The sequence below is a fragment of the Cellulomonas xiejunii genome (genome assembly GCF_024508315.1).
GTDB lineage: Bacteria > Actinomycetota > Actinomycetes > Actinomycetales > Cellulomonadaceae > Cellulomonas > Cellulomonas xiejunii.
The window spans coordinates 3,713,117-4,172,005 of the sequence record NZ_CP101987.1 but is presented as its reverse complement, the minus strand read 5'-3'; the positions used below and the strand labels follow the sequence as shown (position 1 = coordinate 4,172,005).

General features: G+C 72.8%; 432 protein-coding genes, 1 pseudogene, 1 CRISPR repeat array and 2 riboswitches (2 of these 436 only partly in view). Of the genes and pseudogenes, 250 read left to right on the top strand and 183 right to left on the bottom strand.

Annotated features, from left to right (window positions below):
* Positions 1 to 460, bottom strand: the start of a protein-coding gene (locus NP048_RS19220) for a DUF6049 family protein (RefSeq protein ID WP_227576923.1). Its footprint begins 1,736 nt before the window's first position; 460 of the gene's 2,196 nt are visible here — the first part of the coding sequence; its start codon is at positions 458 to 460; its stop codon lies beyond the left edge, outside the window.
* The gene (locus NP048_RS19215) at positions 460 to 1,008 is read right to left on the bottom strand and encodes an NUDIX hydrolase (RefSeq protein ID WP_227576922.1); all 549 of its coding nucleotides are present in this window, start codon (positions 1,006 to 1,008) and stop codon (positions 460 to 462) included. Before NP048_RS19215 ends, NP048_RS19220 begins: the two co-directional genes overlap by 1 nt.
* A 142-nt stretch (positions 1,009 to 1,150) precedes the next feature.
* Here NP048_RS19215 and NP048_RS19210 point away from each other — a divergent pair, with 142 nt between their 5' ends.
* From NP048_RS19210 to NP048_RS19200, 3 genes are all read left to right on the top strand, one after another.
* Positions 1,151 to 2,692, top strand: coding sequence for a CCA tRNA nucleotidyltransferase (locus tag NP048_RS19210; RefSeq protein WP_227576921.1), 1,542 nt, complete (start codon positions 1,151 to 1,153; stop codon positions 2,690 to 2,692).
* 96 nt (positions 2,693 to 2,788) lie between these two features.
* Positions 2,789 to 3,346 (top strand): sigma-70 family RNA polymerase sigma factor, encoded by a 558-nt coding sequence (locus NP048_RS19205; protein ID WP_227576920.1) that lies wholly within the window; start codon positions 2,789 to 2,791, stop codon positions 3,344 to 3,346.
* Complete coding sequence (locus NP048_RS19200; protein ID WP_227576919.1) at positions 3,339 to 4,526, top strand: hypothetical protein; 1,188 nt, start codon at positions 3,339 to 3,341, stop codon at positions 4,524 to 4,526. The genes NP048_RS19205 and NP048_RS19200 overlap by 8 nt, the downstream gene beginning before the upstream one ends.
* A gap of 3 nt (positions 4,527 to 4,529) precedes the next feature.
* Here the strand turns inward: NP048_RS19200 and NP048_RS19195 are convergent, their stop codons facing one another.
* Together NP048_RS19195 and NP048_RS19190 are read right to left on the bottom strand one after the other, a co-directional pair.
* Positions 4,530 to 6,266: a SpoIIE family protein phosphatase gene (locus NP048_RS19195; protein WP_227576918.1), complete on the bottom strand. Its 1,737-nt coding sequence runs from the start codon at positions 6,264 to 6,266 to the stop codon at positions 4,530 to 4,532.
* Positions 6,263 to 7,570, bottom strand: a complete 1,308-nt coding sequence (locus tag NP048_RS19190) for an MFS transporter (protein ID WP_227576917.1) — start codon at positions 7,568 to 7,570, stop codon at positions 6,263 to 6,265. The genes NP048_RS19195 and NP048_RS19190 overlap by 4 nt, the downstream gene beginning before the upstream one ends.
* Before the next feature lie 104 nt (positions 7,571 to 7,674).
* On the opposite strand from NP048_RS19190, the gene NP048_RS19185 reads away from it, so the two are divergent.
* From NP048_RS19185 to NP048_RS19165, 5 genes are all read left to right on the top strand, one after another.
* Entirely contained in the window at positions 7,675 to 8,226 is a 552-nt protein-coding gene (locus NP048_RS19185) for a sigma-70 family RNA polymerase sigma factor (protein ID WP_227576916.1), read from the top strand.
* Positions 8,219 to 9,760, top strand: coding sequence for a hypothetical protein (locus tag NP048_RS19180; RefSeq protein ID WP_227576915.1), 1,542 nt, complete (start codon positions 8,219 to 8,221; stop codon positions 9,758 to 9,760). The genes NP048_RS19185 and NP048_RS19180 overlap by 8 nt, the downstream gene beginning before the upstream one ends.
* 105 nt (positions 9,761 to 9,865) lie before the next feature.
* A complete protein-coding gene (locus NP048_RS19175; protein ID WP_227576914.1) occupies positions 9,866 to 10,423 on the top strand; it encodes an RNA polymerase sigma factor in 558 nt (185 codons plus the stop codon).
* A complete protein-coding gene (locus tag NP048_RS19170; RefSeq protein WP_227576913.1) occupies positions 10,413 to 11,228 on the top strand; it encodes a hypothetical protein in 816 nt (271 codons plus the stop codon). The genes NP048_RS19175 and NP048_RS19170 overlap by 11 nt, the downstream gene beginning before the upstream one ends.
* Before the next feature lie 14 nt (positions 11,229 to 11,242).
* A complete protein-coding gene (locus tag NP048_RS19165; protein ID WP_256769386.1) occupies positions 11,243 to 11,767 on the top strand; it encodes a hypothetical protein in 525 nt (174 codons plus the stop codon).
* Positions 11,768 to 11,854: 87 nt separating this feature from the next.
* On the opposite strand, the gene NP048_RS19160 is transcribed toward NP048_RS19165, so the two are convergent.
* The 3 genes from NP048_RS19160 to NP048_RS19150 form a co-directional block, all read right to left on the bottom strand.
* Positions 11,855 to 12,817 (bottom strand): type IV toxin-antitoxin system AbiEi family antitoxin domain-containing protein, encoded by a 963-nt coding sequence (locus NP048_RS19160; RefSeq protein ID WP_227576912.1) that lies wholly within the window; start codon positions 12,815 to 12,817, stop codon positions 11,855 to 11,857.
* Between the two features lie 284 nt (positions 12,818 to 13,101).
* Entirely contained in the window at positions 13,102 to 14,196 is a 1,095-nt protein-coding gene (locus NP048_RS19155) for an inositol-3-phosphate synthase (protein ID WP_227576911.1), read from the bottom strand.
* A complete protein-coding gene (locus NP048_RS19150; protein WP_227576910.1) occupies positions 14,193 to 14,831 on the bottom strand; it encodes a PadR family transcriptional regulator in 639 nt (212 codons plus the stop codon). Before NP048_RS19150 ends, NP048_RS19155 begins: the two co-directional genes overlap by 4 nt.
* A gap of 351 nt (positions 14,832 to 15,182) precedes the next feature.
* Here NP048_RS19150 and NP048_RS19145 point away from each other — a divergent pair, with 351 nt between their 5' ends.
* The 12 genes from NP048_RS19145 (at position 15,183) to NP048_RS19090 (ending at position 22,126) form a co-directional block, all read left to right on the top strand.
* Positions 15,183 to 17,606: a penicillin-binding protein gene (locus NP048_RS19145; RefSeq protein ID WP_227576909.1), complete on the top strand. Its 2,424-nt coding sequence runs from the start codon at positions 15,183 to 15,185 to the stop codon at positions 17,604 to 17,606.
* Positions 17,607 to 17,777: 171 nt separating this feature from the next.
* Positions 17,778 to 18,071 carry a 30S ribosomal protein S6 gene (rpsF, locus tag NP048_RS19140; protein ID WP_227576908.1) on the top strand — a complete coding sequence of 98 codons (294 nt, stop codon included), beginning with the start codon at positions 17,778 to 17,780 and terminating at the stop codon, positions 18,069 to 18,071.
* Between the two features lie 94 nt (positions 18,072 to 18,165).
* Positions 18,166 to 18,708 carry a single-stranded DNA-binding protein gene (locus tag NP048_RS19135; RefSeq protein ID WP_227576907.1) on the top strand — a complete coding sequence of 181 codons (543 nt, stop codon included), beginning with the start codon at positions 18,166 to 18,168 and terminating at the stop codon, positions 18,706 to 18,708.
* Between the two features lie 77 nt (positions 18,709 to 18,785).
* On the top strand, positions 18,786 to 19,022 hold the full coding sequence (rpsR, locus tag NP048_RS19130) for a 30S ribosomal protein S18 (protein WP_227576906.1): 237 nt from the start codon (positions 18,786 to 18,788) through the stop codon (positions 19,020 to 19,022).
* 14 nt (positions 19,023 to 19,036) lie between these two features.
* Positions 19,037 to 19,486 (top strand): 50S ribosomal protein L9, encoded by a 450-nt coding sequence (rplI, locus tag NP048_RS19125; protein ID WP_227576905.1) that lies wholly within the window; start codon positions 19,037 to 19,039, stop codon positions 19,484 to 19,486.
* 186 nt (positions 19,487 to 19,672) lie between these two features.
* Positions 19,673 to 20,023 carry a hypothetical protein gene (locus NP048_RS19120; protein ID WP_227576904.1) on the top strand — a complete coding sequence of 117 codons (351 nt, stop codon included), beginning with the start codon at positions 19,673 to 19,675 and terminating at the stop codon, positions 20,021 to 20,023.
* Positions 20,013 to 20,261, top strand: coding sequence for a hypothetical protein (locus NP048_RS19115; protein WP_227576903.1), 249 nt, complete (start codon positions 20,013 to 20,015; stop codon positions 20,259 to 20,261). Before NP048_RS19120 ends, NP048_RS19115 begins: the two co-directional genes overlap by 11 nt.
* A gap of 115 nt (positions 20,262 to 20,376) precedes the next feature.
* The gene (locus NP048_RS19110; RefSeq protein ID WP_227576902.1) at positions 20,377 to 20,631 is read left to right on the top strand and encodes a hypothetical protein; all 255 of its coding nucleotides are present in this window, start codon (positions 20,377 to 20,379) and stop codon (positions 20,629 to 20,631) included.
* 80 nt (positions 20,632 to 20,711) lie between these two features.
* A complete protein-coding gene (locus tag NP048_RS19105; RefSeq protein ID WP_227576901.1) occupies positions 20,712 to 21,005 on the top strand; it encodes a hypothetical protein in 294 nt (97 codons plus the stop codon).
* A gap of 109 nt (positions 21,006 to 21,114) precedes the next feature.
* Positions 21,115 to 21,408 (top strand): hypothetical protein, encoded by a 294-nt coding sequence (locus NP048_RS19100; RefSeq protein WP_227576900.1) that lies wholly within the window; start codon positions 21,115 to 21,117, stop codon positions 21,406 to 21,408.
* A gap of 78 nt (positions 21,409 to 21,486) precedes the next feature.
* Positions 21,487 to 21,801, top strand: coding sequence for a hypothetical protein (locus tag NP048_RS19095; RefSeq protein ID WP_227576899.1), 315 nt, complete (start codon positions 21,487 to 21,489; stop codon positions 21,799 to 21,801).
* Positions 21,802 to 21,838: 37 nt separating this feature from the next.
* Positions 21,839 to 22,126, top strand: a complete 288-nt coding sequence (locus NP048_RS19090) for a hypothetical protein (RefSeq protein ID WP_227576898.1) — start codon at positions 21,839 to 21,841, stop codon at positions 22,124 to 22,126.
* 21 nt (positions 22,127 to 22,147) lie between these two features.
* On the opposite strand, the gene NP048_RS19085 is transcribed toward NP048_RS19090, so the two are convergent.
* Positions 22,148 to 23,509 carry an MATE family efflux transporter gene (locus NP048_RS19085; protein WP_227576897.1) on the bottom strand — a complete coding sequence of 454 codons (1,362 nt, stop codon included), beginning with the start codon at positions 23,507 to 23,509 and terminating at the stop codon, positions 22,148 to 22,150.
* A 377-nt stretch (positions 23,510 to 23,886) separates the two neighbouring features.
* Here NP048_RS19085 and dnaB point away from each other — a divergent pair, with 377 nt between their 5' ends.
* Both dnaB and NP048_RS19075 read left to right on the top strand, forming a co-directional pair.
* Positions 23,887 to 25,269: a replicative DNA helicase gene (dnaB, locus tag NP048_RS19080; protein ID WP_227576896.1), complete on the top strand. Its 1,383-nt coding sequence runs from the start codon at positions 23,887 to 23,889 to the stop codon at positions 25,267 to 25,269.
* A 403-nt stretch (positions 25,270 to 25,672) separates the two neighbouring features.
* Positions 25,673 to 25,861 carry a hypothetical protein gene (locus NP048_RS19075; protein ID WP_227576895.1) on the top strand — a complete coding sequence of 63 codons (189 nt, stop codon included), beginning with the start codon at positions 25,673 to 25,675 and terminating at the stop codon, positions 25,859 to 25,861.
* A gap of 198 nt (positions 25,862 to 26,059) precedes the next feature.
* Here the strand turns inward: NP048_RS19075 and NP048_RS19070 are convergent, their stop codons facing one another.
* Positions 26,060 to 26,872: an abortive infection family protein gene (locus NP048_RS19070; protein WP_227576894.1), complete on the bottom strand. Its 813-nt coding sequence runs from the start codon at positions 26,870 to 26,872 to the stop codon at positions 26,060 to 26,062.
* Positions 26,873 to 27,102: 230 nt separating this feature from the next.
* Positions 27,103 to 27,378, bottom strand: coding sequence for a hypothetical protein (locus tag NP048_RS19065; RefSeq protein WP_227576893.1), 276 nt, complete (start codon positions 27,376 to 27,378; stop codon positions 27,103 to 27,105).
* 405 nt (positions 27,379 to 27,783) lie between these two features.
* Here NP048_RS19065 and NP048_RS19060 point away from each other — a divergent pair, with 405 nt between their 5' ends.
* From NP048_RS19060 to NP048_RS19030, 7 genes are all read left to right on the top strand, one after another.
* The gene (locus NP048_RS19060) at positions 27,784 to 28,491 is read left to right on the top strand and encodes a TnsA-like heteromeric transposase endonuclease subunit (protein WP_227576892.1); all 708 of its coding nucleotides are present in this window, start codon (positions 27,784 to 27,786) and stop codon (positions 28,489 to 28,491) included.
* A complete protein-coding gene (locus NP048_RS19055) occupies positions 28,484 to 30,709 on the top strand; it encodes a hypothetical protein (protein ID WP_227576891.1) in 2,226 nt (741 codons plus the stop codon). The genes NP048_RS19060 and NP048_RS19055 overlap by 8 nt, the downstream gene beginning before the upstream one ends.
* A complete protein-coding gene (locus tag NP048_RS19050; protein ID WP_227576890.1) occupies positions 30,706 to 31,776 on the top strand; it encodes a TniB family NTP-binding protein in 1,071 nt (356 codons plus the stop codon). The genes NP048_RS19055 and NP048_RS19050 overlap by 4 nt, the downstream gene beginning before the upstream one ends.
* On the top strand, positions 31,773 to 33,290 hold the full coding sequence (locus NP048_RS19045; RefSeq protein ID WP_227576889.1) for a TniQ family protein: 1,518 nt from the start codon (positions 31,773 to 31,775) through the stop codon (positions 33,288 to 33,290). Before NP048_RS19050 ends, NP048_RS19045 begins: the two co-directional genes overlap by 4 nt.
* Complete coding sequence (locus tag NP048_RS19040; protein ID WP_227576888.1) at positions 33,287 to 34,915, top strand: TniQ family protein; 1,629 nt, start codon at positions 33,287 to 33,289, stop codon at positions 34,913 to 34,915. Before NP048_RS19045 ends, NP048_RS19040 begins: the two co-directional genes overlap by 4 nt.
* A 56-nt stretch (positions 34,916 to 34,971) precedes the next feature.
* Entirely contained in the window at positions 34,972 to 35,253 is a 282-nt protein-coding gene (locus NP048_RS19035) for a WhiB family transcriptional regulator (RefSeq protein WP_227576887.1), read from the top strand.
* Positions 35,254 to 35,324: 71 nt separating this feature from the next.
* Complete coding sequence (locus NP048_RS19030; protein WP_255619902.1) at positions 35,325 to 35,453, top strand: hypothetical protein; 129 nt, start codon at positions 35,325 to 35,327, stop codon at positions 35,451 to 35,453.
* A 236-nt stretch (positions 35,454 to 35,689) separates the two neighbouring features.
* Here NP048_RS19030 and NP048_RS19025 read toward each other — a convergent pair whose 3' ends face one another.
* Positions 35,690 to 36,718, bottom strand: a complete 1,029-nt coding sequence (locus tag NP048_RS19025; protein WP_227576886.1) for a hypothetical protein — start codon at positions 36,716 to 36,718, stop codon at positions 35,690 to 35,692.
* A gap of 495 nt (positions 36,719 to 37,213) precedes the next feature.
* On the opposite strand from NP048_RS19025, the gene NP048_RS19020 reads away from it, so the two are divergent.
* From NP048_RS19020 to NP048_RS18995, 6 genes are all read left to right on the top strand, one after another.
* Positions 37,214 to 38,698: a DUF3375 domain-containing protein gene (locus NP048_RS19020; protein WP_227576885.1), complete on the top strand. Its 1,485-nt coding sequence runs from the start codon at positions 37,214 to 37,216 to the stop codon at positions 38,696 to 38,698.
* Entirely contained in the window at positions 38,695 to 39,441 is a 747-nt protein-coding gene (locus tag NP048_RS19015) for a DUF4194 domain-containing protein (protein WP_227576884.1), read from the top strand. Before NP048_RS19020 ends, NP048_RS19015 begins: the two co-directional genes overlap by 4 nt.
* 8 nt (positions 39,442 to 39,449) lie before the next feature.
* Entirely contained in the window at positions 39,450 to 42,887 is a 3,438-nt protein-coding gene (locus NP048_RS19010; protein WP_256769382.1) for an ATP-binding protein, read from the top strand.
* Positions 42,884 to 44,077 carry a Wadjet anti-phage system protein JetD domain-containing protein gene (locus tag NP048_RS19005; RefSeq protein WP_227576882.1) on the top strand — a complete coding sequence of 398 codons (1,194 nt, stop codon included), beginning with the start codon at positions 42,884 to 42,886 and terminating at the stop codon, positions 44,075 to 44,077. The genes NP048_RS19010 and NP048_RS19005 overlap by 4 nt, the downstream gene beginning before the upstream one ends.
* A 257-nt stretch (positions 44,078 to 44,334) precedes the next feature.
* Positions 44,335 to 45,723 carry a Shedu immune nuclease family protein gene (locus NP048_RS19000; protein ID WP_227576881.1) on the top strand — a complete coding sequence of 463 codons (1,389 nt, stop codon included), beginning with the start codon at positions 44,335 to 44,337 and terminating at the stop codon, positions 45,721 to 45,723.
* A 498-nt stretch (positions 45,724 to 46,221) separates the two neighbouring features.
* Complete coding sequence (locus NP048_RS18995) at positions 46,222 to 47,025, top strand: hypothetical protein (RefSeq protein WP_227576880.1); 804 nt, start codon at positions 46,222 to 46,224, stop codon at positions 47,023 to 47,025.
* Positions 47,026 to 47,226: 201 nt separating this feature from the next.
* On the opposite strand, the gene NP048_RS18990 is transcribed toward NP048_RS18995, so the two are convergent.
* The gene (locus NP048_RS18990) at positions 47,227 to 48,291 is read right to left on the bottom strand and encodes a DUF3644 domain-containing protein (protein WP_227576879.1); all 1,065 of its coding nucleotides are present in this window, start codon (positions 48,289 to 48,291) and stop codon (positions 47,227 to 47,229) included.
* Between the two features lie 1,041 nt (positions 48,292 to 49,332).
* Between NP048_RS18990 and NP048_RS18985 the strand changes: the two genes are divergently transcribed.
* The 6 genes from NP048_RS18985 (at position 49,333) to NP048_RS18960 (ending at position 57,910) form a co-directional block, all read left to right on the top strand.
* Positions 49,333 to 49,911 (top strand): uridine kinase family protein, encoded by a 579-nt coding sequence (locus tag NP048_RS18985; protein WP_227576878.1) that lies wholly within the window; start codon positions 49,333 to 49,335, stop codon positions 49,909 to 49,911.
* Between the two features lie 429 nt (positions 49,912 to 50,340).
* Positions 50,341 to 51,060: a DinB family protein gene (locus NP048_RS18980; protein ID WP_227576877.1), complete on the top strand. Its 720-nt coding sequence runs from the start codon at positions 50,341 to 50,343 to the stop codon at positions 51,058 to 51,060.
* Between the two features lie 744 nt (positions 51,061 to 51,804).
* A complete protein-coding gene (locus tag NP048_RS18975) occupies positions 51,805 to 52,404 on the top strand; it encodes a hypothetical protein (RefSeq protein ID WP_227576876.1) in 600 nt (199 codons plus the stop codon).
* 446 nt (positions 52,405 to 52,850) lie between these two features.
* Positions 52,851 to 56,579, top strand: coding sequence for a hypothetical protein (locus NP048_RS18970; RefSeq protein WP_227576875.1), 3,729 nt, complete (start codon positions 52,851 to 52,853; stop codon positions 56,577 to 56,579).
* A 124-nt stretch (positions 56,580 to 56,703) separates the two neighbouring features.
* On the top strand, positions 56,704 to 57,054 hold the full coding sequence (locus tag NP048_RS18965; RefSeq protein WP_227576874.1) for a GIY-YIG nuclease family protein: 351 nt from the start codon (positions 56,704 to 56,706) through the stop codon (positions 57,052 to 57,054).
* A 31-nt stretch (positions 57,055 to 57,085) separates the two neighbouring features.
* The gene (locus tag NP048_RS18960; protein ID WP_227576873.1) at positions 57,086 to 57,910 is read left to right on the top strand and encodes an immunity 26/phosphotriesterase HocA family protein; all 825 of its coding nucleotides are present in this window, start codon (positions 57,086 to 57,088) and stop codon (positions 57,908 to 57,910) included.
* A 682-nt stretch (positions 57,911 to 58,592) separates the two neighbouring features.
* Here the strand turns inward: NP048_RS18960 and NP048_RS18955 are convergent.
* A complete protein-coding gene (locus tag NP048_RS18955; RefSeq protein ID WP_227576872.1) occupies positions 58,593 to 59,447 on the bottom strand; it encodes an aminoglycoside phosphotransferase family protein in 855 nt (284 codons plus the stop codon).
* A gap of 638 nt (positions 59,448 to 60,085) precedes the next feature.
* Between NP048_RS18955 and NP048_RS18950 the strand changes: the two genes are divergently transcribed.
* A complete protein-coding gene (locus NP048_RS18950) occupies positions 60,086 to 60,841 on the top strand; it encodes an SNIPE associated domain-containing protein (protein WP_227576871.1) in 756 nt (251 codons plus the stop codon).
* A complete protein-coding gene (locus NP048_RS18945; protein WP_227576870.1) occupies positions 60,842 to 61,531 on the top strand; it encodes a GIY-YIG nuclease family protein in 690 nt (229 codons plus the stop codon).
* Positions 61,532 to 61,641: 110 nt separating this feature from the next.
* Here NP048_RS18945 and NP048_RS18940 read toward each other — a convergent pair whose 3' ends face one another.
* A complete protein-coding gene (locus NP048_RS18940; RefSeq protein WP_227576869.1) occupies positions 61,642 to 62,205 on the bottom strand; it encodes a DUF6959 family protein in 564 nt (187 codons plus the stop codon).
* Positions 62,206 to 62,698: 493 nt separating this feature from the next.
* Here NP048_RS18940 and NP048_RS18935 point away from each other — a divergent pair, with 493 nt between their 5' ends.
* Positions 62,699 to 63,523 (top strand): hypothetical protein, encoded by an 825-nt coding sequence (locus NP048_RS18935; protein WP_227576868.1) that lies wholly within the window; start codon positions 62,699 to 62,701, stop codon positions 63,521 to 63,523.
* 362 nt (positions 63,524 to 63,885) lie between these two features.
* Here the strand turns inward: NP048_RS18935 and NP048_RS18930 are convergent, their stop codons facing one another.
* Positions 63,886 to 64,500, bottom strand: a complete 615-nt coding sequence (locus tag NP048_RS18930) for a hypothetical protein (RefSeq protein WP_227576867.1) — start codon at positions 64,498 to 64,500, stop codon at positions 63,886 to 63,888.
* Positions 64,501 to 64,733: 233 nt separating this feature from the next.
* Entirely contained in the window at positions 64,734 to 65,849 is a 1,116-nt protein-coding gene (locus NP048_RS18925; protein WP_227576866.1) for a glycosyltransferase family 2 protein, read from the bottom strand.
* A 319-nt stretch (positions 65,850 to 66,168) separates the two neighbouring features.
* Here NP048_RS18925 and NP048_RS18920 point away from each other — a divergent pair, with 319 nt between their 5' ends.
* From NP048_RS18920 to NP048_RS18875, 10 genes are all read left to right on the top strand, one after another.
* A complete protein-coding gene (locus tag NP048_RS18920; protein WP_227576865.1) occupies positions 66,169 to 66,450 on the top strand; it encodes a hypothetical protein in 282 nt (93 codons plus the stop codon).
* Between the two features lie 197 nt (positions 66,451 to 66,647).
* Entirely contained in the window at positions 66,648 to 66,929 is a 282-nt protein-coding gene (locus NP048_RS18915) for a phosphopantetheine-binding protein (RefSeq protein ID WP_227576864.1), read from the top strand.
* Positions 66,919 to 67,863, top strand: coding sequence for a hypothetical protein (locus tag NP048_RS18910; protein ID WP_227576863.1), 945 nt, complete (start codon positions 66,919 to 66,921; stop codon positions 67,861 to 67,863). The genes NP048_RS18915 and NP048_RS18910 overlap by 11 nt, the downstream gene beginning before the upstream one ends.
* Complete coding sequence (locus NP048_RS18905) at positions 67,860 to 68,867, top strand: LLM class flavin-dependent oxidoreductase (protein WP_227576862.1); 1,008 nt, start codon at positions 67,860 to 67,862, stop codon at positions 68,865 to 68,867. The genes NP048_RS18910 and NP048_RS18905 overlap by 4 nt, the downstream gene beginning before the upstream one ends.
* Positions 68,864 to 70,978, top strand: coding sequence for an aminodeoxychorismate synthase component I (gene pabB / locus NP048_RS18900; protein WP_227576861.1), 2,115 nt, complete (start codon positions 68,864 to 68,866; stop codon positions 70,976 to 70,978). Before NP048_RS18905 ends, pabB begins: the two co-directional genes overlap by 4 nt.
* The gene (locus NP048_RS18895; RefSeq protein ID WP_227576860.1) at positions 70,975 to 72,537 is read left to right on the top strand and encodes an amino acid adenylation domain-containing protein; all 1,563 of its coding nucleotides are present in this window, start codon (positions 70,975 to 70,977) and stop codon (positions 72,535 to 72,537) included. Before pabB ends, NP048_RS18895 begins: the two co-directional genes overlap by 4 nt.
* Before the next feature lie 94 nt (positions 72,538 to 72,631).
* The gene (locus NP048_RS18890; protein ID WP_227576859.1) at positions 72,632 to 73,528 is read left to right on the top strand and encodes an aminotransferase class IV; all 897 of its coding nucleotides are present in this window, start codon (positions 72,632 to 72,634) and stop codon (positions 73,526 to 73,528) included.
* A 24-nt stretch (positions 73,529 to 73,552) separates the two neighbouring features.
* On the top strand, positions 73,553 to 73,852 hold the full coding sequence (locus NP048_RS18885; protein ID WP_227576858.1) for a hypothetical protein: 300 nt from the start codon (positions 73,553 to 73,555) through the stop codon (positions 73,850 to 73,852).
* Positions 73,834 to 75,069 (top strand): NAD(P)/FAD-dependent oxidoreductase, encoded by a 1,236-nt coding sequence (locus NP048_RS18880; protein ID WP_227576857.1) that lies wholly within the window; start codon positions 73,834 to 73,836, stop codon positions 75,067 to 75,069. Before NP048_RS18885 ends, NP048_RS18880 begins: the two co-directional genes overlap by 19 nt.
* Positions 75,066 to 75,905, top strand: coding sequence for an HAD family hydrolase (locus NP048_RS18875; protein ID WP_227576856.1), 840 nt, complete (start codon positions 75,066 to 75,068; stop codon positions 75,903 to 75,905). Before NP048_RS18880 ends, NP048_RS18875 begins: the two co-directional genes overlap by 4 nt.
* A 20-nt stretch (positions 75,906 to 75,925) precedes the next feature.
* On the opposite strand, the gene NP048_RS18870 is transcribed toward NP048_RS18875, so the two are convergent.
* The 4 genes from NP048_RS18870 to NP048_RS18855 all read right to left on the bottom strand — a co-directional run bounded on the left by NP048_RS18870 (position 75,926) and on the right by NP048_RS18855 (position 81,605).
* Positions 75,926 to 77,779 carry a condensation domain-containing protein gene (locus NP048_RS18870; protein ID WP_227576855.1) on the bottom strand — a complete coding sequence of 618 codons (1,854 nt, stop codon included), beginning with the start codon at positions 77,777 to 77,779 and terminating at the stop codon, positions 75,926 to 75,928.
* Positions 77,780 to 77,863: 84 nt separating this feature from the next.
* Positions 77,864 to 79,636 (bottom strand): ATP-binding cassette domain-containing protein, encoded by a 1,773-nt coding sequence (locus tag NP048_RS18865; RefSeq protein ID WP_227576854.1) that lies wholly within the window; start codon positions 79,634 to 79,636, stop codon positions 77,864 to 77,866.
* Positions 79,633 to 81,465, bottom strand: a complete 1,833-nt coding sequence (locus NP048_RS18860) for an ABC transporter ATP-binding protein (RefSeq protein WP_227576853.1) — start codon at positions 81,463 to 81,465, stop codon at positions 79,633 to 79,635. Before NP048_RS18860 ends, NP048_RS18865 begins: the two co-directional genes overlap by 4 nt.
* The gene (locus NP048_RS18855; RefSeq protein ID WP_227576852.1) at positions 81,462 to 81,605 is read right to left on the bottom strand and encodes a hypothetical protein; all 144 of its coding nucleotides are present in this window, start codon (positions 81,603 to 81,605) and stop codon (positions 81,462 to 81,464) included. Before NP048_RS18855 ends, NP048_RS18860 begins: the two co-directional genes overlap by 4 nt.
* Positions 81,606 to 82,018: 413 nt before the next feature.
* Here NP048_RS18855 and NP048_RS18850 point away from each other — a divergent pair, with 413 nt between their 5' ends.
* From NP048_RS18850 to NP048_RS18825, 6 genes are read left to right on the top strand one after another with little or no spacing between them, the layout of a single operon-like run.
* Entirely contained in the window at positions 82,019 to 83,419 is a 1,401-nt protein-coding gene (locus tag NP048_RS18850; protein WP_227576851.1) for a class I adenylate-forming enzyme family protein, read from the top strand.
* On the top strand, positions 83,349 to 83,648 hold the full coding sequence (locus NP048_RS18845; protein ID WP_227576850.1) for a hypothetical protein: 300 nt from the start codon (positions 83,349 to 83,351) through the stop codon (positions 83,646 to 83,648). Before NP048_RS18850 ends, NP048_RS18845 begins: the two co-directional genes overlap by 71 nt.
* Positions 83,645 to 84,748: a beta-ketoacyl-[acyl-carrier-protein] synthase family protein gene (locus tag NP048_RS18840; protein WP_227576849.1), complete on the top strand. Its 1,104-nt coding sequence runs from the start codon at positions 83,645 to 83,647 to the stop codon at positions 84,746 to 84,748. Before NP048_RS18845 ends, NP048_RS18840 begins: the two co-directional genes overlap by 4 nt.
* The gene (locus NP048_RS18835) at positions 84,745 to 85,260 is read left to right on the top strand and encodes a beta-ketoacyl-[acyl-carrier-protein] synthase family protein (protein WP_227576848.1); all 516 of its coding nucleotides are present in this window, start codon (positions 84,745 to 84,747) and stop codon (positions 85,258 to 85,260) included. Before NP048_RS18840 ends, NP048_RS18835 begins: the two co-directional genes overlap by 4 nt.
* Before the next feature lie 59 nt (positions 85,261 to 85,319).
* Positions 85,320 to 85,991 carry a methyltransferase gene (locus NP048_RS18830; RefSeq protein ID WP_227576847.1) on the top strand — a complete coding sequence of 224 codons (672 nt, stop codon included), beginning with the start codon at positions 85,320 to 85,322 and terminating at the stop codon, positions 85,989 to 85,991.
* A 20-nt stretch (positions 85,992 to 86,011) separates the two neighbouring features.
* A complete protein-coding gene (locus tag NP048_RS18825; protein ID WP_227576846.1) occupies positions 86,012 to 87,661 on the top strand; it encodes a class I adenylate-forming enzyme family protein in 1,650 nt (549 codons plus the stop codon).
* Positions 87,662 to 87,700: 39 nt separating this feature from the next.
* Here NP048_RS18825 and NP048_RS18820 read toward each other — a convergent pair whose 3' ends face one another.
* Together NP048_RS18820 and NP048_RS18815 are read right to left on the bottom strand one after the other, a co-directional pair.
* On the bottom strand, positions 87,701 to 88,378 hold the full coding sequence (locus NP048_RS18820) for a 4'-phosphopantetheinyl transferase family protein (protein WP_227576845.1): 678 nt from the start codon (positions 88,376 to 88,378) through the stop codon (positions 87,701 to 87,703).
* The gene (locus NP048_RS18815; RefSeq protein WP_227576844.1) at positions 88,378 to 88,746 is read right to left on the bottom strand and encodes a hypothetical protein; all 369 of its coding nucleotides are present in this window, start codon (positions 88,744 to 88,746) and stop codon (positions 88,378 to 88,380) included. Before NP048_RS18815 ends, NP048_RS18820 begins: the two co-directional genes overlap by 1 nt.
* Before the next feature lie 725 nt (positions 88,747 to 89,471).
* Here NP048_RS18815 and NP048_RS18810 point away from each other — a divergent pair.
* Together NP048_RS18810 and NP048_RS18805 are read left to right on the top strand one after the other, a co-directional pair.
* The gene (locus NP048_RS18810; RefSeq protein ID WP_227576843.1) at positions 89,472 to 91,070 is read left to right on the top strand and encodes a TROVE domain-containing protein; all 1,599 of its coding nucleotides are present in this window, start codon (positions 89,472 to 89,474) and stop codon (positions 91,068 to 91,070) included.
* A 247-nt stretch (positions 91,071 to 91,317) separates the two neighbouring features.
* Positions 91,318 to 91,464, top strand: a complete 147-nt coding sequence (locus NP048_RS18805; protein WP_227576842.1) for a helix-turn-helix domain-containing protein — start codon at positions 91,318 to 91,320, stop codon at positions 91,462 to 91,464.
* A 65-nt stretch (positions 91,465 to 91,529) separates the two neighbouring features.
* On the opposite strand, the gene NP048_RS18800 is transcribed toward NP048_RS18805, so the two are convergent.
* The 3 genes from NP048_RS18800 to NP048_RS18795 all read right to left on the bottom strand — a co-directional run bounded on the left by NP048_RS18800 (position 91,530) and on the right by NP048_RS18795 (position 93,067).
* The gene (locus NP048_RS18800) at positions 91,530 to 92,471 is read right to left on the bottom strand and encodes a DNA glycosylase AlkZ-like family protein (protein WP_308054103.1); all 942 of its coding nucleotides are present in this window, start codon (positions 92,469 to 92,471) and stop codon (positions 91,530 to 91,532) included.
* A complete protein-coding gene (locus tag NP048_RS19370) occupies positions 92,422 to 92,634 on the bottom strand; it encodes a hypothetical protein (RefSeq protein WP_308054102.1) in 213 nt (70 codons plus the stop codon). The genes NP048_RS18800 and NP048_RS19370 overlap by 50 nt, the downstream gene beginning before the upstream one ends.
* 229 nt (positions 92,635 to 92,863) lie before the next feature.
* Positions 92,864 to 93,067 (bottom strand): hypothetical protein, encoded by a 204-nt coding sequence (locus tag NP048_RS18795; RefSeq protein ID WP_227576841.1) that lies wholly within the window; start codon positions 93,065 to 93,067, stop codon positions 92,864 to 92,866.
* Positions 93,068 to 93,348: 281 nt separating this feature from the next.
* On the opposite strand from NP048_RS18795, the gene NP048_RS18790 reads away from it, so the two are divergent.
* The 13 genes from NP048_RS18790 to NP048_RS18730 all read left to right on the top strand — a co-directional run bounded on the left by NP048_RS18790 (position 93,349) and on the right by NP048_RS18730 (position 106,158).
* The gene (locus NP048_RS18790; RefSeq protein WP_227576840.1) at positions 93,349 to 93,612 is read left to right on the top strand and encodes a type II toxin-antitoxin system Phd/YefM family antitoxin; all 264 of its coding nucleotides are present in this window, start codon (positions 93,349 to 93,351) and stop codon (positions 93,610 to 93,612) included.
* Positions 93,609 to 93,992 carry a PIN domain-containing protein gene (locus tag NP048_RS18785; RefSeq protein ID WP_227576839.1) on the top strand — a complete coding sequence of 128 codons (384 nt, stop codon included), beginning with the start codon at positions 93,609 to 93,611 and terminating at the stop codon, positions 93,990 to 93,992. Before NP048_RS18790 ends, NP048_RS18785 begins: the two co-directional genes overlap by 4 nt.
* Before the next feature lie 161 nt (positions 93,993 to 94,153).
* Entirely contained in the window at positions 94,154 to 94,918 is a 765-nt protein-coding gene (locus tag NP048_RS18780; RefSeq protein WP_227577210.1) for an SDR family oxidoreductase, read from the top strand.
* Positions 94,919 to 94,928: 10 nt separating this feature from the next.
* Positions 94,929 to 95,570 (top strand): TetR/AcrR family transcriptional regulator, encoded by a 642-nt coding sequence (locus NP048_RS18775; protein ID WP_227576838.1) that lies wholly within the window; start codon positions 94,929 to 94,931, stop codon positions 95,568 to 95,570.
* Between the two features lie 5 nt (positions 95,571 to 95,575).
* Positions 95,576 to 96,556, top strand: coding sequence for an NADPH:quinone oxidoreductase family protein (locus NP048_RS18770; protein ID WP_227576837.1), 981 nt, complete (start codon positions 95,576 to 95,578; stop codon positions 96,554 to 96,556).
* Between the two features lie 71 nt (positions 96,557 to 96,627).
* Positions 96,628 to 97,359 carry a glucose 1-dehydrogenase gene (locus NP048_RS18765; RefSeq protein WP_227576836.1) on the top strand — a complete coding sequence of 244 codons (732 nt, stop codon included), beginning with the start codon at positions 96,628 to 96,630 and terminating at the stop codon, positions 97,357 to 97,359.
* 102 nt (positions 97,360 to 97,461) lie between these two features.
* Positions 97,462 to 98,235 (top strand): ABC transporter ATP-binding protein, encoded by a 774-nt coding sequence (locus NP048_RS18760; RefSeq protein WP_256769376.1) that lies wholly within the window; start codon positions 97,462 to 97,464, stop codon positions 98,233 to 98,235.
* Positions 98,232 to 98,948: an ABC transporter ATP-binding protein gene (locus NP048_RS18755; protein WP_227576834.1), complete on the top strand. Its 717-nt coding sequence runs from the start codon at positions 98,232 to 98,234 to the stop codon at positions 98,946 to 98,948. Before NP048_RS18760 ends, NP048_RS18755 begins: the two co-directional genes overlap by 4 nt.
* Complete coding sequence (locus tag NP048_RS18750; RefSeq protein ID WP_227576833.1) at positions 98,948 to 99,826, top strand: branched-chain amino acid ABC transporter permease; 879 nt, start codon at positions 98,948 to 98,950, stop codon at positions 99,824 to 99,826. The genes NP048_RS18755 and NP048_RS18750 overlap by 1 nt, the downstream gene beginning before the upstream one ends.
* Positions 99,823 to 100,977: an ABC transporter permease subunit gene (locus NP048_RS18745; protein ID WP_227576832.1), complete on the top strand. Its 1,155-nt coding sequence runs from the start codon at positions 99,823 to 99,825 to the stop codon at positions 100,975 to 100,977. The genes NP048_RS18750 and NP048_RS18745 overlap by 4 nt, the downstream gene beginning before the upstream one ends.
* A gap of 5 nt (positions 100,978 to 100,982) precedes the next feature.
* Complete coding sequence (locus NP048_RS18740) at positions 100,983 to 102,263, top strand: ABC transporter substrate-binding protein (protein WP_227576831.1); 1,281 nt, start codon at positions 100,983 to 100,985, stop codon at positions 102,261 to 102,263.
* Between the two features lie 489 nt (positions 102,264 to 102,752).
* A complete protein-coding gene (locus tag NP048_RS18735; protein WP_227576830.1) occupies positions 102,753 to 104,735 on the top strand; it encodes a helicase HerA domain-containing protein in 1,983 nt (660 codons plus the stop codon).
* Between the two features lies 1 nt (position 104,736).
* Positions 104,737 to 106,158 (top strand): hypothetical protein, encoded by a 1,422-nt coding sequence (locus tag NP048_RS18730; RefSeq protein ID WP_227576829.1) that lies wholly within the window; start codon positions 104,737 to 104,739, stop codon positions 106,156 to 106,158.
* A gap of 7 nt (positions 106,159 to 106,165) precedes the next feature.
* On the opposite strand, the gene NP048_RS18725 is transcribed toward NP048_RS18730, so the two are convergent.
* The 6 genes from NP048_RS18725 to NP048_RS18700 form a co-directional block, all read right to left on the bottom strand.
* Entirely contained in the window at positions 106,166 to 107,050 is an 885-nt protein-coding gene (locus NP048_RS18725) for a DNA adenine methylase (RefSeq protein ID WP_227576828.1), read from the bottom strand.
* Between the two features lie 377 nt (positions 107,051 to 107,427).
* The gene (locus tag NP048_RS18720) at positions 107,428 to 109,026 is read right to left on the bottom strand and encodes a long-chain-fatty-acid--CoA ligase (RefSeq protein WP_227576827.1); all 1,599 of its coding nucleotides are present in this window, start codon (positions 109,024 to 109,026) and stop codon (positions 107,428 to 107,430) included.
* Positions 109,027 to 109,121: 95 nt separating this feature from the next.
* Positions 109,122 to 110,333 (bottom strand): acyl-CoA dehydrogenase family protein, encoded by a 1,212-nt coding sequence (locus tag NP048_RS18715; RefSeq protein ID WP_227577209.1) that lies wholly within the window; start codon positions 110,331 to 110,333, stop codon positions 109,122 to 109,124.
* 11 nt (positions 110,334 to 110,344) lie between these two features.
* Positions 110,345 to 111,439, bottom strand: a complete 1,095-nt coding sequence (locus NP048_RS18710; RefSeq protein WP_227576826.1) for a phosphotransferase family protein — start codon at positions 111,437 to 111,439, stop codon at positions 110,345 to 110,347.
* Positions 111,440 to 111,594: 155 nt separating this feature from the next.
* Positions 111,595 to 112,014: an acyl-CoA thioesterase gene (locus NP048_RS18705; RefSeq protein WP_227576825.1), complete on the bottom strand. Its 420-nt coding sequence runs from the start codon at positions 112,012 to 112,014 to the stop codon at positions 111,595 to 111,597.
* Positions 112,011 to 112,661, bottom strand: a complete 651-nt coding sequence (locus NP048_RS18700; RefSeq protein WP_227576824.1) for a QsdR family transcriptional regulator — start codon at positions 112,659 to 112,661, stop codon at positions 112,011 to 112,013. Before NP048_RS18700 ends, NP048_RS18705 begins: the two co-directional genes overlap by 4 nt.
* Before the next feature lie 123 nt (positions 112,662 to 112,784).
* On the opposite strand from NP048_RS18700, the gene NP048_RS18695 reads away from it, so the two are divergent.
* The 3 genes from NP048_RS18695 (at position 112,785) to NP048_RS18685 (ending at position 116,174) form a co-directional block, all read left to right on the top strand.
* Complete coding sequence (locus NP048_RS18695) at positions 112,785 to 114,065, top strand: acyl-CoA dehydrogenase family protein (RefSeq protein ID WP_227576823.1); 1,281 nt, start codon at positions 112,785 to 112,787, stop codon at positions 114,063 to 114,065.
* 72 nt (positions 114,066 to 114,137) lie between these two features.
* Positions 114,138 to 115,361, top strand: a complete 1,224-nt coding sequence (locus tag NP048_RS18690) for an acetyl-CoA C-acetyltransferase (protein ID WP_227576822.1) — start codon at positions 114,138 to 114,140, stop codon at positions 115,359 to 115,361.
* 372 nt (positions 115,362 to 115,733) lie between these two features.
* Positions 115,734 to 116,174, top strand: coding sequence for a fibronectin type III domain-containing protein (locus tag NP048_RS18685; RefSeq protein WP_227576821.1), 441 nt, complete (start codon positions 115,734 to 115,736; stop codon positions 116,172 to 116,174).
* Positions 116,175 to 116,302: 128 nt separating this feature from the next.
* Here NP048_RS18685 and NP048_RS18680 read toward each other — a convergent pair whose 3' ends face one another.
* From NP048_RS18680 to NP048_RS18670, 3 genes are read right to left on the bottom strand one after another with little or no spacing between them, the layout of a single operon-like run.
* Entirely contained in the window at positions 116,303 to 116,764 is a 462-nt protein-coding gene (locus tag NP048_RS18680) for a MaoC family dehydratase (RefSeq protein ID WP_227576820.1), read from the bottom strand.
* Complete coding sequence (gene fabG, locus NP048_RS18675) at positions 116,761 to 117,531, bottom strand: 3-oxoacyl-ACP reductase FabG (RefSeq protein ID WP_227576819.1); 771 nt, start codon at positions 117,529 to 117,531, stop codon at positions 116,761 to 116,763. The genes NP048_RS18680 and fabG overlap by 4 nt, the downstream gene beginning before the upstream one ends.
* Positions 117,528 to 118,646: an alcohol dehydrogenase catalytic domain-containing protein gene (locus NP048_RS18670; protein WP_227576818.1), complete on the bottom strand. Its 1,119-nt coding sequence runs from the start codon at positions 118,644 to 118,646 to the stop codon at positions 117,528 to 117,530. Before NP048_RS18670 ends, fabG begins: the two co-directional genes overlap by 4 nt.
* 201 nt (positions 118,647 to 118,847) lie before the next feature.
* Between NP048_RS18670 and NP048_RS18665 the strand changes: the two genes are divergently transcribed.
* Positions 118,848 to 120,164 (top strand): MFS transporter, encoded by a 1,317-nt coding sequence (locus NP048_RS18665; protein WP_227576817.1) that lies wholly within the window; start codon positions 118,848 to 118,850, stop codon positions 120,162 to 120,164.
* Between the two features lie 157 nt (positions 120,165 to 120,321).
* Here NP048_RS18665 and NP048_RS18660 read toward each other — a convergent pair whose 3' ends face one another.
* The 4 genes from NP048_RS18660 to NP048_RS18645 all read right to left on the bottom strand — a co-directional run bounded on the left by NP048_RS18660 (position 120,322) and on the right by NP048_RS18645 (position 122,959).
* Positions 120,322 to 120,996, bottom strand: a complete 675-nt coding sequence (locus NP048_RS18660) for a hypothetical protein (protein ID WP_227576816.1) — start codon at positions 120,994 to 120,996, stop codon at positions 120,322 to 120,324.
* Positions 120,993 to 121,619 carry a SigE family RNA polymerase sigma factor gene (locus NP048_RS18655; RefSeq protein ID WP_348519181.1) on the bottom strand — a complete coding sequence of 209 codons (627 nt, stop codon included), beginning with the start codon at positions 121,617 to 121,619 and terminating at the stop codon, positions 120,993 to 120,995. The genes NP048_RS18660 and NP048_RS18655 overlap by 4 nt, the downstream gene beginning before the upstream one ends.
* Before the next feature lie 110 nt (positions 121,620 to 121,729).
* Positions 121,730 to 122,344: an HAD family hydrolase gene (locus tag NP048_RS18650; RefSeq protein ID WP_227576815.1), complete on the bottom strand. Its 615-nt coding sequence runs from the start codon at positions 122,342 to 122,344 to the stop codon at positions 121,730 to 121,732.
* A 237-nt stretch (positions 122,345 to 122,581) separates the two neighbouring features.
* Positions 122,582 to 122,959, bottom strand: a complete 378-nt coding sequence (locus tag NP048_RS18645; RefSeq protein WP_227576814.1) for an ArsR/SmtB family transcription factor — start codon at positions 122,957 to 122,959, stop codon at positions 122,582 to 122,584.
* Positions 122,960 to 123,059: 100 nt separating this feature from the next.
* On the opposite strand from NP048_RS18645, the gene arsM reads away from it, so the two are divergent.
* Complete coding sequence (gene arsM / locus NP048_RS18640) at positions 123,060 to 123,818, top strand: arsenite methyltransferase (protein ID WP_227576813.1); 759 nt, start codon at positions 123,060 to 123,062, stop codon at positions 123,816 to 123,818.
* A 31-nt stretch (positions 123,819 to 123,849) separates the two neighbouring features.
* Here arsM and NP048_RS18635 read toward each other — a convergent pair whose 3' ends face one another.
* Positions 123,850 to 124,599 carry a phosphotransferase gene (locus NP048_RS18635; RefSeq protein WP_227576812.1) on the bottom strand — a complete coding sequence of 250 codons (750 nt, stop codon included), beginning with the start codon at positions 124,597 to 124,599 and terminating at the stop codon, positions 123,850 to 123,852.
* Between the two features lie 273 nt (positions 124,600 to 124,872).
* On the opposite strand from NP048_RS18635, the gene NP048_RS18630 reads away from it, so the two are divergent.
* The 3 genes from NP048_RS18630 (at position 124,873) to NP048_RS18620 (ending at position 127,203) form a co-directional block, all read left to right on the top strand.
* Positions 124,873 to 125,442, top strand: coding sequence for a hypothetical protein (locus NP048_RS18630; RefSeq protein ID WP_227576811.1), 570 nt, complete (start codon positions 124,873 to 124,875; stop codon positions 125,440 to 125,442).
* Positions 125,435 to 126,679, top strand: coding sequence for an MFS transporter (locus NP048_RS18625; RefSeq protein WP_227576810.1), 1,245 nt, complete (start codon positions 125,435 to 125,437; stop codon positions 126,677 to 126,679). The genes NP048_RS18630 and NP048_RS18625 overlap by 8 nt, the downstream gene beginning before the upstream one ends.
* A gap of 239 nt (positions 126,680 to 126,918) precedes the next feature.
* Positions 126,919 to 127,203: a hypothetical protein gene (locus NP048_RS18620; RefSeq protein WP_256769375.1), complete on the top strand. Its 285-nt coding sequence runs from the start codon at positions 126,919 to 126,921 to the stop codon at positions 127,201 to 127,203.
* 131 nt (positions 127,204 to 127,334) lie between these two features.
* On the opposite strand, the gene NP048_RS18615 is transcribed toward NP048_RS18620, so the two are convergent.
* From NP048_RS18615 to NP048_RS18580, 7 genes are all read right to left on the bottom strand, one after another.
* Complete coding sequence (locus tag NP048_RS18615; protein ID WP_227576808.1) at positions 127,335 to 127,937, bottom strand: AAA family ATPase; 603 nt, start codon at positions 127,935 to 127,937, stop codon at positions 127,335 to 127,337.
* Positions 127,938 to 128,105: 168 nt separating this feature from the next.
* Complete coding sequence (locus tag NP048_RS18610) at positions 128,106 to 128,582, bottom strand: nucleotidyltransferase domain-containing protein (RefSeq protein ID WP_227576807.1); 477 nt, start codon at positions 128,580 to 128,582, stop codon at positions 128,106 to 128,108.
* Positions 128,583 to 128,637: 55 nt separating this feature from the next.
* Positions 128,638 to 129,060, bottom strand: coding sequence for an alpha/beta-hydrolase N-terminal domain-containing protein (locus tag NP048_RS18605; RefSeq protein WP_227577207.1), 423 nt, complete (start codon positions 129,058 to 129,060; stop codon positions 128,638 to 128,640).
* 369 nt (positions 129,061 to 129,429) lie between these two features.
* Entirely contained in the window at positions 129,430 to 130,158 is a 729-nt protein-coding gene (locus NP048_RS18595; RefSeq protein WP_227576806.1) for a DUF2332 domain-containing protein, read from the bottom strand.
* Between the two features lie 216 nt (positions 130,159 to 130,374).
* A complete protein-coding gene (locus NP048_RS18590; protein WP_256769374.1) occupies positions 130,375 to 131,424 on the bottom strand; it encodes a hypothetical protein in 1,050 nt (349 codons plus the stop codon).
* 119 nt (positions 131,425 to 131,543) lie between these two features.
* A complete protein-coding gene (locus NP048_RS18585; RefSeq protein ID WP_227576804.1) occupies positions 131,544 to 131,873 on the bottom strand; it encodes a hypothetical protein in 330 nt (109 codons plus the stop codon).
* A gap of 67 nt (positions 131,874 to 131,940) precedes the next feature.
* On the bottom strand, positions 131,941 to 132,390 hold the full coding sequence (locus tag NP048_RS18580; protein ID WP_227576803.1) for a DUF1801 domain-containing protein: 450 nt from the start codon (positions 132,388 to 132,390) through the stop codon (positions 131,941 to 131,943).
* Between the two features lie 251 nt (positions 132,391 to 132,641).
* Here NP048_RS18580 and NP048_RS18575 point away from each other — a divergent pair, with 251 nt between their 5' ends.
* Entirely contained in the window at positions 132,642 to 133,343 is a 702-nt protein-coding gene (locus NP048_RS18575; RefSeq protein WP_227576802.1) for a ribonuclease FAU-1 family protein, read from the top strand.
* A 16-nt stretch (positions 133,344 to 133,359) separates the two neighbouring features.
* Here the strand turns inward: NP048_RS18575 and NP048_RS18570 are convergent, their stop codons facing one another.
* From NP048_RS18570 to NP048_RS18560, 3 genes are all read right to left on the bottom strand, one after another.
* Positions 133,360 to 133,788 (bottom strand): OsmC family protein, encoded by a 429-nt coding sequence (locus tag NP048_RS18570; protein ID WP_227576801.1) that lies wholly within the window; start codon positions 133,786 to 133,788, stop codon positions 133,360 to 133,362.
* A 110-nt stretch (positions 133,789 to 133,898) separates the two neighbouring features.
* On the bottom strand, positions 133,899 to 135,668 hold the full coding sequence (locus NP048_RS18565; RefSeq protein ID WP_227576800.1) for an alpha/beta hydrolase: 1,770 nt from the start codon (positions 135,666 to 135,668) through the stop codon (positions 133,899 to 133,901).
* Positions 135,669 to 135,851: 183 nt separating this feature from the next.
* On the bottom strand, positions 135,852 to 136,901 hold the full coding sequence (locus NP048_RS18560) for a magnesium and cobalt transport protein CorA (RefSeq protein WP_227576799.1): 1,050 nt from the start codon (positions 136,899 to 136,901) through the stop codon (positions 135,852 to 135,854).
* A 239-nt stretch (positions 136,902 to 137,140) separates the two neighbouring features.
* On the opposite strand from NP048_RS18560, the gene NP048_RS18555 reads away from it, so the two are divergent.
* Positions 137,141 to 137,773, top strand: a complete 633-nt coding sequence (locus NP048_RS18555) for a ribonuclease FAU-1 family protein (protein ID WP_227576798.1) — start codon at positions 137,141 to 137,143, stop codon at positions 137,771 to 137,773.
* Positions 137,774 to 137,804: 31 nt separating this feature from the next.
* On the opposite strand, the gene NP048_RS18550 is transcribed toward NP048_RS18555, so the two are convergent.
* Together NP048_RS18550 and NP048_RS18545 are read right to left on the bottom strand one after the other, a co-directional pair.
* Positions 137,805 to 138,473 carry a DUF4166 domain-containing protein gene (locus NP048_RS18550; RefSeq protein WP_227576797.1) on the bottom strand — a complete coding sequence of 223 codons (669 nt, stop codon included), beginning with the start codon at positions 138,471 to 138,473 and terminating at the stop codon, positions 137,805 to 137,807.
* Entirely contained in the window at positions 138,470 to 139,108 is a 639-nt protein-coding gene (locus NP048_RS18545; RefSeq protein WP_227576796.1) for an SRPBCC family protein, read from the bottom strand. The genes NP048_RS18550 and NP048_RS18545 overlap by 4 nt, the downstream gene beginning before the upstream one ends.
* A 135-nt stretch (positions 139,109 to 139,243) precedes the next feature.
* Between NP048_RS18545 and NP048_RS18540 the strand changes: the two genes are divergently transcribed.
* A complete protein-coding gene (locus NP048_RS18540; protein WP_227576795.1) occupies positions 139,244 to 139,408 on the top strand; it encodes a hypothetical protein in 165 nt (54 codons plus the stop codon).
* 29 nt (positions 139,409 to 139,437) lie between these two features.
* Complete coding sequence (locus tag NP048_RS18535) at positions 139,438 to 139,905, top strand: NUDIX hydrolase (protein WP_256769373.1); 468 nt, start codon at positions 139,438 to 139,440, stop codon at positions 139,903 to 139,905.
* Between the two features lie 79 nt (positions 139,906 to 139,984).
* Here the strand turns inward: NP048_RS18535 and NP048_RS18530 are convergent, their stop codons facing one another.
* The 3 genes from NP048_RS18530 to NP048_RS18520 form a co-directional block, all read right to left on the bottom strand.
* Positions 139,985 to 140,545: a hypothetical protein gene (locus NP048_RS18530; protein WP_227576793.1), complete on the bottom strand. Its 561-nt coding sequence runs from the start codon at positions 140,543 to 140,545 to the stop codon at positions 139,985 to 139,987.
* A 5-nt stretch (positions 140,546 to 140,550) separates the two neighbouring features.
* Positions 140,551 to 141,579: a hypothetical protein gene (locus tag NP048_RS18525; protein WP_227576792.1), complete on the bottom strand. Its 1,029-nt coding sequence runs from the start codon at positions 141,577 to 141,579 to the stop codon at positions 140,551 to 140,553.
* Positions 141,580 to 141,676: 97 nt separating this feature from the next.
* Positions 141,677 to 142,213, bottom strand: coding sequence for a putative immunity protein (locus NP048_RS18520; protein ID WP_227576791.1), 537 nt, complete (start codon positions 142,211 to 142,213; stop codon positions 141,677 to 141,679).
* A 97-nt stretch (positions 142,214 to 142,310) separates the two neighbouring features.
* Here NP048_RS18520 and NP048_RS18515 point away from each other — a divergent pair, with 97 nt between their 5' ends.
* Positions 142,311 to 143,288 (top strand): phosphatase PAP2 family protein, encoded by a 978-nt coding sequence (locus NP048_RS18515; protein WP_227576790.1) that lies wholly within the window; start codon positions 142,311 to 142,313, stop codon positions 143,286 to 143,288.
* Positions 143,289 to 143,344: 56 nt separating this feature from the next.
* On the top strand, positions 143,345 to 143,842 hold the full coding sequence (locus NP048_RS18510; RefSeq protein ID WP_227576789.1) for a P-loop nucleotide/nucleoside kinase family protein: 498 nt from the start codon (positions 143,345 to 143,347) through the stop codon (positions 143,840 to 143,842).
* 122 nt (positions 143,843 to 143,964) lie between these two features.
* On the opposite strand, the gene NP048_RS18505 is transcribed toward NP048_RS18510, so the two are convergent.
* Positions 143,965 to 146,262 (bottom strand): glycoside hydrolase family 9 protein, encoded by a 2,298-nt coding sequence (locus tag NP048_RS18505; protein ID WP_227576788.1) that lies wholly within the window; start codon positions 146,260 to 146,262, stop codon positions 143,965 to 143,967.
* A 144-nt stretch (positions 146,263 to 146,406) separates the two neighbouring features.
* Positions 146,407 to 147,654 carry an MFS transporter gene (locus tag NP048_RS18500; RefSeq protein ID WP_227576787.1) on the bottom strand — a complete coding sequence of 416 codons (1,248 nt, stop codon included), beginning with the start codon at positions 147,652 to 147,654 and terminating at the stop codon, positions 146,407 to 146,409.
* A 16-nt stretch (positions 147,655 to 147,670) separates the two neighbouring features.
* Here NP048_RS18500 and NP048_RS18495 point away from each other — a divergent pair, with 16 nt between their 5' ends.
* Complete coding sequence (locus tag NP048_RS18495; RefSeq protein ID WP_227576786.1) at positions 147,671 to 148,735, top strand: LacI family DNA-binding transcriptional regulator; 1,065 nt, start codon at positions 147,671 to 147,673, stop codon at positions 148,733 to 148,735.
* Between the two features lie 46 nt (positions 148,736 to 148,781).
* Positions 148,782 to 149,366 (top strand): DinB family protein, encoded by a 585-nt coding sequence (locus NP048_RS18490; RefSeq protein ID WP_227576785.1) that lies wholly within the window; start codon positions 148,782 to 148,784, stop codon positions 149,364 to 149,366.
* Between the two features lie 51 nt (positions 149,367 to 149,417).
* On the opposite strand, the gene NP048_RS18485 is transcribed toward NP048_RS18490, so the two are convergent.
* Entirely contained in the window at positions 149,418 to 150,056 is a 639-nt protein-coding gene (locus tag NP048_RS18485) for an HAD family hydrolase (RefSeq protein ID WP_227576784.1), read from the bottom strand.
* On the bottom strand, positions 150,053 to 150,772 hold the full coding sequence (locus NP048_RS18480) for a hypothetical protein (protein ID WP_227576783.1): 720 nt from the start codon (positions 150,770 to 150,772) through the stop codon (positions 150,053 to 150,055). The genes NP048_RS18485 and NP048_RS18480 overlap by 4 nt, the downstream gene beginning before the upstream one ends.
* A gap of 144 nt (positions 150,773 to 150,916) precedes the next feature.
* On the opposite strand from NP048_RS18480, the gene NP048_RS18475 reads away from it, so the two are divergent.
* Complete coding sequence (locus NP048_RS18475) at positions 150,917 to 151,492, top strand: NADPH-dependent F420 reductase (RefSeq protein ID WP_227576782.1); 576 nt, start codon at positions 150,917 to 150,919, stop codon at positions 151,490 to 151,492.
* 22 nt (positions 151,493 to 151,514) lie between these two features.
* On the opposite strand, the gene NP048_RS18470 is transcribed toward NP048_RS18475, so the two are convergent.
* The gene (locus tag NP048_RS18470; RefSeq protein ID WP_227576781.1) at positions 151,515 to 152,282 is read right to left on the bottom strand and encodes a DUF5984 family protein; all 768 of its coding nucleotides are present in this window, start codon (positions 152,280 to 152,282) and stop codon (positions 151,515 to 151,517) included.
* Positions 152,283 to 152,526: 244 nt separating this feature from the next.
* Between NP048_RS18470 and NP048_RS18465 the strand changes: the two genes are divergently transcribed.
* From NP048_RS18465 to NP048_RS18455, 3 genes are all read left to right on the top strand, one after another.
* On the top strand, positions 152,527 to 154,824 hold the full coding sequence (locus tag NP048_RS18465) for an endo-1,4-beta-xylanase (RefSeq protein ID WP_227576780.1): 2,298 nt from the start codon (positions 152,527 to 152,529) through the stop codon (positions 154,822 to 154,824).
* A gap of 172 nt (positions 154,825 to 154,996) precedes the next feature.
* Entirely contained in the window at positions 154,997 to 156,247 is a 1,251-nt protein-coding gene (locus NP048_RS18460; protein ID WP_227576779.1) for an MFS transporter, read from the top strand.
* Positions 156,248 to 156,349: 102 nt separating this feature from the next.
* Positions 156,350 to 157,633 (top strand): glycoside hydrolase family 3 N-terminal domain-containing protein, encoded by a 1,284-nt coding sequence (locus NP048_RS18455; protein ID WP_227576778.1) that lies wholly within the window; start codon positions 156,350 to 156,352, stop codon positions 157,631 to 157,633.
* A 21-nt stretch (positions 157,634 to 157,654) separates the two neighbouring features.
* Here the strand turns inward: NP048_RS18455 and NP048_RS18450 are convergent, their stop codons facing one another.
* Together NP048_RS18450 and NP048_RS18445 are read right to left on the bottom strand one after the other, a co-directional pair.
* The gene (locus NP048_RS18450; RefSeq protein WP_227576777.1) at positions 157,655 to 159,808 is read right to left on the bottom strand and encodes a cellulase family glycosylhydrolase; all 2,154 of its coding nucleotides are present in this window, start codon (positions 159,806 to 159,808) and stop codon (positions 157,655 to 157,657) included.
* A gap of 190 nt (positions 159,809 to 159,998) precedes the next feature.
* Positions 159,999 to 160,973, bottom strand: coding sequence for a pseudouridine synthase (locus tag NP048_RS18445; RefSeq protein WP_227576776.1), 975 nt, complete (start codon positions 160,971 to 160,973; stop codon positions 159,999 to 160,001).
* A 139-nt stretch (positions 160,974 to 161,112) separates the two neighbouring features.
* Here NP048_RS18445 and NP048_RS18440 point away from each other — a divergent pair, with 139 nt between their 5' ends.
* A complete protein-coding gene (locus NP048_RS18440; RefSeq protein WP_227576775.1) occupies positions 161,113 to 161,373 on the top strand; it encodes a hypothetical protein in 261 nt (86 codons plus the stop codon).
* Between the two features lie 80 nt (positions 161,374 to 161,453).
* Positions 161,454 to 162,221: a DUF1345 domain-containing protein gene (locus NP048_RS18435; protein ID WP_256769369.1), complete on the top strand. Its 768-nt coding sequence runs from the start codon at positions 161,454 to 161,456 to the stop codon at positions 162,219 to 162,221.
* Between the two features lie 80 nt (positions 162,222 to 162,301).
* Here NP048_RS18435 and NP048_RS18430 read toward each other — a convergent pair whose 3' ends face one another.
* The 7 genes from NP048_RS18430 to NP048_RS18400 all read right to left on the bottom strand — a co-directional run bounded on the left by NP048_RS18430 (position 162,302) and on the right by NP048_RS18400 (position 172,317).
* Positions 162,302 to 163,747 (bottom strand): glycoside hydrolase family 10 protein, encoded by a 1,446-nt coding sequence (locus NP048_RS18430; protein ID WP_227576773.1) that lies wholly within the window; start codon positions 163,745 to 163,747, stop codon positions 162,302 to 162,304.
* 145 nt (positions 163,748 to 163,892) lie between these two features.
* Entirely contained in the window at positions 163,893 to 165,968 is a 2,076-nt protein-coding gene (locus NP048_RS18425) for a phospholipase D-like domain-containing protein (protein ID WP_227576772.1), read from the bottom strand.
* The gene (locus NP048_RS18420) at positions 165,968 to 168,415 is read right to left on the bottom strand and encodes a hypothetical protein (RefSeq protein ID WP_227576771.1); all 2,448 of its coding nucleotides are present in this window, start codon (positions 168,413 to 168,415) and stop codon (positions 165,968 to 165,970) included. Before NP048_RS18420 ends, NP048_RS18425 begins: the two co-directional genes overlap by 1 nt.
* Positions 168,416 to 168,632: 217 nt before the next feature.
* The gene (locus NP048_RS18415) at positions 168,633 to 169,106 is read right to left on the bottom strand and encodes an ATP-binding protein (RefSeq protein ID WP_227576770.1); all 474 of its coding nucleotides are present in this window, start codon (positions 169,104 to 169,106) and stop codon (positions 168,633 to 168,635) included.
* Positions 169,107 to 169,191: 85 nt separating this feature from the next.
* The gene (locus NP048_RS18410) at positions 169,192 to 170,088 is read right to left on the bottom strand and encodes a carbohydrate ABC transporter permease (RefSeq protein ID WP_227576769.1); all 897 of its coding nucleotides are present in this window, start codon (positions 170,086 to 170,088) and stop codon (positions 169,192 to 169,194) included.
* Positions 170,085 to 171,011 (bottom strand): carbohydrate ABC transporter permease, encoded by a 927-nt coding sequence (locus NP048_RS18405; protein WP_227576768.1) that lies wholly within the window; start codon positions 171,009 to 171,011, stop codon positions 170,085 to 170,087. Before NP048_RS18405 ends, NP048_RS18410 begins: the two co-directional genes overlap by 4 nt.
* A gap of 28 nt (positions 171,012 to 171,039) precedes the next feature.
* Positions 171,040 to 172,317: an ABC transporter substrate-binding protein gene (locus NP048_RS18400; RefSeq protein WP_227576767.1), complete on the bottom strand. Its 1,278-nt coding sequence runs from the start codon at positions 172,315 to 172,317 to the stop codon at positions 171,040 to 171,042.
* A 157-nt stretch (positions 172,318 to 172,474) separates the two neighbouring features.
* On the opposite strand from NP048_RS18400, the gene NP048_RS18395 reads away from it, so the two are divergent.
* Positions 172,475 to 172,978: a GNAT family N-acetyltransferase gene (locus NP048_RS18395; protein ID WP_227576766.1), complete on the top strand. Its 504-nt coding sequence runs from the start codon at positions 172,475 to 172,477 to the stop codon at positions 172,976 to 172,978.
* 13 nt (positions 172,979 to 172,991) lie between these two features.
* Here NP048_RS18395 and NP048_RS18390 read toward each other — a convergent pair whose 3' ends face one another.
* The 3 genes from NP048_RS18390 to NP048_RS18380 are packed head-to-tail and all read right to left on the bottom strand — an operon-like array spanning position 172,992 to position 174,563.
* Positions 172,992 to 173,648, bottom strand: coding sequence for a Fic family protein (locus tag NP048_RS18390; protein WP_227576765.1), 657 nt, complete (start codon positions 173,646 to 173,648; stop codon positions 172,992 to 172,994).
* Entirely contained in the window at positions 173,641 to 173,787 is a 147-nt protein-coding gene (locus tag NP048_RS18385) for a hypothetical protein (protein ID WP_227576764.1), read from the bottom strand. The genes NP048_RS18390 and NP048_RS18385 overlap by 8 nt, the downstream gene beginning before the upstream one ends.
* 59 nt (positions 173,788 to 173,846) lie before the next feature.
* Entirely contained in the window at positions 173,847 to 174,563 is a 717-nt protein-coding gene (locus tag NP048_RS18380) for a hypothetical protein (RefSeq protein WP_227576763.1), read from the bottom strand.
* 127 nt (positions 174,564 to 174,690) lie between these two features.
* On the opposite strand from NP048_RS18380, the gene NP048_RS18375 reads away from it, so the two are divergent.
* Complete coding sequence (locus tag NP048_RS18375; RefSeq protein WP_227577206.1) at positions 174,691 to 175,233, top strand: DinB family protein; 543 nt, start codon at positions 174,691 to 174,693, stop codon at positions 175,231 to 175,233.
* A 119-nt stretch (positions 175,234 to 175,352) separates the two neighbouring features.
* Complete coding sequence (locus NP048_RS18370) at positions 175,353 to 175,763, top strand: hypothetical protein (protein ID WP_227576762.1); 411 nt, start codon at positions 175,353 to 175,355, stop codon at positions 175,761 to 175,763.
* 42 nt (positions 175,764 to 175,805) lie between these two features.
* On the opposite strand, the gene NP048_RS18365 is transcribed toward NP048_RS18370, so the two are convergent.
* The 3 genes from NP048_RS18365 to NP048_RS18355 form a co-directional block, all read right to left on the bottom strand.
* Positions 175,806 to 176,099: a GNAT family N-acetyltransferase gene (locus NP048_RS18365; protein WP_227576761.1), complete on the bottom strand. Its 294-nt coding sequence runs from the start codon at positions 176,097 to 176,099 to the stop codon at positions 175,806 to 175,808.
* A 114-nt stretch (positions 176,100 to 176,213) separates the two neighbouring features.
* Positions 176,214 to 177,347 (bottom strand): endo-1,4-beta-xylanase, encoded by a 1,134-nt coding sequence (locus tag NP048_RS18360; protein WP_227576760.1) that lies wholly within the window; start codon positions 177,345 to 177,347, stop codon positions 176,214 to 176,216.
* Complete coding sequence (locus tag NP048_RS18355) at positions 177,344 to 179,122, bottom strand: FAD-dependent oxidoreductase (RefSeq protein WP_284439711.1); 1,779 nt, start codon at positions 179,120 to 179,122, stop codon at positions 177,344 to 177,346. Before NP048_RS18355 ends, NP048_RS18360 begins: the two co-directional genes overlap by 4 nt.
* A 149-nt stretch (positions 179,123 to 179,271) precedes the next feature.
* Here NP048_RS18355 and NP048_RS18350 point away from each other — a divergent pair, with 149 nt between their 5' ends.
* Entirely contained in the window at positions 179,272 to 180,114 is an 843-nt protein-coding gene (locus tag NP048_RS18350) for an SMP-30/gluconolactonase/LRE family protein (RefSeq protein WP_227576759.1), read from the top strand.
* A 61-nt stretch (positions 180,115 to 180,175) separates the two neighbouring features.
* Here the strand turns inward: NP048_RS18350 and NP048_RS18345 are convergent, their stop codons facing one another.
* Positions 180,176 to 180,745: a GNAT family N-acetyltransferase gene (locus tag NP048_RS18345; protein WP_227576758.1), complete on the bottom strand. Its 570-nt coding sequence runs from the start codon at positions 180,743 to 180,745 to the stop codon at positions 180,176 to 180,178.
* Positions 180,746 to 181,016: 271 nt separating this feature from the next.
* Between NP048_RS18345 and NP048_RS18340 the strand changes: the two genes are divergently transcribed.
* Positions 181,017 to 182,459, top strand: coding sequence for a glycoside hydrolase family 10 protein (locus tag NP048_RS18340; RefSeq protein ID WP_227576757.1), 1,443 nt, complete (start codon positions 181,017 to 181,019; stop codon positions 182,457 to 182,459).
* Between the two features lie 134 nt (positions 182,460 to 182,593).
* Entirely contained in the window at positions 182,594 to 183,037 is a 444-nt protein-coding gene (locus tag NP048_RS18335) for a ScoMcrA-related endonuclease (RefSeq protein WP_227576756.1), read from the top strand.
* A gap of 28 nt (positions 183,038 to 183,065) precedes the next feature.
* On the opposite strand, the gene NP048_RS18330 is transcribed toward NP048_RS18335, so the two are convergent.
* Positions 183,066 to 184,067, bottom strand: a complete 1,002-nt coding sequence (locus NP048_RS18330; RefSeq protein WP_227576755.1) for a LacI family DNA-binding transcriptional regulator — start codon at positions 184,065 to 184,067, stop codon at positions 183,066 to 183,068.
* Between the two features lie 200 nt (positions 184,068 to 184,267).
* Between NP048_RS18330 and NP048_RS18325 the strand changes: the two genes are divergently transcribed.
* The 3 genes from NP048_RS18325 to NP048_RS18315 all read left to right on the top strand — a co-directional run bounded on the left by NP048_RS18325 (position 184,268) and on the right by NP048_RS18315 (position 187,336).
* Positions 184,268 to 185,794, top strand: coding sequence for an alpha-N-arabinofuranosidase (locus tag NP048_RS18325; RefSeq protein ID WP_227576754.1), 1,527 nt, complete (start codon positions 184,268 to 184,270; stop codon positions 185,792 to 185,794).
* Positions 185,791 to 186,609, top strand: a complete 819-nt coding sequence (locus NP048_RS18320; protein ID WP_227576753.1) for an alpha/beta fold hydrolase — start codon at positions 185,791 to 185,793, stop codon at positions 186,607 to 186,609. The genes NP048_RS18325 and NP048_RS18320 overlap by 4 nt, the downstream gene beginning before the upstream one ends.
* A gap of 76 nt (positions 186,610 to 186,685) precedes the next feature.
* A complete protein-coding gene (locus NP048_RS18315; RefSeq protein ID WP_227576752.1) occupies positions 186,686 to 187,336 on the top strand; it encodes a hypothetical protein in 651 nt (216 codons plus the stop codon).
* A gap of 10 nt (positions 187,337 to 187,346) precedes the next feature.
* On the opposite strand, the gene NP048_RS18310 is transcribed toward NP048_RS18315, so the two are convergent.
* A complete protein-coding gene (locus NP048_RS18310; RefSeq protein ID WP_227576751.1) occupies positions 187,347 to 187,850 on the bottom strand; it encodes a hypothetical protein in 504 nt (167 codons plus the stop codon).
* A gap of 73 nt (positions 187,851 to 187,923) precedes the next feature.
* Between NP048_RS18310 and NP048_RS18305 the strand changes: the two genes are divergently transcribed.
* The 5 genes from NP048_RS18305 (at position 187,924) to NP048_RS18285 (ending at position 190,957) form a co-directional block, all read left to right on the top strand.
* Entirely contained in the window at positions 187,924 to 188,421 is a 498-nt protein-coding gene (locus NP048_RS18305; protein ID WP_227576750.1) for a GNAT family N-acetyltransferase, read from the top strand.
* Positions 188,422 to 188,549: 128 nt separating this feature from the next.
* A complete protein-coding gene (locus NP048_RS18300; RefSeq protein WP_227576749.1) occupies positions 188,550 to 189,218 on the top strand; it encodes a YceI family protein in 669 nt (222 codons plus the stop codon).
* Positions 189,219 to 189,262: 44 nt separating this feature from the next.
* Positions 189,263 to 189,778, top strand: a complete 516-nt coding sequence (locus NP048_RS18295; RefSeq protein ID WP_227576748.1) for a sigma-70 family RNA polymerase sigma factor — start codon at positions 189,263 to 189,265, stop codon at positions 189,776 to 189,778.
* A complete protein-coding gene (locus NP048_RS18290) occupies positions 189,775 to 190,530 on the top strand; it encodes an anti-sigma factor family protein (protein ID WP_227576747.1) in 756 nt (251 codons plus the stop codon). Before NP048_RS18295 ends, NP048_RS18290 begins: the two co-directional genes overlap by 4 nt.
* 196 nt (positions 190,531 to 190,726) lie before the next feature.
* Positions 190,727 to 190,957: a hypothetical protein gene (locus NP048_RS18285; protein ID WP_227576746.1), complete on the top strand. Its 231-nt coding sequence runs from the start codon at positions 190,727 to 190,729 to the stop codon at positions 190,955 to 190,957.
* 12 nt (positions 190,958 to 190,969) lie between these two features.
* On the opposite strand, the gene NP048_RS18280 is transcribed toward NP048_RS18285, so the two are convergent.
* Positions 190,970 to 191,467, bottom strand: a complete 498-nt coding sequence (locus tag NP048_RS18280) for a MarR family winged helix-turn-helix transcriptional regulator (protein WP_227576745.1) — start codon at positions 191,465 to 191,467, stop codon at positions 190,970 to 190,972.
* 116 nt (positions 191,468 to 191,583) lie between these two features.
* Between NP048_RS18280 and NP048_RS18275 the strand changes: the two genes are divergently transcribed.
* Positions 191,584 to 192,147 (top strand): NADPH-dependent FMN reductase, encoded by a 564-nt coding sequence (locus NP048_RS18275; RefSeq protein WP_227576744.1) that lies wholly within the window; start codon positions 191,584 to 191,586, stop codon positions 192,145 to 192,147.
* Between the two features lie 160 nt (positions 192,148 to 192,307).
* On the top strand, positions 192,308 to 193,819 hold the full coding sequence (locus NP048_RS18270) for a LamG-like jellyroll fold domain-containing protein (RefSeq protein WP_227576743.1): 1,512 nt from the start codon (positions 192,308 to 192,310) through the stop codon (positions 193,817 to 193,819).
* A 13-nt stretch (positions 193,820 to 193,832) separates the two neighbouring features.
* On the opposite strand, the gene NP048_RS18265 is transcribed toward NP048_RS18270, so the two are convergent.
* On the bottom strand, positions 193,833 to 194,561 hold the full coding sequence (locus tag NP048_RS18265) for a Type 1 glutamine amidotransferase-like domain-containing protein (protein WP_227576742.1): 729 nt from the start codon (positions 194,559 to 194,561) through the stop codon (positions 193,833 to 193,835).
* A 191-nt stretch (positions 194,562 to 194,752) separates the two neighbouring features.
* Here NP048_RS18265 and NP048_RS18260 point away from each other — a divergent pair, with 191 nt between their 5' ends.
* The gene (locus NP048_RS18260) at positions 194,753 to 195,505 is read left to right on the top strand and encodes an HAD-IIB family hydrolase (protein WP_227576741.1); all 753 of its coding nucleotides are present in this window, start codon (positions 194,753 to 194,755) and stop codon (positions 195,503 to 195,505) included.
* A gap of 84 nt (positions 195,506 to 195,589) precedes the next feature.
* Here the strand turns inward: NP048_RS18260 and NP048_RS18255 are convergent, their stop codons facing one another.
* Together NP048_RS18255 and NP048_RS18250 are read right to left on the bottom strand one after the other, a co-directional pair.
* Complete coding sequence (locus NP048_RS18255) at positions 195,590 to 195,856, bottom strand: hypothetical protein (protein WP_227576740.1); 267 nt, start codon at positions 195,854 to 195,856, stop codon at positions 195,590 to 195,592.
* Between the two features lie 154 nt (positions 195,857 to 196,010).
* The gene (locus tag NP048_RS18250) at positions 196,011 to 197,534 is read right to left on the bottom strand and encodes a cellulose binding domain-containing protein (protein ID WP_227576739.1); all 1,524 of its coding nucleotides are present in this window, start codon (positions 197,532 to 197,534) and stop codon (positions 196,011 to 196,013) included.
* Between the two features lie 227 nt (positions 197,535 to 197,761).
* Here NP048_RS18250 and NP048_RS18245 point away from each other — a divergent pair, with 227 nt between their 5' ends.
* The 6 genes from NP048_RS18245 (at position 197,762) to NP048_RS18220 (ending at position 201,370) form a co-directional block, all read left to right on the top strand.
* Positions 197,762 to 198,787 carry a DUF6896 domain-containing protein gene (locus NP048_RS18245; protein ID WP_227576738.1) on the top strand — a complete coding sequence of 342 codons (1,026 nt, stop codon included), beginning with the start codon at positions 197,762 to 197,764 and terminating at the stop codon, positions 198,785 to 198,787.
* Positions 198,788 to 198,837: 50 nt separating this feature from the next.
* Positions 198,838 to 199,131, top strand: a complete 294-nt coding sequence (locus tag NP048_RS18240; protein ID WP_227576737.1) for a hypothetical protein — start codon at positions 198,838 to 198,840, stop codon at positions 199,129 to 199,131.
* A 260-nt stretch (positions 199,132 to 199,391) separates the two neighbouring features.
* Positions 199,392 to 200,033 (top strand): T6SS immunity protein Tdi1 domain-containing protein, encoded by a 642-nt coding sequence (locus NP048_RS18235; protein WP_227576736.1) that lies wholly within the window; start codon positions 199,392 to 199,394, stop codon positions 200,031 to 200,033.
* A gap of 50 nt (positions 200,034 to 200,083) precedes the next feature.
* Positions 200,084 to 200,320, top strand: a complete 237-nt coding sequence (locus tag NP048_RS18230; protein ID WP_227576735.1) for a DUF7660 family protein — start codon at positions 200,084 to 200,086, stop codon at positions 200,318 to 200,320.
* Between the two features lie 191 nt (positions 200,321 to 200,511).
* A complete protein-coding gene (locus tag NP048_RS18225) occupies positions 200,512 to 200,700 on the top strand; it encodes a hypothetical protein (protein ID WP_227576734.1) in 189 nt (62 codons plus the stop codon).
* 88 nt (positions 200,701 to 200,788) lie between these two features.
* Entirely contained in the window at positions 200,789 to 201,370 is a 582-nt protein-coding gene (locus NP048_RS18220) for a hypothetical protein (protein ID WP_227576733.1), read from the top strand.
* A 90-nt stretch (positions 201,371 to 201,460) separates the two neighbouring features.
* Here NP048_RS18220 and NP048_RS18215 read toward each other — a convergent pair whose 3' ends face one another.
* From NP048_RS18215 to NP048_RS18205, 3 genes are all read right to left on the bottom strand, one after another.
* Positions 201,461 to 202,828 (bottom strand): cytochrome P450, encoded by a 1,368-nt coding sequence (locus NP048_RS18215; protein WP_227576732.1) that lies wholly within the window; start codon positions 202,826 to 202,828, stop codon positions 201,461 to 201,463.
* A 41-nt stretch (positions 202,829 to 202,869) separates the two neighbouring features.
* Complete coding sequence (gene ggt, locus NP048_RS18210) at positions 202,870 to 204,753, bottom strand: gamma-glutamyltransferase (protein ID WP_227576731.1); 1,884 nt, start codon at positions 204,751 to 204,753, stop codon at positions 202,870 to 202,872.
* A gap of 73 nt (positions 204,754 to 204,826) precedes the next feature.
* Positions 204,827 to 206,017, bottom strand: a complete 1,191-nt coding sequence (locus NP048_RS18205; RefSeq protein WP_227576730.1) for an NAD(P)/FAD-dependent oxidoreductase — start codon at positions 206,015 to 206,017, stop codon at positions 204,827 to 204,829.
* 152 nt (positions 206,018 to 206,169) lie between these two features.
* On the opposite strand from NP048_RS18205, the gene NP048_RS18200 reads away from it, so the two are divergent.
* Complete coding sequence (locus NP048_RS18200; protein ID WP_227576729.1) at positions 206,170 to 206,907, top strand: glycerophosphodiester phosphodiesterase; 738 nt, start codon at positions 206,170 to 206,172, stop codon at positions 206,905 to 206,907.
* A 432-nt stretch (positions 206,908 to 207,339) separates the two neighbouring features.
* Here the strand turns inward: NP048_RS18200 and NP048_RS18195 are convergent, their stop codons facing one another.
* Entirely contained in the window at positions 207,340 to 209,028 is a 1,689-nt protein-coding gene (locus NP048_RS18195) for a glucuronyl esterase domain-containing protein (RefSeq protein WP_227576728.1), read from the bottom strand.
* Positions 209,029 to 209,245: 217 nt separating this feature from the next.
* Positions 209,246 to 210,112: an oxygenase MpaB family protein gene (locus NP048_RS18190; RefSeq protein WP_227576727.1), complete on the bottom strand. Its 867-nt coding sequence runs from the start codon at positions 210,110 to 210,112 to the stop codon at positions 209,246 to 209,248.
* Positions 210,113 to 210,322: 210 nt separating this feature from the next.
* Here NP048_RS18190 and NP048_RS18185 point away from each other — a divergent pair, with 210 nt between their 5' ends.
* Positions 210,323 to 210,793 carry a GyrI-like domain-containing protein gene (locus NP048_RS18185; RefSeq protein ID WP_227576726.1) on the top strand — a complete coding sequence of 157 codons (471 nt, stop codon included), beginning with the start codon at positions 210,323 to 210,325 and terminating at the stop codon, positions 210,791 to 210,793.
* 147 nt (positions 210,794 to 210,940) lie between these two features.
* Positions 210,941 to 211,129 carry a hypothetical protein gene (locus NP048_RS18180; RefSeq protein WP_256769368.1) on the top strand — a complete coding sequence of 63 codons (189 nt, stop codon included), beginning with the start codon at positions 210,941 to 210,943 and terminating at the stop codon, positions 211,127 to 211,129.
* Between the two features lie 11 nt (positions 211,130 to 211,140).
* On the opposite strand, the gene NP048_RS18175 is transcribed toward NP048_RS18180, so the two are convergent.
* On the bottom strand, positions 211,141 to 211,572 hold the full coding sequence (locus NP048_RS18175; protein ID WP_227576724.1) for a hypothetical protein: 432 nt from the start codon (positions 211,570 to 211,572) through the stop codon (positions 211,141 to 211,143).
* Between the two features lie 40 nt (positions 211,573 to 211,612).
* Positions 211,613 to 212,185 carry a mycothiol transferase gene (locus NP048_RS18170; protein WP_227576723.1) on the bottom strand — a complete coding sequence of 191 codons (573 nt, stop codon included), beginning with the start codon at positions 212,183 to 212,185 and terminating at the stop codon, positions 211,613 to 211,615.
* A gap of 80 nt (positions 212,186 to 212,265) precedes the next feature.
* On the opposite strand from NP048_RS18170, the gene NP048_RS18165 reads away from it, so the two are divergent.
* Complete coding sequence (locus NP048_RS18165) at positions 212,266 to 213,228, top strand: helix-turn-helix transcriptional regulator (RefSeq protein ID WP_227576722.1); 963 nt, start codon at positions 212,266 to 212,268, stop codon at positions 213,226 to 213,228.
* A gap of 131 nt (positions 213,229 to 213,359) precedes the next feature.
* Positions 213,360 to 214,124: an FAD-binding oxidoreductase gene (locus tag NP048_RS18160; RefSeq protein WP_227576721.1), complete on the top strand. Its 765-nt coding sequence runs from the start codon at positions 213,360 to 213,362 to the stop codon at positions 214,122 to 214,124.
* A gap of 21 nt (positions 214,125 to 214,145) precedes the next feature.
* Here NP048_RS18160 and NP048_RS18155 read toward each other — a convergent pair whose 3' ends face one another.
* Positions 214,146 to 215,087, bottom strand: coding sequence for a LysR family transcriptional regulator ArgP (locus NP048_RS18155; RefSeq protein WP_227576720.1), 942 nt, complete (start codon positions 215,085 to 215,087; stop codon positions 214,146 to 214,148).
* A gap of 70 nt (positions 215,088 to 215,157) precedes the next feature.
* On the opposite strand from NP048_RS18155, the gene NP048_RS18150 reads away from it, so the two are divergent.
* The 8 genes from NP048_RS18150 to NP048_RS18115 all read left to right on the top strand — a co-directional run bounded on the left by NP048_RS18150 (position 215,158) and on the right by NP048_RS18115 (position 220,724).
* Positions 215,158 to 215,796, top strand: coding sequence for a LysE/ArgO family amino acid transporter (locus tag NP048_RS18150; RefSeq protein WP_227576719.1), 639 nt, complete (start codon positions 215,158 to 215,160; stop codon positions 215,794 to 215,796).
* 91 nt (positions 215,797 to 215,887) lie between these two features.
* A complete protein-coding gene (locus NP048_RS18145; RefSeq protein WP_372456813.1) occupies positions 215,888 to 217,018 on the top strand; it encodes an FtsX-like permease family protein in 1,131 nt (376 codons plus the stop codon).
* A complete protein-coding gene (locus NP048_RS18140) occupies positions 217,015 to 217,701 on the top strand; it encodes an ABC transporter ATP-binding protein (RefSeq protein WP_227576717.1) in 687 nt (228 codons plus the stop codon). Before NP048_RS18145 ends, NP048_RS18140 begins: the two co-directional genes overlap by 4 nt.
* A gap of 17 nt (positions 217,702 to 217,718) precedes the next feature.
* Positions 217,719 to 218,282 carry a TetR/AcrR family transcriptional regulator gene (locus NP048_RS18135; RefSeq protein WP_227576716.1) on the top strand — a complete coding sequence of 188 codons (564 nt, stop codon included), beginning with the start codon at positions 217,719 to 217,721 and terminating at the stop codon, positions 218,280 to 218,282.
* A gap of 79 nt (positions 218,283 to 218,361) precedes the next feature.
* Positions 218,362 to 219,285, top strand: coding sequence for an NADP-dependent oxidoreductase (locus NP048_RS18130; protein WP_227576715.1), 924 nt, complete (start codon positions 218,362 to 218,364; stop codon positions 219,283 to 219,285).
* A gap of 106 nt (positions 219,286 to 219,391) precedes the next feature.
* Entirely contained in the window at positions 219,392 to 219,886 is a 495-nt protein-coding gene (locus NP048_RS18125; RefSeq protein ID WP_227576714.1) for a DUF2975 domain-containing protein, read from the top strand.
* A complete protein-coding gene (locus tag NP048_RS18120) occupies positions 219,886 to 220,119 on the top strand; it encodes a helix-turn-helix domain-containing protein (RefSeq protein ID WP_227576713.1) in 234 nt (77 codons plus the stop codon). Before NP048_RS18125 ends, NP048_RS18120 begins: the two co-directional genes overlap by 1 nt.
* A gap of 41 nt (positions 220,120 to 220,160) precedes the next feature.
* On the top strand, positions 220,161 to 220,724 hold the full coding sequence (locus tag NP048_RS18115) for a class I SAM-dependent methyltransferase (protein WP_227576712.1): 564 nt from the start codon (positions 220,161 to 220,163) through the stop codon (positions 220,722 to 220,724).
* Here the strand turns inward: NP048_RS18115 and NP048_RS18110 are convergent.
* From NP048_RS18110 to NP048_RS18055, 12 genes and pseudogenes are all read right to left on the bottom strand, one after another.
* Positions 220,714 to 221,955, bottom strand: coding sequence for an alpha-amylase family protein (locus tag NP048_RS18110; protein WP_227576711.1), 1,242 nt, complete (start codon positions 221,953 to 221,955; stop codon positions 220,714 to 220,716). The genes NP048_RS18115 and NP048_RS18110 overlap by 11 nt on opposite strands.
* Positions 221,956 to 222,022: 67 nt before the next feature.
* Positions 222,023 to 222,862 carry a class II glutamine amidotransferase gene (locus NP048_RS18105; RefSeq protein ID WP_227576710.1) on the bottom strand — a complete coding sequence of 280 codons (840 nt, stop codon included), beginning with the start codon at positions 222,860 to 222,862 and terminating at the stop codon, positions 222,023 to 222,025.
* Between the two features lie 86 nt (positions 222,863 to 222,948).
* A complete protein-coding gene (locus tag NP048_RS18100) occupies positions 222,949 to 224,085 on the bottom strand; it encodes a 6-phosphofructokinase (RefSeq protein ID WP_227576709.1) in 1,137 nt (378 codons plus the stop codon).
* A gap of 170 nt (positions 224,086 to 224,255) precedes the next feature.
* Positions 224,256 to 224,396: pseudogene (locus tag NP048_RS18095) on the bottom strand (YnfA family protein); the annotation flags it as partial.
* A gap of 123 nt (positions 224,397 to 224,519) precedes the next feature.
* A complete protein-coding gene (locus NP048_RS18090; RefSeq protein WP_227576708.1) occupies positions 224,520 to 225,251 on the bottom strand; it encodes a hypothetical protein in 732 nt (243 codons plus the stop codon).
* A 117-nt stretch (positions 225,252 to 225,368) separates the two neighbouring features.
* Complete coding sequence (locus tag NP048_RS18085; protein ID WP_227576707.1) at positions 225,369 to 226,109, bottom strand: hypothetical protein; 741 nt, start codon at positions 226,107 to 226,109, stop codon at positions 225,369 to 225,371.
* Between the two features lie 109 nt (positions 226,110 to 226,218).
* Positions 226,219 to 226,884 carry a response regulator transcription factor gene (locus NP048_RS18080; protein ID WP_227576706.1) on the bottom strand — a complete coding sequence of 222 codons (666 nt, stop codon included), beginning with the start codon at positions 226,882 to 226,884 and terminating at the stop codon, positions 226,219 to 226,221.
* Entirely contained in the window at positions 226,881 to 228,092 is a 1,212-nt protein-coding gene (locus NP048_RS18075) for a sensor histidine kinase (protein WP_227576705.1), read from the bottom strand. Before NP048_RS18075 ends, NP048_RS18080 begins: the two co-directional genes overlap by 4 nt.
* 58 nt (positions 228,093 to 228,150) lie before the next feature.
* Positions 228,151 to 228,792 carry a sortase family protein gene (locus NP048_RS18070; RefSeq protein ID WP_227576704.1) on the bottom strand — a complete coding sequence of 214 codons (642 nt, stop codon included), beginning with the start codon at positions 228,790 to 228,792 and terminating at the stop codon, positions 228,151 to 228,153.
* Positions 228,776 to 229,360, bottom strand: a complete 585-nt coding sequence (locus tag NP048_RS18065; protein ID WP_227576703.1) for a signal peptidase I — start codon at positions 229,358 to 229,360, stop codon at positions 228,776 to 228,778. Before NP048_RS18065 ends, NP048_RS18070 begins: the two co-directional genes overlap by 17 nt.
* Positions 229,357 to 230,259, bottom strand: a complete 903-nt coding sequence (locus tag NP048_RS18060) for a hypothetical protein (protein ID WP_227576702.1) — start codon at positions 230,257 to 230,259, stop codon at positions 229,357 to 229,359. The genes NP048_RS18065 and NP048_RS18060 overlap by 4 nt, the downstream gene beginning before the upstream one ends.
* A 119-nt stretch (positions 230,260 to 230,378) precedes the next feature.
* Positions 230,379 to 230,975 (bottom strand): alternate-type signal peptide domain-containing protein, encoded by a 597-nt coding sequence (locus tag NP048_RS18055; RefSeq protein WP_227576701.1) that lies wholly within the window; start codon positions 230,973 to 230,975, stop codon positions 230,379 to 230,381.
* 270 nt (positions 230,976 to 231,245) lie between these two features.
* On the opposite strand from NP048_RS18055, the gene NP048_RS18050 reads away from it, so the two are divergent.
* Together NP048_RS18050 and NP048_RS18045 are read left to right on the top strand one after the other, a co-directional pair.
* Positions 231,246 to 231,893: an SRPBCC family protein gene (locus NP048_RS18050; protein WP_227576700.1), complete on the top strand. Its 648-nt coding sequence runs from the start codon at positions 231,246 to 231,248 to the stop codon at positions 231,891 to 231,893.
* Positions 231,890 to 232,279: an ArsR/SmtB family transcription factor gene (locus NP048_RS18045; RefSeq protein WP_227576699.1), complete on the top strand. Its 390-nt coding sequence runs from the start codon at positions 231,890 to 231,892 to the stop codon at positions 232,277 to 232,279. The genes NP048_RS18050 and NP048_RS18045 overlap by 4 nt, the downstream gene beginning before the upstream one ends.
* 7 nt (positions 232,280 to 232,286) lie before the next feature.
* Here NP048_RS18045 and NP048_RS18040 read toward each other — a convergent pair whose 3' ends face one another.
* Both NP048_RS18040 and NP048_RS18035 read right to left on the bottom strand, forming a co-directional pair.
* Positions 232,287 to 232,787 (bottom strand): DUF3995 domain-containing protein, encoded by a 501-nt coding sequence (locus tag NP048_RS18040; protein ID WP_227576698.1) that lies wholly within the window; start codon positions 232,785 to 232,787, stop codon positions 232,287 to 232,289.
* A gap of 9 nt (positions 232,788 to 232,796) precedes the next feature.
* Positions 232,797 to 233,849: a serine hydrolase domain-containing protein gene (locus NP048_RS18035; protein WP_227576697.1), complete on the bottom strand. Its 1,053-nt coding sequence runs from the start codon at positions 233,847 to 233,849 to the stop codon at positions 232,797 to 232,799.
* Positions 233,850 to 233,950: 101 nt separating this feature from the next.
* Between NP048_RS18035 and NP048_RS18030 the strand changes: the two genes are divergently transcribed.
* The 9 genes from NP048_RS18030 (at position 233,951) to NP048_RS17990 (ending at position 245,540) form a co-directional block, all read left to right on the top strand.
* Positions 233,951 to 234,913 carry an EamA family transporter gene (locus NP048_RS18030; RefSeq protein WP_227576696.1) on the top strand — a complete coding sequence of 321 codons (963 nt, stop codon included), beginning with the start codon at positions 233,951 to 233,953 and terminating at the stop codon, positions 234,911 to 234,913.
* Positions 234,914 to 235,073: 160 nt separating this feature from the next.
* Positions 235,074 to 236,339, top strand: coding sequence for an MFS transporter (locus tag NP048_RS18025; RefSeq protein ID WP_284439710.1), 1,266 nt, complete (start codon positions 235,074 to 235,076; stop codon positions 236,337 to 236,339).
* A 52-nt stretch (positions 236,340 to 236,391) separates the two neighbouring features.
* A complete protein-coding gene (locus NP048_RS18020; protein ID WP_227576695.1) occupies positions 236,392 to 240,150 on the top strand; it encodes a nitrate reductase subunit alpha in 3,759 nt (1,252 codons plus the stop codon).
* Between the two features lie 55 nt (positions 240,151 to 240,205).
* Positions 240,206 to 241,906, top strand: coding sequence for a nitrate reductase subunit beta (gene narH / locus NP048_RS18015; protein WP_227576694.1), 1,701 nt, complete (start codon positions 240,206 to 240,208; stop codon positions 241,904 to 241,906).
* Positions 241,903 to 242,580, top strand: coding sequence for a nitrate reductase molybdenum cofactor assembly chaperone (gene narJ / locus NP048_RS18010; RefSeq protein ID WP_227576693.1), 678 nt, complete (start codon positions 241,903 to 241,905; stop codon positions 242,578 to 242,580). Before narH ends, narJ begins: the two co-directional genes overlap by 4 nt.
* On the top strand, positions 242,577 to 243,335 hold the full coding sequence (gene narI, locus NP048_RS18005) for a respiratory nitrate reductase subunit gamma (RefSeq protein WP_227576692.1): 759 nt from the start codon (positions 242,577 to 242,579) through the stop codon (positions 243,333 to 243,335). The genes narJ and narI overlap by 4 nt, the downstream gene beginning before the upstream one ends.
* 132 nt (positions 243,336 to 243,467) lie before the next feature.
* Positions 243,468 to 244,694 (top strand): AI-2E family transporter, encoded by a 1,227-nt coding sequence (locus NP048_RS18000; protein WP_227576691.1) that lies wholly within the window; start codon positions 243,468 to 243,470, stop codon positions 244,692 to 244,694.
* 95 nt (positions 244,695 to 244,789) lie between these two features.
* A complete protein-coding gene (locus tag NP048_RS17995; RefSeq protein WP_227576690.1) occupies positions 244,790 to 244,930 on the top strand; it encodes a hypothetical protein in 141 nt (46 codons plus the stop codon).
* Positions 244,931 to 244,949: 19 nt separating this feature from the next.
* The gene (locus NP048_RS17990; protein ID WP_227576689.1) at positions 244,950 to 245,540 is read left to right on the top strand and encodes an ArsR/SmtB family transcription factor; all 591 of its coding nucleotides are present in this window, start codon (positions 244,950 to 244,952) and stop codon (positions 245,538 to 245,540) included.
* A gap of 39 nt (positions 245,541 to 245,579) precedes the next feature.
* Here the strand turns inward: NP048_RS17990 and aroD are convergent, their stop codons facing one another.
* Positions 245,580 to 246,365 carry a type I 3-dehydroquinate dehydratase gene (aroD, locus tag NP048_RS17985; protein WP_227576688.1) on the bottom strand — a complete coding sequence of 262 codons (786 nt, stop codon included), beginning with the start codon at positions 246,363 to 246,365 and terminating at the stop codon, positions 245,580 to 245,582.
* Positions 246,366 to 246,436: 71 nt separating this feature from the next.
* Entirely contained in the window at positions 246,437 to 246,994 is a 558-nt protein-coding gene (locus NP048_RS17980; RefSeq protein WP_227576687.1) for an ATP-binding protein, read from the bottom strand.
* Between the two features lie 279 nt (positions 246,995 to 247,273).
* Here NP048_RS17980 and NP048_RS17975 point away from each other — a divergent pair, with 279 nt between their 5' ends.
* The gene (locus NP048_RS17975; protein ID WP_227576686.1) at positions 247,274 to 248,122 is read left to right on the top strand and encodes an LLM class flavin-dependent oxidoreductase; all 849 of its coding nucleotides are present in this window, start codon (positions 247,274 to 247,276) and stop codon (positions 248,120 to 248,122) included.
* Positions 248,123 to 248,165: 43 nt separating this feature from the next.
* On the opposite strand, the gene NP048_RS17970 is transcribed toward NP048_RS17975, so the two are convergent.
* Positions 248,166 to 248,828 (bottom strand): GNAT family N-acetyltransferase, encoded by a 663-nt coding sequence (locus NP048_RS17970; RefSeq protein WP_227576685.1) that lies wholly within the window; start codon positions 248,826 to 248,828, stop codon positions 248,166 to 248,168.
* A gap of 257 nt (positions 248,829 to 249,085) precedes the next feature.
* Between NP048_RS17970 and NP048_RS17965 the strand changes: the two genes are divergently transcribed.
* The 6 genes from NP048_RS17965 (at position 249,086) to NP048_RS17940 (ending at position 255,721) form a co-directional block, all read left to right on the top strand.
* A complete protein-coding gene (locus NP048_RS17965) occupies positions 249,086 to 251,065 on the top strand; it encodes a penicillin-binding transpeptidase domain-containing protein (protein WP_227576684.1) in 1,980 nt (659 codons plus the stop codon).
* Between the two features lie 41 nt (positions 251,066 to 251,106).
* The gene (locus NP048_RS17960; protein ID WP_227576683.1) at positions 251,107 to 252,084 is read left to right on the top strand and encodes an aldo/keto reductase; all 978 of its coding nucleotides are present in this window, start codon (positions 251,107 to 251,109) and stop codon (positions 252,082 to 252,084) included.
* A 99-nt stretch (positions 252,085 to 252,183) separates the two neighbouring features.
* Positions 252,184 to 254,451: a SpoIIE family protein phosphatase gene (locus tag NP048_RS17955; protein ID WP_227576682.1), complete on the top strand. Its 2,268-nt coding sequence runs from the start codon at positions 252,184 to 252,186 to the stop codon at positions 254,449 to 254,451.
* Entirely contained in the window at positions 254,448 to 255,047 is a 600-nt protein-coding gene (locus tag NP048_RS17950) for a 1-acyl-sn-glycerol-3-phosphate acyltransferase (protein ID WP_227576681.1), read from the top strand. The genes NP048_RS17955 and NP048_RS17950 overlap by 4 nt, the downstream gene beginning before the upstream one ends.
* 31 nt (positions 255,048 to 255,078) lie before the next feature.
* Positions 255,079 to 255,249 (top strand): CsbD family protein, encoded by a 171-nt coding sequence (locus tag NP048_RS17945; RefSeq protein WP_227576680.1) that lies wholly within the window; start codon positions 255,079 to 255,081, stop codon positions 255,247 to 255,249.
* Between the two features lie 245 nt (positions 255,250 to 255,494).
* Positions 255,495 to 255,569, top strand: a riboswitch (cyclic di-GMP riboswitch).
* Between the two features lie 14 nt (positions 255,570 to 255,583).
* A complete protein-coding gene (locus tag NP048_RS17940; RefSeq protein ID WP_227576679.1) occupies positions 255,584 to 255,721 on the top strand; it encodes a hypothetical protein in 138 nt (45 codons plus the stop codon).
* 89 nt (positions 255,722 to 255,810) lie between these two features.
* On the opposite strand, the gene NP048_RS17935 is transcribed toward NP048_RS17940, so the two are convergent.
* On the bottom strand, positions 255,811 to 258,396 hold the full coding sequence (locus NP048_RS17935; RefSeq protein WP_227576678.1) for a lysylphosphatidylglycerol synthase transmembrane domain-containing protein: 2,586 nt from the start codon (positions 258,394 to 258,396) through the stop codon (positions 255,811 to 255,813).
* Positions 258,397 to 258,574: 178 nt separating this feature from the next.
* Between NP048_RS17935 and NP048_RS17930 the strand changes: the two genes are divergently transcribed.
* Positions 258,575 to 258,808: a hypothetical protein gene (locus NP048_RS17930; protein WP_227576677.1), complete on the top strand. Its 234-nt coding sequence runs from the start codon at positions 258,575 to 258,577 to the stop codon at positions 258,806 to 258,808.
* 240 nt (positions 258,809 to 259,048) lie between these two features.
* Positions 259,049 to 259,633: an HdeD family acid-resistance protein gene (locus tag NP048_RS17925; protein WP_227576676.1), complete on the top strand. Its 585-nt coding sequence runs from the start codon at positions 259,049 to 259,051 to the stop codon at positions 259,631 to 259,633.
* 6 nt (positions 259,634 to 259,639) lie between these two features.
* Here the strand turns inward: NP048_RS17925 and NP048_RS17920 are convergent, their stop codons facing one another.
* Positions 259,640 to 260,440: a CPBP family intramembrane glutamic endopeptidase gene (locus NP048_RS17920; protein ID WP_227577203.1), complete on the bottom strand. Its 801-nt coding sequence runs from the start codon at positions 260,438 to 260,440 to the stop codon at positions 259,640 to 259,642.
* A 164-nt stretch (positions 260,441 to 260,604) separates the two neighbouring features.
* Here NP048_RS17920 and NP048_RS17915 point away from each other — a divergent pair, with 164 nt between their 5' ends.
* Genes NP048_RS17915 through NP048_RS17900 form a run of 4 tightly spaced genes read left to right on the top strand, consistent with a single transcriptional unit; the run spans position 260,605 to position 263,313 of the window.
* The gene (locus tag NP048_RS17915) at positions 260,605 to 261,273 is read left to right on the top strand and encodes a hypothetical protein (protein WP_227576675.1); all 669 of its coding nucleotides are present in this window, start codon (positions 260,605 to 260,607) and stop codon (positions 261,271 to 261,273) included.
* A complete protein-coding gene (locus NP048_RS17910) occupies positions 261,270 to 261,575 on the top strand; it encodes a transcriptional regulator (RefSeq protein WP_227576674.1) in 306 nt (101 codons plus the stop codon). The genes NP048_RS17915 and NP048_RS17910 overlap by 4 nt, the downstream gene beginning before the upstream one ends.
* Positions 261,572 to 262,531, top strand: coding sequence for an ABC transporter ATP-binding protein (locus NP048_RS17905; protein WP_227576673.1), 960 nt, complete (start codon positions 261,572 to 261,574; stop codon positions 262,529 to 262,531). Before NP048_RS17910 ends, NP048_RS17905 begins: the two co-directional genes overlap by 4 nt.
* The gene (locus NP048_RS17900) at positions 262,528 to 263,313 is read left to right on the top strand and encodes an ABC transporter permease (RefSeq protein WP_227576672.1); all 786 of its coding nucleotides are present in this window, start codon (positions 262,528 to 262,530) and stop codon (positions 263,311 to 263,313) included. The genes NP048_RS17905 and NP048_RS17900 overlap by 4 nt, the downstream gene beginning before the upstream one ends.
* Positions 263,314 to 263,435: 122 nt before the next feature.
* Here NP048_RS17900 and NP048_RS17895 read toward each other — a convergent pair whose 3' ends face one another.
* The 5 genes from NP048_RS17895 to NP048_RS17875 form a co-directional block, all read right to left on the bottom strand.
* Positions 263,436 to 263,645, bottom strand: a complete 210-nt coding sequence (locus NP048_RS17895; protein WP_227576671.1) for a type II toxin-antitoxin system antitoxin — start codon at positions 263,643 to 263,645, stop codon at positions 263,436 to 263,438.
* 242 nt (positions 263,646 to 263,887) lie between these two features.
* Positions 263,888 to 264,847, bottom strand: coding sequence for an SPFH domain-containing protein (locus tag NP048_RS17890; RefSeq protein WP_227576670.1), 960 nt, complete (start codon positions 264,845 to 264,847; stop codon positions 263,888 to 263,890).
* 206 nt (positions 264,848 to 265,053) lie between these two features.
* A complete protein-coding gene (locus NP048_RS17885) occupies positions 265,054 to 267,690 on the bottom strand; it encodes a heavy metal translocating P-type ATPase (protein WP_256769366.1) in 2,637 nt (878 codons plus the stop codon).
* Positions 267,687 to 267,917: a heavy-metal-associated domain-containing protein gene (locus NP048_RS17880; RefSeq protein ID WP_227576669.1), complete on the bottom strand. Its 231-nt coding sequence runs from the start codon at positions 267,915 to 267,917 to the stop codon at positions 267,687 to 267,689. Before NP048_RS17880 ends, NP048_RS17885 begins: the two co-directional genes overlap by 4 nt.
* Positions 267,918 to 268,042: 125 nt before the next feature.
* On the bottom strand, positions 268,043 to 268,399 hold the full coding sequence (locus NP048_RS17875) for a metal-sensitive transcriptional regulator (RefSeq protein ID WP_227580143.1): 357 nt from the start codon (positions 268,397 to 268,399) through the stop codon (positions 268,043 to 268,045).
* Between the two features lie 95 nt (positions 268,400 to 268,494).
* Between NP048_RS17875 and NP048_RS17870 the strand changes: the two genes are divergently transcribed.
* Together NP048_RS17870 and NP048_RS17865 are read left to right on the top strand one after the other, a co-directional pair.
* Entirely contained in the window at positions 268,495 to 268,953 is a 459-nt protein-coding gene (locus tag NP048_RS17870; protein ID WP_227576668.1) for an RrF2 family transcriptional regulator, read from the top strand.
* Positions 268,954 to 269,122: 169 nt separating this feature from the next.
* Positions 269,123 to 270,106, top strand: a complete 984-nt coding sequence (locus NP048_RS17865; RefSeq protein WP_227576667.1) for a sulfite exporter TauE/SafE family protein — start codon at positions 269,123 to 269,125, stop codon at positions 270,104 to 270,106.
* Positions 270,107 to 270,192: 86 nt separating this feature from the next.
* Here NP048_RS17865 and hemL read toward each other — a convergent pair whose 3' ends face one another.
* The 6 genes from hemL to hemE form a co-directional block, all read right to left on the bottom strand.
* The gene (hemL, locus tag NP048_RS17860; protein ID WP_227576666.1) at positions 270,193 to 271,563 is read right to left on the bottom strand and encodes a glutamate-1-semialdehyde 2,1-aminomutase; all 1,371 of its coding nucleotides are present in this window, start codon (positions 271,561 to 271,563) and stop codon (positions 270,193 to 270,195) included.
* Complete coding sequence (gene hemB, locus NP048_RS17855; protein ID WP_227576665.1) at positions 271,563 to 272,555, bottom strand: porphobilinogen synthase; 993 nt, start codon at positions 272,553 to 272,555, stop codon at positions 271,563 to 271,565. The genes hemL and hemB overlap by 1 nt, the downstream gene beginning before the upstream one ends.
* Positions 272,552 to 273,370, bottom strand: a complete 819-nt coding sequence (locus NP048_RS17850; RefSeq protein ID WP_227576664.1) for a uroporphyrinogen-III synthase — start codon at positions 273,368 to 273,370, stop codon at positions 272,552 to 272,554. The genes hemB and NP048_RS17850 overlap by 4 nt, the downstream gene beginning before the upstream one ends.
* A gap of 368 nt (positions 273,371 to 273,738) precedes the next feature.
* Positions 273,739 to 274,767 carry a hydroxymethylbilane synthase gene (hemC, locus tag NP048_RS17845; protein ID WP_227576663.1) on the bottom strand — a complete coding sequence of 343 codons (1,029 nt, stop codon included), beginning with the start codon at positions 274,765 to 274,767 and terminating at the stop codon, positions 273,739 to 273,741.
* A gap of 210 nt (positions 274,768 to 274,977) precedes the next feature.
* The gene (locus tag NP048_RS17840) at positions 274,978 to 276,456 is read right to left on the bottom strand and encodes a protoporphyrinogen/coproporphyrinogen oxidase (protein ID WP_227576662.1); all 1,479 of its coding nucleotides are present in this window, start codon (positions 276,454 to 276,456) and stop codon (positions 274,978 to 274,980) included.
* Complete coding sequence (hemE, locus tag NP048_RS17835) at positions 276,453 to 277,517, bottom strand: uroporphyrinogen decarboxylase (RefSeq protein WP_227576661.1); 1,065 nt, start codon at positions 277,515 to 277,517, stop codon at positions 276,453 to 276,455. Before hemE ends, NP048_RS17840 begins: the two co-directional genes overlap by 4 nt.
* A gap of 47 nt (positions 277,518 to 277,564) precedes the next feature.
* Here hemE and NP048_RS17830 point away from each other — a divergent pair, with 47 nt between their 5' ends.
* The 3 genes from NP048_RS17830 to NP048_RS17820 all read left to right on the top strand — a co-directional run bounded on the left by NP048_RS17830 (position 277,565) and on the right by NP048_RS17820 (position 280,101).
* A complete protein-coding gene (locus NP048_RS17830) occupies positions 277,565 to 278,842 on the top strand; it encodes a glutamyl-tRNA reductase (RefSeq protein WP_227576660.1) in 1,278 nt (425 codons plus the stop codon).
* A gap of 97 nt (positions 278,843 to 278,939) precedes the next feature.
* The gene (locus NP048_RS17825) at positions 278,940 to 279,407 is read left to right on the top strand and encodes an SRPBCC family protein (protein ID WP_227576659.1); all 468 of its coding nucleotides are present in this window, start codon (positions 278,940 to 278,942) and stop codon (positions 279,405 to 279,407) included.
* A 409-nt stretch (positions 279,408 to 279,816) separates the two neighbouring features.
* Positions 279,817 to 280,101, top strand: a complete 285-nt coding sequence (locus NP048_RS17820) for a hypothetical protein (RefSeq protein WP_227578785.1) — start codon at positions 279,817 to 279,819, stop codon at positions 280,099 to 280,101.
* Between the two features lie 39 nt (positions 280,102 to 280,140).
* Here the strand turns inward: NP048_RS17820 and NP048_RS17815 are convergent, their stop codons facing one another.
* Positions 280,141 to 282,186: a thioredoxin domain-containing protein gene (locus NP048_RS17815; RefSeq protein ID WP_227578786.1), complete on the bottom strand. Its 2,046-nt coding sequence runs from the start codon at positions 282,184 to 282,186 to the stop codon at positions 280,141 to 280,143.
* Positions 282,187 to 282,321: 135 nt separating this feature from the next.
* Here NP048_RS17815 and NP048_RS17810 point away from each other — a divergent pair, with 135 nt between their 5' ends.
* The 3 genes from NP048_RS17810 to NP048_RS17805 all read left to right on the top strand — a co-directional run bounded on the left by NP048_RS17810 (position 282,322) and on the right by NP048_RS17805 (position 284,592).
* Positions 282,322 to 284,055, top strand: a complete 1,734-nt coding sequence (locus tag NP048_RS17810) for an FAD-dependent oxidoreductase (protein WP_227578787.1) — start codon at positions 282,322 to 282,324, stop codon at positions 284,053 to 284,055.
* Positions 284,056 to 284,127: 72 nt separating this feature from the next.
* Positions 284,128 to 284,244, top strand: a complete 117-nt coding sequence (locus tag NP048_RS19445; protein WP_489146101.1) for a hypothetical protein — start codon at positions 284,128 to 284,130, stop codon at positions 284,242 to 284,244.
* Positions 284,245 to 284,319: 75 nt separating this feature from the next.
* On the top strand, positions 284,320 to 284,592 hold the full coding sequence (locus NP048_RS17805) for a metal-sensitive transcriptional regulator (RefSeq protein WP_227578788.1): 273 nt from the start codon (positions 284,320 to 284,322) through the stop codon (positions 284,590 to 284,592).
* A gap of 252 nt (positions 284,593 to 284,844) precedes the next feature.
* Here the strand turns inward: NP048_RS17805 and NP048_RS17800 are convergent, their stop codons facing one another.
* Both NP048_RS17800 and purB read right to left on the bottom strand, forming a co-directional pair.
* Positions 284,845 to 285,699, bottom strand: coding sequence for a hypothetical protein (locus NP048_RS17800; RefSeq protein ID WP_227578871.1), 855 nt, complete (start codon positions 285,697 to 285,699; stop codon positions 284,845 to 284,847).
* Between the two features lie 206 nt (positions 285,700 to 285,905).
* Complete coding sequence (gene purB / locus NP048_RS17795) at positions 285,906 to 287,354, bottom strand: adenylosuccinate lyase (protein WP_227578789.1); 1,449 nt, start codon at positions 287,352 to 287,354, stop codon at positions 285,906 to 285,908.
* 319 nt (positions 287,355 to 287,673) lie between these two features.
* Between purB and NP048_RS17790 the strand changes: the two genes are divergently transcribed.
* Positions 287,674 to 288,207 (top strand): hypothetical protein, encoded by a 534-nt coding sequence (locus NP048_RS17790; protein ID WP_227578790.1) that lies wholly within the window; start codon positions 287,674 to 287,676, stop codon positions 288,205 to 288,207.
* Positions 288,204 to 288,728: a hypothetical protein gene (locus NP048_RS17785; RefSeq protein ID WP_227578791.1), complete on the top strand. Its 525-nt coding sequence runs from the start codon at positions 288,204 to 288,206 to the stop codon at positions 288,726 to 288,728. The genes NP048_RS17790 and NP048_RS17785 overlap by 4 nt, the downstream gene beginning before the upstream one ends.
* 401 nt (positions 288,729 to 289,129) lie before the next feature.
* Here the strand turns inward: NP048_RS17785 and NP048_RS17780 are convergent, their stop codons facing one another.
* From NP048_RS17780 to NP048_RS17765, 4 genes are all read right to left on the bottom strand, one after another.
* Entirely contained in the window at positions 289,130 to 289,306 is a 177-nt protein-coding gene (locus NP048_RS17780) for a helix-turn-helix domain-containing protein (protein ID WP_227578792.1), read from the bottom strand.
* A 132-nt stretch (positions 289,307 to 289,438) separates the two neighbouring features.
* Positions 289,439 to 289,693: a hypothetical protein gene (locus tag NP048_RS17775; protein ID WP_227578793.1), complete on the bottom strand. Its 255-nt coding sequence runs from the start codon at positions 289,691 to 289,693 to the stop codon at positions 289,439 to 289,441.
* Between the two features lie 16 nt (positions 289,694 to 289,709).
* Complete coding sequence (locus tag NP048_RS17770; protein WP_227578794.1) at positions 289,710 to 289,919, bottom strand: hypothetical protein; 210 nt, start codon at positions 289,917 to 289,919, stop codon at positions 289,710 to 289,712.
* Positions 289,920 to 290,111: 192 nt separating this feature from the next.
* Entirely contained in the window at positions 290,112 to 291,233 is a 1,122-nt protein-coding gene (locus tag NP048_RS17765) for a class I SAM-dependent methyltransferase (protein ID WP_227578795.1), read from the bottom strand.
* Positions 291,234 to 291,380: 147 nt separating this feature from the next.
* Between NP048_RS17765 and NP048_RS17760 the strand changes: the two genes are divergently transcribed.
* Both NP048_RS17760 and NP048_RS17755 read left to right on the top strand, forming a co-directional pair.
* Complete coding sequence (locus NP048_RS17760) at positions 291,381 to 292,679, top strand: MFS transporter (RefSeq protein WP_227578796.1); 1,299 nt, start codon at positions 291,381 to 291,383, stop codon at positions 292,677 to 292,679.
* Positions 292,676 to 295,459: a DUF2804 family protein gene (locus NP048_RS17755; RefSeq protein WP_227578797.1), complete on the top strand. Its 2,784-nt coding sequence runs from the start codon at positions 292,676 to 292,678 to the stop codon at positions 295,457 to 295,459. Before NP048_RS17760 ends, NP048_RS17755 begins: the two co-directional genes overlap by 4 nt.
* 12 nt (positions 295,460 to 295,471) lie before the next feature.
* On the opposite strand, the gene NP048_RS17750 is transcribed toward NP048_RS17755, so the two are convergent.
* Entirely contained in the window at positions 295,472 to 296,251 is a 780-nt protein-coding gene (locus tag NP048_RS17750) for a M15 family metallopeptidase (protein ID WP_227578798.1), read from the bottom strand.
* Positions 296,252 to 296,504: 253 nt separating this feature from the next.
* Here NP048_RS17750 and NP048_RS17745 point away from each other — a divergent pair, with 253 nt between their 5' ends.
* The 7 genes from NP048_RS17745 (at position 296,505) to NP048_RS17715 (ending at position 302,753) form a co-directional block, all read left to right on the top strand.
* Positions 296,505 to 297,296, top strand: coding sequence for a DUF4129 domain-containing protein (locus tag NP048_RS17745; RefSeq protein WP_256769364.1), 792 nt, complete (start codon positions 296,505 to 296,507; stop codon positions 297,294 to 297,296).
* Entirely contained in the window at positions 297,293 to 297,835 is a 543-nt protein-coding gene (locus NP048_RS17740) for a hypothetical protein (RefSeq protein WP_227578800.1), read from the top strand. The genes NP048_RS17745 and NP048_RS17740 overlap by 4 nt, the downstream gene beginning before the upstream one ends.
* On the top strand, positions 297,832 to 298,812 hold the full coding sequence (locus NP048_RS17735; protein ID WP_227578801.1) for an AAA family ATPase: 981 nt from the start codon (positions 297,832 to 297,834) through the stop codon (positions 298,810 to 298,812). The genes NP048_RS17740 and NP048_RS17735 overlap by 4 nt, the downstream gene beginning before the upstream one ends.
* Positions 298,809 to 300,191: a DUF58 domain-containing protein gene (locus NP048_RS17730; RefSeq protein WP_227578802.1), complete on the top strand. Its 1,383-nt coding sequence runs from the start codon at positions 298,809 to 298,811 to the stop codon at positions 300,189 to 300,191. The genes NP048_RS17735 and NP048_RS17730 overlap by 4 nt, the downstream gene beginning before the upstream one ends.
* Positions 300,188 to 300,814 carry a hypothetical protein gene (locus NP048_RS17725; protein ID WP_227578803.1) on the top strand — a complete coding sequence of 209 codons (627 nt, stop codon included), beginning with the start codon at positions 300,188 to 300,190 and terminating at the stop codon, positions 300,812 to 300,814. The genes NP048_RS17730 and NP048_RS17725 overlap by 4 nt, the downstream gene beginning before the upstream one ends.
* 95 nt (positions 300,815 to 300,909) lie before the next feature.
* Positions 300,910 to 301,179, top strand: a complete 270-nt coding sequence (locus NP048_RS17720; RefSeq protein ID WP_227578804.1) for a hypothetical protein — start codon at positions 300,910 to 300,912, stop codon at positions 301,177 to 301,179.
* Positions 301,180 to 301,217: 38 nt separating this feature from the next.
* The gene (locus tag NP048_RS17715) at positions 301,218 to 302,753 is read left to right on the top strand and encodes a hypothetical protein (RefSeq protein ID WP_227578805.1); all 1,536 of its coding nucleotides are present in this window, start codon (positions 301,218 to 301,220) and stop codon (positions 302,751 to 302,753) included.
* A 9-nt stretch (positions 302,754 to 302,762) separates the two neighbouring features.
* Here NP048_RS17715 and NP048_RS17710 read toward each other — a convergent pair whose 3' ends face one another.
* A complete protein-coding gene (locus NP048_RS17710) occupies positions 302,763 to 303,137 on the bottom strand; it encodes a phage holin family protein (protein WP_227578806.1) in 375 nt (124 codons plus the stop codon).
* 244 nt (positions 303,138 to 303,381) lie between these two features.
* Here NP048_RS17710 and hisC point away from each other — a divergent pair, with 244 nt between their 5' ends.
* From hisC to NP048_RS17695, 3 genes are all read left to right on the top strand, one after another.
* Positions 303,382 to 304,461: a histidinol-phosphate transaminase gene (gene hisC / locus NP048_RS17705; protein WP_227578807.1), complete on the top strand. Its 1,080-nt coding sequence runs from the start codon at positions 303,382 to 303,384 to the stop codon at positions 304,459 to 304,461.
* 73 nt (positions 304,462 to 304,534) lie between these two features.
* Positions 304,535 to 304,831: a DUF805 domain-containing protein gene (locus NP048_RS17700; RefSeq protein ID WP_227578808.1), complete on the top strand. Its 297-nt coding sequence runs from the start codon at positions 304,535 to 304,537 to the stop codon at positions 304,829 to 304,831.
* 141 nt (positions 304,832 to 304,972) lie between these two features.
* Positions 304,973 to 307,867 carry an AfsR/SARP family transcriptional regulator gene (locus NP048_RS17695; RefSeq protein ID WP_227578809.1) on the top strand — a complete coding sequence of 965 codons (2,895 nt, stop codon included), beginning with the start codon at positions 304,973 to 304,975 and terminating at the stop codon, positions 307,865 to 307,867.
* Between the two features lie 2 nt (positions 307,868 to 307,869).
* On the opposite strand, the gene NP048_RS17690 is transcribed toward NP048_RS17695, so the two are convergent.
* Together NP048_RS17690 and NP048_RS17685 are read right to left on the bottom strand one after the other, a co-directional pair.
* Positions 307,870 to 308,463: a helix-turn-helix transcriptional regulator gene (locus tag NP048_RS17690; RefSeq protein WP_227578810.1), complete on the bottom strand. Its 594-nt coding sequence runs from the start codon at positions 308,461 to 308,463 to the stop codon at positions 307,870 to 307,872.
* 102 nt (positions 308,464 to 308,565) lie between these two features.
* Positions 308,566 to 309,966, bottom strand: coding sequence for a LysM peptidoglycan-binding domain-containing protein (locus NP048_RS17685; RefSeq protein WP_227578811.1), 1,401 nt, complete (start codon positions 309,964 to 309,966; stop codon positions 308,566 to 308,568).
* A 223-nt stretch (positions 309,967 to 310,189) separates the two neighbouring features.
* Between NP048_RS17685 and NP048_RS17680 the strand changes: the two genes are divergently transcribed.
* The 6 genes from NP048_RS17680 to NP048_RS17655 are packed head-to-tail and all read left to right on the top strand — an operon-like array spanning position 310,190 to position 317,988.
* Entirely contained in the window at positions 310,190 to 310,489 is a 300-nt protein-coding gene (locus NP048_RS17680; RefSeq protein WP_227578812.1) for a WXG100 family type VII secretion target, read from the top strand.
* 48 nt (positions 310,490 to 310,537) lie between these two features.
* Positions 310,538 to 314,932: an FtsK/SpoIIIE domain-containing protein gene (locus tag NP048_RS17675; protein WP_227578813.1), complete on the top strand. Its 4,395-nt coding sequence runs from the start codon at positions 310,538 to 310,540 to the stop codon at positions 314,930 to 314,932.
* A complete protein-coding gene (locus NP048_RS17670; protein WP_227578814.1) occupies positions 314,932 to 315,225 on the top strand; it encodes a hypothetical protein in 294 nt (97 codons plus the stop codon). Before NP048_RS17675 ends, NP048_RS17670 begins: the two co-directional genes overlap by 1 nt.
* Positions 315,222 to 316,637, top strand: a complete 1,416-nt coding sequence (locus tag NP048_RS17665; protein ID WP_227578815.1) for a hypothetical protein — start codon at positions 315,222 to 315,224, stop codon at positions 316,635 to 316,637. Before NP048_RS17670 ends, NP048_RS17665 begins: the two co-directional genes overlap by 4 nt.
* Entirely contained in the window at positions 316,634 to 317,335 is a 702-nt protein-coding gene (locus tag NP048_RS17660) for a hypothetical protein (RefSeq protein WP_227578816.1), read from the top strand. The genes NP048_RS17665 and NP048_RS17660 overlap by 4 nt, the downstream gene beginning before the upstream one ends.
* Complete coding sequence (locus NP048_RS17655) at positions 317,332 to 317,988, top strand: hypothetical protein (RefSeq protein WP_227578817.1); 657 nt, start codon at positions 317,332 to 317,334, stop codon at positions 317,986 to 317,988. The genes NP048_RS17660 and NP048_RS17655 overlap by 4 nt, the downstream gene beginning before the upstream one ends.
* A 16-nt stretch (positions 317,989 to 318,004) precedes the next feature.
* Here NP048_RS17655 and NP048_RS17650 read toward each other — a convergent pair whose 3' ends face one another.
* The gene (locus NP048_RS17650; protein ID WP_227578818.1) at positions 318,005 to 318,856 is read right to left on the bottom strand and encodes a cytochrome c oxidase assembly protein; all 852 of its coding nucleotides are present in this window, start codon (positions 318,854 to 318,856) and stop codon (positions 318,005 to 318,007) included.
* Positions 318,853 to 319,338: a DUF2243 domain-containing protein gene (locus NP048_RS17645; protein WP_227578819.1), complete on the bottom strand. Its 486-nt coding sequence runs from the start codon at positions 319,336 to 319,338 to the stop codon at positions 318,853 to 318,855. Before NP048_RS17645 ends, NP048_RS17650 begins: the two co-directional genes overlap by 4 nt.
* A gap of 222 nt (positions 319,339 to 319,560) precedes the next feature.
* Between NP048_RS17645 and pdhA the strand changes: the two genes are divergently transcribed.
* The 9 genes from pdhA to NP048_RS17600 all read left to right on the top strand — a co-directional run bounded on the left by pdhA (position 319,561) and on the right by NP048_RS17600 (position 331,154).
* Positions 319,561 to 320,724: a pyruvate dehydrogenase (acetyl-transferring) E1 component subunit alpha gene (gene pdhA, locus NP048_RS17640; protein WP_227578820.1), complete on the top strand. Its 1,164-nt coding sequence runs from the start codon at positions 319,561 to 319,563 to the stop codon at positions 320,722 to 320,724.
* Entirely contained in the window at positions 320,721 to 321,791 is a 1,071-nt protein-coding gene (locus NP048_RS17635) for an alpha-ketoacid dehydrogenase subunit beta (RefSeq protein ID WP_372456859.1), read from the top strand. The genes pdhA and NP048_RS17635 overlap by 4 nt, the downstream gene beginning before the upstream one ends.
* 40 nt (positions 321,792 to 321,831) lie before the next feature.
* A complete protein-coding gene (locus NP048_RS17630) occupies positions 321,832 to 323,277 on the top strand; it encodes a dihydrolipoamide acetyltransferase family protein (protein WP_227578821.1) in 1,446 nt (481 codons plus the stop codon).
* Positions 323,278 to 323,616: 339 nt separating this feature from the next.
* Positions 323,617 to 324,513, top strand: a complete 897-nt coding sequence (locus tag NP048_RS17625) for a hypothetical protein (RefSeq protein ID WP_227578822.1) — start codon at positions 323,617 to 323,619, stop codon at positions 324,511 to 324,513.
* A 141-nt stretch (positions 324,514 to 324,654) separates the two neighbouring features.
* The gene (locus NP048_RS17620; protein WP_227578823.1) at positions 324,655 to 325,374 is read left to right on the top strand and encodes a copper resistance CopC family protein; all 720 of its coding nucleotides are present in this window, start codon (positions 324,655 to 324,657) and stop codon (positions 325,372 to 325,374) included.
* 21 nt (positions 325,375 to 325,395) lie between these two features.
* Entirely contained in the window at positions 325,396 to 327,513 is a 2,118-nt protein-coding gene (locus tag NP048_RS17615) for a bifunctional copper resistance protein CopD/cytochrome c oxidase assembly protein (RefSeq protein ID WP_227578824.1), read from the top strand.
* On the top strand, positions 327,510 to 328,919 hold the full coding sequence (locus NP048_RS17610) for a hypothetical protein (RefSeq protein WP_227578825.1): 1,410 nt from the start codon (positions 327,510 to 327,512) through the stop codon (positions 328,917 to 328,919). The genes NP048_RS17615 and NP048_RS17610 overlap by 4 nt, the downstream gene beginning before the upstream one ends.
* A gap of 175 nt (positions 328,920 to 329,094) precedes the next feature.
* On the top strand, positions 329,095 to 329,355 hold the full coding sequence (locus NP048_RS17605; protein WP_227578826.1) for an isoamylase early set domain-containing protein: 261 nt from the start codon (positions 329,095 to 329,097) through the stop codon (positions 329,353 to 329,355).
* Between the two features lie 305 nt (positions 329,356 to 329,660).
* Positions 329,661 to 331,154 (top strand): MATE family efflux transporter, encoded by a 1,494-nt coding sequence (locus NP048_RS17600; protein WP_227578827.1) that lies wholly within the window; start codon positions 329,661 to 329,663, stop codon positions 331,152 to 331,154.
* A 54-nt stretch (positions 331,155 to 331,208) separates the two neighbouring features.
* Here NP048_RS17600 and NP048_RS17595 read toward each other — a convergent pair whose 3' ends face one another.
* Entirely contained in the window at positions 331,209 to 332,102 is an 894-nt protein-coding gene (locus NP048_RS17595) for a hypothetical protein (protein WP_227578828.1), read from the bottom strand.
* A 165-nt stretch (positions 332,103 to 332,267) separates the two neighbouring features.
* On the opposite strand from NP048_RS17595, the gene NP048_RS17590 reads away from it, so the two are divergent.
* From NP048_RS17590 to NP048_RS17580, 3 genes are all read left to right on the top strand, one after another.
* Positions 332,268 to 333,539: an MFS transporter gene (locus NP048_RS17590; protein ID WP_227578829.1), complete on the top strand. Its 1,272-nt coding sequence runs from the start codon at positions 332,268 to 332,270 to the stop codon at positions 333,537 to 333,539.
* 103 nt (positions 333,540 to 333,642) lie between these two features.
* Positions 333,643 to 335,715 (top strand): nuclease-related domain-containing DEAD/DEAH box helicase, encoded by a 2,073-nt coding sequence (locus NP048_RS17585; RefSeq protein WP_227578830.1) that lies wholly within the window; start codon positions 333,643 to 333,645, stop codon positions 335,713 to 335,715.
* Positions 335,716 to 335,761: 46 nt separating this feature from the next.
* Positions 335,762 to 336,427, top strand: coding sequence for a hypothetical protein (locus NP048_RS17580; protein ID WP_227578831.1), 666 nt, complete (start codon positions 335,762 to 335,764; stop codon positions 336,425 to 336,427).
* 30 nt (positions 336,428 to 336,457) lie between these two features.
* Here the strand turns inward: NP048_RS17580 and NP048_RS17575 are convergent, their stop codons facing one another.
* Complete coding sequence (locus NP048_RS17575) at positions 336,458 to 337,498, bottom strand: LacI family DNA-binding transcriptional regulator (protein ID WP_227578832.1); 1,041 nt, start codon at positions 337,496 to 337,498, stop codon at positions 336,458 to 336,460.
* Between the two features lie 232 nt (positions 337,499 to 337,730).
* Here NP048_RS17575 and NP048_RS17570 point away from each other — a divergent pair, with 232 nt between their 5' ends.
* From NP048_RS17570 to NP048_RS17525, 10 genes are all read left to right on the top strand, one after another.
* A complete protein-coding gene (locus tag NP048_RS17570; RefSeq protein ID WP_227578833.1) occupies positions 337,731 to 339,101 on the top strand; it encodes an ABC transporter substrate-binding protein in 1,371 nt (456 codons plus the stop codon).
* Positions 339,101 to 340,066: a carbohydrate ABC transporter permease gene (locus tag NP048_RS17565; protein ID WP_227578834.1), complete on the top strand. Its 966-nt coding sequence runs from the start codon at positions 339,101 to 339,103 to the stop codon at positions 340,064 to 340,066. Before NP048_RS17570 ends, NP048_RS17565 begins: the two co-directional genes overlap by 1 nt.
* The gene (locus NP048_RS17560; protein ID WP_227578835.1) at positions 340,066 to 340,890 is read left to right on the top strand and encodes a carbohydrate ABC transporter permease; all 825 of its coding nucleotides are present in this window, start codon (positions 340,066 to 340,068) and stop codon (positions 340,888 to 340,890) included. Before NP048_RS17565 ends, NP048_RS17560 begins: the two co-directional genes overlap by 1 nt.
* Positions 340,887 to 341,873: an alpha/beta hydrolase gene (locus tag NP048_RS17555; protein WP_227578836.1), complete on the top strand. Its 987-nt coding sequence runs from the start codon at positions 340,887 to 340,889 to the stop codon at positions 341,871 to 341,873. Before NP048_RS17560 ends, NP048_RS17555 begins: the two co-directional genes overlap by 4 nt.
* Before the next feature lie 104 nt (positions 341,874 to 341,977).
* On the top strand, positions 341,978 to 343,456 hold the full coding sequence (gene gtfA, locus NP048_RS17550) for a sucrose phosphorylase (protein ID WP_227578837.1): 1,479 nt from the start codon (positions 341,978 to 341,980) through the stop codon (positions 343,454 to 343,456).
* Positions 343,457 to 343,623: 167 nt separating this feature from the next.
* Positions 343,624 to 344,244 carry a polysaccharide deacetylase family protein gene (locus NP048_RS17545; protein WP_227578838.1) on the top strand — a complete coding sequence of 207 codons (621 nt, stop codon included), beginning with the start codon at positions 343,624 to 343,626 and terminating at the stop codon, positions 344,242 to 344,244.
* A gap of 77 nt (positions 344,245 to 344,321) precedes the next feature.
* Complete coding sequence (locus tag NP048_RS17540) at positions 344,322 to 345,329, top strand: Bug family tripartite tricarboxylate transporter substrate binding protein (protein WP_227578839.1); 1,008 nt, start codon at positions 344,322 to 344,324, stop codon at positions 345,327 to 345,329.
* The gene (locus tag NP048_RS17535; protein WP_227578840.1) at positions 345,326 to 345,868 is read left to right on the top strand and encodes a tripartite tricarboxylate transporter TctB family protein; all 543 of its coding nucleotides are present in this window, start codon (positions 345,326 to 345,328) and stop codon (positions 345,866 to 345,868) included. Before NP048_RS17540 ends, NP048_RS17535 begins: the two co-directional genes overlap by 4 nt.
* A 16-nt stretch (positions 345,869 to 345,884) precedes the next feature.
* A complete protein-coding gene (locus NP048_RS17530) occupies positions 345,885 to 347,411 on the top strand; it encodes a tripartite tricarboxylate transporter permease (RefSeq protein ID WP_227578841.1) in 1,527 nt (508 codons plus the stop codon).
* Positions 347,408 to 347,812: a universal stress protein gene (locus tag NP048_RS17525; RefSeq protein ID WP_227578842.1), complete on the top strand. Its 405-nt coding sequence runs from the start codon at positions 347,408 to 347,410 to the stop codon at positions 347,810 to 347,812. The genes NP048_RS17530 and NP048_RS17525 overlap by 4 nt, the downstream gene beginning before the upstream one ends.
* 195 nt (positions 347,813 to 348,007) lie before the next feature.
* Positions 348,008 to 353,110: a CRISPR direct-repeat array (repeat unit 28 nt; unit sequence GGCTCATCCCCGCACGCGGGGAGCGGAC).
* Positions 353,111 to 353,169: 59 nt separating this feature from the next.
* On the opposite strand, the gene cas2e is transcribed toward NP048_RS17525, so the two are convergent.
* The 9 genes from cas2e to NP048_RS17480 form a co-directional block, all read right to left on the bottom strand.
* A complete protein-coding gene (gene cas2e / locus NP048_RS17520; RefSeq protein ID WP_227578843.1) occupies positions 353,170 to 353,508 on the bottom strand; it encodes a type I-E CRISPR-associated endoribonuclease Cas2e in 339 nt (112 codons plus the stop codon).
* The gene (gene cas1e / locus NP048_RS17515) at positions 353,505 to 354,458 is read right to left on the bottom strand and encodes a type I-E CRISPR-associated endonuclease Cas1e (protein ID WP_227578844.1); all 954 of its coding nucleotides are present in this window, start codon (positions 354,456 to 354,458) and stop codon (positions 353,505 to 353,507) included. Before cas1e ends, cas2e begins: the two co-directional genes overlap by 4 nt.
* A 1-nt stretch (position 354,459) precedes the next feature.
* A complete protein-coding gene (gene cas6e / locus NP048_RS17510) occupies positions 354,460 to 355,152 on the bottom strand; it encodes a type I-E CRISPR-associated protein Cas6/Cse3/CasE (RefSeq protein WP_227578845.1) in 693 nt (230 codons plus the stop codon).
* A 1-nt stretch (position 355,153) separates the two neighbouring features.
* A complete protein-coding gene (gene cas5e, locus NP048_RS17505; RefSeq protein ID WP_227578846.1) occupies positions 355,154 to 355,873 on the bottom strand; it encodes a type I-E CRISPR-associated protein Cas5/CasD in 720 nt (239 codons plus the stop codon).
* The gene (gene cas7e, locus NP048_RS17500; protein WP_227578847.1) at positions 355,870 to 357,042 is read right to left on the bottom strand and encodes a type I-E CRISPR-associated protein Cas7/Cse4/CasC; all 1,173 of its coding nucleotides are present in this window, start codon (positions 357,040 to 357,042) and stop codon (positions 355,870 to 355,872) included. The genes cas5e and cas7e overlap by 4 nt, the downstream gene beginning before the upstream one ends.
* Positions 357,042 to 357,692 carry a type I-E CRISPR-associated protein Cse2/CasB gene (gene casB, locus NP048_RS17495; protein WP_227578848.1) on the bottom strand — a complete coding sequence of 217 codons (651 nt, stop codon included), beginning with the start codon at positions 357,690 to 357,692 and terminating at the stop codon, positions 357,042 to 357,044. Before casB ends, cas7e begins: the two co-directional genes overlap by 1 nt.
* Entirely contained in the window at positions 357,689 to 359,323 is a 1,635-nt protein-coding gene (gene casA, locus NP048_RS17490; RefSeq protein ID WP_227578849.1) for a type I-E CRISPR-associated protein Cse1/CasA, read from the bottom strand. The genes casB and casA overlap by 4 nt, the downstream gene beginning before the upstream one ends.
* A gap of 48 nt (positions 359,324 to 359,371) precedes the next feature.
* Positions 359,372 to 362,209: a CRISPR-associated helicase Cas3' gene (cas3, locus tag NP048_RS17485; protein WP_256769359.1), complete on the bottom strand. Its 2,838-nt coding sequence runs from the start codon at positions 362,207 to 362,209 to the stop codon at positions 359,372 to 359,374.
* 89 nt (positions 362,210 to 362,298) lie between these two features.
* A complete protein-coding gene (locus NP048_RS17480; RefSeq protein WP_348519187.1) occupies positions 362,299 to 362,508 on the bottom strand; it encodes a DNA-binding response regulator in 210 nt (69 codons plus the stop codon).
* A gap of 214 nt (positions 362,509 to 362,722) precedes the next feature.
* Between NP048_RS17480 and NP048_RS17475 the strand changes: the two genes are divergently transcribed.
* A complete protein-coding gene (locus NP048_RS17475; RefSeq protein WP_227578851.1) occupies positions 362,723 to 363,682 on the top strand; it encodes an LLM class flavin-dependent oxidoreductase in 960 nt (319 codons plus the stop codon).
* Between the two features lie 65 nt (positions 363,683 to 363,747).
* The gene (locus NP048_RS17470) at positions 363,748 to 363,954 is read left to right on the top strand and encodes an NAD-dependent epimerase/dehydratase family protein (protein WP_227578852.1); all 207 of its coding nucleotides are present in this window, start codon (positions 363,748 to 363,750) and stop codon (positions 363,952 to 363,954) included.
* A 172-nt stretch (positions 363,955 to 364,126) separates the two neighbouring features.
* On the opposite strand, the gene NP048_RS17465 is transcribed toward NP048_RS17470, so the two are convergent.
* The 5 genes from NP048_RS17465 to NP048_RS17445 all read right to left on the bottom strand — a co-directional run bounded on the left by NP048_RS17465 (position 364,127) and on the right by NP048_RS17445 (position 370,205).
* Complete coding sequence (locus tag NP048_RS17465) at positions 364,127 to 365,431, bottom strand: glycosyltransferase (protein WP_227578853.1); 1,305 nt, start codon at positions 365,429 to 365,431, stop codon at positions 364,127 to 364,129.
* A gap of 127 nt (positions 365,432 to 365,558) precedes the next feature.
* Entirely contained in the window at positions 365,559 to 367,793 is a 2,235-nt protein-coding gene (locus tag NP048_RS17460) for a glycoside hydrolase domain-containing protein (protein ID WP_227578854.1), read from the bottom strand.
* 164 nt (positions 367,794 to 367,957) lie between these two features.
* A complete protein-coding gene (locus tag NP048_RS17455) occupies positions 367,958 to 368,404 on the bottom strand; it encodes an HIT family protein (protein ID WP_256769358.1) in 447 nt (148 codons plus the stop codon).
* A gap of 305 nt (positions 368,405 to 368,709) precedes the next feature.
* Complete coding sequence (locus tag NP048_RS17450) at positions 368,710 to 369,615, bottom strand: aminoglycoside phosphotransferase family protein (protein WP_227578856.1); 906 nt, start codon at positions 369,613 to 369,615, stop codon at positions 368,710 to 368,712.
* 26 nt (positions 369,616 to 369,641) lie between these two features.
* Positions 369,642 to 370,205, bottom strand: coding sequence for a TIGR03086 family metal-binding protein (locus NP048_RS17445; RefSeq protein ID WP_227578857.1), 564 nt, complete (start codon positions 370,203 to 370,205; stop codon positions 369,642 to 369,644).
* Positions 370,206 to 370,329: 124 nt separating this feature from the next.
* Here NP048_RS17445 and NP048_RS17440 point away from each other — a divergent pair, with 124 nt between their 5' ends.
* Positions 370,330 to 370,965, top strand: a complete 636-nt coding sequence (locus NP048_RS17440; RefSeq protein ID WP_227578858.1) for a superoxide dismutase family protein — start codon at positions 370,330 to 370,332, stop codon at positions 370,963 to 370,965.
* A 90-nt stretch (positions 370,966 to 371,055) separates the two neighbouring features.
* A complete protein-coding gene (locus NP048_RS17435) occupies positions 371,056 to 371,232 on the top strand; it encodes a hypothetical protein (RefSeq protein ID WP_227578859.1) in 177 nt (58 codons plus the stop codon).
* A gap of 36 nt (positions 371,233 to 371,268) precedes the next feature.
* On the opposite strand, the gene NP048_RS17430 is transcribed toward NP048_RS17435, so the two are convergent.
* From NP048_RS17430 to NP048_RS17405, 6 genes are all read right to left on the bottom strand, one after another.
* The gene (locus NP048_RS17430; protein ID WP_227578860.1) at positions 371,269 to 371,667 is read right to left on the bottom strand and encodes a type II toxin-antitoxin system VapC family toxin; all 399 of its coding nucleotides are present in this window, start codon (positions 371,665 to 371,667) and stop codon (positions 371,269 to 371,271) included.
* Positions 371,664 to 371,897 carry a FitA-like ribbon-helix-helix domain-containing protein gene (locus NP048_RS17425; protein WP_227578861.1) on the bottom strand — a complete coding sequence of 78 codons (234 nt, stop codon included), beginning with the start codon at positions 371,895 to 371,897 and terminating at the stop codon, positions 371,664 to 371,666. Before NP048_RS17425 ends, NP048_RS17430 begins: the two co-directional genes overlap by 4 nt.
* A gap of 71 nt (positions 371,898 to 371,968) precedes the next feature.
* Entirely contained in the window at positions 371,969 to 373,222 is a 1,254-nt protein-coding gene (locus NP048_RS17420) for an arginine deiminase (RefSeq protein WP_227578862.1), read from the bottom strand.
* Positions 373,223 to 373,256: 34 nt separating this feature from the next.
* Positions 373,257 to 374,708: a basic amino acid/polyamine antiporter gene (locus NP048_RS17415; protein ID WP_227578863.1), complete on the bottom strand. Its 1,452-nt coding sequence runs from the start codon at positions 374,706 to 374,708 to the stop codon at positions 373,257 to 373,259.
* A 149-nt stretch (positions 374,709 to 374,857) separates the two neighbouring features.
* A complete protein-coding gene (locus tag NP048_RS17410; protein WP_227578864.1) occupies positions 374,858 to 375,949 on the bottom strand; it encodes a sensor histidine kinase in 1,092 nt (363 codons plus the stop codon).
* Positions 375,946 to 376,665 (bottom strand): response regulator transcription factor, encoded by a 720-nt coding sequence (locus tag NP048_RS17405; RefSeq protein WP_227578865.1) that lies wholly within the window; start codon positions 376,663 to 376,665, stop codon positions 375,946 to 375,948. The genes NP048_RS17410 and NP048_RS17405 overlap by 4 nt, the downstream gene beginning before the upstream one ends.
* 112 nt (positions 376,666 to 376,777) lie before the next feature.
* Here NP048_RS17405 and NP048_RS17400 point away from each other — a divergent pair, with 112 nt between their 5' ends.
* The 10 genes from NP048_RS17400 to NP048_RS17355 all read left to right on the top strand — a co-directional run bounded on the left by NP048_RS17400 (position 376,778) and on the right by NP048_RS17355 (position 389,097).
* On the top strand, positions 376,778 to 378,994 hold the full coding sequence (locus NP048_RS17400) for an MMPL family transporter (RefSeq protein ID WP_227578866.1): 2,217 nt from the start codon (positions 376,778 to 376,780) through the stop codon (positions 378,992 to 378,994).
* 265 nt (positions 378,995 to 379,259) lie between these two features.
* Positions 379,260 to 380,609, top strand: a complete 1,350-nt coding sequence (locus NP048_RS17395) for an amino acid permease (RefSeq protein ID WP_227578873.1) — start codon at positions 379,260 to 379,262, stop codon at positions 380,607 to 380,609.
* On the top strand, positions 380,606 to 381,952 hold the full coding sequence (locus tag NP048_RS17390) for an APC family permease (protein WP_227578867.1): 1,347 nt from the start codon (positions 380,606 to 380,608) through the stop codon (positions 381,950 to 381,952). The genes NP048_RS17395 and NP048_RS17390 overlap by 4 nt, the downstream gene beginning before the upstream one ends.
* A 36-nt stretch (positions 381,953 to 381,988) precedes the next feature.
* A complete protein-coding gene (locus NP048_RS17385) occupies positions 381,989 to 382,789 on the top strand; it encodes an EI24 domain-containing protein (protein ID WP_227578868.1) in 801 nt (266 codons plus the stop codon).
* Between the two features lie 184 nt (positions 382,790 to 382,973).
* Positions 382,974 to 383,207, top strand: coding sequence for a hypothetical protein (locus tag NP048_RS17380; RefSeq protein ID WP_227578869.1), 234 nt, complete (start codon positions 382,974 to 382,976; stop codon positions 383,205 to 383,207).
* Positions 383,208 to 383,524: 317 nt separating this feature from the next.
* Positions 383,525 to 385,192 (top strand): sensor histidine kinase, encoded by a 1,668-nt coding sequence (locus NP048_RS17375; protein ID WP_256769357.1) that lies wholly within the window; start codon positions 383,525 to 383,527, stop codon positions 385,190 to 385,192.
* Between the two features lie 367 nt (positions 385,193 to 385,559).
* Entirely contained in the window at positions 385,560 to 387,635 is a 2,076-nt protein-coding gene (locus NP048_RS17370) for a hypothetical protein (RefSeq protein ID WP_256769355.1), read from the top strand.
* 203 nt (positions 387,636 to 387,838) lie between these two features.
* On the top strand, positions 387,839 to 388,348 hold the full coding sequence (locus tag NP048_RS17365; RefSeq protein ID WP_256769354.1) for a hypothetical protein: 510 nt from the start codon (positions 387,839 to 387,841) through the stop codon (positions 388,346 to 388,348).
* A 78-nt stretch (positions 388,349 to 388,426) separates the two neighbouring features.
* Positions 388,427 to 388,696: an alpha-mannosidase gene (locus NP048_RS17360; protein ID WP_256769353.1), complete on the top strand. Its 270-nt coding sequence runs from the start codon at positions 388,427 to 388,429 to the stop codon at positions 388,694 to 388,696.
* A gap of 47 nt (positions 388,697 to 388,743) precedes the next feature.
* Entirely contained in the window at positions 388,744 to 389,097 is a 354-nt protein-coding gene (locus tag NP048_RS17355; RefSeq protein WP_256769352.1) for an ATP-binding protein, read from the top strand.
* A 9-nt stretch (positions 389,098 to 389,106) separates the two neighbouring features.
* Here the strand turns inward: NP048_RS17355 and NP048_RS17350 are convergent, their stop codons facing one another.
* A complete protein-coding gene (locus NP048_RS17350; RefSeq protein ID WP_256769351.1) occupies positions 389,107 to 389,961 on the bottom strand; it encodes a hypothetical protein in 855 nt (284 codons plus the stop codon).
* Positions 389,961 to 390,833 (bottom strand): type IV toxin-antitoxin system AbiEi family antitoxin, encoded by an 873-nt coding sequence (locus NP048_RS17345; RefSeq protein ID WP_256769350.1) that lies wholly within the window; start codon positions 390,831 to 390,833, stop codon positions 389,961 to 389,963. The genes NP048_RS17350 and NP048_RS17345 overlap by 1 nt, the downstream gene beginning before the upstream one ends.
* Positions 390,834 to 391,153: 320 nt before the next feature.
* Between NP048_RS17345 and NP048_RS17340 the strand changes: the two genes are divergently transcribed.
* From NP048_RS17340 to NP048_RS17330, 3 genes are all read left to right on the top strand, one after another.
* Positions 391,154 to 391,669 carry a hypothetical protein gene (locus tag NP048_RS17340; protein ID WP_256769349.1) on the top strand — a complete coding sequence of 172 codons (516 nt, stop codon included), beginning with the start codon at positions 391,154 to 391,156 and terminating at the stop codon, positions 391,667 to 391,669.
* Complete coding sequence (locus NP048_RS17335) at positions 391,669 to 392,379, top strand: hypothetical protein (RefSeq protein ID WP_256769348.1); 711 nt, start codon at positions 391,669 to 391,671, stop codon at positions 392,377 to 392,379. Before NP048_RS17340 ends, NP048_RS17335 begins: the two co-directional genes overlap by 1 nt.
* Positions 392,380 to 392,466: 87 nt before the next feature.
* Positions 392,467 to 392,736 (top strand): alpha-mannosidase, encoded by a 270-nt coding sequence (locus tag NP048_RS17330; protein WP_256769347.1) that lies wholly within the window; start codon positions 392,467 to 392,469, stop codon positions 392,734 to 392,736.
* 36 nt (positions 392,737 to 392,772) lie between these two features.
* Here the strand turns inward: NP048_RS17330 and NP048_RS17325 are convergent, their stop codons facing one another.
* From NP048_RS17325 to NP048_RS17315, 3 genes are all read right to left on the bottom strand, one after another.
* On the bottom strand, positions 392,773 to 393,345 hold the full coding sequence (locus tag NP048_RS17325; protein ID WP_256769475.1) for a thermonuclease family protein: 573 nt from the start codon (positions 393,343 to 393,345) through the stop codon (positions 392,773 to 392,775).
* A gap of 186 nt (positions 393,346 to 393,531) precedes the next feature.
* The gene (locus tag NP048_RS17320) at positions 393,532 to 394,407 is read right to left on the bottom strand and encodes a hypothetical protein (RefSeq protein ID WP_256769346.1); all 876 of its coding nucleotides are present in this window, start codon (positions 394,405 to 394,407) and stop codon (positions 393,532 to 393,534) included.
* Complete coding sequence (locus tag NP048_RS17315) at positions 394,404 to 394,940, bottom strand: DUF6318 family protein (RefSeq protein WP_227575964.1); 537 nt, start codon at positions 394,938 to 394,940, stop codon at positions 394,404 to 394,406. Before NP048_RS17315 ends, NP048_RS17320 begins: the two co-directional genes overlap by 4 nt.
* 335 nt (positions 394,941 to 395,275) lie before the next feature.
* On the opposite strand from NP048_RS17315, the gene NP048_RS17310 reads away from it, so the two are divergent.
* Positions 395,276 to 396,262, top strand: a complete 987-nt coding sequence (locus NP048_RS17310; RefSeq protein WP_284439709.1) for a Fic family protein — start codon at positions 395,276 to 395,278, stop codon at positions 396,260 to 396,262.
* 71 nt (positions 396,263 to 396,333) lie between these two features.
* Here the strand turns inward: NP048_RS17310 and NP048_RS17305 are convergent, their stop codons facing one another.
* On the bottom strand, positions 396,334 to 397,173 hold the full coding sequence (locus NP048_RS17305) for a hypothetical protein (RefSeq protein ID WP_227575190.1): 840 nt from the start codon (positions 397,171 to 397,173) through the stop codon (positions 396,334 to 396,336).
* A gap of 65 nt (positions 397,174 to 397,238) precedes the next feature.
* Complete coding sequence (locus NP048_RS17300) at positions 397,239 to 397,835, bottom strand: DUF6318 family protein (protein WP_227575191.1); 597 nt, start codon at positions 397,833 to 397,835, stop codon at positions 397,239 to 397,241.
* Between the two features lie 352 nt (positions 397,836 to 398,187).
* A riboswitch (SAM riboswitch) is annotated at positions 398,188 to 398,297 on the top strand.
* A gap of 18 nt (positions 398,298 to 398,315) precedes the next feature.
* Here NP048_RS17300 and NP048_RS17295 point away from each other — a divergent pair.
* Together NP048_RS17295 and NP048_RS17290 are read left to right on the top strand one after the other, a co-directional pair.
* Positions 398,316 to 398,987: a hypothetical protein gene (locus tag NP048_RS17295; RefSeq protein ID WP_227575192.1), complete on the top strand. Its 672-nt coding sequence runs from the start codon at positions 398,316 to 398,318 to the stop codon at positions 398,985 to 398,987.
* Positions 398,988 to 399,210: 223 nt separating this feature from the next.
* Positions 399,211 to 399,393 (top strand): Rv0909 family putative TA system antitoxin, encoded by a 183-nt coding sequence (locus NP048_RS17290; protein ID WP_208287366.1) that lies wholly within the window; start codon positions 399,211 to 399,213, stop codon positions 399,391 to 399,393.
* 536 nt (positions 399,394 to 399,929) lie between these two features.
* On the opposite strand, the gene NP048_RS17285 is transcribed toward NP048_RS17290, so the two are convergent.
* Entirely contained in the window at positions 399,930 to 400,778 is an 849-nt protein-coding gene (locus tag NP048_RS17285; protein ID WP_227575193.1) for an NYN domain-containing protein, read from the bottom strand.
* 163 nt (positions 400,779 to 400,941) lie between these two features.
* Between NP048_RS17285 and NP048_RS17280 the strand changes: the two genes are divergently transcribed.
* From NP048_RS17280 to NP048_RS17260, 5 genes are all read left to right on the top strand, one after another.
* Positions 400,942 to 405,042, top strand: coding sequence for a tetratricopeptide repeat protein (locus NP048_RS17280; protein ID WP_227575194.1), 4,101 nt, complete (start codon positions 400,942 to 400,944; stop codon positions 405,040 to 405,042).
* 128 nt (positions 405,043 to 405,170) lie between these two features.
* The gene (locus tag NP048_RS17275; protein WP_227575195.1) at positions 405,171 to 406,859 is read left to right on the top strand and encodes an NERD domain-containing protein; all 1,689 of its coding nucleotides are present in this window, start codon (positions 405,171 to 405,173) and stop codon (positions 406,857 to 406,859) included.
* A gap of 172 nt (positions 406,860 to 407,031) precedes the next feature.
* Entirely contained in the window at positions 407,032 to 407,679 is a 648-nt protein-coding gene (locus NP048_RS17270) for a DUF6308 family protein (protein ID WP_227575196.1), read from the top strand.
* A 107-nt stretch (positions 407,680 to 407,786) separates the two neighbouring features.
* Entirely contained in the window at positions 407,787 to 408,908 is a 1,122-nt protein-coding gene (locus tag NP048_RS17265) for a GTPase (RefSeq protein ID WP_227575197.1), read from the top strand.
* 548 nt (positions 408,909 to 409,456) lie between these two features.
* On the top strand, positions 409,457 to 409,978 hold the full coding sequence (locus NP048_RS17260; protein ID WP_227575198.1) for a hypothetical protein: 522 nt from the start codon (positions 409,457 to 409,459) through the stop codon (positions 409,976 to 409,978).
* Positions 409,979 to 410,100: 122 nt separating this feature from the next.
* Here the strand turns inward: NP048_RS17260 and NP048_RS17255 are convergent, their stop codons facing one another.
* Complete coding sequence (locus NP048_RS17255) at positions 410,101 to 412,626, bottom strand: DUF4268 domain-containing protein (protein WP_227575199.1); 2,526 nt, start codon at positions 412,624 to 412,626, stop codon at positions 410,101 to 410,103.
* 101 nt (positions 412,627 to 412,727) lie between these two features.
* On the opposite strand from NP048_RS17255, the gene NP048_RS17250 reads away from it, so the two are divergent.
* The 3 genes from NP048_RS17250 to NP048_RS17240 are packed head-to-tail and all read left to right on the top strand — an operon-like array spanning position 412,728 to position 418,569.
* Positions 412,728 to 414,302 (top strand): type I restriction-modification system subunit M, encoded by a 1,575-nt coding sequence (locus NP048_RS17250; protein ID WP_227575200.1) that lies wholly within the window; start codon positions 412,728 to 412,730, stop codon positions 414,300 to 414,302.
* On the top strand, positions 414,299 to 415,525 hold the full coding sequence (locus NP048_RS17245) for a restriction endonuclease subunit S (protein ID WP_227575201.1): 1,227 nt from the start codon (positions 414,299 to 414,301) through the stop codon (positions 415,523 to 415,525). The genes NP048_RS17250 and NP048_RS17245 overlap by 4 nt, the downstream gene beginning before the upstream one ends.
* The gene (locus tag NP048_RS17240; RefSeq protein ID WP_227575202.1) at positions 415,522 to 418,569 is read left to right on the top strand and encodes a type I restriction endonuclease subunit R; all 3,048 of its coding nucleotides are present in this window, start codon (positions 415,522 to 415,524) and stop codon (positions 418,567 to 418,569) included. The genes NP048_RS17245 and NP048_RS17240 overlap by 4 nt, the downstream gene beginning before the upstream one ends.
* A 176-nt stretch (positions 418,570 to 418,745) precedes the next feature.
* Here NP048_RS17240 and NP048_RS17235 read toward each other — a convergent pair whose 3' ends face one another.
* Positions 418,746 to 419,039: a hypothetical protein gene (locus tag NP048_RS17235; RefSeq protein ID WP_227575203.1), complete on the bottom strand. Its 294-nt coding sequence runs from the start codon at positions 419,037 to 419,039 to the stop codon at positions 418,746 to 418,748.
* A 303-nt stretch (positions 419,040 to 419,342) separates the two neighbouring features.
* On the opposite strand from NP048_RS17235, the gene zorA reads away from it, so the two are divergent.
* Genes zorA through NP048_RS17215 form a run of 4 tightly spaced genes read left to right on the top strand, consistent with a single transcriptional unit; the run spans position 419,343 to position 426,311 of the window.
* Positions 419,343 to 421,004, top strand: a complete 1,662-nt coding sequence (zorA, locus tag NP048_RS17230; RefSeq protein WP_227575204.1) for an anti-phage ZorAB system protein ZorA — start codon at positions 419,343 to 419,345, stop codon at positions 421,002 to 421,004.
* A complete protein-coding gene (locus tag NP048_RS17225; RefSeq protein WP_227575205.1) occupies positions 421,001 to 421,792 on the top strand; it encodes an OmpA/MotB family protein in 792 nt (263 codons plus the stop codon). The genes zorA and NP048_RS17225 overlap by 4 nt, the downstream gene beginning before the upstream one ends.
* A complete protein-coding gene (locus tag NP048_RS17220) occupies positions 421,789 to 423,291 on the top strand; it encodes an EH signature domain-containing protein (RefSeq protein ID WP_227575206.1) in 1,503 nt (500 codons plus the stop codon). The genes NP048_RS17225 and NP048_RS17220 overlap by 4 nt, the downstream gene beginning before the upstream one ends.
* Positions 423,282 to 426,311 carry a DEAD/DEAH box helicase gene (locus NP048_RS17215; protein ID WP_227575207.1) on the top strand — a complete coding sequence of 1,010 codons (3,030 nt, stop codon included), beginning with the start codon at positions 423,282 to 423,284 and terminating at the stop codon, positions 426,309 to 426,311. Before NP048_RS17220 ends, NP048_RS17215 begins: the two co-directional genes overlap by 10 nt.
* 133 nt (positions 426,312 to 426,444) lie before the next feature.
* Here the strand turns inward: NP048_RS17215 and NP048_RS17210 are convergent, their stop codons facing one another.
* The 3 genes from NP048_RS17210 to NP048_RS17200 all read right to left on the bottom strand — a co-directional run bounded on the left by NP048_RS17210 (position 426,445) and on the right by NP048_RS17200 (position 428,673).
* Entirely contained in the window at positions 426,445 to 426,609 is a 165-nt protein-coding gene (locus tag NP048_RS17210; RefSeq protein WP_227575208.1) for a hypothetical protein, read from the bottom strand.
* A 382-nt stretch (positions 426,610 to 426,991) separates the two neighbouring features.
* Positions 426,992 to 427,426, bottom strand: coding sequence for a helix-turn-helix domain-containing protein (locus NP048_RS17205; RefSeq protein WP_227575209.1), 435 nt, complete (start codon positions 427,424 to 427,426; stop codon positions 426,992 to 426,994).
* Between the two features lie 152 nt (positions 427,427 to 427,578).
* Positions 427,579 to 428,673 carry an HNH endonuclease gene (locus NP048_RS17200; protein ID WP_256769341.1) on the bottom strand — a complete coding sequence of 365 codons (1,095 nt, stop codon included), beginning with the start codon at positions 428,671 to 428,673 and terminating at the stop codon, positions 427,579 to 427,581.
* Between the two features lie 235 nt (positions 428,674 to 428,908).
* On the opposite strand from NP048_RS17200, the gene NP048_RS17195 reads away from it, so the two are divergent.
* Complete coding sequence (locus NP048_RS17195; RefSeq protein WP_227575211.1) at positions 428,909 to 429,880, top strand: ADP-ribosylglycohydrolase family protein; 972 nt, start codon at positions 428,909 to 428,911, stop codon at positions 429,878 to 429,880.
* Positions 429,881 to 429,947: 67 nt separating this feature from the next.
* On the opposite strand, the gene NP048_RS17190 is transcribed toward NP048_RS17195, so the two are convergent.
* Complete coding sequence (locus tag NP048_RS17190) at positions 429,948 to 430,610, bottom strand: DUF4352 domain-containing protein (RefSeq protein WP_227575212.1); 663 nt, start codon at positions 430,608 to 430,610, stop codon at positions 429,948 to 429,950.
* A gap of 180 nt (positions 430,611 to 430,790) precedes the next feature.
* On the opposite strand from NP048_RS17190, the gene NP048_RS17185 reads away from it, so the two are divergent.
* The 9 genes from NP048_RS17185 to NP048_RS17145 all read left to right on the top strand — a co-directional run bounded on the left by NP048_RS17185 (position 430,791) and on the right by NP048_RS17145 (position 439,137).
* Positions 430,791 to 432,086: a sensor histidine kinase gene (locus NP048_RS17185; protein ID WP_227575213.1), complete on the top strand. Its 1,296-nt coding sequence runs from the start codon at positions 430,791 to 430,793 to the stop codon at positions 432,084 to 432,086.
* Positions 432,087 to 432,143: 57 nt separating this feature from the next.
* Entirely contained in the window at positions 432,144 to 432,800 is a 657-nt protein-coding gene (locus NP048_RS17180) for a response regulator (protein ID WP_227575214.1), read from the top strand.
* Positions 432,801 to 432,892: 92 nt separating this feature from the next.
* Positions 432,893 to 433,342 (top strand): HD domain-containing protein, encoded by a 450-nt coding sequence (locus NP048_RS17175; protein WP_227575215.1) that lies wholly within the window; start codon positions 432,893 to 432,895, stop codon positions 433,340 to 433,342.
* Between the two features lie 156 nt (positions 433,343 to 433,498).
* Positions 433,499 to 434,110, top strand: coding sequence for a DUF6318 family protein (locus NP048_RS17170; protein ID WP_227575216.1), 612 nt, complete (start codon positions 433,499 to 433,501; stop codon positions 434,108 to 434,110).
* A 494-nt stretch (positions 434,111 to 434,604) separates the two neighbouring features.
* Entirely contained in the window at positions 434,605 to 435,015 is a 411-nt protein-coding gene (locus tag NP048_RS17165) for a PKD domain-containing protein (protein ID WP_256769339.1), read from the top strand.
* Positions 435,016 to 435,145: 130 nt separating this feature from the next.
* A complete protein-coding gene (locus NP048_RS17160; RefSeq protein ID WP_227575218.1) occupies positions 435,146 to 437,431 on the top strand; it encodes a hypothetical protein in 2,286 nt (761 codons plus the stop codon).
* 77 nt (positions 437,432 to 437,508) lie between these two features.
* Positions 437,509 to 438,144, top strand: coding sequence for a hypothetical protein (locus tag NP048_RS17155; protein ID WP_256769338.1), 636 nt, complete (start codon positions 437,509 to 437,511; stop codon positions 438,142 to 438,144).
* An 88-nt stretch (positions 438,145 to 438,232) separates the two neighbouring features.
* Positions 438,233 to 438,424, top strand: coding sequence for an alpha-mannosidase (locus NP048_RS17150; protein ID WP_227575220.1), 192 nt, complete (start codon positions 438,233 to 438,235; stop codon positions 438,422 to 438,424).
* Between the two features lie 74 nt (positions 438,425 to 438,498).
* Entirely contained in the window at positions 438,499 to 439,137 is a 639-nt protein-coding gene (locus tag NP048_RS17145; protein ID WP_227575221.1) for a hypothetical protein, read from the top strand.
* 204 nt (positions 439,138 to 439,341) lie between these two features.
* On the opposite strand, the gene NP048_RS17140 is transcribed toward NP048_RS17145, so the two are convergent.
* The 13 genes from NP048_RS17140 to NP048_RS17080 form a co-directional block, all read right to left on the bottom strand.
* A complete protein-coding gene (locus NP048_RS17140; protein ID WP_256769337.1) occupies positions 439,342 to 439,947 on the bottom strand; it encodes a DUF6301 family protein in 606 nt (201 codons plus the stop codon).
* Between the two features lie 21 nt (positions 439,948 to 439,968).
* Positions 439,969 to 440,331 carry a hypothetical protein gene (locus NP048_RS17135; RefSeq protein ID WP_227575223.1) on the bottom strand — a complete coding sequence of 121 codons (363 nt, stop codon included), beginning with the start codon at positions 440,329 to 440,331 and terminating at the stop codon, positions 439,969 to 439,971.
* The gene (locus NP048_RS17130) at positions 440,271 to 441,164 is read right to left on the bottom strand and encodes a S1 family peptidase (RefSeq protein WP_227575224.1); all 894 of its coding nucleotides are present in this window, start codon (positions 441,162 to 441,164) and stop codon (positions 440,271 to 440,273) included. Before NP048_RS17130 ends, NP048_RS17135 begins: the two co-directional genes overlap by 61 nt.
* 101 nt (positions 441,165 to 441,265) lie before the next feature.
* Complete coding sequence (locus NP048_RS17125) at positions 441,266 to 441,790, bottom strand: DUF6301 family protein (protein ID WP_227575225.1); 525 nt, start codon at positions 441,788 to 441,790, stop codon at positions 441,266 to 441,268.
* 23 nt (positions 441,791 to 441,813) lie between these two features.
* Positions 441,814 to 444,471: a hypothetical protein gene (locus NP048_RS17120; protein ID WP_227575226.1), complete on the bottom strand. Its 2,658-nt coding sequence runs from the start codon at positions 444,469 to 444,471 to the stop codon at positions 441,814 to 441,816.
* 122 nt (positions 444,472 to 444,593) lie between these two features.
* Positions 444,594 to 445,127: a DUF6301 family protein gene (locus tag NP048_RS17115; protein WP_227575227.1), complete on the bottom strand. Its 534-nt coding sequence runs from the start codon at positions 445,125 to 445,127 to the stop codon at positions 444,594 to 444,596.
* Between the two features lie 138 nt (positions 445,128 to 445,265).
* Entirely contained in the window at positions 445,266 to 451,319 is a 6,054-nt protein-coding gene (gene proA, locus NP048_RS17110) for an anti-phage protein ProA (protein WP_227575228.1), read from the bottom strand.
* A 163-nt stretch (positions 451,320 to 451,482) separates the two neighbouring features.
* Entirely contained in the window at positions 451,483 to 452,862 is a 1,380-nt protein-coding gene (locus NP048_RS17105; protein ID WP_227575229.1) for a hypothetical protein, read from the bottom strand.
* Between the two features lie 147 nt (positions 452,863 to 453,009).
* Positions 453,010 to 453,621: a hypothetical protein gene (locus NP048_RS17100; protein ID WP_227575230.1), complete on the bottom strand. Its 612-nt coding sequence runs from the start codon at positions 453,619 to 453,621 to the stop codon at positions 453,010 to 453,012.
* Positions 453,618 to 454,238, bottom strand: coding sequence for a hypothetical protein (locus NP048_RS17095; RefSeq protein WP_227575231.1), 621 nt, complete (start codon positions 454,236 to 454,238; stop codon positions 453,618 to 453,620). Before NP048_RS17095 ends, NP048_RS17100 begins: the two co-directional genes overlap by 4 nt.
* A 58-nt stretch (positions 454,239 to 454,296) precedes the next feature.
* The gene (locus NP048_RS17090; protein ID WP_227575232.1) at positions 454,297 to 454,884 is read right to left on the bottom strand and encodes a hypothetical protein; all 588 of its coding nucleotides are present in this window, start codon (positions 454,882 to 454,884) and stop codon (positions 454,297 to 454,299) included.
* Positions 454,885 to 454,913: 29 nt separating this feature from the next.
* Positions 454,914 to 456,254, bottom strand: coding sequence for a putative T7SS-secreted protein (locus NP048_RS17085; protein WP_227575233.1), 1,341 nt, complete (start codon positions 456,252 to 456,254; stop codon positions 454,914 to 454,916).
* Positions 456,251 to 456,538 carry a hypothetical protein gene (locus NP048_RS17080; protein ID WP_227575234.1) on the bottom strand — a complete coding sequence of 96 codons (288 nt, stop codon included), beginning with the start codon at positions 456,536 to 456,538 and terminating at the stop codon, positions 456,251 to 456,253. Before NP048_RS17080 ends, NP048_RS17085 begins: the two co-directional genes overlap by 4 nt.
* 143 nt (positions 456,539 to 456,681) lie before the next feature.
* Between NP048_RS17080 and NP048_RS17075 the strand changes: the two genes are divergently transcribed.
* Positions 456,682 to 457,179 carry a DUF805 domain-containing protein gene (locus tag NP048_RS17075; protein ID WP_227575235.1) on the top strand — a complete coding sequence of 166 codons (498 nt, stop codon included), beginning with the start codon at positions 456,682 to 456,684 and terminating at the stop codon, positions 457,177 to 457,179.
* A 228-nt stretch (positions 457,180 to 457,407) separates the two neighbouring features.
* Here NP048_RS17075 and NP048_RS17070 read toward each other — a convergent pair whose 3' ends face one another.
* Both NP048_RS17070 and NP048_RS17065 read right to left on the bottom strand, forming a co-directional pair.
* Complete coding sequence (locus tag NP048_RS17070) at positions 457,408 to 458,082, bottom strand: response regulator (RefSeq protein WP_227575236.1); 675 nt, start codon at positions 458,080 to 458,082, stop codon at positions 457,408 to 457,410.
* On the bottom strand, positions 458,079 to 458,889 hold the 3' portion of the coding sequence (locus NP048_RS17065; RefSeq protein ID WP_227575237.1) for a sensor histidine kinase. The gene runs 779 nt beyond the window's last position; the window shows 811 of its 1,590 coding nt (coding positions 780-1,590); the start codon falls outside the window, past its right edge; its stop codon occupies positions 458,079 to 458,081. The genes NP048_RS17070 and NP048_RS17065 overlap by 4 nt, the downstream gene beginning before the upstream one ends.

The window sequence follows — 458,889 nt, the reverse complement described above, 5'->3', positions numbered from 1 at the left end:
CGGTCGCGCCCGGCGCGAGCGGGCCCTCGGCGGTCACCTGCGCGACACGGCTGCCCACCCGTCGGCCCGTGAGGGGCTCGTCGAGCCAGCGCTGCAGGTCGTCCCGCGTCCCTGGCCGGATGCGCTCGAGGTGGACGAGCGCGCGGGGGTTGCTGATCTCCTCGGCCGACGTGTTGGTGAGCCGCGCGCGGACGACGAGATTCTGGCCGGGTCGCAGGACGGTCGGGCTGACCTCGGTGATCTGCACACGTACCGGCAGCGCGTCATCGGCCGTGGGTGAGGGTGTCGCCGTCGCAACGCGACCCGGGGCGGCCGTCGCCGCGGGCGCGGCCATCCCGGCGAGCCCGAGCACGGCGGCCAGGAGGACCAGCAGGACCCGGGCCGCGGGCACGCTCGCGGGCCGTCGCCGCGGGGTCGCGGGGCGTCGTGGCAGGCCCGGCACGCGGACGCGCGCACCCATCAGTCGTCGAGGACCGTGAGCGCCATCCCGGCGAGCCGACGCTCGTTCGGGTAGGCCAGACGGTCGGACAGGTCGGCGACCCGAACCCACTCGACGTCCTCGGCCTCCCCGTCGGGGTCGTTCTCGACCGTGAGGTCGCCGTGCAGGGCGCCGAGGAGGAAGTGGTGCACGACCTTGTGCACGCGGTGCTCGTCGCCGGAGAACCAGTAGTCGATCACCCCGAGGCGGCGCAGGATCCGGCCGGTGATGCCGGTCTCCTCCGCGATCTCCCGGACAGCGGCCTCCTCGGGCGTCTCGTCCCCCTCGAGGTGGCCCTTGGGCAGGCACCACTCGAGGCGTCCCGCGCGGTTGCGGCGCGCGATGACGGCGGCCGCGTAGTGACCGTCCTGCCGGGCGACCACCAGCCCGCCGGCCGACGTCTCGTCGACCACGGGCAGCGCCACGGCGTGCGTGCGGGGAGGCATGCGCGCCGGGTCGATCCGCAGCGGGTGCCCACCCGGCGGTGCCGGCACTCGCCCGTGACCGGACGGAGAGGCGGCGGGGGACATGCCGACACTGTAACGACTCCTCCCGGACCGTTCCGGTCGGACGTCCGCGGGCGGTCACGTCCCGGTCACGGGTTGGCGGTCCGTACCGCCCGACGGGACCACGTCATGCCGACGCCGGCGGGACCTCTGGCAGGCTTGGCGGGTGCCCGACCTCCCCGCCGAACCGACCGACGCCCCCACCGACGTCTCCGCCGTCCCGCCCGCCGCCCGACCGGACCCGCCGGCCGTGCAGCAGCTGCGCCGCCGCGCGCTGGAGTCCCTCGCCGTCATGGCACCGGACGCGATCGACCTCGGTGGGCGCTTCCGGGCGGCGGGGTACGACCTCGCGCTGGTCGGCGGTCCGGTGCGTGACGCCTTCCTGGGCCGTGCGAGCAACGACCTGGACCTGACGACGCCGGCGACGCCCGACCAGGCGGAACCGCTGATCGCGGCGTGGGGCGACGCCCACTGGGACATCGGGCGGGAGTTCGGCACGGTCGGCGCCCGGCGCTTCGCCGGACGCCGGGGACCCGGCTCGCAGGACGTCGTCGTCGAGGTGACGACGTACCGCACGGACGCGTACGACCCGACGTCCCGCAAGCCGCTCGTGGAGTTCGGGGACACCCTCGAGGGGGACCTGTCGCGCCGCGACTTCACCGTCAACGCGATGGCGGTGCGCGTGCCCGACCTCGTGTTCGTCGACCCGTTCGACGGCCTGGCCGACCTGGCCGCGGGTGTGCTGCGCACCCCCATCGACCCGCGGCGGTCGTTCGACGACGACCCGCTGCGGATGATGCGCGCCGCGCGGTTCGTCGCCCAGCTGGGCTTCCGCCTCGACGACGACGCCCGCGCCGCGATCATCGACATGGCGTCGCGCATCGAGATCGTGTCGGCGGAGCGCGTCCGCGACGAGCTGACGAAGCTGCTGCTCGCACCGCACCCGCGCGCCGGCCTCGAGGTGCTCGTCGAGACGGGTCTGGCCGACCACGTGCTGCCCGAGCTCCCCGCGCTGCGCCTCGAGATCGACGAGCACCACCGCCACAAGGACGTCTACCAGCACACGCTCATGGTGCTGGAGAAGGCGATCGCGCTGGAGACGGGCCCCGACGGGGAGGTGCCCGGACCGGACCTGGTGCTGCGGCTCGCGGCGCTCCTGCACGACATCGGCAAGCCCCGCACGCGCCGGTTCGAGGAGGGCGGCGGCGTGAGCTTCCACCACCACGAGCTCGTGGGCGCCAAGCTCGCGGCGAAGCGTCTGCGGGCCTTGCGGTTCGACAAGCAGACGGTGCACGACGTCGCGCGTCTCACCGAGCTGCACCTGCGGTTCCACGGGTACGGCGAGGGGGAGTGGACGGACTCCGCGGTCCGCCGCTACGTCACCGACGCCGGGCCGCTGCTCGAGCGCCTGCACCGCCTGACCCGCTCGGACTCCACGACGCGCAACCAGCGCAAGGCCGCGCGTCTGCAGGCCGCGTACGACGACCTCGAGAAGCGCATCGCGACGCTGCGCGAGGCGGAGGAGCTCGCGTCCATCCGGCCGGACCTCGACGGCACGCAGATCATGGAGATCCTCGGCATCCGCCCCGGGCGCGAGGTGGGGGAGGCGTACCGGTACCTGCTGGAGCAGCGGATGGAGCACGGGCCGCTGGGCGAGGAGCGGGCGCGTGCGCTGCTGCTCGAGTGGTGGGCGGCGCGCGAGGCCTGACCAGGGCGTCCGCGGTGCTGACGGCTCACGACCAACCTCTCGGGGCCCCTCGTCGTTGTTGAGGGTGTGACGACGACCAGCGGGAGGGAGTGAGCCGTGGGACGGCACGACGACGTGCTCGACGAGCTCGTGCGTGACCGGTACCCGGCGCTGCTGGCGCGCGCCCGGATGCTCACGCAGGACCCGGTCGCGGCGCAGGACCTCGTGCAGGACGCGCTCGTCGCGACCTTCGCGGGGCGCGCGCGCTTCACGGCCGTGCAGGCAGCCGAGCAGTACGTGCGCCGCGCGCTGGCCACGCGGTACGTCGACGGTCTGCGCCGCCGCGGCCGGGAGCGCGCCGGCGTCGAACGGCTCGCGGCACTGCCCGCGGACGTCGCCCCGGACCCCGCCGACACCCCCACCCGCCTGGCCGACGACGTCGAGGCAGCACTCGGCGCGCTCACACCGCAGCAGCGCGCGTGCGTCGTGCTGCGGCACGTCGAGGACCTGTCGGTGCACGAGACCGCCCGGCTCCTGCACCTGTCCGACGGTGCCGTGAAGCGGTACACGTCCGACGCGGTGCGCGCCCTGGGCGTGCTGCTGGGAGCCCGTCCGCCCGTCGATCCGGAGGTGCCCGTGCACCTCGTGCCCACCCCGGAGGCCCGCCGTGGCTGAGCGACTGCCCGACCTGGCCGATGTGCTGCACGCCGCCGAGGACCAGCGCGCGCGCTCCCTGGCGGGCACGCCGACCGACGACGTGCTCGTCCGCACGCGCGCCGCGCTCGCGGCCGCGCGCCGGCGACGGACCGCGCTCGCGGTGACAGGGGCGGCGGCGTGCCTCGCGCTGCTCGCCGCCGCAGTGCTGACGTGGCAGCCGCGGGGCGACGTGCAGCCGGCGGACCCCGACCCGACGGCGTCGATGGTCGAGGTGCCGGGCGTCGGCCCGCTGCGCCGCGCGACGGAGGACGAGGTGCGCGGTGCGCCGCCGGGCAGCGCGCTCGTGCTGTGGCAGCAGGCCTCGTACCGCGAGACCGAGAGGGAGCCCCGCAGGGCACCCGCCGTCGGCGACCTGTGGTTCCTGCTCGTGGACCCCGACGGCACGGTCCTGCAGGTGGCGCCCGCACCGGTCGGGTACGACGTCCTGCTGTCGTGGGACCGCCCGACGGCGACGGCGGTCATGGCCACCGACGGGGGCACCGGCTCCTCCGTCGTCGACGTGCTCACCGGCCGCGTCGTCGGGGCGTCGGACGAGTGGGCCGGCGAGGCGGCGAGGTCGCCGGACGGCACCCGTGAGGCGCACGTGCTGCACGACTGGGAGGAGGGGATGAGCCTGGTCGTGGGGCCGGTGGGCGGCGCCGACGTCCGTCTCCCGCTGCCTGCGTCCCACTGCTCCTCGGCCGTGTGGCTCGACGACACGCGTCTCGTGCTGTCGTGCGACTGGGACGAGGTCGCCCGGGGCAGCGAGCTGGTGCTCGTCGACGCGGCCACCGGCGCGGAGCTCGAACGGGCGGCTCTCCCGCAGGACGACGCGAACGTGCTCCCCTCGCCCCAGCAGCTCGCGGACGGCACCGTGGTCCTGCCGACCACCGTCCGTGACGGTGACGTGTGCCGGACGCGCGTCGAGCGGCTCGACGGCCTGGAGCGCGTCCCGCTCGGCGAGGTGCCCGTGGGGAAGCTGACCAGGCAGCTGGCGGGCACCGCCGACCGGCTCCTGGCGGCCGGGGCGCCGACCTGCTGGGGGTCCACGGGCCTGGGGGTGTGGTCGCTCGACACGGCGACCGGGGACGTCACCGAGGTCCTGCCGCCCGGCCCGTGGCCCGACGGTCCCTTCGGGATGATCCACTGGGTCGGCTGAGGTTCAGTCGACCCGCACCACCAGCAGGCACACGTCGTCCTCCTGGTGCTCGTCGACCAGGGCGGACGTCAGCGCGTCGCACACCTGGGTCGCGGTCGCGTCGTCCGGGACGGCCGTGAGCGCGGCGGACAGGGCGGCGATGCCCTCGCGCAGGCCGCGGTCGCGCCGCTCGACGAGACCGTCGGAGTACAGGACGACGAACGCGCCGGGCGGCACGTCGGCGGAGGCCTCCGGGACGGTCCCCGGACGCACGGGCGGCAGACCCACAGGTGTGGAGCGGGCGCCGTCGAGCCCGTGGACCTCACCGCCGGGCAGACGCACGAGGATCGGCGGGTGCCCCGCGCTCGCCCACGTCAGGTGCGCGCCCGTCGTCGTGCGCTCCCAGCGGACCAGCACGCACGTCGCGACGTCGGCGACGTCGAGCGCCCGCACCAGGCCGTCGAGACGTTCGAGGGCCTCGCCCGGCCGGTCGCCGCGCCACACCGACGCGCGCAGCAGCGAGCGGAGCTGGCCCATCGACGCGGCGGCACGCAGGTCGTGCCCGACGACGTCGCCCACCGCGAGGCTCACCGCGCCGTCGGGCAGGACGAACGCGTCGAACCAGTCGCCGCCGACCTGCGCGCGGCGCCCCGACGGCAGGTACGACGCGGCCACGTCGAGCCCGCCGACGTCGCCCAGCACCGGCAGCAGGCTGTGCTGCAGGGTCAGCGCGGCGTCCCGCTCCGCGAGGTAGAGGCGCACGTTCTCCAGCAGCACACCGGCGCGACGCCCCAGGTGGGCGGCGGTGACGACGACCTCGCGGTCGAACCCGTCCTGCTCGCGGTGCACCAGGCACAGCACGCCCAGCACCCGGTCACGGCCCGTGAGCGGCACGAGCAGCGCGCTGCCCAGGCCCAGGGACTCCAGCATGCGCAGCTCGGTCGGCGTGGTGCGGCCCGGCAGGCTCGCGACGTCCACCGGCATGGGCATGGGCACGTGGTTCGCGCCCGCGGCCAGGGTCTGCGCGACCCGCGGGGACTGCGTCAGCCACGTCGTGCCCTGCGTCCCCAGGGCGTGCGCCACCGCCGCGTGCGCGGGGTCGGCGGTCACCACGTGCACACGCTCCATGTGCCCCGTCTCCGACGCCATCGCGACGAAGCCCCACATGGCGAGCCGTGGCACCACCAGGTCGGCGAGCGCGTCGACGGCGTCGCCGTACTCCAGGTGCCGGGACAGCTCCTCACCCATGCGGGCCAGCAGCTCGAGGCGGTCCGCGGTGCGGTGCATCAGGGACAGCTCGAGCGTGCGCGCCGCCTCGCCGTCCGCCTCGGCCGTGACGTCGACCTGCACGCCGACGCGGTGCGTGACCTGCCCGTCGGCGTCGCGCAGCTGCGTGATCGCGAGCTGGTTCCAGAACGGGGAGCCGTCCTTGCGGACGTTGAGCAGCACCTCCTGCACGTCGTCACCCCGCGTGAGCGCGGTCCGCAGCCGGTGCACGGCCTCGGGGTCGGTCTCGTCGCACTGCAGGAACCGGCAGTTGCGGCCGCGGACCTCGTCGGCCGTGTACCCCGTCAGGGACGTGAAGGCGGTGTTGACCCAGACCAGTGGGTCGTCGGGCAGGCGCGGGTCCGACACGGTCATGGCGAGCGGGCCGGCCTCGAGGACCGCGCGAGCGAGCGGCTCGGTCAGCACCTCCCGGGGCAGGGGGTTCTCGCCGTCGACGGCGCGCGGTGCGTCGTCGGGGGTGACGGTCGCGGTCATGCAGGTACCTCGACGGGCGTGCCGACGGGTGTCGGCGTGCGCGGGCTGCGCGCGAACGCCACGGCCCCGGCGAGGTAGACGGCGGCCAGCCCCGCGAACAACGGGGGCGACCAGCCCGTGTCGGGCAGCGCGACGGCGGCGAGCGCGGCCGCGCCGACGAACGCGGCGTTGTACAGCACGTCGTACAGCGAGAACGCGCGGCCGCGGTAGGCGTCGGCGGTGTCGTGCTGGACGATCGTGTCGACCGCGATCTTCGCGCCCTGCGCGGCCAGGCCCAGTGCGCCGCCCGCGGCGAGCACGGCGGCCAGCGACACCGTCACGACGAGCACGAGCTGGCTCACCACCGCGAGCAGCAGGCAGAGCACGATCCACACGTGCGGCCCGACGCGCGGGCTCAGCACGGGCGTCAGGACGACGGCGAGCGCGAACCCGACGGCGCTCGCGGCGAGGACGGTGCCGAACGTCGCCAGCCCTGCGCCCACGTCGGCCGGGTCGGACAGCAGGTTGCGGGAGATGAGGATGCTGGCGATGAACACCGCGCCGTAGCAGAACCGGTGCAGCGCCATGATGCCGAGCGCGTAGGCGGGCGTGCGGCGCGCGACGAGGTAGCGGCCCCCGGCGACGAGCCCGCGCGCGAGGTTGCCGAGCGCCTGGCGGATGTGGGCGGTGGGGGTGCGCTCGTCGGGACCGAGCTGGTCGGGTGCCAGGCGCGTGGCCAGGCCGGAGGCGCACGCCATGACGGCGGCCGCCACCACCAGTGCCGTCGCGTCCCGCACGCGTCCCGTGGGCAGCAGCAGCCCGAGCACGAAGGCGAGGGCGCCACCCACACCCGCCGCGGCCGCGCCGAGCGTCGGCGTCAGCGAGTTCGCGGTCAGCAGCAGCGGCCCGTCGACGACCTTCGGCAGCGACGCGGACAGCGCTGCCAGCAGGAACCGGTTGACCGACAGCGCCACCAGGGCGAGCACGTACACCGCCGGCCCCACGCCGCTGGTCAGCATGATCGCCGCGATGACGAGCGTGAGGGCGACGCGCACGAGGTTGCCGTACAGCAGCACCTGGCGGCGGCGCCAGCGGTCCAGCAGCACGCCGGCCCACGGCCCGACGATCGTGAACGGCAGCAGCAGGACCGCGAACGCGGCCGCGACCCCCGTCGCCGTCGACGCGTTCTCGGGTGAGAAGAAGAAGAGTGTGGCGAGCCCGATCTGGAACATCCCGTCCGACGCCTGGCTGACCAGGCGGACAGCGAAGAGCCGGCGGAAGCCGGTGAGGGGCCACAGGGCCCTGAGGTCGGAGATCACCTGCACCTGCCAAGGTTACGTCCCCGCCCCCGCGGGCGACGGAGGACCCCCCAACCTTCCGGGTGCGCTGCTCCGTTCTCCTGTGGGGCGGGCGACACGAGGAGGAGCAGGTGAGCAGGAGCTGGGAACGGCTGCTCGAGGAGGTCGCGCGGGAACGGTACGCGCGGCTGCTGGCGCGTGCCGCGCTGCTCGTGCCGACGCGGTCCGACGCCGAGGACCTCGTGCAGGACGCGCTCGTGGCGACCTTCACGGGGCGCGCCCGGTTCACGACCGCGGCCGAGGCCGAGCAGTACGTGCGGCGGGCGATCGTCACGCGGTCGGTGGACCGGGCGCGGACGGCGGCGGCGGAGCGTCGGGCGCTCGAGCGACGCGGTGCGTGGCCGGTCGCGGAGGACGAGCTCGCGCCCACGGGCCTGGACCACGACGTCGTGGCGGCGCTGCAGACCCTGTCGGCGCGGCAGCGCGCGTGCGTGGTCCTGCGCCACGTCGACGACCTGTCCGTCGAGCAGACGGCGTCCGCGCTCGGGCTGAGCGCGGGCGCGGTGAAGCGGTACACGTCCGACGGGGCCGCGCGCCTGCAGGCCGCGCTGGGCACGCGGGTGGACGACGAGGACACCGTCCCCGTCGAGCTGATGAGCACACCGGAGGTGCGACGTGACTGACCTGGGACACCTGCTGAGCAGCGTGGAGGAGAACGTCGAGCGGGCGCACACCGGGTCCGTGGCCCCCGCCGGGGTGCTGGACGGCGCCCGGAGCACCGTGCGCCGTCGCCGCACGGTGCGTCACGCGCGTGACGGGGCGCTGTCGGTGGTGGCGCTCGTGGCGGTCGGCGGCGTCGTCACGTGGGGCCTGCAGCCGGGCCCGACGTCGACGGGCGTCGCGACGACGTCCGGCCCGACGACGTCCGGCCCGACGACGTCCGGCCCGACACCCGAGGCGACACCCGCCCCGACGTCCGCCGGCGAGCAGCTGTCGCTCGGGGCGCCCGTGCCGGCCGCCGCCCCGCGGGAGGTGCCCATCGCCGACCTCCTGACCTCGACCGGCCCGGGGTGGAGCCTCGCGATCGTCTCCCAGGTGCGGTTGGACGCACCGGCGGTCATGCGCCCCGGCGACATGCGCGACGTCGTGACGCTCGTGTCCCCGTCGGGCGAGCGGACCGCCCTGCTCGACGTGGGCGAGCGGACCATGCTCCACCTCGCCGCCTGGCGCCCCGGGTCGACGACCGCCGTGGCCTCGGTGGCCGTCGGCGACGGCGCGTTCCGGTCGGGGCTGATCGACCTCCTCGACGGCACGCTCACGCCGCTGCCGTTCGAGTGGGAGCACCACCCGCTGGGCCTGACGGCCACGGGGGAGTCCGCGTGGCTGGACGTGCCGATGCCCGCGGAGGTGCGGGAGGCCGTCGAGGCGGATCCCGGGCACGCCTCGCCGGTCGCACCGGGAGCGCTCGTCGCGCTCGACCCCGACCCCTCGTTCGGCCCGCCCGCCACGTCGGGTCCGACCGGCCGGCTGCGGCTCGTGGCCCCCGACGGCGTGGTGCGGGACGGTGGGGACGTGACCCTGCCCCTGCGGCTGCACCCCCTGAGCCCCGACGGTGAGTGGCTCGTCGGCCAGGGGTCCGACCAGGGTCTCGTCGGCGTCGACCTGCGCACGGGTGAGCAGCACCCGGTGGCGGACGCACCCGACGACCCGGCGTGCCGGCTGGTCGGCTGGGCGGACGACCATGCGGTGCTCACCGCGTGCCCCGCGGCGGCAGGTGCCTGGCACCTCGACGCCGTCGACGTGGCGGGGGACGGTGGTGCCACGCGGCTGGCGACCAGCGACGTGCCCGTGCGTGACGCCTGGCCGCTCGGCGACGGGCGGGTCGGCCTGGGGCGCGTCGTGATGCCTGCGCCGTGCGACGTCACGTCCGACCCCGCGGTCCTGGCCGACGGCACGGTCCGGTCCCTCACCGACGGCTGGTCGCCGCACGACCACGGCACGTCGCTGAGCTTCACCGGCGGCGCGGTGTGGACCCACGTCAACGGGTGCTACCCCGGCAGTGGCCGCGCCGACCCGCAGCGCGACGTCCGCGTCGACCTGGCGACGGGGGAGACGACGACCCTCGCGTGGCTCGACGACCGCCGCGACGCCGCCCACGTCGTCGTCGACGAGGACGTGTGGCTGGTGACGCAGGTGACCCTCACGCACGGGCGCTGACCCGGCCGTCCCCCGTTCGGGCGCACCCACAACCGCGGGAAGGCCTGCGGCGTTGTAGCCGTGACAGTGTCGGGCGCGGAAGGTGATGACGATGGCGGGGAGGACGTGAGCCGGGGGTGGGCGCCCGCGCTCGACCGGCTCGTGCACGAGCGGTACGGCGGGCTCGTCGCGTACGCGACCGTGCTGGCCGGCGACCGGTCGGTCGCGCAGGACCTCGTGCACGACGCCCTCGTCAGTACGTTCACCGCGCGCGCGTCGTTCGCCTCCGTCCCGCAGGCCGAGGGGTACGTGCGGCGCGCGATCGCGTCGCGGTTCGGGGACCGCGCACGTCGCGGCGGGCGCGAGCGCACCGCGGTGGTGCGGTTGGCGCACGCCACGCCCGAGGCCACCGAGCTCCGCTCGGACCTGCTCGACACCGACGTCGCCGAGGCGCTGGGCCGCCTGTCAGCCCAGCAGCGCGCGTGCGTCGTGCTGCGCCACCTCGACGACCTCTCCGTGCGGGACACCGCCCGGCTCCTCGGCATCAGCGAGGGCGCCGTCAAGCGCTACGTCTCCGACGGCGTGGCCACGTTGAACGCGCTGCTCGGCACCAGCACCGCACCGGCAGGCGAGACGCTGCCCGTGACGCTCGTGGACCGCGAGGAGGCCCGCCGTGACCGATGACCTGACGGTGCGCCTCGAGCGCGCCCTGAGCACGCAGGAGCAGCACGAGGGCGACCTGCAGCCCGACGCGGCGGCGCTCGCCGGGATCCGGGCGGCCGTCGCCCGTGGCCGCCGTGGCCGCACCACGCAGCACGCGGCCGTCGCGGCAGCGGTCGCAGCCGTCGTCGGCGTCGCCGGGTGGTTCGGCCTGCAGGAGCGCACCGCGCCGCTGCCGGCCCACACCCCGACGCCGTCGCCGACGGTCACACCCGCGTCGACGCCCGACGCCCAGGCGTCCGCCCCCGCGCTCGAGCCGGTGTCGCTGCCCGGCATGCCGCCGATGTACCGGGCACCGGAGGGGATCCTGGAGCAGGCGGGCCCGGGTTGGTACCTCGTGCGCTACGGCTCGAACCTGTACGAGCCGCTGCCGGGCGACGGCGAGCGGCAGTCGATCGTCGTGGCGGCTCCCACCGGTGAGCTGTACCACCTGGTCGACCTCGCCCCGCCCTTCGTCTCGCTCGTGCGGTGGTCCGCGCCGGGTGCCGCGCGCGTCGTCACGAGCGCCGACGGCCGCCCTGGGTCGCACGCGGCGACGGTCGACCTGCTCACGGGGGAGGTCGTCATCGACGACCGGGTGCCGGTGGACACGGAGTGGGTGGGCATGGCCGGCACCGACGAGATCTGGTTGTCCGCGGCCGCGTGGGACGGGTCGACGGGCGGGACCCTGCACGTCGTGCCGCCGGACGGGCCGAGGCGCGACCTCGCGACCTCACTGCTCTCGGCGTCCGTCTCACCGGACGGACGGGTCGGCGCACGACGCTGCTGACGCCCGCGGGGCAGGTGTGCGACGTCGTCGCCTGGCTCGACAGCACGGGCGTCATGGCGTCGTGCGTGGACCGGCACCCGGACGACCACCAGGAGCGCTGGAACCTCGACGAGCACGGTGGGCAGGTCGTGCGTGTCGACACCACCGGCGGGCCGGTGGACGTGCTGACGGCGCTGCACGGCGACGGTGTCGCGCCCTGGGCGGGTGAGCGTGTCCGCGACGGCGTGGTCGTCGCGACCGCCGCGCCTCTGCTCTCCGGCACCCCCGACGCCTGCTACGACTTCTGCTTCGGCGGGGCGTACCTGTGGTCGGGTGGTGACGTGCGTCCCGTGACGTCGGTGGACCTGGGTGACGACGTGTGCGAGGTCCGTGCCGGAAGCTCCGGCCTGCTGCTGCGCACGGGGACCCTGTGCTACGAGGAGACCGGCCGCAACCAGTGGTGGCACGTCGACGAGGCCACGGGTGCGACCCGGCTCGTCGCCCCCGCCGTGGACTCGGAGCTGGGCATCGACGCGTTCGCTCTGGTCGAGCACCCCTGACGTCCCGCTCCGACCCGCTGAGGAGGAGCTCCGGGAAGTGTGAAGCGTTGTTGCCGGAATCCGGCAACAACGCTTCACACTCCTGCCTCACGTCGCCGTGCAGCCGGGGCCGCACGCTGTGACGGTGCCGTGCCAGCCGCGCGAGCGCAGGGCCGTCGCGACCTGACGCGCCGTCTCGCACGGCGTCGAGACGACGTGGCGCCACCGGTAGCGCAGCGTCAGCTCCGCCCGCTCCACCAGCACGGCGTTGTCCCGCCAGACGTCCCGGTCGGTCCGCCCGTGCGGGTGTGCCAGCTGCCCGTCGAGCTCGACCCGGACCCCCCGCCCCTCGAACACGCGGTCGGCGCGCACCCACCGCCCGTCGACGACCTGCCGGACCTGCCCACGCGAGCGCGGTAACCCGTGCGTGCGCTCGACGCGGTCGTACCGGTGCTCGAGAGGTGACTCGACGCGCGCGTCCGGGTCACCCAGCACGGCCACGACCAGGGCACGGTGCCGCTGCCACGGCCGGGCGTCCAGCTCGGCGACGACGCGGGACGGCAGCGCCCCGGCCCGCACGGCGTCGCACACCACACCCACCGCCGCGTCCTCGTCCGGGGCCTCCTGCACCAGGTCCAGCACCGTGGCCTCCCGGCACACGCTGCGCAGACGACCACCCGAGCGCGGCATGACGCGACGGCGTCGGACGTCGAGCCCTGGCTGCGGACGCACCGCCCGGTGCGCAGGCACGCTCACCACGACGCGGGGCCCGGGCGTCGCCACGAACCCGTGGACGACGCCGGCCGACCGGTGCGACAGGGCCGCACCCGGGCCCGCCGCGAGGAGCGCTGCACGCGCGAGCTGCCGCCACGCGAGCGGACCCGACTGCAGCACCACCACTCCGCGGAACACTCGCTGCCAGTGGCCGGCGCGCACCCGGCGGGCGACCACCGACGGGCCGACGCCACCGAGCGCGAGCTGCGCCGTCGTCGCCACACCGTCCTGGCGCACGACGAGCGCCGTCACGGAGGGCGACAGCCGCGTGAGCCCGGGCAGGGTGACGACGCCCACACCCGCACCCGTGCCCGTCGCCCACGCAGGACGGGTCGCCGGCCCGTTCGACCCGCGCGCGCCGGCCGCGGCAGGCCGGGACGCGCCCTCACCCCCCGGCGCAGGTCCTGCCCCGCTGCCCGCCGTCACACCCGCGTCGTCCCGCCGCACGAGAGCACGCTCCCGCACCGGACCCGCCGGCGGGTGCCGTCCGGGACGATCTGTGGACGATGCAGAAAAGTGTGAAGCGTTGCTGCCGGAATCCGGCAACAACGCTTCACACTTCTTGGCTCAGCTGCTGCGGGTCAGCGCTCCAGCTCGCCGCGGATGAAGGCCTCGACCTTGGCGCGGCCCTCGGTGTCCTCGGTCTGCACCGGCGGGGACTTCATGAAGTACGTCGACGCCGACAGCAGAGGGCCGCCGATGCCGCGGTCCTTGGCGATCTTCGCGGCGCGCAGGGCGTCGATGATGATGCCGGCCGAGTTCGGGGAGTCCCAGACCTCGAGCTTGTACTCCAGGCTCAGGGGCACCTCGCCGAACGCGCGACCCTCGAGGCGCACGTACGCCCACTTGCGGTCGTCGAGCCACGCGACGTAGTCCGACGGGCCGATGTGGACGTTGCGGTCGTCCTTCTTGCCGGCCAGCGGGCCGTCGGTGAGGTTCGACGTGACGGCCTGCGTCTTCGAGACCTTCTTGGACTCCAGGCGCTCGCGCTCGAGCATGTTCTTGAAGTCCATGTTGCCGCCGACGTTCAGCTGGTACGTGCGGTCCAGGATGACGCCGCGGTCCTCGAACAGACGCGCGAGCACGCGGTGCGTGATGGTCGCGCCGACCTGCGACTTGATGTCGTCGCCGACGATCGGCACACCGGCGGCCTCGAACTTCGCGGCCCACACCGGGTCCGACGCGATGAAGACGGGCAGGGCGTTGACGAACGCGACCTTCGCGTCGATCGCGCACTGGGCGTAGAACTTCGCAGCGGCCTCGGAGCCGACGGGCAGGTAGCAGATCAGGACGTCGACCTGCTGGTCCTTGAGCGTCTGGACGATGTCGACGGGCTCGGCGTCGGACTCCTCGATCGTCTCGGCGTAGTACTTGCCGATGCCGTCGAGCGTGTGACCGCGCTGCACCGTGACACCCAGCGGCGGCACGTCGGCGATCTTGATGGTGTTGTTCTCCGAGTTGAAGATCGCCTCGGAGAGGTCGAAGCCGACCTTCTTGGCGTCCACGTCGAACGCGGCCACGAACTCGATGTCGCGCACGTGGTAGTCACCGAACTGCACGTGCATCAGGCCCGGGACCTTGCCCGCGGGGTCGGCGTCCCGGTAGTACTGCACGCCCTGGACAAGCGACGCGGCGCAGTTGCCGACGCCGACGATGGCGACGCGGATGGAGGTCATCCTCGCTCCTTCTCGTTTCGCGCCTCGGATGTTCCCTCGGCGTCGTCTGCGGCGGCGGCCGGTCGGCCACCACCCTCGGGGCGCACACGACGCACGCCCCGCTCGTTGTCGATGAGGTCGTCCAGCCAACGGACCTCGCGCTCGACCTGCTCGAGCCCGTGACGCTGCAGCTCGAGCGTGTACTCGTCCATGCGCTCGCGGGTCCGGGCCACCGACTGCCGGAAGGTCTCCAGCCGTTCGGTCAGCCTGATGCGGCGCCCCTCGAGGATCCGCATCCGGGTCTCGGCGTCCGTCTGCGCGAAGAACGCGAAGCGGACGTCGAAGTTCTCGTCCTCCCAGGCCGCCGGACCCGAGGTGGAGAGCACCTGCTGCAGGTGCTCCTTGCCCTCGGCGGTGAGCTGGTAGACGATGCGGGCGCGCTTGCTGGCGACAGTGCGGTCGTCCGGCGCCTCGACACCGACGATCCACCTGCGGTCCGCGAGCCCCTTGAGGCACGGGTACAGCGATCCGTAGGACAGTGCGCGGAACGAGCCGAGCACGAGGTTGAGGCGCTTGCGCAGCTCGTACCCGTGCATGGGTGACTCGGCGAGCAGGCCGAGGATCGCCGGCTCGAGCACGTCGTTACGCCCGCGCATCTGGCCCTCCCGTCGTCACCGCTCGTCCCGCGGATCCGACGGTTGCCGTCTCCGGATGTATCGACTCGATACATCCGGAGAGTATGTCGTGTCGACGGTCCGGCACAACATGCCCGGTGGGGAGGCCCCCTGTGGCGCGCCTCACAGCTGGTGCGCAACGGTCGTCGTCCTGTCATCGTGCCGTGCCGATCGTGTGAACGCTCGGGCCGATCCGGACAAGTCGCGCCCTACCCCTGCTGTCGGTCCCAGGCAGTTCCTCCATACTGAGCCCGGCAGCGTCCGCCCGGCGTGCTCGCCAGACGGGTCGCCGGGGGGTGCCGCAGCATCGTCGTCGCAGGAGAGGTCCCCCCTTTGGCAGCCAGCAACCGTCGCGCAGCGCCCTCCCGGGCCCGGCGCGCGACGCGTCGACCCGCCGCCTCCGAGCGCCGCGGGTTCTGGAACTACCCCCGCCGCGAGTACACCGGTCTGCACCGGTGGCTGCCGTCGTGGCGCGTGGTGCTCGGTGCGTTCATCAGCGGGATCTTCCTCGCGCTGGGCGCCGGCGCGGCCGCGTTCGCGTTCATCCAGCCGCCCGACCCGCTGGCCGAGGTGGAGTACCAGACGACCACGGTGTACTACGCCGGTGAGCAGCCCGGCACGCCGGGCGAGGTGATGGGGAGGTTCGCGGACCAGCGGCGTGAGCTCGTCGACTACGAGTCCCTGCCTCCGCACATCGGCCACGCGGTCGCGGCCGGCGAGGACAAGACCTTCTTCACCAACCGCGGGATCTCGCTGCGGGCGATCGGACGCGCGTTCCTCAACAACGTCCAGGGCAAGCCGACGCAGGGTGCGTCGACGCTGACCCAGCAGTACGTCGAGCGGTACTACCAGGACACGACGACCGACTACTGGGGCAAGGCGAAGGAAGCGATCCTCGCGATCAAGATCTCTCAGAACGAGTCCAAAGAGATGATCATGGGGCGCTACCTCAACACCATCTACTTCGGTCGTGACTCGTACGGGATCCAGGCGGCGGCGCAGTCCTACTTCGGGGTGAACGCCGCGGACCTGACCGTCGCGCAGTCCGCCGTCCTCGCCGCCGTCATCCCGTCCCCCAACAACTGGGACCCGGCGAACAACCGCGCCAAGGCGGAGCAGCGTTGGGGGATCATCCTCGACAACATGGTCGAGATGGGCTGGCTGACGAGCGAGGAACGTGCGGCGCAGGTCTTCCCGATGCCTGTGGAGTACCTGGAGTCGGAGACCTACCGCGGCCCCAACGGCCACCTCCTGAAGATGGTCGAGAAGGAGCTGCTCGCCACCAAGCTCTGGACCGAGGGTGAGCTGCGCACCAAGGGGCTGTCGATCATCACGACCATCGACAAGAACATCCAGACGCTCGCCGTCGAGTCGGCGGGAGCCCTGACCTCCGGGCAGCTGACGGACGGCGCGACCCCGAACCCGCTGCTGCGCGTGTCGATCGTGACGATCGACCCGGCGACGGGCGGCATCGTCGCTCTCTACGGTGGGCCGGACTACCTCGTCGACAGCCGGAACACGTCCACCTACCAGCCCATCCAGGCGGGGTCGACGTACAAGCCGTTCACCCTCGTCGCGGCGCTCGAGAAGGGCATCGGCCTCGGGACGACGTACGACGCGTCGTCGCCGCAGGAGTTCGACATCGGCGAGGCCAAGCCGTGGCGCGTCCAGAACTTCGCCAACTCGAGCAGGTACGGGACCATCGACCTCGTCGCCGCGACGGCGGACTCCGTCAACACGGTCTACGCGCAGCTCAACCTCGAGGTCGGTGCGGAGGAGACGGCCCGGGTCGCGGCAGCAGCCGGGGCGACGACCGAGCCGACGGTGGTCAAGTCGAACGTGCTCGGCGCCGACACGGTCCAGCCGGCCGACATGGCGAACGCCTACGCGACGTTCGCCGCCCAGGGTGTGCACCACGACCGGCACATCGTGCAGGCCGTGATGGACGCGGACGGCGCGGTGAGCTGGAGCCCCGACACGAGCGGTGAGCAGGTCTTCGCCGCCGACGTGATGGCCGACACGACGTACGCCCTCACGCAGGTCGTCGAGCGCGGCTCCGGCCGTCAGCACGTCAAGCCCTTGGGGCGGCCGATCGCCGGGAAGACCGGGACCTCGACGGACAACAAGTCGGCGTGGTTCATCGGCTACGTCCCGCAGCTCGCCACGTCCGTGGCGCTCTACGAGAACGGCGAGAACAACAAGGACCTGAACTCGATCAGCGCCTGGGGTGGCCCGGACCAGATCACCGGTGGTTCTCACCCCGCGAAGCTGTGGGCCCACTACATGAAGCAGGTTCTCGCGCAGCCGAAGTACGCCCAGGAGATGGACTTCCCGCCGCGCGCGAACGTCGGGCGCACCCCGGCGCCGACGGCGAGCGCGGAGCCGACGCCGGAGGCGACGCCCGAGGAGACCCAGCCGCCCGCCGAGGTGCAGGTGCCCGAGGGGCTGGTCGCGCGCACCGAGGCGGACGCCGTCGGGGCGCTGCAGGCGGCCGGTCTGACGCCGCGGGTCGTGAGCGAGCGGTCGGCGACGGTTCCGGCCGGGCGCGTGATCCGCGTCGAACCGGGGGAGGGCTCCACCGTCGCGTCGGGAGCGACCGTCACGCTCGTCGTCTCCAGCGGTGCGCCGCAACCCAGCCCGACGCCTCCGCCTCCGCCGCCGACCGCCGAGCCGACCCCCGCACCGACCGCGCCGCCCGAGGGCGGCGACGCCGCAGCGCCGCAGCCGCCGGGGCAGGGACAGGGGCAGGGCGGCTAGCGGGGATTCGGCCGACCGGCTGCGAGCCGGTAGGCTGGGCCACCGCCGTCCCTCACGGGACGGTTCGTCGTGCCCGCCCACCCCGACACTCGTCGGGAACGGGCGCGTCGAGACGCTTGAGACCCTCCTGTCACGGACCGACCGTGACCGCGAAGACCAGAGGAGGTGGGTATGAGCCTGCGTCAGTACGAGATCATGATCATCCTCGACCCCGAGATCGAGGAGCGCACCGTCGCCCCGTCGCTCGACAAGTACCTGACGGTCGTCAAGACCGACGGTGGCACTGTCGACAAGGTGGACGTGTGGGGCCGTCGTCGCCTCGCGTACGACATCCAGAAGAAGAGCGAGGGCATCTACGCCGTCGTCGACTTCACCGCGTCGCCCGCCACGGCCAAGGAGCTGGACCGTCAGCTCGGCCTCAACGAGGTCGTCCTGCGCACGAAGGTCATGCGCCGCGAGGCCTGACCTTCTGTGTGTCGGTGCCCGCCGCTAGCGTCGGGCCCCAGCATCCGCGGCACCACGCCGCAGCCGAACCGTACGAACGAGCGAGGAGGCCGTCATGGCCGGCGAGACCACCATCACGGTGATCGGGAACCTGACCGGGGACCCGGAGCTGCGCTTCACCCCGTCCGGTGCCGCGGTCGCGAACTTCACCGTCGCGTCCACGCCCCGCACGTTCGACCGCCAGTCCAACGAGTGGAAGGACGGCGAGACGCTGTTCCTCCGGTGCTCGATCTGGCGGGAGGCGGCCGAGTCCGTCGCCGAGTCCCTCACCAAGGGCACCCGCGTCATCGTCCAGGGCCGGCTCTCGCAGCGGTCCTACGAGACCCGCGAGGGCGAGAAGCGCACCGTGTACGAGCTGCAGGTCGACGAGGTCGGCCCGTCGCTGCGGTACGCGACCGCCAAGGTCACCCGGACCCAGCGCTCCGGCGGTGGCAACTTCGGTGGCGGCGGCGGCGGTGGTGGCGGCGGCAACTTCGGCGGTGGCGGCTTCAGCGGCGGCGGTTCGTCGTCCGGTGGCGGCGGCCAGACCGACGACCCGTGGGCGACGCCCGCGGGTGGTGGGTCCGGCGGCGGCTACTCCGACGAGCCCCCGTTCTGATCGGCGCCTCGCACACCTGAACACTCCATCCCCGAGCACGGCAACGCTCGGGGCTCCACAGACAAAGGAGCACCGCGATGGCCAAGCCCGTCGTCCGCAAGCCCAAGAAGAAGCAGAACCCCCTCAAGGCCGCCAAGATCGACACGGTGGACTACAAGGACACGGCTCTGCTCCGCAAGTTCATCTCCGACCGCGGGAAGATCCGTGCGCGTCGCGTGACCGGCGTCTCCGTGCAGGAGCAGCGCCAGATCGCCCGCGCCGTCAAGAACGCGCGCGAGATGGCCCTCCTGGCGTACTCGTCGTCGGCTCGCTGAGAAAGGACTGACCGATGGCGAAGATCATCCTGACCCACGAGGTCACCGGTCTCGGTGCACCTGGCGACATCGTCGAGGTGAAGGACGGGTACGCCCGTAACTACCTCATCCCGCGCAGCCTGGCCACGCCGTGGACCAAGGGTGCCGAGAAGAACGTCTCCGCGATCCGTCGTGCCCGCAAGGCCCGCGAGATCGCCACGCTCGACGAGGCCAAGGCCATCCGCGACTCGCTGCAGGCCAACCCGGTGACGGTGTCGGCCAAGTCCGGTGAGTCCGGCCGCCTGTTCGGTGCCGTCACGACGTCCGAGATCGCCGCGGCGATCACGGCCGCCGGCGCCCCGGCCGTCGACAAGCGCAAGATCGAGGTCGCCCAGGCGATCAAGTCGACCGGCGAGTACACGGTGCAGGTCCGCCTGCACCCCGAGGTCTCGGCCACGGTGACCGTCAAGGTCGTCTCCGCCTGACCCCACTCGCCTGCGCGAGCTCACGAGGCCCCGTACCGCTCCGGCGGTGCGGGGCCTCGTCGTCTCCACCCACCGCAGGGCCGCCGGCCTCCGTCTGCGGGCTGACCGCACATCGTTCCCAGGACGGTGGGTCACGCCCGCCCGCGTCGCTACCGTCATCGCCATGACGACGCCGGGAATGACCAGATGAGTACGGATCGTGACGCGCGCACGCCGGCGGGCCCGCGACCTCCCGACCGTGACGCCGAGGTGTTCCTGTTCCTCCTGGTCGCCGTCGGAGCGCTCGTCACGGGCTTCGTGGGCCTCGCTTCCGGGAGGCAGGTGCTGGGCATCTTCCTCGGGGTGGGCATGGTGTTCCTCGTCCTCGCGGTGCAGCGTGCCCGCAGTGGTGCCGACGCCACGCGCCGCGGTGGCGGTGACGACGGGGCGGTGGTGGCCGCGGACGACGGGCACGACAGCGGCGGGGACACCGCCGGCGGGGCCGGTGACGGTGGGGGCGGTGGCGGTGACGGTGGGGGTGGCGGCGGTGGCGACTGAGGTCCCGGTCCACGACGTCACGCCGGACGATGAGGCCGACCCGCGGGCCGAGCTGCGGAATGCGATGTGGTCGTTCCTCGGGGTTCTGGTCTTCGTCGCGCTGGGCTGCGTGCAGCGGTTCTGGTGGGAGACGGCGAGCGGTGGGGTACCCGCGTTCGCGGCAGGGCTCGCGTGGCTCGTCGTCGCGGGGTGGCGCCTGGTCAGCTGGCGGCGGCTGCGACGGGGGCGCGGTCGCTGACGTGAGTGCACCCGCCTCCGGCACGTCGGGGGAGGGCGGGCCGCCCGTCGCCCCCTACCGTCTGCGGTGACGACGGAGCGCACCACCCGGGCGTGCTCGATGACCGGAGGTCGGCATGAGTGACGAGCAGGTGGACCCGGTGCGGCCGGCGGCCGACGGCCGGCAGGTGGAGAGCCGGTGGTACCTGGTCACGGGCGGCGTGCTCGTCGTCGTGGGCGTCCTGCAGGTGGCCGACGGTCGGCTCGGCGGCTACCTGGCCGTCGCGGGCGGGACGGTGCTGCTCGTCCTCGCGGGCTGGCGGGCACGGGGCCGGCGCCGGGCGGGCGACAGCTCCCGCGGGCACGCGGACCCGGGCGCTGGCGGGGACTGACCGACGGGTTCGCGGCTGGAGGCACGCCGAGTGGGGTGCTCTTCACTGCCGTTGGTCCGAATTCTGACGAGGAGGCCTCGATGAGTGAGCAACCGCACGACAGCCAGGACGCGTCCGACGCGGCGGCGAAGAAGCAGAAGTCCGAGGGCGGGGCGTACCTGGCCATCGGGCTGGCCTTCATCGTCCTGGGGACCACACAGCTCGGTGGGGACGGTGCCGCCTGGGGCATCTCCTACCTCGGGGTCGGCGTCGTGTTCATGACCCTGTCCGGCAGGAAGGTCGCGTCGCCGTCGTCGCGCCCGGGCCAGGGCGACGGGCCGGGCACGGGGTCGTCGGACCGGCCCGACGCGCAGGGCGACGACGACGCCCGCTGACGGCCCGGGCGGTCCGGCGAGTCCGAGCGCGCCTGTCCTCCGCCAGACGGACAGGGGGTCCTCCTTGAGGGGGTCGGCAGGACGGCGGCCGCTGCGTAGCGTCGGTGGCATGGCGCGGGAGATGCCGCGGCGGTACCAGGAGGTCGGCGTGATCAGGGCGAACGGTTGGACGCGGGGCGGGCCGTTGCCCCTGGCCGTGCAGGTGGCGGCGAGCGTCGCGCTGGGTGTCGTGCTCCTGGCGAGCGGTGCGGTGCGTGCCGCGCACGACGTCCCGATGGCCATCGCACTGGCGACCATGGGCGTCGCGCTCCTGGCGCACGCGCTCACGCAGCCCCGCAGCCGTGCCGCGCGGGTCACGGACGACGGGTCGCCCGGGCGTCTCGTCGGTCTGCGGACGGAGTGACGGATCGTCCTCGCGACGGTGGAGGGCGTCGGCACCCACCCCTAGGGTGGCGCGCATGACGACATACGGGACATCGAGGTGACCGGCCAGCAGCCCGACCCCGGCGCCGGACCCGACGCGAAGCCGCCGGTGGACGGGACGAACAACGCGTTCCTCGTCCTGGGCCTGGTGTTCTTCGTCCTCGGCCTCAGCGGGATCGCGAGCGGCGAGACGTCGCGGATCGTCTTCCTCCCGGTCGGGATCGTGTTCTTCGCGGTGTCCGTGGCACGGTCCAGGGAGGCGCGCCAGGACCGCGAGGCCGGGAGCGGGTCCGACGGGGGACCGGCAGCAGCCCATGGCGACGACGCTCACGGCGCCTCGTCCGGCGGTGACGCAGGCGGTGGCGGCGAATGATCGACGCCCGGGTCGTGCTCGCCGACCGGAGGGCCGCATGAGCGACGACCAGGCGGCCGACGGCACGCAGCGGGAGCCCACGAAGTCGCCGGCGTTCAACGGTGCGTTCCTCGGGATCGGCTTCGTGTTCCTGATCCTGGGGATCACGCAGATGTCAGACGACGACGGGGGCGGGGTGGCCTTCCTGGGGGTCGGTCTGACGTTCATCGCGCTCGCGGGCGCGTCCGGGGTGGCATCCGGCAAGAGGCCCGGGCCCGGGGGGCCGGCCGGTCCTGACACGTCGTCCGACGGCACCGGCACCGACGGGCCGACCGACCGCGGCTGAGGGGACTCCCACGTGCGGGCGCTACGTGCGCACGTCCCCGACGACCATCCACGCCGTACTGCGGGCACGGAGCCCCGTCGTCAGGGCACGGGCGGCCATGAACACCACGGCGAACGCGACCCACAGCCAGGCCAGCCCGGCCGCGCCGGGTGGTGCCCAGGCATGCACGGCGAGGGCGGCAGGGACGTAGGCGACGAGCGTCGCGACGCCCGCCCACGCGAGGAACGGGCCGTCGCCGGCGCCGATGAGCACGCCGTCGAGGACGAACACCCAGCCGGCCATCGGCAGCGCGACGGCCGCGACGACGAGGCCCAGGACGGCCGCGTGCTGCACGTCGGCGTCGGGGGAGAACACCTGCACGTACAGCGGGGCGAGCGCCCCGACGAGGACACCCAGGACCACGCCCGCCCCGAGGCCCCACTGCAGCGTGCGGTGCAGCACGGCCCGCGTGCGGGCGAGGTCGCGAGCGCCGAGCGCCTGACCGACGAGCGCCTGCGCGGCGATGGCGAGGGCGTCCAGCGCGAAGGCTGTCAGGCCCCAGACCGCGTTGACGACCTGGTGCCCGGCCAGCGCCGTGGGACCGAGCCCGGTCGCCGTCCACACCGTCAGGAGGATCGCGAGCCGCAGCGTCGCGGTGCGGACCAGCAGCGGGAGCCCGGCGCGCGCGTTGGCCCAGATCCCGCCGGCGGCCGGGGTGAGGCGCGCGCCGGCCGTCCGGGCGCCGCGCACGACCACGACCACGAGCCACGCGGCCATGCCGAGCTGCGCGAGCGCGGTCCCGAGCCCGGAGCCGGCGATGCCGAGCCCGGCGCCGTAGACGAGGACGGCGTTGAGGGCGGCGTTCGCGACGGCGCCCGACGCGGCCACCACCAGGGGAGTGCGGGTGTCCTGCAGGCCGCGCAGCGCACCCGTCGCTGCCAGGACGAGGAGCATGCCGGGCAGCCCGGGCACGGACCAGCGCAGGTAGGCGACGGCCTGCGTCGCGACGGCGCCGTCGGCGCCGAGCACGGCGACGAGCCAGGGGGCGGCCGCCCACGTGCCCGCCGCGAGCACGATCCCGAGTCCCAGCCCGAGCCACATGCCGTCGACGCCGGTCTGCAGCGCGCCACGCAGGTCGCCGGCGCCGACGCGGCGTGCGACGGCGGCGGTCGTGGCGTACGCGAGGAAGACGCACAGGCCGACGACGGTGACGAGGACCGTGGACGCGAGGGCGAGCCCGGCGAGGGAGTCGGTGCCGAGGTGGCCGACCATGGCGGAGTCGACCAGGACGAACAGCGGCTCGGCGACGAGGGCGCCGAGGGCGGGGACGGCGAGGGCGAGGATCTGACGGTCAACGCCGGAGGGGTCGCGCCGACGTCCCCCGGGTGGCTCAGCGGGGGTCACAGAGCCGGACGACTCCGGTTCGCGGGCGTCCGAGGGGCGGTTCAGAAGTCCACCAGGTGAACGCCACGCGAATCTTCTTCGCTCCACAGCACGTGCACAGCGTATGCGCCGATGGGACGCCTGCGCGGGGCTCCTCACCCGCTCTGTCCACAGGCTCGTCCCCAACCTGTGCACACAGGCGTGAACGGGTTGTCCACACGTCGTCCACCGGCCTGTGCACACACCCGTTTGGGTCCCGGCCTACCCGGGCCTAGCCTCGCGAAGGCAGGTCCCGGTGGGAGTCGTCGTCCCGCAGCGGACGCGCTCGAGGGTGGCTGTCAGAGGGACCCGGTAGAACACGTGTTCTACAGGTGTGAACGAGCAGGAGTAGGTGACAGGTGACCATCGAGGACCTCGAGTACGGGGCGCCGCCGGACAGCGGGCGCAGCAGCGGCGGCGGCGGTTTCGACCGGACCCCCCCGCAGGACCTCGAGGCCGAGCGGTCCGTGCTCGGCGGCATGATGATCAGCAAGGACGCCATCGCGGACGTCATCGAGCAGATCAAGGGCACCGACTTCTACCGCCCCGCGCACGAGGCGATCTACGACTCGATCCTCGACCTGTACGGCCGCGGCGAGCCCGCCGACGCCATCACCGTCGCGGACGAGCTGACCAAGCGCGGTGAGATGGGCCGCATCGGCGGCGCCGCCTACCTGCACACCCTCATCGCGGGCGTCCCGACCGCCGCCAACGCCGGCTTCTACGCGCGGATCGTGCGCGAGCGGGCCATCCTGCGCAAGCTCGTCGAGGCGGGCACGCGCATCGTGCAGCTCGGCTACGCCACCGACGGCGGCGACGTCGACGAGCTCGTCAACAACGCGCAGGCCGAGGTCTACGCCGTCACCGAGCGCCGCGCGTCCGAGGACTACCTGCCGCTGTCCGAGGTCATCGGCGGGACGGTGGACGAGATCGAGGCGGCCGGCCACCGCGGCGAGGGCATGGTCGGCGTGCCCACGGGGTTCTCCGACCTCGACCGGCTGACGAACGGGCTGCACCCGGGGCAGATGATCGTGCTGGCAGCGCGTCCGGCAATTGGCAAAAGTACCCTGGGAATTGACATTGTTCGTTCCTCGGCGATCAAGCACAACATGGCTGCCGTCGTCTTCTCGCTCGAGATGAGCCGCAACGAGATCACGATGCGTCTGCTGGCCGCAGAGGCGCGCGTGCACCTGCAGAAGCTGCGCACCGGTGCGATGGGCGAGGACGACTGGGCGAAGATCGCCGCGACCATGGGCCGCATCAGCGAGGCCCCGCTGTTCATCGACGACTCCCCGAACATGTCGCTCATGGAGATCCGCGCCAAGTGCCGGCGCCTCAAGCAGCGCCACGACCTCAAGCTGGTCGTCATCGACTACCTGCAGCTCATGACGTCCGGCAAGCGCGTCGAGTCCCGCCAGCAGGAGGTCTCCGAGTTCTCCCGTGCCCTCAAGCTGCTCGCCAAGGAGATCGAGGTCCCCGTGATCGCGATCTCGCAGCTGAACCGTGGTCCTGAGCAGCGCACGGACAAGAAGCCGCAGATGAGCGACCTTCGCGAGTCGGGCTCGATCGAGCAGGATGCGGACATGGTCATTCTGCTGCACCGCGAGGATGCCTACGAGAAGGAGTCTCCCCGGGCAGGCGAGGCGGATCTGATCGTGGCAAAGCACCGTAATGGCCCGACGGATACGATCACCGTCGCGTTCCAGGGGCACTACTCGCGGTTCGTGGACATGCAGATGTAGGTTCCGTGTCGACGTGCAGCCTAGTTTTCGCGATCGTGCAGATACGTTTCGTAGGTTGCCGAGTATCGAGGCTCGCACTCCGTTCGAGTTCTCGCCCTTCGGGGAGGCTGCCTGCCAATCGGCCCACGACTGGCCCGCGTGTGGGTGGGCAACAGTGCACACCGACGAGGCAAATGCGCTGCCCACGTGCAGGCTCGGGTCGCGGAACTGGGCGTGGTCGCGCTGGATGGGACCAGTACGGCGAGGCGTCGGTGTGCCAGAGGTCGTAGTACTCCGTGCCGGTGCGACCACGGCCGTACCAGCACCGGCCCGGTACGTGGACCGTGGTGTTTGAGGAGAACGCGCCCCCTCCGGCCGTCGCACCTCCGGTGTTCGCGTCCCCTGCCGTACCCGGGCGGTGCCGGTGAACTTCGACGCGTGGTGCGGGACTCTCGGGCGACGCCGGTACGGCGGGTTGCAACGGGTCGCTGTCGACGAGGAGCAGGTAGAGGCGCTCGAACTGCTCCTCGCGCCCGGTGAGATCGGGGCGCCGAGTGAACAGGCGCAGGCGAGGGAGGCGTTCTCGAAGGTGCTCCCGCGCCGGGCGGGGTGATCGTCAGCTGCGCAGTGGTCGAGGAGAAAGAACCATGCGAGCACGGCGTAGTGGAAGGGCCGATGGAGAGTTACGCAGCTCTGCGGTGTCAGGTAGGTACACAGCAGCCAGAGTCACGCGAACATCCTGCCGTACGCTCTGTCACGCGCGGGAGCCTCGCCGGGGTCTGGGACCTCGCATGCCAGCTGGCAGCAGCACTCAGGTGTCAGAGGCGGCGCTGATTTCGATGTAGAAGGTTGCGAGAGACACCGCGGACGAGATCACGAGCCGCGCGGTCGCGACGTCGAGTTCCGGTCGCTGAACTCCGCCATGCCCAGTGCCAAACCCGAGATTGCGGAGCTCGGCCGTGGCGACGACGATGCCGCTCAGTGCACCAAACAGTCGTCGGCGCTGCTCTGCGCCCGCGTCCTTGCCCTTCTCACCAGCGGCGTCCAGTCCGAGTTCGACGTTGACCCTCTTGATCAGTTGAGGAAGGTCCACATTGGTCTCAGGTCCGTTCCCGTGCAGTCCCAAGATCGCCTTGAGCACTGTCTCAAGGAGTTCCTTGGAGGACCCGATCGCGGCCGCGGGATCAGAGTGCAGGTCCCGCCGGATGCGTACGGCGTACACAGTGACGTCGTCGAGCCCGAGCGCCCGAGCCGCGGCATCGAGTTCGTCGACGGCCGTCACGTCCTCGCCGCCGTATAGCGCGGCGTACAGCGCCGGGTCCTCACGTCGCAGGAACTCCGGCAGGTTGAGGTACTTCTCGACCTCCTCGAGGTTGGCGAACTTCGAGGCGCCAGACAGTCGAGAGCGCTTGGGTCCGAGAAGCTTCGGGACGGCGTCGATGACGTGGCCCAGGTAGTCATCGTCGTTCCAGTCCAGGCTCCGCAGGAGACGAGGGTGGCCCTTGACGTAATCGAGCGTGTCGGTCAGGAGCCCCAGCTCGATCCAATCGCTTTGACCGAACCGGGCCACGATCGCCTTGGTCACGGCGCGGATGATCTCGGTGTCAGTGGCCTCGGGGCGCATGATCTCAGTCTGCCCGAGCGGGATGCACCGCTCATCGTTGGGGGCAGCCGCCACGGCCGGTCGTGCTGTTCACAGCTGCGCGTAGCGGTGTCCGCTCCCTACGCCGGGTGCAGTTCGCGATGGGCATGGAGAGGAACGGGCGCCGGACCACGGGCTCCCGGCTCTCGCAGTGGCTGCGGGCGTCGATCCCCCCGCCGTGCGCCTCGTGCTTGGGCCCGAGGTCTGATCAGTCAGCTCAGCGTCGTATCGATCACTGGATGTCGCATCAGGTGGAACCGGAGCGCCTTGCGGCGACGGCGGAGCTCTGGTCGGTCCTTCTTGGGTGCAGCGCCGATCGCCACCTCGAGGTCGCGGAGGTCGCGGGCGAGCTCGGCACGGCGTCGGCTGTAGCGGCTCTTGCAGACGGCGCTGCAGAAAGCGCCAGGGCGGCCGTCGAGCGGCAGTTCGCAGAGGGTCGGGCAGTACGGGTTCATGCATCGGAGGGGGCCGTAGAGGTCCTCGGGCATCGTTCCTCCTGAGTTGGCGGGCCTCACCTGCAGCAACGCGAATCCGGGCGATCCCTGCGTGCGATTCCTTCCCAATCTACCCTGGGCTGCGTTGGTCACCAGCGGCGACAGTTGACGGTTCCCAGCAAGCACTGTGGACCTCCGTGCGGAACATGCCTGGTCCACGGGTCCTGCGCGCGGTACAGTCGGATGACCGCCGACGTTGGCGGTGGAGCCTGCGTGAGAACGCAAGTGGGGTGCCGCTGCGGGAACAGCGACACCCCGTGACGGCTCTGATGTGTCCGTGGAAGACGAAGGGCCGTCGATGGCCAGTCTAGGGCGTGCTCCCAGGCACACACGAGGTGTGTGCCTGTTGTCGCGCTGCCTGTCGACGCGTGCTGTGCGGCCCGTGGGGAGGTGCCGCACGTGGCGGCAACGTGGAGGTTTCGCCAGAACCGTGGCGGCTACGGCCTGTGGGACTGGGGGCTCGGCACACCGCCGATTCGTGACCTGATCTCAGTACGGCGACCGGCTGCAGACGCGATGTCTCGACATGCGCCCGTCCGGATGTGGAGTGCGACGACAGGCGACTACATCGTCCTGGAGTCAGGTCTTGAGTACGAACTGGCGCGGTCACTCGATCGCGACCCATCCGTGGCCTGGCTCGTCGCGCAACCGGTGGCGTTCACCTTCGACGACAGCGCGGTGCACGTCCCCGACCTCTTGGTCGAGCACTGGGACGGCCGCGTCGTGGTCTGGGATGTTCGTCCGCAAGAGCGGCAGGACGAACGCTTCCATCGCATGGTCGAGCTGACCGCGCAGGCCTGCCGAGAAGTCGGCTGGGGCTCCGAGGTCCACACCGGGTTCGCTCCGGCACGGCGTCTGAACCTGCTGTGGCTCGGAGTGTTCAGGGCACCTCCGAACTGGCCACACGCGGAGAACAGACGCCAGCTGCTCGCACTTGCTGGTGGCGGGACGACCGTTGCGGACGTGCTTGCCCATGACGCCGGTGACGGCCATCTCACAGCGCTCGTGTGGCACCTGATCTGGACTGGTGAGCTCGTCGTCGACCTCGACCACGCGATCAGTGCCGTTACCGTTCTGACGCTCGCGAAGGCCGAGACCGATGTCTGAGAACCGGATCGAGATCTCCGTCGGAGACATGGTCTTGACCGACGACGGCACCGCCGTCGTCCTCCACCTGGACCGCACCGGCGTGCAGTTGCGGGACGTCCGGGGCAGCGTCCACGACGTCTCCTGGCTAGACCTGACCAACATCGACCCCGTCGCGCCAAGTCCTGGGACGAAGGATCCGGCGGCTCTCCGCAGTTTCGCAGAGGCGTGGGGGCGCCTCAGCACCGAGGCTCGCGACGAGGCGATGTTCCGACTCGGTGTGGTTCTCGAGGTTGTCACCGGGTTCCGGCACGGGCACCCGCAGCTCGCACTCCCCGGGGAGCCGTCGACGGCGTTCGATCCTGCGTCGGGCCTGAGCGTCACCGCGCGGTGTGAGCGGATGGCAGCGCTGCTGCGCCACGAGTCCTCGACGAGCCGCATCGGCGACCGCGACTTCTCGAAGACCTCAGGACGGCTTCTCCTGTTGTGGGTCAACGCCTGGAGCAGGGACGGACTGATCGGCCTGGTGGACGGCCGACGGGCCAAGACCGTCGAGGTCTTCTCGACGATCCCGCTCGCTTGGCGACAGGCAGCGCACGAGGTCGTCTCCCAGTTCGACGGCGACGTCTCGACCGTCAGTTTCCGCGAGGTCCGCCGGCGGATCCATGCGCGGCTGCGCGAACTGGGTCACGAGGTGGAGGCACCGCAGCGGGCGTCCGGCCGCTACGTCTCCCACCTGATGTCCAGACGCGGAGCGACCACCCGCGCGCAGCGCTCGAACAAGCTTCGCGGCGTAGCAGGATCGCAGTCGTATCCAGCCATGATTCCGGGCCAGGTCGTGGCGATCGACGTCACGCGGGCGGACGTCATGGTCTGGTGCCCGGACCGCAACGGTGCCTGCAGTGTCGAGATCATCACAGCGATCTGCCTCGCGACTCGAGCGATATTGGCGCTGCGCGTCGTGCCGATGTCAGCTGACGCCCACGACGCCGCGATGCTGATGTACGACGTGATGCGCCCGTTCTCGATGCTCGTCGACGGCACGACGGTTACGGACTGGGCATGGGCTGGTGTGCCCCAGCAGATCGAGTTCTACGCCGATGCACCTGACGCTCACCCGAGCTGCTCCGGTGTCGAGGTCACATGCCCTCGAACCTGCCGCAGCGCCCGCGTCGCCCCGGGCCTGCAGGGCGAGCACATGGTGCCCGGTGTCAGGCCCGCAGCAGTGCGCGCCGATCACGGCTCCATCTTCGTCTCGCAGGTGTTCCGCGACCTGCTGGGACGCTTCGGCGTGGACGCCGCGTACTCCCGGACGAGGCGCCCGATCGACAACGGGATCCTGGAGCGCTGGCACGAGACCGTTCAGAGAGGGCTCCAGCAGCTCCCGGGCTACAAGGGTCGCAACCCCTCGCAGCGCGGCCGCACGGTTGGACTCCCCGGCTCCCACCGCGATGAGCCCTTGCTGACAGCCCACGAGCTGGAGCGCTTCCTGCGGCGGTGGGTGGCACTCGACTATCACCGCACCCCGCACTCTGGGCTGCACCGGCCAGGCGCAGAACGGGTCGATCTCACGCCGATCGAGCTGTTCGACGCCCTGCTGAAGCTCTCCGGCCGGCTTCATGTCCCGCAGCGGCCCGATCTGATCTACGACTTCCTGCCACAGCGCTGGGGAACCGTCGGTCCCGCCGGCGTCGAGTTCGCTGACCTCGTCTACGACAGCCAGCACCTCAACGGGCTCCGCGCCGTGCCAGTCGGCACCTTTCGGCCGGAGGACCGTGCGATGCCGTTCGTGTACGACCCGCACGACGTCACCCGAGTGTGGTTCCGACACCCCGAGACCAGGCGCATCGTCGAGGTGCCTTGGCGAAAGGCGCACCTCACGCAGGCACCGCTGACCGAGGTGCTCGCTCAGCACGTCCGATCGGAGGTCCGCCGCAGACCTGGGGGAACGTTCCTCTCGGCCACAGCCATCGAGGACGAGATCGTCAAGGAACTCGGCAGCCTCGTCGACGGCGTGGTGCCGAAGGACTGGAAGAAGCGGGTCTCTGCGGCTCGGTTGAGGTTCGAGTCATCCCGACGTGACCACACCGAAGCCGATGTCGCGATGACCGTCGCGGAGGTCGTGGCGGCCGCTCCGGCCCCGGTGCCTGAACCGTCGACAGGCGACGACGACCTCGGGATCTGGGCTGACTCCTGGCCGTTCAGGCCGCCTGAGCCAAGCGATCCGGATTCCTGGTGAAGGCCGGCGACTGGCACCAGTTCGCTAGGCACACGGGTCCCGAGCCGCCCGCGGTCTACACCGTCAGCGAGTTGAGGGCGATGCCTACTCGACGACTGGAGGCGTACATCGAGGAGCGCAACGCCTGGCTCCAGTACGTCCAACTCCCATGGGCGGCAGGTCTGCGAGCCCAGAAGCGGATCGACCGGATCATCAAGGACAACGCGCTGCGTGCACCGGGCGCCAAGAACGTCGTCGCGGTCACCGCGAAGCACACCGCGGGCAAGTCGACGCAGGTGCGCGCCTGGGCCAACCGGTTCTACCGGGAGACGCTCGGACCGGCGTTCGACGATCCGACGCCGCCGACCTGGCGGCCGCGACCCGGGGTCCACGCGCAGGACGTTCCCGTGTGCTGGATCGATCTGGGATCCGGCAAGATTCGCCTGTTCACCACGCAGGTCCTCAGCTTCTTCGGATACCCCACGAACGGACTCATTCCCGATCTGGTCGCGCGCTTCTCCGACGTCGTCGAGAATCACAGGCTGAAGTTGCTGGTCGTCGATGACATCAACATGCTTCAGCTCGGTAACCGAGACGCGCGGCAGGTCCTCGACCACCTCAAGCACATCAACACCGTCTTGGGGCAGCACGGCGGGTCCCTCGTCCTCGTGGGGCGACGCGAGGCGAACAGTCTGGTGTACACAGATCCACAGCTCGCAGGCCGACTCCACGTGATCCAGCTGGAGACCTTCCGCAGCGAGCCAGAGCACCGAGCGGAGTGGCAGGAGTTCCTGCACGGTGCGGAGCAAGTTCTGCTGCCCTACCTGCCTGCGGCCGAACCAGGGCTCTTGCCGAGATCACTCGCGCCAGACATCTGGCGGCGCACGCAGGGCTTCATGGGGGACACCGTCGACCTTCTCCGCCAAGTGATGCACATGGCAGCCGAGGACGGCTCCTGGACGATCAGAAAGTCCCATGTCGCCGCCGCGTTCCTCTCGGAGAGGGCGAAGACGGAGGAGTCGATGCTCCCCGTACTGGTGCGGGCGAAGCGGGCAGAGGCGCAGCGACAGGTCGGAGCTGCACGATGACGGAACTGCTACCCATCCGACCGGACCCGGCGCCCGGGGAGGATTTGTACTCGCTGGCCGAGCGGACCGCCGTCTTGAACGGGGTGCGGCCAGCCGCACTCGGCCTCACCCCTGGGACGCTCGCTCGTCGCTCCGCCAACCCGGCGGTGGTCAAGAGCTTGGGCGCCGCGCTCGGCCTCAGTCCGAGCGTCGTGAGGGCCATGACGGTCGACGTCTATCCGCGCGCCGTCACCGGGCGGCCGGGGAAGAGCCAGGCACGGAGCTGGCGACTGCCGGGCGTGCGGTGGACGTGCCCACGGTGCACCTCGACGACGGGCATCTACCTGCGGGACTGGCAGCTTGCGTTGCACCCTCTGTGCGTCGCGTGCCCCTCGTTGCTCGAACGGACCGATGACGCGCGGCTCGACGCTCTCCCCCCCGACCGTCGGGCCGTGGCAACCCAGCGCCGCATCGCCGACACCCTGGCGAAGGCGCGCATCCACCGACGGTACGCGCTGGAGCTGCGACGCCTGTACGCACTCATCACGTTGGTCGCCCTCACGGCCGATGACGAGTGGCCCTTGCTGCTCGGGTGGGAAGCCGAGATTCGCGAGGCGCTCACCGACCGGCACAGCGTCTGGACCAAGGTGCCCGCAGGTCGGCCAGCTCATGCCGTCGTGCTCGTCATGGAGTGCTCTCGCGCGCTGGAGAACCGTCAAACGCGGCGTCGGCTGGTGCAGGAGGGCTGGGAGCGACTGAGTGACGACCCGGCGCTGGCCAAGTACGCGGAGCGACTCGACTGGAACGGTCTGCTGCCGGACATCAACGCTGATGGCCCCAGTAGCGGAATCCCCGTCTGGGACGTCGACGCCTGGCGCCGGTACAGGGCTCTGGCTCAGGAGATCGCGGACCTGCAGGAACGGACGGGACTACGCGGAGATCACATCCCGGTCTGGGACCGGCGGCAGGGGGAAGTGTTCGCCCCGCCCGATGACTGCCGAGCGCAACGAGTCGAGCTTGCGGTCGTGACACACATGCTCGTCTCTGGCGCGGTGCACAACAGGGACACCGAGCGCCGATCCCGCGTCGCTCTCGGAGTCACGGGGTCGGGCTGGACGACACGCCGCCTGGCGCACGGCCGCGGCATCGCCACCAGGGCGGCCCACGACATCCGGCGGTTCGTCTACGCGCTCGTCGAGGACGGCCTGGTCGACTACGCCGAGAGGCGTCAACACCTCGCTGAGGCGCCGGGCCTGGCCCGCCACCTGCATCGCCTCTTCCAGTTGTGGAACGCGGACGACCCTGTGCCGCTGGAAGCCGTCGAGACCTGGATCTGGGTCGCGATTACGTGCAGCCCACCCGTGGAGGACTTCCTCCTCGATCCGGCCCTCGAACTCGATCGACGGCTCGATCCTGAACAGAGGCTGCTTCTTCATCAGACGGTGGAGGAGTACCTGACGGACACCACCCGGCCTGCTCTGCTCGTCGCCGAGCGCGGCGATGTCGTCGCCGACAGGGGGGAAGCCGGCGCATGAGTCCGCTCCCTGTCCGGTCCCAGCCGGCCGCAGACCAGTGCATCACCGACTGGCTCGAGCACGTGGCTGAGGACAACGGCCTGCTGACCACTCAGCTCGCGTCCGCACTTCGGTGGGGTGGTGGCACGACGCGATTCCTCGCCGTTAAGCCTGACCAACGAACCCTCATGTCGATCACCGAGCTCACCGGCGCTCCGCATCACAGGGTCGTCGCCGCGACGCTCTCGCGCTTCGACGGGACCGCCCTCGACCTGGCCGGCCTGAATCCCCAGCGCTGGTCGTCCTGGCGGACCGTCGCAGGCCGCGGCTGGTTTCGGCTTCAGGGCACGGGAGCGTGCCCGGCTTGCCTCGCGAGGGACGGGTGCTGGCGGACGGCCTGGCGGCTGCCCACTGTCACGATCTGCACCGAGCACTCCTGCTACCTGATCGAGCGCTGCCCTGGCTGCGGGCGACGATTTGCCGACCACCCGCACGAACCGCTCCGACACGGAGCCGGGACCTGCTGCTTCAACCCCACCGGCGAACGCACCGTGTGTGACATCGACGTCTCAGGGCTCACCACGGCGAAGGCAGCCGGCGACGAGCTCGCACGGCAGGACCGGCACGACGTCGCGTGCACTGGGTCGGCGGTCCCCATGCTGGGCGCGGTAGCGACAGCCCAGGAGTACCTCGCCGCCGGGCGGCATCTCGCGGTGCTGCTCCTGCACCTTGCGAGCCACGCCGATGCCAGCAGCCTCGCTCCCTGGATGGACCAGGTCCGAAGGGAGGCGCGAGACACCCGGCGGGTGCGCTGGCATCTGTCGCCGCCGATCGACCCACTGGTCAGGTCCGCCGTGCTGACCACCGCGGACCAGATCCTCACCGCTCCCGGCGTGAGCGCGGCAGCGGACCTGCTGGCCCCGTGGTTCGACATCCTCCCCACCAGCACTGAGTCCCGGCTGGCCTGGCTCGCCGACCACACCACGATGACACCGGCCCTGACCCGCTTGACGATGGCAGCGCTCGCCCCGCACCAGCGCATCAGCACCCACCTCCGTAGGACGGGCACCTTGGTCGATCCGGAACGGATCCCCCAAGTCGTCCCGGAACCGCTCTTCCGCCGCCAGGCCGCTCACCTGTTCACCACGGACAAGGCCGAAACGAACCGTCTCTTCCTATCGCTCTGCATGGCCCGAAGGGGCGGCGCCACCACGTGGGCGGACGCCGCCGAAATGCTCGGGCTCGACGGCGATCTCGGCACCCGAACGGCGCGTAGCGTCAGCGCCCGAAGCCGCCCCGACCCCCGACGCCTGACCGACGCACTCGACGCCATCGGCGCCGAGATGACGGGCAACTACCGGGACCGCGAACAGCAGGTTCGCGCGTTAGCGACGAGCGACGCCTGGTTCGAGCAGTGGGTTGGGGAGCACCGTCCCGGGACACGGGCGAGGTCGTTCCCGTACGCGGTCACCTACTTGTGGTGCGTGCACGCTGGCGGACTGCTGAGCACAAGCCCGGCATGGACGATTCCTCCAGCCCGACGCAGCAGGGTCGCCTACCGTCAGTTCGCGGCTTCCCTGCGTCCACTGGCGATTGCCGCGCTCACCCAAGCGGCCCGGACCCAGCACGCGACCGGTGCCGTGTGAACGCGTCAGGTCGGACAACGGCACGGGGTGGCTCCCGCTACCGCGACCCATCCGATGTGCGAGCGCACGCCGACCAACTGTTCGGCGCCCGGTGCGCGCCGCGCCCGGACTGGGAGGACGACGCCGCGTGCGTCGGCGACGAACACTTCTACGAGCGCGACACGGTGACGGACGCCGTGATCGCGCACCAACGACGCGTCTGCGGTACGTGCACGGTCGCGGCCGACTGCTTGCTCGACGCACTGGCACACGAACGTGTCCAGGCCGGCTGGCAGGTCAGCGCCCGCGGCGGCCTCCTTGCTCAAGAGCGCCGATACCTCACGAAGGATGCGCGGTGAGTGGGTGCAACCCTCTTTCGTGTGCCGCCCCACGACGTGCCGGCCACACGCCACCGCTACCGTCAGGGGGCATGAGCACCTACGCAACTGCATGGGACTCTCTGGCGCGCACCATCGGCGCGGCCAAGGGCAAGAGCTCCGGTTCGATTGATGACCTCGAGCACCTCACTATCGACCATCAACTCAAGTCGCCGAAGTAGCGGCCCTGCTGTCGATCGCTCAAGAGTTGTCTGGCATTCGTCATGGAGGCGTGAGCCCCACGTATCTGGCAGACGACGACTAAGGGTGGCGTTCGCCTCCCGCTCTCGCCTGTCCGTTCGGCTCATCCGCGACATCGCCCAGGCCGCAGCCAGCGTCACCGTCGTCGCGTACGAGACGTGGCGTGGCCGGGCTCTCCGCAGCCCCGCCCACCGAGCCGGGTGGGCGAGGTACCGCCCTACTTCATTCGCTCGGCGAGCTGCTCGAAGAAGTCCAGCACCATCGCGGTGCTGTCCGGGTTCTGGGTGAGTTCGTAGCCACCGAAGCGGTAGACCTCGTAGCGCGCGAGCCGGAGGCGTCGATCCTCAGCAGCCATCTCCGAGTATCGGGCTGGGCTGGCGGTGTCCCCTTCGGCGTAGTGCTGTTTCCCATCGACTTCGATGACGACACGCTGGCGGTCGCTGTACAGCAGCAGGAAGTCCATCCGCTGACGAGCGAGCCTGGTGCCGCTGGCCATCCCCCGGCGGGTGCGCTGGTTGTACGGGTCGTAGTGGAGGTACACCTGCGGAATCAGCGCGGGGATGTCGAACGAGGATTTGTAGCGAGTGGCGTAGGCGTCGAACACGACCTGCTCGGCCTGGCTGTCTAGGGACTCGCGGAACCGTTTGTGCAGCTGTCGACCGATGGTGAGGTCATCGATCGCGTCCGGGAGGTCCTCGCGTTCGCGCCACCACTGGATGAGGTGCGAGTACCGCAGGCCTTCGCCCTGGATCGGCCGGTCGTATACGAGGCAGTACTCCGCGTTTGTCACGATCTCGATGTCGTTGCTTACTGCGTCGCGCAGCACGATGTCGGGCTTGGGACCGTTCGCGGCAAAGATGAGGTTCTTGGTCGGTGCCTCGACGCCGCCGCCGCGCTCGTAGGCGTCGATGTAGCGTCGCAGCCCCGTCAGGAGTTGCTCGGGGACTTCAAGTTCTGCGTCAAGTCGTCGAGCCAACGCGACGAGTTGCGGCAGCAACAAGCCATCGATGTAGCCGCCGACGAGGGTTCGCTTGGACTCCGCTTTGCTCGGCCCGGAGTCGTCGCCCTCCCAGACCAGCTTGAGCTCCTCGACGAGGACGACTTCCAAGTTCCGGCGGGTAAAGCCGCTAATCAGGGCGTCCTCGATGGCGGTGCGAAGTGTGCGCCTCGAGACCTTCGCTGGCGGAGGCGCGCCGGATCCGTCGGCTTCGCCCCAGGGAGAGGGGCCGCTCGGGAAGAACCTCACGCGAGCAGTCTGGCCCGTTCTCCCGAGGCGCCCATGGGTGGCGCGCCGCGTGCGTGGCGAGTCGGTCCTGCAGGACGACCGGTGCAGGTCGCGCGGTCGGTTGGCGAGCGCCACCTACTCGCACCTACACACCACTGATGTGCACAAGGCGTACGGCGGGTCTGCTCCCCGCGGCGGGCTACAGCGATCACGTCTCGCCGGGCCTCCGGCGGGTAGGCAACAGGAGCGATCCTGATCCTTTCAGCGAGGATCACGTCCCCACAGGCCAGGAGTCAACAGAACCAGGAGCAGTCCCGGGGCCTCGCCCGCTAATCCAGAAGCAGCACCAGCACGTCCTACCCACGTTCGGGTGGGAGCCGTTGCGCTACCTGGGTGACTCCGCGCTGCAGCGCCGAGATCGGTTGTCGGTGCTGTACGGCACAGTGCTTCAGGAAGCACAGGACGGCACCCGCAGGGCACCGGCCTGCCAGGGGTGAACGGCGGAAGGAGGTGCGCGTGAGCGACATCGTCGGTGAGTTCGCGCGCGTGTCCACCGCTTTCGAGCAGCCCACGCTGGGCCTTCTGCACCGGCGGGACGCTGCGGTGATCCTGGCGCTGTTCCGCTCCACTTTCAGCAACGAACGCCTCAGCGTCCCCACGGTCAACCTGCACCAGCACGTCGAGACGTGCCTGGGCGAGCTGAAGGCCGCGGGCGTGACCCCGCTGCCGCAGGGTGACGGGCGCACCTTGTGCCAGAGGTGGATGAATGGCCAGTGGCTCGTGCGGTCCGCCGAAGATGACGGGACCGAGACGTACTCGCTGACCTCGCACGCCCGTGAGGCGTTGGACGTCGTGCAGCGCATGATGCGTGACCGGGCCGCGCTGTCTGAGCATCGCATCGCGACGATCGTGGCAACCGCTCGTCGGTTCAACGCCGAGGCGAACCCGGACCGTGCCTCACGCATCGCGATCCTCGACGCCGAGATCGCGCACCGTACCGCCGAGCGCAACCGCTTGGCCGAAGGCGGACCGATGGCCACGGTCACCGAGGAGTCGATGCTGCTGCGGTACATCGAGCTGCAGGGCCTGGTTTCCGGGTTGCCGTCGGACTTCGCCCGCGTCGAGGAGTCCTTCACGACGCTTCGTAAGACCCTGCTGGAGTCGTTCCGCGCTGAAGGCGTCGGTGCCGGGCGTGTCGTCGACGAGTACCTCGAGCGCGCCGAGAACCTGATGAGCAGCACCGCCGAAGGTCGCGCCTTCGAAGGCGCGTTCGACCTGCTGCGTGACGAGGCGCTGCTGCTGCAACTGCGCGAGGACCTGAACGCGCTGCTGGAGCACCCTCTGGGAGCCGACATCCTCACCGACTCCGATCGTCGCGAGCTGCGCGGCATCGTGCGGCTCATCCACACCGGCATCGAGTCGGTCCTGACCCGCCGCTCGAAGGTGACCGCCGCGCTGCGGGAGTACATCGCCACCCATAACCCGGGTCGAGACCGCGAGCTCGAGCATGTGCTGCGGAAGCTCGACGACGAGCTGACCCGATGGATGAGCGGCGCCGGCCGGCGCGCGGCCGTTGACGTCCGTCTGATCCCCGAGCGGGTTGAGGTCACGCATCTGCGCGAACGGTTCTACGACCCGAGCATCGAGAGCGACCCCGACCCGTTGTTCAGCCCTGAGGAGGAACCGCCGACATCGTTCAGCCTGCAGGAGCTCAAGGCACACGGCGGACCCACCCTCGGTGCCCTGCGCCAGCACATGAACGACCTGTTCGACGCCGGGAAGTTCACCACCCTCGGGCAGATGTTCGTCCAACTCGACGACGACCTGCGCCGGCCCGTGGAGATCCTTGGCGCACTGCAGCTGGCGACCAACCACGACGGCATCGAACCGACCGAGGGCACCGAGCAGTACCAGACCGTCCGCCCCGACGGGCGTAAGCGCACCTTCACCGTCCCTCGCATGGCAGCACGCCCCGCACCCGCGACCGGAGAGCACGCATGAGCATCGACACTGAAAGGGACATCGACGACGAATCCGTCGAGTCCGGGTCGCGGACCGCGGAGTTCGAGGGGGACGACGGCCGGCTCGACCCCGACCAGCGCAAGGCGCTGATCACGATGCTCAAGCACCGGTTCATCACCGCGGAGTCCCACCCCAAGGCTTGGGCGACGATCACCGCAGACCCCCGACCGATACGCCGGCACCTTCACGACATGTACCTCGAACTGGTCCTGGACCGCGGCCGGGAGGTCGCCTACAAGAGGCAGGTCGCACCCGAAGGCGGCGCCGCACCGTTCCCCACACTGCTGTACGACACAGCATGGAACCGTGAGGAGACCTTGCTGCTGGTGTACCTGCGCACCCGGTACCTGAACCAGAGTGCCGCCGGGGAGACCCGGGTGTACGTCGACCGGGAGGAGATGCAGGAGTTCGTCGCCCAGCGCCGCCCGGCGCACGCGACGGACCTGTCCGGTGACCGCCGCAGCGTCAACTTCGCCATCGGCGCGCTGCACAAGGCAGGCATGCTGATCGGCGCGTCGACCGGGGACAGGTTCGTGGTGTCCCGCGCCGTGGAAGTGATGCTGCCGATCGACAAGCTGCACACCCTGCTGGCCTGGGTGCGCGAACGCAACAGCGACGAGCAGGACCCGGCGACCCAGGTCGACGAGGCCGCCGCCGACCTGCGGGGCGACGACCAGAGCGCTGCCGACGCTGAGCTGACGGGCATCGGGGGTTTGGCGTGAGTACCGACATGCTCGACCCGCTGTTCACCGACATGGGCGCAGATCCACAGGCGTCACCCAGAGCGTCTTTCACGCAGAACACGATGCTGCCCGACCCGCAGTGGCGCGCCGAGCTGCTGCAGGTCGCGAACTGGGGCGGCTTCGAAGGCGTGGTCCCCATCGAGTTCGCGACCGGTTCGACGCTGCTGTCCGGTGCATCCGGCGCCGGCAAGTCGACCATTCTCGACGCGTACATCGCCCTGATGATGGATTCCTCGACGTCGTTCAACGGGGCGTCCAACGAGGCGCAGTCGGGACGGGCCCGCTCAGCCGAGCAGCGCAACCTGCTGTCGTACCTGCGCGGCAAGCTCGACACGACCGAGGAGGACGGGCAGCAGGTCGACAAGGTGCTACGCGGACGCGGCAAGCCCACGTGGGGTGCGGTCGCGATGACGTTCGTGTCCGACCACGGGCACCGGTTCACTGCCGCCCGCACGTACTGGGTACCTGCGCGGGCCACCCGGTCCGGGGAGATCTCGATGAGGATGCTCACCCTCGACGGAGGGTTCGACCTGCACGACCTCGAACGGTTCGCCGTCGTCGGTGACGACCACTTCCCCACGCAGCAGCTGCGTGCCGCGTTCCCCATGATGCGCACCCACGACAAATACGTCGCGTTCAGCCAAGCGATCTTCACCAAGCTCGGCATCGGCGCTGGCGGCGAAGGCACCAAGGCGCTGCGTCTGCTGGCCCGCATCCAGGCCGGCCAGCACATCCGCACCGTCGACGAGCTGTACAAGGACATGGTTCTGGAACGCCCAGAGACGTTCGAGAAGGCCGACCTGGCCATCGGACACTTCAACGAGCTCGAGGCGTCCTACCAGGCGATGGTCGACGACCAGCGCAAGGTCGAGACCCTGCGCCCCATCACCGCCGCCTACACCGAGCGGCAGGCAGCCGTGCAGCAGCTGCACGACCTGGACACCCTCGGCCTGACCACCCCCGGAGACACCCCCGCCAGGCTGTGGCAGCTTCGGACCCGCTCCGGACTGCTCGAGCAGCGCATCAGGCAGGTTCGCGACCAGCTGGCGACGAACCGCGAGCTGCGCCACGCCATCGACGCCGAGGAACGTGAGGCCGAGACCAGGTCCAACGCGGCCGCCGCGGCGTACAACGACGCCGGCGGGCAGCTTCTGAGCGCTCTGGGCGTTCAGATCGCCAAGGAGCACGACACGCGGACCGCCCGGAACCGCCGCCTGGAGCAAGTGCAGCAGGTCGCCACCGTAGAGGCGCTGCCGTTGGCCGGGCGCAACGACTTCGACGCGGTGCGCCAGGTCGCCGACACCCTCGCTTCGGCGCTGGGCAAGCGACTCGACGACCTCGACAACGAGCATGCCCGGCTGGGTCACGAGTCGTACCCGCTGCACCAGCGCAAGTCCGAGGTGGCCACTGAGAAGGACTCGCTGTCGAAGCGCAAGGGTCGTGTCCCAGCCGACCTGGACAACCAGCGCCGGGAAGCAGCCAGCGCAGCAGGCCTCGACGTCGAGGACCTGCCCTTCGTCGCCGAGCTTATCGACATCCGCAGTGAGCACGACCAATGGCGGCTGGCGATCGAGACGCTCCTCGCGGGCGAAGCCCGTACGATGCTCGTGCCCCGCGAGCACCTCGAGCGGCTCTCGCGCGCAATCAACTCGCTTCCCTGGCGCAAGCGTCTTCACTTCGAGGGCGTCGAACGGCACGCCTGCGAACCGGGCCTGCCGGCCGACGACACACTGGTGACAGGCAAGTTGACGTTCAAGGACTCGCCGTACGCCGGCTGGGTCAAGCGCAAGGTTCTGTCCCGCAACGCCCGCTGCGTGTACACCCCCGAGGAGCTTGCCGGCGACGAGCTGCGCGTCACCCTCAGCGGGCAGACCCGCCGCGGCACCCGAGGTGCGCACGGCACGACCGGGCAGCACTCGATCATCGGGTTCAGCAACACCGACTTGATCGGCGACCTCGACGCTGAGATCGCCGAGCTTGAGGTACATCTGACGCGGATCGCCACGCAGCAGGCGGACCTCAGGGAGCAGAGCCGGACCCTGAACGAACGCAACGCGCGGTTCGCCACCGTGCGTCAGACCGCGTTCGACGATATCGACGTGTGGTCCTGCGACGCCAAGATCCAGGACCTGGAGACGCAGCGTCATCGCCTGCTGGCCGCCGACAGCCAGCTGCACGAGCTGGAGGAACAGGCATCTGCAGCCAAGGCTGCGTACCTGAAGGTCGCGCACCGCCGGCAGTCCCTGGACGAGGAGCGCGAGGACCTCGACGCACGACACGCGCAGCTCGTCGAAGACCAAGATACCGTCCACACCAACCTGTACCGCATCGAGGACGCCGGCGAGGTCGACCTGACCCCGGCCACGCAGCAGATGCTCGACACCGCGTTCGCGGAGGCGGGCGGCGGTGACCTCGAGGGGTTCGATTCCGCCCTGGTTCGGACATTCGACAAGCTGCGCGCCACCTCACGTGAGGCGCAGCGCCGAGTGGAGCAGACGACCGAGGCCCTCGAGCGGCAGTTCGGGCTGTACAAGTCCACATTCGACCCGGACAACCCGAACCTCGGGGTGAGCGTGGACGCGTACCGCGAGTACGCCGAGATCCTCCAGGCTATCGAGTCCACCGGGCTGCACGAACGACGTGACAAGTGGCGCAAGGCACTCGTGGAGTGGAGTGGGGAGGACCTCGTGCCGCTGGCGCACGCGATGACGGCCTCCATCGACGAGATCGAGGACCGCCTCGGCCCGATCAACGACATCCTTCGCCAGCTGCCGTTCGGGGCATCCGACGACCGGTTGCAGATCCGGCTGCGAAGGCTGCAGCGGGACAACGTGACGTCGTTCCGGGCCGAGCTCAAGCGCCTGTCGTCGCAGGCCACGACCGGCGTCAGCGACGACCAGCTGCAGCGACGCTTCCTCGACCTACAGCAGTTCATGGCCCGGATCCGTGAGCGCGCCGACCCGCACCTGCCGAACAACCTGGCCGCACTGGCCGACCGCGACCACCTGCTCGACGTGCGCCGGCACGTGGAGATCACCGCCGAACGCCGCGACGTGACGCTGCAGAACCTGCTGTCGACCCACTCGTCCCTGGCGGGCAAGAGCGGCGGGGAGACCCAGGAGCTTGTCGCGTTCATCGTCGGTGCAGCCCTGCGGTACCGCCTCGGGGACGACCTGCGTTCACGTCCGAGGTTCGCCCCCGTAGTCATCGATGAAGGGTTCATCAAGTCCGACAGCGAGTTCGCAGGTCGTGCCGTCGAGGCGTGGCGTGGGCTGGGGTTCCAGCTGATCATCGGCGCCCCGCTGGACAAGGTGACCGCCCTGGAGCCGTACGCCGACCTCGTCCTGTCGGTCACCAAGCGCGTCGACAAGGGGTACTCGTACGTCACGCCCCTGCGAACCACCACACCCGGGCAGCCGCGGTGAAGACCCCGCCCACCGTCCTGGCGGACGTGGCCCGGCGCCTCGCACGCACCTGGGCTCAGCACGCCACCTCGAGCGCAGCCGGCGTACCGGCTGAGGGTCTATGGCCCCATGAGTTCGCCATCGGCAACCCCACGCAGAACGAGCTCGAGCGCGACTTCCCCGCGTACGTGCGGCGGGTCCAGTTGTGGTGGGCGTGGGCCGAGGAGCACCGGGTGCAGCTTCGGTGGCGGACTCGGCACGTGTCGAGCACAGCCCAGCAGTTGCCCACGCACCTGGTCGTCGAGGACATCTCCGCGGCTGCTCGGCTGGCAGGAGCGCCCTGGCCGGAGCGGCTGGTGCGGGCCGAGCACCGTGCCGCCGCCCTGCGGGACCGGTTCGACGGGAACCCGAACCTGGAGCGGGTCCTCAGCGGCTCCGTCGACCTCAACGACGTCGACTTCGAGCTGCTGTGCCGTGCCGGTGCCTGGTTCGCTCTGAACCAGGACTCCCGACTTACACCGCGACAGGTGCCAATCGAGGGCATGCACGCCAAGTGGCTGAACACCCGCCAGGCCCTTGTCAAGCAGCTGGCCATTCTGGACGACCTGGGCCTGGCGCCGCGGCACCCGTCACGTGTGCACTTCACGTACCTGGACCCGCAGTACCGCGCCACCAGAGGACGGATCCACGACTGCATAAGCACTGGTGACAACGCCCACCTGCCGTACATCCCGAGGGTCGTGCTCATCTCGGAGAACAAGGACACCGCGGTGTGGTTCCCACCGGTTGCTAGCGCCATCGCGGTCGAGGGCGCCGGCAGCGGCGCGGCCGCGTTCGCCGCCGTGAACTGGATTCGGGACGCCGAGGTGCTCGTGTACTGGGGTGACATGGACGCTGATGGGCTGGAGATCCTCAACGAGTTTCGAGCCGCAGGGCTGCCGGCAGTCCCGCTGCTCATGGACTTCGAGACCTACCTGCGGTGGGAGAGGTACGGGGTGAACGTCGACGCCAAGGGCAAGGACCTAACGAACCGCCCGCCCCGCCCGGTCGAGCAGCTGCCGGCAGAGCAGCGCGAGCTGTACTTCAAACTCATCGACGAGAGATGGACACGTGTGCGGCGCGTTGAGCAGGAGCGCATCCCGCTGGACGTGGCCCGCGCTGCCCTGATCGCTGTCGTCACCGAGCGTCGCCAGGTCAGCGTCGATGCGTAGTCGGCGGCGGCTCAGGTGAGGTCGACGGTTCGCGGCGAGTACGGCCCTGACTACCTCGCCGATACAACTGGACGACTCTCGAGCGGTAGCTCAGTCGTCGTCACGGTCTCGCCTGGTCGTCCGCCTCGGCGTCACGATCCTGCACGGGAGCGGGACGCCGCTGCGCTACTCTCGGCGACGGCTGTTCACTATCGCCCCTGACCAGGCCGTGTGTCCTCCATCGGGTGTCGTAGCCCAAGAGAGCTGAGGGATCGCCGATGGCTCGATTCGGAGCGGAGCCGGGTGAGCGCGGGTCCTCGGAGATACGGACGACCAGCGATGGGATCACGCAGGTGTGCTTCGTCCCACTTTCCACTCCGGAATCTGGCTCCCCGGCGGCGTCCCGACTTGCGGACGGCGTCAAGCTCCTGGAGATAAGTCCTTCCAGTGGGCGTCTAGCAATCTATCCGACGGACACCCGGCATTGGAGCGACGACTTTCTCGGCCCGAAGTACTCGACGATCGAGAAGATCACCCTCCCCGTCGACCTCGATTACGAGTACTGGGATGTGCATGACGTCCTAGAGAATCTCCCCTCAGGATTCACCAAGGACCTGGAGTACGGACTTGGGTTGGCGCACGAGCACGACTGGCTCGTCCGCCTGATCGAGGAGCACACGGCGTGCATCGAGATGCGGTTCGTGGATGGCGGTCAGACCCCGGCCGTCGATGGTGAGACGTTCACGCTTGGGCTCGCGTGGTTTGGCGCGCTCGTGGCGGAACTCCGCAGGATCAAGTCGCGCGGCGACCACGCGTCGCTGCGTGTCCGCCGCGCCTACGGCCACAATCAGTTGGCTGAGTATCTGCGAGTGGAACCGGTCAGGTACGCATACGGGCGGCACGTGGACAGCAGGTTCATCGCTGGGGCCGCCCTTGACCGTGAGGAGGTGACCGAGGAGGTCGTGGCCTCTCTGGCGGAGGCGGTCTCGAGCCGTGTAACCGAAGCGGCTCGTGTCGCCCCGGCTCGCATGGTCGCCCTGCAGCGCGAAGTGGAACTAGCTAACCTTGACCACTTGATTGAGGCGTACCGGGTTGCCCTTGACGCGAGGCATCCCGAGCAATGGTGGCAGACGTTCTTCGAAGAGAACATCTTTGCACTCCAACTCCTGTTCGGCGGTCCGACGATATTTGTTGACGCGCAGGTCGCGATCGGGTCGGGCGACAACCGCCCCAAGGGCAAAAAGATTGCCGACTACCTCTTTCAGAACTCGATGACGAACAACGCGGCGTTGGTCGAGATCAAGAGGCCCAGCACGAAGTTGCTAAAGCGACGCCCGTACCGCGCGCGCGTATATGGGGTTCAGTCGGAGATAAGCGAAGCCCTAACGCAGGTGCTTGACCAGGCGCGAGAACTGACTCGGAACGAGCTCGCCACCAAGTCCCGGACGGGCCGAACTTCCTGGGTGACCAGCTCCCCTCGTTGTTTCGTCGTTGCAGGTCGAGCCAGCGAACTCGACACCCACGACAAGAAGAAATCGTTCGACCTATACAGGGAGCACCTTGCTGGGGTGCAACTTGTCACATACGACGAGATCCTCGAACAGTTGAAGAACCTCCGAGACTTCCTCGCGGCCGATCGTCGAGCCGGATCGCCCGCGATCTCGTAGGTCTCGCCCGGTAGGTCGCCCGGAGCTGGGCGTGGCTGCTCACGGCGCGAGCGAGCTCCTCTCTGCCGACGGCCTCGCCGTCACCCTCAAGGACGTCGCCCGTCGCGTGGCCGTCGGCGGCGGCGCCGAAGGTCGGGGGACTGCGCCGTCGTTACTTTGACCAAAGTCCCGATATGGGGTGGTGCCGGTCAAAGTAGGTCGTTTAGCGGCAGTCAGTGTTCCGTGCATCTCGACCGCAACCGCCGCCGGCTGTTGCGGTCGCTCCGCTCACCGCGCGCCGAATTGACTCTAAGGTAATTCGATCGTCGGGCACGAGGCGGGATGGCGGCCTTCGGTCAAACGGCGACCGGCGCGCTCTACGGGCGAGTTGGCGTGCACCCTCACCCTCGCCCCGCTGGGTGTTTTGGAGGCGTGTCGTGCCCAGATCGAGTCAGAACACGGGTGTCCGGTGCTCTCGTCATGCTACCGGCTGCGCATCAGGAGCTCTAGGGTGTTCTCATGCCGTCACCACTACCAGTCGATGTCGAGATCAGGCTCGAGCGATCCGCGCAACTGCTCAACGAACTTAGTCACATCTGTGTGGATTACTTGGCGAGTAACAAGTCGAAAACTGAGGTAACCCCTATTCCGGAGAAGTGTGCGTATCTCGTTCGCTCACACGTCGATCCGCCGCCTCCAATCACCAGTGCAATTTTTGGGGATCTTCTCAACAACTACAGGTCGATCCTCGACTACATCGCTCGCAATCTTGTCGTTACAGCTGGGCTAATACCCATTGATGGCGGTCCGGGGTCCACGATGTTTCCAATCAGGGAGGCGCGACCAAAGAGCGGCACGGTGGACGTTGCGCCAGGATTGACTTCGCAAGTTCGCCGAGTGATCGACGGTCTCCAACCGTACGCGACCTCGCAGGCAGCATCACCCGACGGGCGCAAGCACCCGCTACTTGACTTGTTAGAACTGAATAACCGTGACAAGCACCGGCTCCTCAACGTTGCCACCCTAAGCAAGAGTGGCAACGTCGTGTTCGTTCATCGTGGCGACGTCGAGGGTCTCGTCATCACACCGGACATGCGCCGGTACAAACTCAAGGTTGCGCCTGGTGAGGACCAGGTCATTGAGGTGCACCCGGACGACTTGTTCCAGGAGGCACGGGCGCGGGGCATGTGGTCGTCGACCGTCGTGCTTGCGGAGTCTGGCGGAGCCTGGAGCGGTCAACTTGAGGGGATCGGGCGCCGAATCGGTCTGCACATCGTCAATGAGGTTATCCCGCCGCTTATCCCATTCATGAGCAGGATCTAGCGTCGGCGGCATCCGTACACCGGCCAACCTGTCGCCCGCGACCTTCCTCGCGACGATGGTCAACCACGTGCTCGAGGCGACACCCGTGAGCATGCACCGGTCGGCTCGACTCCAGTCCGAGGCGTGACGACCCGAGTGCCTGACCATGTCCGGGTCAGTTCGATACGAAACGACGACGTCGCCCGCCCGAGTGGCCATGCCTCACGCCGAAGACGAGGGCTTCGGGGTCGGCGCACGACCTAGCAACTGCTGGTACGACTCCGCGGTCTTAAGAGCCTCCGCCATGCGCTCCACGAGCTTGGGCCGGTAGACGAACTGCTTGAAGGCTGGCGAGTACAGGCAGAAGCCGTCCGACTTGGGTAGCTGAGCCTTGTCGCCCGACTTCGCCGGCCCGATCTGCCAAGCCTTCCGGATCACGGTGAAGTCGTGCATTCTAAACTCGAAGGGGATGCGCTGCTCTACAGCTGCGGCAGCTTCCTTCGGCAGCATCTCCTCCCCGTGGATCGCCTCGCGATACTTCTCCGCGACGATCACGCTGCCCTGTTGCCCGAGGAGTGCTTGCAGCTCTTCTGCTGTCAGTTCGTCCTGACGAACGAAGTTCAGCGCCAGGTCTGCTTCGGTCTTGGGGCCCTTCATCGGCAGGAGCAAGAGGCGGTACGCGAAGCGTTCGTCACTTCGAACCTCATCGCCAAGTCCCGCTTGAAACTCGGTGATGTAGCTAGTGACGGCAGAGGGCAGACCTCGCCTGAGATCGCGCTGCTCCTCGTATCGAGATGGGCTGAGGGACTGGACGAACACCGGGAACTTGAGCTCGCTACCGAGCGTCTCGCGGTTGCCGAACCTGCGCACCAGCTCGGCCTCGAAGTTGATGATGCAAGCGTGCGCCTCAGCAGCGGTCGCGACCAAAACTGAGTCCTGGAAGCGGTGCTCGACGTGGTTGCGTAGGCCGATGAAGAACTCGACGTTCGCTCTGATCGGGCTGGCGTCTTTGAATTCGTGCCTGACGCATTGAGCCAGGTCCCAGGTCTTCTTCGAACCGTCGGGGTTGCGCTTGAACAGCCGACGTCCACCTGACTCGCGGTAGAAAATCTCGGCGTTGCGGCGCATTCGGTCGGCGTGGAGGAGGTTCTGCCAAGCAAGGTGGATGTGAACAATGAAGTCGCCAAAGCTCCGACGATCGCCGGGGCGGTTGTAGAAGTCGATGGCGACGAGAGCTTGTCGTCTCGCCTCGTCGAGCGTGTGTCTCCATGCAGGTGGGCGCGCCATATGCCCAGACTGCCGACTCGGCCGCGCGAAGTGCGCTGTTTCCAGCACGACACGCCCAGTAGATCGCGAAAGAGTCACCTGCTGCCGCAGTCGTACTCCGGCCCGCGGGCCTCGCAGGCGTGCTCCGGCACTCCTGTCGATCCAGCAACGGCCTGGGACGCTGACCGTTTGCGGGAGGCGCGCCAGTGCGGTTGTCTCCGACCGCGGTGCTACACGCTCGCGCTGATCGGGCTCGGGGAACCTGTAAGGCGCACTGGAGTGGTTGGCGTGTTCGGGCCGGATATTGTGCGTGGCATGGCCGACATGCTTCCTCTCACGAAGCCATCGTCCCCAACAGCCCCCGGACGTCCACCTCGATGCAGTCATTAGTGATCTGAACTTCGCCCACCGGGGATACGTCTACCAGGACCTGTTGGCCGCGGTGGCGGCCGTCGATGTCATCCTCGGACGCGTCGAGCGTCTCTGGTGCGACACGCGCTTGTGCGGTGGCGGTCGACTTACCTTTCGCAACTCCCGCGAAACGCCCGAGATCGCGCAAAGTGCAGCGGCGTGTCCGCGCAGTCTGCGCTGCACGTCGACATTCCGCTTGTCGTGTTGTCGACGTGCAGCCTAGTTTTCGCGATCGTACGGATACGTTTCGTAAGTAGCGCTGGGCAGGTGGGTGCCACCGCCACGACATCGTGCGAGTAGTTGGGGTCCGCCAGGCCCTAGCAGGGGGACAACGAGGAGGCGGCTTGGCGACATCGGCTCAGGTCCGGAAGAAGCTCGCGGACGTCGCTCAGCGGCGCGCGAAAGTCGACACCGCTCCTGTGTCGAGTTGTTGTCGAGATGCACGACACCTTGACTCCCTGGGGTCGGTAGTCTGACTAGTTGCTGCGCGGCACGCCCGGCCTGGTCGTATGCGAGCTGCGCGGCTGCGGCGGATGCCGGATCACGGAAACGCGCGTTGCGCGGACCGGGCGCGCGAACCCGTCAGTCGATCGGTGCGCTCGTCGTCGCCGCTGGTAGGACCAGGCCGCCGCTTCAACCGATAGGAGCTCAGTGAGAGACGGCGCGGCAGCGGAGCTCCACGCGCTTGTCGCCGCCGTGCCCTGCCGTCCCGTCCTGGTCGGTATCGACGGTCAGGGCGGGGCCGGCAAGTCCACGTTCGCCCGAGCTGGCGTCCCTCTGCTCGCCGGTGCAGTCGTCGTCGAGGGTGATGACTTCTACCGCGACATGGACAGCTGCACGCGTGCCGCGCTGTCTCCCGCTGCCGGTGTGCAGCGGTACTTCGACTGGCAGCGGCTGCGGAGCGAGGTTCTCGAGCCTGTACGCCGAGGCGACCCGACGCTGCGCTACCAGAGATACGACTGGGTACTCGAGGAGATGGGCGGGTGGGTCGAGATGCCCATGCCTGATGTCGTCCTCGTCGAGGGCGTGTACACCCTGCGGCCTCAACTTCTCGACCTCGTCGACATCGCGGTGTGGGTGGACGCATCTGCAGAGACCCGCCTGCAGCGCCAGGTCGAACGCGGCGAGAACGCCGATGAGTGGATTGCTCGGTGGGTCGCTGCGGAGGACCACTATGTGGCTACCTACGACCCCCGTTCTGCGGCGGCCATGCGCGTCCTGGGCGCCTGACCACAGCCACCGCCGTACGGCGGCCGCTGCGGGAAGGGCGCGGTGAGGATCTCCCTGAGCCCCATCACCACCAGGCTGCCCATGACGGCGCGGATGAACCGACGTAGTTTGCCCGCACACCCCTCCGGACGGCTGGACGGTCAAAGTACGACGCCTGACGCCGGTCGATCTGTCCTGCATCTCGACACGTGTTGTCGAGATGCAGGATAGTTTGAAAACACGGCCGGGATACTTTAAGTACGGCCAGTCCGACAGCTGCGGGCTCGCCGCTTATCCGCGCCAGGATCGTGCCGAGGGGCAGTCGTGGCCCGTACCCGGGACCATTAACCACCCACATCTCGACGTCGTCGCCGTCGTCCTCGTGTTGCTCGTCCTCCCACGGCTCCTGTCGTGGCTGGCTTGTCGGTGCTCGGACCTAGTGTGCGGAGCATGACGCGGTACATCGACGAGGATCTGCACGGTGCGGAGTTCCGCGAGTGCGATCTGACCGGGGCACGCCTGATCGGCGTCGTCATGCAGGATGCCGTGATCGACGGGCTCATCACCAACCTCGTGGTGAACGGTGTCGAGGTCACCGAGTACGTCGAGGCAGAGCTCGACCGGCGTCATCCGGTGCGGGTGCTGATCCGCTCCGAGGACCCTGCCGATCTGCGCGAGGCATCGCGTCAGCTCCATGCCGGCTGGGCCGCCACGATCGAGCGACTCCGCCGTACGCCCGGCATCGAGCGCCGCAGCGTGAACGACGAGTGGTCGGCGGTGCAGACGATGCGCCACCTGGTCTTCGTCCACGACTCGTGGTTCCGCCGCTGCTGCCTGGGCTCGACGGAGCTGTTCACGCCGATGGGCATCGGGCCGACCGTCGAGCCCTACCGTGGAGCGCACGGGCTTGACCTCTCGCTCGATCCGGCCCTCGACGAGATCGTGAGCGTGCGTGACGCACAGGCAGCCGAGCTCGAGGCCTGGCTCGACGAGGTCACCGCTGATCAGCTCGCAGCGCGAGCTCCGGTGCCCGACGGCGATGTCTGGCCGCCGTATGCCCGGGGCCGCTTGGTGCGGCAGTGCCTCGGCACGGTGCTCAACGAGACGTTCGAGCACTACCGCTTCTGCGTCCGTGACCTCGACCTGATTGAGGCACAGGACGCTCAGTAGGGCGGGCTACCGACTGAGCATCTTGCGGATGCGGGCATCGCTGACCGTCTGCGCGGTGGCGAGTTGTTGGGCCCAGAGCCGGCCGCGGTACCTCTCGAGTATCCGGAGCCTTCGCTAGAAATTTGCAACCGATCCGCGAGGGCATGGCGACGAATGGGTTTCAAGCCTTAGCAGCCGCAGGAGGACGCTTGGACGGTCCTGCCATCCGCTCGGCGACGTACTTTCAGGCCGCGGAGGTCTCAGCGGTGCGTGGGGCATGTCCTTTGATCGACCGCACGGCGTGGTGTTGGTGCGGCGCACCACCCTGGGCTCTCGGTCGGGCAACTCGATCGCGACCGTCGCCTCGACGGCGTGGACGGTGACTGTGGTGCCGGCATGGACTCGACCGAGGGGGATCTTCTGTCCCGCGACGACGATCACGCCGGTGGCCGAGGCGCGCCGTTGCACGGTGACCGGCTCCAGTGCGGGACGCGGGCGTTCCCCGGCGGGGACGGCTTGCTGCAGCTTGTACTGATCGCCAGGGGCGAGGGTGTTGGGCCTGGTGCGCAGGACGACGCCTGTCCAGCTGGTCCTCGTCCGGCGCCGAAGCGCACCGGCCACGCGCACGTGGTGCGCGAGGCCGGCAGCGCGCTCGGTCCCCGGCCCCGGCCACATCCGGGTGCGGCCGACGTTGCGCTCTGCTAGACCTGGGCGGACGGCCGACCCCGCGTGAGGGGCACGCGAGAGCGGCCGCAGGGGGCACCGATGTCACGTGTGCTGTGGACCGTCTGGCTCGCCGGGGTCACCGACTCCGACAACTACTACAAGTCGACGACGGTGCGCTTCCTGCCTACCGACGTGGTCGCGACCATCGCGGTGTCCGCGTTCCGGGCCGAGCTTCCCGCCCGGGACAACCTCATCCGGCCCGAGGTGGACGCTTGGATCACTGAGGCAATCCCCGCCGACCAGTGGGGCTCTCACCGATACGGGTCCTCGAACTCCCGCTGGGCGGACGGCATCAGCGAGCTGACGTTCAACATCCGCGTGTCACGGGCGGCCACCGCCGCCACGGGGATCGTGCACGACCGCCGCGACTCGATCTCCAGCACACGCGCCGCACAGGTGCTCGAACGGGCGCTGGTGGACCGGGACACCGGCGCCATCCACCGCCTGCACACCGACATCACCCTGGAGGGCGCGACCCCCGTCGACGTCGAGGCGCTCGAGGCGGTCCTGGTACGCGGAACCCGTCTCAGCGTGGTGGGCGCGGAGCCCCTCTCCGACGAGGCGGGCGTGCTCGCACCGCGCTACGACCCCGACCGAGATCGCGTCGTGTTCGAGCCGCCGCCTGCCCGCGGCGCCTGACCCGGCTGAACGTAAGGGCCAACGGCTACCGCGCCTGGTGCCTGTGACAGGGTGGCGGGTCCTCCGTACTTTGACCGACGGCGGCGCCGAGTGCCCTGTCGGTCAAAGCAGCCCGCACGGGGTCGGTCGATCTGCGTCGCATCTCGACAGTTATCGTGTCGAGTGGAAGATACTTTAAAGAATCGGGCGTCGATACTCTAAGTACGTGATGAGTCGGGACGCGGTGTGGTCGACGAGGCAAGAGTTCGTTCGACTGGATCGGGTCGACGGTCGGTCTGACTACCCATGGCCAGCGGCGACCTGAGGGCCGCCGACCGCCAGGGGCACGGTTTGGTGCCCGATCGGGCAAATCCGAGTCCGCTCCTTTGCTCGCGCGGAGTGCGGGGCAGAGGATCTTGTGCAGACCCCGCTCCTCGACTGCCCGCACACCGCGGGGCAAGAGCGGGGTGGTCGAGGTGTTCCCTTTGGTGCCAAACCAGTACTCCCTGCGGTTCGCCCACCGTCAGCTGACCGCCGAAGCGGCGCTCGCTTCGCCGCCAGACGTGCTTACCGGGGTCACCAGCGACGCCGTCATCGCGCTCGCGGCGTGCTCGGTCCTCACTGTGGCAGACCTCGCCCGATCCCTCCTGTTCGCACACGCGGTGCAGATCTGCCGAGCCGCCGCGGAGCACGACACCGCCCTTCCTCGGGACATCCTCCGCAAAGCGCACGACGTCCCGGTGCACGAGCTACCCGGGCAGCCTCTCGACGTACTCGCGAGCTCCGCCACCCGCACTGAGCTGGCGGCGCTGGGCCGGGCCCTTGGGACGCTGACGGTCCACGACCTCGCTGCGTGGGCGCCCTACCACGCGAGCCGCCTTCTCCTCGCGTCGGTCAATGGCGCCGCCCCGACCGACGCGATTGATGAGGCGCCGCAAGACCTACTGCCCACCAACGGCGCCTACCCGACCGAGCGCGTCCAGTACGAGGTTCTGACGTTCACCGAGGAGCTCACCGGCAGTGCTGTTGCGACGGGGACGGACGTTGGAGCGACTGGTCCACGGGACGTGACGACGCTCGTAGGGGAGGGCTTCCAGCGCCCGGGCGTCGGTGCGATCCTCACGTACACGCAGTCGTGGTTCGCGAAAGGGCTCGCGCTGGGGAGCCTCATCCACAGCGTGGCGCTCGGCCCCGGCGAGAGCACCCGGATCGCCATGGTCGACTGGTCGCGGCGGACGGGCACGTCTGCGAGCGAAGAGATCGTCGAAGGGGAACGACTCGAGTCCGACCTCGTGCGCAACCGCGCCATAACGGAGATCACCAACGCCGTGGCAAAGGAGACCCAGACGGGTCAATCGACAGCGATGAACTTCGCACATGCCACCCAGTACGGCGAGGCGACCGGCAACGCCGGCATCGACGTGCCGAACCTCCTGGCCCCGTCGCCCAGCGTCTCGACCCGCGGCACGTCCTTCGGTCAGTCGAACTCGACAAGCTTCGGGACGGCGTGGTCGACCTCAAGCGGGGACCGGTCCATCAACGCCGACGCCAGTCAGCAGATCGCAGACAGCACACACCAGGCATCGCACCTTGAGCGCAGCCGGCGCGCTTCGATCGTCCGGGAAGTTTCACAGTCGGAGAGCGAAAAGATCTCGACCCGTACTCTGACCAACTACAACCACATGCACGCCCTCACGGTCCAATACTACGAGGTCGTACAGTTGTACCGCTCAGTGCTCGAACTCACCCGGGCAGTGCGTTGCCTGTACTTGCCGCTCGCGCTCGTGACGTTCACGCCGCACGTGCTCGAGCGATACCGAGCCGTGATCGCCGCGGCCGGTCTCGTCCCGCGGGTCCGCGCGCTTGCCGTCGCCCCGCCGGGTCGCATCGGCATGTGGTCCACCACCCGCTCCGGGCGGTGGAACGCCGAGCGCCTCGCATGGGCGGCCAAGACGCTCGGCACCTCGATCGGCGACGCCGACGACGATGTCCTCAACCTTCCAACGGATCTTCCGTTCTCCGACGTGGTGCTCGACGGACCGTTCACAGCCCTTGCCGTTGAGATGTCCGACGGTGAGGTGGTCCGCCTCCCGCTCGAGCTGGACGAAAGCAACTCGCCTAACCAGGGTGCCCGCCACGTCGCGGAGGGGGCCCGCTCCGCGAGCGAGCGATTGTTCGGTGAGCGACTCACCGAGGTGCGCAAGGTGTCCGCAATCAGGGCCGATGACGCGGCGGGCTTCGCCGGCATCATCCGGGTCAAGACGTATGCGCTCTCGGCACTTCCGAGCATCGACGGCCCGTTCTGGCCGGTCGAGTTCCCGGTGCAGGTCGTGCCAGGGCACGCTCCCGTCCCGTTGTTCTCACTGGCGCCGACGATGGCGACACCTCAGCTCCAGCGGCACGTGGAGGACAACCGGCTCCACTACAGCCAGGCGATCTGGCGCTCGCTCAGCCCTGCGGAGATCGGGGCGCTCCTCGCGGACGCCGTTGTCGACCTCGGGAACGGCCCGGCCTCGCTCACGCGCCTGGTAGACCCGGTCCCGGTGACGCTTGCGGCAAATTACTTGGTGTTTCGGCTCTCTGGGGAGTCGAGTGCCGCGACGAAGGCCTGGTTCGACGACCGCGGGATCGTCTTGGGCCCAACCCGCGAGGATCTCGTTCCGGTACCGAGCGGCGGGGTCTTCGCCGAGGCGGTGCTCGGCCGGTTCAACTCCGCGGAGAAGCTTGACCTGACGCGGTTCTGGAACTGGCATGACTCGCCGATCCCCATCACGGCGCCCGAGATCGCGCCGGTTGCGACCGGTTCGCGTGGGGAGCCGGACCAGACGGTGCCCGGGCAACTCGGCCAGCCCGTCCTCAACATCGTCAACGCTCCCGCGGCCCCCGACCCGCAGGGCATGACCGCGGTGCTCTCGGCGATCCAGAACGGGTCGATGTTCCGCGATATGAGCGGGCTTGCGGGGACGATCGGGCTCGTCCGCGCCGGCCTCGAGGCGGCGCAGCAAGGTGCGACCGCGGCGGGAGCCCAGGCAGGTGAGAACGCAGCGGTCGCCGCCGAGCTAGGTGCGAAGGTCGCCGAACTAGCCGCGAAGGTTGTCGCGGCGTACTTCACCGGTGGTGCGTCGCTCGCCGGCGAGGCGGCCAACCTGGGTGGACTCTCCGGGCAGGGAGCGAAACTCAATCACGCCCGTGACATCGACCGCCGTGACGCAGAGGCGGGTGCCAGCGGTGCTGCGAGGGCGGGTGGCGAAGAATCTGACGCTGGCGGGAGAGGCTCAGGGGAACCGGGAACCAGCGGGTCCGGCGCAGTTGGATCACGCGGTAGCGGGGCGCCCGGCGTCGGCGACAGACCGTCCGCTGGCTCGATGAACCAGGAGAAGCAGACGTTCGAGGCGATCGGCGGTGGTGGCGGTGTCGGGGGCCTCCTTGGCACCATGCTGTCCACGGCGCTCGGGCAGACCGGTAGCGCAACTGGGTCCGGTGGCAGCACGGATCGACCGCCGGAACGTCCCTCGCTGCGGGATCGAGGTTTCGACTTGGGCCGCGACGCCGTCCTGATGGAGTCGTACCAGCGGTTCCAGGGCGAGGAATGGATGCCGAACGACAAGCCAGCCCAGGATTTCTACTGGTCCAAGAACGCCCAACTCCGCGGCGCGGTGAAGATGCCTGTACCGGCGCCGACGACGGCGGCGCGATGGAACGCGCTGGGCTCCACGCCGAAGATGGTGCTCGGAAGCTTGGGCGGGTTCAATGCGAACACGCTCAATCCGAACGCGGCCGGACTTGCGAAGGTCAAGGCCGCGTACGCGAAGTGGCCCGGCGGCCACGTCGCGGTCTACCAGGGTGGCGGTTCCGTGGACACGAACAGCTGCAACCTCTACGTAGGTGAAGCTTTGTTCCGTGACGGGATCCTGTCGCTGCGGTCGGACCGGAAGTACTGGTCGGCTAACGAGATCTGGAAGGGGTTGCACCCCCGGCTGCGTCGGATCGACAACGTGGACGCGGCCCGCGGTGATATCGCCGCATGGGGCAAGCACGTCGAGATCGTGACCGAAGTTAACCCTTCAACGAACCTCTTCTGCACGATCGGCGGTTACCGCCGTAACCCGCCCATGGGGACGGTGATGTGCGGCGACATTGATCCGGTCCGCCACATTCTCACGGCCGCTGAACTGCGAATCTACCGCGTGCGATGAGCGTCGGGAGGGTGTCGGAAGGTGTGTGCAGGCTGGCCGATCTTGGTGGTGACGGGGTCGATGTCGCCGCACATTGACCCGGCTCGCCGGACCGGCCCAGCCGGTCAGCGTACGACGCTCAGCTGTGACCAACCTCTGCTCCAAGAGCGGGAAGGCGGGGGTCTACGAGCTCTACGACGCCGTCACCCAGGTCGTCCGCTACGTCGGGGAGACGAACGACTTCGCGCGCCGCGAGCGGGAGCACCAGGCGGACCCGAGGTACAGGGGCCTCGTGTTCCGAGAGGTCCACCAGGCGGACAACCGCAACGTCCGACGGGGACTCGAGCAGGACCATTTCAACGCGAAGTGGGGGGACGTGGACATCCGGACAGCGCAGGCCAAGGGCAGTCTCAACGGTCAGCGCCCGATGGCGCGGCTCAATCCCGCTCGGCCGCTGCGCGAGAAGCTCGTGGACCTGTGGAAGGCGACGTGCTGAGCGCGGCCTGGTTGCTGGCACGATGGGCCGCGTGAGCGCAGCGGCATACCGGGTCGGGGACTGGTTCGCGATCCCTCTCGCCAACGGCACGTTCGCCCCGGGGCGGGTCGTGTTCCACACGCCGCCGCAGGGGGTGCTCGGCTACGTCTTCGCCCCGCGACCGACGCTGCCCACGCGCGCCGAGCTGGCGGATCTCGAACCGGGGGACGCGCTGCTGGCACAGAGGTTCTCGGGGCTGCACATCGGTGACCCGTGGCCGCTGCTCGGCGGCGCGGGCGACGTCGACCGCAGCAGGTGGAAGACCCCGGAGTTCGAGACGGACCTGCGTGACGTCTACCCCGAAGGACGTGAGGTGCGGGTGGACCTGGTCGACGACCAGCTGCGCCGGGTGCACTTCTTCCACGCACCCCTCAGCGAGCTCGGCCGACGCCAGTACGGTGGCGTGATGGGCGCTGTGGCGCTCGAGCGGTGGCTCCTGCACCAGGTGCGGGCGAACGCGCTCGTCCCGTTGCGCACACAACCGTGGTGGGACAACCCGACGCCCGTGCCGCCGGGCGCGGCACCGCCCCCGGCGCCCGAGCCTCCGTCCGACCGTGTCGTCGTCGTCGTACCGGGGCGTGGGCGCTCGGTGGGCGACATCGTCGAGATGACGTTGATGCTCGGGCTCGCGCCCGACGTCGGCGAGGTGGACGGCGCGATGCGGTCACGGGACGAGACCGAGATCAGCGTCTACGGTCCCGACGGCCGACGGCTGGCTGACCGGGTCCTCGAGCTCGTGGGCCCGCTTCGCACACCCGGGCTGCACCTGCTGGTCCGCGCCGGTGACCAGGAGTGGACCCTCAGACCGCACGAGTGAGCACGCGCCGAGGACCGCCAGGTCAGGACGATTCCCACGGCCCTCCGGGTAGACGTCGTTGGTGGCGCACGTCGCGAGGGCGAGGAAGAGCAGCTCTCCGCCGCGGACGGCCGAGCCCGGCGCGCCGCCGCGCGCGGGCAGGTCGAGCGCCAGCCCTGCCCACCGGCCGTCCCCGGGCAGGGCTTCATCGTCGGTAGCACGGCCGTCCGGGTCTGCAACGGCCGGGTGGTGATCGTCAAGCTGATCGATCGTCCCGCTGATTCGGAGCGATGCTCGGCAGGACGTGACGAACCTGCTCCTGTCACAGCTGCCGTTCGTGTGCGAGGGCCTCCAGATGCCCGAGGCGGACGGTCCCCGTCAGGGTTGACCCCGATCGGTGCGTCAGCGGTGCAGACATCGGTCACCACGCCTCGCCCCGAGTGTCCGTTCGCGGCCCATCCGTACTGTGACCGACGGCGGCGCCGCGCGACCTGTCGTTCAAAGTAGCCCGCGCGGGATCGGGCAATCTGTGCCGCATCTCGACATTTGTTGTTGTCGAGATGCAAGATTGTCTGACTAAGGGGTCTCGATAGTCTGAGTACCCCCCGGAACGCGTGACCCGCGCGGGGGACGTCGACTCGTGGGCCGTCGAGACGTAGGACACGCCGACTTCCGGAAGTCAGCCGTCCGGCGGGCGCGACCGTCACGCGTGCGCGGCGTGGTCTGCGAGCACGGCCTCGAGGACGCGCCGCGCACCGGCGCGTGCGCCGGGGTCGTCATGCTGCCGGTCCATCGTGATGAGGGCCTTCCACAGCGCCCACCCCCGCGCTCGTGCCCACATGGTGGGGTCCGCGCCGACCGCTGCTCGGAACGCTTCTCGTGAGCGGCCGTCGAGGACGGTCCAGGCGATCACCAGGTCGCAGGAGGGGCCCCCCCAGCCGCAGGTGCCGAAGTCGATGACCGCGCTCAGGACGCCGCCGCGCACGAGGAGGTTCCCGGGCGCCACGTCACCGTGGAGCCAGACGTCTGGCCCGTCCCACGCCGACGTCACGGCGGCCTCCCACACGTCCGTCGCGGCCCGGACGTCGACCTCGCCGGCGAGCGCATCGAGCGCGTGGCGCGTCTGGTCGTCGTAATGGCCGACCGGGCCGCCGCGCCACCAGTTGTGCTGACCCGGCGCCGGCCCCGGCCCGGGCGCGTGACGCAGCGCGTTCAGGAATCCCGCGAGGTCGACTGCGAGGCGGGTCAGGTCGGCGGGCGGGGCAGCGTCGACGGAGGCACCCGGTAGCCACCGGTACACGGACCAGGGCCACGGGTAGCCCTGGCCGGGCATCCCCGCGGCCACCGGTGCGGGGATCGGGAGCGGGAGGTGCGGCGCCAGGACGGGCAGCCAGCGCTGCTCCTTCGCCACGGCCTCGATGTACCATTCCGCGCTCGGTAGGCGTACGAGCAGCTCGTCCCCGAGGCGGAAGGTGCGGTTGTCCCAGCCGCTGCGCGCGGCGGGCGTCACCGGCAGCGTGGCCCACGCGGGGTGCTGCTCGGCGACCAGGCGGCGCACCAGGTCGACGGTGATCTCCGCAGCGTCGAGTTCGTCACCCGCCGCAGGGTAGGGCGCGCATGCTGGAGGTTCGGAGCCATTTCCGCCCGTTCTCGCCCGGACCTGTCGGCGCCGCGCAGCTGACGGCGAGTACGTTCCGCGGTCGTGATCCGATTGGCACGGGCGGGACTTCCCCTGGTCAGGTTGACTCCTGGCCTGTGAGGACGTGGTCCTCGTTGGAAGGACGGAGTCCTCCAACGCGAGCCGACGAACAAGGTCGACCCGAACGCGGTCATTGTCCTCGTCGATGGCGAACGCATCGGGTACCCGCCGTCGTTCATCGCACGAGATCTCGACCTACCCGCCGGGGCGTCGACGCCTTGTGCCGGTCCAGATGTTCGCGATCACCCAGGACGGCCGCACTCGTGCTGAAGCGTGGACGTGGTTGCAGGGCGGCGCCCCGGCATGGAGCGCCCCGGCCACACGTTCACGATCCGAGCGCAGAAGGCAGCTGCACGCCGCGCCTGAGGGGAAAGGCAAGCTGGTGAAGTGTCGTTCGCCCGGCTCCGATTCAGTAGTCGCCCCAAACGCGGACGCTTCAGGGTGATATCTGAACATTGGGGTCACACCGACGACCGTCCGCGAATACCGTCGCGATCATGACGACGCCCCCGGCGAACTGGTACCCCGACCCCCACGTCCCCGGCCAGGTGCGCTACTGGGACGGTGCGCACTGGACGGAGCACGTCGCCCAGGCTCAACCCCCCGCAGCTGTCTATCCGCAGGCCAACGAGCCCCAGCCGCCAGCGCCCCAGCAGACGCAGTCAGCCGGGGGTCGCAAGATCGGGCTGTTCAACGCGCGCGGCGCGGCCAAGGACCTTGCTGCCGAGAATGCGCAGTTGCGCGCCACCCTTGAGGCCGCTGGCGCCCTCGCCCTCGCCGAGATCCAGCAGCAGACCGCCGCCGCCCAGGCCCAACTGACGAGCCTGGGCGAGCAGATCAACCAGACCCAGCAGCAGCACGCCGCGCAGGTCGCTGCGGCGCGCGCCGAGTTCGGGGCTCTCCAGCAACAGGCCCTGGACGTGCGGCACGCCATCAACCTCCAGGAGTTCGGGCTGTACGACTTCGAGCACCCCGCAGAAGCATCCGCCACCCTGTCCGCCGAACTTGCCCGCGTACGCGCCCAGATCAAGGCCACCGTCTCTGACAAGCGGGCCGTCACCGCCACGTCGAACTTCACGTTCGACGGCTCCGCAGCCAAGGGGCGCAAGTTCGTCGAGTCGATGTCCAGGACGATGCTCTCGGCCTACAACGCTGAAGCCGAGAACGCCATCAAGGCCGTGAGGGCAGGCGGCCTCACCACCGCCCAGCAGCGCCTGACACGAGTGGTCGAGCGCGTCGCGAGTAATGGGTAGATGATCCGCCTTGCCATCACTCCCGAGTACCACGGGCTGCGGATCCGCGAGCTCGAGCTCGCCGCCAGGCACCTGGCCGCCGTCCAGGCCGCCAAGGAGGCCGAGCGCGAGGAGAAGGCCCGATTGCGGGAGGAGAAGCGCGTGGAGGATGAGCTGCGGCGTGCCCGTGAGAAGTTGGACAAGGAGCGGGAGCACTACGCGAACGCACTCGCCGCGCTGCAGGCCCGTGGGGACGAGGCGGGCGCCGCGGAGCTGCAGGCCAAGCTCGCCGAGATCGACAAGTCCATCGCCGACGTCGACTACCGGGCCGCGAATGTCCGCGCCGGCTACGTCTACGTCATCTCCAACGTCGGCGCGTTCGGTCCCGACGTCGTGAAGATCGGCATGACCCGCCGCCTGGAGCCGATGGACCGAGTGCGCGAGCTCGGGGACGCCTCGGTGCCGTTCACGTTCGACGTGCACGCCCTCTTCTTCTCCGAGGACGCGTTCGGCATCGAAACGATGCTGCACCGGCACTTCGCAGACCAGCGTGTCAACCGCATCAACACCCGCCGGGAATTCTTCTACGCCACCCCAGAACAGGTGCTCGAGGTGCTTCGCGAGCACAAGGTCGCCCTGGTCGAGTACACGACCGAGGCCGCCGCCGAGGAGTTCCGCGCCAGCCGCGAACTTGCCGCCGCGGGGGCGTGAGCGGCTGCTTCCATCATCCGCTCGAGATCACCGTAGGCGGCGGCGCGACACCGCATCGAGTCTCGAAGCGTCCCAGATCGCACGCCTCCGGCGTCACGTCGTGCGTCGGGTCAGTACGGGAGCTCGTCGCGTCCCGCTGCCTGCATCATCTGTTCGTACCAGCGCAGCAGTTGAGCCGACCGTGGCCCGTCCACGTGATTGGAGAGCGTGTCTCCTTGGACGAAAAGGCCAGGGAACCTGCGGCCGGGTTGTTGTGCCAGCTGCGCGTTGCCTTGCCAGACCAATCGCTCGAGCGGCTCGAGCGGCCCACCGGTGGGATCCGCCCCTGCCACCCACCAGTCCACCGACACCACCGGGGACTCGAGCCGGTCCATCCGGGAGAGCACGTACCTCTCGATCGTCCCGGGAAGTCGGACACCGTGATCCTCGACGTAGTGCGTCAAGCCCTCCGGCCAGACCAGGACGCCGTCGGTGAACTCGGACGCGCCGTTGTGCTTCCCGCAGAACCGGCACGGGGACATGCCCATGCAGCCGCGCAGGTATGTTCCGGACCTGAAGTAGGAGCTGACCGCGTAGCGGTCGTCTGCGTCCCAGCTCTCGTCGACGAGCTCACGAGGGTCGGGGTAGCCGGGGTGCTCGTCGTTGCGCCAGTAACCGATCAGCCGCAGGTGCACAGGTCCCTCCCTCGCCGCGCGCCGTCGCGACGCGTCCTGGCGCGAGAATGGCACGGCCGGCGCGGTACTGCGGGGAAACGGCATGGATAGTCTGACTAGACCGTCGTCCAAGTCGGTGGGTGCGACTACGCCTCGGGTCGACCTTCGGTCGCGGCGGCAACGCCGCACCCGACGAACAGCGCGTCCACATCGAGCGTGACGTCATCCGAGTGATGCCGATCAACGCCTCGCTCACGCTCCTCTCCGGGCTCGACCTGGACGAGCCCTTGCAGTCCGCGGGCAGGCGTGCGGCTCTCGACGAACTGGCCGGCGCGAAGGCCGTAGGTGACGAACTCGAAGGGGTCGTGCTGGCCCCGTCACGGCAGCACCGCGGCGGCAGTGGGTGCTGGACCTGGAGGGCCCTGACGATCTCGTCCGGTTGCACGGCGCCCTTGTCGCCGCGCGGTTGTCGACAGTGCCGTCATCCTCCCGGTGGTCCTTGCGATCATGTCTCATGCTGATGCTCCGTGGTCGCGCCACGAGATGGATCTCCGACGACTTCCCCGGCTTCGTCGAGATCGAGTTCGATGACAGCGACGGCGTGACCCACCGGTTCGAGGAGAAGGCGGCCGCCGTCGACTCGGGTTCAGCCCTGCGAGCCGGCAGCGGCTTCCCGGTCGACGTCGACATCGCGTGTCGTCCCCATGCCCGGGAACTCCGGGGAGACACGGTCGTCGACGTCGTCGACCTCGCACCCTGGGGCACCGGCGACACCGGCGCGACGTATTCCGTAGCGCGGGAGCTGCTGTCGTGGCGGAGTCCTGCGCTGTACTCGGACCTGTCGGTCAGGGCCCGGCAGGCGGTCGCACTGGCCACCTTCGCCCGCTGGCGCGCGGCCGTGGGTCTGCGCGCTGCGGAGCTCGTGACGCTCGAGGACCACCTCTGGCAGTGGATGACCGTCGACGGGCCGGACGCATTCAGGGGCTGGTACGAGTCGCACCATCTGACCGGTCTCGGCCCGGGCCGGCCGTTCCCGGACCCCGGCCGGGACCAGGTCGCCGCGCTCGGCCTCGATGAGCGCGACGTCCGGGACGCGGTGCGTGCGATCGTCGACATCACGTACGGGGGTCTCTTCGGGGGGATCGAGAGTTGGTGGTCCTTGGCCGAGCTGCAGACGGTCGGGGACTTCACGGCGCGGCACGGCGTCCCGCTCGCACCTGCGGCGAGCTTCCTCGACAGCCTGTGGATCGACGGCGACTGGGGTCGACCCGATGCTGACGTGGTCGCTCGATGGCGGGCAGCACGCCGCGAGAGTTCGAGTGGAAGGGGACTCGTGTGACCGTCGAGCACGACCTGCCATGGACGTCCACCGGCGACCGCTTCGGCGGTGCCTCCAGGTCGCTCTGGGTGTCGCAGGGTGGGGTCGACGAGCCGGGTGCGGTCGGCGCACTCGACGAGGAGGCGGTGGCTACGGCCCACCGGTCGCGCGAGTTGCACCGAAGCCTGGCGCACCCCGCCGCAGACCTTGTACTAGCCGGACGCCGCGGTGCTGGACCCGGCCATCGGACCAGGCCCGCCAGATCGTCGAGGGCGTTGGCCCCGCGTCGGGTGCGTACGTCGTCGGCCAAGAACCCCGGTTCCTACTTTGACTGAGCCCACCCGCGTGGGTGCGCTCGGTCAAAGTACGCCGCTGCGGGGCGGTCAATCTGTCGTGCATCTCGACAACCGACATGTCGTCTCGAGATGCAAGATAGGTTGAAAATCGGGGCTGGATGCTTTACGTACGGCAGGGCAGCAGGCGGATGCGCCGCGCGGTCGGCAGGCTCGGGCGCACTCCCGACGCCCCGTCCTGTCGGCCGACTCGCTGAGGTCCCGGTGGGCGCTGGCGAAACCGCGACGGCGCTCGTACACGTGACCTTGGCACTGGCGCAGCGCTGTCTCCGCGCCCGGGTCATAGGTCCGACCATCCTTCGTGACGACCTCGGCCTCTCCCCGCGTCCACAGGTAGCAGTCGGTCAGGACGTTGACCACGGTCGCTGACTGCCAGCCGCGGAGCAGCGGCACCAGCTCAGCCAGCAAGCGGGCGCCGGCCACCATCGCCGGGTACGGAGTACCGCTGTGGTTGTGGCCGAGCGCGTCCATGATCCGGTTGTACGCGTCATCTGCGTCGGACTTGCTCCGCACTCCCGCGATGCACGCGAAAGCAGCGGGGACACTCGACGCCCGGTAGTCCCACAGGCGGTCCTGCGGCTGCACATCCCAGAGTGCCCAGTCGATCGCTTCGGCTTCCGCCAAGATCGCCGGCACTGTCCGCACGATCCGAGCCTATGCCTCCGCCGCTGCCACCAAGGTGAACGGTCGGGTCCGATCGGCGCGGGCGGCGCTCTGACGTTCAAGGTTGCCCGCCCCGACCAGGGCACTGCCTCGTCCCGAGGTCCGGTGACCGGCGGTACGCGGCGTGTCCCGGTCACGGGCCGGATCGGCTCCTGGCGACGGTCGACGGGGCCACCATCACGACCGTCGGCGTGGTCGTCATCCCTGATGAATCGTCAGCCTCCAGCCGGCGACCAGCCAGTTCCCTCCACAGGTAGCCACGACCTACCAGGCGGGCGCCCGCCGCCGCCCTCGGGTCGGACGTCGTCGGCGGGCCTGAGCCCCGTGACCAGACCGCTCGGGCGGCCCATCTGGAGTGCCGCCTGGAAGCCGCCGAGGTCGAACAGCAGGTCGACCGCGGCGCAGGCGAGCCGCTCGGCGGTGCCGCCGCCGCCCACGGCCCGCTCCTCGTCCCGCAACCCGCGGGCGCGCGCGGCGACCACGAGGGCGAGGACGGCGGGCCCTGCCAGCAGACCGGCACCCCGGCTACGCGGTGCCAGCGCGATGCCGGCGAGGGCGGCCGTCGACGCGACCGTGAAGGCGTTCAGCACCGGTCGACGGTGATGCGGGTGGACGCTGCACACCCACTGCTCCGAGCGGCCGTAGCCGTGGAGCCGCCTGGCTGCCGTGGCGAGGGACTCCGTGATGGCGTGGTCGTGGAGGACGACCGCGTCGGGGTCGCACACGATCGTGTAGCCGGCGTCGGTGATCTTGATGCCGAGGTCGCAGTCCTCGCCACCGACGATGTCCAGGCTCTCCGACGGGAAGCCGCCCACCTCCTCGAAGACCTCCCTGCGCACGACGAGGTTGGTCGTGGTCGCCCACGTCACCTTCGCGGCCCTGCCCGGACGCTCCAGGTCGTCGTTGATCAACCTCGACCACCGCATGATCCGGCCGCCTCGCGTCCGACCGTGATCCACGAAGGTGGGGCCCGAGACGCCCCCGACCGTGCTGTCCGCGTCGCGCAGCGTCGTGACGTGACGCTTGAGGACGTCGGGCGACACCCGGCAGTCGGAGTCCGTGAACAGGATCAGGTCGTACCTGGCCTGATCGACCCCCAGATTGCGCTTGGCGCCGACGTGGCGGGGACCGGGCACGTAGCGGGCACCCAGCTCACGGCAGCTCACGCGGTGGGCCTCGGCGTCGTCGGGCTCCGAGTCGTCGACGACGACGACCTCCGCGGGCTCCGGACTGTGCTCCATGGCGGTGCGCAGTGACGCGAGCTGTGCCCGCATCAGCGGCACCCGGCCCTTCACCGGAACGACGACGGATATCCCTCGCTGTGACGCCACGCTGGACACACCCTCCTGGGCCGATGAGACGTACTGGCAGGAGGGCGTCACGATACTTCACGGGTCGGTGCTGCTGCGCCGTCGGTGACGAGCCGATCGGCTCCGCGGGCCACCGGTCAGGAACGACCTTTCCGTGATCAACATCGCTTGTGGCGCCCCGCACGTCTCTAGGGCTAGTATGACCCAGGTTGTCCGAAGCGTGACACGCTGAGCTTGCCGACCGCGCTCCGCTGTCGGTGTTTTGCAGGGGTGATCGATCACGTTTGAGTGGACATTTCGTCCTGTGTACCATGCCCGTCGATCGAATGTGTGCCAAATTGTGAAGACGAACTTCGACGAGCCATTGATCACCGGTGACGACATCACGGCGATCATCGCCGAGTGCATGGCGTTCCAGGGAGCAGAGGGTCGGGTCGACTACGACACCGAGGTGCTGATCGACTCGGTCAGCTTCATCTGGCTCCAGCACGTGCTCGGGTTTCGGTTCAGATATGACCTGCAGCCACCGGACAGCGATGTCATCCAGACGTGGGACTCGGCGCGGTCCGTCCATCGCTACCTCGCCGGGCTGAGCCCGGATCGCGTGGTGGCCGCGAGCTGACGAGCGGCCCGCGGGTGGCCGCGCGCCCACCCGCACGGCTGGTCCAGCACTCGCGCTTCCAAGGGAGAAACACGTGTCGCACGGCGTTGTCGTCCTCTGTTGTCGTGATCTCGTCGTCAGTACGGCCCGCGGGTCCGGACATGACCGCGGATCGACCCGTCAGGTTCCGTCGTCCCAGGTCAGAGAGGCGAGCCTCCGTGCCTGAGCAGCCCTTCGCCACCGCCCTCGACCCTCGGTTCGAGGGCGCGCTGCGCGAGTGCCTGATCGGGCTCGTCGGCCCCGACGGCGTCCTCCAGCACGACACCGACCTGGCCGCCCTGGGCATCGACTCGCTCACCGTCGTCCGGCTCATGGTGACGATCGAGGACACCTTCGAGGTGACGATCCCCGACGACCTCATCGGGTTCGAGATCTTCTCCTCGCCCGGCGTCCTGTGGGATGTCGTCTCCGGCCTCCTGGAGGAGTCGGATGCCGGCTGAGGACCTCGGCGCGATCGTCGGCCGGGTGCGCCTCGTCCCCGACCGGTACCGGATCTTCGACAAGAACGCGTCCACCGCTCTTCGGATCTACCGGCTCGACGCGTCGCTGCTGACCGAGCTGCTTGATCTCGGATTTCCCCACGACGTGTCCGGCGGTGAGCTCTTCTTCGACGACCTGGACCTGGCGAACGTCTCCCTCGCCCTGCGGCTGCCGTCGCCCCGCTACCTCGCGATGCGGCGGTGGCCGGAGATCTTCCGGACGGTGGGGGACGGCAGCCCGATCAGCTACCAGGTAGAGGTGTCCGCCGAATGCGGCTGGGCTGAGCCCCGGCACGCGTGCGAGTTCCAGCGCGCGGCCGAGCTGAATGCTCTCGGTGCCGATGCTGGCCCGTCGCACCAGAAGTTCATGCTGCAACGCGAGGTCGGGGGCACCGGCCGAGCCCAGAATGCTCCCGACGGGCTGGACGTGCTCTTCGCCGAGGTGTCGGAATTCCGTTTCCACATCCTCCCCCTGGCGCTCTACGGCGACCTGTCGTTCGTCGCCGAGACCTCGCTCGCCAACTGCGAGCTGGCCAGCCTCCACCTGGCACGGCGGGCGACCGAGGAGGGGTGGGAGGCGCGTCGCAGCTTCGGGTTGCTGGTGTCCAGCCCCTACTCGCTCCCGCACTTCTGGCCCGAGGTCAGGCTCGGCGGGGCGTGGACGGCCTTCGACCCCCACATGATCAACAGCCTGGTCCGCTGGGACCTGCTGACACCGTCCGAGGTCCCCACCGCGCAGGCGATGAGCTCTGCCGTCCTGCGCCTCGCGGACGAGTGGGTCGACCTCGTCCAGGACGCGGGACGCGCAGCGCCGGTGTCCCTGCTCACCCGGCGCCGGCCCGGGACGGCGCCCGCCCTGAGCAGCGCCGGCCCGGTCGGCGAGGCGACCCCGTGACCGGGCGCCCGACGGACCTGACCGTGTTCGGCACGTGCCCGGCCTCGACGCCGGAGGGTGGTCGGGACTATCTCGACCGGGTCGCGCAGGTCGCGTCCTGGAGCGACGCCGCCGGTCATGACGGGATCCTGATCTACACCGACAACAGGTCCGTGGATCCCTGGCTGGTCGCCCAGGTCGTCATCCAGGCGACCGCCCGACTGGCTCCGCTGGTCGCCGTCCAGTCGGCGTACATGCACCCGTTCACCGCTGCGAAGCTGGTCAACGACCTGGCCTACCTCCACGGCCGACGTGTGGACCTGAACATCGTCGCGGGCGGGTTCGTCGGCGACCTGGTGGCGATGGGCGAGGCGCTGCCCCACGACGCCCGCTACGACCGCGCCGTCGAGTACGCGACGATCATGACGGCGCTGTTCACGTCCCGCGAGGCGGTCACCTTCGACGGTGCCTACTACTCGGTGACAGGTCTGCGCCTGACACCCGCCCTCCCGGCGGAGCTGGTCCCTCGTCTCCTGGTCTCCGGCTCGTCCCCGGCGGGCCTGGCCGCTGCGCGAGCCCTCTCCGCGACCGCCATGGTCTACCCCCAGCAGCCCGAGCAGCAGCCACCGGCGGATCCTGCTCTCACCCAGGGCATGCGGATCGGGGTGATCGCCCGCCCGACGGCGGTCGAGGCGTGGGAGGTCGCGCTCGGGCGCTTCCCCGAGGACCGGGCGGGACGGGTGACCCACCGGCTGGCCATGTCGCGCTCCGACTCGCGATGGCACCAGCAGCTCTCGCAGGCCGTCGAGAAGCAGGGCACGTACTGGATGGCGCCGTTCAAGAGCTACAAGACCTTCTGCCCCTACTTCGTCGGCGACTACGCCACGGTCGGGGAGGAGATCGGCCGCTACGTCGACGCCGGCTACACCACCTTCATCCTGGACACCCCTGCCGAGGAGCAGGACCTGAAGCACACCGCAGTGGTGCTGGACATGGCGCGCAGTCGTCTCGGGGGACGTTCATGAGAACTCTGCTCATCGACAACTACGACTCGTTCACCTACAACCTGGCGCACTACATCGGTGAGATCAGCGGGACCGAGCCCACGGTCATCCACAACGACGAGCCCGGCTGGCGTCCCGAGCACCTCGACGAGTTCGACAACGTGGTGATCTCCCCAGGCCCCGGGACGCCGGGCGTGCCAGCCGACTTCGGGATCTGCCGCGACGTGATCTCGACGGGCCGGATCCCGTTGCTGGGCGTCTGCCTCGGCCACCAGGGCATCGCCACGTTCGGTGGGGGATCGATCGCGCTCGCTCCCGAGCCCCGGCACGGTCGTCGGTCCCCGGTCCTCCACGACGGGACCGGGCTCTTCGCCGGCATCCCGTCGCCGCACGAGGTCGTGCGGTACCACTCGTGGGTCGTCGACACCCTCCCTGACGACTTCGAGGCGCTCGCCTGGACGTCCGACGGCGTGCTGATGGCGCTGCGGCACCGTCACCGACCGCAGTGGGGCGTGCAGTTCCACCCCGAGTCCATCGCGACCGAGCACGGGCATCGGCTGCTGGCCAACTTCGCGGAGCTCAGCGCGCAGTGGAACCGTCGGAACCGCCGACCCGCTCGACCCCAGCCCCGGCGAGCGGCCGTCCCCGCCCTGCCGGCCACCGAGGCGCCGACGACGTACCACCTCCTGGTCGAGGAGCTCGCGACACCGTGCGACGCGGAGCAGGTCTACGAGAAGCTCTTCTCCGACCAGCCGTTCGCGTTCTGGCTGGACAGCAGCCGCCCCGACGCGCGACTGGGTCGCTTCTCGATGATGGGGTCGGCGGACGGCCCGCTCTCCCAGGTCGCCACCGCGGACGTCGCCGACGGGACCGTCACCGTGCGTGCCAGCGGGCGCTCGCGCACCGAGGTCCGGCCGTTGCTGGACTGGTTGGACGACCGCCTGCGCTCTGCCGAGGTCGTCAGCGGTGGCGACCTCCCGTTCGACTTCCGGGGCGGCTGGGTCGGTTACCTGGGCTACGAGCTCAAGGCCCAGTGCGGTGGTGAGTTGCGGCACCGCGCCGAGCAGCCCGACGCCGCGCTGCTGTTCGCGGACCGGTGCGTCGTCCTCGACCACAGCACCTCCACGACGTACCTGCTCGCCCTGCACCTGGGCGACGAGGTGCCGGCGCAGCAGTGGCTCGCGGACACCCGCGAGCGCATCCACGAGTCGACGGTCGCCGTGCGACGTCCGACGGGGGAGCCGACGGGCATCGACGCGCGCCTCTCCTTGCGCCACGGCCGGGACGGCTACCTGGAGCTCGTCGAGTCCTGCCAGCGCGCCATCGCCGCCGGTGAGAGCTACGAGATCTGCCTGACCAACATGATCGAGGTGGACTGCGCCCTCGACGCGTGGTCGGCCTACACCCGGCTGCGTCGGGACAACCCGACACCGTTCGGGGCCCTGCTGCGGCTCGGGGAGCTGTCGGTGCTGAGCACCTCCCCGGAGCGCTTCCTGCGTGTGGACGACGAACGCCGGCTCGAGGCTCGCCCGATCAAGGGCACCCGGCCCCGCGGCGGGTCGGCCGAGGAGGACCGGGCGCTCCGGGCGGACCTGGCCTCCTGCGAGAAGGACCAGTCCGAGAACCTCATGATCGTCGACCTGCTCCGCAACGACCTCGCCCAGGTCGCGACGACCGGCTCGGTGAGCGTGCCCAGTCTGTTCGCGGTCGAGACCTACGCGACCGTCCACCAGCTGATCAGCACCGTGACGGCACGGCTGCGTTCCGACCGCAGCGCGGTCGACTGCGTCCGCGCCGCCTTCCCGGGCGGTTCCATGACCGGCGCGCCCAAGCTGCGCACCATGGAGATCATCGATCAGCTCGAGGACGGACCCCGCGGGATCTACTCGGGTGCGATCGGGTACTTCTCGTTGTCCGGGAGCGTGGACCTGAGCATCGCCATCCGCACGCTGGTCGCGCAGCCCGGGCGCGTCACCTACGGGGTTGGCGGTGCGATCGTGGCCATGTCGGACCCGGTCGCGGAGTTCGAGGAGACGGTCGTCAAGGCCAGCCCGCTGCTCTCCCTGCTGGACACGCACTTTCCCGAGTACGTCACCTCGTCCGTGGGCGCGACCTCGCAGGAGACGCGATGATGCTCTACCAGCGGTTCGACGCCGCAGCGACGCGCGACGGGAGCCTCACGGCCCTCGAGATCGACGGCACCCGCCTCAGCTACCGCCAGCTGGCCGACATGGCGGAGGCGCTCGCAGCGCAGGTCCTCGCGGAGTCGCCCGTGGTGCCGCGCCGGATCGGTCTGCTGGCGGCGCGCAGCGTGTCCGCCTACGTGGGTTACCTCGCCATCCAGCGGCTGGGACGGTCCGTCGTCCCCCTCAACCCGGCGTTCCCGGAAGCGCGGACGCGCTACATGCTGAGGGCTGCGGACGCCGGCCTCGTGCTCGCCGCACCCGGGACCGACGCTGGGCGGTACGACGGCGTCCAGGTGGTGATCGCGGACCCGACCACGTTCGGGGGTGGCTCACCCGCGACGCTGCCACCGCTGCTCGACGAGCCCGAGGCGGAGGCGTACCTGCTGTTCACATCCGGCTCGACGGGCGCTCCCAAGGGTGTGCCGATCCGTCAGGCCCACATCTGCGCCTACCTGGACACGATTCAGGACAAGTACGGCCTCGCGTCGGGAGCTCGCTGCTCCCAGTGCTTCGACCTGACCTTCGACCTGTCCGTGTTCGACCTGTTCGCGGTGTGGTCGGCAGGTGGGACGGTGGTCGTGCCCACCCGCAACGACCTGCTGCGGCCGGTCCGGTTCGTCACCGACAGGAGTCTGACCCACTGGTTCTCGGTGCCGTCGGTGATCAGCACGGCGCACGCCGGCGGACGGCTGCTGCCGGGCAGCATGCCGTCGCTGCGCTTCAGCCTGTTCTGCGGGGAGCCCCTCACCCGGCAGCAGGCCCGTGCCTGGAAGGACGCCGCACCTCGGAGCTCCCTCGTCAACCTGTACGGACCCACCGAGCTGACCCTCACCTGCAGCGACTACGTCCTGCCCGCGGACCCGGACGACTGGCCGGTCACCGCCAACGGGGTGCTGCCCATCGGGGTGCCGCACCCGGGGCTGGACCACGTCGTCCTCGACGAGTTGGGCCAGCCGGCCACCGAGGGTGAGCTGTGCGTCCGGGGACCGCAGCGCTTCGACGGATACCTGGACCCCGAGGCGAACCACGGTCGGTTCCACCCCGCGCCCGCCGCAACCGACTCCGACGTCCCGCCGGAGCACTGGTACCGCACCGGGGACCGGGTGACGACCGTGGACGGCACGCTGATCTTCCTGGGACGTGCCGACCAGCAGGTGAAGGTCAACGGGTACCGCGTCGAGCTCGGTGAGGTCGAGGCGGCGCTGCGAACGCTCCCCGGCGTCACCGAGGCCGTCGTCGTCACCGTCGAGGAGAACGGCGGTGCTCTGGCGCTTCACGCGGTCTGCGTCGCGCCGGGCAGTGACCCCGCCGACTTGCGCGCCGAGCTCGTCCGCCACCTGCCGGGCTACATGGTGCCCCGGCGTGTGATGACCGTCGACCGGCTGCCGACCAACGCCAACGACAAGGTCGACCGTCGCGCCGTGGCGGACCTCGTCCGGTCGCCGCTCGGACGCCCGTCCGCCGAGCTGGCCGGTGCGACATCGGGCGCTCGGCCGGAGCGATGACCTGCTCGACCTCGTGCGCGATCCGGTGTCGTCGACCACGGCGCTCGGCCGGACCGCCGGTGCCCTTGGGCCTCGTAGTGAAGGACGGAAAGACATGTCGGATCGGGTGATGTGGTTCAACGGAGCGTGCGTTCCCTGGGAGGACGCGCGGGTCCACGTCTGGGACGAGCTGGCGCTGCGCGGCGCCAACGTGTTCGAGGGCATGACGGCGTTCTGGGACGACGCGCAGCAGAGGCATCGTCTGCTGGCCGGCGGCGCGCACGTGGACCGGCTCTTCCGCTCCGCCGCGACGGCCGAGATCCCGCTGCCGATGCCCAGGGCGCAGGTGTTCGAGGCGCTCGCCGAGGTGGCGGCCCAGCTGGGCGGCGCGGACATCTACCTGCGCCCGACGTTCTACGCCAAGCGGGGGCGCTCCACGCTGGCGCCGGACAGCGAGGGCGCCATGTACATCGGCGGGTTCCCGTTCCGGCCCAGCAGGCCTGCGGCCGTCCGGGCGATCGTGAGCAGCCACGCGCGCTTCGGTGGACCGATCGGTGCCGACGTGAAGTCGGGCGGCTCCTACCTCGACTTCCGCGTCTTCGAGCGTGAGCGCGTCGAGCACGGGGTCGAGCACGTCTTCTTCCTCAACGACCGTGGGCACGTCGCGGAGGCCGACGGTGCAGCGATCCTGCTGGTGCACGACGGTGTCGTGGTGACCCCGTCGGTGGACTCGGGCGTCCTCGACTCGATCACCAAGCGGATCGTGCTGGACATCGCGCGTGGCCTGGGCCACCGGGTCGAGGAACGGCCCGTCCGGCGTGAGGAGCTGTACGAGGCGCAGGTCGTGCTGGCCGGGACGCTGCTGGGTCTGCGGACCGTGGACGCCGTGGACGGACGCGACACGGGACGCACCGGCGGCGCCGGGACCGCTGCGGAGCTCGCCGACGAGTACGGCCGGTTGTGCCGGGGTGAGGGCCCGCTGGCGCCCACCTACCTGGACCCGTTGCCGTGACCGCAGCCACCGGGGGCTTCCGCGATGTCGGCTGACGTCGTGGAGGTGGTCGTCGGTCTCGCCACCGAGATCCGCGTCAACCTGCAGACGGGTGACCTGACGGCCAAGGCCGGCAGCAGCCGCGACCGGCTGCTGCTGGCAGGGCTCGGTCCGTTGCGCTGGGCAGCACGTTCCGAGGAGGACGCCGTCCTGCTGCAGACGGTCTCGGGTGAGCGTTGGGTGGTGCGGATGTCCCCGGTCTCCGGCCTGGTCGCCGCCCTCGAACCCGCGGTCGACGTCCGGCTGCTGTCGCAGGGAGGCGATCGATGCGCGACGTCGACGTGATCGTCGCAGGTGGCGGCATGGCCGGCCTGCTGACCGCGCTGACCCTGGCGCGACGCGGTGTCCACGTGGTGCTCGTCGAGCCGTCGCGGCTCGGCGCCGGCCAGTCGGGACAGTCGCACGGCTACCTGCACCGCGGCTACGCGTACGGTCCCGACGAGCCGCGCCTGCCGGCGCTGCTGGCCAGCGCGCGCCAGCACTGGCAAGGGCTGCTCGAGGAGATCCGACCCGTGACGGACCGCTCCACCGTCGCCTTCTCCGAGCCCGCTGCGGTGCGTCGGGCCGAGAGGTACTGGCGGGAGTCGGGTCTGGACGTCGTGCCGCAGCCCACCCCCGGCTGGCTGACCGACACCTCGGTCGCCTGCTTCGGCAGCGCCGAGCCCACCTACAACGTCGGCGACATCCTGCGCGGGCTCGGTGTGCAGGCCGACGCTGCCGGGATCGAGGTGTGCCGGGGCGCGGTGGAACGCGTCGAGCAGTCCGGTGACGGCGTACGCGTCCGCGCCACCGGGACCGACAGCGGCACGCAGCTCCTCCATGCCCGCACGGCGGTCCTCGCCGCGGGCGCGGGCACCCCCGGCCTGCTGGTGCGGTCCCGGCTGCCGGCGGTCGTGCAACTCCGCCAGGCGTTGATGCTGGTGCTGCGCGGCCGGCTACCCGCCGTCAGCGCGCTGTTCCCCGGGCAGGAGGAGCACGGACTTTTCCTCGCCAGCCGGGTGGCGGCGGACGGTCGCTCCACCTGGTTGGTGTCCGACTTCCAGTCCTTCGACAGCGGCGGTCGCGACGTCGGCCAGCTCGCCGGCTGGTGGGCCCGCCGGGCGCTGCTGACCCTGCGCAGGGTCGTTGCCGCCGCCGTCCTGGCCCGGGTCGACTCCGTGTCCGGCTACACCGCCATCAAGAGCGGGTTGCTGCCGAGCAGCGGGACCGTGGCCCACGAGTTCGGCATCCAGCTCCTCGACGGTCGCGTGGTGGTGGCCTGCCCGTCGAAGCTGACGCTCGCACCGTTGGCCGCCCGGTCCACGGCCGACGTCGTCGCGGTCCGGCTGGGTCTGCGGCCCGGCGACGGCGGCTGGGACCCGGTCACCCCGGTCCCACCGCACCGCTCGACGGCGCGCGAGAGCTGGGAGACGCCGATGGCCGCGCTGGAGCACCCCGACCTGCTGGGCGAGCTTCCGCGCATCGGCACGCTGAGCGAGCTCTACCGGCGGGTCCCGGCATGAGCCCTCACCTGCCCTACGCGCTCGTCGCCACCGATCTCGACGGGACGCTCCTGCGGTCCGACGGCTCCGTCAGTCCCCGTACCCGTGACGCGCTGGCGGCCGCCACCGCGCGCGGTGGCCGGCACGTCGTCGTCACCGGCCGCTCGGTCGTGTGGACGAGGCCGGTGCTGACGGCGCTGGGCTACACCGGCCTGGCCGTGTGCGGTCAGGGCGGGCAGGTGTACGACGTGGGTGCGCACCGTGAGCTCACGTCGTACGTGCTGGACCGGGACGTCGCCCGACGAGCTCTCGCCGCGATCGAGCAGGTGTGCGGGCCGTTGGCCCTGGCCGCCGACCAGGCGGGCGTCGACGGGGCCGTGCTCGCGGGACCCGGCTATCGCCCTGACCCGCTCGACGGTCTGCCGGTCGTGCCCGTGGACGCGGTGGCCCTGTGGGAGAAGCCGGTCCGCAAGTTCTACGTACAGCGCGCCGGGTTCGACGAGAACCGGCTGCACGGGCTCGCGTCGCGGCTCGCCGGGCACCTGGTGAGCGTCACGAAGGCCGGCCCGGGTGAGATCGAGATCCTGCCGCTCGGCCTGTCCAAGGCGACCGGGCTGGTGCACGTCGCCCGGCTGCTCGGGTACTCCGGGGCGGAGTGCATCGCCTTCGGCGACATGCCGAACGACGCCCCGATGCTCGCCTGGGCGGGGTACGCCGTGGCCATGGGCAACGCGCATCCCGAGCTGAGGGCGGTCGCTGACGAGGTCGCCCCGACGAACGACGACGACGGTGTCGCGGTGGTGCTGGAACGGGTCCTGAGCACGGCGACGACAGGCCCGGGCGCGTCCCGCAGGTGAGGCGTCGCCGCTGCCGGCGACTACCCGTCCTGCCGCAGCCGCCCGGAGAGGGTGACGAGGCTCGTCGGTCGGCGCAGGTCTGCCACGGTGAGGCCCGCCCACCCGCCGTCGCGCAGCAGCGACAGCACGCGCGGGGCGAGGTGGAGCCGGCCGCCGACACCGAGGTAGGTGCCGGCCATCGTCGGTGCGGCCAGCCCGTTGGCCTGGGCGACGGCGTCCCGCAGCGCGGTCTCGGCCGGCCCCTCGGGTGCGAGCACCGGCCTGTCGACGCCGGACCCGGTGACGACACGACCGTCGGGGCGCCGGACGACGAAACGGTCCGGGCTCATCACGGCCGTCCTTCCGCTGTCGGCGGAGAGCAGGAGGTCGCGCAGCTGCCAGGGCTCGAGGTTGGCGGTGACGTCGGCCGTCAGCCGGCCGTGCTCCGCACGGACGTCCGCACGTTCCACCGCGGGGTGCCCCAGCAGGCGCTCGGTGAGCAGGTCGAGGTCGACGTCGACCTCTCCGATCCGCGCCGAACGGGTACGTGGCCGCGGAGGCCCGGCCGTGAGCGCGTCGGCCTGCGCACGGGTGAGATCGCCATGGGCGGCCGCGTGGACCAGGATTGCCTCGATCGATGTCGCGAGCTGAGCGCTGTCCCGCTCCTGCATGACCGACCCGTCGAGCCGGGCCTCGATGAGGAGCCGCCCGTCGACCGTGGACGCGCCGACGTACAGGTTGCAGACGTCCCATGACTCGGCGGTGCGGTAGACGGTCGTCCTCGAGCGGGGCAGCAGGTCGCGCAGGTCGACGTCCGGCTCCACCTGCTCCAGCGCCACGTCGTGGAAGGTCACGCTGATCGCCTCGGGCCCGGGCAGGAACGCGCCCCGCTCCGCCTCGAGACGCGCGACGCACTCGTGGAACTCCAGGACGTCGAAGCCCATGTGACGACCGGCGACGAGGACGGACCTCTGCAGCCGGCGCAGGACCTCCGTGAACGACGTGCAGTCGCCGAGGTCGACCATCAGGGGCATGTCCCGGAACACCGCGGCGACGAGCAGACGGGTGGTCGGGAGCTCCCGGAACGACCAGGTCAGGCCCAGGGCCAGCCGGTCGCGGCCGAACTGGATGGCCAGCGCCCAGTACGCGGCCGCCGTGAAGATGGAGGCGGGTGTCGCCTTCAGGGTCGCGTGCAGGCGGGTCAACGCCAGGCTGGCCGCGAGCGAGTCGAGGTCGGCGCGCACCACGTCGGCGCCCGGACGGCCGCGACCCACCGGCAGGACGCTCACCGGCACGTCCCGCAGGGCGGAGCCCCAGTGCTGCAGGGCGGCCTCGGCGCGCCGGCGTCCCGTGCCACGCTCGTACAGCGCCTGGTCGATGGGTCGTGGGACGTCGTCGGCCAGGTCCGCGGGACGTCCCTGGTGGAGCGCGGTCAGCAGCTCGTCGAGCTCGCGGACGAGCATCCAGGCGGCCGTCCCGTCGACCGCGATGTGGCAGATGCCGACCACGAGGTCGCCCGACGGCGCTCTGCCGAACCGGATCGGGGGTCGTGTCGCGATGTCGAACGGTCGATCGGCGAAGGCGCGGCGCGAGTCCTCGTCCTCGAGGCGCACGAACGTGACGTGGACGTCCTCGTGCACGTTCTGCCGCGGTCGACCGTCGTCGTCGGCGTCGAACGACGTGCGCAGCACGTCGTGGCGGCGCAGCAGCGTGCTCACCGCGTGCTCGACCGCGTCGTCCGGCAGGCCCTCCGGCACGGCGACGTCCCACACCAGGTTCGGCAGCGCCCCGTGCCCGCCGCTCTGGTAGGACAACCACTCGAGCTGACCGAGGCCCGACTGCAGCGGTCCGGAGCGCTGGATCCCTCCGGCGAACACCGCCGGCTCTGCTCCCATGTCCCCACTCTCCTCGTTGCGTCGACCTGTGCGCGGCCTCGTCGCCGCGTCGAGGCCGCGGGGGGGCGAGCCCGACGCCGCCGGTCAGACGAAGTAGCGGGCCTGCAGGCGGTACAGCTCGGCGTACGGTCCTTCGGACCTGCTCAGCACCTCGTGCGTACCGACCTCGACGACCCGGCCGCCCTCGAGGACGACGATGAGGTCGGCTGCCCGTGCGGTGGTGAAACGGTGTGTCACCAAGACGGTCACACCGCCCTCGAGCCGGCCCAGATCGGCGTACTGCTGGAACATCGCCTCCTCGGCGCGGGCGTCGAGGCTGGAGGACGGCTCGTCGAGGAGCCGCAGCAGCGGTGCCTCTCGCATGGCCGCACGCGCGTTGGCGACGGTCTGCCACTGCCCGCTCGAGAAGCCCTTGCCGTCCCAGGACACGCGTCCGAGGCGCGTCTGCAGGCCGTCGGGCGCGGCGGCGAGGAGCCGCTCACCGCCGGCCGTCCGCAGTGCCGCCGCGATCCGCTCAGGATCGTCGCGGTGCTCGAGCCAACCCAGCCCGATGGCGTCCCCGAGGTGCATCTCGATGTGTGCCGGGTCCTGGAAGGCCGCCGTGAGCCGGGCCCGCCACTCCTCGGGTGCGAACTGGGCGTGGTCGACGCCGTCGACGAGGATGCGACCCTCGGTAGGTCGGTACAGGCCGCTGAGCAGCTTGACCAGGGTCGACTTCCCGGCGCCGTTCTCTCCGACGAGCGCGACCACGGCCCCGGCCGGCAGCTCGAGGTCGATATCGCTCAGCGAGGGCCTGTCGCGGTTCCAGTACTGGAAGCTCAGGCCCTGCACCGTGATGCCGCGTTCGAGCCGCGCCGGGACCGTAGCCGGCGCGGGTGGGACCACGGCGGAACGCTCCGCGGCGCCGTCCTCGATCACGTCGAGGAACGCCCGCGCGGCCCGGAGGGACTCCAGCGTGTAGTACGTGAGGTTCAGCAGGCTGTGCACCTGCCCGGTCACCTGGCTGGTGACGGCGACGGCGGCGACGATGAGACCCAACGAAGCCTCGCCCGCCAGACCGGCCCGCACCATCAGGACCACCGCGGCGGCGTAGGCCAGCACGAAGAGCAGCCACGCCAGAGCGACGGGCACCCGGGCCTTCAGGTCGGTCCGTGCGATGTCCTGGCCCCCTGCGTCCCAGGCCACGCGGTGCCTGCGCCGCAGCTCGCCCGCCAGCCCGAACAGGCGGGTCTCGCGACCCGGCGCCGCGGTCGTCGCGAGCGAGAACAGGTGATCGGCCAGCCGGGTGTGGGGCGTGACGCGCCGCTCCGCCTGACCCCGCTTCTTGTCCGCGGCCTGCGTCGCCAGCACCGTGGGTACGGCGAAGAGCGGCAGGACGGCCAGGACGGGGACGACCGAGGCCATGAGGACCGCCGAGGCGACCAGCGCGAGCGCCGCCCCGCCCAGCCACATCAGCCGGTCGAACCCCGGCCCGATCTGACCGCGGGCGCGATGCACCAGCGCCGCCTTGTCCGAGCGGGTCGAGCGCTCGTGGACCTCCAGCGTGGGCGTCGTGCCGACCACGTCGATGAACTGACGGTCGACCTCGTTCTGGATCTCCTCCTGCAACCGCAGGCGCGTGAAGTACCCGGCGATGAACGTGCCCTGCGTGAGCATCACGAAGACGGCCACGCACAGCGCGATCAGCAGCACGCCGCCGGTCGACTGCTGGGTCGCCATCTCGCTGATCAGTCCGAGCAGGAGCGCGAGGCCGACCCCGGTGGCGGGTTCCAGGAGCGCGACCGCGATCACGACCGCGGTCCGGAACCGGTCGGTCCTCGGGGCGATCTGGAGGACGAAACGTACGGCGCTGATCACGATGCCACCTCTTCGAACCGCTTGGCCTGCAGTCGGAACAGCTCGGCGTAACGGCCACCTGCTGCCATCAGGTCGTCGTGCGTGCCGTCCTCGATGATCCGGCCCTCGTCGAGTACCACGACCCGCTCGGCCTTGCGCACTGTGGCGAAACGGTGCGAGATGGCGATGGTGGTGGCGCCCGCGGTGAGCTCGTGGAAGGTGTCGTAGAGCTGGGCCTCCGCGCGGGGGTCGAGGCTGGCCGCCGGCTCGTCCATGATCAGCAGCTGGGCGCCGTGCCGCAGGCCGAACAGCGCACGGGCGATGGCGATGCGCTGCCACTCGCCGCCGGAGGCCTCGACGCCGTTCGTGAACGCGCTGGACATCACCGTGTCCCAGCCGTGGGGCAGGCGCTCGATGAAGCCGCTGAGGCCGGCCTGGTGGGCCACGGCACGCAGGCCGTCCTCGTCGTCGGCGTCTACCAGCGAACCGAAGGCGATGTTCTCGCGGACCGTGAGCTCGTAGCGGCCGAAGTCCTGGAAGACCCCGACCACCTGACGTTGCCAGCGACGACGGTTGGAGTCGTCGATCGGGCTCTGCCCCACCCGTACGGTGCCTCCGCCGGGGGAGTCGAGCCCGGCGATGAGCCGCGTCAACGTCGTCTTTCCTGCACCGTTGAGACCGACGATCGCCAGCGACTGCCCCGCGGGGACGACCAGGTCGATGCCGTGCAGCACGTCGTCCTGCGCACCGCCGTACCGGAAGTGCAGGTCCTCGCAGGAGATGGTCGCAGCGGGCGTCTCCCAGGGCTCCCTTTCCGGGTCCGTGGTGGTGGTCACGGCCGGGAACGAGAGCGCCTCGGTGGCGGCCTTCGAGCCGAAACCCATACGCAGGTCGTCGTCGTCGGCCCGCAGGACCTGGAGGAGACCACGGATGGCCAGTCCTCCCATTGCGAGATCACCGACCGTCGTGCTGCCGGTCGCCGCTCGATGTCCCAGGTAGTAGAAGATCGAGGCGACCGTGGTCCCGGTGACCAGGACGACCACGACGACGAACAGGCGGTGCTCGCGCCGCCGCTGCCAGACCTCCACCATGTTGGGGCGCCACTGCGCCTGGTAGGCGTCACGGAAGAATGCCGTCAGGCCGAAGAGACGCACTTCCCGCGCCGCGTCGGGCGTGGTCGGGACGTCCCGCAGGTATGACGTCCGCCGGAGCTTCTTCGTCTGGTTCACGCTCTCGATGACGGCGGTCCGGTAATTGCGCACGAGCCGCAGGTGGATCACCACGAAGACGACGAGGACGACCGGTCCCATCCACCAGCTGACCTGTGTAAGCAGGGCGGCGAAGCCGATGCTGGACACCCACAGCGAGGCCCTGGTGGAGTACCCGAAGACGGCTTCCCCTGGGGGCATGTCGATGGTCCCGGCGCCGCGCGCGCGTCCGATGCGGCTGAGGTAGGCGGAGTCCTCGAGGTGGCCGATGGTCGCCGGCTGCGACGCTGCCATCATCACACGCTCGCCGAGCCGGCCGGTGACCCGGCGCCCGACGGCTCGGCCGAGCGAGGTCCGCGCCGACTCGGCCAGGTGGGTGACGAAGAACAGGACGACGATCAGAGCGACCCAGGCGTAGCACTCGCGCGCCGCAGGGGTGTCCAGACCGCCGCCGATGGCCGGGGTGAGACCGTCGATGAGCTCACCGATGGCGATGGTGATGCCGACGGGGGCGGCGCCGGCGACGACCGCCATGGCTGCGGTCACGGTGGCGGCCGCAGGCGCCACGGTGAACGCGTACCGGATCAGCGAGGTGGTCGCCCACCTCTGAGCCGGGGGCGCCTGTCGTTCTTCCGTGGTCACGAATTCTCCTCGTCGTCGAGGTCGCCGGTGCTCGTCGCCATGACGCCGACAGGAGCCGGGCGATCACCGTCCAGGGGCGGTCCAAAGTCGCCTCCACGATGTGTGGAGGCCTTCTCGGCGCGCCTTTCCAGGTCAATCATGCCGACTCCTCGGAGACTGTGACTCGTGTCTTTGCTCGGGGGCCGGACCTGTGCCTGCGATGGTCTTCCCGGGATTCCCGGTGCGCTGTCCAGGGCGGCAGCCGGTGCCTGGCGGGCCGGCACCAGAACATACACCAGGGCTGGCGCGACGCCACCAGGTTTCAGCGGTCGTCCGTGGACGTCCTGATCGACATCCGGAGGCCCATCCGAGTCGTCAACCAGTGGTCGTCCGGGCGGCGAATCCGTGAGGTGTGTTATGGCACGACGACGTCCTGTGGAGTTGACACTTGACTCCCGGTCGGTGGAAGGTGGCGTCCTCGTCCTGACCGTCGAATGTGATGCCCGTGGGCCGCATCCTCACAGGATCGCCGAAGACGATGATTCGCGATGCGCGGGAACAGGGGACATACATCGTGCGGTCCGCGCCAGAGCTGAGCGAGCGCTTGTCCGGGTCGAACTCCGATGCGCCGGTATGGGTCGACGAGGCAGGAACCCTCGACCGTCGGGCGCTGCACGAGGAGATCGGCAGGTGCCTCGACCTGCTGGTCGCGACCGGTGTCCGGCCGGGTGACTGCGTCGCCGTGCAGCTCGCCCCCGGCGCCTCCCTGTTCGCGTTGCTCCTGGCGATCTGGAGGCACGACGCGGCGGTGATGCTGCTGGACCACCGGCTGACCGAGGCCGAGACCGAGAAGCTGGCGCGGCTGTGCCTCCCGGCGTTCCGGGTCCGGGCACCGATGCCCGCGACCCGCTTCACGGCCCGCTCGGAGCTGGTGGTCGAGGCGATGACGGGCAGCGTGCCCCTGCCCCAGGACGTCCGCCTCGTGCAGTTCACTTCCGGGTCGACCGGGCAGTCGAAGGTGGTGGGGCGCTCGGCTGCCTCGCTGGACGTCGAGATCGACCGGTACGCCGCCGTCGACGACATGCCGGGCGCCGACGACCGGCTCCTCCTGCTGTGCTCACCGGTCCACACCTGGGGACTGGTCGGCGGCGTGCTGTACGGCCTCGCGACCGGCATGCCCGTCCTGTTCCCCTCGGCACAGCACGGGGCCGCGGTCGTCCGTGCGGCCACCGCGCTCGAGCCGACGGCGGTGTTCGGGGTGACGACGCACTTCGACATGCTCGGCCGAACGGCGGGCCTGCCACGGATGCCGCACCTGCGCGTCGCGACCAGCGCGGGCATGATCACCGGCCCGGCGGTGGCCGAGCGGTTCCAGCAGGCCAGCGGCTGCCCGCTCGGCCAGGTGTACGGCCTGACCGAGACCGGCGTGGTGACGGCCGACCTCACCGGGCGGTTCGCGGCGCCGTCCGTCGGCCGCCCCGCGCCCGGCATCACCGTCCGGTCGTCCGACGACGAGCTCCACGTCTGGCTGCCCCGGAGCCCGTACCTCGTCGAGGACGGCGTCGACCGGTTCTCGGACGGCTGGCTGCGGACGTTCGACCGCGCCCGCGTCGACGAGGTCAGCGGCGCGGTCACCATCCTCGGCCGGGCGGACTCCGTCGTCGCGGTCGGTGGCATCAAGATCGACCTGATGGAGGTCGAGCAGGTGCTCCAGGAGCACCCCGACGTCCTGAACGCCGTCGTGACGTTCGGCAACGTGATCGAGGCGCACGTGGCAGCCCGTCCCGGGCTGACGGACCGGGCGCTCGCCGCGTGGAGCCGGGAGCGGTTGAACCCTCTCAAGTCCCCGAAGCGCTACTACCTGCACGACCGACTGATCCAGACACCGACCGGGAAGGTTGTCCGTGACCGAGAGCAGCTCCTCTCTGCCGTCGCAGAGCATAGACCAGCAGCCGACGACGCTGGAGATCAGTAAGGACGAGATCCTCGCCGTCCTGGCCGACTGCGCCAGCGCGGGCCTGCCCGAGACGATAGACGACGACACCCTGCTGGTCATCGACTCCTACGCCGCGATCTGGATCCAGCACCTGCTGGAGGAGCGCCACGGCGTCGTGGTGAGGCTCAGCGGCGAGACCGCCGACATCGACTCGGTGGCCAGCTTGCATGCGCTCGTTAGTCGGAGCCTGCGCGTGGGCGCCGAGTGACGACGGACGTCTACGTCAGCGGGTTCGGTGTGCTCAGTGCCTTCGGCCTCGGGCCGCAGGTGCTCCTCGACGGCGTCTTCGCAGGATCGCCCGCGTTCGGTCCGGTCACCCGGTTCGACGTCTCCCGGTGCCGCACCGACCAGGCGGCGACGTTCCCCGGGGCGGACGGCTGGCAGACGGCGGACGTGGCGAGCGCCTGCGCGCAGCAGGCGCTCGACATGGCCGGCTGGCGCCACCCCTCACAGCTCCCCGTCGTGATGGCCTCGAAGCTGCGCGCACCCGGCGTGGAGCCGGAGTCGCCCGCGGAGACGACCGAGCGTGTTGCCGCCCGCCTCGGCCTGGCCAACCACAGGCGGACCTTCGTCAACGCCTGCTGCGCCGCCGCGAACGCGATCATCCACGGCGCGCAGCTGGTCAGCACGGGTGCCAGCGCGGCCGTGCTCGCGGGCGGCGCCTTCCTGGTCGACCGGCAGGCGTTCCACCTCTTCGACGCCGCCCAGGCACTCGCCGCCGACGGCCGGCTGCGGCCCTTCGACCAGGACCGTCAAGGAGTTCTGCTCGGGGACGGCGGTGCCATGCTGCTGCTCGAGTCGGGGGAGAGCATCCGCGCACGCAAGGCGCGGCCGCTGGCCCGGATCGCCGGCTGGGCGATGACCGACGACGCGTTCCACGTCGCGCAGCCCCACACCGCGGGCGCCGGGATCGCCGCGGCCGTCACCCGCTCCCTCGGACGAGCGGGCATCGGCCCCGACCGGCTCACCTACGTCAACGCGCACGGTACGGGCACACCGCGCAACGACGCCGGGGAGGCCGCCGGGCTGCACGCAGCGCTCGGCGCGCAGGCGGAGAAGGTGTTCGTCAGCGGGACGAAGAGCACGACCGGTCATGCGCTGGAAGCCAGCGGCGCGCTGGAGGCGGTCATCACGCTGCTGGCGATCCGTTCGTCCCTGCTGCCACCGACGGCGGGGTTGCGTCGACCCGACGAGCGCCACCCGCTCCGGCACGTCAACGCACCCGAGCACGTCGACGTGCCGTACGCCTTGAGCCTCAACTCCTCGGTGGGTGGCGTCAACGCGGCTATCCTGCTGGCCGCGGCGTGACGGCGCCCACGGCCGTCGAGGTCGTCGCGAATGCCCAGGTGCACGCCGGGCCGGACCTGACACCGCTGGTCGGGTTCATGGCCTCGGACTTCGCGCCCCTGGTGTACGCCGCCGTACGTGAGTGCGTCGGCGACCCGCGCGGCTCCCACCTGCTCGAGGGCGTCGGCGACCGGGTGGCGATCGTCCTGGGCTCCCGGCGGTTCGACACCGTGAGCCTGGACCTCTCCGTCGAGCAGGTGGACCAGGGGCGGGTCAGCCCGATCCTCTTCTACCAGGTCGTGCCGACCGCCGTGCTGGGCCAGGTCGCCCGCGACTACGGCCTGACCGGTCCGGTCAGCTGCCTTGCCGTGACCGACGACGCGCGCGCGGAGGTCCGGGAGGTGGCCGACGTCCTGCTGGCCGACGGCGACGTCGACTGGGTCCTCGCTGTGACGGTGGAGATGGCACCCGACCCGACCCCGTCCTCCGCCGGTGCCGAGCTGGTGCGGTGGCCGAACGACCGGAAGGCATGATGACGACGACTCCTCGCCCCGCCCCGCCGAGGCCCTCCGTGGTGCGCGGGACCTGGCTGGTGAGCAGCACCACCGCCGCCGTCACAGCGCAGACGACGTTCCCGTTGCTCGACCGTGAGTGGGACCTGCTGCCCGGGGTGTTCGCTCCGACGCACTGCGCCTCGACCGGATTCTTCACCGAGTCGATCCCGTTCCCTGTCGGCGGCTCGTTCCTCGAGGTGGGGTGCGGGACGGGGGTGACGGCGGTCGAGGCTGCGCTCAGGGGCTGCGCCCGGGTGGCGGCCACGGACATCAGCGCGGCGGCCGTCGAGAACACCCGGCTCAACACGGACCGCCACGCGGTGTCCGATCGGGTAGAGGTGTACCGCGGAGACGTCTTCGACGGCCTGCCGCCGCAGGGACGCTTCGACGTGGTCTTCTGGAACTCCCCGTTCGTCGATCCGGGCATCGACGAGCGCTCCGCCGCACGGCCGGTCGAGGACGACCGACGGAAGCACCTGCGACGAGCCGTGTTCGATCCCGGGTACCGCGCGCACGAGCGGTACCTCCTCCAGGCCGGCGCCCGGCTGACCGCCGCGGGCCGCCTGCTGCTCGGCTTCAGCGACCTCGGTGACCACGACGCCCTGGCACGACTTGCCGCCGACGCGGGCTACCGGATCTCGGTCCTGCGCACCTCCGGGGACCTCGTCAGCGGCGTCGACTACCAGCTCCTCGAGCTGCTGCCACGATGACGGACAGGAGGCACCGCACCGTGGGAACCACCTTCGTCCCGGTCGACGTCCGGGAGGCCGTCGCCGCCGACACGACACTGGGCGCCGGCAACGCGCTCGAGACGGCGATGCGCATCAGCCCCGACGTCGACGCGCCGTACCTGTTCGTCGAGCGGCCGCTGAGCGACGCGCACGGGGTCGGGCGCGAGCAGCTGAGCCTGGCCGGGCTGACTGAGCTGGTCGGCGCGTGGAGTGCCTGGTACGCAGCGCGCGACATCGGTCCGCGCGACCGGGTCGGAGTGTACGTGAGCGAGGGTGCCGACAGCCTGGTGCACTACCTGGCCCTCAGCCGACTGGGTGCGATCGCGGTGCTGGTCAACGGCGAGATGGATCCCGCTGTCGTGCTCACCTACCTCGAGCGCACCGCCCCTGCCGGGCTGCAGACGGACGACGTCCGGCTGGCCCGGCTCGCAGGCGTCCGGGACCTCGGGGACACCTTCTGGGTGTCGTCGATCGACTCCGTCGACCTGCCGGGGGACGCCGCGGTGCCGCCGGCCTTCCGTCACTCCGCGAGCGATCCGGTCCTCGTGTGCCACACGTCGGGGACCACCGGGACGCCCAAGCCTGTGATCTGGGCCCACGAGCAGATGATGGTGGGCATCCGTGGCCACCTGACCCGGTTCAGGGACCACCCGGAGTCGCTGATCCTGTCGGCGCTTCCCCAGTCGCACGGGTCCGCCATCGGCTACGCGCTGCTGGCGATGCTCTCCGGTGTCCCCCTCGTGCTCATGTCCGACCGGAGCGGCCGGGCCGTGGCTGACGCGGCGGGTCGCTACGGCGCGACCATCGTGGTCGGCTTCGCGGTGACGATGGCCGAGCTGGCGCTGCAGGAGAGCGACGCGCCGGGTCTTGACCTGGTCGAACGGTGGGTGAGCGTCGGCGACGCCTCCCACCACGCGCACATCGCCCGGCTGGTCGGGCGGGGCCGGCACCAGGCCGGCACGCGGCAGGTCGCCGGCTCGATGTTCGTCGACGGCTTCGGCTCCTCGGAGCTCGGCTGGGGTGGCGTGCTGAGCATGATCACGATCCCCGGGGTCGTCCCGCCGCACCGCTGCCTCGGGGTCCCGCAGCCGTTCGTCGAGGTCGCGGTCCTGCGGCCGGACGGCACTCCGGCCGCCACGGGCGAGGTCGGGCTGCTCGGCGTGAAGGGCGCGTCGGTCACGCCGGGCTACTGGAACGACTCGGACAGGACGTACCGGAGCCTGCTGAACGGGTACTGGCTGTCCGGAGACCTCGTCCACCGGGACCAGGCCGGCCGGTTCTTCCACGTCGACCGGGAGGTCGACGCGATCCCCACCGCGAGCGGCACGGTCTACTCGGTCCTCACCGAGGAGATCCTGCTCGCCCACCTGCCGGAGGTCCACGACTGCGTGGTCGTGGCCGCCGAGTACGCCGGTGTGACGGGTGCCGTCGCGCTGGTGCACCTGCAGCACGGGCACAGCGCGGACGGCATGCTCGACCGGATCAACGAGGTCCTGGCCGGGCTGGGCCGACCGCCGCTGGCCGAGGTCCGGGCAGGCGCCCCGACGTCGGTGCCGGTCGGTGTCACCGGCAAGGTGCTCAAGCGGACGCTGCGTCAGACGTACGCGGCAACCGTCACACCTCCCGAGGTGCCGGGCGCGGTCGAGTAGCGTCGGGGGACGCCGCGGGCGACCACCGTGGCGGCCCGGTCACCGGTGCGGCACCACCACGGCGGAGGCGACCAGCCCCTGCCGGACCGTCCACCGTCCCTCGAAGCATCCGCGGGGACGTCCGTCGACGACCGGTGGCGGAACGAGGAGCCGAGCCCGGAAGTGGCCGGACGCCGCCCGGGTCAGGTCGCCACCGACCTCGATGTCCGCCTCGCTGAAGTCCAGCCATCTCCCCGTCAGCGGGAACCACGCCTTGTAGACGGACTCCTTGGCGCTGAACAGCAGACGATCCCAGTGGATCGCGGGCTCCCGAACGGCGAGCTCGGCCAGTCGGCTGCGCTCCGAGGGCAACGACACCAGGCGCAGCACTCCCTGCGGGAGCGGACGGTGAGGCTCGGCGTCGATCCCGAGAGAGGCGAGCTCCTCGCTCCGGGCCAGGGCAGCGGCGCGGTACCCGTCGCAGTGGGTCATGCTGCCGACGACACCCGTCGGCCAGGACGGTGCGCCGCGTTCCCCGGGGAGCACCGGATGTGCCGGCAGGCCCAGCGTCGCCATCGCGGAGCGCGCGCATGCACGCACGGCGGCGAACTCCCGACGACGCCTGTCCGCGAAGCGCGCGGCGACGACGGCCTCCTCCGGGTGCAGCGACGCGCCGTCCGGGCGGGCGTCACCGTATGTCTCGACGCACACCACGGAGTCGGGCAGCAGCTCGCGCATCACGGGACGGCACGTCGGCGGGCGTCCGGTCCGCGCATCCCCTCCGCTCGCGTGCCGCGGCACGCTTCCACCCCGCGGGAACGCAGCCCGCCGACGATGTGGTCGCCGTGGTCGTCACGCACGATCGTCATGGGCACGAGCACCGGGCCGGCGTGGGCGGCCTCGGCCTGCTGCAGGACGTCGACGACGGCCGAACGCCACGCGGTGAGGTCCTGGAAGTCATGAAAGGCTGCGGGCGGGAGCGTCCGATGCAGGGCGAGCCGGGGGAGCTCAGGGTCGGCGACGTGCGCGTCGACCAGCCGACGTCCGAGGTCGAACGCGGTCTGGGTCCTGCCTGCACCGAACGCGCCGTTGATCCAGATGAGCACTTTCAGGAGCGTAGGCGACCTCGTGATGGCACCGGGAACGGTCGACCTCCCGGAGACTCTCCTTCATCTTCTCGATCGCCGGATGGCAACCGGCGCGTCGGTGACCCGCTCGGAGTCGGCCGAGCTGCGGGAGGCAAACGGCGGATCCGGCTGCTGGAGCAGGAGTACGAGGTCCTGCGCCGGGCGGCCACCCCACGGCCGCCCGGGCCCCCGTGCGCGCGGCTCGCTCGTCCGACCAGGCAACACCGGCGAAAAGCGCTACCAGCGGCACTGTGTAGACCCCTACAGTCCTCGACGACAACAGCACAGGGGAAGACTCGGGTGGGCCGGAGACTGTCGGTTACCACTGTCACTGGCCAGGTCGCGGGTTCGAGTCCCGCCGTCACCTCGGTGACGTAGCTCAGATGGAAGAGCAGGAGTCCGGCGTCATCACACGCCCACCCGAGCCTCCCCGGAGCGGGCCGGAGTGTCTTCGGTTACCTGGTGATGGCAGTGCGGGTTCGACCCCCGGCCCCTCGGGGTACTGCCCGGCGGCGCGAGCCGCCGTACCGGGGACACGACCACACGCCCGCTCCACCCACGTCGGAGCGGTGGTGGGCCGGAGCGGATCGGTTCTCCTCACCTCTCTGGGAGCCCTCGGGAGAGGGCAGCCCGGTTCGCCGGGGCCACCCGGTGCGCGCACCACGCCCGCCACCGCCCCGACGACCGACCGAGAGGAACGACCGATGGACGTCCTGCGCACGCTCGGACTGCGGCGCACGCCGCAGCGCGAGCGCGCCGACACCCGCCAGGAGCTAAACGCCGCCGGTGGCTACGCGTTCGTGCTCGACGACGTCGCCCGGCTGCGGCGCTTCCTGACCCTCGGCGTGGACGGCGGCACCTACTACGCCGCGCCGCGCGAGCTGGCGCGGGAGAACGCCGAGGTCGTCGGGCGGATGGCCCGCGAGGACCCCGAGACGCTGGTCAGCACCATCGTCGACGTGTCCGTCCGTGGCGCCGCCCCGCGCCAGAACCCCGCGCTGTTCGCCCTGGCGTACGCCGCGTCGGTGCCGGAGTCGGCACAGCTCGCGCTCGCGGCGCTGCCGGCCGTGGCCCGGACGGGGACGCACCTGTTCCTGTTCGCGGGCTACGTCGAGCAGTTCCGCGGGTGGGGCCGGGGCCTGCGGCGCGCCGTCGGCGGCTGGTACACGTCCAAGGACGCCGACGCCCTCGCGTACCAGGCGGTCAAGTACCGCCAACGTGAGGGCTGGTCGCACCGCGACCTGCTGCGCCTGGCGCACCCGACGACGGCCTCGCCGGAGCTGCGGGCGACGTTCGACTGGATCGTCCGCGGCTCGGTCGGTGACGCGACGCCGACGCTCGTCGAGGGCTTCGTGGCGGCGCAGGCCGCGACGGAGACCACGGTGTGGGTCGACCTCGTCCGGCGTCACCGACTGTCGTGGGAGATGCTCCCCGACGCGGCGCTGGGCGAGGTGGCGGTCTGGGACGCGCTGCTCGACGTCGGCGTGCCGCAGACGGCGCTGATGCGGCAGCTGCCTCGGCTCACGCGGCTCGGCATGCTCCCGGACCTCGGGGGCCGGACCGACGAGGTCGTCGCGCAGCTGGTCGACCCCGGCCGGCTGCGGTCGGCACGCGTCCACCCGGTCAACGTGCTCGTGGCGCAGCGGACGTACGCCTCCGGGCGGTCGGCCCGCGGCGCCGGCGAGTGGACGCCGAGCCGGAAGGTGACCGACGCCCTCGATGCCGCGTTCTACGCGGCATTCGGGGCCGTCGAGCCGTCCGGGAAGCGCACGCTGCTCGCGGTCGACGTCTCGGGGTCGATGGCGGCGCCGATCTCGGGCATGCCGATCACGGCTCGCGAGGCGTCCGCCGCGCTGGCCCTGGTGCAGCTCGCGACGGAGCCGGCGGCGTCCGCCGTCGGGTTCACCACGCGGTCGGGCGGCAGCGGCTGGCACAACAGCGCGCTGCGGCCGCTCGCGATCTCGCCGCGGCAGCGGCTCGACGACGCCCTGGGCGTGGTCGACGCGATGCCGATGGCCGGGACGGACTGCTCGCTGCCGATGGTGTGGGCGACCGAGCAGGGCGCCGAGGTCGACACGTTCGTGGTCTACACGGACAACGAGACCTGGGCGGGCAGGGTGCACCCGCACCAGGCGCTCGCCGAGTACCGGCGGCGGTCGGGGATCGACGCGCGGCTCGTGGTCGTCGGCATGACGGCGACGGGCTTCTCGATCGCCGACCCGTCGGACGCGGGGATGCTCGACGTCGTCGGCTTCGACGGCGCGGTGCCCTCGCTCATCACGGAGTTCGCGCGTGGCCTCTAGGGCCCCGCACGGGTCCGACGCATCGGCCGGGGGCGGCCCCGAGCACGGGGCCGCCCCACGGTCGGCGCGCGCACGGCCGGCGTCTGCAGGATCGACGCCCGCACGGTCCGCCGGTGCGCGGTCGGCGCGCGCACAGTCGGCGCCCGCACCTTCGGACACGCCTCTGCGGGCGTCCCGTCGGGGCGCCTCCGATCCTCGTGCCGCTCGCGCACGCGAGCTCCATCGCAAGGCTGCGGAGGCCGACGAGGTGGCCGCGCGGTACCGCCTGGAGCGCGACCGCCTGATCCTCCAGCTCCGCGCCGAGGACCCCGCGCGGTGGAGCTACTCCGCGATCGCGGAGGCGCTGGGCTGCAGCCGGGAGCTGGTCGCCCTCGTCACGCGCCGGTCCCGCTGACGGCCGTCCGCACGGCGCGTCACCTGAGCGCCCACCTGAGGACGGCGCCGGCGAGCGACCGCCGGTCATCCCGCGCCGACAAGCTCCAGCTCCAGCCAGGCCGCGAGGTCCGCGATCTCCCGCTCGACATCTGCGGTCATGGCTGCCGTGAACGGCACGTCCCGGTGCAGCGCGGTGACCCGCAGCACGCCGGCACGCACGTCGGCCGTCGCGTCGAGCTTGCCCACCAGCCTGTCTCCGTGGAGCACAGGCAGCGCCCGGTACCCCCACCGGCGCTGCGTTGCCGGCTTGTACATCTCGAGCTGGTAGTGGAACTCGAAGATCTCGGTCATGCGCTTGCGGTCGAGCACCAGGCGGTCCAGCGGTGACAGCAGCGCGGCGCGCCCCACGAACGGCTGGTCGAGCGTCGCGGGGTCGACGCGCCACTCGCCCCGCACGCCCTCGACGACCGCCGGCTCGCCCGCCAGCCCCACGTGGTCGGGCTCGTCGGGGCGCGCGGTCGCGCTCGCCCGAGCGATGCCCAGCGCCCGCAGGCGGCGCTCGTCCCGCGTCGCGCGCGTCTCGGCGAGGGGCAGCGCCTCGACGTCGGGGTAGACCCGCGAGGCCAGGGCCCACAGCTTCTCGCGCTTCTCCGAGCCTGCGATCGCGACCTCGCCGCGCTGCGCCAGCAGGCCCAGCAGCATCTGCACGTTGCGCCGGTCGTTCCAGCCGGTCGAGCGCCACGGCCGCACGCACGTGTCGGGGATGCGGCTGGCCGGCAGCGGCCCGTCAGCACGCAGCAGCTCCAGCACGTCCTGGCGGCAGCGGTCGTTGGCGCGCAACCACGCGCGCACCCCGTCGGGCGAGCCCGGCGCGTCGTCGCCGGGCCACGCGTCCATCTCGGCACGGAACAGGGCGACGTCGTCGGCCGGCCGCAGGAACCCGCGCAGCTCGACCAGCCGCTGCTGGTCCACGAGGTCACGCAGCTCCGCCGGTTCGTACGCGCTGCCCAGACGGCTCCACAGCACCAGGTCCGCGCCTGGGCGCCACGGCGCTGGTCGGGTCGGGCTGCAGCACGCCGAGGTGGCGCACCACCTCCATCACGCCGTCGGGCCGCGGCAGGGCCAGCAGCTGGGCGCGCACGGCGACCCGGCGCGCGTCGACGCGGCTGAGGCGGTGCACGGTGGTCATGCGGCCACGGTAGGACGCCTCGGGACGGCGCGGGCGACCAGCGCCCACGCCCAGCGAGGGCTCGGACCCGCGTCCGCCCGTCGCCGACCGAGGCCGTGCCGACGCTGGCGCCCGCGTGGCTCGTGCCGGACAGCAGCCGGGACACCAGGAGGCCACGAGTACGCGGAGCGCGTCGTGACCTCCCGGTGTGCATCCCGGCGTCATGACGGGAGCGGGCGGGACGAGTCCTTCACCGCCGCCGGTTGCTGCCCCCGCGCCCGCGCCAGCCGCCGTTCGCCGGCGACGGGCCACCGATTCCGCCCAGGTGGAGCGCGAGGAAGAACAGGCCGACGAACATCAGCGTCGTGGAGTCGAAAGCGTCCCCGACGTTCGCCTCGATGAGGTCGAGGAGCAGGGCGAGGGCGAAGACCGCGGCAGCGACGAGCGCGAGCATGAACACTCCAGGGGGAGGGGTCCGGCGAGGCTGCCGGAGGGCGGACGCTTCCGGTGATTTCGGGAGCAACCGGATCATGGCCCAGGGTCATGAGGCTCGCGACCGGAGGGCGTCCTGCGATCGGCGCGGTTCACGGTGTGAGTGGAGCGCCGTCGGGCATCGATCCCGACGGGGGAGGCGAGAGCGGCCGGGCGACGAGGACACCAGATCGTCGAGATCGGTGGGATCCGACGGCCGCGCCGGCCCCTCGTCGAAGTAGCACACGGTGCTACCCTTCGGAGATGACGACCGTCGGGGTGCGCGAGCTCAGGCAGGACGCGTCCGGTGTCCTGCGCCTCGTCGAGGCGGGCGAGCGAGTCGTCGTGACGGTTCACGGGCGGCCCGTCGCCGACCTGGTGCCGCACTCCGAGGCCCGTCCTACGTGGCGCCCGGTCGCGGACCTGGCGGCACTGTTCCGCGGCGTGGACGACCCGGACTGGGAGCAGGACATGGCGCTGGTCGACGGTGCCGCGACCGACCCGTTCGAGCGAGGCTCCGACCGGTGAGGCTGGTCCTCGACACGAACGTCCTGATCGACGGTCTGGTGCCGACCGGCACCGGCGATGAAGCCGCGATCAGCATGGCGACGCTGGCCGAGCTGCGCTTCGGCGTCCTGATCGCGCGCACCGCCGAGAGCAGGTCGGCGCGGATGCGGGTGCTGTCGAGCGCCGAGAGCGCGCTGGCAGCCCTCCCGATCGACGACGCGGTCGCGTCTTCCTACGCCCTGCTCGCGACGAAGACGGTGGCGGCCGGGCGACAGCCGCGCGCCCGAGCGTTCGACCTGCTGATCGCGGCGACCGCCCACGCACATGGCGCCGCGCTCGTGACGAGGAACATCGACGACTTCACGGGTCTCGACGACGTCCTCGACGTCCGCTTGCCGTAGGGGCGGATCGGCAACCTGCTCCGCGTCTGCTGGAGACTGCGCAGCGGCGTCGTCCTGCGACCACCATCGCGATGACGATCGACCTGTGCCGGCGTCGTGTACTGTCAGGACAACATACCGGACGGTCGGTTTCTATCAGGGTAGTATCGAGGGGCGTGGCGATGCAGCGGTTCGAGGGCAGGGTCGCCCTGGTCACCGGCGCGAGCCGCGGCATCGGGTTCGCGATCGCCGAGCGGCTCCTCGCCGAGGGCGCGTCCGTGGTCCTCACGGGCCGCAAGCAGGACGCGCTCGACGCTGCCGTCGCCGCCCTGTCGGCCGACCGCGGAGCCGAGCGGGTGCTGGGCCTCGCCGGGAAGGTCGACGACCCCGAGCACCGCACCGCCGCGATCGCCGCGACGGTCGAGCGGTTCGGGCGCCTCGACCACCTCGTGAACAACGCCGGCATCAACCCGGTCTACGGCCCGGCGCTGGAGATCGAGCTCGCGGCGGTGCACAAGATCCTCGCCGTCAACGTCGTCGCGGCCCTCGAGTGGACGCGTGACGCGGTCGCCGCAGGGCTCGGGACGCGCGAGGGGGCGTCGGTGCTCAACACCGCGTCGGCCGCCGGGCTCGCGGCCAGCCCCGGCATCGCGTTCTACGGCGTCTCCAAGGCCGGGCTCATGAACCTCACCGCGCAGCTCGCCGTCGAGCTCGCCCCGCGGATCCGGGTCAACGCCGTCGCTCCCGCGGTCGTGCGGACCAGGCTCGGCGCCGCCCTCTACGAGGGTCGCGAGCAGGAGGTCGCCGCGCGCTATCCGCTGCGCCGGATCGGCGAGCCCGTCGACGTCGCCGGCCCCGCGGCGTTCCTGCTGTCCGACGACGCCGGCTGGGTGACTGGTCAGACGCTCGTGATCGACGGTGGCGCCTCCGTGGCGCCGATGGGGTGAGGATGTGCGGATGAAGCAGACGAGCGTGGTGGACGATGTGACACGGGCGGCGGTCGAGCTCTTCGCGTCCCGGGGGTACGCGAACACCTCCGTGCAGCAGGTGGTCGAGGCGGCAGGCGTGACCAAGGGCGCGCTGTACCACTACTTCCAGTCCAAGGACGACCTGCTGTTCGGCATCTACGAGCGTCTGCTGTCGCTCCAGACCGAGCACCTCAACGCGATCGTCGAGCGCGGCGAGCCGACCGCCGAGACCCTGCGCGCGGTGTGCGTCGACGTCATCGAGACGTCCGTCGACCACCTGCTCGAGGGCACCGTGTTCTTCCGCAGCGCGCACATGCTCTCGGCGCCGCGCCAGCAGGAGGTGACCCGCCGTCGCCGCGCGTACCACGACACGTTCGCCGGCCTCATCGAGGCCGGTCAGGCCGAAGGCCTGTACCGCACCGACGTCCCCGTCGCGGTGCTCGTCGCGCACTTCTTCTCGGACGTGCACTACCTCTCCCACTGGTACAGCCCCGAAGGCCCGGAGGACAAGACCGTGCTCGCGAACCAGCTCACCGACCTGTTCCTCGTCTCGATCTCGGCCGCGTCGGCCGGCCCGGCCGGGTCAGCCCCTGCGGTCCGGCCGCACGCCACCTCCGCGGTCGAGGGCTGACCGCCGTGCGCGCCTGGCACGTCACAGCCCACGGTGAGCCCGCGGACGTCCTGCGGCTCGTCGACCTCCCCGACCCCGTCGCGGGCGACGGGCAGGTGCTCGTGCGGGTGCGGGCGGTCGCCGTGAACTTCCCGGACGTGCTGCTCGCGCGCGGGGAGTACCAGGTGCGCCCGCCGCTGCCGTTCGTGCCAGGCATCGAGCTCTGCGGAGAGGTCCTCGCGGTAGGCGCCGGCGTCACGCACGTGGACGTCGGGCAGCGCGTCGTCGGCTCCCACATCGGGGTGCTCGCCGAGCTCGCGGTGCTCGACGCCCACGAGGTCTTCGCGGCGCCGGACGCGCTCGACGACGCCCAGGCGTCCGCCTTCACGATCGCCTACCAGACCGGGTGGTTCGGGCTGCACCGGCGTGCGGCGCTCCAGCGCGGCGAGACCCTGCTCGTGCACGCCGCGGCAGGCGGGGTCGGCACCGCGGCGGTCCAGCTCGGCGCCGCGGCCGGTGCCCGCGTCATCGGGGTCGTCGGGAACGCCGCCAAGGCCGACGCCGCACGCCGCGCCGGGGCGCACGTCGTCATCGACCGGTCCGTGCAGGACGTCGCGGACGCGGTGCGTGCCGAGACCGGCGGTGCCGGGGCCGACGTCGTGTACGACCCCGTCGGCGGGGACGCGTTCGCCGCGTCGACGAAGTGCGTCGCCTTCGAGGGGCGGATCGTCGTGGTCGGGTTCGCAGGCGGGACCATCCAGGACATCCGTGCGGCGCACCTGCTGGTGAAGAACTACACCGTGCACGGTCTGCACTGGGGGCTCTACGCGCGCGTCCGCCCGGAGCTCGTCACCGCGGCCCACGCCGAGCTGACCCGGCTCGCGGACACCGGCGCCGTCGTCCCGCAGGTCAGCGACGTGGTCCCGTTCACGGACGCGGCCGCCGCGGTCGCCCGGCTCGCCGCCGGGAGCACGACGGGCCGCCTCGTCGTCCGCGTTCAGGACTGACGCGACCGGACCGCGCACGGACCGGGTGGGTGCCGGGCGTCCACCACCACCGACCGCACGGGGAGACGACGATGACGCAGCTCGACGGACGTGTGGCCCTCGTCTCCGGCGGGGCCCGCGGCCTCGGTGCCGCGTACGTGCGGGCGCTGCACGGCTGCGGCGCGAGCGTGGTCATCGGTGACCTGCTCGACGAGGAGGGGACCGCGCTCGCGGACGAGCTCGGGGAGCGCGCGCGGTTCGTGCACCTCGACGTGACGTCGGAGAGCAGCTGGGCGGTCGCGGTGGAGGCCGCGGTCGGACTCGGCGGGGTGGACGTGCTGGTCAACAACGCCGGGATCGCGAACACCGGCCGGATCGAGCGGTACGACCGGGAGAAGTGGGACGCCGTGATCGCGGTCAACCTCACGGGCACCTACCTCGGGGTGCGCGCGGTCGTGCCCGTCATGAAGGCGGCCCGGAAGGGGTCGATCATCAACATCTCCTCGGTCGAGGGGATGCGCGGCGACGCGGGTCTGCACGGGTACGTCGCGTCGAAGTTCGGGGTGCGCGGGCTCACCAAGTCCCTCGCGGTCGAGCTCGGTGCCGACGGGATCCGGGTCAACTCGGTGCACCCCGGCTTCGTGCTGACGCCGATGACGGAGCGGCTCGACGCGACACTCCAGCGGATCCCGCTCGGGCGGCACGCGGTGCCGGACGACGTCGTGGGCGCCGTGCTGTTCCTCGCGGGGGACGAGTCCGCCTACGTGACGGGCATCGAGCTCGTGGTCGACGGCGGCATGATCGCGGGCGTCCCGCACGCGTGAGGGCGGTACCGGGCGGGCGTCCTGGAATGCGTCTGGTCTGATACATACCGTCCAGTCGGTTTCTCCTGTACTGTCGCAGCACGCCGACACGACGGAGTGCCGATGCCACCACGGGAAGCGCCCGCCCGCGCGGGTGCGATGCGACTGCAGATCCGCGGACTGACCGTGCGCTTCGGCGGTCTCGCGGCCCTCACCGACGTCGACCTCGACGTCGCCGACGGCCAGGTCGTGGGCCTGATCGGGCCGAACGGCGCGGGCAAGACCACCGTGTTCAACGCCGTCAGCGGGCTCGTCCGCATCGCTGCCGGGACGATCACCGTCGCGGGCCGCCCCGCACCCCGCACGCCCTCGGGGCTGGCCCGGGCGGGTGTCGCCCGCACGCTCCAGGGCCTCGGCCTGTTCCCGGGGCTGAGCGTCCGCGAGAACGTCGAGGTGGGCGCCCTGGGCACCCCTGACCCCGCCGCCCCCGGCCCCGGCGCACCCGACCCCGCAGCCCGCGCGCTCCGGGCGCTCGACGACCTCGGGATCGCCGACCGCGCCGCGCTGCCCGTCGGTGCGCTGCCCTACCCCGAGCAGAAGAAGGTCGCCCTCGCGCGCGCGCTCGTCGCCGATCCCCGGCTCCTGCTGCTCGACGAGCCCGCGGGCGGGCTCGGCGCCGCCGACATCGCCGAGCTCGACGCCGTCGTGCGGCGCGTAGCCGCGACCGGGTGCGCGGTCCTGCTCGTCGAGCACCACGTCGACTTCGTCATGGGGCTGTGCGACCGGGTCGTCGTGCTCGACTTCGGGCGGGTCATCGCCGACGGCCTGCCCGACGACGTCCGCCGGGACCCCGCCGTCACCGCGGCGTACCTCGGGATCGAGGTGACCGCCCCGTGAGCGCAGCCCTGAGCGTGCGGGACCTCGTCGTCGGATACGGCGGCGCGCCCGTCCTGCACGGCGTCTCGTTCGACGTCGACGACGGCACCGTCGTCGCGCTCGTCGGCGGCAACGGCGCCGGCAAGACCACGCTGCTGCGGACCGTGTCCGGGCTGCTCGCGCCGTCGGCCGGCACCGTGCACCTCGACGGGCGGGACCTCGCCCGCGTCGGCGTCGAGGACCGCGTGCGCCGCGGGCTCGCCCAGGTGCCCGAGGGGCGCGGCGTCATCACCGAGCTCACCGTCGAGGAGAACCTGCGGCTCGGCGGGCTCTGGCGCCGCGACCCCGGCGGCCTGCGAGCCGCGCTCGCCGAGATGTACGCGCTCTTCGAGCCCCTCGAGCGACGCCGCACGACCCTCGGCCACCAGCTCTCCGGCGGCGAGCGGCAGATGCTCGCGATCGCCCGCGCGCTCGTCGCCCGGCCCCGCGTGCTGCTGCTCGACGAACCGTCGCTGGGCCTCGCGCCCCTCGTCGTCGCCCAGATCATGCGCACGCTGCGCGAGCTGTGCGACCGCACCGGGCTCACCGTCCTGCTCGCCGAGCAGAACGTCTCCGGGGCGCTGTCCGTCGCCGACCGGGGCCTCGTGCTCGGGCTCGGCGAGGTCGTCGCCTCACGGCCGGCGGCCGAGCTCGCCGGGGACGAGGCCCTCCGACACGCCTACCTGGGGTTCTGATGGACCGGTTCGTGTTCCTGCTCGGCACCGGGCTGGCCCGGGGCACGCTGTTCGCGCTGTTCGCGCTCGCGCTCGTGCTCATCTGGCGCGCCACCAGGATCGTCAACTTCGCCGCCGGCGCCATGGCGATCGTCGGCGTGTACGTCGGCGTCGCCGTCACCGGGCTGACCGGCAGCTACTGGTGGGGCCTGGTCGCGACCGTGCTGGCCGGCGGCGTCGTCGGCCTCGTGGTCGAGCGGGGGGTCCTGAGGTTCGCGTCGGCCCGCTCGCCGCTGTCCGGGGTCATCCTCGCGATCGGCCTCGTGATCGTGCTGCAGTCGCTGCTGGGCATCGCGTTCGGACAGCAGCACGAGCCCGTCCCCGCACCGTTCAGCGACCGGCCGCTGCGCGTCGGCGGGGTCCCGGTGCTCTCCCCGTACGACGTGTTCGTCGTCGTCGTCGCGCTCGGGCTCATGGCGGCCCTGCGGCTGCTGTTCGTGCGGACGACGCTCGGCCTCCAGCTGCGCGCCGCGGCGTTCGCGCCCGAGGTGGCCCGGCTGCTCGGCGTCCGCGTCGCACGGATGCGGACGGTCGGCTGGGTGCTCGCCGCGGCCGCCGCGTCGCTCGCCGCGATGCTCGCGGTGCCCAAGGAGCTCGGCCTCAACCCGCACGCCGCCGACATGCTGTTCGTCTACGCGTTCACCGTCGCGGTCGTCGGCGGGCTCGACTCACCGGGCGGTGCGCTCCTCGCAGGGCTCACGGTGGGGGTCGTCATGAGCCTCGTCACCGGGTACCTCGGGGCGACGCTGGCCCCCGTCGCGGTGCTCGCGCTGCTCGTCGTCGTGCTGCTCGTGCGACCGTCCGGCCTGTTCGCCCAGGCCGAGACGAGGCGAGCATGAACGCGCGCCGCACGCTCCTGCTCGCGCTCGGCGGGCTCGTCCTCGCGATCGGCCTGACGTTCCTGCTCGACCCGTACCGCAACTACCAGCTCGCGCTCGCCGCGGCCTACCTGTGCGCGACCGCCGGGCTGACCGTCCTCGTCGGGCTCAGCGGGCAGCTCTCGCTCGGGCACGCCGCACTCATGGCGGCGGGCGGTTACGGGTACGCGCTGACGTCGCAGGCGCTGACCTCGGCCGGCGTCGGCGGCGTCCCGCGGTTCCTCGCGGCGACCGTCGCCGCGGCGGTGGCCGCCGGGGTCCTCGGGCTGCTGCTCGGGCTCGCGGGCGCCCGCCTGCACGGCCCGTACCTCGCCGGGCTCACGCTCACGCTCGTCGTCGCGGTGCCCGCGGTGGCCGCGAGCGTCGGCGCGCTCCAGGGCGACCGCGGCGTCCGGATCGAGTTCGAGGGCGTCCCGGGCCCGCTCAAGGCGCTCATCGCGCTCGAGCAGTGGCAGGCGTGGGTCGCGCTCGCCGTCGCTGCCGTCGCCGTGACCGGGCTCGCGCTCGTGCGCGACGGGCGCACCGGGCTGCGCATGCGCGCGGTGCGGGACGACGAGGTCGCCGCGGCGCTCGCCGGGATCGCGCCCGCCCGGGTCAAGGTGCTCGCGTTCGTCGTCAGCTCCGTGACCGCCGGGCTCGGCGGCGCGGTCCTCACGTTCGTCACGCAGTCGGTCTCGCCCGGCGCCTACACCGTGTCGCTCTCCCTGCTGCTGCTCGTCGCGGTCGTGGTCGGCGGGCTCGGCAGCCTGCTCGGGGCCGCGCTCGGCGCGGTGCTCCTGGTGCTGCTGCCGTGGCTCGTCGGCACGCTGACCGACATGCTGCCGCTCCCGTCGCAGGTCACGCAGCGCCTCGACGGCACGCTGCCGCTGCTGGTGTTCGGGTCGCTGCTCATCGTCCTCGTCGCCGGCGCCCCGGGCGGGCTGGCAGGCGCGCTCACCGCCGCCCGCGACCGCCGCCGGGCCCGCAGACGCCTCCCGGCACCCGGGCCCACCGCCGCACGGCTCGTCCCCACCGCCGGCGACGACCCCACCGGCCCGGCCGCACGCCCCGGGTCCGTCGGCCCCACTGCCACCCGCTCTGGAGAACCCGTCCGCACACCGACCGAGGGATGACGACGATGCCGCAGCTCCGTACCTTGCCCACGCGCCGCCACCCGCGGCGCACCGCCGGCACGCTCGTCGCGCTCGTGACGATCGTGCCGCTCGTCGCCTGCTCGACGCCCGCCGCGTCCCCCGGCGTCGACGAGGAGACCATCACGATCGGCACCCACACGCCGCTCACCGGACCGGCGGCGGCGGGCTACTCGTCGATCTCCGCGGCCGCGTCCGCGTACTTCGACTACCTCAACGACAACGGCGGGATCCACGGCCGCAGCATCGAGTACGTGGTCAAGGACGACGCGTACAACCCGGCGACCACGCAGACGGTCGTGCGCGAGCTCGTCCAGGAGGACGAGGTGCTCGCGGTCGTCAACGGCCTCGGCACCCCGACCCACTCCGCGGTGCTCGACTACCTCAACGAGAACGAGGTCCCCGACCTGTTCGTCGCGTCGGGCAGCCCGAGCTGGGACCAGCCCGAGGCCTACCCGTGGACGTTCGGCTACAACGCGGACTACATCACCGAGGGCAAGGTGCTCGCCCACCACGCCCAGGAGACGTACGACGACGCCGTCTACTGCGTGCTCGGCCAGGACGACGACTTCGGCACCGACTTCACCGTCGGCCTGACGACGGTGCTCGACGATCTCGCGAGCACCCAGACGTACTCGGTGTCCAACCAGGACGTGACCGCGCAGATCGGCGCGATGCAGGCTGCCGGGTGCACCGTGAACTTCCTCGCGACCGTCAACGGCTTCACGGCGCTCGCGCTCGGCACCGCCGCGAAGATGGGCTACCGCGCGCAGTGGCTGTCCTCGTCGTCGGGCGGCGACTACCCGACGCTGGTCGGCTACCTCGGCGAGGACGTCGGGCCCGCGCTCCTCGAGGGCTTCGTCAGCACCAACTACCTCCCGTTCAGCGCCGACGACCCGTGGGTGGAGCTGTTCCGGAGGGTCAACGACGAGTACAACGACGGCGCGCCGTTCACGGGGAACACCGTGTTCGGGATGTCGGTGGCGTACACGTTCGCCGAGACGCTCGCGCGCGCGGGCGAGGACCCCACGCGCGAGAGCCTGGTCGAGGCCCTGGAGTCCGGCGAGGTCGTCGGCAACGGGATCGTCCCGCTGCAGTTCGGGAAGGACAGCCGCCGGGCGTTCGGCGGCGTCGGGATCACGGTCGTCGAGGGCGGCGTGCAGGACTACGTCGGCGAGGTGTACACGACCGACACCGCCGACGGGGACGTCGTCGTGTACGACGGCGAGGCGGTCACGCTGGAGAACGACGGGATCCCGCAGACCTGAGCGCAATAGTCGACCAGTCGTCACTCTGTACGGCAGGTGCTCGACCAGTGGTCAGTTTGGGGGCTGCAGTGCGCGGATGAGGGCTCCCGACTGACCAGTGCCTGCCGTGGGGCCTCCCCAGTGCCCAGTGCCTGCCCGCGGTGTTCCTCATCGCCGGCCGGCACCGGTCAATGGGCGGACGGCACCCCGGCCGTCGCCGAGTACTGCGCGACGAGCTCTCGCATGAGCACCTGCTCAAGCCGCCGAGCGCCAGCGTCTCGACCAGGTGGCAGCGTGAGACCTTCCCTCCTCGGAAGACGTCGACGTCTAGCGATTTATCCACGCGTCGCTCGCTACACCCTCATCTGCCACGAACCACTCTCGGACTACGACACCCGTTCGCGGGCTTGCCCGCCTCAGCGAGGTCGGCTCCGCTCCACGCCCACACCTCGGTAGAAGAGGGCGCGGATACCACTGTTCTTGTCGGACCATGCCCCTAGGGTTGGAACCATGAGCATCAGTTCCACCATCTTGGATTCCTCGCGCGTCTCTACTCCGCTGGCAACGTTGGTCAACTCCGGTTGCTGGGCTGTCGGCGGCATCTTCCGCCTGGACTACTCCCGAGCGGTGGTTCTGACCGACGACTGGCGCAAGACCCAGGCTGGCGGGGTGCCCCACGGGGCCTTCCTGCTCGCCGCTGCGGGCGCGCAGACCCCCGAGGGGTTCGCACTCGACGACGAGGAGCTGATCCTGCTTCGCGTCAGCGGCACGGCTGCTCTGCCCAACGAGGCGGACCTCGTACAGACCAGGCTTGCCGTTGTGCGCGACGCCGGCGACTCCGGCAAGGGATTTGACGAGGTCACCGACGAGCTCACGCGCAACGAACTCCAGCAGTCGGCGTTCGACTGTGACGTTATCGGCACGTTCTACGCCGACCGCAGCGAGACAAGGATCCAGTTCGGATCTGACATTGACAACGTGGTCTCGTCGGCGCGCTATCAAGTTTTCCTGCCTTCGACAGACGTTCTCTCGTGGATCGCGTCATACCCGGAGCCGGACGGCGACAACCTCCTTACCCTGGGTGCCGTCCGTTTCGCCTCAACCCGCCGTCGTGCTCGCGAGTCCGGTACCGACAAGGCCGCAGTGCACGTTCACATCGGCGACTTCGTATCTCGCAAGACCGCCGTTTTCGGCATGACGCGGACGGGCAAGTCCAACACGATCAAGACGCTTGTGACGGCCATCGCGACTCAGGCTGCCAAGTCCGGGACGTTGGTCGGCCAACTCATCTTCGACCCCCAAGGCGAGTATGCGAACGTGAACGAGCAGGACCAAACGGGTCTGCGGCTCCTCGGCGATGAGAACAGGGTGCGGATCTACCGCCTCGGTGCTGACGGCTCTGAACCGCAAGTCCTCCCACTCGCAATGAATTTCTTCGACCGCGCCAATTTTGAAGCTGTCGTCGACTTTGTCAACTCCGTCGTGAGTGATCAGTTCGGCACTTACGCCTACGTCAAGACGTTCACCTCGATCGACTGGACCGAGCCCGACCGAGTGGCTGACCGTGGCGACTGGATCACGTGGACGAAGGCCGTGCTGGGCATGTACGGCCTTCTCGTAGAGTGCGGCATCTCAGCCCCCTCATTCCCGAGCGGCGGCCTTGATTTCGGATGGACCGACACCCTTTACCAGAATTTCAACACGTCCAACCCGGGACTTGTGATTAAGGTGGGTAGCAGCTACCGCGCCACGACGCCCGAGGCCGCCAAGCGTGTCATGTTGCACATGGCTAATGATGGTGGTTGGAATCAGCGCTCGACGGGTGGTGACACCCCGTTCAAGTTTATCGCCGACTTCAACAATCGCGCCAGCGGTAAGGCGGCCATCCGCCAACTCCGCGAGTTCCATTCTACGAGCGCCACTCAGCGCGTCGAGGAGCAGATCTGGGACGACATGCAGGCCGGCCGCTTGGCGATCGTGGATCTTGCCCACGGGACCGGCGATGTCTCGAAGACGATCTCCGAGAACACGGTCAACTTCTTGTTGTCCCGCGCGAACGAGCGTTTCCGTTCAGGTGCGGACGCCGTGCCTTTCCAGATCGTCGTAGAGGAGGCTCACAACCTCTTCGAGCGTGGCGCGAAGGACGTCGCAGGCAACCCGTGGGTGCGCTTGTCGAAGGAGGCCGCGAAGTACCAGATCGGCCTGGTTTATGCGACGCAGGAGGTCTCCAGCGTCGACCAACGCATCTTGTCGAACACCTCGAACTGGCTTGTTGCGCACCTGAACTCGGACAATGAGACGCGAGAGCTGTCGCACTACTACGACTTCAAGACGTGGGCGGAGAGCATCCGCCGCGTGGAGGATCAGGGATTCGTCCGGATGAAGACTTACTCCGGCAAGTACATCGTTCCCGTGCAGGTAGCCAAGTTCGACCACGCCATGATTAACGCGGCACGTGCCGCAGCGGGCCTTCCGGCAGTTGAGGTCGAGTAGCGTGCCGTATCCCTCTGAGCGCGCCTCCCGGCTCGGCCACGTCCCGGTCGTCAACAGTCAGGCAGTGCAAGACGCCTTCTCCCGCTGGGAAGTAGCACAAGCAACGCCGGCCGACGAGAACCGCGTGACATCGCTCTGCCGTGCCGTCGATGAACTCGACAATGCTGGGATCTCAGATGCCGTTCGGTTCGCCATCACAGTGGACGGCTCGGACAGCGAGGTCGAAGCCACGCGCGAGCACCCCACTATCAAGGTCGGGTACGTCCGGGTGGCTGCTTCCTTTATCGATTTCGACAAGTTGCGCCACGCAGGGGCGGGCGACTTTGTCGACCCACGCCTGCTGCGCGCGTCACATCAGCACGCGGCGTTCGACCGCGCACTGCCGGGCTCTGGCCTCGTCATTCCCGGTTCAACCGGCGTGGACACTTGGCGACATGAGCTTGACCGGTTCTTGCACGAGACGAAGTTCGACCAGGCATCGGAGCAGACTCTCGCCGACATGCTACTGGCGCTTCACGGCTCTCCGAGTGCCCCGGCCGTAACGGCTCCGCTTCGCAGATGCCCCGTGTGCAAGGTTAGCGATATTCAACTCTCTGGCGGAAAGATCGATGTACCGAAGGGCGGCACCAACTGCCCGGAGTGCGGCCAGAAGATCTACCTCGGCGACGTTCTCCGCACCGAAGAGGAGTACATGCCCGAGGGGTCGAACCGCAGTTCCCTCACGCGTATGATGCTCGTGGCCGAGAGGTTGACATCACTTGGCTATATGCAACTGCTGTTCGAGGACCCACAGAGCTACGAAGTCCTCGGGAGGACGCTGTTCATTACCGATGGCCCTCTGGGACTGCACGGCACCGTCGCCCCGCTCAAGCGTCGCTTCCAGGAGTACCTAGCCGAGTTCACCAAGCATTGCGTCGCGAACGACCGCCCCGCCGCTCCTCTCGTTGTGGGAGTGGAGAAATCCGGAACCTTTGTCGAACACGCCCAACTCATCTCTCATCTGATCGAACCCGGGCACGTCATGCTTCCGACGACTGAGTACATCAACCGGATCACGGGACGCCCGGCAGGCAACCCCTATGGTTCGGACGAGTTCTACGGGCGCCGATTCTTCTACCGCACCAAGCGTGGCGGCGTCCTCGTCTTTACCGTGCCGCCGAAGCCCGGAGTCACACCGTACGGGGACCTCGACGGCGAGCTTTGGACCAGCTACCCCACGCTCCGCCCTGTCTGCGAGGTGCTTGATCACGTCCAAACGCGGCTCTACGAGAACGCCGTTATCCCGGTTGCGTTAGCGCACTCTGCTGCCTCCCTGCCCTTGGGTGTCGGGCAGTCGGTGCTCCGTGCACTGGTGCAGCAATCTCTGGGCCTGCCGTCTCGTAGCCAGATTCGTCAGGCGGGCCCCTTCGCGGGGCCACGCTAACTAAATGTCAGCCCACTGCGTCCGCGACGGTGTTTGAGAGGACAATCAACTCGCTGGCCGACGGTCGCTTGAGGCGGTCTTTCGAGCCGCGAAGGTGGGCCGAGTAGAGAAGATTAAATTCGGAGATGTCTCGCGCCTTGTAGAGGCTCCTGATGAGGTCGGCCACGTCGTAGGTCAGCACCCAGTTGGTGTTTGCGTAGCCATTCAAGACTCTCGCCAGGTTGATGTGGTCCCTTTCTTGGAAGGCGCTCATGTAAAGTGAGCCGCCTTTCTCGACGTACGGCGGATCGACGTATGCGAAGACGTTCTCCTTGGGGAGGTACTCGCGTAGTCGTGCCGCTCCGTCTTGCTTGGTGATGCGGATCCTCCCGCTGAGCTCGGCCAGCTTCTCGATCCGGCCTCGAAGAACGGTCTTGTCGAAGCGGGCATCGATCTTATATGACCCCGCCTGGGCGTAGCCGCCGATCACCCCCGCTCCCAGCACGCCGGATCGGCTGGTGCGGTTGAGGTAGAAGGTGGCGAACCCCAGGGCGAGGGGGTCGACGTCGGCGTCATGGCGGCGGCGGTATACCTCGCGTTGCCGTCTCCATTCTTCGATTGTCAACGGAGTGCCATCCAACAACCGTAGGAACGCGTCCGAGTCCTTCACCATCGCCTTCCAGCAGGCGTGGATCGCCGGGTCAAGATCGTTGATTACGACCATCCCAACGACGTCCCTGAAGAGGAGCTCGAGGCCGGCTCCTGCGCCGCCGGCGTACGGCTCGATGTAGGTCGGCTTGTCGAGGGCGAGCGCCTCGATGGTTGACTCGAAGAAGCGGGCGAGCGTCGCCTTGCCGCCGGGGTAGCGCAGCGGACTGGCGTGGGAGCCACGACGGGCGATGACGTCAACCACGGTGCCTCCCTTCGGTCGAAGCTGGACACTACCCGGGCGAGTCTAGGGAACCCATCTGACAGCGTCGTCGGCTGCCCGAGCCGGACAAGGCTAAGTGCTCACTTCCGCACCGCAGGCAGTTCTCGCGTCCGAGAACGAGCACGTCGACGGGGCTGCTGCACGAGTGGATGACAGTTGTCTCAGGCGGCGAGCGCGCATGCGACGAGTGTGCGCTGGGCCCACGGAACCTGCTTGAGCGATGTATCTCGTCTGGGTCCGAGTGGCGGCGTCAGAGCCTGCTTCATCTGACCAGCGGTCACGGACGGGACCCCGGTGCGCACTCCGGCTCGCAGGGCCGCGCCCTTGGTGCGGACCTGGTCTGGGTCGCTCTGCCGCCGTCAGTGCGCGACCGGTTCCCCGGCCGACGTCGAGTACTGCGCCACGAGCTCACGCTTGAGCACCTTGCCCGAGCCGCCGAGCGGCAGCGTCTCGACGAGGTGGACCACGCGCGGGTACTTGTAGGCGGCGATCAGCTCGCGCGTGAAGTCGACGACCTCCTGCGCGGTCGCCGCGCGGCCGGGCATGAGGACGACGGCGGCGTGGACCTCCTGGCCGTGCGCGTCGTCGGCGATGCCGAACACCGCGGCCTGCGCGACGGCCGGGTGGCGGACCATCGCGTCCTCGACCTCGCTCGGGTACACGTTGTAACCGTTGCGGACGATCATGTCCTTCTTGCGGTCGACGATCGTCACGATCCCCTCGGCGTCGACGGTGCCGAGGTCGCCGGTCCGGAACCAGCCGTCGACGACGGCCGCAGCGGTCGCCTCGGGGTTGCCGAGGTAGCCCTTGAACAGGTTGTGGCCACGCACCACGAGCTCGCCGAGCTCGCCCGGGCCGAGCAGCACGATCCGACCCTCGACCTCGGGGTCCGCCACCTCCACGTCGACGCCCCACAGCGGCCGGCCGACGGTGCCCGGTCGGATGGGCTCGCCGACGTAGTTGAACGACACGGTCGGCGCCGTCTCCGTCAGCCCGTAGCCCTCGTGCACGTCCGCGCCGAAGGTCTCCGCGAACGCCTCGAGCAGCGCGACCGGCAGCGCGGCGCCGCCCGAGACCGCGTACTTGAGCGGGGGCCGGTCGGGCGTGCGCGCGGCGGCCTGGACCATGCCGAGGAACATCGTCGGGACGGCGGTGAACACCGTCGCGCGGTGCCGGACGAGCAGCGCGAGCGCCTCGTCGGGGTCGAACCGGGGCAGCAGGACGATCGCGGCGCCGCGCCGGAACGCGGTGTTGAGCACGGCGGACTGGCCGAACGTGTGGAAGAACGGCAGCCCGCCGAAGATGACGTCGTCGGCCTGCAGGTCCGTGGTGTCGAGCAGCGTGACGTGCACCTGCTCGACGAGAGTCAGGTGCGAGGCGACCGCGCCCTTGGGGCGGCCCGTCGTGCCGCTCGTGTACAGGACCGTGGCCGGCGCGAGCGGGTTGACCGACGCGTACGTGTGGACCGGTACCGCGGCGTCGGCCTCGTCCTCCAGGCGCGGGGCCGGGACCGCGCCGGCGTGCGTGTCGGGAACCAGGACCGTCACGGCGGGGATGCCGGCCGCCGCGGCGGCCGGCAGCGCCTCGCCGAGCATCGGGGCCGCGGCGACGAGCAGCGTCGCGCCGCTGTCGCGCAGCACGTACTCGATCTCCTGGGCCTTGAACAGCAGGTGCACGGGCACGACGACCGCGCCGAGCGACAGGACCGCGTAGTAGACGCGCGCGAAGTCGGGCACGTTCGGCACGAGCATCGCGACGCGGTCGCCCGGCCCGACGCCGCGGTCCCGCAGGGCACCGGCGTACGCGCGCGTGCGGTCCCACAGCGGGCCGTAGGTCAGTGCGGCGTCACCGAAGTGGAACGCGACCCGGTCCGGGTGGCGGCGGGCGGTCTCGGCGAGGATCGCGGCGACGGACAGCGTGCTGTGCCCTGGGCCGGTGAGGATCGGGTCGGGGGTCATCTCGGGTCCCTTCGCGTGCGGTGACTTCGGCGGCGACTACAGCGGGGGTGGTGCGGGGGTCGTGCGCGGGTGGTGCGGTGCGAGCGGGCGGGACGTCACGTCGGGCGCGGTCGGAGCTCGGCCTTCCCGAGCGAGGAGAGGTGGACCTCGTCGGGCCCGTCGGCGATCCGCAGCGACCGTGCCGCGGCGTACATCGCGGCGAGCGGCTGGTCCTCGCTGAGCCCCGCCGCACCGAACACCTGGATCGCGCGGTCCACGATCTGCTGCACCGCTCGCGGGACCGCGATCTTGATCGCCTGGATCTCGGTCATCGCCGCGCGGTTGCCGACCGTGTCCATGAGCCAGGCGGTCTTGAGGACGAGCAGCCTCAGCGCCTCGAGCTGGATGCGCGACTCCGCGGCCCACTCCCGCACGACGCCCTGCTCGGCGAGCGGCCGGCCGAACGGGGACCGGGACGCGGCGCGCTCGCGCACGAGGTCGAGCGCGCGCTCCGCCATGCCGAGCGCCCGCATGCAGTGGTGGATGCGGCCCGGTCCGAGCCGGGCCTGCGCGATCGCGAACCCGTCGCCCTCACCGCCGAGCAGCGCCGAGGCGGGCACGCGCACGTCCTCGAACGCGATCTCGGCGTGCCCGCCGTGGTCGCGGTCGTCGTAGCCGAGCACGGTCAGCGGGCGGACGACCCGCACGCCGGGGGTGTCGCGCGGGACGAGCACGATGCTCTGCTGCCGGTGCCGCGGCGCCTCGGGGTCGGTCGCCCCCATGACGACGAGCAGCGTCGCGTCGGGGTTCATGGCGCCCGTCGACCACCACTTGCGACCCGTGACCACCAGGTGGTCGCCGTCGCGGCGGATGCGGGTCGCGATCTGGGTGGCATCGGACGACGCGGTGCCGGGCTCGGTCATGCAGAACGCCGAGCGGGTCTGCGCGGCGAGCAGCGGGTCGAGCCAGCGCTCCTGCTGCTCGGGGGTCCCGAACTCGGCGAGCAGCTCGGCGTTCCCGGTGTCGGGGGCCGCGCAGTTGGTCGCGACGGGGCCGAGGCGCGGGCTGCGGCCCAGGAGCTCGGCGACGGGCGCGTACTGCAGGTTCGTCAGCCCGGCGCCGCGCGGCCCCGGCAGGAACAGGTTCCACAGGCCCTGCGCCCGCGCGATCTCCTGCAGCTCGCGGACCACCGGGCGCGGACCCCACTCGTCGGGGGTCGCCGCGACCTGCGCGTCGAGCACCGGCTCGGCGGGCAGGACGTGCTCGTCGAGGAACGTGCGCGTGCGGGTGCACACGTCCCGGGTCCGCTCGTCGTAGGCGAAGTCCACGTCCGCTGCTCTCAGCTCGCGCCGTCGAGGCACGCGAGGCCCTCGTCGGCCAACGGGAGGACGAGGGCGCCGATCGCGTCGAAGCCCTCGCCCACGGTCTCGCCCGCGCGGTACCGGAAGTGCACGCCCTCGAGGATCACCGCGAGCTTGTACGCCGCGAGCGCGCGGTACCAGGACAGCTCGGGGACGGACGAGCCCGACCGGGCCGCGTACGCGTCGGCGAGCTCGGCGAACTCCGGGTAGCCCGCGGCGGGGTCGACCGCGCTCGCGGTCAGGCCGTCGGGCGGCGCGATCCGGCGGATGTCCCAGTACAGGCCGAGCATCCCGAGGTCGACGGCGGCGTCGCCGAGCGTGGCCATCTCCCAGTCGAGCACCGCCGCCACGTGCACGCCGCCCGCGCGGGAGACGAGCGCGTTGTCGAGCCGGTAGTCCCCGTGCACGAGTCCGGTGCGGACGGTCGCGGGCACGTGCTCGCGCAGGCGCTCCTGCAGCGTGTCGAGCGCGGGGAGGTCGCGCGAGCGCGAGCCGTCGTACTGCCGACCCCAGCGGTGCAGCTGGCGGCCGAGGTAGCCGTCGGGTCGGCCGAGGTCGGCCAGCCCGACGGACGCGGGATCGAGGGTGTGCAGCTCGGCGAGCAGCTCCGCGAGATCGAGGCTCAGGGTCCGGAGCTCGGCGGGGGACCAGGCGCCGTTCTGCGTGGGGTCGCGCAGTGCCTCGCCCCCGACCCGCTCCATGACGAAGAACGGCGTCCCGGTCCCGGCGCTGCCGTCGGCGTCGTCGACGAGGTCCACGGTCGCGGGCACGGGGACGCGGGTGCGGCCGAGCGCGCGGATCACGCGGTACTCGCGGGCCATGTCGTGCGCGGTCTCCTGCACGTGGCCCAACGGCGGCCGGCGCAGCACGAGCGGGACGCGCGCGCCGTCGACCCGGTACGTGAGGTTGCTGCGGCCGCCGGCGAACAGCGTCGCGCGCAGCGGCTCGTCGGTCGCGAGCTCGGGGTGTGTGCGGCGGAGCCACGTGTCGAGGCGCGCGACGTCGAGACCGGGCAGTGCCCGTGCGGTGGTGCCGACGGCCGCGGTGGGCGCGTCCGGGACGGGCTGGGTCACCGGCGACCACCTCCGCGGTTCGGGCGGGCGGCGGTGCCCACGCTCCGCAGCATACCGGACAGTCGGTATGACGTGTCGAGCCTGTAGTCCCCCGGTGGTCGACGCCGTGACGTCGTCCGACACCGACCCGGCGCCGACGACGGTCCCGGGGTAGGTCAGGCGCTGGGTCGGACCAGGAGGTCCCGCTCGATCGCGGCCCGGATCGCCTCGGGGATCGGCGCCGGGCGGCGCGAGTCGCGGTCGACGAACACGTGCACGAAGCGCCCGGTCGCGATCGGCTCCGGCTCGTCCGCGCGCAGGATGCCGAGCTCCCACGTGATGCTCGTGGTCCCCACGCGGCCCGCGCGCAGGCCGACCGCGAGCGGCTCGGGGAACGACGCGGGCGCCCGGAACTCGCACGACGACGAGACGCACAGCGCGATCCGGTCGCCGCCGAGGGGGTCGAGCCCGGCGCCGATCATCCAGGCGTTGACGGTCGTGTCCATCGCCTCGTAGTAGACGGTGTTGTTGACGTGCCCGTACTGGTCGTTGTCGTTCCAGCGCGTCGGGAACGGGGCGCGGTGGCCGTAGGTCATCGGGGCTCCTCGGGGCGCAGGACGAGGTCGAACGCGGCGCGGGCGCGCTCGGCGCTCGGCGCGTCGCCCGTGATCAGGTCGGCGTACGTGAAGGACTCCGAGACCCGCACGAGCAGGTAGGCGAGGTCGGCCGGAGCGATGTCGCGCCCGAACGGCCGGTCGCCGAGCTCCTCGCGGACCAGCTGCTCGACGACGGCGACGTACCGGCGCTGGATCTCGCTGTCGTTCGTCGTGAGCAGCCGCAGGGCCCGTGCGGGCTCCCGGCGCAGGAACGACCGGAAGTAGTCGGCGGTGATGAGGTCGTGCGCGAACGAGGTGAGGATCGCGACGACCCGGTCGCCGCCGGAACGCCCGTGGGTCGCGGCGTCGGCCTGCTCGAGCGTCGGGACGGCGAGCGACCACAGCACCTCGGACAGCAGCGCGTCGCGGTTGCCGACCCAGCGGAACAGCGAGGTGCGGTCGACGCCCAAGCGGGTCGCGAGCCCGCCCATGTCGATGCGCTCGCCGGCGATGAACGTCTCGCGTGCGATGCGGAACGCCCGGACGGCGTCCTCGTGCGTGCCGTCCTCGAGGCGCTGGGACAGCCGGGACGGCGCGACCGCGGTGCCGACCCGCGCGAGCGAGCTCCGGTGCGTGGGGACCGTCATGCGCCGCACTCTAGTGGCGACTCGGCAGGGGGTTGCAACATTCCGCAGAATGATGCAACGCTGGCGGCGGGACGCGCGCGCACCGGGGCGCGGCGCGCCGATCGACGACGATCGAGGGCCGAGATGACCGACACCGCCACGACGGACCACGCCGCCACGGACCGCACCGCCGACCGTCCGGCCGCCGCCGGGAGCGCCGCGACCGACGCCGGCGCATACCTCGTCCCCGGCACCGACCGGCTCGCCGCCGACTTCTACGGCTTCCAGGACGAGCTCACGCCCGTCGAGCTCGAGGCGTCGCTGCGCCTGCGCGACTTCATGGAGCGCGAGGTCCGGCCCATCGCCGCCGACTACTGGGACCGCGCCGAGTTCCCGACGCAGATCATCCCCGGGCTCGCCGACCTCGGGATGTTCGGCGCGATGTGGCCCGAGACGCAGCGGTTCGAGAACAGCGCCGTGTGGCGCGGCTGGGCGGCGCTCGAGCTCGGGCGGGTCGACCCGTCGACGGCGACGTTCGTCGGCGTGCAGAGCGGCCTGGCGATGAGCTCGATCGCGATCGGCGGCTCGCCCGAGCAGCGCGCGCAGTGGCTGCCACCCATGGGTCGCGGCGAGCTCATCGGCGCGTTCGGCCTGACCGAGCCGCTGTCCGGCTCCGACTCATCGAAGGGCCTGCGCACGACCGCCGAGCGCCACGGCGACACGTGGGTGCTCAACGGCGCCAAGCGGTGGATCGGCAACGCGACGTTCGCCGACGTCGTCGTCATCTGGGCGCGCGACGTCGCCGACCACCAGGTCAAGGGCTTCCTCGTGCGCCGCGGGACCCCCGGGTTCACGACCACCAAGATCGAGCGCAAGCAGGCGCTGCGGATCGTGCAGAACGCCGACATCACGATCGACGGCGTCCGTGTCGACGAGGCCGACCGGCTGCCGAGCATCCACTCGTTCCGCGAGGTCGCGCTCGTGCTCCGGCTCACGCGCGCCGAGGTCGCCTGGCAGGCCGTGGGCGTGCAGGTCGGCGCGTACGAGGCGGCGGTGCGGTACGCGGGGGAGCGTCAGCAGTTCGGCCGGCCGCTGGCGTCGTTCCAGCTCGTGCAGGACCGCCTCGCGCAGTGCCTCGGGAACATCACCGCGTGCATCGCGCTGTGCCTGCAGGCGTCGCGGATGCAGGACCAGGGCCGCCAGGGCGACGAGCACGCGGCGCTCGCCAAGGGGTACGCGACGACCCGCATGCGCGAGACGGTCGCGTGGTGCCGCGAGCTGCTCGGCGGCAACGGCATCGTGCTTGACCACGGGGTCGCCAAGTTCTTCGCCGACGCGGAGGCCGTCTACTCCTTCGAGGGCACACGCGACATGAACAACCTCATCGTCGGGCGCGCGATCACCGGGGTCGGCGCGTTCGTCTGACCGGCACGGCCCGCCGCCGCGCGACCGACCGTACGTCCGTCCACCCCGTCGTCGTCCACGAGAGGACCCGCCATGCCCGAGGCCTACGTCGTCGCCACCGCCCGCTCACCCATCGGCCGTGCGTTCAAGGGCTCGCTGCGCTCGATGCGCCCCGACGACCTCGCCGCCGCGATGGTCCGCGCTGCGCTCGACCAGGTGCCGGCGCTCGACCCGACGCGCGTCGACGACCTGCTGCTCGGCTGCGGGCTGCCCGGCGGCGAGCAGGGGATGAACATGGCGCGGGTCGTCGCGGTGCTGCTCGGGCTGGACACCGTGCCCGGCACGACCGTGAACCGGTACTGCTCGTCGAGCCTGCAGACCACGCGCATGGCGTTCCACGCGATCAAGGCCGGCGAGGGCGACGTGTTCGTCTCTGCCGGCGTCGAGTCGGTCAGCCACGCGGCGCGCGGGTCGAGCGACTTCATCCCCGGCGAGGACCTGACCAACCCGGTGTTCGCGGAGGCCGTCGAGCGCACGGCCCGGTCCGCGAAGGGCGGCAGCACGTGGCGCGACCCGCGCGAGGACGGCGAGCTGCCCGACGTCTACGTCGCGATGGGCCAGACCGCCGAGAACGTGGCGCAGCGCACGGGCACGACCCGCCGCGACCAGGACGAGTACGCCACGTCGAGCCAGAACCGTGCGGAGGCCGCGCTCACGAGCGGCTTCTGGGAGCGGGACATCACGCCGGTCACGCTCGCGGACGGCACGGTCGTGTCGCGCGACGACGGTCCTCGCGCGGGGGTCACGGTCGAGGCGCTCGCCGCCCTGGACCCCGTGTTCCGGCCCGACGGCACCGTCACCGCCGGCAACTGCTGCCCGCTCAACGACGGCGCGGCGGCCCTCGTCGTGGTCAGCGACCGCGTCGTCGACGAGCTCGGCCTGACGCCGCTCGCGCGCATCGTCTCGACGGGCGTGAGCGCGCTGTCACCCGAGCTCATGGGTCTCGGGCCGGTCGAGGCCAGCCGACGGGCGCTCGCGCTCGCGGGCCTGTCGATCGGCGACATCGACCTCGTCGAGCTCAACGAGGCGTTCGCCGCGCAGGTCCTGCCGTCCGCGCGCGAGCTCGGCGTCGACCTCGACCGGCTCAACGTGCACGGCGGCGCCATCGCGGTCGGCCACCCGTTCGGCATGACCGGCGCCCGGATCACGAGCACGCTGCTGCACGGCCTCCAGGAGCGCGACGGGACCCTCGGGCTCGAGACCATGTGCGTCGGCGGGGGGCAGGGGATGGCGATGGTGCTGGAGCGGGTGGGCTGAGGCCGCGGAGTACGGGGGCCACATCGCGGGGCTGGCTTCTGAGCCAGCGAGCGTGGCCGCCACCCCAAGTCCTACCTGCACCGGCGACAGCACCTCCACGGGTGCGGTCAGCTGCCCTGTCCCACTCGGCCGCGCGCGGCATCGCTCCCACCACTGCTGGACCCACAGTCCTCCCGCCGAATGGAACGTGAGTCCTGCTCACCTGCGCTGCAGGGGGAGCCGGGTTCCGCTCGGCGGATGGGGCGGTGGGACTTTCTGGGCGGGTATGTCCCGGCTGCGCTGATCGGGTGGTTCGGCACGGAGGTCGGGACCGGGGCCGGCCCGCCGGTCTACCTTCCAGTCTCACGGTCGGACGGGACGGGGAGGGACGCGATGCGACGGGCAGCCGTCACGGCGGTCACGCTGCTGGTGGTGCTCGCGGCAGCCTCGTGCACGTCCGACGCGGCGATGGACGAGGAGCAGACCTTCGAGGACTTCTGCGAAGCCGTCTACAACGTCCAGCCGGTCACCGCCGAGGCGACACCGGACGGCGTGCAGCTGACGTGGTCCGCGGGTGCGTCCGCCATCGAACCCCGCGCCTACGTGGTCTACCGGCGGCCCGCCGGCACCACGGAGTGGCAGCGGCTGGAGGAGGTCTCGTTCTCCAACGCCGACGACGACCTGACCTACCTCGACACGCGACCCGCGGAGCAGCCCGACGTCGCGTACGAGTACACCGTCACGACGATCGAACCGGACTGCGGTGGCGAGAGCGAGCTCTGCCCCGAGGGCGAGTGCGACCCGCCACCCGCCGCCACCCCGCGCCAGAGCTGACGCACGCGAGCCGGCCGACCATCCGGCCGACGAGAGCCGGTCCAGGTACGAGAACGGCGTTGCCCACGAGGTGGTGTGGCTCATCAGGACGATGACACGGAGGAGCCTTCGTCACGACCCGTCGGCGGTCAGGCGGGCACGAACAGCGCGATGGTCCGCGCGACGAGCGCCGGGCGCGGCGCGCCCTCGATCTCGACGGTCACGGTCGACGACACGCGCACGCCCTGCGCGGTCGGCTCGGCGCTGTCGACCGCCGTCGTCGCGCGCACACGCGACCCCGCGAGCACGGGCTGGAGGAACCGCACGCGGTCGAGCCCGTAGTTGACGACCATCGCCGTCCCGCCGACGTCGAGCAGCCCGGCGGTGAGCGCGGGGACCAGCGCGAGCGTGAGGAAGCCGTGCGCGACGGGCCCGCCGAACGGCGACTCGGCGGCGGCGCGCGCGGGGTCGACGTGGATCCACTGGTGGTCGTCGGTCGCGTCGGCGAACAGGTCGATGCGGTCCTGGTCGACGACCCGCCACTCCCCGGTGGCGGACTGCCCGACGGCGGCGCCGAGGTCCGCGGGCGAGCTCACGGTGATGGCGGTCATGCGCGCGGCCCTCCGGCGACGTAGAGCACCTGCCCGGACACGTAGGACGCGTCCTCGGAGCAGAAGAACGAGACGGCTGCGGCGACGTCGTCGGGCCGGCCGACCCGGCGCACCGGGACGTCCTTCGCCGCGGCGGCCAACAGGTCGTCGTACGCCATCCCGGTCCGTTCGGCGACGGCGCGCATCATGTCGGTCTCGATGAAGCCGGGCGCGACGGCGTTCACGGTGACGCCGAACGGCCCCAGCTCGATCGCGAGCGTCTTGGTGAACCCCTGCATGCCGGCCTTGGCGGCGGCGTAGTTGGCCTGGCCGCGGTTGCCGAGCGCCGACGTGCTCGACAGGTTGACCACTCGCCCCCAGCGAGCGGCGACCTGGTGCTGCTGGACCGCACGGCTCACGAGGAACGCGCCGCGCAGGTGCACCGACAGGACGGCGTCCCAGTCGTCGACCGACATCTTGAACAGCAGGTTGTCGCGCAGGGTCCCCGCGTTGTTGACGAGCACGGTCGGTGGCCCGAGCTCGTCCGCGACGCGCGTGACGGCGGCGGTGACCGCGTCCTCGTCCGCCACGTCGGCGCTCACGGCCAGCGCGGTGCCACCCGCCTCGCGGATCGTGGTGGCGGTCGCCTCGGCGTCGGCCTCGCGCAGGTCGAGCACGGCGACCTGGTGGCCGTCGGCGGCGAGCCGACGGGCGGTCGCGGCGCCGATGCCGCGGGCGGCGCCGGTCACGAGGGCGGTGCGGGCTGTCGTGGTGCGCGCTGTCGTCACGGGGGGGTCCCTTCGTCGAAGGTCAGGAGCTGGCGGAGCTCGCCACCGGCCGCGAGGCGGTCCATGGCGGAGTCGAGGTCGTCGAGCGTGATGCGCGAGGACACGAGCCGTTCGAGGGGCAGCCGGCCGGAGCGCCACAGGTCGACGTACCGGGGGACGTCACGCTCGGGCACCGCGGAGCCGAGGTAGGAGCCGACGACCGTGCGCGCCTCCGCGGTCAGCGTCAGGGGGGAGAGCGAGGCCCGCGCGGCGGGGGAGGGGAGTCCGACGGTGACGGTCGTCCCGCCGGGCGCGGTCGCCGCGAACGCGGTCTCGAGCGCGCGCGCGGAGCCGGCGGCCTCGACGACGACGGGGGCGCGCACCCCGCGCTCGACGAGCTCGGCGGGCGTGCACGCGACGCTCGCCCCGAGGTCCCGCGCCGTCGCGAGCTTGTCCGGCACCGTGTCGACGCCGGTCACGTCGTGCCCGAGCGCGACGGCGACGAGCAGCGCGGCCATCCCGACGCCGCCGAGCCCGACCACGACCACGGGCTCACCGGGCCGCGGTCGGCCGGCGTTGACGACCGCACCGCCGCCGGTGAGCACCGCGCAGCCGAGCAGCGCCGCGACCTGCGGGGGGACGTCGGGGTCGACGCGCACGAGCGAGGTGCGGCTGACGACGGCGTGCGACGCGAACCCCGAGACTCCGAGGTGGTGGTGCACGAGTGCGCCGTCGCGGTGCAGCCGGGTGCCGCCGCCGACGAGCGTCCCGGCGGCGTTCGCGGCGCTGCCGGGCACGCAGGGGAGCCGTCCGTCGGCGGCGCAGCCGGGGCAGACGCCGCACCGGGGCAGGAAGGTGAGGACGACGCGGTCGCCCCGCGACAGGTCCGTCACGCCCGCGCCGAGCGCAGTGACGATCCCGGCGGCCTCGTGGCCGAGCAGCATCGGCGTGGGGCGGACGCGGTTGCCGTCGACGACGGACAGGTCGGAGTGGCACACGCCCGCGGCCTCGATGCGCACGAGCACCTCGCCCGGGCCGGGATCGTCGAGCTCGAGCCGCGAGACCGTGAACGGGCGCGACTCGGCGAAGGGAGCCGGGCTGCCCGACCGTTCGAGGACCGCCCCGACGATCTCCATGCGTGACCTCCTGCCGACGCCGCCGACTTCTGGTCTCAACCTACCGGTTGTCCATACCGACCGGTAGGTATGTCGCCATGCATCGCACGTACGTCGTGAACACGCTCGGCGCACGACGTCCGCAGGATCGCCCGCTGCCCCACGTCACCGAGCGTCCGACGACATGGACCGGGAAGCCGTCGCGTGCGATAGACATCAGCGGTGACCGACGACCGACCGACGCAGACGATGACGCTGCGCGGCGTCCGCGGCTTCGGCCGGCTGTGGAGCGCCTCGACGGTCTCCGCGTTCGGCAGCTACGTGACGACCTTCGCAGTGCCGTTCATCGTCGTGGACGCGCTGGACGGCGACGCCGTCGACGTCGGGCTGGTCAATGCGGCTCGCTGGGTGCCGTACCTCGTGTTCGGGCTGCTGGCCGGCGTGATGGTGGACCGGATGCGGCGCCGTCCCGTGCTGGTTGCCACCGACCTGCTGAGCGCGGTCGCGCTCGGAGCGATCCCTGCGCTGTCCATGACGGGGCACCTCGGCGTGGGGTGGCTCGTCGTCCTGATGGCCGTGTTCGGGCTGTGCACGCTGGTGGGTGATGCAGCGTTCCAGTCGTTCGTGCCCCGCGTCGTGCCGACCATGCTGCTGGGGTCGGCACATGCCCGGCTCGATCAGTCGGACGCGGTCGCCCAGGTCAGCGGCCCGGCCCTCGCCGGCGGCCTGGTCCGGTTGCTGGGTGCGCCGCTCACGGTGCTCGTCGACGCCGTCAGCTATCTGGCGTCCGCGATCCTCCTGGCGACCGTCAAGGTCGACGAGCCTGCCGTGGAGCGGAGGTCGAACGCCCGGCTCCGCAGCATCGGGACCGAGATCCGGGAGGGTGTGCGCTGGGTCTACCGTCACCCGACGCTGCGTCCGCTCGCGCTGAGCACGCACGCGTGGTTCGCCTGCTCGGCCGTCGCGGGAGCCGTCATGGTGCCGTTCGCATACAGGACGCTGCACCTGAGTGCGGGGGCGCTCGGCCTGGCGTTCTCGGTTGCCGGGTTGGGGGCGCTGGTAGCCGCGTCCGTCGCGGTCCGGCTCGGTCGACGATTCGGTGCGGGCCGCGTCATCGTCGTCGCACGGTTCGGGACGGGCATCGCGTGGGGGCTGATGGCGCTCTCGCCCGTGGCGATGCCCGAGGGGCCGGCCGCCGGCGGGTGGGGCGGTGGTCCGGCATGGGTCGTGTTCGCACTCGGGCAGCTGCTGCTGGGGCTGTGCATGGGCGCGGAGAACACGAACGAGCTGGCGTACCGCCAGACCGCGACGCCGGACGCGCTGCAGGGCCGGATGAACGCCACGATGCGCTCGATCAACCGCGCGATGATCGTCGTCGCTGCGCCGCTCGGTGGTCTTCTCGGCGACGCCGCCGGGTACGGAATGGCCCTGGTCGTTGCAGGCGGCTTGCTGGTGGTCGCGACCGCCGTCGCGGTCGGTTCTCGGTTGTGGGGCGCACGACTGGGTGACGCGTACACACCGACGATCGACATCCCCTGAGCCGCGCGCCCCTGCTGGAGCGCTTCCCGTCGCAGAACCCTGCGCGGCACCGTGATCGGCGACCCGTTACGGGCCGAGGGCGGTCAAGGTCTGACGCTCGAGGACGGTCGCTCTGCCGTGCATCTCGACATGAGAGTCCGCGACAGCAGTCCTGAGCTCACCACGGCTGGGGGCAGGTCGCTTCGAGCGCAGCCGAGTCCGGCACCGCCCCCGGCCTCTCCATGAGGTCGCCGTACGGGGTCCATATCGGCTCGCTCGACCCGTCGGTCTCGTACTGACGCACCAGCTCGTCCTCCGAGGGTGGTGGCGGTACGTCGTAGCCCAGGTGGACCACGCACTCCCACGTGTCGACGAGCATCGGGTAGAAGCTCCGGGTGGTGGCTTCCGAGTCGCCGTCCCCGAAGTGGCGCCCGAGGCTCCTCGAGCAGTCGTCGACGTCCGCGACGAAGCGGTCCAGCTCGGACTTCTCCGTGAAGCGGCGGTCGCCTCCGCCCCACTCGTCGACCGTGACCTCCCACCCGCGGGCATCGACGCAGGCCTGCAGGTTGGTACGGAATGCCTCCCGCTGCTCGGCCTGCTCCGCGAACCACGCCGGCGCGGTCCACTCGTCGGTGGATCCCCCCGGAGGGGGTGTCGGGACCCGCACGACCGACGCGGCCCCCCAGCCGCCACCGGCCAGGACGAGGCTCGTCGCTGCCACGCCGGCGATCGCGGTCACCCGCTGGCGTCGACGCCCGCCGCGGACCACGATCGAGGTGTCGACGGCCACGTCCGGCGCGATCACCTCAAGGCGGTCACGCAGGTGCGCCGCGAAGTCCTGGTCGCTCGTCATGACGGTCTCCTGGTCCTGGTCGTCTGCTGTGTGGAACCGCCCGAACCCTCCGTGAGCGCGGCACGCAGCTCAGCGAGGCCACGCGAGGCAGTGGACTTCACCGTCCCGACCGCCACCCCGAGGTCCTCGGCGACTTCCCGCTCCGACAGGCCGACGAGATGCCTCAGCACGACGATGCGGCGTTGTCGTGCCGTCAAGGTGGACAGGGCACGGATCAACCGGTCACGTTCTGCACGCACGTCAGCGCCCGAGTCCACCCCCACGTGGGGCATCCGGTCGAGAGGGGTGAGGACTTCTCGGCGGTGCTTGCGCCACGTGTCGATCCGAAGGTTCGCCAAGGTCCTGCGGGTGTAGGCCAGCGGATCGCGTTCGCGCGCTGTGGACCACGACACGAACGTTCGCATCAGGGCTTGCTGGACCAGCTCCTCAGCGCGGTGCTCGTCGCCGCAGAGAAGCCACGCGGTCCGCGCCAGAGCCGGCGTGGCCTCGAGCATGAACTCCGCGAACTCTCGCTCGCGGTCCATCGGAGCGCGAGGCACCACGACCGGCACGTGCTCGACTGAGGCGGTGGGGTCGTCCGACAACTCCTCATCCCCTGCGAGAGTCACGCGATCACCGCTCATACCTCGTACACGATCGACGACGCCGAAAGGTTGAGTGCTCTGCCACGAGGAGGCCGCGCCTGCACTGCTCAGCGGGGCCGATCGTGACCGCACTTCGCCGGTCGCCGCGTTCAGCTCGAGGAGGACGACGAGCTCGTCGTCACGATGCCGGCCCCCACGAGCGCCGCCCGAAGTCGAGGGACGTCCGTAAAGTGGTGCGTGACGATCCCGAGGCCGGCCGCCGCGGTGAGGTTCCTGGGCGTGTCGTCGATGAAGAACACCTCGCGGGCACGGACCCCCAGGGCCTCGAGCACGTGGTGGAAGGCGGCAGGATCCGGCTTGGCATGCCCGATCTCGGCAGAGTTGAAGACCCTGCCGAACGTCGGCGGGAAGTCGAGCGCACGCAGTTCGGCGTGGACGGTGTCAGAGCCGTTGGTCAGGATCGCTGTCGTGCGGCCGAGTGCACGGAGCTCGGCGGCCAGCCGCACCACGTCGTCGTCGATGCGCGAGCGGGTGGCGCCCCACGCGCGAGCCGCGGCGTGGTTCTCGACGTGGTCGCCGATGCGCCTCACCCACTCCGCTCGGGTGATGCGGCCCGTGGTGACCTCGGTGAGGTGGGGTTCCGAGAACGCGAACGCCGCGATGGATCCCGCCGCGAGGGAGTGGGAGGCCTCGATCTCAGCGACGGCACGCTCGTCGAAGTGCCGGACGACCCCGTCCAGATCGAACAGGACGGCCTTGATCATGTGACGACCGTGTGGCCCATGCCAGCAGTCTCCCCGTGTCCGTGCAGCTGACCCGTCATGGTGCGGCGACGGCGTCACCCTAGCCAAGCGGCCTGCCGTGGGCCTCAGGACTCACTCCACGGTCGCGCCGCTCGCCGTACTCCGCGTGACTCAGACCATCGAAGGCGAGGGCTGGCGTTGTGCGCGGGTGGGGGTGGGCCGGGAGCAGCCCGCCGCCGGAGCGGCAGCGTGGGTGCCTCAGGCGTTGCGCGAGTGGAGCAGGTGTGTGCCGAGGTGGGCGGTGAGCTCCTGCACTGCTGCGGGCGCGAGCGTGTAGTAGGCCCAGACCCCGCGCTTCTCGCGTGTGACGAAGCCGGCCTCGGTGAGCACCTTGAGATGGTGCGAGACCGTCGGCTGGGACAGGCCGAGCGGTTCGGTGAGGTCGCAGACGCAGGCCTCCCCGCCGGCGTGCGCGGCGATGATCGACAGCAGCCGCAGCCGCGCGGGGTCGGCCAGTGCCTTGAGGCTGCGCGCGGTGCGCGCGGCGTCCTCGGCGGTCATGGGCGCACCGGCCAGGGGCGGGCAGCACGCGGTCGATGGCTCTGTCGCGTCGACGGGCAGCGGGTCCAGCGGCACGCAGCAATGATGGCTCGCAGATCGACAGATGTCGATATTGACATCCATCGATGCACCCGTCAGAGTCCTGCATCGACAGGTATCGATGCGAGGAGGAGACATGGTCGACGACATCCGGGAGCAGGTCCGGGCGCGCTACGCGCTGGCGGCGCTGCAGGGCGGCGGTGACGGTGGCTGCTGCGGCGGTGCCGAGGCCTGCGAGCCTGGCGACGTGATCGACGAGCGGTTCGGCGCGGCGCTGTACGGCGCGGAGGACGCCGCGGCGGTGCCGCCCGAGGCGCTGGCGGCCTCGCTGGGGTGCGGCAACCCGCTGATGGTCGCCGAGCTGCGCGAGGGCGAGCGGGTGCTCGACCTGGGGTCCGGCGGCGGCATCGACGTGCTGCTGTCCGCACGGCGGGTCGGCCAGAAGGGGTTCGCGTACGGGGTCGACATGACCGACGAGATGCTCGACCTGGCTCGCGCCAACGCCGCCGCGGCCGGGGCGACGAACGTGGAGTTCCGCAAGGGCACCATCGAGGACCTGCCGCTCGACGACGCCTCCGTGGACGTCGTGATCTCCAACTGTGTGGTGAACCTGTCCCCGGACAAGCCGGCGGTGCTGGCCGAGGCGTTCCGGGTCCTGGCAGCCGGTGGGCGGTTCGGGATCTCCGACGTCGTCGCCGAGGACCACCTGACCCCCGAACAGCGCGCCGAGCGTGGGTCGTACGTCGGGTGCATCGCCGGCGCGCTGTCACGCAGCGAGTACCTCGAGGGCCTCGCCGCGGCCGGGTTCGTCGACGCCGACGTCGAGTTCACGCACGTGGTGGCCGAGGGGATGCACGGTGCGATCGTGCGGGCCCGCAAGCCGCACGAGGCGTGACGAAGCGTGACCCCGACCTGCCCCGGCTCGCCTACTGCTCCAGCAGTCGCGCCGCGTCGCGCCGGTACATCGCGGCGTGGTCGTGCAGGTCGGGCCGGTCGGCGACGCGTGCGTGCTCGTCGGTCCAGTCCGCCAGGTCGTGCAGCCGGGTGACCATGGTCGTCAGGACGTCCTCGACCCGAGGAGCAGCGTCCTGCCCGTAGCTCGACAGCAGGTGCGCGAGGCGGTCCATCGCGGTGACGTCGTCCGGTGCCGTCATGTCCTCGCACCACCCGCACAGCCGGTAGGCGAGGTACGCGAGGTCCCACGCCCGGGGGCCAGGCGAGGCCATGTCGACGTCGATGAGCCCGACCAGGTCCGTCCCGTCGAAGACCATGTTGTACGGCGCGACGTCGTTCAGGCACACCACCTCGACGGGGTGGTGCGTCGCGGAGCGCCAGACGCGGTCGCTGAGGTCGAACCCGACGGTCGCGTCGTGGACGGTGCGCAGCATCGCTCCGGCCTGCGCGCGGGTCTGCGCCGTCCACAGCCAGTCCGGGACGGGCCATCCGACGACCTCGCCGGGCATCCAGCTGAGGATCTCCCGACCGTCGTCGTCGAGGCCGAGCGGCGCCGGTACGCACGTGACGCCACGCTCCCGCACCCACGCGAGCAGGGCGTGCACGGCCGGCGTCCACGGGCCGGCCGTCCGCCGGACGGTGTCACCGACACGCACCACGGTGTTGACGTTGCCGCCGTCCAGCTCCTGCGCCGCGACGTCGCGCTGCTCCTCGAGGCCCATGACGCGATCGTCCCATTGCCGGCCCTCGCTCCTTGTTCAGCAGCCAGGGCCGGCCGCGAGCCTTGGCGGGGACGTGCGAGTGAGAGGGTTCGGGGATGGCGCCACGACCTGCGCACGATGAGCTCCTGCTGGGCGGTCGTTGGCTGCCCCTGACCAGGTCGATCATCTTCGTCGATCAGGAGGCCGAGGAGTTCGTCGAGACCTGGATGGCGTGGCGCGGGGCCGTCATCATGCGGGACACGGGGCATCTACTACGGCCTGGTCGTCCCCGGCGTGTACGCGCGCGGGATCACTCCCCACGGCGTCCAGCACGAGGCGACGTTCCGGCGTCTCGTCGAGAGAGGACTTGTCGTCACCGCGTCCGACGCCGGCGGTGCCGTCCGCTGTGCGTCCCTCTACGACGTGCGCGACGGACGTCTCGTCACCGGGGCCGGCCTGCCCGAGGACCGCCGCGCGCTCGCCGTCGGACCCGTGGAGGCCTGCGACCCCGCCCTGTCGCGCTGTCGTCGCGCGTGGCGGCACAGGGCTGTCCAGGAGCTCACGCGGCGGGCGTTCGACGTCGTCTCCATCGGTGCGGAGGACTGCATGATCGACCCGGGGTACGTGCCGGTGATCCTGGACGAGCTGGCGTGGTACAGGTCTGTGGCGTGGGAGCAGTCCCGTCGTCCCCGCTTCGTCTCGCTCGGCGTCTCGCGCCACCCGGACCGGTTCCCGATCGTCGTGAGCGTCCTGTCCGGCAGGCCGCGGCTCGCCGGCCGGTGGGACGAGCATCCGGCACGACCCCTCGGGGAGCGGCTGCGCTCTCTCGTGCCCCTCGACGTGATCGGTGAGGCCCATGCCTAGTCTCGACGTGCTCAAGCGCAACCCCGGGCTCGGCGCCTTCCTGGCGAGCCGCTTCGCGTACGTGCTCGGAGCCGGCGGCGCGCCCGTCCTGCTCACTCTCACCACGCTCGACGGTGGCGGGTCCCTGACCTCGCTCGCTTTCGTCCTCGGCGCCGGTGCGGTGCCCGCGATCGTCGGTGCCCTGATCTCGAAGTGGCTGTCGGACCGCATCACGACCCGAGGGCTGCTGCTCTCGACGACGGCGCTCTGGGTCGTCGCGGCCGCGCTGACGGGGGTCCTCCTGGGCTTCGGCGTGCAGTCCGTCGCCTGGTTGTGCGTGGTCTCGTTCGTCATCGAGCTGAGCGCCGCGCTGCAGTACCCCTCGCTGGGCTCGTACCTGCCGCAGATCGTCCGGAAGGAGGACCTCGAGAGGGCGAACTCGGTGAAGCTCTTCACCACGGGAGCCGCCGGGATCCTCGGGCCTGCGCTGTTCTCCTTCACGGGCGGCCTGCTGCCCGTGACGGCCGCGTGGCTCGTCCTGGCCGTCGTCCTGCTGGTCTCGGCGCTGCCGCTGCAGCGGCTGCCGCGCGGGCAGGGTTTCGAGGCCGACGGTGCGGGGGTCTGGGGAGATCTGCGGGACGGGTGGTCGTACTTCTGGCAGTCGCGCGGGCTCTGGCTCGTCGTCGTCACGTCGGGCGTCTGGCACTTCGTCGGCTGGTCCGTGCTGACGGTCGCGGGCCCCGTCCTCCTGCGCGACGGGTTCGACAACCTCGCGGCCTGGGGGTGGCTGCAGAGCGCGCTGGCCGCCGGTTCGCTGGTCGGGGCGCTCGTCGCCGGTCGGTTGCGACCGACGCGCGTCGCCACGTGGGCGCTGCTGTCACTGTGCCCGCCGCTCGTCCTCGGCCTCCTGCTGGCCCTCGAGGCACCGATCGCCGTGCTGGTCGGGCTGGCGGCCGTGACCGGGGCCGGGCTCTCCGTCGGCGGGGTGGTGTGGGCGTCGGCCGTGCAGCGGGAGGTGCCGCCCGAGCGGCTGGGTCAGGTGTTCGGGTACGACTACCTGTTCAGCGAGGCCGTCAACCCCCTCGGCCTGCTGCTCATCCCCATCCTCGTCGGTCTCGCGGGCAACGAGCAGGACCTCCTGCGGCTGACGAGCCTGGGGCTCCTCGTCCTGGTCGTGCCGCTCGCCGTCGTGGCCCCGGTCCGCCTCACGGCCGCACGGACGGCAGCCGGCGTCGGGTCCGGGAGCGCCCCCTCGTGAGCGCCGCCCTCGTGGATGCGGTCGGTGCCGACCGCGAGGTGCCGCGCACCTGACGCCGGGCTCTCAGCAAGCTCCGAGGCGACGCCGAGGCGCCTCCAGGGCAGGGGAGAGGAGTCGTCGCAGGTCCCGACGTCACCCGTGCGGTGGTGGCCGGGACCGTGAGGGAACGACGTGCGACGCGACCACGGCGCCGACCTGCCGGGCTCGCGCTGGAGGGACGTGTCGGGGAGTCGGGTGCCGTGGAGGTCCACTCGCAGATGGCCGAGCGGCTCCTGCCCTGGGTGATCGGCCTGGTCGTGATCGCCGCGGGCCTCTTCCTCATGACGTGGCGGGCGCGCCGGGGCCAGGCGGGTGACGCACGCGGGGCGGTGCTCCGGGCCGTCGTGCTGGTCCTGGTCGTCGCGTCCATGGTCGTCTCGACCGGCACGATCGTGCAGGCGGTGCGCATCGGCCACAGCGGTGCGACGGCCGTGTGGGGCCAGACCGCGTCGAGCGGCCCCGTCGGCGGAGGCGTCGGCGACTGAGTCCGCCTCCGGCCTCACGCGCGGGCCGGGCCTCGGCCGGGCGCCTGCCCCGAGCGCCGGACAGGCAAGGTCGCCCACGGGGGGAGCAGCCGGTCCGTGGTGATCCCGACGACCGACGCGGCGCGCCACCCCTACCGGATGTGGCCGATGCCGACCTCGAGGCGCCGCAGCTGGTAACGCCACGGTGCCAGCCGCGGCCCCGCCAGCGAGAGGCCGGCGTCGTCGGCGATCCACTCGACGACCTCGTCCGTCGTCCGCTGGTCGGTGTCGACGTGCGTGGCGTAACGCTCCTGGGCGAGGGCGGAGACGCAGCGCGGGATCTGCTGCACCGCCCAGGTCTCGCGGCGCAGGCCGGAGCGCACGAACGCGATGCGGGTGCTCAGTCGCTTGCGCAGCGTCTCCGGGCTAGCGATCAGGGCGTAGTGGCGCACGTCCACGCCGCGGGAGCGCAGCCCGCCGATGATCTCGTCGAAGTAGTCGTCACGCACGATCGTCATCGGCACGAGCACCGGGCCGGTGTGGGCGGCCTCGACCTGCTGAAGGATGTCGACGACGGCGGAACGCCACGGGGCGAGGTCCTGGAAGTCGTGGCGCGCTGCGGGCGGGAGCGTCCGCTGGAAGGCGAAGCCGAGGAGCTCGGGGTCGGCGACGTGCGCGTCGACCAGCCGACGGCGGAGCTCGAACGCCGTCTGGGTCTTGCCCGCCCCGAATGCACCGTTGATCCAGATGAGCACGCCTCGGAGCCTAGATGAGCCCGTGAACCTCCTGGGCAGGAACGGGCTACGCGTCGTCGACGCTGTCCGGCCAGAGTCCGATCGGGCGGCTGAAGCGTCCCACGACGGCCAGCAGCGTCTTGCGGCCCACCCGGACGCCGAGCCGGTCCCCGGGCTCCGTCCCGGTGCTCAGGCTCTGTCGCCATCGCCGGAGGTGGTGGCCGAGGTCGCCGTTGAGGCCGCGAGCAGCACGGGCGTCGGCGGGGTGCGTCGGAAGGGCAGCGGCGGGGTCGGGCCGGCGAGGTGGACGCAGTAGTGGCGGAGGAAGGCCCGCAGGCCGTAGGCCGCGTCGGTGTCGCCCGCGAGCTCGCCGCTCGCGGCGGCAGCGACCTCCACACCCCGGCACCGGTCGGCGTAGCGGGTCGAGAGACGCCGCGCGACGGCGCTCGCGTCGGTGAGGTCGATCGACAGCAGGTCCACGTCCGACGCCCCGGGACGCGCGGTGCCGGTCGCGACGGACCCGTAGAGGTACAGGGACGCGCCCGACCCGCCGACGGAGTCAACCGCATCGGTCAGGACGTCCTCGAAGACGGCCGGCACGCGGTCGCGGCGCGCGCCCGTCCGGATGGTGCCGTCGGCTGCCACACCCTCGTCGGGGTCGGTCAACGTGAACCCTCCACTCCGGGCCGGTTCGCGGCCCCGGGCGTCGTCCGGCTCGAGCTCAGACCTCGTCGCGCCACGTGTGCTGCGGGTCGTACCCCAGCAGGCGACGGGCCTTGTCGATGGACAGGAGCGTCTCGCGGCCCTCGATCGGGCGGGTGACGGGGACGTCCGGGAAGTACTCGGCGACCAGCTCGGCCGACGGCCGCTCCAGCACCGTATCGGGCGACGCGATGATGAACGCCTCGAATCCACGCAGGTCGCTCTCGAGCGCCAGCCGGACCGCGAGGGCGCCGTCGCGGGCGTCGATGTAGCCCCACAGGTTCCAGATCCGGCTGCGCGGATCGGCCGCGAACCCCGGGAACGCGGCGTAGAGGCGCAGGACCCGGGCGAGCGCGACGCCGACCCCGTACCCCAGCGCGCCGGAGATCCCTGACACGAGCCCCTGGTAGAGCCAGTCGCGCGGCAGCAGGGACGGCGTCATCGCGACCACGGCGAAGAGCGTCCCCATCGCGAGCCCCGCCGGGTGCGGCGGTCGGGGACGTCGCCGGTGGCGCCGCGAGGAGTCCGTGCCGACCTGGCGCCGGTCTGGCGTCGGGGAGGCCCCCGGCGTCGTCCGGGTGGGCGGAGACAGGGGAGTGGTCACGCCCGGACGCTGCGCCATGCGCGCCTCCCCGGTGACGTCACGCCCCGGACGGGGTCGCGCACGCCGTCACCCGAGCATCGCACCGGCCTGGACGGCCCGCCAGCAGCGCGGCGGCCGTCGTCGTGGTGCCGGGCTCTCAGCGCGCGGCTCCGGGCGGGCCCGCCGCCCCGTGCCGAGGCGGGTGGGGGTCGACGCGGGGCGGCCCCGTCACCGATCGAGGCTCGTGAGTCCCCGCCCGTGCGGCTCGGCGTAGGCGCGTGGTGTGCCGTCCATGGAGACGACGAACGCGCGGTCGACCTCGTCCGAGACGAGCGCCTGCGTGCCCGGCAGCACCAGGGCGCCCTCGTTGCTCAGGCAGTGCCCGGGCAGTGCGCGCACCAGGTCCACGAACCGTGTCTGTGGCTGCGCGTCGAGGTACGACAGGACCGCGCTGTGGAACACGACGAGCGTCGCCTCCTCGGGCGCCTGGGACGCGAGCGGCGCCAGGACGTCGAGCAGGTCGCCCGCGAGTACTCGCGGGGGATCCGCTCGGGCGATCGCGAGAGCGGCGCCCAACCGCTCACGTCGCTCGATGTGCTCCGGCCAGACCAGCGTCTCCAGCCAGGCGCACGCGCCGGCGTCCGTGACGTCGACGGGCGCGAGGTCGATGCCTGCTCGCCACACGACCTCGGGCATTCGTCGTGGGGGCGCCACTCCCGGCCCGAGCGCGCAGGGCAGCACCACGGGCGATGCGCCGTCGGCGGGGTCGAGGCCGTCGTCGTAGCGGTAGGAGTAGCGGTCGGGCAGGAGGCACAGGCCGGCCGACGCGCCGACCTCGAGTAACGCGAGCGGCTGCCGCCGGAGCTGCAGCCGGCGAACCCGACCGAGGCTGTCGCCCTGCAGGAGGCGACCGACCAGAAGGCGGCAGAGGCGTTCGTGGCGACCCTCGGCGAGCACCTCGACCTCACCATCGACGTGCCGGCATCCGAGGCGGTCGCCGCGCTCGACGCCGCTGTCGATCTGCGGCGGGCCGGAGCGACGACACCGAACGGCAAGTCCGCCGAGTGGCGCCTGCCGGTCCGGTCGACTTGCCCGCTGGGGTGGGGCCGCGCGGACGGGTCTCCGTGGAGGGTGACGCGCACGAGCCGCCGCGTCATCTCAGGACCCCCGGGACTACGCCCGTTCGCCGCCCCACCCTGGCCACAGGTCGTACGTGAGCGCTTGCACGGTCGGCAGCCGACGTGCTTGGTCGAACCGGCTGACCCCGGCGTCCAGGATCGTCGTGAGCGTCGGGGTGCGATGCCTGTAGTGCTCGATGTAGAGGTCCGGGGAGTTCATGTCGGCGAGGACGCGCGCGCAGGACCACACCGACAGCTGGAACAGGTCCCTCGTCCCGATCAAGGTGATGGGCGAGCCGCCGATCACGAACGGGATCGCCGCGTGGCCTGTGGCGTTGGTGAGCAGCAGAGTCTTGTCGCCTGTGGCGAACCATCGTTCTGCGGCGGTCAGGTCCCCCTGCCCCAGGCTGGCCCGGGTGATGCGGTCCGCGAGCAGGCATTTCGCGGCGGCGGCGCTCAGGTCGGCGAACACGGACGGCCGGTCGGTCTCACCGGTCGCGAACGACAGCTTCTGCGCGTACTGGTTGAAGTCGCCCACCCGGAGCTGCCAGCGACTGTTCAGCTGGTCGAACAGCTTCCAGGCGATGCACATGGTCGTGAGCCGGGCACGCGCTACGGCTGCGTCGTCGGTGTCGATCGGCGCCCAGATCGGGAGGCGAACGAGCTGCCCGAACGTGTCCGTCCGCATCGCTGCCGGTAGCCGTGCGGTGACGGCGGCGCTGTACGGCGCGGACGCGTTGATCCGACGTCGTTCGACTGCCTCGAGCGACCACGCGAGCAGGAACCCTTCGACGAGGTCGGCGGGGCTTTGCCATCCGTCTGGATGCTCGTCGAACACGGGCGCGTCGAAGTCGACACCGCCGGCGGTGCTCGGGCGCGTCTGGGGCGCCGGGGTCGCGCGGGTGGGCGCGTCGTCATGCCGGGCAGGTGCGGGCGCCGACGTGTTCAGCTCCTCGACCCTCATCCTGGTGACGAGGAGATCCTCCTCCGCAGGCGCCGGGGCCGCCGGTTGGTGGTATGGGGCGTGATCCCGCGTGCGCGCCCGGGCGTCGCGACGCGTGACGACCAGACGCCACAGCCCGACCAACGCGAGGACCGCAGCCACGACTGCGACGTCTGACCCCGCCCCGGTGCCCATTCATGGTTCCTACCAGCAGACTCGCTCGCATCGCATCGCCCACCTGGGTGACGGGCTTCCGTCGTGGATCGGGGCCGGGGTGGCGTCTACCGGGCGCGACGCGTGGACGACGCGCCGATCGCCGCCGGCAGCGGCAGCAGCAGCACCGACTGCGCGACCAGGACCACCAGGAGCAGCACGGCGCCCACCGCGGCACCCGACAGGGAGAAGACCGCGAAGCCGAGCACCAGCTGCACGCCGACGTACCCGGCCGCCCACCCGACAGGACGCCCCTCGACGAAGCGGAATCCCACGATCGCGAGCGCGCAGTACGCGAGACCCACCAGCAGCGTGGGCGCGAGCTCCGCGGAGCTCGCGGACCCGAGCGGCAGCGTCAGGTAGGCGACCACGGTGAGAACGGCGAGCGCCCGGTTCACCCGATTCACTGTGCAGGAGGAGGTGTCGCCGGTCGATGACGCGACGCTGGGTGTCAGGCGGGTCCGGTCAGACGGCGACCCGCGCCACCAGTGCCGTGAGCGTGGCCTCGGCCTCGGGCGTGAGCCTGCTGACCGCGAACGACGTCGGCCAGACGCCGGTGTCGTCGTCGAGGTCCGCCTCGGTGGTGAACCCGAACGTCGAGTACCGCTCCTTGTCGACGTCGCCGCTGCGGAAGAAGCACACGACCTTGCCGTTGCGCGCGTAGGCCGGCTGCCCGTACCAGAGCTTGGGTGCCAGGTCGGGGGCCGTCGTCGTGACGATCGCGTGGATGCGCTCGGCGACGGGGCGGTCCGCGTCGCTCATCTTCTGGATCTTGGCGAGGACGTCGAGCTCGTCGGCGGCCTTCTTGTTGCCGCGCCCGCGGGTCTTCTCCGTCCTCAGCTCGGCCGCCCGCTCCTTGATGGCGGCGCGCTCCTGCTCGGTGAAGCCCTCGGCGGTGCCGTCGGTGGTCGTCATGTCGTCCCGCTCCCGTCCTGGTCCGGTTCCTGGTGTCTCCACGGTAGGGACGACCGGGTGCGGGCACTTCTCGATTGCTGACCGGATCGCGTGGTGGGGTGGAAGTCTGCCCACGGACGACGAGACCCTCGGCGTCGGCCTTCCCGCCGCACCGTGCCGAGGCGCGCGCGTGCGCCTCGGCATCCCGGAGGACGTCACGGAGGGGCTGACCGTGTGCTCGGGCCGCCGCCCGCCGTTGATACCGTGGGCCGGTGGTCCACGACGAGGTCCCGCTCCCGCCCGCACCCGAGCCGCCGCCGTTCGAGCGCGGCGCAACCGTCGTGCTGCGCGGTGTGCGGGACATGGGCCGTCCGCACGGGGTCGCCGTCGGCTTCGCCGTCGCCGGCACGGTCGTGCTCGACGACGACGAGGTGATGGTCGTGGCGACCCGGCCCGGCTCGGGGATGCGCATGCGCGCGGGGACAGGGGCCGGTCCGAACAGCCGGATCGTCCTGCCGGCGGTGTGGGACGGCACGTACGCCGAGCGCGTCTGGCAGGGGCACACGGTGGTGCGCGTGCACCGGCGCGGCGACCGGTGGTCCGTGTGGCGGTGGTACGACGGCGAGCGCTGGACGGACCGCTGGTACGGCAACCTCGAGTCACCGTGGCGCCGGTCCACCCTCGGCTTCGACACGCAGGACTGGGCTCTGGACGTGGTCGCCGCAGGTGACCCCCGCGGCGGCCCGTGGACGGTGGGCCTCAAGGACGAGGACGAGCTCGCGTGGATGGTCGACCAGGGCTACGTCACCGACGAGCGGGCCGAGCACGTGCGTGCGGTCGGCGCTCGGCTGCTGCAGCACGCGCGGGACGCGGGCTGGCCGTTCGACGCCGACTGGGACGCGTGGCTGCCCGACGCGCGATGGACGGCGGCTCCCCTGCCGGCCGGCTGGGACCGGCTGCCCCGCGAGGCCTGAGCGACGAGAGAGGGAGTCAGGACGGTTCCGGCGGCCTGCTGACCCGCACCTCGTCGAGGCTGACGGTCGTGCCGGCACGCAGCGTGCCGTGCACCTCGGCGATCGCGTCGACGTGGGCGACGAGCTCGCGCACCTCCTCCTCGGGGGCCGGTGAGACGACCGAGACGCGGTACGACACGTCCCGCGCACGCGCACCGGGGGCGTCGAACCACCCCGCCACCTCGACGTGGACCGCGATCACGGGCAGCGACCGGGCGGCGGCCTCGCGGTAGAGGTCGTTGGTGGCGCACGTCGCGAGGGCCAGGAACAGCAGCTCGCCGCCGCTGACGGCCGAGCCCGGCGCGCCGCTGCGCGCGGGCAGGTCGAGCGCCCGGTCGTGCCCACCGGCCGCGACGGTGACCTCGTGGGTGCCGGGGGTGCTGCGGATCGAAGCGGTGTACTCCACGTCGACGACCCTCCTGCCTCAGTGGACGCGTCCGGTCCGTCGAGTCTCGTGCGTGCGGCGCCGCCCGTCCAGGACCGTCGCAGGCGTGCTCGTGGAGGACTCCGGCCCTCTTACTCCGCAAGCACCGCGCGCACCCGCGCCGTGTCCGCGGCCGTCCATCCGTCGGGCGGCACCACGCCCACCCACCCGTCGAGGACCAGCCCGTCGTAGTTGTGCCCGTACCCGTCGGGCACCGACTTCGCGTTGAGCAGGTCGAACGTCAGCTGCCAGAACGTCACGACGGGGAACCACCGCATCGCCGGGCGGTCGGTGTCGGCGGGCTGCTCGCGCAGCCGGTCGGGTGCGGACAGGACCACGTCGGGACTCCACCACACCACCGGGTCGTCGGCGTGCTGCAGGTACAGGGCCCGCGGCTGGTCCCACGGCGTCGTCGGCGTGGTGATCTGCGCGGCGTCGCCGGCGAAGCGGACGAGCAGGCCGCTCGCGTAGACGGGCGCCACGGCAGGTGTCCCGGGGTCCCGTCGCTCGACCAGGGCGTGCCAGACGGCGTTCGCGTCCGGCGGCCCGACCCACAGCACCCCGTCGGTGCGGGCGCGGATGTCCGCCAAGGAGGGGAACGCCGTCTCGCTGCCGTACGAGCCGAGGCTCTCACCGTAGGCGAGCAGCAGCGGGCGCTCGTCCGCGGGCAGTCGGGCGAGGTGCGCCTCGACGGCCGTGGCCAGGGCCTGCGACTCCTCGCTGACCCGGGCGCGGTCGAAGAGGAAGGACAACCAGCTCGGCAGGTACGAGTACTGGGTGGCGACCGCCGCGGTGTCACCGGCGTACATCAGCTCGAGCGGCTCGACCGCGGCCTCGTTGACCCACCCGCTCCCGGTCGTCGTCACCAGCAGCAGGACCTGCCGCTCGAACGCCCCGGTGCGCTCGAGCTCCTCGACCGCGAGGTCGGCGCGCTCGCGGGGCGTGTCGGCGTTCTCGATGCCGACGTACACGCGGACGGGCGTCGTCGGTGCGGCGTCCGGAGCGGCGGTCCGCAGGTCGTCCGTGCTCGGGCCCCCGGCGACGAACCGGCGCCCCTCACGACCGAGGGACGCCCAGGCCACGAGCGACCCCGGCGCACCGGACCGCTCGGCCGCCGACGGACGCTCCACGCCCGGGTGGTCACGGTCGTTGCGTGCGGCGAACGCGGCGTCCGCCGCCCCGAGCGCGCGTTGCAGCAGGACGTCGTTGACCAGCACGACCCCGCCGAGCACGAGCACCGTCGCCACCACGGACGCCACCGCGTGCGGCCACCGCAGCCGCTGCTCCAGGAGCGCGTCGAGGTGGCGGCTCACCCACCACACCCCGCGCGCGGCCAGGACGAACGCGGCGGCGATCAGCACGAGCAGCGGCCCGGCCCGCAACCAGTCGAGGGTCGAGGGCGGCGGCATCCCGATGGCCGCCGTCATCGCTCTCTGCCACCGGGCGCCGACCACGAGCATGACGACCACGGCCACGGCCGCGAGGAGGCCGAGGACCGGCAGCAGGTGCGGCGCGAGCGCCGGTGGCACGCGCCCGCGTGCCGCGGAGACCAGCCGGCGCCACGCGGGCACGAACCGCAGGACCCGGGCGAGTGCGACGCCGACCCCGTACCCCAGCGCCCCGGAGATCCCTGACACGAGCCCCTGGTAGAGCCAGTCGCGCGGCAGCAGGGAGGGCGTCATCGCGACCACCGCGAACAGCGTCCCCATCGCGAGCCCCGCCGGGTGCGGCGGCCGGGGACGTCGTCGTCGGCGCCGCCGCGGGTCCGTGCCGGCCTGGTGCCGGTCGCCCGTGGGGGAGACCCCCGACGCCGTGCGGGTGGACCCGGACAGGGGCGTGACCTCGCCCGGACGCTGCGTCATGCGCGCCTCCCCCGGGGCGGTGACGTCACGCCCCGGACGGGGCCGCGCACGCCGTCACCCGAGCATCGCACCGGCCCGGACGGCCCGCCAGCAGCGCGTCGTCGGGTCCTCCCGCGCCGAAGGAGCACACGCCGAGTGGGACGAGGACCCCGTGTCGACGTCGAGGACGTCACCCAGATCCACTCAGAGCCAGCCGTTGCGGCGGAACAACCGGTGGAGCCCGACGCACACCGCCGCGATGACCCCCAGCACGAGGAAGTACCCGTACCGCCACCGCAGCTCGGGGATGAACTCGAAGTTCATGCCGTACACACCGGCGATCGCCGTGGGCACCAGGGCGATGGCCGCCCACGCGGAGATCTTGCGCATGTCGCCGTTCTGGCGCAGCGCGACCTCGCTCTGCGCCACCGTCACGCGGGCGGTGTTGGCCTGCAGCACGTCGCCGAGCTGGCGCTCGACCGCCTCCACCGCGTCCGCGGCCCGCAGCAGGTGGTCCTGCACGTCGCGGAAGTAGGGGGCGGACGTCGGCGGCACGTGCGGGACGTCGCCGTCGACGAGCCGCTGCAGCGGGCGGCCGAGCGGCAGCACCGCCCGGCGCACCTCCGCCGCCTCCTGCTTGAGCTTGTAGATGCGCTCGGCGTGGTTGACCTGCCCCGGCCCGAACACGCGCGCCTCGATGTCGTCCACGTCCACGTCGATCTCGCCCAGCGCCGACTCGTAGCCGTCGACGACGAGGTCCGCCGCCCGGTAGAGCACGCCGGCGGGCCCGAATCCGGCCGCGGGGCCCTCGCCGCGGTCCAGCTCCTCGCGCACGCGCCGCAGCACGTCACCCTGCCCGTGCCGCACGGTGACGACGAAGTGCTGACCGAGGAACAGCGCGATCTCCCCGACGTCCACCACCTCGTCGTGGTCGACGTAGCGCACGGGTTTGAGCACGACGAACACCACGTCGCCGTACACCTCGAGCTTCGGGCGCTGGTGCGCCTTGACCGCGTCCTCGACCGCGAGCGCCGGCAGCCCGAACTCGCCCGCCACCGCCGCGACGTCCGCGACCGTCGGCCCCTCGAGCCCCAGCCAGACGAAGCCGCCGCTCTCGCGCGCCACGTCGCCGGCGCGCCCCAGCGGCAGGCGGCCCGGTGCGCGCCGGCCGTCGACGTAGAGCCCGCAGTCGACGACGACGCGGTCCGCGTCCACCACGCCTTCGGCGTTGTCTGCGCCACCGTCCACGTCCACGTGCGGCTCCTCTCGTCGCCGTGACCGTACCTGCAGGGCAGGGTCTGCGGGCGGACGTCGCGCCGTCGAGGCACCTGCCGGCGTAGCGCGCCCAGAGAGGCCGCCTGGCGAGGGCCGCGTCGGGCAGGTCGATCGACAGCAGATCCACGTCGGACGACCCGGGACGCGCGGTGCCGGTGGCGACGGTCCCGTCGACGTACAGTGACGCCCCCGACTCGCCGACGAGGAGAGATTGGCTGATGAGCGAGCACTTCCGACCCGGCGACGACGTCGTGGTCCGCGAGGTGGTCGATGACCTGGTGTGGACGGAGCGCCCGGTGACGGTGGTCGTCGACGAACCCGACCAGCTCGTCCTGCACCAGGCGGCCGGGAGCGTGACGCGGGAGCCCATCGACCCGTCCGAGCGCACGGACTACCTGCGGATCATGGCGGGCAGGCGGTGGACCCTGCGCGACAAGGTGTGGCAGCCGCCCGGTCGTCTGCGCATCGGTCGCGTCGGCCAGCCGTTCGAGGTGTGGCGGATCTCGACCCCCGACGAGCGGGAGGTGGCGGCCTGGTACGTGAACCTCCAGGAACCGTTGCGACGCACGGCCGACGGCTTCGAGACGCTCGACCACGTGCTCGACATCCTCGTCGCCCCCGACCTGTCGTGGTGGCGGTGGAAGGACGAGGACGAGCTCTCCTCGGCCGTGGAGCACGGGGTCCTGACGGCGAGGGACGCTGCCGCCATCAGGGCCACCGGCGAGGCGGTGATCGCCGACATCGAGCGCGGCGACCCGCCGTGGGACCTCACCTGGGGTACCTGGCAGCCGGGAGAGCGCGACTGGACGGCGCCCGGTGCGCCCGAACGGCCCGAGGGTGCTGCGGGCTGAGGCGGTGGTGACGATCGACGGCGCCGTGTGCTCAGGTGCGGACCTCGTGCCGCACCGGCCGCAGGGCGCCGGGCGCGTCGACCGCGTCAGGGAACTCGCAGGTGAACGTGCCGCGGTAGCCGAACAGGAACCCGAGCAGCCGGTTGCGGACCTCGAGGTCGACGTGGAACTGCTGCTCCTCGTCGTCGAACCACTCGTGAAGCCGGGCCTCGCCGCTGAGCAGCATCGGGAAGCGGAACCCGACGGGCCCCTCGTAGAAGCGCTGGCCGTGGGTCGTCAGGTGCAGCGACCCGTCGTCGAGGACGCGCAGATCGAGGTCCACCGCGAGGTGCTGGTGCGTCCCGAGGTAGTCGATGACGCGTCCCTCATGGAGGACCATCGTCGCGTCGAACCGCCGCGTCCGGTCGCGCACGCGGTACTCCCGCACGAACGTGACGGTCTCCCTGCCGAAGGGGTCGCGGTACGGGAAGTTGGAGATGGTGAACGGCACGTCGTGCCCGACGTCGGGGACCAGGATGTTGCGCACGGCCCCGAGCTGCAGGAACGGCAGCGTCCACCACGGCCCGCGCCGGATCTCCTGCATGACGCCGCGGCCCACGCACGCGTACCCCGCGTCGAGCCCGACCCCGAACCTCTTCTGCAGCATGGGGTGCAGGCGTGCGAAGTCGGCACCGAGTGCCTGGGCGAACACGGATGTCACGGCGCCTCCAGCTGGTCGAGCGTCGTCGGGGCGTCGTCCATGACGGACGGCCCTGAGGCAGGAACGGCCCGGCCGGTCGATCCCCGGCGGGGTGCGCGCAGGCAGCGGCCCGCACGCGGGCGGTCCGGACGCCACACCGCCAGGACGGACGGCAGCGGCCACCGCTCGGGCTCGACGCCGTCCTCGGCCCACAGGCGCAGACGGTCGAAGCTCCAGGCGGTCAGCCAGCCGACGAGCGGGCGCACGACGAGCCGGTCGAGCAGCCTGCCCCACCCGGGCTCGTAGTCGTACCCGGTCACGAAGGTCACGCCGTCGTCGGTCGGGACGTAGCGCCAGTAGCCGCGCCCGTCGCCCAGCGGCGAGAGCCGGTCCGGGGTCGTGAACCGCAGTGCGGACGTGCGCGTGCCGTCCGGGCGGTGCCGCTCGCCCAGGCTGGTGCCGGTGCCCGCGAGCGTGTGCAGTGGCAGTCGCAGCTCGTAGCGGAAGCGGTAGCCACCCGTGGGGAGTGCCTCGACCGGGGTGATCCGGCTGAACCGCCCGTCCCACCGCGGGTGCTGCTGCGTGTCCTGCGTGAGGTCCCACACCCGGTCGAGACTCGCGCGGATGTGCGTCTCGACGTAGATCGGTGTGGTCACGCTCCCACTATGTCCCGACACGCCCGGCGGGACAATCCCGACGCCCGAGGCACGGCGAGCCCGGCCGGCTGCGGCCCACAGCCTCACACCCGGGGGAACGTCACCCCCGTGCGACGCCCGCCTGTCCAGCCTCACGTGCCTGGTCATGGCGGGCGCCGTGTCGTCGAAGTCCCGCCGCCGCCGAGCGTCCTCGCCGCCTACGGGGCCGACCCGTCGCTCGCCGTGCTCCACCTCGACCTGCGCGAGGCGCTCGAGGTCGCCCTCACCTCGGCGCTCCTGGGCGTGCTGCCACGCGACTGACCCGGCCGGTAGTCTCCGCGAGCCGCACGGTGCGGCGGCACGACGTCGTGGCGGAGGAGACCGTGGAGTTCACCGAGTACGACACGCGCCTGGCGGCCTACGCGGTCGTCAGCGACGGCGAGCACATCTTGCTCACCTGGTTCAACGGGTCCACGCCGAGCTGGACCCTGCCCGGCGGCGGCGTCGAGTTCCACGAGTCCGTCGAGGAGGCGGTGGTGCGCGAGGTGCGCGAGGAGACGGGCTACGAGGTCGAGCTCGACGCGCCGTTGACGACCCACTCGTTCACCCGACCGGCCGGCGACGGCCGACGTCCCGTCAAGTCGGTGCGTGTGCTGTTCGGCGCCCGGGTGGTCGGCGGCGAGCTCGGGACGACCGAGGTCGGGGGGACGACCGACTTCGCTGCGTGGGTGCCGCTCGACGAGGTCCCGCTGGACGCTCCCACGCCGGAGATCGTGCGCCTCGCCGTCGAGCACGTGCGGTCCGGGCGAGGGGCCTGAGCGACGGGCTGCGTGCCCAGCCGGCCGGCCGGGACGTCGCCGCGTCCGGGCGCAGCCGGACGAGCCCCGCGGGCGTCGCTCAGCCCAGACCCAGCCGGGACAGCGTCCCGGTCGTCAAGGTCACCGGGTTGTCCTCGCCCGGGACTGCCCGACCGTCGCTGACGGTGTACCAGCCCTGACCCTGCGAGACGAGCACGAGCGCACCCTCGACGTCCTCCAGGAGAAGGACGTACTCGCCGCCGACCTGCGGGCCGGCCCCGGACAGCGCGGTCGTGCCCGGGGTCACCCACGAGGCCGTGATCTCATCACCGGGTGTGACGTCACCGGCGGCGACGGCGGCGACCTCGACCGTCCCGATGGTCTGCGGGTACCCGTCGTCCCGTGTGTCCTGCGCCGTCAGGACCGTGCCGCGGACGAGGACGTCGGCGCGCGCCTCGAGCTCCGACGCCGTGGCGTAGAACGGTTCGTCGGCCGCCGATGGCGTCGGTCCCGGCCGCAGGACCGCCGCCACCGCGACCCCGAGGATCACGACGCCGAAGACGCCGGCGGCCAGTGCAAGCCGCGGACGACGGTCGGTCCGGGGGGTCCGGCGCTCCGCCGGTACGGGGTCGGCTGCGCGCAGCACGTCGTCGGCACCCATCGGGCTCACTCTCCTCCCAGGTCCTGCGTCGTGGGGCGCCCGGCCCTCATCGCCGCAAAGACCAACGCCAACGCCGTCACCAGAAGGACCGTGTTCTGGGCGTAGCCCCCTGACGGCTGTGGGTCGGTCGACGCGACCGACTGGAACCCGACCAGCGCCCGCGCGACGACCGCCGCCCCCGCGACGGCCGCAGCATGCCGTGGACCCCACGAAACGGACCGCGACCACCGCGTCACGACGAGTCCGGCGACGAGCACGATCGCGGCCCCGAGCGCCACGCCGAGCCACGTCGACGGGATGGCCTGGTAGCCGGCAGCCGCGACGAGGACGAGGCCGAGCACCGCTGCCGGCCGCGGCACCCGTCCCTCGGTGGGAGCCGGCAGGCGGCGACGACCGAACGTGAACGCGACGGCCACGAGCGTGGCCGCGAGAGCGAGCGCGGCGGCGATCTGTGCAGCCGAGGCCTGGTCGCTGCCCGCGCCGCGGATGTCGGACCAGACGAGCACCGACGCGAGCGCCCACAGCACTCCGAGGACGACCAGCCCGACGCGGCCCAGCCAGGGCTGCCGTCCGGGCCGACGGTCGAACGCCTCGACGAGCGCGACCGGCGCGCTGATGCTCCAGATGACGTGCCCGAGCAGGAAGTTCAGGGCGAACGCACCACTGACCCCGAACGGTGGGATCAGCGTCCGCGCCGTCACCTCCCCCCACCACGCGTAGCCGGGGTAGTGCTGCGCGAACAGCGACTGATCGACCACGCCCGCCTGCACGACGCCGAACGCCCCGGCCATCGCGAGGATGCCTGTCCAGTGCATCCCGGTGCGTGCCGCGAGCTCCCGGATCAGGACGGCGGGAGCGCCGTACAACGGTCCGATGATCACCAGTCCACCGATGAGCGCGGCCGCCTGACCCGTCACCTCCGGGTCGTAGGCCGTCAGGTACTCCGCGCAGACGGGCGCGACGAGGAAGAGCACCAGCGCGAGCAGGCGGAGCCGCGTGCGCGACGGCCCGAGGGCTCCCGTCCCGATGGACACCACTGCATGCTCGCAGGCCGGCCGACGGCTGTACACGACCCGGGTGCAGCACTCCGCACCGACGGCCCGAGTTCTCGGGCCCGCCACGTCCGCGACGTCAGGACGTGGCCAGGTCCGCCTGGATCATGCGGATGACGGTCGCGAGGACGCCGGACGCCAGCAGCCCCGACCCGAGCGGTCCCGCCGCGTCCTCACCGAGCAGAGGAAGACGCCGTAGCGCCGCCCGGGTGTCCGCGCTCATGCGGTGCACCTGTTCGCGGACCTCCTCGTCGAGCGCGTCCGGGCGATCCGGGGGCGCGAGGCCGGCAGCCTTCGCGGCGTAGGCCGCCGCCCCCAGGGCGTGCGCACCCATGTGGGCCACGCCCGAAGCCTGCGCCGCCGCCCTGGCCGCGGCGACGGCCGCCGGCGAGCTGACGGCGTTCGCGGCGCGGCCGGCGACGAAGCGCCGGCGGATCTCGTCGGCGGCACGCAGCTCACCGCGACTGAACGCCCGGGCGCGTGCGATCGCGTCGCGCGGGCGGTCGTCGTCCGGTGCCTCCGCCTCGAAGAGCGGCAGCACGCGCTCCGCGCAGTCCGCCGCCCACCCGGCGACCGTGCGCCGGTCCGCCTCGCTCAGTGCCTGGGGAGAGACCACGTCCCGAGACTAGGACGGCGGCCGCCACTGGGGTAGCCGAGTGCCGAGCACCCCCTGACCTGCTGCGGCGCCGAGCGAGGGCTGCCAGGGTGGGCCTGTGACCGGGGGCAGCACGCGAGCCGCAGAGCACGACCACGCGTCCGCCGCCCGCGCCCGCGAGCGTCGGTGGTGGCTGCTCGTCGCTGTCGGGGCGCTGGTGGTCGTCGCGTCGTACGTCGGGCTGGTGCTGACACCGGCGGGCCAGGCGGTGGAGAACGCCGCGCTGCGCGGTGCGGACCAGGTCGGTGCGCAGGCGCGCACGGACTCCGACGAGGCGCTGGCGAGTATCACGGTGGCCTCACTGGCTGTCGCCTGCGCGGTCATCGCGGTCGTCGGGCTGCTGCGCCGCTCGATCCCGCTCGCCACCGCGGCCCTCGGGACCGTCGTGGCCAGCCTGCTGGTCACCGAGGTCCTCAAGCGGGTGGTGCTCCCGCGTCCGGCCCTGGTCGAGGCGTCCGCGGCCTACACGGGGAACAGCTTCCCCAGCGGGCACACCACGATCGCCCTCGGCGTGCTCGCGGCCGCGCTGCTGCTCGCGACGTGGCGGTCCCGCGGGGTGGTGATGTTCTTCGTGGCGAGCTGGGCGGTGGCGATCGCCGGGTACACGATCACCTCGAAGTGGCACCGGCTGAGCGACACCCTCGGGTCGGCCGGCATCGTCCTGGTGGTGGCGTCGCTCGCGGCGCTGTGGTTGCACCGGCGAGGGCTGGTCCGCCGCGTCGAGACCGGTGGTCACCGGGCGCGGATCTGGCTCGTCGTCGTGCCGCTGGCTCTCAGCCTGCTCGTGGGGGTGGGGTTGGCGGCCGTCCTGCTGGTGGCGACCGGGGACCTGCTCGACCGGGACCCCGTCACCGAGGACAACGTGTTCCTCGCCTTCCAGCTGCTCGCCGGCGTGGGGTCGGTCGCCACCACGCTGGCCCTGTGGTGGAGCTGGCACCGGCTCGAGGTCGCGACTCCACCCGACGACGTGACGCGACGACCGCTGGGGAGGACTCCACCGGGTGACTGCTCGACGCCGACCCGCTCGGCGACGTGAGGTTCCACCTACGGCTTCGCCGACTTCGACGCCGGCACCGCGACGGAAGGAGCACGATGACACTCGTGGTCATGGGCGGCCTGCCCGGTGCCGGCAAGTCCCATCTCGCCCGGCGGTTGGCGTCCGAGCTGGGGGCGACCCTGCTCGCCGCCGACACGGTCGAGCGTGGGTTGCGGGCGGCGGGGTTCGGCGACGACCCCAGGGTCGGCCTCGCCGGCTACGGCGTGTCGCAGGCGCTCGCCGCCGAGCAGCTCGGTCTGGGCGCGGTCGTCATCGCCGACGCCGTCAACATCCACCCGGAGGCGCGTGCGGCGTGGATCGACGTGGCGCGCCGGGCCGGCGTCGGCCTCGTGGTGCTCGAGGTCGTGTGCTCGGACCGCGCCCTGCACCGCACGCGGTTGGAGCAGCGCGGCGACGCGGTCCCGCACGTGGACTGGTCGCAGGTCGAGGACCTGCGTGAGCAGTACGAGCCCTGGCCGGTGCCCACGACGGTCGTGGACACGGTCCGCGACGTCGACACCTCGACGCTGCGTACCCTCGTGCCCCGACCGTGAGACGTGCCCCGAAGGTGACGGCGGCTGCCGGCCGCCGCGGAGCGCCCTGCGCGCGCCGACGGCCGCCGGTCACGTGGACCGACGGCCGCCGTCGACTCCGGGGAACGCCCCGGGCCGTGCACTCAGGAGCAGGCTGCCCCGTTGACCGTGAACGCGGTGGGTGCGGCGTTGGTGCCGCTGTACGAGCCGTTGAACCCGATGCTCGTCGACCCGCCCGCGGCGAGCGAGCCGTTCCACGCGGCGTTGGTCGCGGTGACCGTCGTCCCCGTCTGGCTCCACGTCGCGCTCCAGCCCTGCGTGACCTTCTGGTTGCCCGGGAACGTGAAGCCCAGCTCCCACGACGACCACGCGGTCGGGCCCGTGTTGGTCACCGTGACCGCGGCGGTGAAGCCCGTGCCCCACGAGTTCGCCGTGTACGTCACCCGGCAGGCCGCGGAGGCCGCGGGGGTGGGAGTGGGGGACAGCGTGGGGGTGACGGTCGGCGTCGGCGTGACCGTCGGCGTGACGGTCGGCGTCGGTGTGACGGTCGGCGTCGGTGTCGGCGTCGGCGTCGGCGTCGGAGTCGGCGTCGCCCCACCCGCCTGCTCGGCCGCCCACGCGGTGAGCCAGACGAGCGCCGAGTTCCAGTTGATCGCGACCTCGTTGACGGAGTACGCCTCGATGTCGTCGACGAAGCACTTCTGGGCCGCGCACCCGGCGAGCTCGGCGGCTGCGACCGGGTCCTGCAGCTCGCTGTTGGGGCCGCCGGAGAACGACCCGGGCGGTGCGATCGGCAGCGAGGAGTCGTTCTGGTTGGCCCAGAAGCGGTGGTGCACGTTGCGCACGGCCTTCTCGCCGTAGCCCGCCACGTACGACTGGTTGAGCGGGTTACGGCCCTGGAAGTAGTCGAGCGCGCCGTACACGGCGGTCCGGTACTTCGCCTGGCCGGTGAAGTCGTACGCGAGTGCGAGCGCGTTGGCGCTGTTCGCGACCTGGCCGTTCGAGCCCCAGTAGTAGACGCTGCCGGCGTTGTTGGGCGCCGGGTACGCCTGGTTCGCCAGCCGCGTCAAGGCCGCGTCGGCGAACGAGACGATCGCGGAGCGCGTCGCCGCGACGTCCGACGCGGGCAGGTCCGTGGGGACGAGCGCGAGCGTCGTGTCGCCCAAGCCGCCGGTCCAGCCCCAGTCGTAGCCGCGCTGCGCGAAGCTCACACCCTTGGAGAACGACGAGCCGGTGACGTCGGACCGGTAGCCCGACTCGCCCGTCGTCGCGTACAGCTCGGCGGCCGCCCAGTAGAACTCGTCGGTCACCGACGCGTCGCTGTAGGCGCCGCCGCCCGTGCCGTCGGTGCTCGACGCGATGCGGTTCGGGTTCGCCTTCGCGGCGGCGTACGCGGTCCGCGCGGCCGCCAGCGCCTTGGCGGAGAACGTCGGGTCGTACGACTCCCACAGGCGCGACGCCTGCGCGGCGACGGCCGCCATGTTGAGGGTCGCGGCCGTGCTCACGGGCGCGAGGATGCGGCGCTGGGCGTCCTGCGACGGGATCGTCGGGATACCCGTCCAGTTCTCGTCGTGCATCTTGTGGTGGACCATGCCGGCGTCCGTGCGACCGGCCGGGACCTGCATGCGCAGCAGGAACTCGACCTCCCAGCGCGCCTCGTCGAGCACGTCCGGAACGCCGTTCGCCCGCTCCGGGATCGCCAGCGTCCCGTCGCCCAGCGCCGCGCGGTCCGCTCCCTCGACGTGCAGCGTCCGCTCGTACGCGTTCTGCAGCTGCCACGTCGCGATGCCGCCGTTGACGACGTACTTGCCCTGGTCGCCCGCGTCGTACCAGCCGCCGCGCACGTCCAGGCTGTACCCGCACGACTGCCGGCACGGCACGCTCGTGTCGCCCTGGTTGGGCGCGACGCCCAGGTGCCCGGCCGCGCGCGCGTAGGTGCTGCCGACGTACTGGGCCTCGATCGCGATGCCCGAGCGCTGGTGGTAGAAGAACGCGAGCGCGTCGTAGCGGAGCTTCTTCAGCGGGTCGGCGGAGATGTCGAACGGGTAGCTGCTGGCACCGGCAGCGGACAGGACGTAGCCCGTGCCCGGGGTGTCGTAGGACGAGAAGTCGATGAGGTGCGTGCGGTCGCCGGACAGCGTGTCGGCACCCTTGACGGTCGACGTGCCCTCGGCGACCGTGCGGCCCGCCGCGTCGCGCAGCGTCCAGGCCACCGGGTTGGTCGAGGTGCTGACGAGCGTCGCGACCTTGGCGACGCCGGGCACGTAGGCGACCTGGTTGACCTTGACCGGCGAACCGGGGTCGGGGGCGGCGAGCGCGGTCGGTGCGGTGACGCTCGCGACGGTCAGTGCGGTGGCGACCGCGACGATCCGAGCGGTGGCGACCGCGAGATCGGCTCCCCGGCCGCGGCGCGACGCGCGCCGTCGGGTGATCGGTGACATGGCAGTCCTCGGGTAGGCGACGACGCGACGGGACGGCGCTCATACCTGGTAGCCGCCCGACGCTGGGTCCGGCCGTCGTGGAGCGCTTCCCCACGGTAGGTCAGGGACTCCGCTCGTCGGAGGGCCGCGCAACCGCGGAATCGATTAAGGGGTGGGCGACGAGCATTCGGCCGTCCTTCGCGCGCGGATCCCGCTCCAGAGGAGCAGCGCGCCGGCACCGATCAGCACGGGTTCGAGCGCGAAGGCGACCCCGAGCCCGTGCTGGTCGGCGAGGCTGCCGAGCAGGAAGGGCGCGGCCGCGGCGACCAGCCCGACGACCACCTGCGAACGGGCGTTCGCCTGGTCCTCGCGTCCGCGGGCGGCGTCGAGCGTGAGCGCGAGTGAGAGCGGGTAGAGGTTCGCGATGCCGACCCCGCACGCGAAAAGCCCGACGATCGCCAGGACGGGTCGGTCGGTCAACCAGAAGACGAGGAAGCTGACGCCGGTCAGCGCCAGCGAGGCGTAGAGCAGGGGGACGGCTCGACCGGCGCGGCGCGTGAGACCCGCGCCGAGCAGGCGCCCGACCAGGATGCCGAGGTAGTTGCTGCTGAGCGCCGTGCTCGCCGCCGCAGCGGACAGGCCGGCGTCGATGAGCATCTGAGGGCCGAAGTAGATGAGGCAGAACTCGATGGCCGAGCCCACGGCCGTGAGGACCGCGAACAGCCAGCAGGCGACGGGCAGCCGTCCGCCGGGTCCGGCGGCGGGGTCTGGTGCCGGACTCGGGAGCGGGAGCTGGCGGTAGCGCAGGTACAGCAGGAGGAGGACGAGCGCCGGCAGCGCGAACGTCGCACGCCACCCGACGACGGTGATGGTGAGCGCGCCGAGCGCCAGCGGCGCGAGCACCGCCGACGCCCCGGCGGCGATGTTGGCCTCGGTCAGCGCCTGGTCACGTCGGCTGCCGTGCCGGTCGGACAGGATCGCCTGGACCACGGTGAGCAGCATCGTGCCGGCGAAGCCGAACAGCGCCGCCGCGGACATGGTCGCGGGGGCGCTGCGGCCGACGGTGAACAACGTCGCACCGCCCACCGATGCGAGCGTCGAGAGCCAGAGCAGCGAGCCCCTGCTCAGGCGTCGTGCAGCCCGGACGAATCCCGCTCCTGCCAGCGCGGCACCCCCCGCCCACACCACGGAGTAGAGGCTGAGGGTGGTGTACGAGAAGTGGAGCTCCTCGCGCAGCAGGGTCACCGCGGGTCCGAAGGCGTAGAGCCAGAACGTGTAGCAGCCGAGCACCGCGTACGACACGACGGTGGCGGCGTCGCGCACGATGGGCCGGGCGTCGCCCGGCTGCCGCGCGGTTGCGCGCGACGAGGCGGTGGAGCCGTCGCGGTCGGGAGTACGTGTGTACCGGTACACACGTACAGTGTGTGGCGTGGACGGCGCGGCAGGCAACAGGGGGAGACGGGTCACCATGCGCGAGGTCGCCCGGGCCGCCGGTGTCTCCACCATGACGGTCTCCTACGTGTACTCCCGGCCCGACCGGGTGTCACCGGACGCGGCGGCGAAGGTTCGGGCCGCCGCCCAGGAGCTGCACTACCCGGGTCCGAACCCCACGGCACGGTCCCTGAGTCGCGGCCGTGCCGGCTCTCTGGGTGTCGTCCTGGGTGAGCGGTTGAGCTATGCGTTCGACGACCCCCAGGCGGCCCGGTTCCTCTCGGGGGTCTCGGACGTGTGTGCCAGCGAGGGCGTGGGGCTGACGCTCGTGCCGACGACCGGCACGTCGTCGGACGTCGCTCGCGTCGCCCAGGCCGCCGTGGACGGCTTCGTCGTCTGGACGACCAGCGACGACGACCCCGTGCTCGACGCCGTCGCCCGGACGAGGCTCCCCGCCGTGGTCCACGCCGGTCCCGGCGGGCACGGGATGCCGGTGATCGGCATCGACGACCGGGCAGCGGGGTCTGCCATCGGGCGCGTGGCGTTCGCCCGGGCCACGCGTCCCGTCGTCCTCGGCTTCCCGCTCGACCGCGGACGCGACCGTCGGTTGCTCGTCGGTGACCAGGTCGGCGACGTGAGGTTCCCGGTCACCCGCCATCGGTGGGAAGGTCTGTGCGCCGCCTGGACGAACGTGGGCCGTGACCCCGCCCAGCTCCGGCTCGCGGTGTGCCCGGTCAACCGCGTGAGCGAAGGCGAGAGCCACGTCCGCGAGCTGCTCCAGGGCGACGACCCGCCCGACGCCGTGGCCGCCATGAGTGACGAGCTCGCCCTCGGGGCCCTGCGCGCCGCCGAGGCTCTCGGTACGCGCGTCCCCGCCGACCTCGCCGTCACCGGGTGGGACGACAGCGACGCGGCCGGGCCTGCCGGCCTGACCACACTCGGACAGTCGCTGCGCGAGCAGGGCGCCGCGTGTGCGCGGGCAGCGCTCGGGCAGCCGGTGCAGCCCCAGGAGCGGCACGACTGGCACGTGGTGGTCCGGTCGACGACCCGCGACCCGGACTGACAGTCGGCGTCGACAGCCCGCTACGCCGACTGCCACGATCCCGCGTGTGACCGACGACTTCGCCAAGGCGTACCTGCTCGACGACCTGCGCTGGGCGCGTCGGGCCCTCCTCAGCAAGGTGGACGGGCTGTCCGAGTACGACGCCCGGCGCCCGCTGACCAGCACCGGGACGAACCTGCTCGGCCTGGTCAAGCACCTGACCGTGACGGAGGCGCGGTACCTCGGGGAGGTCTTCGGTCGCCCGTACCCCGAGCCGCTGCCCCGGTGGGACGACCCGGGGTACGCCAACCGCGACGACCTGTGGGTCACGGCGCAGGAGTCACGCGCCGACGTGGTCGCCGCCTACGAGCGGGCCTGGCGCCATGCGGACGCGACGATCGAGGCGCTGCCGATCGACGCGCCCGGCCGCGTCCCCTGGTGGCCCCAGCCGGACGTGCTGTTGTTCAACGTGATGGTGCACGTGCTGACGGAGACCAGTCGTCACGCGGGGCACGCGGACATCCTGCGCGAGCAGCTCGACGGTGTGACCGGCGTGGCGCCGGGCGCGGCGTCGGGCCGCGACGACACCGACTGGGCGGCGCACCGCGCGCGGGTCGAGGGGGCCGCCCGAGAGGCTGGCGTCGGCGACTGACGCCCAGGGTGCCGAGAGCCTGGGCGTGGTCGGGGAGGTTGTCGGCGTTCGTCAGCCCGCCCGGACGATGTCGACGACCTCGCTCAGCGTCCCGACCCGGTACCGCGCCTGCGAGAAGTCGCCGCCGCGCGTGAAGTGGTAGTCCACGACCGCGCAGTCGATCCCGGCCGCCACCGCTGACCGCAGCCCGCGCTCCGAGTCCTCGACGACGAGCGTCTCGGACCTGGCGGCGCCGAAGCGCTGCAGCCCCATGAGATACGGCTCGGGGTGGGGCTTGGCGCGCACGTAGTCCTCGCGCACGAGGACGAAGTCCAGGAACGCGCGGATCCGGCGCTCGGCGTGGATGAGGTCGAAGTCCGCGCGCTTGGAGCTCGTCACGACGGCCAGGTGGGCGTGCTGGGACAGCTCGGCGAGCGCCTCGACGACGCCGTCGATCTCGATGGTCTGCGTCCGCAGGTGCTCCTGGTAGTAGGCGTCGCGCGCCACGCGGAGCCGGTCGATCGTCCGCTCGTCGACGCCTGCCGCCCGGGCCTGGTCCCACGTGCCGAGCCCCTGGGCCATGTCGCTCAGGTACCGCGCCTTGTCCAGGCTCACGCCGGCCTCGGCCAGCGCGCGTGCGCCGGCCTCGTAGTACCAGTGCTCGGTGTCCACGAGGACGCCGTCGTGGTCGAGAAGGACGTACCTCTTCATCCCGGCAGGTCCGCGAGGGTGCCAGGCCGCCGCCGCGGGGCCGGTGCAGGCGCCGCGCCTCGCGGGGCGACCTTCCAGACGAGCACCGCCGCTGCCGCCAGCGGGAGCGCCACCACGGCGTCCGACCACGGGCTCGTGTCGTGCGAGGAGTACAGCACCACCACCGGGCCGAGGAGCCAGGTGGGCAGCGGGCTGGACACGATGAGCGCGGCCGCGAGCGCGAGCGTCCACCGGTAGTGGCCCGGCTCGGGCCCGGCCCAGAGCTCACGTGTCGCCCAGATGCCCGCGGCGACGGGGACGACGACAGTCAGGACGAGCACCGCGGCCGTGATCCCGGGCGTGGGCTGGACCTTCCCGGTCACCCCGGACGTCCAGGCGTGCGCACCGAGGACGGTGAGGGCGCCCGTCGTCGAGACCGCCACCGGCACCGCGAACCAGAGCGCCCGCCGGACCAGGAGGAACGGCAGCACGGCGGCGGCGCCCGCAAGCAGGATCATCGCCGCGCCGGCGTACTGGGCCGCGTCCCCGACGGGTGTCCACGGGTCGCCGATGAGCAGGTGGTCGAACACGTGGTCCTGCAGCCGCAGGCACGCGTCGGTCTCGAAGGCGCCCCGCCGGCACGCGGGCCACCACCGTTGCGCCGCCGCGGTCACGAACATCACGGCGGACGCGAGCAGCAGCAGCGACGCCGTCGCTCTCATCACGAATCGGGACATGTCAGGAGTGAAGCCCAGATCGGCACGCCTGACCAGAGCTCGTCCGGCGCGCGGGGACGGGGTCGGCCGCCTTTAGTTGTGCCATCAACCAATGTGGTGTAGCGTCAATGTTGACGCAACAACCAAACGACTCCAGGAGCTTCCATGGCACACGTCACCATCATCGGCACGGGCAACATGGGGCAGGCCATCGCCGGCCTCGTCGCCAAGGGCGGCCACTCGGTCCAGGCCCTCGCCCACGCGGACGCCGACCAGGCCGTCACGGGAGACGTCGTCGTCCTCGCCGTGCCCTACGGCGCGCTTGCGGACGTCGTCGCCCAGCGGGCCGAGCAGCTCGCCGGGCGGATCGTCGTCGACATCACCAACCCGGTGGACTTCGCGACCTTCGACTCGCTCGTCGTCCCGGCCGACGGCTCCGCGACGGCCGAGCTCGCCGCGGCCCTCCCGCAGTCGCGCGTGCTCAAGGCCTTCAACACCAACTTCGCCGCCACCCTCGCCTCGGGCGCGGTCGGCGACCTGCCCACGACCGTCCTGGTCGCCGGCGACGACGCGCAGGCCAAGGAGCTGCTCATCGACGTCGTCGCCTCCGGTGGTGTCCGTGCCGTCGACGCCGGCTCGCTGAAGCGTGCCCGCGAGCTGGAGGCCGTCGGCTTCCTGCAGCTCACGCTGGCGGCCGGCGAGAAGATCGCCTGGACCGCGGGGTTCGCGGTCGTCTCCTGACCCCTGCGCGCCGCGCGCCTGCTCAGCCCTGAACCACGGGGGAGAGCAGGTGCGCAGCGCCGCGGCGGACGTCGTCCCAGTCGGTCGTCCGCACGTGCTTCTCGTGGCGCGTGCGCAACCGCTCGCGCTCGCGGTGCTCGCGCCGGAGCCCGTCGACGTCGAGGTGCACTCCCGGCAGCCCGCCGCGCTGCGCCACCTCCTCGACGCGCCGCGACATCGCGGACACGACGGCGTGGTCGAGGGAGATCACCGCCGCCTCGTAGGCGGACGTGGGGACGGTCCAGCGACGGGCTCGGCCGACGGTGAAGCGGTCGTCGTCGTGCCGCCAGTCCACCGTGATCTCGTCACGCCCGTCCGCAACCGTGCGCCAGAACGCCAGGCGCGGTGCGCCGCGCAGGTACCCCAGGTCGAGGCGGTGCTCGCCGTGCCAGAGCGCCGCCGTGACGCGGAGGTCGTCGGCGAGGGCGCTCGCGGCGGGTGTCTCCTCCTCGTCGTCCTGCGGGCATGCCGGCCAGTCCGCCCGGTCCGACGCGACGAACGGGACGAGGTCGGCGGGCACGGGCTCGAGAACCGCCGGGGTCAGGGCCAGGACGTCCTCCCAGAGCCGCGCGACCTCGTAGTCGACGTACGGGTGAGGGCCGTCGTCCTGCGCGAGGCGCAGGACCTGGTCGCCCCCGACCTCCAGCCAGTACCAGCCGTCGGTGAGCCCGAACCAGTGCAGCGTGGGTTGCGCGTCACCCCAGGGCGCGACGTCGTCCAGCCGGCGCAGCTCGAAGCGGAACGCGATCACGGCACAGTCGATCACGGTGGACGAGTCGGGAGGAACCCCCCGTCGATCCCCTTGACAGCGTGCGTGCCGACCCCGTTAGGTTCGTGAGCATTCTCGATAGAGAACGTTTGCCACTGCTACCCCCCGCGCAACGGTGCGTCGGGGAGGCCCTGGAGGGGATCCCATGCCGGGTTCGCGACCGGACGTCACCGCCACTGCAGGAGCGGGTGCCGTCCGGCCCGCACGCAGGGCGATCAGACCCACGATGGCGACGCTGCTCGCGGGGGCGCTGACGGTCGCCGCGCTGGTCCCCGCGCACCCCGCGCTCGCCGCGACCGCGCCGGAGCTGCCGCCGAGCGGGCAGACCTTCGAGCACTACCCGCCGATGAAGGAGGTCTACGAGGACTACTTCTCGTTCGGCATCTTCGGCGCGGGGGAGGTCGAGGGGCTGGTCTACAACTACGCGTCCTACACGCCGGGCAACGAGATGAAGCCCGAGAGCACGCAGCGCGACAAGGGCGTGTTCACCTTCGACCCGGCGGAGGCGGCCTTCGCGCGGTACACGACCCGCAACCCCGACCTCGCGCTGTACGGGCACACCCTCGCGTGGCACTCCCAGACGCCCACGTGGATGTGGGACGCGCCACCGGCCAGGTTCGACCAGCCCGGCACGTTCGACAGCGCCGTGGCGCTCGAGAACCTCAACACCCACGTCGAGGCCGTCCTCGGGCACTTCGGTGAGCGCCTGGTCGCGATCGACGTCGTGAACGAGGCCGTCGGCACCGCGAACCCGGCCGACTGGCGCGGCTCGCTGGCCAAGGGCGAGGGCTGGTACCAGGCCCTGGGCGCCGACTGGGTGGAGCTCGCGTTCCTCAAGGCGGCCGAGGTCGTCGACGCCAACGGCTGGGACGTCAAGCTCACGTACAACGACTTCGGCCTGGACTCCCCGGCCAAGGCGCGCGTCGTCTACGAGATGGTCAAGGACATCAACGAGCGCCACGCCGGCCTGCGCCCGGGCGGCAAGCCGTTGATCGAGGTCATCGGCATGCAGGGCCACTACAACCTGGCCACCGACGTGACGGCCGTCGAGCAGAACATCAAGCTCTTCGCGACCCTCGGCGACGTCGAGGTCCACGTGACCGAGATGGACATCGCCCTGCCGCCCGGCGAGCTGACGCCCGAGAACGAGAACAACCAGGGCATGAAGTACGCCGAGCTCTTCCAGGTCTACCGCGACCACGCGGCCGGCCCGGCCAACACGACCGACAACCCGCACGTGGTCGCCGCCGTGAAGCTCGCGGGCGTGCGGGACGTCGTCACCGGCTGGAAGGGCGGCGAGTTCGCCATGCCGTACGACTACGACGGCAACGCCAAGCTCGCGCTGCTCGGCATCCTCTACCCGGAGCAGTTCCTCGCGACGCACGAGTACATCGACACCTCCGGCGGCGAGGAGCGCCCGCCGGTCCCCGGCGTGCACGTGTTCGACACCTCAGCCGGTGACTCGTGGAGCGGCGCCAACATCGTCCTCGGCGACGACGCGTCGGCGTGGCCGTGGTCGACGACCGACGACGGCGAGGTGGCCTTCCGGCCCGAGCCGGGCGCGACGTACCGCCTCACGGTGAACTACACCGCCAAGGGCACGACGGCGATCCGGGTCCGGTGGCTCAAGGACAACACCAACGGCGGCTACACGAGCGGCGACGGTGCCGTGATCAACGACCACCAGTACTCCGCGAGCCAGGTCGCCACGCACATCCCCGCGTACTTCAACAGCGGCATGGTCAACATGGGCAGCTACGACCTGGTCACCCAGATCACGCTCGACGGCGACCAGCCCGCCGACGGCCTCATCGGCAACATCGGCATCCGCGGGGGCGCGGGAGGCAACGCGTTCTCGGTCAACACGATCAAGGTCGAGAAGGTCTCCGACGCCGGCGACGAGGTCCTCGTGACGTGGCCGGCCGCGGCCGTCCCGCCGGCGAGCGCCCCCGCGGCGCCGACGGCCGTCTCCGCGGTCGCCGCCGCCGGATCCGCGACCGTGTCGTGGACGCCCCCGGCCGACGACGGCGGCAGCCCCGTCACGGTGTCGACCGTCACCGCCGCCCCGGGCGGGGCGACGTGCACGACCGACGGCGCGTCCTGCGTCGTCACCGGCCTGACGAACGGCCGGGCGTACACGTTCACGGTGGTCGCGACCAACGCTGCGGGCGCCTCCGAGCCGTCCGCGGCGTCGGCGCCGGTGACGCCGATGGTGCTCCCCGGCACCCCCGGGCAGGTCTCGTTGACCGTCTCGGCGGACGCCGAGTGCGTCGCCGGGCGGCCGCGCGTCACCGTGCACGTCCGCAACAACGAGCGCGTGCCGGTCCTCGTCGCCGCGACGACCCCCTGGTGGTCGGTCTCCGGGCGGCTGCTGATGCCGGGAGCGTCGTTCGAGCGCACCTGGTCGGCGCCGGGCGCGAGCGTGGCCGCGGGGAACGTCCGGGTCACGGGTGCGGCGGTGGTCAGCTGGCGGCCCGCCCTGACGAGCTACCAGGCCGGTCATGCGGGAGCGTCCTGCGGCTGACGTCGGAGCGGTGCACCGGCGGGGTCCTCCCGCCGGTGCACCGGCGGGGCATCAAGGCCCGCGCGCGGGGGAGCACCGCCGGAGCCGTCGTACCCTGGTATCAGCTCAGGGGCAGTCTTCCGTGTGTGGGGTGGGGCGCACGGGTCCTCGACGCATCCCCGGAGCACCCACCTTGACGTACCAGCTCGCGCCCTCGCGCGCGTCCGCACCCAGCGGCGTCCCCGCACCCCGCCTCTCGCTGCCTGCCGCCGGCGGTCTGCCCTTCCTCGTCACCGCCCTGGCCGGGCGCATCCCGTCCTCGATGATCCAGCTGGGCCTGCTGATGTTCGTGGCCTCGTCCGGGCTCGGTGTGGGGCTCGGCGGCGCGACGGTGGCGGCCGTCGGCATCGGCACCGCCGTCGGGGCCCCGCTCGTGGGGCGCGGCGTCGACCGGTGGGGGCCGCTGCCCGTCGTCGCCGCGGCGACCGCCCTGCAGGTCACCGGTCTGCTCGCGGTTCTCGTGGCCACCACGCAGGGCGCCGCGACGTGGCTCCTGCTGCTGTGCGCGGCGGTCGTGGGTGCCGCGAACCCGCAGGTCGGGTCGATCGCCCGCTCCCGCTGGTCGCACCTGGCCCGACGCGGCGGAGGGCCGGACCTCGTCCGCCGTGCGCTGGGCTACGAGGTGGCCGCCGACGAGCTCGGGTTCGTCGTGGGGCCCGTGGCCGCCGGGCTGCTGGTCGCGCTGCTCGGCCCCGTGCCCGCGCTGTGGGTCCTCGTCGGCCTCGCCGTCGTGGGCCAGGGCGCCTTCGCCGCGTACCTGTGGACGGACCGCGCGGCGTGGCCCCGGCGCACCCGCACGGACGTCGGGACGGCGCAGCCAGTCGCGCGCCTGGACCTGCGTCCGCTCCTCGCGCCGATGCTCGCGTGCCTCGCGGTCGGCATCGCGTTCGGCGCGACGCAGACCGGTCTCACCGCCGTGAACGCCGCGCGCGGCACCGAGGAGCTCACCGGCCTGGTGTACGCCTGCGCCGGGGTCGGCAGCGGGATCGCGAGCCTCGCGCTGTCCCGGCGGGTCCGCCGCGGGAGCATCGCCGTGCGCGTGGTCGCCGGAGGTGCGGCGGTCCTGGTCGGGGCACTGGGGCTCGCCGCGCTGCCCGGCGCCTGGGGTGCGGCGGCGTGGGCGGTCGTCCTCGGGGTCGGTGCCGGCACGCTGCTCGTCAGCGGCTACGCCCGCGCCGAGCAGGTCGCGGCGCCGGGGCTCGTCGCGTCGACGATGGCGCTGCTGGCCACCGCGCTGGTGCTCGGGGTCTCCGGGGGAGCGGCGGCCGGCGGCGCGCTCGCGGGTTCGCTGCCGCACGTCTTCTGGCCCGCCGCCGCGGCCGGCCTGCTCGGCATCTGCGCCGGGGCGGCCCTGCGCACGGACGGGCGTCCGCCCCGGCCGTGACCCGGGCGGGCGGTCGGCGCGTCCGGGTCCGCCGCTCCCGGCCGGGCGCCGCCGCCCACGGCTCGGGAGGCCGTCGACCGAGCCCCGACATAGCCTGCCGAGGTGACGTCCCCACCGCCCGTCGCACCCCCGGAGGGTGCCGACGACGTCGCACCGCGGCACGCGCGTCGCTCGCCGCGGGCCGCGCGGGCCCGTGCCGTGGCACTCGCCGGTCTCGCGGTCGTGTGCCTCGGGGCGGGCGCTCTCACCTCGGTCGCTCTCGACGGCGCGCAGGGCGAGCCCGTCGCGCGTCCGACGACGGCTGCCGGGGTCCGCACCCCGGCGTCGACCCCGACACCCGCGTGCGTCCCCGCGCCGCTGGAGCAGCGCGCCGCCGCGACGCTCGTCGTCGGCCTGCCGGGCGTGCGCACCGCCACGGACCCGCTCGCGCGGGACGTCGTCGCGCTCGGCGTCGGGGGCGTCTTCCTGTCCGAGTCGAACGTCGTCACGGCGCAGCAGGTGGCGGCGCTGTCGGCGGGGCTGCGCGCGCTGGCGGCTCGGCCCCTGCTCGTGTCGACCGACGAGGAGTCGGGCCGGGTCGCGCTCATGCGCGGCGTCGTCGGCGCGGGGCCGTCACCGCGACGGATGGCGCAGCGTGGCACCCCCGAGGCGGTGCGGCAGCGTGCCGCCGCCACGGGGAAGGCGCTCGCCTCGGTCGGCGTCGACCTCGACCTCGCGCCGGTCCTCGACCTCGACGACGGCCCGGCCGGGGGAGTCATCGGCGACCGGTCGTTCAGCGCGGACCCCGCCACGGCCGCGGACTACGGCCTCGCGTACGCCCGGGGCCTCACCGACGCGGGCGTCAGGCCCACGATGAAGCACTTCCCGGGGCACGGGCGCTCCACCGTCGACTCGCACGCGAGGTCCGCGCTCGTCACCGCCGGGCTCGACGAGCTCGCCGCGACCGACCTGCTGCCCTTCCAGCGCGCGATCGACGCCGGGGCGCCGGTGATCATGCTCAACCACCTGCAGTACGCGGCCCTCGACCCCGACCGGCCGGCGTCGCTGAGCCCGCGTGCCTACGAGCTGCTGCGGGACATGGGCTTCGAGGGGGTCGCGATGACCGACTCCGTCGGCATGGGCGCGGTGAACCTGCGGTGGGACTTCCCGGCAGCCGCCGTCGAGGCGGTCGCCGCGGGCGCGGACGCCGTCCTGACGACGGACGGGCGCCAGGCCGTGCGGATGCGTGACGCGCTCGTCGAGGCGGTGCGGACCGGGCGGCTGCCCGAGCAGCGGCTCTCGGAGGCGGCGGCGCGGGTCACCGCGCTCGCGGGCGGGGACCCGGTGGCGGTGTCGTGCGTCGACGTCGCCCGCCCGACGCTCGCGGGGCCGACCGCCGTCCCCTGAGCGGTCCGGTCCAGCACTGCATCACTCCGGGGCGCCGACGACCGACGTGCCGGTGCGGGTGATCGTGTAGGTGACCTGCTCACCGCTCCAGAAGTGGAAGGTGAGCGTGACACGCTCTTCGGCCACCTCGGCGAAGAACTCCGGCGTGAGCAGGATCGTCCCGGTCGCGGGGTCGGGACGGAAGCTGCTCCAGAACTCCTTGTACGACGTCCACGACGGCGGTCCGGCGTTCGAGCCGTCGTCGTAGCGTGCCTCCATGGTCGCCAGCTGGTCGCCGCGCAGCTGTGCGGGTATGGCGAAGGACGTGGTGGTGCCGGTCGCGGCGCCGAGGACCGGGACGTCGGCGGTGATGACGTCGATCGCCCACGGCACACCCTGGGAGAAGCGCGCTTCGACCGTCGTCGCGACGCCGTACCCGCGCTCGCCCGCCAGCCGGGTCAACGCGGGCCCCGTCAGGGTCAGCTGGTCACCGTCGACGGTGTAGTCCGTGCCGCGCACCAGCTCCGTGCCGTCGTGCCACAACCCCCGGAACGTGGTGCCGTTCGGGTTCAGGGTGAGCGACCTCGCGGTGATCGAGCCGCTGCCCGGCAGGTAGACCCGGTCCGACGACGCGGTGCCGGAGCGCTCCGTCCAGCTGGCGCGCATCATGTCGTGCACGCCCTCGTCGCGCCAGGTCAGCGCGTTGCGGTCGAGGAACTGCCCGGCGTCCCAGACCATCGTCGTCAGCCCGCGGGTGCGGGCGTGGTACCCGACGGCCTCGAGGTACTTGAGGAACTCGCCGCGCTGGATGATCCCGGGCCGGGTGTGGTCCCAGGCCAGCAGCGCCCACTCGCCGACCACGACGGGCACGCCGCGCTCGACGAACGTGTCCGTCACGCGGTCGAACGAGCCGATCAGGTCCTGCTCGACCTCGGTGCTGTACCGGGTGCCGCCGGCGATGTTCACGCTGAACGGCCACCACCCGTAGAAGTGCACGGTGGCCGCGAGGTTCGGGTCGTCGAGCTGCTCGATGGTCTCGGCGAGCGCGTCGAGGCGGGGCTGCTCGCTGCTGGTGTGCAGCGTCGGCAGGACCAGCAGGCGCGTGGCGTTGCCGCCGCCCGTGGCGCGCACGCGCTCGACGAAGTCGGTGTTGAGCTCCTGCACGAGGACGTCGCCCTGCTCGTCGGTGGCGCCCGCGAACTGGGGCTCGTTGAGGCTCTCGAGGACGAGCCGGGAGGACCGGTCGCGGAACGTCACGGCGATCTGGTCCCACAGCGCGCGGTACCGGGTGAGGACGGCCTCGCGGTCGGTCGGGTAGTCGTCGGCCCACTGCCAGGAGTCGTGGTGCAGGTTGAGCATCACGTAGAACCCCTCGTCGAGGGACCAGTCGACGACCTGCTCGACCCGCGCGAGCCAGACCGGGTCGATCGTGTGGTCGGGGGCCGGGCCGACGTGGTCCGTCCACGTCACGGGGATGCGGATGCTGTTGTAGCCCTCGGAGCGGACGTGGTGCAGCAGCTCGCGGGTGGTCAGCGGGTTGCCCCAGGCGGTCTCGTCCGGGATGGCGTCGAGCGTGTTGCCGAGGTTCCAGCCGGGCTGCATGGCGGCGACGGTCGCCATGGCGTCGGCCGGCTCCGAGGACGGGGTCGGGCGCGGCGACGTCGACGGGGTGGGCCCGGGCGGCGTCGTGACGTCGGGCGTGGGCGACGGTGTGACGACCGGCGTCGGCGACGCGGTGGGGGACGCGGTCGCCGACGGCGAGCCACCGACCTGCCCCGTGCACGTCACGCCGTTGAGCGTGAACGTCGTCGGGGCCGCGTTGTTGCCGGTCCAGGAGCCGAGGAAGCCGAACGACACCGACCCGCCGCTGGGCACACGGGCGTTGTACGCCGCGTTCGTCGCGACCACCTGGCCACCGGACGCGCGGGTCGTGGCGTTCCAGGCCTGCGTGACGCGCTGCCCGGACGGGAACGTCCACGCCAGACGCCAGCCGTCGAGGGAGTCGCCCAGGTTGGTCACCGTCACGTCGGCCGTGAAGCCGCCCGGCCACTGCGACGGCACCGTGTACTCGACGCGGCACCCGGCCGCGCCTTGCGCCCCCACCGCCGGTACGAGCGCGCCGACCAGTGCGACGAGTGCGACGACGACCGGTGCCCAGAGCCTGCGGATGCGTCCGTGCCGTGCGGGAGTGGTCACCGGGACTCCTCGTCGGGTCGTCGTGGGCCGCGCCCGGATCCCGGGCGACTGCGTGCGAACGTTCACACGGACGAGGTCGACGGTCCCAGACGGCGCGGTCCGCGCGTATCGCGCAAAACGATTCGCCGTGGTTCGTGGTGGCCGCTGCGCCCCTTCGGGCGTCCGGCGGCGTCAGGGTGACGACGGTGGACTACGTCGTCGCCGCGTACCGCTCGTCGGCCGCCTGCGGGTCCAGCGGCGCAGAGTCCTCGGAGGTCAGCGGCAGCGACCGCACGCTGCGGAACTCGCGGCGCTGCCCGTCGACGGGGTCGGTGAACGCGATCCCCGCGGCGAGGAGCTGCATCGGCTCCCGGAAGTCGTCGAGGTCGACGTCGCGCAGCACCGGGTAGAGGGGGTCGCCCACGATCGGGATGCCCAGCCCGTTCAGGTGCAGCCGCAGCTGGTGCGTGCGGCCGGTGCGCGGGGTCAGCCGGTAGACGCCGAGGCCGTCGACCTCGCGTTCGAGCTCGACGAGTGTCTCGGCGTTCACGGGGGCGTCGGGCACGACCTCGGCGCGCGGGGTCCCGCGCACCTTGCGCAGGTGGTTGCGCACGACCGCCGGCAGCTCCAGGTCGGTGCGCAGCGGCGCGAGCGCGCGGTACGTCTTGTCCATGACCCGGCGCTCGAACGCCATCTGGTAGACGCCCCGCCAGCGTCGCTCGGTGGCGAGCAGGAGGATCCCGGACGTGCCCCGGTCGAGGCGGTGCAGCGGCGAGAGCTCCGGCAGGTCCAGCTCGGCGCGCAGCCGCACCACGACGCTCTGCACCACGTGCCGCCCGCGGGGGATCGTCGACAGGAACGGCGGCTTGTCGACCACCACGAGGCGCTCGTCGCGGTGCACCACGTGGATCGGCCCGGGCACGACGGGCTCGTCACGCACGATCCGGTGGAACCACACGTGCCGCGCCGGCACGTACGGGTCGTCGTCGCGCAGCGCGCGGCCGTCCTCGTCGACGAAGCACCCCTGGGCCAGCATCCCGGCGACGTCGACGTGCTCGGGGAGCCGGTCGCGCAGCCACGCGCCCATGGTGGACCAGGCGTCGGGGACCCCGCGGGCGCGCGGTGGCGTGCACAGGCGGGCGGCGGCCAGCCCGTGGCGTGCCGGGAGGGGGGAGCGGGGGGCCACGTGTCGAGGGTACGAGGCCGTCACCCGAACCTTCCTCCCCGGGAAGGATCGATGCGCCCGACATCACTGCATGACAGGTCTGCCGGCGGTCGGCATACTCGACGCCGTCGAGCCCGAGGCGCAGCGAGGAGGAGCGGCCATGCCCAGCACCTGGAGAGCACGACTGTTCGGTGACCGTCAGGACCCCCGCCGGCGGCTGCACGCGCTGTTCGGCGGCCCGGAACCGGCGGCGGGCCAGCCGCCCGTCCGCGCAACCGAGTGGGCGCGGGGAGTTCTGGACGGCCGGGGGAGCGGCCGGCCGCTCGACACGACGACCGTGACGCGGCAGCTCCGGGAGGCGGAGCCACGCCTGACGCTGCGTGCCGCGACCTTCCTGGCCGAGCACGTCACGCGACGCTGACGACGCCGGGTCGGGACCGCCCGGCGCGGCCGGTGCAACGGTCGTCGGACCGCCGGTGGTGCCCGCCTAGGGTGCTCGGCGTGGAACGAGGACGAGCAGCCCGGACGTGGTCGGCGTCCCGCCGGTGGTGGCGCACGGCCCGGTCGCGCCTCGCCGCGGGGCTCCGCCTGCGGGACCGCCTCCTGACGGAGGCCGCCCGGTCGTACGTCGCCGGGGGCGTGGCGACCGTGCTCAGCCTGGCGCCCGTCATGTCGAGCGCCGACGGCCGGCAGTGGGGGGTCGTGGACCACCTGCTCGTCTTCCTGGCGGGCTACCAGCTCGTCTACGTGGTGCTGACGCTCGCGGTCTACCTCCCCGCGTCGCCGCGGACGGTCGCCCGGGCCGCCGTCGCGATGCCCCGTCGGGGACTCGTGCACCGGTGGCTCCTGGTCGCCGAGCCGGGCGCGGGCGCGGCGCTCGTCGTCGGCGCCGGTGCCATGGCGGCGGCCGTCGTGGTCCTGCCGCAGGCCGACCGCTTCAGCAGCGTGCTGTCGGCGCCGCTGCTCGTCGCGATCTGCGTCGCCCTCATCGTCTCGGCCTGGGCCACGATGGTGCTGACCTACGCGGTGGACTACCTGCGCCGCGACGCGGCGACGGGCGGGCTGCGGTTCCCCGGCGAGGGGCCGCGCGTCTTCAGCGACTACCTCTACGTCGCGGTGTCGGTCGGGACCACCTTCGGGACGACCGACGTGGAGGTCACGAGCAGCGCGCTGCGGCGGACCGTCACGGGGCAGGCGCTCGCGGCCTTCCTGTTCAACGCGGTGATCGTCGCCATGACCGTCGCGTCGATCGCCGCGCTCGCGGCCTGACGCACGGCGACGGCGCCGCACCTCGAGGAGGTGCGGCGCCGTCGCGTCCGCCCGGCGCGGGGCCGGTCAGGTGGTGCTGATCAGCTGCAGGTCAGGGTGGCACCGGACGGTGCGTTGCCCTGGCCGATGAACCCGAAGGTCGTCGACTGGCCGGCTCCGACGGACCCGTTGTACGGGGCGTTGGTGACGACGCTGCCGGAGATCTGGCCGTTCCAGACGTTGTTGGTCGAGACGCCACCGGGCAGGGTGACGCGCCAGCCGTTGAGCCCGGACGACCCGGCCGTGACCGTCACCGTGCCCTGGTAGCCACCGGGCCAGCTGTTCGCGATCGTCAGCGCCGCGGAGCAGTTGGCGCCGCTGGGCGGCGGGCTGGTGACCGGCGGGGTGGTGACCGGCGGGGTGGTGACCGGCGGGGTGGTGACCGGCGGGGTGGTGACCGGCGGGGTGGTGACCGGCGGCGTCGTGACCGGCGGGGTCGACGGGTCGGTGCCGGGGCCGGAGTTCAGCGTGTCGAGGACTGCGGTGTACGCGGCCTTCTTGTTGCCGTTGCCGTCGAACAGCAGCGGGGTGCCCGAGGCGCGCCACGAGTCGGGGTCACGCACGCCCCACACCGTGATGCCGGTGCAGCGCGAGACGTTGAGGCAGGCCTGGGTGACCTTGCGGAAGTTCTCCGCCTGCTGCTGGCCGGAACCCTCGATGTCGAGCTCGGTGATCTGCACGTCGACACCGAGCGCCGCGAAGCTCTCGATCGTCGTCTGGTAGTTGGCCGGCACCGGGCTCTGCGGGTTGAAGTGCGACTGCAGGCCGACGCAGTCGATCGGGACGCCGCGCTGCTTGAAGTCCCGCACCATGCGGTAGACGCCCTGCGTCTTGGCGTGCGACCAGTCGTCGGTGTTGTAGTCGTTGTAGCAGAGCTTGGCGCCGGGGTCGGCGGCCCGAGCCGCGCGGAACGCTGCCTCGATCCAGTCGCTGCCGGTGCGCTCGAGGTTCGAGTCGCGGCGGCCGCCGGAGCTGCCGTCCGCGAACGCCTCGTTCACGACGTCCCAGGCGTAGATCTTGCCCTTGTAGTACGTCGCGACCTGCGTGACGTGGTTGAGCATCGCCTGACGCAGGCTCGGCCCCTCCATGCGCTGCATCCAGCCGGGCTGCTGCGAGTACCAGGCGAGCGCGTGCCCGCGGACCTGCTTGCCGTTCTGGCGCGCCCAGTTGACGATCCGGTCGCCCTGGCTGTAGTTGAACTGGTTCTGGTTGGGCTCCGTCGCGTCCATCTTCATCTCGTTCTCGGCCGTGATCATGTCGAACTCACGGTTCGCGATGGTCGAGTAGACGGAGTCGTTGAGCCTGCTGCCGGCGATGGCGGTGCCGAAGTACCGGCCGCGGTCGTTCGCGGCGTCCTGGAGAGTCGAGCCCGCGGCCTGGGCGGGGATGGCCGCGGCGGCGGTCACCGCGAGCGCGAGGATCGCGATGGCGGACGCGCCTCTGGCGACGTGGGTGTGCCCTCGTCGGAGCGTGGATGGGGGGGTCATCGTGCCTCCTTGAAAAGCCGATCGCCGGATCGTCAGCGAGCCGGTCGGCGGAGGCCCCACTCTTCGACCCGGGGGTGTGTCCGTCAACGCACTAAACGTTCAAGTTTCGAGCCGGTGTCCGACAGCTCGTCCCACCCTGGACCGTTCAGCGTGCGACGTCGGGGTGGTTGGCCCGGGCGAAGTCGGCGTTCATGAAGTCCAGCTCGTGCTCCAGGAGCAGGGCCGACGACTCCTCCGACGGCTTTCGGCCCAGCGGTGTGAACGCCACGCGGCACAGGACTCTGCCATGGATGACGTCCGAGGTGAGCGAGCTGATCTCCCGTGCCGTGGCTGCGCCGACGTACGCCGCGGCGTGGGTCGACCACGTCCAGACGTCGTTCTCGTCGTCGGGGAGGCTGCGCAGACGGAAGCGGGTGCCGCGCACCGACTCGCGTCCCAGGTTGTCGCGCGCGAACGGCACCTCCACGGCCCAGCGGTACCAGAGGCGCAGACCTGCGGGCGGCGCGGGCACGAGCTGGGCCGTGAAGGCGGCGCGCAGCAGGGTGGGCGGCACGCCGACGCCGTACCGGTCGGGGAAGGTCGGGACGAGCCGCGAGAGCTTCCGGTACGGCTGGGCCGACGGTCGCGGGGGCGGCGGGCCGAAGGCGGACACGTACGCGTACCGGGGGTCGTACGTGACGCGTCGTCTCGGGAGCTCGGCGTGCACCCGGAAGAGGTCGGCCTCCCGGGGGTCGTAGGTGGCGTGCACCGGCACGCCGAGGTGCTCGGACCAGAGCCTCTGCCGGAAGCGGCTCGCGAAGGCGGGGTCCAGCACGATCGCCGAGAGCTCGGTGTCCGGCCGGTCGCGTGCCGACCGGATGCCCTCGAGCGAGATCCCGCCGGCGTTGGCCGAGCCGATCAGCGCCCACACGTCGTCGACGATCATCACCTTCGAGTGGACGTAGATCTGGCCCGTGACCTGCCCCTGCCCGTCGCGCGTCGGGCTCAGCGCGTACACGCCGAAGGCGTGGGGGTCCTTGAGCGCCTCACGCACCTTCCTGATCTCGGCGTCGATCCACAGCTCCTGGTTCGACCCGAGCCCGGCGGCGAACAACCCCTCGTAGGGGACCATGACGATGATCCGGAAGTCGGGGTTGAGCGCGTTGCGCCGGGCGACGGCCGCCAGCTCCGCCCAGATGTGCTCGTCGGCGACCCACTGGTTCTCGAGGTAGACGTACTTGCGGGCCGCGCCGATGCCCGTGAGGTACGCGTCCTTGGCGGACCGCTCCCAGTCGCTGTTCGAGCGGTTCCAGGACGGCTTCTGACGGGCGTAGGTCGCGTCGCGCCAGCGCTGCGCGGTCATCACGCGCTTGTCGCCGAGCTCCTTCGCCAGGACCGGGGTGGGCCGCGGCATCGACCGCACGATCTGGACCAGCGGCGTGCTGCCGTCCTCTGCCCCGGTGGGGTAGGTCAGCACCACCGGGGTCTCCGCACGCAGGTCGGGCAGCGGGGGAGGTGCGAGGTCGCGCACACCGAGCAGCACGCCGCCGCGCCGTACGACGTGGTGGAGGTGCCCCCACGTCCAGCGCTGGACGAAGTTGTCGCGGACGAGCTGGACGGCCGGGCCGGTCACACGCAGCTGCACGTCGTGCCAGTACTTCTGCGTGCGGTCCGTCGCGCGCAGGGGCGGGCGCCCTGCGGGTGTGCTGTGGGCGGGCGTGTCCCAGCGGTCCCCGTCGAGGTACGTGAGGTCGATGCCCCCGAGGTGCGCGATGCGGCCGTCGATCACCACGGTCTTCTGGTGGTGCGTCCCGAAGACGTCCGAGTGCGCGTGGATGTCGGTGCGGCAGTACGCGCTCGGGTACGCCGACAGCATCTGGAACAGCTTGTAGGTCTCCGGGAGGTAGCCGACGAGCTCGCCGTCCTTCATGATCTTGCGGCGCACGGGGGAGGTCAGCCAGCGGACCTCCTGCTCGTCCTTCCAGAACTGGTTGACCAGCAGGTAGACGGCCACGCCGCGCTGCGCGAGCGTGGCGAGCACCGCCCCGATCGCCGAGCGCTGGTCGCTGCCCGTGCCCGTGCGCAGCAGCCGGTAGTCGGCCATGAAGTGCAGCCCGGTGAGGAAGACGTACCGGCGTGCGCCGAGCAGGTCGGCGTACAGGTCGGCGCCGTAGTCCTGGCCGTCGACGTAGAGCCGCAGGTCGTTGCCGGTGGTCACCGGCAGGTAGTCGACGAGGTACATCACGCGTCGGGGGGCGGACCGTCGTCCGGCGGGACCTCCTCGCCCCAGGCCCACCCGTCCGTCCCGGTGCGTACCCAGCGCGGCAGCCCTGGCTCCGTGCGCAGGATGACCAGCGGCGTGGGGACGCGCGTCTCCCACGGCTCGCCCACCGGCAGCTCGCCCTGGTCGGCGCCCGTGCGCTCCTGGATCTCGGTGACGATCGGCAGGTAGGTGTCGGACGTGATGTCCGGCGGCTCGCCCTCGCCGTCCCAGATCTCGTCCTTCTCCAGGTAGTGGCTCAGGGCCACCTCGAAGCCGGGCCGCACGGGCACGACGACCCGCGCCGCACCGGCCTTGAAGAACTCGAGGAACGCGGGGTCGACGTCCTCGCGCAGCAGCCGCTCGTCCCAGGTGGGCTTGCGCGCCCAGTAGTACGGGTAGCAGACGTACTGCAGCTGGTCCCACTCGATGGCCTGCTCGAAGAACCGCGCGAAGGACCCGTGCTGCGCCGCGGTCGGGAAGTCGAAGTACGGCGGGTCGGCGTCGACCATGCCGTTGGGCGCGTCGAAACGTTCGCGGGTGATGACCGACAGGCAGTGACGCTTGAGCTCCTCGCGCACCACGACCGCGTTCTGCGACGGGGCGCTGCCGAACGCGCTGCCCTGCCGCGCGGTCTGCGCGGCCTGCGCCTTGAGCTCGGCCACCTGCACCTCGTAGCGCTTGACCGCGTCCTCGTACGCGTTCGACAGCGCGCCGTACGTGGCGATCTGCCAGCGCGTGAAGGCCGCCGGCGTGCGCAGGAAGAAGACCTGGATCGTCGCGCCGAAGGTCGCGGTCTCGAAGGCCATGAGCTGGACGACGAGGTTCGCCGAGGCGACGTGCGGCTCGGTGGCCGCCAGGCCGAGGCCCAGGGTCCCGGCGGCGAGGCGGTGGCCGCTCCCGACCGCCACGAGCTCGGCGGTGGTCGGGCGCCAGACGTGGCTGACGCCACCGACGGAGACCGCGAGCGTCAGCTCGTCGTCGGTCAGTGCCAGCGGCATGATCTGCGCGTACCAGGGGAGGTACCCCTCGGGCACGGGCACCTCCTTCTCGACGACGCTGCGGGGCTGCCCCTCCTCGTCCGCGTCGGCGCCGCCCTGCTGGACGGCTGCTGACGCGATCTGGAAGAAGGGCGGTGGGGTGCTCAGCCCGTCGACGCCGTACAGCGCGGCGATCGTCAGGTAGTTCTCCGGTGTCACGGCCGCGGCGGTCGCGGCGTACGCGGACAGCCGCGGGGGAGGCGTCGGCAGGTTCAGCCCCTGGGTCGGCGAGCTCTCCAGCCACCACAGGTGGGACGCCGGCTCGGGGACCATGATGTCGAGCATCTCCCGCAGCCCGTAGGTGAAGACCTGGCTCTCGTACACCTTCTCGAGGAACTGGTAGACGCCGACGACGTGGCCGGGGCCCTCGTTGTCGAACTCGTGGAGGTTGGTCTCCTCCTGCTCGCGCAGGATGCGGAGCACCTGCTCCTCGCGCACCCGCTCGACCACCCGCTCGAGGCTGCGGGACATGACGTCCTTGGCGTACGTCATGGCGGACGTGGTGGTCTCCTGCGTCGAGGTCGTCGACTCCACCCCGAGGTTGCTCGAGAACTCCACGCTGGGGCCGTAGCGACCCGACACGGTCAGGCCGAACCCGAAGCGCCGGTCCTGCTCGATCGTCCTGGACGTCTCCTTCTGCATCTCGAACCGCTCCGCGGTCTCGAGCTCGGTCTCCCGTTCGCGTGTCGTCTCCCGCTCGGTAGTGAAGGTCTCCTCGACGCGGTCGAGCGCGCGGTGCGTGCGCACGCGTCGCTCGGAGGCCATCACGTTCTCCACGTGCGCGACGTCCGTCCGGTCGTACCGCTTGAGGTGCTGCTTGACGACGAGGAGCTCGGCGACGCCGGCCGTGCGCAGGTAGGGCCGCGTCTCGTCGTCGTCGGGCGTCTCGTCGACCGGCGCCACGGGCAGGGGCGCCGGTGGCGACGCCAGCGCCGACTCGACACGCGCCACGATCTCCAGCAGGTCGTCGGCCGCGAGGTCGATCCCGAGGTCGGCGAGGACCACGGCGGAGCGGACGGACAGGCGCGCGAGCACGTGGTCCGGCACGGGGACCGACGGTGGTCGCCCGGGGGGTGACGTCGTCACCGGTGGCGGCGAGGTCGACGCGAGCGACACGAGCTCGTCGACCGCTGCGCGCAGCGCTGCGCGGCGGGCGTCGTCCTCCCGGCGTCGTCCGGCGGCCGTGCCCGGCACGCCCGGCCGGGCACGCCCCGCCGACGGCAGCCCGGCGGTGGTGGGGGACGTCCGGGTCGCCGCGCCGGCCGTCTCCCGTCCGGGAGCGTCGCCGCTCGGGTCGCCGTCGCCGTCGCCGTGGCCCGGGGCCCGCGGACGCGGCGGCCGGATCTGGAGGTACCGGAAGACGTCGTTGGTGGTGTTGGCCTCGATCACGTCGGGCTCCTCGCTCGAGTCGCTCGACCACGATGCGCGGCCGGCTCACGGGAGGTGGCGCTCGCGGCTCTGCGGGCGTCGGCCCCTCGGCGATATGTGCCTATCGTCCTCTTCGTGGTCACCGGCGGCAAGGTCCAGGCGCCGGGTTCGCCCGCGGCGCGGAGGCCCAACGCCTCGGCGTCGCGGCCCGCCGCGCCCACACGGCCGAGCCCGACCCTCAGGGGCCGAGCTCGGCCCAGATGACCTTGACGGTGTCCGTGCGGTACCACCCGACGTCCCGGGCCAGGCGCCGGGCGATCTGCAGGCCGAACCCGCCGTCACCGGGGGGACGGACCCCGACGATGCGGGGCACGCTGCCCAGGTCGTGGTCGGCCACGGTCAGCAGGAACTCGGGCCCGTGCTGCAGGAGCTCCACGATCGTCGGCGGGCGGCCGTGACGGATCCCGTTGGTCGCGAGCTCGGAGGCCACGAGCACCAGGTCTTGCGCCACCGTGCCCAGGATCTCCTCGGCCGGGACGTGGGAGCGCGCGTTGATCTCCGCCCGGAGCTGCTGCCGGAAGGCGTGCAGGTCGGAGACGTTGTCCAGGATCCAGGTGCGCACCGGCGTGAACCGGGCAGGCGGATGCGAGCTCCGCAGCCCGCCGTCGCGGTCGGGGCTGTCGTCCGCAGGGGGTCCGGACGGTGTCGTCACGCGCTCGACCGTAGAGCAGCCTGGCGGGACCTGCCGAACGGGCGGCCCGGCGCGTCGTCCCGACCCTGGTCGCCCGGCGTCGTCCCTACTTGATCGCTCCCTGCGTCACGCCCGCCATCACCCAGCGCTGCGTGAACAGGTACACGATGATCGCGGGCGCCATCGCCATGAGGTACGAGGCGAACGCGACGTTGTAGCTGCTGCTGAACTGGCTCTGGAAGACGCTCTGCAGCACCGGCAGGGTCTGCAGCGTCGAGTCGGCCGTGATGAGCGACGGCATCATGAAGTCGTTCCATGAGGCGAGGAACGCGAAGATCGCCACGGTCGCGCTCATGGGCGCCATCATCGGGAACACGACGTACCGGAAGACGGTCCACGTCGTCGCGCCGTCCAGCCGGGCGCTCTCCTCGAGCTCCTCGGGCAGCCCGCGGATGAACGCCGTGAACAGCAGCACGCTGAACGACAGCTGGAACATCACGTGCAGGAGCGCCACCCCGCCCGGGTTCGCGAGCCCGACCATGCCCGTCAGCTTCACCTGGGACAGCGCGAGCACGGGGAAGGGCAGGAACATCGCGGCCAGCAGGTAGTAGAACGACCACCGGAAGAACCCGCGGTCCCAGTTGCGGGCGATCGCGTACGCGGCCAGGGACGCGAGCACGACGGTCCCGACGACGGTCACGACGGTGACGAACACCGAGATGGCGAACCCGCGGGGGAAGTTCGTGAGCCGCCACGCCTCCACGAAGCCGTCGATGCTGATCGGCGACGGCAGGGAGAAGACCTGCCCGTCGACCGACTGCGCGGTCGTCTTGAAGGACATCGTGAGCGTCGCGTACAGCGGCGCGAAGACCGCGAGCGTACAGACGACCAGGGCGATGGTGGTGCCCCGGCTCGTGCGTTCCTCGCCGCCCCGGCGGCGCAGGCGCCCGCGGCGGACCGGGACCTGACCGGGGGTCGTCGTCGTCAGCGTCTGGGCGGTCATGACAGCGCGCTCCTTCCGCGGGTGAGGCGCAGCTGGGCGACGGCGAGCACCACGGCGATGAGGAAGAAGATCGTCGCGTTGGCCATCTGGTAGGCGTAGTCACCGCCGGTGAAGCCGGTGAAGATCGTCATGGCGACGCTGCGGGTCGCCGTGCCCGGGCCGCCGTTGGTGAGGCCGACGATGATGTCGTAGGCGTTGAGGAAGTTCTTGAAGCCGATGACCATGTTGATGACGACGTAGCCCGCGACCAGCGGCAGCGTGATGGACACGAGCCGTCGGCGGGCGGACGCCCCGTCCATCGCCGCGGCCTCGTAGACCTCGCCCGGGATCGACAGGATGCCCGCGATGTAGATCAGCAGGGCGCTGGGCACCGCCTGCCACGCGGTGACCACGACGATCGTCACCCAGGCCAGGTCGGGGTCCGCCAGCAGGCTCTGCTCGAGGAACGTGATGCCGGTCGCCTGCCCCAGCTGCGGGATCGAGTTGGAGAACAGGAAGTTGAAGACGTAGGCGATGACGATGCCCGAGATCACCATGGGCAGCACGAACACGGCGCGCAGCGCGACCTTGGCGCGGATCCGCGCGGTCAGGCCGACGGCGAGCAGGAACGCGAGGACGTTGACCAGCAGCACGGTGACGAGGGCGAAGCCGATCGTGAAGAGGTACGAGCTGCGGATGGCCGGGTCCTGGAAGAGCGCCACGTAGTTGGTCAGCCCGGTGAACTGGAACTCCCCGAACCCCACCGAGTCGGTGAAGCTCAGCGTGATGCCCATGACCGCCGGCAACGTGATGGACAACGTGAACAGGACGAGCGTGGGGACGAGGAAGAGGTAGAAGGTCCGGGGGACGGGCGGGCGGCGGTCCGTCCTCGGCCCGGCGGTGACGTCGCTGCTCCCTGGTCGGGTCGCTGTGGCGCTGGCCATGAGGTGCCTCTCGTCGTCGTCGGGGGTGTCAGGACCGGAAGGCCAGCCGCTGCCAGTCGGCGTCGAGCGTCCGCAGGACGGGCCGCGGGTCCGCCCCCGACGCGAGCGACTGCGTGTAGTTCTGCAGCGGGATCGACTGCGGGACCAGCTGGGAAGCGCCCAGGTAGAAGTCGGCGCGGTCGTAGTACTCCCTCAGCTCGACGAGCGTCGGGTCCGTCACCGGGGCGGCGTCCTGCGTGACGCCGAAGCCCAGGGCGTGCGCGTTGTAGGCGTCGATGATCTCCGGCTGCATGAGGAACGACAGGAACTCCCGCGCCGCCTCCTTCTTGGTGGAGCCCTCCGGGATCCACAGCGCGAGGTCGATGTTGACCCGCACCTTGCGGTCCGCCGGGTCGTTCGTCACCGGCAGGGGGAACGCGCCGACGTCCAGGTCGGGGTTGGTCTTCGCGATCTCCCCGATGGCCCAGGGCCCCTGCAGGTACATGGCCGACTCACCGTTCGCGAACGCGAGGTTGCCGTCGCCGTACCCGCGGCTCGCGGCGTCGTCGTTCGTGTACGCGAGCAGCTCCTGCATCCGCTGGACCGGCTCGAGCAGCTCGTCGGCGAACGTGACCGGCCCGTCGTCGGCACCCTGCGCCTTGAGGCGGCTGAAGAGGTCCGTGGTGTCGAGCATGCCGCCGACCGTGTAGTCGAACGGGCCCTGCGCGATCGTCCACGGGTCCTTGAACGTGCTGTAGACCGGCGTGATCCCCGCCTCGGTGAACGCCTCGCACACGGCCACGAGCTCGTCCCACGTCGTCGGCGGGGACAGCCCCAGCCCGGCGAACATCTCCCGGTTGTAGAGCACGGCCGCCGCCATCAGGGAGTACGGGATCACGCTGGTGCGCTCGGGGTAGCTCGCCGTGACCTCGATCAGGGGCTGCAGCTCGCCGAGCACACGGCCGGCCTCCGGCATGTCACCGAGGTCGCTGAGCGCCCCACGCTCCACGTACCGCGAGACCTCGAAGTTGTAGTTGAGGCAGCCGATGTCCGGCGGGGACTCCCGCACGAACGTCCCGGCCAGGTTCGACGTGGCGTCGTGCCGCACACGCACGCGGGACTGCGACTGGTGGAACTGCTCGATGAGGTCGTCGAAGTAGTCGATGACCTCGGGCTTCGACTGGTGGAAGACGATCTCGGTCGTCCGCGACCCGGACGAGGACCGCGCACAGGACGCGAGCGCGAGGCCGGCACCGGCGACCCCGACCCCACGGAGGAACCCGCGGCGGCTCAGCCCTGCCGACATCAGCGATGCCTGTGACGCCATGCCTGCTCCCGTCGGTCGTCGTCGTCCCACGGAACCTGCGGGTCCAGCATTGCGCCGGACGGCCGATGCCGCACGGCAGGACGACGGGCGCCCCTCCCGATCAGGCGCACCGCGGAACTCCGTGGTCCAGTGCCCGTGATGAGGGCAGGATGGCCCCGTGCGCTCCGTGCCCGGTGTACCCGTCGTCATCCGTGCCGCCACGCCCGGTGACGCGGCCGGCTGCGCGAACGTCCACCACACGTCGTGGGTCGAGACGTACTCCGGACTGCTCCCGGCAGCACACTGGGAGTCCGACACGCTGGAGCGGCGGACCGTGACCTGGCAACGCTGGCTCGACGGCGGAGCAGAGGTGACGGTGGCTGAGGCCGGCGGGCAGGTCGTCGGGATCGCCATCGGCGGCGCCGGGCGGCAGGTCGGGGATCACCAGCCGGTGCGCGACAGCGAGCTGTTCTCGCTCTACGTGCTTGCGGCACACCATGGGACAGGCATCGGCCAGGTCCTGCTCGACGCCGTCCTGGCACCGGGGACGCCGGCTCAGCTCTGGGTCGCCGAGAGCAACCCGCGTGCGCGGCGGTTCTACGAGCGCAACGGATTCCTTCCTGACGGCGCGCGCTTCGTCGACGAGCGTCTGGACCTCGCCGAGGTGCGCCACGTTCGCTGACGTGGTGCGCAGGTCACCCGTGAGAGAACGCGCTCGTGCCCGACGGCACTCCTGACGCTCGGCGACGGGTCGACCCGACGAGCACCTCGACGAGACGCACGAAGGAGCGGGCGCCGGGCGCGTCGTCCGCGCGGCGGACGATCGTGACCGCCGGCGCGGCCTGGTCCGGAACCACGCCCTCGCGGCGCAGCACCGCGTACATGGACAGCAGCGCCGCGCGGCCGTTGCCGTCGGGGAACGGGTGCACGAAGCACACGTCGAGGTGGACGCGCGCGGCGCGCGCCGGCAGGGGGACCCGGGGGTCCGCCGCCTCGGCCAGGCACTGCTCGAACCGCGCGCGGGTCGTCGGCTCGAGCCCGTACCGCTCGCGGCCACCCTTGGCGTAGGCGGGCCCGGTGCGGAAGTCGACCGTCGGGACACCGAGCACCACGCGCTGCCAGCCCGTCAGGACGTCGAGCGTCAAGGGCTGCCCGGCGTCCGCGGTGCCACCCGCCAGGTGGAGCGCGGCCTCCAGGCGGGCAGCACGGTGCGCGTCGCGTGCAGCCGTCGCTCGCACGACGTCGAGGAACCCGTCCCGGTCCCCGCGGACCGGACCCGTGACGTGGTGTGCCGCGGTGGACCAGCCGACCTCGTCGCGGACGCGCCACCAGTCGAGCAGGTGGTCAGGCACGACGCCGTCCGAGCGCTCCCTCGGCGAGCCGCGACGCGATCCCCGCGACGTCCGTCTCCGATGGCGTCGTCCAGCTGGAGAACCGCCCACCGATGGCGTCGTCCAGCAGCCCGTCGGTGTCGTCAGGGCTCTCGTCCACGCGGTCAGTATCGGGACCGTTCGGCCAGCACGTCGAGGATCGGGTGACGGTACCGATACTCAGCCGCCGGCCCGCCGGGCCATGGTCGTGGCAAGCCGCCCGGCGACGCCCTCGACGACACCTGGTGCCGGCTCCGACCAGCTGTGGAACCGGCCGTCGAGGGCCTCGTCGAGCAGCGCGCGGTGCTCGCGCTCCGGGACCCCGGCGGCGGACAGGAACCAGCCGAGCACCTGCCGGCAGTGGCGGTACCAGCCGCTCTCGGCGTTCGTCCGCTCCACGACCGCGGTGACGAGGTCCGCGACGGCCCGCTCCCACACGGCGAGCACCTCACCGGGGCCGGCGTCGGGTGCGGCGGGCAGGAACCGGCCGAACCGCTCGTCGAGCTCCTCCAGCCAGGACCGCCACTCCACCAGCGCCGTCGCGACTGTCGTCAGGGTGGCGCTCCGCGACGTGATCGAGTGCTGCGGGCAGCACCAGGCGGCGACGGGGCCGCCGTCGTGCACGGACTCCCCGCGGCCCCAGGACCAGCCGGACGCCCACGGGCCGTAGTGCGCGACGAGCGCCAGGCTCATCCGGTCGACCCAGTCGTCGCCGGTCGACTGCTTGCCGCCGAGGCCGCGTCCGCCGCGCGCGGACCGGGGCACGGCCGCCGCCGGCGGCAGACGGCGGACGACCGCCGGTGCAGCCCCGGCGTCGAACGGGTGCCGGTCGGGGGCGACGTCGGCCCACGTCAGGGACGAGGGGGCGGGCGGACGTCGGCGGGACGCATCGGGCATGACGGACAGTATCGGGACGCACCGCCGCCCGTGACACCTCTTTGCCGGGGCGGTCGTGCGTGGTGGGGCCCTGGCGTCCGGCGCGACGCTCGCGACGGTGTCGGACCCCGGTGTCATCGTGGCCGGCATGGACGCCGACGCCAAGACCACGCTGCACCGGTACCTGCGTGGCCAGCGTGACGGGCTGGTCGGCAAGCTCGACGGGCTCGACGAGTACGACGTGCGCCGCCCGCTGACCGGCACGGGGACGAACCTGCTCGGGCTGGTCAAGCACGTCGCGAGCGTCCAGGTCGGCTACCTCGGCGAGGTCTTCGGCCGCCCCAGCCCGCGTGAGCTGCCCTGGTTCGCCGACGACGCGGAGCCGGACGCCGACCTGTGGGTGCCGGCGGACGAGAGCCGCGCGTCGGTGCTCGACCTGTGGGAGCACTCGGCCGAGCACGCCGACGCCACCGTCGACGCGCTGCCCATCGACGCGGTCGGTGACGTCCCGTGGTGGGGCGAGCGTCGGCGCGTGACCCTGCACCAGGTCCTCGAGCACCTCCTGGCGGAGGTCGCCCGGCACGCGGGGCTGGTCGCCGACGACCCGAACGTGTCGAGCCGCAGCCCTGCCGAGTGGGCCGCGCACACCGCGCGCATCGAGCAGGCGGCGCGGGAGGTCGCGGGTCGCTGAGCGCACCGGTGGCAGGCGACCGACGCCCAGGTCGAGTCGCACCCAGGTATCTCCCCGGTCCGGCGTGCGCTCCTCCTCGTAGGCCGCGACGAGGCGGCCACCCGTCCGAGGAGGTCCTCATGCATCGACGACACAGGCTCGCCGCCGCCGCGACGGTCGTCGCCCTGGCCGGTTCCACCGCCGTCCTCTCGGCAGTGCCCGCCGCAGCCGCCAGCTCCCACGCCGAGCTCTACATCAGCCCGTCGCCATTCCATCCGGGTTACTACATCGTGATCGTCACGGGCCACGTGCACGACGCCGGACCGACGACGACCGTGGGCATGCGGCTGATCGGGGACGACCCCGTCTTCAACGACGACCTCGGTGTCTCGCTCGCCACCACCGTCCTGGGCAGTAACTTCGCCATGGAGACGCTCGTGTGGCACGGCACGCTCAACGAGGACCCGGAGGGCGGCGACGAGATCTTCGCCAAGGTCAGCGCCTCGAACGGCTGGAGCAGGAGCACGGCGAACGTCAACGGCCGCTACTGAGCGAGCCGGCGTCAGGAGCCCTGCGTCACGATCGGGTCCTCGTCAGTCGACGAGGTCCGCGTACTGCGGGTTCCGCTCGACGTAGGCGCGGACGAACGGGCACTGCGGGACGACGCGCCGCCCGGCGGCCCGCACGTCGTCGAGCGCGTACCCCACGAGCTGCGAACCCAGGCCCCTCTCCTGCCGGGACTCGTCGACGACCGTGTGCTCGAGCACCACCCGGTCGGCGCCGGTCGAGTAGGTCAGCTCGCCGACCTCGTCGTCGCCGATCCGCAGGACGTACCGGCGTCCGGGCTCGTCGTGCTCGACGACGGGTGCGTCGGGTGCGTGCGCCATGGGTCGCCCCTCTCGTCGGGCCCGGGGACCTGGCCGTCCCCCGAGCGTACGTCGCACCCTGCTGCGCGTGCCCGGGGAGCGCCGCGGCCGGCGCGGTCCGGGGCCACGGGGTGATCAGGCGTCGGGCCCCCGCAGGGCGTCGGCGACCGCGGTGAACGCGGGCTTCACGGCGAGGTCCTCGTCCAGGACCATCGCGGAGCCCTCTCCGGCGAAGAAGCCCGGCACCCAGGAGTAACGGTCGGTCACGCCCCACAGGGTGAGGGACGTGCAGCGCTCGACGGCGACGCACGCGTCGACGGCGCGGCCGTAGTACTCGACCTGCTTCTCGACGTCGTCGGGCTCGGCGCGGCCCGCACCGTCGACGGGGACGCGGACGTCGAGCTCGGTGATCGCGACCTCCAGCCCCAGGTCGGTGAAGCGCCGCAGGTTGGTCTCGAGGTCACCCGGGAACGGGTACTGCGTCGACAGGTGGCCCTGGACGCCGAACCCGTGCAGCGGCGCACCGGCCGCGAGCAGCTCGGTCGCGAGCGCCAGGTACGCGTCGGACTTGGGGCCGACGGACTCGACGTTGAAGTCGTTGAGGTACAGGACGGCGTCCGGGTCGGCCTCGTGCGCCCAGCGCAGGGCGTCGGCGACGATCGCGGTGCCGAAGCGCGCAAGGAACGGGTTCTCCTCGGTGCGCAGCACGCCGGAGTCGTCGAAGATCTCGTTGGCGACGTCCCAGTGCACGATCCGGCCCTTGTAGCGTCCGACGACCGTGGCGATGTGCTCCTGCAGGAGCGCGCGCATCTCCTCGTCCGTGAACGTGCCGCTGGTCAGCCAGCGCGGGTTCTGCGAGTGCCACAGCAGGGTGTGGCCGCGCACCTGCTGACCGTTCTCCTCCGCGAAGTCGATCACGGCGTCCGCGCCCTCGAACCGGAACTCCTCGCGCGTGGGCCGCAGGAACTCCCACTTGAGCTGGTTCTCGTGCGTCACGGACGAGAACTGCTCGGCGATCACGTCGCGGTAGGCGTCGTCCTCGCCGAACGGGTCCGGGTAGCCGGCCGCGGCGTGGTGCCCGCCACCGGCGACCGCGACACCGACGGCCAGGCCCGCGCGGGGCAGGTCCCGCAGCGCGACGTCCGGTGCGGCGGCGGGCGTGGGCGTCGGCGTGGGGGACGGGTCGCCGGCTGACGTGCAGCCGGCCAGGGCGAGCGCGGCGGCGGCGCTCAGCACGGCCCCGTTCCGGACGAGCCTCGTTGCTCTCATGACGCGGGATCGTACGGGCTGCCGGTCGGCCGCGGGTGGGACCCCCGCGCTGTGGGACTCGCAAGGTCGGCGTGCCGCACCACCGTCAGCGGCAGCGCGGCCCGTGCGTGCGAGGGCACCGCGGGGTGCCGTGGCGCGACGGGCGGCACCCGCCGGTACGGCTCGCCGACCCTCGGTCGCGGGTCCGGGTCGCCGGCGTTCGGCCACATCGCGCACGCGCGCTCCGCCTGGGCGGTGATGGTGAGCGACGGGTTCACGCCCAGGTTCGCGGAGATCGTCGACCCGTCCACGACGTGCAGGCCCGGGTACCCGAAGACACGGTGGTACGCGTCGACCACGCCCGTGGTCGGGTCACCGCCGATCGTGCAGCCGCCCAGGAAGTGCGCGGTCATCGGCACGTCGGCGATCTCCCCCAGGGTGCTCATGGGGATGCCGTCGAGGTGGCGGGCCATGCTCCGGTACGCCGCGTTGGCCTGGGGCAGCCAGGTCGGGTTCGGCTCGCCGTCGCCGCGCGTCGACGTCAGGCGCCAGCGGCCCGTCCACGTGCGCCGCGGCCGGACCGTCAGCGCCGCGCCGCCCGTCTGCATGACGAGACCGACCACCGCGCGGTCCGACCACGTGCGCAGGCCCGTCAGCACGGACACCGCGTGCCGGGGGTGCCGCACCACCTGCCCCAGCCAGCGGACCCAGCGCGGCACGCGCCCGCCGCCGTCGGTGAGCACCGTGCCCAGCAGGCCCATGAGGTTCGAGCCGTGGCCGTAGCGCACGGGCTCGATGTGCGTGCGCTCGTCGAGCCACACCGACGACGTGATCGCGACCCCGCTGTTGACGCGCGGGCCGGGCGCGCGCGGGCGACGGGCCGCGCCGCCGAGCGCCTCGGAGTTGGTGCGCGTCAGGTGCCCGAGCCGGTCGGACAGCCCCGGCAGCGTGCCGTCGGCCTTGAGCCGGTGCAGCAGCTCCTGCGTGCCCCAGGCGCCGGCGGCGAGGACGACCTGGTCGGCGAGCAGCGTGGTGCCCGGTCGGCGCCGGCCTGTCGGGACCGTGACGACGTCCCACCGCCCGTCGGGCCGGGGGAGCAGGGAGGCGACCGTGGTGTCGGGGACGATCCGCGCACCGGACCGTTCCGCGAGCCACAGGTAGTTGGTCTCCAGCGTGTTCTTCGCGCCGTGCCGGCAGCCGGTCATGCACTCGCCACACTCCAGGCACCCGCGGCGCTCCGGCCCGGCACCCCCGAAGAACGGGTCCGCCACGGGCTCGCCCGGCGTCCCGAAGACGACACCGACCGGTGCGAGCCGGAACGTGTCCGCCACCCCGAGGTCATGGGCGACCGCGCGCACGACGTCGTCGGCGGGCGTCAGCGTGGGGTTCTGGACGACCCCGAGCATGCGCTGCGCCTGGTCGTAGTGCGGCGCCAGCTCGTCGCGCCAGTCCGTGAGGGACGCCCACTGCGGGTCGCGGTAGAAGTCGTCGGACTCCGGCCGGTACAGCGTGTTGGCGTACACGAGCGAGCCGCCGCCGACCCCGGCGCCGGCCAGCAGGACCACGTCGGGCAGCACGTGGATGCGTTGGATGCCACGACAGCCCAGCCGCGGCGCCCACAGGAAGCGCCGCACGTCCCACGACGTGCGCGGCAACGTCTGCGCGGTGAACCGGCGACCCGCCTCGACGACGGTGACGCGATAGCCCTTCTCCGAGAGCCGCAGCGCCGCGACCGACCCGCCGAACCCGGAGCCCACGACGACGACGTGCGGGGCGGCCGACACGGGCACGCTCACCTCCAGGCGTCGTCGCAGGTGGGGAGGCCGACGATAGTCGTCGCGTGCCGGGACGTGAGCGCGTCGCGACGGACCGGGCCCGCGCGTCGGCGTGCGGCACGGCTCTCCGCCGGGAAGGCTCGGGGTACCCCACCCGAGGAGGAGCGCCCGTGCTGAGAGCAGAGCAGGTCACCGACGCCGTCGCCTATCACGGCGAGGGTCCGTGCTGGTCACCGACGTGGGGTGGCCTGCGCTGGGTCGACATGCTCGCGGGTGACCTGCTGACGCTCGACGAGGACGGGTCGGTGAGCCGCCTGCACGTGGGGGACCTCGCGGCGTTCGTGCGGCCGCGCTCGCGGGGCGGCTACGTGGTCGGGCTCGAGCGCGGCATCGGGCTCGCGGAGTCGCCGGACGGGCTGCCGACGCCGCAGCCGGAGCTGTGGTCCGACCCGGGCGTGCGGATGAACGAGGCCGGGTGCGACCCGTGGGGCGTCCTGTACGCGGGGTCGATGGCGTACGACGCGCGTCCCGGCGGAGCGCGCCTGTACCGGATCACGCCCGCCGGGGACGTCACGGTGGTGATCGACGACGCGACCATCTCCAACGGTCTCGACTTCTCGCCCGACGGCACGCTCGCCTACTACGACGACACGGCCACCGGCCGGACCGACGTCTTCGACGTGGTCGACCGTCGCTTGACCAACCGTCGGCCGTTCTTCGCCCGTGAGGACGAGAGCCCCGACGGGCTGACGGTCGACTCGGCGGGCAACGTGTGGGTCGCGCTCAACGGCGCGGGTCGCGTCCGCTGCGTCTCGCCGTCGGGGGAGGTGCTCGCGGAGGTCGAGGTACCCGTGCGCCTCACGACGGCCTGCACGCTGGGTGGCCCGGACCTGCGGGACCTGTACATCTCCACGTCGCGCGAGCACCTGGAGGACCCCGAGCCCGAGGCCGGTGCGCTGTTCCGGGTGCGCGTCGAGGTGCCGGGCCGCCCGGTGCTGCCGTTCGGCGGCTGAACGCGGGAGGGTCCGGGCCGCTCAGGGCCCGTGGGGGCCGCGACGCTGCCGGCTCGCCAGGTCATCCCTGCGACGTGGGTGCGGCACCTGCGGTCGGGCGGCTCTCCCGCGGCGCACGGATCCGGTAGAGCACCGAGCGGCGGAGCGGGTGACCCGCCGCGCTCGACTCGTAGTCGAAGTCGTCCGCGGGGTCGTACGTCATGCCGAGTCGACGCATGACGGCTCGCGACCGCTCGTTGTCCACGGTGGTGAACGACACGATCTCCGCCAGCCCGAGCTCGTCGAAGCCCACGGCCAGCGCTTCACGCGCCGCCTCCGTGGCGTACCCGTGGCCCCACGCCCAGCGGGGCAGCCGCCAGCCGACCTCGACCAGGTCGGGGTTCCAGCGCGGCCGCGCGAGCCCGGTGAAGCCGGCGAACCGTCCGTCGACCTCCAGGGCCCACAGCCCCCAGCCGTGCTCCTCGACGTGCGTCCGCGCTTGGGTGGCGAGCGCGTCGCTCTCCGCACGGGTCAGCAGGGATGGGAAGTACTTCATGACCTCGGGGTCGGCATTCATCTCGGCGAACGGCTCGAGGTCGCTGTCCTGCCACGAGCGCATGACCAGGCGGGCGGTGTGACGCGAGGGGATCATCCCGCGAGGGTAGCCGCGAGCGCGGCAGCAGCACCGATAGTTTCGACGGCTGACGCAGAGAACGGTTGCCACGTAGGACGAACGTCCAGGACGGACTGTCCCGTTTTCTCCCTCAGTAGGTGCACTGATGTCATCCGAGAGAGTGTCGAATCGATACGAAAAGGTCCCCGAAAGTATCAGCGTCCGATATGTCCCTTGACGCTCCGAGTGACCCGGAGAGACCTTTCGTCCCCGGCCGACGCCGGACCGTCCAGACAGAGGAGAGGGATCGATGACGACCCCACACCGCAGGCACCGCCGCGGGCGCCTTGCCGCCGCAGGCGGCCTCACCGCAGCCGCGATGGCCATCGCGCTCGCCGTCCCGGCGCAGGCCGCCGGCAGCACGCTCCAGGCCGCCGCAGCCGAGACCAACCGGTACTTCGGCACCGCGATGGCTGCGCACTACCTGAACAACTCGGGGACGATGAACATCGTCAACCGCGAGTTCAACATGATCACGGCCGAGAACGAGATGAAGATGGACGCGATGCAGCCCAACCGCGGCCAGTTCAACTGGTCCTCGGGCGACCGCATCGTCAACTGGGCCCGCCAGAACGGCAAGCAGGTCCGCGGGCACGCCCTGGCGTGGCACTCCCAGCAGCCCGGCTGGATGCAGAACATGTCCGGCAGCACGCTGCGGACCGCGATGCTCGAGCACGTCACCGGTGTCGCCACGTACTACCGCGGCAAGATCCACAGCTGGGACGTCGTCAACGAGGCGTTCGCCGACGGCAGCTCCGGCGCGCGTCGCAGCTCGAACCTGCAGGGCACCGGCAACGACTGGATCGAGGCCGCGTTCCGCGCGGCCCGCGCCGCCGACCCGGGCGCCAAGCTCTGCTACAACGACTACAACACCGACAACTGGTCCCACGCCAAGACCCAGGCGGTCTACAACATGGTCAAGGACTTCAAGTCGCGTGGCGTCCCGATCGACTGCGTCGGCTTCCAGGCGCACTTCAACTCGGGCAACCCGGTCCCGTCGAACTACCACACCACGCTCGGCAACTTCGCCGCGCTGGGTGTCGACGTCCAGATCACCGAGCTGGACATCGAGGGCTCGGGCAACTCCCAGGGCGAGCAGTACCGCGGCATCGTCCAGGCGTGCCTGTCCGTCGCCCGTTGCACCGGCATCACGGTGTGGGGCGTCAAGGACTCGGACTCCTGGCGCGCCTCGGGCACCCCGCTGCTGTTCGACGGCAACGGCAACAAGAAGGCGGCGTACAACTACACCCTCGACGCCCTCAACGCCGGCGGCACCGCCGCCACCCCCGGTGGTCAGACGGGCCCGCAGCCCACGCAGCAGCCCACGCAGCAGCCCACGCAGCAGCCGACGCAGCAGCCGACGGCCAACCCGACGACGCCCCCGCCCACCGGCGGCGGCACCTGCACGGCGACGTACTCCGAGGGCCAGAAGTGGAACGACCGCTTCAACGGCAACGTGACGATCCGCGCCAACGGCAACATCCGCAGCTGGACGGCGACGGTCGTGCTGCCGTACCCGCAGTACGTCACGTCCACCTGGAACGGGTCACCCACGTGGCCCGCGTCGAACGTGATGGTCATGCGTCCGGCGGGCAGCGGTGCGCTGGCCTCCGGCCAGAGCGCCTCGTTCGGGTTCACCGTCCAGCACGGTGGCAACTGGACGTGGCCCACCGTGACCTGCTCGGCCTCGTGATCGGCTGAGCACCAGCTCCACGCACGCAGCGGGCGCGGCTCCCTCGGGACCGCGCCCGCTGTCACGCCCGGGAGTGGCGAGCGGAACAGCGTCCACGGGCCCTCGGCGTACGGCAGGCGACGTAGGCTCGGAACGTGGCCACCTTCTCCTCCGTAGCACGTCAGCACGTCCTCCAGGCGATCGAGGAGTACGACCGCCGTGGCGGCGAGGACTTCCTCGCGGTGTACGGCTTCGTGCCGCAGGACGAGTGGACGCTGACGCACGAGGGGCGGGTGTACGACCTGCCGGCGGTCGTGGGCGTCGCGCACCGTTTCGCGACGGGACGCCTCGCGACGCCGGACGACCTCACCGGAAGCCTGGCGAGCGCGGCGGCGATCATGCGCAAGCGTGGCTTCGAGGTCACGCAGCCCGGTGGCGGGCCGGTCGCGGCGCCGGTCCGCGCGAAGCGCGCCCCGCAGCGGCGCGAGCCCGCGGCCAAGCCGCGCAAGTCGTCCGCCGAGCCCGAGCGCGTCGCCCCCGTGTGCCCGACGTGCCACATGACGCTCGCCGCGATGGGCAACTGCGACTACTGCTCCTGACCCCGGGACGCTGCCCCGGTAGGCCGGGTCAGCGCGTCGTGCCGCGGACCACGAGCCGCACGGGCATGACCAGGTGCTCCGCGTCGGACTCCTCGCCGGCCATGCGCCGCTCCAGCAGCCGCAGCGACTCGGCGACCACGAGGTCCACCCGCGGGTCGACGGTGGTGAGGCCGGGCACCAGGTGCTCGCTGACGTCCAGGTCGTCGAAGCCCACCACCTGGACGTCGTGGGGGACGCGCAGGCCGCAGTCGTGCAGGCCGGCCATCACGCCGATGGCGACCTGGTCGGTCACGGCGAAGACCGCGTCGAGGAGCAGACCGTCCGTGATGGCGTTGCGGATCATCTCGCGGCTCTCGGCCATGGCGAAGTGCGCAGGCGGCAGGACGAGCCGCACGTCCACGTCCAGGCCGGCCGCCACGTGGGCGGCGCGCCATCCACCGGTGCGCATGCCGACCATGCCGGTGTGGGCGGTGTCGAGCGTGCCGCCGACGATGGCGATGCGCCGCGCGCCCCGCTCGAGGAGGTAGGACGTGGCCAGCTGGGCGCCCTCGAAGTTGCCGAGCTGCACGTGGTCGTGCGCGGTGGGCATCGGCTTCTCGCCCAGCAGCACCAGCGGCATGTCGCCGTTGAGGCGCGCGACCTCGGAGTCCTTGAGGCCGACGACGGACAGCAGGACGCCGTCGTACATCTGGAGGCGTGCCTGCGAGAGCGCGCTCAGCTCGCCCTCGCGGCTGGCGCCCGTCTGCTCGACCACGAGGTGCCGACCGCTGGGCAGCAGCGCGTCGGTGACGGCGGCGGCCAGCTCGGCGAAGTAGGGGTGGTCCACCCGCGGGATGGACAGCGCGATCGTGCCGCTGCGCCCGGCCCGCAGGCTGCGGGCGGTGAGGTTGACCTGGTAGCCCAGCGCGTCGACTGCCGCAAGCACCCGCTGGCGTGTCGCCTCGCTGACGCGGGGCCGGCCGTTGACGACGTTGGAGACCGTCATGACCGAGACGCCGGACGCCTTGGCGACGTCCTTGAGTGTGGGCATGTCGCTACCGTAGTGACGCGGACGCCCCAGCGGCACGGGCTGAGTGCTTGACATTTCGGAAATCCTGCCCGAAGGTCAGGGTGCGCCGCGTGTAACGATAAACACGCCCTCGACGACGAGGGTGGAGACCTCGCACATCGGCGTCCCGCCTGTAGGAGCGTCAGCGCTGACGCCCGGCACCGATCACCGAAGGGACCTCCGTGTCTTCCCTGACCGCCGTCATCGACCTCGACCTCCCGGGGCCCACGATCAGCCGTCACGTGTACGGCCACTTCGCCGAGCACCTGGGCCGCTGCATCTACGGCGGGTTCTGGGTCGGCGAGGACTCCGAGCTCCCGAACGTGCGGGGCATCCGCAGCGACGTCGTCGAGGCGCTGCGGGGGCTCAAGATCCCGAACCTGCGCTGGCCCGGCGGCTGCTTCGCCGACGACTACCACTGGCGCGACGGCATCGGGCCGCGCGACCAGCGGCCCCGCATGGTCAACTCCCACTGGGGCGACGTCATCGAGGACAACTCCTTCGGCACGCACGAGTTCATGGACCTGTGCGAGATGCTCGGCGCCGAGCCGTACGTCAACGGCAACGTCGGGTCCGGCACCGTCCGGGAGATGAGCGAGTGGGTCGAGTACCTCACGCGCGCCGACGACTCGCCCATGGCCGCGCTGCGCCGCGCCAACGGCCGCGACGAGCCGTGGAAGGTCCCGTTCTTCGGCATCGGCAACGAGCCGTGGGGCTGCGGCGGCAACATGTCGGCCGAGCACTACGCCGACCTGGCCCGCCAGTACGCGACGTACGTGCGCAACCACGGCGGCAACACCGTCTACAAGATCGCCGCCGGCGCCAACGCTGAGGACTACGCGTGGACCGAGGCCCTCATGAAGGTCTCGCAGAAGCTGGGCTGCGGCTGCGACCCGCGCGGGTTCTTCCAGGGCATCTCGATGCACTACTACACGATGTCCGGCGACTGGAGCGTCAAGGGCCACGCGACGGCGTTCGACACCGACGACTGGTACGTCACGATGCGCCGCGCCCACAAGATGGAGGAGCTCGTCCGCGGGCACTCCAACGTCATGGACGCCTACGACCCCGAGCACCGCATCGGCCTCGTCGTCGACGAGTGGGGCACCTGGTGGGACGTCGAGGAGGGGACCAACCCCGGCTTCCTGTACCAGCAGAACACCCTGCGCGACGCGCTGGTCGCGAGCACGCACTTCGACACGTTCCACCGGTACGCGCACCGCATCTCCATGGCGAACATCGCGCAGACCGTCAACGTGCTGCAGGCGATGATCCTCACGGACCCCGAGTCGGGCGCCCTCGTCCTGACGCCGACGTACCACGTGTTCGAGATGAACACCGGTCACCACGACGCGTCGTCGCTCGCGGTCCACGTCAAGGGCGAGGTCCCCACGCGTGACGTCGAAGGCAAGGCCGTCCCGATGCTGTCGATGTCCGCGTCGACCAAGGACGGCACGGCGCTGGTGTCGCTGTCGAACCTCGACGCCGACGCCCCGACGTCGGTCGTGCTCGACCTGCGCGGGGCGGCCGTGACCGGGTTCGACGCCCGCGTCCTGACGGCGCCGACGATCCAGACGCACAACAGCCCCGACCACCCCGACGCGGTCGCGCCGGTCGCGCACGACGGCGTCCGGCGGCACGCGCTCGGCCTCGAGGTCGACCTGCCCGCCCGGTCGTACACCACCGTCCGTCTGGAGCTGGGTCTGTGAGCGCCGCCGACGCGACGGGCGAGCTGGCCGTCCACCGCTCCGGGAACCCCGACGCGCCGACGGTCGTCCTGCTCCACGGTGTGACGGACTCCGGGACCACGTGGCCCGACCTCCTCGCGCACTGGGGCGAGCGGTACGACGTCCTCGCACCCGACCTGCGCGGGCACGGCTCGTCCCCGCGCTTCACGCCCGAGCAGCTCCCGCAGGCGCCCGAGGTCATGCTGGCCGACGTCGTCGCGCTGCTCGACGCCCAGCCGGAGCCCGTCTTCCTGATCGGGCACTCGCTCGGCGGGCTGCTGGCGCTGCGCGCGGCGCTCGCACGCCCGGAGCGGGTGCGGGCACTGGTGGTCGAGGACCCCGCCAGGCCGACCGGTGCGCACACGCCGGACCCGGGGTTCTCGGCGATGCTGCTCGGCCAGACACACGTCGTCATCGCGGACCGCGAGGCCGAGATCGCCCGCATGCGCCGCGAGACGCCGTGGAGCGACACCGAGATCGAGGCGTGGGCGGCGACCCGGGCGGACGTCGACCAGGAGTACCTGCGCCACGGGCTCTTCCTGGGCGACGCGGCCTGGGAGGAGGCGTTCGGCGCGCTGCAGGTGCCGACGCTGCTCGTCCTGCCGGAGGAGGCCCCCATGGCGCCGCGGCTCGACGGGTTCGACAACCCGCTGGTGCGCGTCGTGGTCGTCCCCGGCGCCGGGCACTGCGTCCGCCGGGACCAGCCGGACGCGTTCCACGCGGCGGTCGACGCGTTCCTCGCGGAGCACGCGGACCTGGCGCGGGTGGCGGACCTGCTCGAGGCTCGCGAGAACTGAGCCCGCCCTCGGGACGGCGGACGACGGTCGGCTCGCGCCCTTCCCCCGGGCGTCCCCGCAGGCCACGCTGTGCGGCATGGACCTCACCATCGGCCGTGGGCGCACGCTCGACCGACGCGACGTGGCCGCGGCCGCGGGCCTCTGCGCGGTCATGTGCGGCGTCTTCTGGGTCTTCGGCAGCGGCGACTCGCTGCGCGTGACGTTCGTCCCCGGCGCCGTCGTCACCTTCGCGCTCATCGTGGTCCTGCACCGGACGGCGACGCCGTTGCCGGCGCCGGGTCGGGCGCTGCCGGTGTACGCCGTCGCACTGGGGTGGCAGCTCCTGCACTTCGCGGAGGAGTTCCAGACAGGGTTCTGGCACCGGTTCCCGGCGCTGTACGGCGGCGCCCCCTACGAACCGGCGACGTTCGTCTGGTTCAACATGGCCTCCTACGTGCTCTTCGGTGCGGCGACGGCCGTCGCGGTCGGGCGAGGCCGCGGCGCCGTGCTGATGCCGTCGCTGTTCTTCGTCGTCTACGGGACGCTGGGCAACGCGATCACCCATCTCGTGTGGGCCGTCATGGTGGGCGGCTACTTCCCGGGGCTGGTCACCGCCTGCGGGTACCTGGTGATCGGCCCGGTCCTCCTACGGCGCATGTGGCCCGGCGCCACGTGGTGGCACGTGGCCGCCGTGACGTCCGTGCTCGCGCTCGTCCTCGTGCCGCTGCTGGTCGCGGTGGCCCGCTGACGCCCCGGGCTCACGTCCCGGCGGACCACCGCGTGGTCGTGGCCTCGAGGTCGGCGACCGGACCGGTGACGATGAGCGAGCGGCACCCCGACGCCTCCATCGCGACCACCGGTCCCCACACGGGGACCAGCGCGGCCGCGGCAAGCAGCACCGCGTGCGCGTGCGGCTTGCCGAACGTGACCGCCGTGACGGGGGTGTCGGGGGGCATCCGCTCGGCGCGGGCCGACGTCTCGTCGTCGTGCGGGCTGTGCAGCAGCACGTCGGTGAGCGTCGTGGGCGCGTAGGCCCGGATGCCGGCGTCGTCACGCGTCAGGTGGTCGAGGTCGTCGGACACCAGCGGTGCGGTGTCGCCCGACAGCCCGGCGTCCCGCAGCAGCGTGAGGACCTGCGCGGCGGACGGCGCGGGCAGCGGTGCCGGCAGGGCGTCGGGCACGGGGTCGACCGCGACCTGCGACAACCACGCGGGGTCGTCGGCGAACGTCGACAGCGGCATGACGATCGCGGTCCAGCCCATGCGCGCATGATGCCGTACGGGTCCGCGTCGCGATCCTGACGACCGGCCGCCCGCACCGGTAGCGTCGGCGACCGTGGACGTCCAGCCCCAGCACGCGACCGCCGCCGACGCGGCGGCGATCCACGCGCTGCGGCGCTCCCTCGAGGACTGGATGGCCGCGCGCGGCATCGACCAGTGGCCCGTCGGGTCCGTGCCGGCCGACCGGATCGCGGCGCAGGTGGCCGCTGGGCAGTGGTGGGTGGTCCGCGACGACGAGGGGCTGCTCGGCAGCGTCCGCGTGGTCGGCACCGACCCCGAGTACTGGGGTGACGACGACGCCCCCGCGCTGTACGTCCACGGGCTCATGGTCGCCCGGCGGGCGTCGGGCACCGGCTTGGGGCGGGCGCTCGTCGAGTGGGCCGGGGAGCGGGCGCGCGCCGCCGGCGTGACGTGGCTGCGCCTGGATCACCGGGCGTCCAACCCGCACCTCGACGACGTGTACCGGTCGTGGGGCTTCGAGCCGGTCGGCGTCACCGACCGCCCGGGGTTCGAGGTGGTGCTCATGCAGCGCCGGGCGGGTCAGGAGCGGTAGCGGGCGGGGTTCGGGACACCGGGCGTCCCTGACCCCGCTCACGGGCCGGCGTCCGTGGTGAACCGATCCGGTGCGCTTCTCGTCTTGTCGGTAAGGGCTCGGGACGGGCCGTGGGAGGAGTGGGAGCGATGAGTCGGAACGCGAAGGTGTGGGCAGGGGTCGGCACGGGCGTGGTCGTGCTCGCGGTGGTGGCCGTGGTCGTCGGACCAGGGCTGTACGCCGACTGGGGCAACAGCCGGGCCGACGCGGCACCGACGCTCGAGGTGAGCGCGGCCGCCGACCCGGTGGAGGCGACGGACGGCACGTGGACCGTCAGCGACGGGTCCTTCGCCGGCTACCGCCTGGAGGAGGTCCTGCGTGGCCAGGACGTGACGGTCACCGGACGCACCGAGCAGGTGACCGGCTCGGTCACCGTCGCGGACGGCAGCCTCGCGGCCGGCGAGATCGAGGTGGACATGGCGAGCATCGCCACCGACCAGCCGCCGCGCGACACGTACTTCCGTGACCAGGCCGTCCAGGTGCGCGACCACCCGACGGCGACGTTCACGCTCACCGAGCCCGCCGACCTGGGCGACGGCGCGACCGCCGTGCAGCTGACCGGCGACCTGACGATCCGTGGCGTGACCCAGCCGGTCACCGTGGACGCGCAGGTGGCTGCCTCGGGTGGCACCGTGCAGGTGGTGGGCTCGGTGCCGGTCACGTTCGCGGACTTCGGCATCGAGGCGCCGTCGCTCGGGTTCGTCACCGTCGAGGACACCGGTGCCGTCGAGTTCGACCTGCGGCTGACGGCGTCCTGAGGGGCGCGAGGTCGCGGGCACGGACCGACGACGGAGGTGGCGACGTGGCAGGTGAGGCCGACGGTGGCGCGGACGCGCTGCTGCACGCCACGCACGCCGCGCACGCGGCTGCCCTGCACCGTTACGTCGCGCGTCTCACCGACCCCGCCCGCGCACCCGATGTCGTGCAGGAGACCCTGCTGCGGGCGTGGCGGCACCCCGAGGTGCTGACGCGCCCCGAGCCGTCCGTGCGGGCGTGGCTGTTCACGGTCGCGCGCAACCTCGTCGTCGACGACGCCCGCAGCGCGCACCGGCGCCACGAGACCCCGTCCGACGCGCCACCGGACGCCCTGGCCGACGACGGCACGCAGGCCGTGCTCGACCGGTGGCTCGTCGCCGACGCGCTGGCAGCCCTGTCGGCCGACCACCGTGCGGTCGTCGTCGGCGCGTACTACCAGGGGCGGTCGGTGGCGGAGCTCGCCGCGGAGCTCGGCATCGCCCCCGGCACCGTGAAGTCGCGGCTGCACTACGCGCTGCGCGCCCTGCGCCTGGCGATGCAGGAGAGGGGAGTGACTTCATGAGCACCGACCCGTACCGCGAGTGGGACGCCGCGTACGTGCTGGGCGCGCTGGCGCCCGGCGAGCGGCGCGAGTTCGAGGAGCACCTCGCGGCGTGCGAGGTGTGCCGGGCCGCCGTGGGGGAGCTCGCGGGGCTGCCAGGGCTGCTGGGGAAGGTGCCGGCCGAGGACGCGGTCGACGCCGGCACGGCTCCGGGGTCGGGTCCCGACGGGCGCGTCGACGGTCCGTCCGACGGGCGCGTCGACGGTCCGTCCGACGGACCGCTCGCCGACGTCGTGCCGCTCGCGCGCGTGGCCCGCGAGGCCCGTCGACGCCGGGCGCGGGGTCGGGTCGCGCTCGTGGGCGCTGCGGCCGCACTCGTCGTGCTGGCGGGCGCGGGCGGGGCCGCGGTGACGGGCGCGCTGGGTGCGCGTACTGCGGTCGTCGCGGCGGACGCACGCACGGTCGCCCTCGCACCCGTCGGCGGGTCGGGGGTGAGCGCCGACGTCACCATCGCGCCCGCGCGCTGGGGCTCGCACCTGGACTGGAGCTGCGCCTACGAGGCCGCCGAGCTGCCCGAGGGGGTCTACGAGCTCGTGCTCGTCGCCGCCGACGGCGAGCGCTCGGTGGTGGCGACGTGGACGAGCACGGGCGAGCGGACGGCGTCGGGCCTGCAGGCGTCGTCGGCGCTGCCGGTGGACGGCATCTCCCGCGTCGAGCTGGGCGTCGTGGGGTTGGACCGGCCCCTCGCGGTGGGGGAGGTGGGGGAGGCCTGAGCCGGGGGCGGTCTCACCAGGTGCGCGGGGGGCGCGGACGGGGCGGGTCGCGCGCTGCTGCTGCAACACGAGATCGCCGAGGCCCGGTGAATGGACGCGCACCCGGGGGCGAGCTACGAGGAGGCCCACCGGCACGCGACGTCGGTGCAGACTGGGACGGCGCGGTCCGATTCGAGCGGGGTGGCTGATGGGTGGCGTGGCGTACGGACGTAAGGTCCGCGAGGACGACGAGAGCGTGAGCTACACGTTCGCGATCGAGCCGGCCTCGCCCGAGGGTGTGCTGGTCATCCCCGTGGTCGACCCTGACGCCTGGTACGTCGACGGGAGCGACGCGCGTCCCACGGCCGCGCTGCGCGTGCTGGGCAAGGCCGTGCTGACGTTCCGGAGGTCCGGCAGCTGGCCCGAGCTCGTGGCGTTCCAGTCCTGACCTGCCCGGGTCTCACGGCTGGAGGTCGGCGCCGTCGATGTCGGGGAGCGCGACGCCGCACGCGTCGGTGATGTGCCGGGCGACGTCCGTGAGCGCGGCGAGCTCGTCCGGTGTGAGCCCGTCGAAGACGCGGCGGCGCACCTCGGTGACGTGGCCGGGCGCGGTCGCGACGACCTTGGCCCAGCCGTCGTCGGTGAGGGTCGCGAGCGTGGTGCGGCCGTCGGTGGGCTCGGGGCGGCGGCGCACCCAGCCGCGGTCCTCGAGGCGCGCGACGATGCGGGACAGGTGGGAGAGCGTGACGTCGGCGCGGGCGGCGAGGTCACGCATGCGGCGCGTGCGCTCGGGGGCCATCGAGAGCCACGCGAGGACCTGGTAGTCGGCGAAGGAGATGCCGGCGTCGCGCTGGAGCTGTGCGTCGAGCAGGTGCGGCAGGTGCGTGAAGAGCCCGCTCAGCGCGATCCACGCGTGCACCTCGTCGCGCGTGAGCCAGCGCGGGTCGTCGTCCACCATGTGACCACATTACTTGACACGGGAAGTAACCCACTCGACGATTACTTGCAGCGGAAAGTAAGAGTCCGCGTCACGGCCGCCGACTGTCGACGGCCATCGTCCGCAGGGGAGCCTCCATGACCACCACGACCGACCTCCGCGTCCTCCTCGTCGTCGGCAGCGTCCGCGACGACCGCCGCGGCCACCTCGTCGCCGACTGGGTGCGTGACCGGCTGGCCGAGCACGGCGGGCTCGAGGTCGACGTCGCCGACCTGCGCGACGTCACGCTGCCCGCATCGCTCGACGGGTCCGGCGACACCGCCGCCTGGCGCGCGCGGATCGACGCGGCCGACGCCGTCGTCGTCGTCACCCCCGAGTACAACCACGGGTACCCCGGCTACCTCAAGACCGCCATCGACTCCGCGTACGACGAGTGGCGTGGCAAGACCGTGGGGTTCGCCTCCTACGGCGGCACGGCCGGCGGCGCGCGGGCCGTCGAGCAGCTGCGCCCGGTGTTCGCGGAGGTGCACACCCACACGGTCCGCGACCAGGTCGTCCTGCCGAACATCTGGGAGCTGATCGACGACCAGGGCGTCCTCGACGCGTCGCGGGCCGAGGCCCCCGCCAAGGCGATGCTCGAGCAGCTCGTGTGGTGGGGGACGGCGCTGCGGACGGCCCGGCGGGCGGACGTCGCGGCGTGACGCCCGGGTGACCTCGGGTGGCCCCGCGGACCCCGGGCGCGGCTGGGTGCGGCGTGCCTCGACGCGGGCGACCGGTGATGTCCGACCGGTCCGATATGTTCCGTGTGCGTCGCGGCGCAGTCGGCACCGCCGGTCTGCCCCCCTCACCCAGGAGGTCCCCGTGCACGGTCAGTCATCGCTCCGTCCGGCTGCGCTCGTCCGCGTGCTGACGGTCACCGCGCTCACCGCGGCGCTGGCGCTGGTCCCCGGTGCCGCGCAGGCGCACGGTGGCCCCGGAGGGCACCCGCCGCGGCAGGTGAACCACGCACCTGATGCCCCCAGCGACGTCGGTACGTCCTCACCGGACTCGTCGTGCTCGGCGACGGTCGCCTCGCCGCTGCGCTCGACGACGCCGACGCTGCGCGCGACCCTCTCGGACGTCGACGGCGACAGCCTGCGGGGCGTCTTCGAGGTGCGCGACGGGCGCTCCGGCCGGCCCCTGTGGTCGTCGCGCCCGACCGCCGCGCAGGCCTCGGGTGCCGTCCACGCCGTGCAGGTGCCCGACGGCCTGCTCCGTGACGGTGGGGTGTACGAGTGGCGGGTGCAGGCGCGTGACACCAAGAACCGCAAGGGGCCCGTCGTGCGCTGCCGGGTCGTCGTCGACGTCGCGGCGCCCGCGGTGCCCGTCGTCACGCCCCTCGCAGGTGCGGGCGCCGTCTACCTGGAGGACGCCCTCGCCGGGGGTGTGGGTGTCGCCGGTGACTTCCGGCTCGACGCACCCGGCGCGACCGACGTCGTCGCCTTCCTGTACGCGTTCGACGGGGCACCCGCGCGCGTCGACCTCGCGCCGGGGACCACGGGCGCGACGGTCCGCTGGACACCGAGCACCGCCGGGACGCACGTGCTGACGGCTCAGGCCGTCGACTCGGCGGGCAACGTGAGCCCCGAGCGGGCGTACCGCTTCATCGTCGCCTCGGCCTCGTCCGCGCCGTCCGGCAACGCGCGGTGGACCCTCGACGAGGGTGCCGGGACGACGTCCGCCGACGTCCTGTCCACCGACGGCAGCAACAGCCTGACGCTGACACCGTCGACCACGTGGACCGATGGTCTGCGAGCAGAGCTGTGGGGCAGCGCCGACTCCGCGCTGCTGCTGGACGAGCCGACCGACGGGGCGTCGACCACCGGTCCCGTGCTCGACACGACCGGGAGCTGGTCCGTCGTCGCCTTCGTCCGGGCCGGCACGAGCGACGTCGAGGCCACCGCCGTCAGCCAGGACGGCGACAGCGGCAGCGTGTTCCGGCTGGGCCTGGCCACGACGGGCTGCACCGACGAGGCCGTGTCCTGCTGGTCCCTCGCAGTGGCCGGGTCGACCGGCGAGACGTCGACGGCCACCTCCACCGTCCCCGTCGTCCCCGGGGCGTGGGTCGCGCTGTTCGGGATCCGCGACGCCGCGTCCGGCACGGTGCGTCTCGACGTCTGCGACCTCGGCACGGCGCAGGCTCCGGGCAGCCCCAGCCCTCAGGCGGGCGAGCCGGTGTCCCTCGAGGCCGGCGCGGCCGGCACGGGTGCGTTCCGGGTGGGCGGGACGCAGGACGGGTCGTCCCCGTGGGTCGGTGCGGTCAGCGGTGCGCGGACGTGGGGCGGTGTCATCGACGTGATGCAGGAGCGCCGGCTCTGCAGCGCGGGCGCCTGACCCGCGGCCCGTCTCAGCGGGGCAGCTCCCGGGTGGGAACGGGGGTCTCGACGACGCCGTCGCCGTCGCGCCGCACCCGGAACGCCTGCCCGCCCGGGACCTCGATCACCGCCTCGACCAGCACACCGTCGCGCCACAGCAGCGCGACGCCGTCGTCCGCCGCGTACCCGTCGGGCAGCTCGCCCGACGCCACCCACCGCAGGTACGACTCCCGCCGGTCAGGCTCCGACCGGTAGTGCGGGCATGCCGAGCCCGGCAGCAGGCCCAGCCCGTCGCGCAGCGGCGCGTACGGGCCGAACGAGTCGGTGCTCGACGCCTCGTACCAGCAGTTCATGCCCGCCGAGATGCCCGCGAGCACCGTCCCGCCCCGCGCGGCCTGCGCGAGGAGCTCCGGCAGCCCGTGCACGCGCCACACCGCCAGCAGGTTCGCGGTCGACCCTCCGCCGACGTACACGACGTCCTGGTCGAGCACCTGCTCGAGGCGGTCCAGCGGGATCGCACCGTCGGGACCGTTGCCGAACAGCGCGAGCACCGACGTGCGCGCGCGGCCGTCGAACGCGTCGAGGAACCGCTCGACATACCACGCCGCGTCACCGCTAGCGGTCCCGACGAAGCACACGCGGGGCGTGTCCACGCCGGTCAGGCCCAGGACGAAGTCGTCGAGCGCGCCCCCGCCGGCGACCTCCGGCATCGAGAAGCCGCCGCCGCCCATCGTCAGGATCGTCCCGCTGCGCTGCCACATGCCCGGCACCGTAGGGCAGGGGAGACGGTCACGTCGCGCGGATACGGCCCGTCGGTCCGGCCGTACCGGGTATCGTGGCTCGGTCGCGGGGCCACCTCCCCGCCGCCACCGGTCGAGCCGCGCGTCACCCTGCGGCCGCCGCCCCGCGCGGGTCCACGTCCGGTGGGCGCCGCCCGCACCCCGGAGGATCGATGACGTACGAGCTCGCGCTGTTCGACCTGGACGACACCCTCGCCCCGTCGAAGAGCAAGGTGCACCCCGAGATCGTCGACATGATCGTCGCCCTCACGCGCGTCGCCCAGGTCGGCATCATCTCCGGCGGCCGGTTCGAGCAGTTCGACGCCCAGCTGCTGTCGTCGATCGACGACACCGCGGCCCTCGCCCGGCTGCACGTGCTGCCGACGTGCGGCACGCGCTACCTCGTGCACGACGGCTCCGCGTGGTCCGAGGTCTACAGCGAGCCGCTCACCGACGACGAGTCCGCGCGTGCCGCCGCCGCCGTCGAGAAGTCGGCGCGCGAGCTGGGGCTGTGGGAGGAGAACACCTGGGGGGACCGCATCGAGCTGCGCGGCAGCCAGGTCACGTTCTCGGCCCTCGGCCAGGAGGCGCCGGTCGACGCGAAGGCCGCCTGGGACCCGGACGGCGCCAAGAAGGAGAAGCTGCGCGCGGCCGTCGCCGAGCAGCTCCCCGACCTCGAGGTCCGCTCCGGCGGCTCGACGTCCGTCGACATCACCCGCAAGGGCATCGACAAGGCGTACGGCGTCAACCGCCTGCTCGCGCGCCTCGGCCTGGAGCCGACGCAGGCCGTGTTCTTCGGCGACCGCCTCGACGAGGGCGGCAACGACTACCCGGTCATCTCGACGGGCGTCCCGTGCGTCGCGGTGGAGGGCTGGGAGGACACCCCGGCCAAGGTCCGCGCAGCCCTCCCGGAGGCGTTCGCCTGACGCGTCCCAGGGCGCGTCCCAGGGCGTGAGCGTGAGGGGTTGCCGTCGTCCTGCGACGGCAACCCCTCACGCTTGCGCCTGGTGTCAGGCGGCGTCGGTGGTCGTCGGCTCGATCCAGCGGGGGGTGCCGCGGCGGCGGACGGCGTAGCGCTCCGTGACGTGCTCGAGCAACGCGGCGGGCAGCCGAGAGCCCGCGGTCGTGACGCGGTGCGCGACGTTCACGGGGACGTCGCGGTACTCGTACTCGGCCCAGCTGCCTGCCGAGATGGACGTGAGACGGACCGTCAGGATGCCGGACGCGGCGTCGTGGCGGGCGGTGCGGGGTCGTAGAGCGGGGGACGTACGGGCCATCCCTCCACCCTGGACCGTCCGACGACCTCGTCAGTGGTCACGAGGTCCCACCGCCGGGCCGGATCGTGTGAGCCGCGATGCGGGACGGTGGAAGTGTGAAGCGTTGCTGCCGCTGAGCGGCAACAACGCTTCACACTCCTCGCCGGGGACCCCGTCATCCGGCCGAGCAGGCGATGGTGGTGCCCGCGGGGGGCGGGGTGCCGGTCCCGAGGAAGCCGTAGGTGGTCGTGGCGCCGGCCGGTAGGGACCCGTTCCACGACGCGTTGCCCACCGTGACGGTCGAGCCCGACGTCGTCGCGACGGACGACCACGACTGCGTCAGCGCCCCGCCCTCGGGGAGGGTGAACGACGTCCGCCACCCGGAGATCGGCGAGGTGCCCGCCGTGACCGCGACGTTCGCCTGGTAGCCACCCGGCCACGAGCTGACCACGGTGAGCGTCGCGCGGCACGCGGCTACGGGCGGGAGCGTGGGGGTGGGGCTGACCGTCGGTGTGGGGGACGACGTGGACGTCGGGCTGACCGACGGGGTCGGTGACAGGGTGGGCGTGGGTGTCGGCGTCGGCGTCCGCGTGGGCTCCGGGTCGCCGCCCAGGTCGAGGTCCTCCAGGTAGGCCGTCAGCTGCTCGGCGATGACGCGGTGGTCCGCGGCCGACGGGTGCCAGTCGCAGCCGCCGTAGTCCAGGCCCTCGTTGCCGTAGTACCAGTAGCGGACCCGGTCGTCGCCGGCGGCGTTGCGCTCCGCGACGACGCGCTGCGCGAGGTCCGGCAGGTCGGTGCCCGTGTGCACGTACGTGCCCGTGACCACGAGGTACGCGTCGTCGCCGTAGCGCTCGCGGAGCGTGTCGAGGAACCCGTGGTACGCCTCGACCCACGCCTCGCGCAGCGACGCCGTCGTCCACGGCTCACCGCTGCCCACGGCCGTCGAGAAGTCGTTGATGCCCAGGCCGATGACGACGGCGTCGGGGTCCCACCCGGGCGCCGGGTCGCCGGCGGTCGCCGGGTTCATGGGCAGGGTGCGGTCGTAGTGCGTCCGGAAGCTCGTGCCCGCGTCGCTGCCGCCGTAGTTGCGCACCATGCCGCGGCCGGAGAACGCGTTGACCTGGTAGTCGGCGCCCAGGGCGCGGGCGGTCAGCGCACCGAAGCTCAGGTCCGTGTTGGTGGTGCGGGTCAGCTGCGTGGACGTGCACTCCCGGGAGGTCGACGTGTTGCCGTACCCGACCGTGTAGGAGTCGCCGATGAGCTCGAGCTGCAGGTCACGGGGTGCGGGCGCCGACAGGATCGTGCTGCCACCGGCGCTGACGAACCCGCCGAACGTGCCGACGGCCCACGGCGCCTCCGACCGCTTGACCACCCGCACCGTGTGCTCGCGGGCGCTCAGCCCGTCGACGACGTGCGTCACGCGGCCGGGGGCCACCAGCGTCTCGACGGTGCGGCCGTCGATCGCCACGTCGTAGTCGTTCGTCGCGTCGTCCAGGACGATCCCGACGGCCGTGCCCCGGAAGCGCCCCTCGAAGTACACGCCGGGCCAGGCGTGCTGCCAGGTGGTCCCGGACTCGACCACGCGGCCGGCGGTGTGGGTGGTCTCCTCCAGCCCGGCCGCGGACGCCCCGGCGGCGGGCAGCAGCGCGACGCACGTCGCGAGCGCGGTGAGGGTGACGGTGGCACGCAGGGCTCGCACGCGGTGTTCCTTCGACGGGGGCGGCCGGCCGGGTGGCGACGGCACGTCCCTTCGTACCCGTGCGCGTCGTGCGATGCACCGGGTGAAGCGGTTCGTGTCCGGCGTGACGCGCGCGCACACGTGCGGGATGCTGTGCGCTCCCCGAGACCCGGAGGTCGCCGCCGTGCTCGATCGACTCCTCGCCGTGCACATGCGCGCCGACCATGCGTGGGGGCGGGAGGTCGGCCGTGACCCGGTCGGGTGAGCGCTCGTACGACGAGCGGGCGGTGACGGTCGGCGTGCTCCGGCTCGGACGCCAGGGACGCGCGGTGCTGTCCGCGGCGTGCTGCCAGACGCTGTGGTCGACCTACGACGCGGTCGCACCCGCACGCCTGGAGGCGTCGGCGCTGGTCCACGAGCACGTCCTCGACGAGCTCTGGGCGTACGCCGCGGGAGAACGGGGACCCGACGGGCTGGTCGACCTGGACCCGGTGGTCGACGAGGTGACCCCGCGCGACGACAGCGACGACTGGTCCGCGTCGTCGGCCTTCCTGCAGTCGGTGGGCATCGCGATCCTCAACGCCCTGCACGGCGCGGACACCGACGACCCGAAGCGCGCGGTCTTCGCGGCACGGCAGCTCCAGGACGTCGCGGACCACGTCGACGGCCTGGCCGAGGACGACGGCCCGTCGGCGCTCGCCCTGATCTGCGAGCTCGTCGACGCGTACCTCGCGGCGGCGGCCGCGTGCGAGACGGGTGCGGGCGACGGGGTGGCGACGCTGCGGGACACGTGCGAGCACGACGGCGAACGCCTGGCGGCGCTGGCCCTCCCGCACCTCGGGGACGAGCCGACACCGGCGCCGGCGCGCGTCCCGTCCGAGGAGGCGGGGGACGGGCTCGTCGACGAGCTCGTGGCCGACCTGCGGCAGTGCGCCGACGCGATGGACGACCTGGTGCAGGAGCTGCGCCCGGGAGGGGAGGCGGCCGAGCGGGCGACGCTCCCGCGCAGTGGCGTGCTGCCGAGCGTGGGGTTCTACCGTCTGCACGGCTACGGGTGCCGCGTGACCATGCGCGACGGGCGGGAGGTCGACTTCGACTGGGACGCGGCGGGACGACCTTCCCTCGACCTGTGGCGGTCGCAGAGCTACCTCGAGAGCCGGGGGTACGCGCCGCAGGACGAAGCCGCGCTGGAGGCGGACCTGCGGGCTCAGCGCCATCTCGTGACGGACGACCGGTCCGGCCACCTGTGGTTCAGGCTCGACGCCCGGCGATGACGTGCTCCGTCTCCACACGCTTTTTCCGGGAGCTTGAAGGAAGGCTTGCTGTGGGAATGTCGATCCAGATTCGCAATGAGAGTCGAGCCATGATTCGGACTTGGCCAGAGCGCATCTCACTGCCGATCGCGTCCTTGGACCCTGAACGGTTCCCTTTGACCTCTGGCATCAACCCCTATGGGGATACCGTCTTCAATCAGACACAGGTCGAACGAGTTTCCGCCGAGCTGGTCATGTGGCTGGTTGAGGAGCGGGATGAGGCGACGCGGAGCGCGCTCGAGACGCTGATCGAAGCGTGCGCCAGCGTGCATCGCTTCCAGTACCTCTGGCTTGTCGGTGAATAGCACGCAGTGAGTGGGAGGTTCCCGCTCTCGTCATCGATGCTTCCTCGGCGATCCCACTCGGCGGAGCATGTCTGGCTGTGGCCGGACGACGAGCTGTCATGGGATGCGGGCGGTCGCGGTTGCGTCGTCGACGGTGGATGACCAGTCCGCAGCCGCAGCGCTGGCCGGGAGCTGTTGTGCCCGCGAGGTGGAGGACGCCGGACGGTGAGGGCGCGGGTATCGACGCGCAGGATCGGTCCACGACATGCTGTGCCCCCCGGATGATGGAGGTCACCGTCGTGCTGGACCGCTTCCTCGCTGCCTTCCCCCGCGACGACGCCGGGGTGACCGAGCCGGTGTCGCGCCGACCCGAGCTCGTGGCCGTGCGCGGGTACGGCGAGGCGGCCGAGGCCGTCGGGTCCGGCTCGCGTGGTGGTGGGCGCTTCCGGCTGCTGAGCGAGCGGACGTGGACGGAGGCGACCGGTGTGCTGGTACGGGCGTTCCCGGGCGACGTCGGGCGCGCGATCCCGTTCGGTCGGGACTGGATGGGGCGGATCTACGCGATCGACGTGTCGCGCACGGTCGACGGCGATCCGCAGATCACGCTCCTCGAGGTCAACCAGGCGCGCAGCTTCCAGGTCGACCACTCGCTGACCTCGTTCCTTGACGAAGGCCTCGTCGACGAGCCGGACCTGTACCTGGAGCAGGAGGTCTACGACGCCTGGGTCGCCGGGGGAGGTGCGCTGCCTGGCCCGGACGAGTGCGTCGGGTTCGTCGTGCCCTCGTTCCTCGGCGGCGACTTCGCCACGACGAACCTCGAGGTCACGGACCTGTCGGTGTACTGGGAGGTCACCGCCCAGCTGGTCGAGGCGTCGCGGACGCTGCGGCCCGGGACGGGGATCAGCGGTGTCTCGATCGACTGACGGACGTCATGTGCGGGCGTCGTACCGCGGGGACACGGGGGTGGCGCGACATGCCTGATGGTGTGCTGACCGGCCGTGACCTCGTCCTGAGCGCGCTCGACGAGCTGATGCGCGAGCTGCCCGCCGCCGAGGGCTGGGAGAACCCGGACCTGGACCGGTACCTGGAGGCGTTCGCGGCGCTCCTCGGGTCGATCGAGAACGCGTACGCGAACACGGGACGCCCTGTGCCGCAGGACCCCTGGCAGCTCGTCGCCGAGGCGCTGCGAGGTGCGCGGTGGTACGAGTGAGCGGCCCGGCGGGCGAGCACACGTCCGGCTTGAGGACCCACGGGCCGCACGCTAGGCGAATCCTCGAGCGCCGAGCCGCTGCAGCGTCCGGAGAGCCTCCGCGCGCGACCCCCGGGCATGTCTGGAACTCCCAGTCCTCGACGGCGTCCGGGCCGTCGAGCACCTCGTTCAGGGCGCTCCGGATCACGGCCGTGAGCACCTTCGAACAGGGCGACGAGCTCCGTCAGACGTCGCGTTCCGGCTGGGCGGCCCTCGTCGGTGGGCGGTTCATGTGTCTCGTGCAGAGCGACGACCCGCAGATCGGCTTCCAGGACGTCGGTGCCACGCCCGTGCTGTGGAACGACGCCGAGTGGGCGGAGTCGCGCAGACGCCCGGGGTGAGCCAAGCGCGCCCCGCTCGACACCGTCACGGGCACGCGATTCCGGTCTCCCCCTGATTGGCGAGGGCACGGAGCCCTACGGTGGCCTGGTGATGGACGTCGACCGGCTGAAGCGTGCCGCCGAGGAGCGCACGCTCTCGCGGTCCGAGCTGGCCTCCGTGGTGACCGAGATCGACGCCGGGGCTCGTGGGCCGTACCTGCTCTCGCTCCTCGGTGTCGTCGCCCGCGCGCGCCCGCCGCACGCCGAGGAGCTGCTCCTGCGGTTCCTCGACCATCCCGAGCACCCGGACGTCGCGTCCTGGGTGCTGCACGCTCTGGGCCTTCAGTGGCGCCGGTTCGACCTGGTCGCCGACAGGGTCCGGACGGCCCTGGCGGGGCCGGACGACCTCCGGGACGTGCGCCTCACGGCCGCGACGGTAGCCGCCGCGATGTACCGGGCGGGTGGTGCCGACGACCTGCTGGCCCACCTCGTGCGGGATGTCGAGGTCGCCGCCAGCAGGATCGAGCTGCGGCTGGCGGTCGAGCCGCTCGTCGACGCCCTGGGGATCGAACGGCCGGCCGGAGGGCTGACCGAGCTCGCCGACGAGGCGCTGCGCGTCGGTCGGCAGCGGCTCGCGGAGCACGTCCGCGCACCGGTCTCGGGCGGCGACCACCAGCGAGGGGACGTCTGATGCGAGTCACGACGACGAACGCCGCCGACCCCGGCGGCGAGGTGCTGCTCGTGGGTCGGACCTTTCGCGGTACTGCGACCTAGCCTGGCCTCAGCCCCCCGTGCGCCCCCGCCGCTCGCCGACGACCCGTACCCGGAAGCTCGCCACGGGCCCCGGCGTGGGTGCGGCACGCCGCCGCAGCACCGCGTCGCGCGGCGGGAGCTCCAGGTCGAGCCGGTGGAAGACCCGCGCCGCCGTGAGGGTCATGAGCACGTCCGCGACGCCCTTGCCGAGGCACGTGTGCGGCCCCTTGCCGAACGGCGCGTACGCCCCCGGGGTCACGTGCTCGCGGCGCTCGGCCCCGTACCGGTCGATGTCGAACCGCAGCGGGTCGGGGAACAGCTCGGGCAGGAAGTGCGGCACGGTCACCGCGCAGTAGACGGGCTCGCCCTCGCGGATCAGGTGCCCGGCGTACTCGAAGTCGCGGTTGGCGACGCGCGGCTGGGCGACGGCGATCGGGTACAGGCGCATGGTCTCCATGACCGCGCCGTTCGTCGCGGTGAGGCGCTCGAGCGACGCCTCGGTGAGCGGGCCGGAGGCGAAGACCTCGTCCGCCTCGGCGCGGATGCGCGCGAGCACGTCCGGGTGCGCGAGGACCGCGTGCACGAGGCACCCGAGCGTGTTCGCGACCGTGTCGAGCCCCGCGACGTACGGGCCGGTGAGCGCGAGCACCAGGTCGTTCGCCGCGAGGAGCCCGGGATCGGCGTCGTGCGCGTCCATGATGTCGTCGACGAGCGTGCGGCGGTGGTCGGGCCGCGGCTCGCGCGCCCGGTGCGCGCGGATCATCTCCTCGCCGAGCTCCTGGACCCGCGCCCGCGACCGTCGGTACACGGGGCTGCGCAGCACGATCTCGGGGCGCTGGCGCGTGACGAGCGCGTTGAGGATGTAGAGGATCGTGGTGCGGATGTCGCGCACGTACTCGGTCGGCACGGTCCCGGTCAGCATCGTGCCGAGCTGGCTCGTCACCAGGAACTGGAGGGCCTCGACGACGGGCACGGACGTCCCGGGCCGCCACGCGCGGTCGAGGCACTCGTCGGTGATCGCGACGAGCTCGTCCAGCCGGCCGTCGAGCGCCTCGCGCGAGTACCCGTGGCGCATGACCTCGCGCAGCTTCCGGTGCTCGGGGCCGTCGACACCGGTGAGGGTGCGCGTCGCGCCGTACTCGTCGACGAGCCCCTGCCACACCTCGGCGGACCGCAGGCTGTCCCGCCCTTCGCGCGAGCCCATCCACCGCGCGAGCTCGGGCCCGGCGAGCACCGTGAGCGTCCGCCGCAGGGCACGGACCCGGAACACAGGGCCGTGCTCGGCGTAGCACCGCACGAAGAACGCAGCCGGATCGCTCGCGAGCGCGGCGACGCTGCCGATCACGGGCGCGCCCGGCACGACGGGGATGGTGTCGACGCTCGTGGACGCGGTCATCGCACTGGATCGCTCTCTCGCGGGGATGTGGGTGGGCGGGGTCAGCGGCGGGGGTGGACCACGCCCGCGCTGCCGCCGCCGCGGCGCTCCGGCTCGGCGACCGACAGCAGCTTCCCGCGGTCGAGGAGCTCGATCGCGGTGGCTGCGCCGATCTCCGGGGTGTCGGCGAACACGTGCCCCAGCGCCTCGAGCCCGGTGCGTGGGAAGCCCGGCTCCGCCTGGATCGACGGCCCGTTGCGGGGCGTCGCGCGGGGGGCGGCCACGGCCTCGTCGAGCGGCATGCCCAGGTCGATCCGGTTCACCAGCGTCTGCAGCACCGTCGTGATGATCGTCGAGCCGCCGGGTGACCCGAGCGCCAGAAGCGGGCGGCCGTCCTGCAGCACGATCGTCGGCGCCATCGAGCTGCGGGGGCGCTTGCCCGGGCCGGGGAGGTTCGGCTCCACGCCGTCCTGCGTCTCGTCGGTGAAGGTGAAGTCCGTCAGCTCGTTGTTGAGCAGGAACCCGCGACCCGGCACGACGATCCCGCTGCCGCCGGTGGACTCGATGGTCAGGGTGTAGGCGACGACGTTGCCCCAGCGGTCGGCTGTCGTCAGGTGCGTCGTGGAGGTGCCCTCGGGGGCCTCGCTGCCGGGGTCGTCCCCCGGGGCGCACGGCTCGTACGTCCCGTCGGGGGACCCGGGCGTCACCGGCTTGGGCAGCGCCGCCGCCGGGTCGATGAGGCAGGCGCGCTCGGCCGCGAAGCCGTCGGACAGCAGCTCGGCCAGCGGGACGTCGACGAACGCGGGGTCGCCGACCCAGCGGTTGCGGTCCGCGAAGGCGAGCGAGGCCGCCTCGACGTAGTGGTGCAGCGCCTGCGTCTCGTCGAGGGTGCCGACGTCCACGGTCTCGAGGATGTTGAGCGCCTCGCCGACCGTCGACCCGCCGGACGACGGTGGCGCCATGCCGTAGACGTCGAGCCCGCGGTACGTGACGTGCGTGGGCTCGCGTGGCACGACGTCGTACGCCGCGAGGTCGGACGTCTCCAGCAGGCCCGGCCGCACGACGCGGGTGCTGCCGGGCGCGACGGGCGGTGCCTGCACCGTGTCGATGATCTCCTGCGCGAGCGGACCCGCGTACAGCGCGTCGACGCCCTGGCGGGCCAGCAGCCGGTAGGTGCGTGCCAGGTCGGGGTTGCGCAGGACCGAGCCGACGCGCGGGACCGCCCCCCGCGGCAGGAACAGCGCGGCGGTCGACGGGAAGTCGGCGAACCGGTCCGCGTTCGCCTCCGTCTGGTCGGCGAACGTCTGGTCGACGACGAACCCCTTCTCCGCGACGCGGGTGGCGCCGGCCAGCGCGTCACGCAGGCTGAGGGTGCCCCACGTGTCGAGCGCCGCCTGCCACGTCGCCGGCGTCCCGGGGACGCCGACCGACAGCCCCGACGCCACGGCCTCCTCGAACGGGATCGCGACGCCGTCCTCGACGAACGCGTCGGGACCCATCGCGGCCGGTGCGGTCTCGCGGCCGTCGATCGTCTGCACGGTCCGGCTCGCCGCGTCGTACACGACGAAGAACCCGCCGCCGCCGATGCCGGCCGAGTACGGCTCGGTCACCCCCAGCGTCGCCGCCGCCGCCACCGCCGCGTCGACCGCGTTGCCGCCGCGGCGCAGCACGTCCAGGCCGACGCGCGTCGCGTCCGGGTCGACGGTCGAGACGGCGCCTCCCGTGCCGACCGCGACCGGGACCTTCGCGGGTGGGCGCCCGTGCCCTGGTCCACCGCGGCCTGGTCCGCCGGGCCCACCGCGCCCGTCGACGCTCGCACCACCGTCGACGTCGGCCCCGGCACCCGCCGGGCCGGGTGGCGCCGCGCTCCCCGGCAGCGCGCCGGCGGTGAGCGCGACCGCGGCGACGACGACGGCGAGCGGTCGGGTGAACGTGGACGTGCGCATGGCGGCCCCCTGTGGTGCGGACGTCAGGAGTCCGTCCTACCACCGCCAGTGCCGCCGGGCACGGGGTGCGGCGTCAGGACACCTTGCCCCGCAGGAGCCGGTGCCAGTAGATCTGCGGCTCGACGTACCGGTCGAAGACGTACAGCGAGCGTCGCGGCCGCGCGAGGTCCGGGAAGGGGATCGTCGGCTCGGCGTGCCCCTCACGGTCGTGCTCGGCCAGCAGCAGCTCGCTGCGCGACGTCGTCACGGGGGCCACGGTGTAGCCGTCGTAGTGCCGCAGGGGCACTCCCGCACGGGACGCGGGGATGTTGTGCGCGACCACGGGAACCTGCTTGCGCAGCGCCCCGCCGGACGGTGACGTCTCGACCGTCGCCACGTCACCCAGCGCCCACACCCGCGGGTACGTGCGGTGCCGCAGCGTCAGCGGGTCGACGTCGACGAAGCCGTCGCTCCCCTCGGACGCGAGGCCGCTCGCGGCCACCCACGTGGGTGCCCGGTGCGGCGGTGCGAGGTACAGCGCGTCGTAGGTCAGCGTCTCGGTGCCGACCCGCGAGCGCAGGTCCAGGCGGCGGGCGACCGGGTCGACGCGCTCCACCGCGGTGCCGGTGCGCACCCGCACGCCGTACGCGTCGGCCGCCAGGCGCAGCTCTTCGTCCGCCTGCGCGGTGCCGGCGAGCCGCGACCCCTCCACCAGCAGGTCGACGGTGAGGGCGTCGAGCACCCCGGTCGCCCGCCAGTGGTCCGCGGCGAGGAACAACGGCTTGAGGCCCACGGGGGAGCAGGGCACGTGCCGGTCCGAGATCGCGAACACGACCCGCCCCGTGGTGAGCACCGAGAGCATGTCCCACGTGTCCGGCGCGTGCTCCGGCAGGTAGCTGGTCGACGCGTGGGGCGTCGCGACCGCCTCGGCCATGCCCGGCACGGCGTCCCAGTCGACCTCCGACCCCGGGCACAGCACGAGGTCGCCGTAGACGAGCGAACGGCCGCCGGCGAGGTGGACCGTCGACGCCACGGGGTCGACCGCCCTCACGCGGTCCTCGTACCAGTGCACGTCGACCGGCACGAGGTCGGCCTGCGGGCGTCGCAGGTCGTCGAGGGTCGCGGCCCCACCGGCGACGTACGACAGCAGCGGCCGGTAGTGGTGCACCTCGTTGGGGTCGACGAGCGCGACGTCGGGGCACCCGCCGCGCAGCAGCTTGGCGGCCAGGGAGATGCCGGCGTTGCCGCCCCCGACGATGACGACGCGATGGCGCGGAACGATCATGAGCGGCCCGCTTCCTGCGGTCGGAGGCTCTTCCCTGCCACGCTAGGTGAGGCGTCGCAGGTCCGCGCGTCGAGGTCGTTCCGTCGCCACGGCGTGGCGTGGCGTTCCATCGCCCCGACGATCGAGTCGGCCTACCGTGAGAACGTGGAGCCGTGCCTGTGACGAGGGTCGTCGCGCACCGGGGCAACTCGTGGGTCGCGCCGCAGAACACGCTCGCCGCGTTCGAGGCGGCCGCCCGTGCGGGCGCCGACTCGATCGAGCTCGACGTGCAGCTGACGTCCGACGGGCACGTCGTGGTGATCCACGACGACACGCTGGACGCGACGACCTCGGGCTCCGGCCGGCTCAGGGACACGACGCTCGCCGAGGTCCGCGAGCTCGATGCGGGGTCGTGGTTCTCGCCGGCGTACGCCGGGCAGCGCGTGCCGCTGCTCGACGAGGTGGTCGACCTGCTGCTGCGGCACCCGTCCGTCGACCTGCTGTGCGAGGTGAAGGGCGAGTGGACGGCCGACGAGGCCGCCCGCGTGACGGGGCCGCTGCGGGCGGCAGGGCTCGCGGACCGCGTCGTGGTGCAGAGCTTCTGGCCGGGGACCGTCGAGGCGCTGCGCGACGCGGACCCGGGCCTGCGGCGAGGGCTGCTGCTGGGCGAGGTGGGGCCGGACGTGCTCGACGTGTGCGCGTCGCTCGACGTCGTCATGGCCAACCCGCACGGCCTGCTGCTGCAGCAGGACCCCGGCCTGGTCGCGCGCCTGCACGGCGCCGGGCTGCAGGTCGCGGTCTGGACGCTCGACGAGCCGGCGCACTGGGCGGCAGCCGTCGGCCTGGCTGTCGACGAGATCATCACCGACCGCCCGGACCGCCTAGCCGGTTGGCTGACCGCCCCCCACTGACCCCCGCCCGTGAGAGTGCAATCCAGTCCCCGGGTGGTGCGTGAGAGTGCAATCCAGTCCCCGGGTGGTGCGTGAGAGTGCAATCCAGTCCCCGGGTGGTGCGTGAGAGTGCAATCCAGTTTCCATGCGCGCCAGTGCTCGCGACTGGATTGCACTCTCACGGGGGGAGGGGAGGGCTGGATTGCACTCTCACGGGGGGAGGGGAGGGCTGGATTGCACTCTCACGGGGGGAGGGGAGGGCTGGATTGCACTCTCACGGGGGGAGGGGAGGGCTGGATTGCACTCTCACGGGGGGAGGGGAGGGCTGGATTGCACTCTCACGGGGGGAGGGGAGGGCTGGATTGCACTCTCACGGGGGGAAGGGAGGACTGGATTGCACTCTCGCGGGGGGAGGGGTCTCGCGGGAGGGGGGATCCAGTCCTCCCTTCGGGGTCAGGCGCAGGTGGCTGTGAGGCCCTGGCCGTTGCCCGTGCCCTGGAAGCCGAACTCGGTGGACTGACCTGCCCCCACCGACCCGTTCCACGGTGCGTTGGCGAAGCGGACCGTGCCGTTGGTGCCGCTGTTCACCGAGCTCCACGCGTTGGTGACCGCGGCCCCGCCGGGCAGCGTGACGGTCGTCGTCCAGCCGTTGAGCGCCGACGAGCCTGCCGTGACCTTGATGGTCGCGACGAAGCCGCCGTTCCAGGAGTTCAGCGACACGGTGGCGGTGCAGCCGCCCGGCGCCGACGTGGGGGTCGGCGTGGGTGTGGGTGTGGGCGTCACCGTGGGGGTGGCCGTCGGGGTGGCTGTCGGGGTGACCGTGGGCGTGGGCGTCGGCGTGACCGTCGGCGTGGCGGTCGCGGTGGCCGTGGGCGTCGGGGTCGGACCGTCGGTGAGGACGGGCGTCGTCCAGTCGGCCCACTGCGACAGGCTGCCGGCGGCACGGCTCGAGATGCGCATCTGGCCCTGCGAGGACCCGCTGCCCAGCAGGAACTTCTGGATGTTCTGCTGCAGCGGCGTGCGCCACTCCGAGCGGTTGGCGCAGTGCGACCCGTCGGCCACGTCGGACCAGTAGGTGATGTTGCCGCCCGCGCCGAGCGCCTTGTAGATCTCGGCCCCGCCGAGCGCCGCGACGCTCGCGGACCGCGGCCCGAGGTTGGCGATGTGCGGGTTGTCCATGATGAACAGCCCGCGCGGTGCGACGAGCCCGACGAGCTGGTGGGTGTCGACCGGAAGGTTGTTCGGGTTGCCCGTGTACGAGCCGAACGCGTCGCCGAACCACGGCTGCTCGCCGTAGGCGCTGCTCAGCGACTGGGCGCCCTCGCCGGCGATGCCGCGGAAGATCGGCACGCCTGCCGTTCCCGACTCGATCGGCATCGTCAGTGCGATGCGCTGGTCGAACGCGCCGGCGACGATGGCACCCTTGCCGAAGCGTGAGCACCCCGTGACGCCCGTCGCGTCGGCCTTGAGGATCGACCCGCCCGACGTCTCGATGACGTCGATGATGCGGCTGACGCCCCACGCCCACGCCATGAGCAGACCGGTCTGGCTGTTCGAGCCGTAGATGTCGTAGAACGCGCCCTGCTTGTTCGCGCGGCCCGTGCCCTCCTTGCCGACGGCGTACGGGTCGAAGCTGATGACGGCGGCGCCCGAGCTGCGGATCGTGGCGGTGTCAGCGCCGAACCCGCCGTAGACGACGACCGCGGGGAACGGTCCGGTGCCGCTGGGCAGCGAGACGTTGGCGGAGAAGCTCGTGGACCGGCCGTTCTGGGAGACGTTGACCGTGATCCGGGAGCTGGTGACGCTCCCGGACACGGACGCCGGCTTGGCGGGCTTCTGCCCGTAGACGTACTGCTCCATCAGACGCTTGGTCTGCTCGCGCTGGCAGCGCCAGTCGGCCTTGGTGGTGATGCGCGTGCCGTCGGCCCGCCGGAACGGGTCCGGCAGCCGCGAGTTCGACGCCGCGGCGGGCAGCGACGGGAACGTGCAGTCGGCACCGACGTTCTCGACGGCCTCGACGAACGGCGCAGCGTGCGCGGGTGGAGCGTTCGGCACGTCGGCCACGACGACGGCGGCGGCGAGCGCCAACGTCGTGAGCACGACGAGTGCGGGTCTGGACTTCGAGCGGCCCGTGGTTCGCACCGGGTCTCTCCCTCCGTGAGGGTGGGGGAGCGTGGTGCTCGGGCCTCGACGACGGCGTGAGCGACACTGCTCCTGGGGTCGAGCGCCACTGTGCAAAGGTTTTCCATGGGCGGTCAACGCGCCTAAACCCTTATGGGCTGAGGGCAACGACGTTGCCATCGCGGACGTCCACCGGGACCGGCCCGGGGCCGATGTCGACGCCGCTCGGGCCGAGGTGTCAGCCCTCCGGCTGGCCGGCGAGCAGCCACCGGACCGTGCGCGTCGCGCCGTGCCCGGCAGCCCGCGCCGCAGCGCCCCGGGCCCGCCCCGGACGCGGCAGCCCGAGCGCGTCCGTCGCCCACGGCGGCAACGACTCCACGGCCGCTGCGGCCAGCGCGGTGTACCCGGGACGCAACGTCCAGGGCACCGGCGGCTCACGCAGCAGGAACTGGGCGGCGTCGATCGCGGCGGGCGTCGCGCGCAGGACCGGGCGGTAGCCCTCGATGGCGGCCCGCAGCCCGGCGACGGTCTCCGGCACGTCCACCGCGCCGAGCGCGCGCCCGACGCGGGCCGTCTGCGCCACGTACTCGTCGGCGCGCGCCGGGCTCAGCGGGTGCGCGCCGTAGCGGTCGTGCGCGACGAGGAAGCTCTCGATCTCGGCGACGTGCACCCAGCGCAGCAGGTCGGGGTCGTCCGCCGCGTACGCGATCCCGTCCGGGGTCACCCCCCGCACCCGTGCGTGGATGGTGCGGACCGCGTCGACGGCCGCCTGCGCGTCGTCGGCCGTGCCGAAGACGGTGGTCGCCAGGAACGTGCTCGTGCCGGCGAGCCGGCCCCACGGGTCGTCCCGGAAGTCCGAGTGGCTCGCGACGCCCGCCATCGCCGCCGGGTGCAGGGACTGCAGCAGCAGCGAGCGCAGCCCTCCGACGAACATCGACGCGTCCCCGTGGACGACGCGGACCGCCGCGTCGGGCCCGAACCACCTCGGGCCCGGGCGCCCGTGGATGCGGGTCCTGCTGCGGTGCCCGTGCGGTCCGGCGACACGCAGGAAGAGCGCCTCGCCGGAGCGGGCGCGCCAGCGTCGGACCGGGTCGACGAGCGTCATCCCACCACGGTACGGACCACCCGCCGACCTCGTCGTCCCGAGCGCCCGGCGACCGTCTCCGCGGTGTCGTGGGCTCGCCATACCCCCCCGAAACCAGAAACAGGCCCATGTCGGTGAAGAACGGACCAAAGACGCAGTCGGATCTGTTCCGCAAAGCCGCGCCGTCGGTGAGGATGGACGCCGACGCGCCCCAACGACGAGGAGAGCTCCATGGAGACCACCCGGACCGACCTGAACCCCGCCACGATCGCCGCGGTGCGTGCGACGGTGCCGATGCCGGAGCTCACCGCGTTCTACGACTCCGCGTACGACCGGGTCACGGAGGCGGCCGGGCGCGAGGGGTGGACGATCGCCGGACCGGCCTTCGGGTGGTACCACAGCATGCCGACGGACATGGTCGACCTCACGGCAGGCTTCGTCGTGGAGGGTGCTGCCCTGGGTGAGTCGTCCGAGGGTGTCGAGGTGACGGAGATGCCGGGCGGTGCCGCGCTCGTGCTCATCCACACGGGGTCCTACGACGGGCTGTCCGACGCGTGGTCCCGGCTCGAGCAGGAGCGCGCCGCGCTCGGTCTCGAGGGTCGCGGGGACTTCTGGGAGGAGTACGTGACCGACCCGGCGCCCGACGGCGACCCCGACCTGAACATCACCCGCCTCGTGCTGCCGCTCCGCGTCGACGCCTGACGCCCGGCCTCGACGCGGCAGAGGTCCCAATCGGGTGTCGGTGCCGGGCGGCATGCTGTGCGTGCCGGTACCCGCGTGCGGTGGCGGTGTACGTTCACGACCGCTCGGCGCTCCTCCAGGAGGGTCGGCACCGCGACGACCGGGGGGATGGAGGAGACCATGCCTGCGCTGCTGCGTCTGCTGCTGCCGGACCGCCCTGACGTCCCCGCCGAGCGGGCCCCCGTGCCGTGCGCCGCGCGCCCCGGGACGCCTTTCCGTCACCTCGACGGGCCGTGCCAGTGCTTCTTCGGCGGCCCGGCGCCGGAGTTCCCGCCCACGGCGGGCTCGCCGGCCTGACGCGTCCGGCCTCAGATCGGCAGCGTCTCAGCGAACCGCACGACCCCTGCCGCGATGAGGCAGCCGACCGTCCCGACGAGGGCCACGCCGGCCAGCACGAGGGTCACGACCGCCCCCGTCGTCCGGCCCTGGCGGCGCGGCGTCACGTCCGTGGGCCGGGTCGGGTCGACCCAGACCGTCCCGTCGAAGACGTACGGCTGACCCGGTGCGCGGACCCGGAACACGTGGATCCGGGTGCGCAGCAGGCTGCCGTCCGGTGCCGGGTACTCGACCTCGACGTACTCGCCACCCAGGCTCGGCGCCTCCGACAGCAGGCGCGCCGGGACGCGGACCCGCGTCACTCCCCGCGCGACGGCCAGGGCGCGGAACCCGACGACGGCGAGGAGGACCGCGAGGCCGAGGCTCCCGACGGCGGCGTACGCGAGGACCGAGGAGGCGGGCACGCGCACACGGTAGCGGCCGTGACCGGGCCGGCGCGTCCGCTCACGGCTGGGGCGGGTCCTCCCCGACGAGCCCGTCGATCGCCTCGCGGAACAGGTCCGCGTGGCCGAGGTGCCGGGCGTACTCGGCGTTGATGTCGACGAGGACGCGGCGCCGGTTGGGGCTGCCCTCGACCCACTCGATCGCGGCCGGCTGGTCGAGGCCGCCGTCGGCGGTGACTCGCGCCCACGCGTCACGCGCCCGCTCGACCGCCTCCTGCCACCACGTGTAGAGCTGAGCGGGGGAGTCCTCGGCGGCGCTGCGCCAGTCGTAGCCCGGCCAGTCGTCGGCGGTGGTGTGGTGCCACGGGGTGCCGTAGCCGCCGGCGCCGAGCCAGCGCGCCACGAAGTCGTCCTCGACGAACGTCATGTGCTTGACGAGGCCGGCGAGCGTCATCTGCGACGGCGGGAACGGCCGGTGCAGCGCGTCGGCGTCGAGCCCGCCGACCTTCCACGCGAAGGTCGCGCGGGAGCGTTCGAGCATGAAGAGGGCGAGGTCGACCTCGCCGGCGTCGAGCGCGGGCTCGTTGATGGTGGTGTCCAGCGTCGGGATCCCCTGGGGGGTGGTGTCAGTCATGAGGCGACCGTAGGTTCGGTACCGGACGATCCGGTTCCGGTTCTTCCGGCCGATCGGTGCGCGATCCGACGGGGGCGGCGATGGCGACCAGCGACACGAGCCCGACGTCCCGCGCTCTCCTCGCCCTCGCCGAGCTGCAGGCCAGCCCGGGGACCACGGCCGCGGGCCTCGCCGCGGCCCTCGGCGTCTCGGAGCGTGCCGCGCGGCGCTACGTCGCGATCCTGCGCGAGTCCGGGGTCCCGGTGACCTCTGTGCGAGGCCCCTACGGCGGGTACCGGGTCGGGCGTGGTGTCCGGCTGCCGCCGCTGGTGTTCGGTCCGGACGAGGCGCTCGGGCTGGTCATGGCCGTGCTCGACGGCCACCACGACGTGCGGGACCGCGCCGACCCGGTCGGGTCCGCGCTCGACAAGCTGCTGCGCGCGCTCCCCGAGCGGGTCGCGGCGCAGGCCGCCGTGGTGCGCCGGTCCACCGCGACGGCGCCGGACCGGGCGGCCGCGCGCCCCGACCCGGTCGTCACGACGGCCCTGGTGCAGGCGTGCGCGGACCACCGGCCCGTCCGCGTGCGGTACCGCGCCGAGTCGGGCCACGAGTGGGACGCGGACGTGGACGCGTGGTCGGTCGTCGTCCGGCACGGCCGCTGGTACCTCGTGTGCCGACGGCACGACGGCGACGCCGTGCGCACCTACCGCGTGGACCGGGTGCTCACGGTGCTGACGCTGCCGGGCACGGCCGCCCCCGCCCCGGACGTCGACCCCGTCGTGCTGCTCGAGGAGCACCTGGCGCAAGGCTGGGAGCACGACGTCGACGTGCTGATCGAGGCGGCGTACGAGGACGTCGCGCGCCGACTGCCGACCGCGCTGGGTCGTCTGGAACCTGTCGGCCCGGCGACGACGCGCCTGGTCGCCACGACGAGCAACCCCGTCTGGTACGCCCAGCAGCTCGCGGTCGTCCCCGTGCCGTTCCGGGTCGTCGGAGGGCCGGAGATGCGGGCGTGCGTCCGCGACGTGGGTGCGCGCCTGGTGGCGGCGGTCGACGACGTCTGACCGCGGCCGACCGGGTCGAGCGGGGCGGCGCACCCGTCGCGACCGGCTGTCACCCGATCGTGGTGTATCACCCGGGGGTGCCACGCCTCCTGACCCATCGACGCGGGTGGCGCGTCGGGGAAGGGGTGCGCGTGTTCACACCGCTGCCGACGCACGCCGTGACCCTGACGGCCCCGACGCCGGACCCGCCGCCGTCGGGACCGCAGACCCGGCACGGGCATGACGCCCGGCTGCGCCTGGCCGCACTCGCCTCCGCCCTGGCCGACGTCGTCCCCGGACGGCTGACGACGCCCGACGGCGCGACTACGCCCGACGGCGCGACTACGCCCGACGGCGCGACGGCGCCCGACGGCGCCGCGACGCCGGAGCCCGCCGCGGCGCCGGACGGTCACGCACAGGGTGCCGCGCTCGTGGTCACCCCCAGCACGCCGGACGAGGTGGCGTACGTCGTCCGCGCGGCCCGCGAGCACGGGGTGCCGGTCGCCGTGCGTGCCGGCCGGCACGGAGCGGCGTCGCTCGACGGTGCCGTCCTGGTCTCGACCACCGGCCTCGACCACCTGACGGTCCTGCCGGTGCTGGCGCGCGCGCACGTCGGCCCGGGCCTGCTCTGGGCCGACCTCGTGGCGACGGCCGCGCCCTTCGGGCTCGCTCCCGTGGCCGCGCGGGCCCCGGTCACGGTCGTGGCCGACCTGGTCGGCACAGGCGAGCAGGCCGGGGTCGGGGTCCGCGCGCTCGACGTAGTGACGGCGGACGGCGAGCGGCGGCGCGTGACGCCCACCGACCATGCCGAGCTCTTCCACGCGCTGCACGCCCAGGGCGACGTGGCCGCCGGGGGTCGCGTGGCCGGGGTCGTCGTCGCCGTGGAGCTGGACCTCGTCGAGGCGACCGCCCCCTGAGGGCAGGGCGGCCCCGCGCCGTCAGAGGACCTGGCGCGTTCGCCCACGTGTGACGTCGAGCGGCTGGCCGGTGCCCTCCAGGGCGGTGGCGGCCGCGGTGCGCAGTGCGCCGGCGACGGCGTCGAGGGCGTCCGTGCGCAGGGACCACTGCTGCCAGAGCAGCGGGACGTCGACCGTGTCGTCGGTCAGGCGGACCAGGCGACCGGCGCGCTCGTCGTCGTCGGCCTGCTGGCCGGGGAGCATGCCCCAGCCGAACCCGAGCCGCACGGCCGCCGCGAAGTCCGCCGACGCGGGCACGAGGTGCCGGGGTGGGCGGGCGGGGTCGACGCGCCGGCGGCGCAGCCACCGGTCCTGCAGGTGGTCGTCGGTGTCGAACACGACGACGGGTGCGGCGGTGAGCGCAGCGGGCCGGATCTGGTCGGTGTGCCACCGGTCACCGAACCACCGGGCCGCGAAGGCCGGCGTCGCCATCGGGCGGTAGCGCATGACGCCCAGCGGCTCGACGGTGCAGCCCTGGACGGCCACGGCCTGCGACGTCACCGCCCCCATGACGGAGCCGTCGCGCAGGAGCTCGGCAGAGCGGTCCTGGTCCTCGCGCACCAGGTGCAGCGCGACGTGCCCGGCCAGCGGCGCGAGCGCGGGGAGCACCCAGGTGGTCAGGGAGTCGCCGTTGACCGCCAGGGTGACGCGCGGGACAGCGGCCTCGCTGCCGAGGTGCCGGGTCGCGTCGGCGGTGAGCGCGTCGAGCTGGCGGGCCAGGCGGACCAAGGGCTCGCCGGCGGCGGTCGGGCGGACGGGCCGGTCCCGACGCAGGAGCACGGCACCGGCGGTCTGCTCGAGCGCCTTGATGCGTTGGCTGACGGCCGACGGCGTCACGTGCAGGGCGCGCGCGGCGGCGTCGAAGGTGCCGAGGTCGGCGGCGGCGGCGAGGGCACGGAGCTGACCGAGGTCCCAGTCGGGCATGCAGCAACGCTAATGGACCATGAGGAACTTTCGCTGGGCTGGTGACGGGAAGGCGCCTAGCGTCGGCGGTGTGTGGAGCTCAGCAGCGGCCGGTCTCGGTCTCGGTCTCGGATTGATCGTCGCCATCGGCGCGCAGAACGCGCACGTCCTGCGGTACGGCCTGCGACGGGAGCGCGTCGGTCTGGTGGTCGCGATCTGCGCGGTGTCCGACCTGGTGCTCATCGCGGTCGGGGCGGCCGGTGTCGGCACGGTCATCGCCGCGAGTCCCACGCTCACCGTCGTCATGACGCTGCTGGGCGCCGTGGTGCTGGTGGCGTACGGGGCGGCCGCGGCGCGGCGCGCGGTCCGCGGCGACGGGACGCTCGTCGTGGACGGCACCGCCCCGGTAGCCGCGCGGCCCGACGGCCGGGCGGCCGCGATGACCGTGGCCGCGACGACCCTGGCGCTGACCTGGCTGAACCCGCACGTGTACCTCGACACGGTGGTGCTCCTGGGCTCGCTGGCCGCCGGGCAGGGGGACGGGCGCTGGTGGTTCGCCGCCGGCGCGGGGGTGGGCAGCGTGCTGTGGTTCACGGCCCTGGGGTACGGGGCCGCCCTGCTGCGCCCGGTGTTCGCGCGGCCCGTCGCGTGGCGGGTGCTGGACGCCGTGATCGCCGTGGTGATGGTGGCCATCGCGGCGGGCCTGGTGATGGGCCTCGCGGAGGGCTGAGCAGCGCGGCCATGTGTTGTCGACGCCGCGTCGGTAAGATGTCGACACCGCGTCGACAAGGCGTGGTCCCCGTCGAGAGGTCTGCCACCTGATGTTTCTCGCACTGCGCGAACTGGCATTCGCGCGTACCCGTTTCGGTCTGATGGGGGCCGTCGTCGCCCTCATCAGCGTCCTCATGGTCCTGCTCTCAGGACTGTCGTCCGGGCTCGTGGTCGACGGCGTCTCCGGGCTGCAGCGCAGCCCCATGGACGCCGTGGCGTTCGAGTCCGGCACCAAGACCGACTCCGCCTTCACCCGCAGCGTCGTGACGTCCGACCAGCGTGACGCCTGGGCCGCCCGCGACGACGTCGCGGACGCCGAGCTGCTCGGCACCGCGATCGTCAACGCGAAGAACGAGGACGGGGCGCCGGTCGACCTCACCCTGTTCGGCGTCGAGCCCGGCGGCTTCGTCGAGCCCGCGGCGGCCGAGGGCAGCGCACTGGCCGGCGACGGCGAGGTCGTGCTGTCCGTCTCCGCCCAGAGCGAGGGCATCGAGCTCGGTGACGTGCTGACGATCGACCGCATCGGCACGGAGCTCGAGGTCGTCGGGTTCACCGAGGACCAGCGCACCTTCGGTCACATGGACATCGGCTTCCTGCCCCTGACCACGTGGCAGGAGATCCACTCCTCGACCGTCCCGGGCCAGCAGGCCAGCCCCGAGGCGTACGACTCGGCCAGCGTCGTCGCCCTGCGCGGCGTCGACGGCAAGCTCCCCGACCTCGCGGCCGGTGACGCGGCGGCGGGCACCAGCGCCCGCACGATCGTCGAGGCGTACGACTCGTCGCCCGGCTACACGGCCGAGATCATGACGATGCAGCTCATCCAGGCCTTCCTCTACGCCATCTCGGCGCTCGTCGTCGGCGCGTTCTTCACGCTGTGGACCGTCCAGCGCACCCGTGAGCTCGCCGTCATGCGGGCCATGGGCGCCTCGACGCGCTTCCTGCTCGGTGACGGGCTGGCGCAGGCCGCCATCCTGCTCGTCGTGTCCGTCGGCGTCGGTCTGGCCGTCGGCCTGGGCCTGGGGTCGCTGCTCGTCGGGACGGGCATGCCGTTCGAGCTCGAGAGCGGGCCCATCGCGACCGGTGCGCTGCTGCTGCTGGGCCTCGGCCTGCTCGGCGCGGCCGTCGCGACCGTCCGCATCGCCCGTGTCGACCCCGTGACCGCGCTGGGAGAGAACCGATGACCGCCTCCACCACCACCCGTACCGGCCTCGCGCTGAGCGACGTCACCCTGACGTTCGGCGACGGTGACAGCCAGGTCGTCGCCCTGGACCACGTGGACCTCACGGTCACGCCGGGCGAGATCGTCGCCGTCGTCGGCCCGTCCGGTGCGGGCAAGTCCAGCCTGCTGGCCGTCGCCGGTGGCCTGACGCGCCCCACGTCGGGCTCCGTCGTCGTCGGTGGTAGCGACCTGACCGAGCTGTCGGGTGCCGCCCTGGCGCGGTTCCGGCGTGACAACGTCGGGTTCGTCTTCCAGTCCGGCAACCTCGTGCCCGCGCTGACGGCGATCGACCAGCTGCGGCTGGTCGAGAAGATCACCGGGCGCCGCGCGGCGACTCCTCCCGAGAAGCTGCTCGCGGCCGTCGGCATGGCCGACCACGCGAAGCGCCGGCCCGGCCGCCTGTCCGGTGGCGAGCGCCAGCGCGTCGGGATCGCCCGGGCGCTCGTCGCGTCCCCCTCGGTGCTGCTGGTCGACGAGCCCACCGCGGCGCTCGACCGGCGTCGCAGCCATGAGATCGTCGAGCTGCTCGCGCGGCAGACGCACGAGTTCGGGGTGGCTACGGTGATGGTCACCCACGACCACGACGTGCTCGAGCACTGCGACCGGGTGCTGGAGATGGTGGACGGGCGCCTCGGCGCCGTCTGAGACGAGCAGGAGGACGCGTGCCCCGGATCACAGCCGCATCGGTACCCGAGCACCGCGAGGCCCAGCGCCGCGCGATCCTCGAGGCGACCCGTGAGCTGTTGACCACCCGCCCGGACGTCGAGCCCACCTTCGCGGAGATCGCCGCGAAGGCGGGGCTCGCACGTCCGAGCATCTACCACTACTTCGCGTCCCGGGACGAGCTGTTCCGGGCGGTCGTCGTGGAGGCGCTGCCCCGCTTCCGGGCCGCCGTGACGGAGGCGACCGACGCGCAGGACGAGCCGATGGCGAAGGTCGCGGCGTACGCGGACGCCAACCTCACCCTGGTCGCCGACGGCGAGCACGCCGTGATCAGCACCCTCGCGGCGATCAGCCCGGGCGCGTTCGACGACTCGTGGGTCGAGGAGATGCACGGCCGGCTCACCGGCCCGCTGGTGCAGGCGCTGCGTGACGCGGGCGTGGCAGAGCCGGAGGTCGTCGCGGAGCTCGTGAACGCGGTGGTGCACCGGGCGAGCGCGCTCATCGAGGGCGGCGCGGACGTCGACAAGGTGCGGACCGCGGTCCGGGCGCTGCTCGCCCCCTGAGCGGTTCGTCGCCGGAACCGGACGACCCGGGGCGCAGCGGTGCGGAACAGACAGGCACCCGCGGGTGGTTGCGCCACGTATGCGTGCCATCACCTACGACCGCTTCGGCGGCAGCGACGTCCTGCAGCTCACCGACCAGCCGGAGCCCAAGGTCAGCTCGGACAGCGTCCTGGTGCGGGTGCGTGCCGCGTCCGTGAACCCGGTGGACTGGAAGATCCGCGCCGGGTACCTCGACCAGATCATCGACACCGAGTTCCCCGCGATCCCGGGGTGGGACGTGGCGGGCGTCGTCGAGCGGCCGGGCCTGGACACCCCGGAGCTGGCGGCCGGTGACGAGGTCTACGGCTACGTCCGCAAGGACTGGCTGCACGGCGGGACGTTCGCCGAGCTGGTCTCCGCGCCCGTGCGGACCATCGCCCGCAAGCCCGCCTCGCTGACGTTCGAGGAGGCCGCGGCGGTGCCGCTGGCGGGGCTCACGGCGTACCAGTCGATCGAGCGCGCGGGTGTGCGCGACGGGCAGACGGTGCTCGTGCACGCCGCGGCCGGCGGGGTCGGGCAGTTCGCCGCGCAGATCGCGCGGGCGCGCGGGGCCCGGGTCATCGGTACGGCGTCGACGCGCAACCACGACCACCTGCGCGGCCTGGGCGTCGAGCCGGTCGAGTACGGCGACGGGCTCGTCCAGCGCGTGCGCGGGCTGGCGCCGCAGGGCGTCGACGTCGTCCTGGACTACGGCTCGGACGACCTGGTGCCGACGACGCGTGCGGTGCTGGCCGACGGCGGCACGGTCGCGTCCGTCGTCGACGACGCCGCGCGCGACGAGCTCGGCGGGCACTACGTGTGGGTGCGGCCCAGCACGACGGACCTCGACGCGCTGACGCGGCTGATCGACGACGGTGCGGTGAAGGTCGACGTCGCGAAGGTCTTCGACCTCGCGGACGCCGCCGCCGCCCACGACCTGGTGGCCGAGGGGCACGTGCGCGGGAAGGTCGTCGTGCGGGTCTGACGCCGTGCGCTGGCGTGCCTGACGGCCGCTCCTCGATCGAATGCCTTGAGGAATCGATCGTTTCTCGATAGATTGCTCGTGTCCGACCCCGATCGAGGAGCCCGTCATGCGCAACCTGACCGTCGGAGCGCTGCGCGTCGTCATCGCGCTCGCACTGGCCGGCGCCCTGTTCGTCCAGTGCGTCATGGCGCCGCTCCTGTGGACCGACCTCGTGGAGGCCGGCGCTCCGCTGTCCGTGCGGGTGCCGTTCGTCGCGATCTTCGTGCTGGGGCTCCTCACGCTGCAGGTCTGCGGCGTGTGCGTCTGGCGTCTGCTGACGATGGTCCGCCGCGAGGAGGTCTTCACCCCGGCCGCGTTCCGCTGGGTCGACGTCATCATCGGCGCCATCACCGCGGCGGCGGTCCTGGCGTTCGCGCTGGCGGTCGTGCTCGCACCGGGGGAGGCGGTCGCCCCGGGCGTCGTGCTGCTGGTCTGCGGCGTGGCGCTCGTCCTCGGCGGCATCGCGTTGATCGTCCTGCTGCTGCGCATGCTGCTCGCGCAGGCCGTCGATCGCGACACCGAGGCCCGGCGCCTGCGCGACGAGCTCGACGAGGTGATCTGATGCCCATCGTCGTGGACGTCGACGTCATGCTCGCGCGGCGCAAGATGTCCGTCGGTACGCTCGCCGAGCGGGTCGGCATCACGCCCGCCAACCTCGCGGTGCTGAAGAACGGCCGCGCCAAGGCCGTGCGCTTCACGACGCTCGCCGCGCTGTGCGAGGTGCTGGAGTGCCAGCCGGGGGACCTGCTGCGGTGGGAGCCGGACGGGGAGCCGGACCCGAGCGACCCGGCGTAGCCCCGCGTCGATACCCTCTGGCGGTATCGGAGGGGGCACTCATGGTCGACTACACGATGCCGGGCGCGTACCAGCGCAGCACCGGCACGTTCTTCACCGTCCTGCAGCGGCGGGCGGCGGCGCACGCGTCGGCGGCGGCACCGCAGGGCGGCCGCGTCCTCGACGTCGGCTGCGGGCCGGGCATGCTCGTGCGGACGCTCGCTCGCCGACGTCCCGACCTGCGCGTCGACGGCGTGGACGTCACGCCGCAGATGGTCGAGCACGCCCGCGCCCTCCTCGCGCGCGCCGGCCTGGCGGACCGCACGCACGTCGTCGCCGGGGACGCCGCGGCCCTGCCCTACCCGGACGCGTCGTTCGACGCCATCACCTCGACCATGAGCTTCCACCACTGGTCCCCGCTGGGCGTCGCCGTCCGGGAGGTGCTGCGCGTGCTGCGCCCCACGGGCACGGCGTACCTCTACGACGTGGGCGTGGCCCCGTTCGACGGCGTGCGCGCGGCCGTCGCGGGTGTGCCGGGCTGGACCTGCGAGCGGGTCCTCGTGCGGGGGATCGTGCTGCCGTCCGTGCTGTACCGGGGGGTGCGGCTGCGGCGCGTCACGTCGTGAAGAGCACCTGCCCGTCAGCGTCGCGGACGACGGCCCGCGGCTCGTCCGTCACGTCCAGCTCGACGTGCAGCCGGTGGGCACCGTCCGCGGACGTCGACGTGAACCGGTAGCGGGTGTTCGTCAGCTCGTCCGCGGTGGTCCGGGCGGCGTGCAGCCACGGGTGCTGGCGGCGCAGCGCGATCAGCGCCTGGTGGACGTGCAGGACCTGCCGCTCGTCGTCCCCGAGGTCGTCGGGGGAGGCGGGCAGCGCGGGCCGCACGGCGTCGTCGCCGCCCTCGCGCTCCTCCTTGGGCGCGGTCCAGCCGAGCTCGTCGCCGTAGTAGACCGACGGGACGCCGGCCACCGTCATGAGCACGACCAGCGCGAGCACGGCGGCGCGCGGCCCCACCTGCGTCGCGATGCGTGTGACGTCGTGGTTGCCGACGAACGTCTGCGGGACGAACGTCGCGAGCAGGTCGTCGTGCCGACGCAGCGCGTGGTCCAGCTCCCAGAAGTTGCGGTCGACCAGGCTGCTCCACACGGCCTTCCACAGCTGGTACTGCGTGACCGAGTCCATGCCGGACGCGGCCACGACCTGCGCGTAGTCCCCGTGGATGACCTCGCCGACGACCCACGCGTCGGGGTGCCGCTCGCGCACCCTCGGCAGCACGCGGGCCCAGAACTCCGGCGGTACGGCGTACGCGGCGTCCAGGCGCCACCCGTCCGCGCCGCGGTCGAGCCAGTGGGTCATCACGTCGGCGACGTACGCGGCGACCTCGGGGCTCTCGTGGTTGAGGGCGACGAGCGCGCGGTGCCCCTCGAAGTCGGCCGTGCGCGGGCCGTCCGGGTGCTCCCAGTCGACGCGCAGCCAGCCGGCCCGCGGGCCGTCGGGTCCCTCGGCGAGCACCTGGGTGACCAGCGGGTGCTCGGCTCCGACGTGGTTGAACACGCCGTCGAGCAGCACGCGCAGCCCGCGCTCGTGCGCGGCGGCGAGCAGGGCGGCGAGGTCGTCGTCGTCCCCGAGACGCGGGTCGACCCGGAAGTGGTCCGTGGTGTCGTACCCGTGCGACGACGACGCGAACACCGGGCCGAGCAGCAGGCCGTTGGTGCCCAGGCGCTGCACGTGGTCGAGCCAGGGGAGCAGCTTGCGCAGGCGGTGGGGCTCGGGGGAGTCGTCCGGCGTGCGGATCGGTGCGCCGACCGCCCCGAGCGGGTACACGTGCCACCAGATCGCGTTCGCGGACCAGCTCACGGCACCTCCTGACGGGTCGACGGCCGACCCCCGAGGCTACCGGCGCGTCCCACCCGCCGATGCACGGTCAGGCCGTCGGTGCCCGCGGCACGAACGGCCGCAGCTCCTCGTCCATCCCCTCGACGACCAGGCACGACGCCTCCGGCACCTCGAGCCAGGCGCCGCGCAGGTCCTCGAGCGGCTCGGAGACGACCAGGCGGGTGTCGTCCGACAGGTGCTGGACCGCGAGGTTCTCCGGGTAGTGCGCCTTCAGGGCGGACACGTCGGCGTTGCGGAACAGCGTGCGCGAGCGCCCCTCCGAGGAGTAGCGGACCGCCCAGATCCGGTTGCCGTCCGTCGCGGCCAGCGTGCCCTGGAACGGGAACTCCACACCGTGGCGGCGCCCGGCCTGCTCGACCAGGCCCACGGCGGCGGCCATCGCTGCGGGCGGGTCGTCGGCGAGCCCGAACGTCAGCGCCAGGTGGAACACCGTCTCGGAGTCGGTCGTGCCGTCGATCTGCGGGAACAGGGACGGGTCCACCGCGAGCTGCAGGTCCCGCTTGATCGCGGGGAACCCGTCGACGGTCCCGTTGTGCATGAACAGCCACCGCTCGTGCCGGAACGGGTGGCAGTTGGTCTGCTGGACGGGGCTGCCGCCCGCCGCGCGCACGTGCGCGAACACCAGGTCGGACCGCACGTGCCGCGCCAGCTCCCGCAGGTTCCGGTCGTTCCACGCCGGCTCGATGCTGCGGAAGACGCCGGGCTCCGGCACGTGACCGTCGTACCACCCGACGCCGAAGCCGTCCGCGTTGGTCGGCTCCGCCCCCAGGTGGCTGTGCAGGCTCTGCAGGACCAGCGAGTTGGTCGGCCGGTAGAGCAGGTCGTCGAGCGTCACCGGCTCCCCGGAGTACGCCAGCCACCGGCACATGTCGTCCCCCCGTCGTCCGCACCCGCGTCGCGGGCCCACGCCCACCTTGCGCCGGACGGTCGGGGTGCGCCAGACGAGGGGCCCCCTCAGTCGCCCAGGCCCGTGCCGACCTGACGCGCCGCCTGGATCCACGCGTGGTCCGGCGGGACGAGCTTGACCTTGCCCGCCACCTCGCTCAGCGGCACCGGCACGGCCTCGTCGCCGCGGGCGGCGACCATCACGCCGAACTCGCCGCGGTCGACGAGGTTGGCCGCAGCCGCCCCCAGGCGTGTCGCGAGCAGCCGGTCCGCCGCGCACGGCGTCCCGCCGCGCTGCACGTACCCGAGGATCGTCACGCGCGTCTCCAGGCCGGTGGCGGCCTCGAGCTCGCGCGCGAGCTTGAACGTGTGCTCGCGCTGGGCGTCCTCGACGTTGGCGAGGTGCTTCTTGGCCGCACGCCGCGCCTCGGGGGTCTTGGACGACTTCACGAGCAGCTGCGCCGCCTCGTAGTCGGCCGTGTCCTCGACGTCGCGAGCGCCCTCCGCGACGGCCACCACGGAGAACGACGAGCCGCGGGACGTGCGCCGCCGGATCGTGTCGGCGACCGCGTCGATCGTGTACGGGATCTCCGGGAGCAGGATGATGTCGGCGCCGCCGGCGATGCCCGCCGCGAGCGTCAGCCAGCCCGCCCGGTGGCCCATGATCTCCGTGAGGATGATCCGGTGGTGGCTGTGCGCCGTGGAGTGCACCCGGTCCACGGCCTCGGTCGCGATCTCGGTGGCCGTCGCGAACCCGAACGTCGTGTCCGTCTCCGCGATGTCGTTGTCGATCGTCTTGGGCAGGTGGATGACGTTCAGCCCTGCGTCGACCAGGCGCATCGCGTTCTTGGCCGTCCCGCCGCCACCCAGCATGACCAGGGCGTCGAGCCCCAGCTCGCGGTAGTTCTCGGCCACCACCGGCACCATGTCCTGCGGCTCGCCGCCGTCGACCGAGTAGCGGTGCACCTTGTCGCGGCTCGTGCCGAGGATCGTCCCGCCGATCGTCAGGATCCCCGACAGGGCCTTGCCGTCGAGCTCGACGTAGCGGTTCTCGACCAGGCCGGTGACGCCGTCGCGGAATCCGAACAGCTCCATGCCGTGGTGCGCGATCGCCGTCTTGCCGAAGCCCCGGATGGCGGCGTTCAGGCCAGGGCTGTCGCCGCCCGCCGTGAGGATCCCGACCCGCTTCGCCCTGGTCCGTGTCATGCCGCCTCCGGTGCCCGTGACCGGCGGGAGCCGACCGTGTGGGCGCAAGTCTCCAGGGCGCAGGGGCGGGACACAACGTGACGAGCGTCCCGGGTGCGAGCGACGCTGCAGGTCGTGGGCCTGGAACCGGCCGGACGACGCTCAGGCGGTCGGCTCAGGCGGCGCGCGGCGCGCGGCGCGTACATGATGACCGCGACGCCGACGAGGCACACGAGCGCACCCGTCACGTCCCACCGGTCCGGCCGGAACCCGTCGACGACCATGCCCCACAGCAGCGACCCGGCGACGAACACCCCGCCGTACGCGGCCAGGGATGGCGCCGGAGCACGGACGTCGCAGCGCCCTGCGGCCGGAAAGTGGTCAGATCTGCACCCGTGCGAGCACTGTCGCGCCCTCGGATGTGACCACTTTTGGTCCCTCGGCGACGGTGGGGCTCACCGGCGGCGGGTGCGGGCCCGGTACGCCTCGCCGCGGGGGCTCAGGGCGTAGCCGACGTCGAAGCTCTGCGTCAGGCCCAGGGCCTTGAACTTGCGGACGTCGAGCTTGAACGGGTCGCGCTCGCGGCCCAGCTCGGCGGCCAGGTCGGGGGCGCGGACGTGCGGGCGGCGGCGGATGACGTCGAGCGTGGCCGCCGTCCACGGGCCGTGGCTGGATGCGCCGTCGAGCCGGTCGAGGCGCGCGTCGATCGCGGCGACGTCGGCGTCGGTCAGGTCGGTGTCGTCGCGCAGCGCCACGCGGGGGTCCGGCCCGGCCCACGCGAGCCCGACGCGGTACACGGGCCAGCCGGTCACGTCCGCCGCCGTCGTGTCGGCTGCCGTCGTGCCGGTCGCCGTCACGTCCGCCGCCGTCGTGTCGGCTGCCGTCGTGCCGGTCGCCGCGGCGTCGGCGACGGGCGTGCGGCCGTACCGCCCGGTGCGGCGCCGCTGCGCGACGGCCTCCGGGTCGAGCAGGCGCAGCAGTGCCGCCGCGTCCGGGAGCCCGGCGGCGTGCGCGTCGGCGTCCGTGAGCGTCCCGGGGTCGACGACGTCGACGGACGTGACCTCGACGACGCCCGCCGGTGTGCGGAACCGGCTGCCGGGGCGCACGTCGGGGCGCTGCCAGCGGCGGAACGCGAGCGTCACCGAGCCGTCGGCGACATCCGCGGCGACCTTCGGCGGCAGGAGCACCTACCCAGCGTGCCGGGTGCGGGGCGACGGGTCGAGGGGGCGGCGGGTAGCCCCGTCCGGTACCGGACGCGGTACCGGACGCCTCCGACCCGTGGCGGGCGCCGCGTCAGCGCGTCGTCAGCCCGTCGGCTCGCCCCGGCGCCGGTCGGCCACCGCCCAGGCGAGGGCCAGCGCCCCGGCGGCGAGGACCAGCCAGGGCCCGGCCGTGCGGGCCAGGCCACCGGTCTGCGCGAGCGGGCCCCTGACGTCGCCCTGCGTGAGGACGTCGCTCCGCTCCGAGGCGTCCGTGAGGTCGGCGCGCAGCCCGAAGCTGAACGTCTCCTCGCCGACCACGGCCGCGTTCCCGCTCGTGCTCGCCGTGGCGAACGTCAGCCGGACGGGGACCACGGCGGACGCGCCCGGTGCGAGCAGCTCGGTGTGGATCGCGGTGTCCCGCCCGGCGAGGCGGGAGGCGGGGATGCCGTTGACCGTGAGGTCGTCGTAGAAGTCGTCCCGGGGCTCCGTGTGCATCCGGGCCTCGACGACCGACACGACGAGCTCGGCGGGCACGGAGCCGTCGTTGCGCACGACCCACTCGCGGGTCTCGTCGAAGCCCGGGGCGATGGTCCGGGTGCCGAACAGCGACCCGGAGCTGGTCTGCTGCTGCTGGTCGGTCGTCACGCCCGCCGTCGGGTCGGGCTGGGGGATGGCGGGCGCGCTCCCTGACGTGTCCTGGTCCGGGGCTGGCGTCGTCGGCGTCGCCGTCGGCAGTGTCGCCGGCAGCACGCCCGGTGGGATGTCGTCCCGGGCGCACCCCACCGGGACGGTGAGCACGAGCGCAGCCACGGCCGTCGCGGCCAGGGCTCGACGCCTGTTCATGCTCCGCGCCTCCTCGGACTCCTGCGGGCACGCCCGCGGACGTGTCCCCCCACGGTCGCGCGTCGGGGGCGTGCTGCCGGACCGGCGCTAGGGAAAACCCGACCGCCGGTCAGGGCTCCGGGCGCACGGACTGCTGCAGGAAGGCCAGCACCGCGGCGACGCGGTTGTTCGCCCCGGGCGGCAGGTCGAGCAGCTTGTAGATGTGGCTCAGGTGCGCCTCGACCGCCTTCGGTGAGATGTCGAGCGCCTGCGCGACGGTGTCGTTGCTCTGGCCCTGCGCGACGAGCTGCAGCACGCGGAACTGCGCGGCGGACAGCCGTGCCAGCGGCGTGTCCACCATCGCGACGGACCGGTCGACCAGCGCGGGGTCGATCACGACCTGCCCGCGCGCGACGGCCGCGAGAACCCGCACCAGCTCTCCCGGCTGGGCGGACGAGCGCTTCGACAGGTAGCTCCACGGCGTGGGTGCGTCCGCGCTGATCGAGCGCACCAGCGCGAGCATGTTGTAGTTGGAGATGAGCAGGATCCGCAGCCGCGGGTCCCGCTGCTGCAGCGACCGGCCCAGGGCGATCCCGTTGCCGTCGCCGAGGTCGATGTCGAGCACCGCGACGTCCACCTCGCCCGGACGCACCTCCCGCAGCGCCTCCTCGTGCCCGGCCGCGGTGGCCACGACGTCGATGCCCGGCTGCCCGGCCAGGAGCGCCTGGAGGAGGCCGCGCAGCATCGCCTCGTCCTCCACGACGGCCACGCGCAGCGGGCGGCCGCCGGTGCTCATGCCGTCCTCCCGTCGTCGACCCGGACCGCGAGCGGCAGGCTCGCCGTCAGCCGCACCCCCCCGCGGGGTCCGGGCAGGAGCGTGAGGTCGCCGTCCCGCGCGAGCATCCGTGCTCGCAGCGCGGCCAGGCCAGAGAGGGGGGGCGGGTCGTCGGGCAGGCCGGACCCGTCGTCGTCGACGCGGACCCGGGCGGCGCCGGGTTCGTGCGGCCCAGCGTCGCCGTCCGTGCCCAGGGTGACCCAGATGTTCTCGGCGTCCCCGTGGCGCACGGCGTTGGCGATGCCCTCCTCGATGATCAGGTACAGCAGCATGCGGTCCGTTGCCGGCAGGCGCTGCCCGACGTACAGCTGCTCGGCGCCGGGGTCGTACGTCACGTGCAGGTGGACCGACGGTGGCAGGCGGTCGGCGGCGAGCAGGAGCGCCGACGGCAGGTCGACGTCGGCCGCCAGCGGGTAGAGCTGGTGCGCGACGGCACGCACCTCGGACTCGCGGATGTCGTCCAGGGTCCCCGACAGCTCCGTCAGGGACCGGGCCAGGTCCGCCTCGCCGGCGCGCGCGAGCTCGTCGCGGATCTCCTCGATCTCGCGGTTGACCAGGATCATGCGCTGCTGCAGCCCGCCGTGCAGCCGGTGCGAGACCTCGCGCCGAACCCGCAGCTCCTCCTGCTCGAGCTGCCGGCGGGCGCGCTCGGCTCGCAGCGCCTCGCGGATCCGCAGACGCTCCTCGGCGCGGATCCGACGTCGGGTGCCGACGACGTACATCGCGGCGCCGATGATGACGGCAGCCTGGCTCGACCCCACGACGGCCTCGGCCACCCCGAACACCCGTGGCACGCCGTCGGGCAGCGCGAGGGCCACGGCACCGATGCGGGCCAGGCCGATCATCGCGCCGAGCGCCACGGCCAGCACGACCCGCTGCCACACCGGCCGGCGCAGCACCGGCACCCGCTGCAGGACGGCCCCGGCGACGGCACCGGCCAGCGTCATGGCACCGAAGGCCAGGCCCAGGATCGGCAGCGAGGTCCTCTCGTCGGGACGCACCGCTTCGCCGCGTCCGAGCGACGTGATGTCGTCGATCGTCCAGGGCAGGACGTCCACGGCGGAGCTCACGGCGAGCATCGTGATGCCCAGCACGACGAGCCGGGCGAGCAGGCCCCGCTCGTCCGCGTCCGTGGCACCACGATCGACCTGCGGCGGGTGGTCGGTCACGCCTCATCGTGGCACCGGGGCCGTGCGGCGGCGCGGCGTGCCCCGGGGCGGCTTGCGCTCAGGCCCGGACGGCGTGCAGCACCAGGTTCTCGGCGGCGTGCCCGGTCGCGTCGCTGCGCTGCAGGCACGTGATGACGACGAGCCGGTCGCCGCCGTCGGGCAGGGCTCCCCAGATGTCCTGGGACCGCGCGGCCTGCGCCTTGGCGAGCACCTCCGTGCGCTCGACGCGGTACGTCACGCCGTCGACGACGAGCTCGGCCCCCGGCTGCACGAGCACGGCCGGGTCGGGCGAGCCCGGCTCGAAGAACGCGTTGCCGGGTGCGCGCCCGGCGCGCACGGCGTGCAGCGCCACGACCAGCGGCCGGGTGCCCTGCGGCGTCACGCGGTCCGGGTCGCGCAGCACGAACGCGTCGGTGAACGTGGGCGGGTTGAGCGTCCCGCCGGTGACCGTCATCTCGACGAGGGGCACGTCGAGGCCGTGCGCGGGTACGACGAAGCGGCCGCCGGTGCTGCGCAGGTCGGCGCCCGCGGCGTCCGGCGTCTCCTCGACGACGACGGGTCGCCCGTCGAGGTCGGGCAGCGTCGCCGTGCTGCCGCCGGTCGTCAGGCCCATGACCAGCAGCACGGCGGCTGCCACGAGGGCCGCCGTCGCGACCGTCGTCCGCACCGCGTGCCACACCCGCCTACGGGCGGGCGGCACCGGGTACCTCATCGCGGTCGCGGCGCGGGAGGGCGAACGTGACGACGCCGTACACGACGAGCCCGACGCCCACCGCGGTCGCGACGTACGGGCCCCACGTCCCGTGCGTGACGTGACCGACCAGCGGCACGGTGTACACGACCCGGCCCATGACCTGCTCGGGGACGACCGGCTCGTCGGGGTGCTCGTTGGCGTCGCCCTGGGTGACGAAGCCCGCGATCCCGTCGCTGCCGTGCGTGACGCCGATGATGCGGTGGGTGACCAGGGTGGGGTCGTCCGACACGGGCTGGACGGTGACGACGTCCCCGATGCGCAGGTCGGCCGGGTCGGTCGGCCGCACCACCACGAGGTCGCCGGCGGAGATGGTCGGTTCCATCGAGCCGGAGAGCACCGTCAGCGGCACCGCGCCGATCAGGCGGGGAACCACCGTGACGACAGCCGCGAGGAGGAGGAGCACGACCATCGCCGCGGTGAGGAGCACCGAGCCGACGTCCCGCGCACCGCGCGGGGCGTCGACCGGGGCGGTGCCGGCGGTGGGGACGGCCGCCGGTACCTGGTCCGTGGTCATGGGCTCGCCTCGAGGTCCTCGTCGCGCGTGGTGGCGACGTCGTCGGACGTGGGGTCGGGGCTGCTGGTCGGGTCGGGGACCGGGGCGGGGGTGGCCTGGTCGTCCTCGGGCTGCGACCACTCGGGCGGGGCCGTGGGAGCGGGCGGATCGCAACCCTCTACGCCTGCGCCGCCATTGCAGAGGGCGGGCAGCTTGTAGTCCATCTTGAACAGCGCGGGCTCGGTGAGGGGTGTGTCCTCGTCGGGCCCGGGGTTGTAGAGGCGAGCGAAACCGCTGCCGTCCCAGATCTCGAAGCGCTTGTCCGAGTAGTAGTTCTCCACTTTGAAACGGATGTCGACCTCGATTTCGTTCACGCCCTCAGGGACCTCCGAAAACTGCACTCCTTTGCCCCAGTTGGGGTGCTCGCCGCGGTGAAAGTAGTGCAGCGACCGGCTGGTGCCGCCCGGGATATCCGCCTCGCCTAAACTGAAATCGCGTTCTGACTTCCCGATGACTTCACCCTCACTATTGAACTGTGGCACCCAGTACTTGTTGCCCTGGTCGCCATTGATGCTCGGCGAACCCTCGGACACCATCCGCCCCCATCCGTGGCCCATCTCCAGGACGAGCGGCAGCGGGTACTGGTTCAGGTTGATCTTGAGGGTGTAATCGAACGTCAGGGCTGAGCCCGACGGAAGATGCACGCGGTCGGGATACTTATTCGGATCGACGATCTCGATCGGTGGCTCGTCGGGCGTCGGCTCGGACGTCGGTCCGGCGACGATGGTCACGCCGGGGATCGTGACCTGGTCCTGCCACAGGGCGGTAGTCGCGCCGACCGGCGCGGTCATCACGCCGACACCCAGGACGGCGGCCAGTGTGGCGGCCACTGCGGTCGCCATCCTGCGCGTGCGGGACATGTCGTCTCCTGTGAGGTCGAGGTCGAGGTCGGGTCATGCGGTCTCGCCTCCGGACCGCTCTGGTCGAGCGGTCCGGAGGCGAGGGTGCGGCACAGGGGGTCAGCCCTGGGCGCGCGTCGTCAGCTCTGGGCCTGGGACGGCGGGAGCTGCTTGAGGGTCACGGTGAAGTTCTCAGGGCTCCACGACTCGCCCGTGAGGTCGGCCCCGTCGAAGTCCCCGGCCTCGTCGACGTCCCCGTCCTGGTCCGCCAGGCGGATGCTCACCGTCAGGGTCTCGTTGGCGCCGACAGTCGCGGGAGTGAGCACGACCGAGGGGGAGCCGGGGCTCTCAGCCGAGGTGGCCGCGGTCAGGACGTCGTCACCGACCTTCCACTCCACGTTGAGCCACGTCGGGACCGGTTCGCCGGTCTTCGTGGTGAGTTCAGCCTTCAGGTACTCACCCTTGAGCTCCGGGGTGATCGTCGTGGTGCCGACGAGCTTGACACCCGCCACGAGATCGATCTTGTTGTCCTCGTCGGCGATGAATGCGTTGGTGTCGATGTTGTACGCCTTCCACTCGACGCCGGGCTGCTCCGCCGTCAGCGCGAGCTTCCCGCCCGTCACGACGGCGCCGGGAACGGTCTCCGTGTCGCTCCACAGCGCGAAGGTGCCCGCCGTGCCGAGCAGGATCACCGCACCGGCGCCACCCGCGACGAGGGCCTTGGTCCTCTTGTTCATGGGTTGTTCCCTCCTCATACCGGCGGGACCGTCCCCGCCCGGGTCGGCGGGAGACGGTCCCGCCCGCCGCGCCCTGGTGAGGGCGTCAGCATCGAGGGTGCGACGCCGGGCGGGCGCGAGGGGGTGCCTGCTAGGGAAAACCCGAGCGGTGGTGCGGCGCGACGTGCCGCTGTGCGACGAGCGGCGTCGGGGCCTGGACGGCGGCGCCCGACGGAGCTACCGTATAAGTACCAACTTATGTACCTGCGCCGCGGGGCGGACGGGAGAGCCATGACCGGCATCGACGCACTGGAGCAGGCGGGCCTGGTCGCGCGGGAGCTGCACCGCGGCGAGCGCGGGGGCGCCCCCACGAAGATCGCGGTCGCCCGCCGCCTCTACCGCGCCGCCCCGGGCGACGTGTGGGACGCGCTCACCGACCCGCAGCGGCTGCCGCGCTGGTTTGCGCCGGTCACCGGCGACCTGCGCGAGGGCGGCCGCTACCAGGTGGAGGGCAACGCCGGCGGCGTCGTCGAGGAGTGCCGGCAGCCCGAGCGGTTCGCGCTCACGTGGGAGATGGGGGACCAGGTCAGCTGGGTCGAGGTCCTGCTCGCCCCGGCCGACGGCGGCACCGAGCTGACGCTGCGGCACGAGGCGCACGTCGACCCGCAGTTCTGGGAGCAGTTCGGCCCCGGGGCGGTGGGTGTCGGGTGGGACCTCGCGCTGTGGGGGCTGGCCGCGCACCTGGCCACGGGCGGGGCGATCGCGCAGGAGGTGGGCCAGGAGTGGCCGACGACACCCGAGGGGCAGGCGTTCGTCGCGCGTGCCACCTCCGGGTGGGCACAGGCCGACGCCGCCGACGGACGCGAACCCGCCTCCGCCGAGGCGGCCGGGCAGCGGACCTTCGCGTTCTACACGGGCACGGCGGCACCCGAGGCGTGAGCACGCCACACGTCGACCTCGTCCTGGCCGCGCTCGCGGAACCCGTGCGCCGCCGGCTCCTCGAGCACCTCGCCGGCACCGAGCGTGCCGCTGGTGAGCTCGTCGCCGCGGCGCACGACGAGTTCGGCATCTCGCAGCCCGCGACGTCCCAGCACCTGCGGGTCCTGCGCGAGGCCGGTGTGGTCGCGGTGCGTGCCGACGGGCCGCGGCGGCTCTACCGGGTCGAGCCGCGGACGCTGAGCGTCGTCGAGGACTGGCTCGCCGCGTTCCTCGACCCGTTCGCGCAGCCGCTCGACGCGCTGGAGACCGAGCTGGCGCGCGGCCGGCGGGAGCTGCGGCGCCGGGACCCGTCCGCCGGGCAGGTGCCCGAGCAGTCGGCGTCGTGAGTCCTCGTCAGGCCGGGCGCAGGCGCTGGCTGCGCAGCGTCGCCCCGGCCAGCAGCAGTCCCCACACCAGGAACCAGGGCTCCCACAGCAGCAGGCGCCACCGCAGCGCCCGGTCCGACAGCACCTCGTCGGGGACGACGAGACCCGCGGCGACGAGCGCGAGCGTCGTCACCTGCAGCGTCCCGTAGAGCACGAGCACCGCGGACCCGGACCAACCGAGCACCAACAGAGGGCGGCGCGGCAGCCGCTCACCCCACGGCTGCACCAGCGCGAGGGCCAGGACCCCGCCCAGGATCTTCAGCACGAGCGCAACCGCGTTCGCCGCGAGCAGCCCCGGGTGGCGTTCCCGTCCCAGCCGCTCGATCGACCCGCCCAGGGTGTCCAGGCCGGCGGTGCTGCCCGTCGCCCAGACCAGGCTCACCGCCGCGAACGCGAACGCCGCCACGACGGCGCCCCACGCCACCCAGGCCGGTGGCACCCAGGCCTGCGTCCCACGCCGTCCGCGCACCGCGTCACCTCACCCCGTCAGGGACTCCCGCAGCGCCCGCACCACCGGCCACGCCGCGTCGGCCGTCGTCGCCGCGACCGTCCACGTCAGGCCCGTCGCCGGCTGCTGCGTCGACCAGAACGACACCCCCGTGTCCATGCCCTCCAGCGTGACGGCGTCGTCGTCGCGGAGCCACAGCCCCAGGCCGTACCCGTCGCCCGCGTCGCCACCCTCGGGTGCGCGCCGCATGCGCGCGACCAGCTCGTCCGGCACGATCCGCCCGCCCAGCAGCGCGCCCCAGAACCGCTCCATGTCGAGGGTCGTCGTGTACGCGCCGCCGTCCCCGCCGCCGACGACCGGCAGGTGGTGCACGTTGCTGCGCCACTGCCCGTCGACGCGCACGTACCCCACCGCGGCGTCGCCCGGCAGCGCGTCGGAGCGCGGGTAGCCCGTGGACGTCATGCCGGCCGGCTCCAGCACGCGCGTGCGCACGAGCTCGTGGAACGGCACGCCCGCCGCCCGCTGCGCCAGGACCGACAGCACCACGAAGCCGCCGTTGCAGTACGCGAAGCCGCTGCCGGGCGCGAAGGCCTGCGGGTGCCCGTCGAGGACCGGCAGGTAGTCCTCCGGGTCGACCAGGGCGTGCACCGGCACGGGCATGAGGTAGTCGCTGACGTCGGCGTCGTCGTCCAGGTACTCCCCGATGCCCGACCGGTGGCTCAGCAGGTGCTCGACCGTGACGTCGTCGTCGACGAGCGGCAGGTCGTCGCGCAGCAGCGAGCGGGCCGTCGTGGTCAGGTCGAGCGTCCCGTCGGCGACGAGCGACAGGACCACCAGCGCGGTGAACCCCTTGCAGCCGCTCGCCGTCGCGAACCGGTGCCGGGGCGTCATCGCCAGTCCGTGCCGACGGTCGGCCAGGCCCCAGGCGGCGTCGAGCAGCACCTCGCCCGTCCCGGACCCGGGCAGCACGCCGGGAGCGTCCCGCGTCACCCGCGCGACGACGCCGACGTGCTCGTCCGCCTCGGCCGTGACCGTCGCGACCGCCTCGTCGGTGACCTTCCGGAGCGTGTCGTCGTCACCCATGCCTGCGACGCTACCCACGCCCGGCCGGGCGGCCCAGGGGATTGTCGGGCGCACCGCAGCTGAGGCAGGAGGCGCGAGCTGCGCGCGTGCGACCATCTGGCGTGCCCGCGATCCTCGCCGTCCTGCTCGCGGCCGTGTGCTTCGGCACGACCGGCACCGCGCAGGCGCTCGGGCCGTCGGCCGACCCGGTCGCGCTCGGTGCGGCACGCATCGCGGTCGGAGGGATCGCGCTGGCGCTGGTCGCAGCGCTCGTCGCGCGCGCCCGGCCTGGCGCGAACGTGACTGGATTGCACTCTCGCGGGCGGGGGTGGGGGTGGGGGGTTGCTGGATTGCACTCTCGCGCCCGGGGGGCGGGGTGGGGGGTGGTCGTGGGGGCGCTGGGGGTGCTCGCGTACCAGCCGGCGTTCTTCCTCGGGACGGCGCGCAACGGCGTCGCGGTCGGCACGGTCGTCGCGCTCGGCTCGGCACCCGTCCTGACGGGCCTGGCGACGTGGGCGCTGGGCCGCGGGCGCCCCGGGCGGTCGTGGCTGGTCGCCACCGGGCTGGCGACCACGGGCGTCGTCGTCCTGGGCCTGGCACCGGGCGACCCGGGCGCGGGGACCAGCGGCGGCCTCGACGTCGTCGGGGTGCTCGCGTCGCTGGGCGCGGGGGCGGCCTACGCGCTGTACACGCTTGCGGGCGCGGCCCTCATCGATGCGGGCTGGACGTCCACGACCGCCATGGGCGCGGTGTTCGGCGTCGCGGGCGTGCTCAGTCTGGGCGTGCTCGCCGTCGTCGGTACGGGCGGTCTGACGTCGCCCGCGGGGCTCGCGACGGTGCTGTGGCTGGGACTCGTCACGACGACCGCGGCCTACGTGCTGTTCGGGTACGGGCTCGCGCGGCTCGGGGCGCCGACGGTCGCGACGCTGACCCTCGCGGAGCCGCTGACCGCGACGGTGCTCGGGCTGGCGGTGCTCGGCGAGCGGTTGTCGGGCGGTGCCGTGGCAGGGCTGCTCGTGCTGGCGGTCGGTCTGGTCGTGCTCGCGGTCGGCGCCCGGCCGCGTCGGGCCGCGGCCGTGGTCTGACGGGCGCGGCACACACCCCTCCGGGGCTCACATCGGCCAGCGCGTGCACGCGTTCGACGGCGTCCCGCGCCCGGATCCTCCGCGGATGTCGCACTCGTGACGGCGGTGCTACTTTCGGCGGAGCGGGATGCAGACGATGCGGTCTGAGCGGGGGCGCCCAGTGATCCGACCTGACGACGCACGTGCGGGCACGGCATCGCACGCCCCGCCCCCCGCGCCCGCACCCACACCACCGGGCACCGCACCGACCGGCTCCACCCGCAACCTCGTGCTGGCGACGGTCGGCTTCTTCCTCAACTTCTGGGCGTGGGCGCTCATCAGCCCCCTGGGCTCGGCGTACCGCGACCAGCTGGACCTGACGGCCTTCCAGCAGTCGGCGCTCGTCGCGGTGCCGGTGATCGTGGGGTCGCTCGGGCGCATCCCGGTGGGCGCGCTCACGGACCGCGTCGGCGCGCGCGTCATGTTCCCGGCGGTCAGCATCCTGACGGTCCTGCCGGTGCTGTACGTCGGGTTCGTCGCGGAGAGCTTCGAGGCGCTGATCGTCGGCGGGTTCTTCCTGGGGCTGGGCGGCACGGCGTTCGCGATCGGCGTCCCGCTGGTCAACGCCTGGTACCCGCCGGCACGGCGCGGGACGGCGCTCGGGATCTTCGGCATCGGCATGGGCGGCACCGCGGTGTCGTCGTTCACGACCGTGCGGCTGGCGAACGCCGTGAGCCCCGAGGCGCCGTTCCTCATCGTCGCGGGCGTCCTGACGGTGTACGCGGTGGTCGCGGCGCTGCTGGTGCGCGACGCCCCCGGCCGTACCGCGGCGCGCGGCTCGTTCCTCGCGCGGACGTGGGCGACCGCGAAGCTGCCGGCCACCGGCCAGCTGTCGGTGCTGTACGCCCTCGGCTTCGGGGGGTTCGTCGCGTTCAGCGTGTACCTGCCGACGTACCTGGTCAACGCGTACGGCCTCGCGCAGGAGGACGCGGCGCTGCGCACGGCCGGGTTCGTGGTCCTGGCGGTGCTCATGCGGCCCGTCGGCGGCGGGCTGACCGACCGGTACGACGCGACCAGGGTCCTCGTCGTGTGCTTCGTGGGTGTCGCCGTGCTCGCGGCGGTCGCGGCGGTCGAGCTGCCGCTGATCCCGATCGGCACGATCGCGTTCCTCGGCCTCGCGGCCCTGCTGGGCGCGTCCTCGGGGGCGGTGTTCGGGCTGGTCGCGCTCCTGGCCCCGGCCGAGAAGGTCGGGGCCGTGACCGGGCTCGTCGGCGCCGCGGGCGGCCTGGGCGGGTTCGTGCCGCCGCTCGTCATGGGCGCGGTCTACGACAGGACCGGCGACTACACGATCGGCCTGGGCCTGCTGGCCGTCGTCGCGCTGCTCACCGCGTGGTTCACGCGCGGTCCCGTCCGCCGCTCCGCACGCGCGGGGCGCGCTCCCGCGTGACCTGCACGTCGCACGCCCCGCAGGACCCGACCACCCGGAAGGACCTCGCACCGTGACCCTGCAGAACGACCCGCCCCGGCTCGACGGCGACGTGACCCAGGCCCTGCTGCGGACGCGGCGGTTCTTCCAGAAGGCGGAGGTCTCGCAGGACCTGCGGACGCTGCACCAGATCGGCGGGCGCGACGCCGACACGTTCTACCGGGACCGGTGGAGCCACGACAAGGTCGTCCGCTCGACGCACGGCGTCAACTGCACGGGCTCGTGCTCGTGGAAGGTGTACGTCAAGGACGGCATCATCACGTGGGAGTCGCAGCAGACGGACTACCCGACGGTCGGCCCGGACTCCCCGGAGTACGAGCCGCGGGGCTGCCCGCGCGGCGCGGCGTTCAGCTGGTACACGTACTCGCCCACGCGCGTGCGCTACCCGTACGTGCGCGGCGTGCTGCTCGAGATGTACCGGGAGGCGCGGGCACGCCTGGGGGACCCGGTGCTCGCGTGGGCGGACGTCGTGGACGACCCGGCCAGGGCGCGGCGCTACAAGCGGGCCCGCGGCAAGGGCGGGCTGGTGCGCGCGACGTGGGACGAGGCGGTCGAGATGGTCGCCGCCGCGCAGGTCCACACCATCAAGCGGTACGGGCCGGACCGGGTCGCGGGGTTCTCGCCGATCCCCGCGATGTCGATGGTGTCGCACGGCGCCGGCGCGCGGTACCACGCGCTGATCGGTGCCCCGATGCTGTCGTTCTACGACTGGTACGCCGACCTGCCCGTCGCCTCCCCGCAGGTCTTCGGGGACCAGACGGACGTCCCGGAGTCGGGCGACTGGTGGGACGCGGGCTACCTCATCATGTGGGGCTCGAACCTGCCGGTGACGCGCACACCCGACGCGCACTGGATGGCGGAGGCGCGGTACCGCGGGCAGAAGGTCGTGGCGGTCAGCCCCGACTACGCGGACAACGTGAAGTTCGCCGACGAGTGGCTCGCGGTCGCGCCCGGTACGGACGGCGCCCTCGCGATGGCGATGGGGCACGTGACGCTCCGGGAGTTCTTCGTCGACCGGCAGGTGCCGTACTTCGCCGACTACGTCCGGCGGTACACGGACCTGCCGTTCCTGGTGCGTCTGGAGGAGCGCGACGGCCGGTACGTGCCGGGCAAGTTCCTCACGGCGGAGGACCTGCCGGGTGCGGAGGCGCTCAGCGACAACGCGGCGTTCAAGACGGTCCTGCTCGACGCGCGCACCGGGCGGCCGGTCGTCCCCGGCGGCACCCTGGGGCACCGGTACGGCGAGCAGGGCGTCGGGCACTGGAACCTCGACCTGGGGGACGTCGAGCCGCAGCTCAGCGCCGGCGGCGCGGTGATCGGCGAGGCCGGACGCGGCGAGTCGGTGCTGGTCGAGCTGCCGCGCTTCGACTCGCTCGACGGCACGGCCGGCGTCTCCCGGCGCGGCGTGCCGGTCCGGCGCGTCGGGGACCTGCTGGTGACGACCGTCCTGGACCTGTTGCTCGCGCAGTACGGCGTGGGGCGCGACGGCCTGCCGGGGGAGTGGCCGACGGGGTACGACGACGCGTCGCAGCCGGGGACGCCCGCGTGGCAGGAGCAGTTCACGGGTGTGCCGGCCGCCAAGGCGGAGCGGATCGGGCGGGAGTTCGCGGCCAACGCCGAGGAGTCCCGCGGCCGCTCGATGATCCTCATGGGCGCGGGCACCAACCACTGGTTCCACTCCGACACGATCTACCGCACGTTCCTCACGCTCACGACGCTCACGGGCTGCCAGGGCGTCAACGGCGGCGGCTGGGCGCACTACGTCGGCCAGGAGAAGGTCCGGCCCAGCACCGGGCAGCAGATGTACTCCACCGCGAACGACTGGGCGCGCCCGCCGCGCACCATGATCCAGACCGCCTACTGGTACCTGCACACCGACCAGTTCCGGTACGACCCGTTCAGCGCGGACACCCTGACGGCCGCCACCCCCGGCACGGGCGGCGCGTTCGCGGGGCTGACGACCGCCGACGTCATCGCGAAGTCCGCGCGCATGGGCTGGATGCCGTCGTACCCGACGTTCGACCGCAACCCCCTGGACCTCGCGGCGGACGCCGAGGCGGCAGGTCTGCCGGTGGGCGAGTACGTGCCGCGCGAGCTGACCGAGGGCCGCCTGCGGTTCGCTGCCGAGGACCCCGACGCCCCGGAGAACTTCCCGCGGGTCCTGACGGTGTGGCGGGCCAACCTGCTCGGCTCGTCGGGCAAGGGCAACGAGTACTTCCTGCACCACCTGCTGGGGACGGACTCGAACCTGCTGGCGACGCCGGCGCCGCCGGACGCCCGGCCCCGGGACGTCGTCTGGCACGACGAGGCGCCCGAGGGCAAGCTCGACATGCTCCTGTCCCTGGACTTCCGCATGACGAGCACGACCGTCTACTCCGACGTCGTGCTGCCCGCGGCCACCTGGTACGAGAAGCACGACATCAACACCACCGACATGCACCCGTTCGTGAACTCGTTCAGCCCGGCGATCGCGCCGCCGTGGCAGACGCGCACGGACTTCGAGATCTTCCACACCATCGCCCGCGAGTTCTCGCGCCAGTCGGTGACGCACCTCGGGGTCCGTCAGGACGTCGTCGCGGTGCCGCTGACGCACGACACCCCCGACGCGATGGCCAACCCGCACGGGCGGGTGCGGGACTGGAAGGCGGGCGAGTGCGACCCGGTCCCGGGCCGGACGATGCCCAAGCTCGCGGTCGTCGAGCGCGACTACCCGGCCGTCGCCGCGAAGCTCGCGACGCTCGGGCCGATCCCCGACACCCAGGGCCTGACGACCAAGGGCGTGACGTTCGACGTCACGGAGGAGGTCGACTACCTGCGGCGCAAGAACGGCGTCGCGCGCATCCCGGCCGGTGCGCCGGGCGCCGTCGCGGACGGCCGCCCGCTGCTGTCCCGCGACGTGCACGCGTGCGAGGCGATCCTCGCGCTGTCCGGCACGACCAACGGCCGGCTCGCCGTGCAGGGCTTCCACACCCTGGAGAAGCGCACGGGCACGCGGATGGCGGACCTGGCCGCCGAGCACGAGGGCAAGCAGGTCACGTTCGCCGACACGCAGGCCGCGCCGACGACCGTCATCACGTCGCCCGAGTGGTCCGGCACCGAGCACGGCGGGCGGCGGTACTCGCCGTTCACCGTCAACGTCGAGCGGCTCAAGCCGTGGCACACCCTGACGGGCCGGCAGCACTTCTACCTGGACCACGACTGGATGACCGAGCTGGGGGAGAGCCTGCCGGTGTTCCGGCCGCCGCTGAACATGCAGGCGCTGTTCGACGAGAACGCGGTGGGCGACGTCGGGGCGGTGGACGGTGCCGTGGGCCTCGGCGTGACGGTCCGCTACCTGACCCCGCACAACAAGTGGTCCATCCACTCCGAGTACCAGGACAACCTGTTCATGCTGTCGCTCTCGCGCGGCGGCCCGGGGATCTGGATGAGCGACCGCGACGCGGCCAAGGTCGGCATCCGCGACAACGACTGGGTCGAGGCCGTCAACCGCAACGGCGTGGTGGTGGCGCGCGCGATCGTGTCGCACCGCATGCCCGAGGGGACGGTGTACATGTACCACGCGCAGGACCGGCTGATCGACGTCCCGCGGTCCGAGAGGACCGGCAGGCGCGGCGGCATCCACAACTCCCTGACCAGGCTGCTCATCAAGCCGAGCCACCTCATCGGCGGGTACGCGCAGCTCGCGTACGCCTTCAACTACCTGGGTCCCACGGGCAACCAGCGCGACGAGGTCACGGTCGTCCGTCGCCGCTCGCAGGAGGTGGAGTACTGATGACCGAACGGCGACGTACGCAGCGAGGGACGAGCGCAGTGCGGAGCGTGACCACATGAGGGTGATGGCCCAGATGGCGATGGTCATGAACCTCGACAAGTGCATCGGGTGCCACACGTGCTCGGTGACCTGCAAGCAGGCGTGGACCAACCGCACCGGCACCGAGTACGTCTGGTTCAACAACGTCGAGACGCGCCCCGGCCAGGGCTACCCGCGCACCTACGAGGACCAGGAGAAGTGGGAGGGCGGCTGGGCGCTCACCAAGCGCGGGCGCCTGCAGCTCAAGGCCGGGGGCCGGCTGCGGAACCTGCTGACGATCTTCGCGAGCCCCAAGCAGCCGTCGATCGACGAGTACTACGAGCCGTGGACGTACGACTACGAGAGCCTGACCAACGCGCCGCTGCAGGAGTACACGCCCGTCGCCCGCCCGAAGTCGCTGCTCAGCGGCAAGGACATGCGGGTCGGGTGGAGCGCCAACTGGGACGACGACCTCGGCGGCTCGCCCGAGCTGACGACGGCCGACCCGATCCTGCGGCGCGTGTCGGACAAGGTGAAGCTCGAGTTCGAGCAGACCTTCATGTTCTACCTGCCGCGCATCTGCGAGCACTGCCTCAACCCGTCGTGCGCCGCGTCGTGCCCGTCGGGGGCGATCTACAAGCGCGAGGAGGACGGCATCGTCCTGGTGGACCAGGACGCGTGCCGCGGCTGGCGCAAGTGCGTCACCGGCTGCCCGTACAAGAAGGTCTACTTCAACCACAAGACGGGCAAGGCCGAGAAGTGCACGTTCTGCTTCCCGCGCATCGAGGTCGGCCTGCCGACGGTCTGCTCGGAGACGTGCGTCGGACGGCTGCGGTACATCGGCCTGGTCCTCTACGACGCGGACAAGGTGCTCGCCGCCGCGTCCGTGACCGACGAGCGCGAGCTGCTGGCCTCCCAGCGCGCGGTGTTCCTCGACCCGGACGACCCGCACGTCCAGCGCGAGGCCGAGCGCGCGGGCATCCCGCACGACTGGGTGCAGGCCGCGCAGCGCTCGCCGATCTGGTCGCTCATCAGCACCTACGAGATCGCGCTGCCGCTGCACCCGGAGTACCGCACGCTGCCGATGGTCTGGTACGTCCCGCCGCTCTCCCCGGTCGTCGACGTGGTCCAGGAGACCGGTGTCGACTCCGAGGACAGCTCCCACCTGTTCGCCGCGATCGACACCCTGCGGATCCCCGTGGAGTACCTGGCCGAGCTGTTCACCGCCGGTGACACGGCGCCCGTCACGGCGGTGCTCAAGCGGCTCGCGGCGATGCGCTCGTACATGCGGGACCTCAACATGGGCCGCGCGGGCGACCCGCGGATCCCGGCGTCCGTCGGCATGGACGAGGCGACGATGTACGAGATGTACCGGCTGCTCGCGCTCGCCAAGTACGACGAGCGGTACGTCATCCCCGCGACGCACGCGGAGCAGGCGCACGGGCTGGAGGAGCTGGCCACCGAGTGCAGCCTCGACTACGACGGCGGGCCCGGCATGGGCGGCTCCGGGCCGTTCGGGGAGGGCTCCGGCGGGCAGGACCCCATCGCGGTCGAGAACTTCCACATGCTGCAGCAGCGCCAGACGACGGACACCGTGGCCGACCCCGACACGCGCAAGGCGCGCGTCAACCTGCTCAACTGGGACGGCAAGGGCTCGCCGCCGGGGATGTTCCCGCCCAAGCCCGACCCTGACGGCGGCACCCCGCAGGGGACCGGCAGCGACGGGGGCCGGGCGTGAGACGGCTCGCGCGCCGGACCGCCGCGCACCACGCGGCGACCCGCCAGACCGCGCTCGTGCACCGCGTCGCCGCGCTGCTCCTGGACTATCCGGGCGCCGACCTCCTCGCGATGCTGCCCGACCTGCGGGCGGCCGTCGCGACGCTCCCGCCCCACCTGGGAACGCCGCTCGCGCAGGTGGTCGACCACCTCGAGACGCAGCCGGCCACCGCGCTCGCGGCGCAGTACGTCGAGACGTTCGACCTCGCGCGCCGCCGCTCGCCGTACCTGAGCTACTACTCCTACGGCGACACCCGCAAGCGCGGCGTCGCGCTCGTCGAGTACAAGCAGGCGTACCGCGCCGCGGGGTTCGAGCTCGCGGCCGACGAGCTGCCGGACCACGTCGCCGTCGTCCTGGAGTTCGCGTCGACGGGTGACGTGGCCACCCAGGAGTCGGGGCTGCGGCTGCTGCTCGCGCACCGCGCGGGGCTGGAGCTGCTGCGTCTGGCGCTGCTCGACGCGGGCTCCCCGTGGGCCGGTGCGCTCGTGGCCGTGTGCGCGACCCTCCCGCCGCTGGACGGCGACGACCGCGAGGCCGTCGCGCGACTCGCGGCCGAGGGGCCGCCGGGCGAGGAGGTCGGCCTCGAGCCGTTCGCGCCGCCGTCGTTCGCCACCGACCCGGGAGCCCGCCGATGACCACGACCACCGACACCCTGCTGTGGGTCGTCGTCCCGTACGTGTGCCTCGCGATCTTCGTGCTGGGGCACGTGTGGCGGTACCGGTACGACAAGTTCGGGTGGACGACCCGCTCGTCGCAGCTGTACGAGAGCCGGCTGCTGCGCTGGGCCAGCCCGCTGTTCCACTTCGGGATCCTCGCGGTGTTCCTCGGGCACGTCATGGGCCTGGGCATCCCGCAGTCGTGGACGGATGCCGTGGGGATGAGCGACGCGGCGTACCACTTCCTCGCCGTGTCGATCGGCTCCGTCGCGGGGTTCTGCACCGTCGTCGGGCTGGTGCTGCTGATCTACCGTCGGCGCACCGTCGGACCGGTGTTCCGTGCCACGACCCGCATGGACAAGCTCATGTACCTCATGCTGGCGGTCGTCATCTTCCTCGGGATGTGGAACACGGTCAGCGGGTCGATCCTCAACCTCGGCGGCGAGTACGACTACCGCGAGGGCGTCTCGGTGTGGTTCCGCGGGATCTTCCGGTTCGACCTGTACCCCGAGCTCATGGCCGAGGCGCCGCTGGGGTTCCAGCTGCACGGCATGGCCGCGATGCTGCTGTTCGCGCTGTGGCCGTTCACGCGGCTCGTGCACGTGTTCAGCGCGCCCGTCGGGTACCTGTGGCGCCCGTACGTCGTGTACCGCGCGCGGCCCGACCGCTTCGGCACCCGGCCGGCGCGGCGCGGCTGGGACCAGGTGGGCAGCGAGGAGCCGTCGCGACGCTGACGGTGTCCGGATCGACATGGCGCCACGGCCCCGGTGCGCGGACCTGCGCCCCTAGGGTGTGACCCGGCGCACCGGCAGGCGCGCCCGGCCCCTGGCACCCGGGCACCACGCCCGCCCACCGCGGAGGACCCCGTGACGACCGACAGCACGCTCGACCCCGGCACCGGCTCCGCGCCGCAGGCCGACACGACGTACGGCGCGACGCCCGTCTTCGGGGCGCCCGCAGCCCCCGGCGACGAGGGCACGCGCCCTCTCCAGCACGACGCGCGGCGCCCGCCGCGCTGGTGGGGCAAGGCTCTGGCGATGGCGGTGCTCGCCGTGTTCGTCGGGATCTTCGCGTGGGGCGCGCTCGGCGCCCTGCAGGGGCTGCTGGTCAACCTGCTGATCGCGTTCTTCATCGCGCTCGCGCTGGAGCCGATCGTCGTGTGGCTCGTGCGGCACGGGTGGAAGCGCGGCGGGGCGGCAGCGGCGGCGCTCCTGGGCGGCCTGGCGGTGACCATCGTGGTGTTCGCGCTGTTCGGCAACCTCTTCGTCCAGCAGCTGGTGCAGCTCGTCGGCTACGTCCCGGACCTCTACACGTCGGCGGAGGAGGCGATCGAGTCGCGGTTCGGCGTCGACGTGCCCGCCGTGGACGAGCTCGTGCGCCAGGGCGCCGAGGAGTGGGGCGGCGAGGTCGCCTCGGGTGCGCTGCTGGTGGGCACGACGATCCTCGGTGCGGTGTTCGCGGCACTGACGATCCTGCTGGTGACGTACTACCTGCTGGCCGCGGGCCCGCGGTTCCGGGCGTCCATCTGCCGGTGGCTGACGCCCGGCCGGCAGCAGGAGGTGCTGCGGCTGTGGGAGGTCACGCAGGTCAAGGTCTCGGACTTCATCAACACGCGCATCGTGCTGGCGGCCATCGCGACGGCGACGACCTTCGCGTTCCTCGCGATCCTCGGCACGCCGTACTCGCTGCCCCTCGCGCTCTTCACGGGCGTGGTCTCGCAGTTCGTCCCCACGATCGGTACCTACATCGGTGGTGCGCTGCCCGTCGCGGTGGCTCTGACGTCGCAGGGCTTCCCGCAGGCGCTCGGCGTGCTCGCCTTCATCCTCGGCTACCAGCAGATCGAGAACCTGTGGCTCGCGCCCAAGGTGTCGGCGCGCGCGCTGGAGATGAACGCGGCGGTGTCGTTCGTCGTCGTGCTGGCGTTCGGTGCGGTGTTCGGCGCGCTGGGGGCGTTCCTCGCGCTGCCGATCGCGGCGACCGTCCAGGCGGTGGCCAACACGTACGTGCAGCGGCACGAGCTGGTGCGCTCGCACATGCTCCACGACCCGGGGGAGGGCGACGACGAGGACGCGGGCGACCCCGAGGACGTCTGACGAGGGGCAGAGTCGCAACAGTCCTTGCGCAATAAATCTTGCGCAAGGACTGTTGCAGGTCCTAGCGTGAGAGACGACCGCACAGGAGGACCGCCATGAACCGCACGCCCCGCCACCCCGCCCGCACCCCCCGCGTCCCACGCCGCACCGGCACGTGGGACCGCACCGCCGAGCTCGAGTCCTACCGCCGCGACCGGTTGCTCGCCGAGGCGCAGCTGCGCACCCGTGTGCTCTGACCGCCATCAGGAGAGCCGCATGACCGACACCACCCCGCCGCCGGCACCGACCCCGGCGCTGCGCACGTCCGACCCCGCCGTGCTGCGCGCGCTCGCGCACCCGCTGCGCGTCGAGATCCTCGACCTGCTCGACGACCTGCGCGAGGCGACCGCGAGCGAGGTCGCCGAGCGCACCGACCAGACCGTCGCCAACTGCTCGTTCCACCTGCGCTGCCTCGAGAAGGCCGGCTTCGTCGAGCGTGCCGAGCCGAGGGGCCGGGAGAAGCCCTGGCGCCCGGTGCACCCCTCGCGGCGCCTGGAGCCCGACCCGACCGACGTCGCGTCCATCCGCGACGTCGCGTCGGTGGCGGCCGTGGTCGTCCAGCGCGAGGCCGCGCGCGCGGCCGACTACTTCGCCGATCCGCGCGCGGCCGACCCCAGCCGCGTCCGGACGACCGTCCTGACCGCCCAGCGGCTGTGGGCGACGCCCGACGAGCTCGAGGAGCTCGCCTCGCGCGTCGTGGCCCTCGCCGACGCGTTCGAGGGGCGGGACGAGGACCCGTCGCTGCGGCCCGAGGGCGCGGTGCTCGCGCGGTTCTTCGGCGTGCTGCACCCCGAGCTGCGCGACTGAGGGCGCGACCCTGTCGGCAGACCCGGTCCGGGTCAGTCCTCAGCGGGCGTCGTGCAGGAGGGCGAGGGCGGCGCGCAGCCGCGCCACGTCCACCTGGCCGGGCGCGCTCGCGGACCCGGCGCTGGCGAACGTCATCGCGGAGCCGAACACCCCGCCGGCGAGGCGGCTGACCACTCCCAGCGCGCCCATCGCGACGGTCACGACCGGCCGGTCGGCGTCCCGCGCGAACGCGCGCGTCGCGGTGAGCAGGGCCAGGACGTCGTCCGGGTCGTGCGGCATGACCGCGACCTTGCAGACGTCGGCGCCCACGTCGCGCTGACGGCGCAGCAGCCCGACGATCTCGTCGACCGGCGGGGTGGCGGCAAAGTCGTGGTGCGACACGACGACGACCAGCCCGGCGGCCCGCGCGCGCGACACGAGCCCGGCCACGCCGGGCGTCGCGAGCTCGACGTCGATCGCGTCGGCGGTCACCGCACCGTCGCGCGCGTCGGCGGTCACCGCCTCGACGACCGCCGTGTACGCGGCGTCGTCGGCGGCCTGCGCCCCGCCCTCGCGGGCCGAGCGGAACGTCGCCAGCAGCGGGACGGTCGCCGGCAGCGCGGCCCGGACGGCGGCGACCGCCGCGCGCGCGACCGCGGGGTCGAGGGCCGAGCCGGTGAGGTGGTCGAGGCGCAGCTCGACGACGTCCGCGGCACCGTCCGGCAGGGCCTCGGCGGCCGCGGCGGCGGCCTGGAGCGTCGCCGCCACGATCGGCACGCACACCCGCGGGGTCCCCGCGCCCAGGGTCGTCCCGCGCAGCCGCAGCACGCCGTCGCTCGTCGTCATGCGTCGATTGTCGCCGCATGCGGGCACGGGTGGGGCGCCCGTCCGGGAAGATCCCTCGGGTGGTCGGACCCTCAGGTGGTGGGACGGGCGGCGAAGGTCGCCCACACGTGCTTGCCCGACGCGTCCGCCCACCAGCCGACGTCGGACGACAGGCGGCGAGCGATCTGCAGGCCGAAACCGCCCTCGCCGGCCTCACGGTCGCTCGCCAGGACCGGGGCGTGCGTGGTGTCGCCGTCCGACACCACGACGAGCACCTCGTGCCCGTCGAGGAGCAGCTGCACCTGCGCCGGGGTGCGCCCGTGCGCCAGGGCGTTGGTCGCGAGCTCGGAGGTGACGAGCACGACGTCGTCCGGCACGCCGTCACCGTCGTCGGACGGCGCGACCGACGCCGTGAGCTGGTCGCGCAGGTCGCTGCGCAGGGCCCGCAGCTCGACGGGGTGCTCGAGCACCCACCGGCGCACGGGGACGAAGTCGGCCCCGGGCCGGGTGGCCGGCAGGGAGCGCCCGGCCGCTGCCGGGGTGAGCGCGTCGTCGGGCGGGAGCGCGGGCGGCGGCAACGGCGCGGGGGTGCTGGGCAGGCGCATGCCGTCGGCGGCGTCGGGCGACGTGAACCGGTACTCGTCGCTCATCTCCCGCACCCCCTCCCGGCTCCTCGCCCGCACCCGCGTCCGTCTCCCCGTGCGACCTTGCCCGGCCACGGTAAGCGTCCCCGCGCGATCCCACCACCGAGGAACGGACCGTGTCGCCGCCGACACGGACGCTCGTCCGAGGTGGCGACGGTGGCCTCGTCCGGCGGACCTGCAGGCAGACCCGCCGGACGGGCCAGAGGCTACTCCGCTGTCGGAGGGCTTCGATAACGTCGGTGCGGGCCGCACCACGGCCCGTGGACACGCGGCGAGGGGGCGGCGATGAGGCTCGGGTTCGTGGGCAGCTTCGGGACGGTGCACGAGGTGGTGGACCTCGCGGTCGAGGTCGAGCAGCACGGCTGGGACGGGTTCTTCACCTGGGACGGCGTGGACCTCGAGGGCATGGACGCGTGGGACCCGTGGGCGGTGCTCGCGGCGGCCGCCGTGCGCACCGAGCGCGTCACGCTCGGGGCTCTGGTGTTCGCGCTGCCGCGCCGGCGCCCGTGGGTGTTCGCCAAGCAGGCGGTCACCGTGGACCACCTGTCGGGCGGCCGGCTCGTCCTGCCGGTGGGGCTGGGCGTGCCGATGGACCGCGCGGTCGCGGGCGTCGCCGGTGAGGCCGCGACGCTCCGGGAGCGAGCCGAGCGGTTCGACGACGCGCTGACGCTTCTCGACCGGTCGTTCACCGGCGAGCGGTTCGACGTCGACGGGACGCACCTGCACGTCGACGGGATGCAGCTGCGGCCCGTCCCGGTCGCGCGTCCCGACGGGCGCACGCGCATCCCGCTGTGGGTCGTGGGTGCCTTCCCCTCCGACCGGTCGATGGGACGCGCGATCCGCTACGACGGCGTCGTGCCGCAGCACCGGGGGGAGCGCGCGGAGCAGGAGCTCGAGCCCCAGGACGTCGCGGAGGTCGTCGCGTGGGTGCGGGAGCACCGGCCCGCGGACGCCGGACCGTTCGACGTCGTCCTGCACGGTGCGCTGCCCGCGGACCGCGGCGCGGCGCGCGACCGTCTGGCCGCGCTCGCCGAGGCCGGGGCCACCTGGTTCATCGACGCGCTGTGGGACCCGTCGACCGCGACGCCCGAGGCGCTCCGCGCGCGGGTGCGTCAGGGGCCGCCCCTGCCCTGAGGTGCCGGGGCCGTCCGGCGCCGCGTCGTGCCGTGCCGCGTCGTCAGGCGAGCGGGCGTGCGGGGCGGGACATCGGGTAGATGAGCGGGCCCCGCGGCGCCAGCGGCACGACCGGGTGCGCGTCGGTGTACCCGCGCCGCTGGTAGTAACCGACGTTCGTCGGGTTGGTCGTCTCCAGGTACGACCGGGCGCCCATGGCGTCGAGGTCGGCGAGGAACCGCCGCAGGAGCACGCTGCCGCGCCCCGCGCGCTGCAGGTCGGGGCGGACGCCGAACGCCTCGACGTACCAGCTGTCCGTCGGCACGCCGCGCGACGTCAGGTCACCGAACCGGATGATCCCGGGGCTGTGCTCGCGCGTGTGGGCGGCGATGCGCGCCACCCGGCCGGTCTGCCGCAGCCAGCGGCGCACGGTCATCGGGTAGGTCCGCGGCGGGTAGATCGCCAGGACGCCGGTGACCTCGTCGCCGAGCTTGGTGGCCAGGACCCGGCCGTGACGCAGGCCGTCGGCGAGGGTCATGCGGTACACCTCGTGCAGCTCGCGCCTGCGCCGCGCGTCGACGGGGAAGAGGTGGGTGTACCCGGGGTCGTCCGCGAGGGCGGCTGCCAGCACCGATGCCGCCTGCCTGCGGTCGCGCGGGTCGAGCCACCCGAGCGAGTCGGGCGGGTCGACGCGCGCCGTCTGCTCTGGCCGTCCCCCTGCGTCCATGAGCGCATCGTCACCCGGACGTGCGTCCAGATGCAACCGGAACCTCGGATTTGACCCGGTGGCCGGGCCGACGCGCACGACGGGGACCGTGCGGGGCACTCCCGGCTGGGGAGGAGGGGTGAAGATCCGAGCAAAACCGTGCCGTGCGAGCCTGCCGGGGTGACAGGCTCGGACCGTCCCCGCGTGGCGCCACGACGTCGTGCGCGCCCGCCCGGTCCGAGGGCTCGACGCGGGGCACACGACAGGAGGACATCACGGTGGGTACGGCGCTGACGACGGGACGGGCCCGTGCCCGACGGTGGGCGGCCACGGGCGCGGTGCTCGCCCTGACGGTGGTGACGGTGCAGGGCTGCAGCGCGGGGCAGCCGGACGCGCGCCCGGCCGCCGAGGCGCTCGCCTCCGCGCTCGAGTCGGGGGACTTCGCCGCCGTGCCGCTCGCCGCCGACGCCCCCGCACCCGCGGAGCTGGCCGCCACACGGACCGCGGTCGTCGAAGGGCTCGGGGAGGCGGTCGCCACGGTCACGGTCGGCGACGTGACCCTCGCCGACGATGAGCTGACCGCCACCGCGCCCCTCACCGTCGCGTGGGACGTGCCGTGGACGGACGAGGACTGGACGTACACCGCGACGGCGCAGCTGGTGCGCGACGAGGACGACGACGAGCAGCCGTGGCGGGTGCGCTGGGCGCTGCCGCTGCTGGCGCCCGACCTGACCGCGGGCGAGCGCCTGACCGTCGGCCGGCGGGCGGCCGAGCGGGGCCCGGTCCTGGGCCAGGGCGACGCCCCCCTCGTCGAGAAGCGGCCCGTCTCCCGGATCGGCATCGACAAGCAGCACGTCGCCGAGGCGCAGGCGGACCCGGACGCGGCCGCCCGTGCGCTGGCCGCCGCGCTCGGGATGGACGCGGACGCGTACGCGCAGCGGGTCGCCGCGGCGGGGCCGCAGGCGTTCGTCGAGGCCATCGTCGTGCGGGCGGGCGACCCCGGGTACGACGTCGCCGCCCTGGACGCCCTGCCCGGCGTCAACGTCGTCGCGGACGAGCTGCCGCTCGCGCTGACGCGCACGTTCGCGCGAGCGATCCTGGGGACGGTCGGCGAGGCGACCGCGGAGATCGTCGAGGCGTCGCAGGGCGCCGTCGTCGCGGGTGACAAGACGGGGCTGTCCGGGCTGCAGCGTCAGTACGACGCCCAGCTGCGCGGCACCCCGGGTGTCGTGGTCCAGGCGGTCGCCGAGGAGTCCGGCGCCGCGCGCGTCCTGCTCGACGTGCCACCCGTCGCGGGCGAGCCGCTGCGCACGAGCCTCGACCCCGCCCTGCAGCAGCGCGCCGAGGACGTCCTCGGCGCCCTCGAGCCGGCGTCGGCGATCGTCGCGCTGCGACCGTCGACGGGCGAGGTGCTCGCGGCCGCGAACGGTCCCGGCAGCGGCGGCCTGTCCACCGCGACGGTCGGCCAGTACGCGCCGGGGTCCACGTTCAAGGTCGTCAGCGCGCTGGCCTACCTGCGCGGCGGCCTGACGCCCGACTCCTCGGTGAGCTGCCCGCCGACGACCACGGTCGACGGCCGCACGTTCCAGAACTTCCCCGGCTACCCGACCGCGGCCCTCGGCGACGTGCCGTTCCGGACGGCGTTCGCCCACTCCTGCAACACGGCGTTCATCGGTTCCCGTGACCTGGCCGGTGACGGCGCACTGCTCGCCGCCGCACGGTCGCTGGGCCTCGAGCCGGCCGCGAGTTTGGAGTTCCCCGCGTTCCTGGGGACCGTGCCGGACGACGCGTCGGCGACGGCGCACGCCGCCTCCGTCATCGGTCAGGGCGAGGTGCTCGCGTCCCCGCTCGGGATGGCGACCGTCGCGGCGTCGGTCGGGGCAGGTCGCACGGTCGTCCCCACCCTGGTCGCGCGCGCGGACGAGGCCGCGACGAGTGACGAGCCGGCGGACGACGCGGCGGACGACGCGGCGGACCTGCCGCCCGCGCTGCCGCTCACGGCCGACGAGGCCGCCGCGCTGCAGGCGATGATGCGGGCGGTCGTCACCGAGGGCGGCGCCGGCCTGCTGGCCGACGTCCCGGGTGGGCCGGTGCTCGCCAAGACCGGTACGGCGCAGTTCGGCCAGGACGCGGAGCTGCGCAACCACGCCTGGATGATCGCCCTGCAGGGTGACCTCGCTGTGGCCGTGTTCGTGGGCGAGGGGGACTACGGTTCGACCACGGCAGGTCCGCTGCTCAAGGCGTTCCTGGGCGGCTGACGGGCCGCCACGCCGCAGCCACGTCGACGCCGGGGGGAACCATGACTGCACGCCACGTGCCGGGGGGTGCCGGCTGGCTACGCCCCCTGCCGGGTACCGGGCTGACCGTGAGCGCCCTCGCGCTCGGCGGCAGCCCGCTGGGCGGCATGCCGGAGAACTACGGGCACGACGTCTCGCCGGAGCTGGGCATCGACACCGTGCGGGCGGCGCTGCAGAGCGACATCCGCTTCATCGACACGTCCAACGGGTACTCGGGCGGTGAGAGCGAGCGTCGCATCGGGGCCGCGCTGACCGCCGCCGGCGGGCTGCCGCCGGGGTACGTGATCGCCACCAAGGTGGACCCGGAGGGCGGCGACTACTCGGGCGAGCGCGTGCGCCGCTCGGTGCTCGAGTCACGCAGCAGGCTCGGTCTGGACCACCTGCCGCTCGTGCACCTGCACGACCCGGAGTTCCACGAGTTCGACGACCTGACCAGCCCCGACGGGGCGGTCGAGGCGCTGGTGGAGCTGCGCGACACGGGCGCCGTGGGGGCGATCGGGCTCGCGGGTGGGCGCGTGCAGGAGATCGCGCGCTACCTGGCGCTCGGCGTGTTCGACGTGCTCCTCGTGCACAACCGCTGGACGCTGGTCGACCGGTCCGCCGGCGCGATCATCGCCGAGGCGCGCGCGCAGGGCATGGGCGTCCTCAACGCCGCGGTGTACGGCGGCGGGATCCTGGCCCGCGGCCCGGGGGATGCGGCGTCGTACGGGTACCGCCCTGCGCCGCCGGCGCTGCTGGAGGCGGTCGACGCGATGCGCGCCGTGTGCGCGCGGTACGGCACCGACCTGAGGACGGCGGCGCTGCAGTTCTCGCTGCGCGACGAGCGGTTCGCGGCCACGATCGTCGGGATGTCGCGACCGGAGCGGGTCGCCCAGACCCTCGCTGCGGCCGCGGCGGTGCTCCCCGACGACCTCTTCGACGAGCTCGAGACTCTCGTGCCGCCGTCCGACACGTGGCTCGACGCCCCGTTCGACAACTGACCGGCGGAACCTGCACGCCTCACGGGTCCGGCCGACAGGTCATCGACTAGCCTCACCGGGGACGTGAGCGCGCGCTGCGCGCCGGGGGACGGGGAGCGCATGACGGACGGGACGGCGATGCCCGACCTCGACACGTGCGCGGACGAGCCGATCCGCGTCCCGGGCTCGGTGCAGCCGCACGGCGTCCTGATCGCCGTCTCGGAGCCGGACCTGGTGGTGCGGCACGTGTCGGCGAACGTCACCGACCTGACGGGTGTCGCGGTGCCTGACGCGCTGGGCGCTCCGCTCGCCGACGTCGTCGGGACCGCTGCGGAAAGGGTCCTGCGGGCGCACGTGCGCACGTTCGGCGACCTGCGTGCGCGCAACCCGGTGGAGGTCGAGGTCGAGGGGCCGACGGGTGGGGTCGTCGCGGACGCGATCCTGCACCGCGTGGCGACGGGTAGCCGGAACCTGCTGGTCGTGGAGCTGGAGACGGCCCAGGGCCCGCGCCCGTTCTCGTTCCCCAACACCTACCAGGCGGTGCGCGGCGCGCTGGAGCGCCTCAACCACGCCGGTCCCCTGGAGCAGCTGTACGACGTGGCGGCGCAGGAGGTCCGGGCGCTCACGGGGTTCGACCGTGTGATGGTCTACCGGTTCGACGCGGAGTACAGCGGCGAGGTGGTCGCCGAGGCCCGCCGCGCGGACCTCAACTCGTTCCTGGGGCTGCACTACCCGGCCTCGGACATCCCGGCCCAGGCCCGCGCGCTGTACGAGACCAACTGGCTGCGGCTGATCCCCGACGTCGCGTACGCGCCCTCCCCGCTGGTCCCGGCGGTCGACGAGGCCTCGGGTGAGCCGCTCGACCTCACGCACTCGGTGCTGCGCAGCGTCTCGCCCGTGCACCTGGAGTACCTCGGCAACATGGGCGTGCGCGCGTCGATGTCGATCTCGCTGCTGCGTGACGGCCGCTTGTGGGGCCTGGTCGCGTGCCACCACTACGCCGGCCCGCACGCGGTGCCGTACGGCGTGCGGGCGGCCGCGGAGTTCCTGGGGTCGGCGCTGTCGCTGCGGCTCGTGGCACGCGCGCAGGACCGCGAGCTGGAGCGCGAGCTCGCGGCCCAGGCGCAGATCGCGCGCGTCCTGCGCGTCGCGCGCGACCACGACCATGGCCTCGCCGAGGCGCTCGCCGGGGACGGCCCGGGCCTGCTGTCCGTCGTGCCTGCGCACGGTCTGGTCGTCGTGGCCGATGGCCGGACCGCGACGGCGGGCGACGCGGCGGTGGACGTCGCCGCGCTGCGCGCGTGGGTGCTGGACCAGCCCGAGCCGGTCACGGTCCGCTCCGCCCTGGGCGTGAGCGACCCTGCGCTGGCGGCGTCGATGCCCGGCGTCGCGGGTCTCCTCGCGGTCCGGCTGCCCGACGACCAGGTGGTCGTCTGGCTGCGTGGCGAGCAGGTGCGGGACATCTACTGGGGCGGGGACCCCCAGAACAAGGCGATCGCCCGCCGCGAGGGTGACGACGTGCGGCTCAGCCCGCGCAAGTCGTTCGACCAGTGGCGCGAGGAGGTGCGCGGCAGGTGCGAGCCCTGGGCGCCCGAGCACGTGCGGGCGGTCGAGGACCTGCGCAGCCGGCTGCTCGAGGTCATCATCGTGCGCAACCGCTGGCAGATGACGGCCGTGCACACGATGCAGCTCTCCCTGCTGCCGCGCGACCTGCCGACGGTGCCGGGCTGGGCGTTGCAGGCGCGGTACGTGCCGGCAGCCGGCGGGCGGGTCGGCGGCGACTGGTACGACGCCCTCCGGCTGCCCGACGGGCGGCTCGCGGTCGTGGTCGGCGACGTCGCGGGGCACGGGCTGGGCGCGGCTGCCGCCATGGGCCAGCTGCGCAACGCGCTGCGTGCCTACCTCATGAAGTCCCAGGACGTGCGCGAGGCGCTGCTCGACATCGACGAGCTCGCCCGCCGCACGATGCCCGAGGACATGGCGACCGTCGCGGTGGTCGTCGTCGACCCCCTGACGGGCCGTGCCTCCGTGGGCGCTGCCGGCCACCCCCGCCCGCTGCGGCTCACGGCCGACGGCCAGGCGACGCTGCTGCCGATGCGCGTGGACCGGCCCGTGGGCGTGGGGTCCGGCGACCCGCAGGTCGTGGAACTGCACCTGGAGCCGGGCGCCGGCATCGTGCTGTACAGCGACGGGCTGGTCGACTCGCGCACCACCGCGCTGGCGGACGGCATCGACCGGCTCGTCCAGCACTTCGACCGGCCGGACCCGACCGTGCCGGTGGACATCGACGAGGTCGTCGCGGACTGCTCCGACCCGGACTCGAAGGACGACATGACGCTGCTGCTGCTGTGCCGGGACGTCGACCTGCCCGCGGGGGCCCGGCCGTGAGCGTGCGGCGGGCTGCGGCCCGCGCGTTCTGGCGGGTGAGCCGGTGGACGCTGCGCACGGAACGGGTCCCGCGCGACGGCTCCGGCATCATCCTCGGCGCACCGCACACGTCGAACTGGGACTTCGTCCTGATGCTCGCGATCGCGTGGGAGGCCGAGCTGACGTTCAAGTGGCTGGGCAAGCACACCCTGTTCCAGGGGCCGGCCGGGCCGCTGATGCGCGCGCTGGGTGGGATCCCCGTGGACCGGCGGAACCCCGCGGGGCTCGTGGACGACATGGTGGCGCGCATGGCCGCGGGTGAGCAGTTCTACCTCGTCGTCACCCCCGAGGGCAGCCGGTCCGGCTCCGGCTGGAAGTCGGGCTTCTACCGCATCGCGCGGGCTGTGGGCCTGACGGTGACCCTGGGGTACGTGGACCGCACGACGATGACGGCGGGCCTGGGGCCGACGCTGACCCTGACCGGTGACGTGCGTGCCGACATGGACGTCGTGCGCGCGTTCTACGCCGACAAGTCGGGCTTCGTCCCGGCACGCCGGACCGAGCCGAGGCTGCGCGACGAGGGCGTTGCGGATGCGGGGTCGTCCGACCAGGCCTAGCGTCGTCCCGTCATCGACGAAGGGAGCTCTCATGGGCCTGGACGACAAGATCCGGAACAGCGCGCAGGAGACGGGCGGCAAGGCCAAGGAAGCCCTTGGCAAGGCCACCGGCGACGAGGAGCGCGAGGCAGAGGGCAAGGCCGACCAGTCGTCGGCGAACCTCAAGCAGGCCGGCGAGAACGTCAAGGACGCCTTCCGCTGACCGTGCCGTGAACGAGGGTGCCGACGGCACCTCGGACGCCCCCGCACCGACGTCGGTGCGGGGGCGTCCTGTCGTCCGGGCCGGTCCGGCTCACCCGAACGGACGCGTCTGCGCTGCTCCGTGCGCCGACACGCCGCCCGATCGGGCCCGCAGGCGTCCACCGACCGGGTGAATTGGGCTCCTGTCCAGGACGCGTGTCCCGTATGGCTTCCGTTCCACGTGAGAGCCGTCTAATGTCTGACTTGTCAGCGAAACGGCAAACCCTCCGCAAGGGGGGGACGCAAAGCCACGGGACCCACGGGGTCAGCCGGGCTACCGAACGAAGGGGTTCGTCATGGACCAGCGCAACTCGGCAGCAGAGCCGCACGAGGTTCGCCCGCAGGTCATCCCCCTCGGCCGCTGGGCCGCCATCGCCGCCCGCCTCGAGGCCTCGGCCAACGTCCCCTCGCAGCGCGACGCGTTCGCCGCCTGAGACCAGGTCCGCACACCTCCAGTCCCACCCGCTCGGCCCGTCGTGACGACGCGACGGCCGCTCGGACCGGGGCTCGGTGACGCCTGGGGCTAGAGCTCGCCGACCCGCGTCAGGTAGCGCATCGCGATCCAGCCGAGCGGGATCCGCAGCCAGAACGTCAGCACGCGGAACAGCAGCGCCACCGCGGCGGCGACACCGGGATTCACGCCGGCGATCGTGGTCAACCCGACGGTGAGCGAGATGTCGACCGTCCCGATGCCACCCGGTGTCGGGATGACGGACCCGGCCGCGTTGCCGGTGAGGTGCACGAGCGCGACCTCCACGAGCGACGCGTCCTGCCCGAGCGCCATGAGCGCGGCGTCGAACGCGAGCACGTACCCCATGGTCATGAGCACGTTGCCGCCGAGCGCGAGCGCGAGCCGCCACGGCTGACCGAGGAGCTCGATGAGTCGGGGCAGGGTCTGACGGAACGTGGGGCCGACCGTGCGCTGTGCCCACGTCCGCACGCCGGGGAAGAGCAGGGCGCCCCCGATGGCCGCGGCGACCACCGCGAGCACGACCAGCACGGAGGGCGGGACCGAGAACGGGGCCGGTGACTGCACGCCCGACGTCACGGTCAGTACCAGGAGCAGCAGCAGGGTGGTGACGAACTGGCTGACCTGGACGAGCGCGACGGTGGCACCCGCGAGGGACGCGTTGACGCCGCGCCGCGTGAGCATCCGCAGGTTGAGCGCCGCCGGCCCGATGCCGGCGGGGGCGGCGAGCGAGACGAACGTCGCGGCGGTCTGCACGAGCGTTGCGCGCCAGACGGGCAGGCGCACGGGGGAGAAGGCGACGAACGCCAGCGCCGCGCCCACCAGGGTGACGAGCCCGAGGGCGAACACCAGCACGGAGTAGCGCCAGTCGCTGGCGGCGAGCACGGGACCGATCTGCGCGACGTTGACGGACGCGAGCACGGCGAAGACGGCGACGACCGTCAGCACGATGGTCAGCAGCGTGCGGGCACCGAAGCGCACGAGCTGCTCCGGCTGCACGTCCGCCTCGGGGAGGCGCGCGACCAGCGCGGAGCGCAGCTCGGCGAGGACCTCCTTGTGGGCGCGCATCTCCTCGCGGGTGCGACGCGGCAGGGCGACGGTCTGCAGGAGCGGACCGATCGACTCGATGTCGGCCGCCGGCAGCGTCCGCGCCGCCGACGCGACGGCCCGCGCCGCACCCACGCGCAGCGCGAGCAGGGCGATGAGCTGCATGGTGTCCATGCGGCGCGCGAGCTCGGACGACGCGACGTCACCCTGCTCCCAGGCGGTGATCCACACGCGCGGCGCGGAGGGCCGGCACTCGACGAGGATCACGTCGGACGTGAGCGCCCGGTGCGCGATCCCTGCCGCGTGCGCGAGGCTCAGCTGCTCCCAGATCGCGTCGAGGACGCCGTCGTCGACGTCGTCGCTGTCCATGTCGGACAGCGGCACCGCGGCGCCCGTCTTCTCCTGCAGCAGGAGCATCGAGTCCTCGGCCTCGGCCAGGCTCAGCAGCTGGGGCGTGCGGACCCCGGCGGCGCGCGCGGCGTACGACAGCAGGGCGGCCCGTTCCGTGGCCTGGCGCAGGGACAGGGCCGAGCGGCCCTCGAGGCCCCGCAGCCGCAGGCTGCGCCACAGCCGCGTCAGCATGCCGACCACCTGCCGGTCGCCGTCGAAGACGATGAGGTCGAGGTGGCGGCCGTCGTCGGTGGCGACGTCGTAGAGCCGGTCGCCCGACGCGCGGACGAGGGCGCGCTGCGCGGGCGTGCCCTCCGGCAGCAGGGCGAGCGCACCGGTGGTGGCCGGGGTGCGGTCGGCCTCGATGGTGGGGTCGGGCACGCGCACGACGGTCGCGGGCTCGACGCCGGCGCGGCGGATCCCGGCCAGCAGCGCGTCACCGTAGGCGCGCTCCGGGTCGACGCCGCCGAGGTACCGGACGGCCAGGCCGGCGAGCCTGCCCACCAGCAGCGACAGGCCCAGGCCGGGCAGCGACACGCCGGCGGTGATGATGACCACGCCCGTGGTGAGCCACAGCAGGTTCCACGACCACGCGACGCTGCGCCGCCGGCCGCGCGGCCCCGAGACGGTGAGCAGCGCGGTCAGCATGGCGATGTACTCGGGGATCGTGAGCGCCCACACGCCGCCGAGGCGTACCGACAGGCCGCTGACGAGGTCCTCGGAGCCGAAGGTGGAGAACGTCCAGTGCAGCGCGGCGACCGCCAGCATCGCGACGACGGCCGCGATGACGGACTGCAGCAGCTGGCGTCCGAGCCGCCGCAGCGCGAGCTCGGTGAGCACGGCGATCGGCACGACGACGGTGGTGAACCCGACGAGCACGTTGACCGGGACGAACAGGATCCGGCGGAGCAGCGTCGCGAAGCCCTGCACGTCCTCGGCGACGCCGGTGGTCGTGTTCTGGGCGTACGTCGCGAGGATGACCACGAGCACGGCGAGGAGCGCCGTCAGGGTCACGCCGAGCAGGTCGCTGGGGCGGTGCACGCGCGGGGGGCGGACGTCCTGGACGTCCACGCGGGAGCGCACGGCGCGCACCGCAGCGGTCGGGGTCAGGTCGTCGGCCGTCGTGGTCGCCGCAGGGTCCGGCGGCGCGTCGTCCTCGGGGTCGACACCGGCACCGTGCGGCGCGGGCGTCGACATGGGCATGATGGCGAGTCTAGGCAGGCAGGCGCTCCCGGCTCGTCCTCCTCACGGTGGGTCGTGCGAGGTGACGACTCCACCTTCCGGTTCGATTCGCCTCAATCCCTGGGGTCAACATCTGTTGACGAGGCCCGGTCGGAGTGTCAATCTGTGTTGACGCCCCGATGTCGATCGAGGAGCACCGATGACGCAGGAAGAGGTCGACATGACTGCTCTGGTCGCCCGCGCGGAGGACGACGACCCGCTCGGCGCACTGCTCGCGCTGCACCGCCTGCGCACCGAGGTGGACCGCCGCGAGGCCGTCGCCGTCCGCCGCGCCCGCGCCGCCGGTGTCCCGTGGGCCGCGATCGCCACGATGCTCGGCGTCAGCAAGCAGGCCGTGCACCGCAAGTACGGCGGCCGCCGCCGCGAGACCTGACCGCCACCCGGTGGTGAGAGTGCAATCCAGTCCGGGAGCTGGATTGCACTCTCACGGCCTGGGGCGGCCTGGGGCGGCCTGGGGTGGCGCGGCCCGGGGCGGGGGCCCGGGGTGGGGTGGGAGGGGATGGCTCGGCGCGCCGGTCGCGGCGGTGCGCGCTACGTTCTGCTCAGGGGTGCCGGTGCGCGGCCAGGCCGCGCCACCTCCTGCGGGTCGGACGGCTCGCCGAGAGGGGACACGATGGTCGACGACATGACCGCCCAGATGTCACGGACGTTGAGCAAGGTGTGGTGGCTGCCCGTGCTGCGAGGCCTGCTGCTGCTGGTCCTCGGGCTCCTGCTGATGGCCCAGCCGGCCGCGTCGGTGCAGGCGATCGTGTGGCTGTTCGGGATCTTCGCGGTCGTCGACGGCGTCGTCGCGGTCGTGCTGGGCCTGACGGACCGCGGGTCGCCCGGGTGGGGGTGGTGGGTCATCGAGGGCCTCGCCGGGATCGTCGTCGGTGCGGTCGTGGTGCTGTGGCCCGAGCCGACCGTCCGCGTGCTGTTCTTCCTGCTGGCGGCGTGGCTGCTGGTGCTCGGGGTCGTGTCGATCCTGGCGGCCGTCGCGCAGTCGCGGGCGCGCCTCGGGGGGTGGCACTGGCCGCTCACCTTCGGCCTGGTGTGCACGCTCTTCGCCGTGCTGCTCATCGCGCGCCCGCAGGAGGCGCTGGCCTTCTTCGGTGTGGTGCTGGGACTGTTCGCGTTCGTCGGCGGTGCGATCAACGTCGTCAGCGGGTTCGCGGTGCGGCAGGTGGTGCGGGACCTGGCGAGCGATCCGTTGGCCTGACGCGCGTCACATGATGCCGAGCGCCTCCAGCCAGGCGTCCGGCAGGGTCGCGTAGCCGACGAAGGCGACGACGTCGAGCGCGGTGTGGGCGACGACGAGCGGCATGACGCGCCGCCGTCGCCGGTAGTACTCCGCGAACACGACGCCCATGACCACGTTGCCGAAGAACGGGCCCCACCCCTGGTACAGGTGGTACGAGCCGCGCAGCAGGGCGCTCGCCGCGATGATCGCCGGCGTGCTCCAGCGCAGGTCGCGCAGCCGTTCCATGAGGTAGCCGACGGCGACGACCTCCTCGAGCAGCGCGTTCTGCAACGCCGCGAGGATGAGCACCGGGATCGTCCACCACGCGGCGTTCAGCGCCGAGGCCTGGACCTCGACCGTGATGCCGAGGGCCCGCCCGGCGACGTACAGGCCCAGGCCGGGGATCCCGATGACGGCCGCGAGGCCCATGCCGATCCCCAGGTCGCGCCACGGGCGGGCGCCGTCGAGGCCGATGCGCCGTACCGCCGAGCGGCCGTTCGCCGACAGCAGGTACAGCGCGAGCGCGACGGGCAGGAGGGCGAACCCGATCGACAGCAGCTGGTACGTCAGGTCCAGGTACGGCCGTGGCGACTGGCTCGGGTTGAGCGTGGTCGTCTGCTCGGCGAGCGGGGGGCCCGCGGTCAGCTTGGCGATGAGGGAGACGACGGCGTACACGGCCGACTTCCCCAGCGACAGGCCCAGGACGATCCAGATCTCGGCGGTCAACCGTCGGGAGACCGCCCGCTGGTCCGGCGCCGGAGCTCCCGGCGGGAGGGGTCCGCGCACACCGGATCCCTGGGTGGCGTCGTCCTCGGGCGCGTCGGCGGTTCGTCCCACCCTCGCAGGTTACGGGCCGGGTCCGGGCTGGCGCCTCGTCCGGGGTCTTGACGCCCTGGTCTCGCAGTGACAAAGTGCTTTGTAACGCAAAGTTCCAAGCCGAGGAGGACGCCATGGACCGGACCGACCCGCGCGGCGTCCCCGACGACGGCGCACCTCTCGCGGACCTCGACGAAGCCCCACCGGACCCCCGCACCGGCCTCGCGATCGTCGCCGCCCAGCAGCGCCGCGTGCGCGACTCCGACGTCGACGACCGCCTGCTGTTCGGCGTGTGGGGCGTCGCCTGGCTCGTCGGGTACGCCGCTCAGTGGTGGACCGCGACCGCGTCACCCACCCGGACCGCCACCGGTCAGGGCGGACTCGTCTTCGCGGCCGTCGCCGTCGCGGCGCTCGTCGTCACGCTCGTGCACATCGCCCGTGCGACCCACGGCGTCGCCGGCACCAGCAGGCAGGTCGGCATGATGTACGGCTGGGCGTGGAGCATCGGGTTCTTCGGGCAGGGGCTCATCGTCGCGGGCGTCGTCGGCGCCGGCGCGAGCGCCGAGATCATCGCGATCGTCGCCAACGGTGCGGCCTGCCTCGTCGTCGGACTGCTCTACATGGCAGGCGGTGCGCTGTGGCAGCAGCTCTCGCTGTTCCTCATCGGTGCCTGGATGATCGCGACCGCCGCGGCCGCGAGCCTCGTCGCGATGCCCGACGGCTACCTCGTCATGTCCCTGGCCGGGGGTGGCGGCATGCTCGTCGCCTGCCTGCTCGCCGCGCTGCACCGGAGGCGCGTGTGAGCGAGGTCGACCTCGACCCGGTCATCCACTCCGCGTCCCGGCTGCGGGTCGTCGCCACCCTGGCCGCCCTCGAGCGCGGTGACCGCGTGTCCTTCCCCCGGCTGCAGAAGCTGCTCGACATGACGGCCGGCAACCTGTCCACGCACCTGCGGCGCCTCGAGGACGCCGGGTACGTCACGCAGACCAAGACGCACGTCGGCCGCACGCCGGTCACGTACGTCGAGCTCAGCACCGCCGGACGCGCCGCGTTCGAGCGCTACACCCTCACCCTCACCGAGCTGCTCAAGGGAGCACAGGAATGACCGCCACCGCACCGCCCGTGCTCGTCGAGCACGTCACGCGCCGCTTCGGCGCTGTCACCGCGCTCGACGACGTCAGCCTGCGCGTCGAGCCCGGTGAGCTCGTCGGGCTGCTCGGACCCAACGGGGCCGGCAAGACGACACTGCTCTCGCTCGTCACGGGCCTGCGCACACCCGACGCGGGCACCGTCCGCGTCTTCGGCGGCAACCCGCGCGACCCCGCGTCGCGCACGTCGCTCGGCACGACGCCCCAGGAGACGGGCCTGCCCGACACCCTCAAGGTGCGGGAGGTCGTCGACTTCGTCGCCGGGCACTTCGCCCAGCCCATGCCGCGCGACGAGGTGCTGGCACGGTTCGGGCTCACCGACATGGCCGAGAGGCAGACCGGCGCGCTGTCCGGTGGCCAGAAGCGCCGCCTCGCGGTCGGCCTCTCGCTCGTCGGCCGCCCCCGCCTCGTGCTGCTCGACGAGCCGACGACGGGTCTCGACGTCGAGGCCCGACACATCCTGTGGCAGGCGCTGCGCGACTACCACGGCGACGGCGCGACCGTCATCGTGACCAGCCACTACCTGGAGGAGATCGAGGCGCTCGCCGAACGCGTCGTGGTCGTCGGCGAGGGGCGCGTGCTCGCCGACGACACCCTCGCCCGCGTCCTCGACCTCGTCGCCGTGCGGCGGATGACGCTCACGCTCGGCGCCGGCCGGCCTGCGGACCTGCTGGCCCTGCCCGGCGTGCAGGACGTCGTCGAGGCGACCGACGCCCCCGGGCCGGTCCCCGGCCGCACCCGCGTCACGCTCGTCGCGTCCGACGCCGACGCGGCCGTGCGGGCGCTCGTCGAGCGGGCCGTGCCGTTCACCGACCTCGAGGTGCGCGGCGCCTCGCTGGAGGAGGCGTTCCTGTCCCTGACGTCGCACGACGCACCCCCCGCCCCGACGGCCGTCCCCGAGGTGACCCGATGACCACCACCACCGCGCCCCGACCGGCCCTGCGCCCGTGGGGCTCCCTCGCGTGGCTGCACACCCGCTACCAGTTCCTCGAGACCGTCCGCGTGCCGCTCGCCGTGATCGGCAACCTGCTGTTCCCCGCGCTCGCGCTCGTGTTCTTCGTCGTGCCGCAGAGCGCGATCACGTCGGACCCGATCGCGTCCACCGCCGCGGTCGCGCAGCTCGGCACGTTCGCGATCATGTCGGCCTGCATGTTCACGCACGGTGCGGGCGTCGCCGAGGACCGCGCGCACCCGTTTGACACGTTCGTCCGCACGCTGCCCGCGCGGCCCGGGCCGCGGCTCGCCGGACGCGTCGTCAACGGCCTGATGTGGGCGTACCTCGCGCTCGTGCCGCCCGTCATCATCGGGGCCACGCTGACGGCCGCGTCGCTGACGTGGTCGCAGGCGCTCGGGGCGTTCGCGATGGTGGCGGGCGTCGCCGTGCCGTTCACGCTGCTCGGCATGGCGATCGGCTTCGCGATGTCCACCAAGGCCGCGCTCGCGGTCGTGCAGTGCGTGCTGTTCCCGCTCGCGTTCGCCGGTGGGCTGTTCATGCCGCCCGAGGCCTTCCCGGGCTGGCTCGACACGATCTCCCAGGCCCTGCCGTCGCGCGCGGCCCGCGACCTGGTCGTGCAGGTCAGCACGGGAGTCGAGGCGAACGCGCTCGCGCTGCCGGTCCTGCTCGTGTGGACCGCCGTGTTCGCGGCCCTCGCGGTCTGGGCGGTCCGCCGTGACGAGGGCCGCCGCTTCCGCTGACGGCACCTCCCGCCCGTCGAGCGCGGCACTCCGCCGTCGAGCGCGGTACTCATGGGTACCGCGCTCGACGTGCGTGTGCCGCGCTCGACGTGCGTGTGCCGCGCTCGCGGGAGCTGCGCGGGTCAGGGGGCCGTGCGCGGACGGCCCCGACGCGGTGGCGCGGCCGCCGTCGACGGCATGCGTCCCGCGTCCTTCAGTGCCCGGCGCAGCAGCAGGTCGATCTGGGCGTTGACGCTGCGCAGGTCGTCGGCCGCCCACCGCGCGACGGCGTCGTGCACCGCCGGGTCGAGGCGCAGCAGCACCTGCCGCCGCTCGCGCCGCGCCGGCCGCACCTCGCCACCGTCCGCATCGCCCTCCTGCGTGCGGCCGCCGGCCCCAGCCGTCCCACCCCCCGCGTGAGAGTGCGATCCAGTCACCCCACCTTGGGCGTGAGAGTGCGATCCAGCACTCCCACCTCCCTCGTGAGAGTGCGATCCGGTGTCCCTGACGTCCCCCTGCGCGGGCACCGCCCCGGGCGGCGCGGCACCTCGCGCGCCGTCCGGGTCCTCGTGCCCCGCGTCCACCGGCCCGTCCGTCACCCGTACAGGCTGCCGGTGTTGATGACGGGTGTCGCGCGGGACTCCCCGCACAGGACGACGAGCAGGTTCGACACCATCGTGGCGCGACGCTCGTCGTCGAGCGTGACGATGCCGTCGGCCTCGAGACGGCCCAGCGCTCCCTCGACCATGGACACGGCGCCCTCGACGATCCGCTCGCGCGCGGCGATGATCGCGCCGGCCTGCTGGCGCTGCAGCATCGCCTGGGCGATCTCGGGGGCGTACGCGAGGTTGGAGATGCGGGCCTCGATGACCTCGATCCCGGCGATGACGACGCGCGCCGCCACCTCGGCGGCGATCTCCGCGGACACCACGTCGGTCGCTCCGCGCAGCGAGTTCTCGCCGTCGTCGGCGTGGTCGTACGGGTGCGACATCGCGACGTGCCGCAGCGCCGACTCCGACTGCACGCGCACGAAGTCGGCGTAGTCCTCGACCGCGAACGTCGCCTTGGCGGTGTCCGCGACCTGCCACACGACGATCGACGCGATGTTGATGGGGTTGCCGTCGGCGTCGTTGACCTTCAGCTCACTGGTCTCGAAGTTGCGGACGCGCACGGAGACGTTCTTGCGCGTCGTGAGGGGGACCGTCAGGACCAGGCCGGTGCGGCGGATGGTGCCGATGTAGCGGCCGAAGAACTGCACGACGCGCGTCTGACCGGGGCTGATCACGGCCACGCCGGTGAACATGACGACGGCCAGCACCATCAGGCCGACGCCGACGAAGCCCCACGCGTCCGCGCCCGTCGTCTCGGCGTGGACGAACAGTGCGATCGAGCCGCCGATCGCCCCGAGCGCGAGGAGCACGGCGACGAGACCGCCGCCGGCGCCCGTCGCCCAGGCGTCACGCTCGGCGACGTCGACGCGCGCGCCGGCGTGGCCGACGGGACGTCCGCTGGGGTCGCCGCCGACGGACTCCTGCGGTGGGACGGTGTCGGGCATGGTGACCTCCGGGGGAGACGGGCGCTCGCGCGCTATCAATGTGATAGCACTTTAGCACTCCTGACCCACGGGTCCGCGCTGCCGCCCGCCCCTGCCCGTCTCGCGTCACCACCGAGCGCGGCATACAACTGCCGAGCGCGGTACTCGTAGGTACCGCGCTCGGCGGTTGAGTACCGCGCTCGGCGGGAGGAGGGTGTCCGGGGGCGTCAGGCGAACCGGCGCAGCCGGAGGCTGTTGGTCACCACCAGCACCGACGAGAACGCCATCGCAGCACCCGCGATCATCGGGTTCAGCAGCCCCAGCGCCGCGAGCGGGATCGCCGCGACGTTGTACGCGAACGCCCAGAACAGGTTCTGCCGGATCACTGCGAGCGTGCGCCGCGACAGCCGGATGGCCTGCGGCGCCGAGGCGAGGTCCCCGCGGACGAGGGTCAGGTCGGCCGCCTCGATCGCGACGTCCGTCCCGGTGCCCATCGCCAGGCCGAGGTCGGCCGTCGCGAGCGCCGCGGCGTCGTTCACGCCGTCGCCGACCATCGCGACGCGCGCGCCACCGGCCTGCAGCCGCTCGACGGCCGCGACCTTCTCGTCCGGCATGACCTGGGCGACGACGTCCTCGTCCGCGATGCCGACCGCGCGGGCCGTCGCCAGGGCGGCGCCCCGGTTGTCGCCCGTGAGCAGCACGGGCCGTAGCCCGAGCGCACGCAGCTCGCGGATCGCGTCCGTCGACGTCGGCTTCACCGGGTCCCGCAGGACGAGGACGCCGCGCGCCCGGCCGTCCCACGCGGCGACGACCGCCGTCGCACCGTCCGCCTCCGCGGCGGCGACCGCGGTGGCGACCTCGTCGGTGCGCACGCCCTGCTCGTCGAGCCAGCCGAGCCGGCCGACGAGCACGCGCCGGGCCAGCCCGACGCCGCTGTGGGCGGTGCGGACCACGCCGCTGACACCCCGACCGGCGTCGGCGCGGAACTCCCGCACCTCGTCGGCTCCGATCGCGACACCGTCCGCCCCGACCGCCACGTCGACGCCGCGCCCTCCTGCAGCGTGACTGGATTGCACTGTCACGCCTGTGGGGGTGCCTGAGGGGGTGGGGGTGGGGTGACTGGATTGCACTGTCACGGCTGGGGGGGTGGCGATGGCGCGGGCGATCGGGTGCTCCGAGAGCTGCTCGACGGCTGCGGCCAGGCGATGCACCTCGTCCGCGTCCTCACCGGCGGCGGGGACGACGTCGACCAGCGCCATGCGCCCGGCCGTGACCGTCCCGGTCTTGTCGAGCACGACGGTGTCGACGCGCCGGGTCTCCTCGAGGATCTCCGGGCCCTTGATGAGGATGCCGAGCTGCGCGCCGCGTCCCGTGCCGACCAGCAGTGCGGTCGGCGTCGCCAGGCCCAGGGCGCAGGGGCACGCGATGATCAGCACCGCGACGGCCGCCGTGAACGCGGCCTGCACGCCGCCGCCCGTGGCGAGCCACACGACGAGCGTGCCGAGAGCGATGACCAGCACGACGGGCACGAAGACCGCGGAGATCCGGTCGGCGAGCCGCTGCACGGGCGCCTTGCCGGTCTGCGCACGGGCGACGAGCCGGCCGATCTGCGCCAGACGCGTCTCCTCGCCGACGCGCGACGCACGCACGACGAGGTGCCCGGCGGTGTTCAGCGTCGCACCCGTGACCTCGTCACCGGGCCCGACGTCGACGGGCACGGGCTCGCCCGTCAGCAGCGACGTGTCGACGGCGCTGGTCCCCGACACCACGACCCCGTCGGTGGCGATCTTCTCGCCCGGCCGCACGGCGAACTCGTCGCCGACCGCGAGCCGGTCCACGGGTACGCGCCGCTCGACGCGCCGCCCGTCCGGCCCCGTCACCAGCAGGGCCACGTCCTTCGCGCCCAGGTCGAGCAGGGCGCGCAACGCGTCGCCGGCGCGGCGGCGCGAGCGGTGCTCGGCGTAGCGCCCGGCCAGCAGGAACGTCGTGACGACGGCAGCGACCTCGAAGTACAGCTCCGGCATGGCCGGGCCGTGGCCGGCGACGGCGGCGGGGAAGAGGGTCGGTGTCATGCGCATGCCGAGCTCGCCCGCGCCGCCCAGCAGCAGCGCCCACAGCGACCAGGCGGTCGCCGCGACGACGCCGATCGAGACGAGCGTGTCCATCGTCGACGCGCCGTGCCGGGCCGCGCGGTACGCAGCCCGGTGGAACGGCCACGCCGCCCACGTCGCGACGGGCAGCGCGAGCGCCGCGACGAGCCACTGCCAGCCGCGGAACTGGGTCGCCGGGACCATGCTCAGCACGAGCACCGGCACGGTGAGCACCGCCGCGACACGCAGGCGGCGCCGCAGGTCCGCGCCGCGGGTGTCGTCGGGCGCCGATGTGTCCTCGGAGGGGTCGTGCTCCATGCCGGCGTGCTGCATGCCGGACAGCGCGTGCGCGACGTCGTCATGCCCCGTGTGGTGCGCGGAGTCGGAGTCGGGGGCGGAGTCGGGGGCGCCGGGGCCGGCCCCGTGGTGACCGGATCCGTCGTGCTGCGCGTCGGTGGCGGTCGCGCCCTGCGGGTCGTGGGGCGGGCGGCCGCCGGACTGGCCGGGTCGCGTCAGCGGGTGCGCGTCGTACCCCGCGGACCGCACGGCGGCGACGAGCGCGTCCACCGTGGGCGCGGGGGCGTCGTCGGTGGGGGAGACCTCGACGTGCGCGGTCTCCAGGGCGAGGTTCACGGTGGCCTGCGCGCCGGGCACCCGGTTGAGCTTCTTCTCGACGCGGGCGACGCACGACGCGCACGTCATGCCCTCGATGGCCAGGTCGATGCCCGCGGCGGCCACGCCGTCCGGGGACCGCTGGGTCGCCTCGGCGCTCACAGCAGCGACCTCTCGGGCGTCACGGCGTACCCCGCCTCGGCGACGGCGGCCGCGACGGCGTCGGCGTCCAGTGCCGCGTCGGAGGTAACGGTGACGGGCGACGAGCCCCCCGTCACGAGCTCCACGGCGACGTCCGTGACGCCGGGCAGTGCCGACAGCTCCTCGGTCACGGCGTTCACGCAGTGGCCGCAGGTCATGCCGTCGACGCGGAAGGTGGTGGTGCTCATGGGGGGTGCTCCTTCGGTTCTCGGTGGTCCGGTGCGGCGGGGGCCGGCGCGGTGCGCGACAGGCGGCCGGTGCGACCGGGAGGGGTGGGGGGCGGCTCCCCTCGTGGGGGTGGGAACCGCCCGGTTCAGCTCCGGACGAGTCGGGCGATGGCTGCCGAGGCCTCGCGGACCTTCTCGGCGCCGGCCTCGGGGGACTGGCGGGCCGCGTCGACGACGCAGTGGCCGAGGTGGTCCTCCACGAGGCCGATGCCCACGGCCTGCAGGGCCTTGGTGACGGCGGCGATCTGGGTGAGGACGTCGATGCAGTAGACGTCCTCGTCGACCATGCGCGCGATGCCGCGCACCTGCCCCTCGACGCGGCGCAGCCGGCGCAGGTACTCGTCCTTGGCGGGCGTGTAGCCGTGGACGGGTGCGTCGGGTGCGTCGTCGTGCGACACGTGGTCGTCGACGGCGGGGTGCGAGGGTGCTGGCGTCACGCTCATCCGAACAAGGTACCCCCAGGGGGTATTCCGACGCTCACCCGGGCGCGGGCGCTCGCCTGCACCTCGCAGCACGTGCGGCAGGGGAGAATCGGCGCATGCGTGTCTCGGCGAAGGCGGACTATGCGGTGCGGGCGTGTGCCGAGCTGGCGAGCAGGCCGGGGGGTGAGTCCGTCCCGAGCGACGTGCTGGCGGCCGGCCAGGGCATCCCGACCAGCTTCCTCGAGCGGATCATGGGCGACCTGCGGCGCGGCGGCGTCGTGACGAGCGTGCGGGGCCGCTCCGGCGGGTACCTCCTGGCGCGGGGGGCGGACGAGATCAGCGTGGCCGACGTGATCCGCGCGGTCGACGGACCGCTGGTGACCGTCCGGGACGTGCGGCCGCCCGGGCTGACCTACGAGGGGTCCGCGACGGCGCTGCTCGACGTGTGGGTGGCGCTGCGCGCGTCGGTGCGCGACGTGCTCGACGTGGTCACGCTGGCCGACGTGGTGGCGCGGGACCTCCCGGAGTCGGTGCGCGTCCTGGCGGCGCGCGAGGACGCGTGGGAGAACCCGTGACGGGTCCGCGGGTGTCTGAGTCGTGGGACGACGTCTCACGATGCGGGAGACTCTTGTAACCCGAGCAGTCGGATCGGAATTATCAGGGTGGTGCGGATGACCGTCCGCACCCGCTCGTCCCGATCCGATCGCCCGGCCCCCGTGCCGGGCCGCTCCCGAGGTGGTCCCCGTGCCCACGATCGTCCTGCTCGCTCTCGTCGGCCTCGCCGCGCAGCTCGTCGACGGGAGCCTGGGCATGGCCTACGGCGTGACCTCGACGACGCTGCTGCTGGCGATCGGCACCAACCCCGCCGCCGCGTCGGCCACCGTCCACCTCGCCGAGATCGGGACGACGCTCGCGTCGGGCGCCGCCCACTGGAAGTTCGGCAACGTCGACTGGAAGGTCGTCCTGCGCATCGGCGTGCCCGGTGCGATCGGGGCCTTCGCCGGTGCGACGTTCCTGGCGAACCTCTCGACGGACGCGGCCAAGCCCGTCATGTCGCTGATCCTGCTGGCGCTCGGCCTGTACCTGCTGGTCCGGTTCACGCTCAAGGGGCTGCGCACCGACCGGCAGAACCTCCCGTTGCGCAAGCGGTTCCTCGCCCCGCTCGGCCTGGTCGCCGGCTTCGTCGACGCGACCGGCGGCGGCGGCTGGGGCCCGGTCGGCACCCCCGCGCTGCTGGCCAGCGGTCGGCTCGAGCCCCGCAAGGTGGTCGGGTCCATCGACACGTCCGAGTTCCTCGTCGCGATCGCCGCCAGCCTGGGCTTCCTGTTCGCGCTCGGCTCGCAGGGCATCAACTTCACGTGGGTCCTGGCCCTGCTCATCGGCGGGCTCATCGCCGCCCCGATCGCGGCGTGGCTCGTCCGCAAGGTCCCGGGCCGCGTCCTGGGCTCCGCGGTCGGCGGCGTCATCGTCCTGACCAACACCCGCACGATCCTGCGCTCCGACTGGGTGGCCGTCGGCGACACCGCGACCGAGGGCTACGTGCTCGGTGCCATCGCGCTCGTCTGGGTCGCGGCGATCACGTGGTCGGTCCGCGCCTACCGCCAGGACCTCGCGACGGGTCGCGGTGACGTCGCCGCCGTGGGTCACGGCCCGTCGGCGCCCGGCGACTCCGCGCCGGACGACGAGCCGGAGCTCGTGGCGGCCGTCGACGAGCGACCGACCCGCTGACGCAACGGCGCCGGACGACGAACGGCGGGCCACCCGTACCGGGTGGCCCGCCGTCGTGTCGTCAGCTGCCCGTCACCGCGGTCCGGTCACTCCGGCGCCCGGGCCTCCGCAGCCGCCTGCGCCGCGGCCGGCAGCGCCTCGATGACCTGGTCGAGCACCGTCTCGTCGTGCGCGGCCGAGACGAACCACGCCTCGAACGGCGACGGGGGCGCGAGCACGCCCGCCTCGAGCAGGGCGTGGAAGAACGGCCCGTACCGCCAGTGTTCCGAGGCCTGGACGCACGCGTAGTCGCGCGCACCCTCCGCCGCGGCCTGCTCACCGAACACCACGCTGAACAGGCTGCCCGCCCACTGCAGCGCGTGCGGCACACCCGCCTCGGCGAGCGCACCGGTGACCGCACGGCGCAGGTGCACCGCTGCCGCGTCGACCCGCGCGTACGCCTCGGCGTCGGCGAGCCGCAGCGTCGCCAGCCCTGCGGCCGTGGCCACCGGGTTCCCCGACAGGGTGCCGGCCTGGTAGACGGGCCCGACCGGCGCGAGCTGCTCCATGATGTCCGCACGCCCGGCGACCGCGGCGACGGGCAGCCCGCCGCCGATGACCTTGCCGAACGTCAGCAGGTCCGGCGCCCACTGCTCCGACGCCCCCTCCAGGCCCCACCAGCCGGCGCGGCCGACGCGGAAGCCCGTGAGCACCTCGTCCTGGATCAGCACGGCGTCGTGGTGCTGCGTGATGCGGCGCAGCTCGCGGTTGAAGCCCGGCAGCGGCGGCACGACGCCCATGTTGGCCGGCGCGGCCTCGGTGATCACGGCGGCGATCGACGCGCCGTGCTCGTCGAACACGGCCTGCAGCGCGGCGACGTCGTTGTAGGGGACGACGATGGTCTCGGCGGCGACGGCCGCGGTGACGCCCGCCGACCCGGGCAGCGCGAGCGTCGCGATGCCCGAACCGGCCTCGGCGAGCAGCGAGTCGGAGTGCCCGTGGTAGCAGCCGGCGAACTTCACGATCTTGTCGCGGCCGGTCCAGGCGCGGGCCAGCCGCAGGGCCGTCATCACGGCCTCCGTGCCGGTCGACACCAGGCGCACGCGCTCGGCCACCGGGACGCGGTCGCGGATCTCGTCGACGAGCTCGACCTCCGTCGTCGTCGGCGCGCCGAAGCCCAGCCCGCGCGCGGCCGCCTGCTGCACGGCCTCGACGACCTGCGGGTGCGCGTGCCCGAGCAACGCGGGGCCCCACGACCCGACGAGGTCGACGTAGTCGCGACCCTCGACGTCGCGCACGTACGCGCCGAGCGCCGACTCCAGGAACCGCGGCGTGCCGCCGACCGAGCGGTACGCCCGCACGGGTGAGTTGACGCCGCCGGGGATCACGGCCGTCGCGTGGGCGAAGGCCTCCTCGCTCGTGGCCGTCCAGGCCAACGCGTTCCCCGGTGCGACGGTGTCGTCCTCCACCTGTGTCATCACTGCTCCTCCGCGAGCCATCCGGCCAGCTCCGTCGCCCAGTACGTCAGGATGGCATCGGCACCGGCACGACGGATGCTGAGCACCGACTCGGTGACTGCACTCCGACGGCCGATCCACCCCCGCGCGGACGCCGCCTCGATCATGGCGTACTCACCGGACACCTGGTACGCCCAGACGGGCACGGTTGAGGACGCGGCCACGTCGGCGAGCACGTCGAGGTACGACATCGCGGGTTTCACCATGACGACGTCGGCGCCCTCGGCCACGTCGATCGCGACCTCGCGCGCGGCCTCGCGGCGGTTGGCCGGGTCCATCTGGTAGGTGCGCCGGTCGCCGTCGAGCCGCGACTCCACCGCCTCGCGGAACGGCCCGTAGAACGCCGACGCGTACTTGGCGGCATAGGCCAGGACGGCGACCTCGTGGTGGCCGGCGGCGTCGAGCGCGTCCCGCACGACGCCCGTCTGGCCGTCCATCATGCCGCTGAGGCCCACGAGGTGCGCCCCGGCCTCGGCCTGGGCGACGGCCATCGCCGCGTACCGCTCGAGGGTCGCATCGTTGTCGACGACGCCGTCGGCGGTGAGCACGCCGCAGTGCCCGTGGTCGGTGAACTCGTCGAGGCACAGGTCGGCCTGCACGACGAGCGCGTCGCCGACCTCCGCGACGACGTCCCCGAGCGCGACGTTGAGGATGCCGTCGGGGTCCGTGGCCCCCGACCCGACCGCGTCGCGGTGCGCCGGCACGCCGAACAGCATGATGCCGCCGATGCCGGCCTCGGCCGCGCGCGCGGCCTCCTGGCGCAGCGAGTCACGGGTGTGCTGCAGGACGCCCGGCATCGACGTCAGCGGGCGCGATGCGTCGAGCCCCTCGCGCACGAAGACGGGCAGCACGAGGTCCGCGGGGTGCAGGCGGGTCTGCGCGGCCAGGCGGCGCATCGCGGGGGTGCGGCGCAGGCGGCGGGGGCGGATACGGCCGGGGGTGGGGACGGTCACGGGGAGTCCTCCGTGGTGGTGGGGGGCGTGCCGGGGGTGGCGCCCGTGCGTGCGACGTGGTCCGCCAGGGCGTCGACGAGCCCGGCGAGGGTCTGGCGGTCGGCGACCGCGTCGACCCGCAGGCCCAGGCGCTCGGCCTCGGCCTGCGTGCTGGGACCGATGACGACGACGCGCGTCGCCGGGGGCGGGGGCCCCAGGTGGTCGAGCAGCGCGCGCACGGTGCTGGCCGAGGTGAGCAGGGCAGCATGGACGTCGCCGGTCGCCCAGGCGTGCCCGACCCGCGGGTCGGGGGGCCCGGCGGGAACCGTGCGGTAGAGGACCAGGTCGTCCACCGCCCAGCCCGCCGCTGTCAGCCCGTCGGCGAGCGTGGTGGCGGCGAGGTCGCCCCGGGGGAACAGCGCGCGTGGGCCGCTCGCGACCGCCGCACCCCGGGCGGTCGGACCGGTCGGACCGGTCGGCCCGGTCGCGACCAGGGCGGCGACGAGGTCCACGGCCGTCGAGCGGACCGGCGGCACGACGTCCACCCGGACGCCGAGCGCCTCGAGCGCGCGCGCCGTGCCCGGTCCGACGGCCGCGACCCGCACGTCCGCGCGCCCCAGGAGGGCGGCGAGCCCGTCGTCGTGGGTCGCGGCGCGCTCGGCCAGGACGGCCACGGCCGCCTGGCTGGTCACTGTGAGCCACTCGTACCAGCCGGACCCGAGGGCGAGCAGCGCGTCGTCGAGCGTCGTGAGGTCGTCGAGCGGGACCGTCCGGACCAGCGGCACGACGACGGGCTCGGCGCCCGCCGCGACCAGCGCCACCGCCGCCGGGCTCACCGCGCCCCCTCCACCCCCTCCCCCCCAGGCGTGAGAGTGCGATCCAGCAACCCCCTCCCGCGCGTGCGAGTGCGATCCAGCAACCCCCTCCCGCGCGTGAGAGTGCGATCCAGCAACCCCCTCCGGCACGTGAGAGTGCGATCCAGCAACCCCCTCCGGCGCGTGAGAGTGCGATCCAGTTGCCGCCGGGGTGCCGTCGGGGTGACTGGATTGCTCTCTCACGGCCAGGTGGGGGGGTGGGGGGGTGGCCGGATCGGGGTCGAGGGGAGGGCGGGGGACCAGGACGCGCCAGCCCGTCAGCGGGCCGGTGGACCCCGTCAGCGGGCCGGTGGACACCGGGGCGGCTCCGGGGTTCGGGGCGTCGCCGGTCACGGGCGTGGTCCCAGGGGGGCGAGGTCGGCGGCGCCGGCCGCGAGCAGGTCCTCGGCGAGGCGTCGGCCGAGGGCGTCGGCCTCCTCGTCGTCACCGACCTGCCCGCGTGCGGCGAGGCGCAGCACGCGCGAGCCGTCCACCGCGGCGACCACCGCGTCGAGGACGAGCGTCCCCGTCGCGTCGTCGAGCCGACCCCACGCGCCGATGGGTGCCGCGCACCCGGCCTCCAGCCGGGCGAGCACGGCACGCTCGGCCACGACCGCCCGCCGCGTCGGGGCGTGGTCGAGCGCGCGCAGCGCGTCGGCCAGCGGGGTGTCCGCGGCGGCGTCGGCGGTGCGGACCTCGACCGCCAGCGCACCCTGCCCGGGGGCCGGCGCGAGGACGTCGGGCTCGAACCACTCGCTGACGGCGTCGAGCCGACCCAGCCGGCCCAGGCCTGCGGCCGCGAGCACGACGGCGTCGAGGTCGCCGCGCGGGGCGTCGGTGGCGACCCCGGGGTGCGGGGCATCCGGGCCGACGTGGGCGCCTTCCGCGACCGTCGTCGGGTCGAGGCCGCGCACGCGGCCCAGGCGGGTGCCGACGTTGCCGCGGATGTCCACGACGTCGAGGTCGGGACGCAGCGCCCGTAGCTGTGCGGCCCGCCGGGGGGACCCCGTGCCGACGCGCGCCCCGGCCGGCAGGGTCACGAGCGTCAACCCGTCGCGCGCGCACAAGGCGTCGCGTGCGTCCGCGCGGGGCGGGACGGCCGCGACGACCAGACCCTCGGCAGGGCCGGTCGGAAGGTCCTTGAGCGAGTGGACCGCGACGTCGCAGCGGCCGTCGAGCAGGGCGTCGCGCAGGGCGGTGACGAAGACCCCCGTGCCGCCGAGGGTCGCCAGGGACGCGCGGACCCGGTCGCCCTGCGTGCGCACGCGCACGGTCTCGACCGCCACGTCGGCGAACGCTGCCAGCGCGTCGGCGACGTGGCCGGTCTGGGTGAGGGCCAGGGCGCTCGCGCGCGTGCCGATACGCACCTGCTGAGGCATGCGCCCAGTGTCGTGCCCGAGTCCGCGGATGTCGAAACCGGCGGCAGGGTGCCTGATCGCGGCAGGTGACGGCGAAATGCGCGCCGGGCATCGATGTGACGCATTGTCAGAATGACCGACACTGCCCTGCGCAGAATGTGATCCACGTCACTTTCAACGGTATTGATGACGTCTCGTCATCTCGATGCGGAGCGCGGCGTCGACGCCGGCTCAGGACCCGTCCGGCCCGACGTCGGCGAGCACGGCCGCCGCGGCCGCCCGGGCGTCCGGGACGACCGAGGCCAGCCCGTTGCCCGCGGCCCACGCCCCGCACACCGCGACCCCGGGCATCGGGCCGACGGCCTGCCGCACCGCGGCCACGGCGGCCCGGTGGGCGGCGCTCGGGCGGGGCAGCGACTGCGTCCACCGCACGACGGCCGACCCGCGCAGCACCCCGCGGCCCAGCGGCAGCCCGAGCAGCGTCGCGGCGTCCCGCAGCGCGAGGTCCACGAGGTCCTCACCCGTCGGCAGGGCGTCCGGCACCGGCTCACCGCCCGCGCGCCCGTACGACAGCCGCACGACGTGCCGCCCGGTGCCCGCGGACTGCGCGACCCAGCGCCACTTCGCGCTGGCGTGCGTCAGGGCCTTCGCGCGCACGTCGACGGCACCCGGCCCGACGAGGACGCCCGTGCCGCGCGGCGCGACGTCCAGCGCCGGCTCGTCGAGCACCAGGGTGACGAGCGTGACCGGCGCCCCGTCGTCGAGGCGCACGTCCCGCAGGTCCGCGCCGTCGAGCCCGTCGAGCAGGTCCGCAGCACCCGGCGTGGCCACGACGAGGCGCTGCGTGCGCAGGTCACGCGACGGGCGCGGGGGGTCGTGGCGGTCCTGCGTGCCGAGCGCGAGGGTCCCGTCCGCCGTCCGTGTCACCGACTCCGCGCGCGTGCGCGTCAGCAGGACGCCGCCGTGCGCGGTGATGTCGGCGACGAGCGCGTCGACCAGCCGGTGCACGCCGCCCGCGACGCCCTCGACCGCGGTGCCGGCCGGCGCCGACGCACGCAGCCGGCGCACCGCCCGGGCGAGCGATCCACCGCTGGCGGCCAGCGCCTCGCGCAGCCCGGGTGCGGCCGCGTCGACGGCGAGGTCGTCCGGGTCGGCCGCGTGCACGCCACCCACCACCGGGTGCACCAGCCGCGTCACGACGGCGTCACCCATGCGGGCGCGCACCAGGGCGCCCAGCGTCGGCGCGTCAGCACCCACGCGCGCCGGCAGCACCAGGTCCAGCGCCGCCCGTAGCGCCCCCGCGGTGCCGAGGGTGCGCCGCACGTCCGGCGCCAGCGGGTAGGCCGGGATGCCGAGCAGCCCGGTGCGCGGTAGCGGGCCGTCGCCGCTGGTCAGGTGCGTCCAGGCACCACGCGGCTCAGGGGCGACGACGTCGTCGGCCATGCCCAGCTCGGTCAGCAGCGCGGCCACCGAGCCGTTGCGCGTCGCGTAGGAGTCGGCGCCCGCGTCGAGCCGCAACCCGGCGACGTCGTGCCCGCGGACCGCGCCGCCCGGGGAGTCGCGCTCGTCGAGGACGAGGGTCCGCAGGCCCGCCCGCGCCAGCTCCCGTGCCGCGACGAGCCCGGCGACGCCCGCCCCCACGACGACCGCCTCCCACCCCGGCGTGTCGAGGTCGGGGCCCCCCAGGCCGAGCGCGACGTCCCCGCTCACAGCGAGTGGACGAGCTGCACGAGCCGCGTCAGGACGGTCGGGTCCGTCTCGGGGGGCACGCCGTGGCCCAGGTTGACGACGTGCCCGGGCGCCGCCGCGCCGCGTCGCACGACGTCGCGGACGTGCGCCTCGAGGACGTCCCACGGCGCCGACAGCAGCGCCGGGTCGACGTTGCCCTGCAGCGGGGTGCCGCCCCCGAGGCGTGCGGACGCCTCGTCGAGCGGCACGCGGTAGTCGACCCCCATGACGTCGGCACCCGCGTCGCGCATCGCGACGAGCAGCTCGCCCGTCGCCACGCCGAAGTGCACGGTCCGCACCCCGAGCGCCCGCGCCCGCGCCAGCACCCGGGCCGACGCGGGCGCGCAGTGCGCCGCGTAGTCCGCGAGCGACAGCGCGCCGGCCCACGAGTCGAAGAGCTGCGCGGCGCTCGCACCTGCCGTGACCTGCGCCTCGAGGAACGCGCCGGTCACCTCGGCGGTCCAGTCCATGAGCGCCGACCACGCGGCCGGGTCGGCGTGCATGAGGCGGCGCGCGGCGAGGTGGTCGCGCGACGGCCCGCCCTCGACGAGGTAGGCGGCCAGCGTGAACGGTGCGCCCGCGAAGCCGACGAGCGGCGTGCTGCCCAGCTGCGCGACGGTGCGCTCCACCCCCGCGGCGACGGGCGCGAGACGGGCGGCGTCCAGCGGGCCCAGGTCCCGCAGCCGCGCGACGTCGTCGCCCGTGCGCACGGGCGACGCGATGACGGGGCCCGTGCCGGGCACGATCTCGACGTCGACGCCCACGAGCGTGAGCGGCACGACGATGTCCGAGAAGAACACCGCGGCGTCCACACCATGGCGACGCACCGGCTGCAGCGTGATCTCGGAGGCCAGGTCCGGGTCGAGGCACGCGTCGAGCATGGCGGTGCCCGCACGCGACGCCCGGTACTCGGGGAGCGAACGTCCGGCCTGGCGCATGAACCAGACCGGGAGGCGCTCGGGACGCGTCCCGGAATACGCCGTCACGAGCGCGGAATCGCCGGTGCGGCCGTCAAGGAGCGGATGGTGTGGGGGAAGACTCACACCCTGGATTGTGCCGGACATTTCTGGGGATGATTCAATCGGGTCCCGTGGTGCTCCTGTCTCTCGTCGCGAGTCACCACTCCCTCGACCTGACCGTGCTGGAACGTCTGCAGTCGGACGTCCACGCCGTGGGCAGGGAGCTCGTCGCCGCGACGAACGCCGTGACCGGTGCCGTCGTCCTCGCGACGTGCAACCGGTTCGAGCTGTACCTGGACGTCGACGACACCGCCCACACGCCCCGCGCCCGCCGGGCCGTCGCACAGGCCGTCGCGGCCCGCTCCGGCTACAGCCCCGACGACGTCGCCGAGCACCTGCACCCGCTCGTCGGCGCCGACGCCAGCGAGCACCTGTTCGCCGTCGCCTCGGGGCTCGAGTCGATGGTCGTGGGGGAGCGGGAGATCGCCGGGCAGGTGCGACGTGCCCTGACCACCGCACGCCGCGACGGCACGACGACGTCGACGCTCGAGGCCCTCTTCCAGGCCGCGTCCCGGGCGTCGCGCGCCGTCGAGAAGTCGACGGGGCTCGGGTCGACCGGCCGCTCCGTGGTCGGTGTCGCACTCGACCTCGCGTCGCGCACGCTCCCGCAGGTCGACGGCGTCGCGGACTGGGCGTCGGTGCGGTGCGTGCTCGTGGGGACGGGCTCGTACGCCGGCGCGAGCCTCGCGGCGCTGAAGGCGCGGGGCGTCCGCGACGTGCGCGTGTTCTCGCCCAGCGGGCGCGCCGGACCGTTCGCGTCGGCGCGGGGCGTGACGGCACTGCCCGCGGGCGCGGACCTGCTCGCGGAGGTCGCGCACACCGACCTGGTCGTCGCGTGCTCGGGCGCCGCCGGCGCCGTGCTGGGTGTCGAGGCGCTCGCCGCCGCGCGCCGCGGGGAACCCCAGCCGCTCACCGTCGTCGACCTCGCGCTGCGGCACGACGTCGACCCCGACGTCCGGTCCCTGCCGGGCGTCACGCTGGTCTCGCTGCAGTCCGTGGCGGAGCACGCCCCGGCCGAGCACGCCGCGCTGGGACGCGCGCGCGAGGTGGTGCTGCGGGCGGCCGAGGACTTCGAGGGCGACCGGCGGGTGCGCGAGTGGGACCCCGCGGTCGTCGCCGAGCGGACCCGGGTGCTCGGTGGTCTCGAGGTGGCGCTGGACGCCCTGCCGCCGTCGGAGCGGGACGAGACGCGCGCCCGGTCGCTGCGGCGGCGCACCCGGGCTCTGCTGCACGGGCCGACGGTCGCGGCCCGCGCCGCGGCGCGGGACGGGAACGCCGCGGGCTACGCCCGGGCGCTCGCGGAGCTGGCCGCGATCGACGTCCCGGACGTCGGCCCCACCCCGGCCTGAGGCGGCCCCGGGGCGTCGCCGCCTCGACGCGCGCGCCCGCCGGGACGGACGTAGCGTCGAGCGGGCACACATCCCCGAACGCTACGGAGGCGACACCATGGCCACGATCGACGAGACCATCGACGTCGACGTCCCGGTCCGCACCGCGTACGACCAGTGGACACAGTTCGAGGAGTTCCCGCACTTCATGAACGGCGTCGAGGAGATCAAGCAGATCAGCGACACGCTGACGCGCTGGACGACCAGCATCGCGGGCATCGACCGCGAGTTCGACGCCGCGATCCTCGAGCAGCAGCCCGACATGGTCGTCGCGTGGGCGAGCGTCGACGGCACGACGCACGCCGGCCGCGTGACGTTCGAGCCGCTCGGGCCCACCTCGACGCGGATCACGACGCACATCGAGTGGGAGCCCGAGGGCATCCGCGAGAAGGTCGGTGCCGCGATCGGGGCCGACGACCGCCAGGTCAAGAAGGACCTGCACCGCTTCAAGGAGTTCATCGAGGGCCGCCGCACCGAGACGGGTGCCTGGCGCGGCACCGTCCACGGCGGCCACCCGACGACCTGACGCGCCGTCCGGGTCGACCCCTCCCCTCAGGCCGTGAGACGTCAATCCAGCCCTCCATCAGCGCGTGAGACGTCGATCCAGCCCCCCATCAGCGCGTGAGAGGTCGATCCAGCACCCTCGCCTCCGTTGGCGGCCGTCGCACACGGACGGCGCCGGGTACTGGATCGACCTCTCACGGCTGGGCGGGGTGTTGGCCGTGGACGACCCGCGCTCGACGGCGACCTGTCCGCGATGATGCTGATGCGGGTGCTCCTCCATCTCCTCGACCCCGCGATCGTCGTCGGCGATGTCCCGGAGCGGGACCTCGACGTCGAGGTGCTCCGCTTCATCGACGAGACGGGTCCGGCCTGCTTCGACTGATCGGCAGAACCGCGGCCGGGCGGCGCGTGCAACAGGAGGTGCGACCGACATGGAGTGGTGGATCGTCGCGGTGGCCGCGGGCGTGGTCGGCGCGGCCGCGGCGTGGGCCTCGCACAAGGGGTGGATCTACCTCGGCACCAAGCGTCCGCCCGGCGGTGGTTCGGCGGCGCTCGGCCCGCTCATCGAGGTGTTCCAGCCGAGCTACTCCCACTACCAGGAGGAGAAGGAGCGGCACCACGTGGTCGTGGACCAGAACGCTCCCCCCGCGCCGGACGAGGTCGACCTGCCTCGGGTCGTCGCGGCTCAGGACGACGAGGGCCCCCGTGAGCGCTGAGACGGGGACGGGGGCCGGCGCAGGGCACGCCCCCCCACGTCAGCGCAGCTGCTGGGTGAGGGTGTCGGGGTCGGTCGTCGGGCGGTCGCAGGCGAAGCCTCGGCACACGTAGGCCGCGGGTCGGCCGTCCACCAGCGGGCGGTCGCGCAGCAGGGCCGGGGTGTCGGCGCCGGGGTCGTCCGGGTCGCCGACGGCCACGACGACGCCCGCCGCGGGTGACGCGAGCGCCGTCCGGTGCAGCGTGCGCGTGGCCGGGTCGTCCCGCGCGCCGACGACGGCGACCTCGCGCGGCCCGTCGAGCAGCGCCTCCACGGTCGCGAGAGCCCACCCCGCCGCGCGGGGGTAGCGGGCGGCGATCTGCAGCGGCGCGCGCAGGGCGGCGAGGGCGGCCTCGCGCAGGGTGAGATCACCGGTCAGGGCGCCGAGCGTGACGAGCGCCGCGGCGGCGGCCGGCGGTCCGGCGGGCGTGGGCCCGTCGGCCGGGTCCTGCGGTCGGCGCAGCGTGCCCAGGACGGGGTCCGTCTCGTCGTCCGCGGTGTCGAACAGGCCGCCGTCCTCGTCACCGAAGTGCGCGCGCACGGTCGTCAGCAGCCGCTGGGCCCGGGCCGTCCACTCGTGCTCGCCGGTCGCCGCGGCCAGGGCGAGGTAGCCCTCGGCGACGTCGGCGTAGTCCTCCAGCACCCCCGGCGCGTTCCCGGCGACGCCGTCGCGCGACGTCCGCACCAGCCGGTCGCCGTCGTCCGGGCCGGTACGGGTGTGCAGGTCCGCGAGCAGCCGGGCGCACGCACGGGCCGCGTCGAGGAGGTCGGGCCGGTCGAGCAGCGCACCCGCCTCGGCCAGGGCGGCGATCGCCAACCCGTTCCACGCCGAGACGACCTTGTCGTCCCGGGCCGGGTGCGGGCGCGCCGCCCGCGCCTCGCGCAGCCGGTCGCGCACCGCGGCGAACCGCGCGTCGTCGTCGGGGTCGTGCCGTCGCTGCAGGACCGACGCGCCGTGCTCGAACGTCCCCTCGTCCGTGACCCCGAGGACCTCGGCGGCCCAGGTGCCGTCGTCGTCGCCGAGCACGTCGCGCAGCTGCCCGGGCGTCCACGCGTAGAAAGCCCCCTCGCGGCCCTCGCTGTCGGCGTCGAGCGCCGACGCGAACCCGCCCTCGCGCGTGCGCAGGTCCGCCAGCAGCCAGTCGGCGGTCTCCTCGGCGACGCGCCGGTGCAGCGGGCCGCCCGTCGACCGCCACGCGTGCAGGTACACGCGCAGCAGCAGCGCGTTGTCGTAGAGCATCTTCTCGAAGTGCGGCACGGTCCAGGTCGCGTCGACGGAGTACCGCGCGAACCCGCCCGCGAGCTGGTCGTACACGCCCCCGCGGGCCATGGCGTCGAGCGTGGCCCGCGCCATGGCGAGCGTGTCGGCGTCGCCCGTGCGGGCGTGGTGGCGCAGCAGCCACTCCAGCACCATCGACGGCGGGAACTTCGGCGCGCCGCCGAAGCCGCCGTCGCGCTCGTCGAACGACGCGCCCAGCGCGCCGAGCGCACGGGCGACGACGCGCTCGTCGACGAGGTCGCTGCCCGTGGGCCCGTCGGAGCCGACGACCGGCCGCCCGAGGGCGTCCGCGATCGTGCCCGCGTTGCTCAGGACCTCCTCGCGGCGCGTGGTCCAGGCGGCGGCGAGCGCGGCCAGCACCTCGGGGAACGAGGGCATCTGCTGCACGCGCCGGGGCGGGAAGTAGGTGCCGCAGAAGAAGGGGCGGCCGTCCGGTGTGGTGACCACCGTCATCGGCCAGCCGCCGCTGCCCGTCATCGCCTGGGTGGCCGTCATGTAGACGGCGTCGACGTCGGGGCGCTCCTCGCGGTCGACCTTCACGCACACGAAGTGCTCGTTCATGAAGGCGGCGGTGGCAGCGTCCTCGAACGACTCGTGCGCCATGACGTGGCACCAGTGGCACGCGGCGTAGCCGACCGAGAGCAGGACGGGGACGTCGCGGCGCGCGGCCTCGGCGAAGGCCTCGTCGCCCCACTCCCACCAGTCGACGGGGTTGTCCGCGTGCTGCAGCAGGTAGGGGCTGGTGCTGGCGGCGAGGCGGTTGGCCATCTCACTCCTCGGTGCGGGAGGCGCTGGTCGCTGTCGACGCTACGCGACCGGTTCTGCTCGTGCCGCTCGAGGCGGTGACGACGGCCACACCGTCGTCCGCCCGTGTCTGGATACCCCCGGGGGTATGGTGGTGACATGCCCACGACACCAGCTCCCGACGCCCCCGCGCCCCGGCGCATCGTCGTCGTCGGCGGGGTAGCCGGTGGCATGAGCGCCGCCGCGCGCGCCCGCCGCCTCGACGAGTCCGCCTCCATCGTCGTCCTCGAGCAGTCGCAGTACGTCTCCTTCGCCAACTGCGGCCTGCCGTACCACCTGTCCGGCGAGATCGAGAGCCGCGACGCCCTGCTGCTCCACACGCCCGAGTCGCTGCGTGCCGCGCTCGCGCTCGACGTCCGCACCGGCAGCCGCGTGACCGCCGTCGACCGCGACGCGCGCACCGTCACGGTCGCGACGGCCGACGGCACCTACCAGCTCGGGTACGACGCCCTGCTGCTCGCACCCGGTGCCGTCGCCGTGACGCCGCCGATCGAGGGCCTCGACCACCCGGCCGTGTACTCGCTGCGCACGGTCCCTGACCTGGACTCGCTCACCGCCCGCGTGGCCCAGCTCCCGGTGGACGGCCCCCGACGGGCCGTCGTCGTCGGCGCCGGGTTCATCGGCCTGGAGGCCGTCGAGGCGCTCGCGGCCCGCGGCCTGCAGGTGGACCTCGTCGAGCTCGCCGACCACGTGCTGCCCCCGCTCGACGCGGAGCTCGCGCCCTTGCTCGCCGACGAGCTCCGGTCCCACGGGGTCGGCCTGCACCTCGGCGTCTCGGCGCGCAGCATCACGGACGACGGCGGTGCCGCGCGCGTCGCGCTCTCCGACGGCACGCAGGTCGTCGCGGACGTCGTCGTGGTCAACGTCGGGGTCCGACCCGCGAGCGACCTCGCCCGCGACGCCGGCCTCGAGCTCGGTGCCCGTGGCGCGATCCGGGTCGACGCCGACCAGCGCACGTCCGACCCGCACATCTGGGCCGTGGGCGACGCCGTCGAGGTGACGCAGGCCGTCACCGGCGTCACCGGGCCCGTCCCGCTGGCCGGGCCGGCGAACCGTCAGGGCCGACGTGCCGCCGACGCGATGCTCGGCCGCCGCACGACGCCCCAGGCGACCGTGCTGGGCACCGCGATCGTCCGCGTCTTCGGCCTCACCGCCGCTGTGACCGGTGCGAGCCAGGCCGCGCTCGATCGTGCCGGGATCGCGCACGAGGTCGTCCGCATCCACGCCGGGCACCACGCCGGCTACTTCCCGGGCGCCCAGCAGGTCCACGTCGTGGCGACCTTCGCGCCGGACGGGCGTCTGCTCGGTGCCCAGGCCGTGGGGTGCGAGGGCGTCGACAAGCGCATCGACGTGCTGGCCACCGCGCTGCGCGCCGGCATGACCGCCGACGACCTCGCGGAGCTCGAGCTCGCCTACGCCCCGCCGTACGGTTCCGCGAAGGACCCGGTGAACATGCTCGGCTTCGTCGCGCAGAACGTCCTCGACGGCACCATGCCGCAGTGGCACGCGCGGGACCTCGACGACGTCCTGGCGACGAGCCTCGTCCTCGACGTCCGCTCGCGCGGCGAGTTCGCGCGCGGTCACCTCCCGGGCGCCCTGAACATCCCGCACACCGAGCTCCGCGACCGGCTCGACGAGGTCCGGGACGCCGCCGCCGGCCGACCGGTCGCCGTGCACTGCGCCAGCGGCGTCCGCTCCTACATCGCCACCCGCGTCCTGCTCCAGGACGGTATGGACGCGCGGAACCTCTCGGGCGGCTGGCTCAGCCTCGTCGCTGCTCGCCCCGACCTCACCCGCCCCGACCTCACCCGCCCCGACCTCACCCGCCGCTAGACCGTCCCGCGCCCGCAGACTCCCAGCACCGACCCGACACACCCGACACGAGAAACCCCGAGGAGCACCACCATGTGCAGCCCCATCCGTTGCAGCAGGTGCGGCAAGGTCACCTGGACCGGCTGCGGCATGCACGTCGACGCCGTGATGGCCGACGTGCCCAAGGACCAGCATTGCACCTGCCCCTGACACCACACACGTGGACGCACCCCACCCACGACACGGCGCTCGCCAACGGTGGGCCGACGACCCGAGGAGGACACCGTGGAGCTTGACCCCGGCGAGATGACCAAGGTGAGCAACCGGCTCAAGCGGGCACAGGGGCAGCTCACGGCCGTCATCCGCATGCTCGACGAGGGCAGCAGCTGCGAGGACGTCGTCACGCAGCTGTCCGCCGTGTCACGCGCGCTCGACAGGGCCGGGTTCGCGATCATCGCGTCGGGGATGCGGCAGTGCCTCACGCAGCCGGAGTCGTCGGACGAGGCGCCGACCCTCGACGTCGCGAAGCTCGAGAAGCTCTTCCTGTCGCTGGCGTGACCGGGCGCCCGGCCCGGTAGCCGGCGTTCGTCCGCCGTGGTGGGTGCAGGAAAAAGCGCACCGGGCCTGGTCGGGGGGGAGGACCAGGCCCGGTGCGGTCTGTGGGCCGACGCCCCGTGGGGGCCGACCGGGTGACCGGGGCTCTCCGTGGAGTGCCGCTCGGGTTCGTGCTGGTATGTCTTTCGTGCCGGTATGTCTAGGGATGCTACGCGAAGGTGGCGTCCTGTGGGTGAAGTTTCACCGGTCAGATTGTCACGAATGTGCCCAGTGTCGCTCTTGTGCAGCCGGGCCGGGAGCCCATGTGTGCGGGACGACCTGGTTGGTCTCGATGTCGGTCAGCTCGGCGGCGTACACGATCGCCTCGTAGACGCCGGCCTCGACGCGGTCGAGGTGCAGCCGCTCGGCCCGCTCGATGTCGTCGCCCAGGTGCGAGATGCGCGCCACGACGTACCGCTGCGCGTCCTGCCACTGGTCGACCACGCGGACCGACAGCCCGTTCCAGCGGGCCGTCAGGTCCAGCTCGAACAGCTCGGTGACGTCCTCGCGGGCCACGCGCCGGTACCAGCGGCCCGACGGCGACTGGTGGAACCCGGTCTCCGCGAGCGGCGGGTTGGCCAGCGCGAGCACGACCGTATGCCCACCGTCGACCACGTCCGCCTCGAGGTAGGCGCCGTGCCACTTGGCGACGGGTCCGACGCACCGCGACAGCGAGGCGAGCGCCGGTCGCGGTGCGCCGAGCTGGGTGACCGTCCAGCCGGTGCCGACGTCGCCGTAGCGGGCGAGGAGCGTCGACGTGCCGTCGTCGTGCACGCGGATCAGCTCGGCGCCCGGGGGGATGCGCGAGTGGCGCAGCCACCACAGCGGGACGATGTAGCCGGGGACGTCGCGGTACTGCAGCTGGGGCGAGGACTCGAACCGCAGGATGTCGATGGAGCGGTCGTACGGGCTGAACGGCGAGCCGGGGTAGCCCAGGCCGTGCACCTCGAAGAGCTGGGCGGGGGTGGTCGCGAAGGCGACGTCCTCTGCGCGGACCACGTAACCGGCGATGCGGTCGTGACCCTGCGTGAGGTGAGCGTGCGCCAGCGACGGGGTGATCGCCTTCTGCATCAGTGTCACGTTGGGCTTCCTTGCCGGATCGGACGGAGGGGGAGGATTCCGACGACGCCGACGATTCTCACCTGATCCCGGGCGCATGTCCAGGAGTCGAAACGTATCGACGGGGACCGCTCCCACTCCGGAGCGCGCAATTAGGCCGAACGGGTGACGCAGACGGGGGACGTTGTGCCCCCGATACGGACGAACCGGACAGCAGGTTACTCCAGGTGGGCGACGAGCGAGGCCGCCAGACCGGTGTACGAGCCCGGCGAGAGGTTTCGCAATCGTTCCGTGACATCGGCCGGGAGTCCGAGCGAGTCGACGAAGACGCGCATGTCCTGCGCCGTCAGGCGGTGCCCGCGGGTCAGCTCCTTCAGCCGCTCGTAGGGGTTCTCCATACCGGGCACACCTGCCACGGCGGCCGCCCGCATGGCCGACTGGACGGCCTCGCCCAGCACCTCCCAGTTGCCGTCGAGCTCGCGCGCGAGCATCGCCTCGTCCACCGCGAGCCCGCGCAGACCGCGGCGCACGTTGTCCATCGCGAGCAGCGAGTGCCCGAACGCGGGGCCGATGTTGCGCTGCGTCGTGGAGTCGGTGAGGTCGCGCTGCAGCCGGCTCGTGACGAGCGTCGAGGCGAGCGTGTCGAGCAGCGCGCTCGAGATCTCGAGGTTGGCCTCCGCGTTCTCGAAGCGGATGGGGTTGACCTTGTGCGGCATCGTCGACGAGCCCGTCGCTCCCGCCACGGGGATCTGCGTGAACACGCCCCGGCTGATGTACGTCCACACGTCGGTGGCCAGGTTGTGCAGCACCCGGTTGAACCGCGCGACGTCCGCGTACAGCTCCGCCTGCCAGTCGTGCGACTCGATCTGCGTCGTCAGGGGGTTCCACGTCAGGCCCAGGTGCTCGACGAACGTGCGCGACACCATCTGCCAGTCGGCGTCGGGGACGGCCGCGAGGTGCGCGCCGTACGTGCCCGTCGCGCCGTTGAGCTTGCCGAGGTACTCGTCGCCCTCGATGCGGCGCAGCTGGCGGCGCAGGCGGTGCGCGAGGACCGCGAGCTCCTTGCCGAGCGTCGTCGGGGTCGCCGGCTGGCCGTGCGTCAGGGCGAGCATCGGCACGGACGCGTGCTGCGCGGCGAGCGCCGCGACCTCGTCCGTCAGCGCGACCGCGGCGGGGAACCAGACCTCGCGCACGGCACCGCGCACCATGAGCGCGTACGACAGGTTGTTGACGTCCTCGCTCGTCAGCGCGAAGTGCACGAGCTCGTTGACCTGGGGGAGCACGGTGTCGGCGCGCAGCGCGTCGGGCGCGGCGGCGATGCGGCGCTTGATGAAGTACTCGACGGCCTTCACGTCGTGCACCGTCGTGCGCTCGATCTCGGCGAGCTCGGCGATCTCGTCGGCGCCGAACGTGGCGACGACGTCCCGCAGGTACTGCTCCTCGTCCGGGGCCAGCTCGGGGGCGCCCGGCACCACCGCGTGCGACGTCAGGTGGATGACCCACTCGACCTCGACCTCGATGCGCGCCCGGTTGAGCGCCGCCTCCGACAGGTGGTCCACCAGCGGCGCGACCGTCGGGCGGTAGCGCCCGTCGAGCGGCCCGAGCGCGATGGCGGGGGTGACGTCGGCGAGGGGGACGCGGGCGGGGGAGGCGTCGTCGAGCGGCATGGGGTCAGTGTTTCAGAGCGTGGCGGGGGTGCGTCCGTCGTGTCCGCGAGGGCCGGTCGGCCTGGCACCACGAGCTCGACACGGCCAACCGCCCGGCGGCCACGGTGTGGCCCGGCAGGCCCGACGTCCACACGCGCTGCAGTGCACCCTGATCCCGCGTCTGCCGCTCGCCCCGATGGTGGCGGGCGCTCTGCGTGACGGGGCGGTGAGATGATGGTGCGGCAGCTCGACGCGGGCCGACCGCGCCGGGCGAGGAGGTCGCGCAGGGGGACACGAGGCGCGCGGACGAGGTGGCGGCTCGGCCAGGCAGGGTAGGGGCATGAGAGGACCGGCCGTGACGGTCGAGGACCCGGTGCGGCGGTGGGTCGCCGACGCGGTCGCCGCCCTCCGCGCGGGCACGTCGTACGTCGACCAGATCGACCTGGACGACCTGCTCGGCACCGCTTACGACGTGCGGACCGCCGTCCCGACCGGTCTGGAGGTCCTCGCGGCCGCGCACGCGACGCTCGCCGACGTGCCGGACGTCGCGCCGCGACTGGCGGTGCCGCTCGCGGAGTCGCCGACCCTCGACGCGCGGGCACCCGCGCTCGACGACGTCGAGACGCTGCACGACACCTTCCACCCGCCGGGCCTGTACGTCGTCCGCCGGAACCTGGAGCACCTGACGGGAGGGTGGGAGGAGTACCGCGTGGGCTACGACCGCGTCGTCCGGGACCTGGGCGACGGCCTGCGGGTCGAGGCGTCGTACAGCTGCTGGCGAGACGAGGCCGAGCGCGCGAACGGGTGGTCGTTCGCCCGGACCCTGTGGTTCGACGTCCGACGCGAGGGCGACGAGGGGGCGGGCTGTCCGTGAGCGCGACCGACGGGCTGCCCAGCGCGCGCCTGCGGCAGCTGCTCGACCACATGGCCGACGCCACGGGGTGCGCCCGTGTGCCGGGCTGGGCCGACGAGCACGACCGCTGGCACGTCTACCAGGCGGCGGTCGCGCTGTGCGCACTGGGCCCGTCGCTGCGGGAGGCGCTCGCGTCGGAGCCCGACGAGGGCGTCGCGACCAGCGTGGTGCTGCTGGCGTTCGACCGGGATCCCGTGCGGGAGCACCGGGCCTGGTGGGTCGACGCGCTGCCGGCGGACCGGCGGGCGTTCGTCGCGCGTCGGGCCGACGACCTGGCCGTCCTGGAAGGGGTGCGCGACGGTTCGCTCACCGACGTCCCGGACGTCACTGCGTGGACGCACTGGCTGCAGCGCGCGTCGGCCGAGCAGTCGACCGTTCCCGACGTCCTCGAGGAGCTGGCCCGCGACGGACGGACGCGCAAGATCCGGAACATCGCCGCGGAGAGGCTGCGGATCCACCACCGTGCCGCCGCACGCCCGTGAGAGGTGGGGTGTGGGGAGACTCGAGGGGCCACGCGTCGCGGGGTTTCCGCGGGGTGGGAGGGCGCCGGATCCTCCGAGATCTGTGCGGTGACGTGCCTCCACCTCACGTCCCGCCGGTGAGCCCGACCACCAGGCTCTCGACGCGCTGCTCCACGCACGCCCACGCCGTCTGGCCGACCCCCGGGTACGCCTCGGCATGAGGCCGCGCAACCAGGTGGCTGCCGCCGCGGCGGGAGCGGGGGTGCGGTGGGAGAGGGGCAGCAGCGCGGACACCACGGCGGAACCGTGGCCCCATCGGGTGACCGCGTCGCCGGTGAACCGCAGCCGGACGCGGTCGTCGCCGTCCCGCTCGACGTGCGCGACGAGGGTTCCGTAGAGCCAGGCGTCCAGGGCGCGCACGGTCATCGCGCGTGGACCTCCATGCGCACGTCGAGCAGTCGCAGCATGGCGAACAGCCGGCGCGTGTAGAGCGTGGGGACTCCGGACTCCATCTGGTAGACGTAGCGGCGGTCGACGCCGAGCTCGTCCGCGAGCGCGCTGTTCACCGCAGCCCATGCCGGTTCGCTCTGCTCGTTCACGGCCGGCCTTTCGATGCGCTGAAATCGACTCATCACGCCAGTGAGGGGATATCAGCCCATCGACCGGATGCGCGGATATCCGCGCACTCGCCGGGCGACCGGCCAGGAATCCTCACCGCCGTGGCTCCTCGATCACCGGCGGGCGTGATCGATCGCGTCACCGATCGTCGAGCCCGGGTGGTCCCGGCGGTACTGCTTGAGTTCAGCAGGGCTGACCTCGGGCTTGCGTCCCGGTGCGCGGCCCAGGCCCGAGGGAGAGAATCCCCACACGACGACGGCCAGAGTGGCGAGGAACGCTGCGACCAGCACGTTGTCGGTCACAAGATATGCGACCCATGCCAGCGCTGCCAGGCCGATGATCGCAATGATCGGTGCGTACTTCTTCATCGTGAATACCACATCCTCACGTCCAGGCTTCCTTGACGGCCGTGATGCCGAGAATCGCCGCGCCGAGTGCTGCCGCGGCTCCCCCGAGCACCGAGTCCGGGATGGAGGCGAACAAGGTCAGGAGCTGCTCGGTCTGCCCCCGCGCACCGAAAACACTCTGGTCAACGCGCGCGACGATCTTCTGCTCGGAGATGAGCGGTGGAGCGGCCTGGGCGGTCGCGCCCATGCAGACGACCATGGACATTCCTGCCACCGAAGCGGCAGAGAATCTGACGAGTCGTGAGAGCCTCGCTTTGTCCCCCTGCTTGATGTGCGGAAATTGCAGCCTGGATTCGACGCCTTTGTACGGTACTGACCCCGGCGTGAGGAGGTCAACCCTGTAATGACTCTACGACTCGGGTGCGCGACCAACGACCGCTCAGCTCCGCGTCGACACCGTCACCGTGAACTTCGGGTCCCGCCCGACCTGCCGCGTCGGCCCGACGACCTGCTCGAGCGCCGGCCGGTAGTGCAGGTGGGAGTTCCACACCGTCCACAGCTCGCCGCCCGGCCGCAGGACGCGTGCGGCGTCGGCGAACAGCGCGCGCGCCGCCGCGGGGACCACCGCCGCCCCGACGTGGAACGGGGGGTTGAGCAGCACGAGGTCGACGCTCGCGTCGGGCAGGTCGCCCGCACCGTCGGCGCGCGTCACGGTCACCCGGTCGGCCACGCCGTTCGCCTCGACGGTCGCGCGCGCCGACGCGACGGCGACGGCGGACTCGTCGGTCGCGACCACGGCCATCCCGGGGCGCAGCCGGGCGACCGCGACGGCCAGCACGCCCGTGCCGCACCCGAGGTCCACGGCCGTGCCGGTGGTCTGCGGGACCTCGTCGAGGTGGGCCAGCAGCTCGCGCGTGCCGATGTCGATGCCGGTGCCGGCGAACGCGCCGCCGTGCGCGCACACCACGAGGTCGCCGTGGGTCGCGCACTCGGGCCAGCGGCGCGCGGGCCGCTCGGAGGCCGGGCGCGGCGACGACGCGACGAGCACGCGTGACTTCTGCCGCGCGAGCCGCGCCTCGACGACCGCGAGGTGCCGGCCGAGGACGTCGTTCATCGCGGTCGTCATGTGCTTGACGCGCCCACCCGCCACGACGACGACCGCCGGGTCGGCGTGCTCCGCGACCAGCCCTGCGACCTCGTCGAGCGCGTCGAGCGAGCGCGGCAGCTGCAGCAGCACGAGGCGCGCACCGGCGACCAGCTCGGGGGTCATCCCGTGCGACGTGAACCCACCGAGCCCGAGCCGCTCGGCGTTCGCGTGCAGCGCCCGCTCGCCGGTCAGCCGGTCCTGGTGCACGCGGACGCCCGTGACGCCGTGGCGGGCGACCGCGCCGAGGGTCAGCGCGCCGTACCGGTCGCCGATCACGACGACGGTCCCGTCCGCGGCGTCCGCGAGCGCCGCCGCTGCTTCGTCGAGGACCAGCCGGTCCGTCGCGTCCACGGCGTAGAGGTTCGGCGCCTCGACGTCGGGGTACCGACGAAGGTCGTCGAGGACGTCGCTCATCGCAGGCACCGGGATCGGGTCACCCGGTCGAGGCTAGCAACGGGGCCGCGAACGCTGAGACGCCCGCGCGGGCGCCCGATGCGGACGTATCGCCCCGCCCTCGCGCCGCAGCGCCCGCCCGGCCGTGCGCGTGGCTACAGTCGCGCCGTGCAACGGAGCCACGTGGACCGTCGCCTGTGGGTCTGGGTGGTCCTGCTGGGGCTGACCGGACAGCTGGCGTGGACGGTCGAGAACATGTACCTCAACGTCTTCGTCCACGACACGATCACCGGCTCGGCGACGGTGCTGGCGGTCATCGTCGCGACGAGCGCGGTCGCGGCCACGCTCGCGACGCTGCTCGCGGGCGCGTACTCGGACCGCACGGGCCGGCGGCGCGAGCTCATCGCGGGCGGGTACGTGCTGTGGGGCGCGTGCACGGCGGCGTTCGGGGTCGTGGGCGTCGACACGGCCGCCTCCCTGGCGCCGGCGCTCGACGCCGTGGTGGTCGCGGTCGTCGCGATCGTCCTGCTGGACTGCGTCATGAGCGTGCTCGGCGCGACGGCCAACGACGCGGCGTTCAACGCGTGGGTCACCGACTCGACCGACGAGACCAACCGGGGGCGCGTCGACGGCGTGCTGGCCACCCTGCCGCTGCTGGCGATGCTGCTGGTCTTCGGGGCGCTCGACCCGCTGACGCGCGACGGTCGCTGGTCCGTGTTCTTCGCGGTGGTCGGCGGCGTGACGGCGGTGGTCGGCGTCGTGGCGTGGTTCGGGCTGCGGGCGCCGCGGGTGCCGCGCCCCGGGGGCACGTACCTGGCGTCGGTCGTGCACGGGCTGCGGCCCGGCACGGTGCGCGCGCACCCCCGGCTGTACGTCGCGCTGGCGGCGTGGGCGGTGCTCGGGACCAGCACGCAGGTGTTCATGCCGTTCCTCATCATCTACGTGCAGCGGTACCTCCAGATCGACGGGTACGCGGTGGTGCTGGCGTCGGTGCTGCTGGGTGCCGCGGTCGTCAGCGTCCTCGGCGGCCGCGTGCTCGACCGCGTCGGCCCGCACCGCGCGATCCTGCCCGTCGTCGGGGTGTACGCGGCGGGGCTGCTGCTGATGTTCCCGGCGCGCGGCATGCTCGCCGTCATCGGCGCGGGGATCGTCATGATGTCGGGCTTCATGCTGGGCGTCGCCGCGATCTCCGCGACCGTGCGCAACCTGACGCCGCCGGACCGCGCGGGCCAGGTGCAGGGCCTGCGCATGGTGGCGGCGGTGCTGATCCCCATGGTCGTCGGCCCGTTCCTGGGTGCGGCCGTCATCACGGGCGCGGACGAGACGTACGTCGACCTGGGCGTGGTCAAGCAGGTCCCGACGCCGTGGGTGTTCCTCGCGGCGGCCGTCGTCGTGGCGTTCGTCGTGATCCCGGCGCGGCGCCTCGCCCGCGCCGACCGGACGCAGGACGTGGAGGTCGTGCCGTGATCACCCCCTGGGGCGACGCCCTGGACGTCGACGCCCCGCTGCCGGAGCACCCGCGCCCGCAGCTCGTGCGCGACTCGTACGTCACCCTCAACGGCCGGTGGGACCACGCGTTCACGTCCGCCGACGCGCCCGCCCCCGACCGCTGGGGCGGCCCGATCGTCGTGCCGTTCTCGCCCGAGGCGCCGCTGTCGGGCGTCGGCCGCACGCTGCAGCCGGACGAGGCGCTGTGGTACCGGCGCACCGTCACCCTCCCCGCGGGGTTCGTGCGCGACCGCGTCCTGCTCCACCTCGGCGCGGTCGACCAGGACGCGCAGGTGTCGGTCGACGGCAGCGACGTCGGCGGGCACCGCGGCGGGTACCTGCCGTTCACGCTCGACGTGACGGACGCCCTGGTCGGCGACGAGCACGAGGTCGTGGTGCGCGTCCGCGACGTCACGGACACCTCGTACCGCAGCCGCGGCAAGCAGAAGCTCGCGCCCGGCGGCATCTGGTACACCGCGCAGTCGGGCATCTGGCAGACGGTGTGGTTGGAGTCGGTGCCGGCGCTGTGGGTCGACAGGCTCGTCCTGACGCCGCACCTCGCGGAGCGCGAGGTCGAGGTGACGGTCGTCGCGGGCGGCGGCGCGGGGGAGGCGGAGGTCGTCGTGTCCGCCGACGGGCGCGAGGTCGTGCGCCGCACGGTCCCGACGGACGTGCCGACGCGGCTGCCGATGGGCGACGTCCGCCCGTGGAGCCCCGACGACCCCTACCTGTACGACGTCGAGGTGCGCCTCGGCGACGACCGCGTGATCAGCTACGTCGGGATGCGCTCGTTCGGCGTCGGCCCCGACGCGCACGGCCGCACGCGCCTGCTGCTCAACGGCGAGCCGTACCTGCACGCCGGGCTGCTCGACCAGGGGTACTGGCCCGACGGCCTGTACACCCCGCCGTCCGACGAGGCGATGGTCCACGACATCCGGACCGCCAAGGACCTCGGCTTCACGATGCTGCGCAAGCACATCAAGATCGAGCCGCTGCGCTGGTACCACCACTGCGACCGCCTCGGCATGCTGGTGTGGCAGGACATGGTCAACGGCGGCCGGACCTACCACCCGGCCGTCGTCACCGCGCCCGTCGTCACACCGCTGCGCCTCGACGACTCCCGGTACCGCGTGTTCGCCCGGCAGGACGTCGAGGGTCGCGAGGAGTTCCTCGCGGAGGCCGACGCGACCGTCGAGCTGCTGCGCAGCGTGCCGTCCGTCGCGGTGTGGGTGCCGTTCAACGAGGGCTGGGGGCAGTTCGACGCCGCCGCCGTCGCGGCCCGCGTCACCGCGCTCGACCCGACGCGGCCCGTCGACCACGCGTCCGGCTGGCACGACCAGGGCGCGGGCGACCTCGTCAGCCGGCACGTCTACTTCCGGCCCTACCGGCTGTCACGCACCGACGCCGCCGACGCGCGCGCCGCCGTCCTGTCGGAGTACGGCGGCTACTCGCACCGCGTGGCCGGGCACACGTGGTCCGAGCAGGAGTTCGGGTACCGGCGCTACCGCGACCGCGGGGCCTTCGAGCGCGCGTTCCTGCGGCTGCAGCACGCGCAGGTCGGCCCGGCCGTCGACGACGGGCTCGCGGCGTTCGTGTACACCCAGCTCGCGGACGTCGAGGAGGAGACCAACGGCCTGCAGACGTACGACCGGCGGATCGTGAAGCTCGACGCCGACGCCGTCCGCACCTCGAACCGGCGGCTGCGCGCCCGGCACGACGCGGCCGCCGGCGTCCGTGCCGCGGCGCCGCTGGCCGTGACCGAGCGCGAGATCACCGCACCGGTGAGCCTCACGCTGCCCGACGGCCGCCTCAACCCCGACGCGGTCGGCTGGACCCGCACCCCGCTGGTCACCACCGACGGCATCGGCCGCGGCGCCCGCGGGCTCGGACGCAACAAGCGGTGGGAGTACTGGGCGGTCACCACGCCGACGCACGTCGTCGCCCTCGTCGTCTCCGCGATCGACTACGCGGCCGTGCACGGCATCTGGGTGCTCGACCGCACGACCAGGCAGGCGGTCGCGCACGACGCGATCGGCGTGCTCACCGGATCCGCGACGCTGCCCGGCACCCTTGGGGGCGGCAAGGTCCGCGCGAGCACGCGCGCCGTGAAGATCGCGATCGACGAGGTGCCCGGCGGCACGCGGCTGCGGGCCCGCGGCGAGCGCGTGCGGGTCGACGTCGTCGCGCACCGGCCCGACGGGCACGAGTCCCTCGGGGTCGTCGTGCCGTGGACCGACACGCTGTTCCAGTACACGGTGAAGGACGTGGCCCGCCCTGCGACCGGCACGGTGTGGGTCGACGGCGTCGCGTCCGACGTGCCCGCGGGCGAGTCGTGGGCGACGCTCGACCACGGCCGCGGCCGCTGGCCCTACGACGTGCGCTGGAACTGGGGCGCCGGGTCGGGACGCACCGACGGACGCGTCATCGGCCTGCAGGTCGGCGGGCAGTGGACGGACGGCACGGGGTCGGTCGAGAACTCCCTCGTGGTCGACGGGCGCCTGACGAAGATCAGCGAGGAGCTGGTCTGGGAGTACGACCGCGACGACTGGCTCGCGCCGTGGCACGTGACCGGCACCGACGTCGAGCTCACGCTCACGCCGTTCCACCTCAAGCAGTCGGTCACCGACCTCACGGTCTTCGCGGCGCGCACGTCGCAGTGCTTCGGGCACTGGGAGGGCCGCGTGCGGGACTCGACCGGCACGTGGGTGCCGGTGCGGGACGTCGTCGGGTGGGCGGAGGACGTGCACAACCGCTGGTGAGGCGGACGGACCTCAGCGGTTCGTCGTCGAGAAGTGCTGGTAGTCGATCGGGCGGGTCCAGTAGCCGCCCCAGTACCAGCCCTGCTCCGCGAAGGCGGTGACGACGACGTCCCCGTCGTGGATGACGCCCGGGGCGTCGGGGCGGTCGACGAACGCGACCCCCGCGGGCGGCAGCACCAGGCTGTCCCGGACGTACGGGTTCTCGATCGGGTTGACGTCGATCGCGCGCCCGTAGGAGTGCTCGGACCAGCCCGTGCCGCCCGTGACCGCGCGGCAGTTGAAGGCCGAGGTGTTGTCCGCGGCCATCGACGCGTCGTCGTCGGCGCCGAAGTCGTCGACGAGTCGCATCGAGGCGATCGGGAACCGCGCGTCGAACAGGTCGCGGAAGACCTCGACGATGCCGTCGGCGACGTCCGCGTGCACGACGAGCTCGCCCTGCACGACCTTGCCGCGCATGTCGTGGTGGCTGACGCGCACGTAGCGCAGGTCCTCCAGCGGCACCGGGCAGCCCGGGCGCCACGACGCCGCCATGCGCTCGGCGAGGCGTGGCGTGATGGGGGAGACGGTCGCCCGGTACGCGGGCGGCTTCGGCGGCTTGGGGGGCTTGGGCGGGTGAGGACGGGGACGCGGCGGGCGCGGGTGGGCGTGCCCGTCCGGCACGGCCGCTGCGGCCGCGAGGGCCGACGTCGCTCCCGTCGCGGGCGCAGCGGCAGCGCCCCCGCCCGCGCACACGGTCGTCACGGCGAGCGCGAGCCCCACCAGCGTCACTGTCGTCCCTCTGCGTCGTCCCATGGCGCACAGTGTGGGATCTGACCGTCCTGGGCATCACGCCCACCGGCGCGAGGTTGCCCCAACGGGCAAGGTCGTCAGCACCGTCGGGCTCGGTGCGAGCACGTCTGCCGTTCTGCGCGTTCGTGCTCGCCGGGGAGGGGCGGGTCGTCATCGACGTCGCGCACCAGTGGTGCGCGGCGGGACAGGCCTGCCGACCGCTCGCCCGGTAGCCTGACGACCCGTCCGATCGCCGCCGATCGCCCCGAGGAGTCCTGTGCCGGCACGCCGTACCAGCGTGGCCACGGTCCTGGCCGCCCTGCTGGTGGTGGTGGGCGTGCTCGCCGCGGCGCTGAGCGGGCCGGTGTCCCTCGAGGCGCGACCGGACGACCTGCCGACGTGGACCGCACCGCCCGCGCCGACCATCACCACGTCCCAGACCGTCCCCCCGTCCGAGGGGGAGCCGGGGGAGCTGCCGCCGATCCCGCCCTGGGCCGTCTGGCTCGTGCGGGTGGTGCAGGTGCTCGTCGTGCTCGCCGTCCTGACGGCGCTCGCGCTGCTGCTGCGCCACGCGGCCCGCGGCTGGCGCGGCGACCGCCGCGACGACCGCGAGGACGACGTGCCGCCCGGTGACGAGACGGGCGACGAGCTGAGCGACACGGCGGTCGCCGTCCTGCGCGAGGGCGTCCGCGCCGCGACGCGCGCGCTGGAGGACGACGTCCCCCCGGGGGACGCCGTGATCGCGGCCTGGGTCGCGGTGGAGCGCGCGGCGGCACGCACGGGCGTCGTCCGCGACCCGGCGGAGACGGCCAGCGAGCTCGCCGTGCGGGTGCTCGGCGCCACGCGCGCCGACCCGTCGGCGACCCGCGAGCTGCTGGCCCTGTACCTCGGGGCCCGGTTCGGTACACGCGGCGTCGACGCCGACGACGTCCGGCTGGCGCGCGACCTGCTGACGGTCGTCGCACACGGGCTCGTGCCACGCACCGACGCGGGCGCGGCCGACGCACCTGCGGCCGACGCCGACCGGGACGGCGGGACGCCCGGCGCCGACGACGGGAGCGCGTCGTGACCCGCGTCCGACCGGTGGCGCGAGCCGTGTGGGCGCTCGTGTGGCGTCCGCTCGTGGGCGGTGCGGCGGTCGGCATCGTGGTCTGGGCGCTCGGGATGAAGCCGTCGTCGGCGGCCGTCGTCGCGCTCGCGGCCGCCACCCTGGTCGCCGTCCTGCAGCGCGTCGACGCCACCGCCGAGCCCCGCCCGGTCCGTCGCCACCACGACACCAGCGACGGCGCCCGCGGCGAGGTGATGGAGCTGGCGTGGACCATGGTCGGCCGCGACGGGCGAGCCGGTGAGCGCGCGCTGCGCCGCCTGCGGGAGGCCGGCGCCCGTCGCGTCGCCCGGCACGGCCTGGACCTGACGGACCCCGAGCACACCGACGCACTGCGGGACCTCCTGGGCGCGCGCGCCCACGCGACGCTCACGCGACGCAGCCACCCGCTGCCGAGCGTCGCCGACCTCGTGCACACCCTGGGCGTCCTGGAACGCCTGGGCGCGACCCGCACGCGCCCCGCGACGCCCGACCCCGACCCCGACCCGAGGAGCACCCGATGACGACGACCCCCGAGACGCTGCCCGTCGCCGAGGTCCAGCGCAGCGGCCGTGCCGTGCTCGACGAGGTCGCCACGGCGGTCGTCGGCATGGCGGAACCCCTGCGGATCGCGCTCGCGGCGCTGCTGGCCGGCGGGCACGTGCTGTTCGAGGACGTGCCCGGGCTGGGCAAGACGCTCGCCGCGCGCAGCCTGGCCACGGCGCTGGGCCTGGACTTCCGGCGCATCCAGTGCACGCCGGACCTGCTGCCGTCGGACGTCACGGGCTCCAGCGTGTTCGACCCCACGACCTCCACGTTCGACTTCCGACCCGGTCCCGTCTTCACGGGCCTGCTGCTCGCCGACGAGATCAACCGCACCGCCCCCAAGACGCAGTCCGCGCTGCTCGAGGCCATGGCCGAGCGGCAGGTCAGCGTCGACGGGACCACGCACCTGCTGCCCGCGCCGTTCCACGTCGTCGCCACCTCGAACCCTGTGGAGTACGAGGGCACGTACCCGCTGCCCGAGGCGCAGCTCGACCGCTTCATGGTGCGCCTGGCCGTGGGGTACCCCGAGCGCGCGTCGGAGGTCGACGTGCTGGCACGGCGTCTCGCGCGGCGGCAGGAGGGCGCGTCCGTGCGGCAGGTCGTGGACGCGCAGACGCTGCTGGCGATGCAGGCGGGCGTCGAGGCCGTCGCCGTCGACGGTGACGTGCTCGCGTACTGCGTGGACCTCGCCGCGGCGACGCGCGCGCACCGCGCCGTGGAGGTCGGGGCGTCGCCGCGCGGGTCGCAGGCCCTCGTCCTCGTCGCCCGGGCGCTCGCGGTGCTCGACGGGCGCGACTTCGTGGCCCCGGAGGACGTCAAGGCCGTCGCCGCGCCCGCGCTCGCGCACCGGCTGTCCCTGACGCCGCAGGCGTGGGCCGCGGGCCTGGCACCCGAGGCGGTCGTGCGGGAGGTGCTCGCGCAGGTCGCCGGGCCGACGACGGCACGTCGCGCGTGAGCGTCCCCGAGCCGCCCCCGGCGCGCCCGCCCACGTGGGAGCCCGACCGGCGTCCCGACGTGGCGGCGGGCGTGGCCGCCGGGCCGTGGACGCCCGCGCTGTCCGTGACGTGCGCGTCGGCCGCGTGCCTGGTCCTCGTGGTGGTCGGCGTGCTGGCGGCGCGGCCGGACGTCGCGGTCCTGGGCGCCGCGCCGCTGGTGCTCGCGGTGCGGGCGCTGCGCGCGCGTCCCACAGGTGCGGTGGACGTGAGGTTCGAGGCGGGCGACGACGAGGACGACCTGGACGTGCGGGGTCGCGCCGGACGTCTCCAGGCGACGCTCGTCGTCGACGGGCCCGGGCGGTGGGCGGCGGTCACGACCACCCGCCAGGGCCGACCGGGCGCCGACGTGCTCGTGCACGCCGTCGGGCCGCGTCGGCTCCCCGTCGTCGCGCGCACCGTGCGCACCGGGCCGCAGGAGGTCGCGACGGCCGACGTGCAGGGCGTCGGGCCGGACGGTGTGTCCGTCGCCGAGCCGACCCCGGCCGTGACCCGCTCGACCGTCGTGCTGCCCGCCACGACCCCGCTGCTCGACCTGCCGTTGCCCCGACGGCTGCGCGGCCTGACCGGGCCGCACGAGTCGCGCCGTCCCGGTGAGGGCGGCGGGCTGCGCGACGTGCACCCCTGGGTCCCCGGGGACCGGCTGCGGCGCATCGACTGGCGCGTCACCGCCCGCCGCTCCCCGGACCTGTCCGAGCTGTACGTGCGCCGCGAGCACGCGCAGGCCGAGGCGGTCGTCGTGCTCGTCGTGGACTCCCGCGACGACGTCGGTCCCGACCCGCGCACGTGGCGCGGGTCCGTCGCGCCGCGCCCGCAGGACGCCACGTCGCTGGACCGCGCCCGGCAGGCCGCCGCGTCGCTGGCCCGCGCGTACCTCGAGGGCGGGGACCGCGTCGGCCTGGACGACCTGGGCGTGCGGCGCCGCCCGGTGCCGCCCGGCGGGGGGCGCCGGCAGCTCGACCGCATCCGGCACACGCTCGCGCTCACGGCACCGGAGGGTCAGCCCGCCGCGCGGCTGCGGCCCCCGCGGCTGCCGTCGGGCGCGCTGGTGGTCGTGTTCTCGACGTTCCTCGACGACGAGTCGGCGGCCGTCGCCGCACGCTGGCGCAACGCCGGGCACCGCGTCGTGGCCGTCGACGTGCTGCCGCGGCTGCGCGTCTCGGGCCTGTACGACCGGGAGCGGCTCGCACTGCGGATGATGACGCTGACACGGGAGGACCGCATGGCCGAGCTCGCCGACCAGGACGTCGAGCTCGTGACGTGGCGCGACGAGCCCGCGGTCACGCTGCGCGTGCTCGCGCGGCGCGCCCAGCGGCACGCCGGGGCGGGGGTGCCGCGATGAGCCTGAGGTTCGGTTCCGAGGGATTCGGGGCGTGGGTCCTGGACCGCGTCCCGGGCGCGCGTACGCCGCGGCGCCGCGGCGAGCCCACCGAGGTCGACGTGCGCACCGGCCCGACCGTGTCGGCGGTGACCCTGCGGCTCGCGCTCGCCCTGGCGGGGGTCGCGGCCGTGCTCGTCGCCGCCACGATGCCCGGGCGCGTCGCGCCGGTGGAGGTGCTGGCGCTCATGGTGGGCGTTGCCCTGCTGCCCGCGGTGGTGCCGCGGTGGCCCGTGACGGCCGTGCTCCTGCTGGTCGTGGGCGCGCGGGTGCTGGTCGCGGACCCGGCGTCGCCGCTGGTCCTGGCAGCGCTGGTGCTGCTGCTGCACGCGGTGCTGCGGCTGGCGGCCGTGGCGGCGCGCACGACGTGGCGCACGCGCGTCGAGCTCGCCGTGCTGACCGACGACTGGCGCGCGGCGCTCGCCGCCCAGGGCGGTGCGCAGGTGCTCGCGCTGGTGGCCGGTGGGGCGGCAGCGGCCGACGACGACGTGTGGCGGGTGGCCGGGCTGGTCGCCGTGCTGGGCCTGTCGGTGCTGGCGCTCACGCGGCCCGCGCGGCCGTGGTGGCGCGCCCGGCCCGGCCCGTGACCTGAGCCGACCCCAGCCCTTGCGGTCGGCAGGCCCGTCCCCAGATCCGCCACCGCCCCGGCCGTGGTCGGTGTGCGGGACCTAGCGTCGCCGGCATGTCGACCGTCATCACAGCAGCGCTCGCGGACGTGCGCGCCCAGGTGTGGGCCGCGCAGGTCGCCGTCGTGCGGGCGGGCGCGGCCACGTGGACCGGGGGTGCCGCCGACGCCGCAGCGGTCCACCGGCAGGAGGTCCTGACCGACCTGCGGCGCTGCCTCGACGCGCTGGACGCGGCGGACCGGCTCGCGGAGGTCGCGCGTCGGGCCGAGCAGCAGTGCCTCCCGCCCCGGCCGCTGGTACACGCGGGGGTGGCGGCGTGGGCGTGAGGGAGGGTCGGTCCCTCACCCTGGGGAGCGGTGGCCGCGTGCTCATCGACGCGGCCGAGCTGGGCGTCGCGGCGCAGCGCCTGCGCGGGGCGGGTGACGGCCTCGACGTGGCGGACGCGCGGCTGCGCGCTGCGGCGTGGCACGCGGCGACGCTCGCGACCGACGTGCCGCAGGTGCGGCCCCTGGCCGACGCGCTCGACGCGCTGCGGCGCGCCGCGTGGGGGCCGGCGCGCCTGGCGCGGGACGTGGCCGACCTCGCCACGCGGACACGTGACGCGGCCGGTGCCTACGACCTCGCGGAGACCGACGCGCAGGCGCGGTGGACGCGCGTGGTCGGCGGGCTGGGGCTCGTGCTCGGGGCCGGGCCGGTCGGGGCCGCGGTGCTCAGCAGCGCGGCGTTCGGGGTCGCGGTGGGGGACCTGCTGCTCGACGAGGCGCGGCAGCTCGCCGTCGACCCGTGGGGTGCGATGTCACCGGCGGGGCTGCCGGAGGACCTGGAGCGGCTCGCCGCCGTGCCGCAGCGCGTGGTCGCCGACGGGCGCGGTGCCCTGGTGCTGCAGCTGCTCGCCGCCGCGCTCGGGTCCATGACCGGGGCGTTCGCACCGGAGCTGGACCCGGTGCGTCGGTTCTCGGCGCACGTCGCGGGCCTGCTCCCGGCGCGTGAGGTGCGGCTCGTTCCGCGCGCCGACCCGCCGGACCTGCCCGCGCCGCGCGGTGTCGAGGGCCTCGTGGACCTCGTCGCCCGCACCTACGACGAGGACACGGCCACCGGGGAGCCCGGCACGCCGCTGGCGACGGTCACCGTGCAGCGCCTCGACCACGCCGACGGCACGCGCTCGTGGGTGGTCGCCGTGCCCGGCACCCGGGCCGCCGGGCTCACGGGCGACGTGCCGACGGACAACGGCACCAACCTCGCGCTCGAGGGCGGCGTGCCCGACGTCATGTCACGCGCGGTGCTCGCCGCGATGGCAGAGGCGGGGATCGGGGCCGACGAGCCCGTCGCGCTCGTGGGGCACAGCCAGGGCGGCATGGTCGCGGCCAACGTCGCCGCTGCCGCGGTCGGGACGTACGCGGTGCGGCTGGTCGTGACCGTGGGGTCTCCCGACGTCCCGGCGGCACCACCGCCCGGCGTCGCGACCGTCACGCTGCGCCACCGTGAGGACGCGGTCACGCTCCTGGACGGCAAGGTCGGTGAGCGCGGAGGGCAGGGCGCGCTGTCGGTGGTCCGCGACCTCGCGGCGACGGGTGGCCCCGCGCGCCCGTCGTTCAGCGAGGCGCACGCCGTGGCCGGTTACGTGCGGACCGGCGCGATGGTCGACGACGCGCTCGGCGACCTGCCCGCGGACGACCCGGTGCGTCGCGCGCTCACCGACGTGCTGGGCCGGACGCCCGCGGGTGCGACGACGACGCAGACCACCGTGACGGCGGCCCCGCTGGTCGCACCGGAGCCGGGCGCGCCGGTCGTGGTCCGCCCGCGCGAGGTCGCGCCGTCGGTCGTCCCGCCGCCGGTCGTCCTGCCACTCGGGGCGCGAGCGCCGTGGCCCCCGGAGCCCCGGGTGCCGTGGGCCCGATGAGCCGTCGCCTCAGTCGTCCGACATCGCCGACGACAGCACGAAGCTGACGATCGACACGATGAGCGCACCGATCACCGCTGTACCGAAGTTGTCGATCCGCAGGCCCCAGTCGGTCTGCTCCGTGATCCACGACGTCAGCATCAGCATCAGCGCGTTGACGACCAGCGTGAACAGACCGAGCGTGAGGATGTACAGCGGGATCGACAGGAGCGCGACGACCGGCTTGACGATGGCGTTGACGATGCCGAACACCAGCGCGATGAGCAGGATCACGCCGATCCTGCCTGCTGTAGTCTGCCCGCCGATGATCTCCAGACCGGGCAGGATCAGCGACGCCAGCCAGATGGCGACCCCGCTGACGAGAACTCGCACGACGAATCCCATGACCTGATCCTGCCCTGTCGGGGACCGATCGCGCAGGTCCGGCACGTTCCGGGCGAGTCCTGCGGGTCATCTTCACCCCGGCGAGAGGGTGCTCACGCCCCCCGCGCGGAGGGAAAGGTGCCGCGTCCGAGGGGTCCCGCTCAGTCCTCGCCGCCGGCGGAACTGGATTGACATCTCACGGCCTGGTGGGGGGTGGGTGGGGGGGTGGGGTGGACGGTGGGGGCGTCGGGGGTGGGGCGGTGGCATGCTGACCGCCGTGAGCCGCGTCCCTCTCCGTCGTGCCTTCGCCGACCTGCCCGCCTACGTGCCGGGTGCGCGTGCCGCCGTCGGGGCCGCCGCGTACAAGCTGTCGTCCAACGAGAACCCGTACCCGCCGCTGCCGTCGGTGGTCGCGGCGATCGCCGACGCGGCCGTGGACGTCAACCGCTACCCGGACATGTACGCCACCGAGCTGACCGAGGCGATCGCCCAGCGCCTGGGGGTCGCCGCGGAGTCCGTGGTCGCGGGCACCGGGTCGGTCGCCGTGCTCGGGCACGTGCTGACCGCGGTGTGCGAGGCGGGCGACGAGGTCGTGCTGCCGTGGCGGTCGTTCGAGGCGTACCCGATCGCCGTCACCCTCGCGCACGCCCAGCAGGTCCGCGTCCCCGTCGGGCCGGACGGGCGTCTCGACCTGCCGGCGATGGCCGCCGCGGTCACCGAGCGCACCCGCGTCGTCCTCGTCTGCACGCCCAACAACCCGACCGGTCCGGCCGTGCGCGACGCCGAGCTGCGGGCGTTCCTGGAGGCCGTGCCACGCGACGTGCTCGTCGTGCTCGACGAGGCGTACGTCGAGTTCGTCCGCGACCCCGACGCGCCGGATGCGCTCGCCCTGCTGGCGGCGCACCCCAACGTCGTGGTCCTGCGCACCTTCTCCAAGGCGTACGGGCTGGCGGGGCTGCGGGTCGGCTACGCGGTCGCGCGGCCCCGGCTGGCGGCGGGCATCCGGACGGCGTCGACACCGTTCGGCGTCTCGCACGTCGCGCAGCTGGCCGCGCTCGCGTCGCTGCGCGCGGAGGGCGAGCTGCTCGCGCGCGTCGACGCGATCGTCACGGAGCGCACCCGCATGCTCGCCGGGCTGCGTGCCCAGGGCTGGGACGTGCCGGACAGCCAGGCGAACTTCGTGTGGCTGCCGCTCGGGGACCGGGCGGCGACCTTCGCGGAGCGCTGCGGTCAGGCCGGGGCGATCGTGCGGCCGTTCGCGGGTGACGGCGTCCGGGTCAGCGTGGGCGAGCGTGAGGCCACGGACATCTTCCTCGAGGTCGCGGCGGCGAACGCACCGCGCTGACCTGGCCGCACGTCCGGTCCGCCCTTGCCCGGTTCGCCTCGCCGGGACGGACGGCCGGGAGCACCATGAAGTCATGGACACCGTGCTGATGCGTCTTCCGGCGCTCGTCGACCCCTCCGAGGGCGCCGAGACGGCCACGCAGTGGACCGACTGGCTGGCCGGGGGCATCGGGCTGGCCGTCCTCATCGGCGCGTACGTGATCATGCTCATCGCGTACGTGCGCATCATCCAGAAGGCCGGCTACTCCGGGTGGTGGGTGCTGGTGGGCCTCGTGCCCGTGCTCAACCTCGTGATGTTCCTGGTGTTCGCGTTCAGCACGTGGCCCGTGCTGAAGGAGAACGAGCGGCTGCGGGGTTCGGGGCGCTACTGACGGCCCAGGGCACCGTCCGTCACAGGCCCTTCACTCGCGGGTGTGAAATGAGTCAGACCCCACGTTGACGCACGGGCGGCGGCCCGAGTAGAACTCAGCCGTCCCCGCGGACCCGCCGCCGGGGTGCCCCTGAGGAGTCTCGTGCCCGGTCCGCCCGCGTCCACCCGCGTCAGCGTGCTCGGTGCGCTCCACGCCGCGGTCGACGGCCGGGAGGTCGACCTCGGGGCGCCCAAGCAGCGCGCGGTGCTCGCGGTGCTCGCCTTGCACGCGGGCGAGCACGTCGGGCATGACGTCCTGATCGACGCGACGTGGGGCGAGCGGGCACCCGCGAGCGCGCGGGGGAGCGTGCACACGTACGTCTCGGGACTGCGCCGGGCGCTCGGTGCGGACGTGGTGCGCCGTCGGGCCACCGGGTACGTGCTGGACCTGCCGCCCGACGCGGTCGACGCCCTGCGGGCCGAGCGCCACGCACGCGAGGCCCGCGACGCGCCGGACCTGCCCGCGGCGCTGGCCGCGCTCGACGCGGCGCTCGCCCTGTGGCGCCAGGGTGACGCGCTCGCGGGCGTGCCCGGCCCGTTCGCGGCCCGGCAGCGCACCCGCCTCGCCCAGCTGCGCGTGCGGCTCCTGGTGGAGCGCACCGAGGTGGTGGTCGCGACGGGCACGGACGCCGCGTCGCTCGCGGACGCGGCCGACCGGCTGGCCTCCGAGGTCGCGGCCCACCCGTACGACGAGCGGCTGCGGTGCGCGCTGATGTCGGCGCTGCACGGCAGCGGACGCACCGCAGCGGCGCTCGAGCAGTACGAGGACCTGCGTCGCACGCTCGCCGCCGATCTGGGCATCGACCCCGGCGCCGGGGCGCAGGACCTGCACGCGCGGCTGCTGGCGGACCAGCGGATGCCCACCCGTGCGGCCCCTGTCCGCGCCGCCGGGACGACCTCGGTGGCGGTCGCCCCGGGCGCCGCACCGGCAGCCTCCGCCGCCGTGGCGGGTACGCAGTCGACCGGCACCGGCATGCCGCCCGCCCAGCTGCCGTCCACGCTGGCGACGTTCGTCGGCCGCTCGCGCGAGCTGCTCGAGGTGCTGCGTCTGGCGGGGACCCCCGACGGTGCGCGCGTCGTCACGGTCGTCGGGGTCGGCGGTGTCGGCAAGACGTCGCTCGCCGTGCGGGCCGGGCACATGCTGCGCGACCGCTTCACCGACGGCCAGCTCTACGTGAACCTGCGCGGGTTCGACCCCCGGCACCCGCCCGTCACGCCGTCGGCCGCGCTCCGCCAGCTGCTCGCGGCACTCGGGGTGCTGTCCGCCCCCCAGCAGCACGAGCAGCTCGTCGCCCTGTGGCGCAGCATGGTCGCCGACCGTCGTCTGCTCGTCGTCCTGGACAACGCGGCGTCGACCGAGCAGGTCGAGGACCTGCTGCCCGGGTCCGCCTCGTGCTTCGTCCTGGTGACGAGCCGCGACCGGCTCGGTGGCCTGGCCGTCCGGCACGGCGCCCGGTGCCTGCCGCTCACGCGCTTCGACCCGGCCGAGGCGCGTGAGCTGCTGGAGGGCACGCTCGGGGCCGACGTCGTCGCGGGGGAGCCCGACGCGACGCGGCGCCTCGTCGAGCTGTGCGACGCCCTGCCGTTCGCGCTGCGCATCGCCGCCGAGCAGGTCGACACCGGTCCCGGCGCGTCGATCGGGGCGATGGTCGCGCGGCTCGAGGACTCGCGGCACCGCCTGGACGTGCTCGACCTGGACGACGGGCCGTCGGCGTCCGTGCGTGGCGTCCTGGCGACGTCGACCGCGGCGCTCGACGATGCGCAGCAGCGCATGCTCTGCCTCCTCGCGGCGCTGCCCTGCCAGAGCACGTCGGTGCTCGCGAGCGCGGCACTCGTCGACGTCGACCCGCCGCGTGCCGCGCAGCTGCTGGGCGAGCTGCGTGAGCACCACCTCCTGGACCTCAGCGACGGCCGCTACGTCATGCACGACCTGACGCGTGCGCACGCCGCCGAGCTCGCGGACGCGCTGTCCGACGACGAGCGCGCGGCCGCGCGCGACCGACTGCTCACCTGGTACGTGTGCACGCTCGTCGCCAACATGCGCCACCGGCTCCTGCAGTTCGACCCGCCGGCGACCCGGCACGAGGTCCCCGTGCTCGTCGACGACGGCTCCGAGCTGCTGCGCTGGACGCTCGCGGAGCTCGCGAACATCACGGCGCTGCTGCGGGAGGGCCACGCGCACGGCCACCACCGGCTCGTGTGGCAGCTGGTCGTGCTCCTGTTCGAGACCTACTACGCGGCCGCGGGGGCGACCGAGTGGCTCGACGTGCTGCGCACCGGGTCGCGCTCGGCCCGGGCGTTGGGCGACACCCGCGCGCAGGCGGTGCTGCTCAACCACGAGAGCGTCGCCTGCTCGCGACTCGGCCGCAACGACGCGTCGGTCGCGCGCCTGCGCGAGGCGCTGCGGCTGCTCGACGGTGACCGCTGGTGGTACCGCGTCAGCGTCGTCAGCAACCTCGCGTCGACGCTGCGGGAGGCCCGCGAGTACGACGCCGCGCTCGCGGCCGCCCACGAGGCGCACGCCGCGGCCGTCGACCTGGGCGACGGCTACTACCAGGTCGCGTCGGGCGACGTGCTGTGCGAGCTGTACGCCGAGCTCGGGCAGTGGGGGCCCGCCGTCCGGCACGGCGAGCCCGCGCTCGCGCTCGCGAGGGCCGACAGGCACCGCGTGCTCGAGGCGAACCTGCTGGTCAACCTGGGTCTGGCGGCCGACGGGCTGGGCGACCACGACACCGCCCAGCGGCGTTTCGCGCGGGTCCTGGAGCTGTGCGCGGGCATGGGGGACCGGTACCACGAGGCGTTGGCACTGTTCGGCCTCGCGCGTGTGCGGGCCGCCCGCGACGGACCGGCGGGCGCACCGGGGGCTCGTCGCGACGCGGAGCGCGCCCTGGAGCGGTTCCGCGAGCTGGGCGCGGAGGAGGCGGGTGCCGTGCAGGACTTCCTCGCGCGGCTGTGGGTCGACGCGGACGACGACGCGCGGGTCGACGTCCACCGCTAGGGCTACCCGGCCAGCGCGGGAGACGTGGGCGCGGACCGCGCGCTCGACGACGGCGCGCCCGGCGGCACCGCACGCAGCCCGGACCGGGCACGCGACGACTGCCAGATGAGGACCGCGTCGACCCGGCCGGCCGCGCCGAGCTTGCCGAAGATCCGGTTGACGTGGTTCTTCACCGTCTTGACGGTGACCCCGAGCTCGGCGGCGATCTCCGTGTTGCGCAGGCCCCGCGCCACGCACGCCATCACCTGGGACTCGCGCTCGGACAGGTCCGCGACCCCCGCGCAGTCGGTCCGCGTCCGTGCGGGCTCGGCGTCCCGTGTCGCTGCCGCGAGCGTCAACCGGTAGCGCGCGCTCGGTGCGGTCGTCCGGCGGGCGGGTACGGCACCGACCAGGTGGTGCAGGGCGTCGCCCACGGCTGTCGGCGCCGGGCGCGCGCCCGCGCCGGGCACGACGGTGACCTCGAACGTCGGCGGGGCGTCGTCGAGGAGCACGTCGAGCCCTCGGCTCGCGAAGACGCCGCGGATCCGCGCCTCGATCTCGGGGCTCGAGATCGCGATCCGCATCCGGTAGCCGGCCGTGGGCGTGGGGGTAGTCATGGGACGATCCTGCGGCGGTGCGCTCCAGAGCGTCTCGACGACGGCTCCAGACGCCCTGCAGGCGTGCGCCCGCCCGCGTCCTCGCCGCCGTGAGCCACACGGTCAGACCAGCTCCAGTCCCCGCTTGGTGGTCTGCACGTGCACGTCGGTGTCCAGCGGGCCGCCCGTGGCGACACCGTCCGCGTCGAGCGTCAGCCGCCACCGGGCCCATCCCCGCCCCGCGGGCCCGACGACGACCACGGCCCACCGCGGGTCCTCGGCCAGCCCTGCGAGCAGGTCCGCGTCGCGGCCCCGGGCGCCGGCGACGACCACCACCCCGCCTGCCGCCGCCTCGACGGCCGGTCCCGCGTCGTCGAGTCGGTCGTACGCCGACGTCCCGACGCCGACCGCCACGACCGGCAGGTGCCGGGACCAAGGGCTGGTCGCGAGCTCGTGCAGCCACCGCTCGGCGAGCTGTGTCGCCTGGCCCGCGTCGCCGTCCAGGCAGATGCCCGGTCCCGCCTGGGTGAGGTCGACGAGCACGCGCCCGTGCGCGTCGTCGCCCAGGGTCACCAGGCCGGTGAACGGTGCGACCACGTGCTCGTCGAGCGCGACGTCCTGCAGCGGGCGCATGGGCGACGTCCACGTCCGGCCGTCGTCGACCGCCGACCAGCCCGCCGGCGGGCGGGCGTCCGGGGTGCGCAGGCGCAGGCGGACCTCGTCGTCGGACAGGATCAGCGCGTGCACGCGCGGCACCGGCCGCCCGGCTGCGGCGCAGGCGCGGGCCAGGGCGCGGGTGGTGCGGTCGATCGTCCAGGCGCCCGGGTCCTCGCGGCGCACGACGGGGGTCGGCGGGGTCTCGCGCCGGGCGCGCAGGCGCCGGACGACGACCACGCCGCCGCCGACCAGCAGGACGAGTGCCGCGATGCCCGTGCTGGCGACCAACGCGATGGTCAGACCCGTGGTCAGGGAGGGCGCCGCCAGGCCGGTCGCGTCGTCGGTGGCCGTGGCGGGTGCGTCGTCCGAGGTGTCGGCGGTACCGGCGGCGGACCGCTCGTCGGCCGTGTCCTGCGCCGCCGCGCTCGGCGTGGGCGTCGCCCGGACCGCCACGGGCGGGAGCGTCGGCAGCGGGCCCACCTGCACGCCGTCGCCCGCCGCGTCGGGCGGGAGGATCAGCACCCAGCCGGGGCGGATGACGTTGGGGTCGCTGACGGTCATCCCGCCGGGCTGCGCGCGGCCCTCGTTGAGCTCGAAGATCTCCAGCGCCCGGTCGCCGGTGCCCAGCAGGCGCTCGGCGATCGAGAAGAGGAACTCCGGCTGGCCCTCCCACGAGTCCTGCACGACGTAGTACGTGACGTCGCCGGTCTGCTCGTCGACCACCGCGACGTCCGACCGCACGTCGCCCGCGTGCGCCGCAGCGCCGGGCCCGGTCGCGAGCAGGGGGAGCACGACGGCCAGCGCGCCGAGCGTCGCGCGTGCGGCGCGCCCGCCGCGGCACCGTCCGTGCCGGTCCGGCTGTCCCATGCGTCCTCCTCGGTGGTCACGACCGGCCGACGACGCGTGCCGCGCCGAGCCTCGTGCCGATCGTCGGGGCCTGCGCCGGATCGGGACAAACCCGTCCTGGGCCCGCGGGCCCAGCACCGCGTCGGGACGGTGGACCGCCGTCCCGACGCGTTCCTAGCGTCGTGGGCGCTGGCACCGCGCCGCCGCCCGACCGGGCGTCCGGCTCGACCCGAAGGGACCACCGATGCCGAACCTGAACATCACCTACGCCGACATGAGCGACAGCGCGGGCAGGCTGCGCACCAACAAGGCGGAGATCGACGCGCGCCTGTCGGACACCAAGTCGCTCGTCAACACCCTCGTGGCGTCGGGCTTCGTCACCGACCAGGCGTCCGTCCGGTTCGACGAGGTCAACACGCAGTTCGTCGCCGCGGCCAACGAGCTGATGACGAACCTCGAGACCCTGTCGAGCTGGCTCGACCAGGCCGTCGCGTCCCTGCAGGACGTCGACACGCAGATGGCCAGCTCCCTGCGCGCCGGCTGACCAGCCCCGCCACCCGCACGCGCCGTCCCCCTGCGCAGGAGAGCCTCGATGCGCCTCATGATCACGCTCGCCCGGCCCGGTGCCTGGGCGACCGACGTCGTCGTGGACGCCGACCCGCTGACCTGCGTCCGGGACGTCGTGAAGAACGCCGTCGACGGGCTCGACCCGTCGCGCCACCCGTGCGACGGGCTGGACCTGACGATGCTGCACGTGGGCCGCACCGTCGTGGACGCCGCCGGGCCGCTGGCCGGCAGCGGTGTCCGCGACGGTGCGGTGCTGTGGCTGGGCGGGCCCGACCCGACCCCGGAGCCGGCCTCGGCGCTCGTGACGCTGCGCGTGGTCGCCGGGCCCGATGCAGGGCGGGTGTGGCACCTCGGCGCCGGGTCGCACGACGTGGGCGTCGACGCGTCGGGCGGGGTGGTGCTCGACCTGGCCCCGTTCGTGCTGGTGACGGTGCTGGTCACGTTGGACGCGCGCGTGCGCCTCGAGCCGTGGGACGTGGTGCCCGGCTCACCCGTGCAGCGCGCGCTGCTCGACGGCGAGCCCGTGCCCGACGGGGGCACGGCGTGGCGCGAGTCTGCGCTCCTGCACGTCGGCGAGCGGCTCCTCGAGGTGCACCCCGCGGCCGTTCCCGACGCGGTGGTCGAGCCCTCGTCCGACGGCGAGCACCTCGACTACAACCGTCCGCCGCGGTTGCTGCCGCCGCAGCGGCGCACCGAGTTCCAGCTGCCACCCGAGCCCAAGGCGCAGCCGCCCGCGGTGCTGCCGTGGATCACGGCGCTGCTGCCGGCGGTCGGCGCCACCGCGATCGCGCTGGTCATGCGCAACCCGATGTTCCTGATGTTCGCGGCGATGTCGCCGCTCATGGTGCTGGGCAGCTGGCTGTCGAACCGGCGCGGCGGGCGGATCGGGTACCGGCGCCGCCTCGCGGAGCACGCGCAGGAGCTGGCGCGCGTCGAGCAGGAGGTGCTCGACGCCCTCGAGACCGAGCGCGCCGACCGCCGCTCCGCGAGCCCGGACGCGGCCGAGCTGCTGCTGGTCGCCACGTCGCCGCGGGCGCGCCTGTGGGAGCGGCGGCGCACCGACCCCGACCACCTGCTGGTCCGCGTCGGCACGGCCGACCTGCCCAGCACGCTCGTCGTCACGCAGGGCGAGGGCCTGCACCGCAAGCAGGAACCGCGCACGTCCGCCGACGTCCCGGCCGCGCTGTCGATCGCGCAGGCCGGCGTCGTCGGCCTGGCTGGGCCCGACGACTGGCCGCGCCGCCTCGCGCGGTGGTTCGTCGCCCAGCTCGCCGTGCTGCAGAGCCCGCGGGACGTGCAGCTGTACGTCCTGACGGACCCCGAGGGCGAGCGCTGGTGGGGGTGGGCGACGTGGCTGCCGCACGTGCGTCCCGTGCTCGGGCAGCAGTCGCTCGCGCTCGTCGGCTCCGACGCCGAGACCCTGGCCCGGCGGGTGGCCGAGCTGCTGGACCTGGTGCAGGGCCGGCAGCGTGCGCGGCTGGCCGCCGGCTCGCGCGTGGCGCTGCCCGACCCGGACGTCGTGGTCGTGCTCGACGGGGCCCTGCGGCTGCGGGCGCTGCCGGGCGTCGTGACGATCCTCCAGGAGGGGCCGGCCGTCGGGGTGCACTGCGTGTGCGTCGACGCCGACGAGCGCACGCTGCCCGAGGAGTGCACGGCCGTCGTCGTCGGCGGGCCGGGACGCCGCGCGTCCCTGCGCCAGCAGCGGGCCGCGCAGGTCGACCGCATCCGCGTCGACGAGGTCGCCGACGCCTGGTACGCGGGCGTCGGTCGCAGCCTCGCGCCCCTGCGGGACACGAGCAAGGCCGTCGGGGAGGCCGCCCTGCCGTCGGCCGCGCGGCTGCTGGAGATCCTCGACCTCACCGAGCCGGGGCCCGCGGCGGTCGCGGCGCGGTGGAGCGGCGGGGGCAGCACGACGCGCGCGGTCGTCGGGGTCTCGCTCGACGGGCCGTTCGAGCTCGACCTGGCCGAGCACGGGCCGCACGGTCTGATCGCGGGGACCACCGGCTCGGGCAAGTCCGAGCTGCTGCAGACCGTCGTGGCGTCCCTGGCGGTGGCCAACCGGCCGGACGCGATGAACTTCGTGCTCGTCGACTACAAGGGCGGGGCCGCGTTCAAGGACTGCGTCGACCTGTGCCACACGGTCGGCATGGTCACGGACCTCGACCCGCACCTGGTCGAGCGTGCGCTGACCTCCCTGGGTGCCGAGCTCGCGCACCGCGAGCGCATCCTGGCGGCCGCCGGCGTGAAGGACCTCGACGACTACCTGGAGGCCCGCGCGCGCCGCGGGTTGCTCGCCCCGCTGCCGCGGCTGCTCATCGTCATCGACGAGTTCGCGTCGGTCGCGCGCGAGCTGCCGGACTTCGTCTCCGGACTCGTGAACATCGCCCAGCGCGGGCGCTCGCTGGGCATCCACCTGCTGCTCGCGACGCAGCGGCCGTCGGGCGTGGTCTCGGCGGAGATCCGCGCCAACACCAACCTGCGGATCGCCCTGCGGGTGACCGACGCGGGCGACAGCACCGACGTCATCGACTCGCGCGAGGCGGCGGGCATCGCGCCCAGCCAGCCGGGCCGCGCGTTCGCGCGCCTCGGGCACAGCGCGCTCATCCCGTTCCAGGCGGCGCGCGTGGGGGGACGGCGTCCCCTGGCACGGGCGCACGTGCCGGCGCCGTTCCTGCGTCCCGTGTCCTGGTCGGACCTGGGGCGGCCGGTGCCGCAGCGGCCGCGCGGCGAGCAGTCGCAGGACGAGGTGACGGACCTGTCCGTGCTGGTCCGGGCGATCGGGCTGGCCGCGGACATGCTGGGCGTCCCGCCGCAGCGCCGTCCCTGGCTGCCGTCGCTGCCGACGACGCACGTCGCGCAGCTCACCGACGCACCGGCGGCGACAGCAGACCCACGGTTCGCCTGGGGACGCTGCGACCTGCCGCGCTCCCAGCGCCAGGAGGACGTCGTGACGGACCTCGCGACGTTCGGGCACCTGCACGTCGCCGGTGCGCCGCGGTCCGGGCGCTCGCAGACGCTGCGCACGATCGCGGCCGCGGCGTGCGCCGCCGCCCCCGTCGGCGACCTGCACCTGTACGGCATCGACTGCGGCAACGGGGCGCTGCTCGCGCTGACCCGGCTGCCGCACTGCGGCGCGGTCGTCCAGCGCACCGAGACCGAGCGCGCGACGCGCCTGCTGACCCGCCTGCAGGCGGAGGTGCAGCGCCGGCAGCGGCTGCTCGGCGAGGGCGGCTTCGCGAACGTCTCCGAGCAGCGCGCGGCCGCCGCGCCGGCCGAGCGCCTGGCGCACGTGCTGCTGCTGATCGACCGGTGGGAGGGCTTCACGACGACGCTCGGCGAGCACGACGGCGGGTCGCTCACCGAGATCGTGCACGCGCTGCTGCGCGAGGGCGCGAGCGCGGGGGTGCACGTCATCGTGGCGGGCGACCACACGCTGCTCGGCGGTCGCATCGCCTCGCTCTGCGAGGACAAGCTCGTGCTGCGTCTCGCGGACCGCACCGACGCGACCCTCGCGGGCCTCAACGCGCGATCGTTCCCGGAGAACCTGCCGCCCGGGCGCGGCCTCCGCGTTCCGGGCGGCGTCGAGACGCAGGTCGCGCTGCTCGCGGACGACCCGTCGGGTCCCGCGCAGGTCGCCGCCCTGCACGCGCTCGCGGACCGGCTGACCGCGCGCGAGGCGGGCGCACCGCGCGCCGTCCGCCCGCCGCGCATCGCGGCCATGCCGACGCGCCTGACGTTCGAGGACGCGTGGCCCGCGGTCGAGCCACGGCCGTTGTGGGCGCTGCTCGGCGTCGGCGGCGACGAGCTCGAGCCCGTCGGTGCGGACCTCGCGGCGGACGCGCCGACGTTCCTCGTCGCAGGCCCGGGCCGCTCGGGGCGCAGCACCCTGCTGGCCGTGATGGCGGAGTCGCTGCTGCGCGCCGGGGTCGAGCTCGTCGTCGGCGCACCGCTGCGCTCGCCCCTGCGGGACCTGGCGGGACGCCCGGGCGTCCGGGCCGTGCTGCTCGACGACGCCCCCGACGAGGCGACGCTCGCGCCGCTCGTCGACGACGGCGACGGGCCGGTCGTGCTGCTCGTGGACGACGCCGAGACGTGGCGCGACGCACCCGCGCGCGAGTGGCTGCGCCGCCTCGTGCGGCGGGCCTCGAGCGACGGCCGCGGCGTCGTCATCGGCGGCGAGATCGGCAGCGTCGGCGCCGGGTTCACCGGCTGGCAGGCCGACGTCAAGAAGAACCGGCGCGGCGCGCTGCTCTCGCCGCAGGGGCTCGCCGACGGGGACCTCGTCGGCGCACGGCTGTCCCGCTCGCAGCTCGCCGCACGCGTCGTGCCCGGCACCGCCCTGGTGCACCTGGGCGACGGGACGTACGTGACCACGCAGGTGCCGCTGGCGCCTGTCGCACCACGGAAGGAGATGGTCTGATGGCCGACCTCGTCGTCACCGACGTGCTCACCGAGCTCGTCGGGCAGCTCGACTACCTCGTCGGGGAGTTCAAGGGAGCCCTGGACCTGGAGGACAGGTCCGACGACATCTGGGGGCAGCGCAACGCGAACCTGTCCATGGGTGACTTCGCCGACAACTGGACCTCCAACCGCGACGAGCTGGTCGCCGACATGGAGAAGCTCCGGGACACCGTGCGGTCGGTCGCCGAGAGCTGGGGCAGCGTGGACGCGGAGCTCACGTCGAGCCTGTCGCGGGACAGGCCGGACCTGTGAGCACCGTGACGCACGGCGTGCAGCTGCCCGTACCCGTGAGCACCGAGTGGCAGGTCGTCGGCTTTCACCAGGACCCCGTGGCGGGCGGCGACGCGGACGAGGTGGAGCTGACCCGGGAGCGGTACAAGAAGATCGCCAACACGATCGAGAGTGCCGTGGCGAACCTGATGACTGTCGTGGCGCGCGGCAGCGAGGGGTTGAAGGGGGAGTACGTCGAGGCGCTCCGCGAGGACACCGCGAAGGTGCTCGACCGGTTGGAGAAGGTGAAGGACCGCTACGCGGCCGTCGTCAAGGCCGTCGCGACGTACGAGCCCGAGCTCGCCACGGCCATCAAGGAGACCCGGGAGGGCCTCGTCGAGGCCCAGGCCGCGGCCACCAAGCTCACCGCAGCGGAGGGGCTGCCCGAGGCCGAGGCCGGCGAGGACGGGACCGTGCCGCCCGAGGAGGCCCAGAAGACGCTGCACAAGCGGCAGGAGGTCACCGCGGCCGACAGCGCGCTCGCGGAGGCGAAGCGGCGCGTGCAGAAGGCGCACGACAACCTGCAGGAAGCCGGTACGCGTCTCGGCGACGCGGTGACGGCCCGCAAGTTCAAGCGCGACGGGCTCACCGACTCCACGTGGGACAGGTTCCTCAAGGTCCTCAAGGTGATCGCCAAGGTCCTGTCCGTGATCGCCATGATCCTGGCGGGCCTGTGCATCATCTTCCCCGGTGTGGCGGCGCTCGTGCTGGCCGCGTTCACGGTGGCACTCGTGTCCGTCGCGGTCACGGGGGTCCTGTACGCCAACGGCGAGGAGGGCCTCGTCGACCTGGTCCTGGCGATCGTCGGTGTGCTGACCTTCGGGATCGGTGCCGTCGTGTCGTTCGGGGGCAAGGTGATGGCCGCCGGCGGGAGGGCGTTCGAGTCCGGGATCCCGGTGGGCGTCGCCAATGCCGTGAAGTGGTTGAAGTCGGTCCTGCCGGGTGGAGGGGTCCGCCGCGGTGGCTCGTTCGAGCTCGACGACCTGCGTCGGGTCGAGGAGCTGAGGCCCCTGCTGTGGCGCAACGAGGCGGACTTCTACAACAGCAGCCGCGTCGTCAACAACCTGCTGGGCAGGGTCAATCCGCTCCTGCGCCCCGAAGTGGGGTTCTGGGCGTCGTCGAAGAGCCAGTTCTGGGCCGCGTGGGACATGTGGAGCGGGCTGCCGGGCGACTTCTCCGGGACGATCAAGACCTGGCTCGGGACGAACGGCGGGTGGAGCGGTTACGCCGCCCGCGTGCAGGTTCTCGACCAGATGCAGCAGTCCGCGTCGAGCGCGTGGTCCTGGTGGGGCGGCGGGACGGTAGCCAGCGGCCTCTTCTCCATCATCTGGGGTGGCCTGCGCTACAACGACACGGTCGGGCCCCACTACCCGAAGGGGGGTGGCGAGAAGTGAGCGCACCCGGACTCACCGTGCCGACCGTCGAGTGGGAGTGGTGGTGGGTCCCGGCCGCCGACCACGACGAGGCGGACGGGCACCGGTGGCAGAGCGCGACCGCCACCCTCTTCGCCGAGTGGCTGGACGACGGCGTCCGCGGTGTCGCGTCGTCCCTGCCACCCGAGCTGCGTGAGGGACTCGACGCGCGGAGCGTCGGCCAGGAGGTCGCGGTGTGGCTGCGCAGCCGTGCGCTGGGCCAGCCTCCCTCGACGTACGTCGCGTGGGGCGCCGCGTTCCTCACGCCCGACCGTCCACGCTGGGGCCCGGTCGTCGCCCTCGTCGAGCTGCGTGAGCCGACGGACGACGACCCCGCGTACCTCATGGACCTCGTCGGAGCGTCCGGACGGCCCGACGACGCCCGCCGGCCGCTCGTGGACTACGTGACGACCGACGGCGGCGACGGCGTGCGGGTCAGCGCACTGGGCCGTGAGCCGAGCGGCGCCGCACACGTGCGCGTGGACGCGGCGCTGCGCCTGGACGCGACGGACGCACGCGGACCGGTGGACGTCCTGGTGGCCACACGTGTCGCCGACCTCGCGCTGTTCGGGACGGTCGGGCGGGGCGTGGACACGCTGCTGCACCGCGTCGTCGCCGACGCGCCGGCTCTCACGGGCACCGGTCCCGTCTCGTCACCGAACCCCAGGAGCGCACCGTGATCGACGCCGAGATGCTGCTGCCGGAGGGGTGGCTGCACGTGCCCACGTCCCCGGGGACCGAGAAGCTCCAGGCGCGGGTCGTCACGTCCGTCGTCCAGCACTTCGTGCCCGAGCACCTGCCACGGGACAGGGCGACGCCGTGGCGCCGTGAGCTCCGCAAGGAGATGCGTAGGGCCCTCGACGAGGCGACGGCCGGTGGGGCCCGCTGCGTCATCATGCCGCTGGCCCAGTACGGCGGGCTGCGGCTGCCCGGCACCCTGCTCGTGTCCGTGCTGGAGGACGACCCGCAGGTCGTGGCGAGCGACCTGCTGGCTGAGCTGCTCGCCGACGCGGGGGAGGACGGGTTGCTGCTCGACGTCGGCGGGGCGCCGGCCGTCCGCATCCGGTCGGTCGTGGACAGCCGGCGGCTGGGACGGGCGCACCCGTCGTGGCGCGTCGCGTACTACATCAGCCACCCCGAGGTGCCGGGCGTGTGGGCCCTGGCCACCTTCACGGTGCTGACCGACGGCGACCTGGAGGACCCGGCGGTGCTCGCGGTCGTCGCGATGTTCGACGCGGTCCTCGGGACGCTGCAGTGGGTCGAGCACGAGGGCGGGCCGTCGTTCGAGGAGGTGCTGGCGCAGGTCGACGCGCTGGAGCCGGTCGGCCGCTGAGGGACCGCCGGGCCGCTCAGCGGCCGGCGGCCACGGGCCGCGGTGCGGGTGCCCGACCGGTCCCCCGGCGCGCGCGTCGGCGGTACCAGCCGCCCAGCACCGCGACCGCCAGCAGCACCTCGGCGACGTCCCCGCCGTAGTACATCCACTGCGCGGCGACCTCGACGTCCGCCGCCGCGTGTTCCGCGCCCGGCGGCAGCCGGTCGGCGTGCGCGTACAGCAGCTTGGCGAGCGCCGCGTGGGCTCCGCCGGCGGCCACGAGCACCACGAGCCGCGTCGCGGTCCCGGGCCGCCGTGGCGCCGGGTCGGGCCCGGCCAGGGACCACGCGAACAGGTAGCCCGCGAGCAGGAAGTGCACGTGGACGGCCCCGTGCGCGAGCGGTGAGCGTGTCGTCAGGGCGTACAGCGGCGTCAGGTAGAGCACGACCATGCCGCCGACGTGCAGGAACGCCGCCGTGACCGGGTGCGTCAGCACGTGCACGGGCCGCGCTCGCAGCACCCGGCCGACGGCCCGGCGCGTGCCCGGCGGCGCGACGCCCAGCAGCAGCGTGACCGGCGCGGCCAGCACGAGCGCCAGCGGCGCGAGCATGCCGAGCAGCAGGTGCTGGAGCATGTGCCGGCTCGCGTCGTCCGGGGCGACGGCGGTCGCGGGGGACAGCGCGGCGACGACCAGCGCGCACCCGGTGAGCCAGGCGGCCGTGCGGGCCGGTCGCCACGGCCGCATGCGGCGGCGACGGTAGGCGGCGGTCGCGGCGACGTACGTCAGCGCGACCGTCACGGCGAGGGCGACGGGTACGACGACCCCCGGGGGCCACGCCGTCGTGGCCGCGCCGTGACCGGCGTGCGCCACCGCCACCGCCGCCGTCATGTCGACGCGTCCTGCGCCGCCTCCCGCGCCGTCTGCCGCCGTGCGCGCGGCCACAGCGCGGCACCGGCCGCGAGCAGCACGACCGCGCTCGCGGTCCACGCGACGTCGTACGGCAGCAGGTCCACGCCGTACCGGATCTGGTGCACGCGCAGCAGCTTGTGGTCGACGAGGGCGTCGAAGAGCTGAAAGGCCCCGGCACCGAGCAGGAACCCGGCCCACGCCGCGCGCACCGCCAGGACGCCGCGGCGGCGCTGGTCGAGCAGGAGGAACAAGCCGGCGACCACGGCGACCAGCTCGGCCGCGTGGAGCAGGCCGTCGGACAGCAGCGCCACGTCGGGCGTTCCACGGTCGTAGAAGTGGTGCCACGCGAGGATCTGGTGGAACACGATCTCGTCGACCGCCGCCATGACCCCGGCACCGACCAGCGCGGCCGCACCGGCGGACCGGCGGGGGACGGGCAGGGGCGGGGCGTCGGCGGTCACGGCTCCTCCACGAAGGACGGCTGTGCCGAGGGTGCCGCAGCTGGGGGCCGTGTGCCACCGCAGGGGGCGGCCGGACCGACGTCGTGCCGCCATCACTCGGTCGTGAGGTGTGGGATCCCGACAAGAGCGGTGCCGCGGGCTTTGTCGGTCTCGGACCCTTCTAACCTACGGATGCGTAGCCTACGCTGACGTAGGTTCGCACCCCAGGTAGAGGAGAACCGCGTGAGCACGTCCGCACCCGCGGCCGACGGCCCCCTGACCGACGACGGTCTCGTCCAGCTGCTCACCCCAGCGGGCGAACGCGTCTCCCACCCCGAGTACGACACCTGGGCCGAGGACCTCGACGCCGACCGGCTGCGCGCGATGTACCGCGACATGGTGCTGACGCGCCGGTTCGACTCCGAGGCCACGTCGCTGCAGCGCCAGGGCGAGCTGGGCCTGTGGGCGCAGTCGCTCGGGCAGGAGGCCGCGGCGGTCGGCTCCGGCCACGCGCTGCGCCCCCAGGACCACGTGTTCCCCTCCTACCGCGAGCACGGCGTCGCGCACGTCCGCGGCCTGGAGATGACCGACATGCTGCGGCTGTTCCGCGGCGTCGACCACGGCGGCTGGGACCCGGCCGAGCACGGCTTCCACCTGTTCACGCTCGTCATCGGCTCGCACACGCTGCACGCGACCGGCTACGCGATGGGCGTGCAGCGCGACGGGCTCGTCGGCACGGGGGACCCGACGCGCGACACCGCCGTCGTCACGTACTTCGGTGACGGCGCGACCGCGCAGGGCGACGTCAGCGAGGCGCTGGTGTTCGCGTCCGTCAACCAGGCGCCCGTCGTGCTGTTCTGCCAGAACAACCAGTTCGCGATCTCCGAGCCGACGACGCGCCAGGCACGCGTACCCCTCGCGGCCCGCGCACCCGGGTTCGGCATCCCGTCCGTGCGCGTCGACGGCAACGACGTCGTCGCGTCGTACGCGGTCACGCGCCAGGCGCTCGAGCGCGCGCGCAGCGGCGGTGGCCCCACGTTCATCGAGGCCTTCACCTACCGCATGGGCGCGCACACGACGTCGGACGACCCCACCCGCTACCGCACGTCGGAGCAGGAGGAGCACTGGCGCCGCCGCGACCCGATCGAGCGGCTGCGCGTGCACCTCGAGCGCACGGGCGAGCTGCCCGAGGTCTTCCAGGCACAGCTCGCCGCCGAGTCGGACGCGTTCGGCGAGCACATCCGCACGACGGTCCGCGCGATGGGCCACCCGGCGGCGCACACCATGTTCGACCACGTCTACGCCACGCCCAACGCCGTCGTCGACGCCGAGCGCGCGTGGTTCACGCAGTACGAGCAGTCCTTCGTCGACCACGACGGCCGCCAGACGGCAGGAGGTCACCGATGACCGTCACCAGCGACCGCGCACGCCTCACCGACCTGCCCCCGGCGCCGGCGCCGGCCCCCTTCCCGACGGGCACGCAGCTGCTGCCCATGGCCAAGGCCCTCAACCTCGGCCTGCGCCGTGCGCTGGCCAACGACCCGCGCACGCTGCTCATGGGCGAGGACATCGGGCGGCTCGGGGGCGTCTTCCGGGTGACCGACGGGCTCTTCGCGGAGTTCGGCGACGACCGCGTCGTCGACACGCCCCTCGCCGAGTCGGGCATCGTGGGCACCGCGATCGGGCTCGCGCTGCGCGGGTACCGGCCGGTGTGCGAGATCCAGTTCGACGGGTTCGTGTTCCCCGCCTTCGACCAGATCACGACGCAGCTGTCGCGCATGCACTACCGCTCGCAGGGACGGCTGCGGATGCCCGTCGTCATCCGGATCCCCTACGGCGGCGGCATCGGCGCCATCGAGCACCACAGCGAGTCGCCCGAGGCGCTGTTCGCGCACACCCCGGGCCTGCGCGTCGTGTCCCCGTCCAACGCGTCCGACGCCTTCACGATGATCCAGCAGGCGATCGCGTCGCCGGACCCCGTGATCTTCCTCGAGCCAAAGGGCCGGTACTGGGAGAAGGGCCACGTCGACCTCGACGCGCCGCTCCCGGCACCGCACGGCAGCCCGTCGGACCTCGACCACGCGCGCGTCGTACGCTCCGGCACCGACGTCACGATCGTCGCGTACGGCCCGACGGTCGCCACCGCGCTCAAGGTCGCCGACGCCGCAGCCGCCGAGGGCACGAGCATCGAGGTCATCGACCTGCGCACGATCTCGCCGCTCGACACCGCGACGATCGTCGCGTCCGTGCGGCGCACGGGCCGGTGCGTCGTCACCCACGAGGCGCCCGTGCTGTACGGGTCGGGCGCCGAGGTCGCGGCACGCATCACCGAGGAGTGCTTCTACCACCTGCAGGCGCCCGTGCTGCGGGTGGGGGGTTTCCACACCCCGTACCCGGTCTCGAAGATCGAGCACGACTACCTGCCCGGGCTCGACCGGCTGCTCGAGGCAGTCGACCGCACCCTCGCGTTCTGAACTTTCGCGTTCCGACCCATCGCGCCTCCGGAGACCCCGCGTGCCCACGTACCAGCAGTTCCCCCTGCCCGATGCCGGCGAAGGCCTCACCGAGGCGGAGATCGTCACGTGGCACGTCGCCGTCGGTGACCGTGTCGAGGTCAACCAGACGATCGTCGAGATCGAGACGGCCAAGTCGCTCGTCGACCTGCCGTGCCCGTGGACGGGTGTCGTGACACGGCTGCTCGTCGACGTCGGCACGACCGTCGAGGTCGGCACGCCCATCATCGAGGTGGACGTCGACCCGGACGGCGCCGCGGGTGACGCGCCGTCCGGTGGCGGCGCCGCGGCAGGCGTGCGCGCCCGGCACCCGCACCCCAGCCGGTCGTCGGCCGAGCCCGGCGGCGCGGACGAGGTGGACGCGGCGCGCGACGAGGTGCACGCCGCGGTGGCCGAGGCGTCGGGCGGCTCCGGTGGTGGCTCCGGGGCGGTGCTCGTGGGGTACGGGGTGGCCGACGGGGGAGCGGCGCGTCGGCCGCGCGCTGGGGCGGTGCGCGCCTCGTCGAGCGCCGACGCGTCGGCGACGCGGCCCGACGGCACCGCGCACGCGCTCGCGAAGCCGCCCGTCCGCAAGCTCGCGCGGGACCTCGGCGTCGACCTCGACGCCGTCACCCCCACCGGCCCGGGCGCGATCGTCACGCGCGAGGACGTCCTCGCGCACTCGGTCCGCGCCGAGGGTCGCGAGCTGGCGACGTACCCCGGCGACGACCGGCCGTGGGCCGCCGGTGGCGTCGTCAGCCCCGACGGGCGCCAGACACGCGTCCCCGTGAAGTCGGTGCGCAAGCGGACGGCCGAGGCGATGGTCTCCAGCGCGTTCAGCGCGCCGCACGTCACGGTGTTCCACACGCTCGACGTGACGCGGACGATGAAGCTCGTCGAGCGGCTGCGTGCCGACCGGGAGTTCGCGGACGTGCGCGTCACGCCGCTGCTCGTCGCGGCCAAGGCGCTGCTCATGGCCGTCAACAGGCGACCCGAGATCAACGCGTCGTGGGACGAGACGACGCAGGAGATCGTCTACAAGCACTACGTGAACCTCGGCATCGCCGCGGCGACCCCGCGTGGGCTCGTGGTCCCCAACATCAAGGACGCGCACCGTCTGGACCTGCTGGGTCTCGCGCGCGGGCTCGGCGAGCTCACGTCGACGGCCCGCGCGGGCCGCACGTCGCCGGCCGACATGTCCGACGGCACGATCACGATCACCAACGTCGGGGTGTTCGGCATCGACACGGGCACGCCGATCCTCAACCCGGGGGAGGCCGCGATCCTCGCGTTCGGGGCGATCCGGCAGCAGCCGTGGGTCCACAAGGGCAAGGTGAAGGCGCGCTACGTCACGCAGCTCGCCCTGAGCTTCGACCACCGGCTCGTCGACGGCGAGCTCGGCAGCCGGGTCCTGGCCGACGTCGCCGCGGTGCTCGCGGACCCGTCGCAGGCGCTCGTCTGGAGCTGAGGGTCGCCACCGTCCGGACGATGGGACGAGGGCTCCGCGAGACCGGGCCGGGGTGCCTTACCCGGTGCCGGACGACGACTCAGCCCGGTCTCGCGGTCGCCCGATCCCACTGATCGGACAGCCTCCGTCCACGGACTGCTACGACGGCGGCGATCGGCCGGGGTCGCGGTGCGGTGCGGTGTCGGGTCGGTGTCCGGGCCGGGGGCCTGTCGAGGGCGGGGTCGCGGGCGTGCCACCGGCTCGGGCAGGGGTCCTCTCGGTGGTGCGATGGCGCGCGCTCGGGTGACTGAAGCGATTCGGTGCCTGGACCCGTGCCGCGACCCGGGTGATGTTCTGCTGATGCCGGCCGACGGGACGACCCTCGCGGGCCGGACCCCGACGGTGCTCGCGCGCGGGGTCGGCCTGACCGCAGCCGTGCTCACGGGCGCCGTCGTCGGCCACTGCCTCGCGGGCGGTCACGTGCCCGGGCCTGCGGTGCTCGGCGCGATCGCCGCGCTCGTGCTGGTCGCCGGGGTGCTCGGCGCGCGCACCTCCGACGGGATCAGCACCCGTGCCGTGGCGATCCTCGCGGCTGCCGTGCTGGCGGTCGCCCTGCACCCCGTCCTGGCGATGCTCGCGGTCCCGCCCGGTGCCGTGCCCGTCGACGCCCACGCGACGCACGGCACGGCACCGGCGCAGGAGGCTGCGGGCGCAGGCGGCGGCGCGGGAGCCGATGCGGGCACGGGCGCCGGTGCGACGCAGGACGGAGCGGGTGAGGGCGCGTCCGCCGTCGACCTCGCCCCGCTCCGGGCGGCGGGGATCGACCTGGACGCCGTGCGCGCCGCGGGGTCCGACCTCGACGCGCTCGTCGCAGCGGGCCTCGACGCCGCGACGCTCGAGGCGGCGGGCCTGGACCCGGCCGACCCGCACGCTCCGCACACCGTCGCGTCCCTCGTCGCGGCGGCGGACCGCGCAGCGGCGGCAGCAGCGGCCGCTGCTGACGGTGGCGCTGCTGACGGTGGCGCTGCTGACGGTGGCGCTGTTGACGGTGACGCTGCTGACGGTGGCGCTGTTGACGGTGACGCTGCTGACGGCGCTGCGGCTGACCGTGCTGCTGCCGAGGACCCCGCGCCGCTCGCGGACGGTCGGGTCGCCGTCGCGGTCACCCTGCTGCTCACCGCTGCGCTGGCCGCGACGACGCTCGCCCTGCCCGTGCGCCGTCGCCACCGCGGTCGGCGCGCGGTGGCCCTGGCATGAGGTCCGCGAGTCTCGTCCGGCCCCCTCACGGAGCCCGCACGTGGCCGCGCGTCGCGTGAGCGGTCGCGTCTCCGATTCGTCCCTGCCCGCACCTGCGTGATGGGATCGGGGCGCTGTCGTCCCTGCTGGAAGGTGGTCCTCGTGTCCCGCGTCGTCCCGAGGGTCCGCGCGCGCGTCGCGCGCCGGAGCGGAGCCCTCGCCGCACTCGTGCTGCTCGTCGCCGTCCTGGCTGCGCCCCCCGCCGCGGCGCACAACAGCCTGCGGGCGACGGACCCGGCCGACGGGGCGACGGTCGAGACGGCGCCCGCCCAGGTCACGTTGACGTTCGACCAGCCGGCGCTCGAGCTCGGGTCGCAGGTCGTCGTCACCGGCCCGGACGGTGCCGTCGTCAGCGACGGGCCCGTGCAGCTCCTCGACGTGTCGGTGGTGCAGCCGCTCGTCACCACGCTGCCCGCCGGGGCGTACACCGTGGACTGGCGCGTCACGTCGGCCGACGGCCACCCGCTGACCGGGAGCCTCACGTTCACCGCGACCGCGGCCGTCGGCGTCGCCGAGCAGGCCGCACCCACCGAGCCCGCCGAGACCGCCGAGCCGACCGACGCACCCGAGGCCGCCCCGGCGTCGGACGCGCCGACGGACGAGGCCGCACCGACGGACGTCACGACGACGACCGGCGTCGACGGCCCCCTCGACGAGGAGGGCACCTCCCCGTGGGTGTGGGTCGTCCTGGCGGTGGCGACGCTCGCCGCCGGAGCCACTGTCGCCCTGCTGGCCGCCCGCCGACGCACCGGGCTGGGCGGTACCGCCGCCGGTGGGCCCCCGGCGGCTCCGTCGGGTGACGGGCCGTCCACCGGCGCGTGACGCACGCCTAGGCTGTCCCGCGTGGACGAGTCCGTGACCCTGGTGCGGCGTGGTGCGCTCGGCGTGCTCGCCGCGACGGGGACCGTCGCGGTCCTCGTCGGCGTGGCGTTCACCGGGGTGAGCGCCGCGGTCGCGATCGGCGACCCCGGGGCGCTCGTGCGGTGGGGTCTGCCGGCTGTCGAGACGCTCACCGAGCTCGCCGCGTCGTTGACGGTGGGCGCGCTGCTGCTCGCCGTGTGCGTGCTGCCGCGTCGGGCACCCGCACGCGTCGCACCGGCCCGCGTGGGCGCGTCGGACACCGCCCCCACGTCCGACACCGGGAAGGCGGCGGGCACCCCGGTCCTCGCGACCGGCCGGACCCCCGCCGTCGACGGCTCGGCGTACCCCCGCAGCCTCGTCCTGGCGGGTGTCGCCGCCGGCGCGTGGACGGTGCTGTCCGTCGTGCACCTCGTCCTGGCGTACGCGTCCGTCGCCGGTGCGTCGCCGACGTCACCGTCCTTCGGTGACGAGCTCGCGGTGTTCGTCACGCAGATCGACCTCGGGCGCACGCTGCTGTCCGTGACGACGGTGGCCGCGGTCGTCACGGCCCTCGCGCTCGTCGTCGCGACCCCGACGGGCGCCGCGTGGACCGCGGCGCTGTCGCTCGTCGCGCTGTGGCAGCTCGGGCAGACGGGCCACGCGGCCGGTGCGGCGAGCCACGACCTCGCGACGTCCGCGATGGTGCTGCACCTGGTGAGCGCGGCGGTGTGGATCGGTGCGCTCGGAGCGCTCGCGGTGCTGGTGGGTCGGCTCGGCACCGACGTCGTGCCCGCGGTCGCGCGGTACTCCGTGCTAGCGGGGTGGTGCGTCGCCGGCGTCGCGATCAGCGGCGTCGTCAACAGCGTGGTGCGGCTCGGCGGGTGGGACGGCCTGCAGACGCGCTACGGCGTGCTGCTCGTCGTCAAGATCCTGCTGTTCGGCGCCCTCGCCCTGCTGGGCCTGGCGCACCGGCGCGCGACCATCCCGCGACTGTCGGGGCCGCGCGGCGGGGTGCTGTTCTGGCGCGTGGTGCTCGTCGAGCTCGCGGTCATGGGGGCCGTCTCGGGTGTCGCCGTCGCGCTCGGCTCGTCACCCCCGCCGGTGCCGGAGGCCGCAGCGGCGGACACGTCCCCCGCCTACATCCTGACCGGGCACCCCCTGCCGCCCGAGCCGACGACGCTGCGCTGGCTCACCGAGTGGCGCTGGGACGTGCTCCTCGCGTGCGCGGCGGCCGCGGGCATCGTCGTCTACCTGCGCTGGGTGCGGCGGCTGCGGCGCCGCGGCGACGCGTGGCCCTGGCTGCGCACGGCGTCCTGGGTCGTCGGCATGCTGCTGTTCGCCTGGACGACGTCCGGCGGGCCGTCCGTCTACGGCCACCTCCTGTTCAGCGCGCACATGATCCAGCACATGGTGCTCGTCATGGTGGTGCCGCTGTTCCTCGCGCTCTCGGCACCCGTGACGCTGCTGCTGCGTGCGGTGCCGGCGCGCGCCACGACGCTGCGAGGGGACGCGTCGCGGGGTCCACGTGAGTGGGTTCTGACGCTCGTGCACAGCCACGTCGGCCGGTTCTTCGCGAACCCGCTGGTCGCAGCCGTGAACTTCGCCGGGTCGATGGTGCTGTTCTACTACTCCGGCCTGTTCGAGTGGTCGCTGCGGACCCAGGTGGGGCACCTGGCGATGGTCGTGCACTTCACGCTCGCGGGGTACCTGTTCGTCAACGCGCTCGCGGGTGTCGACCCGGGCCCGACGCGCCCGCCGTACCCGATGCGGCTGCTGCTGCTGTTCGCGACCATGGCGTTCCACGCCTTCTTCGGCGTGGCGCTGGTCGGCGGTGAAGGGCTGCTCGTGGCGGACTGGTTCGGCCTGACGGGCCGGCCGTGGGGGCCGTCGGCCATCCGGGACCAGCAGCTCGGCGGGTCGATCGCGTGGGGCATCGGGGAGATCCCGACGCTCGCGCTGGCGATCGTCGTGGCCGTGCAGTGGACCCGCGATGACGAGCGGACCGCGCGTCATCGGGACCGCCGGGTGGATCGGGACGGCGACGACGAGATGGACGAGTACAACGCGATGCTGAGCCGGCTGGCGGACCAGGACGCGCCACGCACGGGAGGATCAGCATGAGCACCGGTGACCCGACGGCGCCCGGCCCGGTCCCGCCGCCACCGCCCCCGCCGGCGGACGAGCCGCGACCGGTGGAGCCGTTCGTGCCGCCGACCGTCCCGCAGGCGCCCGTCGGCACGCTGCCGGGCAGCCACGGCGGCGCCGCGCCGCTGTACGGCACGAGCGCGGCCGCGAGGGACACGGCGGGGCAGGGGTTCGCCGATCCGTTCGCGGTGCGAGGTGCCGACGACGGCGTGGACGACGCCGCCCGTCACCACGACGCGGACGCGCCAGGTGGGTCGCAGCCGCCCTCCGGGCCGTCCCCCTACGGGACGCCTCCGCCGTACGGGACGTCCTCGCCGTACGCGACGCCGTCGCCCCACGGCGCACCGTCGCCGTACGGTGCGCCCACCGCCGGGCCTTCCCCGATGCCGGGTGGTCCGGGGGCCTGGCCCGTGACACACCGCGGGACGGCCGCCCTCGTCCTCGGGCTCGTCGCGTTGGTCCTGGCGTGGGTGCCGTTCGTCGGCGTCATCGCGCTGCCGCTGGGCATCGCGACGATCGTGTCGGGTGCCCGCGCGGGTTCCCGTGGTCGACGCAGCCCGGTGCCGTCGTCGTCCGGGCGCGCGACCGGGGGCATCGCCCTCGGGGTCGTCGCGGTCCTCGTCGCCGTCGTGGCGCAGGCGTCGTACGCCGTGGTCGGCACGACGACGAGCGAGGGTCGCGGCAGCGAGGTCGTGGTCGACGGGCCGTTCGGCGGTGCGGCCGAGGACGGCGCGGCCGACGGCACGGTCGACGGCGGCACGGTCGACGACGGCACGGTCGACGGCGGTGCGGTCGACGGTGACGCAGTCGTGCCGCCCTGGGAGCCGCTGACGGTCGGCGAGGTGGCCTTCGGTGCGGAGCCCGACGAGCCGGGCACCTGGTGGTACGTCGCCGTGATCGACAACCCGAACCCCGAGCACAGGTTCGACTCCGCGCAGCTGTCGGTCGAGGCGCTGGGCGCCGACGGGACGCTCATCGCGGCGGACTGGCAGTACGTCACCGCGGTGCCGGGCGAGGTCGCCGTGACGGGCCGGTTCCGGGACCTGGGGGACATGGCGCCGGACCGGGTCGACGTCCGGCTGCCCCTGGTGCAGCGGGTCGCGCACTCGCCCGGGGCCGGCGTGCTCACCGTCGGGGAGCTCACGTCGCGCGTCGAGTCCTGGGGTGGGGTGACCGTCGAGGGGACCGTGTCGAGCACGCTCGAGGAGGACGTGGACGCCGTGAGGGTCGTCGTGGTGGCGACCGCGGGTGACGGCCGGATCGTGGCGGCGGCGCGTGGGTACGCCGAGCAGCTGCGGGCGGGCGGCGAGGCCGCGTTCGACGCGACGTTCTTCCAGGAGCTGCCGCCCGGGACGACGTTCACGTCGTACGCCTCGCCCTGACGTCCGACGCCTCGACCGCGCCGGCGCCGGCCGGACACGCCGACCGACACCGACCTGTGACACGCAGGTCACCGTGTCGCGACCGTCCCGGAAACACGGCCGCGCGACCATGAACCTGTCGGTGTCACCCGGTCGAGTGAAGTGGATCCCCCCTGTGTTGAAGAAGTCCCGTTCCGTGAAGTCCGCGACCTGCACCCTGACGTTCGCGCTGCCGTCGACCGTGCTGGACGGTCCCGTCAGCGTCGTCGGGACGTTCAACGACTGGACGCCGGGCGTCCACCCGCTGCGTCGCCGGTCCAACGGCACGGCGAGCGCGTCGGTCGTCGTGCCCGCCGGCTCGACCGTGCGGTTCCGGTACCTCGGGACGCACGGCCGCTGGTTCGACGACGCGGACGCCGACGAGATCACGTCGGAGGGCTCGCTCGTCCGCGCGTGACGCGTCGCAGGTCACATCGGTCAAGGGGGCCCCTGCTGCGGGCCGGGCGCGGTCCGCAGCAGGGGCGCTCGAGGCGCGCCCTTGGACAGGCGCCCATCAAGCCCCGGCGTGCTCTTGGGGTCCGCGTGGGGCGGTCGTGCCGCGCGGCCCCACCGGTGCCGTGGCGCGACGTTCACGGAGACGCAACGCACGTCGATTTACCCCTGGTCACGCGCGATCGTATCGATACGATAGGGCCCTGACGCGACACGGCACTGACCACCGCGCCCCTTCACCCAGCCCCACCAGCGCGGAGTTCCACCGTCATGTCGAAAGCCCTCACCACCGGTCGCCCGTGGCGCGTCATCGCGACGTTCGCGGTGCCGCTGCTCATCGGCAACGTCGTCCAGCAGCTCTACCACTTCGTCGACGCGATCGTCGTCGGGCGCGTCCTGGGCATCAACTCCCTCGCGGCCGTCGGCGCCACCGGCAGCCTGCTGTTCCTGCTCATCGGGTTCGCCTGGGGCACCACCTCCGGCTTCGCGATCCCGACGGCCCAGGCCTTCGGCGCCGGCGACCACGCGGCCGTACGCCGCTCGGTGGCCACCGGTGCCATCCTCACCGGGCTCATCACCGTGGTGCTGTCCGTCGGTGCGCCGCTGCTCGCGGAGCCCGCGCTGCGCCTGTTGCGCACCCCGGAGGAGCTGCTGCCCGAGGCGACGACCTTCGCCGTCATCAGCTTCCTCGGTGCTGCGGCGACCATGTTCTTCAACTTCCTGTCCTCGGTGATCCGCGCGATCGGTGACTCCCGCACGCCCCTGGTGTTCCTCACCGTCAGCTGCGTCATCAACATCGGCCTCGTCGTCGGCCTCGTCGGCGGCCTCGGCACGGGTGTCGGCGGCGCCGCCCTGGCGACCGTCGCGTCCCAGGCCATCGCCGTCGCGCTGTGCATGCTGTACGTGTGGCGCCGCCTGCCCGTGCTGCACGTGCGGCGTGAGGACTGGCGGGTGTCGCGCGCCGACGTCAGCCGCCACCTGCAGCTCGGCCTGCCGATGGGCTTCCAGGCGTCGATCATCGCGATCGGTGCGCTCGCCGTGCAGGTCCGCCTCAACGCGCTCGGCCCGGAGGCCGTCGCCGCCTACACCACGGCCGGGCGGGTCGACCAGCTCGCCGTCACGCTGCTCTCGTCGCTGGGCCTGGCCATGTCGATGTTCGTCGCGCAGAACCTGGGCGGCGGCCGTCCCGACCGCATCCGGGCCGGTGTCGTGCAGGGCGTGTGGATGGCGGTCGCCGCCTCGGTCGTGCTCGGTGCCGTGCTGATCGCGTTCGGGAGCCACCTGGTCGGGCTCTTCGTCGGCGACGGCGAGCAGCACGTCGTGGAGCTGGCCACGTACCTGCTCGTCGTCAACGGCGCGCTGTACGTGGTGCTCGGCGTGCTGATGGTGCTGCGCGGTGCGCTGCAGGGCCTCGGGCACACGGTGGTGCCGACCGTCACCGGGATCGTCGAGCTCGTCATGCGGGTCGGCGCGGCGGTCGTGCTGGGGGCCGCGTACGGGTACGAGGGCGTGGTGTGGGGCAACCCGCTGGCGTGGCTCGGAGCCGTCGCCGGGCTCATCCCGGCGTACGTCCGGGCGCACCGCCGCTTGGCGCTCGAGCCCATCGCGCCGATGGCACGGGTCGAGGCCACCCCGGACCCGGTCGCGATCGGGGGGCCGTCCGAGGGCTCCATGGTCGTCGACGCCGTCGTGCCGCAGCACCGGGCGGAGCCGGACGGGCTCGACGACGCCCGGCCCGGGCTCCGCGAGCGCGCCACGCACTGAGCACGCGCCAAGCACTGAGCACGCGCGACCGCCCGCCCGTCGCGGCGTGGCGGGTCAGACCAGGCCGAGCGGCGCCGTGGTGAGCACCCAGGCGAGCCACGCCACGGTCGCGACGCCCCCCGCCCGCAGCGCGAGCCCGGCGGGGCCGAGCCGGCGACCGCTGAGGTCGCTGCGCGGGCGGTCCGTGCGCGGGTGCTCGGCGCGGTGGTGCCCCGGTGCCTCGGCCGGGCGACCGGACACGACCGGGCGCACCACGCGGCGGCGCGCGACACGGGCGTCCGTCTCGAGCGCCGCCGTCGTCAGGACGTCGGGGGGTCGCGGCCCACCGGGGAGGACGGTCAGGTGCTGCGCGAGGCCCGCCACGTCGGCGGGGTGCAGGCGCGGTGGCAGCGCCCGCAGGTGCGCCGCGAGGTCGCCGATCCCGACGACGGCGACACCCTGCACCACGTCGACTGCGCCGACTGCGCCGACCACGTCGACCGCGCCGACCCCGTCGGCCGCCGACGGCGCGTGGTCCGTGAGGCACACCAGCGCCCGCACGGCCGTGCGGTGACGCGGCGCGAGGAGGGTCGCGACCTCCGCGGCGGCCTCCGCGGCGTCCGCCGCGTGCGCGGCCACCGCGCGGCGGGTCGTGTCGGAAGCCTCCTGGGCGCCCGCTTGCGACCGCACCGCCACGACGACGACCCCGCCGGGCCCCACGCCCACGATCCCGGCTGGTCCGACCACGACGTGGTCCGGCCCGTCCCGTGCCGGGACCAGGCCGTGCACGTCGTCGGGCATCGTCCAGCCGTCCGGTGCGAGGTCGCGCAGGACCGCAGCCACGGCGTCGGCCGCGAGCGCGTCGGTCAGGGCCCGCTGCCGCGCCCACGACGGCAGGCCGCGGCGCGCGCCCGTCCGCGCCACGGACGACCCGTGACGCGTGGCGGTCGGCTCGTTGCCGGTGCTCACCTCGACCTCATGCCTCGGTATCGGCCCGTCCGCCGTCCGACCTGAGGTTCCGGCCGGGCGGTCCACGCCGGGCCACATGCGGTCGTCGAATCGCGCGCGCCGGACGCGCGCACGCCATAGGGTCACGTCCGTGCCGTAGGCAGGCACCCGGGACAAGGGGGACCGATGCAGGATGCTGCCGTCAGACGTGCGCAGGTGGCGGTGGGCGCCGCCTACGCGGCGCAGGGCTTCGGGTACGCGACCGTCGTCACCGCGCTGCCGGGCCTCAAGGCCCGCACGGGGATCGAGGACGACACGATCGCGCTGGTCCTGCTGATGGGCGCCCTGCTGGCCGCCGCGGGCTCGGTGACCGCGGAACGGGTCGCGCGTCGCTGGTCGAGCCGCACGGGCGTCGTCGTCGGGCTGCTGGCCCAGGCGGTCGGCCTGGCGTCCGTCGCCGCCGCGACGTCGGTGCCACCGCTCGTCGCGTCGTTCGTGGTGTTCGCGCTCGGGCTCGGGATGGTGGACGCGTCGTCCAACATGCAGGGCGTGGCGCTGCAGCACCGCGTCGGTCGCTCCATCCTCTCCACGCTCTTCGCGTGCCTGACCGTCGCGGCGATCCTCGCGGCCCTCACGCAGTCGGGCCTCGCGCGGTTCGGCGCGACGACCGGTCCGGTGACGGCGCTCGTGGTCGCGGTGGTCGTCGCGGCCGCGGTGGCGCTCACCGTGCGGCCCTCGCTCCTGCCCAGCACGACGCCCCACGCGCCCTCGGCCGGCGTGCACGACGGCGTCGAGGCCGCGCCGCACCACGTCGAGGGCATCGCGCCCGGCGCGCGCACGGGCGTCGCCCCGCCCGACGCCCCGGCCGTCCCCGCGCGCACCCCCCTGCCGCGCGCGGGCATCTGGCTCTTCGGCGCGCTGGTCGCGGTCGCGTTCGTCGTCGACTCCGCCGTCAGCAGCTGGAGCACGATCTACCTGCACGACGAGCTCCTCGCGTCGGGGACCGTCGCGCCCCTCGGCTACGCCGCCTACCAGGGCGCGGTGCTCCTCGCGCGTCTCGCGGGCGACCCGCTGGTCCGGCGCTACGGCCGCGTGCGCGTCGCGGCACCCACGGGTGCCGTCGCCGCCGTCGGGCTGTTCGTGGTCGCGCTCGTGCCCAGCCCGGGCGCTGCCGTGGTCGGGTTCGCGCTCGCGGGCATCGGCGCGGGGACGCTCGTGCCGCTCGCGTTCTCGGCGGCGGGCGAGCTCGCGCCCGCGCGGCTCGACGACGTCGTCGCCCGCATCAACCTCTTCAACTACGCGGGCGCGCTGCTCGGCGCCGTCGTGATCGGCCTGCTGTCCGAGGTGACCGGGCTGGGCCCGGCCTTCCTCGTGCCCGCGCTCATGCTGGTGCCGGCCATGGCGATCGTGCCGCGGCTGGCCGTCCGCGCGCCGGCACGCACGTCCGCGACCCCCTGACGCACGCTCCCGACACGTCAGGGTGGTCCGTCGGCCGTGACCTCATGGCGGGTCACCGCCCGACCGATAGAGGGGAGTCCGACAGCGGGAGGAACGACGACGCATGGCTGCAGGGGATTCCGCGGCGCAGGAGGCGAGCAGACAGCTCGCGCTCGCCGCCGCGCACGAGAAGGCCGCGGTCGACGCGCGGGCGACGGCGTCGCGCTACGGCGTCGCGTCCGCGACCGAGCAGCGCACCGCTGCCGCGCTCGCACCGCTCGCCGCCGCCGGCTACCACCTGCTCGCCGACCGGCAGTGGCCGGGCAGCCGACGCGCGCAGGTCGACATGGTCGTCGTCGGGCCCGGGGGCGTGTTCATCGTCGACACCAAGGCCTGGGCGGACGTCACCATCGCCGGGGACCGCATCCACCGTGGTCAGGAGGACGTCACCGACGACCTCATGACGCTCGCCGACCTCGCGTACCGCACCGAGGCCGAGCTCGCGGAGGTCGGGCTGGCGCCCGGCGAGGTGCACGCCGTGGCGGTCCTGGCCGGACGCTCCGGCGTCGACGAGCGCGTCGGGCCCGTGCACGTCATGGGCGACCGGGACGTGCTGCGGCAGATCGCGCGCCGCGGCTCGCGGCTGGGACCCCGCCAGGTCGACGCGGTGCTCGCGCGGTGCCTCGAGTGGTTCACCCACGTGGGTGCCCCCGCGCCCGTCAGCACGACGCTGCCCGAGCCGGTCCTGCCGGCGCCGCGCGGCCCGGTGCCGCTGCTCAGCGACGCCGAGGTGCAGCAGGCGATGCTCGAGGGCCTCATGGCCGAGCCCGTCGAGGAGTGGATGGCCTTCCTGCACCCCGCGCAGGCCCGGATCGTGCGTCGGTCGTACAACGGGCCGGCGCGGATCCGCGGCGCCGCGGGCACCGGCAAGACGGTCGTCGGGCTGCACCGCGCCGCGTACCTGGCGCGCACCCGGCAGGGCAAGGTCCTGGTCACGACGTACATCCGCACCCTGCCCGACGTCCTGCGCCAGCTCCTGACGCGCCTCGCGCCCGACGTCGTCGACCGTGTCGAGTTCGCCGGGGTGCACGAGACCGCCAAGCGCATCCTCGACGAGCGGGGCGTCAGCCACCGGATCGACGGCCGGCAGATCGCGTCGGCGTGGACGGCCGCGTGGGGCAAGGTCGCGGGCGGCAGCATCATCGACACGGACCGCCACGAGCAGGAGTACTGGCACGACGAGGTCAGCTACGTCATCAAGGGCCGGGGCCTGACGCGCTGGGAGCAGTACGCCGACCTGCCGCGCCTCGGCCGCCGCCACCGGCTCGGGCCGCAGCAGCGGCGCGTCGTGTGGAACCTGTACGAGGCGTACGAGGCGGAGCTGCGGGACCGCGGCGTGCACGACTTCGCCGACCAGATCGCCCTGGCGGAGGCCGAGCTGCGGCGCGAGCCGTCGACCGACCGGTACACCGCGGTCGTCGTCGACGAGGCGCAGGACCTCACGTGCATGATGATCCGGATGCTGCACGCGTTCGTCGGTGACGTCCCCGACGGCCTGACGCTCATCGGCGACGGCCAGCAGACGATCTACCCGGGCGGGTTCACGCTCGCCGAGGCGGGGGTGTCCGTCGCGGGCCGTGGGACGGTCCTCGACGTCAACTACCGCAACACCCGGGAGATCCTGCAGTTCGCATCCCTGCTGGTCAAGGACGACGTGTTCGCGGACATCGAGGGTGCCAGCGCGCGCGGCGACCGGCCCACGCAGGTGCCGCGCACCGGGCCCAAGCCGGTGTACGTGCGCTGCGCGGGTGAGGCCGACCGGCAGCGCCGCATGGTCCAGCGCGTGCACGAGGTGGTCGCGGAGGTGGGCACCAACTTCGGCGACGTCGGCGTGCTGTCGCTCTCGCGCCGCGGCATGGAGGCGGCGACCGAGGCGCTCAAGAAGGCGGGCGTGCCCGTCGTGAACCTTGAGAAGTACGACGGCGTGCCCGTCAACCGCGTGAAGGTCGGCACCATCAAGCGTGCCAAGGGCCTGGAGTTCAAGCAGGTCCTCGTCGTCGACCTGTACGCGTCGTGGGTCATGGAGAAGATCGACGAGCTCGACGACGTGGACCGCGAGCGTCGTGACTTCCGGATGCGCGAGCTGTACGTCGCGATGACGCGGGCGCGCGACGGGCTGTGGGTGGCGTCGATCTGACGCGCCGGTCCCACGCACGGAACCCGGTAGGGGTACGTTCGGCGTCGTGAGCGCACCGTGGCAGCAGCCCGTCCCCCCGCAGCCGCCGGCGCGAAAGACCTCCCTGGTGGGGCCGGTGGTCCTGACGGGCGCCGGTGTGGTCCTGCTGGTCGGGACGCTGATCGCGGCCGTCGTCACCGCCGGGGTCTTCCTCGGCGCGGTGCGGTCCGACGTGCTGACGCTCGACGGGCAGCCCGGTGCGGCGGTGCTCGCGTCGGCGCCCGCGCCGGGGGCGGCGAGCGTCGAGCTCACCGCCGGTGAGCGCTACGCCGTCTACCTCGTCGTGCCGCGCGACTCCCTCCGGGACGGCGAGTCGCCGAGCCTGGAGGAGGACGTCCTGCTCGAGGCTCCGTCGGGTGAGGTGATCCGCGCGGACGACTCCCCGGGCGTGACCATGAACGAGGGCATGGGGGACCTGCGCGCCGGGACCGTCGGCGCGTTCCTCGCCCCGCAGACCGGCACGTACCAGATGGTCGTCCCGCCGGCGGGCGTCGACGGCGCCTGGGTGGCGCTGGCCCCGGACCGGCCGTTCGCCCCGTTCTTCGGCGCGATCGGCGGCACGGTGCTGGGGGTCTTCGTCGTGATCGGGCTCGGGGGCGCGGGGCTCGGCGCGCTCGTCGCCGGCGTCGTGTGGTGGGTCGTGCGCGCGCGGGCACGTCGACAGGTCGCCTGACGCCCCAGCGTCGGCCCGTGCGGCACGGCCTCAGACCGGCGCGACCGACCCTCGGGTGTGCAGCGGAAGGGGAAGGCGGTGCACGGCGGGCCCGTCGCCGGCACCCGCGATCTCCGCCAGCAGCAGCTCGACGGCGCGTCGGCCGAGCTGCTCGTGCGGGATCGCGAACGACGAGACGCCCGGTCGCAGCCAGTCGGCCATCGGGTAGTTGTCGAAGGACACGACCGACACGTCGTCCGGGATGCGCAGGCCGCTCTCCTGCAGGGCCTGGTACGTGCCGAACGCGAGGCGGTCGTTGAAGCAGATGACCGCGCGCGGCCGCGGGTGGTGCGCGAGCAGGTCGTGGGTCGCGGCCCAGCCCTGCGGCGGCGTCCAGTCGTCGCACAGGTGGCTCGACGCGGGCTCGAGGCCCGCCGCGTGCAGCACCTCGCGGATGCCGGCGAGGCGCTCGACGCCCGCGACCGTGTCGGGCGGCACGTCGCCGGCATCGGGGCCCGCGCCGACGAGGTGGATGTCGCGGTGGCCCGCGTCGAGCAGCAGGCGGGCGGCGGCGCGTCCGGCCTCGACCTCGTCGGGCACCACGGCGGGTGCGCGTGTGGGACCCGCGGGCAGCGTGTTGAGCAGCACGGTGGGGACGCGCTCGAGGGCGGGGGGCACCTCGCGCGTGCGGGTGAACATCGAGGTGAGCATGATCCCGTCGACGCGCCGGTCCTGCATGGCGTCGATGAGGGTCCTCTCGATGTCGGGGTCCCCCTCGGTCTCGCCGATGAAGAGCATGAAGCCGTGGTCGCGCGCGGTCTCGATGGCGCCCTTGACCATGTCACCGGCCATCTGGCCCGTCGCGACCGTGTCGGACACGAGGCCGAGGGTGCGCGTGGTGCCCTTGCGCAGCCCGACGGACACGATGTTGGGCCGGTACCCCAGCTCGGCCGACGCGTCACGGACGCGCTCCTGCACGGCCTGCGAAATCCGCAGCTCGGAGCCGCGGCCGGACAGCACCAGCGAGGCGGTCGTCGACGAGACCCCGGCGGCGCGGGCCACGTCAGCGAGCGTCACACGTCGGGTCACCATCGGTCCTTCCGTCGTTGCGCATCCTAGGGGCGTCCGGCCAGCGGGCGTGTACCCGCCGGGCCGTTCCTGGACATCTGTCCGAGTCGTCCTCCGTCGTTATCGCGTCGTCACGTTTTCGTGACCTGACCTGCCTTGACATTCGGGGTTGCCAGTGGCGAGCATGACGGTGCTAAGACGATTTAGCAACGGGCCCGAGCCCCCCGGGCCCCGGATCGACGAGAAGGAGACACTGGTGTCTCGATCGACTGGAAGGTCCCGCAACGTAGCGGCGGCCTCGTCCGTTTTCCTGGCGAGCATCCTCGCCCTCACGGCCTGCAGCGCCCCCGGCAGCACCACGGACGACGACGCGACCCCGGACGCCGCCGCCCCCACCGCCGCAGGTGACTGGACCTGCGGCGAGGACGACGTCACGATCGACGCGTACCTGGAGACCGGCTTCCCGCTCTCCGCGGCGCTGTTCGAGGAGTTCGAGAAGCAGTACCCGAACGTCACGTTCGACGTCCGCGAGGACCAGTTCGCCGTCATCACGCAGAACGCCCCCCGCGTCCTGGCCGACAACCCGCCGGACCTCATGCGCCTGCCGCAGATGTCCGACCTCGTCGGCGACGGCCTGCTCTACAACCTCGACGAGGCCGCGGCGCACTTCGGCTGGGACGAGTGGCCCGCCTCGCAGCTCGCGCAGATGCGGGTCGACGAGGAGGGCCGCCGTGGCAACGGCCCCCTGTACGCCATGGGCAAGAACTACTCGATGACCGGTGTCTTCTACAACACCGAGCTCGCCGCCCAGATCGGCATGACCGAGGCGCCCAAGACGCTCGCCGAGCTCGACGAGTGGATGCAGAAGGCCAAGGACGCCGGCATCACCCCGTCCAACCAGTTCAACGGTGGCGCCACCGGTGGCCTGGCGTTCCCGCTGCAGCTCCTCATGGCGTCCTACGGCTCGGTCGACCCGATCAACGACTGGACCTTCCAGAAGCCGGGCGCGCGCATCGACACCGAGAGCAACATCAAGGCGGCCGAGCACCTCAAGAAGTGGATCGACGCCGGCTACTTCGCCGACGACATCAACTCGCTCGACTACTCGCAGATGATGGGCCAGTTCATCGAGGGCAAGAGCCTGTTCACCTTCAACGGCGACTGGGAGTCGGGCAACCTCGACACCCAGATGGCGGGCAAGGTCGGCTTCTTCCTCATGCCCCCGCTCGAGGAGGGTGGCAAGGTCGGCGCCATGTCGGCCCCGCTGACGTTCGGCATCTCGTCCAAGGCTGCGAACCCGGAGTGCGCCGCGTTCTTCTTCGACTGGATCGCCACGAACGACGACGCCCGCACGCTCGCCGTCGAGATCGGTGGCTCGCACCCCATGGGCCCGGCCGACGCCTTCATGCCTGAGGTCGACGCCGACTCCGTGACCGGCCAGACCCTGTCCGCCGGCGCCACCATCGCCGAGGACAACGGCGCGATGGAGTTCATCGCCAACGCGACCGGCGCGATCTACGCCAAGAGCTGGACGCCGAACCTGCAGAAGCTCGTTGCCGGCGAGCAGACGGCCGAGGGTCTCCTCACCGCCGTCCAGGCCGACTACGAGAACGACGTCAACGGCTGATGAACGAGACGCGGACGACCGCTGCACCCGGTCGCCGCGAGGTCGTCGCGACTGCGTCGACCAGCCTCGAGGCCAGGCGCCGCGCCCTCAAGGCGCGGCGCCTGCGCCGGGGCTGGGCCGCACTCGGCCTCGTGGTCCCGGCCGCCTTCTTCTACGTGCTCTTCGTGCTGCGCCCGCTGGTCCTGACGGTGCAGTACTCCTTCTACGACTGGAACGGCGTCGGCGCCTCGACCTTCGTCGGGGCGGAGAACTACACCCGCCTGGTCGAGAAGCCCGAGCTGCTCGCGTCGATCGTCAACGCCCTCGAGCTGATCATCTACTTCAGCTTCGTCCCGGTGATCCTCGGCCTGCTCACCGCGGCCACGATCCGCAAGTTCGCGGCGAGCCGGCTCGCGATGGTCTCCCGCACCGTGCTCTTCCTGCCGCAGGTCATCCCGCTCGTCGCGGCGGGCATCATGTGGACGTGGATGCTCGCCACGGACGGCGTGGTCAACGAGCTGATGCGCGCCGTCGGCCTGGGCTCGATCACGCGCGCCTGGCTGGGTGACACCAGCACCGCGCTCGGTGCCGTCGGCGTCATCGGTGCCTGGGTCGCCCTGGGCCTGTGCCTGCTGCTGCTGCTGTCCGGCATGACGAAGATCGACCCGGCCCTGTTCGAGGCCGCGCGCATCGACGGTGCCGGTGCGATCCGCGAGTTCTTCGCGATCACGCTGCCGAGCGTGCGCCAGGAGATCGGCGTGTGCGTCACCGTGACCGTCATCGCGGCGCTCGCCGCGTTCGACATCGTCTACATCTCCACGCAGGGCGGGCCCGCCAACTCGACGCTCGTCCCCGGCCTGGAGATCTACTACCTCGGGTTCTTCTCCCGCGAGGTCGGTCAGGCCTCGGCGCTGGCCGTGGTCTTCATGGCGCTCGTGCTGGCCGTCGTGCTGCCGATCCAGCGTCTGACGAAGGAGGAGGACTGATGATCGTCTCCCGCCGTGAGGCGTGGCTGGGCCGCGCCCTGCTGATCCTGCTGATGGCCGTGACGGTCGTCCCCTTCATCAGCCTGTTCGTCACCGCGCTGCACAAGCCCGGGACGTACCCGTCGGGCATGTCGTGGCCCGAGACCCCGTACTGGTCCAACTTCGTCGACGCCTTCCAGGCCGCCGACATGTGGGCGCTGCTGTGGTCGAGCTTCCTCATCGAGCTCGGCGTCGTGCCCGCAGCGCTGCTCATCGCGACGCTCGCCGGGTTCTCGCTGGGACACCTGCGCCCGCCGGGCCACCGGTGGATCTTCCTGACGTTCGTGCTCGGTCTGACGCTGCCGTTCCAGGCGATCATCGTCCCGCTGTACTACCAGATGCGGGACATGCAGCTGCTCAACACCCGGTGGGCGATCATCCTGCCGCTGCTGGGCCTGTACATGCCGTTCGCCGTCATGTGGATGCGCGCGCACTTCGTCACGATGCCGCCGGACCTCTCGGAGGCCGCCCGCATCGACGGCGCGAGCACGTGGAAGCTGTTCACGCGCGTGCACGTGCCGCTGTCGCGGCCCGCGCTGTCGTCGCTCGGCATCCTCATGTTCCTGTGGACGTGGAACCAGTTCCTGCTCGCGGTCGTGCTGGTGGACGACCCGAAGAACCGCACGATGGCCGGCGCGCTCGGCGCGTTCCAGGGGCAGTGGGGCACCGACATCCCGCTGCTGTGCGCGGGCTCGCTGCTGATCCTCACGCCGACGCTCCTGGTGTTCCTCGCGTTCCAGCGGCAGTTCGTCTCGGCGCTCATGCAGGGGGCACTGAAGGGATGACGCCGCCCACCCACCCGCCGTTCGACGCGGCGGTCGGCGCAGCCCTGGCGGCACGGCCGGACGACGTCGTGACGACGCTCGCACCGGACCAGATCGCCGGGCTGCGGGCGCGGGCCGTTCCGCCCGTCCTCGAGGACGTCGCCGCCGGTGCCCGCCGGACGCTCACGTGGCACGCCGCCCCGGGCCCGGACGGCGACGTGCGCGTCGCTCTGCTGCGCCCCGACGTCGAGGGCGCGGTGCCCGTCCTGTTGCACCTGCACGGCGGCGGGCTCATCGCGGGGACGGTGTCCGACGACGTCGCGGCCGCCGCGCAGGCGGGACCTGGCTGGGCCGTCGCGTCGGTCGACTACCGGCTCGCCCCGGAGCACCCGTACCCCGCGGCGGTCGAGGACGCGTACGCGGCGCTCGTGTGGCTCACGGACCACGCCGCGGCCCTGGGCCTCGACGCCGAGCGCGTCGTCGTGACCGGCATCAGCGCCGGCGGCGGGCTCGCGGCGGCGCTCGCGCTGCTGGCGCGCGACCGCGGCGGCCCGGCGCCGGCGGGACAGCTGCTCGTGTGCCCGATGCTCGACGACCGCAACGACAGCGCGTCGGGACACCAGATGGCCGGCGTCGGCACGTGGGACCGCACGGCGAACGCGACGGCCTGGGCCGCGTACCTCGGCGAGGCGGCCGGCGGCCCGGCCACGCCGCCGTACGCGTCGGCCGCACGGGCCACGTCGCTGGGCGGGCTGCCGCCGGCGTACGTCGACGTCGGCTCCGCGGAGACGTTCCGCGACGAGTGCGTGCAGTACGCCGCGCGCATCTGGACGGACGGCGGCGACGCCGAGCTGCACGTGTGGCCCGGCGGCTGCCACGGGTTCGACGGGCTCGTGCCCGACGCGCCGGTGTCGCGCGACGCCCGCCACGCCCGCGCACGCTGGCTCGCCCGGCTGCTCGACCGCCTCACCCCGGCACCGGACATGACGTCCGCCGGCCCCTGACCGCCGCGTCGCCCCCTGCTGCCCCTGCCGAGGGCGGCGCGGCCTCCACCTCCCGGCCCGGCACCTGCCGGCCCGCGCGACCGCACCGACGACGGAGCCTCACCGTGACCCACCGTGGCCCCCAGCTGATCACCTACGCCGACCGCCTCGCCGGGGACCTTCCCGGCCTGCGGGCACTGCTCGACGGGCCGCTCGCAGGTGCCTTCGACGGCGTGCACGTGCTGCCCTTCTACACGCCGTTCGACGGCGTCGATGCGGGCTTCGACCCGCGCGACCACACGCAGGTCGACCCGCGTCTGGGCACGTGGCAGGACGTGCGGGCGCTGTCGCAGGGCCGCGACGTCATGGCCGACGTGATCGTCAACCACGTGTCGGCGCAGTCCGCGCGGTTCCAGGACGTGCGCGAGCGTGGTGACGCGTCCCCGCACGCACCGATGTTCCTCACCCTCGGGTCGGTCTTCCCGGACGGCGCGTCCGAGGACGACCTCGCCCGCATCTACCGCCCGCGCCCCGGCCTGCCGTTCACGGTCATGACGCTCGGTGGGCAGCGGCGCCTGGTGTGGACGACGTTCACGCCCGACCAGGTCGACATCGACCTGCGCACCCCGCAGGCGTGGGAGTACCTGACCTCGGTCGTCGACGCGCTCACGGCGGGCGGCGTGACGATGCTGCGGCTGGACGCCGTCGGGTACACCGGTAAGGAGGCGGGCACCGACTGCTTCATGACGCCCGCGACCGACGAGTACACCGAGCGCATCGTCGAGCAGGCGCGGGCGCGGGGCGTCGAGGTGCTCGTCGAGGTGCACGGGCACCACACGCAGCAGATCGAGATCGCCCGCAAGGTCGACCTGGTCTACGACTTCGCGCTGCCGCCGCTGGTCCTGCACGCGCTGACCGCGGGCGACCTGGAGCCGCTGGCCGGGTGGCTGGCGATCCGGCCCGCCAACGCGGTCACCGTGCTCGACACGCACGACGGCATCGGGATCGTCGACGTCGGCCCGTCCGACCTGCGTCCGGGCGAGCCGGGCCTGCTGGCACCGGAGAAGATCGACGCGCTCGTCGAGCGGATCCACGACAACTCCGGCGGCACGTCGCGCCAGGCGACCGGTGCGGCCGCGTCGAACCTCGACCTCTACCAGGTCAACTGCACGTTCTACGACGCACTGGCGCGCGACGACCGGCGCTACGTGCTGGCCCGGCTGCTGCAGCTGTTCGTGCCGGGAATCCCGCAGGTCTACTACGTGGGCCTGCTTGCCGGGTCCAACGACATGGACCTGCTCGCGGCCACCGGCGTCGGGCGCGACGTCAACCGGCACCACTACACGGCCGACGAGATCGAGGCGGCGCTGGTGCACCCGGCCGTCCGCGGGCAGCTCGCCGGGCTGCGCCTGCGCTCGTCGCACCCGGCGTTCGACGGCGACTTCGAGTGGGACCTCGACGGCACGCGCGGCACGTTCGTGCGGTCCGCGGGCGACGCGCGCGCGACCCTCACCTTCGACGTGGCCGACGGCTCGTTCGAGGTCCGCGCGACGGGCGACGACGGCGAGCGGGTCGTGCTGACGGACGGTTACCTGACGGCCTGACCCTCAGCAGTCCCACCCACCGGGACGCGCCGGTCGCGAGACCGGGCTGGCGTCGCTGATGGCATGCATGACGTCCCTGCGCCCGGGGTCGCGGGCGCGCGTGCCCACCTGCCGGACACCCGCGTCGGCGGGCACTGCGGGGTCGCGCGGTGGGGAAGGATGAAGCCGTGGACTCTCCCGGCCTCGGCGACGTCATCCGGTACGCCCCCACCGACCCCGTGGCGCCGACCGTGGCGCTCACCTTCGACGACGGTCCCAACCCGCCGGACACGGTCGACCTGCTCGACCTGCTCGCGCGCGAGCAGGTGCCGGCGGTGTTCTGCCTGGTCGGCGTGCAGGTGCAGGCGCACCCGGACCTCGTGCGGCGCATCGTCGACGACGGGCACGTGCTGGCCAACCACTCGTGGCGCCACGACGACCTCGGCGAGCTGCCGCCCGACGCCGTCCGCGCCGACCTGCAGCGCACGCTCGACGCGATCCACGCGGTCGTCCCCGACGCGCCCGTCCCGTTCTTCCGCGCGCCGTTCGGGCACTACGGGCACGCGATCGTCGTCGCCGCCGAGCTGGGCATGCGCACGCTCGACTGGCAGCTCGCCGTCGAGGACTGGGACCCGGCGCCGCCCGCCGACGTGCTCGTCGAGCGGCTCGGTGGCATCGAGCCCGGTGGCGTCGTCCTGCTGCACGACGGCGGCGGCGACCGCAGTGCGACGGTCGAGGCCGTCCGGCGCGTGATCCCGCGCCTGCGGGCGGACGGGTGGACGTTCACGGTGCCGCGACTCGACGGCTGAGGCGGAGCCCGCCTCCTCGACGTGCCGGTCCGCCCCGCAGGGATGAGGATCGACCCAGGCACGAGGGGGTGTTCTGCATGGGGGTCGTCACGGACCGGCCGGGGCCGGTCGGGCGCGGGGTGGCGGTGCTCGCGGCGGTCATGGTCGCGGTGCTGGTGCTCGCCGGCTGCGGCGTCACGCGCGGTGACGACGGCGGCGAGAACCGCCGGCTGCGGATGATGATCCCCAACGCGCCCGGCGGCGGGTACGACCAGACGGGCCGCGCCGCGACGCGCGTCATGGAGACCGCCGACCTGACGGGCCGGTTCGAGGTCAGCAACGTGACCGGTGCGAGCGGGACGGTCGCGATGCAGCGGCTCGTCAACGAGCGCGGCGCGCAGGACCTGCTCATGACGATGGGCCTGGGCGTGGTGGGCGCGACGTACACCAACGGGTCCGACGCGCGCGTCAGCGGCGCGACGCCCATCGCGCAGCTCGTCGAGGAGCAGGAGGGGCTGCTGGTCCCGGCCGACTCGCCGTTCGAGACGGTCGAGGACCTGGTCACGGCGTGGCTCGCGGACCCCGGCAGCGTGCGGGTCGGCGGTGGGTCCAGCCCTGGCGGGCCTGACCACCTGTTCCCCATGCAGCTTGCTGCGGCCGTCGGGGTGGACCCGACGCAGGTCAACTACATCTCCTACGACGGCGGCGGTCCTCTGACCACGGCGCTGCTGGGGAGCAAGATCGACGTCGGCACCTCGGGCCTGGCGGAGTTCGAGGGGCAGATCGCCGACGGGTCGCTGCGCGTGCTCGCCGTCTCGGGCGAGGAGCGGCTCGCGGGCGTCGACGCCCCCACGCTCGTGGAGTCCGGCATCGACCTCGTCTTCACCAACTGGCGCGGGGTGCTGGCACCGCCCGGCATCCCCGACGAGGTCCGCGACGCCCACATCGCGCTGCTCGAGCAGATGCACGCGACCGACGCCTGGCAGGAGACCCTGGAGGCCAACGGCTGGGTCGACGCGTTCGTCACCGGCGACGAGTTCGAGCAGTTCCTGGTCGAGCAGGACGAGCGCGTGGCCACCACCCTCGACGACCTGGGCCTGCTGTGAGCGCGGCCGACGACGCGGGCCGCGCCGCCACGGCGCCCGGTGAGGACGCCCCGGCGCCGACCGTGGACCGCGCGCAGTACGGCCTGGCCGCCGTGCTCGCCGTCGTCGGGGTGTGGACGGTCGTCGACTCCGCGGGCATGGGTCCCGGGTTCGCCGACCAGGTCGTCCGGCCGGCCGCGTTCGGGTACGTCATCGGGTCCGCCCTGGTCGTGCTCGCGGTGCTGCTCGCGGTCGCGACGGCCCGCGGCGACCGTGCCGAGGGCGAGGCAGGGGAGGACGTCGACCTCGACCAGGGCACGGACTGGCGCACCCTGGCCGGGCTGGCGGGCGTGCTCGTCGCGACCATCGCGCTGATCGACGTGCTCGGGTGGGCGATCGTCGGGGCGCTGCTGTTCGCCGCCGCCGCGACGGTGCTCGGCAACCGGCACTGGGTGCGCAACCTGCTGATCGGGGCGGTCATGTCGGTGGGGTCCTGGTACGGGTTCTACGTCGGGCTGGGCATCCCCATCCCGGCGGGCGTGCTGGACGGGATCCTGTGATGGACGGGGTCCTGTGATGGACGCGCTGCTCACGGGCCTGAGCCTGGCCGTCACCCCGGAGAACCTGCTGTACGCGGTGCTCGGCGTGATGCTCGGCACCGCCGTGGGCGTGCTGCCGGGCATCGGCCCCGCCATGACCGTCGCGCTGCTGCTGCCGGTCACGTACAACGTCGAGCCCAGCGCCGCGCTCATCCTGTTCGCGGGCATCTACTACGGCGGCATGTACGGCGGGTCGACGACGTCGATCCTGCTGAACACGCCGGGGGAGTCGTCGTCGGTCATCACCGCGCTCGAGGGCAACAAGATGGCCAAGACGGGACGTGCGGCGCAGGCGCTCGCGACCGCGGCGATCGGCTCGTTCGTCGCGGGGACCATCGGCACGATCCTGCTGGTCGCGCTCGCACCGACCGTCGCCGAGTGGGTCGTCGTCCTCGGTGCGCCGTCGTACTTCGCGCTGATGGTCCTCGCGCTCCTGGCGGTGACGACCGTGCTGGGCAGCTCGCGGCTGCGCGGGTTCATCGCGCTGGCGCTGGGGCTGACGATCGGGCTCGTCGGCACCGCCACCGGGCAGCCGCGCCTCACGTTCGGCAACCCGCTGCTGGCCGACGGGATCGACATCGTCGTCGTCGCGGTCGCGATCTTCGCCGTCGGGGAGGCCCTGTGGGTCGCCGCCCACCTGCGCCGACGCCCGCTCGAGATCATCCCCGTGGGGCGCCCGTGGATGGACCGTGCGGACTGGGGGCGGTCGTGGAAGCCGTGGCTGCGGGGCACCGCGTGGGGCTTCCCGTTCGGCGCGCTGCCCGCGGGCGGCGCCGAGATGCCGACCTTCCTGTCGTACGTCACCGAGCGGCGGCTGGCAGGCAAGCACCGCGACGAGTTCGGCAAGGGCGCGATCGAGGGCGTCGCCGGCCCCGAGGCCGCGAACAACGCGTCGGCCGCCGGCACCCTCGTGCCGCTGCTGGCCATCGGCCTGCCGACCACCGCGACCGCGGCCGTCATCCTCGCCGCCATGCAGGGCTACGGGCTCCAGCCCGGCCCCCAGCTCTTCGAGGCCGAGCCCGAGCTGGTGTGGACGCTGCTGGCCAGCCTGTTCGTCGCCAACACGCTGCTGCTCGTCATCAACCTGCCGCTCGCGCCGCTGTGGGCGCGGCTGCTGCGCACACCGCGGCCGTACCTGTACGCGGGCATCCTGTTCTTCGCGGTGCTCGGCGCGTACAGCGTGAACTTCCAGTGGTTCGACGTCGCGCTGCTCGTCCTGTTCGGCGTGCTCGGGTTCGCGATGCGGCGGTTCGGGGTGCCGGTGCTGCCGCTCATCGTCGGGGTGATCCTCGAGCCGCGCCTGGAGGAGCAGCTCGGCCAGGCGCTGCAGCTGTCGCGCGGGGACGTGTCCGCGCTGTGGAGCGAGCCCGTCGCGGTGATCGTCTACGTCGTCGTCGCGGCCCTGCTCCTGTGGCCGCTCGTGCTGCGGCTGATCCCCGGCCGGCAGGGACCGGAACGGCTCGCGGACGCGGTCGACGCGCTCGAGGAAGAGGTGAGGCGATGACCGTCGTCGTGGGCTGGACGCCCGACGCCCGGGGTCACGCGGCCCTCGTGCGGAGCGCTCGCGAGGCGCTCGCGCACCGCGAGGACCTGCTCGTGGTCAACGCGACGACCGGCACCGCGGCCGTCGACGACCGGTTCGCCTCCTCCGCCGACGTCAGCGAGGTGCAAGCGATGCTGGAGTCTCTCGGGGTCGAGGCGCAGATCCGTCAGGCCGTCGCACGGGACATCGCCGAGGAGCTGGTCGCGATCGCCGACGAGGTCGGCGCGAGCCTGCTCGTCATCGGCATCCGGCACCGCTCACCCGTCGGCAAGCTCCTGCTCGGGTCGACCGCGCAGCGCATCCTGCTCGGCGCGCAGTGCCCCGTGCTGGCGGTGAAGGCGCCGGACGCGCCGGGGCGCTGAGGGGCCAGGCCGCTCAGCCCTGACGCTGGGTGCGCCAGGAACCGCAGCTCCGCCGATGACGTGGCGGTCCGCCTCGTCGTCCGGCGGCAGAATCAAGTCTGGCGAGGAGGGCGCGGACGTGCCTGCGCGCGGTGGCTCGGTGCTGAACAGGCACGTCGTCATCGCGTTGACGCGTTGGAGGTCGACGTGGTGCGGGGCTCATCCCCGCACGCGGGGAGCGGACGCGATCCCGTGCTCTCCCCCGGCCTCGCCGGCCCCGTCGTGGGGCTCATCCCCGCACGCGGGGAGCGGACGCCCGTCTCGTCGCCGCCGAGCACGCCCCGTACGGCTCATCCCCGCACGCGGGGAGCGGACGTCTTGACGACGCCCATGCTTGCGGTCTCGCCCGGCTCATCCCCGCACGCGGGGAGCGGACAGCTGGCGGGCCGCGGGGTGCACGACCCGGCCCGGCTCATCCCCGCACGCGGGGAGCGGACGACCAGCCGACCTCGCCGGCGTGCTGCCCGGACGGCTCATCCCCGCACGCGGGGAGCGGACGCGTTCGCCGGTGACGCCGACGCCGGCGTGGCGGGCTCATCCCCGCACGCGGGGAGCGGACGGCCTGTGCTCACAGACCGATCCCGAGCTCTTCGGCTCATCCCCGCACGCGGGGAGCGGACCGAGCACACCGCCGGACGACACCACGACGCCGGCCGGCTCATCCTCGCACGCGGGGAGCGGACCGGCTGTGGGTCGTGACACCCGAGGGGCAAGCGGGCTCATCCCCGCACGCGGGGAGCGGACCAGGCGATGACGCCCACCCCGCCGGCGCCGCGGGGCTCATCCCCGCACGCGGGGAGCGGACTGACGACCTGGAAGGTGCCCGCTCGTGCGTCGCGGCTCATCCCCGCACGCGGGGAGCGGACTCGCCCTCCCTGGACGACGACCTGCCCCAGGGCGGCTCATCCCCGCACGCGGGGAGCGGACGCGGTGGCGCCGAACAGGTAGACCGAGAACGACGGCTCATCCCCGCACGCGGGGAGCGGACCGGATCGACGGCCCCCACGAGGGCGTCCTGAACGGCTCATCCCCGCACGCGGGGAGCGGACTTCGCGCGTGCGACACGCTCGCCGATGATGCGGGGCTCATCCCCGCACGCGGGGAGCGGACATCGTCGCCAACGCCGCGGGGGGGATCTGACCGGGCTCATCCCCGCACGCGGGGAGCGGACCCACCCGTGAGGGCCGACGACGGCACGCTGATCGGCTCATCCCCGCACGCGGGGAGCGGACGCGTCCCACACCTCAGCAGCCGACTGTGCGCGGGGCTCATCCCCGCACGCGGGGAGCGGACCGCGAGAAGCAGAAACCCGAGGTTCGCAGCCTGGGCTCATCCCCGCACGCGGGGAGCGGACTTCCCCGCCACCCCGCTCGCCGACCAAATGGAGGGCTCATCCCCGCACGCGGGGAGCGGACCTGGCCTCCCCGCGCACGTCGGCCACGTGGTACGGCTCATCCCCGCACGCGGGGAGCGGACGACATCGCCAAGGGCGGAGAGGACCACGGTGTCGGCTCATCCCCGCACGCGGGGAGCGGACGCGGGGCTCGTCGGTTCGGACGCGGGCACGTCGGGCTCATCCCCGCACGCGGGGAGCGGACGTGGGGCAGGAGATCGAGGCGAACGCTGCCGACGGCTCATCCCCGCACGCGGGGAGCGGACGACAGGGCTGTCCTAGAGACCGGCAGCGAGCTGGGCTCATCCCCGCACGCGGGGAGCGGACCGCCGGCACATCGGGCACCGCGGCTTGCCGGACGGCTCATCCCCGCACGCGGGGAGCGGACGCCGTGGACTCGGTCGGCCAGCTCGAGAAGTCCGGCTCATCCCCGCACGCGGGGAGCGGACAGGACGCGGCCCTCGATGATCGCTGCTGCCATGGGCTCATCCCCGCACGCGGGGAGCGGACCTACGGGTGTCGGGGCCCTAGGGCCGGGTGGGCGGCTCATCCCCGCACGCGGGGAGCGGACGAGTTCTGGATGCTGGGCGCTGACCCGTCGGTCGGCTCATCCCCGCACGCGGGGAGCGGACGTGGAGACGGACGCCTCGCGGGTGTTCGACGACGGCTCATCCCCGCACGCGGGGAGCGGACCCGCCGGCGTCCGCGTAGTCCGGCTTCACGCGGGGCTCATCCCCGCACGCGGGGAGCGGACACCCTGCTGGGTCTGACCAACAACCTCATCGTGGGCTCATCCCCGCACGCGGGGAGCGGACTCGCACGTCGGCGGGGGTGAGGGTGTCGAGGCGGGCTCATCCCCGCACGCGGGGAGCGGACTTCGTCACGAACCTCGCCGCCGGCAACGTCGACGGCTCATCCCCGCACGCGGGGAGCGGACCCACCCACGCCCGCATCGGCGCCGCGCGTGCGCGGCTCATCCCCGCACGCGGGGAGCGGACGCGCGCCGCGGGGATGCCCGCCGGCGGGATCACGGCTCATCCCCGCACGCGGGGAGCGGACTCCAGCGCACGCGACAGGGCCGGCTGGATCAGGGGCTCATCCCCGCACGCGGGGAGCGGACCGCACGTTCGTGGGCTTCATGCTGCGGACGGTGGGCTCATCCCCGCACGCGGGGAGCGGACATCGCCGAGCGCGGGTCGCCGTTGCCGAACAACGGCTCATCCCCGCACGCGGGGAGCGGACGTGGCGCACCGCCAGACGGACACCTCGATCGCCGGCTCATCCCCGCACGCGGGGAGCGGACCCGCCAGGAAACGATCCCTGGTCGTCTGCATCGGGCTCATCCCCGCACGCGGGGAGCGGACGTCCGGACCGGGCCGCTCGGGCACGTCGAGACCGGCTCATCCCCGCACGCGGGGAGCGGACTGCGTGTACTCCACGGTGACCATGGCCGGCCGGGGCTCATCCCCGCACGCGGGGAGCGGACGGGTGGTCGAGGCCGGCAAGGCCAACGACCTGAGGCTCATCCCCGCACGCGGGGAGCGGACACGGTCGGTCACCGCCGCCACGTCGCTACCGCGGGCTCATCCCCGCACGCGGGGAGCGGACCTGATGTTCTACCGCGCGGTCGACTTGTGGGCCGGCTCATCCCCGCACGCGGGGAGCGGACCCTCCGCCGCAGCGGTGAGCCACGTAAAACGGGGGCTCATCCCCGCACGCGGGGAGCGGACGACGCCCCGGTCGCCACCGTGCTGGGTGAGGAGGGCTCATCCCCGCACGCGGGGAGCGGACGGGCCGGTGCGATCCGTGAGGCGGACGACTGCCGGCTCATCCCCGCACGCGGGGAGCGGACGGCCCGGTGATGATCCCGACGACGAGCGGCCAGGGCTCATCCCCGCACGCGGGGAGCGGACGGGCGCAGCGTGACGGCCACCGTCTGCCCCTGGGGCTCATCCCCGCACGCGGGGAGCGGACGCGCGATGAGCCCGCGCCGACAGCTGCCCATTCGGGCTCATCCCCGCACGCGGGGAGCGGACTTCGCTGCCCTCTCCGTCGCGAAGTTCGCCCAGGGCTCATCCCCGCACGCGGGGAGCGGACTAGTCCTGGAACTCCTTCGCTCGAAGGACCTCCGGCTCATCCCCGCACGCGGGGAGCGGACGGCCTCGCCGGTCAGCCCGACGTCGTCCAGCTCGGCTCATCCCCGCACGCGGGGAGCGGACCGCCTGCACAAACTCCTGACGGGGCCCGGCGACGGCTCATCCCCGCACGCGGGGAGCGGACCTCGTGTCGTGGACGGACGCCGAACGCGCCACGGGCTCATCCCCGCACGCGGGGAGCGGACAACCGGACATTCGGGACTAGGCCCTGTGAGGGGGGCTCATCCCCGCACGCGGGGAGCGGACCGACACGTCGTCTCGGTGCCGCTGTCGTTCGAGGGCTCATCCCCGCACGCGGGGAGCGGACCCGTGGCGGAAAGGTGGCGGAGGTGCTGAGGTGGGCTCATCCCCGCACGCGGGGAGCGGACAACACGGCCGGGCTCGGCGGTGCCCTCGGCCTGGGCTCATCCCCGCACGCGGGGAGCGGACCGCACGAACACGGGCGCCGAGTACCCCAGCGTGGGCTCATCCCCGCACGCGGGGAGCGGACTGCGTCACGCTCGCGTTGAAAGCGCCGGCCGCGGGCTCATCCCCGCACGCGGGGAGCGGACGTTACCGTCGCCGGCCAGAGACAGCACGGTCTGGGCTCATCCCCGCACGCGGGGAGCGGACGTCCGCTGGGGCGTGGGCCTGGTCGGCGGCACCGGCTCATCCCCGCACGCGGGGAGCGGACTCCACCGGCGCGACGTGGTGACGCTTGAGCGTGGGCTCATCCCCGCACGCGGGGAGCGGACCCGGTGTAGACGGCCGTGGCGCCGTCGTCGGACGGCTCATCCCCGCACGCGGGGAGCGGACGTCGAGGCCGCCGGCGAGAGTGCCGCGGTCGACGGCTCATCCCCGCACGCGGGGAGCGGACGACGGGATCAGCCCGAGCTCGTCCGCCAGGCGGGGCTCATCCCCGCACGCGGGGAGCGGACCTCAGCAGACTGCCGGCGCCGCTGATCAGCCCGGGCTCATCCCCGCACGCGGGGAGCGGACGTTGGGGTCGAGCGCTCCGGGCATGGGGGTGCCGGCTCATCCCCGCACGCGGGGAGCGGACATCAAGATCAGCATCGTTGACGACGTCAAGTCCGGCTCATCCCCGCACGCGGGGAGCGGACTGCCACGTGGCGGCCGGTCACCGGGCGCCGCCGGGCTCATCCCCGCACGCGGGGAGCGGACCACGAGCCCGGCCGCCTCGGACAGCGGACCACGGGCTCATCCCCGCACGCGGGGAGCGGACTGGGTGACCGGCGCAGGGGCCGGCCTCGCGGTGGGCTCATCCCCGCACGCGGGGAGCGGACGGTGTGATCGACGTCGGCGCGTTCTTCGATGCGGGCTCATCCCCGCACGCGGGGAGCGGACAGCGTCTCGGCAGGCGAGGCGGTGTCCGTGGTGGGCTCATCCCCGCACGCGGGGAGCGGACCGGGAGTCGGGCACCTCGACGCCGGTCGTGGCGGGCTCATCCCCGCACGCGGGGAGCGGACGGCCGCAGGACGCGGGCCAGTGCGCGGCGGACCGGCTCATCCCCGCACGCGGGGAGCGGACAACCTTTCGCCCACCCGGCTGGGACCGGCTGGGGGCTCATCCCCGCACGCGGGGAGCGGACTACGTGGCTTTCGCTGCTGGCCTGTACCTGATGGGCTCATCCCCGCACGCGGGGAGCGGACGCAGTCACTGCATCGGGTGAACAACTGTCCGACGGCTCATCCCCGCACGCGGGGAGCGGACTCTTCCTGACTAGCGCACTCACCATGAAGCAGCACTCACTGACTTCACTTTCGCAGCACCTATCGCCGCCGTCGACGCGCGGCATTGCTCCATCCGTGTCCGCGTCCATCATCCTTGCCGGTGGCGGGCGGTGCACGGCGCATGAGCGTGAGCCCTTCCATGTCCTCGGGTGTCCAGTGGTGTCCGTGGCTGCGGATCTCGAACCGCTGCTCGGTGGGCGCCGTGACGACCATCAGGGCGCGCCCCCGCCCGACGAGCTCCACCGTGCGGTCCCAGAGCTCGTCGCGCACGCGGTTCGTGGCGTGGCCGACGAAGACGCCGGCGGAGACCTCCAGGAGCCAGCGGGTGAGGTGGCCGCGCAGCCCGTCGGGGCAGGCGGTGAGGACGAGGACGATCACCAGTCGACCTCGCCGTCCCAGGACGTGCCACCTGCGACCGTCTTGGTCCCGCCGTCCCAGAGGCGCACGACCTGCGGTTCGACGTCGTCGTCGACCCCGTGGGCGGTCTCTGGGCCGAGGAGGCGGTGGATGTCGTGGCTGCACCGTTCTAGCAGCCGGCCGTCGCGGAACCGTTCTCGCATGGCGCGTCGGGTCTCGGCGCCGATGTCGGCGTAGCCGGCCGCTGCCGTCTCGAAGGCGCATGGGATGGCGTGCTCGGCCTTGTAGAGGTCAGCGATGTCGAAGACGAACGACCTCACGTGTCCCGTGTGAACGAAGCCCAGGCCAGGCGAGCAGCCGAGGGCGACCACGACCGCGTGCACGAGGCCGTACAGCGCGGTGGTCGCGGCAGACAGCGCCTGGTTGACCGGGTCGCCGGAGCTGAAGTCGTCCGGGTCGTAGCGGCGCTTGTCCCACGCGATGCCGTGCAGTGCGGCCTGGTCGCGGTAGCACCGTCGGACGCGGGCACCCTCGCGGCCGCGAAGCTGCTGCATCGTCAACGCTGACGTGTCCTCACCTGGGAACCGCATGGCGTACATCTCACGGGCGACACGCAGCCGTGAGGACTGGTTGGTGACGAGCTCGGCCTGGGCGAGCAGCAGGCGTGACGACCGGGCGAGCGAGCGGCCGTGCGCGTAGTAGCGCACCGCGTGCTCGCCGACCCAGACGGCTGTCGACCCGGACTCGGCGAGCAGTGTCATCGCTGCGTGGCTCACGTTCGTTCCCGGTCCCAGCAGCAGTGCGCCCAGCGACGCCGCGGGGATGTGCACGGTCCCGCGGTCGTCGGTGGCGGTGATCGCGTTGGCGTCGCGGTGGATGACGCAACGTTCGAGGTAGAGGAACGTCATGCGGTCCTGGGCGCGGGTCAGCTCCGACAGGTCGGGGGGCCGGACCCCGGGAACACCGCCCACGTCATGTCGCCGACGCGAGTGTGAGCAGGCCGCAGCCGTACGCCTTGGCCGGCCCTATGCCGGTGACGAGCACACGGCGGAGCGCATCGGCGTCGACGACCTCGAGGAGCCCGTCGAACTGCGCGACGGCAATCGTCACGGGCCGGTCGGAGCCACGTCGGTCGAACTGCTGCACCGATCGTCGTGTCACGGTGAGCGCCGGCGTGGGCACCTCCCCGTCGGGCCCGCCGACGGGCACCGTCGCGATCCGGAACCCGGCGGGCTCAGCTCGCTCGGTCAGCCACTTCTCCTGGTGCATGACCGAGACGTGCGCGACGCGCTTGGCGCGTCCACCGTCCTTCGCGGCCAGGTAGCTCGTCGGGTTCGCGGTCAGCCGGAACGCCCACCGCTGCCCGTTGGCGAGCCGGTCGAGCAACGGCGCGTACTCCTTGCTGGTGCCACGTTCCGTGGACGGCCACCCGGCCTGCTCGGCGAGGTGCGCGAAGTCGGGCCGGTCGGGGCTGACGACGTACAGCAGCACGCGCCCGTCGGGTTCGGTGTCGAGCCGCCACAGCACGCGGGCGTCACCGCCACGGTCGCCGGTCGGTGGGTCCGGGTACGACGCGAGCACGGCGGCGTGCAGGCGCTGCGGGCTGCCCAGAAGGCGCCGTGCGTCGCGACGCTGCGGGTTGAGCTGGATGCGCGACAGGTACACCTCAGAGCACCTCCATCGGGTCGTGGCTCGGCGGGCCTGTGGGCGCCGGGCGGGGAGCGCCCGGTACGGGCACGTGCCCGAACTCGACGGTCCGCCACCCGTACTGCCGATGCGCGGGGTCGAACGAGATCGGCTCGTCGCGCTGCACGGTCTCCCCGAGCCGGTGCTCGGCTAGCTCGGGTGCGGCGCCGCGGTCGACGCGGTACTCGAGCATCGGCGGTGAGTCGCCGTGCTGCTTGCGCCACCAGGGCGCAGCGCGCCACGGCTCGTCGAGGAGCACCGAGCCGAGCGCCGTGTCCGCGAGCCGCGGGACCAGCGGCTCGGCCGGCGGGCAGGAGCGCCGTCCCAGGTAGAGCGGGAAAACGGGGCGGCGCAGCGCGTCGTCGAACGCCTCCAGCAGCGACGGGTCGGCCTCGACGACCGCCACGTAGCGCGCGTCCTCGCGGTAGTAGCGGTACGACAGCGGCATCGTGTCCGTACCGTCGAGCGACCGGGCCGTCTGGAAGTCCCGCAGCAGCCGACCCGGCTGGTCGATCCGCACACCCAGGCGCAGCCCGACGTAGTCCTCCAGCGCGTCGGTGCGACGTCTGCCCTGCGCGGCGGCGAGCAGTCCGACGACGCCGGACTTGGTCGGGGCGTCGTCAGTCGCGCGCGTCGTGAAGCGGCTCGAGCTGCCCCACGCCTGCAACGGCCCGGCGAGGGTGAGGACGAGGACGGTCACGCGGGCGCCCCGAGCCGGTCGCCGACGACCGCGCCGACGGCGTCGTACAGGCCCGGCAACGTCGTGCGCTCGGCGTCCTTCCACGACGCGTCGAGTCCCGTGCGGGCGTCGCCGATGGCGACGACCCACGTCGCGACCGGCCGCTGACCCAGCACCTCGGAGATCTCGCCGGCGCGCTCGCCCAGGCGCCGTGCCGCGACCTCCATGCGGCTGGCCTCCCGCCCGGGTCGGGTGTCCGCTGTGACCGCTTCCTCGAACGCGCCCACGAGGTTCACCGACTGGCTGTCGCGCACGGTGACGACGACCGCCTCCGGAAGGGTCCGGTTGGCGAACGTGTTCTGCTTGCCGGTCGGCATCGACTCGACGAATGCCTGCACGAACGCGCGCACGGCACGTCGCGCCGCCTCGGTGTCGCCGAGGTTGTCCCGCAGACGGTCGACGTCGACGGCCGCGTACCGGTACAGCGTGGAGGAGTTGAACTCGACCGTGCCGATCATGCCCGCGCCGGCGTCCTCGTCGGTGGCCTCGTGCTTCACGTCGTCGACGGCCGTGAAGTAGTCGTACTCGTTGTCGACCGCGTGCACGGAGATCGCGTGCGCCACCTGTGCGGCGGCGTCGACGTTGAGGTCGGCGACATCGGCGACCATCCGGCCGAACAGGGAGACGTCGACGGAGTGCTCGGTGTCGAGCAGACCCTTGCCCTTGAACGCCTTGAGGGCGGCGGTGACGTCGTCGGCGCTTGCGAGCTCGATGGCCTTCGCGGCGAGCAGGTCGACCTGCCGGCGGGATACGAACACGAGATAGCCGGTTTCCTGGTGCTCGCTGGACTCGCCACCGGACTTGGCACGCTTGGCCTTCTCCAGCTTCAGCCCGGTCGCGGCGACGACGCCCTCGGCGAGCGTCGTCGCGGACTCCGCGAGGTCGGACCGCTGCTCGACGATGCGGTCCGCGACGAGGTCGACGACCCGCTTGGTGCGGACCCCGAGGTCGGCTCGGTCGAGCAGGGTGTTGAACGACAGGCGCGTCGCACGCTTCCACGCCTGCGACGACACCCGGGCGCGGCGCACCCCTCCGAACACCGCGGTCTTGGGGCTACCCGTGTCGTCGCGGTTGACGTTGCTCGGGGGGACGGTCTGCAGGGCGTGGACCTCGATGATCGTGCGGGACATCACTGCTCCTCGGCGCTGGCGGTGGTCGGGCTGGTCGGTGTCGCGGTGACGCGGTAGAAGGCGCGGCCCCAGCGCAGGCGGACGGCGTCCTGGTGCGCGGGATGCTGGTACAGGGCGAGGTCCTCGGCGAAGCGGGCGTAGTCGAAGCCCTGGCGGCGGTCGCGCAAGAGCTGCACCAGCCCGCGGGCGTGGTGCACGAGCTCGTCCCAGGCCTGCGCGGTGCCGAACGCCTGGAAGCGGCGGGTCACGCCACGGACCTCGTCGCCGTCGCGGAACCGGATGGCACCGACGGCGGCACCGAACGACGTGCTGAGCACGTGCATCGGCACGGACTGCGACTGCTGGTGGACGGCGTACAGGCCGAGCGCCGTGGCGATGGCCCGCTCGTCGGCCGTCTCGGCGTCGCCGTACACCCGGGCCGTCGGGTTGACGATGAGCGCGAGCACCTGGGGTGAGGCACCGAGCGGCCGGCCGAGGTGGCGGCGCAGCTCGGCCAGCGCGGCACGCGACCAGGGCGTCTGGTCGGGCGGGAGGTACTGACGCTGCAGGGTGCCGACCTGGCGGGCGACGAACTGACGGGTCGAGAGCTGCTCGTCGGACGGGTGGTCGGGGACGTCGGTCGTCGCCGCGTCGGTGCTGGTGTCGGTCATGCCGCAGGCTCCTCGGTGCTCGTGAGCGGGACGGGAAGTGCGTCGGCGAGGGCGTACCGGAACCGGCCGTCTGCCTCGGGGGTGGAAACGTGCCGCGTGCCGCTGCCGACGGCGACGTCCCGGCCGACCCAGGCGTCAGGTCCGCAGTCCTCGACGAGGGCACGGGCGATGCCGCTCAGCAGGTCCTTCGCCACCCCGTGCCAACGCTCACGCGCCGCCAGCGGGTCGGTGTCGGCGGTCAGGCCGGCCAGCCAGGCGCGGTAGGGGGCGTCGAGCAGCGCGTACGCCTGGCGCTGGGCGTCGTCGCGCGCGCCCTCCAGCAGCTTCGGCTCGCGGGCGCCGCCCGCACGGGCGAGGTCCTGGGCGAGGTAGCCCAGCGACCGGACGGCGGACTCGGTTGCCGCGACGGCGTCGACCGCGGCCTGCGCGTGCCGCGGGTGCTCTGCGGAGAGCACGGCGACGGGGATGACGAGACGATCGTCGATGACGTCCTCCACCGACGCGTTCTGCGTCCCGTACGTCATGCCGGACGTCCGCAACGTCACGCGTGCGGTGCCGTCGAGCACGTCGCTCGCCCACTCGATCACCGCCGCCGTGACGAAGGGCTGGCCGCCGTCCGCTTTGCCTCGCGGTGCGACGAGCGGCAGCAGGGCGCCCAACCCGCGCCAGAGGGCCCGCCCGGCGGCGTGCTCGCGGGGCATGTATACGACGGGCAGACCGAGCTTCTTCTGCTGCGGCTCGCTGCGGCGCCACGCGGACATCGGCTCCTGCCGGTGACGGTTCTGCGGTGTGAGCTTGTCGCCGTTGGCCACGAGGACACCCGTGACCCCGTCGCGGTCGCCGACGAGGCGGACGCGGCGGCTCTGCCACGTGAACAGGTCGAGCGGGCCGTACGGGCGGGCGGTGAGGTCGTCGGCCTCGGCAGGACCGGACGGGTCGGCCTCCCACGCCGGACGGTCGCGGCGGTCCCGCTGGACCCCTCGGTCGTCGAGAGGGATCGTGTTGAGCAGCAGGGTGCGCCACAGGTCGCCGCCGTCGACGTACAGACCGCCGAGCGCACCGGCCGCGCCGGTACCGATGGGGTAGCCCTTGCCTCCCTTCACCCGGTCGTCTCCCACCGCCCCCGACTTGATGCCCGACGCGTCGAACGCGTGCACGTGCACGAGCCAGCGCGCCGCCTCGGCCGGGCTGATCCGCGCGAGCCCGCGGCCGGCTCGTGTCGTGAAGTACTGGTGCCCCGCGGGGACGTCGGCGATGAGCTTCTCCAGCCGGGAGAACTCGTGCTTCGCGGTGTGCAGATCCGCCACCTGGAAGAACGGGGTCGCGGGATGGAACAGGTCGAAGCGCTCGCGGTGCTGCTCGAGGTACGCCTCGATCTTGCCGATCGGCGGCTCGGGTGCGTTCCAGAGCCGCTCCCCCGCGTCGACGTCACGCGGCCCGTCAACCGCACGCGCCAGCACCGCGAGCGCGATCCGCAGGATCGCGAACCCCTGCGTCGGAATGTCCCCGACGATCTCCCGGATCCGCGGCGCGCGCCGGAACAGGTCCAGCAGCGACACCCCGTCGGTGGTGCCGTCCTCCGTGAGCACGAGCACCCACGGCTCGTCGAGCAACGAGAACCCGTCATGCATCGGCTCGCTCCGTCCCCTGGACTGTCGTCGGTCGTCGGTCCTGCGGGCTCACGGCGACGCCTCCACCGGCGTCGCCGTGAGCCCGTACTGCTGGTCGTAGTGCAGGTCGAACCCGTCGAGCCGGGCGCAGCGGCTGTCGTCGAGAACGAGGCCGAGCTGGCCCTTGAGCAGCGGGCTCGCGTCCCAGCCGTCGAAGCGCTCGTCCTCCAGCTGACGCACCACACGGTCGAACGACCCGGCGCGCAGGGTCATCCGTGCAGGCAGGCGCAGCGTGCAGCGGCCCAGCAGTCGCGCGACGTCGTCCTCGAGCGGGACGTGCGGGAACGGGAGGGCCGTACCGCCGCCCGGTGCCCAGTCGGGGACACGGTCGGCGCCGCCGGCGGAGCGTTGCACGACGACGACCTCGATGCTGTCGGTCCCCTCGCGCACGCACGCCTGCCCCTGGGGCGAGTCCTCGTCGACGTCACCTACCCCGGCGACGGACGCGCCGTAGAGGTCGTTGCCGCTGGGTGGACTCAGGAGGAAGTCACCGGCCCGCTTCCGGCGTCCGGCCTCGTCGTGCTCCGCCTGGACGGCGGCGGTGGCCCACGCCTCCTCCCAGCCGGTCGGCGCGGGCGTACCCGGGGCATACGCCGCCTGGACGAGGCGTGCGATGTCGTGCGGCAGCCGGACCGGCTCACCGTCGAGGTGTGGGCCGAGCACCGCTGCCGAGGCCAGCAGCGCGTACCGGCCGTAGACGAACACGCTGCCTCGCACGGGTTGGGGCACGTGCCGCGTCCAGTCCGCGCCGGTGACGTAGCACCGCGGCGCCGCCACGGGAGCCGGGCGGTCAGGCCGTCGGTGCCGGTGCAGCCGACCGACGCGCTGCAGCACGAGGTCGACCGGCGCCAGGTCCGTCACCATCAGGTCGACGTCGATGTCGAGCGACTGCTCCAGTACCTGCGTGCCGACCACGATCCGTAGCGCCGGCCGTGCGCCGTCCCTGCCGAGCTCGGCCAGCAGCCGCAGGTCGTTCGCGCGCCTGTCCGTCGCGAGGAACTGCGCGTGCGCGACCGTGACGACGTCAGGACCGAACCGGGTCTCCAGGTACCGCGCGGCCTCCTGCGCGCGCGCCACGGTGTTGCGGATGACCGCGGCGCACCCGCCGTCGCGCAGCGCCTCCGCGAGCAGGTCTCCGAGCGCGTCCAGATCATCGTCGAGCCTGCTGACCTGCACCTGGGCGGTCGTCGGGACGTCCGCGAACCGGACCACGCACGGCCCGTCCGCGCCGGTCGCGACCACGGCCGGGTAGCCGATGTCTCCGTCGAGCGCGGAGGTGTCCACGTCGTCGACGTCCAGCCCTAGGCGCAACCGGCGCCCCGTCTCGTACGCCCCGTACAGCTCGGCCCGGCGTGCGGCAGGCAGCGTCGCCGAGAGCAGCACGACCGGTGTCCCGCAGGCGCCCAGCCACTCGACGGCGCGCTCCAGGTAGGTGCCCATGTAGGTGTCCGCAGCGTGAACCTCGTCGATGACGACCACCTTCGAGGCGAGCGCGAGCTGGCGCATCATCACGTGCCGGGCCATGAGCGAGGCGAACAGCACCTGGTCGATCGTCCCGACGACGAAAGACGCGAGTGCGGTCCGCTTCCGTCCTCGCATCCACAGGTCGGCCGCCGGGACCACGTACCGACCGTCGCTCCCCTCGGGCTTGTCGTGCAGGTTGACGACCCGCAGCGGCGGCAGCCCCGTCGCGTCGTCGTTCAGGGCGGCCTTGCCGTGCACGAGTGCCAGTGAGTGCTGGGCCGCGTCGCCCGCGGGCACGCGTGTCAGCCAGTCGCGCACCCGGCCGTACATCGCGTCCGTCGTCGCCTGAGTGGGGAGGGCGACGAACACCCCGCCGGCGCCGGTGCGGTGCGCGAGCACCTCCGCGGCGAGCAGCGCGGCCTCCGTCTTCCCGGACCCCATCGGCGCCTCGACCACGAGCAGCCCGGGCGCGGGCATCGTCCGCGCGGTGTCGACCACGGCCCGCTGGACCGGGTGCAGCGCACCGGCCACGCCGGGGAACCGTGCGGCAAAGGTGGCCGCGGGGTCGTCGTGGGACGCCGGCGCCGTCCACCGCGGGCTGAGCTGCAGTCTGCGCCAGGCCCGCAGCGACCGCGGCGACGGTGACGTCGTCACCGGGGCAGGCTCGGCGACGACGTCGACAGGGTCGAGGGGGAAGGAGGTGTCGGCCGACGCGATCCAGTCGGCCATCACGACGACGCCCGTCAGCAGCATCGCCGCCGGCCCGGGCAGTCGCAGCAGGTCCCACCCCGGCCAGGCGGGTGTGATCCCCGCGCGCGCCGCAGCACGGTCGACCAGCGCGTCCTGCAGCGCGAGCCACGGCGCGTCACCGATGAGATGGTCACGGTTCGGCGCGTCCCGCACCGCACTGAACGACGCGTACGCGCCGTGGTGCCCGGCGACCACGGCAGTCAGCCGGCGCCGCATCCTGGGCGCAAGGCTCGTGCGGGTCGCGAGCCAGCGTTCGAGCGCCGCCGCCCCCGCGATCTCGTGGCGCAGAGCGGTGCGCTCGTTCAGCGTCGCCGGGCTCGTGCGCAGACCCACGGCCCGCATCCGGTCGCTCAGCAGCGCGACCTGGCACGCGAAGGCCGGGCTCGCCTTGCCGACGTCGTGAACCCCCGCGAGGAACCGCACCAACCGCCGGGCGTCCGCGAGGTCCGCCCCGGTGGCGTCGGTGAGCAGCCGACGGATGTCGTCGGCCAGCCACTCGTCGACGAGGAGTCCCGCGACGTCGGCGGTCTCGTCGAGGTGGCGCCAGAGGGGCGCCCAGTGGGTCGGTGGCGTGGCGTAGGGCCACGACTTTCCCCAGGCAGCACGGCTCATCTCGTCGACGTCGACGTCCACGCGCTGCATCTGGGCCCCCAGGTGGGCCCTCGGGCCCTCGAGAGGACCGTAGGGGTTCCGTCCTGCCCAGGAGGGTGGTTCGGAGATCTTCACCCGTCGGGTCGGCGTGGGACGGGCGGCCCCTGACGTGCCCCGCTACAGCCACCCGAACGCTCGGCCGTCGCCGCAGCCTCCGCCCGGGTCGCGGCGCCGAGCTTGGTCTGTGCGGCGAGCAGGTAGTTGCGCACGGTGCCGGGCGCCAGGTGCGCGCGCCGCGCGATGACCGCGGCGGGCGGGTCGTACGACGCGAGCCGCAGCACCTCGAGCTCACGGCCGCGGCCGGTGAGTACCACGACGCGGCAGGCCGGCACGGTGCGGGTGGGACGTCGCCGTGCACCGGACGGGCCGCGTCACGTGGCGCTGGTTCGCCGAGGCGTGCATCGTCATCGACTTTGTCCTGGGCGTCACCTTCCTGCTGAAGCCTGACCCGCGGGCCTGCCCCACGCTCGCGGCCCGGCGGGCGAGGATGGCCCCATGACGACGCCGTCCCTCGGGGTGCTCCTGCCGCGTGACCTGCCCGCCGACCGCGTGCTGGAGCACGCCCGCCGCGCCGAGGCCCTCGGCTTCGACGAGCTGTGGGTGGTCGAGGACCTGGGCTTCCGCGGCGGCGCCGCGCAGGCGGCCGCCGTCCTGGCGGCGACCGAGCACATCCACGTCGGGATCGGCATCGTGCCCGCCGCCGCGCGGGACGTCGCCTTCGCCGCGATGGACGCCGCGACGCTCGCGCGCCTGTTCCCGGGGCGCGTGACGTTCGGCGTCGGGCACGGCATGCCGGACTGGATGCGGTCGGTCGGCCGGTGGCCGGCGCGCCCGCTGACCTACCTCCAGGAGTACACGGCCGCGCTGCGGGCGCTGCTGCGCGGCGAGACGGTGACGACCGCGCCCGGTGCGGCGGTCGTGCTCGACGCCGTCGCGCTCGACCCGTCGTCGGTGCCCGACGTCGTGCCCGACGTGCTGCTGGGCGTGCGCGGCCCGCGCTCGCTGGCGGCGGCCGGGCGGGTGGCCCAGGGCGTGGTGCTGGCCGAGCCGTGCGCGCCCGCGTACGTGCGGGCGGCCGTCGAGCAGGTCGCCGCGACCGGGCCGTCGCGCGTCGTGACGTACGACGTCGCGTGCGTCGACGACGACGAGGCCCGCGCGCTGCGCACCGCCCGCGCCGGGCTCACGTGGATCGGTGAGCCCGACTGGGCGCCGCACGTGGCGCCGCTGCCGTTCGCCGCCGACCTGGCCGACCTGCGCGCCCGCTGCGCGTCGCCCGAGGAGTTCGCGGCCGCGCTGCCGGACGCCTGGGTGCGCGAGGTCGCGCTGGCCGGGACGCCCGCCGACGTCCGCGAGCGCGTCGCCGCGCGCGGTGCGGCGGGTGCCACCACGTGCGTGCTGTTCCCCGCCGGTCCGGACCCCGTCGCGGCGCTGGAGTCGCTGGCGCGCGTGCGCTGACCACGACGCGGCACGTCACCCGCCGGTCGCGCACGCCACCTCGCCCGGCCCTGTTGACTGGGCGCGTGCGACGCGTGCTGGTGCTCGGCGGGACGGGGTGGCTCGGGGCCGCCGTCGTGCGGGCGGCGCTCGCGGACGGGGCGGAGGTCGTCTGCCTCGCGCGCGGCACCTCGGGGGACGTGCCGGACGGCGCCCGCTGCGCGACACGATCGCCCGCGTCCTGGCGGACGAGGTCGCTCGCGGCGTGGACCGCCCGCGACGCTCGGGCCTGACGCCGGACGAGGAGCGCGAGGTGCTGGCAGCGTCCTGACCTGGTCACTGCCGCGATCCGCACAGCGACGCGCGCACGACGCGCCCCGCACGGATGCGGACCCTGTGGACGGACGCGTGCGACCCGTGCCTGATCGGGGCGACCGCGGCCGGTCGTGAGCGCGGTTCCCCGCCTCAGGCGGGCACGGCAGCCCACGTCAGCGCCGTGACCTGGTCGAGGATCCGGTCCAGGACGACGCCACGGTCGAACCGCAGCGCGTACTCCCGCGCCCGCTCGGCCCAGGCGGCGCGGTCGGCGCGGTCCATCGCGAGGACGTCGTCGATCGCGGCGGCGATGGCGTCGGGGGCGTCGACCGGGACGATGAGCGCGGTGTCGCCGACGGCCTCGCCGATGCCGCCGGTGACCGTCGTGATGACGGGTCCGCCGCCGGACAGCATCTTCTCGACCAGGGCGATGCCGAACGTCTCGACGAACTCGGGGCGCGGCTTGGACGGCAGCACGAACGCGGTGCAGCCGGCCATGAGATGGCCCTTCTCGTCGTCGGGGACGTCGTCGAGGAAGGTGATGAGGTCGGCCACGGGCGTGCGGGCGGCGTGTGCGCGCAGCTCGGCGGCCTGCGGCCCGTTGCCGGCGATGACGAGACGGCGCCCGGCGACGGGCGCGCCCGAGCGGGCGTAGCCGTCGATGAGGTCGTCGACGCCCTTGGCGTGCGCGAGGCGTGACAGGAACAGCACGTAGCCGTCACGGGTCAGGCCGCGGTCGGCGAGCACCCGGTCAGTCTCGTCCTCGTCCCGTGCGAGGTACGTGCCGACGTCGATCGCGGGGTAGGAGACGGCGACGCGCTCGCGGCACTGCTCGGCGAACCGGGTGCCGTGGCGGGCGTCGATCGCGGCGGCCTCGGCGACCACCAGGTCGCGCGTGTACTGCGAGACCGCGAGGACCACGTCGTGCGACAGGTACTGCGCGAGCACGTGGGCCGCGGCCCCGAAGCGGTCCTCCTGCACGCACGCGCGCACGACGTTGGTGACGTCGGAGCCCACGGCTTCGGCGACCGTGACGACGTCCACGGGCAGGCCCGTGCGGCGCGCGACCGCGACCGCGTCGGCCACGGCGGTGGCGTGCGGCGAGAGGTACAGCGACATCGCGACCGTCGGGACGCCGTCGGTGAACAGCTCGACGAGCCGGCCCGTCAGCCCGGCGAGGTACCGGCCGTCGGGGACCTTGTAGTCGCCGACGGGCTCGGGGCGCTCCACGGCGATCCCCGGGGAGTACGGCATGACGCCGTCCAGGGGCTTGAGCGGCAGGCCCGCCTCCTGGAGCCGCTCGATCGGCCACGTGACGATCCGGACCTCGTCGAAGCCCCGCTGCAGCGCGGCCTCGGCGAGGTTGCGGGCCTCGCCGGAGTGGCCGCAGATGACGGGGTCGGCGCGCACCACGATGACGAGGCGGCGGTCGGGGCGTGCGGCGGTGGGGTCCACGGCGTCGTCCTCTCGGTCGGGTCAGGGCTGGGTCGCCCGGTCACGGAAGGCGGTGCGGCTGTGCTGGATTGCACTCTCACGGGGGGAGGGAGGCCCCTCCCTGGTGTGAGAGTGCAATCCAGTCACGTCAGGGTCTGGAGAGGCGGGGGAGCGGGACGTCGACGTGCGGCGCCGGCGCGCTGGGTGGTCGGTGCTGGGTGCCCCACCCGGACGGCTCCGGGCCGAGGCCGATGAGCAGCCGGCCGCCGGTGTGCAGCTCGCCGCCCGTGAGGAACGGACGGTCGAGCGGGACGCCGTCGAGGTGGACCGACTGCACGTGCTGGGCCGGGCCGTCGGGCTCGGGCTCGGTGTAGCCGGTCGTCTCCACCGTGAGCAGCCGGCCGCCCACGTCGACGCGTGCCTCGCGCCACGCGGGCGCGTTGAGCAGGAACAGGTTCTGCCCCGCGACGGGGAAGAGCCCCAGGCTCGCCCACACGTACCAGGACGACAGCCCGCCGGAGTCGTCGTTGCCGGGCAGGCCGCCGCGGCCCGTCCCGAACTGCTGCTGCACGACGTCGTGCACCACCTGCGCCGTGCGGTCGGGGCGGCCCGCGTACATGTACGCCCAGGGGGCCTCCATGTCCGGCTCGTTGTTCAGGCCCTCGAACCGGTTGAGGGCGTAGCCGGCGGCCATCTCCTCGACGTCGGGGTGCAGACCCGGCTGCTTGACGGGGTCGGCGCCGAAGCCGAAGAACCGGTCGAGCATCGTCGTGAACGCGTCGTCGCCGCCGGCGAGCGCGATGCGTGACGCCATGTCGTGCATCAGCCGGAACGAGTAGTTCCACCGGCCGCCCTCGTAGTACGTCGAGTCGACGAGCAGGCCGGTGTCGGGGTCGTACGCGTTGCGCCACCGCGCGGCCAGGGGCCCGAACTGGTCGACCAGCGCCAGGTCCCCGACCCGCCCGGCGACGATCGCCGAGCACCAGTACCCGAATGCCAGGTCCAGCGTGTGGCTGATGGGGTGCGTGCGGCCGTGCAGCAGGAACTCCTCGCCGTACGTGCGGCGCAGGTCGTCGTTCATGTGGACGAGCGCCCAGTCCCAGTCGACCCCCGGCAGGCCCAGTGCGCACAGGTCCGCGAGGAACGTGTGCGCCAGGGCCGACCCCTGCCGGCTGAAGCGGTCGGCGCCGCGCGCCATGCGGTAGCCGATGGGCAGGTTGCCCTCCTCCTCGGCGATCTGCAGCAGGGCGTTCGCCAGCTCGACGGAGCGGTCGGGGAACAGCGCCGTCATCAGCGGCAGGTGCGTGCGGTAGATGTCCCACATGGTCGACAGGTCGAACGCGAACGGGCCGGGCGTGGGCCAGAACGGGGACTCGTCGGGTGCGAGGCACGGCTTGATCAGCGAGTGGTACAGCGCGGTGCCGAAGACCGTGGCCTTCTCCGTGGACGGCGTGTCGACCTGGACCTTGCCGAGGTGCTCGCGCCACACGCCCTCGGTCGTCGCGCGCCGCCGCTCGAACGACCGCCGCGGGTCCGGGCCGCACTCGCGGTCCAGCGTCTGCGCGGCCTGCTCGACGCCCCGCAGCGAGAACCCGAACCGCAGCTCGACGACCTGCCCGGGCTCGGTCGGCCCCGCCCACATCAGGCCGAACGGCCGCAGCGTCGTGGGCCGGATGCGGTCGAAGTCGAGGCGTGTGCCGCCGGGCATCAGGCGACGGTCGTACCAGAGCAGCTGCCGCCAGTGCTGCGCGTCGCACTCGACGCGCACGGCCAGCGGCGCGCCCTCGACGACGATCTCCCCCTCGGCGCACCCGGGGCTCACCGAGCCGAGGTGCGCGCGCAGCGGGATGGTCCGCCCGTAGGGGATGTCGAGCCCGCCGAGGGAGAAGTCGATGACGAGCCGCGCGTCGTGGTGCGCGGGGAACGTGTACCGGTGGACCGCGGACTTCGGCCCGACGGTGATCTCGGCGCGGATGCCGGACTCCAGCGTCGCCGCGTAGTACCCGGGCTGCGCCTCCTCCTCGACGATCTCCCAGGTCCGCCCGAGGTCGTCGAGCGGCGACAGCATGGGCGTGACCCGGAAGTAGTTGTAGTACTTGCGGATCGCGCCCGTGCCGGACTGCTGGAAGTGCGTGAACCCGCTGGCCACGAGCCGGTCGTGCAGCACGGGCGGCAGGCCCTCGGTCGACAGGTCGTACCGGCCGTAACCCGTCGGGTACGCCGCCGAGTACGCGCACGCCGACACCATGCCGAACGGGTACGTCGCTCCCGGGTGCGTGTTGCCCACCTGCGGCTTGGGTGACCACCACGTGGCCGCCAGGCCGCTGGGCGCGGGCAGGTCGGTCGCGTCGGTGCCGATGAACGGGTCGACGTGGTCGAACATCCCGGCCTCCTCGCGTGCGTCCGTCCTGCCGTGCGCTGTCGGTGCGGCGAATCGCGCGGCCTCGTGAGCCGGGTGGACCCAGCGTCGCGCGGGACGCCCGCCGTGTCCACGGGTGCGGTGCGGTGACGTTACGAGGCGGTTGTGTCAGGCGTGTTGCGGGCAGGTCACGCTTCGGCCGGGCCGGGCGGCCGCAGCTCGGCACGCAGGGTCGCGGCGTTCGCGTCGAGCTCCGCGCGCGAGGGGTTCGAGCCCCACCGTGCGCCGATGGTGAAGCCGTCGTCGGCGAACCGCGGGAACACGTGCAGGTGGGAGTGGAAGACCTCCTGGAACGCGGCCTCGCCGTCGGCGTAGAACAGGTTCACGCCCTCGGACCGCAGCGGCGAGCGCCGCAGCGCCGCGGCGACCGACCGCGCGACGGCGAACATCTCGGCCGCGAGGTCGTCGTCGAGGTCGGCCAGCTCGGGCAGGTGCGCCCGCGGCAGGACGAGGACGTGGCCCGGCGTCACCGGGTCGATGTCCATGATCGCCAGGACGTTCGCGGACTCGTGCACGACCGAGGCGTCGAGCCGGCGCTCGACGATCCCGCAGAAGACGCAGTCGTCGGAGGTCACAGGCCTGATCCTGGCACCACGTCCTGGCCCGGTTCGAGTCCTTTGACGTCTGTACCGGCCGCTCCCGGGGATGGGGTGGGGTGACTGGATTGCTCTCTCGCGCCCGAGGCGGGGCGGGTGTGCGTGACTGGATTGCTCTCTCACGCCCTGGGGGAGTCCCCTCCGTGGTGAGAGTGCGATCCAGTCACCCCTGGGGGAGGCCCTTCCGGTGGTGAGAGTGCGATCCAGTCACCCCTGGGGGAGGCCCCTCCGTGGTGAGAGGGCGATCCAGTCACCCCTGGTCGTGAGAGTGCGATCCAGCGTCGTCAGAGCGGGCGGAGGACGTCCAGCTCCGTCAGCGCGCGCCAGCCGATCTCGCGTGTCGTCGCCTCGTCCCACTGGACCCAACCCGCGGCCAGGGCGAGACCCGTGCCGTGCGCGCGGGTCGCCGTCGCGTCCGACAGGCCGCCGGTCGCTACCGCCCGGTACGCGTCGAACGCCGCACGCACCCCGGCCGCCGGCAGCGCCAGCCACAGGAACCCCAGGTCCGTGGCGGGGTCGCCCTCGGCGATGTCCGCCCAGTCGAGGACGCCGGCGAACCGACCCTCGGCGCTCAGCAGGTTGTGCGGGTGCAGGTCCGCGTGGATCCACGTGCGCGGCACGTCGACGGGCGCCGCGAGCGCGTCGGCCCACAGGCGCTCGGCGCGCTCGCGGTCCAGGCGCAGGCCCCGGGCCGGTGCGTGCTCCTCGACGTGCGCGAGCGACCGCAGCACCACGTGGACGCGCGCGGACAGCGGGATCGACTGCTCGTCGTTGTGAGGCGCGTCCGGCGCGGCCGGCACGTGGACCTGCGCGAGCGCGCGCCCCAGGTCGGGACCGGCGGACGCGTCCAGCGGCACCTCGGCGGCGGTCACGCCCGGCAGCCACGTCACGACGGCCCACGGCCACGGGTACGCGGCTGAGGGCTCACCGGCCCGCACGACCCGCTGCGTCGGGAACGTCCACGCCGCCCCCAGCTCCCGCACCCACCGCAGCTCGGTGGTCATGGAGCCGACGGACGCCGCGCGTCGTGGCAGCCGCACCGCCAGGTCGTCGCCCAGCCGGTACATCGCCATGTCCCAGCCCGCGTAGCGGCGGCCCAGCGGCAGGTGCGCCAGGTCGGGGTGCTGCCCGGCGAGCAGCGCGGTGACGAGGTCCGGGGTGATCGGGACCTCGTCGGCAGGTGACGGCATGGTGGTGCCTTCCGTGCGCCGGTGCCTCAGCCTGCGGCGCGACGCCCCAGCCGTGCGAGCAGCCGCGCCTGACGGTCCGCGTCCGCCGGCGGCTCGACGCCGGCCTGGCACACGCCCTCGGAGTACAGCGCATCGCCGAGGCTGTCGGCCCGGCCCTCGACGAACGTCAGCTCGTCGTCGCTGAGCCGCTCGTCGATCCCCGCTGCGCTCGCGAGGTCCCAGCGGTGGACGACGAGGTCGAGCCCGAAGAAGCCGAGGAGCGTCTCGCCCACCGTCGTCCGGCCGAAGAACCCGTCGTACTCGCGTCCCGCCACGGTCGGGTCGCCGAGGACCTGGTGCAGCGCCGCGGCGTGCGTCCGCCACCCGGCCGCGGGGTCGAGCCACAGGTCCACCTCCGGGAGTGTGACGCCCTGCGCGGCGAGGAACCCGCGCTGGCTGTCGACGACGTGCTTCAGCACGTCGCGAGCCGTCCAGCCCTCGCAGGGAGACGGCTGGTCCCACGCCGTGGCGGGCACCCGGTCGCTCACCGCGGTGAGCGGCGCGACCAGGTCGAGGAACGTCGAGGCGGGATCGGGCTGTGCGGCGGCCATACCGCGGAACCTACTCCCGCGCACCGACATGCGGCCCGCCACCGGCGCCCGCCCTCGTCGCGCGACCCGCGCGTGCCTTTCGTACGGTGGAGGACGTTCCGAGCACCGACGGCAGGGGGGCACGATGCGAGGCACTCTCAGGGCGACGCTGGTCGCCATCACCGCAGCGGCAGCAGTCACGGCGTGCAGCGCGTCCGGGGAGGAGCAGGACGACCCGGTGATGAACCAGCAGGAGGCGACCACGCCTGCGATGGGCGACGAGGACGACGACGGCACCGAGGTGATGCTCGTCGACCCGGACGGCGGCGAGGTCGGCACGGTCTGGCTCGACGACGACGACGGCGCGCTCGAGATCGAGGTCGCGGCGGGCGACCTGCCGCCCGGCTTCCACGGCTTCCACCTGCACACGATCGGCGTCTGCGAGCCGGACAGCCCGGACCCGACGGACCCGGCGAAGGTCGGGGACTTCCTGTCCGCCGGCGGTCACCTCGGCGCCGACGCGGCGGACCACGCCGCGCACCAGGGCGACCTGCCGTCCCTGCTCGTCGACTCCACGGGTTCGGGGCGCCTGACCGCGAGCACAGACGCCGTGACGATCGAGGAGCTCATGGACGACGACGGCACGGCGGTCATGGTGCACGCCGGCCCGGACAACTTCGCCAACATCCCCGAGCGGTACGCGCCGAACGGCCCGGACGCGGACACGCTCAAGACCGGTGACTCCGGCGACCGCATCGCGTGCGGGGTCGTCGGCGGCTGACCCGCGGCGCGGCGTCGCAGACCCGCAGGCACGTCGCCGGGCCCCCGCCCTCGGGTGGCGGGGCCCGGACGACGGCCGCAGGGTGGACCCATGAGCGAGGAGACGGTCCACCCGGCATCGCAGCGACCCGAGACGCAGGACGCGGAGAACCAGCCGCTGCCCGGCGCCACCGGCCCGGACACGCAGCCGCCGCCCGGCGACAACCAGGACACGGGCACGCGCCGCCTGTACCCGTCGGACCCGACGGGCGACGACCCGACGCCCTGACGACCGCACCGCACGTCGCACCGTCGGCCGGCCGCGTCAGATCGTGACGACCTCGCAGGTCACACCCGGTGCGCCGGCGAGCCGGCGGTCGCCGGTGAGCAGCGGTGCGTCGAGGTGCGCGGCGAGGGCGACGTAGGCGGCGTCGTAGGCGGAGAGGTTGTGCGTGAGCCGCCAGACGTCCGGCTGCAGCGGGGCGAGGGGCCAGAGGTCGACCGGCAGCTCCGACCACGTGCGCACGGCGAGCGTCGCCTGGTTCTCGGTGAGGTGGCCCGCCGCCCGACGGCGGCGCAGGACGTTCAGGACCTCGTAGCCGAGCAGGTCCGGCGCGGCGAGCTGCGCGCGCGCCATGTGGGCCGCGGCCTGCTCACCCCGAGGTCCCGGGTCGATGAGCACCGCCAGGACGGCTGACGCGTCCACGACCAGGGGAACTGTCACCGCCGACCGGCGTCGAGGTCGTCGACGATCTGCTGGGCGCTCACGTCGGGGTAGGCGAGCGCGCGGCCACGTGCCTGCGCCACGGCATCGGCCGCCGTGGGCCGGGCCGCGAGCTCGGTCAGCGTCGCGCGGAGGTACTCCTGGAGGGACCGGCCGCTGCGCGCGGCGCGCGCGGCGAGCTCGTCGCGGACGTCGTCGGGCACGTCCCGGACGGTCAGGGAGACGCTCATGCTGTCATCGTACTGCTCCTGCATGCAGATTGCATGCAGCGCTCATCGCCCGGCACGGTGCCCGGTCCCGCTCACCACTCCACCGGGTCCCGCACGATCGGGCACGTCATGCAGTGGCCACCGCCGCGCCCGCGGCCCAGCTCCGCGCCGACGATCGTGATGACCTCGATGCCCGCCTTGCGCAGCAGCGTGTTGGTCAGGGTGTTGCGGTCGTAGGTGAACACGACGCCGGGCTCGAGGGCGACGGCGTTGTTGCCGGAGTCCCACTGCTGACGCTCCGACTCGTAGACGTCGCCGCCGGTGTCGATGGTCCGCAGCGAGTCCAGGCCCATGGCGCGGGCCACCACGTCGGTGAACGCCGCCGACCCCTCGTCGACGACGTCGAAGCCCGGGCGCGCGTCCGACGGCAGCAGCGTGAACGTGTGCACCGCGTCCATGATCGTCGGGTACAGCGTGACGACGTCGCGGTCGACGAACGTGAACACCGTGTCGAGGTGCATCGCCGCGCGCAGCTTCGGCATGCCGGCCACCACGACCCGCTCGGCCGCCCCCTGCGCGAAGAGCGCCGCGCCGACCTGCGTGATCGCCTGACGGGACGTCCGCTCGCTCATGCCCATGAGGACCACGCCGTTGCCGACGGGCATGATGTCGCCGCCCTCGAACGTCGCCTGCCCCCACTCCTCACCGGGGTCGCCCCACCAGATGCGCGAGCCGACGTAGTCCGGGTGGTGCAGGTAGATCGCCTGGTAGATGAGCGTCTCGTCGTGCCGCGCCGGCCAGTACAGGGGGTTGAGCGTCAAGCCGCCGTACAGCCAGCACGTGGTGTCGCGCGTGTAGAGGGTGTTGGGCAGCGGCGGCATGAGGTACTCGCGGGCGCCGGTGGACTCCCGGGCCAGGCCGATCGCGGGCGGGCGGTGCTCCGCCGGCAGGTCGATGGTCGCCAGGCCGCCGATCAGCAGCTCCGCCAGGCGCACGGGCGGCAGCTCCTCCAGGTAGGCGCGGGTGCTGTCGACCAGGCCCAGACCGACCCGGTTGGGCACGATCTTGCGGTCCAGCAGCCAGTCCCGAGCGCCGGGGACCTGCAGGGTCTGCGCGAGCACGTCGTGCAGCTCGACGACGTCCACGCCGCGGGTCGTCAGCTTGTTGACGAAGTCCGCGTGGTCGCGCTGAGCGTTCTCCACCCACAGGACGTCGTCGAACAGCAGCTCGTCGCTGTTGGTCGGCGTGAGCCGGCGGTGCGCGAGCCCCGGGCGGCAGACCATCACCTTGCGGAGCCGGCCGACCTCCGAGTGGACGCCGTAGCCTGCGGACACGGTCTGGCTCATGCTCGTCCTTCCGTCGGGTGGGGTCACGTGCGCCTCACAGCTCGATCCGGCCCGTCGCCAGGCCGAGGACGCCGACGACGGCCCCGGCGACGACCACGGCGCACAGCACCGCCTCGGCGGGCGTGAACAGCCGCCGCCGGTGCTCGCGGCGCGCCCTGACGTACAGCAGGGTCAGCGGCGCGAGGATCACGGTCGACAGCAGCAGGAACTCCAGCCCCGCGGCGACGAACAGGAACAGCGTGTAGCCGGTCGCGACGCCCGCGACGACCGCGTGCCTGCGCTGCGTGCGCGGGTCGACGCCCTCGTAGCCCTCACCGGTCATGGCGATCTTCAGCGCGTACGCCGCCGCGAGGAAGTACGGGATGAGCGCGAGGCTCGTGCACAGGTCGAGCATGAAGTTCAGGGCGTCGGACACGAGCAGCGTGAGCAGCAGCAGCGCCTGCACCGCGATCGACGTCGCGACGAGCGCCATGATGGGCGTGCCGACACGGTTCTCGCGGCCGAGCAGCTCGGGCAGGTCGTCGTTGCGCGCCGGGTGGTACATGACCTCGGCGGCCATGAGCGTCCACGCCAGGTACGCGCCCAGCACGGACACGACGACGGCGACGGAGATGAACGTCGCGCCCCACGGGCCCACGACGGACTCGAAGACCCCGATCATCGACGGCTGGCGCGTGGCGGCGATCTCCGCGCGGGGCAGCACCGCGTACGACGACAGCGTGACGAGCGCGAAGATCGACAGCACGGACAGGAAGCCCAGGACGGTCGCGCGGCCCACGTCCTCGCGCCGCTTGGCGTACCGCGAGTACACGCTGGCGCCCTCGATGCCGAGGAACACGAAGGTCGTGATGATCATCGTGTTCTTGACCTGCTCGCCCATCGTGCCGAGGTCGTCGTACGCGAAGAAGTTGTCCCCGAAGACCCCGGCGTCGAAGGCGAAGAGGAGCACGACGACGAACGTGAGGATCGGCAGGACCTTGAAGACCGTGACGATGCGGTTGATGACGGTCGCGTCGCGCACGCCGCGCGCGATGAGGTAGTGGAACAGCCACACGCCGACGGTCGACACGGCGACGGCCAGCAGCGTGTCGCCGTCGCCGAACGCGTCGAAGAACGCGCCGAGCGTCGCGGTGATGAACACCCAGTAGAAGGTGTTGCCCGCGACGGTCGACGCCCAGAACCCGATCGCCGAGTTGAAGCCGACGTAGTCCCCGAACCCCGCCTTGGCGTAGATGAAGACGCCCGAGTCCAGGTCCGGCTTGCGCACCGCGAGGTTCTGGAAGACGAACGCGAGCATGAGCATGCCGGCGCCCGCGATGGCCCACGCGATGAGCGCCCCGAGCGCGCCGGTCGCGACGCCGAACCGCGCGGGGAGCGAGAACACCCCCGCGCCCACCATGCCGCCGACGACCATGGCGGTGAGCGTGGGCAGCGACATCTTCGTCGGCGCGGCAGCCGGCGCGACGGTCTCCTGCGTGCTGGTCATGCATCCGCCCCCCGGCGCCGCACCCCGCCCCCGGGGGTGACGCTTGCCACACTAGGGGGCTCGGACGTTCGGGGTGGCGCACTCGCGGTGCCCAGGTGGTCGCCGTGGACGCCGACCTCGGGGCGTCACCGGCCGGCGAGGGCAGCCGGTCAGCGGGGGAGACGCAGGGTGACGGTCGTGCCGCCGCCGGGGGTGACGTCGGCGGCGGTCGACGCGCCGTGCGCGTGGGCGATCGCGGCGACGATCGACAGCCCGAGCCCCGCTCCGCCGGTGGCGCGCGCACGCCCCGCGTCGGCCCGGTAGAACCGCTCGAACACCCGCTCGCGGTGCTCCGCCGCCAGACCCGGGCCGTCGTCGGCCACCTGCAGCACGGCGTGCGGCCCGTCGGTGCGCACCCGCACGGTCGCACGCGTGCCCGACGGGGTGTGCCGCGTGACGTTCGTCAGCAGGTTCGCGAGCACCTGACGCAGCGCGGGCTCGTCACCGACGACCACCACCGGCCCGTCCTCGTCGACGACGACCGTGCGCTCACCGTCCGCCGCGCGCGCGTCCATCGCGGCGTCGTGCGCGAGCACCGTCAGGTCGACCGGGCCGCGCTCGAGCTCGCGCTGCTCGTCGAGCCGGGCCAGCAGCACGAGGTCGTCCACGAGGTCACCCATCCGCTCGGCCTCGGACCGGATCCGGCTGAGCACCTTCGCCAGCTCCTGCGGGTCGTCGCGCGCGCCGCGCTCGAACAGCTCCGCGTACCCGCGGATCGTCGTCACCGGGGTCCGCAGCTCGTGCGCGGCGTCCGCCACGAACGTCCGCAGCCGCTGCTCGGACTCGGCGCGCGACGCCAGGGCGGCGTCGAGCTGGTCGAGCATCGCGTCGAGCGACACCGCGACGCGCGCCACCTCCGCGGGCTGGTCGCCCGACGCCACGCGCCGGCCGGTCACCCGGTCCGGTGCGGCGCCGATCTCCTCGGCGGCGCGCGCGATCCCGTCCAGCGGCCGCAGCGCGCGGCGCACCCCGCGCCAGGACAGCAGCGCGACCGCCACCAGCGCGACACCCGCGGACGTCAGCGCGGCGGCCCGCACCCGCTGCTGCAGCTCCCCGAGCGACCCCGCGTCGCCGCGCCAGTCGTTCACCGCCGCGAGCGTGCCGCCCAGCGCCGCGAGCAGCCCGAGCGCGAGCAGGCTCGTCACGAGCACCGTCAGCCGCACGCGCAGGGACCGCGCGTGCCGTGCTTCCGGCCCGCTCACCCGCCGCGCCGGCGCATGCCCGCCTGCGTGCGCATGACGTAGCCGACGCGCGGGATCGTGTGGATGAGGGCGGGGGAGTACACGTCGACCTTGCGCCGCAGGTAGGACACGTACGTCTGCACGACACCGTCGTTGCCGTTGAAGTCGTACTCCCACACGTGGTCGAGGATCTGCCGCTTCGACAGCACGCGCCCGGCGTTCGTCGTCAGGTAGCGCAGCAGCTTGAACTCGGTGGGGGTGAGGTCGATGAGCTCGCCCGCGCGGCGCGCCGCGTGCGCGGCCACGTCGACCTCGAGGTCCGCGAAGCGCAGGACGTCCGTGTCGGCGTCGGGAGTCGGGACGCCCGTGCGGCGCAGCACCGCGCGCACGCGCAGCACGAGCTCGTCGAGGCTGAACGGCTTGGTGACGTAGTCGTCACCCCCGACCGTCAGGCCCGCGATGCGGTCGGCCTGCGCGTCACGGGCCGTGAGGAACACGACGGGGGCGTCGAGGCCCAGGCGCCGCAGCTCGCGGCAGGTGTCGAGGCCCGAGCGGTCCGGGAGCATCACGTCGAGCACCACGAGGTCCGGGTCGAAGCTCTGCGCGCTCTCGACCGCCTGCGCCGACGTGCCCGCGGTGCGCGTCTCGAACCCCTCGTAGCGCAGCGCCGTCGCCACGAAGTCGGCGAGGAACGCCTCGTCGTCGACGACGAGCACGCGGGGTGCGGTGGCGGCCATCTGGGCAGTCTGCCCCGGTCCGTCCTTGCGCCGCGAGGTGCCCGCGCCGGTTCTCAGACTTTCCCCAGATCTCCCGCACGGCCACGGAAGACCGCTCTGGTGCCCTGGTCGCATGGAGAGACTCTCGAGATACGTCCTGGGGCACCGGCGCACCGTGCGCCTGGTGCTCGTGCTGCTGTTCCTCGCCAGCGGCGGTGCGATCGCGCTGCTCCTGCCGAACATGACCGAGGCGAACCAGTACCCCGGCCTGCCCGCCTACGAGGCCAACCAGCAGGTCCTCGAGACGTACGGCACCGGCGGGTACGAGCGCCCGTTCGTCCCCGTCGTGACGCTGCCGCCCGGCACCGACGTCGACGACCCGGGCGTGCGCGACGCGCTCGGTGACGCGTTCGCCGCCGCGGGCACCGCCGCCGGGGCGCGCGTCGTGTCGTGGGCCGACACCGGCGACCCGGCGTTCGTCGGCGACGACGGCCGCACCACGTTCGGCCTGGTGTTCGGCGGACCGGTCGAGCGGGGCGGGCTACCCGGCAGCGCGCTCGGCGAGGGCGGTCAGCTCACCGACGTGATCGTCGCCGCGATGACCCCAGAGCTGCCGCCCGGTGCGACCCTGCACGTCACGGGGCTCGACCCGCTCGCCACCGGGACCGACGCCGGCGGGCTCGACGTGCCCGTCAAGCTCGCCCTCACGGTCCTCGCCGCGCTCGTCGTGCTCGCGTGGGCGTTCCGCTCGTGGCTCGCGCTCGTGCCGCTGCTCACCGCGTTCACCGCGATCCCGATCTCGTACATCGGGTTGCTGCTGGTCAGCCCGCTCGTCACCGTCCACGAGACGACCGTCATCATGCTGCCGCTGCTCGGCATCGGCATCGCGATCGACTACGCGCTGCTCGTCGTCGCGCGGTGGCGCGAGGAACGGGCCCGGGGCGCCCTCGGCGACGAGGCCGTCCACGCGGCCATGCGCACCGCCGGGCACGCCGTCGCGTTCTCCTCCGGAGCCGTCGCGATCGGCCTGCTGACCATGGTCGTGCTGCCCATCCCGCTGCTGCGCAGCCTCGGCATCGGCGGCACCATCGTCACCGCGACGTCCGCGCTCGTGGCCGTCACGATGCTGCCGCTCGTGCTGTCGTGGGTGGGCCGCCGCACGCACGGCGCGTCCGTCCGCCCCAGCCGCCTCGACCGCGACGGCAGCCGCCAGTGGACCCGCTGGGTCGAGGGGGTCGTCCACCGGCGCTGGCCCGCGGCGATCGCCGCGACCACCCTGCTCGTGCTGCTCGGCGGCGTCGCGGTCAACCTCAACCTCGACGTGCCCGCGTCCGACGACCTCGCGTCCGCGGGCCCGGGCCGGGACGGCCTCGACGCCCTCACCGGCGCCGGGGTGCCCACCGGCACGCTCACGTCCTTCGACGTGTACGTGCCCGCGGGTACGGACCCCGACGCGCTCGCGGACGACCTGCGCGCGCTGCCCGGCGTCCACGGCGTGGCCGCGCCCGACGACGACGCGTGGCGCCGCGACGGCTCGGCCGTGATCACGGTGCTGCCCGTCGAGGAGAGCGGGACGCCCGGCGGGCGCGCGACCCTCGACGCGGTCGTCGACGCCGTGCCCGACGGCGTCCTCGTCGGCGGCAACGCGACCCAGCAGATCGGCTACGTGGACGTCACGTACGCCACGTTCCTGTGGATGCTCGGCCTCGTCGCGCTCATCAGCTACGTCCTGCTGGCCCGCGCGTTCCGTTCGCTGCTGCTCCCGCTCAAGGCGATCGTCATGAACCTGCTGTCGTTCGCGGCCGTGCTGGGCGCCATGGTGCTCGTGTGGCAGTGGGGCTGGGGCACGCAGGAGCTGCTGGGCATCCAGGCGGACGGCGCGATCGGCACGTTCGTGCCCGTGACGCTGTTCGCGTTCCTCTTCGGTCTGACGATGGACTACGAGGTGTTCATCCTGTCCCGCGTCCGCGAGGAGTACGACCGCACCAGCGACACGCGCCTGGCCGTGGTGCGCGGTGTGGCCCGGACGGGGCGCCTCGTGACGTACGCGGCGCTCATCCTGTTCTTCTCGTTCGCGTCCATGGCGTCCGGCGGGGAGCTCGACGTCGCGATCTTCGCCTCCGGCATCGCGCTCGGCATCCTGCTGGACGCGACGGTCGTGCGTTCGGTGCTCGTGCCCGCGACCGTCGTCATGATGGGCCGCTGGAACTGGTGGCTGCCGGTGTGGGCGGCGCGCGTGCTGCGGGTCGAGCCCTCGCCGCTCGCACCGCGCGGCCCCGTCCCGCCGCCGGCCGTGCCCGAGCCTCGACGGGTCGAGGCCGGGACGGGCGCACCGGGGGCCCAGCGGTAGAACGACGTCGCGCGCACGTGGCTCGTCGAGGCGCAGCGCAGCGCCGGCTGACGGGGAGCCCCGCCCACGGGGCTACCGTGGGGGACGCGGCCGGACGGCCGCGTCACCCACGCGAGAGAAGCCAGGCCCCGTCATGTCTCCACGACCCGACGCCGCGGGTCCCGTCGGTGCACCCGCCGCGCCCTCCGTCGTCGCCCCTGCCGCGCCGTCCGTCGCCGCCCCCGCCGCCGCCCTCGGGCACGGCCTGCGGGCGCGGCACCTGACGATGATGGGCCTGGGGTCGGCGATCGGCGCGGGGCTCTTCCTCGGCAGCGGCGTCGGGATCGCGGTGGCCGGGCCGGCCGTGCTCGTGTCGTACGCCGTCGCGGGGCTGCTCGTCGTGCTCGTCATGCGGATGCTGGCCGAGATGGCCGCGGCCGTGCCGGCGAGCGGCTCGTTCTCCGTCTACGCCGAGCGTGCGCTGGGCCGCTGGGCCGGGTTCACCCTCGGGTGGGTCTACTGGTTCACGCTCATCATGGTGCTCGGCGTGGAGATCACCGGGGTCGCGCGGATCGTCACCGGGTGGCTGCCGGGGGTGCCGCAGTGGGGCGTCGCGCTCGCGGCCGTCGCGGTGTTCGCGGTCGTCAACCTCGTCGGGGTACGGCAGTTCGGCGAGTTCGAGTTCTGGTTCGCGCTCATCAAGGTCGTCGCGATCGTCGGGTTCCTCGTCGTCGGCGTCGCGCTGGCCTTCGGGTGGCTGCCCGGGACCGAGCCCGTCGGGACGTCGAACCTGCTGGGGCACGGCGGCTTCGCGCCGACGGGACTGGGCGGGATCGCCGCCGGGCTGCTCGTCGTGGTCTTCGCGTTCGGGGGCATCGAGATCGTCACCATCGCGTCGGCCGAGGCGCGCGACCCGCAGCGGGCCGTCGCGCGCGCCACCCGGTCGATCGTGTGGCGCATCCTGCTGTTCTACGTCGGGGCCGTCGCCGTCATGGTGCTCGTGCTGCCGTGGGACGCCCCGCAGCTCGTCGACGGGCCGTTCGTCGCCGTCCTGGAGCTGGCCGGGCTGCCGGGCGCGGCGCGGCTCATGGAGGTCGTCGTCGTCCTGGCGCTGCTGTCCGCGTTCAACGCCAACATCTACGCGACGTCCCGCATGGCCTTCTCCCTGGCCGGGCGCGGCGACGGTCCGCGCGTGCTGCGCCGGGTGTCGGGGCGCGACGTGCCGTGGGTCGCCGTGCTGGTGTCGGTCGTCCTCGGGCTCGTCGCCGTCGCGCTGAACTGGCTGCTGCCCGACGCGCTGCTCGGCATCCTGCTGAACGCCGCGGGATCGTCGCTGCTGGTGGTGTGGGTGCTGGTCGCCGTGTCGCAGCTGCGGCTGCGGCCCCGGCTGGTCGCCGCCGCAGGCCCCGAGGGGCTGCCGCTGCGCATGTGGGGCTACCCGTGGCTGACGTGGGCGACGCTGGCGGCGCTGGGCGGGGTCGTCGTGCTGATGCTGACCGACGACGCGGCGCGCGCGCAGCTCGCCGCGACGGCCGGGCTCGTGGCGGTGGTGGTGGGGATCTACGCCGTGTCGCAGGTTCTGCGGCGGCGCTCGACGCGCGCGACCGGAGGGGCTGCCGCAGAATCGGGCGCGTGACCGGCGACACGACGGACGAGACGACCACAGGCGCTCCCACGCTGCGCCGGGCGATCACGGGCCCCCTGCTGTTCCTGTTCATCCTCGGGGACGTGCTGGGCGCCGGGGTGTACGCGCTGATCGGCGAGATGGCCGGCGAGGCGGGCGGGCTGGTGTGGCTCGCGTTCGGGATCGCGCTGGTCATGGCGCTGCTCACCGCGTTCTCCTACGCCGAGCTCGTCACCAAGTACCCGAAGGCCGGCGGGTCCGCGGTCTTCGCGGAGAAGGCGTACCGCAGCCCGCTCGTCGCGTTCCTCGTCGGGTTCTGCATGCTCTCCGCGGGTGTCGTCAGCGCCGCGGGGCTGTCGCTCGCGTTCACCGGGGAGTACCTCACCGCGTTCGTCGACGTCCCGCAGGTGCCCGCGGCCGTGGTGTTCCTCGTGCTCGTCGCGCTGATCAACGCGTGGGGCATCAAGGAGTCGCTGCGCGCCAACATCGTCATGACCCTGATCGAGACCACCGGCCTCGTCGTCGTCATCCTGCTGGGCGCCTGGGTCATCGGCCGCGGCGACGCCGACCTGAGCGGGGCGTTCGCGCCGCCCGCCGAGACCGGCGTGGCCACCGCGGTGCTCGCCTCCGCGCTCATCGCGTACTACTCGTTCGTCGGGTTCGAGACGTCGGCGAACCTGGCCGAGGAGATCACGGACGTCTCGCGCGTCTACCCCCGCGCGCTGTTCGGGTCGCTGCTCACCGCGGGCGTCGTGTACCTGCTGCTGGGGTTCGTCGCGCCGGCCGTCGTCGCGCCGGACCGCCTCGCGGAGTCCACGGGCCCGCTGCTCGAGGTGGTGCGGGTCGCGGGTCTCGTCCCGCCGGGGGTGTTCGCCGTCGTCGCACTCATCGCCGTGGCCAACGGCGCGCTGCTGACCATGATCATGGCGAGCCGCCTCTCGTACGGCATGGCCGAGCGCGGGCTGCTGCCCGGTCCGCTCGCGCGCGTGCTGTCCAAGCGCCGCACGCCCGGCATCGCGATCGTCGTCACGACGCTCGTCGCGATCCTGCTGGCCGTCACGGGCGAGCTCGTGGACCTCGCGTCGACCGTCGTCCTGCTGCTGCTGTTCGTGTTCCTGTCGACGAACATCGCGGTGCTCGTGCTGCGGCGCGACCACGTGGAGCACGCGCACTTCCGGGCGCCGACGTTCGTGCCCGTGCTCGCCGTGATCTCCTGCCTCGTCCTGCTCACGCGGCAGGAGCCGCAGCACTGGGCGCTCGCCGGGGTGCTGATGGTCGTGGGGGTCCTGCTGCACCTGGTGACGCGCAAGTCGTCGCGGGCGTCGGCGGTGGCGCGGGGGACCGCGGAGGGGTGAGGGGCCTACGCTGCGACACCATGCGTGAGGTGCGCGATGCGTGAGGTGCTCGACGGTGCCCGGCTGCTGCTGCGCGGGTGGGGGTACTGGCGGCGGCAGCCGCGTGTCATGGCGCTGGGTCTGGTGCCGGCGGCGGTGGTCGGCCTCGTCGTGCTCACTGCGATCGTCCTGCTCGTCATGCACCTCGCGACCGTCGCGGAGTGGCTCACGCCGTTCGCCGACGACTGGTCGCCCACGTGGGAGCGGACCGCCGAGGTCGCCGCGCAGGCGGTGGTGCTCGCGGGTGCGGTCGTCCTCGTCGTCGTCACGTTCACCGCGCTGACCCTCACCGTCGGCGAGCCGTTCTACGACCGGATCTGGCGGGCCGTGGAGGCGACCGAGACCGGAGCGGTGCCGACCGGTGACACCGGGTTCTGGCGCGGCGCGGAGGACGGGCTCGCGCTCATGGGACGCGGGCTCGTCGTCGCGGTGCTCGCCGGGGTCGTGGGGATCGTGCCGGTCGTCGGGACCGCGCTCGGGTGGGTCGGCGGGCTCGTGCTCACCGGGTGGGTGCTGGCGCACGAGCTGACGTCCCGCGCACTCGTGTCCCGCGGCGTGCCGCGGCGCGAGCGCAACCGGCTGCTGCGGGCGCACCGGCGCCGGGCGATCGGGTTCGGGGCGGCGACGCAGCTGTGCTTCCTGGTGCCGGGAGGGGCCGTGGTGACGATGCCCGCAGCGGTCGCCGGGGCGACGCTGCTCGCGCACGCCGTGCTGCGTGAGGGGGCCCGACCCTCACCGTCGGCCACAGGGTTGTCCACCGATGGCGACAAGCCGGACCACCGGGTGATCGACGTCTGACGAGAGGGTCGGCGCACCTCGGTGCGGGAACGGGACCCGGGGCCTGGCGTACGCCGGCTGGATCCATTCCACGGGCACGTGCCTGAAGTTCGTCCACTACGGGCACGGTGTGGTCGGAAACGTCTGGCAGCCTATGGCGGGTCTGAGGCCGGCAGGTACTGCCGGTGATGAGGAGGATGTCGTGATGCTCTTCGCTGCTGTCGCGGGGCTCGTCTGCGCGGCCCTGGCCCAGAAGGCGGTCCGCTCACGGACGTGGGCCTGGCGTACGGCCGCAGCGCTGTGCGGACTGGCCGCTCTCGCGGTGTGCGCGGCAGACACCCTGGGCAGGGGTGGCTCGATCTGGCCGGCGGTCGTCGTGACGGTCCTGATCTCGGCCTCCTACGCCTTCTCGCCGCGGGGGTCGAGAGCAGGACGATGACACATCGCGTGCCCCCGGGTCGGTCGACGACCCGGGGGCGGCGCGCACTGCTCGGCCTGCTGGCGTGATCTGTCGGGCCTGACGCCGTGCCGCGGCGGGTACGTATTCACCCTTTAAGCACAGGTTTATCCACAGATGGGGAGAAGTGGTACTTATCGGGTGACCCCCGCCTTCGGGTCTGCGCCAGAGCCGATGTCGGCACCCGTCCGCTCCTGGCGTGGGCGAGGTTGCGCGGGACGGCGTCGGCACCACCCCGGATGGGGACCCTGGTCCCGCGACTCCCTATCCTGAGGCGCGTGCCGCACCAGGAGGTGTCCGTGAGGCAGGCAGCTGCCGGCTCCCGACCGCAGGACGACGTCGCGTCAGCGCTGCTCTCGGCGATCCTCGACATGGCGGGTGACCTCGACGCCCGCAGCCTGCTGGAGCGGTTCGTCGCCGCGAGCACCGGCCTGACCGGCGCGCGGTACGGCGCGATCAACATCGTCGACGCGAACGGGGCGTCCGTCGAGTTCGTGCAGAGCGGCATCACCGACTCCGTCGTCGGCCTGCTCGGGCACCCGCCGCACGCGTGGGGCGTGCTGGGCGTGATCCCCGACGAGGGCGTCCTGCGGCTCGACGACCTCACCCAGCACCCCGCCTTCCGCGGTCTGCCGCCGGGGCACCCGCCGATGGGCTCGTTCCTCGGCGCCGCCGTGCGCGTGCGCGGCGAACGCTTCGGGACCCTGTACCTCTCGGAGAAGGAGGGCGGGTTCGGCCCGGACGACGAGGCGGTCGTCCTGTCGCTGGCCGCCGCTGCCGCCGTGGCCGTGCGCAACTCCCAGTCGTACGCGCTGGAGGTCCGCCGCCACCAGTGGCTGACCGCCGCGCAGGAGATCGCCACCATGCTGCTCGAGGGCGCCGACGCCGAGGACGTCCTCGAGCGCGTCGCCGCCGCCGCGGCGCAGGTCGCCGACGCCGACGTCGCCGCGATCGTCCTGCCGGGAGCCGACGACGAGCTGCTCGTGGAGATCGTCACCCCCGCGGGCAGGTCCCTGCTGGGAGCGGACATGAGCACCGAGGGGCGCGTGCGCGCCGCCTTCGACGACGGCACCGGGTGCCTCGTCGCCGACACCGTGGACTCCCCGGCGCTCGTCGGGTACGGGCCGTCGCTCTTCGCGCCCCTGCACGCCCACGGCGAGGGGATGGGGGTGCTCGTGCTCCTGCGGCGAGCGGGCGCCGCGCCCTTCACCGAGGAGGACCTCCACCTCGCGCAGTCCTTCGCGCGGCAGGCCGCCCTCGCGTTCGTGCTGGGTGAGGCGCAGCGGCTGCGCGGTCACGCCGCCGTGCGCGACGAGCGCACGCGCATCGCGCGGGACCTGCACGACCTCGCCATCCAGCAGCTCTTCGCCGCCGGGATGCAGGTCGAGGCGCTGCGCACCGACCCGTCGGGGCCCGTCTCGGCGGAGGCGGCACAGGTGCTGGAGCAGGTCGTCGGGCACGTCGACGCCGGCATCCGGCAGATCCGCGTCATCGTGCGGACCCTCGACGACCCCGGCGCCACCATCCCGCTCGTCGAGCGCGTCGTCGCCGAGGTCGAGCTCGCACGCTCGTCCCTCGGCTTCGCCCCGCACCTCAGCGTCCACGTCGACGGCGTGTCCGTGGACCCCATCGCCGGGGACCGGGTGGTGACCGGCGGCATCGACGAGGTCGTCGCGCCAGGCCGCGCCAACAACGTCGTCGCGGTCGTGCGGGAAGGGCTGTCGAACGTCGCGCGCCACGCGCGCTCGCACGCGGTGTCCGTGCGGCTGTCCGTGACCACCGGGGACCCCGGGCAGGTGGTCGTCGAGGTCGAGGACGACGGGGTCGGCGTGCCACCGGCGCGCACGCGCTCGTCGGGCACGCGGAACCTCGCGCAGCGCGCCGAGGAGTCGGGTGGGTCGTTCGCGCTGCTGCGGCCCGCGTCCGGGCGCGGGGCGCTGCTGCGGTGGTCGGCGCCGCTGGACTGAAGGTGGGTGCCGCTGTGTGGTCGAGGGTGCCGTGAGCTGCTCGATGGTGCCCGGGCGCGCCCGCAAGCGCCGTGGGTGGTCCGTCGCGCCCGGGTGAGGCCCTGTGGACGACCCGGGCGACGGACCGCTCCCGATCGCTACGGTGTGCCCGGTTCGTCCGGTGCTGGCCAAGGGGGTGCGCGTGGATCTCGCGGTGCTGGAGCGCACGCCGGAGGCCGGTGACGTCGAGGCCGTCGACGGGTTGGTCGCCGGCTACGTCGCGCGCGCGGAGCGGTTCGCGACCCGGGCGGTGAGTATGCGGTCTGCCGGGGACGGGTTGGTCTCGGCGTCTGTCGGGGAGTGGGCGTCGGCGTTGGGGGAGCGGTCGGTGCGGCTGGCGTCCGGGCTGGACGATGCCGCCGGCGGGTGCCGGCAGGTGGCCGAGGTGCTGGCCGGGTACGGCGCTGCATTGCGAGGGTTGGAGCGTCGGGTGATGACCGCCCGGCACGAGGTGGAGACGGCGCGGGTCCGCGCGGTGGCGGCGAGGGAGCGGTACGCGGCGGCGCTTGCCGGTGGCGTGGTGACGGTGCCGTGGTCGTGGACGGATGCGCCGGCGTTCGCGGCCGTGCCGCAGGCTGCTGCCGAGCTGGGGGTCTGGCGGTCGGCGGTGCGCGACGCAGCAGAGGGGTTGCGGGCGTTCGCGGCGTGCTGCGACGAACGTGAGGACCTGGACCGGCAGACCGCCGCACGGCTCGTCGGGGTCGAGGTGATGGGCGCGTACGCGCCGGGGACGGGGGTCGACGCGATCGTCGACGTGCCGTTGGCGCAGGCGTTGGCGTCAGTGGCTGCGGGGACGATGACCTCGGAGGAGCGGTCTCTGCTGGCGCGATGGTTCTCGAGCGCCGCGGACGAGGTCGCGGTCGACGAGCTGACGAGTTTCCTGGATGCGTGGGGCTCGGACACGGGCGTCATGGCGGCGGTCTTCGCGGCGATGGGCGGCGAACGGACGATGCGACTCCTGACCGCACTGGGCAATGCCGTGCCGTTCGCCCAACATCACCACCCCAACACGCTCTCCGCTCTGGGAACACAGGTGCGCGCCGGGCTCGCGGTCGGGTCACGCGGGTGGTCGAAGGCTCAGGTGGAGTCCTTCGCTGACGAGATGTTCCGCCAGATGGTGTTCTTCGACGGCGCGAGCGTCGTCGGGTACCTGTTCGCCGACCCGGACCGCGCGCTGATGAGTGCGGCGCTCACGGTCGCAGTGGCCGATCGGATCGACGGGTGGGAGCGGGAGCACGGGCGGCTCCCGCCGGGCGGGGACCAGCCGGGGTACTGGCTGGCGTCCGCGGCTGTGCCGGGGAGTGACCCGCGAGCGGTGCTCGATCCTGCCGCGGGCGTGCTGGCCACGCTCGGCGCGTACCCGCAGGTCGCGCGCGACTGGCTCACGGGCGTCGATGTGGACTGGTCGAACGACGCCGCCGTGTACGACCGCGCACGCGTGGACTACTGGTTCGAGGAACGCGCCTGGCCTCTGGGTATCTCCGACGGGTTCGCCGGCGTGGCGACGTTGTGGCTAGGGGTGCAATCCGCCATGGGTTCACCTCAGGAGGTGTGGCAGAGAGCAGCTCTCAATGACGCAATCTTCGCCCGGTTCTCACGCAACGCAGCTCTCCTGCTCACCGAGAACATCAGCCCCCCGGCGTCGCTGCGCCTTGCCCAAGTCGTCGCCTCCCAGATCGTGACGCTCGTGGAGGTCGGCGGCATGCGCGGACCGATAAACGACCGGGCCGCCTGGGAGCTCGTTCCTACCCCGTTCGATCCGGACAAGGCGGTCGCAGCGACAGTGACGCGCGTTGAGCTCGTCCGTATCCTCGCGGCGGCGACGAGCGAGCCTGAGGGGCGACTCGCCGTTCAGAGAGCGCTTCTCGGCTACGAGGTGGATGCGCTGGCGCTCGCAGCGGACGGTACGGCGTCGGTGGACCGGGTCCTCGAGCGGCTCGCCGTCGTCTGGGCGGTCGCCGATGGCGCAGTCAACGGAGCGACGCAGGCGGAGCTGCAGCGAGTCTCGGACGAGGTCCGCGTGTCGCTCGGTCTCGCGCGGGTACCCGTCGATGTCGCACTCGCATTCGTCCCGAACCCCATCGTCGCCATCGGTCTCGATGCAGCGGTCGACTACCTGGAGAAGCTCGCTGTCGAGCACTGGACGCCGGGGCAGCCAGAGCCTGCGTCGGTCCGCTCGGCCGGTGCTGACCCGATCTCGCTGTTCTTCACGGATGCGGTGCAGACATACCGGGATGCGGGGTTGTGGGACCAGCCCGCTCTGCGCTCGGACTCTGCCGAGGAGTTGGCCGGCGCTGAGGGGCTCGAGTACGTCCAGATGTACCAGGACGTCTCGCTCGCAGTGCATTCCGCTTTGCAGGAGTCGAGCTCAGAGTCCGGTGGGAGAAGCGGTGAGGGAGCATGATGGTAGGAAATGCGGGTCCGCTGGCGAGATCCGCTGTCCGCAGATCGCCACGCCCGCTCGGTCTGGTCATCGCTGCGGTGCTCACGGCCGTGACGGTGACAGCGTGCGCTGACTCCGAGCCCGTGCCCGATCCAGTTCTCGTGTGGGTGGACGGGGAGCCGGGGGGGCCTCTCGAATCGGACCCCTGGGTTCGAGCAGCGCGGGTGGCCGAGACAGAATTCGCTCTGGCGTCGAACGTCGCGGACTTCTCGCGCCCCGAGTTGCTCAATTCCTGGACGTACTTCCGCGTCGCCGACTTCGCAGGCGCGGTCCGAGGGGACCTCTTGTACGGGACGCCGAAGGTCTACACAGGGCCCCTTCCCTTCGCACCGGTAGAGGTCCGGGTCGCTGATGACGGGAAGAGCGCTGAGGTGGCCGCGTGTATCGACAACCAGGAGATCCTGCCCTCCCAGTACGACGGCAACCGATGGCCAAACGCCGTTGTCTTCTGGGTCGATCTGATGGACGACGGTCTCCGACGAGTGAGGGCCGTCGGGCCGCCTCCTGAGCCCTTCCGGCTCGCGGATGGCACCGAGTTGACGGCGGAGTACTGCGACACCGTGCCAATCCACCGGGCCGTGTTCGAGCCCGTCCCGGACCTGGCGGCGTTGGGGGAGAAGGACCGTGGGGACGTCGTCCCGCCTCCCTCGCCCAGCCCGTCGGCTACCTCATGAGTCGGAGGTCGTCAGAGTCCGAGGCTCTCGGTCGAGGCGTTCAGGTGACCGACGCACCTCCTGGCGAAGAGGGCGCTCGTGGTTGACCTGATGGTCGACGACGCTGCCGTGGCGTCGTTCGCCGCCGCAGTCCACGCCCACGCCGGGCTCGTGGGCGCCGAGTGCACCGCCACCGGTCAGGTGCTGGGATCGGGCGTCGTCCAGGACGCGTTGGGGAACGTCTCCCTGGTGCTGACCGTGCTCGACCAGGCGTTGGCTGAGGGGGCGGGTGCGCTGGCGCGTGATGCGCGCTCGAGCGGGCAGGCGTGGAGGTCGGCCGACACCGGCATCGCGATGCGCGCGGTCTGACGGGGGTGTCCCGTGTTGCGGCGGGCCACGGAGTCCACGTCGACGGCGTGTCCGTGGACCCCATCGCCGGGGACCGGGTGGTGACCGGCGGCATCGACGAGGTCGTCGCACCCGGCCGCGCCAACAACGTCGTCGCGGTCGTGCGGGAGGGGTTGTCGAACGTGGCGCGCCACGCGCGCTCGCACGCGGTGTCCGTGCGGCTGTCCGTGACGACCGGCGAGGCCGGGCAGGTGGTCGTCGAGGTCGAGGACGACGGGGTCGGCGTGCCACCGGCGCGCACGCGCTCGTCGGGCACGCGGAACCTCGCGCAGCGCGCCGAGGAGTCGGGTGGGTCGTTCGCGCTGCTGCGGCCCGCGTCGGGGCGCGGGGCGCTGCTGCGGTGGTCGGCGCCGCTGGACTGAGGGGGTGGGTCAACCGGCCAGAGGGCGGGGCGGCGTCGTCGGTGACAGATCGAGCTCGGCGAGGCACTGCCGTGCCGCGGCTGCCGCGTCGGCGGCCAGCACATCGGCGGGCAACGGATCGCCGTCGGCGACGCGTTGCGTGGCGTAGAGCCGGGCGGCACGTCCGCGAGGGTCGGTGAGCTGGGCGAGCGCGGCCCGCAGGACACCGTCGAACTCCTGCTCCCGGCCGGCTGGCAGCGCCGCTCGCGCGGCACGTGCGGCAGCGCGAGGGCCCCCTGCGGTGTTGTGCTGGACGACGAACGCCAAGTCGTACGGGTCGCGGTCGGCACGACGTCCGAGCACGGCCGCAGCCTTGGCGAGCAGGTACCCGCCGAGGTTGGCGAACGGCACGTCGACCCAGGTCGTGAGGTCGCCGGACGGGACGGCCAACCGCCGGATCACGGGGTCGCGCAGCGCCGGCGCGGGGCCGGCGACGTTCTGGACGGTCATGCGGGTGCAGCCCGGCACGGTGAGCTGCTGCCCGCGGTGGTCGAGCACGTCGGTGAGCAGGTCGATGCGCACGGGGGTGTCCTCGAGCGTCATCACCCACTGCCAGGCCCGGGACTCGCCCACGGGCACGAAGCCCGTCGCGTCGAGCGCGGCCTCGAGCCAGCCGAGGTCCAGCTCGTCCCTGTCGTAGACGAACCCGAGCTGCACGACGAGGTCGATGTCGGCCGTGCCCTGGTGCGGGGCCTCCGGCACCGGGGCGAGGAGCTCCGGGTTGAGGCCGCCGACCACGACGAGCCCGTCGGTCCGGCCGTCGAGCTGCGCGACCAGGCTGGCCAGGGCGGCCTCGGCGATGGCGCGGGTGCGGCGTGTGCGCATCAGAAGCCGATCCGCTGCTCGCGCAGGTACGTCGCGTACTCGTCGGCGCGCACGCCGCCGCGGCGCAGCAGGTCGCCGTAGAGACGGACGTCGCTCACCAGCGGCACGTCGTCGTCCGACGCGCCCCCTGCTGCCGGGCCCAGCAGGGGGACCGTGTACCGGTCGGCGCGCACGACGCGGACCCGCACCCCGGTGTCCGTCGGTGTGAGCTCGGCTGCGGCCAGCAGGTCGCGGAGATCGTGGTCGAACGCCCCGCCGTCGAGGTACAGGTCCACAGGGTTGGTCGCCGTCGTGAGCGGGGCGCGACGCTGCAGTGCGACCAGCCCCGTCACTGCCCAGGCGCCGCGCGGCCAGGCCGGTGCGAGCACGTCGGCGAGCCAGGTGTCGGGGTCACGGAACAGCGCATGGGCTGCGACGACGTCGTCCTGCCGGGACGCGTACCAGGTCGCCCACCCGTCGAGCATCGCACCGCGCTCGACGATGTCACGGCGGGACGTCGGCCCGCGTCGCGGACCGGTCGGTGCTGTCCACCCCTGGGTGTCGAAGTAGGTGAGGGCTCGCGAGGCGGCTCCGGGCGACGCACCGACCGCCGCGGCCAGGTCGGCCACCGGGGGGACGAGCGTCTCGCCGGTCGCGGCCCGCTGGAGGAGGTGCTCGGCGACCGCGCCGGCAGCTGCGGTGAACCGGACCGGTGTCGTCTCCGGTGGGGCGGCCGGTGTCGGGATACGGATGAGGACCGGGCCGGCTGCCAGGTCGAGCCCTCCCGCGTCGTCTGCCCAGGAGATGCCGCGCTCCGCCAGGAGGGCGCGGCTGCCGGGGGAGAGCCGGCGGGCGACGATCACCGGGGTGGCGTCGGAGGCCCCGTCGGCCATGGTGCTCAAGGCCAGGCGAACGTCCGCGGGGAACCCCTCGCCGGCCCAGACGGGGTGGAGCCGGTGGGTCGTGTGGTGGTGGCGGAGGTCGACGCCTGCGGGTGTGGAGTGGACGTCGACTCCTCGGGCCCCGGAGGCGCGGAGGGCGCGGAGGAGCGCGTCGCGGGCGCGGGATGACGGCTCCATAGTTGTTCACTGTAACAGTAAACAACTCGTGAGTGGGGGTGTTGCTCGTGTCGGTGCGTGGTGGTGTCCGGGTGTGGGGCGCGGGCGGCGCCTGTGGATGGCCTGTTCGCGGGACCGGGCGAGATCGGTACGGTGTGCCCGGTTTCGTCCGGTTGTTGCAAGGGGTGCGCGTGGATCTTGGGGTGCTGGAGCGTGTCGCGGACGGCGCGATCACCGGCGCGACGGAGGCGGAGCTTCAGAGAGCCTCCGACCAGGTGCGTGACGCCCTGGGACTGGTGCGCGTGCCTGTCGACACGGCGCTCGCGCTCGTGCCCAACCCGATTGTCGCCACCGGGCTAGACGCTGCCGCTGACTACCTGGAGAACCTGGCGATGGCTCAACTCACTCCGGACGGTGTGGTGCCCGAACTCGTGGGACGCCGCAGTGGGACCGAGATGAGCGACTACTTCACGGACGTCGTGCGCGTCTACGGAGAGGCGGGCCTGTGGGACCAGCCGAGGGTGCGGGCCGACTCCGTGGTGGAGAACCACACCGCCGCGCACGCGCAGCGCTACGTCGCGACCTACAAGAGCACGTCTACCGCTATGCGGGTCAATGTCGTCGAACAGGGACAAGAAGCCATCAGGGTCGCCGCTGGGACGGAGAGTTGATGCACGAGCCGCACGAGCTCGGCCGGGTCGTGCCGGAGGTCACCCGACCCGTGGTCTTGATGATGGCCGCAGTCGTCACCGTCAGCCTGGCGTCGTGTGCGGCAGAAGAGCCACCTGCGGTGGCCCCGGACCTCGTGTGGAACGGCGCTGAACCCGATGGGCCCCTCGAATCGGACCCATGGGTGAGCACCATCCGTGCCGGACATCTTGCATTCGGGTTGGCGGCGAACGCCGCTGACTTCTCTGACCCGGATCTGACCCGCACGTGGAGGCCAACGGAGGTTGACCAGTTCGTGACAAGGGCTCAGGGGGAGCTCCTGCGCGGCAACGCCAAGGTCTACCTCGGGCCACTTCCCTTCGCGCCGTTGGCGGTCGAGGTGGAAGAGGGGGGGACGTCCGCTCGTGTCGCAGCCTGTATCGACGATTACGACACGTTGCCACGCGAGCCGGCCGATGGCAGTCGGTGGCCCACCCCGTTGATCTACTTCGTGGAGCTCACTGGCGACGGTCAGCGTCGCATCGTGGGTGCCGAGCGGCCCCCCGAACAGTTCGTTCTCCCGGACGGGGCCGAACTGACGCCGGACTACTGCGACGGGGTGCCGATCCCGCGAGCGACCTTCGATCCCCCGCCGGATCTCGAGACGTTGTCGAAGAAGGGGCGGGATGACGTCGTGCCGCCGGCCCCGAGCGACCCTTCGGTGGCGCCGTGAGACCGGCAGAGATCGTCACCCGAGTCCGACCTTCGCAGGCGAGCGGTGCCCACGTGACGGATCCGCCTGACGTAGAAGGGCGAGGTCGTGGCTGATCTGAGGGTCGACGACGCCGCTGTCGCGACGTTCGCCAGCGCGGTTGAGGCTCATGCCGGGCTCGTGGGTGCGGAGTGCGCCGCCACCGGTCAGGCGCTCGGGTCGGGCCTCGTCCAGGACGCGTTGGGGAACGTCTCTCTGGTGCTGACCGTGCTCGATCAGGCGTTGGCTGAGGGGGCGGGTGCGCTTGCGCGTGATGCCCGTTCGAGCGGGCAGGCGTGGAGCTCGGCCGATACCGGAATCGCGATGCGCGCGGTCTGACGTGTGTCCCTCGTGGCGTCAGGCCCACGGGCCGGTTCAGGCGGCGACGTCTCCACCACACGTGGTCGGGGACCACAGCCCCGCCGCGCCCTGAGCCGCCAGCTGCTCGGCGTCGCGGAAGTCGGACTGGTAGGCGTAGGGAGCGGCGAACGTGTACTCGAGTGCGTAACCCTCGGTGAGCATGACGTGGTTGAACAGGCGCCCGTCGGGCAGCCAGACGTAGTCGAGCTCGCGGCCGTACCGGTCGACACGGTCCTGCGTCGGGTCGCCGCGCAGCATGACCGACGTGCCGGCGAGCAGCTGCTCCGCGCGCTGGGCCGCCTCGGGACCGAAGCACTCGACGGGCTGGTCCGGGGCGACGGACTCCGGGGTGTCGATGCCGATCACCCGTACGCGTGTCTCGCCCTCGGGGCGAGCCACGATCAACGTGTCACCGTCGACGACCCGCACGACAGGGAACGGCCCCTCGGCGTCGGCGGGCGGGGTGACGAGGTCGGGGGTGGGTGACCCGGCGGAGACGCTGCCGATGTCTCCGTCGGAGGTGCCCGGGCGGTCGACGTCGGTCAGTGAGGTCGGCTGGCCCAGTGCGAACCACGCGCCGACTGCCATCACGGCGGCCAGCAGCAGCGGTCGTGCGCGGGTCCGGCGCCGGCGAGGGGCGCGTCGGGCCGTCACCGTCGACGTGGCGAACGCCGGGTGCTGGCGTATGGGTGCGTCCGGACGACGGGCCATGCCCTCGTATCGGCGGTGGTCCGGCCCGAGTTGAGCGAATGCTCCCGACGTGCGGCGATCTCGTCAGCAGTCGGGTGGCTTGGGTCTGTCGGTGCAGAGGTCGGCGACGAGGCGGCTGGTGCGTTCTTCGATGGTGAAGGGTGGGGAGGTGGTGGTGGTGATGGCGGTGCCGGTGATGTCGCGCCAGGTGGGGTTGCCGTCGATCTGGTAGCGGCCGGTCCATTCGGCTTGCAGGGTGATGGTGGTGGTGCCGGGGTTCTCGTACTCGTGGAAGACGTCGTGGTCGGGGTAGGGGTGTCCGGGGGAGCGGGTGGTCAGGGTGTGGCCGTCGCCGAAGTCGTAGGTCCAGCGGGTGGGGGTGGCTTCGACGGTGATGCCGTAGCCGAGCAGCTCGGTGCGCAGGGTGACGGGTGTGGGGTCGGTGGTGACGATGGTCTCGATGTTGATCAGGACCCAGCCGCGGTCCGGTTGCAGGGTGAGGGTCGGGGCGGGGATCGGCAGCAGGCGGAAGTCGGCCTCGGTGAGGACGGGTAGCAGGTCGACTCCGCAGCCGCCGGCGTCGATCTGCTGCCAGGGTCCCCAAGCCGCCGCGGGTGTGGTGCGGGCCTGGCGCCACATCGGGAGGACCATGGTGTCGCCGTCTTCGCACTGCTGGATCGCTCCGGCGAGGTCGGCGAGCTCGGGGCAGGTGCCGTCCGCCGAGCCCTTGGTCCAGATCCCGGCGACCTCACGGCACTGCGGGGCGCGTTCGTAGTTGAACAGCCGAAGTTCCGGAGGGAGTGACCGGGTTGCTCGGGCAGCGCGTTCCGCCTCGCGAGCGGCAAAAAACTCGAACTGGCCCTCGCCAGCCTTGCCTGCTGTTCCGAGGTCGTCGCCGGGAACGGCGGCCCCCAGGATCAGCAATGCGGTCAGAGCGAATGAACTGACGCGCTGACTCATCCCGTGGTCTCCACGCCGAGCGCCTCGACCGTCCATCCGCCGTTCCACCGCAGCCCGAAGCGGAGGATGCGCTCCGCCGCGGCTGTCTCAGAGACCACAACGCCGGCCCGGTCGCGGGTGGTGCCGGCACCTTCGGTCAACCGCAGTTCGACCGTGAAGGACTCTCCGCTGACGAGTTCCGTAGGCGTCGCTTCGTGAACTGAGACTGCGTAGCCTTCCGACGTCTTCCCTTCGTCACGGGTGGCGCTCACCTGGTCGACGATCGCGGAGCAGGTCGAGCACTCTGAGCTGGACAGCTCGACCAGCAAGGACGGATCACCCGTCAGCCTCGAGTACGTGTAGAGCTCCATGAAGTAGCGAGACGCCGCCGTCGCGCCGTCGGCATTGGGGGTTGCCATCGCCTCGGGGCGCACCGGAGGCGATGGCGGCTCCGGCGCCGGGCTTGGCGTGGGCGTCGGGCTCGCAGTCGCCGCCGGAGTGGCTGTTGGCGTAGGCGGGGCGTTGCCGCCGTTCGTGCACCCCGCCAGTGCCATCCCCAGTGCCAGCGTCAACGCCAGCAATGAGAGCGCGCGTCGTCCCGTTCCACGTGTGGGCATGTCGGGAAAGTACCGGTTCTGCGCACGGCGAGGTGATGGTCGGCCAGATCTGTGGACACGAGCCGTGGGGCCGCGGTGGAGGTCCTCGCACGAAGTCCTGTCCGCCGACGGGCGCCGGCTCCCCCTCATCCGGATCCGCCAACGTCGTTGCTGCGGTCTCATTGTCCGAAGCCAAGCGTTGCAAACCGCTCGGTTGCAATGGTTTGATTCCAAGGGCCCGACCGTAGCAACTGAGGAGTCTCATGGCCGTCCGTCGTGGTGGACCCGGTCGGATGAGCCGCCAAGCCGTGTATCGCTCCCTCGACGAGGCGATCTCGGAGGTCCGGGACCAGCTCGGGGGCCTGCCGTCGCCCGCAGAGGCCCGCGCCATCTGGGACGAGCTGTGGGTGCACGACGCCCACAACTCGACGGCCCTCGAAGGCAACACGTTGGTGCTGCGTGAGGTCGAGCAGCTCCTTCATGAAGGGCGCGCGGTCGGTGACCGGCAGCTCGCCGAGTACATGGAGGTGAAGGGTTACGCCGATGCCGCACAGTGGGTGTACGCCCAGGCCGTCGTGCCGGACCTTGTCGGCGGCGGTGAGCTGCTGACGCTCACCGACGTGCGGTACGTGCACCGGATGGCGATGACGCCGGTGTGGGACGTCGCGCCGAACCCGGACGCCGGACCTCACGAGGGGCCGGGCAGCTTTCGGCGGCATGACATCCACTCGTTCCCCGGCGGGATGAAGCCACCGTCGCATGCTCTGGTCGAGCCGCGACTGAGGGACTGGCTCGACAGCGTCGAGGCGGTGCGTGCGTCGGCGGCGCACCCGATGGAGGCGATCGCTGCCATCCATGCGGGTTTCGAGCAGGTCCACCCGTTCATCGACGGGAACGGGCGGACCGGGCGGCTGCTGATGAACCTGATCCTGTGCCGTTTGGGGTATGCGCCGGCGATCATCCAGAAGAGGGAGCGCGAGCGTTACCTGCGCGCACTGCGTCAGGCGGATGCCGGTAACTACGGGCCGCTTGCCGAGCAGATCGCCCGTGCGGTGCTGGACAACATCCTGCGCTTCATGGTCCCTGCCCTGGCGGGAGCCGAGCGCCTGGTCCCGCTCGCATCACTCGCGACACCCGAGGTCAGCCACCTGGCCCTGCGCAACGCTGCGCAACGAGGCCGGCTCAAGGCGCAGCGTGCCGAGAACGGGCAGTGGCGCAGCAGTCGAGCATGGGTCGACGAGTACATCGCATCGAAGTACAGGTCCGCAGCGCGCGGCTGAGGCGTGGGGCGTCCTCAGCAGCGTGTCGGCGCCGGGTTCGGGGTTCGATGAAGTCGCATGCTGACGGGCTCTCAGCAGTCGGGTGGCTTGGGTTTGTCGGTGCACAGGTCGGCGACGAGGCGGCTGGTGCGTTCTTCGATGGTGAAGGGTGGGGAGGTGGTGGTGGTGATGGCGGTGCCGGTGATGTCGCGCCAGGTGGGGTTGCCGTCGATCTGGTAGCGGCCGGTCCATTCGGCTTGCAGGGTGATGGTGGTGGTGCCGGGGTTCTCGTACTCGTGGAAGACGTCGTGGTCGGGGTAGGGGTGTCCGGGGGAGCGGGTGGTCAGGGTGTGGCCGTCGCCGAAGTCGTAGGTCCAGCGGGTGGGGGTGGCTTCGACGGTGATGCCGTAGCCGAGCAGCTCGGTGCGCAGGGTGACCGGTGTGGGGTCGGTGGAGGCGATGGTCTCGATGTTGATCAGGACCCAGCCGCGGTCCGGTTGCAGGGTGAGGGTCGGGGCGGGGATCGGCAGCAGGCGGAAGTCGGCCTCGGTCAGGACGGGCAGCAGGTCGACTCCGCAGCCGCCGGCGTCGATCTGCTGCCAGGGTCCCCAAGCCGCCGCGGGTGTGGTGCGGGCCTGGCGCCACATCGGCAGGACCATGGTGTCGCCGTCTTCGCACTGCTGGATCGCTCCGGCGAGGTCGGCGAGCTCGGGGCAGGTGCCGTCCGCCGAGCCCTTGGTCCAGATCCCGGCGACCTCACGGCACTGCGGGGCGCGTTCGTAGCGGAAGAGCTGCAGCTCGGGCGGGATCACCCGGTTCTCGCGAGCGAGCTGCTCGGAGCGATCGACCGCGACGCGTACGACATCCTCCGAGAGCTCGCTGCCGAACCGCGGCTCTCCTTCGGCCGCAGCCGGAATGGCAAGGACTGTCACGAATGGAGTGGTCGCGATGAGGAGAATCGCCGTCCGGCAAGTGATGCTCCGAACATGGCTCTTGATCATGACGCCGGTGCCGCGGCCGGGCCGACCTCGTCGATCGTCCACCCATCGGACCAGGTCATGACAATGTCGATCTCACGGTCCTCTAGAGGGTGGTCCTCGAGGACTCGCCCTTCGGCGTCCAGGTCCACGGACGCATCAATCCGCACGTGAAGGCGTGCGGAGTACCACCGTCCGGCATCCACCTCGGTGCCTGACGCAGCGAGGATCTCCGCGCCCCCAACGTTTCGGTGTCCACGACTATGCAGATCAGTCACGTTCGCCGTGATTCCTGAGCAGAAGCTGCACTCGGGCGATGACAGCGCGTTCCACTCCGCTAGGTCACCAGTCGCGTTGATGTATGGGTACAGCGAGATGAAGTAGCTCGCGGCAGCCGCGGCGCCGTCGGCGCTCGGTGTCGCCATCGCCTCGGGTCGTACTGGTGGGACGGTGACGTCCACCGTTGGTGAGGGCGTCGGCGACAGGGTGGGCGTCGCCGTCGCCGTCACAGGCGGCTGCGACGTGGCGTCGTCCGTGGGGTCGGCATCAGTGGCGCAGCCGGAGGTCGCCAACGCAATGGCAACGACCACGACGGCGACCTGTGCACGCATCTGCATGTCCGGAAGGTACTGGTTCGAAGCGGTTCGGCGGTGAGGTCGTCCCGCATCTGGGGACAACTTCGCCGCGGCGTCGCGATCGGCCGGTCCCGTCGCGTGGTGAGGACGGCCGCTGACGGACCGGACGGAGGGGCGCGATGCCGTGGCGCGACGTGTCGTGCGTCGACTGAGGCCCCGTGCCTCAGGGCGTCGGGCTCTGGTGTCGGTCGGTGACGAGGTTCTCCTGACGCCCGCCCACCAGGAAGGAGCCAGCCAAGCGCGCACGTGCCAGCAGCCAGAGCGGTCGGTCTCCCGCGCCACGCCGATGACGCCGACCACCCCCATGTCAGCCGCGGGTCCTAGGGTGTCTCCCGATCACGAAGCTCGGCCTCAAGCCCTCCGGCTGGCCGACTGGCAACCGCGCAGAGCGCACGGTGCCCCCGGAGGAAGATCCGCCCGTGCCGCCGGTACGGGAAGCTGCTCGACCTGACGGAGTACCCCGTGCTTGATCTGCACCTCGACGACCCCACCCACCTCGCGTGCATCTCCGACGCTCCCGGTCACGTCGTCCAGCCCGACCTCGTCGCCCGCGCCGTCCGGGCTGACGGCACCCCGTGGCGGCTGACGCGGGTCGGTCCGCATCGCATCGAGCTCGTCGGTCCCTCGGGTGAGCGGGCGAGCTGGTGGCTGCACGATTTCAAGCCATTCGTGCAGCACCTCCGTACCGCCGACCCGACGGTGTGGGTGTACGACTTCGGGGTCGTGCGCGTCGGCGGACGGTACGTCGCCGTCACGTCCCGCGAGCACTGGACCCCCTGCGCGCGAGTGACGACGCGTCGGCCGGGCACGCAGGTGGCGTGGCTCGTCGCCATGCTGCAGCCGCGGGCGGACGCCGAGGGCGCTGACCTCGTCCCCCCGCACACGGCCACGCTCTACCACCTCGATCCGCCCTACCAGCTGGGCCGGCTCGCGAACGCCCCGATCGACTGGGTGCTCGTCCTGGCCTACCAGCGCGACGGTCGAGGAATCACGGTGATCTACGAGGCCGACGCGACGGGCCGGCTCGTGTCGCCCTGGGACCTGCCGGGCAGCCACGACGACGGGATCGATCACGTCCGAGCCCTGCAGGGACTCGGTTACGAGATCGCTCTGCCCCCAGCGGGCGACTGCTGACGGCCGCCGACTCGGGAGCGTGACTTCCCGCTGGTCACAGCGACGCGATGTGCCGATCGGGTCGGGCCCTCGGCGGGCGCAGTGCCGCCCCGATCCCGCGGTGCGGGTGCGGGTGTCCAGGGGTCGACGCAGGATGGAACGGCGCCGGGGCCGCCCGGTGCGGCCCGCTCGTCGCCCCGTGCGCCGGGCAGACCTTCCGTAGTGATCGACGAGGGGGACACGCATGGGCATCGACGACCTCAAGGGCAAGGCGTCCGACGCGGCGCAGGGCGAGAAGGGCGAGCAGGGGAGCGACGCGGCCCTGGAGAAGGGGTCCGACGCGGCGTCGTCCGCCACGGGCGGCAAGCACGACGAGCAGCTCGACAAGGCGCAGTCGGCGGCGGACAAGAAGATCGGCGACCAGTGACGACCTCCGTCCGGGCCGGGCGCGGTGCCCGGCCCGGACGGGCGGGGAGCGGCTGAGCAAGGACGTGACGGGCGCGGGCGCGACGGAGACGGAGCCGACGGGGACGGGGGCTGTCCGGCGTCGGCGGGAGGACGACTGAGGAGGTCGGACCCGGTCCACGGCGAGGCGCAGACTCAGTCGCCGTGGGAGGCGCGGGACCGGCGAAGTCCCGTCGCCGCGCTGTGGGCGAGGCGACGGGACTCCGTCGTGGGTGCTACCGCGAGCTCGGTCGCATGCGGTAGGTCCCGTTGCCGTAGCTGACCTTGGCGTAGCCACCGAAGGCGTGGCTCCGGCCGGACGGCTGCTGGAGCCGGGCCGAGCTGACGCTACGCGCAGCAGACTGCCTGGACGTGGAGTACTTGGGCATGTCGATCACCTCCTCTCGATGGGTCGGGTGGGGTGCGGCGCGGGCGCGCCGCCGTCGACGGAAGCACGAGGGGGCACCGGGTTGACCGGCGACGGCGCGCGCTCGGGATCGCGGGCAGGAGCACGCCGGGTCACGCGGTCACGCTCGCGGGGGCCCCAGCCACGGCGGGCCGTGCACTGCAGCGGGCGACCGTCCTCATGGCCGTGATGGCGCGCTCGTGCGCCCGCGTCCGGCGGTGCACCCGGGTGCAGGTGTCCGCGGCGCTGGCGAGCCGGCGCGAGAGCGTCCGGCCGCACCGCGGGTCGGCGTTCTCGGCCGTGACCACCCGGACGGTGAGACCGTGCGCCTTCGCGCGGCGGGCGAGCGGCTCGAAGCAGTGGTCCCCGGAGACGATGACCAGCTCGTCGTAGCGCTTCGCGACACGGTGCAGGTCGATGGCGGCGAGCAGGGCATGGTCGGCACCGTCCGGTGCGTCGGCGCCCACGACCCACCGGATCCCGTCCCCGTGGACGGCGTGCCGGTAGCGGCGCGCGACCTTGCGCGCCGCTCCGACGACGACGTGGTCGCCCTCGGAGATCCGCGCGGCGTGCTCGAGGCGCTGCCAGAGCGCAGCGACCTCGGTGGGTGCGTCCTTCGCGCCGTGCGTGACGTTCTCGATGTCGACGAGGACGTAACGCCGGGTGCCGGCCGGCTCCGTGCGGGGGCTCGGTGCCGACTGCCCGCGCCCGTGGACCGGACGTGCGGTCCGGTCCGGCTGCGTGTCGAGGTGGAACCCGCGGCAGTCCGGGCAGGCGAACGGGCTGATGGTCAGCCTCGACGAGCCCGCGGTCGCACCCTTCGCCCCGTCGCGGGCCTGGTGCCGGTCGCGGTACCGCGCCAGGCCGGTCGCGGGACACACGGGGAGACGGTGTGCTCGGCGCCGGCCGTCGGCACGGTATGCGCTCGTGAGCTCGGAGTCGATGCGTGCGGTGCGTGCCATGGTGCGCTCCTTCGGGTCTGCGTCGGTGAGGTGATGGCACGACGATGGCGGGACGCAGAAGGGGCATCCAGACCAGGAATTCCTCCGTATGCCCCGGTCAGTGCCCGGGTGGCCCCCCGAAAGGAGGTTCTCCGCGACCCCTCGGCACTGCCAGGCTCTGGTCGTGACGGTGAAACCGGAGCTGAAGGTCGACGGCGATCTCCTCGCGGCGCTCACGAGCCGTGCTGAGCAACGACCGGAGCGCGCGGAGCTCTACCGCGTCCTTCACGGGCCCCCGGCGGACCAGCCCGTGCCGGCCGATCCGCTCGTCGTCGTGGCCGCGTACGTCAACGAACTCGCGAAGAGGTACGGGCTGTCCGAGCACCGTGACCTGTCCACCAGCCAGTTCGACGACGTCGCCCCGCCGTCCCGGGCCATGGCCCTTCTCCGGGCCTGCGTCCCGGAGATCGAGCAGGACGCCGACGCGCTGCGCGGTCGCCTGTACGAGGTGGTCGTCCGACTCTCCGACGAGCCCGCAGCGCGGGCGTTCCTCAACAGGAGCGCGCCCGTGAGCGAGGTGGGCTTCCGGAAGATCGCGCAGGTGTACTGGAACCTCGAGCAGAACGAGCAGCGACCCAAGCTGCCGATCCGGAGCGGCCAGGAGATCACTGTCGGAGGACGGCGCACGAGTGCGGCCATCGCGTCCTCCGACGGCAACCGGGACCTCGCGGCGGAGCTGCTCACCGAGCGCACACGAACGAGGCTGACAGGGCTGGGTGAGGGAACGGCCGACGCCACCTCAGGGCAGGCCTTCCGCACGAAGGGCGCGCGGTTGGCGGTCCTCGTCGCCGAGGAGCTCCTCCGGGACGCACCCTCGCCGCTGCCGAGCGCCTCGATGGCGCTCATGATCGTCGTCGACGCTCGCGGGCGGCGGCAGGTCAAGGTCTCGAGCATCGACGCGGCGGCCCCCGGTGCGCCGGGTCCGGCAAGCGACGTCCGGCGGCCGACGCCCGCGGAACCGTGGCGTCCTCACGGTCGCATCGTCGTCGGGCCCGTCGCCACCGTGGGCGCCGCGTACGTCCGGCGGGCCGTCGACGACGAGATCGAGCGGCTCTGGGCGTCGGACGGTGACCGCAGGGTGTGGCTGCGTGGCGGACCGGGCCACGGCAAGTCGTTCGTCGCACGACGCGTCATGCAGGACGCGCTCGCGTGGGAGGGTGACGACGCGGAGGTGCTCCTCGTCTGGGTCGACTCCGCCGGCCCGGACGCCGTCCGCGATGCGTTCTCGGCGGTGCTCGACCGGGTTCCCGGGCTGGGAGCCGTGCCGGTCGACGGACCGGATGCGCTCGATGCACGGGCCCGCACGGTGCTCGAGGCACTCGTGGTCTCCGACTGGCGGTGGTTGGTCGTGCTGGACGACGCCGACGCCACGGGGCTCATCGACGCGGGACTCCTCCCGCCTGGCACCAACCCGCTCGGGAGGGTCCTCCTGACGACACGGGCGCGCGACGCCCGCGTCCCGTCGCACGGGCACGTCGTCGGCGTCGACGTCTTCACGCAATCGGAGTCCGAGGCCGTGCTGCGCAGCCAGGTCGACCCGGGCAGCGGCGGGGCGGCGGCGCTCGCCCACGCCTCCACCACGGACACAGCCGCGCTCGCCGCGGCGGTCGGGCACCACCCGCTCGCGCTGTCCGTCGCCGCTGCGACCATCACCGCCAACGCCATGGAGGTCCACGACTGGATCACCGAGTTCGACGCGGCCGCGACGATGGACACCGCCGCCGACGAACCCGACCCCGGTGGTTACCGGCACCTCGTGGGCGCCACCTGGCGCATCGCGCTCGACCGCGCGTCCGCCGGCCTGCGGCCAGGTGTGGTCGAACGGGCGGCCACGGTCGCGGCGCTCCAGGCGCCCGAGGGGCACCCGTCCTGGATCTGGTCGTGCCCGGCAGTCCTCACCTGGGTCCTGGGCGAGCCCTCGGAGGTCGTCCCGCACCGCATGCCCGAGGCCGTCAAGCGCCTCGTCGGGCATGGTGTTCTCGAGATGCGAGGCCCCTCCTGGAAGAAGGGGGCACTCGCGATCCACCCTCTCGCCGCACGAGCGGTCCTCGAGGTCGCCGACCCGACGGACATCGCGGACGCCGCGGCCGTGCTCACGAACCAGTGGCTGCTGCGGCTGGCCACCGGTGACCAGGCCGTCAGGGCAGGACTACGTCGGAACCTCGAACCGCTCGTCTCCCGCGCGGTCCCGGGGAGCGCCGCCCACCGGACCGCGCAGGTGCTGCTGAGCGTCGCGCGGGAGGCGGTCCGCTCGTACACGTCGCAGCGTGACGTGAAGGCAGTGATCGCGTCGTACCTCCGACGAGGTGGGGCGACCGGAGAGGCGATTATGGCCTGGCAGCTCGCGTCGCTGGCGGACACCGCCGAGCATGCGGGGCTGGCGGCAGAGGCCCACTCGGCGTACGAGGAGGCGGCGGCCCTCTACGAACGGGTCCTGGCCCGGCCCTCCGCAGACGACGAGAAGAGAGCGATCGAGCTCCAGCGTGCCGGGGAGGTCCTCGCGAGGCTGGGGCGCGACGTGGAGGCGCGGCAGCGTCTCTCGGAGGCGTTGACCGTCTACGCGCGCGTCCCGGACTTCGGCAGTTCGCTCGACGACCTGGTCACGCTCGTGGAGCTGCAGACTGCACTCGGTGACCATGCCGCGCGGGCGGATCTCCTCCGACGCATCGCAGAACGTGTCCCGCGCATGGTGGAGGGCCACCCGCGAGACGACATCGCCGCCGTCCTTCCGGTCGCGGAACGCATGCAACGTCTCGGCCTGGACGACCAGCTGGCGCCGCTCCTGGGCGACCTCACGGCCGAGGTCACGGCGGAAGGGCACACGGACCTGAGCGTCGTCGAGCTCAGAGCGCTCGTACGTCTTCAGGCGGCAGCGGGGAGGTGGGCGGACGCCGTCGAGACGTTGCCGCACGTCATCGAACGCGCGGGTGTGTGCGTCGAGGACCTCGTCGTGCTGGCCGGCCTGCTCGCGCACCTCGGTCGGTCGGAGGACGCGGAGCAGGTGCTCTCGCATGCGCTGCAGGCCCGTGCGCGGCCGGACGAGGACGGTGCGGACGAGGATGATGGGGCGCAGGCCCGTCGTGCCGTGGCGACCGACGCCGTCGTCAGCGGTTCCCTGCAGGCGGCCGGCTTGGGCGCGATAGGTGCCCAACGGTTCGGGGACGCGGTGGGCATCTACACCGAGCTCGTCGACTTCCTTCGCCTCCAACCGCGTGAGCTGCGCGGCCGCGAGGCGGCAGTGGCCTCCGCTCTGATCCAGCGCGCGGGGGCACAGCTGCGCGACAGGCGCATCGACGACGCGCTGCACTCCGCGACCGAGGCGGCGGACGTCTACCGGATGCTGAGCGAGCTCTCCCCGGACGACATCGGCGTGCGTCGCCAGCTGGCGCTGGCGCTGGCAACCGTCTCGACGGCGTGCCTCGGCCTGGGCCGGCGGGACGACGCCCGCGACGCTCAGACCCGTGCCGTGCAGGTGACTCGGGAGCTGCCGGAGCCCGAGCACTCCGACGAACAGCTGCGCCATGACCTTGCCGCACACCTCCAGGACATGGGGCAGCTGAGTCGCGCACTGGATCGTCACGACGACGCCGCGTACCTCTTCAGTCGCCTGGTGGCGATCCGGATGGCGGAGCTCGAGGCCGAACCGGGGTCCGTCGAGGTGCTTCGCGGGCTGGCACAGGCGCAGACCTCGCTGGGTGATGTGATGCGGGACCAGGAGCGGTTCGACGAGGCGGAGCGGTGGCTCGTCGACGCCCTGGGCGCGTGGCACGACCTCGTCGGCCGCGATCCCGGCGACGCCGGGACGCGGCGCAGCCTCGCCCAGGCGCTGACGTCGCTCGCGCACGTGCAGGCAGCGCTCGGGCGGACAGACCAGGCGACAGCGACGCAGCGCCGGACCGTAGACCTTTGGCGTGAGGCAACCCTCAAGGATCCGGGCGACCGTGACGCGCAGCTGGGGCTGGCGGACGCCCTCCTCCTCCTGGGATCTCTTCACCACATGGCCGGGCGTCCGGAGGATGCCGTGGAGTGTCACCGAGGCGCCGTCAACGTCGCCGACATGGTGGCCGACCTCACTGCGGGCACGCAGGATCCGCCCCTCACGAGCTTCCGGGCCCGGGTACTGTCACAGCTCGCAAGCAGCCTCCGAGCCCTCGGACGGACCGACGAGGCGGATGCCGCGGAGCGGCGGGCCGAGAAGCTGACCCGGGCGGATGGCCCGGACTGACGGAGGTGGCAGCGCGGCCCGGGCGCCGCTGACGACCGACGTCGGGACGTCGATCGAACGAGCCCTCCAGCACGCACCGTGCGGTGTCGATACGGAAGACGGGACACCCACCCGAGGAGGTCACGACAGTGGCGCGCACCTACCCCGAGCACCCCGCGTTCCCCGAGGACGGCGGTGCCGAGCAGACCGTCTGGGAAGCGCTGCGCGACCACCTGCCGGACGACGCCGTGCTCCTCGCGGGCACCGCGCTGCAGGACGGTCCCAAGGAACGTGAGATCGACCTGCTCGTCGTGTGGCCGGGGCTGGGTGTCGCGGCGATCGAGGTGAAGGGCGGGCACGTCGTCCGCGCCGACGGGCAGTGGTGGCAAGGGTCCGGTGCGGGGCGTCACCCCATCGACCCCGTCGGGCAGGTGCAGGACGCCAAGCACACCCTCCTGGCGCTGCTGGCCCGGCACGGCCTCGCGGCGGCGCGGACCCGCACGGCGCACCTCGTCGCCCTGCCGCACACCTACGTGCCGGGGGACTGGGACGCGCCGGAGCTGCCGAGGACCATGCTGCTCGACCGGGGGGACGTCGCTGACGGCGGGCGCGCCGTCCACCTCGTGCGCCGGGCGATCGCCGAGCACGGGGCCGGTCACGCGCCGCTCGACGAGCCGGTCGCTGAAGCGCTCGTCGAGTGGCTGACCGGCGGGTTCCCGTCACAGGCTGAGACCCTCGCCGTCGCTGCCGAGTACGAGGACCACCTCGACCGGCTGACGCGCGAGCAGGCGCACGCCATGCGGTTCCTCGACGCGGTGCCGCGGGTGCACGTCGTCGGAGGGGCGGGGACGGGCAAGACGTGGCTCGCACTCGAGCACGCGCGCCGCCGTGCCCGGGCGGGGGAGCGCGTCGCGCTCATGTGCTACTCCCGCGGCCTGGCGCGGTACCTCGAGCGGACGACCGTGACGTGGCCGGTGCGGGAACGGCCCGCGTACGTCGGGCTGTTCCACGAGCTGCCGGTGCGGTGGGGCGCGGCGCCGGGCGACGACGCCGACCCGGCGGACTGGGAGGAGCGCCTGCCGCGCGAGCTCGGCGACCTCGCCGCGCAGCGCCCCGAGGCGGACCTGTTCGACGCCGTCGTCGTCGACGAGGCGCAGGACTTCGGCGACGAGTGGTGGCCGGCGCTGCTGCGCTGCCTGCGCGACCACGCCGGCGGCCGCCTCGCGGTGTTCTCCGACGACGGCCAGCGGGTGTTCCCCCGCTCCGGCACCGCGCCCGTCGAGCTGACCGTTATCGAGCTCGACGAGAACCTGCGCTCCACCAAGCAGATCGCCCAGCTCTGCGGCGCACTGCACGAGGGCGTCACCCGACCACGGGGGTGGCCGGGCGCGCCGGTGCGCGTCGTCGACGTCCCCGCCGAGGAGGCCGTCGGTGCCGCGGACGACGTCGTCGAGGCCCTGCTCGACGAGGGCTGGGAGCCCGGGCAGATTGCGTTGCTCACCACCGGGCGGCGGCATCCGATGCAGGTCGAGACCGTCGGGTTGGCCGGCTACCAGGAGTACTGGGACGGGTTCTTCGCTGGCGAGGACGTGTTCTACGGGCACGTTCTCGGGTTCAAAGGGCTCGAGCGGACGGTCGTCGTGCTGGCCGTCAACGGGATCCGGGACGCGGCGCGGGCGCGGACGATGCTCTACACAGGGCTGTCGCGGGCGCGGGTGCTGCTCGTGGTCGTGGGGCCGCGGGGGTACGTGGAGGACGTGGGTGGGGAGGCGGTGCGGAAGCGGTTGGGGGATGCGTGGGAGTGGGTGCTCGCATCTTCGGTCGACACGACCGGGTGAGGTTCGACCGCACCGGAGCGCAACTTCCTGAACTTCCTGTCCGCCGGTCGTGCCTCTGCGACACTTCGGGCACGGCGGGCGGCGCGGCACACGTCGGGCTTGGCAGCGCGGGTCAGCCGCACGTGTGGGAACCGCGCACCCAGCGCGTTGCGCTCGACGACGAGGAGACGACGTGCAGATCAGCGAACGACTCGAGGCTCTCCTGGTGCCGGCGGGTGAGCACATGGCGGTGGCGGCGCTCCAGCGCTACTTCGCGCCGCTGCCGGCGGGCGGCTTCACCGGTGCGTACTTCGAGCGGCTCGGAGGCGGCGGTGACCGGCCTGACGTTGCCGACACCTTCACGTCCGACGACATCGTGGCCGTGTCGATGCTCTCGGTGACTGTCCCCGCGTCCGCAGTGCTGCAGCTCCTCGAGGCGCGTGGACCCGAGTTGGGCGGCCTGCTCGCCAAGATCCCCACCGATGTGGCACTCGCCGAGATCACGGCCGACGAGGTGGGCGGAGCCTGGCCCGTGCGGGACGTCTACCGAGAGCTCCTGGCGATTCCCGGGATCGGCGAGACGACCGCCACCAAGCTGCTGGCGCGCAAGCGGCCGCATCTCGTCCCGATCCTCGACGCCGTCGTCACCGCCGAGCTGTCCGTCGTGAAGGGCCGCTACTGGGTGCCGTTGCACGCATGGCTCACCGCGGACGAGTGCGCCGGCCACCGACGGCTCGAGGAGCTTCGTTCCGCGGCCGGTCTCGGGTCGGAGGTGTCGGTGCTGCGGGTGTTCGACGTGCTCGCGTGGATGGTCGGCAGCGGGTACGTACCCGAGAACTAGATTTCAGCAGCTGTCGCGTGGCGCAGCCCCTTGCGTGGCGACAGGCTGGGTCGGCGCCGGACCCTGATGCGACCAGGCCCTCGGCCACCCCGGAGAAAGGCACCGAGATGAACCACACGACCGACGCCGCCGACGATCTCGTCCTCGCGGTCGAGGCGGAAGCGGAATCTGCCGTCGGCAGGGTCAACATCGCGATCTTCGGAGCCACCGGTGCGGGCAAGTCGTCCCTCCTCAACGCGGTCTTCGGTGCCGACGTCGCCGCGACGGGAGTGGGAAGCCCGGTCACCTCCGGAACCGCCCAGTACGTCAACCCGGCGGGCACGCTCGCCATCTACGACGGCGCCGGCTTCGAGCTCGGCCAGGGCAACCTCGCCAAGGACCTGCTGGGCCGGATCAAGAAGAGCCGCCGGCCGGGCAACGGGCTCATCCACATCGCCTGGTACTGCGTGAACTCTGCGACGGCCCGCCTTGAGCCGTCGCAGGCCCAGGCCATCCGCAAGGTCGCGGACCTCGGTATCCCGGTGGTTCTCGTCCTCACCAAGGTGGACGCCAAGGCGGGCGCCGCCGACCCCGCCGCCGTCGAGTTCGCGGAAGCGATCGCGGCGATGGACCTCCCGATCGTTGGTGGCCGACCAGTCCTGACTGCGGCGCTCTCCAACGACTTCGTCGGCACGGAGCGTCACGGCTTGGAAGCGCTGCTCGATGCGACATACCGTGCGGTGCCCGAGGCACAGCGGGTCGCGGTGGCTGCGGCACAGAAGATCGACCTTGCGATCAAGGCGCGGTACGCCAGGTCGTGGATCGCCGGCGCCGTGGCTTTCGCCGGCGGTGTCGGTGCCACCCCCATCCCACTCGCCGACGCGGCGGTCCTCGTGCCTGCGCAGGCAGCGCTGATGGCGAAGATCTCCGCGATCTACGACATCCCCAAAGAGCACACAGCGGCGATCGTGGGCGCTGTGACCAGCGCCGCCGGCGCCGGTGGTCGCGCGGCCGTCGGCAGTCTGGCGAAGCTGATCCCGGGGGTCGGAAGTCTTATCTCCGGCAGCGTCGCCGCGACGATCACCGGCGTGATGGGCGAGGGCTGGCGCGCGGTGTCCGAACGCGTCGTCACCGGGGACATGGAGCTCGCGGACGCCGACCAGATGGCTTCGGTGGTCAAGCAGTTCCTGTCTCACCTCAGCGCCCCGCAGTCCGAGCGCCCGCAGGATGCGGGACCGAGCGCCCCGTGAGTGCAGCGACGCGCGGGTCGGATGAAACAGGCGAATAACCCCTAAGCCCGTCTCTGTTTCGCATTTTGCGGTTGTCTCCCGCGAACGGGTTCCCGGTCCGGTACGCGTAGCGGAGCACGCCCAAGCGATGATCCGCAGGCGAAGGGTCGACTCGACGGCCGTGTCCACAAATCTGAGCTCATCAGCTGGATCACCTGCGGCAGGGAACGCCCCGACGGGCATCAGTGCCCGCTGCATTGAGGAATACTCTGACCATTGACGGTGGGACGGTTCTGGTCAGAGCGCCCCCAGTCTCGGAGGGGCACACTTTTCATGACGACCTACCACTTTTCGTGACGACGTACCGACGGCGAGGGCACTACCGCCGAGGCCGCGGCGGGCGCAAGCACTGGGTGTCGCCGCACACGGTGACCCGTGCCGGCGGCCGTGGGCGGACGTCCTACACCTGGCGAACCTACGGATCCTCGAGCGTTCGCTCGACCTCCCTCCCGCCCGCCCCAAGTGGCCCGAAGTCGACTCGATGGGCCAGTCCCAACGCCTTCTGCCCTGTGTGCAGAGCCGCCGTCTACTTCTACTCGAACGAGCACGGGAGCAGGGTCTACTTCGACGAGATGGGCCCACCCTGGCCGAAGCACCCGTGCACGCAGCCGGACGTCTCCCAGTCGGCGCGCGCCGGGCGTACGCAGGTAGTGCCAGTGCTCTACCCCATCGGCGAGGGTCAGGAACGACTCGCGCTAGCCCAGCGAGCTGACCGACGGCACGGGGATGCCTCCTACGGTCAGACCAACGGTGACGCGTGGATCGTCGTCGACCAGTGGGTCGACGACGACGGGACGTTCCTCATCCTGCGCCCCGCGTACTCGTTCCGTCGTCCGCGGGTCTGGCAGGTGTTGGACCCGGTCGACGTCAGCACCGGGTCGGTGGTCTTCATCGCCTCAGAGCAGTTGTCGTACGTGGACATGACGACCCTGGAAGCGGTGACAGCTGAAGTGCTGCTGTACCGCTACCACCCACGCACCTCACTGCTGGGGCGGCTGCGTGCCGCGTGGCGGCCGAGCCCGCGCGGCTGAAAAGAGAGTGGCGCCTGCCGAAACGGTGAGACCGTGCCTGCTCGGCTCCTGCCATCGCACGTCATGTCGGGACTGGCGTGACGCCGCTCGAGGCGGGGGCCATCACGCCTCGTCGAACCACCTCAGCCGAGACCTCTCATCTCGCTCGCGTACTTCATGAAGGTCGTGGCGAAGACCTCGGTCATGCTCACGAGCCACTGTGCGAGGCCGGGCGCGAGGTTCTCGTCCCGCCAGTCCCCGTCATGCCGCAGCATCACCTTGCTGGACTTGTGCTCGGGGTTGTCATGCCACTCGAGGGTGGCACCGAGTGCTTCCTCGATCTCCTGGCGACGTGCGTGCAGCTGCGCAAAGAGCGCCTTGTCGTTCCGGACGTAGAACGAGCAGTGGACGCCCGCCGGCTCCCGGGCGGAGAGCGACAGCACGACGATGCAGCCTGGGACGCCGATGTTGACGTCCACGGCGTCCTGCGTCGTGGGCTTGGGCCAGGACCGGACGATCGCCCCGGTCGACTCGCCGAGGTCCCGCACCGTCTGGAAGAACGCCTGCCGCTGTGCGAGCAGCGGCCTGGTGCCGGCGGACCGCCACGCGGGTGCTTCCTCCGGCACCTCGAGCCCGACGAGCGAGGCGAGCTCGCGGGCATCGATGAACTGCTCGGCGTCGGCGCGCCCATCACCGTCGAACCTCAGCCCTTCAGCCGCCAGGTAGGCGCGGGGCTCCTCGGTGCGCGCCGGGTCGAGCCAACGGAAGCCGGGGGAGATGGTCCCGCCGGTCTGCAGGACGCGCCACGCGCCCTGCATGAGATGCGTCGTGATGATCGCTGCAACGGGCTGAGGGTAGGACCCTGCGACGAGCGCGACCTCGCCGTAGGACGTCCACCGCCCGGCGGGGATCTCGGCGACGATCGAGGCGACCAGCCGACGGGTCTCCGAGGGCTGCTCGTCGCTCCCGCCCGTGAGGGCCTCGTTCGGTCCCGGCCAGAGGTCGACGATCCGCTCGGCCAGCGCCGCCCCGCGCGCGTCGATCTCGTGCACGCTCCAGGTCTGGCCTGCCGCGATCTCATGGTTCAAGCGCAGGCCGGACTCGGCCAGCATGGCCCGCTTTACGGAGAACGGGCGGTTGCTCAGCTCGCTGTTGTAGCCGGTGAGCGTGAGGTTCCCCAATGTGTGGACGACGCGTTCGTGCTCGGTTCTGACGTCCGCGTCCTCGGGCAGCCCTGCCGCGAACTCCCGGCGGGCGGTCTCGGTCAGTGTCTGGGGCAGGACGTGCTCGATGGTGAGGTGCGCGGGATCCACCGCTTCCTTGGACCCGTAGGACTCCTCGATCCACTGCAGGATGAGCTTCTTCTGTGCCGCGCGGCCCTGCCAGTAGAAGGGCACCACGCCGACGGCTCCGCGGATCTGCTTGTCGGTGGCGAAGTGCCGGCGTCCTCGAGACAAGTAGTCGCGCAGCGCGACGTCGACGGCGGAGGCGTCGGCGACCGCGGCGACGGCCTGGAGGAGGCTCCGGTTGAGGCCGGCGGTCGCACGGCCGAGCACGATGCGCCGCACGAAGTACGACTCCAACGTCAGCAGGGCGCTGGCCACCTGAGTCGGCGTCGCGGTGCCCGCGGCCCGGCGGGCAAGGAGCGTCATGACGACCGGGTAGGCGGTGGTCGAGCCCCACGCCCGGATGCGTTCCAGTCGACGGCGGATCACCGGGTCGAACTCCCGTGACGGGTCGAGGATCGTGGCGAGGAGGTCGCCGAGAGCGGCGATGCGGCGTACCTCGGACTCGATCTGCTCCGGGGTGGTGAGCTTCTCCAGGCGCTTCTGCTGACCCGCGTAGGTGTCCGACTGCTTGGCGCGCTCGTCACGCTGGGCCAGGTCCAGCCAGAACAGCAGCTCGAGCTCGTCCGAGGTGAGCTTCCTCTCCAGCGGCAGCCAGACGGCGTCGTAGACGTCCTCCGCGCGCCCGCCGAGGCGCATGAACAGGTAGTTCTTGAGCAGGTCCGACTGGTTGAGCTGGAGACCGGTGTTGTTGAGCGACTCGAAGATGCGGTGCGCGTTGTCACCGGGTTCGGCCGTCACCACGACGACGGCCAGCCCGTGGACGACGGCGTTCTCGATCTCCTCGAGGTCGTGCGGGTCGTCGGGGTCGTCCACTGCCGCGATCTTGGCCCGGAAGTGGTTGTAGGCGACGCCGATGCGATCGGAGCCGCCGGCATCCGGCGAGGACGTCAGTACCGCCTTGTACGCCTCGCGGTCGGCCTGCGTGGGAACCACCTTGGGGGGCTTGCCCTTGTCGTAGACGTTCGCCAGGTACTGGGCGTGGATGCCCTCAGCGCCCTCGGTGTCCCCGGTCTCGGCGAGGTGGTCGCGCAGGGCCGCGAGCAGGATCGTGAGTGTCGTCAGGCGTTGCTGACCGTCGACGACGAGCAGCTTCGACACCCCGACCGCGTTGAAGTCGGGACTAGTGGCCAGGACGAGCGAGCCGATGAAGTGGCTCGTCGCCGGCGCGGTGCGTCGGGCGGCCGCCAGCTCGACGACGTCGTCCCAGAGCTGGTCGAGCTGCTTCGTGCCCCAGGAGTATGTCCGCTGGTACAGCGGCACCTGGTACTGCTTCTTGCCCTCGAGGACCCCCGCGAAGCTGGTCTCCGTCGCCTTGACCACGTGTGCCTCCGGGCTCTCATCGGTGAACGAGCTCGCGTCACCGTAGCGCTACCGGCGTCGTTGGAGCCGGTGTGTCGGCGAGCGGGGCTAATGTCACCCGCATGAACCGCGAGACCCAGAGGGCAGAGCTCCACAAGACCATCTGGAGGATCGCGAACGACCTCCGTGGCAGCGTCGACGGCTGGGACTTCAAGCAGTACGTGCTCGGGTTCCTCTTCTACCGGTACATCTCGGAGAACCTCACCGACTACCTGAACTCCCACGAGCACGCGTCGGGCAATCCGGACTTCGACTACGTCAAGGTTCCCAACCGCGACGTCGAGGACCCCGACCTCGTCCGGGAGATCGTGGCGGAGAAGGGATTCTTCATCCGCCCCTCGGAGCTCTTCGCGAACGTCCGCGCACGAGCACTCCGTGACCAGAACCTCAACGAGACGCTGGAGCGGGCCTTCCGCAATATCGAGGGGTCCGCTGTCGGTACGGTCGCCGAGAACGACCTCAAGGGCCTGTTCGACGACATGGACGTCAACTCGAACAAGCTCGGGCCCACGGTGGCCAAGCGCAACGAGCGGCTCGTCAAGCTGCTCGACGCGATCGGGGAGCTGAACCTCGGCAACGGGCCGTTCACCGAGAACAAGATCGACGCGTTCGGCGACGCGTACGAGTACCTCATGCAGATGTACGCCTCGTCCGCCGGCAAGTCCGGCGGGGAGTACTACACCCCGCAGGAGGTCTCCGAGCTGCTCGCCCGCATCACCGTGGTCGGCAAGACGAGCGTGAACAAGGTGTACGACCCGGCGTGCGGGTCAGGGTCACTGCTGCTGAAGTACCGCAAGGTCCTCGGCAAGGATGGCGTGCGCCAGGGGTACTACGGCCAGGAGATCAACCTCACCACGTACAACCTGTGCCGCATCAACATGTTCCTGCACGACGTGAACTACGAGCACTTCGACATCGCCCATGGCGACACCCTCATCGACCCGGCCCACTGGGACGACGAGCCGTTCGAGGCGATCGTGTCCAACCCGCCCTACTCGATCAAGTGGGAGGGCGACGCCAACCCGCTGCTCATCAACGACCCGCGTTTTGCGGCGGCCGGTGTGCTCGCCCCCAAGTCCAAGGCGGACCTGGCCTTCACGATGCACATGCTGTCGTGGCTCGCCGTCAACGGCACCGCGGCGATCGTCGAGTTCCCCGGCGTGCTCTACCGCGGCGGTGCGGAACAGAAGATCCGCAAGTACCTCATCGACAACAACTACGTCGACGCCGTCATCCAGCTCCCGCCGGACTTGTTCTTCGGGACGACGATTGCGACCTGCGTCATCGTGCTCAAGAAGTCCAAGACCGACAATGCGGTGCTGTTCATCGACGCGTCTGCCGAGTTCGTGCGCGGCGGGAACAAGAACAAGCTCACGGAGGCGAACCAGGCCAGGATCCTGGAGGCGTTCACGGCCCGGGAGGACGTCGCTCACTTCGCGCGCCTCGTCGAGAACGAGGCAATCGGTGAGAACGGCTACAACATCTCCGTGTCGTCCTGGGTGGAAGCTGAGGACACCCGGGAGGTCGTCAACATCACCGAGCTCAACGCCCGCATCGCGGGCATCGTTGAACGCCAGGCCTCACTGCGTAAGCAGATCGACGCCATCGTCGCGGGTCTCGAAGGTGTGGACGCGTGAGCCGCATCGATGAGCTGATCGAGCGCTACGCGCCTGACGGAGTCGAGTACAGGACCCTCGGCGATGTTGGTGAATTCGTCCGTGGGAACGGGTTGCAGAAGACGGACTTGCGGGATACGGGGGTTCCTGCGATCCACTATGGCCAGATCCACACGGTCTATGGCGTATGGACTGAGAAGGCGGTCTCCTGCGTCGAGCCGGAGTTTGCTGCGCGCCTACGTAGGGCCGAGCCAGGGAACCTCATCATTGCGACGACAAGTGAGGATGACGGTGCGGTAGCGAAGGCCACGGCTTGGCTTGGCGGGACCGAGGTTGCCGTCAGCGGGGATGCGCATATCTACCGGCACGGCCTCGATCCGAAATATGTGGCCTACTTCTTCCAGTCCGAGGCGTTCAAGGATCAGAAGCAGAGCGGGATCACGGGAACCAAGGTTCGCAGGATCTCGGGTGACCGACTGGCAAGGATCCGGATTCCGGTACCGCATCTCGAGGTGCAGCGGGAGATCGTGAGGGTCTTGGATGCCTTCACGGAGCTGGAGGCGGAGCTGGAGGCGGAGCTGGAGGCGGAGCTGGAGGTGCGCACGCAGCAGTACGCCCACTACCGTGACTCGCTCCTTCTCGCTGATCGAGACGTCGACTGGGTGCCGCTAGGGAGGATTGCGGCGTTCAAGTACGGCTACACCGCTACGGCGAAGATGGAGGGTGACTACCGGTTCATTCGGATTACCGACATCAACCCTCAGGGCAAGCTGCTTCCGAATGGTGCAAAGTTTGTCGATATGTCGCATGACACCGACCAGTACCTCGTAAAGCCGGGTGACGTTCTCATGGCGCGCACGGGGGCGACGTACGGCAAGACAGTCCTGATCGGCGAGATCGCCCCGGCCGTGTATGCCTCATTCCTAATCCGGATCCGGTTCGGCGAGAGGACGCTTCTTCCTTCCTATTACTGGCATTTTGCGCAGAGTCAGCTGTACTGGAGTCAGGCGAATCGCCTCGTGGGTGGGGGTGCCCAGCCTCAGTTCAACGCGAACTCGCTGAAGACGGTGCTCGTTCCTGTCCCGCCGCTCGAGCAACAGCAGCGGGTTGTGGACCTGCTCGACGGTTTCGATGCCCTTGTGAACGACCTGTCGTCGGGCCTGCCTGCGGAGATCGAGGCGCGTCGCCAGCAGTACGCGTACTACCGCGATCGGCTGCTGTCGTTCAAGGAGGTTGTTGCGTGAGCGATGGGGCGGTTGCGCGGTTCGAACCGATCGCTGTGTCGTCGGAGTCGACGGTCGTCGCGGAGTTCGCGGCCGATCCGGCGGAGGCGACGCGCTACCAGTCGGAGGCCGAGCTCGAGGCCGAACTCGTCAGGCTGCTGCGGGAGCAGGCGTACGACTACCTGCCGATCACCGCGGAGGCCGATCTGATCGCGAACCTCCGCACCCAGCTCGAGGCGCTCAACCGGATCACCTTCACCGACGGCGAGTGGCAGCGGTTCTTCACCGAGAAGATCTCGGGGGAGCGGGACGGCATCGTCGAGAAGACGGTCCGCATCCAGGAGGACCACGTCCAGCTGCTCAGGCGCGACGACGGGTCGTCGAAGAACATCACCCTGCTGGACAAGACCCACATCCACAACAACCGGCTGCAAGTGATCAACCAGTACGAGGTGCCCGGAGCGGACGCGGGGGCAGACGTCCCGGCGCAGCGAGCGAACCGCTACGACGTGACGATCCTCGTCAACGGGCTGCCGCTGGTGCACGTCGAGCTCAAGCGGCGGGGGGTCGACATCCGGGAGGCGTTCAACCAGATCAACCGCTACCAGCGCGACTCGTTCTGGTCCGGCTCACGCCTGTTCGAGTACGTCCAACTCTTTGTCATCTCCAACGGGACGCTGACGAAGTACTACTCGAACACGACCCGTGCGCAGCACCTCGACGAGCAGAGCAAGGGCAAGCGCGGCCGCAAGACCTCGAACTCCTTCGAGTTCACGTCCTGGTGGGCGGACGCCACCAACAAGCCGATCACCGACCTCGTCGGGTTCACCCGGACCTTCTTCGCCAAGCACTCGCTGCTCAACGTGCTCACGCGGTACTGCGTGCTCACCCACGACCGGATGCTGCTCGTCATGCGCCCATACCAGATCGCGGCGACGGAACGGATCCTCAACCGCATCGAGACCTCCACGAACCTCAAGCAGCTCGGCACCCCTGCGGCAGGGGGATACATCTGGCACACGACCGGGTCCGGCAAGACCCTCACGTCCTTCAAGGCGGCGCAGCTCGCGTCCAGGCTCGGTGATGTCGACAAGGTGCTGTTCGTCGTCGACCGCAAGGACCTGGACTACCAGACCAAACTCGAGTACGAGCGGTTCCAGAAGGGCGCGGTCAACTCCAACAAGTCGACGGCAGTCCTGAAGCAGCAGCTCGAGAACCCCTCAGCACGGATCATCATCACGACGATCCAGAAGCTGTCGACCTTCATCGCCAAGAACAGGGGCCACGCTGTCTACGACGGGCACGTCGTCATCATCTTCGACGAGTGCCACCGGTCGCAGTTCGGTGACATGCACACCGCCATCACCAAGGCGTTCAAGCGGTACCACCTGTTCGGATTCACCGGGACGCCGATCTTCGCCGGCAATGCCGGCACGGGCGGGAACCCGGCGTTGCGGACCACGGCCCAGGCGTTCGGCGACAAGCTGCACACGTACACGATCGTCGACGCAATCAGCGACAAGAACGTCCTGCCCTTCCGCATCGACTACGTCAACACCGTCAAGGTCGGCGCGGTCGTCGACAAGCAGGTCTCTGCGATCGACACCGAGCGTGCGCTGCTCGACACCTCCCGCGTGCGGCAGGTCACGCAGTACGTGATCGACCACTTCGACCAGAAGACCAAGCGCAACCAGACCTACGCCCTCAAGGACCGTCGCGTAGCCGGCTTCAACGCCTTGTTCGCGACGGCGTCCATCGAGGCAGCGAAGATCTACTACAACATGTTCGGCCGCCTCCAGGCCGACCTGCCGGAGGCGAAGCGGCTCAAGGTCGCGCTCATCTACTCCTACGCACCCAACGAGGCCGAGGACGAGACCGGCGCAGGGCTGCTCGGCGAGGAGGAGTTCGAGACCGATCTCCTGGACCGCTCGTCGCGCGACTTCCTCGAGGACGCCATCCAGGACTACAACGACATGTTCGGCACCTCGTACGACACGGGCGCGGACGGCTTCCAGAACTACTACCAGGACCTGTCCCTGCGGATGAAGAACCGCGAGGTCGACCTGGTCATCGTCGTCAACATGTTCCTCACCGGGTTCGATGCGACCACGCTGAACACGCTGTGGGTGGACAAGAACCTGCGCGCCCACGGCCTGATCCAGGCGTTCTCGCGGACCAACCGGATCCTCAACTCGGTCAAGACCTACGGCAACGTCGTCTCCTTCCGGGACCTGGAGACCCAGACCAACGACGCGATCGCGCTGTTCGGCAACAAGGACGCCGCCGGCATCGTGCTGCTCAAGCCCTACGGCGAGTACTTCGACGAGTACGCCGAGAAGGTGACCGAGTTACGCGAGCGGTTCCCCCTCGGGCAGCAGATCATCGGGAAGCAGGCGCAGAAGGACTTCATCGCCCTGTTCGGGGCGCTGCTGCGGCTGCGCAACATCCTGGTGTCGTTCGACGACTTCGCCGGCGGCCAGATCCTGTCGGACCGGGACCTGCAGGACTACCAGTCGGTCTACCTGGACCTCTACCAGGTCTTCCGCCGCACGGATCGGGCCGACCGGGAATCGATCAACGACGACGTCGTCTTCGAGATCGAGCTGATCAAGCAGGTCGAGATCAACGTCGACTACATCCTCATGCTCGTCGAGAAGTACCGGGCAGCCAAGGGCGATGGCGAGGACAAGGAGATCAAGGCCACGATCGACCGCGCGGTCGACTCCAGCCCGTCGCTGCGCAACAAGAAGGACCTCATCGAGGAGTTCGTCGACCGGCTGTCCGTCGACGAGGAGGTCGCCGAGGAGTGGCGCGCCTACGTGGCGGCCAAGCGCGAGGCGGAGCTCGCCCGGATCATCATTGAGGAGAACCTGCGGCCCGAGCAGACCCGCGCCTTCGTCGACACCGCCTTCCGCGACGGACAGGTACGCGGCACGGGCACCGCCATCACCCAGATCTTGCCTCCGGTCTCCCGGTTCGCGAAGGGCTCGAACCACGGAGCCAAGAAGCAGACGGTCATCGACAAGCTCGCTGCGTTCTTCGAACGTTTCTTCGATCTGGCGTGATGGGGGCTTCGCCGGTCAGCTGGGTGCTGGACCATGATGCGGGAATCAGGCACGGCTCGACGGTTCGGATGTCGCCGGGCCGCCGGTTCTTGGTCCAACGAGATCCTTGCGATGTCGACGCAGTACCCGCCGTGGGGGTAGTTGCGGTGTCGTCGTCCTTGAGGTGATCGTTGGTCCTACACGTCGGGACTGTTCGCCTGCCTGGGCCACCGGTTGACCCGACGCCCCGCTGTGATGGACGAGAACGCGACCTCTGCGTAGATGCTCCTCAGCTTGCTCCTCTCCTCGAAAGGGAGGATCAGGCGTCGTTTCCATCGTCGGTCGGCGTGTGCGCCAATCACTGGCGCGTGAAGCTTCAGCGTGAGAGTCGGGTCGCCGAGGCGGCCGCTGTATCTCACCCGACGCACCGACACGGGGAGATGCACCGTCGCCTCGACGCTGTCGATCGGCAGCCCCCCGGGGTTGTCCACGCGGAACTCGTAGAGCCACTGCCCCGAGCCGTCATTCTCGGGATGGTCCGGGGCCTCGAGGGCCTGTCCAGAGAGTCATGGCGGCAGCCTGATGCTCGCGAGACCGATCGGCAAGAGGTGCTTCGCGCAGCGGCGCTGCCCTCCAGGAGATGTCGTCCATGCATGGCCACCGTCCGTGGCGCACAACGCACACCCGTTGTCGAGCCCACCTCAAGCATGTCCCCCGATCGGCCGATCGGGTCACAGGGCCGTGCGTTCTCGCGCTGCGTCTCACCCAGGATCCTGACGGAAGTGACCTGACCCATGAACGTGTTCCCCGACTTCGGCATGCTCTTCAGCGGCACCGTGGAGGCGGTGACGCCGATCCTGGTGCTCGTCATCTGGGGGCTGTCCCTCTGGGTCGTCCTCTTCGCGACGCGTGAGGCCAGGCGCGCGGTGGCGCTGCTCAAGGAGTCGGCGCGGCCGCTCGACGGTGTCGTGCAGGGCGACCTGTGGGCACGCCGGTCGGAGATCGTCGAACGTGCTGAGGCGCAGTCCGACCCGGTGGCGCACGCGTGGCGGGAGTTCAACGAGACGCTGGTGAGCGATGGTCGCCAGCTCTTCAACACCGTCGAGGCCGCAGAGTTCTTCAACGAGCACCGGTTCGCGCCGCGCCTCGTCGACAACCGCCTGGTGCACGCCGCTCCGACGGCTCTGACGATGCTGGGGCTGCTGGGCACGTTCATCGGCCTCACCGTGGGTCTGCGGGGCCTCGATCTCGGCTCGACGGCAGACGAGCTGCGCGTCGGCATCCAGGGGCTCGTCCACGGTGCTTCGCTCGGGTTCACAGCCTCGCTCTGGGGCGTGTTCATGAGCCTGGTGACGAACGTCTCCGAGCGGTACCAGGAGCGACGCGTCATCAAGAGGGCGCGCGCGCTGCAGGCGCGCATCGACGACCTGTTCCAGATGCGTTCTCCCGAGCAGTCCCTCTCGGAGATCGCGTCCTCCACCGCAGACTCGAAGGAGGCACTGGCCCACCTCCACGAGAAGATCGGCTCCTCCTTGCAGGAGTCGGTGCGCACCATGACCGCGAACACGAGCGAGGCGGTCAGCGCGGCCATCCAGGAGTCGCTCGCACCGATCATGCAGGACCTGGCCAACCGCGCCGCCAACCAGTCGGCCGACGTCTTCAAGGAGATCTCGGGCCAGCTCACCGCGTCCTTCCACGACATCGGCACGACGTTGGCCACGGAGCTGCGGACGTCCTCGGAGTCGATGCGCAGCACGCTCGAGTACATGGGCACGCAGCTCGCGCTTCAGGCCGACCAGCACCTCGCCCACATGGCCGAGATGCAGCGCACGACGTCTGCGCAGATCCAGGCGATCACGGAGGCCGCGTCTCGCCAGGTCGAGCTGCTCGACGAGGCGCTGCCGAAGGTGGTCGCGAACCTCGACCGGGCCGCGGGCCTGGTCGGGGAGGCTGCGAGCGGGATGGAGACGTCGACCGCCAACCTCGAGCGCGTGGCCGGCGGCCTCGGCGAGGTCAGCACGACGCTCGGTTCGACCCTCGCGGCGAGCGTCGGCACCCTCGACGAGATGGCGAGCCGGACGGTCGAGGTCGCGCGTGCTCTCGACGGTCAGCGGGAGGTCGTCACGAACCTGGCCGAGCGCTCGACCGCTGCGGCGGACCGTCTCGCCGAGGCGTCGCGCACGCTGCACGGCGGATTCGACGCGATGCGCACCACGCAGGGCGCGTTCCTCGAGGACCTCGACAAGCAGCTCACCCGCCACTCGGCGGCGATGGCGGGGTGGCTGGCGGACTACGGCAGCAAGGTCGAGGCGCAGACGGCGCAGCGGATGGACACCTGGAACAGCCAGACCGAAACCTTCACGAGCAACATGATCCGGGCGACCAGTGCGCTCTCGGACGCGGTGGACGAGCTCAGCGTGCCGCGTCCTGTCGCTGACGCGAGCGTGGGGGCATGAGCACCCGGATCCTGCGCCGTCGACGCGCTGCGGAGAGTGCCGAGGAGACCGTCTGGATCTCCTTCTCCGACCTCATGACGGCCCTGCTCACCGTCTTCATGCTGGCAGCCGTGGCGCTCGTGTTCTCGCTGACGCAGGAGCAGGACGCGCTGACACAGGTCCGCGCCGAGGCCGAAGAAGCGAAGGCGCGGGGCGACCGGTTCGACGACGTGCTCAACAGCTTGAGCACGAGCGAGCAGGTCCGGGCCGAGATGGTCGCGGAGATCCGCGACACGCTCGCCGCGCAGGGCATCGGCGTCGAGGTGGACGCCGCGCACACGGTCATCCGTGTGCCCGTCGAGCTCCTGGGCTTCGACAGCGGCTCGTCGGACATCCGCCCCCAGAACGAGGCGAGTGCACTGACCATCGGCACGGTCATCGCGGATGCGCTGGTCAAGGACGAGCGCTACCGGCAGCTCGACACCGTCTTCGTCGAGGGTCACACCGACGACGTCCCGATGGACAGCCTGTACGGGGGCAACTGGGGCCTGTCGTCCAACCGTGCGATCTCGCTGTGGCGCTTGTGGGAGGGACGGCTCCCGGCAGACCTCGGCGGGCTCACCGGGCACGCGGGCGAGCGACTGTTCTCCGTCTCCGGCTACGCCGAGACCCGTCCGGTCAACGCCACCCAGGTCACCGACGCCGACCGAGCGGCGAACCGGCGTATCGACATCCGGTTCACGGAGCACCGGTTCTCGCAGGACGAGCTGGCGGCGATCCGCGATGCGGCCGGGGCGGACACCGCATGAGGACGACGCTCGTCGAGCTGCCCGCCTGGACCGTCGGACTGCCCGCGTGGCAGCCGAGCGTCACTGCAGCCTGGCAGGAACGGGCGGAAGCGGCGGGAGCGATCACGGAGCGCGCCGGCACCGGGCGCAACTTCGACGCGCTCGTCGCGGAGGCGCGATCGCTACTCACGGCGGGTGAGCACGACGCTGTGCTCAGGCGGTCGCGGGACCGCCGTTTCCTGCGGGCCGTGATCACCGTGTGGGCCGACGACGAGGCGCTCGCGCGGGCCACGATGACCCCCGGTCTGCTGCAGTCGCTGAGCATCGCGGGCGTGTTCTCCCGTCTGACGACGATCACCGCGGTGTCCCTGCTGCTCGAGCACTTCGACCTCCTCGACGAGTGGCGCCCGGGCACCTTCGACGCGCTCGCCCGTCTGGTGCGGGAGGCCGTGCGGACGGCGCCAACGCGGGGGGAGCGCGACGTCGTCGAGTCGCTCCGTGTCAACGCCGCGGTGATGTTCGTCCCTGACGGGCCGCAGCGGCTTGCAGCCTGGCTCATCACGCAGGACATCGACCCGGTCACCTGGCTGCGGAGTCACGGGCTCTCGGCGCACCTCGACTCACGCTTCGGGCGGGTCGCCCGGGACGCGTACTTCCTCGCCTGGATCGCGGCCGCCGACGCAGCCCGGAACGACCAGCCGTACCTCACGTCCATCACGGACGAGGTGGTGGCCCGGCAACGCACCGAGACGACGGATGCCGACGGCCGGTACTTCGGCCACCTCGTGCTGGAGGCGCTCACCGCCAAGCCGACCCACCACCCGAGCACCACCTGGCTCGAGGCTGTCCTCGCCATCGGTGGTGACCCCCGGGCGCAGGAGACGAACCAGTGGCGGACGTGGTGGGCACGTGTCTCACCGGAGGCGGTCCAGCGGGCTGTCCGCTGGATGCAGGGTCTCAACCTGCGGGCGTTCCTCGACGGGGTCGAGGCGTACGCGCGGGAGACCGGGAACGAGGGCATGCAACGCATGCTCGAGCGGCGTCGACGCTTCCTCCTGGGGCTGTACGAGCAGGACCTCGCGCAGGACGTGCGCCTCATCCTGGGTGACGGCATCCGCAGGTGGATCGCCCGGACGTCGACGGTGGCCACGGACGCTGCGGTACTGCGCGGGTCGATCTCCGGTGACACGGCGATGGTCTACATCGACTGTGGGAGCTTCTCCCTGGTCGAGGGATCACACAACTTCAAGCTCCACCTCTACGTCGGTGGTGGTGTTCCGGCGATCGAAGACCGAAGCGCCACCGAGTTCGACGTCGCGTACCTGCGTGAGGTGTACCCCGAGCGACACTTCCGAAACCACGGCGGGCACATGTACCTCGCGGTGACTCATCAGGGCACCGAGTGGATCCGCACGGCGCTCGACTTCCTGCGGTCCCGGGGCGTCGTGCTGGACGAGCGGGCGCTCATGACGCCCAACGACTACGCCGACCTGGCGCGACGCCGAGCAGGATGGCGCTGACCGTGGGCCTCATCGACCGCATCCGCAAGCGCCGCAGCACCACCCCCGACGACGAGTTCTCCCCGACGCCGGGCTTCCGGATCGACTACGGCGATGAGACGCGCTTCGTCACCGACGCCGAGACGTTCGCGCTCATGGGAGATGGGCGCGCCCAGCGCACCGCCCAGGAGCAGTACTACGTGCTCGACGCGCTCGTCGACGAGGGCAGGGCCGCCCACCTTCCCGACGGCTTCGCGGTCCCGGCCGAGGAGCTCGCACTCCTGCAGGACGACGACGCCGCGGTCCTCGACCTGCCACCACGGTTCACCGGTGGGATCCACGCCGACGTCCGACGCTGGACCGACCACGCGGACTTCGGGATCGACCTGGATCTGCAGGTGGGGCCGTACCCGGAGGCGCCGCGCCGCCGCGGCCCCGTCGTCCGCGCCGGCGGCCGGTTGCACCGCACGAGCCTGCCGCTGCTGCGCGCACTGCGGGCCGTCGAGGACCACGCGGCGCTGCCTCCCGACGCCCGGACGGAGACGGCGAACGTACGGCTGGTCGCCGAGCTCCAGCAGGCGCAGCGCCTGGCGACGAGCGGCGACCGCAACGTCCGCGACGACCACTTCCGGGTGTCGCTCGGCGCGCTCGACAGGTTCACCACGGTGACCCCGCGGTCGGTCGGCATCCTCGTCGAGCCGCAGCCGGACGGCTCCTTGATGGTGGAGCCGGACCTCGGCCCCGAGATCGACCGCTCGCTGGTCGCGAAGCGGTGGCACCACCTGGACCACGTCGCCGCCGGCGACACGGACGAGGGGACGCCCCCGCAGGCGGCCGTGCTCCGCGCCGACAACACGCTGGTCCTCCTCGAGCCCGAGCACGTGGCCGGTGTGCGCGAGGTGCGCCGACGCCCCCGCATCCCCGCCGACCAGGCTCGTCGGCTGTTCGAGGCGCCCGGATCCTTCTACGACCCCGCTGTCGTCGACGTCGACATCCGCTTCAGCGCCCGCGTCGCGGGCCTGGGCGTGATCGCCCCCGTCACGTTCAACGAGGCCGCCGCCAGCGGCATCGCGTGGTTCGGGGAGCAGACGTCCCTCAGCCCGCCGGCATTGCTCGAGACCGCCGCGCGCGACGCCCAGCAGCAGGAGTCCATCGAACGGGCCGTCACCGCCGCCTGGGACAGCGGGGAGTCGGTCGTCCCGGTGGGGGACCAGCTGGTCGACGTCTCCGACCGCTCCCTCGTGCAGGAGGCGCTCGACGCGTCCCGTCGGCGCATCGACGCGCTCGGGGTCACCGAGCCCGCCGCGTCACCGGTCGAGCCGTCGGACGAGCGGACCGGTCCGGTCGTCACCGTCGGGATGCACATCCTCGATGCGACGGACGCCACGGACCGCCTCCGGGAACGTGCTCTCGCAGCCAGGCCGCTGCAGCCGCTCGACGAGGCGGCCCTGCGGCGCAGCCCGTTCCCGCACCAGCGCACCGGGATCGAGTGGATGACCGGGCTCATGCAGGATGCGCTCCTCGCGGGGCCGCACGACACCACGCGCGTCCAAGGGGCGCTCCTGGCCGACGACATGGGCCTGGGCAAGACCTTCATGACGCTCGCCGCGCTCGCCGAGGCGTACCGTCCACTGCGCGAGCAGGGACGAGAGGTCCCGGCCACCCTGGCCGTCATGCCGGTGGCACTGCTGGAGAACTGGCTGCAGGAGATCGAGTCGACGTTCGGCACGCGGCACGGCCCGTTCGACGACGTCGTCGTGCTCCAGGGCGCCGGCCTGGGCGACTACCGGCTGCACGGCGCCACCCGCGAGACCGCTGCCTCTGCCGACGACCTCGACGAGCACGGCATGGTGCGCGAGGACCGCATCCACGTCGCGCTGCGCGTCGGCGAGGGGTGGAAGGAGGCGCGGTTGGACCGTCCCGGCGTCCTCGTGCTCACCACCTACGAGACGCTGCGCCGCTACCAGGTGTCCCTCGGCGTCGTCGACTGGGGCGTCGTCGTCCTCGACGAGGCGCAGGCCACGAAGAACCCGGAGATCCTGGCGACGCGCGCAGCCAAGGGCCTCAAGGCGCGGTTCAAACTGCTGGCGACGGGTACTCCGGTCGAGAACTCGCTGCGTGACTTCTGGTCGCTCGTCGACACGGCGCAGCCCGGACTCCTCGGCACCTGGGCCGACTTCCAGGAGACCTGGGTCAAGCCCATGAAGGCGGCGAGCGGGCCGGAGCACGAGCAGCTCGGGCGGGAGCTGCGCGAGGCCGTCGGCCCGTTCATGCTGCGGCGCATCAAGGAGGACCACCTCGAGAACCTGCCGCCCAAGCGGATCCACGAGTACCCGCAGGCGATGCCGGCGGCGCAGGTCGCGGTCTACGACGACGTACTGGCCGGCCACCGTGCGCGAGCCGGGGCCAAGGGTGCCGCACTCAAGACGCTCCACGAGCTGAGCGCCGCCTCGCTGCACCCGGGCCTGCTCAACGGCACGCTCGACGGTGACCCGCGTCGTGTCGACGACTCCGCGCGGACCCTCGTCGCGGTCCGCGGCGTGCTCGACACGGTCCGCGACGCAGGAGAGAAGGCGATCGTCTTCGCCAAGACGAAGGACGTCCAGCGGGCCCTCGCGCTGTGGCTGCGGGAGATCTACGGGCTGCGCGTCGACATCGTCAACGGTGACACCCCTGCCACCGGCACCGGCGACACCCGCCTGACGAAGATCCGCGCCTTCGAAGCAGTGCCCGGGTTCAACGTCATCGTCCTGTCACCCCTCGCAGTCGGTGTGGGTCTGACCGTCGTGGGCGCGAACCACGCCATCCACCTCGAACGGCACTGGAACCCCGCCAAGGAGGCGCAGGCCACGGACCGCATCCACCGCATCGGGCAGACCCGGGAGGTGCACGTGCACTACCCGATCGCGCTGCACCCCGACGTCGAGTCGTTCGACATCAACCTCGACCGGCTGCTGCGCTCCAAGGTGGCGCTCAGGGACGCGGTGGTGGTGCCGCAGGAGGTGACGCAGGAGGAGCTGGAGCGGGCGCTGGGGTTGTGATGTCCTGGCGGCGTTAGCTCGATCGTTTTCACATCTGCCGATGCAGGTGCGCCAGCACCCGATCGGCGAACTGTGGGCAGCCCGCCCCACGCAGCGAGGCCGTCAGGTCGGCTTCCCCGCGGCGCCTGACCCATTAGGCGCACATCTGGCTGACGACATTGGCGACGAGCTCGGGCGATGAGTCGTCGACGAAGACGAGGAAGTCGTCCGGATGCATGACCTCGTAGCGCGAGGTGTTCTCGTCCCACGTGAACTCAGCGGCGTTACAGGTGATGAGCACGTCCGCGCGGCACGCCATCGCGGCAGCGTGGACGTGTGCGTCGCCGCTGTCGCGCCCGCGGTATGTCGCGTCGACCTCGAACCGCTCGACGCGACCCGCTTCGAACGTGCCCGCGAGCTGGTCGCGGATGCCCGTGATGCGATCACCTGGCCAGCTCGGGTTGCTCTTGCGCAGTGGTAGATCAGCTCCGCCAGGACGTCCTCGGTCCAGTGGACGACGAACGGAGGAGACTCGGGAGCCGTATAGAGCATGCCGAGCCAGTCGCGCAGCGTCCGTGAGAACCACACGTTGGCGTCGACGAAGGCGCTGTACTGTCCGGTCCCCTGCATGCGCGGACACTAGCGATCGATGACCGTGACCCGAGCGAGGCACCGGCGGTGTCGGACGGCACCTCGCACGATCACTCCTCGTCGCCCTCGAGCTCGAGCAGCGCAGCGAATGCGGCGCGCTCACGTTCGCGCCGCGCACGCTTCGCCGCCAGCACGTCCTCCGCCCGCAGGCGGGTGTGGGTCCCGACCTTGTGCGCGGGGATCGTCCCGTCCTTGACCATCTTCATGAGCGTGGGTCGGGAGATCCCGAGCATCGCGGCCGCGGTGGACGTCGTCACTTCCTGCGGTGTGGTCGTCACTGTCACTGTGGAACCGGATGCGACCGCCCGTAGGACCTCCTGGAGGAGGACGCCGATGTCGCGGGGGAGCGGCTCGGCTGCGGCGTCCGTCCGCGCGACCGAGAGGAAGCCCTCCGGGCCTTCGAGGGACTGCAGGACGTTCTCGGCGAGCTTGGAGTCGTGGTCGTCGATGAGCAGGTCTCGTCGTGCGGCAACACGCGTCGCCATGATGTCTCCCTCAGCCATAAGGCTCTGTGGCGCGCTGACTCCGCCAACTTCCCGTCACGTAGTGTGACAGTCGCAACTGTAAGTCGCTTTCACATACAACCGCAACGGCTGATCGTGTGATGGGGATAGCGCCTACGCCGTCGCTGCGCGAGCTATGCCTGGCTCTGGGCCCGATGCCGAAACTTGGAGTACCGCCACGCCATCGCCTCGGCGTGCGGGTACGGCGCTCCGTGACGGAGCCGCAGGGTCGTCAGTCGAAGGTCAGCCGGTTGCACACGAGGGTCGAGCTCGATCGTCCCGCTCGCCGGGTTGAGTGCCCACAGTCCCGCATCGAAGGCGCGGTGCAGGGTCGCGGTCAGGAGGATTCCATTGCGCTCGTCATCCGGGCCGCCCTCGGCGACCGGGATGACGTGGGCTGCGTCGAGCACCTCCTTCACCGGGACTCCACTGATCGCGCAGCGCGCCTCATAACGGTGCAGGACGCGGTAGGTGAAGTGCGCGTCCCGCTCGGCCCGGTTGGTCGTCACCGCTCTGCGGTGCCGCGGTGTGTCGCGCTCGAACGGCCGCTGGGGATCCGGCCCGACGACCAGTGGTGGGGGTGGCTGAGGAGCAAACTCGAACAGGAAGCTCTGTGCGGGGCCTGCGGAAGCGGTCACCCACGCGAGGCGGACTCGTCGAAGCGCCCCGACGTTCTCGATGACGAACAGCGGCATCCGAGCGGCGAGTAGCGCCGTCACTGCGTCGATCTCTGCACGGTCGCGTCCCGCAGGGCGTCGCGTCATCGGGAAGCTGTAGATCATGCGCTCAACGCCGGACTGGTCGGAGTAGTGCCGGCCCGTCGACAAGACGCTGACGGCGAGCCCGGTCGGCGTCAGGACCCGGGTTCGTTGCTTGTCGACGTAGATGCCCTGACCGCCGCCGTACACGCCACGGGCACGCAGCCACTGGGGCGCGACCAGCCCGTCGTGCTGCTGGATCTCGTGCCAGACGCTCATGCGCCACAGCAGCTCGTCGTCTGCCGACCACGCCTGCAGCGAGAGCACGCGGAATCCAGCCGCCTCAAGCAGGGGGAGCCGACTGCTGGGGCGGAGCGGGCGTTCGGAGGCCGATGTTGCGGCCTGCAGAGCGGCTTCGAGCTTGTCGGCGTCGTACCGCCGACCACGAGCGACAACGACGTGGTCGCCGACGATGGGGGTGTTCCTCGCGTCGTACTCGTCGAGGACGTGGTCCAGAAGGCCGGCTAGCACGGGACCGGGCCCTCAAGGCGCGCGCAGTGGGTGCGTGCTGGTCGGCTAACAGCGGGGGCGATCCGTCGCTTCGTCGCAGCACTCACGACGTGGAGCTCACCAGCTTTGTGTTGCACTAGCAATGACTGCCGAGGATCTTCATCCGCCTGCGTCAAGGAACCCGTCGGCTTCTGTCCGACCCGCGCGGTCTGGGAGATCGGCGGCACCTGCGATCCCCTCTCGAGTCCGGAGACCCATGACATCCGCCCACCTCGACCGTGCCATCGGCGCACTCCTCGGCTCCGCGGCAGGTGACGCACTCGGCGCCGGCTACGAGTTCGGCCCGCCGCTGCCCGATGGCCAGCCCGTCCACATGGCCGGCGGCGGCAGCTTCGGCTGGGCGCCGGGGGAGTGGACGGATGACACGTCGATGGCGGTGCCGATCGCCCAGGTGCTGGCGGACGGCGGCTCGCTGGACGACGAGACGTCGCTGGACCGCGTCGTCGCAGCCTGGGTCGGTTGGGCGCGGACCGCGAAGGACGTCGGCGTGCAGACCCGCAACCTGCTCTCTGCGCTGCCGACGCCCACCGCCGCGGCGGCGCGCGAGTCGGCGGCCGCGTACTACGCAGCGAACCCGCGCGGGGCCGGTGGGAACGGCACCCTCATGCGCACCGGGCCCGTCGCGCTCGGCTACCTCGGCGACGGGCAGGAGGAGGCGCTGGCGTCGGCCGCTCGTGCGGTCTCCGACCTCACGCACGCGGACCCGGACGCGGGCGACGCCTGCGTCCTGTGGTCGACGGCCGTCCGGCACGCGGTCCGCGACGGTGTCATGGACCTGGACGCGCAGCTCGTGTGGCTGCCGGCGGAACGCCGTGACCGGTGGGCGGCGCTCATCGCCGAGGCGGAGGCGTCGCAGCCCGCCGACTTCGACAAGAACGGCTGGGTCGTGCAGGCGCTGCAGGGCGCGTGGTCGGCGATCCACCACGGCACCGGGCTCGTCGACGTCCTCGAGCGTGCGGTGCGCGGAGGGCGGGACACCGACACGGTGGCGGCGATTGCGGGTGCGCTCGCGGGTGCGGCGCACGGAGCCGCCGTGGTCCCGGAAGAGTGGCGCGAGAAGCTCCACGGGTGGCCCGGACTCGACGCGGACGGGTTGGCCGACCTGGCGGTACGCGCGCTCGGACGCGGAGCAGCCAACCTCTCCGCTCGTCCCGGCGCTGCGGGCTGACGAGCACGCCGGTTGACGCGCCCCGGGTCCGGTGATCCGGGGCGCGCCATCACCGGCCCGCGTCGACTCAGCCGACGCTGACCGTCACCCCGCCCGAGAACATCGAGTCGTGCAGCTCCAGGCTCGCGGGCGTCGCGTCGGCCGGGATGTCGAAGACCACCGTGCCCTGCACGCTGTTGCCGGGGTTGATCTGGTTGAGGAACGACTCGGCGTCACCGAGGTAGATGGCGGCCGAGCCGTCGGCCGAGTGGGTTCGGCCCTGGGCGTCCACGAGCTTCTGGCTGGAGCCGTCGAAGTACTGGGCCTCGTCGCCGATGTTCGTCACCGTCATGTGGACGAGCGTGAACTGGCCCTGGGCGTCCTTGCCGAACATGTCGTCGCCGACGTGCGCGACGCCTGCCTCGATGGACGTCACCGTGAACTCGAACTTGCCGTCGCGCACGGGGGTGCCGATGCTCGCGGTCTGCGTCGCGGGTTCCTCGGCGGGCTCGGCGGCCGGCTCCTCGGCTGCGGGAGCGGCCGCGGTGTCCGCCTCGACGGTGCCGGCGGGAGCGGGCGCGGCGGTGGGTGTGTCGTCGCCACCGCCGCCCAGGGCGCCGACGACGACCACGAGCGCGACCATCGCGCCGAGGGTCGTCAGGACCTTGTGCCGCGCGAACCAGGAACGTCGGGGTGCGGCGGAGGGCTCGGCGGGGGTGCTGGTCGGGTCGGTGGGGACGGGCTGGCTCATCGGAGCTCCTCGGGTGCTGGTGCGGGTCGGTGCTGGTGTGCCCCGATCCTTCGGCGCAGCGGGTCCGGTCCGGGTCGGCTGATCGGCTCGACCTGGCTGACCGGTCGGACGACGTCCGGCCGGCCGTCGCTGACCGTTCGACGGACGTCCGACGTCGGTGGTCGCACCTACGCTCCTGCCATGTCCACGTCCCCGGCGGCCGCAGCCCCCGACCGCCGCGCCGCGCCCTGGTGGCGCAGGTGGGCCGACACCCCGGGCACCGCCGTGGCGGTGCTGACCGCCGGGTTCCTGGGGATGGCAGAGGTGGCGTTCGGCGTGCCGTCCGGCCCGGACGTCGCGCCGACGTACGCGCTGCTCGGCTTACTGCTGATGCTCGTCGCCGTCGCTGCTGGGGCTGCGCTGATCTGGCGACGCCGGCTCCCGGTCCCGGTGTGCCTCGGCACGGCGGCCGCCGCCGTCCTCCTGCCGGTGGGCGCGCTCGCGCCGCTGATCGCGCTGCCGTGGGTGCTCGCGACGGCCGGCAGGCGCACGGCCGCCTGGTGCACCGCCGCCACCGGCGCGGCGGTCGTCGCGGCGATGGCCAGGGACTGGAGGCGCGAGGGCGACGCCGTGATGTGGGCCGCAGAGAACGCCGGCGGCGAGCGGACGTACCTGACGGGGGCCGGGTACGTCGGCTTCGGCGCCGGCGTGCTCGCCGTGGCCGTCGTCGTCGGGCTCGTCCGGCGCTTCCGTGCGGCCGCGCGCAGCGCCCGCCGTGCGGCGGACGAGAGCGAACGTCAGGCCGCGACGCTGCGCGCGCAGGCCGCGGACCTGCGCACCGAGCTCACGCGCCAGGAGGAGCGCGAGCTGATCGCGCGGGAGATGCACGACACCGTGGCGCACCAGCTCTCGCTCGTGTCGCTGCACGCGGCGGCACTCGAGGTCGCGGCCGACGATCCCGGTACGGACGTCCCCGAGGCGGCGCGCTCCATGCGGTCCTCGGCGCACCGGGCGCTCGACGAGATGCGCACGCTCATCTCCAGCCTGCGCACGGTCGGTGCGGACAGCGCCGAGCGGTACGGCGGCCCGGCGCCGCGCCTCGCCGACCTGGTGACGCTGCTGGACGAGGCGCGCCACGCCGGTGTGGACATCGGCGCCACCGTGTTCGTCGACGGCGGCGACGACGCACCACCGGCCTTGACCAGGGGCGTGTACCGCGTCGTCCAGGAGTCGCTCACCAACGCCATGAAGCACGCCCCGGGGGTGCGCGTCGACGTCGACCTGCGCGCACGGCCCGGCGACGGCGTCGACGTGGTCGTCAGCAACCCGCTGGTCGCCGACGTGTCGGCAACGGCCGGGGGTGCCGGGCTGGTGGGCATGGGGGAGAGGGCCGCGGCGCTCGGTGGTCGGTTCGACGCCGGTCCCGACGACGGGCGCTTCGTGGTGCGTGTCCACCTGCCGTGGCCGGCACCGGTGCCCGCACCCGTATCGCCCTGAGCTCCCGCACGCAGGACGGTGCCCTCGCTGTCGGTGGTGGCCGATAGCGTCTGCGACGTGATCCGCGTACTCGTCGTCGACGACGACCCCATGGTGCGTCGTCTGCTGCGCACCATCCTGCGTCCCGACGACATCGACGTCGTCGCCGAGGCGGGTGACGGTGACGACGCTGTCACGCAGACGCAGGCGCACCACCCGGACGTCGTGCTGATGGACCTGCGCATGCCGCGCGTCGACGGCATCCGTGCCACGACGCTGCTGCGTGCGTTGCCCTCGCCTCCCGGCGTGATCGCGATGACGTCGTTCGACACGGAGTCGGCGATCCTCGACGCCGTGCATGCCGGTGCTGACGGCTTCCTCGCGAAGGACTCGTCGCCCGAGGACATCGTCGCCGCCGTCCGTGCGGTGGCTCTCGGCGACGGCTGGCTCTCCGCCCGCGCCGCCCGCACCGTGATGGCCCAGCTCAACGCCCATCCGGTCGCCGCTGCCAGCCGTGAGGCGCAGCAGCGGCTCGAGCTGCTGACCGATCGGGAGGTCGAGATCGCGCGTGCCGTCACCGAGGGCACCTCGAACGCGGAGATCGCGCGTCAGCTGTTCGTGTCGGAGGCCACCGTCAAGACCCACCTGGCGCGTGCGCTGGACAAGCTCGGCATGACCAGCCGGGTGCAGCTCGCCGTGGTCGTGGCCAAGGCGGGTGTTGAGAGCTCCGTGTGACGACGCCCGGGGCTGTGGACCGACCGCAGACTGCCATGAGGACCGAAGCCGCCTGGCACTGTTGCCCGGATGCATCCCCTTGGGAGGACCTCATGACCGACCTCGTCACCACGGCCCGCCAGCTCGCGACGGACGCCCATCGCGGCCAGGTCGACAAGGCCGGTGCCCCGTACATCGGCCACCCGGCTCGCGTCGCCGGGCACGCGGCCGCCGCCGGCGGTGACGAGCGGGTCGTCGCGGCGGCGTGGCTGCACGACGTCGTCGAGGACACCGACGTCACGCCCGACGACCTGCGCGCGGCGGGTATCCCCGCCGACGTGGTCGCGGCGGTCGTCGCGCTGAGCAAGGTGCCCGGGCAGAGCGTCGAGGACTACTTCGCCGCGGTGAACCGTGACCCGATCGCGGTCGCCGTGAAGTCCGCCGACCTGGCCGACAACACCGACCCGGCGCGCCTGGCGCTGCTCGACGAGGGCACCCGTCAGCGGCTCGTCGCGAAGTACGCCAGAGCCCGCAGCTTGCTCGGGGCGCCGCTCGACCCGTGATCGAGTGCTGACGTCGAGGCTTCCGCGCGCATCTCCCACGGTGCTGTCGACCTGGCCTGTGCAGTGACGGTGGCCCTGAGGCCGAGGACGTGGCGGGTTGTCCACAGGCGGTGAAACCCCGACTCGCTGTGTCCGGTTCGGGCTAGGTTGTCCGCCATGCCGAAGACGGGGTGGGCCTGGCGGCGCGCGGCGACGACATTGGCGTTGACGACGCTGCTGGCCGTGGGCGGGTGCGTCGGCGCCGAACCGGCGGACGTGCCGACGACGCCGACGGCTGAGGAGACGCCTACCCCGACGCCGTCGGCCACTGCGGACCTGACGCAGTTGCCCGAGAAGCCCGCCGCGATGGCGGAGCCCACGACCGACGGTGCGATCGCGGCGGCGACGTACGTGCTCGACCTGTACGGCTATACGTTCGCGACGCGGGACACAGCACCCTGGCGCGCGATGGCGCTGGACACGTGCGGGTTCTGCACCGAGGTGACGACGTCGGTGAACGGGATGGTCGATGCAGGAGAGACCAGCTCAGGCTCGACCTTCACGGTGACATCGTCGAAGTCGGTCGAGATCTCTGAGGACCAGTGGTTCTCCGTCGACCTGACGATCATCCAGAGTCCGTCTCAGCGGTTCGGCGCAAGTGGAGAGCCCGTCGGCAGCGGCACGGGCGGTGAGCATCGAGCAGTGTTCGCGCTCAGCTGGTCAGATGGATGGCGGGTCGACGAGATGGGCGTGCTGCCTCTCGAGGAGAGCTCCGAGGCCGTGGGATGAGGCGACAGTGGAGCACCGTCTTCACTGTCGTCGTCGGGCTCGCGGCGGTTCTCGCTATCGAAGGGCCCGCAGCTGCAGGCGGAAACGCCGATGACATCGACAAGCTCCCCAGCGCCGCGGACATGGGCAACGGCGCCGTCAACCTCTGGAAGGGGTGGGCCGCCTCAACGGCTGGAGCACGACCTCGGTCAGGGAGTCGGCCCGCGGCCGAACCTCAACCCGTCCCCACGTACCAGAATCGCCTCATCTGCTTCGACGGGCAGGGGGGCGAGGTGCCCGCACCAGCGGGTGGGTGGTGCCAGTCGGGCATCCCCACGACGGGCACCTTGGAGTGCGACGAGGTGCCCATCGAGCCCACGTGGCGGCAGCTGACGTATCCCGATGGGCGAGTGGGTCCCTGGGAGCGCCTCGACGAAGGATCGTGTGGCCCCGTTCTCCCCGTCCTCACCGTCGAGGACTTCCGTTCCCTCCCCATCCCCGCGCCGGCGCTCCGGTTGCAGCCGGACCGCGGCTGGGTGCTGGTGAACATCGAGACGATCGTCATGACCGACCCGACGCCGGTCCCGTTGCGCACCACCCTCGGAGGGTTCGGGATCGACGTCGAGGCGATGCCGCGGTTGTTCACGTACGACTTCGGTGACGGGCACCAGCTGGTGACGCGGTCGCCAGGGCACGCACACCCCGGCCACGACACGTTCCACGAGTACGAGGCGCCCGGGACGTACGCGATCACCCTGACCACTGAGTGGGCGGGTCGTTACCGCGTCGACGGTGACCCGACGTGGCGAGAGGTCACCGGGTCCGCGACGACGTCGACGGCATCGGCGCCGTTCACGGCTGAGGAGCGCACGTCGCGGCTCGTTGCCGACCTGTGCACCGACCGGCCCCAGCCACCGGACTGCTGAGTCTCCGCTGGTCGCTCGGGTGCGGCTGCGGAGGGCATGCCGTCTCCAGCGGCTGTGGATGACGCGTTCGCGGGACCGCGCGAGATCGGTACGGTGTGCCCGGTTCGTCCGGTTGTCACAGGGAGTGCGCGTGGATCTCGGGGTGCTGGAGCGCTCGCCGGAGGCCGGTGATGTCGAGGCTGTCGACGGGTTGGTCGCGGGCTACCTCGCGCGTGCGGAGCGGTTCGCGACTCGTGCGGTGAGTGTGCGGGCGGCTGGGGACGGGTTGGTGGGGGCGTCCGTCGGGGAGTGGGCGTCGGCGTTGGGGGAGCGGTCGGTGCGGTTGGCGTCCGGGTGGGACGATGCCGCCGACGGGTGCCGGCAGGTGGCCGAGGTGCTGGCCGGGTACGGCGCGGCGTTGCGGGGGCTGGAGCGTCGGGTGATGGCGGCCCGGGACGAGGTGGAGACGGCGCGGGTGCGCGCGGTGGCCGCGCGGGAGCGGTACGCGGTGGCGGCGTTGGCCGGCGGGGTGGGTGCCGTGCCGTGGTCGTGGACGGATGTGCCGGCGTTCGCGCCGGTGCCGGAAGCGGCGGACGAGCTGCGGGTGTGGCGTGCAGCGGTGGGGGACGCCGCGGCGGGGTTGCGGGCGTTCGTCGCGTGCTGTGACGAGCGGGAGGACCTGGACCGCCAGACCGCGGCGCGGTTGGTCGGGGTCGAGGTCATGGGGGCGTACGCGCCGGGAACCGGGGTCGACGCGGTCGTCGACGTGCCGTTGGTGCAGGCGTTGGCGGCGAGCTCGGCGGGGACGGTGACGGCGGAGCAGCGGGCGTTCCTGGCGCGGTGGTTCGCGGAGACCGTGGATGCGGTGGTGGACGACCCGCAGGACAGTGCCGCGGTGGGCTCGCTCACCGGATTCGTCGAGGCGTGGAGTGGCGATGCGGGGGTGATGTCAGCGGTGTTCCTGGCCCTGGGTGGGGCCCGGACGGTGCGTCTGCTGACGGCCCTCGGGTACTCGCGGGTTCACGAGGCGGACCAGCGCAACGCTGCGGTCGTGGCGTCGGCTGCTGCAATCCGCTCTGGTCTGGCTACCGGATCGTCTGCGTGGACGCCTGCGATGGCGCAGGCGTTCGCTGCGGGCATGGTGAGCCTCGCCACCACGAGCAGCGATGTTCGCAGCGTGATCGGGTACCTGTTCGCCGACTCCTCCGGGGCCCGTATGAGCGAGTCGTTCACGGTGGCGATGGCCGACCAGCTCGATGCCGTGGAACGAGGTCGTGGCGAGGCGTGGCGGGATGGACCGAGCTCCGTCGGTCAGGGTCTGACGGACCCGGGAGCGATCACGTTGGGCCTTGCCGTCCACGACCCGGCGGCGCACGTGCTGGCAACCCTCGGGGCGTATCCGCAGGCCGCCCGCGACTGGTTGACCGGCGGAACCGTCGACTGGTCACTCGATCGGCCCCGATTCGATCGAGACCGTATCGAGTACTGGTTCGGACAGCGGGACTGGTCGACTGTGGCGTCCGACGGATTCGCTGGACTCGGAGCGCTCTGGGCAGGTATCCAGAGTGCGGAGGCGCCGCTGCTAGCGCAGCAGGCAGCGGCCATCAACACCCTGGTCTTCGAGCAGCTTCAGGTGAATGCTGCGCTTCTGCGCACGGAGAACATCAGTGAGGCCGGTTCCCTCCGGCTGGCGCAAGCCATCGAGGCGCAGCTTCCCGGCCTCATCGAGGTCGGGGTCATCCGTGGGCCGGAGTCACCGGCGGTGGCATGGGAACGGGTGGCGACTCCGTTCGCGGCGGGAGGTGTCGTGACAGCCACCGTCACCCGTCACGAGTTGGTTCGGGTTCTCGCGGCCGCCACCAGCCAGACTGCGGGCTACGCCCACACTCGTGATGCTCTCCTCGCGTATGAAGCGGCAGCGCTCAACGCTGCGACCGAGGGCACGGCTTCGCCAAGCCTCGTGATGAAGCGTCTCGCGGCTGTGTGGGGAGTCGCGGATGGTGCTATCAACGGAGCGATGCAAGCCGAGCACCAACGAGCTTCGGACCAGGTGCGCAGCGCTGTCGGTCTCGCGGGTGTCCCAGTCGACGCGGCGCTTGCTCTGGTCCCGCACCCGATCGTCGCTCTCGGGCTCGACGCCGCGGTCGGCCACATCGAAGAGACGGCAATCAAGCTCTTGACCCCCGATGAACTCCCCCCGGTGTTTGTCCGCATGCCTGACGCAGAGCCGATCCAGCAGTACTTCGCCAGGGCCTCCCACACCTTTCGGAGCGCTGACCTGTGGGATGGGCCCGCACTGCGTGAGGACTCCGCTGTCCAGTCGACGTCGCTGACGGACGGCGCAGTCTTCAAGCAGACCTATGACGACGTGTCCGGTGCCATGCGCCTGGCCATCACCGAAAGCGCGGCCAACGACGCGAAGGAGGTCGGTGCATGACGAAGAAAGGGAACCCTGAGAGCGCCCCGGGTGGCCGACGGCGGCGAAGGTGCTGTGCTGCAGCTGCCGGCGCACTGGTGCTCGGTGGTCTGAGCGCCTGCGGCCCGGCCGAAGAGGTACCGCCGGCGAAGCCGGAACTCGTCTGGATCGGCGGGCCGCCAGACGGCCCCCTCGAGTCCAACGAGTGGGTCCGCGTCGTACGAGAGGCCGAGTTCGCATACGCATGGGCGTCCAATGCAGCTGACTTCTCGCTCCCGGCGCTGACCTCCACATGGGACGACTTCGCGGTGCGCAGTCTGGAGGCGGCCGTCCGGGGCGACCTCCTGCATGAGACACCCCACGTCTACCTCGGCCCCCGCCCTGTCGCACCGGTGGCAGTGCAGGTCGATGAGGACCATGGAGGGGCGGTCGTGGCAGCATGCGTGGGCGCCCCTCAGGCGCACCCGCCGCGCGATGACGGCAACCGGTGGCCCGACGTCGAGTTCTACCTGCTGGAGCTCGCCGACGATGGTGGTCGCTTCGTCACCGGCGGGCATACGCCCACCCTGCCCTTCGTCCTCCCTAACGGTGCAGAGCTCACGCCCGAGTACTGCGACGGCGTGCCGATCCCGCGAGCGACCTTCGATCCGCCGCCGGATCTCGACGCGTTGTCGGCCAAGGGGCCGGACGGCGTCGTGCCGCCGGCCTCGAGCGACCCTTCGGCGGCGTCGTGAAACCGGCGGGGATCGCCGCCCGAGTGAGACGTTCAGCAGTCGAGAGGTGCCCGCGTGATCGATCCGCCTTACGCAGAAGGGCGAGGGCATGGCTGATCTGAGGGTCGATGCCGCCGCTGTCGCGTGGTTCGCCAGCGCCGTTCAGGCTCATGCCGGCTTCGTGGGTGCGGAGCGCGCCGCCACCCGTCAGGCGCTCGGGTCGGGCATCGTCCAGGACGCGCTGCGGAACACCTCTCTGGTGCCGACCGGGCTCGATCTGACCCTGGCTGAGGGGGCGTGATGGCACGTAACGCAAGTTCGCTGGCGACGTCCACCGTATGGGGTTCGCCGTCCCGACTCGGTCTAGTCGTCGTCGTGTCGCTCACAGCCGTGATGGTGGCGGCGTGTGCTGACCCCGAGCCTGCGGCCGACCCGGTCCTGGTGTGGGTGGACGGGGAGCCGACAGGGCCTCTCGAGTCGGACCCTTGGGTCCGAGCGGTGCGGGCCGCCGAGCTGGCGTTCGCTCGAGCGTCGAACGTCGCGGACTTCTCGCGCCCGGATCTCGTCGACTCCTGGACGTACTTCCGTATCGGCGGGTTCGTCAACAGGGTGGAGGGGGACCTTCTGTACGGGACGCCCAAGGTGTACCCAGGGCCCCGTCCTCTCGCACCGGTCGCAGTGCGTGTAGCCGACGACGGGAAGAGCGCCGAGGTGGCCGCATGTGTCAGCCAACGGGAGACCTTGCCGCCCGAGAACGACGGCAACCGATGGCCGAACGACGCGATCTACATGGTCGAGCTGATGGAGGACGGTCACCGCCGAGTGCGGGGCGCCGGCCCGCCTCTCGAGCCCTTCCTGCTCGCCGATGGCACCGAGCTGACGGCGGAGTACTGCGACACCGTCCCCATTCCTCGGGCTGTGTTCGACCCTGCCCCGGACCTAGCGGCACTGGCCGAGAAGGACCGGGACGATGTCGTCCCGCCGCCGTCCCCCAGTCCGTCGGCCACGTCGTAAAGCAGGCCGGATGAGTCATCGGGTCTCATCCGGGTCGAAGTGCCCGGTTGGATGCTCACGTCATGGCGAGGGGTGCGCTTGCGGGCGATCGAGAGGTCGAAGTGGTTGGCGTAGCTCGACCCCTCGGCGCGAGCCAGATCGCGCACCAGGTCGGTCTGATCCAGCGTCCACTTCTGCCGGGGCGGTCTGACGGCGGACACACCGTCAGAGTCCTTCGTGCCCCGTCCCAGGGACACGGTTCGGGTCGATCCCGAGCCGGTCTTCCTCGCGCTCGAGGTCCGCGCCCCGCTGCGAGAGAAGGACGAGCGACACGCCGGCGTTGAGGCGCTGCACGGCGATCCGCCCACCTGTCGCGAGGTCCCACACGGTGCGCGGATTGGTCCAGCTGTCGGCGCGGACCGGCGTGCCGAGCCTGTCCTCGACCGTCGCGACGACGGACCGGTACGCCTGATCGAGGTCGGCGGGTGCGTCGGCGACGCGGTCGGACACCTGGACGGTCAGGGCGACGATCGTCCCGCCGCCTGCGCCGTCCGGTTCGATGAGGACGTCGGCCCGCCTGTCGTTCGTCTCCAGGGCGGTCACGTAGTGCACGCCGTTCGGCAGGTCGGCTCTCACCGTCCAGCCGAGCGCGTCCGCCAGGGCGCCGGCGACGTCCTTTCCCGCGGGCCACGGCACTGTCTCGAAGACGACGAGCATCGCGGTGATCTGCTCGGGTGCTGCTGTTCGCATGGAAGGCGCTCCAATGTCGCTCACGGGTTGCCGGTCGTGCCGAGCAAAGCCGGAGGTGCGCGGTTCGACCGCGTGGCGCATGCCCGCTGACCGCGCGGCGCCTCAGTCCCCGTAGAACTCCTCGTCCTCGCACGACACCGCGGGCGCCCCGTCCGTGAGCGCGGCCGCGTCGATCTGCCAGAACCCGGCATCCAGCGCGAGCGTGTACGTCACGCGCCAGAAGCTGCAGGTCGCGCCGCCGGGGCCGTGCTTGGCGTCCTGCCACGTTCGGAAGGACACGACCGCCCGGTCCGTCGTCGTGTCGACGGCCTCGACCTTCTCGACGTCGAACCAATGCCAGGTGGAGCTCGCCAGGCCCTCAGCGTAGGCCTCGATACCGCCGACGCGCTCCTGCATCCGCGGCGTCAGCAGGCTCCAGACGGTGCCGGTGGACCCGGTGTTGATCGACTCGGCGCACTTCTGCATGGTCTGGGCGATCGACGGGGCGTCTGGGTGCTCGCTCGACACCGTCGGGAGGACCGTGGTGGCGGTGATCGTGTCCAGTCCCAGGCGGTCTCGCACGTCACGGGCGTCGGCGTGGCCGCCGTGCCGGCGTCCTTCGCCCGCAGGAACTTCTGCAGCGTCTCCAGGCCGACGGCGTAGCCGTCCCCGGGTCCGGAGGTTCCCGCGACCGCGACGCCGACGACGTCCCCGTCGACCGTGAGGATCGGTCCGCCGCTGTTGCCGGGGTTGAGGGCGGCGTCCGTGCGGAACAGGCCGTAGCGGTCCTCGTCCTCGACGTTGACCCGCAGGTTCGTCGCGGCGACCGCGCCCTGCGTCATCCCCAGCGGCGCGCCGTGGGGGTCGCCGAGTGCTGCAACGGCGGTACCGACGGCTGCGGGCTCGTCAGCGAGGGTCAGCGCGCGTGCGGGCACGTCCTCGGAGAGGCAGACGGCTGCCAGGTCGGCCTCGACGTCCACGGCCACCGTCTGCCCCGACACGACGTCTGCACCGAAACGCAGCGAGATCGCGGTCGCGCCCTCGACGACGTGGTGCGCGGTGACGAGGGTGTCCGGCGCGACGAGCCAGCCCGAGCCGGCGGAGGTGCCGTCGCAGCTCGTCGACGCCACGCGCGCGACGCCCGTGCTCCAGGCGGCGAAGACCCTCTCCCACGATGGCGGTTCGGGGCTCGGGGCCGGCGGGGTGGTCGGCGCGGAGCTCGCCACGACGCCACCGGTCGCCGGCCCGGTACAGGCCGCGGTCGAGACGAGCAGCATCATGGCCACCGCGGTGGCCAGCGGGACGACGGGGGAGCGCATGTCCGTGCACCTCCCGTGGCGATGAGCGCGGCTGCGTGCACTCTAGGGCGCGCCGGGCCCGCGCGGAATGTCCCGAGACGTCCGACCTGCGACGCGGATCGTCACAGGTCCTCGTGCCCCGTCCCGGGAACTCGATCCGGGTCGATCCCCAGCCGCTTCTCCTCGCGTGCGAGGGCGGCGGCGTCGCGGGACAGCAGGATCAGGATCACGATGTCGCTGAGCTGCTGGACGCCGACCCGCCCACCGTTCTCGAGGTCCCAGAACGTCCGCGGGAGTGACCCGCGGTCCACCTGGACCGGCGTGCCGAGCGTCGTCCCGACGAGCGCGCAGAGGTCGGTGTAGGCGTTCTTCAGCTCTGCCGGTGCCTCCTTGGCGGCGTCGGAGACGTTCACGGTGAGCTTGTCGAGGGTTCCGCCGGTGGCCTCGTCCGACAGCACGAACGCCCGCGCGCGGTCGTCGTTGGTGCCCAGGTTCGTGGTGAACCGCACGGCGTTCCGTGTCTCGAGCCGCACGGACCACCCGCGAGCGGCGGCGAGGTCGAGCGCGGTCTGCCGTCCGGTCGGCCACGTGAGGGCGCCGAAAGCCTGCAGGAGGTCACTGATCTGGTCGGGTGATGCTGTTCGCATCGTGGTTCTCCTCATGAACGGGGTCAGGGGATGGCCTTGAGGATGAGCGAACGGTCGACCGTGAGCTCGAAGATCCGCACCGTACCGTTCGCTGCGGCCTGGACGAGCTGATAGCGCGGGGTCACGGTGCCGTCCACCAGGCCCTGTGCGATGTCGGGGTTGGCACGCAGCCACTGCTGCAGTGCCTTGTCCACGCGGACGACGTCGGCCAGGTACGCGGGTGACCCCTGAGGGGCCCTGGTCATGTCGGGCAGGACGCGGCCAGAGCTGCTCAGCTGGCTGCCCCCACCCTTGGCCTCGACGAAGAGCAGCTGGTCCCGCTCCCTCGTGAGTCCGACGATGTCGATCGTGTCCCGCCCGGCACCGGCACCGTCGACGACGATGTCGGCGCCCTGCGAACGGAGAGCGTCGCGGCCTGCCGCCTCGCCCAGGTCCGCGGATGCGCGGCTCAGCGCAGTCAGGCTGTCGCGCTCCGCCCGCAGGACCTGCTCGAGACCGTCCACGCGCCCGAGAAGCTCTGCTGCACGCTCAGGACTGAGCGACGGGTCCGTCTCGATGGCGTCCTCGAGCCTTCGCACGGTCTCGTCGAACCGCCGGTCGACCAGATCCGACCGCGTGACGGGGAGCCCCGCGTCTCTGAGGACATCCAGCTCCCGAGTGACCGCTGCCCGGTTGGCAGAGTGCGTGGCGGCGGCCGCCTGGCGCTGCGTCAGCGCCTGCGTGTGCTCGTTCGCCTGGAATGTCACCTGGTCCGTGATGCTCTTCTTCGAGACCTGATGGGACGCACCCGCCCGCACCGGGTTCTGGATCGGTGCGTTCTGCACCGTGCTGCGCTTCTGCGCCAGCCACAGTCCCGGGTCCTCGACGACATCGTCCACCGCACCACGCACGGCGGCGGCACCCCGTGACCGGATGAAGCTGCCGGGCGCGAACGTCGTGGCGATCGCGACGCCGTCCATCACCATCTGGAAGGGCGTGGCGGTGAGGAGGTAGTCGCGGGTCGCCTGGCGGGGGTCGCGGAGCCACGTGGCGATGCCGTGGCTCTTGTCGAGGCCCCACGTCAGGACACCCGAGGCGCCGAGGGCCACGCCGAGCGAGCCGCCCGAGAGGGCGACGAGCGCGACGACGCCCGCACCGACGAGGATCTGCGTGCCGAGCGACTGGCTGTGCCACCACCGCCCGATGGCGTCCATGACGCCGGCGAGCCAGCTCGGGTGGTCGTACAGGGTGTCGAGCCCGGCGGCCGTGACCGGCGCGAGGACGAGGGCCCCGAGCAGCAGGACGACGATGGCTCCCGCCGCCACCCCGCGGCGCACGGTGATGTCGACGGGCCCGGCGAGGCGCTCGTAGCCGAGCTCGCGCGCGGCGCGCTGCGCGGTCACCGCCGTCAGCCCGCGCTGGGCGGCGACGCGCCGGGACTCGCCCGGCTCGGCCGCGAACGCCGCCACGGCCGTCGTCCAATCGCGCACCACCACCCACGCGGTGCCGAGGACCGCCAGCGTGACGACGGCGGGCGCGCGGCGCAACGCGGCCGGCCAGGTAGCGGTGGCGATGTTGCAGCGGACGATCGCCTGGTCGACCCAGTCCGGGCGCGGGGTCTCGACCAGTGCCGCGCTCGGCACGCGCGCGAGGCGGGCGCCGTCGACGAGGAGGGCGACGACCGCGAGCAGCACGAAGAAGGCGGGCCGGTGGTGGCCGTGCCCGAACGCCGACCACGTGGCGCGGATCCACCACGGCACGTTGGTCGTCGCGGGGTCCAGCCAGTACGGCGTTGCGCCACCCCCGATGGAGCCGCCGCCGTTGTACGTGCCGTTGTACGCGGCGTGGTCGGCGATCGCGACGACCAGCGCCATCACGGGCACGACGACCGCACCGACCCGCACGAGCAGGGCCGTACGGTCGACCCGGCCGCGCACGTGCCGCGCGGCCACGAGTGCGAGCCCGACCAGGCCGGCGACGATGGCGGTGACCACGCCGTGCCCGCCGAAGCCTGCCCCGGACTGGTCCCAGTCGCTCGGCACGGGCCACGTGCCGAACCGGATCCAGCTGTCCGGCAGCCTCCCGCCGTTCAGCAGCCGCTCCAGGAGCCCGACCAGCCCGCCGCCCGACAGTCGCAGGCGACGCAGCGTCTCCTCGGCCAGGAGGAACGCCGTCCCCGAGGCCAGGCCGAGCAGCAGCCAGTCGGTCGTCGCGAACCGTGAGGCGCGTCGCGGGGCCAGCAGCGCGACCAGCGCCACGGGCACCAGCTTGAGGGTCTCCTCGGTGACGGACGCGATCCCGACCATGGGCCCGCTGCTGCCCACGCGCACGTCGAGGACCGTGGCGGCCAGCCACGTCGAGAGCACCCCGATGCCGATCGACCACGGGATGCACGCGGTGAAGAACCGCAGGTACGCGCTCCACGTCAGGGTCTTCGTCCGGGCGAGGAAGAACCACGCGATGACGACCCAGGCGCAACCCAGCCACGCCCGCACCGACAGGCGTACGTCCGGCACGAGGACGAGTAGCCCCAGCAGCCAGACGAGCCCGACCCAGAGCCCGACGGCCCGGATCCTGGCCCACCGCAGCGCGAGGACGGGCCGTGCGGCCCACCAGGCGGCGCGACGCTGCGCCCAGACCTGCCACCACTCACGTGGGGGGGCGGCCTCGGTGGGCTGCACCAGGGGGGCGGCGTGTGCCACGGCAGCACCTCACGAACGGGACGAAACGGACGCGGAGCACCGTAGCGGGTCGTGGCCGTGGGGCGAATCGGCTGTCCACACCCGACGTCGACGCCGGGACGACGCCGCGCCCTCTGCCCCGTTCACGTACGTCCCGACGCCCCGTGCCCCGCCCCGGCGATGCGGTTCGGGTCGAGGCCCAGGCGCTTGTCCTCGCGGAGGAGGTCGGCGGCGTCGTGCGAGATCAGGATCATGATCACGATGTCGTCGAGCCGCTGAAAGCCGACCCGCCCGCCGCTGTTCAGGTCCCAGAACATCCGCGGGGTCGACCCTCGCTCCACGTGGACCGGTGCGCCGAGCGTCTTCTCGACGACCGCGCAGAGGTCGGTGTAGGCCTTCCTCAGCTCTGCCGGCGTCGCCGCCTCGGCGTCCGAGACGTTGACGGTGAGCTTGTCGAGGAGTCCGCCGGTGGCCTCGTCCGACAGCACGAGCGCGCGGGCGCTGTCGTCGTTGGTGCCGAGGTTCGTGATGAAGCTGACGGAGTTCTTCGTCTCGAGCTCCACGGACCACCCGCGCGCGGCGGCGAGGTCGAGCGCGGTCTGCCGCCCGGTCGGCCATGTGACGGCTCCGAAGGCGCGCAGCAGGTCGCTGATCTGGTCGGGTGATGCTGTTCGCACCGTGGGTCTCCTCGTGAGCGGGGATCAGGTGATGGCCTGGCGGATGAGCGTGGGATCGACCGTGACCTCGACGCGCGACGGGTTGCGGGAGCGCGCGGTCAGGCGCTACGAGGACAGCGCATCGCCGGCCGCGCGGTCTCACCCCCCGCTCACGTACGTCCCCACACCCCGCACCCGCACGCGTCCCCACGCCAGCGCGAGCGCGAGCCCCGCGTCCAGCCGCTTCCCGATCGACTCGGTGACGCGCCGCCCGCCGAACATCTGCAGCGCCCGACGCGTGAGCTCGTCCGCCGACGCACCCCCCGTCTCCTCGGCGGCCACGCGCAGGGCGTTCGCGATCTCCACGAGCGACACCTCGTCGACCGGCCGGCTCGTCCCGTCGGCCGCACGCCGTACCTCGAACCACGTCCGCGGCTCCACGCCCGCGGGCCAGTAGAAGTCGTCACCCGCCGGTTGGTTCTCCGCCGGCACGAGCCGCCTGATCGCCGCCTTGCGCTCCTCACCGACGCGCCCCAGCCCGTACGCGCCCGCCACGATCTTGGCGAGGCGGTCGGGGTGGATCGGGCCCTCGGTGGTGATCGCGTCGACGACCGCCGCACGCACCTCCGCGGCCGCGCGCGCATCGGGCAACCGGTTGAGCGTCGAGACCGTGCCCAGGACGCCCGGGGACCACTCCTCGTAGTCCCGGACCGCAGGGTGCCGACGCACGGGCACAGCGGGAAGGTCCAGCACGGAGGCCCGTGACCCGGCGTGCGCCTCGCTCGCGGGGAGCACAACCGAGCCGCCGGCGACGGCGAGCATCCCGCCCTCGACGGCATCGACGTCGGCGACCCCGTCCTCGACGACCTCATCCACCACGTCCCACGCGAGCGCGTCACCCTCCCCGACGAACCGCAGCGCCTCGACCGCCGGCGACCCGTAGTCCGATGCCGTCGCCCCCGCAGCCCTCGCCCCCGCGGCGTCGGCAACCTCATCAACCACCGCGGCACGCTCCGCCTCCCGCGCAGCCTCCCGCAGCACCTCCCGCGCCCGCTCCACCGCCGCCGCCAACCGCGCCAGCGTCTCCTCGCGCTGCTGCACCCACTCCGGCAGCCACACCCGCTCGACCCCGGGCCACCGCATGAGCCCCTGCAGGACCTCCACCGGCAGCCCGTCGCGGTCGCCGACGGTCCGCCGCGCGTGCCACGTCGGGCCGTCGAGCAGCACGGCGACCAGCGGCTGGTCGGGGTCGTCCGCGGCCGCGATCGACACGTCCACGCGGAAGTCCGACAACCCAACGTCGGTCCGCACGGCGTACCCGGCCAGCCGCAGCTCGGCAGCCAGGTCGTCGCGGTGGTGGTCCACGATGCTGCGTCGTCGCCCGTCCGCCGCCGCGACCTCGACGCCGTGCGCCGCCAGCTCCAGGTACGCGCGCAGGTGCTTGGTCCCCACCTGCGTCGATTCCTCGGCCCGCAGCGCCTCGGGCGCGAAGCTCGCGTACAGCACCACCTGCCGCCGGGCGCGCGTCACGGCGACGTTGAGCCGCCGCTCGCCACCGGGCTTGGACAGCGGCCCGAAGTTCAGCGGCACGACGCCGCGGTCGTTCGCGCTGAACGCGACGGAGAACAGGATGCAGTCGCGCTCGTCGCCCTGGACGTTCTCGAGGTTCTTGACGAAGAGCCCGTCGGCCTCGTCCAGCGCGGCGACGATGCGCTCGTCGCCGCTGTCACGCAGCAGGTTGTCGATGAGGTCGCGCTGCTGGGCGTTGAACGTGATGATCCCGAGCGACGGTGCGCGCCCCGGCGACGCGGCGAAGCGGGCGCGCACGTCCGCGACGATCGCGTCCGCCTCGACGGGGTTCGTACGGAGCGCCTTCCCGCGACCCGACCGCTGGAACGTCCCGTCGACGCGGACCAGCGAGATCCCGTACCCCGCGGGGTGCGCCCGGGTGTCGCCCGGCAGCGGCGCGGGGAACGACGAGAGCCTGTCCTCGTAGTACAGCCGGTTGCTGAACGCGATGAGCGACTCGTCCTGGCTGCGGTAGTGCCACGACAGCCACCGGCTCGGCACCCGCGCCTGCACGCACTCCGAGAGGATCGACTCCTCGTCGACGACGGTCTCGACCGTGACCTCCTCGTCGTCCTCGGCGGTCGCGTTGGTCTCCGCGACCTGCGTGGGCGGCATCTGCTTGCTGTCGCCGACGACGACCACGGACGACGCCCGGCCCATCGCGCCGATCGCGTCGGCGACGCGGATCTGCGAGGCCTCGTCGAACACGACGACGTCGAACAGCCCGGGCCGGGCGGGGAAGAACCGCGCGACCGACTCGGGGCTCATGAGCGTGCAGGGCATGATCTGCGTGATCAGCTCGCCGTAGTGCTCCATGAGCGCGCGCACCGTCATGCCGCCGCGCTCGCGCTTGAGCTGGCGGACCAGCCCGCCGATCTGCCCGGCGCCCGACGTCACGTCGAACCGGCGCAGCGCCAGCACCTGCTCGGGGATCGCCTGCGGCAGCTCGGCCCGCACGGCGCGCGTCGCCTGCGTGAAGCGCTCGATCGTGCGGTTGTGCGCCGCGACGTCGAAGTCGCCCAGCGCGGTCGCCTCGGCACGCTCGGCCAGCGACGTGCGTGCGGCGCCGCGGTCGAACGCGAGGACCGCCTCGTCGGGTGGGACGCGGCCGTCGAGGATCGCGCGGCGGGCGACGTCCATGCCGCTGCGCCGCAGCGGCTCGAGGTGCTGCACGAGCCCCACCCAGTGGTCGAGGGTTGCGGTGGACTCCAGGCGGCGGTCCGTGCGCGTCGTCCACCACGCGGTGAGGAAGCCGTCGTCGCCGGCCCACCTTTCCCGCGCCGATCCGTCGGTGGCGATGGCGGCGTCCAGGCCGGACCAGCTCTCCGCCAGCTCCGTCAGCGGCGCCAGCGCGTGACCCTGCGGGGTTCCCGAGTAGAACGCGCGCAGGTCGTCCCCCCGGGCCGTCCCGTCGACGGCCAGCACCTCACCCAGCCACATCAGCACGTCGACGCTGTCGCGCAGCCACGCCGCGGCCTGCGGGTCACCGGGGTTCCAGCCGTCGGCGGCGAAGGGCAGGGGGGTCTGCGCCGCGAGCGCGCGCAGCTCGGTGACCTTGGCGTACGTCGCGGCCAGGTCCCCGGTCAGGGTCGACAGCTGCTTGAGCGGCACCTGCGACGGCGGCACGACCAGCGCGTCCAGGAGCTGTGCGAGCACCGCCCGACGCCGCTTCTTGCGTCCGAAGAACCCCGACGCGTCTGCCGCGAGCGCCGCCGCGTGCACGGCGGCGACGTCGCGCAGCATGACGACGGGCGCGACGACCTGCCGCCACTCCTCGCCTCCGCCGGCCAGCGCGTCCGCCGCCGCGCGCACGCGCTGCAGGTGCGGGCGCCACGTCGTGTCGAGCAGCGTGGCGAGGGTCGCGAGCGGGTACCGGGGGGCGTCGGCGAGCCGGGCCCACGTCGCCGCGTCCTGCGCCGAGCGCAGCCGGCCGAGCCGGGGAAGGTCCAGACCGTGCGCCTGCGCACCGGCGATCGCCGCGTCGAGACGCTGCGCCGCGGCGTGCGCGCGACCCACGTCGAACGGGACGTCCGGCCGCACGTCCACGAACCGCCACGGGTGCCGCGGGCGGGGCCGGGCAAGGTCGGCGACGTCGGGCAGCTCACGCAGGACGCCCCGGATCTCCGCGAGCTGTTCCGGTCTCCCGCCGGCGACGAGCGAGGCGGGCACGTCCAGCGGCGTGATGGCCGGGTCGGACGCGAGCTCGAAGCTGCGCGCCGAGTACAGGGAGTGCCCGGCTGCGTTCTGCTCGTGCAGCCGGGCCGCGTACGTGGCGAGGCGTCGGCGGGCGGCGGACGCGGTCTCCGAGCCGGCCCGCAGCGCGTCGAGGTCCGGCGTCGCGTGCAGCGCCAGCGCGTCGCGGAGCTGCGCGCGGACGGCCGCCGGGCGCGCGCCCTTGTCGTGCAGGTCCAGCGACAGGTGCCCCAGGCCGACGGCCTCGAGCCGCGTCTTGACGACGTCGAGCGCCGCGCGCTTCTCGGCGACGAACAGCACGCGCCGCCCCTCGGCCAGCGAACGCGCCAGGAGGTTGGTGATCGTCTGCGACTTGCCCGTCCCCGGTGGGCCCTCGAGCACGAACGTGCGGCCCGCGACGGCGTCGGCGACGGCCTCGAGCTGCGAGCTGTCCGCCGGCACGGGGACCGCCGCGTCCAGCAGGTCGAGGTCGACGTCCTGGGGCGGGGGCGTCGGGTCGGCGAACGCGTCGAGCGGCGTGTGCACGAGGTGCCGCACCAGCGGGTTCTGCGTGAGCGTCTCCCAGTGCTGGTCGAGGTCCTTCCACAGGGGGAACTTCGCGAACTGCAGGATCGCGAGGTCCACCGTCTCCTCGACGCGGAACGGCAGGCCCGCCACCGCGATCGCGCGCCGCACCGCGTCGAACGCCGCCGCCAGGTCGATGCCCGACGCGTCCTCACCCGGCTCGGCCAGCCCCGGGATCTCCAGCCCGAACGAGACGCGCAGCTTCTCCAGCAGGCAGTAGTTGGGCGTCGACGCGCCCGCCTCGTCGACGCGGATGCGGTACGCCTGCCCGCGGCTCGTCGTCGATAGGTGCACCGGCACCAGCACGAGCGGCGAGCGCAGGTCCCGGTCGTTGAACCGCCAGCTGAGCATGCCGAACGCGAGGTAGAGGTTGTTCGACCCCGTCTCCTGGACGATCGTCCTCGCCTTGTACGTCAGGTACCGCAGCTTGCTCGTGTACGACGCGGACGTGATGTCGATGTACGCGGAGCGCTTGTCCGCCAGGAGGAGCTCGCGCGTCTCCTCGGGCAGGTCCCGGCCGTAGCGGATGCCGCGCGCGGCGTCGACCTCCGCGACGACGTCGGAGGCCACGAGCCGGATCGGCACGTTGGCGCTGATCTGGTCCTCGAGCCGCCCGAGCGCCTCGCCCGGGACCTCGAGGCGGAAGCCCGCCCGGTCCGTGTAGTGGATGAGCCGGTTGCGCAGGCTCAGGTCGAGCAGGGAGTTCTTCCACCGGCCGACGCGCGCGGGAACGTCGCGGCGGTCGTCCGCGGCGCGCTCCGACGGGGACCCGCGGTACGCCTCGATGGTAGGCCCGGCGCCGGGCGAGTACTCGTGGACGACCACCTGCCCGTCGGCCCCCACCGAACGGCTGGGCAGCGGGAAGATCCCCGCGAGGCGCGCCTGGCGGACGTCCGTCACGCCCACGGCGTCGGCGAGGTCCCGCGCGAGCTTGCTCCGCCCGGCCCGCCGCGCCACCTCGAACGGCTGGGACTCGACGCCTCCCGTCAGCACCGTCGTCTCGACCAGCCCGACGAGGCCCAGGTCCACGAGGTTGACCAGGTCCGCGACCTCGGACGTCGCAACCATGCCGAGGGTCGTGTCCTGCCGCCAGTACCCGACGACCACGTGCCCCGCGAAGAGCCACAGCGTCGGGTTGATCCCCGCCTGCTCGAGCGCCGCCGCGTACGTCACCGTCGTGTCGAGGCAGGTGCCGAGGCGCCCCTCGAGCACCTCGGCCGGCGTCCGGACCTTCTGGCCCACGTCGCCCCACGACGCGGGCGGCTCCGCGTACCGCACGTCGCGCGCCCGGATCGCGTCGTAGACGGCCGCGGCGATCGCGTCGACGCGCTCGGGGTCCTCCGACTGGTAGCCGTCGAGCGCGGAGCGTCCCGTGGACGCGCGCAGCAGGTCCGACGCCTCGACCAGGAGCGGCGCGATCGCGGCCGCGTTCGGCTGGACGTGCGCGGCGAGCATCTCGAGCGCGAGGTGCGCGGGCCGGGCCATCCACTGGTGCGACGCGAGCACCTGCACGCCGACGGACCCGGTGGCGAGCACCGCGCCGGCCGCGTCGCGCAGCACCGTGCGGATCTGGCCGGGCTGCTGCTCGTCGACCGCGAGCATGCGCGCCGGGTCCAGGACCAGGTCGACCGCCCGCAGCATGGTCGGCTGTCCCGCGGCCAGGTCGAGGAGGTGCACCTTGGGTCCGCCGAGGGACCCGCTCGCGCACACGACGTCGACCTCGAGCGACGCGCCGCGCGAGTCGGCAGCGACTCCGGTCACCGTGACCTCGTCGATGACGCCGATGCGGCTGTGGGCCATCGCGTAGCCGAGGACGGGCAGCGCGGTGACCGAGATCGTCGCGCCGGCCGCCTCGCCCACGTCGCCGTGGTGGTCCGGGTCGTTCACAGGCGTCCTCTCGGCCGTCGGGCGCGTCCGCAGCCCAACATCTCCATGTCGGTACGCATCGGCCCGTCCTGAAGGGCACCACCGAGGCCCTCCGGACTGTAGCGGGGAGGTCCGACGAGCCGGCCGACCCGGCGCCGAGCCACGGCCACCGCGCCGCCGGGCCTCAGCTCCCCGTCGGGTTCAGCTGCGCGAACAGCGCCTCCAGCTCCGTCTTCATCGTCTCGACCCGGGTCTGCTCGGCCGCGACCTCCGCGGCGGTGGCCTGGATCGCGGCCCCGCGCGTGGCGATCTCCGCCTCGTCGCGCGCCAGCAGCGCACGGGCGTCGGCGATGAGGTCGGCGGCCGGAGCCTCGGGCAGGGCGGTGCCGTCACGCCACGTCCACGAGAGCAGTGAACGAGCCCGTTCGGACGCGGGCAGGGCGGCGAGCCGCGCCTCCTCCTGCTCGATCGTGGCGCGGTACTGCGCGAGGCTGGCGATGTCGGCCTCGAGCTGCGCGGCGGCGAGCGACTGGTCGTACTGCCGTTGCGCGAGCGCCTGCTGCGCTGACGTGACCTCGGCGGTCATCGTGTCGATCTGCCCCTCGAACGCCGTGTGGACGCCCACCAGCGCCGCCCGATCGGCGATGAACCGCGCGTACAGCGCCTCGAGGGCGGGGTCCAGCCCGCCCTCCTGCCAGACCTGCGTGCCGATGTAGGAGAACAGCTCGGTCGGCCGGTTGGCCGGCTCGGTGCCGACGGACCCGGCGATCTGGGTGTGGATGTCGTCGGCGGGGTCGATGCCGGCCAGGACCGTCGCCAGGGACGTCGCCGCCGCGTCCCGCTCGTCGCTCGTGAGCTCGTTCCAGGCGGCGTGCAGCAGCTCGTGCGCGGCGGTCTCGATGACGAAGCCACGCAGCCGCGGGTCGGTGGGCGTGTAGATGACGATGCGGCCGCCGGTCTCGATGCCGCCGGCGGTGCTGTGGTAACAGCCGACGGCGCTCCCGCCGCCGGACGCACCGGAGTCGCCACGGTCGCACCGACCGGCGAACTCCTCGGCACCCAGCAGCTCCGGCTCCGCCATGTACAGCAGGTCGCGCCCCTCCTGCGTGAGGTACATCTCGTCCGCGAGCGCGGCGACCTCGGGTGCGGGCTCCGGGACGCGCCCGGCGACGACGCCGTCGAGGAAGGGCGCGTCGGCATCCCGCAGGAACGCGGGCAGCACCGTGGTGGCCAGCCACAAGCCGAGCACCGCGACCGCGACGACCACCGCGAGACGCGTCACGAGGCTGCGCCGGCTGCGGCCGGGCGGCGGGCCGGCGTACGCGGACCCGCTCCACTCCGCGGGCGGCGGGGCCTCGGACGCGGAACTGCTCCAGTCCGCAGGCGGCGGGCTCGCGTAAGCCGACCCGCTCCACTCCGCGGGCGGTGGGCTCGCGGGCGCGTACCCGCCCCACTCCGCGGGCGGCGGCGGGGGCGGCTCCTGGCTGTCCGCGGCCTCCTCGGGGACCCACCGCGGCAGCCGTCCCGTGGGGGAGCGCGGCAGGTCGTCCGGGGGCATGCTCATGTGTTCACCGATCGGCAGGTCGGGTGGACGTGTTGAGGTCGGCGGCGCCAGTGGGAGGGGTCGCCGCATCCGAAGGATCCTGCACTATTCGACCACGCCACCCCGCCCGCGGTCCTGCCGACCGTCCCTCGGCGACGTGCGCGACCGTCACGACGTCCCGTCATGGGAGGGCGTCACCGCCGACCCGGCCGCCTCCCGCGCCGCGCGCAGCTCCCCGACCAGGGCGTCGACCTGGCTCGCGCTCGCGGGCAGCATCCCGCCGTCGGGCCGCCGTGTCGGCACGAGCACGATCCGGACGGACTCCCGCGTCACGAGCTCGACCGCCGGGTTGCCGGTGGACGCCGCGCGCCCGGTCGTGGCCGTGATCGTCCACACCTGCGACCACGGCCGGCTCAGCAGCACGTCGTCGCCGCGCCAGACCTCGACGCCGGACGCCGACCAAGCGAACGTCAACCGCGTGCCGCCTCGCACCTTGCGGGCTGACGCACCGAGCTGGGCCAGCGACGCCCCGAGCGTCTCCTCCGCCCACACCGCCTGCGTGTGCCACCCGGGCCGCGCGGTGACGGTGCGCCGCCGTTTCCCGTCGTCGCGGCGGGACCACCACCACACCCCCGCCGCGATGGCGGCGACGAGCGCGACGGCAGCGAGGACCGACGGCCACCACGGCACGTCGGACGACACGGCACGGCGCCACGACAGGACCGCGAACACGAGCACGCCCATCACCTGCAGGGTGCGGGCGCTCGACTGCCGGTTCACATGTCCTCCTGGGGGGTGCGGGGTGTGGCGGGCTGGAGCACGCGGACCGACGACACGACGGTGTCGAACAGTCCGAGGAGCTCGTCGCGCAGATCGACGAGCGGGCTGGAGAAGACGAGGTGGACGAGCTGGGCGCCGGGCGTCGGCTCGACCCAGTAGTCGGCGACGAGCGCGGGGACCTCGCTATCGCCCGTGAGGCCGGACGACGCACCGGTCGGCCGCACCCGCCGCAGCACCGTGCCGGCCGGACCCTCACCGAGGTCGAGCGTGTGCCCTGGCTCGTCGCTCGCGAGCACGCTGGTCATGGCGGCGCGTCCCCGGGCGTCGAGACTCCCCGGGACCCGGTAGACCGTGAGGGACGCGGGCACGGGCGGGGCGCCGCCGGTGCCGACGGCGAGCGCCATCAGCACACCGCCCGCTCGCGCGGCCCGTTCGGTGCTCCGCAGCAGCTCCTGCCGCATGGCGGCCTGCAACGGTGCGAGGTCCGGTACCCCGCCCAGCCGGCGCTGGACCAGGTCCTCGACGCAGGCGGTGCGTGCGGTGTCGTCATCGAGGTCGAGGACGGCCCAGTCGTCGGGGAGGAGGACGGCGACGGTCCCGTCGACGACCCCGCTCATGGCGACTCGGGCCCGAGCGGCGCACGCAGCGCCGGGCGCTGGTCGTCGCGTCCCGTACTCACGCCGGTTCCAGCTCGACGGCGACCGTGTCGGCGATCTCCGCCGTCAGGTCGGAGACCTCGTCGAAGAACCGCACGAGGTCGCACTGGACCTGAAGGAGCAAGGTCTCCTGGGTGCTGGGAGGCAGGATGAACCAGACCCACTCCCGGTTGACGCGACGGCCGAAACGCGGACGGCTGTCGACGATCTGGATGACGGCGTCACCTGCCGGTGTGGTCGTCGGGAGCGCGGCGACGTCGAGCAGCTTCACGCCGGTTGGGACCCTGACCGTCGACCGCGCGAAGTCCAGCGTCTCCTCCAGGTCCCAGCGCCCCTCCGGCCCCGGGGAGGTGACCCGTAAGGCCGCTGTCGCCAACGGTTCGCGGGTCTGTGGATCGGGTACCCACAACGCTGCCGCGGCGGTTCCGGGCACCTCCTGCGTGACGATCGTCTGAAACTCTGCGACTGCTGCCATGAGCGCATCGAGGGTGCGGCCGTCGGCGAGCGTTGCGGCGTCCGTGCGGGCCTCGACGACGGCGTCGAGGCTCCACGACAACCAGTCGTCGGGAGGTCGCCACGTGAGCGAGTGGATCCGCCGCTGGGTCACGTCATGTCCTTTCGAGATCGCGGTGCATGTCAGAGGCCCAGACGCGCCGCGGGAGATGGTCGCGGGCCGATTGCCGCCTCGACGACCGCCTTGCTGACAGACGTGTACGCCATGGCCACATCACCTGCGTAGAGGACGACGGCACCCGCCTCCAGCGCCGCGCCCTTGATCGTCGGGCAGACCAGGACCATGGCGGACAGGGGCCGTGAGGGGAACGAGTCGAGCAGCTGTGCCTGGAGTGCGTTGTTCGTCAGGGCGACGTCCCCGTGGCCGGCGAGCGCCAGTACGCGGTCACTCCCGTGCAGAGCGCGCACCTTGTCCCATGCCGCTCGCACCTGGTTCCTCCAGGGCGTGGTGCGGTCTGCTGTCGTGGCGAGCGAGGGGCGTTCCGCCGGCGCACCGATGGGGCGGGGACCTGACGTGGCCGCCCGCGTCGGCCCCGGCAGCCTGCGGCTCGCGAGCCGCTGCGCCAGCGCCGAGACCGATGACGCCTCGACCTGGAAGGCGTCGAGCGCCTTGGTCAGGTACCTGCTCGCTCCGAACGAGAGGAATCCGAGCACGCCCATGCCGACGTTGAACCAGTCGGCTCCATCGCCGCTCTTGAGTGCGAGTGCTGTGTCGGCGATCAGTGCCGCACCCGCTGTGACGAGGGCGGCGACGACGAGCACCTGGCCGAGGACGGGAACCCAGCCGAGCAGCAGCGAGGCGACGCCGAGGCCGGCGCTGATGTTCCCCGCCCACGTCGACACCGTCTGCGCGACGTCTGCGCCCCAGTCCTCCCACCATCCGTCGTGGAGGGTGTCGTCCATGCCGGTGTCGAGCTCGTCCATGGCACGTGGCGCGGCGGTGTCGCGGCGTTCGACGGCTTCGGCGAGGGCGAGCCGGGCGCGCGCGAGGTCGATCTCGGCGTCGGAGCGTCCGGAGCGGGCCGTGGTGAGGGCGTGCTGCTGGGTCGTGGTGTCCTCGCCGAGGTCGATGGCGTCCTCGAGCAGGATCCGCGAGCGGCGGACGGCGTCCTCGGCGAGGTCCAAGGAGTGCTGGGCCGACTGGGCTGTGTGCAGGGCGTCGAGGGACTGGGTCTGGGCGAGGTCGAGCTGGAGGGAGTACCGCACAAGGGCGTCACCGGCGGCGTCGTACCTGGCGTGCGCTCTGCGGATGCGGTCGGCGACGGCGTGCGTGCGGTCCCGGATCGCGTCGACCGCTTCCGAGACCGCGTCCTGGGCGTCGACCAGTGCGCGCAGGACGCGCTCGGCATCGCCGATGGCGGTGGCGACCTGGCGGTAGTGGTCGCCACCGGCGCGGACGACGGCAGGGTCGCCGGGGACGGGGTCGCTGGTCGCCAACGGGTACCAGGAGTACGGCCGGCTCACACGTGACCGCGCAGGGCCGCGGCGAACTCGGTGTCGATGCGCTCGAAGTTGTCGCCGATGCCGGTGCACGCGTCGGCCAGTCGGGCGATCTCCTCGAGCATCTCGGCACGGTGGCCGTCCCAGCCGTGCGCGAAGTCCCGGACCTTGGCGGCCAGGCCCGCGTGCCCGACGGCCTCGGCGACGGCGTCGCTGGTCGCGTTGGCGTCCTCGAACTCGCGCGCCACGGTGCGCAGGTCGGTGCCGACGGCGATCAGCTCGTCGGTGCTCAGCCGCAGGTGCCCCATAGCAGGGGAACGTATCGGATCAATCCGGACACACGGCGACGTCATCCACAGGTGCGAGGTGCCGCGCATCAGGAGGGGCCGTCCGGGGGCATCCTGTGGAAATCGAGGACGGGGCGCACGCTCGCGCCCTAGGCTCACGGACCGTGACGGAGAACTACGCAGCGGTGACGACGGACCTGCCCGACGACCTCTTCGACGACTCGCCGCTCCCGGGCGCGACGTTCCCCCAGGCGGTCCGCCGCCTGTTGCGTCGCTACACGGTGTTCAGCGGTCGGGCGAGCCGCAGCGAGTACTGGTGGGCCGCGTTGTTCTACCTGCTGGTCGAGGTGGGTTTCGGCGTCGTCGGGGCGGTGGTCGCGGGCGTGACCGGCAGCATCGTCGGCGACGACTCGACCGCCTTCGGCTGGGTGATGGGGATCGTGCTCGGCCTGGCCGCCCTGGCCTGGCTCCTGCTCCTCATCCCCGGCCTCGCCCTGGCGGTCCGCCGCATGCACGACGCGAACCTGTCCGGCTGGTTGCTCCTGATGTGCCTCGTCCCCGGGCTCGTGCTCGTCGGCATCGTGTTCATGCTGCTGCCGAGCAACCCGGCGGGTGCGCGCTTCGACCGCGCCGTGCCGATCCCTCCGCTCGACGAGGAGTGAGCTCACGCCGACCTGGTCGGCGGACGCCGAGCGCATGCGGTGACGCCCTTCGGTACCGGCGGTCGGCCTTGAGGTAGGCCCCGTCCGGAGCCGCGGGCGGCTGACCCGCGTCGGCCCGCACCGCATCACGCTCACGGACGGCCTCGGCGAGGCCTCCGTGTGGTGGGTACACGACCCGGCGCCGTTCGTCGCGCACCTGCGCACCGACGACCCGACGGGCCGCGTGCCTCACCCCCCCACCCGCACCAGCCCCGTCTCGTACGCCACCACGACGGCCTGCACCCGGTCCCGCACCCCGAGCTTGGCGAGGATGCGTCCGACGTGCGTCTTCACGGTCGCCTCCGACAGGAACAGGCGCCCGGCGATCTCCGCGTTGGACAGCCCCTCGGCGACCTCCCGCAGCACCTCGACCTCGCGGGGCGTGAGGTCGGCGAGGCGGGGGTGCGGGGCGTTCGGGTCGGCGACGGACGCACCCGCGGGCAGGTGCCCCGCGAACAGCTCGAGCATGCGGCGCGTGATGCGCGCGGACACCACGGCCTCGCCGGACGCGACGGTCCGCACGGCGGCGGACAGCTCGGCCGGGGCGGCGTCCTTGAGCAGGAACCCGCTGGCCCCGGCGCGCAGCGCCGCGAACGCGTACTCGTCGAGGTCGAACGTCGTCAGGACGAGCACGCGCGTCTCGGGGTGCGTCTCGACGATGCGCGCGGTCGCGTCGATGCCGTTGACCCCCGGCATGCGCACGTCCATGAGGACGACGTCGGGACGCAGCGCGGCGACCTGCTCGATCGCGGACTGCCCGTCCTGCGCCTCCCCGACGACCTCGAGGTCCTCGGTGCTGTCGATCAGCAGCCGGAAGCCCATGCGGATGAGTGCCTGGTCGTCGACCAGCAGGACGCGGATCATGCCTCTCCTTCGTTCGTCGCCGGCACGGCCTGCTCGACGCGGGGGGTCGCGCCCGTCGTCGCGCCGGTCGTGCCGCCGGGCTGCGGCAGGACCGCGCGCACGCGCCACCCGCCGAGGTGCGGGCCGGCCTCGAGCGTCCCACCGAAGGCGGCGACGCGTCCGGTCATGCCTGCGATTCCGCGCCCCGACCCCGGGACCGGCGCAGTGGCGGCGCGGTCCTCGTTGCCCGGGCCGCGGTCGGCGACGACGACCTCGACCGCGTCGGCCAGCCGCCGCACGGCGACGTCGACGGACGCCGTGCCGGGCGCGTGACGCAGCGTGTTGGTGAGGGACTCCTGCACGACGCGGAACACGGCGAGCTGGACGGTGGCGTCCAGGCCCTCGAGCCCGGCCACGGCGAGTCCCGCGGTGCGCACGGGCAGGCCGGCGGTGCGGAACCGCTCGACCAGGCGGTCGAGGTCCTCGACACCGGGCTGCGGGGCCATCGGCACGTCGCCGGACGACGCGTCGTCGCCCGCCGCCGAGCCGGCCGGGTGTGCGGTCGCACCGGCGACGGCGCGTTCCGGACGGTCGGCAGCGTGCGTGTCGTCCGGCGCGTGCAGCAGGCCGAGGATGCGTCGCACGTCACCGAGCGCACCGCGCCCGGTGTCGACGAGCTCGTCGAGCGCGCGCCGGGCCTGGTCGGGCGACCGGTCGATCGCCGCGGCGGCGCCACCGCCCAGCGCGATCATCACGGTGATGGAGTGCGCGATGACGTCGTGCATCTCGCGCGCCACGCGGGCGCGCTCGTCGGCCTGCGTGACGCGG

Excerpts from the sequence above, each read along its gene's own strand:
- NP048_RS17555 (WP_227578836.1), top strand. The coding sequence starts at position 340,887 with ATGACGCCGCCCACCCACCCGCCGTTCGACGCGGCGGTCGGCGCAGCC.
- NP048_RS18565 (WP_227576800.1), bottom strand. The coding sequence starts at position 135,668 with ATGACGCAGCGTCCGGGCGAGGTCACGCCCCTGTCCGGGTCCACCCGC.
- NP048_RS18120 (WP_227576713.1), top strand. The coding sequence starts at position 219,886 with ATGCCCATCGTCGTGGACGTCGACGTCATGCTCGCGCGGCGCAAGATG.
- NP048_RS18625 (WP_227576810.1), top strand. The coding sequence starts at position 125,435 with ATGCCTAGTCTCGACGTGCTCAAGCGCAACCCCGGGCTCGGCGCCTTC.
- NP048_RS18205 (WP_227576730.1), bottom strand. The coding sequence starts at position 206,017 with ATGATCGTTCCGCGCCATCGCGTCGTCATCGTCGGGGGCGGCAACGCC.
- NP048_RS18340 (WP_227576757.1), top strand. The coding sequence starts at position 181,017 with ATGACGACCCCACACCGCAGGCACCGCCGCGGGCGCCTTGCCGCCGCA.
- NP048_RS18065 (WP_227576703.1), bottom strand. The coding sequence starts at position 229,360 with ATGACCACGGACCAGGTACCGGCGGCCGTCCCCACCGCCGGCACCGCC.
- NP048_RS18300 (WP_227576749.1), top strand. The coding sequence starts at position 188,550 with ATGAGTCGGAACGCGAAGGTGTGGGCAGGGGTCGGCACGGGCGTGGTC.
- NP048_RS18380 (WP_227576763.1), bottom strand. The coding sequence starts at position 174,563 with ATGCCCGATGCGTCCCGCCGACGTCCGCCCGCCCCCTCGTCCCTGACG.
- NP048_RS17540 (WP_227578839.1), top strand. The coding sequence starts at position 344,322 with ATGGGGGTCGTCACGGACCGGCCGGGGCCGGTCGGGCGCGGGGTGGCG.
- NP048_RS19445 (WP_489146101.1), top strand. The coding sequence starts at position 284,128 with ATGTGCAGCCCCATCCGTTGCAGCAGGTGCGGCAAGGTCACCTGGACC.
- NP048_RS18685 (WP_227576821.1), top strand. The coding sequence starts at position 115,734 with ATGCGACGGGCAGCCGTCACGGCGGTCACGCTGCTGGTGGTGCTCGCG.
- NP048_RS19055 (WP_227576891.1), top strand. The coding sequence starts at position 28,484 with ATGTCTGAGAACCGGATCGAGATCTCCGTCGGAGACATGGTCTTGACC.
- NP048_RS19100 (WP_227576900.1), top strand. The coding sequence starts at position 21,115 with ATGGCGCGGGAGATGCCGCGGCGGTACCAGGAGGTCGGCGTGATCAGG.
- NP048_RS18125 (WP_227576714.1), top strand. The coding sequence starts at position 219,392 with ATGCGCAACCTGACCGTCGGAGCGCTGCGCGTCGTCATCGCGCTCGCA.
- NP048_RS18720 (WP_227576827.1), bottom strand. The coding sequence starts at position 109,026 with ATGACCCCCGACCCGATCCTCACCGGCCCAGGGCACAGCACGCTGTCC.
- NP048_RS17585 (WP_227578830.1), top strand. The coding sequence starts at position 333,643 with ATGGCTGCAGGGGATTCCGCGGCGCAGGAGGCGAGCAGACAGCTCGCG.
- NP048_RS18980 (WP_227576877.1), top strand. The coding sequence starts at position 50,341 with ATGACGCGGTACATCGACGAGGATCTGCACGGTGCGGAGTTCCGCGAG.
- NP048_RS17225 (WP_227575205.1), top strand. The coding sequence starts at position 421,001 with ATGAGCACCCGGATCCTGCGCCGTCGACGCGCTGCGGAGAGTGCCGAG.
- NP048_RS17250 (WP_227575200.1), top strand. The coding sequence starts at position 412,728 with ATGAACCGCGAGACCCAGAGGGCAGAGCTCCACAAGACCATCTGGAGG.
- NP048_RS18505 (WP_227576788.1), bottom strand. The coding sequence starts at position 146,262 with ATGTCACCGATCACCCGACGGCGCGCGTCGCGCCGCGGCCGGGGAGCC.
- NP048_RS17700 (WP_227578808.1), top strand. The coding sequence starts at position 304,535 with ATGGACACCGTGCTGATGCGTCTTCCGGCGCTCGTCGACCCCTCCGAG.
- NP048_RS18775 (WP_227576838.1), top strand. The coding sequence starts at position 94,929 with ATGAAGCAGACGAGCGTGGTGGACGATGTGACACGGGCGGCGGTCGAG.
- NP048_RS17685 (WP_227578811.1), bottom strand. The coding sequence starts at position 309,966 with ATGGGACAGCCGGACCGGCACGGACGGTGCCGCGGCGGGCGCGCCGCA.
- NP048_RS18275 (WP_227576744.1), top strand. The coding sequence starts at position 191,584 with ATGACCACCACGACCGACCTCCGCGTCCTCCTCGTCGTCGGCAGCGTC.
- NP048_RS18100 (WP_227576709.1), bottom strand. The coding sequence starts at position 224,085 with ATGACACGGACCAGGGCGAAGCGGGTCGGGATCCTCACGGCGGGCGGC.
- NP048_RS19045 (WP_227576889.1), top strand. The coding sequence starts at position 31,773 with ATGACGGAACTGCTACCCATCCGACCGGACCCGGCGCCCGGGGAGGAT.
- rplI (WP_227576905.1), top strand. The coding sequence starts at position 19,037 with ATGGCGAAGATCATCCTGACCCACGAGGTCACCGGTCTCGGTGCACCT.
- NP048_RS19090 (WP_227576898.1), top strand. The coding sequence starts at position 21,839 with ATGAGCGACGACCAGGCGGCCGACGGCACGCAGCGGGAGCCCACGAAG.
- NP048_RS18130 (WP_227576715.1), top strand. The coding sequence starts at position 218,362 with ATGCGTGCCATCACCTACGACCGCTTCGGCGGCAGCGACGTCCTGCAG.
- NP048_RS17940 (WP_227576679.1), top strand. The coding sequence starts at position 255,584 with ATGGACCAGCGCAACTCGGCAGCAGAGCCGCACGAGGTTCGCCCGCAG.
- NP048_RS18140 (WP_227576717.1), top strand. The coding sequence starts at position 217,015 with ATGACCGCCTCCACCACCACCCGTACCGGCCTCGCGCTGAGCGACGTC.
- NP048_RS17530 (WP_227578841.1), top strand. The coding sequence starts at position 345,885 with ATGGACGCGCTGCTCACGGGCCTGAGCCTGGCCGTCACCCCGGAGAAC.
- NP048_RS17765 (WP_227578795.1), bottom strand. The coding sequence starts at position 291,233 with ATGAGCGACGTCCTCGACGACCTTCGTCGGTACCCCGACGTCGAGGCG.
- NP048_RS18440 (WP_227576775.1), top strand. The coding sequence starts at position 161,113 with ATGCCCAGCACCTGGAGAGCACGACTGTTCGGTGACCGTCAGGACCCC.
- NP048_RS18700 (WP_227576824.1), bottom strand. The coding sequence starts at position 112,661 with ATGACGGTCCCCACGCACCGGAGCTCGCTCGCGCGGGTCGGCACCGCG.
- NP048_RS17625 (WP_227578822.1), top strand. The coding sequence starts at position 323,617 with ATGCCGGCCGACGGGACGACCCTCGCGGGCCGGACCCCGACGGTGCTC.
- NP048_RS18810 (WP_227576843.1), top strand. The coding sequence starts at position 89,472 with ATGGACGTCCTGCGCACGCTCGGACTGCGGCGCACGCCGCAGCGCGAG.
- NP048_RS17775 (WP_227578793.1), bottom strand. The coding sequence starts at position 289,693 with ATGAAGAAGTACGCACCGATCATTGCGATCATCGGCCTGGCAGCGCTG.
- rpsR (WP_227576906.1), top strand. The coding sequence starts at position 18,786 with ATGGCCAAGCCCGTCGTCCGCAAGCCCAAGAAGAAGCAGAACCCCCTC.
- NP048_RS18740 (WP_227576831.1), top strand. The coding sequence starts at position 100,983 with ATGCCGCAGCTCCGTACCTTGCCCACGCGCCGCCACCCGCGGCGCACC.
- NP048_RS18050 (WP_227576700.1), top strand. The coding sequence starts at position 231,246 with ATGACCGGCATCGACGCACTGGAGCAGGCGGGCCTGGTCGCGCGGGAG.
- NP048_RS17285 (WP_227575193.1), bottom strand. The coding sequence starts at position 400,778 with ATGGCACGCACCGCACGCATCGACTCCGAGCTCACGAGCGCATACCGT.
- NP048_RS18465 (WP_227576780.1), top strand. The coding sequence starts at position 152,527 with ATGGCGACGCTGCTCGCGGGGGCGCTGACGGTCGCCGCGCTGGTCCCC.
- NP048_RS19105 (WP_227576901.1), top strand. The coding sequence starts at position 20,712 with ATGAGTGAGCAACCGCACGACAGCCAGGACGCGTCCGACGCGGCGGCG.
- NP048_RS18705 (WP_227576825.1), bottom strand. The coding sequence starts at position 112,014 with ATGACCTACGGCCACCGCGCCCCGTTCCCGACGCGCTGGAACGACAAC.
- NP048_RS17945 (WP_227576680.1), top strand. The coding sequence starts at position 255,079 with ATGGGCCTGGACGACAAGATCCGGAACAGCGCGCAGGAGACGGGCGGC.
- NP048_RS18880 (WP_227576857.1), top strand. The coding sequence starts at position 73,834 with ATGCGCGACGTCGACGTGATCGTCGCAGGTGGCGGCATGGCCGGCCTG.
- NP048_RS17335 (WP_256769348.1), top strand. The coding sequence starts at position 391,669 with ATGCACGAGCCGCACGAGCTCGGCCGGGTCGTGCCGGAGGTCACCCGA.
- NP048_RS17415 (WP_227578863.1), bottom strand. The coding sequence starts at position 374,708 with ATGACCAGCACGCAGGAGACCGTCGCGCCGGCTGCCGCGCCGACGAAG.
- NP048_RS19110 (WP_227576902.1), top strand. The coding sequence starts at position 20,377 with ATGAGTGACGAGCAGGTGGACCCGGTGCGGCCGGCGGCCGACGGCCGG.
- NP048_RS17635 (WP_372456859.1), top strand. The coding sequence starts at position 320,721 with ATGACCGTCACCAGCGACCGCGCACGCCTCACCGACCTGCCCCCGGCG.
- NP048_RS18790 (WP_227576840.1), top strand. The coding sequence starts at position 93,349 with ATGACGACCGTCGGGGTGCGCGAGCTCAGGCAGGACGCGTCCGGTGTC.
- NP048_RS19370 (WP_308054102.1), bottom strand. The coding sequence starts at position 92,634 with ATGACCACCGTGCACCGCCTCAGCCGCGTCGACGCGCGCCGGGTCGCC.
- NP048_RS17315 (WP_227575964.1), bottom strand. The coding sequence starts at position 394,940 with ATGGCACTGGCGGGGTGCACGAACGGCGGCAACGCCCCGCCTACGCCA.
- NP048_RS18530 (WP_227576793.1), bottom strand. The coding sequence starts at position 140,545 with ATGGGTGCCGACGACGTGCTGCGCGCAGCCGACCCCGTACCGGCGGAG.
- NP048_RS17820 (WP_227578785.1), top strand. The coding sequence starts at position 279,817 with ATGGAGTGGTGGATCGTCGCGGTGGCCGCGGGCGTGGTCGGCGCGGCC.
- NP048_RS19015 (WP_227576884.1), top strand. The coding sequence starts at position 38,695 with ATGAGCATCGACACTGAAAGGGACATCGACGACGAATCCGTCGAGTCC.
- NP048_RS17265 (WP_227575197.1), top strand. The coding sequence starts at position 407,787 with ATGAACCACACGACCGACGCCGCCGACGATCTCGTCCTCGCGGTCGAG.
- NP048_RS18765 (WP_227576836.1), top strand. The coding sequence starts at position 96,628 with ATGACGCAGCTCGACGGACGTGTGGCCCTCGTCTCCGGCGGGGCCCGC.
- NP048_RS17445 (WP_227578857.1), bottom strand. The coding sequence starts at position 370,205 with ATGGCCGCCGCACAGCCCGATCCCGCCTCGACGTTCCTCGACCTGGTC.
- NP048_RS19155 (WP_227576911.1), bottom strand. The coding sequence starts at position 14,196 with ATGACCTCCATCCGCGTCGCCATCGTCGGCGTCGGCAACTGCGCCGCG.
- NP048_RS17380 (WP_227578869.1), top strand. The coding sequence starts at position 382,974 with ATGCTCTTCGCTGCTGTCGCGGGGCTCGTCTGCGCGGCCCTGGCCCAG.
- NP048_RS17345 (WP_256769350.1), bottom strand. The coding sequence starts at position 390,833 with ATGGCCGACGGGGCCTCCGACGCCACCCCGGTGATCGTCGCCCGCCGG.
- rpsF (WP_227576908.1), top strand. The coding sequence starts at position 17,778 with ATGAGCCTGCGTCAGTACGAGATCATGATCATCCTCGACCCCGAGATC.
- casB (WP_227578848.1), bottom strand. The coding sequence starts at position 357,692 with ATGACCGACACCAGCACCGACGCGGCGACGACCGACGTCCCCGACCAC.
- NP048_RS18890 (WP_227576859.1), top strand. The coding sequence starts at position 72,632 with ATGTCGGATCGGGTGATGTGGTTCAACGGAGCGTGCGTTCCCTGGGAG.
- NP048_RS18655 (WP_348519181.1), bottom strand. The coding sequence starts at position 121,619 with ATGAGCGGTGATCGCGTGACTCTCGCAGGGGATGAGGAGTTGTCGGAC.
- NP048_RS17095 (WP_227575231.1), bottom strand. The coding sequence starts at position 454,238 with ATGAGCGGGGTCGTCGACGGGACCGTCGCCGTCCTCCTCCCCGACGAC.
- NP048_RS17915 (WP_227576675.1), top strand. The coding sequence starts at position 260,605 with ATGGACCGGACCGACCCGCGCGGCGTCCCCGACGACGGCGCACCTCTC.
- NP048_RS18995 (WP_227576880.1), top strand. The coding sequence starts at position 46,222 with ATGCCGTCACCACTACCAGTCGATGTCGAGATCAGGCTCGAGCGATCC.
- NP048_RS18170 (WP_227576723.1), bottom strand. The coding sequence starts at position 212,185 with ATGACTGACACCACCCCCCAGGGGATCCCGACGCTGGACACCACCATC.
- NP048_RS18035 (WP_227576697.1), bottom strand. The coding sequence starts at position 233,849 with ATGGGTGACGACGACACGCTCCGGAAGGTCACCGACGAGGCGGTCGCG.
- NP048_RS17930 (WP_227576677.1), top strand. The coding sequence starts at position 258,575 with ATGACGCAGGAAGAGGTCGACATGACTGCTCTGGTCGCCCGCGCGGAG.
- NP048_RS17565 (WP_227578834.1), top strand. The coding sequence starts at position 339,101 with ATGAACGAGACGCGGACGACCGCTGCACCCGGTCGCCGCGAGGTCGTC.
- aroD (WP_227576688.1), bottom strand. The coding sequence starts at position 246,365 with ATGACGACGAGCGACGGCGTGCTGCGGCTGCGCGGGACGACCCTGGGC.
- NP048_RS18945 (WP_227576870.1), top strand. The coding sequence starts at position 60,842 with ATGATCCGCCTTGCCATCACTCCCGAGTACCACGGGCTGCGGATCCGC.
- NP048_RS18690 (WP_227576822.1), top strand. The coding sequence starts at position 114,138 with ATGCCCGAGGCCTACGTCGTCGCCACCGCCCGCTCACCCATCGGCCGT.
- NP048_RS18605 (WP_227577207.1), bottom strand. The coding sequence starts at position 129,060 with ATGACGCCGTCCCTGCTGCCGCGCGACTGGCTCTACCAGGGGCTCGTG.
- NP048_RS18635 (WP_227576812.1), bottom strand. The coding sequence starts at position 124,599 with ATGGGCCTCGAGGAGCAGCGCGACGTCGCGGCGCAGGAGCTGGACGGC.
- NP048_RS17750 (WP_227578798.1), bottom strand. The coding sequence starts at position 296,251 with ATGGGACGACGCAGAGGGACGACAGTGACGCTGGTGGGGCTCGCGCTC.
- pabB (WP_227576861.1), top strand. The coding sequence starts at position 68,864 with ATGAGAACTCTGCTCATCGACAACTACGACTCGTTCACCTACAACCTG.
- NP048_RS18365 (WP_227576761.1), bottom strand. The coding sequence starts at position 176,099 with ATGGCGCACGCACCCGACGCACCCGTCGTCGAGCACGACGAGCCCGGA.
- NP048_RS17995 (WP_227576690.1), top strand. The coding sequence starts at position 244,790 with ATGAACCGCACGCCCCGCCACCCCGCCCGCACCCCCCGCGTCCCACGC.
- NP048_RS18165 (WP_227576722.1), top strand. The coding sequence starts at position 212,266 with ATGGCGACCAGCGACACGAGCCCGACGTCCCGCGCTCTCCTCGCCCTC.
- NP048_RS18820 (WP_227576845.1), bottom strand. The coding sequence starts at position 88,378 with ATGCGCGAGCTGCTGCCCGACTCCGTGGTGTGCGTCGAGACATACGGT.
- hemL (WP_227576666.1), bottom strand. The coding sequence starts at position 271,563 with ATGACACAGGTGGAGGACGACACCGTCGCACCGGGGAACGCGTTGGCC.
- NP048_RS19120 (WP_227576904.1), top strand. The coding sequence starts at position 19,673 with ATGAGTACGGATCGTGACGCGCGCACGCCGGCGGGCCCGCGACCTCCC.
- NP048_RS17175 (WP_227575215.1), top strand. The coding sequence starts at position 432,893 with ATGACCGACCTCGTCACCACGGCCCGCCAGCTCGCGACGGACGCCCAT.
- NP048_RS18190 (WP_227576727.1), bottom strand. The coding sequence starts at position 210,112 with ATGACGCTCGTCGACCCGGTCCGACGCTGGCGCGCCCGCTCCGGCGAG.
- cas7e (WP_227578847.1), bottom strand. The coding sequence starts at position 357,042 with ATGTCCCGCACGATCATCGAGGTCCACGCCCTGCAGACCGTCCCCCCG.
- NP048_RS17290 (WP_208287366.1), top strand. The coding sequence starts at position 399,211 with ATGGGCATCGACGACCTCAAGGGCAAGGCGTCCGACGCGGCGCAGGGC.
- NP048_RS18345 (WP_227576758.1), bottom strand. The coding sequence starts at position 180,745 with ATGATCCCCTCGCGTCACACCGCCCGCCTGGTCATGCGCTCGTGGCAG.
- NP048_RS18855 (WP_227576852.1), bottom strand. The coding sequence starts at position 81,605 with ATGATTGACCTGGAAAGGCGCGCCGAGAAGGCCTCCACACATCGTGGA.
- NP048_RS17810 (WP_227578787.1), top strand. The coding sequence starts at position 282,322 with ATGCCCACGACACCAGCTCCCGACGCCCCCGCGCCCCGGCGCATCGTC.
- NP048_RS18555 (WP_227576798.1), top strand. The coding sequence starts at position 137,141 with ATGAGCGAGCACTTCCGACCCGGCGACGACGTCGTGGTCCGCGAGGTG.
- NP048_RS17125 (WP_227575225.1), bottom strand. The coding sequence starts at position 441,790 with ATGCGAACAGCATCACCCGACCAGATCAGTGACCTCCTGCAGGCTTTC.
- NP048_RS17770 (WP_227578794.1), bottom strand. The coding sequence starts at position 289,919 with ATGGGCGCGACCGCCCAGGCCGCTCCACCGCTCATCTCCGAGCAGAAG.
- NP048_RS17135 (WP_227575223.1), bottom strand. The coding sequence starts at position 440,331 with ATGCAGAAGTGCGCCGAGTCGATCAACACCGGGTCCACCGGCACCGTC.
- narI (WP_227576692.1), top strand. The coding sequence starts at position 242,577 with ATGACCACGACCACCGACACCCTGCTGTGGGTCGTCGTCCCGTACGTG.
- arsM (WP_227576813.1), top strand. The coding sequence starts at position 123,060 with ATGGTCGACGACATCCGGGAGCAGGTCCGGGCGCGCTACGCGCTGGCG.
- NP048_RS18870 (WP_227576855.1), bottom strand. The coding sequence starts at position 77,779 with ATGGGAGCAGAGCCGGCGGTGTTCGCCGGAGGGATCCAGCGCTCCGGA.
- NP048_RS18055 (WP_227576701.1), bottom strand. The coding sequence starts at position 230,975 with ATGAACAAGAGGACCAAGGCCCTCGTCGCGGGTGGCGCCGGTGCGGTG.
- NP048_RS18580 (WP_227576803.1), bottom strand. The coding sequence starts at position 132,390 with ATGACGACCACCGACGGCACCGCCGAGGGCTTCACCGAGCAGGAGCGC.
- NP048_RS18430 (WP_227576773.1), bottom strand. The coding sequence starts at position 163,747 with ATGACCCCCCCATCCACGCTCCGACGAGGGCACACCCACGTCGCCAGA.
- NP048_RS17140 (WP_256769337.1), bottom strand. The coding sequence starts at position 439,947 with ATGCGCCACGCGGTCGAACCGCGCACCTCCGGCTTTGCTCGGCACGAC.
- NP048_RS18910 (WP_227576863.1), top strand. The coding sequence starts at position 66,919 with ATGCCGGCTGAGGACCTCGGCGCGATCGTCGGCCGGGTGCGCCTCGTC.
- NP048_RS17720 (WP_227578804.1), top strand. The coding sequence starts at position 300,910 with ATGTCGACCGTCATCACAGCAGCGCTCGCGGACGTGCGCGCCCAGGTG.
- NP048_RS17130 (WP_227575224.1), bottom strand. The coding sequence starts at position 441,164 with ATGCGCTCCCCCGTCGTCCCGCTGGCCACCGCGGTGGCCATGATGCTG.
- NP048_RS17590 (WP_227578829.1), top strand. The coding sequence starts at position 332,268 with ATGCAGGATGCTGCCGTCAGACGTGCGCAGGTGGCGGTGGGCGCCGCC.
- NP048_RS18315 (WP_227576752.1), top strand. The coding sequence starts at position 186,686 with ATGGACCTCACCATCGGCCGTGGGCGCACGCTCGACCGACGCGACGTG.
- NP048_RS17210 (WP_227575208.1), bottom strand. The coding sequence starts at position 426,609 with ATGGCGTGCCGCGCGGACGTGCTCATCACCTGTAACGCCGCTGAGTTC.
- NP048_RS17905 (WP_227576673.1), top strand. The coding sequence starts at position 261,572 with ATGACCGCCACCGCACCGCCCGTGCTCGTCGAGCACGTCACGCGCCGC.
- NP048_RS17475 (WP_227578851.1), top strand. The coding sequence starts at position 362,723 with ATGACGACGCCGTCCCTCGGGGTGCTCCTGCCGCGTGACCTGCCCGCC.
- NP048_RS17560 (WP_227578835.1), top strand. The coding sequence starts at position 340,066 with ATGATCGTCTCCCGCCGTGAGGCGTGGCTGGGCCGCGCCCTGCTGATC.
- NP048_RS19150 (WP_227576910.1), bottom strand. The coding sequence starts at position 14,831 with ATGCGCGGGCGTAACGACGTGCTCGAGCCGGCGATCCTCGGCCTGCTC.
- NP048_RS18235 (WP_227576736.1), top strand. The coding sequence starts at position 199,392 with ATGATGGAGGTCACCGTCGTGCTGGACCGCTTCCTCGCTGCCTTCCCC.
- NP048_RS18145 (WP_372456813.1), top strand. The coding sequence starts at position 215,888 with ATGTTTCTCGCACTGCGCGAACTGGCATTCGCGCGTACCCGTTTCGGT.
- NP048_RS18510 (WP_227576789.1), top strand. The coding sequence starts at position 143,345 with ATGACACTCGTGGTCATGGGCGGCCTGCCCGGTGCCGGCAAGTCCCAT.
- NP048_RS17105 (WP_227575229.1), bottom strand. The coding sequence starts at position 452,862 with ATGAGCATGCCCCCGGACGACCTGCCGCGCTCCCCCACGGGACGGCTG.
- NP048_RS17300 (WP_227575191.1), bottom strand. The coding sequence starts at position 397,835 with ATGCAGATGCGTGCACAGGTCGCCGTCGTGGTCGTTGCCATTGCGTTG.
- NP048_RS19010 (WP_256769382.1), top strand. The coding sequence starts at position 39,450 with ATGCTCGACCCGCTGTTCACCGACATGGGCGCAGATCCACAGGCGTCA.
- NP048_RS18660 (WP_227576816.1), bottom strand. The coding sequence starts at position 120,996 with ATGACGAGCGACCAGGACTTCGCGGCGCACCTGCGTGACCGCCTTGAG.
- NP048_RS17990 (WP_227576689.1), top strand. The coding sequence starts at position 244,950 with ATGACCGACACCACCCCGCCGCCGGCACCGACCCCGGCGCTGCGCACG.
- NP048_RS17405 (WP_227578865.1), bottom strand. The coding sequence starts at position 376,665 with ATGGCCGCCACCGCACCCCGCGTGCTCGTCGTCGACGACGAGGCGTTC.
- NP048_RS17880 (WP_227576669.1), bottom strand. The coding sequence starts at position 267,917 with ATGAGCACCACCACCTTCCGCGTCGACGGCATGACCTGCGGCCACTGC.
- NP048_RS18410 (WP_227576769.1), bottom strand. The coding sequence starts at position 170,088 with ATGACCGCCCAGACGCTGACGACGACGACCCCCGGTCAGGTCCCGGTC.
- NP048_RS17070 (WP_227575236.1), bottom strand. The coding sequence starts at position 458,082 with ATGATCCGCGTCCTGCTGGTCGACGACCAGGCACTCATCCGCATGGGC.
- NP048_RS17935 (WP_227576678.1), bottom strand. The coding sequence starts at position 258,396 with ATGCCCATGTCGACGCCCGCGCCGCACGGTGCCGGTGTCGACCCCGAG.
- NP048_RS17680 (WP_227578812.1), top strand. The coding sequence starts at position 310,190 with ATGCCGAACCTGAACATCACCTACGCCGACATGAGCGACAGCGCGGGC.
- NP048_RS18875 (WP_227576856.1), top strand. The coding sequence starts at position 75,066 with ATGAGCCCTCACCTGCCCTACGCGCTCGTCGCCACCGATCTCGACGGG.
- NP048_RS17980 (WP_227576687.1), bottom strand. The coding sequence starts at position 246,994 with ATGAGCGACGAGTACCGGTTCACGTCGCCCGACGCCGCCGACGGCATG.
- NP048_RS17420 (WP_227578862.1), bottom strand. The coding sequence starts at position 373,222 with ATGAGCCAGACCGTGTCCGCAGGCTACGGCGTCCACTCGGAGGTCGGC.
- NP048_RS17610 (WP_227578825.1), top strand. The coding sequence starts at position 327,510 with ATGAGCACCGGTGACCCGACGGCGCCCGGCCCGGTCCCGCCGCCACCG.
- NP048_RS18760 (WP_256769376.1), top strand. The coding sequence starts at position 97,462 with ATGCCACCACGGGAAGCGCCCGCCCGCGCGGGTGCGATGCGACTGCAG.
- NP048_RS18735 (WP_227576830.1), top strand. The coding sequence starts at position 102,753 with ATGAGCATCAGTTCCACCATCTTGGATTCCTCGCGCGTCTCTACTCCG.
- NP048_RS18280 (WP_227576745.1), bottom strand. The coding sequence starts at position 191,467 with ATGGTGGACGACGACCCGCGCTGGCTCACGCGCGACGAGGTGCACGCG.
- NP048_RS18105 (WP_227576710.1), bottom strand. The coding sequence starts at position 222,862 with ATGTGCCGGTGGCTGGCGTACTCCGGGGAGCCGGTGACGCTCGACGAC.
- NP048_RS17320 (WP_256769346.1), bottom strand. The coding sequence starts at position 394,407 with ATGAGTCAGCGCGTCAGTTCATTCGCTCTGACCGCATTGCTGATCCTG.
- NP048_RS17800 (WP_227578871.1), bottom strand. The coding sequence starts at position 285,699 with ATGCAGAAGGCGATCACCCCGTCGCTGGCGCACGCTCACCTCACGCAG.
- NP048_RS18360 (WP_227576760.1), bottom strand. The coding sequence starts at position 177,347 with ATGAGAGCAACGAGGCTCGTCCGGAACGGGGCCGTGCTGAGCGCCGCC.
- NP048_RS18180 (WP_256769368.1), top strand. The coding sequence starts at position 210,941 with ATGGAGGAGACCATGCCTGCGCTGCTGCGTCTGCTGCTGCCGGACCGC.
- NP048_RS17690 (WP_227578810.1), bottom strand. The coding sequence starts at position 308,463 with ATGACTACCCCCACGCCCACGGCCGGCTACCGGATGCGGATCGCGATC.
- NP048_RS17325 (WP_256769475.1), bottom strand. The coding sequence starts at position 393,345 with ATGGCAGTCGGCGCGTGGTTCGCACTGGGCCAGCCGACCTCACTGACC.
- NP048_RS18680 (WP_227576820.1), bottom strand. The coding sequence starts at position 116,764 with ATGACCGCCATCACCGTGAGCTCGCCCGCGGACCTCGGCGCCGCCGTC.
- NP048_RS17185 (WP_227575213.1), top strand. The coding sequence starts at position 430,791 with ATGTCCACGTCCCCGGCGGCCGCAGCCCCCGACCGCCGCGCCGCGCCC.
- hemC (WP_227576663.1), bottom strand. The coding sequence starts at position 274,767 with ATGCCTCAGCAGGTGCGTATCGGCACGCGCGCGAGCGCCCTGGCCCTC.
- NP048_RS17600 (WP_227578827.1), top strand. The coding sequence starts at position 329,661 with ATGTCGAAAGCCCTCACCACCGGTCGCCCGTGGCGCGTCATCGCGACG.
- NP048_RS17970 (WP_227576685.1), bottom strand. The coding sequence starts at position 248,828 with ATGGACGCAGGGGGACGGCCAGAGCAGACGGCGCGCGTCGACCCGCCC.
- NP048_RS19195 (WP_227576918.1), bottom strand. The coding sequence starts at position 6,266 with ATGACCGCGACCGTCACCCCCGACGACGCACCGCGCGCCGTCGACGGC.
- NP048_RS17790 (WP_227578790.1), top strand. The coding sequence starts at position 287,674 with ATGAGAGGACCGGCCGTGACGGTCGAGGACCCGGTGCGGCGGTGGGTC.
- NP048_RS17425 (WP_227578861.1), bottom strand. The coding sequence starts at position 371,897 with ATGAGCGTCTCCCTGACCGTCCGGGACGTGCCCGACGACGTCCGCGAC.
- NP048_RS17220 (WP_227575206.1), top strand. The coding sequence starts at position 421,789 with ATGAGGACGACGCTCGTCGAGCTGCCCGCCTGGACCGTCGGACTGCCC.
- NP048_RS18425 (WP_227576772.1), bottom strand. The coding sequence starts at position 165,968 with ATGTACCTCGTCGACTACCTGCCGGTGACCACCGGCAACGACCTGCGG.
- NP048_RS17435 (WP_227578859.1), top strand. The coding sequence starts at position 371,056 with ATGAGCGAGGAGACGGTCCACCCGGCATCGCAGCGACCCGAGACGCAG.
- NP048_RS18650 (WP_227576815.1), bottom strand. The coding sequence starts at position 122,344 with ATGATCAAGGCCGTCCTGTTCGATCTGGACGGGGTCGTCCGGCACTTC.
- NP048_RS18330 (WP_227576755.1), bottom strand. The coding sequence starts at position 184,067 with ATGCCCACACTCAAGGACGTCGCCAAGGCGTCCGGCGTCTCGGTCATG.
- NP048_RS18265 (WP_227576742.1), bottom strand. The coding sequence starts at position 194,561 with ATGTGGCAGCGCAGCGGGACGATCCTGACGATGGGCGGCGGCGGCTTC.
- NP048_RS18695 (WP_227576823.1), top strand. The coding sequence starts at position 112,785 with ATGACCGACACCGCCACGACGGACCACGCCGCCACGGACCGCACCGCC.
- NP048_RS18255 (WP_227576740.1), bottom strand. The coding sequence starts at position 195,856 with ATGGCCCGTACGTCCCCCGCTCTACGACCCCGCACCGCCCGCCACGAC.
- NP048_RS17650 (WP_227578818.1), bottom strand. The coding sequence starts at position 318,856 with ATGACGGCGGCGGTGGCGGTGGCGCACGCCGGTCACGGCGCGGCCACG.
- NP048_RS17395 (WP_227578873.1), top strand. The coding sequence starts at position 379,260 with ATGATGGGCCTGGGGTCGGCGATCGGCGCGGGGCTCTTCCTCGGCAGC.
- NP048_RS17890 (WP_227576670.1), bottom strand. The coding sequence starts at position 264,847 with ATGCCCGACACCGTCCCACCGCAGGAGTCCGTCGGCGGCGACCCCAGC.
- NP048_RS18670 (WP_227576818.1), bottom strand. The coding sequence starts at position 118,646 with ATGGAGATCGTCGGGGCGGTCCTCGAACGGTCGGGCAGCCCGGCTCCC.
- NP048_RS18310 (WP_227576751.1), bottom strand. The coding sequence starts at position 187,850 with ATGGGCTGGACCGCGATCGTCATGCCGCTGTCGACGTTCGCCGACGAC.
- NP048_RS18085 (WP_227576707.1), bottom strand. The coding sequence starts at position 226,109 with ATGAACAGGCGTCGAGCCCTGGCCGCGACGGCCGTGGCTGCGCTCGTG.
- zorA (WP_227575204.1), top strand. The coding sequence starts at position 419,343 with ATGAACGTGTTCCCCGACTTCGGCATGCTCTTCAGCGGCACCGTGGAG.
- NP048_RS17955 (WP_227576682.1), top strand. The coding sequence starts at position 252,184 with ATGACGGACGGGACGGCGATGCCCGACCTCGACACGTGCGCGGACGAG.
- ggt (WP_227576731.1), bottom strand. The coding sequence starts at position 204,753 with ATGCGCACGTCCACGTTCACCCGACCGCTCGCCGTCGTCGTCGCCGCG.
- NP048_RS19040 (WP_227576888.1), top strand. The coding sequence starts at position 33,287 with ATGAGTCCGCTCCCTGTCCGGTCCCAGCCGGCCGCAGACCAGTGCATC.
- NP048_RS18215 (WP_227576732.1), bottom strand. The coding sequence starts at position 202,828 with ATGACCGCGTCCACGAGCGTCGACACCATCCCCGTCGTGCCGGGCGCG.
- NP048_RS17310 (WP_284439709.1), top strand. The coding sequence starts at position 395,276 with ATGAGCCGCCAAGCCGTGTATCGCTCCCTCGACGAGGCGATCTCGGAG.
- NP048_RS18060 (WP_227576702.1), bottom strand. The coding sequence starts at position 230,259 with ATGTCCCGCACGCGCAGGATGGCGACCGCAGTGGCCGCCACACTGGCC.
- NP048_RS17575 (WP_227578832.1), bottom strand. The coding sequence starts at position 337,498 with ATGGTGACCCGACGTGTGACGCTCGCTGACGTGGCCCGCGCCGCCGGG.
- NP048_RS18185 (WP_227576726.1), top strand. The coding sequence starts at position 210,323 with ATGGAGACCACCCGGACCGACCTGAACCCCGCCACGATCGCCGCGGTG.
- NP048_RS17215 (WP_227575207.1), top strand. The coding sequence starts at position 423,282 with ATGGCGCTGACCGTGGGCCTCATCGACCGCATCCGCAAGCGCCGCAGC.
- NP048_RS18080 (WP_227576706.1), bottom strand. The coding sequence starts at position 226,884 with ATGAGCACCGGCGGCCGCCCGCTGCGCGTGGCCGTCGTGGAGGACGAG.
- NP048_RS19070 (WP_227576894.1), bottom strand. The coding sequence starts at position 26,872 with ATGCGCCCCGAGGCCACTGACACCGAGATCATCCGCGCCGTGACCAAG.
- casA (WP_227578849.1), bottom strand. The coding sequence starts at position 359,323 with ATGCATGACGGGTTCTCGTTGCTCGACGAGCCGTGGGTGCTCGTGCTC.
- NP048_RS18230 (WP_227576735.1), top strand. The coding sequence starts at position 200,084 with ATGCCTGATGGTGTGCTGACCGGCCGTGACCTCGTCCTGAGCGCGCTC.
- NP048_RS18375 (WP_227577206.1), top strand. The coding sequence starts at position 174,691 with ATGGACGCCGACGCCAAGACCACGCTGCACCGGTACCTGCGTGGCCAG.
- narH (WP_227576694.1), top strand. The coding sequence starts at position 240,206 with ATGAGGGTGATGGCCCAGATGGCGATGGTCATGAACCTCGACAAGTGC.
- NP048_RS18895 (WP_227576860.1), top strand. The coding sequence starts at position 70,975 with ATGATGCTCTACCAGCGGTTCGACGCCGCAGCGACGCGCGACGGGAGC.
- NP048_RS17815 (WP_227578786.1), bottom strand. The coding sequence starts at position 282,186 with ATGGCCAACCGCCTCGCCGCCAGCACCAGCCCCTACCTGCTGCAGCAC.
- NP048_RS17190 (WP_227575212.1), bottom strand. The coding sequence starts at position 430,610 with ATGAGCCAGCCCGTCCCCACCGACCCGACCAGCACCCCCGCCGAGCCC.
- NP048_RS18750 (WP_227576833.1), top strand. The coding sequence starts at position 98,948 with ATGGACCGGTTCGTGTTCCTGCTCGGCACCGGGCTGGCCCGGGGCACG.
- NP048_RS17975 (WP_227576686.1), top strand. The coding sequence starts at position 247,274 with ATGAGGCTCGGGTTCGTGGGCAGCTTCGGGACGGTGCACGAGGTGGTG.
- NP048_RS17900 (WP_227576672.1), top strand. The coding sequence starts at position 262,528 with ATGACCACCACCACCGCGCCCCGACCGGCCCTGCGCCCGTGGGGCTCC.
- NP048_RS17725 (WP_227578803.1), top strand. The coding sequence starts at position 300,188 with ATGAGCCTGAGGTTCGGTTCCGAGGGATTCGGGGCGTGGGTCCTGGAC.
- purB (WP_227578789.1), bottom strand. The coding sequence starts at position 287,354 with ATGCCGCTCGACGACGCCTCCCCCGCCCGCGTCCCCCTCGCCGACGTC.
- NP048_RS17670 (WP_227578814.1), top strand. The coding sequence starts at position 314,932 with ATGGCCGACCTCGTCGTCACCGACGTGCTCACCGAGCTCGTCGGGCAG.
- NP048_RS17710 (WP_227578806.1), bottom strand. The coding sequence starts at position 303,137 with ATGGGATTCGTCGTGCGAGTTCTCGTCAGCGGGGTCGCCATCTGGCTG.
- NP048_RS18780 (WP_227577210.1), top strand. The coding sequence starts at position 94,154 with ATGCAGCGGTTCGAGGGCAGGGTCGCCCTGGTCACCGGCGCGAGCCGC.
- NP048_RS19215 (WP_227576922.1), bottom strand. The coding sequence starts at position 1,008 with ATGTCCCCCGCCGCCTCTCCGTCCGGTCACGGGCGAGTGCCGGCACCG.
- NP048_RS17205 (WP_227575209.1), bottom strand. The coding sequence starts at position 427,426 with ATGGCGACGCGTGTTGCCGCACGACGAGACCTGCTCATCGACGACCAC.
- NP048_RS18115 (WP_227576712.1), top strand. The coding sequence starts at position 220,161 with ATGGTCGACTACACGATGCCGGGCGCGTACCAGCGCAGCACCGGCACG.
- NP048_RS18885 (WP_227576858.1), top strand. The coding sequence starts at position 73,553 with ATGTCGGCTGACGTCGTGGAGGTGGTCGTCGGTCTCGCCACCGAGATC.
- NP048_RS17525 (WP_227578842.1), top strand. The coding sequence starts at position 347,408 with ATGACCGTCGTCGTGGGCTGGACGCCCGACGCCCGGGGTCACGCGGCC.
- NP048_RS18370 (WP_227576762.1), top strand. The coding sequence starts at position 175,353 with ATGCATCGACGACACAGGCTCGCCGCCGCCGCGACGGTCGTCGCCCTG.
- NP048_RS17925 (WP_227576676.1), top strand. The coding sequence starts at position 259,049 with ATGGTCGACGACATGACCGCCCAGATGTCACGGACGTTGAGCAAGGTG.
- NP048_RS17350 (WP_256769351.1), bottom strand. The coding sequence starts at position 389,961 with ATGCGCACACGCCGCACCCGCGCCATCGCCGAGGCCGCCCTGGCCAGC.
- NP048_RS19030 (WP_255619902.1), top strand. The coding sequence starts at position 35,325 with ATGAGCACCTACGCAACTGCATGGGACTCTCTGGCGCGCACCATCGGC.
- NP048_RS18475 (WP_227576782.1), top strand. The coding sequence starts at position 150,917 with ATGGCACACGTCACCATCATCGGCACGGGCAACATGGGGCAGGCCATC.
- NP048_RS17150 (WP_227575220.1), top strand. The coding sequence starts at position 438,233 with ATGGCTGATCTGAGGGTCGATGCCGCCGCTGTCGCGTGGTTCGCCAGC.
- NP048_RS17170 (WP_227575216.1), top strand. The coding sequence starts at position 433,499 with ATGCCGAAGACGGGGTGGGCCTGGCGGCGCGCGGCGACGACATTGGCG.
- NP048_RS18975 (WP_227576876.1), top strand. The coding sequence starts at position 51,805 with ATGTCACGTGTGCTGTGGACCGTCTGGCTCGCCGGGGTCACCGACTCC.
- NP048_RS17675 (WP_227578813.1), top strand. The coding sequence starts at position 310,538 with ATGCGCCTCATGATCACGCTCGCCCGGCCCGGTGCCTGGGCGACCGAC.
- NP048_RS19065 (WP_227576893.1), bottom strand. The coding sequence starts at position 27,378 with ATGCCCGAGGACCTCTACGGCCCCCTCCGATGCATGAACCCGTACTGC.
- NP048_RS18405 (WP_227576768.1), bottom strand. The coding sequence starts at position 171,011 with ATGGCCAGCGCCACAGCGACCCGACCAGGGAGCAGCGACGTCACCGCC.
- NP048_RS18795 (WP_227576841.1), bottom strand. The coding sequence starts at position 93,067 with ATGCTCGCGCTCGTCGCTGCCGCGGTCTTCGCCCTCGCCCTGCTCCTC.
- NP048_RS17385 (WP_227578868.1), top strand. The coding sequence starts at position 381,989 with ATGCGTGAGGTGCTCGACGGTGCCCGGCTGCTGCTGCGCGGGTGGGGG.
- NP048_RS18935 (WP_227576868.1), top strand. The coding sequence starts at position 62,699 with ATGCTGATGCTCCGTGGTCGCGCCACGAGATGGATCTCCGACGACTTC.
- NP048_RS17450 (WP_227578856.1), bottom strand. The coding sequence starts at position 369,615 with ATGCCGTCACCTGCCGACGAGGTCCCGATCACCCCGGACCTCGTCACC.
- NP048_RS18990 (WP_227576879.1), bottom strand. The coding sequence starts at position 48,291 with ATGGCGCGCCCACCTGCATGGAGACACACGCTCGACGAGGCGAGACGA.
- hisC (WP_227578807.1), top strand. The coding sequence starts at position 303,382 with ATGCTGACCGCCGTGAGCCGCGTCCCTCTCCGTCGTGCCTTCGCCGAC.
- NP048_RS17735 (WP_227578801.1), top strand. The coding sequence starts at position 297,832 with ATGACGACGACCCCCGAGACGCTGCCCGTCGCCGAGGTCCAGCGCAGC.
- NP048_RS17825 (WP_227576659.1), top strand. The coding sequence starts at position 278,940 with ATGGCCACGATCGACGAGACCATCGACGTCGACGTCCCGGTCCGCACC.
- NP048_RS18745 (WP_227576832.1), top strand. The coding sequence starts at position 99,823 with ATGAACGCGCGCCGCACGCTCCTGCTCGCGCTCGGCGGGCTCGTCCTC.
- NP048_RS19000 (WP_227576881.1), top strand. The coding sequence starts at position 44,335 with ATGGCTCGATTCGGAGCGGAGCCGGGTGAGCGCGGGTCCTCGGAGATA.
- NP048_RS19135 (WP_227576907.1), top strand. The coding sequence starts at position 18,166 with ATGGCCGGCGAGACCACCATCACGGTGATCGGGAACCTGACCGGGGAC.
- NP048_RS18155 (WP_227576720.1), bottom strand. The coding sequence starts at position 215,087 with ATGCCCGACTGGGACCTCGGTCAGCTCCGTGCCCTCGCCGCCGCCGCC.
- NP048_RS17440 (WP_227578858.1), top strand. The coding sequence starts at position 370,330 with ATGCGAGGCACTCTCAGGGCGACGCTGGTCGCCATCACCGCAGCGGCA.
- NP048_RS17960 (WP_227576683.1), top strand. The coding sequence starts at position 251,107 with ATGACTGCACGCCACGTGCCGGGGGGTGCCGGCTGGCTACGCCCCCTG.
- NP048_RS17195 (WP_227575211.1), top strand. The coding sequence starts at position 428,909 with ATGACATCCGCCCACCTCGACCGTGCCATCGGCGCACTCCTCGGCTCC.
- NP048_RS17400 (WP_227578866.1), top strand. The coding sequence starts at position 376,778 with ATGGAGAGACTCTCGAGATACGTCCTGGGGCACCGGCGCACCGTGCGC.
- NP048_RS18950 (WP_227576871.1), top strand. The coding sequence starts at position 60,086 with ATGACGACGCCCCCGGCGAACTGGTACCCCGACCCCCACGTCCCCGGC.
- NP048_RS18485 (WP_227576784.1), bottom strand. The coding sequence starts at position 150,056 with ATGAAGAGGTACGTCCTTCTCGACCACGACGGCGTCCTCGTGGACACC.
- NP048_RS17460 (WP_227578854.1), bottom strand. The coding sequence starts at position 367,793 with ATGTTCGACCACGTCGACCCGTTCATCGGCACCGACGCGACCGACCTG.
- NP048_RS17870 (WP_227576668.1), top strand. The coding sequence starts at position 268,495 with ATGCGTGTCTCGGCGAAGGCGGACTATGCGGTGCGGGCGTGTGCCGAG.
- NP048_RS18400 (WP_227576767.1), bottom strand. The coding sequence starts at position 172,317 with ATGGCGTCACAGGCATCGCTGATGTCGGCAGGGCTGAGCCGCCGCGGG.
- NP048_RS18290 (WP_227576747.1), top strand. The coding sequence starts at position 189,775 with ATGAGCACCGACCCGTACCGCGAGTGGGACGCCGCGTACGTGCTGGGC.
- NP048_RS17875 (WP_227580143.1), bottom strand. The coding sequence starts at position 268,399 with ATGAGCGTGACGCCAGCACCCTCGCACCCCGCCGTCGACGACCACGTG.
- NP048_RS18260 (WP_227576741.1), top strand. The coding sequence starts at position 194,753 with ATGACGTACGAGCTCGCGCTGTTCGACCTGGACGACACCCTCGCCCCG.
- NP048_RS17080 (WP_227575234.1), bottom strand. The coding sequence starts at position 456,538 with ATGGGGCACCTGCGGCTGAGCACCGACGAGCTGATCGCCGTCGGCACC.
- NP048_RS18480 (WP_227576783.1), bottom strand. The coding sequence starts at position 150,772 with ATGTCCCGATTCGTGATGAGAGCGACGGCGTCGCTGCTGCTGCTCGCG.